Source organism: Serratia sp. JKS000199, assembly GCF_900215455.1.
Lineage (GTDB): Bacteria > Pseudomonadota > Gammaproteobacteria > Enterobacterales > Enterobacteriaceae > Serratia > Serratia ureilytica.
Window position 1 is genome coordinate 3,980,633 of sequence record NZ_LT907843.1, and the last position, 456,948, is coordinate 4,437,580.

General features: G+C 59.1%; 421 protein-coding genes, 5 tRNA genes, 6 rRNA genes, 4 pseudogenes and 1 riboswitch (1 of these 437 running past the window's edge). Of the genes and pseudogenes, 201 read left to right on the forward strand and 235 right to left on the reverse strand.

Annotated features, from left to right (window positions below):
• Window positions 1-188: 188 nt before the first annotated feature.
• Window positions 189-731, forward strand: coding sequence for a gamma carbonic anhydrase family protein (locus tag CPH57_RS18835; RefSeq protein ID WP_033645236.1), 543 nt, complete (start codon window positions 189-191; stop codon window positions 729-731).
• A 38-nt stretch (window positions 732-769) separates the two neighbouring features.
• On the opposite strand, the gene aroE is transcribed toward CPH57_RS18835, so the two are convergent.
• The 5 genes from aroE to dprA are packed head-to-tail and all read right to left on the reverse strand — an operon-like array spanning window position 770 to window position 4,314.
• Window positions 770-1,588, reverse strand: coding sequence for a shikimate dehydrogenase (aroE, locus tag CPH57_RS18840; protein ID WP_096242859.1), 819 nt, complete (start codon window positions 1,586-1,588; stop codon window positions 770-772).
• 11 nt (window positions 1,589-1,599) lie between these two features.
• Window positions 1,600-2,169, reverse strand: a complete 570-nt coding sequence (gene tsaC, locus CPH57_RS18845; protein ID WP_047573468.1) for an L-threonylcarbamoyladenylate synthase type 1 TsaC — start codon at window positions 2,167-2,169, stop codon at window positions 1,600-1,602.
• Between the two features lie 7 nt (window positions 2,170-2,176).
• On the reverse strand, window positions 2,177-2,722 hold the full coding sequence (locus CPH57_RS18850; RefSeq protein ID WP_019456195.1) for a type I DNA topoisomerase: 546 nt from the start codon (window positions 2,720-2,722) through the stop codon (window positions 2,177-2,179).
• Window positions 2,723-2,747: 25 nt separating this feature from the next.
• Window positions 2,748-3,221: a DUF494 family protein Smg gene (gene smg / locus CPH57_RS18855; RefSeq protein ID WP_096242643.1), complete on the reverse strand. Its 474-nt coding sequence runs from the start codon at window positions 3,219-3,221 to the stop codon at window positions 2,748-2,750.
• Window positions 3,193-4,314, reverse strand: coding sequence for a DNA-protecting protein DprA (gene dprA, locus CPH57_RS18860; RefSeq protein WP_033652727.1), 1,122 nt, complete (start codon window positions 4,312-4,314; stop codon window positions 3,193-3,195). The genes smg and dprA overlap by 29 nt, the downstream gene beginning before the upstream one ends.
• A 133-nt stretch (window positions 4,315-4,447) precedes the next feature.
• Here dprA and def point away from each other — a divergent pair, with 133 nt between their 5' ends.
• From def to mscL, 5 genes are all read left to right on the forward strand, one after another.
• Entirely contained in the window at window positions 4,448-4,957 is a 510-nt protein-coding gene (gene def / locus CPH57_RS18865) for a peptide deformylase (RefSeq protein ID WP_015379260.1), read from the forward strand.
• 17 nt (window positions 4,958-4,974) lie between these two features.
• The gene (gene fmt, locus CPH57_RS18870) at window positions 4,975-5,919 is read left to right on the forward strand and encodes a methionyl-tRNA formyltransferase (protein WP_046687909.1); all 945 of its coding nucleotides are present in this window, start codon (window positions 4,975-4,977) and stop codon (window positions 5,917-5,919) included.
• A 72-nt stretch (window positions 5,920-5,991) separates the two neighbouring features.
• Window positions 5,992-7,281: a 16S rRNA (cytosine(967)-C(5))-methyltransferase RsmB gene (gene rsmB, locus CPH57_RS18875; protein ID WP_096242644.1), complete on the forward strand. Its 1,290-nt coding sequence runs from the start codon at window positions 5,992-5,994 to the stop codon at window positions 7,279-7,281.
• A 53-nt stretch (window positions 7,282-7,334) separates the two neighbouring features.
• The gene (gene trkA / locus CPH57_RS18880; protein ID WP_004929716.1) at window positions 7,335-8,711 is read left to right on the forward strand and encodes a Trk system potassium transporter TrkA; all 1,377 of its coding nucleotides are present in this window, start codon (window positions 7,335-7,337) and stop codon (window positions 8,709-8,711) included.
• Window positions 8,712-8,848: 137 nt separating this feature from the next.
• Window positions 8,849-9,265: a large-conductance mechanosensitive channel protein MscL gene (gene mscL, locus CPH57_RS18885; RefSeq protein ID WP_025304493.1), complete on the forward strand. Its 417-nt coding sequence runs from the start codon at window positions 8,849-8,851 to the stop codon at window positions 9,263-9,265.
• Window positions 9,266-9,323: 58 nt separating this feature from the next.
• Here the strand turns inward: mscL and CPH57_RS18890 are convergent, their stop codons facing one another.
• From CPH57_RS18890 to fkpA, 42 genes are all read right to left on the reverse strand, one after another.
• A complete protein-coding gene (locus tag CPH57_RS18890; RefSeq protein ID WP_025304494.1) occupies window positions 9,324-9,530 on the reverse strand; it encodes an alternative ribosome-rescue factor A in 207 nt (68 codons plus the stop codon).
• A 74-nt stretch (window positions 9,531-9,604) separates the two neighbouring features.
• Window positions 9,605-10,036: a Zn(2+)-responsive transcriptional regulator gene (gene zntR / locus CPH57_RS18895; RefSeq protein WP_096242645.1), complete on the reverse strand. Its 432-nt coding sequence runs from the start codon at window positions 10,034-10,036 to the stop codon at window positions 9,605-9,607.
• Window positions 10,036-10,410, reverse strand: a complete 375-nt coding sequence (locus CPH57_RS18900) for a DUF1992 domain-containing protein (RefSeq protein WP_096242646.1) — start codon at window positions 10,408-10,410, stop codon at window positions 10,036-10,038. The genes zntR and CPH57_RS18900 overlap by 1 nt, the downstream gene beginning before the upstream one ends.
• Before the next feature lie 149 nt (window positions 10,411-10,559).
• On the reverse strand, window positions 10,560-10,949 hold the full coding sequence (gene rplQ / locus CPH57_RS18905; RefSeq protein WP_004929726.1) for a 50S ribosomal protein L17: 390 nt from the start codon (window positions 10,947-10,949) through the stop codon (window positions 10,560-10,562).
• A 40-nt stretch (window positions 10,950-10,989) separates the two neighbouring features.
• Window positions 10,990-11,979, reverse strand: coding sequence for a DNA-directed RNA polymerase subunit alpha (rpoA, locus tag CPH57_RS18910; protein ID WP_002919219.1), 990 nt, complete (start codon window positions 11,977-11,979; stop codon window positions 10,990-10,992).
• Between the two features lie 25 nt (window positions 11,980-12,004).
• Window positions 12,005-12,625, reverse strand: a complete 621-nt coding sequence (rpsD, locus tag CPH57_RS18915) for a 30S ribosomal protein S4 (RefSeq protein ID WP_004929729.1) — start codon at window positions 12,623-12,625, stop codon at window positions 12,005-12,007.
• 30 nt (window positions 12,626-12,655) lie between these two features.
• A complete protein-coding gene (gene rpsK, locus CPH57_RS18920) occupies window positions 12,656-13,045 on the reverse strand; it encodes a 30S ribosomal protein S11 (protein WP_004929731.1) in 390 nt (129 codons plus the stop codon).
• A gap of 16 nt (window positions 13,046-13,061) precedes the next feature.
• Window positions 13,062-13,418 carry a 30S ribosomal protein S13 gene (gene rpsM, locus CPH57_RS18925; protein ID WP_004929734.1) on the reverse strand — a complete coding sequence of 119 codons (357 nt, stop codon included), beginning with the start codon at window positions 13,416-13,418 and terminating at the stop codon, window positions 13,062-13,064.
• 148 nt (window positions 13,419-13,566) lie between these two features.
• The gene (rpmJ, locus tag CPH57_RS18930) at window positions 13,567-13,683 is read right to left on the reverse strand and encodes a 50S ribosomal protein L36 (protein WP_002227352.1); all 117 of its coding nucleotides are present in this window, start codon (window positions 13,681-13,683) and stop codon (window positions 13,567-13,569) included.
• A gap of 33 nt (window positions 13,684-13,716) precedes the next feature.
• Window positions 13,717-15,048: a preprotein translocase subunit SecY gene (secY, locus tag CPH57_RS18935; protein ID WP_004929740.1), complete on the reverse strand. Its 1,332-nt coding sequence runs from the start codon at window positions 15,046-15,048 to the stop codon at window positions 13,717-13,719.
• A gap of 7 nt (window positions 15,049-15,055) precedes the next feature.
• Complete coding sequence (gene rplO / locus CPH57_RS18940) at window positions 15,056-15,490, reverse strand: 50S ribosomal protein L15 (RefSeq protein ID WP_004929742.1); 435 nt, start codon at window positions 15,488-15,490, stop codon at window positions 15,056-15,058.
• Window positions 15,491-15,493: 3 nt separating this feature from the next.
• The gene (rpmD, locus tag CPH57_RS18945) at window positions 15,494-15,673 is read right to left on the reverse strand and encodes a 50S ribosomal protein L30 (protein ID WP_048232028.1); all 180 of its coding nucleotides are present in this window, start codon (window positions 15,671-15,673) and stop codon (window positions 15,494-15,496) included.
• A 6-nt stretch (window positions 15,674-15,679) separates the two neighbouring features.
• On the reverse strand, window positions 15,680-16,180 hold the full coding sequence (gene rpsE, locus CPH57_RS18950) for a 30S ribosomal protein S5 (protein ID WP_004929747.1): 501 nt from the start codon (window positions 16,178-16,180) through the stop codon (window positions 15,680-15,682).
• 14 nt (window positions 16,181-16,194) lie between these two features.
• On the reverse strand, window positions 16,195-16,548 hold the full coding sequence (gene rplR, locus CPH57_RS18955) for a 50S ribosomal protein L18 (RefSeq protein ID WP_004929748.1): 354 nt from the start codon (window positions 16,546-16,548) through the stop codon (window positions 16,195-16,197).
• A 9-nt stretch (window positions 16,549-16,557) separates the two neighbouring features.
• Window positions 16,558-17,091, reverse strand: coding sequence for a 50S ribosomal protein L6 (rplF, locus tag CPH57_RS18960; RefSeq protein WP_004929751.1), 534 nt, complete (start codon window positions 17,089-17,091; stop codon window positions 16,558-16,560).
• A 14-nt stretch (window positions 17,092-17,105) separates the two neighbouring features.
• Complete coding sequence (gene rpsH, locus CPH57_RS18965) at window positions 17,106-17,498, reverse strand: 30S ribosomal protein S8 (RefSeq protein ID WP_004929753.1); 393 nt, start codon at window positions 17,496-17,498, stop codon at window positions 17,106-17,108.
• 30 nt (window positions 17,499-17,528) lie between these two features.
• Window positions 17,529-17,834 carry a 30S ribosomal protein S14 gene (rpsN, locus tag CPH57_RS18970; protein WP_004929754.1) on the reverse strand — a complete coding sequence of 102 codons (306 nt, stop codon included), beginning with the start codon at window positions 17,832-17,834 and terminating at the stop codon, window positions 17,529-17,531.
• Between the two features lie 13 nt (window positions 17,835-17,847).
• A complete protein-coding gene (rplE, locus tag CPH57_RS18975) occupies window positions 17,848-18,387 on the reverse strand; it encodes a 50S ribosomal protein L5 (RefSeq protein WP_004929756.1) in 540 nt (179 codons plus the stop codon).
• Window positions 18,388-18,401: 14 nt separating this feature from the next.
• Window positions 18,402-18,716 (reverse strand): 50S ribosomal protein L24, encoded by a 315-nt coding sequence (gene rplX, locus CPH57_RS18980; protein ID WP_004929758.1) that lies wholly within the window; start codon window positions 18,714-18,716, stop codon window positions 18,402-18,404.
• A 9-nt stretch (window positions 18,717-18,725) separates the two neighbouring features.
• Window positions 18,726-19,097: a 50S ribosomal protein L14 gene (rplN, locus tag CPH57_RS18985; RefSeq protein WP_000613954.1), complete on the reverse strand. Its 372-nt coding sequence runs from the start codon at window positions 19,095-19,097 to the stop codon at window positions 18,726-18,728.
• A 172-nt stretch (window positions 19,098-19,269) separates the two neighbouring features.
• Window positions 19,270-19,524, reverse strand: a complete 255-nt coding sequence (gene rpsQ / locus CPH57_RS18990; RefSeq protein ID WP_004929760.1) for a 30S ribosomal protein S17 — start codon at window positions 19,522-19,524, stop codon at window positions 19,270-19,272.
• Window positions 19,525-19,716, reverse strand: coding sequence for a 50S ribosomal protein L29 (gene rpmC / locus CPH57_RS18995; RefSeq protein ID WP_004929762.1), 192 nt, complete (start codon window positions 19,714-19,716; stop codon window positions 19,525-19,527). It lies immediately after the preceding gene.
• Complete coding sequence (gene rplP, locus CPH57_RS19000) at window positions 19,716-20,126, reverse strand: 50S ribosomal protein L16 (RefSeq protein ID WP_004929764.1); 411 nt, start codon at window positions 20,124-20,126, stop codon at window positions 19,716-19,718. The genes rpmC and rplP overlap by 1 nt, the downstream gene beginning before the upstream one ends.
• 12 nt (window positions 20,127-20,138) lie before the next feature.
• Window positions 20,139-20,837 carry a 30S ribosomal protein S3 gene (rpsC, locus tag CPH57_RS19005; RefSeq protein ID WP_004929766.1) on the reverse strand — a complete coding sequence of 233 codons (699 nt, stop codon included), beginning with the start codon at window positions 20,835-20,837 and terminating at the stop codon, window positions 20,139-20,141.
• Window positions 20,838-20,854: 17 nt separating this feature from the next.
• Window positions 20,855-21,187: a 50S ribosomal protein L22 gene (gene rplV, locus CPH57_RS19010; RefSeq protein ID WP_002223844.1), complete on the reverse strand. Its 333-nt coding sequence runs from the start codon at window positions 21,185-21,187 to the stop codon at window positions 20,855-20,857.
• A gap of 14 nt (window positions 21,188-21,201) precedes the next feature.
• Entirely contained in the window at window positions 21,202-21,480 is a 279-nt protein-coding gene (gene rpsS / locus CPH57_RS19015) for a 30S ribosomal protein S19 (RefSeq protein WP_004929772.1), read from the reverse strand.
• A gap of 14 nt (window positions 21,481-21,494) precedes the next feature.
• The gene (gene rplB / locus CPH57_RS19020; RefSeq protein ID WP_004929775.1) at window positions 21,495-22,319 is read right to left on the reverse strand and encodes a 50S ribosomal protein L2; all 825 of its coding nucleotides are present in this window, start codon (window positions 22,317-22,319) and stop codon (window positions 21,495-21,497) included.
• Between the two features lie 18 nt (window positions 22,320-22,337).
• On the reverse strand, window positions 22,338-22,640 hold the full coding sequence (gene rplW, locus CPH57_RS19025) for a 50S ribosomal protein L23 (protein WP_004951179.1): 303 nt from the start codon (window positions 22,638-22,640) through the stop codon (window positions 22,338-22,340).
• Complete coding sequence (rplD, locus tag CPH57_RS19030) at window positions 22,637-23,242, reverse strand: 50S ribosomal protein L4 (protein ID WP_004929779.1); 606 nt, start codon at window positions 23,240-23,242, stop codon at window positions 22,637-22,639. The genes rplW and rplD overlap by 4 nt, the downstream gene beginning before the upstream one ends.
• A 10-nt stretch (window positions 23,243-23,252) precedes the next feature.
• Window positions 23,253-23,882 (reverse strand): 50S ribosomal protein L3, encoded by a 630-nt coding sequence (gene rplC, locus CPH57_RS19035; protein WP_015379265.1) that lies wholly within the window; start codon window positions 23,880-23,882, stop codon window positions 23,253-23,255.
• 32 nt (window positions 23,883-23,914) lie between these two features.
• Window positions 23,915-24,226: a 30S ribosomal protein S10 gene (gene rpsJ, locus CPH57_RS19040; RefSeq protein WP_001181005.1), complete on the reverse strand. Its 312-nt coding sequence runs from the start codon at window positions 24,224-24,226 to the stop codon at window positions 23,915-23,917.
• Window positions 24,227-24,607: 381 nt separating this feature from the next.
• On the reverse strand, window positions 24,608-25,087 hold the full coding sequence (gene bfr / locus CPH57_RS19045) for a bacterioferritin (RefSeq protein WP_033645244.1): 480 nt from the start codon (window positions 25,085-25,087) through the stop codon (window positions 24,608-24,610).
• Window positions 25,088-25,160: 73 nt separating this feature from the next.
• The gene (gene bfd, locus CPH57_RS19050) at window positions 25,161-25,355 is read right to left on the reverse strand and encodes a bacterioferritin-associated ferredoxin (RefSeq protein WP_015379266.1); all 195 of its coding nucleotides are present in this window, start codon (window positions 25,353-25,355) and stop codon (window positions 25,161-25,163) included.
• A gap of 131 nt (window positions 25,356-25,486) precedes the next feature.
• Window positions 25,487-26,671: an elongation factor Tu gene (gene tuf / locus CPH57_RS19055; RefSeq protein ID WP_015376315.1), complete on the reverse strand. Its 1,185-nt coding sequence runs from the start codon at window positions 26,669-26,671 to the stop codon at window positions 25,487-25,489.
• A 70-nt stretch (window positions 26,672-26,741) separates the two neighbouring features.
• Window positions 26,742-28,856: an elongation factor G gene (fusA, locus tag CPH57_RS19060; RefSeq protein ID WP_033645245.1), complete on the reverse strand. Its 2,115-nt coding sequence runs from the start codon at window positions 28,854-28,856 to the stop codon at window positions 26,742-26,744.
• Between the two features lie 93 nt (window positions 28,857-28,949).
• On the reverse strand, window positions 28,950-29,420 hold the full coding sequence (rpsG, locus tag CPH57_RS19065; RefSeq protein ID WP_004956203.1) for a 30S ribosomal protein S7: 471 nt from the start codon (window positions 29,418-29,420) through the stop codon (window positions 28,950-28,952).
• A 96-nt stretch (window positions 29,421-29,516) separates the two neighbouring features.
• The gene (gene rpsL, locus CPH57_RS19070; RefSeq protein WP_004930426.1) at window positions 29,517-29,891 is read right to left on the reverse strand and encodes a 30S ribosomal protein S12; all 375 of its coding nucleotides are present in this window, start codon (window positions 29,889-29,891) and stop codon (window positions 29,517-29,519) included.
• Window positions 29,892-30,034: 143 nt separating this feature from the next.
• Window positions 30,035-30,322: a sulfurtransferase complex subunit TusB gene (tusB, locus tag CPH57_RS19075; RefSeq protein WP_046687912.1), complete on the reverse strand. Its 288-nt coding sequence runs from the start codon at window positions 30,320-30,322 to the stop codon at window positions 30,035-30,037.
• 9 nt (window positions 30,323-30,331) lie between these two features.
• Entirely contained in the window at window positions 30,332-30,691 is a 360-nt protein-coding gene (gene tusC / locus CPH57_RS19080; protein ID WP_033645384.1) for a sulfurtransferase complex subunit TusC, read from the reverse strand.
• 7 nt (window positions 30,692-30,698) lie between these two features.
• Complete coding sequence (gene tusD / locus CPH57_RS19085; protein WP_033645247.1) at window positions 30,699-31,088, reverse strand: sulfurtransferase complex subunit TusD; 390 nt, start codon at window positions 31,086-31,088, stop codon at window positions 30,699-30,701.
• The gene (locus tag CPH57_RS19090) at window positions 31,088-31,810 is read right to left on the reverse strand and encodes a transcriptional regulator (protein ID WP_033645248.1); all 723 of its coding nucleotides are present in this window, start codon (window positions 31,808-31,810) and stop codon (window positions 31,088-31,090) included. The genes tusD and CPH57_RS19090 overlap by 1 nt, the downstream gene beginning before the upstream one ends.
• Window positions 31,811-32,183: 373 nt before the next feature.
• Window positions 32,184-33,008: an FKBP-type peptidyl-prolyl cis-trans isomerase gene (gene fkpA, locus CPH57_RS19095; protein ID WP_033645249.1), complete on the reverse strand. Its 825-nt coding sequence runs from the start codon at window positions 33,006-33,008 to the stop codon at window positions 32,184-32,186.
• 356 nt (window positions 33,009-33,364) lie between these two features.
• On the opposite strand from fkpA, the gene CPH57_RS19100 reads away from it, so the two are divergent.
• The gene (locus tag CPH57_RS19100) at window positions 33,365-33,592 is read left to right on the forward strand and encodes a SlyX family protein (RefSeq protein WP_033645250.1); all 228 of its coding nucleotides are present in this window, start codon (window positions 33,365-33,367) and stop codon (window positions 33,590-33,592) included.
• 63 nt (window positions 33,593-33,655) lie between these two features.
• Here the strand turns inward: CPH57_RS19100 and slyD are convergent, their stop codons facing one another.
• From slyD to kefG, 4 genes are all read right to left on the reverse strand, one after another.
• Window positions 33,656-34,243, reverse strand: coding sequence for a peptidylprolyl isomerase (gene slyD / locus CPH57_RS19105; RefSeq protein ID WP_004930407.1), 588 nt, complete (start codon window positions 34,241-34,243; stop codon window positions 33,656-33,658).
• Between the two features lie 112 nt (window positions 34,244-34,355).
• Complete coding sequence (locus tag CPH57_RS19110) at window positions 34,356-34,559, reverse strand: YheV family putative zinc ribbon protein (RefSeq protein WP_015379274.1); 204 nt, start codon at window positions 34,557-34,559, stop codon at window positions 34,356-34,358.
• Between the two features lie 14 nt (window positions 34,560-34,573).
• Window positions 34,574-36,382 (reverse strand): glutathione-regulated potassium-efflux system protein KefB, encoded by a 1,809-nt coding sequence (gene kefB, locus CPH57_RS19115; protein ID WP_033651722.1) that lies wholly within the window; start codon window positions 36,380-36,382, stop codon window positions 34,574-34,576.
• Between the two features lie 2 nt (window positions 36,383-36,384).
• Entirely contained in the window at window positions 36,385-36,936 is a 552-nt protein-coding gene (kefG, locus tag CPH57_RS19120) for a glutathione-regulated potassium-efflux system ancillary protein KefG (RefSeq protein ID WP_028127618.1), read from the reverse strand.
• A 129-nt stretch (window positions 36,937-37,065) separates the two neighbouring features.
• On the opposite strand from kefG, the gene CPH57_RS19125 reads away from it, so the two are divergent.
• Window positions 37,066-38,979, forward strand: coding sequence for an ABC transporter ATP-binding protein (locus tag CPH57_RS19125; RefSeq protein ID WP_047026483.1), 1,914 nt, complete (start codon window positions 37,066-37,068; stop codon window positions 38,977-38,979).
• Between the two features lie 6 nt (window positions 38,980-38,985).
• Here CPH57_RS19125 and tauD read toward each other — a convergent pair whose 3' ends face one another.
• From tauD to CPH57_RS19155, 6 genes are all read right to left on the reverse strand, one after another.
• Window positions 38,986-39,834, reverse strand: a complete 849-nt coding sequence (tauD, locus tag CPH57_RS19130; RefSeq protein WP_033645253.1) for a taurine dioxygenase — start codon at window positions 39,832-39,834, stop codon at window positions 38,986-38,988.
• Window positions 39,831-40,667 carry a taurine ABC transporter permease TauC gene (tauC, locus tag CPH57_RS19135; RefSeq protein WP_033645254.1) on the reverse strand — a complete coding sequence of 279 codons (837 nt, stop codon included), beginning with the start codon at window positions 40,665-40,667 and terminating at the stop codon, window positions 39,831-39,833. Before tauC ends, tauD begins: the two co-directional genes overlap by 4 nt.
• Window positions 40,664-41,431, reverse strand: coding sequence for a taurine ABC transporter ATP-binding subunit (gene tauB, locus CPH57_RS19140; RefSeq protein ID WP_096242647.1), 768 nt, complete (start codon window positions 41,429-41,431; stop codon window positions 40,664-40,666). Before tauB ends, tauC begins: the two co-directional genes overlap by 4 nt.
• A 9-nt stretch (window positions 41,432-41,440) precedes the next feature.
• On the reverse strand, window positions 41,441-42,436 hold the full coding sequence (tauA, locus tag CPH57_RS19145) for a taurine ABC transporter substrate-binding protein (protein WP_004930383.1): 996 nt from the start codon (window positions 42,434-42,436) through the stop codon (window positions 41,441-41,443).
• A 114-nt stretch (window positions 42,437-42,550) separates the two neighbouring features.
• On the reverse strand, window positions 42,551-43,333 hold the full coding sequence (locus CPH57_RS19150) for a PhzF family phenazine biosynthesis protein (RefSeq protein ID WP_096242648.1): 783 nt from the start codon (window positions 43,331-43,333) through the stop codon (window positions 42,551-42,553).
• An 11-nt stretch (window positions 43,334-43,344) separates the two neighbouring features.
• Window positions 43,345-43,947: a LysE family translocator gene (locus tag CPH57_RS19155; RefSeq protein WP_033645257.1), complete on the reverse strand. Its 603-nt coding sequence runs from the start codon at window positions 43,945-43,947 to the stop codon at window positions 43,345-43,347.
• A 119-nt stretch (window positions 43,948-44,066) separates the two neighbouring features.
• Here CPH57_RS19155 and CPH57_RS19160 point away from each other — a divergent pair, with 119 nt between their 5' ends.
• The 3 genes from CPH57_RS19160 (at window position 44,067) to CPH57_RS19170 (ending at window position 46,298) form a co-directional block, all read left to right on the forward strand.
• Complete coding sequence (locus tag CPH57_RS19160) at window positions 44,067-45,047, forward strand: hydrolase (protein WP_096242649.1); 981 nt, start codon at window positions 44,067-44,069, stop codon at window positions 45,045-45,047.
• Entirely contained in the window at window positions 45,044-45,277 is a 234-nt protein-coding gene (locus CPH57_RS19165; protein WP_004930376.1) for a YheU family protein, read from the forward strand. Before CPH57_RS19160 ends, CPH57_RS19165 begins: the two co-directional genes overlap by 4 nt.
• Before the next feature lie 151 nt (window positions 45,278-45,428).
• Complete coding sequence (locus tag CPH57_RS19170; RefSeq protein WP_042785488.1) at window positions 45,429-46,298, forward strand: phosphoribulokinase; 870 nt, start codon at window positions 45,429-45,431, stop codon at window positions 46,296-46,298.
• Window positions 46,299-46,336: 38 nt separating this feature from the next.
• Here CPH57_RS19170 and CPH57_RS19175 read toward each other — a convergent pair whose 3' ends face one another.
• Window positions 46,337-46,744 carry an OsmC family protein gene (locus tag CPH57_RS19175; protein ID WP_025304517.1) on the reverse strand — a complete coding sequence of 136 codons (408 nt, stop codon included), beginning with the start codon at window positions 46,742-46,744 and terminating at the stop codon, window positions 46,337-46,339.
• A 382-nt stretch (window positions 46,745-47,126) separates the two neighbouring features.
• Here CPH57_RS19175 and crp point away from each other — a divergent pair, with 382 nt between their 5' ends.
• Window positions 47,127-47,759, forward strand: a complete 633-nt coding sequence (crp, locus tag CPH57_RS19180) for a cAMP-activated global transcriptional regulator CRP (RefSeq protein WP_004090925.1) — start codon at window positions 47,127-47,129, stop codon at window positions 47,757-47,759.
• Between the two features lie 50 nt (window positions 47,760-47,809).
• Window positions 47,810-49,888, forward strand: a complete 2,079-nt coding sequence (locus tag CPH57_RS19185) for a YccS/YhfK family putative transporter (RefSeq protein WP_096242650.1) — start codon at window positions 47,810-47,812, stop codon at window positions 49,886-49,888.
• Window positions 49,889-49,928: 40 nt separating this feature from the next.
• On the opposite strand, the gene CPH57_RS19190 is transcribed toward CPH57_RS19185, so the two are convergent.
• The 6 genes from CPH57_RS19190 to ppiA all read right to left on the reverse strand — a co-directional run bounded on the left by CPH57_RS19190 (window position 49,929) and on the right by ppiA (window position 56,736).
• Window positions 49,929-51,146, reverse strand: a complete 1,218-nt coding sequence (locus CPH57_RS19190) for an aspartate aminotransferase family protein (RefSeq protein WP_033645260.1) — start codon at window positions 51,144-51,146, stop codon at window positions 49,929-49,931.
• 131 nt (window positions 51,147-51,277) lie between these two features.
• Window positions 51,278-51,853 carry an aminodeoxychorismate synthase component II gene (locus tag CPH57_RS19195; protein ID WP_033645386.1) on the reverse strand — a complete coding sequence of 192 codons (576 nt, stop codon included), beginning with the start codon at window positions 51,851-51,853 and terminating at the stop codon, window positions 51,278-51,280.
• A gap of 72 nt (window positions 51,854-51,925) precedes the next feature.
• The gene (locus CPH57_RS19200) at window positions 51,926-53,449 is read right to left on the reverse strand and encodes a helicase HerA-like domain-containing protein (protein ID WP_033645261.1); all 1,524 of its coding nucleotides are present in this window, start codon (window positions 53,447-53,449) and stop codon (window positions 51,926-51,928) included.
• Window positions 53,450-53,600: 151 nt separating this feature from the next.
• The gene (gene btsR / locus CPH57_RS19205; RefSeq protein ID WP_096242651.1) at window positions 53,601-54,326 is read right to left on the reverse strand and encodes a two-component system response regulator BtsR; all 726 of its coding nucleotides are present in this window, start codon (window positions 54,324-54,326) and stop codon (window positions 53,601-53,603) included.
• A complete protein-coding gene (locus CPH57_RS19210; protein WP_096242652.1) occupies window positions 54,326-56,011 on the reverse strand; it encodes a sensor histidine kinase in 1,686 nt (561 codons plus the stop codon). Before CPH57_RS19210 ends, btsR begins: the two co-directional genes overlap by 1 nt.
• 155 nt (window positions 56,012-56,166) lie before the next feature.
• Window positions 56,167-56,736, reverse strand: a complete 570-nt coding sequence (ppiA, locus tag CPH57_RS19215) for a peptidylprolyl isomerase A (RefSeq protein WP_033636286.1) — start codon at window positions 56,734-56,736, stop codon at window positions 56,167-56,169.
• Between the two features lie 353 nt (window positions 56,737-57,089).
• On the opposite strand from ppiA, the gene CPH57_RS19225 reads away from it, so the two are divergent.
• The 4 genes from CPH57_RS19225 to tsgA all read left to right on the forward strand — a co-directional run bounded on the left by CPH57_RS19225 (window position 57,090) and on the right by tsgA (window position 61,161).
• The gene (locus CPH57_RS19225; protein WP_025304525.1) at window positions 57,090-57,428 is read left to right on the forward strand and encodes a PTS lactose/cellobiose transporter subunit IIA; all 339 of its coding nucleotides are present in this window, start codon (window positions 57,090-57,092) and stop codon (window positions 57,426-57,428) included.
• Window positions 57,425-58,732, forward strand: a complete 1,308-nt coding sequence (locus CPH57_RS19230; RefSeq protein ID WP_096242653.1) for a 6-phospho-beta-glucosidase — start codon at window positions 57,425-57,427, stop codon at window positions 58,730-58,732. The genes CPH57_RS19225 and CPH57_RS19230 overlap by 4 nt, the downstream gene beginning before the upstream one ends.
• Before the next feature lie 72 nt (window positions 58,733-58,804).
• Window positions 58,805-59,785 carry a LacI family DNA-binding transcriptional regulator gene (locus CPH57_RS19235; protein ID WP_033645266.1) on the forward strand — a complete coding sequence of 327 codons (981 nt, stop codon included), beginning with the start codon at window positions 58,805-58,807 and terminating at the stop codon, window positions 59,783-59,785.
• Between the two features lie 191 nt (window positions 59,786-59,976).
• A complete protein-coding gene (gene tsgA / locus CPH57_RS19240; RefSeq protein WP_025304528.1) occupies window positions 59,977-61,161 on the forward strand; it encodes an MFS transporter TsgA in 1,185 nt (394 codons plus the stop codon).
• Window positions 61,162-61,215: 54 nt separating this feature from the next.
• On the opposite strand, the gene CPH57_RS19245 is transcribed toward tsgA, so the two are convergent.
• Window positions 61,216-62,496 (reverse strand): cytosine deaminase, encoded by a 1,281-nt coding sequence (locus CPH57_RS19245; RefSeq protein ID WP_169539927.1) that lies wholly within the window; start codon window positions 62,494-62,496, stop codon window positions 61,216-61,218.
• Between the two features lie 290 nt (window positions 62,497-62,786).
• Here CPH57_RS19245 and nirB point away from each other — a divergent pair, with 290 nt between their 5' ends.
• From nirB to cysG, 3 genes are read left to right on the forward strand one after another with little or no spacing between them, the layout of a single operon-like run.
• Window positions 62,787-65,336 carry a nitrite reductase large subunit NirB gene (nirB, locus tag CPH57_RS19255; protein ID WP_046687919.1) on the forward strand — a complete coding sequence of 850 codons (2,550 nt, stop codon included), beginning with the start codon at window positions 62,787-62,789 and terminating at the stop codon, window positions 65,334-65,336.
• Window positions 65,333-65,659 carry a nitrite reductase small subunit NirD gene (nirD, locus tag CPH57_RS19260; protein WP_033645269.1) on the forward strand — a complete coding sequence of 109 codons (327 nt, stop codon included), beginning with the start codon at window positions 65,333-65,335 and terminating at the stop codon, window positions 65,657-65,659. The genes nirB and nirD overlap by 4 nt, the downstream gene beginning before the upstream one ends.
• Before the next feature lie 50 nt (window positions 65,660-65,709).
• Complete coding sequence (cysG, locus tag CPH57_RS19265) at window positions 65,710-67,113, forward strand: siroheme synthase CysG (protein ID WP_096242654.1); 1,404 nt, start codon at window positions 65,710-65,712, stop codon at window positions 67,111-67,113.
• Between the two features lie 51 nt (window positions 67,114-67,164).
• On the opposite strand, the gene trpS is transcribed toward cysG, so the two are convergent.
• The 12 genes from trpS to pilM all read right to left on the reverse strand — a co-directional run bounded on the left by trpS (window position 67,165) and on the right by pilM (window position 77,192).
• A complete protein-coding gene (trpS, locus tag CPH57_RS19270) occupies window positions 67,165-68,172 on the reverse strand; it encodes a tryptophan--tRNA ligase (protein WP_004930324.1) in 1,008 nt (335 codons plus the stop codon).
• A 2-nt stretch (window positions 68,173-68,174) separates the two neighbouring features.
• Complete coding sequence (locus CPH57_RS19275; protein ID WP_033645272.1) at window positions 68,175-68,873, reverse strand: phosphoglycolate phosphatase; 699 nt, start codon at window positions 68,871-68,873, stop codon at window positions 68,175-68,177.
• Entirely contained in the window at window positions 68,866-69,543 is a 678-nt protein-coding gene (gene rpe / locus CPH57_RS19280) for a ribulose-phosphate 3-epimerase (RefSeq protein WP_019456160.1), read from the reverse strand. Before rpe ends, CPH57_RS19275 begins: the two co-directional genes overlap by 8 nt.
• Window positions 69,544-69,594: 51 nt before the next feature.
• Window positions 69,595-70,407 carry an adenine-specific DNA-methyltransferase gene (dam, locus tag CPH57_RS19285; RefSeq protein WP_033651736.1) on the reverse strand — a complete coding sequence of 271 codons (813 nt, stop codon included), beginning with the start codon at window positions 70,405-70,407 and terminating at the stop codon, window positions 69,595-69,597.
• An 84-nt stretch (window positions 70,408-70,491) separates the two neighbouring features.
• Window positions 70,492-71,505 (reverse strand): SPOR domain-containing protein, encoded by a 1,014-nt coding sequence (locus CPH57_RS19290; protein ID WP_033645274.1) that lies wholly within the window; start codon window positions 71,503-71,505, stop codon window positions 70,492-70,494.
• A gap of 156 nt (window positions 71,506-71,661) precedes the next feature.
• A complete protein-coding gene (aroB, locus tag CPH57_RS19295) occupies window positions 71,662-72,762 on the reverse strand; it encodes a 3-dehydroquinate synthase (RefSeq protein WP_046687922.1) in 1,101 nt (366 codons plus the stop codon).
• A gap of 106 nt (window positions 72,763-72,868) precedes the next feature.
• Window positions 72,869-73,390 (reverse strand): shikimate kinase AroK, encoded by a 522-nt coding sequence (gene aroK / locus CPH57_RS19300; RefSeq protein WP_004391482.1) that lies wholly within the window; start codon window positions 73,388-73,390, stop codon window positions 72,869-72,871.
• 349 nt (window positions 73,391-73,739) lie between these two features.
• Window positions 73,740-74,984 (reverse strand): DNA uptake porin HofQ, encoded by a 1,245-nt coding sequence (gene hofQ / locus CPH57_RS19305; RefSeq protein ID WP_089192327.1) that lies wholly within the window; start codon window positions 74,982-74,984, stop codon window positions 73,740-73,742.
• Entirely contained in the window at window positions 74,981-75,340 is a 360-nt protein-coding gene (locus CPH57_RS19310; protein ID WP_046687924.1) for a HofP DNA utilization family protein, read from the reverse strand. Before CPH57_RS19310 ends, hofQ begins: the two co-directional genes overlap by 4 nt.
• Window positions 75,333-75,827 (reverse strand): hypothetical protein, encoded by a 495-nt coding sequence (locus tag CPH57_RS19315; RefSeq protein ID WP_046687925.1) that lies wholly within the window; start codon window positions 75,825-75,827, stop codon window positions 75,333-75,335. Before CPH57_RS19315 ends, CPH57_RS19310 begins: the two co-directional genes overlap by 8 nt.
• The gene (locus CPH57_RS19320) at window positions 75,820-76,359 is read right to left on the reverse strand and encodes a PilN domain-containing protein (protein WP_033645278.1); all 540 of its coding nucleotides are present in this window, start codon (window positions 76,357-76,359) and stop codon (window positions 75,820-75,822) included. Before CPH57_RS19320 ends, CPH57_RS19315 begins: the two co-directional genes overlap by 8 nt.
• Window positions 76,359-77,192 carry a type IV pilus biogenesis protein PilM gene (pilM, locus tag CPH57_RS19325; RefSeq protein ID WP_033645279.1) on the reverse strand — a complete coding sequence of 278 codons (834 nt, stop codon included), beginning with the start codon at window positions 77,190-77,192 and terminating at the stop codon, window positions 76,359-76,361. Before pilM ends, CPH57_RS19320 begins: the two co-directional genes overlap by 1 nt.
• A gap of 121 nt (window positions 77,193-77,313) precedes the next feature.
• On the opposite strand from pilM, the gene mrcA reads away from it, so the two are divergent.
• Window positions 77,314-79,872: a peptidoglycan glycosyltransferase/peptidoglycan DD-transpeptidase MrcA gene (mrcA, locus tag CPH57_RS19330; RefSeq protein WP_033645280.1), complete on the forward strand. Its 2,559-nt coding sequence runs from the start codon at window positions 77,314-77,316 to the stop codon at window positions 79,870-79,872.
• A 51-nt stretch (window positions 79,873-79,923) separates the two neighbouring features.
• Here mrcA and nudE read toward each other — a convergent pair whose 3' ends face one another.
• Window positions 79,924-80,478, reverse strand: coding sequence for an ADP compounds hydrolase NudE (gene nudE / locus CPH57_RS19335; RefSeq protein WP_033645281.1), 555 nt, complete (start codon window positions 80,476-80,478; stop codon window positions 79,924-79,926).
• A 445-nt stretch (window positions 80,479-80,923) separates the two neighbouring features.
• Here nudE and CPH57_RS19340 point away from each other — a divergent pair, with 445 nt between their 5' ends.
• The 7 genes from CPH57_RS19340 (at window position 80,924) to CPH57_RS19370 (ending at window position 87,826) form a co-directional block, all read left to right on the forward strand.
• Window positions 80,924-83,059, forward strand: a complete 2,136-nt coding sequence (locus CPH57_RS19340; protein ID WP_033651741.1) for an intracellular growth attenuator family protein — start codon at window positions 80,924-80,926, stop codon at window positions 83,057-83,059.
• Window positions 83,060-83,157: 98 nt separating this feature from the next.
• On the forward strand, window positions 83,158-83,838 hold the full coding sequence (gene yrfG / locus CPH57_RS19345) for a GMP/IMP nucleotidase (protein WP_025304546.1): 681 nt from the start codon (window positions 83,158-83,160) through the stop codon (window positions 83,836-83,838).
• On the forward strand, window positions 83,835-84,242 hold the full coding sequence (hslR, locus tag CPH57_RS19350; protein ID WP_033645283.1) for a ribosome-associated heat shock protein Hsp15: 408 nt from the start codon (window positions 83,835-83,837) through the stop codon (window positions 84,240-84,242). The genes yrfG and hslR overlap by 4 nt, the downstream gene beginning before the upstream one ends.
• Before the next feature lie 25 nt (window positions 84,243-84,267).
• Window positions 84,268-85,146, forward strand: coding sequence for an Hsp33 family molecular chaperone HslO (gene hslO / locus CPH57_RS19355; protein ID WP_096242655.1), 879 nt, complete (start codon window positions 84,268-84,270; stop codon window positions 85,144-85,146).
• A gap of 194 nt (window positions 85,147-85,340) precedes the next feature.
• The gene (pckA, locus tag CPH57_RS19360; protein ID WP_015379308.1) at window positions 85,341-86,960 is read left to right on the forward strand and encodes a phosphoenolpyruvate carboxykinase (ATP); all 1,620 of its coding nucleotides are present in this window, start codon (window positions 85,341-85,343) and stop codon (window positions 86,958-86,960) included.
• Window positions 86,961-87,086: 126 nt separating this feature from the next.
• Window positions 87,087-87,350 (forward strand): plasmid stability protein, encoded by a 264-nt coding sequence (locus CPH57_RS19365; protein ID WP_004930730.1) that lies wholly within the window; start codon window positions 87,087-87,089, stop codon window positions 87,348-87,350.
• Window positions 87,347-87,826: a type II toxin-antitoxin system VapC family toxin gene (locus CPH57_RS19370; protein ID WP_096242656.1), complete on the forward strand. Its 480-nt coding sequence runs from the start codon at window positions 87,347-87,349 to the stop codon at window positions 87,824-87,826. The genes CPH57_RS19365 and CPH57_RS19370 overlap by 4 nt, the downstream gene beginning before the upstream one ends.
• A gap of 32 nt (window positions 87,827-87,858) precedes the next feature.
• Here CPH57_RS19370 and envZ read toward each other — a convergent pair whose 3' ends face one another.
• The 4 genes from envZ to cbpA form a co-directional block, all read right to left on the reverse strand.
• On the reverse strand, window positions 87,859-89,229 hold the full coding sequence (envZ, locus tag CPH57_RS19375) for a two-component system sensor histidine kinase EnvZ (RefSeq protein ID WP_033645286.1): 1,371 nt from the start codon (window positions 89,227-89,229) through the stop codon (window positions 87,859-87,861).
• On the reverse strand, window positions 89,226-89,945 hold the full coding sequence (gene ompR, locus CPH57_RS19380) for a two-component system response regulator OmpR (RefSeq protein ID WP_004709363.1): 720 nt from the start codon (window positions 89,943-89,945) through the stop codon (window positions 89,226-89,228). The genes envZ and ompR overlap by 4 nt, the downstream gene beginning before the upstream one ends.
• A 256-nt stretch (window positions 89,946-90,201) precedes the next feature.
• Complete coding sequence (locus CPH57_RS19385; protein WP_004930739.1) at window positions 90,202-90,507, reverse strand: chaperone modulator CbpM; 306 nt, start codon at window positions 90,505-90,507, stop codon at window positions 90,202-90,204.
• Window positions 90,508-90,512: 5 nt separating this feature from the next.
• Window positions 90,513-91,475 (reverse strand): curved DNA-binding protein, encoded by a 963-nt coding sequence (gene cbpA / locus CPH57_RS19390; protein ID WP_033645288.1) that lies wholly within the window; start codon window positions 91,473-91,475, stop codon window positions 90,513-90,515.
• Between the two features lie 230 nt (window positions 91,476-91,705).
• Between cbpA and greB the strand changes: the two genes are divergently transcribed.
• The 5 genes from greB to CPH57_RS19415 all read left to right on the forward strand — a co-directional run bounded on the left by greB (window position 91,706) and on the right by CPH57_RS19415 (window position 98,126).
• The gene (gene greB / locus CPH57_RS19395; RefSeq protein ID WP_033645289.1) at window positions 91,706-92,179 is read left to right on the forward strand and encodes a transcription elongation factor GreB; all 474 of its coding nucleotides are present in this window, start codon (window positions 91,706-91,708) and stop codon (window positions 92,177-92,179) included.
• Between the two features lie 157 nt (window positions 92,180-92,336).
• The gene (locus tag CPH57_RS19400) at window positions 92,337-94,670 is read left to right on the forward strand and encodes a Tex family protein (RefSeq protein WP_094142018.1); all 2,334 of its coding nucleotides are present in this window, start codon (window positions 92,337-92,339) and stop codon (window positions 94,668-94,670) included.
• A 604-nt stretch (window positions 94,671-95,274) separates the two neighbouring features.
• Complete coding sequence (gene feoA / locus CPH57_RS19405; protein ID WP_033645291.1) at window positions 95,275-95,499, forward strand: ferrous iron transporter A; 225 nt, start codon at window positions 95,275-95,277, stop codon at window positions 95,497-95,499.
• A 72-nt stretch (window positions 95,500-95,571) separates the two neighbouring features.
• The gene (feoB, locus tag CPH57_RS19410; protein ID WP_033645292.1) at window positions 95,572-97,887 is read left to right on the forward strand and encodes a Fe(2+) transporter permease subunit FeoB; all 2,316 of its coding nucleotides are present in this window, start codon (window positions 95,572-95,574) and stop codon (window positions 97,885-97,887) included.
• Window positions 97,887-98,126, forward strand: a complete 240-nt coding sequence (locus CPH57_RS19415) for a FeoC-like transcriptional regulator (RefSeq protein ID WP_004930758.1) — start codon at window positions 97,887-97,889, stop codon at window positions 98,124-98,126. The genes feoB and CPH57_RS19415 overlap by 1 nt, the downstream gene beginning before the upstream one ends.
• 43 nt (window positions 98,127-98,169) lie before the next feature.
• Here CPH57_RS19415 and CPH57_RS19420 read toward each other — a convergent pair whose 3' ends face one another.
• Together CPH57_RS19420 and bioH are read right to left on the reverse strand one after the other, a co-directional pair.
• Complete coding sequence (locus CPH57_RS19420; protein WP_004930765.1) at window positions 98,170-98,454, reverse strand: YdgH/BhsA/McbA-like domain containing protein; 285 nt, start codon at window positions 98,452-98,454, stop codon at window positions 98,170-98,172.
• A 270-nt stretch (window positions 98,455-98,724) separates the two neighbouring features.
• Window positions 98,725-99,495 carry a pimeloyl-ACP methyl ester esterase BioH gene (gene bioH / locus CPH57_RS19425; protein WP_096242657.1) on the reverse strand — a complete coding sequence of 257 codons (771 nt, stop codon included), beginning with the start codon at window positions 99,493-99,495 and terminating at the stop codon, window positions 98,725-98,727.
• Between the two features lie 40 nt (window positions 99,496-99,535).
• On the opposite strand from bioH, the gene gntX reads away from it, so the two are divergent.
• Together gntX and nfuA are read left to right on the forward strand one after the other, a co-directional pair.
• The gene (gene gntX, locus CPH57_RS19430) at window positions 99,536-100,219 is read left to right on the forward strand and encodes a DNA utilization protein GntX (protein WP_069100680.1); all 684 of its coding nucleotides are present in this window, start codon (window positions 99,536-99,538) and stop codon (window positions 100,217-100,219) included.
• Between the two features lie 58 nt (window positions 100,220-100,277).
• Entirely contained in the window at window positions 100,278-100,853 is a 576-nt protein-coding gene (gene nfuA, locus CPH57_RS19435) for a Fe-S biogenesis protein NfuA (protein WP_004930777.1), read from the forward strand.
• 184 nt (window positions 100,854-101,037) lie between these two features.
• On the opposite strand, the gene malQ is transcribed toward nfuA, so the two are convergent.
• Both malQ and malP read right to left on the reverse strand, forming a co-directional pair.
• The gene (gene malQ, locus CPH57_RS19440) at window positions 101,038-103,131 is read right to left on the reverse strand and encodes a 4-alpha-glucanotransferase (RefSeq protein ID WP_089195266.1); all 2,094 of its coding nucleotides are present in this window, start codon (window positions 103,129-103,131) and stop codon (window positions 101,038-101,040) included.
• 9 nt (window positions 103,132-103,140) lie between these two features.
• Complete coding sequence (gene malP, locus CPH57_RS19445) at window positions 103,141-105,546, reverse strand: maltodextrin phosphorylase (protein WP_096242658.1); 2,406 nt, start codon at window positions 105,544-105,546, stop codon at window positions 103,141-103,143.
• Window positions 105,547-106,006: 460 nt separating this feature from the next.
• Here malP and malT point away from each other — a divergent pair, with 460 nt between their 5' ends.
• Complete coding sequence (gene malT / locus CPH57_RS19450) at window positions 106,007-108,721, forward strand: HTH-type transcriptional regulator MalT (RefSeq protein ID WP_096242659.1); 2,715 nt, start codon at window positions 106,007-106,009, stop codon at window positions 108,719-108,721.
• Window positions 108,722-108,724: 3 nt separating this feature from the next.
• On the opposite strand, the gene CPH57_RS19455 is transcribed toward malT, so the two are convergent.
• From CPH57_RS19455 to ulaA, 6 genes are read right to left on the reverse strand one after another with little or no spacing between them, the layout of a single operon-like run.
• The gene (locus CPH57_RS19455) at window positions 108,725-109,411 is read right to left on the reverse strand and encodes an L-ribulose-5-phosphate 4-epimerase (protein WP_046688554.1); all 687 of its coding nucleotides are present in this window, start codon (window positions 109,409-109,411) and stop codon (window positions 108,725-108,727) included.
• Window positions 109,412-109,415: 4 nt separating this feature from the next.
• Window positions 109,416-110,270, reverse strand: coding sequence for an L-ribulose-5-phosphate 3-epimerase (locus CPH57_RS19460; protein ID WP_096242660.1), 855 nt, complete (start codon window positions 110,268-110,270; stop codon window positions 109,416-109,418).
• A gap of 9 nt (window positions 110,271-110,279) precedes the next feature.
• The gene (locus tag CPH57_RS19465) at window positions 110,280-110,936 is read right to left on the reverse strand and encodes a 3-keto-L-gulonate-6-phosphate decarboxylase UlaD (RefSeq protein WP_096242661.1); all 657 of its coding nucleotides are present in this window, start codon (window positions 110,934-110,936) and stop codon (window positions 110,280-110,282) included.
• A 12-nt stretch (window positions 110,937-110,948) separates the two neighbouring features.
• Complete coding sequence (ulaC, locus tag CPH57_RS19470) at window positions 110,949-111,419, reverse strand: PTS ascorbate transporter subunit IIA (protein WP_033645300.1); 471 nt, start codon at window positions 111,417-111,419, stop codon at window positions 110,949-110,951.
• Between the two features lie 10 nt (window positions 111,420-111,429).
• Window positions 111,430-111,738 (reverse strand): PTS ascorbate transporter subunit IIB, encoded by a 309-nt coding sequence (ulaB, locus tag CPH57_RS19475; protein ID WP_033645301.1) that lies wholly within the window; start codon window positions 111,736-111,738, stop codon window positions 111,430-111,432.
• Between the two features lie 14 nt (window positions 111,739-111,752).
• Window positions 111,753-113,150 (reverse strand): PTS ascorbate transporter subunit IIC, encoded by a 1,398-nt coding sequence (ulaA, locus tag CPH57_RS19480; RefSeq protein WP_033645302.1) that lies wholly within the window; start codon window positions 113,148-113,150, stop codon window positions 111,753-111,755.
• Between the two features lie 354 nt (window positions 113,151-113,504).
• On the opposite strand from ulaA, the gene ulaG reads away from it, so the two are divergent.
• The 6 genes from ulaG to glpD all read left to right on the forward strand — a co-directional run bounded on the left by ulaG (window position 113,505) and on the right by glpD (window position 119,418).
• Window positions 113,505-114,569 (forward strand): L-ascorbate 6-phosphate lactonase, encoded by a 1,065-nt coding sequence (gene ulaG, locus CPH57_RS19485; RefSeq protein ID WP_033645303.1) that lies wholly within the window; start codon window positions 113,505-113,507, stop codon window positions 114,567-114,569.
• 111 nt (window positions 114,570-114,680) lie between these two features.
• A complete protein-coding gene (ulaR, locus tag CPH57_RS19490) occupies window positions 114,681-115,436 on the forward strand; it encodes an HTH-type transcriptional regulator UlaR (RefSeq protein WP_033651753.1) in 756 nt (251 codons plus the stop codon).
• A gap of 84 nt (window positions 115,437-115,520) precedes the next feature.
• A complete protein-coding gene (glpE, locus tag CPH57_RS19495; protein WP_004930790.1) occupies window positions 115,521-115,847 on the forward strand; it encodes a thiosulfate sulfurtransferase GlpE in 327 nt (108 codons plus the stop codon).
• A gap of 171 nt (window positions 115,848-116,018) precedes the next feature.
• The gene (glpG, locus tag CPH57_RS19500; protein ID WP_033651754.1) at window positions 116,019-116,855 is read left to right on the forward strand and encodes a rhomboid family intramembrane serine protease GlpG; all 837 of its coding nucleotides are present in this window, start codon (window positions 116,019-116,021) and stop codon (window positions 116,853-116,855) included.
• 50 nt (window positions 116,856-116,905) lie between these two features.
• The gene (locus tag CPH57_RS19505; protein WP_004930797.1) at window positions 116,906-117,664 is read left to right on the forward strand and encodes a DeoR/GlpR family transcriptional regulator; all 759 of its coding nucleotides are present in this window, start codon (window positions 116,906-116,908) and stop codon (window positions 117,662-117,664) included.
• A 245-nt stretch (window positions 117,665-117,909) separates the two neighbouring features.
• Window positions 117,910-119,418 carry a glycerol-3-phosphate dehydrogenase gene (glpD, locus tag CPH57_RS19510; protein ID WP_004930801.1) on the forward strand — a complete coding sequence of 503 codons (1,509 nt, stop codon included), beginning with the start codon at window positions 117,910-117,912 and terminating at the stop codon, window positions 119,416-119,418.
• 58 nt (window positions 119,419-119,476) lie between these two features.
• Here glpD and glgP read toward each other — a convergent pair whose 3' ends face one another.
• The 8 genes from glgP to asd form a co-directional block, all read right to left on the reverse strand.
• The gene (gene glgP, locus CPH57_RS19515) at window positions 119,477-121,924 is read right to left on the reverse strand and encodes a glycogen phosphorylase (protein ID WP_033645307.1); all 2,448 of its coding nucleotides are present in this window, start codon (window positions 121,922-121,924) and stop codon (window positions 119,477-119,479) included.
• Between the two features lie 140 nt (window positions 121,925-122,064).
• Complete coding sequence (gene glgA, locus CPH57_RS19520) at window positions 122,065-123,495, reverse strand: glycogen synthase GlgA (RefSeq protein ID WP_033645308.1); 1,431 nt, start codon at window positions 123,493-123,495, stop codon at window positions 122,065-122,067.
• A 135-nt stretch (window positions 123,496-123,630) separates the two neighbouring features.
• On the reverse strand, window positions 123,631-124,908 hold the full coding sequence (gene glgC / locus CPH57_RS19525; protein WP_004930810.1) for a glucose-1-phosphate adenylyltransferase: 1,278 nt from the start codon (window positions 124,906-124,908) through the stop codon (window positions 123,631-123,633).
• Window positions 124,909-124,923: 15 nt separating this feature from the next.
• Window positions 124,924-126,906, reverse strand: a complete 1,983-nt coding sequence (gene glgX / locus CPH57_RS19530) for a glycogen debranching protein GlgX (RefSeq protein ID WP_096242662.1) — start codon at window positions 126,904-126,906, stop codon at window positions 124,924-124,926.
• Entirely contained in the window at window positions 126,903-129,089 is a 2,187-nt protein-coding gene (glgB, locus tag CPH57_RS19535; RefSeq protein WP_033645310.1) for a 1,4-alpha-glucan branching enzyme, read from the reverse strand. The genes glgX and glgB overlap by 4 nt, the downstream gene beginning before the upstream one ends.
• Before the next feature lie 475 nt (window positions 129,090-129,564).
• The gene (locus CPH57_RS19540) at window positions 129,565-129,855 is read right to left on the reverse strand and encodes a contact-dependent growth inhibition system immunity protein (protein ID WP_033645311.1); all 291 of its coding nucleotides are present in this window, start codon (window positions 129,853-129,855) and stop codon (window positions 129,565-129,567) included.
• 8 nt (window positions 129,856-129,863) lie between these two features.
• Window positions 129,864-130,694, reverse strand: a complete 831-nt coding sequence (locus CPH57_RS19545; RefSeq protein ID WP_047026502.1) for an RNase A-like domain-containing protein — start codon at window positions 130,692-130,694, stop codon at window positions 129,864-129,866.
• A 157-nt stretch (window positions 130,695-130,851) separates the two neighbouring features.
• On the reverse strand, window positions 130,852-131,955 hold the full coding sequence (gene asd / locus CPH57_RS19550; RefSeq protein ID WP_096242663.1) for an aspartate-semialdehyde dehydrogenase: 1,104 nt from the start codon (window positions 131,953-131,955) through the stop codon (window positions 130,852-130,854).
• Between the two features lie 192 nt (window positions 131,956-132,147).
• Here asd and CPH57_RS19555 point away from each other — a divergent pair, with 192 nt between their 5' ends.
• The gene (locus CPH57_RS19555; RefSeq protein ID WP_025159894.1) at window positions 132,148-132,741 is read left to right on the forward strand and encodes a YhgN family NAAT transporter; all 594 of its coding nucleotides are present in this window, start codon (window positions 132,148-132,150) and stop codon (window positions 132,739-132,741) included.
• A gap of 30 nt (window positions 132,742-132,771) precedes the next feature.
• Here the strand turns inward: CPH57_RS19555 and gntK are convergent, their stop codons facing one another.
• From gntK to CPH57_RS19575, 4 genes are all read right to left on the reverse strand, one after another.
• Window positions 132,772-133,299 (reverse strand): gluconokinase, encoded by a 528-nt coding sequence (gntK, locus tag CPH57_RS19560; protein WP_096242664.1) that lies wholly within the window; start codon window positions 133,297-133,299, stop codon window positions 132,772-132,774.
• A gap of 101 nt (window positions 133,300-133,400) precedes the next feature.
• Window positions 133,401-134,717, reverse strand: coding sequence for a gluconate transporter (gntT, locus tag CPH57_RS19565; protein WP_016930400.1), 1,317 nt, complete (start codon window positions 134,715-134,717; stop codon window positions 133,401-133,403).
• Window positions 134,718-135,057: 340 nt separating this feature from the next.
• A complete protein-coding gene (gntR, locus tag CPH57_RS19570; protein ID WP_004930833.1) occupies window positions 135,058-136,053 on the reverse strand; it encodes a gluconate operon transcriptional repressor GntR in 996 nt (331 codons plus the stop codon).
• A gap of 294 nt (window positions 136,054-136,347) precedes the next feature.
• The gene (locus tag CPH57_RS19575; RefSeq protein WP_033651758.1) at window positions 136,348-137,043 is read right to left on the reverse strand and encodes a pirin family protein; all 696 of its coding nucleotides are present in this window, start codon (window positions 137,041-137,043) and stop codon (window positions 136,348-136,350) included.
• Between the two features lie 390 nt (window positions 137,044-137,433).
• Here CPH57_RS19575 and CPH57_RS19580 point away from each other — a divergent pair, with 390 nt between their 5' ends.
• Together CPH57_RS19580 and CPH57_RS19585 are read left to right on the forward strand one after the other, a co-directional pair.
• On the forward strand, window positions 137,434-137,949 hold the full coding sequence (locus CPH57_RS19580; RefSeq protein ID WP_033651759.1) for a GNAT family N-acetyltransferase: 516 nt from the start codon (window positions 137,434-137,436) through the stop codon (window positions 137,947-137,949).
• On the forward strand, window positions 137,942-139,123 hold the full coding sequence (locus tag CPH57_RS19585) for a P1 family peptidase (RefSeq protein ID WP_069100675.1): 1,182 nt from the start codon (window positions 137,942-137,944) through the stop codon (window positions 139,121-139,123). Before CPH57_RS19580 ends, CPH57_RS19585 begins: the two co-directional genes overlap by 8 nt.
• Before the next feature lie 60 nt (window positions 139,124-139,183).
• Here CPH57_RS19585 and iolE read toward each other — a convergent pair whose 3' ends face one another.
• Genes iolE through iolD form a run of 4 tightly spaced genes read right to left on the reverse strand, consistent with a single transcriptional unit; the run spans window position 139,184 to window position 144,060 of the window.
• Window positions 139,184-140,080: a myo-inosose-2 dehydratase gene (gene iolE, locus CPH57_RS19590; protein WP_033645315.1), complete on the reverse strand. Its 897-nt coding sequence runs from the start codon at window positions 140,078-140,080 to the stop codon at window positions 139,184-139,186.
• A 59-nt stretch (window positions 140,081-140,139) separates the two neighbouring features.
• Complete coding sequence (locus CPH57_RS19595) at window positions 140,140-141,024, reverse strand: sugar phosphate isomerase/epimerase family protein (RefSeq protein WP_033645316.1); 885 nt, start codon at window positions 141,022-141,024, stop codon at window positions 140,140-140,142.
• 31 nt (window positions 141,025-141,055) lie between these two features.
• Complete coding sequence (locus CPH57_RS19600) at window positions 141,056-142,078, reverse strand: Gfo/Idh/MocA family protein (protein ID WP_060660159.1); 1,023 nt, start codon at window positions 142,076-142,078, stop codon at window positions 141,056-141,058.
• A 41-nt stretch (window positions 142,079-142,119) separates the two neighbouring features.
• The gene (iolD, locus tag CPH57_RS19605) at window positions 142,120-144,060 is read right to left on the reverse strand and encodes a 3D-(3,5/4)-trihydroxycyclohexane-1,2-dione acylhydrolase (decyclizing) (RefSeq protein ID WP_096242665.1); all 1,941 of its coding nucleotides are present in this window, start codon (window positions 144,058-144,060) and stop codon (window positions 142,120-142,122) included.
• A gap of 546 nt (window positions 144,061-144,606) precedes the next feature.
• On the opposite strand from iolD, the gene iolC reads away from it, so the two are divergent.
• Window positions 144,607-146,538: a 5-dehydro-2-deoxygluconokinase gene (gene iolC, locus CPH57_RS19610; protein WP_096242666.1), complete on the forward strand. Its 1,932-nt coding sequence runs from the start codon at window positions 144,607-144,609 to the stop codon at window positions 146,536-146,538.
• A gap of 203 nt (window positions 146,539-146,741) precedes the next feature.
• Window positions 146,742-147,578, forward strand: a complete 837-nt coding sequence (locus CPH57_RS19615; protein WP_019455199.1) for a MurR/RpiR family transcriptional regulator — start codon at window positions 146,742-146,744, stop codon at window positions 147,576-147,578.
• A 38-nt stretch (window positions 147,579-147,616) separates the two neighbouring features.
• Here CPH57_RS19615 and iolB read toward each other — a convergent pair whose 3' ends face one another.
• Together iolB and CPH57_RS19625 are read right to left on the reverse strand one after the other, a co-directional pair.
• Window positions 147,617-148,438 carry a 5-deoxy-glucuronate isomerase gene (gene iolB, locus CPH57_RS19620; RefSeq protein ID WP_096242667.1) on the reverse strand — a complete coding sequence of 274 codons (822 nt, stop codon included), beginning with the start codon at window positions 148,436-148,438 and terminating at the stop codon, window positions 147,617-147,619.
• A 77-nt stretch (window positions 148,439-148,515) separates the two neighbouring features.
• Window positions 148,516-150,021, reverse strand: a complete 1,506-nt coding sequence (locus CPH57_RS19625) for a CoA-acylating methylmalonate-semialdehyde dehydrogenase (protein ID WP_069100673.1) — start codon at window positions 150,019-150,021, stop codon at window positions 148,516-148,518.
• A 556-nt stretch (window positions 150,022-150,577) separates the two neighbouring features.
• Between CPH57_RS19625 and CPH57_RS19630 the strand changes: the two genes are divergently transcribed.
• Both CPH57_RS19630 and CPH57_RS19635 read left to right on the forward strand, forming a co-directional pair.
• Window positions 150,578-152,020 (forward strand): sugar porter family MFS transporter, encoded by a 1,443-nt coding sequence (locus CPH57_RS19630; RefSeq protein ID WP_033645322.1) that lies wholly within the window; start codon window positions 150,578-150,580, stop codon window positions 152,018-152,020.
• Between the two features lie 31 nt (window positions 152,021-152,051).
• Entirely contained in the window at window positions 152,052-152,888 is an 837-nt protein-coding gene (locus tag CPH57_RS19635) for a TIM barrel protein (RefSeq protein ID WP_096242668.1), read from the forward strand.
• A gap of 36 nt (window positions 152,889-152,924) precedes the next feature.
• Here the strand turns inward: CPH57_RS19635 and fetB are convergent, their stop codons facing one another.
• From fetB to CPH57_RS19660, 5 genes are all read right to left on the reverse strand, one after another.
• Window positions 152,925-153,698 (reverse strand): iron export ABC transporter permease subunit FetB, encoded by a 774-nt coding sequence (fetB, locus tag CPH57_RS19640; RefSeq protein ID WP_033645324.1) that lies wholly within the window; start codon window positions 153,696-153,698, stop codon window positions 152,925-152,927.
• Window positions 153,685-154,362, reverse strand: a complete 678-nt coding sequence (fetA, locus tag CPH57_RS19645) for an iron ABC transporter ATP-binding protein FetA (protein ID WP_042785526.1) — start codon at window positions 154,360-154,362, stop codon at window positions 153,685-153,687. The genes fetB and fetA overlap by 14 nt, the downstream gene beginning before the upstream one ends.
• Window positions 154,363-154,551: 189 nt before the next feature.
• Window positions 154,552-154,839, reverse strand: coding sequence for a FaeA/PapI family transcriptional regulator (locus CPH57_RS19650; protein WP_033645326.1), 288 nt, complete (start codon window positions 154,837-154,839; stop codon window positions 154,552-154,554).
• A 37-nt stretch (window positions 154,840-154,876) separates the two neighbouring features.
• A complete protein-coding gene (locus tag CPH57_RS19655) occupies window positions 154,877-155,986 on the reverse strand; it encodes an FKBP-type peptidyl-prolyl cis-trans isomerase N-terminal domain-containing protein (protein WP_226772922.1) in 1,110 nt (369 codons plus the stop codon).
• A gap of 29 nt (window positions 155,987-156,015) precedes the next feature.
• On the reverse strand, window positions 156,016-156,429 hold the full coding sequence (locus CPH57_RS19660) for a hypothetical protein (protein WP_033651770.1): 414 nt from the start codon (window positions 156,427-156,429) through the stop codon (window positions 156,016-156,018).
• Between the two features lie 757 nt (window positions 156,430-157,186).
• Here CPH57_RS19660 and CPH57_RS19665 point away from each other — a divergent pair.
• The 9 genes from CPH57_RS19665 (at window position 157,187) to CPH57_RS19705 (ending at window position 166,210) form a co-directional block, all read left to right on the forward strand.
• Window positions 157,187-157,717: a fimbrial protein gene (locus CPH57_RS19665; protein ID WP_033645329.1), complete on the forward strand. Its 531-nt coding sequence runs from the start codon at window positions 157,187-157,189 to the stop codon at window positions 157,715-157,717.
• Window positions 157,718-157,808: 91 nt separating this feature from the next.
• On the forward strand, window positions 157,809-158,360 hold the full coding sequence (locus tag CPH57_RS19670; protein WP_033645330.1) for a fimbrial protein: 552 nt from the start codon (window positions 157,809-157,811) through the stop codon (window positions 158,358-158,360).
• A 71-nt stretch (window positions 158,361-158,431) separates the two neighbouring features.
• Entirely contained in the window at window positions 158,432-160,933 is a 2,502-nt protein-coding gene (locus CPH57_RS19675; protein ID WP_033645331.1) for a fimbria/pilus outer membrane usher protein, read from the forward strand.
• 24 nt (window positions 160,934-160,957) lie between these two features.
• Window positions 160,958-161,704 carry a molecular chaperone gene (locus CPH57_RS19680; RefSeq protein ID WP_033645332.1) on the forward strand — a complete coding sequence of 249 codons (747 nt, stop codon included), beginning with the start codon at window positions 160,958-160,960 and terminating at the stop codon, window positions 161,702-161,704.
• An 11-nt stretch (window positions 161,705-161,715) separates the two neighbouring features.
• Entirely contained in the window at window positions 161,716-162,327 is a 612-nt protein-coding gene (locus CPH57_RS19685; RefSeq protein WP_033645333.1) for a fimbrial protein, read from the forward strand.
• A gap of 14 nt (window positions 162,328-162,341) precedes the next feature.
• Entirely contained in the window at window positions 162,342-163,346 is a 1,005-nt protein-coding gene (locus CPH57_RS19690) for a fimbrial protein (protein WP_033651772.1), read from the forward strand.
• An 18-nt stretch (window positions 163,347-163,364) separates the two neighbouring features.
• Window positions 163,365-163,904, forward strand: coding sequence for a fimbrial protein (locus tag CPH57_RS19695; protein ID WP_033645335.1), 540 nt, complete (start codon window positions 163,365-163,367; stop codon window positions 163,902-163,904).
• Between the two features lie 109 nt (window positions 163,905-164,013).
• Window positions 164,014-164,637, forward strand: a complete 624-nt coding sequence (locus tag CPH57_RS19700) for a LuxR C-terminal-related transcriptional regulator (RefSeq protein WP_033645336.1) — start codon at window positions 164,014-164,016, stop codon at window positions 164,635-164,637.
• Between the two features lie 79 nt (window positions 164,638-164,716).
• The gene (locus CPH57_RS19705) at window positions 164,717-166,210 is read left to right on the forward strand and encodes a PLP-dependent aminotransferase family protein (RefSeq protein ID WP_033645337.1); all 1,494 of its coding nucleotides are present in this window, start codon (window positions 164,717-164,719) and stop codon (window positions 166,208-166,210) included.
• Here the strand turns inward: CPH57_RS19705 and CPH57_RS19710 are convergent.
• Complete coding sequence (locus CPH57_RS19710; RefSeq protein ID WP_096242860.1) at window positions 166,207-167,121, reverse strand: DMT family transporter; 915 nt, start codon at window positions 167,119-167,121, stop codon at window positions 166,207-166,209. The genes CPH57_RS19705 and CPH57_RS19710 overlap by 4 nt on opposite strands.
• A gap of 297 nt (window positions 167,122-167,418) precedes the next feature.
• On the opposite strand from CPH57_RS19710, the gene CPH57_RS19715 reads away from it, so the two are divergent.
• The 3 genes from CPH57_RS19715 to CPH57_RS19725 are packed head-to-tail and all read left to right on the forward strand — an operon-like array spanning window position 167,419 to window position 173,791.
• Window positions 167,419-168,657 carry an SrfA family protein gene (locus CPH57_RS19715; RefSeq protein ID WP_089195287.1) on the forward strand — a complete coding sequence of 413 codons (1,239 nt, stop codon included), beginning with the start codon at window positions 167,419-167,421 and terminating at the stop codon, window positions 168,655-168,657.
• Window positions 168,657-171,602 carry a virulence factor SrfB gene (locus tag CPH57_RS19720; RefSeq protein WP_046688557.1) on the forward strand — a complete coding sequence of 982 codons (2,946 nt, stop codon included), beginning with the start codon at window positions 168,657-168,659 and terminating at the stop codon, window positions 171,600-171,602. The genes CPH57_RS19715 and CPH57_RS19720 overlap by 1 nt, the downstream gene beginning before the upstream one ends.
• A complete protein-coding gene (locus tag CPH57_RS19725; protein ID WP_060660153.1) occupies window positions 171,599-173,791 on the forward strand; it encodes a virulence factor SrfC family protein in 2,193 nt (730 codons plus the stop codon). Before CPH57_RS19720 ends, CPH57_RS19725 begins: the two co-directional genes overlap by 4 nt.
• Window positions 173,792-173,824: 33 nt before the next feature.
• Here the strand turns inward: CPH57_RS19725 and CPH57_RS19730 are convergent, their stop codons facing one another.
• Window positions 173,825-174,724: a LysR substrate-binding domain-containing protein gene (locus CPH57_RS19730; protein WP_046687946.1), complete on the reverse strand. Its 900-nt coding sequence runs from the start codon at window positions 174,722-174,724 to the stop codon at window positions 173,825-173,827.
• Between the two features lie 141 nt (window positions 174,725-174,865).
• Between CPH57_RS19730 and CPH57_RS19735 the strand changes: the two genes are divergently transcribed.
• The 4 genes from CPH57_RS19735 to CPH57_RS19750 all read left to right on the forward strand — a co-directional run bounded on the left by CPH57_RS19735 (window position 174,866) and on the right by CPH57_RS19750 (window position 177,744).
• A complete protein-coding gene (locus CPH57_RS19735) occupies window positions 174,866-175,876 on the forward strand; it encodes an aldo/keto reductase (protein WP_096242669.1) in 1,011 nt (336 codons plus the stop codon).
• A 53-nt stretch (window positions 175,877-175,929) separates the two neighbouring features.
• Window positions 175,930-176,727: an SDR family NAD(P)-dependent oxidoreductase gene (locus tag CPH57_RS19740; RefSeq protein WP_033645342.1), complete on the forward strand. Its 798-nt coding sequence runs from the start codon at window positions 175,930-175,932 to the stop codon at window positions 176,725-176,727.
• 36 nt (window positions 176,728-176,763) lie between these two features.
• Window positions 176,764-177,180: an SRPBCC family protein gene (locus tag CPH57_RS19745; protein ID WP_033645343.1), complete on the forward strand. Its 417-nt coding sequence runs from the start codon at window positions 176,764-176,766 to the stop codon at window positions 177,178-177,180.
• Between the two features lie 144 nt (window positions 177,181-177,324).
• A complete protein-coding gene (locus CPH57_RS19750) occupies window positions 177,325-177,744 on the forward strand; it encodes a VOC family protein (protein ID WP_033645344.1) in 420 nt (139 codons plus the stop codon).
• Here CPH57_RS19750 and CPH57_RS19755 read toward each other — a convergent pair.
• Window positions 177,741-178,424, reverse strand: a complete 684-nt coding sequence (locus tag CPH57_RS19755; protein WP_033645345.1) for a Crp/Fnr family transcriptional regulator — start codon at window positions 178,422-178,424, stop codon at window positions 177,741-177,743. The genes CPH57_RS19750 and CPH57_RS19755 overlap by 4 nt on opposite strands.
• Window positions 178,425-178,582: 158 nt before the next feature.
• On the opposite strand from CPH57_RS19755, the gene CPH57_RS19760 reads away from it, so the two are divergent.
• Together CPH57_RS19760 and add are read left to right on the forward strand one after the other, a co-directional pair.
• The gene (locus tag CPH57_RS19760) at window positions 178,583-179,524 is read left to right on the forward strand and encodes a nucleoside hydrolase (RefSeq protein WP_033645346.1); all 942 of its coding nucleotides are present in this window, start codon (window positions 178,583-178,585) and stop codon (window positions 179,522-179,524) included.
• A 9-nt stretch (window positions 179,525-179,533) separates the two neighbouring features.
• Window positions 179,534-180,526, forward strand: coding sequence for an adenosine deaminase (gene add / locus CPH57_RS19765; protein WP_046688558.1), 993 nt, complete (start codon window positions 179,534-179,536; stop codon window positions 180,524-180,526).
• Between the two features lie 29 nt (window positions 180,527-180,555).
• Here add and CPH57_RS19770 read toward each other — a convergent pair whose 3' ends face one another.
• On the reverse strand, window positions 180,556-181,755 hold the full coding sequence (locus CPH57_RS19770) for an NAD(P)/FAD-dependent oxidoreductase (RefSeq protein WP_033645347.1): 1,200 nt from the start codon (window positions 181,753-181,755) through the stop codon (window positions 180,556-180,558).
• Between the two features lie 300 nt (window positions 181,756-182,055).
• On the opposite strand from CPH57_RS19770, the gene pitA reads away from it, so the two are divergent.
• Window positions 182,056-183,558: an inorganic phosphate transporter PitA gene (gene pitA, locus CPH57_RS19775; RefSeq protein WP_033645348.1), complete on the forward strand. Its 1,503-nt coding sequence runs from the start codon at window positions 182,056-182,058 to the stop codon at window positions 183,556-183,558.
• A 781-nt stretch (window positions 183,559-184,339) separates the two neighbouring features.
• Here pitA and uspB read toward each other — a convergent pair.
• Window positions 184,340-184,675 carry a universal stress protein UspB gene (gene uspB / locus CPH57_RS19780; protein ID WP_004930978.1) on the reverse strand — a complete coding sequence of 112 codons (336 nt, stop codon included), beginning with the start codon at window positions 184,673-184,675 and terminating at the stop codon, window positions 184,340-184,342.
• A gap of 434 nt (window positions 184,676-185,109) precedes the next feature.
• On the opposite strand from uspB, the gene CPH57_RS19785 reads away from it, so the two are divergent.
• The 10 genes from CPH57_RS19785 to CPH57_RS19830 all read left to right on the forward strand — a co-directional run bounded on the left by CPH57_RS19785 (window position 185,110) and on the right by CPH57_RS19830 (window position 196,250).
• Window positions 185,110-185,883: an SDR family oxidoreductase gene (locus CPH57_RS19785; protein WP_033645349.1), complete on the forward strand. Its 774-nt coding sequence runs from the start codon at window positions 185,110-185,112 to the stop codon at window positions 185,881-185,883.
• A gap of 104 nt (window positions 185,884-185,987) precedes the next feature.
• On the forward strand, window positions 185,988-186,896 hold the full coding sequence (locus CPH57_RS19790) for a LysR family transcriptional regulator (protein WP_042785536.1): 909 nt from the start codon (window positions 185,988-185,990) through the stop codon (window positions 186,894-186,896).
• Window positions 186,897-187,163: 267 nt separating this feature from the next.
• A complete protein-coding gene (uspA, locus tag CPH57_RS19795) occupies window positions 187,164-187,601 on the forward strand; it encodes a universal stress protein UspA (RefSeq protein ID WP_004930988.1) in 438 nt (145 codons plus the stop codon).
• Window positions 187,602-187,801: 200 nt separating this feature from the next.
• Window positions 187,802-189,145 carry an NADP-specific glutamate dehydrogenase gene (gene gdhA / locus CPH57_RS19800; RefSeq protein ID WP_096242670.1) on the forward strand — a complete coding sequence of 448 codons (1,344 nt, stop codon included), beginning with the start codon at window positions 187,802-187,804 and terminating at the stop codon, window positions 189,143-189,145.
• Between the two features lie 329 nt (window positions 189,146-189,474).
• Window positions 189,475-190,461, forward strand: a complete 987-nt coding sequence (locus CPH57_RS19805) for an autoinducer 2 ABC transporter substrate-binding protein (protein ID WP_033636379.1) — start codon at window positions 189,475-189,477, stop codon at window positions 190,459-190,461.
• 105 nt (window positions 190,462-190,566) lie between these two features.
• On the forward strand, window positions 190,567-192,066 hold the full coding sequence (locus tag CPH57_RS19810) for a sugar ABC transporter ATP-binding protein (RefSeq protein WP_033645351.1): 1,500 nt from the start codon (window positions 190,567-190,569) through the stop codon (window positions 192,064-192,066).
• The gene (locus tag CPH57_RS19815) at window positions 192,059-193,048 is read left to right on the forward strand and encodes an ABC transporter permease (RefSeq protein WP_015379367.1); all 990 of its coding nucleotides are present in this window, start codon (window positions 192,059-192,061) and stop codon (window positions 193,046-193,048) included. The genes CPH57_RS19810 and CPH57_RS19815 overlap by 8 nt, the downstream gene beginning before the upstream one ends.
• Window position 193,049: 1 nt before the next feature.
• Window positions 193,050-194,003, forward strand: a complete 954-nt coding sequence (locus CPH57_RS19820) for an ABC transporter permease (protein ID WP_096242671.1) — start codon at window positions 193,050-193,052, stop codon at window positions 194,001-194,003.
• 10 nt (window positions 194,004-194,013) lie between these two features.
• The gene (locus CPH57_RS19825; RefSeq protein ID WP_004931001.1) at window positions 194,014-195,651 is read left to right on the forward strand and encodes an FGGY-family carbohydrate kinase; all 1,638 of its coding nucleotides are present in this window, start codon (window positions 194,014-194,016) and stop codon (window positions 195,649-195,651) included.
• Window positions 195,651-196,250 (forward strand): SIS domain-containing protein, encoded by a 600-nt coding sequence (locus CPH57_RS19830; RefSeq protein ID WP_033645354.1) that lies wholly within the window; start codon window positions 195,651-195,653, stop codon window positions 196,248-196,250. The genes CPH57_RS19825 and CPH57_RS19830 overlap by 1 nt, the downstream gene beginning before the upstream one ends.
• Before the next feature lie 28 nt (window positions 196,251-196,278).
• Here the strand turns inward: CPH57_RS19830 and rsmJ are convergent, their stop codons facing one another.
• The 4 genes from rsmJ to CPH57_RS19850 form a co-directional block, all read right to left on the reverse strand.
• Complete coding sequence (gene rsmJ / locus CPH57_RS19835) at window positions 196,279-197,025, reverse strand: 16S rRNA (guanine(1516)-N(2))-methyltransferase RsmJ (RefSeq protein WP_060660148.1); 747 nt, start codon at window positions 197,023-197,025, stop codon at window positions 196,279-196,281.
• Between the two features lie 8 nt (window positions 197,026-197,033).
• Window positions 197,034-199,076, reverse strand: coding sequence for an oligopeptidase A (prlC, locus tag CPH57_RS19840; protein ID WP_060660147.1), 2,043 nt, complete (start codon window positions 199,074-199,076; stop codon window positions 197,034-197,036).
• A gap of 118 nt (window positions 199,077-199,194) precedes the next feature.
• On the reverse strand, window positions 199,195-199,656 hold the full coding sequence (locus CPH57_RS19845; RefSeq protein WP_042785540.1) for an HIT family protein: 462 nt from the start codon (window positions 199,654-199,656) through the stop codon (window positions 199,195-199,197).
• A gap of 16 nt (window positions 199,657-199,672) precedes the next feature.
• A complete protein-coding gene (locus tag CPH57_RS19850) occupies window positions 199,673-200,077 on the reverse strand; it encodes an ASCH domain-containing protein (RefSeq protein WP_060660146.1) in 405 nt (134 codons plus the stop codon).
• A 135-nt stretch (window positions 200,078-200,212) separates the two neighbouring features.
• Between CPH57_RS19850 and CPH57_RS19855 the strand changes: the two genes are divergently transcribed.
• From CPH57_RS19855 to CPH57_RS19870, 4 genes are all read left to right on the forward strand, one after another.
• Window positions 200,213-201,055 (forward strand): 23S rRNA (adenine(2030)-N(6))-methyltransferase RlmJ, encoded by an 843-nt coding sequence (locus CPH57_RS19855; protein WP_033636386.1) that lies wholly within the window; start codon window positions 200,213-200,215, stop codon window positions 201,053-201,055.
• Window positions 201,056-201,185: 130 nt separating this feature from the next.
• The gene (gorA, locus tag CPH57_RS19860; RefSeq protein WP_033645358.1) at window positions 201,186-202,538 is read left to right on the forward strand and encodes a glutathione-disulfide reductase; all 1,353 of its coding nucleotides are present in this window, start codon (window positions 201,186-201,188) and stop codon (window positions 202,536-202,538) included.
• A 160-nt stretch (window positions 202,539-202,698) separates the two neighbouring features.
• Complete coding sequence (locus CPH57_RS19865; RefSeq protein ID WP_033645359.1) at window positions 202,699-203,193, forward strand: molybdopterin-dependent oxidoreductase; 495 nt, start codon at window positions 202,699-202,701, stop codon at window positions 203,191-203,193.
• A complete protein-coding gene (locus tag CPH57_RS19870; protein ID WP_033651793.1) occupies window positions 203,190-204,974 on the forward strand; it encodes an ATP-binding protein in 1,785 nt (594 codons plus the stop codon). Before CPH57_RS19865 ends, CPH57_RS19870 begins: the two co-directional genes overlap by 4 nt.
• Here the strand turns inward: CPH57_RS19870 and CPH57_RS19875 are convergent.
• The 4 genes from CPH57_RS19875 to CPH57_RS19890 form a co-directional block, all read right to left on the reverse strand.
• Window positions 204,964-205,815 carry a helix-turn-helix domain-containing protein gene (locus tag CPH57_RS19875; RefSeq protein ID WP_033645361.1) on the reverse strand — a complete coding sequence of 284 codons (852 nt, stop codon included), beginning with the start codon at window positions 205,813-205,815 and terminating at the stop codon, window positions 204,964-204,966. The two genes, CPH57_RS19870 and CPH57_RS19875, sit on opposite strands and share 11 nt — an antisense overlap.
• 456 nt (window positions 205,816-206,271) lie before the next feature.
• Window positions 206,272-209,376, reverse strand: coding sequence for an autotransporter outer membrane beta-barrel domain-containing protein (locus tag CPH57_RS19880; RefSeq protein ID WP_369825785.1), 3,105 nt, complete (start codon window positions 209,374-209,376; stop codon window positions 206,272-206,274).
• A 118-nt stretch (window positions 209,377-209,494) separates the two neighbouring features.
• Window positions 209,495-212,518 (reverse strand): autotransporter serine protease, encoded by a 3,024-nt coding sequence (locus CPH57_RS19885; RefSeq protein ID WP_096242673.1) that lies wholly within the window; start codon window positions 212,516-212,518, stop codon window positions 209,495-209,497.
• A 480-nt stretch (window positions 212,519-212,998) separates the two neighbouring features.
• Entirely contained in the window at window positions 212,999-213,550 is a 552-nt protein-coding gene (locus CPH57_RS19890) for a TetR/AcrR family transcriptional regulator (RefSeq protein WP_223524953.1), read from the reverse strand.
• Window positions 213,551-213,900: 350 nt separating this feature from the next.
• Between CPH57_RS19890 and CPH57_RS19895 the strand changes: the two genes are divergently transcribed.
• Entirely contained in the window at window positions 213,901-215,118 is a 1,218-nt protein-coding gene (locus CPH57_RS19895; RefSeq protein ID WP_033645366.1) for a Tm-1-like ATP-binding domain-containing protein, read from the forward strand.
• Window positions 215,119-215,209: 91 nt separating this feature from the next.
• Here the strand turns inward: CPH57_RS19895 and spy are convergent, their stop codons facing one another.
• Window positions 215,210-215,701 (reverse strand): ATP-independent periplasmic protein-refolding chaperone Spy, encoded by a 492-nt coding sequence (spy, locus tag CPH57_RS19900; protein ID WP_033645367.1) that lies wholly within the window; start codon window positions 215,699-215,701, stop codon window positions 215,210-215,212.
• A 542-nt stretch (window positions 215,702-216,243) separates the two neighbouring features.
• On the opposite strand from spy, the gene pdeR reads away from it, so the two are divergent.
• Window positions 216,244-218,238, forward strand: a complete 1,995-nt coding sequence (gene pdeR / locus CPH57_RS19905) for a cyclic di-GMP phosphodiesterase (protein ID WP_033645368.1) — start codon at window positions 216,244-216,246, stop codon at window positions 218,236-218,238.
• Window positions 218,239-218,254: 16 nt separating this feature from the next.
• On the opposite strand, the gene CPH57_RS19910 is transcribed toward pdeR, so the two are convergent.
• Entirely contained in the window at window positions 218,255-219,121 is an 867-nt protein-coding gene (locus CPH57_RS19910; protein WP_033652699.1) for a crotonase/enoyl-CoA hydratase family protein, read from the reverse strand.
• A 341-nt stretch (window positions 219,122-219,462) separates the two neighbouring features.
• Between CPH57_RS19910 and yhjD the strand changes: the two genes are divergently transcribed.
• The 3 genes from yhjD (at window position 219,463) to CPH57_RS19925 (ending at window position 223,002) form a co-directional block, all read left to right on the forward strand.
• A complete protein-coding gene (gene yhjD / locus CPH57_RS19915; protein WP_021505224.1) occupies window positions 219,463-220,482 on the forward strand; it encodes an inner membrane protein YhjD in 1,020 nt (339 codons plus the stop codon).
• A 329-nt stretch (window positions 220,483-220,811) separates the two neighbouring features.
• Window positions 220,812-222,134 (forward strand): MFS transporter, encoded by a 1,323-nt coding sequence (locus tag CPH57_RS19920; protein ID WP_016930463.1) that lies wholly within the window; start codon window positions 220,812-220,814, stop codon window positions 222,132-222,134.
• 100 nt (window positions 222,135-222,234) lie between these two features.
• Window positions 222,235-223,002, forward strand: a complete 768-nt coding sequence (locus CPH57_RS19925) for a CDP-diacylglycerol diphosphatase (protein ID WP_072626779.1) — start codon at window positions 222,235-222,237, stop codon at window positions 223,000-223,002.
• On the opposite strand, the gene CPH57_RS19930 is transcribed toward CPH57_RS19925, so the two are convergent.
• Window positions 223,003-225,042 (reverse strand): AsmA family protein, encoded by a 2,040-nt coding sequence (locus CPH57_RS19930; RefSeq protein ID WP_033645371.1) that lies wholly within the window; start codon window positions 225,040-225,042, stop codon window positions 223,003-223,005. It abuts the gene before it with no gap.
• Between the two features lie 91 nt (window positions 225,043-225,133).
• Window positions 225,134-225,925 (reverse strand): cyclic-guanylate-specific phosphodiesterase, encoded by a 792-nt coding sequence (gene pdeH / locus CPH57_RS19935; protein ID WP_047573347.1) that lies wholly within the window; start codon window positions 225,923-225,925, stop codon window positions 225,134-225,136.
• Between the two features lie 236 nt (window positions 225,926-226,161).
• Here pdeH and CPH57_RS19940 point away from each other — a divergent pair, with 236 nt between their 5' ends.
• The gene (locus tag CPH57_RS19940) at window positions 226,162-227,097 is read left to right on the forward strand and encodes a sugar kinase (RefSeq protein ID WP_096242674.1); all 936 of its coding nucleotides are present in this window, start codon (window positions 226,162-226,164) and stop codon (window positions 227,095-227,097) included.
• 54 nt (window positions 227,098-227,151) lie between these two features.
• Here the strand turns inward: CPH57_RS19940 and ilvC are convergent, their stop codons facing one another.
• On the reverse strand, window positions 227,152-228,627 hold the full coding sequence (gene ilvC / locus CPH57_RS19945; RefSeq protein ID WP_033645374.1) for a ketol-acid reductoisomerase: 1,476 nt from the start codon (window positions 228,625-228,627) through the stop codon (window positions 227,152-227,154).
• A 168-nt stretch (window positions 228,628-228,795) separates the two neighbouring features.
• Between ilvC and ilvY the strand changes: the two genes are divergently transcribed.
• On the forward strand, window positions 228,796-229,686 hold the full coding sequence (gene ilvY, locus CPH57_RS19950) for an HTH-type transcriptional activator IlvY (protein ID WP_004929971.1): 891 nt from the start codon (window positions 228,796-228,798) through the stop codon (window positions 229,684-229,686).
• Window positions 229,687-229,696: 10 nt separating this feature from the next.
• On the opposite strand, the gene CPH57_RS19955 is transcribed toward ilvY, so the two are convergent.
• The 9 genes from CPH57_RS19955 to CPH57_RS19995 form a co-directional block, all read right to left on the reverse strand.
• Window positions 229,697-230,398: a DUF2461 domain-containing protein gene (locus CPH57_RS19955; RefSeq protein ID WP_046687958.1), complete on the reverse strand. Its 702-nt coding sequence runs from the start codon at window positions 230,396-230,398 to the stop codon at window positions 229,697-229,699.
• Between the two features lie 21 nt (window positions 230,399-230,419).
• Window positions 230,420-230,953 (reverse strand): hypothetical protein, encoded by a 534-nt coding sequence (locus CPH57_RS19960; RefSeq protein WP_089197544.1) that lies wholly within the window; start codon window positions 230,951-230,953, stop codon window positions 230,420-230,422.
• A 53-nt stretch (window positions 230,954-231,006) separates the two neighbouring features.
• Complete coding sequence (ilvA, locus tag CPH57_RS19965) at window positions 231,007-232,551, reverse strand: threonine ammonia-lyase, biosynthetic (protein WP_015379394.1); 1,545 nt, start codon at window positions 232,549-232,551, stop codon at window positions 231,007-231,009.
• Window positions 232,552-232,556: 5 nt separating this feature from the next.
• Window positions 232,557-234,407, reverse strand: a complete 1,851-nt coding sequence (gene ilvD, locus CPH57_RS19970) for a dihydroxy-acid dehydratase (RefSeq protein WP_096242675.1) — start codon at window positions 234,405-234,407, stop codon at window positions 232,557-232,559.
• 107 nt (window positions 234,408-234,514) lie between these two features.
• Entirely contained in the window at window positions 234,515-235,441 is a 927-nt protein-coding gene (locus tag CPH57_RS19975; RefSeq protein WP_033645378.1) for a branched-chain amino acid transaminase, read from the reverse strand.
• Between the two features lie 23 nt (window positions 235,442-235,464).
• Window positions 235,465-235,722 carry an acetolactate synthase 2 small subunit gene (ilvM, locus tag CPH57_RS19980; protein WP_096242676.1) on the reverse strand — a complete coding sequence of 86 codons (258 nt, stop codon included), beginning with the start codon at window positions 235,720-235,722 and terminating at the stop codon, window positions 235,465-235,467.
• A complete protein-coding gene (ilvG, locus tag CPH57_RS19985; protein WP_033645379.1) occupies window positions 235,719-237,365 on the reverse strand; it encodes an acetolactate synthase 2 catalytic subunit in 1,647 nt (548 codons plus the stop codon). Before ilvG ends, ilvM begins: the two co-directional genes overlap by 4 nt.
• Before the next feature lie 142 nt (window positions 237,366-237,507).
• On the reverse strand, window positions 237,508-237,606 hold the full coding sequence (gene ilvL / locus CPH57_RS19990; RefSeq protein ID WP_013814970.1) for an ilv operon leader peptide: 99 nt from the start codon (window positions 237,604-237,606) through the stop codon (window positions 237,508-237,510).
• A 133-nt stretch (window positions 237,607-237,739) separates the two neighbouring features.
• Complete coding sequence (locus CPH57_RS19995; RefSeq protein ID WP_033645380.1) at window positions 237,740-238,972, reverse strand: MFS transporter; 1,233 nt, start codon at window positions 238,970-238,972, stop codon at window positions 237,740-237,742.
• 341 nt (window positions 238,973-239,313) lie between these two features.
• Between CPH57_RS19995 and CPH57_RS20000 the strand changes: the two genes are divergently transcribed.
• On the forward strand, window positions 239,314-240,837 hold the full coding sequence (locus tag CPH57_RS20000) for a YifB family Mg chelatase-like AAA ATPase (protein ID WP_033645381.1): 1,524 nt from the start codon (window positions 239,314-239,316) through the stop codon (window positions 240,835-240,837).
• Between the two features lie 28 nt (window positions 240,838-240,865).
• Here CPH57_RS20000 and CPH57_RS20005 read toward each other — a convergent pair whose 3' ends face one another.
• Complete coding sequence (locus CPH57_RS20005) at window positions 240,866-241,204, reverse strand: DUF413 domain-containing protein (protein ID WP_004929946.1); 339 nt, start codon at window positions 241,202-241,204, stop codon at window positions 240,866-240,868.
• A 119-nt stretch (window positions 241,205-241,323) separates the two neighbouring features.
• Here CPH57_RS20005 and hdfR point away from each other — a divergent pair, with 119 nt between their 5' ends.
• Window positions 241,324-242,151, forward strand: a complete 828-nt coding sequence (gene hdfR, locus CPH57_RS20010) for an HTH-type transcriptional regulator HdfR (RefSeq protein WP_033645382.1) — start codon at window positions 241,324-241,326, stop codon at window positions 242,149-242,151.
• Between the two features lie 269 nt (window positions 242,152-242,420).
• On the opposite strand, the gene CPH57_RS20015 is transcribed toward hdfR, so the two are convergent.
• From CPH57_RS20015 to btuB, 9 genes are all read right to left on the reverse strand, one after another.
• Window positions 242,421-242,496: transfer RNA gene (locus CPH57_RS20015), tRNA-Trp, on the reverse strand.
• A 51-nt stretch (window positions 242,497-242,547) separates the two neighbouring features.
• Window positions 242,548-242,624: transfer RNA gene (locus CPH57_RS20020), tRNA-Asp, on the reverse strand.
• 94 nt (window positions 242,625-242,718) lie between these two features.
• Window positions 242,719-242,834, reverse strand: a 5S ribosomal RNA gene (rrf, locus tag CPH57_RS20025).
• A 99-nt stretch (window positions 242,835-242,933) separates the two neighbouring features.
• Window positions 242,934-245,840, reverse strand: a 23S ribosomal RNA gene (locus CPH57_RS20030).
• A 206-nt stretch (window positions 245,841-246,046) separates the two neighbouring features.
• A tRNA-Ala gene (locus tag CPH57_RS20035) sits at window positions 246,047-246,122 on the reverse strand.
• A gap of 38 nt (window positions 246,123-246,160) precedes the next feature.
• A tRNA-Ile gene (locus CPH57_RS20040) sits at window positions 246,161-246,237 on the reverse strand.
• Between the two features lie 74 nt (window positions 246,238-246,311).
• Window positions 246,312-247,853, reverse strand: a 16S ribosomal RNA gene (locus CPH57_RS20045).
• Together the 16S, 23S and 5S rRNA genes with 4 tRNA genes alongside form the textbook arrangement of a ribosomal RNA operon.
• A 373-nt stretch (window positions 247,854-248,226) precedes the next feature.
• Window positions 248,227-249,090, reverse strand: coding sequence for a glutamate racemase (gene murI, locus CPH57_RS20050; protein ID WP_025921004.1), 864 nt, complete (start codon window positions 249,088-249,090; stop codon window positions 248,227-248,229).
• Entirely contained in the window at window positions 249,035-250,906 is a 1,872-nt protein-coding gene (gene btuB, locus CPH57_RS20055; protein WP_033645223.1) for a TonB-dependent vitamin B12 receptor BtuB, read from the reverse strand. The genes murI and btuB overlap by 56 nt, the downstream gene beginning before the upstream one ends.
• Before the next feature lie 68 nt (window positions 250,907-250,974).
• Window positions 250,975-251,188, reverse strand: a riboswitch (cobalamin riboswitch).
• 122 nt (window positions 251,189-251,310) lie between these two features.
• Here btuB and trmA point away from each other — a divergent pair.
• Window positions 251,311-252,414, forward strand: a complete 1,104-nt coding sequence (trmA, locus tag CPH57_RS20060; RefSeq protein WP_047025843.1) for a tRNA (uridine(54)-C5)-methyltransferase TrmA — start codon at window positions 251,311-251,313, stop codon at window positions 252,412-252,414.
• Window positions 252,415-252,448: 34 nt separating this feature from the next.
• On the opposite strand, the gene CPH57_RS20065 is transcribed toward trmA, so the two are convergent.
• Window positions 252,449-252,820, reverse strand: a complete 372-nt coding sequence (locus CPH57_RS20065) for a YijD family membrane protein (protein WP_025304650.1) — start codon at window positions 252,818-252,820, stop codon at window positions 252,449-252,451.
• 15 nt (window positions 252,821-252,835) lie between these two features.
• Window positions 252,836-253,468, reverse strand: coding sequence for an HTH-type transcriptional repressor FabR (fabR, locus tag CPH57_RS20070; protein ID WP_004931044.1), 633 nt, complete (start codon window positions 253,466-253,468; stop codon window positions 252,836-252,838).
• 218 nt (window positions 253,469-253,686) lie between these two features.
• On the opposite strand from fabR, the gene sthA reads away from it, so the two are divergent.
• A complete protein-coding gene (gene sthA / locus CPH57_RS20075) occupies window positions 253,687-255,084 on the forward strand; it encodes a Si-specific NAD(P)(+) transhydrogenase (RefSeq protein ID WP_004931047.1) in 1,398 nt (465 codons plus the stop codon).
• On the opposite strand, the gene oxyR is transcribed toward sthA, so the two are convergent.
• Window positions 255,067-255,984: a DNA-binding transcriptional regulator OxyR gene (gene oxyR / locus CPH57_RS20080; protein ID WP_033652202.1), complete on the reverse strand. Its 918-nt coding sequence runs from the start codon at window positions 255,982-255,984 to the stop codon at window positions 255,067-255,069. The genes sthA and oxyR overlap by 18 nt on opposite strands.
• A gap of 151 nt (window positions 255,985-256,135) precedes the next feature.
• On the opposite strand from oxyR, the gene CPH57_RS20085 reads away from it, so the two are divergent.
• From CPH57_RS20085 to CPH57_RS20095, 3 genes are all read left to right on the forward strand, one after another.
• Window positions 256,136-256,867, forward strand: coding sequence for a glutathione peroxidase (locus CPH57_RS20085; protein ID WP_015379403.1), 732 nt, complete (start codon window positions 256,136-256,138; stop codon window positions 256,865-256,867).
• Between the two features lie 72 nt (window positions 256,868-256,939).
• Window positions 256,940-258,388: a dihydrolipoyl dehydrogenase gene (locus tag CPH57_RS20090; RefSeq protein WP_033645220.1), complete on the forward strand. Its 1,449-nt coding sequence runs from the start codon at window positions 256,940-256,942 to the stop codon at window positions 258,386-258,388.
• A gap of 226 nt (window positions 258,389-258,614) precedes the next feature.
• Window positions 258,615-258,677 carry a hypothetical protein gene (locus CPH57_RS20095; RefSeq protein WP_230358737.1) on the forward strand — a complete coding sequence of 21 codons (63 nt, stop codon included), beginning with the start codon at window positions 258,615-258,617 and terminating at the stop codon, window positions 258,675-258,677.
• Window positions 258,678-258,710: 33 nt separating this feature from the next.
• On the opposite strand, the gene argH is transcribed toward CPH57_RS20095, so the two are convergent.
• The 4 genes from argH to argC form a co-directional block, all read right to left on the reverse strand.
• On the reverse strand, window positions 258,711-260,084 hold the full coding sequence (argH, locus tag CPH57_RS20100; RefSeq protein ID WP_004931059.1) for an argininosuccinate lyase: 1,374 nt from the start codon (window positions 260,082-260,084) through the stop codon (window positions 258,711-258,713).
• A 69-nt stretch (window positions 260,085-260,153) separates the two neighbouring features.
• Complete coding sequence (locus CPH57_RS20105; protein WP_004931061.1) at window positions 260,154-261,374, reverse strand: argininosuccinate synthase; 1,221 nt, start codon at window positions 261,372-261,374, stop codon at window positions 260,154-260,156.
• 25 nt (window positions 261,375-261,399) lie between these two features.
• A complete protein-coding gene (gene argB, locus CPH57_RS20110; protein WP_033645219.1) occupies window positions 261,400-262,173 on the reverse strand; it encodes an acetylglutamate kinase in 774 nt (257 codons plus the stop codon).
• A 20-nt stretch (window positions 262,174-262,193) separates the two neighbouring features.
• Complete coding sequence (argC, locus tag CPH57_RS20115; protein WP_047025846.1) at window positions 262,194-263,198, reverse strand: N-acetyl-gamma-glutamyl-phosphate reductase; 1,005 nt, start codon at window positions 263,196-263,198, stop codon at window positions 262,194-262,196.
• A gap of 216 nt (window positions 263,199-263,414) precedes the next feature.
• On the opposite strand from argC, the gene argE reads away from it, so the two are divergent.
• Together argE and ppc are read left to right on the forward strand one after the other, a co-directional pair.
• Window positions 263,415-264,560: an acetylornithine deacetylase gene (argE, locus tag CPH57_RS20120; protein WP_015379410.1), complete on the forward strand. Its 1,146-nt coding sequence runs from the start codon at window positions 263,415-263,417 to the stop codon at window positions 264,558-264,560.
• A gap of 261 nt (window positions 264,561-264,821) precedes the next feature.
• On the forward strand, window positions 264,822-267,458 hold the full coding sequence (gene ppc, locus CPH57_RS20125; RefSeq protein WP_089195300.1) for a phosphoenolpyruvate carboxylase: 2,637 nt from the start codon (window positions 264,822-264,824) through the stop codon (window positions 267,456-267,458).
• A 104-nt stretch (window positions 267,459-267,562) separates the two neighbouring features.
• Here the strand turns inward: ppc and metF are convergent, their stop codons facing one another.
• The 3 genes from metF to metB form a co-directional block, all read right to left on the reverse strand.
• On the reverse strand, window positions 267,563-268,459 hold the full coding sequence (gene metF / locus CPH57_RS20130) for a methylenetetrahydrofolate reductase (RefSeq protein WP_033645217.1): 897 nt from the start codon (window positions 268,457-268,459) through the stop codon (window positions 267,563-267,565).
• Between the two features lie 228 nt (window positions 268,460-268,687).
• A complete protein-coding gene (locus CPH57_RS20135) occupies window positions 268,688-271,123 on the reverse strand; it encodes a bifunctional aspartate kinase/homoserine dehydrogenase II (protein WP_033645216.1) in 2,436 nt (811 codons plus the stop codon).
• Window positions 271,124-271,125: 2 nt separating this feature from the next.
• Window positions 271,126-272,286: a cystathionine gamma-synthase gene (gene metB / locus CPH57_RS20140; protein WP_089195301.1), complete on the reverse strand. Its 1,161-nt coding sequence runs from the start codon at window positions 272,284-272,286 to the stop codon at window positions 271,126-271,128.
• A 304-nt stretch (window positions 272,287-272,590) separates the two neighbouring features.
• On the opposite strand from metB, the gene metJ reads away from it, so the two are divergent.
• On the forward strand, window positions 272,591-272,908 hold the full coding sequence (gene metJ / locus CPH57_RS20145; RefSeq protein WP_004931076.1) for a met regulon transcriptional regulator MetJ: 318 nt from the start codon (window positions 272,591-272,593) through the stop codon (window positions 272,906-272,908).
• A gap of 77 nt (window positions 272,909-272,985) precedes the next feature.
• Here metJ and rpmE read toward each other — a convergent pair whose 3' ends face one another.
• Window positions 272,986-273,201, reverse strand: coding sequence for a 50S ribosomal protein L31 (gene rpmE, locus CPH57_RS20150; protein WP_004931078.1), 216 nt, complete (start codon window positions 273,199-273,201; stop codon window positions 272,986-272,988).
• A gap of 200 nt (window positions 273,202-273,401) precedes the next feature.
• Here rpmE and priA point away from each other — a divergent pair, with 200 nt between their 5' ends.
• From priA to rraA, 7 genes are all read left to right on the forward strand, one after another.
• Window positions 273,402-275,597 carry a primosomal protein N' gene (gene priA, locus CPH57_RS20155; RefSeq protein ID WP_089195302.1) on the forward strand — a complete coding sequence of 732 codons (2,196 nt, stop codon included), beginning with the start codon at window positions 273,402-273,404 and terminating at the stop codon, window positions 275,595-275,597.
• Between the two features lie 291 nt (window positions 275,598-275,888).
• Window positions 275,889-276,917 carry a DNA-binding transcriptional regulator CytR gene (gene cytR / locus CPH57_RS20160; protein ID WP_025304661.1) on the forward strand — a complete coding sequence of 343 codons (1,029 nt, stop codon included), beginning with the start codon at window positions 275,889-275,891 and terminating at the stop codon, window positions 276,915-276,917.
• A gap of 65 nt (window positions 276,918-276,982) precedes the next feature.
• Window positions 276,983-277,915 (forward strand): cell division protein FtsN, encoded by a 933-nt coding sequence (ftsN, locus tag CPH57_RS20165; protein WP_033645213.1) that lies wholly within the window; start codon window positions 276,983-276,985, stop codon window positions 277,913-277,915.
• Between the two features lie 102 nt (window positions 277,916-278,017).
• The gene (hslV, locus tag CPH57_RS20170) at window positions 278,018-278,548 is read left to right on the forward strand and encodes an ATP-dependent protease subunit HslV (protein ID WP_004931085.1); all 531 of its coding nucleotides are present in this window, start codon (window positions 278,018-278,020) and stop codon (window positions 278,546-278,548) included.
• Between the two features lie 12 nt (window positions 278,549-278,560).
• Window positions 278,561-279,895, forward strand: a complete 1,335-nt coding sequence (hslU, locus tag CPH57_RS20175; protein ID WP_033645212.1) for an HslU--HslV peptidase ATPase subunit — start codon at window positions 278,561-278,563, stop codon at window positions 279,893-279,895.
• Window positions 279,896-279,991: 96 nt separating this feature from the next.
• Window positions 279,992-280,909 carry a 1,4-dihydroxy-2-naphthoate polyprenyltransferase gene (locus CPH57_RS20180; protein WP_069099991.1) on the forward strand — a complete coding sequence of 306 codons (918 nt, stop codon included), beginning with the start codon at window positions 279,992-279,994 and terminating at the stop codon, window positions 280,907-280,909.
• A 75-nt stretch (window positions 280,910-280,984) separates the two neighbouring features.
• Entirely contained in the window at window positions 280,985-281,470 is a 486-nt protein-coding gene (rraA, locus tag CPH57_RS20185) for a ribonuclease E activity regulator RraA (protein ID WP_004931090.1), read from the forward strand.
• 60 nt (window positions 281,471-281,530) lie between these two features.
• Here rraA and zapB read toward each other — a convergent pair whose 3' ends face one another.
• Window positions 281,531-281,770, reverse strand: a complete 240-nt coding sequence (gene zapB, locus CPH57_RS20190; RefSeq protein ID WP_004931092.1) for a septal ring assembly protein ZapB — start codon at window positions 281,768-281,770, stop codon at window positions 281,531-281,533.
• Window positions 281,771-282,294: 524 nt separating this feature from the next.
• Here zapB and CPH57_RS20195 point away from each other — a divergent pair.
• The 3 genes from CPH57_RS20195 to glpX all read left to right on the forward strand — a co-directional run bounded on the left by CPH57_RS20195 (window position 282,295) and on the right by glpX (window position 285,831).
• A complete protein-coding gene (locus CPH57_RS20195; protein WP_004931095.1) occupies window positions 282,295-283,140 on the forward strand; it encodes an MIP/aquaporin family protein in 846 nt (281 codons plus the stop codon).
• 42 nt (window positions 283,141-283,182) lie between these two features.
• Window positions 283,183-284,691, forward strand: coding sequence for a glycerol kinase GlpK (gene glpK / locus CPH57_RS20200; RefSeq protein ID WP_025304664.1), 1,509 nt, complete (start codon window positions 283,183-283,185; stop codon window positions 284,689-284,691).
• Between the two features lie 129 nt (window positions 284,692-284,820).
• Window positions 284,821-285,831 (forward strand): class II fructose-bisphosphatase, encoded by a 1,011-nt coding sequence (glpX, locus tag CPH57_RS20205; RefSeq protein WP_096242677.1) that lies wholly within the window; start codon window positions 284,821-284,823, stop codon window positions 285,829-285,831.
• 195 nt (window positions 285,832-286,026) lie between these two features.
• Here glpX and emrD read toward each other — a convergent pair whose 3' ends face one another.
• Window positions 286,027-287,211 carry a multidrug efflux MFS transporter EmrD gene (emrD, locus tag CPH57_RS20210; protein ID WP_096242678.1) on the reverse strand — a complete coding sequence of 395 codons (1,185 nt, stop codon included), beginning with the start codon at window positions 287,209-287,211 and terminating at the stop codon, window positions 286,027-286,029.
• A 298-nt stretch (window positions 287,212-287,509) separates the two neighbouring features.
• On the opposite strand from emrD, the gene CPH57_RS20215 reads away from it, so the two are divergent.
• Window positions 287,510-288,121, forward strand: a complete 612-nt coding sequence (locus CPH57_RS20215; protein ID WP_033631328.1) for a metalloregulator ArsR/SmtB family transcription factor — start codon at window positions 287,510-287,512, stop codon at window positions 288,119-288,121.
• 3 nt (window positions 288,122-288,124) lie between these two features.
• Entirely contained in the window at window positions 288,125-288,871 is a 747-nt protein-coding gene (gene fpr / locus CPH57_RS20220; protein WP_096242679.1) for a ferredoxin--NADP(+) reductase, read from the forward strand.
• A gap of 11 nt (window positions 288,872-288,882) precedes the next feature.
• Here fpr and CPH57_RS20225 read toward each other — a convergent pair whose 3' ends face one another.
• A complete protein-coding gene (locus tag CPH57_RS20225; RefSeq protein WP_016929710.1) occupies window positions 288,883-289,302 on the reverse strand; it encodes a DUF805 domain-containing protein in 420 nt (139 codons plus the stop codon).
• A 199-nt stretch (window positions 289,303-289,501) separates the two neighbouring features.
• Here CPH57_RS20225 and CPH57_RS20230 point away from each other — a divergent pair, with 199 nt between their 5' ends.
• On the forward strand, window positions 289,502-290,086 hold the full coding sequence (locus CPH57_RS20230; protein ID WP_096242680.1) for a DUF1454 family protein: 585 nt from the start codon (window positions 289,502-289,504) through the stop codon (window positions 290,084-290,086).
• A 127-nt stretch (window positions 290,087-290,213) separates the two neighbouring features.
• Window positions 290,214-290,981, forward strand: a complete 768-nt coding sequence (gene tpiA / locus CPH57_RS20235; RefSeq protein ID WP_004931113.1) for a triose-phosphate isomerase — start codon at window positions 290,214-290,216, stop codon at window positions 290,979-290,981.
• Between the two features lie 65 nt (window positions 290,982-291,046).
• On the opposite strand, the gene CPH57_RS20240 is transcribed toward tpiA, so the two are convergent.
• The 4 genes from CPH57_RS20240 to cpxP all read right to left on the reverse strand — a co-directional run bounded on the left by CPH57_RS20240 (window position 291,047) and on the right by cpxP (window position 294,927).
• Complete coding sequence (locus tag CPH57_RS20240) at window positions 291,047-292,036, reverse strand: sulfate ABC transporter substrate-binding protein (protein WP_033645235.1); 990 nt, start codon at window positions 292,034-292,036, stop codon at window positions 291,047-291,049.
• Window positions 292,037-292,219: 183 nt separating this feature from the next.
• Window positions 292,220-293,182, reverse strand: coding sequence for a 6-phosphofructokinase (gene pfkA / locus CPH57_RS20245; RefSeq protein ID WP_004931116.1), 963 nt, complete (start codon window positions 293,180-293,182; stop codon window positions 292,220-292,222).
• A gap of 231 nt (window positions 293,183-293,413) precedes the next feature.
• On the reverse strand, window positions 293,414-294,316 hold the full coding sequence (gene fieF / locus CPH57_RS20250; protein WP_033631333.1) for a CDF family cation-efflux transporter FieF: 903 nt from the start codon (window positions 294,314-294,316) through the stop codon (window positions 293,414-293,416).
• Between the two features lie 131 nt (window positions 294,317-294,447).
• Complete coding sequence (cpxP, locus tag CPH57_RS20255; protein WP_004931122.1) at window positions 294,448-294,927, reverse strand: cell-envelope stress modulator CpxP; 480 nt, start codon at window positions 294,925-294,927, stop codon at window positions 294,448-294,450.
• Window positions 294,928-295,075: 148 nt separating this feature from the next.
• Between cpxP and cpxR the strand changes: the two genes are divergently transcribed.
• From cpxR to CPH57_RS20280, 5 genes are all read left to right on the forward strand, one after another.
• Complete coding sequence (gene cpxR, locus CPH57_RS20260) at window positions 295,076-295,774, forward strand: envelope stress response regulator transcription factor CpxR (protein WP_004931124.1); 699 nt, start codon at window positions 295,076-295,078, stop codon at window positions 295,772-295,774.
• Window positions 295,771-297,165 carry an envelope stress sensor histidine kinase CpxA gene (gene cpxA / locus CPH57_RS20265; protein WP_015379421.1) on the forward strand — a complete coding sequence of 465 codons (1,395 nt, stop codon included), beginning with the start codon at window positions 295,771-295,773 and terminating at the stop codon, window positions 297,163-297,165. Before cpxR ends, cpxA begins: the two co-directional genes overlap by 4 nt.
• 43 nt (window positions 297,166-297,208) lie before the next feature.
• Window positions 297,209-297,682, forward strand: coding sequence for a tRNA (uridine(34)/cytosine(34)/5-carboxymethylaminomethyluridine(34)-2'-O)-methyltransferase TrmL (trmL, locus tag CPH57_RS20270; protein WP_033645205.1), 474 nt, complete (start codon window positions 297,209-297,211; stop codon window positions 297,680-297,682).
• A gap of 61 nt (window positions 297,683-297,743) precedes the next feature.
• Window positions 297,744-298,517, forward strand: a complete 774-nt coding sequence (locus CPH57_RS20275) for a CHAD domain-containing protein (RefSeq protein ID WP_096242681.1) — start codon at window positions 297,744-297,746, stop codon at window positions 298,515-298,517.
• A gap of 104 nt (window positions 298,518-298,621) precedes the next feature.
• Window positions 298,622-299,293: a DUF3313 domain-containing protein gene (locus tag CPH57_RS20280; protein ID WP_033645203.1), complete on the forward strand. Its 672-nt coding sequence runs from the start codon at window positions 298,622-298,624 to the stop codon at window positions 299,291-299,293.
• A gap of 61 nt (window positions 299,294-299,354) precedes the next feature.
• On the opposite strand, the gene cysE is transcribed toward CPH57_RS20280, so the two are convergent.
• The 5 genes from cysE to CPH57_RS20305 form a co-directional block, all read right to left on the reverse strand.
• Window positions 299,355-300,176 (reverse strand): serine O-acetyltransferase, encoded by an 822-nt coding sequence (gene cysE, locus CPH57_RS20285; protein WP_025304676.1) that lies wholly within the window; start codon window positions 300,174-300,176, stop codon window positions 299,355-299,357.
• 106 nt (window positions 300,177-300,282) lie between these two features.
• Window positions 300,283-301,302, reverse strand: coding sequence for an NAD(P)H-dependent glycerol-3-phosphate dehydrogenase (gene gpsA / locus CPH57_RS20290; protein WP_033645202.1), 1,020 nt, complete (start codon window positions 301,300-301,302; stop codon window positions 300,283-300,285).
• Window positions 301,302-301,772, reverse strand: coding sequence for a protein-export chaperone SecB (secB, locus tag CPH57_RS20295; protein ID WP_004931139.1), 471 nt, complete (start codon window positions 301,770-301,772; stop codon window positions 301,302-301,304). The genes gpsA and secB overlap by 1 nt, the downstream gene beginning before the upstream one ends.
• A gap of 57 nt (window positions 301,773-301,829) precedes the next feature.
• Window positions 301,830-302,078, reverse strand: a complete 249-nt coding sequence (gene grxC, locus CPH57_RS20300) for a glutaredoxin 3 (RefSeq protein ID WP_004931142.1) — start codon at window positions 302,076-302,078, stop codon at window positions 301,830-301,832.
• Between the two features lie 28 nt (window positions 302,079-302,106).
• The gene (locus CPH57_RS20305) at window positions 302,107-302,541 is read right to left on the reverse strand and encodes a rhodanese-like domain-containing protein (protein ID WP_033645201.1); all 435 of its coding nucleotides are present in this window, start codon (window positions 302,539-302,541) and stop codon (window positions 302,107-302,109) included.
• Between the two features lie 297 nt (window positions 302,542-302,838).
• Here CPH57_RS20305 and gpmM point away from each other — a divergent pair, with 297 nt between their 5' ends.
• The 3 genes from gpmM to CPH57_RS20320 are packed head-to-tail and all read left to right on the forward strand — an operon-like array spanning window position 302,839 to window position 306,683.
• Complete coding sequence (gpmM, locus tag CPH57_RS20310; RefSeq protein WP_096242682.1) at window positions 302,839-304,383, forward strand: 2,3-bisphosphoglycerate-independent phosphoglycerate mutase; 1,545 nt, start codon at window positions 302,839-302,841, stop codon at window positions 304,381-304,383.
• Between the two features lie 9 nt (window positions 304,384-304,392).
• Complete coding sequence (envC, locus tag CPH57_RS20315; protein WP_028128084.1) at window positions 304,393-305,727, forward strand: murein hydrolase activator EnvC; 1,335 nt, start codon at window positions 304,393-304,395, stop codon at window positions 305,725-305,727.
• A gap of 2 nt (window positions 305,728-305,729) precedes the next feature.
• A complete protein-coding gene (locus tag CPH57_RS20320) occupies window positions 305,730-306,683 on the forward strand; it encodes a divergent polysaccharide deacetylase family protein (RefSeq protein WP_047025852.1) in 954 nt (317 codons plus the stop codon).
• A gap of 41 nt (window positions 306,684-306,724) precedes the next feature.
• On the opposite strand, the gene tdh is transcribed toward CPH57_RS20320, so the two are convergent.
• Both tdh and kbl read right to left on the reverse strand, forming a co-directional pair.
• The gene (gene tdh / locus CPH57_RS20325; protein ID WP_033645198.1) at window positions 306,725-307,750 is read right to left on the reverse strand and encodes an L-threonine 3-dehydrogenase; all 1,026 of its coding nucleotides are present in this window, start codon (window positions 307,748-307,750) and stop codon (window positions 306,725-306,727) included.
• Between the two features lie 9 nt (window positions 307,751-307,759).
• A complete protein-coding gene (gene kbl / locus CPH57_RS20330; RefSeq protein ID WP_033645197.1) occupies window positions 307,760-308,956 on the reverse strand; it encodes a glycine C-acetyltransferase in 1,197 nt (398 codons plus the stop codon).
• 240 nt (window positions 308,957-309,196) lie between these two features.
• Between kbl and rfaD the strand changes: the two genes are divergently transcribed.
• From rfaD to CPH57_RS20360, 6 genes are read left to right on the forward strand one after another with little or no spacing between them, the layout of a single operon-like run.
• On the forward strand, window positions 309,197-310,126 hold the full coding sequence (rfaD, locus tag CPH57_RS20335) for an ADP-glyceromanno-heptose 6-epimerase (protein WP_033645196.1): 930 nt from the start codon (window positions 309,197-309,199) through the stop codon (window positions 310,124-310,126).
• 22 nt (window positions 310,127-310,148) lie between these two features.
• Entirely contained in the window at window positions 310,149-311,195 is a 1,047-nt protein-coding gene (gene rfaF, locus CPH57_RS20340) for an ADP-heptose--LPS heptosyltransferase RfaF (protein WP_033645195.1), read from the forward strand.
• A 2-nt stretch (window positions 311,196-311,197) separates the two neighbouring features.
• Window positions 311,198-312,163, forward strand: a complete 966-nt coding sequence (gene rfaC / locus CPH57_RS20345; RefSeq protein WP_089195306.1) for a lipopolysaccharide heptosyltransferase RfaC — start codon at window positions 311,198-311,200, stop codon at window positions 312,161-312,163.
• The gene (locus CPH57_RS20350; RefSeq protein ID WP_042785577.1) at window positions 312,160-313,326 is read left to right on the forward strand and encodes a glycosyltransferase; all 1,167 of its coding nucleotides are present in this window, start codon (window positions 312,160-312,162) and stop codon (window positions 313,324-313,326) included. The genes rfaC and CPH57_RS20350 overlap by 4 nt, the downstream gene beginning before the upstream one ends.
• Before the next feature lie 28 nt (window positions 313,327-313,354).
• Complete coding sequence (locus CPH57_RS20355; protein ID WP_096242683.1) at window positions 313,355-314,596, forward strand: O-antigen ligase; 1,242 nt, start codon at window positions 313,355-313,357, stop codon at window positions 314,594-314,596.
• On the forward strand, window positions 314,593-315,573 hold the full coding sequence (locus CPH57_RS20360) for a glycosyltransferase (RefSeq protein ID WP_096242684.1): 981 nt from the start codon (window positions 314,593-314,595) through the stop codon (window positions 315,571-315,573). Before CPH57_RS20355 ends, CPH57_RS20360 begins: the two co-directional genes overlap by 4 nt.
• Before the next feature lie 36 nt (window positions 315,574-315,609).
• On the opposite strand, the gene CPH57_RS20365 is transcribed toward CPH57_RS20360, so the two are convergent.
• Complete coding sequence (locus CPH57_RS20365) at window positions 315,610-316,704, reverse strand: glycosyltransferase family 9 protein (protein ID WP_033652251.1); 1,095 nt, start codon at window positions 316,702-316,704, stop codon at window positions 315,610-315,612.
• Between the two features lie 8 nt (window positions 316,705-316,712).
• Window positions 316,713-317,669, reverse strand: coding sequence for a polysaccharide deacetylase family protein (locus tag CPH57_RS20370; protein ID WP_096242685.1), 957 nt, complete (start codon window positions 317,667-317,669; stop codon window positions 316,713-316,715).
• A 210-nt stretch (window positions 317,670-317,879) separates the two neighbouring features.
• Between CPH57_RS20370 and rfaQ the strand changes: the two genes are divergently transcribed.
• The 3 genes from rfaQ to CPH57_RS20385 are packed head-to-tail and all read left to right on the forward strand — an operon-like array spanning window position 317,880 to window position 321,189.
• On the forward strand, window positions 317,880-318,962 hold the full coding sequence (gene rfaQ, locus CPH57_RS20375) for a putative lipopolysaccharide heptosyltransferase III (protein WP_033652252.1): 1,083 nt from the start codon (window positions 317,880-317,882) through the stop codon (window positions 318,960-318,962).
• A complete protein-coding gene (locus tag CPH57_RS20380; RefSeq protein ID WP_096242686.1) occupies window positions 318,959-320,086 on the forward strand; it encodes a glycosyltransferase family 4 protein in 1,128 nt (375 codons plus the stop codon). Before rfaQ ends, CPH57_RS20380 begins: the two co-directional genes overlap by 4 nt.
• A 2-nt stretch (window positions 320,087-320,088) precedes the next feature.
• The gene (locus CPH57_RS20385) at window positions 320,089-321,189 is read left to right on the forward strand and encodes a glycosyltransferase (protein WP_069099996.1); all 1,101 of its coding nucleotides are present in this window, start codon (window positions 320,089-320,091) and stop codon (window positions 321,187-321,189) included.
• 44 nt (window positions 321,190-321,233) lie between these two features.
• On the opposite strand, the gene CPH57_RS20390 is transcribed toward CPH57_RS20385, so the two are convergent.
• The gene (locus CPH57_RS20390) at window positions 321,234-322,247 is read right to left on the reverse strand and encodes a glycosyltransferase family 9 protein (protein WP_042785588.1); all 1,014 of its coding nucleotides are present in this window, start codon (window positions 322,245-322,247) and stop codon (window positions 321,234-321,236) included.
• Window positions 322,248-322,372: 125 nt separating this feature from the next.
• Between CPH57_RS20390 and waaA the strand changes: the two genes are divergently transcribed.
• Genes waaA through coaD form a run of 3 tightly spaced genes read left to right on the forward strand, consistent with a single transcriptional unit; the run spans window position 322,373 to window position 324,913 of the window.
• Window positions 322,373-323,650, forward strand: a complete 1,278-nt coding sequence (gene waaA / locus CPH57_RS20395; protein WP_019452200.1) for a lipid IV(A) 3-deoxy-D-manno-octulosonic acid transferase — start codon at window positions 322,373-322,375, stop codon at window positions 323,648-323,650.
• Window positions 323,651-324,424: a glycosyltransferase family 2 protein gene (locus tag CPH57_RS20400; protein WP_033645184.1), complete on the forward strand. Its 774-nt coding sequence runs from the start codon at window positions 323,651-323,653 to the stop codon at window positions 324,422-324,424.
• A 3-nt stretch (window positions 324,425-324,427) separates the two neighbouring features.
• A complete protein-coding gene (gene coaD, locus CPH57_RS20405; protein WP_033645183.1) occupies window positions 324,428-324,913 on the forward strand; it encodes a pantetheine-phosphate adenylyltransferase in 486 nt (161 codons plus the stop codon).
• A gap of 3 nt (window positions 324,914-324,916) precedes the next feature.
• Here the strand turns inward: coaD and mutM are convergent, their stop codons facing one another.
• The 4 genes from mutM to radC all read right to left on the reverse strand — a co-directional run bounded on the left by mutM (window position 324,917) and on the right by radC (window position 327,175).
• A complete protein-coding gene (mutM, locus tag CPH57_RS20410; RefSeq protein WP_046687975.1) occupies window positions 324,917-325,732 on the reverse strand; it encodes a bifunctional DNA-formamidopyrimidine glycosylase/DNA-(apurinic or apyrimidinic site) lyase in 816 nt (271 codons plus the stop codon).
• Between the two features lie 81 nt (window positions 325,733-325,813).
• Entirely contained in the window at window positions 325,814-325,981 is a 168-nt protein-coding gene (rpmG, locus tag CPH57_RS20415; RefSeq protein ID WP_002442576.1) for a 50S ribosomal protein L33, read from the reverse strand.
• 11 nt (window positions 325,982-325,992) lie between these two features.
• On the reverse strand, window positions 325,993-326,229 hold the full coding sequence (rpmB, locus tag CPH57_RS20420) for a 50S ribosomal protein L28 (protein ID WP_004931195.1): 237 nt from the start codon (window positions 326,227-326,229) through the stop codon (window positions 325,993-325,995).
• 262 nt (window positions 326,230-326,491) lie between these two features.
• Window positions 326,492-327,175 (reverse strand): DNA repair protein RadC, encoded by a 684-nt coding sequence (gene radC / locus CPH57_RS20425; protein WP_016929682.1) that lies wholly within the window; start codon window positions 327,173-327,175, stop codon window positions 326,492-326,494.
• Between the two features lie 183 nt (window positions 327,176-327,358).
• Between radC and coaBC the strand changes: the two genes are divergently transcribed.
• The 3 genes from coaBC (at window position 327,359) to slmA (ending at window position 329,860) form a co-directional block, all read left to right on the forward strand.
• Entirely contained in the window at window positions 327,359-328,576 is a 1,218-nt protein-coding gene (coaBC, locus tag CPH57_RS20430; RefSeq protein WP_033634306.1) for a bifunctional phosphopantothenoylcysteine decarboxylase/phosphopantothenate--cysteine ligase CoaBC, read from the forward strand.
• Window positions 328,554-329,012, forward strand: coding sequence for a dUTP diphosphatase (gene dut / locus CPH57_RS20435; RefSeq protein WP_033652257.1), 459 nt, complete (start codon window positions 328,554-328,556; stop codon window positions 329,010-329,012). The genes coaBC and dut overlap by 23 nt, the downstream gene beginning before the upstream one ends.
• Window positions 329,013-329,263: 251 nt before the next feature.
• Window positions 329,264-329,860: a nucleoid occlusion factor SlmA gene (gene slmA / locus CPH57_RS20440; protein WP_025304700.1), complete on the forward strand. Its 597-nt coding sequence runs from the start codon at window positions 329,264-329,266 to the stop codon at window positions 329,858-329,860.
• Between the two features lie 31 nt (window positions 329,861-329,891).
• Here slmA and pyrE read toward each other — a convergent pair whose 3' ends face one another.
• Both pyrE and rph read right to left on the reverse strand, forming a co-directional pair.
• Complete coding sequence (pyrE, locus tag CPH57_RS20445) at window positions 329,892-330,533, reverse strand: orotate phosphoribosyltransferase (protein ID WP_004931204.1); 642 nt, start codon at window positions 330,531-330,533, stop codon at window positions 329,892-329,894.
• Between the two features lie 96 nt (window positions 330,534-330,629).
• Window positions 330,630-331,346 carry a ribonuclease PH gene (gene rph / locus CPH57_RS20450; RefSeq protein ID WP_025160305.1) on the reverse strand — a complete coding sequence of 239 codons (717 nt, stop codon included), beginning with the start codon at window positions 331,344-331,346 and terminating at the stop codon, window positions 330,630-330,632.
• Window positions 331,347-331,472: 126 nt separating this feature from the next.
• Between rph and CPH57_RS20455 the strand changes: the two genes are divergently transcribed.
• On the forward strand, window positions 331,473-332,336 hold the full coding sequence (locus tag CPH57_RS20455) for a YicC/YloC family endoribonuclease (protein ID WP_015379441.1): 864 nt from the start codon (window positions 331,473-331,475) through the stop codon (window positions 332,334-332,336).
• Window positions 332,337-332,564: 228 nt separating this feature from the next.
• On the opposite strand, the pseudogene CPH57_RS20460 reads toward CPH57_RS20455, so the two are convergent.
• Window positions 332,565-333,056, reverse strand: a pseudogene (locus tag CPH57_RS20460) (transposase); the annotation flags it as partial.
• A 596-nt stretch (window positions 333,057-333,652) separates the two neighbouring features.
• On the opposite strand from CPH57_RS20460, the gene CPH57_RS20465 reads away from it, so the two are divergent.
• From CPH57_RS20465 to CPH57_RS20475, 3 genes and pseudogenes are all read left to right on the forward strand, one after another.
• Window positions 333,653-336,169 carry an AAA family ATPase gene (locus CPH57_RS20465; protein ID WP_231922815.1) on the forward strand — a complete coding sequence of 839 codons (2,517 nt, stop codon included), beginning with the start codon at window positions 333,653-333,655 and terminating at the stop codon, window positions 336,167-336,169.
• Window positions 336,166-338,001, forward strand: coding sequence for a hypothetical protein (locus CPH57_RS20470; RefSeq protein WP_096242688.1), 1,836 nt, complete (start codon window positions 336,166-336,168; stop codon window positions 337,999-338,001). Before CPH57_RS20465 ends, CPH57_RS20470 begins: the two co-directional genes overlap by 4 nt.
• 586 nt (window positions 338,002-338,587) lie before the next feature.
• Window positions 338,588-339,670, forward strand: a pseudogene (locus tag CPH57_RS20475) (IS3 family transposase).
• Between the two features lie 16 nt (window positions 339,671-339,686).
• Here the strand turns inward: CPH57_RS20475 and CPH57_RS20480 are convergent.
• Window positions 339,687-340,052 (reverse strand): annotated as a pseudogene (locus tag CPH57_RS20480) (hypothetical protein); the annotation flags it as partial.
• Between the two features lie 375 nt (window positions 340,053-340,427).
• Here CPH57_RS20480 and CPH57_RS20485 point away from each other — a divergent pair.
• Entirely contained in the window at window positions 340,428-341,612 is a 1,185-nt protein-coding gene (locus CPH57_RS20485) for a NupC/NupG family nucleoside CNT transporter (RefSeq protein WP_004931212.1), read from the forward strand.
• A 34-nt stretch (window positions 341,613-341,646) separates the two neighbouring features.
• Here CPH57_RS20485 and CPH57_RS20490 read toward each other — a convergent pair whose 3' ends face one another.
• Window positions 341,647-342,081, reverse strand: coding sequence for a DUF3574 domain-containing protein (locus CPH57_RS20490; RefSeq protein ID WP_096242689.1), 435 nt, complete (start codon window positions 342,079-342,081; stop codon window positions 341,647-341,649).
• A 253-nt stretch (window positions 342,082-342,334) separates the two neighbouring features.
• Between CPH57_RS20490 and CPH57_RS20495 the strand changes: the two genes are divergently transcribed.
• The 6 genes from CPH57_RS20495 (at window position 342,335) to recG (ending at window position 349,026) form a co-directional block, all read left to right on the forward strand.
• Window positions 342,335-342,952: a trimeric intracellular cation channel family protein gene (locus CPH57_RS20495; protein ID WP_033645234.1), complete on the forward strand. Its 618-nt coding sequence runs from the start codon at window positions 342,335-342,337 to the stop codon at window positions 342,950-342,952.
• A gap of 211 nt (window positions 342,953-343,163) precedes the next feature.
• The gene (gmk, locus tag CPH57_RS20500; RefSeq protein WP_033636481.1) at window positions 343,164-343,787 is read left to right on the forward strand and encodes a guanylate kinase; all 624 of its coding nucleotides are present in this window, start codon (window positions 343,164-343,166) and stop codon (window positions 343,785-343,787) included.
• A gap of 54 nt (window positions 343,788-343,841) precedes the next feature.
• A complete protein-coding gene (gene rpoZ, locus CPH57_RS20505; protein ID WP_004931221.1) occupies window positions 343,842-344,117 on the forward strand; it encodes a DNA-directed RNA polymerase subunit omega in 276 nt (91 codons plus the stop codon).
• A gap of 18 nt (window positions 344,118-344,135) precedes the next feature.
• Window positions 344,136-346,247 (forward strand): bifunctional GTP diphosphokinase/guanosine-3',5'-bis pyrophosphate 3'-pyrophosphohydrolase, encoded by a 2,112-nt coding sequence (gene spoT / locus CPH57_RS20510; RefSeq protein WP_015379445.1) that lies wholly within the window; start codon window positions 344,136-344,138, stop codon window positions 346,245-346,247.
• A gap of 5 nt (window positions 346,248-346,252) precedes the next feature.
• Window positions 346,253-346,948, forward strand: coding sequence for a tRNA (guanosine(18)-2'-O)-methyltransferase TrmH (gene trmH / locus CPH57_RS20515; RefSeq protein ID WP_004931227.1), 696 nt, complete (start codon window positions 346,253-346,255; stop codon window positions 346,946-346,948).
• A complete protein-coding gene (gene recG / locus CPH57_RS20520) occupies window positions 346,945-349,026 on the forward strand; it encodes an ATP-dependent DNA helicase RecG (protein ID WP_042785598.1) in 2,082 nt (693 codons plus the stop codon). Before trmH ends, recG begins: the two co-directional genes overlap by 4 nt.
• A gap of 42 nt (window positions 349,027-349,068) precedes the next feature.
• Here recG and gltS read toward each other — a convergent pair whose 3' ends face one another.
• Window positions 349,069-350,280, reverse strand: coding sequence for a sodium/glutamate symporter (gene gltS / locus CPH57_RS20525; protein WP_033645177.1), 1,212 nt, complete (start codon window positions 350,278-350,280; stop codon window positions 349,069-349,071).
• A 240-nt stretch (window positions 350,281-350,520) separates the two neighbouring features.
• Between gltS and CPH57_RS20530 the strand changes: the two genes are divergently transcribed.
• Together CPH57_RS20530 and CPH57_RS20535 are read left to right on the forward strand one after the other, a co-directional pair.
• The gene (locus CPH57_RS20530) at window positions 350,521-351,921 is read left to right on the forward strand and encodes an NCS2 family protein (RefSeq protein WP_033645176.1); all 1,401 of its coding nucleotides are present in this window, start codon (window positions 350,521-350,523) and stop codon (window positions 351,919-351,921) included.
• Between the two features lie 128 nt (window positions 351,922-352,049).
• Window positions 352,050-353,711: an AsmA family protein gene (locus CPH57_RS20535; RefSeq protein ID WP_096242690.1), complete on the forward strand. Its 1,662-nt coding sequence runs from the start codon at window positions 352,050-352,052 to the stop codon at window positions 353,709-353,711.
• 38 nt (window positions 353,712-353,749) lie between these two features.
• On the opposite strand, the gene fabY is transcribed toward CPH57_RS20535, so the two are convergent.
• The 5 genes from fabY to typA form a co-directional block, all read right to left on the reverse strand.
• Window positions 353,750-354,697, reverse strand: a complete 948-nt coding sequence (gene fabY, locus CPH57_RS20540) for a fatty acid biosynthesis protein FabY (RefSeq protein WP_004931235.1) — start codon at window positions 354,695-354,697, stop codon at window positions 353,750-353,752.
• A 21-nt stretch (window positions 354,698-354,718) separates the two neighbouring features.
• Window positions 354,719-355,156: a D-aminoacyl-tRNA deacylase gene (gene dtd / locus CPH57_RS20545; RefSeq protein ID WP_016929644.1), complete on the reverse strand. Its 438-nt coding sequence runs from the start codon at window positions 355,154-355,156 to the stop codon at window positions 354,719-354,721.
• Window positions 355,153-356,046, reverse strand: coding sequence for a virulence factor BrkB family protein (locus CPH57_RS20550; RefSeq protein WP_025304713.1), 894 nt, complete (start codon window positions 356,044-356,046; stop codon window positions 355,153-355,155). Before CPH57_RS20550 ends, dtd begins: the two co-directional genes overlap by 4 nt.
• Before the next feature lie 51 nt (window positions 356,047-356,097).
• The gene (gene yihX / locus CPH57_RS20555; RefSeq protein ID WP_033652265.1) at window positions 356,098-356,688 is read right to left on the reverse strand and encodes a glucose-1-phosphatase; all 591 of its coding nucleotides are present in this window, start codon (window positions 356,686-356,688) and stop codon (window positions 356,098-356,100) included.
• Window positions 356,689-356,854: 166 nt separating this feature from the next.
• Window positions 356,855-358,678: a ribosome-dependent GTPase TypA gene (gene typA, locus CPH57_RS20560; RefSeq protein ID WP_004931243.1), complete on the reverse strand. Its 1,824-nt coding sequence runs from the start codon at window positions 358,676-358,678 to the stop codon at window positions 356,855-356,857.
• A gap of 370 nt (window positions 358,679-359,048) precedes the next feature.
• On the opposite strand from typA, the gene glnA reads away from it, so the two are divergent.
• From glnA to CPH57_RS24460, 4 genes are all read left to right on the forward strand, one after another.
• Window positions 359,049-360,458, forward strand: coding sequence for a glutamate--ammonia ligase (glnA, locus tag CPH57_RS20570; RefSeq protein ID WP_033645173.1), 1,410 nt, complete (start codon window positions 359,049-359,051; stop codon window positions 360,456-360,458).
• 194 nt (window positions 360,459-360,652) lie between these two features.
• Window positions 360,653-361,702: a nitrogen regulation protein NR(II) gene (gene glnL / locus CPH57_RS20575; RefSeq protein ID WP_004931246.1), complete on the forward strand. Its 1,050-nt coding sequence runs from the start codon at window positions 360,653-360,655 to the stop codon at window positions 361,700-361,702.
• Between the two features lie 8 nt (window positions 361,703-361,710).
• Complete coding sequence (gene glnG, locus CPH57_RS20580; protein ID WP_025304716.1) at window positions 361,711-363,123, forward strand: nitrogen regulation protein NR(I); 1,413 nt, start codon at window positions 361,711-361,713, stop codon at window positions 363,121-363,123.
• A 113-nt stretch (window positions 363,124-363,236) separates the two neighbouring features.
• On the forward strand, window positions 363,237-363,359 hold the full coding sequence (locus CPH57_RS24460) for a YshB family small membrane protein (RefSeq protein ID WP_015379453.1): 123 nt from the start codon (window positions 363,237-363,239) through the stop codon (window positions 363,357-363,359).
• 34 nt (window positions 363,360-363,393) lie between these two features.
• On the opposite strand, the gene hemN is transcribed toward CPH57_RS24460, so the two are convergent.
• A complete protein-coding gene (gene hemN / locus CPH57_RS20585; protein ID WP_033645172.1) occupies window positions 363,394-364,767 on the reverse strand; it encodes an oxygen-independent coproporphyrinogen III oxidase in 1,374 nt (457 codons plus the stop codon).
• Between the two features lie 182 nt (window positions 364,768-364,949).
• Window positions 364,950-365,492 carry a Der GTPase-activating protein YihI gene (gene yihI, locus CPH57_RS20595; protein WP_015379455.1) on the reverse strand — a complete coding sequence of 181 codons (543 nt, stop codon included), beginning with the start codon at window positions 365,490-365,492 and terminating at the stop codon, window positions 364,950-364,952.
• 734 nt (window positions 365,493-366,226) lie between these two features.
• Between yihI and yihA the strand changes: the two genes are divergently transcribed.
• Entirely contained in the window at window positions 366,227-366,871 is a 645-nt protein-coding gene (yihA, locus tag CPH57_RS20605; protein WP_004931258.1) for a ribosome biogenesis GTP-binding protein YihA/YsxC, read from the forward strand.
• Window positions 366,872-367,388: 517 nt separating this feature from the next.
• Here the strand turns inward: yihA and polA are convergent.
• Window positions 367,389-370,187: a DNA polymerase I gene (gene polA / locus CPH57_RS20610; protein ID WP_033652267.1), complete on the reverse strand. Its 2,799-nt coding sequence runs from the start codon at window positions 370,185-370,187 to the stop codon at window positions 367,389-367,391.
• Window positions 370,188-370,684: 497 nt separating this feature from the next.
• Here polA and CPH57_RS20615 point away from each other — a divergent pair, with 497 nt between their 5' ends.
• Entirely contained in the window at window positions 370,685-371,581 is an 897-nt protein-coding gene (locus CPH57_RS20615) for an acyltransferase (protein ID WP_033645170.1), read from the forward strand.
• Between the two features lie 42 nt (window positions 371,582-371,623).
• On the opposite strand, the gene dsbA is transcribed toward CPH57_RS20615, so the two are convergent.
• From dsbA to CPH57_RS20630, 3 genes are all read right to left on the reverse strand, one after another.
• Window positions 371,624-372,247 carry a thiol:disulfide interchange protein DsbA gene (dsbA, locus tag CPH57_RS20620; protein WP_025304721.1) on the reverse strand — a complete coding sequence of 208 codons (624 nt, stop codon included), beginning with the start codon at window positions 372,245-372,247 and terminating at the stop codon, window positions 371,624-371,626.
• Between the two features lie 29 nt (window positions 372,248-372,276).
• A complete protein-coding gene (locus CPH57_RS20625; RefSeq protein ID WP_042785605.1) occupies window positions 372,277-373,263 on the reverse strand; it encodes a serine/threonine protein kinase in 987 nt (328 codons plus the stop codon).
• Window positions 373,264-373,361: 98 nt separating this feature from the next.
• Window positions 373,362-373,631, reverse strand: coding sequence for a YihD family protein (locus CPH57_RS20630; RefSeq protein WP_096242861.1), 270 nt, complete (start codon window positions 373,629-373,631; stop codon window positions 373,362-373,364).
• A 148-nt stretch (window positions 373,632-373,779) separates the two neighbouring features.
• Here CPH57_RS20630 and mobA point away from each other — a divergent pair, with 148 nt between their 5' ends.
• Window positions 373,780-374,370, forward strand: a complete 591-nt coding sequence (gene mobA, locus CPH57_RS20635) for a molybdenum cofactor guanylyltransferase MobA (protein WP_096242691.1) — start codon at window positions 373,780-373,782, stop codon at window positions 374,368-374,370.
• Window positions 374,367-374,885 carry a molybdopterin-guanine dinucleotide biosynthesis protein MobB gene (gene mobB, locus CPH57_RS20640; RefSeq protein ID WP_033652270.1) on the forward strand — a complete coding sequence of 173 codons (519 nt, stop codon included), beginning with the start codon at window positions 374,367-374,369 and terminating at the stop codon, window positions 374,883-374,885. Before mobA ends, mobB begins: the two co-directional genes overlap by 4 nt.
• Before the next feature lie 72 nt (window positions 374,886-374,957).
• Here mobB and rrf (CPH57_RS20645) read toward each other — a convergent pair.
• The 4 genes from rrf (CPH57_RS20645) to CPH57_RS20660 form a co-directional block, all read right to left on the reverse strand.
• A 5S ribosomal RNA gene (gene rrf, locus CPH57_RS20645) occupies window positions 374,958-375,073 on the reverse strand.
• A 99-nt stretch (window positions 375,074-375,172) separates the two neighbouring features.
• A 23S ribosomal RNA gene (locus CPH57_RS20650) occupies window positions 375,173-378,080 on the reverse strand.
• Window positions 378,081-378,319: 239 nt separating this feature from the next.
• Window positions 378,320-378,395, reverse strand: a tRNA-Glu gene (locus tag CPH57_RS20655).
• 88 nt (window positions 378,396-378,483) lie between these two features.
• Window positions 378,484-380,025 (reverse strand): 16S ribosomal RNA (locus CPH57_RS20660).
• A 483-nt stretch (window positions 380,026-380,508) separates the two neighbouring features.
• On the opposite strand from CPH57_RS20660, the gene CPH57_RS20670 reads away from it, so the two are divergent.
• A complete protein-coding gene (locus tag CPH57_RS20670; protein WP_096242692.1) occupies window positions 380,509-381,198 on the forward strand; it encodes a FadR/GntR family transcriptional regulator in 690 nt (229 codons plus the stop codon).
• Between the two features lie 67 nt (window positions 381,199-381,265).
• A complete protein-coding gene (gene mdtD / locus CPH57_RS20675) occupies window positions 381,266-382,681 on the forward strand; it encodes a multidrug transporter subunit MdtD (RefSeq protein WP_096242693.1) in 1,416 nt (471 codons plus the stop codon).
• Here the strand turns inward: mdtD and rbsR are convergent.
• From rbsR to kup, 7 genes are all read right to left on the reverse strand, one after another.
• Window positions 382,678-383,679 carry a ribose operon transcriptional repressor RbsR gene (rbsR, locus tag CPH57_RS20680; protein ID WP_096242694.1) on the reverse strand — a complete coding sequence of 334 codons (1,002 nt, stop codon included), beginning with the start codon at window positions 383,677-383,679 and terminating at the stop codon, window positions 382,678-382,680. The genes mdtD and rbsR overlap by 4 nt on opposite strands.
• 4 nt (window positions 383,680-383,683) lie before the next feature.
• On the reverse strand, window positions 383,684-384,610 hold the full coding sequence (gene rbsK, locus CPH57_RS20685) for a ribokinase (RefSeq protein ID WP_069100087.1): 927 nt from the start codon (window positions 384,608-384,610) through the stop codon (window positions 383,684-383,686).
• A 61-nt stretch (window positions 384,611-384,671) separates the two neighbouring features.
• Window positions 384,672-385,559, reverse strand: a complete 888-nt coding sequence (gene rbsB / locus CPH57_RS20690; protein ID WP_025160300.1) for a ribose ABC transporter substrate-binding protein RbsB — start codon at window positions 385,557-385,559, stop codon at window positions 384,672-384,674.
• Between the two features lie 24 nt (window positions 385,560-385,583).
• The gene (gene rbsC / locus CPH57_RS20695; protein ID WP_025304730.1) at window positions 385,584-386,552 is read right to left on the reverse strand and encodes a ribose ABC transporter permease; all 969 of its coding nucleotides are present in this window, start codon (window positions 386,550-386,552) and stop codon (window positions 385,584-385,586) included.
• 6 nt (window positions 386,553-386,558) lie between these two features.
• Window positions 386,559-388,064, reverse strand: a complete 1,506-nt coding sequence (gene rbsA / locus CPH57_RS20700; protein ID WP_096242695.1) for a ribose ABC transporter ATP-binding protein RbsA — start codon at window positions 388,062-388,064, stop codon at window positions 386,559-386,561.
• 7 nt (window positions 388,065-388,071) lie between these two features.
• Window positions 388,072-388,491 (reverse strand): D-ribose pyranase, encoded by a 420-nt coding sequence (gene rbsD, locus CPH57_RS20705; protein ID WP_033652331.1) that lies wholly within the window; start codon window positions 388,489-388,491, stop codon window positions 388,072-388,074.
• 170 nt (window positions 388,492-388,661) lie between these two features.
• Window positions 388,662-390,530, reverse strand: coding sequence for a low affinity potassium transporter Kup (kup, locus tag CPH57_RS20710; RefSeq protein WP_015379467.1), 1,869 nt, complete (start codon window positions 390,528-390,530; stop codon window positions 388,662-388,664).
• 283 nt (window positions 390,531-390,813) lie between these two features.
• Between kup and ravA the strand changes: the two genes are divergently transcribed.
• Window positions 390,814-392,322, forward strand: coding sequence for an ATPase RavA (ravA, locus tag CPH57_RS20715; protein WP_096242696.1), 1,509 nt, complete (start codon window positions 390,814-390,816; stop codon window positions 392,320-392,322).
• 2 nt (window positions 392,323-392,324) lie between these two features.
• Complete coding sequence (viaA, locus tag CPH57_RS20720) at window positions 392,325-393,788, forward strand: ATPase RavA stimulator ViaA (protein WP_004933781.1); 1,464 nt, start codon at window positions 392,325-392,327, stop codon at window positions 393,786-393,788.
• A gap of 6 nt (window positions 393,789-393,794) precedes the next feature.
• Here the strand turns inward: viaA and asnA are convergent, their stop codons facing one another.
• Window positions 393,795-394,787: an aspartate--ammonia ligase gene (gene asnA / locus CPH57_RS20725; protein WP_033645159.1), complete on the reverse strand. Its 993-nt coding sequence runs from the start codon at window positions 394,785-394,787 to the stop codon at window positions 393,795-393,797.
• Window positions 394,788-394,942: 155 nt separating this feature from the next.
• Here asnA and asnC point away from each other — a divergent pair, with 155 nt between their 5' ends.
• From asnC to CPH57_RS20840, 23 genes are all read left to right on the forward strand, one after another.
• The gene (asnC, locus tag CPH57_RS20730; RefSeq protein WP_004933786.1) at window positions 394,943-395,404 is read left to right on the forward strand and encodes a transcriptional regulator AsnC; all 462 of its coding nucleotides are present in this window, start codon (window positions 394,943-394,945) and stop codon (window positions 395,402-395,404) included.
• 100 nt (window positions 395,405-395,504) lie between these two features.
• The gene (gene mioC / locus CPH57_RS20735) at window positions 395,505-395,945 is read left to right on the forward strand and encodes an FMN-binding protein MioC (RefSeq protein ID WP_015379470.1); all 441 of its coding nucleotides are present in this window, start codon (window positions 395,505-395,507) and stop codon (window positions 395,943-395,945) included.
• Between the two features lie 380 nt (window positions 395,946-396,325).
• Window positions 396,326-398,215, forward strand: coding sequence for a tRNA uridine-5-carboxymethylaminomethyl(34) synthesis enzyme MnmG (gene mnmG / locus CPH57_RS20740; RefSeq protein ID WP_033645158.1), 1,890 nt, complete (start codon window positions 396,326-396,328; stop codon window positions 398,213-398,215).
• 137 nt (window positions 398,216-398,352) lie between these two features.
• The gene (gene rsmG / locus CPH57_RS20745) at window positions 398,353-398,973 is read left to right on the forward strand and encodes a 16S rRNA (guanine(527)-N(7))-methyltransferase RsmG (RefSeq protein ID WP_060660120.1); all 621 of its coding nucleotides are present in this window, start codon (window positions 398,353-398,355) and stop codon (window positions 398,971-398,973) included.
• Between the two features lie 639 nt (window positions 398,974-399,612).
• Window positions 399,613-399,996, forward strand: coding sequence for a F0F1 ATP synthase subunit I (gene atpI / locus CPH57_RS20750; RefSeq protein ID WP_004933796.1), 384 nt, complete (start codon window positions 399,613-399,615; stop codon window positions 399,994-399,996).
• Window positions 399,997-400,018: 22 nt separating this feature from the next.
• Window positions 400,019-400,798 carry a F0F1 ATP synthase subunit A gene (atpB, locus tag CPH57_RS20755; RefSeq protein WP_015376132.1) on the forward strand — a complete coding sequence of 260 codons (780 nt, stop codon included), beginning with the start codon at window positions 400,019-400,021 and terminating at the stop codon, window positions 400,796-400,798.
• Between the two features lie 49 nt (window positions 400,799-400,847).
• Window positions 400,848-401,087: a F0F1 ATP synthase subunit C gene (gene atpE, locus CPH57_RS20760; protein ID WP_004093904.1), complete on the forward strand. Its 240-nt coding sequence runs from the start codon at window positions 400,848-400,850 to the stop codon at window positions 401,085-401,087.
• Window positions 401,088-401,144: 57 nt separating this feature from the next.
• A complete protein-coding gene (atpF, locus tag CPH57_RS20765) occupies window positions 401,145-401,615 on the forward strand; it encodes a F0F1 ATP synthase subunit B (RefSeq protein WP_004933804.1) in 471 nt (156 codons plus the stop codon).
• Window positions 401,616-401,629: 14 nt separating this feature from the next.
• Window positions 401,630-402,163 (forward strand): F0F1 ATP synthase subunit delta, encoded by a 534-nt coding sequence (atpH, locus tag CPH57_RS20770; RefSeq protein ID WP_025160298.1) that lies wholly within the window; start codon window positions 401,630-401,632, stop codon window positions 402,161-402,163.
• Between the two features lie 12 nt (window positions 402,164-402,175).
• A complete protein-coding gene (gene atpA, locus CPH57_RS20775) occupies window positions 402,176-403,717 on the forward strand; it encodes a F0F1 ATP synthase subunit alpha (RefSeq protein ID WP_004933808.1) in 1,542 nt (513 codons plus the stop codon).
• Window positions 403,718-403,776: 59 nt separating this feature from the next.
• Window positions 403,777-404,640: a F0F1 ATP synthase subunit gamma gene (gene atpG / locus CPH57_RS20780; protein WP_004933811.1), complete on the forward strand. Its 864-nt coding sequence runs from the start codon at window positions 403,777-403,779 to the stop codon at window positions 404,638-404,640.
• Between the two features lie 32 nt (window positions 404,641-404,672).
• Complete coding sequence (gene atpD / locus CPH57_RS20785) at window positions 404,673-406,055, forward strand: F0F1 ATP synthase subunit beta (RefSeq protein ID WP_004933813.1); 1,383 nt, start codon at window positions 404,673-404,675, stop codon at window positions 406,053-406,055.
• Between the two features lie 20 nt (window positions 406,056-406,075).
• Window positions 406,076-406,495, forward strand: a complete 420-nt coding sequence (locus tag CPH57_RS20790; protein ID WP_004933814.1) for a F0F1 ATP synthase subunit epsilon — start codon at window positions 406,076-406,078, stop codon at window positions 406,493-406,495.
• Between the two features lie 290 nt (window positions 406,496-406,785).
• Window positions 406,786-408,159: a bifunctional UDP-N-acetylglucosamine diphosphorylase/glucosamine-1-phosphate N-acetyltransferase GlmU gene (glmU, locus tag CPH57_RS20795; protein WP_046687989.1), complete on the forward strand. Its 1,374-nt coding sequence runs from the start codon at window positions 406,786-406,788 to the stop codon at window positions 408,157-408,159.
• Window positions 408,160-408,311: 152 nt separating this feature from the next.
• Window positions 408,312-410,141 carry a glutamine--fructose-6-phosphate transaminase (isomerizing) gene (gene glmS / locus CPH57_RS20800; RefSeq protein ID WP_089197565.1) on the forward strand — a complete coding sequence of 610 codons (1,830 nt, stop codon included), beginning with the start codon at window positions 408,312-408,314 and terminating at the stop codon, window positions 410,139-410,141.
• 336 nt (window positions 410,142-410,477) lie between these two features.
• Entirely contained in the window at window positions 410,478-411,518 is a 1,041-nt protein-coding gene (pstS, locus tag CPH57_RS20805) for a phosphate ABC transporter substrate-binding protein PstS (RefSeq protein WP_033645155.1), read from the forward strand.
• A gap of 91 nt (window positions 411,519-411,609) precedes the next feature.
• On the forward strand, window positions 411,610-412,566 hold the full coding sequence (pstC, locus tag CPH57_RS20810) for a phosphate ABC transporter permease PstC (protein WP_004933822.1): 957 nt from the start codon (window positions 411,610-411,612) through the stop codon (window positions 412,564-412,566).
• 1 nt (window position 412,567) lies between these two features.
• A complete protein-coding gene (pstA, locus tag CPH57_RS20815; RefSeq protein ID WP_019455481.1) occupies window positions 412,568-413,458 on the forward strand; it encodes a phosphate ABC transporter permease PstA in 891 nt (296 codons plus the stop codon).
• Window positions 413,459-413,512: 54 nt separating this feature from the next.
• Window positions 413,513-414,283, forward strand: a complete 771-nt coding sequence (pstB, locus tag CPH57_RS20820) for a phosphate ABC transporter ATP-binding protein PstB (protein WP_016929614.1) — start codon at window positions 413,513-413,515, stop codon at window positions 414,281-414,283.
• Window positions 414,284-414,294: 11 nt separating this feature from the next.
• Complete coding sequence (gene phoU, locus CPH57_RS20825; RefSeq protein ID WP_004933833.1) at window positions 414,295-415,029, forward strand: phosphate signaling complex protein PhoU; 735 nt, start codon at window positions 414,295-414,297, stop codon at window positions 415,027-415,029.
• Between the two features lie 168 nt (window positions 415,030-415,197).
• Window positions 415,198-416,037 (forward strand): ABC transporter substrate-binding protein, encoded by an 840-nt coding sequence (locus CPH57_RS20830; RefSeq protein ID WP_025304747.1) that lies wholly within the window; start codon window positions 415,198-415,200, stop codon window positions 416,035-416,037.
• A gap of 81 nt (window positions 416,038-416,118) precedes the next feature.
• Complete coding sequence (locus CPH57_RS20835) at window positions 416,119-416,832, forward strand: amino acid ABC transporter permease (protein ID WP_033645154.1); 714 nt, start codon at window positions 416,119-416,121, stop codon at window positions 416,830-416,832.
• Between the two features lies 1 nt (window position 416,833).
• Window positions 416,834-417,574 (forward strand): amino acid ABC transporter permease, encoded by a 741-nt coding sequence (locus tag CPH57_RS20840; RefSeq protein WP_033645153.1) that lies wholly within the window; start codon window positions 416,834-416,836, stop codon window positions 417,572-417,574.
• On the opposite strand, the gene yieH is transcribed toward CPH57_RS20840, so the two are convergent.
• Window positions 417,571-418,239 (reverse strand): 6-phosphogluconate phosphatase, encoded by a 669-nt coding sequence (gene yieH / locus CPH57_RS20845; protein ID WP_033645152.1) that lies wholly within the window; start codon window positions 418,237-418,239, stop codon window positions 417,571-417,573. The genes CPH57_RS20840 and yieH overlap by 4 nt on opposite strands.
• Before the next feature lie 46 nt (window positions 418,240-418,285).
• Window positions 418,286-418,690, reverse strand: coding sequence for an NUDIX domain-containing protein (locus CPH57_RS20850; protein WP_033645151.1), 405 nt, complete (start codon window positions 418,688-418,690; stop codon window positions 418,286-418,288).
• Between the two features lie 235 nt (window positions 418,691-418,925).
• Here CPH57_RS20850 and CPH57_RS20855 point away from each other — a divergent pair, with 235 nt between their 5' ends.
• On the forward strand, window positions 418,926-420,263 hold the full coding sequence (locus tag CPH57_RS20855) for an NCS2 family permease (protein WP_033645150.1): 1,338 nt from the start codon (window positions 418,926-418,928) through the stop codon (window positions 420,261-420,263).
• Window positions 420,264-420,298: 35 nt separating this feature from the next.
• Here CPH57_RS20855 and CPH57_RS20860 read toward each other — a convergent pair whose 3' ends face one another.
• From CPH57_RS20860 to CPH57_RS24470, 4 genes and pseudogenes are all read right to left on the reverse strand, one after another.
• Entirely contained in the window at window positions 420,299-421,351 is a 1,053-nt protein-coding gene (locus CPH57_RS20860) for a hypothetical protein (protein ID WP_033645149.1), read from the reverse strand.
• A gap of 76 nt (window positions 421,352-421,427) precedes the next feature.
• Window positions 421,428-421,994 carry an NADPH-dependent FMN reductase gene (locus CPH57_RS20865; protein ID WP_033645148.1) on the reverse strand — a complete coding sequence of 189 codons (567 nt, stop codon included), beginning with the start codon at window positions 421,992-421,994 and terminating at the stop codon, window positions 421,428-421,430.
• Window positions 421,995-422,155: 161 nt separating this feature from the next.
• Complete coding sequence (locus CPH57_RS20870) at window positions 422,156-422,881, reverse strand: 4'-phosphopantetheinyl transferase superfamily protein (protein WP_033645147.1); 726 nt, start codon at window positions 422,879-422,881, stop codon at window positions 422,156-422,158.
• Between the two features lie 275 nt (window positions 422,882-423,156).
• Window positions 423,157-423,258: pseudogene (locus tag CPH57_RS24470) on the reverse strand.
• 193 nt (window positions 423,259-423,451) lie between these two features.
• On the opposite strand from CPH57_RS24470, the gene CPH57_RS20875 reads away from it, so the two are divergent.
• The gene (locus CPH57_RS20875) at window positions 423,452-424,345 is read left to right on the forward strand and encodes a hypothetical protein (protein ID WP_089185144.1); all 894 of its coding nucleotides are present in this window, start codon (window positions 423,452-423,454) and stop codon (window positions 424,343-424,345) included.
• Window positions 424,346-424,470: 125 nt separating this feature from the next.
• The gene (locus tag CPH57_RS20880; RefSeq protein WP_229597921.1) at window positions 424,471-425,523 is read left to right on the forward strand and encodes a threonine/serine transporter; all 1,053 of its coding nucleotides are present in this window, start codon (window positions 424,471-424,473) and stop codon (window positions 425,521-425,523) included.
• 10 nt (window positions 425,524-425,533) lie between these two features.
• Here the strand turns inward: CPH57_RS20880 and CPH57_RS20885 are convergent, their stop codons facing one another.
• The 6 genes from CPH57_RS20885 to rpmH all read right to left on the reverse strand — a co-directional run bounded on the left by CPH57_RS20885 (window position 425,534) and on the right by rpmH (window position 430,321).
• Window positions 425,534-426,334 (reverse strand): MBL fold metallo-hydrolase, encoded by an 801-nt coding sequence (locus CPH57_RS20885; protein ID WP_016929603.1) that lies wholly within the window; start codon window positions 426,332-426,334, stop codon window positions 425,534-425,536.
• A 147-nt stretch (window positions 426,335-426,481) separates the two neighbouring features.
• Window positions 426,482-427,846 (reverse strand): tRNA uridine-5-carboxymethylaminomethyl(34) synthesis GTPase MnmE, encoded by a 1,365-nt coding sequence (gene mnmE / locus CPH57_RS20890; protein ID WP_033652323.1) that lies wholly within the window; start codon window positions 427,844-427,846, stop codon window positions 426,482-426,484.
• A 96-nt stretch (window positions 427,847-427,942) separates the two neighbouring features.
• Window positions 427,943-429,580: a membrane protein insertase YidC gene (gene yidC, locus CPH57_RS20895; protein ID WP_033645144.1), complete on the reverse strand. Its 1,638-nt coding sequence runs from the start codon at window positions 429,578-429,580 to the stop codon at window positions 427,943-427,945.
• Between the two features lie 2 nt (window positions 429,581-429,582).
• A complete protein-coding gene (gene yidD / locus CPH57_RS20900; protein ID WP_004933881.1) occupies window positions 429,583-429,840 on the reverse strand; it encodes a membrane protein insertion efficiency factor YidD in 258 nt (85 codons plus the stop codon).
• On the reverse strand, window positions 429,804-430,163 hold the full coding sequence (gene rnpA, locus CPH57_RS20905; RefSeq protein WP_004933883.1) for a ribonuclease P protein component: 360 nt from the start codon (window positions 430,161-430,163) through the stop codon (window positions 429,804-429,806). The genes yidD and rnpA overlap by 37 nt, the downstream gene beginning before the upstream one ends.
• 17 nt (window positions 430,164-430,180) lie before the next feature.
• Complete coding sequence (gene rpmH / locus CPH57_RS20910) at window positions 430,181-430,321, reverse strand: 50S ribosomal protein L34 (RefSeq protein WP_000831330.1); 141 nt, start codon at window positions 430,319-430,321, stop codon at window positions 430,181-430,183.
• A 682-nt stretch (window positions 430,322-431,003) separates the two neighbouring features.
• Here rpmH and dnaA point away from each other — a divergent pair.
• The 5 genes from dnaA (at window position 431,004) to yidA (ending at window position 438,008) form a co-directional block, all read left to right on the forward strand.
• On the forward strand, window positions 431,004-432,398 hold the full coding sequence (gene dnaA / locus CPH57_RS20920; RefSeq protein WP_004933889.1) for a chromosomal replication initiator protein DnaA: 1,395 nt from the start codon (window positions 431,004-431,006) through the stop codon (window positions 432,396-432,398).
• A gap of 4 nt (window positions 432,399-432,402) precedes the next feature.
• Window positions 432,403-433,503 carry a DNA polymerase III subunit beta gene (dnaN, locus tag CPH57_RS20925; protein ID WP_096242697.1) on the forward strand — a complete coding sequence of 367 codons (1,101 nt, stop codon included), beginning with the start codon at window positions 432,403-432,405 and terminating at the stop codon, window positions 433,501-433,503.
• A 45-nt stretch (window positions 433,504-433,548) separates the two neighbouring features.
• Window positions 433,549-434,634, forward strand: a complete 1,086-nt coding sequence (recF, locus tag CPH57_RS20930; protein ID WP_004933895.1) for a DNA replication/repair protein RecF — start codon at window positions 433,549-433,551, stop codon at window positions 434,632-434,634.
• A gap of 18 nt (window positions 434,635-434,652) precedes the next feature.
• Window positions 434,653-437,067 (forward strand): DNA topoisomerase (ATP-hydrolyzing) subunit B, encoded by a 2,415-nt coding sequence (gene gyrB, locus CPH57_RS20935; protein WP_004933898.1) that lies wholly within the window; start codon window positions 434,653-434,655, stop codon window positions 437,065-437,067.
• 125 nt (window positions 437,068-437,192) lie between these two features.
• Window positions 437,193-438,008 carry a sugar-phosphatase gene (yidA, locus tag CPH57_RS20940; protein WP_033645143.1) on the forward strand — a complete coding sequence of 272 codons (816 nt, stop codon included), beginning with the start codon at window positions 437,193-437,195 and terminating at the stop codon, window positions 438,006-438,008.
• A 25-nt stretch (window positions 438,009-438,033) separates the two neighbouring features.
• On the opposite strand, the gene CPH57_RS20945 is transcribed toward yidA, so the two are convergent.
• Window positions 438,034-438,975, reverse strand: coding sequence for an ornithine cyclodeaminase family protein (locus CPH57_RS20945; RefSeq protein WP_033645142.1), 942 nt, complete (start codon window positions 438,973-438,975; stop codon window positions 438,034-438,036).
• Complete coding sequence (locus CPH57_RS20950) at window positions 438,962-439,930, reverse strand: threonine/serine dehydratase (RefSeq protein ID WP_033645141.1); 969 nt, start codon at window positions 439,928-439,930, stop codon at window positions 438,962-438,964. Before CPH57_RS20950 ends, CPH57_RS20945 begins: the two co-directional genes overlap by 14 nt.
• A gap of 462 nt (window positions 439,931-440,392) precedes the next feature.
• On the opposite strand from CPH57_RS20950, the gene CPH57_RS20955 reads away from it, so the two are divergent.
• The gene (locus tag CPH57_RS20955; RefSeq protein ID WP_033645140.1) at window positions 440,393-441,673 is read left to right on the forward strand and encodes a DUF3748 domain-containing protein; all 1,281 of its coding nucleotides are present in this window, start codon (window positions 440,393-440,395) and stop codon (window positions 441,671-441,673) included.
• Window positions 441,674-441,703: 30 nt separating this feature from the next.
• Here the strand turns inward: CPH57_RS20955 and CPH57_RS20960 are convergent, their stop codons facing one another.
• A complete protein-coding gene (locus CPH57_RS20960) occupies window positions 441,704-442,051 on the reverse strand; it encodes a YceK/YidQ family lipoprotein (protein ID WP_016929593.1) in 348 nt (115 codons plus the stop codon).
• Between the two features lie 309 nt (window positions 442,052-442,360).
• Here CPH57_RS20960 and ibpA point away from each other — a divergent pair, with 309 nt between their 5' ends.
• The 3 genes from ibpA to CPH57_RS20975 all read left to right on the forward strand — a co-directional run bounded on the left by ibpA (window position 442,361) and on the right by CPH57_RS20975 (window position 445,135).
• Window positions 442,361-442,774 carry a small heat shock chaperone IbpA gene (ibpA, locus tag CPH57_RS20965; protein WP_004933919.1) on the forward strand — a complete coding sequence of 138 codons (414 nt, stop codon included), beginning with the start codon at window positions 442,361-442,363 and terminating at the stop codon, window positions 442,772-442,774.
• 106 nt (window positions 442,775-442,880) lie between these two features.
• A complete protein-coding gene (ibpB, locus tag CPH57_RS20970; protein ID WP_004933922.1) occupies window positions 442,881-443,309 on the forward strand; it encodes a small heat shock chaperone IbpB in 429 nt (142 codons plus the stop codon).
• A gap of 167 nt (window positions 443,310-443,476) precedes the next feature.
• Window positions 443,477-445,135 carry a putative transporter gene (locus CPH57_RS20975; protein WP_033652317.1) on the forward strand — a complete coding sequence of 553 codons (1,659 nt, stop codon included), beginning with the start codon at window positions 443,477-443,479 and terminating at the stop codon, window positions 445,133-445,135.
• Between the two features lie 10 nt (window positions 445,136-445,145).
• Here CPH57_RS20975 and CPH57_RS20980 read toward each other — a convergent pair whose 3' ends face one another.
• The 3 genes from CPH57_RS20980 to CPH57_RS20990 all read right to left on the reverse strand — a co-directional run bounded on the left by CPH57_RS20980 (window position 445,146) and on the right by CPH57_RS20990 (window position 447,071).
• A complete protein-coding gene (locus CPH57_RS20980; protein ID WP_025304766.1) occupies window positions 445,146-445,526 on the reverse strand; it encodes a type II toxin-antitoxin system VapC family toxin in 381 nt (126 codons plus the stop codon).
• Window positions 445,526-445,747, reverse strand: coding sequence for a ribbon-helix-helix domain-containing protein (locus CPH57_RS20985; protein ID WP_025304767.1), 222 nt, complete (start codon window positions 445,745-445,747; stop codon window positions 445,526-445,528). The genes CPH57_RS20980 and CPH57_RS20985 overlap by 1 nt, the downstream gene beginning before the upstream one ends.
• A gap of 73 nt (window positions 445,748-445,820) precedes the next feature.
• On the reverse strand, window positions 445,821-447,071 hold the full coding sequence (locus CPH57_RS20990) for a valine--pyruvate transaminase (RefSeq protein ID WP_033645138.1): 1,251 nt from the start codon (window positions 447,069-447,071) through the stop codon (window positions 445,821-445,823).
• Window positions 447,072-448,098: 1,027 nt separating this feature from the next.
• On the opposite strand from CPH57_RS20990, the gene CPH57_RS20995 reads away from it, so the two are divergent.
• The 5 genes from CPH57_RS20995 to CPH57_RS21015 all read left to right on the forward strand — a co-directional run bounded on the left by CPH57_RS20995 (window position 448,099) and on the right by CPH57_RS21015 (window position 453,347).
• On the forward strand, window positions 448,099-448,878 hold the full coding sequence (locus CPH57_RS20995) for a 2OG-Fe dioxygenase family protein (protein WP_033645137.1): 780 nt from the start codon (window positions 448,099-448,101) through the stop codon (window positions 448,876-448,878).
• A 79-nt stretch (window positions 448,879-448,957) separates the two neighbouring features.
• Window positions 448,958-450,097 carry a PLP-dependent aspartate aminotransferase family protein gene (locus CPH57_RS21000; RefSeq protein WP_046687995.1) on the forward strand — a complete coding sequence of 380 codons (1,140 nt, stop codon included), beginning with the start codon at window positions 448,958-448,960 and terminating at the stop codon, window positions 450,095-450,097.
• Window positions 450,098-450,102: 5 nt separating this feature from the next.
• Window positions 450,103-451,041 carry a phosphotransferase gene (locus CPH57_RS21005; protein ID WP_080273428.1) on the forward strand — a complete coding sequence of 313 codons (939 nt, stop codon included), beginning with the start codon at window positions 450,103-450,105 and terminating at the stop codon, window positions 451,039-451,041.
• A 103-nt stretch (window positions 451,042-451,144) separates the two neighbouring features.
• Window positions 451,145-452,407: an ATP-grasp domain-containing protein gene (locus tag CPH57_RS21010; RefSeq protein WP_060660114.1), complete on the forward strand. Its 1,263-nt coding sequence runs from the start codon at window positions 451,145-451,147 to the stop codon at window positions 452,405-452,407.
• A complete protein-coding gene (locus CPH57_RS21015; protein ID WP_096242698.1) occupies window positions 452,397-453,347 on the forward strand; it encodes a hypothetical protein in 951 nt (316 codons plus the stop codon). The genes CPH57_RS21010 and CPH57_RS21015 overlap by 11 nt, the downstream gene beginning before the upstream one ends.
• Before the next feature lie 67 nt (window positions 453,348-453,414).
• Here CPH57_RS21015 and ghrB read toward each other — a convergent pair whose 3' ends face one another.
• From ghrB to CPH57_RS21035, 4 genes are all read right to left on the reverse strand, one after another.
• A complete protein-coding gene (ghrB, locus tag CPH57_RS21020; RefSeq protein ID WP_033645132.1) occupies window positions 453,415-454,392 on the reverse strand; it encodes a glyoxylate/hydroxypyruvate reductase GhrB in 978 nt (325 codons plus the stop codon).
• A 73-nt stretch (window positions 454,393-454,465) separates the two neighbouring features.
• A complete protein-coding gene (locus CPH57_RS21025; protein WP_033645131.1) occupies window positions 454,466-455,734 on the reverse strand; it encodes an MFS transporter in 1,269 nt (422 codons plus the stop codon).
• A 139-nt stretch (window positions 455,735-455,873) separates the two neighbouring features.
• A complete protein-coding gene (locus CPH57_RS21030) occupies window positions 455,874-456,839 on the reverse strand; it encodes a sugar kinase (protein ID WP_046688560.1) in 966 nt (321 codons plus the stop codon).
• 7 nt (window positions 456,840-456,846) lie between these two features.
• On the reverse strand, window positions 456,847-456,948 hold the 3' end of the coding sequence (locus tag CPH57_RS21035) for a sugar phosphate isomerase/epimerase (protein WP_047573224.1). The gene runs 651 nt beyond the window's last position; 102 of the gene's 753 nt are visible here — the last part of the coding sequence; its start codon lies beyond the right edge, outside the window; it ends in the stop codon at window positions 456,847-456,849.

The following is a 456,948-nucleotide window of genomic DNA, read 5'->3' on the forward strand; positions in this document are numbered from 1 at the left end:
GGATCCGAGTTTTTTGCACAACCCCTTTTTTGATCTTTTCTTTCTGTTTGCACACTTTTCAGCCCTTCCGAGTGGATCTTGTGCGATCAGGGCCATTTTCCGCAGGATCCGGCGCTGCGATTGGTTGTAATTCCATCGTCAGAGTCTAGTATTGCCGGTAAATATGATCCCGACGTGAGGCAAGCACCATGTCCGATGCAGTACGTTCTTATCTTCAATACACCCCCAAACTCGGTCAGCGCGTCTTGATCGATCCTTCCAGCGTCGTCATCGGCGACGTCGATCTGGCGGATGACGTCAGCATCTGGCCGCTGGTCGCCATTCGGGGCGACGTCAATGCGGTAAAGATCGGCGCACGCAGCAACATACAGGACGGCAGCGTACTGCATGTGACTCACCGCTCCGAACATAACCCCGACGGTTATCCCCTGTTGATTGGAGAAGACGTGACCGTAGGCCATAAAGCGATGCTGCACGGCTGCGCCATCGGCAACCGGGTGCTGGTCGGTATGGGATCGATCCTGCTGGACGGTGTAGTAGTAGAAGACGACGTGATGATTGGTGCCGGCAGTTTAGTGCCGCCGGGCAAACGCCTGGTCAGCGGCTATCTCTATATGGGCAGCCCGGCACGCCAGGTTCGGCCGTTGACCGCCGCCGAGTTGGAAGGATTGCTTTATTCTTCGAACAACTATGTACGCTGGAAAGATGAATACCTGTCGGAAGACATCTGACGGACGCCCCGTTCCCTATAAAGAGAACGGGGTTGCATTTATGCCGCCAGTTCGCTGCGCAACTGGCGCAATACCGGCTCAATCTCTGGCATCACTCCATGCCAAAGCAGGAAAGCATGCGCCGCCTGCCCCACCAGCATGCCCAACCCATCGGCATATTCCGTTGCCCCCTGCTGCTGCGCCCAGGCCAGGAATGGCGTAGCGCCCTGCTGATAGAACATGTCATAGCAACGAGTGTGTGCATTAACTACGCCCGCCGGCAACGCCGGGATCTCTCCGCTGATGCCGGACGCCGTCGCATTGATCACCAGTTCGAACGCTTGCTGATCCAATTGATCCATCGGCGCCGCCGAGATCTCCCCCAGATGCCGAAAAGCGTCTGCCAACGCCTGGGCTCGGCTGAAGGTGCGGTTGGTGATCGTTAGCCGACAGCCGAAAGACAGCAGCGGCAGGATCACGCCGCGCGCTGCGCCGCCGGCGCCCACCAGCAGGATGCGATCCTGCGGCCGGATCAATTGCTGACGCTGTAGATCGGTCAGCAACCCGATGCCGTCGGTGTTATCCCCCAACAGCTCGCCATTAGGCAATACCTTCAGGGTGTTGACCGCACCGGCCATCGCTGCGCGCTCGCTCAGCTCAGAAGCGGCCGAATAAGCACGCTCCTTGAAAGGCACCGTGACGTTCGCCCCCAGCCCTCCGGCGCGGATAAACGCCTGCAGGCTGGTTTCAAAACCGTCTAACGGTGCCAACACCGTCCCATAAGGATGCTCAATGCCGGTCTGGGCAGCAAACAGCGCATGAATTCGCGGCGACTTGCTGTGGCCGATAGGGTTGCCAAATACCGCAAACTTCTCCATGCCCATTACCTCTAGCCCTGACGGATCTGTTCGCCGGTCAGAACGTCTCTGATTTCGGAAGGATTAAGACGGCCACCCACCTTGCCGCGCAATACCGGGAAAGCTTCGCCGAACTGCCGCGTAACCTCATCCGCACTGCGGCATGGCTCCAGCCCACTGAGATTGGCGCTGGTCGACACCAGCGGCTTGCCATACTGCCGGCACAGCTGCTGCACCAACGGATGATCGCTGACGCGCACCGCCAGCGAGCTGAAGCGTCCGGTCAGCAAACGCAGCGTCTCCGGCCGAGCGGGCAAAACCCAGGTTACCGGCCCAGGCCAGCTGGCAAACATCGTCGTGCGCTGCTGTTCGCTGAGCGCACTGTCGTCGATATAAGGTTTAAGCTGTGCATAGTCGGCGGCGATCAAAATCAGCCCCTTTTCCCACGGCCGCTGTTTCAGCGCCAGCAATGCATTGACCGCCTGCTCGCTGTCGGGATCGCAACCCAGGCCGAATACGGCTTCGGTGGGATACGCAATCACCTGCTGTTGATGCAAAGCATCGATGATAGATAAAAGGTTCGGGCTTAATTCTGAGTTCATGATGTGATTATTCTGTAGTCGCGACGGGTTTTCCGCACAGCTTGCTGGCACAGCACAGGACGGGGCCTTTTGCCGTGCGCTTTTCCATCAGCAGCGGATAATGGCAATAGGCGCACTCACCGGCGACAGGTTTAACATTGAGGGCAAACTGGCATTCCGGGTAACGATCGCAGGAATGAAAAACTTTGCCGTAACGCGACTTGCGCTGCAGCAGTTTGCCTTGGCCGCACTGCGGACAGGTAATGGCGGTTTCGTCAGGCTTATCGATCACTTCAGTGTGATCGCACTGCGGATAATCGCTGCAGCCGATAAACATGCCATAGCGCCCCTGGCGCAGCACCAACGTCGCCTGACATTTCGGGCACTGTTGCCCATCCAAGACCTTAACGATATGTCCATCGGCCTGCGCTTTCAGCGGCCGAATATATTGGCATTCAGGGTACTGGGAACAGCCGAGGAAGGGGCCGTGGCGACCGCTACGGATCACCAGTTCGGCCCCGCATTCCGGACAGGGTTCATTTTGCCTGGCGGCAAAAATCGCGTTTTTTGTCATAACGTCTTCTATGCGCGTTATCGGCTCAATGCAGATAACCTTCGTTCACTTCAAACAACAGTTCTTCCATTTGCTGATAGGCGCTTTCATATCCGGGGATATTAAACAGCACCATCAACACGACCCATTTCAGATCTTCGAGATCGAATTCCGCATTATCCAAAGCCATAACGCGGTCGATAACCATTTCACGGGTTTCGAGGTTCAATACCTGAATCTGTTCCAGGAACAGGAGAAAACCACGGCAGCCGGCGTCCAGACGTGCGCCTTCTTCTTCGGTGTAGATCCGCATTGCCAGCGGATCGGCATCCATAAAGTAAGGGGCATTTTGACCCTCTTGCAGGTCAGCCAACTTCTCAAGCCAATTCAACGCGTTGTAGATATCATCCCGATGAAACCCCGCCTGTGCGAGATCATCGGTCAGTTGATCCTGATCGATGCGCATCTCTGGTTCATTGTGGATATAAGTTTCAAACAAGTACATGAGTACGTCGAACATGGCTTGCCCTCCTTATTCGGACATAGCCGCCGGGTACAGCTGCGATCCATCCTGCTAACTCCAGCTCGAGTAACTTGATTACCACCACTGGCACAGGTTGGCCGGCACGTTCAGCGACGACGTCAACAGGTGTCACCTCATCTCCTACGTTAGCCAACACATCGCCAAATGGCAATTCAACTTCAGCCTGCGACGCACAAATAGTTGTATTTTCGTTCAGTGACAGCCATTGAAGGCCGCTTCCCAGCAATTCGGCGATATCTTTCGGCCCGGTGACCAGATGCGCGCCCTGCTGGATTAACCAATGCGTCCCCTCACTCATCGGGTTTCCTAATGGCCCAGGCAAGGCGAACACCTCACGCCCCTGCTCCAACGCGTAGCGAGCCGTCACCAGGGTACCGCTGCGCAGCGAAGCTTCTATGACCAGAACCCCCAGGCTGAGCCCGCTGATAATGCGGTTACGGCGTGGGAAATGGTCGGCCAGAGGCAAATCGGTGACTAAATGATCTGAAATCACGGCGCCGCCCTGCTCGACTATCTGCTCCGCGAGCCGGCGGTGCCGGCGCGGATAGATATTGCCCAGCCCGCTGCCCAACACCGCAATCGTGCAGCCATCGGCCGCCAGCGCCGCACGATGGCAAATGCCGTCGATGCCGATCGCCAAACCGCTGGTGATGGTGAAACCGCAACGCGCCAACTCCTCGGCGAAATGGTTCGCCCAACGCTCGCCGTAATGGCTGAACTGCCGGCTGCCGACCATAGCGAGCTGAGGTTGCAACAGCACCCGAGGATCGCCCTCGATCAGCAGAAACAGCGGCGCGTCGTCGATCTGAGCCAGGTTTTCAGGATAGCCGGGCGCCCCATAGTTCAGCATACGGTGCGCCGGCTCCTCCAGCCAACGCAGGGTGGCCGCCAGATAGACGGGATCCACTCGGTTGAACTGTGCCTGCTGCCGTTCGTTCAATCCCAGCTCATGCAACACGCGGCGAGGCTCGCCACTCATTTGCGATAACTGTCGCACTAGCCGACTGGCCACGACGGTCTGTAGCCCCGTGACTCCCCGCATCCGTAAAGCGATCTCTTCCGGCCGCATCGTCTGTTCCCTCAGCAAAAACGGTGGTATTGCCAATCTGAGCAATTGGTGCGCAATGCTGTCAATCAGGTCGGGAAATGTCTAGAATAGAGGTTAAACCTCGTTCATTACTCGGATACAGATCTAAAGATATATGTCAGTCTTGCAGGTATTACATTTCCCAGACGAGCGTCTGCGCAAAGTCGCAGCGCCGGTAAAAGAAGTCAATGCAGATATCCAGCGCATCGTGGATGATATGTTTGAAACCATGTACGCAGAGGAAGGCATTGGCCTGGCTGCGACTCAGGTGGATATCCATCAGCGCATTATCGTGATCGACGTCTCCGAGAATCGCGATCAGCGCCTGGTGCTGATCAACCCGGAGCTGCTGGAAAAAAGCGGCGAAACCGGCATCGAGGAAGGCTGTCTTTCCATTCCCGAGCAGCGTGCGCTGGTGCCGCGCGCCGCGCAGGTGAAGATCCGCGCGCTGGATCGCGAAGGCAAACCTTTCGAGCTGGAAGCGGACGATCTGCTGGCGATCTGCATCCAGCACGAGATGGATCACCTGATGGGTAAACTGTTCGTCGATTACCTGTCGCCGCTCAAGCGTCAGCGCATTCGTCAGAAACTGGAAAAAATGGCCAAGCTTCAAGCCCGCGCCTAACCGATCAGGAAATCAACGTGTCTGACTCTTTACGGATTATTTTCGCCGGAACACCAGACTTCGCAGCGCGTCATCTTGACGCGCTGTTGTCATCTGAGCACCAGATTGTCGGCGTATTCACTCAACCCGACCGTCCGGCAGGCCGCGGCAACAAGCTAACGCCCAGCCCGGTCAAAATGCTGGCCGAACAACACCAATTGCCGGTATTTCAGCCTAAATCGCTGCGCCCCGAAGAGAACCAGCGTCTGGTGGCGGATCTCAACGCCGACGTGATGGTGGTGGTTGCCTACGGGTTGATTCTGCCGCAAGCGGTGCTGGATATGCCGCGTCTTGGCTGCATCAACGTACATGGTTCGCTGCTGCCTCGCTGGCGCGGCGCGGCGCCGATCCAGCGTTCGCTCTGGGCCGGTGACAGCGAAACCGGCGTGACTATCATGCAGATGGATGTCGGTCTCGATACCGGTGACATGATGCACAAGATCGCCTGCCCGATTGAGAGCAGCGATACCAGCGCCAGCCTCTACGACAAGCTGGCGCAGCTCGGCCCGCAGGGCATGCTGACGACGCTGCGCAAAATGGCCGACGGCAGCGCCACCCGCGAAGTGCAGGACGAGTCGCAGGTCACCTACGCCGAGAAGCTGAGCAAAGAAGAAGCTCGCCTGGATTGGACACTGTCCGCCGCACAGCTGGAGCGTTGCATCCGCGCCTTCAACCCTTGGCCGATAAGCTACTTCACCATCGATGAGCAACCGGTGAAAGTGTGGCAGGCCAGCGTAATGGCGGAAAGCGCCAACGCGGAGCCGGGCACCGTTGTCCATGCCGACAAGCACGGCATTCAGGTGGCGACCGCCGACGGTATCCTCAATCTGATCCAACTGCAGCCCGCCGGCAAGAAACCGATGTCGGCGCAAGACCTGTTAAATTCACGTCGTGAATGGTTTACCCCGGGTAACCGGCTGTAAGTCACCCCACTGCCCGGCCGTTCATCGCCGGGCCGTTATTTTCTTAATGCCGATCGTTATCAGCTTCAGCCTATGAAAAATAATTACAATCTCCGCAGCATCGCTGCCAAAGCCATCGGCCAGGTGCTGGATCAAGGGCAGTCACTGAGTACTGTCCTGCCGGCGCTGCAAACCTCCATCAGCGATAAAGACCGCGGGTTGCTGCAGGAACTGTGCTTCGGCACGTTACGCGTACTGCCGCAGCTCGAATGGTGCATTCAGCAATTGATGGCCAAACCGCTGACCGGCAAGCAACGTACACTTCACTATTTGCTGATTGTCGGCTTGTATCAGCTGCTGTATACCCGTATCCCGGCGCACGCCGTACTCGCAGAAACCGTGGAAGGTGCGGTGGCGCTGAAACGCCCACAGTTGAAAGGTTTGATTAACGGCGTCTTGCGGCAATTCCAGCGCCAGCAGGAAGAACTTCTGCAGCGCGCCGCCAACAATGACAGCCGCTACCTGCACCCGAGCTGGTTGCTGAAACGCATCCAACAGGCTTATCCCGCCAACTGGCAACAGATCGTCGACGCCAATAACCAGAAGCCGCCGATGTGGCTGCGCGTCAACCGCCTGCATCACACCCGTGAGGCTTACCTGCAGCTGCTGACCGACGCCGGCATCGCCGCGGAGCCTCATGCAGACTATGCCGACGCAGTGCGGTTGCTGGCACCTTGCGCCGTGACCGATCTGCCAGGGTTCGCCGACGGCTGGGTCACCGTGCAAGATGCCTCAGCCCAAGGCTGTGTTGATCTGTTGGATCCACAAGACGGTGAACAGATCCTCGATTTGTGCGCCGCGCCCGGCGGCAAAACCACGCATATTCTGGAAGCGGCGCCGAAAGCACAGGTTATGGCCGTCGATATCGACGAACAGCGTCTGGCGCGGGTGAAAGAAAACCTGCAGCGTCTGCGTTTGCACGCAGAGGTTAAACTGGGCGATGGCCGCACACCGCAGCAATGGTGCGGTGACAAGCAGTTCGACCGTATTCTGCTGGACGCGCCTTGTTCGGCCACCGGCGTGATCCGCCGTCATCCCGACATCAAATGGCTGCGCCGCGAACGCGACATCGCCGAACTCGCCGCCCTGCAGGCCGATATCCTGGAAGCCGTCTGGCCGCATCTGAAATCAGGCGGCGTGATGGTTTACGCAACCTGCTCTATTCTGCCGGATGAAAACAGTAGCCAGATCGCCGCGTTCTTGCAGCGCCATGCCGATGCCAAGCTGGTTGAAACCGGCGATGCGCAGCGGCCGGGACGGCAGAATATCCCGCATCCCGAGGACGGCGATGGCTTCTTTTACGCTAAGCTGATTAAAATGTAATTCTTCAGGGTGCCCACGCGCCCTAAGTCTTTCAGTGTGAAGCAGAGAACACGATGAAAATAATTATTCTTGGTGCCGGGCAGGTTGGCGGGACGCTGGCGGAAAACCTGGTAGGTGAAAACAACGATATCACCGTCGTCGATACCGACTCCGGCCGGTTGCGTCAGCTGCAGGATAAATTCGATCTGCGAGTGGTTCAGGGACATGGTTCTCACCCCCGGGTGCTGCGCGAAGCTGGCGCAGAAGATGCCGACATGCTGGTCGCCGTCACCAACTCCGACGAAACCAACATGATCGCCTGCCAGATCGCCTATTCTCTGTTTAATACCCCCAACCGTATCGCCCGTATCCGCGCGCCGGAATATATCCGCGAGTCGGAGAAACTGTTCCTGCCGGAAGCGGTGCCAATCGACCATCTGATTTCGCCGGAGCAGCTGGTCATCGACTATATCTACAAGCTGATTGAATACCCCGGCGCGCTGCAGGTGGTCAACTTCGCCGAAGGCAAGGTCAGCATCGCCGCGGTTAAAGCCTATTACGGCGGCCCGCTGGTCGGCAATGCGCTCTCTTCGATGCGCGAACACATGCCGCATATCGACACTCGCGTCGCCGCCATTTTCCGCCAGGATCGGCCGATTCGTCCGCAAGGCTCGACCATTATCGAAGCCGGTGATGAAGTGTTCTTCGTTGCCGCCTCACAGCACATTCGCGCGGTGATGAGCGAACTGCAACGGCTGGAAAAACCTTATAAGCGCATCATGATCGTCGGCGGCGGCAACGTCGGCGCCGGCCTGGCCGCCAAGCTGGAGAAAGACTATAACGTCAAACTCATTGAGCGCAATCAGCAACGTGCCGCCGAACTGGCCGAACAGTTGCACGATACCATCGTGTTCTACGGCGATGCCTCCGACCAGGAACTGCTGGCCGAAGAGCACGTCGAGCAGGTGGATGTATTCATCGCTATCACCAACGACGATGAGGCCAACATCATGTCGGCCATGCTGGCCAAGCGCATGGGCGCCAAGAAAGTGATGGTCTTGATCCAGCGGCGCGCCTATGTCGATCTGGTACAAGGCAGCGTGATCGATATTGCCATTTCACCGCAGCAGGCAACCATCTCCGCGCTGCTTGGGCATGTGCGCAAAGCGGATATCGTCAGCGTTTCATCGCTGCGCCGCGGCGTGGCGGAAGCGATCGAGGCGATTGCCCACGGGGATGAAAGCACGTCCAAAGTGGTCGGCCGCATCGTCGAAGACATCAAGCTGCCGCCGGGTACCACCATCGGCGCGATCGTGCGTGGCGACGACGTGATCATTGCCAACGGCAACAGCAAAATCGAACAGGGCGATCACGTCATCATGTTTATTACCGACAAGAAATTCGTGCCTGACGTTGAACGCCTGTTCCAACCGAGCCCATTCTTCTTGTAGAACGAATTTATTTGGCTATGGTCTATAATCGCGTGGTTGTTCTCTGCCTTGGGAGGAGATAAAACTTCTCTCCTTTTGTGGCAAAGGGAAATTGCTTTGTTAAACTTGAGTTATTAATTCTGCAAGGGGTGCGTTCTATGAGTATGTTGAAAGAGTTTCGCGAATTTGCCATGCGTGGCAACGTGGTCGATCTGGCCGTCGGTGTGATTATCGGTGCCGCATTCGGCAAGATCGTTTCGTCCTTCGTGGCTGATATCATCATGCCACCGCTGGGCTTACTGATCGGCGGCGTCGACTTTAAACAGTTCCATCTGGTATTACGTGAAGCTCAGGGCGCCGTACCGGCGGTGGTAATGAACTACGGTTCATTCATCCAAACCGTATTCGATTTCGTGATTGTCGCCTTCGCCATCTTCCTGGCGATTAAATTGATGAACAAAATGCGCCGCAAACAGGAAGAAGCGCCCGCAGCGCCGCCAGCACCTACCGCAGAAGAGAAACTGCTGACGGAAATCCGTGATTTGCTGAGCCAGCAACAGCAGCCAAAACTGTAAGACAGCGTTTGGTTATGCCAATAAAAAGCCACCTGATAAAGGTGGCTTTTTTAATGCCTTAAAACCAGAAGGCCAGTGGTAAATTATCGCTTGATACTTTACCACTGGCCTCCCAGTTACCGCCTTTGTTGTGTTTTTCTTTACGCCGATAGCTGCCTTTGCCTTTCACATTCTTTTCTACCCGTTGACGGAATAGCGGATCATGCAACAGCGCCTCAATGGCGTTATCTTGAATCTGGCCTTTGGTGTGACGATATTTCGTCATGGTAATGCTCCTGTAAAATATGAGGGATAAAACGGGGCGATAATACTGCCGGCGATATAAAAATTAAAGTGCCGTCAGCAACCTTTTTTGCCTTTGTCATCGCTGGCGCCCTGTTCCAAAGTTTCCAGGATCGAACAGTAGTTGCTGGTATGGGCGGTACCGCAGCAGGCGTCGCTCAGCCGTTTCAACGATTCACGCATCCGGGTCAGCTCCGCCAACTTGCTTTCCACTTCGCTCAGGCGCGCATCAACGATAGACTTCGATTCCTGGCAGGTGTGATGTTCCGGATCGACCCGGATCGACAGCAGCTCGGCGATCGTTTCCAGAGTAAAGCCCAACTGCTTGGCATAGCGGATAAAACGCAGCCGCTGCAGATCCTGCTCGGTGTACAGCCGATAACCGCCTTCAGTACGGACATTGTGATCCATCATGCCCTGCTTTTCATAGTAACGCACGGTATCCGGCGTCACTTCGGCAAGCTTGGCCAACTGACCTATCTTGAACATTACTTCTCCTCTCGGGTGAGTTTACCGTCCAGCGCACGCTGATATTCGCCATGCAAGAAGTCCGTGCTCATTCCAGCGTGACGCAACCGATGTTTCAGCAGCGCCATGCGCTTGCTGAGATCGACATAGTCCGGATGCTCACTGTTGATCCCTTGCAGTAAGTGAGCAACGGTTAATGCCTCTTTGCGATCTTCCAGCGCCGGCGGCAGATAACCGGCATTTTTCAGCAGGCGGTAACCGGCGCGTAGCTCAGCAGGCACCGCGCTGTCATCGTCCAGCACGAGCGGTTGTCCCTGGCCGGGCAGATTGTCGAACTCGCCTTTATCCTGGGCATCAAGGATATGACGTTCCGCCCATTGGTCGAGCAACCCCATAACAGACAGCCTCAGTGAGCTTATTGAATGAGTCTAAGCATAACGGATAGGAGCGGGGATCTTAAGCTCGGCGGGGGGAATTGAGCACATTTGGCTGGATTTGGACGTAAAAAAACCGGGCAAGCCCGGTTTTTTTACGCGTCTACAGATTACTCTGCAGTTGCTACTTCTGCTTGAGACTCAGCACGATCAACCAGCTCGATGTATGCCATCGGCGCGTTGTCGCCTGCGCGGAAGCCACACTTCAGAATGCGAGTGTAACCACCGGCACGGCTCGCGAAACGCGGGCCCAGCTCGTTAAACAGTTTTGCCACGATCTCGTTATCACGAGTACGGGCGAATGCCAGACGACGATTAGCTACGCTGTCGGTCTTGGCAAGAGTAATCAGCGGCTCAACAACGCGACGCAGCTCTTTTGCTTTTGGCAGGGTCGTCTTGATGATCTCATGACGAACCAAAGAGCCGGCCATGTTACGGAACATAGCCTGGCGATGGCTGCTGTTACGGTTCAGTTGACGACCACTCTTACGATGGCGCATGACCTTATCCTTCTCAGTAAAACCTTAACCTGTGATCCGGTTACTCGTCAGCAATGCTTGCCGGCGGCCAGTTTTCCAGGCGCATGCCCAGAGACAGACCACGTGAGGCCAGCACGTCTTTAATCTCGGTAAGAGATTTTTTACCCAGGTTTGGCGTTTTCAGCAACTCAACCTCGGTACGCTGTACCAGATCACCGATGTAGTGGATAGCTTCTGCCTTGAGGCAGTTAGCAGAGCGGACAGTCAATTCCAGATCGTCAACAGGGCGCAGCAAGATCGGATCGAATTCCGGTTTCTCTTCTTTAACTTCCGGCTGACGTACATCACGCAGGTCAACGAAAGCTTCAAGTTGTTCAGCCAGAATGGTGGCCGCACGGCGGATCGCCTCTTCAGGATCGATCGTGCCATTGGTCTCCATCTCGATGACCAGCTTATCCAAGTCAGTACGCTGTTCTACACGCGCAGCTTCAACATTGTAGGCGATACGCTCTACAGGGCTGTAGCAGGCGTCAACCAACAGACGACCGATTGGGCGCTCATCTTCTTCCGAATGAATTCGGGCAGAAGCCGGCACATAACCGCGACCGCGCTGAACTTTGATACGCATGCTGATAGCCGCGTTCTCATCAGTCAGGTGGCAGATCACGTGCTGAGGCTTGACGATTTCGACATCACCATCATGGGTGATGTCGGCAGCGGTCACAGGGCCAATGCCAGATTTATTCAGGGTAAGAATAACTTCGTCTTTGCCTTGAACTCTCACCGCCAGCCCTTTCAGGTTGAGCAGGATCTCCAGGATATCTTCCTGTACGCCTTCTTTGGTGCTGTACTCATGCAGTACACCATCAATCTCAACCTCGGTCACCGCGCAACCCGGCATAGATGAAAGCAGAATACGGCGCAGTGCGTTGCCAAGAGTATGGCCAAAGCCACGCTCTAAAGGCTCAAGGGTCACCTTGGCGTGCGTCGAACTGACTTGCTCGATATCTACCAGGCGCGGTTTTAGAAACTCTGTCACAGAACCCTGCATTGTGTCCTCTCTTTGGTACTAAGCTTTACTTGGAGTAAAGCTCGACGATCAGGTGTTCGTTAATGTCCGCAGACAGATCGGTACGTTCAGGCATACGCTTGAACACGCCTTCCATCTTAGCAGCATCAACTTCCAGCCAAGTCGGCTTTTCACGCTGCTCAGCCAGCTCCAGAGAAGCTTTAACACGAGACTGCTTTTTAGCTTTCTCGCGGATGCTGACTACGTCATTCGGAGATACCTGATAAGAAGCGATGTTAACAACGCGACCGTTTACCATAACTGCTTTGTGGCTAACCAGCTGACGTGACTCTGCACGAGTAGCGCCGAAGCCCATACGGTAAACAACGTTGTCCAGACGACCTTCCAGCAGCTGCAACAGGTTTTCACCGGTGTTGCCCTTCAGGCGGGTTGCTTCTTTGTAATAGTTACGGAATTGACGCTCCAGAATGCCGTACATACGGCGAACTTTCTGCTTCTCACGCAACTGAACACCGTAATCAGACAGACGCGGTTTACGCGCACCGTGCTGACCAGGTGCTTGTTCAATTTTACACTTGGAATCGATCGCGCGAACGCCAGACTTAAGGAACAGGTCTGTGCCCTCACGACGGCTCAGCTTGAGCTTAGGACCCAAATATCTTGCCATTTTCTTTCTCCAACAATCCTAAAAGCTGCGTTACACGCGGCGCTTTTTCGGCGGACGACAACCGTTATGAGGGATCGGAGTCACATCAGTAATATTAGTGATGCGGAAACCAGCCGCGTTCAGAGCGCGGATAGTAGACTCACGACCAGGACCAGGTCCTTTAACCATAACTTCCAGGTTCTTGATACCGTATTCTTTTACTGCGTCAGCACAACGTTCTGCTGCAACCTGTGCTGCGAACGGAGTGGACTTACGAGAACCACGGAAACCGGAACCACCGGCTGTTGCCCAACCCAAAGCATTACCCTGACGATCAGTGATGGTAACGATGGTGTTGTTGAAAGAAGCATGGATATGAGCCACGCCGTCAGAGACTTGCTTTCTTACACGCTTACGTGTACGAACAGGTGCCTTTGCCATTATTCAATAACCCCGATTATTTCTTGATCGGCTTGCGCGGACCCTTACGGGTACGAGCGTTGGTCTTGGTGCGCTGACCGCGTACCGGCAGACCACGACGATGACGCAAACCACGATAGCAACCAAGGTCCATAAGACGCTTGATGCTCAGGGTAATTTCACGACGCAAATCACCCTCAACGGTGTATTTGGCAACTGCATCACGAAGCTTTTCGATTTGCTCTTCAGACAGCTCACTGATCTTAACATTTTCAGCAATACCCGTGGATGCACAGATAGCCTGTGAACGGGTTTTACCGATACCGAAGATCGACGTTAAGGCGATAACGGTATGTTTATGATCAGGAATGTTAATGCCTGCTATACGGGCCACTATGCACTCCTACTATTTTATACAGCAACACCATTCTGAAAAGCCCGTTTTCAGGATACTCAAATAATGTTGCAGTGCGACATACAAAAGATTGGCTGGCTAATCTAGCCAGCTCAACCCAACTTTGCAAGAAAAATATGCGAGATAATCAGCCTTGACGCTGTTTATGCTTCGGCTCGGCGCTGCAAATCACACGAACGACACCGTTACGCTTAACGATTTTGCAGTTACGACATAATTTCTTGACGGAAGCACGAACTTTCATTTTTACTCTCCGTAACTTCTCAAACGAATCTGACTAGCGGTTATAGCCTTTCAGATTTGCTTTCTTCAATGCAGACTCGTACTGACTTGACATCATCAGAGTTTGCACTTGAGCCATAAAGTCCATGATGACGACAACCACGATCAGTAGCGAGGTACCACCAAAGTAGAATGGTACTTTCATTGCATCACGCATGAACTCCGGGATCAGGCAGATGAAAGTAATGTACATCGCGCCCACCAGGGTTAAACGCGTCATTACTTTATCGATATACTTCGCCGTTTGCTCTCCCGGACGAATTCCTGGTACGAAGGCACCGGACTTCTTCAGGTTATCTGCTGTCTCACGCGGGTTGAATACCAACGCCGTGTAGAAGAAACAGAAGAAGATGATTGCAGACGCATAGAGTAACACATAAAGCGGTTGCCCTGGCTGCAAATACAGCGAAATCGTAGTCAGCCAGTTCCAACCGGTACCGCCCCCAAACCATGATGCAATCGTGGCCGGGAACAGAATAATGCTGGAAGCGAAAATCGCCGGGATAACACCCGCCATGTTCACTTTCAACGGTAAGTGTGTACTCTGTGCTGCATAAACACGACGACCTTGTTGACGCTTCGCATAGTTAACGACGATACGACGTTGACCACGCTCGATGAAAACAACGAAGAAGGTTACTGCAAACACCAATACTGCAACCAACAGCAGCAGGAGGAAGTGCAGGTCGCCTTGCCGCGCTTGCTCGATAGTATGGGCCACTGCCGGCGGGAGCCCCGCTACAATACCCGCGAAGATAATGATCGAGATACCGTTGCCGATACCGCGCTCAGTAATCTGCTCACCCAGCCACATCAGGAACATTGTCCCGGTGACCAAGCTCACAACCGCAGTAAAGTAGAATGCAAAGCCTGGGTTTAACACCAGGCCCTGCATACCAGGCATATTCGGCAGACCGGTAGCAATACCGATCGACTGGAATATGGCCAATACCAGCGTACCGTAACGGGTGTACTGACTAATCTTGCGACGGCCAGCCTCCCCTTCTTTCTTGATTTCCGCCAACGCCGGATGAACCACCGTCAGCAGCTGGATAATGATCGACGCCGAAATATACGGCATGATCCCCAGAGCAAAGATAGAAGCACGGCTGAGGGCACCACCAGAGAACATGTTAAACATTTCAATGATAGTGCCTCTCTGCTGCTCAAGCAATTTGGCAAGCACAGTGGCATCGATACCAGGAATCGGAATGAAAGAGCCGATGCGGAAGACAATCAGCGCGCCGATGACAAACAAAAGTCTGCGCTTCAGCTCGCCGAGCCCGCCTTTAGCACTTTGAAAATCTAATCCTGGTTGCTTAGCCATCTGCTACTTATTCCTCAATTTTACCGCCAGCAGCCTCGATAGCAGCACGAGCGCCTTTGGTGACACGCAGACCACGCAGGGTTACCGGACGAGCGACTTCGCCAGAAAGTACAACTTTCGCGAATTCGATCTGGACACCAACTACGTTAGCGGCTTTCAGCGCGTTCAGGTCGATAACATCGCCTTCAACCAGAGCCAGTTCAGACAGACGAACTTCTGCCGTGATCATCGCTTTGCGTGAAGTGAAGCCGAATTTCGGCAGACGACGGTACAGAGGCATCTGACCACCTTCGAAACCACGACGTACGCCACCGCCAGAACGAGACTTCTGACCTTTGTGACCACGGCCGCCGGTTTTACCCAGGCCAGAACCAATACCACGACCTACACGCTTAGGCGCATGCTTGGCACCTTCAGCCGGAGACAGAGTATTTAAACGCATCTGTTACTCCTCAACTTTAACCATGTAGGAAACCAGGTTGACCATACCGCGAACAGCAGGAGTATCCTCGCGCTCTACGGTGTGACCAATACGACGCAGACCCAGACCGAGCAGAGTAGCTTTATGCTTCGGCAGACGGCCAATTGAGCTGCGAGTTTGTGTAACTTTAATAGTCTTAGCCATGGTCAATTACCCCAGAATGTCGGCAACGGATTTACCACGCTTAGCAGCGACCATTTCAGGAGACTTCATATTCGCCAGAGCGTCGATAGTTGCACGAACCACGTTGATCGGGTTGGTGGAACCATAAGCTTTAGCCAATACGTTGTGCACCCCAGCAACTTCGAGAACGGCGCGCATTGCACCGCCCGCGATGATACCGGTACCTTCATGAGCAGGCTGCATGAACACGCGAGAACCCGTGTGAGCGCCCTTAACAGGGTGCTGCAGGGTGCCGCTGTTCAGCGCGACGTTCATCATGTTGCGACGGGCTTTTTCCATCGCTTTCTGGATCGCTGCTGGAACTTCGCGTGCTTTGCCGTAGCCAAAACCAACGCGACCGTTACCATCACCAACTACAGTCAGTGCGGTAAAGCTGAAAATACGGCCACCTTTTACGGTTTTAGATACGCGGTTTACCGCGATCAGCTTTTCCTGCAGTTCGCCAGCTTGTTTTTCGATGTGAGCCATCTTAAACCTCTTCCTTAGAACTGAAGGCCAGCTTCACGGGCAGCATCTGCCAGTGCCTGGACTCGACCATGATATTGGAAACCGGAACGGTCAAAGGATACTTTCGCAATCCCTTTTTCCAACGCGCGCTCAGCCAGAGCTTTACCTACGGCTGCTGCTGCGTCTTTGTTACCGGAATACTTCAGTTGCTCCGCGATAGCTTTTTCTAAAGTAGAAGCGGCTACCAGTACTTCAGAACCGTTTGGAGCAATCACCTGTGCGTAAATGTGACGCGGGGTACGATGTACCACCAGGCGGGTTGCACCCAGCTCTTGGAGCTTGCGGCGTGCGCGGGTCGCACGACGGATACGAGCAGATTTCTTATCCATAGTGTTACCTTACTTCTTCTTAGCCTCTTTGGTACGCACGACTTCGTCGGCGTAACGAACACCCTTGCCTTTGTAAGGCTCAGGACGACGGTAAGCGCGCAGATCTGCTGCTACCTGGCCAATTACCTGCTTATCAGCGCCTTTCAGCACGATTTCAGTTTGGCTTGGGCATTCAGCAGTGATACCTGCTGGCAGCTGGTGATCGATAGGGTGAGAGAAGCCCAGGGCCAAATTCACCACGTTGCCTTTAACGGCAGCACGATAACCAACACCTACCAGTTGAAGCTTCTTGGTGAAGCCTTCGGTAACACCAACAACCATTGCGTTCAGCAGAGCGCGCGTGGTACCCGCTTGGGCCCATGCGTTAGCAAAACCTTCGCGCGGAGCGAAAGTCAGTGCGTTAGCTTCTTGCTTCACTTCAACGGCGTCGTGGATAGTACGAGTCAACTCGCCGTTTTTACCCTTAATCGAAATAACCTGACCGTTGAGTTTTACCTCTACGCCGGCAGGAATGACGACGGGTGCTTTTGCAACACGAGACATTCTTTCCTCCCGAATTAAGCTACGTAGCAGATAATCTCGCCACCAAGACCAGCCTGGCGAGCTGCACGATCGGTCATAACACCTTTAGAGGTAGAAACAACAGCGATACCCAAACCGGCCATAACTTTTGGCAGCTCATCTTTTTTCTTGTAGATGCGCAGACCTGGACGGCTGATACGTTGAATGCTTTCTACCACAGCTTTGCCCTGGAAGTACTTCAGTACCAATTCCAGAACAGGCTTGGCGTCGCCTTCGATTTTGAAATCTTCAATAAAACCTTCTTCCTTCAGCACGTTGGCAATTGCCACTTTCAGCTTGGAGGAAGGCATGGTGACCGCAACTTTGTTCGCGGCTTGACCGTTACGGATACGGGTCAGCATATCCGCGATCGGATCTTGCATGCTCATCTGTCTTTACTCCCGTGATTCAATTGGTAATTACCAGCTAGCCTTTTTCAAGCCTGGTACTTCACCGCGCATAGCGGCTTCACGAAGCTTAATACGGCTCAACCCGAATTTGCCCACATAACCATGTGGACGGCCAGTTTGGCGGCAGCGTTTACGCTGACGAGACGGGCTGGAATCACGCGGCAGAGTTTGCAGCTTGAGAACGGCATTCCAACGATCTTCATCGGATGCGTTCACATCAGAGATAATAGCTTTCAGTTCAGCGCGTTTTGCAAAGAACTTGTCAGCTAATTTCACGCGCTTGACTTCGCGTGCTTTCATTGATTGCTTAGCCATCAGTAACCCTGCCTTACTTGCGGAACGGGAAGTTAAAAGCAGCCAGCAGCGCGCGGCCTTCATCATCAGATTTCGCAGTAGTGGTAATGGTAATATCCAAACCACGAACGCGATCGACTTTGTCGTAGTCGATTTCTGGGAAGATGATTTGCTCACGCACGCCCATGCTGTAGTTGCCACGGCCATCGAATGACTTGGCGGACAGGCCACGGAAGTCACGGATACGTGGAACAGCAATGGAGATCAGACGCTCAAAGAACTCCCACATGCGTTCGCCACGCAGAGTTACTTTACAGCCGATCGGATAGCCCTGACGGATTTTGAAGCCTGCAACGGATTTGCGGGCTTTGGTGATCAACGGTTTTTGACCGGAGATAGCTGCCAGGTCCGCTGCTGCGTTATCCAGCAGTTTCTTGTCAGCAATCGCTTCACCAACACCCATGTTCAGGGTGATCTTCTCGACCCGAGGGACTTGCATGACAGAGTTGTAATCAAACTGAGACATCAGTTGTTTGACTACCTCGTCTTTGTAGTAATCATGCAGTTTCGCCATCGTATTACTCCAAATTACTTGATAGTTTCGCTGTTAGATTTGAAGAAACGGACTTTTTTGCCGTCTTCGAATCTAAAGCCTACACGGTCAGCCTTGCCGGTAGCCGCGTTGAAGATAGCAATGTTAGAAACCTGAATTGCAGCTTCTTTCTCAACAATGCCGCCTGGTTGGTTCAGAGCCGGAACCGGCTTCTGGTGTTTCTTAACCAGGTTGATGCCTTCAACAATGACCTTGCCAGCAGACAGGACATTTTTTACTTTACCGCGCTTACCTTTGTCTTTCCCGGTAATCACGATAACTTCGTCATCACGACGGATCTTCGCTGCCATGTTCGCTCCTTAGAGTACTTCTGGTGCCAGAGAGATAATTTTCATGAACTTCTCATTACGCAGTTCACGAGTTACCGGCCCAAAAATACGCGTACCGATTGGCTGCTCGCTGTTATTGTTCAAAATAACGCATGCATTGCCATCGAAGCGAATGACAGAACCGTCCGGGCGACGTACACCCTTCTTGGTGCGCACCACTACCGCCTTCAGAACATCGCCTTTCTTCACCTTACCGCGAGGAATTGCTTCCTTGATGGTAATTTTGATGATGTCGCCGACGCCTGCGTAGCGACGGTGCGAGCCACCTAGAACCTTGATACACATTACGCGACGTGCACCGGAGTTGTCGGCGACGTTCAGCATAGTCTGTTCTTGGATCATTTTAGTGCTCCGCTAATGTCAACTACTACTTTAAAGACCCAAGTAAAAATTAGGCCGTTGAAAAGCCCCATAACCGAGGGCGCAGCATTATAACACCGCTTACTTGGTATGGGTAGAAAAAATAAACGGCTCATTTTCTGAGCCGTTTATTAAGTGAGAGCCAGCTACTCTATTACAGAATCGCTTTCTCTACAACGCGAACCAACGTCCAGGACTTGGTCTTGGACAGTGGGCGGCATTCGCGGATTTCAACCACGTCGCCGGTACCACATTCGTTGTTCTCGTCATGTACGTGCAGCTTGGTCGTACGTTTGATGAATTTCCCGTAGATTGGGTGCTTCACAGTACGCTCGATAGCAACAACGATGGATTTCTCCATTTTATCGCTAACAACACGACCCTGCAGGGTACGGATAACTTCAGTCATTTACACACCCGCCTTTTGAGTCAGTAAAGTCTTAACGCGTGCGACGTCACGACGCACTTGTTTCAACAGGTGAGTTTGTTGCAGCTGGCCACTGGCCGCCTGCATGCGCAAGTTGAATTGCTCACGCAGCAGGTTGAGCAGCTCGGCATTCAGCTCTTCAACGCTTTTTTCACGCAGCTCTTGTGCTTTCATTACATCACCGTCTTAGTTACAAAGGTGGTTTTGATCGGCAGTTTCGCTGCTGCCAGTTTGAATGCCTCGCGGGCAACCTCTTCTGGCACGCCGTCCATTTCGTACAGGACCTTACCAGGCTGGATCAGGGCAACCCAATACTCCACGTTACCCTTACCTTTACCCATACGCACTTCCAGCGGCTTCTCGGTGATCGGTTTGTCCGGGAATACACGGATCCAGATCTTGCCTTGACGCTTAACTGCACGAGTCATTGCACGACGAGCTGCTTCGATTTGACGAGCAGTCAGACGGCCACGGCCAACAGCTTTCAGACCGAAAGTGCCGAAGCTAACATCCGTACCTTGCGCCAGACCACGGTTGCGGCCCTTGTGCACCTTACGGAATTTTGTACGCTTTGGTTGTAACATCAGCGACTCTCCTTACTTGCGGCCTTTACGCTGCTGCTTTTTAGGTTGAGCAGCCGGTTCCGGTTGTTCAACTGCAGCCATACCACCCAGGATCTCACCTTTGAAGATCCATACCTTAACGCCGATTACACCATAAGTGGTGTGCGCTTCAGATGTGTTGTAGTCGATGTCCGCACGCAGAGTGTGCAATGGAACACGACCTTCGCGGTACCATTCGGTACGTGCGATTTCAGCGCCGCCAAGACGGCCGCTTACTTCAACTTTGATACCTTTAGCGCCAAGACGCATTGCGTTCTGTACTGCACGCTTCATAGCACGACGGAACATAACGCGACGTTCCAGCTGAGAAGTGATGCTGTCAGCAACCAATTTAGCGTCGAGTTCCGGTTTACGGACTTCGGCGATGTTGATCTGTGCAGGAACGCCAGCGATGTCCGCTACGACCTTGCGCAGTTTTTCGACGTCTTCACCTTTCTTGCCGATAACGATGCCTGGGCGAGCAGTGTGAATGGTCACACGGATGCTCTTCGCAGGACGCTCGATAACGATGCGAGAAACGGAAGCTTTCGACAGTTCCTTAGTCAGGAATTGACGAACTTTAAAGTCGCTGTCCAGGTTGTCAGCGAATTCTTTGGTATTCGCATACCAAGTAGAGTTCCAAGGTTTGACAATACCCAGGCGAATACCATTAGGATGTACTTTCTGACCCATTGCTAGTCTCCAGAGTCTCAGCGATCGGACACAACCACAGTAATGTGGCTGGTGCGCTTCAGGATGCGATCTGCACGACCTTTTGCACGCGGCATAATGCGCTTCATGCTTGGGCCTTCGTCTACGAAGATTTTCGTAACTTTCAGATCATCGATGTCAGCGCCATCGTTGTGTTCTGCGTTAGCAATGGCAGACTCCAGCACTTTCTTAACCAGACCAGCAGCTTTCTTGTTGGTGTAGGTCAGAGTTTCCAGAGCTTGCGACACTTTCTTACCGCGAATCAGGTCAGCAACAAGGCGAACCTTCTGAGCAGAAGAACGAGCGTGGCGATGTTTAGCGATAGTTTCCATCTCTTCCTCCTACCTTAGCGCTTTTTAGCTTTTTTATCAGCCGCATGGCCGCGATAAGTACGAGTCGGCGCGAATTCACCCAGTTTGTGACCGACCATTTCATCGGAAACGAACACTGGTACGTGCTGACGACCATTATGGACAGCGATGGTCAAACCGATCATGTTAGGAAAGATCGTTGAACGACGGGACCAAGTGCGCAAAGGCTTCTTGTCACCGCTTTCCACCGCTTTCTCTACCTTCTTCAGCAAGTGCAGGTCAATAAAAGGACCTTTCTTGAGAGAACGTGGCATGGCTTATCCTCTAATTATTTTTTGCTACGGCGACGTACGATGAACTTATCAGTACGCTTGTTGCTACGGGTCTTCTTACCTTTGGTCTGAACGCCCCACGGAGTTACCGGGTGCTTACCAAAGTTACGACCTTCACCACCACCGTGCGGGTGATCTACCGGGTTCATCGCCGTACCGCGAACGGTAGGACGAACACCACGCCAACGTGCAGCACCTGCTTTACCCAGAACGCGAAGCATGTGTTCAGCGTTACCGACTTCACCCAGGGTGGCGCGGCAATCAGCTGGAACTTTACGCATTTCGCCGGAGCGCAGACGCAGAGTTACGTAGGAACCATCACGAGCAACGATCTGAACGTAGGCACCAGCGGAGCGAGCCATCTGGCCGCCTTTGCCTGGTTTCATTTCTACGTTGTGAACCGTTGAACCAACTGGAATGTTGCGCATCGGCAGGGTGTTACCCGCTTTGATTGCAGCATCAACGCCAGATTGAATCTGGTCACCAGCTTTCAGGCCTTTCGGCGCCAGGATGTAACGGCGTTCGCCGTCTTTGTACAGAACCAGCGCGATGTTCGCGGAACGGTTCGGATCGTACTCCAGACGCTCAACCACAGCAGGGATACCGTCTTTGTTGCGCTTGAAGTCAACCAGACGATAATGTTGCTTGTGGCCACCACCGATATGACGGGTGGTGATACGGCCATTGTTGTTACGACCACCGCTTTTGCTCAGTTTTTCCAGCAGCGGGGCATAAGGTTTACCCTTGTGCAGCTCAGGGTTAACCACTTTAACAACGTGGCGACGACCCGGAGATGTAGGTTTACATTTAACAATTGCCATTGTTCTTACTCCTCCGACTTACTCTGCGCCGCCGATGAAGTCCAGATTCTGGCCTTCTTTCAGGGTGACGTAAGCTTTTTTCCAGTCGCTACGACGACCAACACGCTGACCGTGACGTTTCACTTTCCCTTTAACAACCAGGGTGTTCACGTCTTCGACTTCGACTTCAAACAGTTTCTGCACTGCAGCTTTGATTTCTGCTTTGGTCGCGTCTTTGGCAACTTTGAGAACGATGGTGTTGCTTTTTTCCATCGCAGCGGATGCTTTTTCAGATACGTGCGGTGCACGCAGCACTTTCAGCAAACGTTCTTCACGGATCATGCCAGCATCTCCTCAACTTGCTTCACAGCATCAGCAGTCATAACCACTTTGTCGAAGGCGATCAGGCTAACCGGATCGATACCTGCTACATCGCGCACGTCAACCTTGTACAGGTTGCGAGCTGCCAGGAACAGATTCTCATCCAGTTCACCGGTCACGATCAGCACGTCTTCCAGAGCCATATCTTTCAGTTTCTGTGCCAGCAGCTTAGTTTTAGGCGCTTCTACAGAGAACTTCTCGACAACGATCAGACGATCTTGACGTACCAGTTCGGACAGGATGCTTTTCAGCGCGCCGCGGTACATCTTTTTGTTTACTTTCTGACTGTGGTCCTGCGGCTTAGCAGCAAAGGTCACGCCGCCTGAACGCCAGATCGGGCTCTTTACAGAACCTGAACGCGCACGGCCGGTGCCTTTCTGACGCCATGGCTTTTTGCCGGAACCAGTTACTTCAGCACGGGTCTTCTGAGCACGGGTACCTTGACGGGCACCTGCTGCATAAGCAACAACAACCTGGTGTACCAGCGCTTCGTTGAAATCACGACCGAAGGTAGTTTCGGAAACAGTCAGCGCGCTTTGCGCGTCTTTCAATACTAATTCCATTGCTATCCCCTTACGCCTTCACAGCTGGTTTAACGATCAGGTTGCCACCGGTTGCGCCCGGTACAGCACCCTTAACCAGCAGCAGGTTGCGCTCAGCGTCAACACGTACTACGTCCAGGCTCTGAACGGTTACGCGCTCATCACCCAGGTGGCCAGCCATTTTCTTGCCTTTGAACACTTTGCCCGGAGTCTGGTTCTGACCGATAGAACCCGGAACGCGGTGAGACAAGGAGTTACCGTGGGTAGCGTCTTGGGTACGGAAGTTCCAGCGCTTAACAGTGCCAGCAAAACCTTTACCTTTAGAAGTACCGGTAACATCGACTTTTTTAACGTCAGCGAAGATTTCTACGCTAATTTCCTGACCTGCAGCGAATTCTTGACCTTCTTCCAGGCGGAATTCCCACAGACCACGGCCAGCTTCAACGCCAGCTTTAGCGAAATGGCCCGCTTCCGGCTTGGTTACACGGTTAGCTTTTTTGCTACCAGTGGTAACCTGAACGGCACGGTAACCGTCGGTGTCCAGGCTTTTAACCTGAGTCACGCGGTTCGCTTCAATTTCAATTACGGTTACTGGGATAGAAACGCCATCTTCAGTGAAGATACGGGTCATACCCACTTTTTTACCGACTAAACCAATCATTGTTTCAACCTCTCAATCGCTCAATGACCTGATTAACCCAGGCTGATCTGCACGTCTACACCGGCAGCCAGATCCAGACGCATCAGAGCATCAACGGTTTTCTCGGTTGGCTCAACGATGTCAACCAGACGCTTGTGAGTGCGAATCTCGTACTGATCGCGCGCGTCTTTGTTGACGTGCGGAGAGATCAGAACGGTAAAGCGCTCTTTGCGAGTTGGCAGCGGGATCGGACCACGGACTTGCGCACCAGTGCGCTTTGCAGTCTCGACGATTTCCGCGGTTGATTGATCGATCAGACGATGATCAAACGCTTTCAGGCGGATACGGATTCTTTGGTTCTGCATGAGACCAGAGCTCCAATTATTTATAAACGTAAATAATTACTCCTCACACCCATTTCGATTGATGGGGGAGTGTAATCGTCAACATATAACCCCCATATCGGGAGTATTGTTCGAAAGGCAAAAAAGGCCTGCCAATCGACTGATTCGCTAAAATCAGGCTTACCAAGATTAGGTAAGCCCGCGCATTATACGCAAAATGGCCCAGGAAGCAAGCCGCAGTTGGAAATATGCTCAGGAAATCGTCATTTTTGCGCGTTCAGTGGCCGTTGGCGTGTTAACACGGCGAACAGGGAATGAATTAGGCTTGGCGGGAACACTCTCCCCTGCCCCACCGAGAAAACGGCCGCCGGCAGGAGAGACGATGACGAATGGACGGAAGGCTTACTCTTTGCGCTCTAAAATCTGGGCCTGGGCATAGTTCTGAATACCGAGACGGGCAATCAGATCCAGCTCCGTTTCCAGCCAGTCGATATGCTCTTCTTCATCGGCCAGGATTTCAATCATCAAATCGCGGCTGACGTAATCGTGGATCGAATCGGCATAGGCGATGCCTTCGCGCAGGTTCTTGGCGCCCGCCAGCTCCAGCGCCAGATCGGAACGCAGCATCTCTTCGATGTCTTCGCCGATGTTCAGCTTGCCGAGATCTTGCAGATTCGGTATCCCTTCCAGGAACAGGATACGCTCGATGTAGCGATCGGCATGTTTCATTTCGTCGATCGACTCGTGATATTCCTTGTCGTTGAGGCGCATTAAGCCCCAATTCTTGAACATGCGGGCGTGCAGGAAATATTGATTGATGGCAACCAGCTCGTTGCCGAGCAATTTATTGAGGTGAGCAATGATCTTTTTATCGCCTTTCATAGGTAACTCCTCCTGGCCAGTTCTAAAAGTGTAGAACCTGTAAGCCAAGAGTCAAAAATAACCTTACCCTTTGTTAGGCAACTTCATGCATTGGGATGATAGTTCCGCGTTCCTCCACCATAATCTGTCTTGCCTGACGAATGCACTTTCCACAATCGGTACCAATCGGCACAAGTTCACGCAGTTGCTTCATGGTATGGGGATTGTGCTGACGCACCGCATTACGGATCGCTTTGTCAGTCACCGCATTACACAGACATACATACATAGAGAGACTCACTTCTTAACCAATGCATTGAGTCTAAATAGGAATGGTTTTTATTTCAATTAAGATTTGTACAAATTGCATAAAAAAAGGGCACCGAAGTGCCCTTTTTTGTGTCGAAAAATTATTCGCGATTAAGCGATAACTTTAGCAACAACACCAGCGCCTACAGTACGGCCGCCTTCACGGATTGCGAAACGCAGACCGTCGTCCATCGCGATTGGGTGAATCAGGGTTACAACCATGTTCACGTTGTCGCCTGGCATTACCATCTCTACGCCTTCTGGCAGTTCGATGGTACCGGTCACGTCAGTAGTACGGAAGTAGAACTGTGGACGGTAGCCTTTGAAGAATGGCGTGTGACGACCACCTTCATCTTTGCTCAGGATGTACACTTCAGATTCGAACTGGGTGTGCGGCTTGATGGAGCCTGGTTTAGCCAGTACCTGACCACGTTCGATTTCTTCACGTTTGATACCACGCAGCAGAACACCTACGTTCTCACCAGCACGGCCTTCGTCCAGCAGTTTGCGGAACATTTCAACGCCAGTACAGGTAGACTTAACGGTGTCTTTGATACCAACGATTTCAACTTCTTCGCCAACTTTGATGATACCGCGCTCAACACGACCGGTAACAACGGTACCACGACCGGAGATGGAGAATACGTCTTCGATTGGCAGCAGGAACGGCTTGTCGATAGCACGCTCTGGCTCTGGGATGTAGCTGTCCAGCGCTTCGGCCAGTTCGATGATTTTCGCTTCCCACTCAGCTTCGCCTTCCAGCGCTTTCAGCGCGGAACCGCGGATCACTGGCAGGTCGTCGCCTGGGAAGTCGTACGCGGACAGCAGTTCGCGAACTTCCATTTCTACCAGTTCCAGCAGCTCTTCATCATCAACCATGTCGCATTTGTTCATGAATACGATGATGAAAGGAACGCCAACCTGACGACCCAGCAGGATGTGCTCACGGGTCTGAGGCATTGGGCCGTCAGTCGCAGCAACTACCAGGATCGCGCCGTCCATCTGAGCAGCACCGGTGATCATGTTTTTCACGTAGTCGGCGTGCCCTGGGCAGTCAACGTGCGCGTAGTGGCGAGTCGGGGTGTCATACTCAACGTGAGAGGTGTTGATGGTGATACCACGAGCTTTTTCTTCTGGCGCGTTATCGATCTGGTCGAAAGCACGTGCAGAACCGCCGTAGGTTTTAGCCAGAACGGTGGTGATCGCTGCAGTCAGGGTAGTTTTACCGTGGTCAACGTGGCCGATAGTACCAACGTTAACGTGCGGTTTTGTACGTTCAAATTTTTCTTTAGACACGGCTATATTCCTTACTATAGCGCTCTCCCCTTCTGGAGAGAGCACGGGACTTTGGTTTTAACCCTGCGGCTTATTTGCCACGGGCTTCGATTACGGCCTGAGCGACGTTGTTCGGTGCATCATCATACTTCAGGAATTCCATGGTGTATGATGCGCGACCTTTAGTCAGAGAACGCAGCTGAGTTGCGTAGCCGAACATTTCGGACAACGGTACTTCAGCGTGGATCTTAACGCCAGTCACTTCAGATTCCTGACCGCGCAGCATGCCGCGACGACGGCTCAAGTCACCGATAACGTCACCGGTGTTCTCTTCTGGAGTCTCAACTTCAACCTTCATGATAGGCTCAAGCAGAACTGGTTTCGCTTTCTTAAAGCCTTCTTTAAAGGCGATAGATGCGGCCAGTTTAAACGCCAGTTCAGAGGAGTCAACGTCGTGGTAAGAACCGAAGTGCAGACGAATACCCATATCTACTACCGGGTAACCAGCCAACGGACCAGACTTCAGCTGCTCCTGGATGCCTTTATCAACGGCAGGGATGTATTCGCCAGGAATTACGCCGCCTTTGATGTCGTTGATGAACTCGTAACCTTTCGGGTTAGAGCCCGGCTCCAGTGGGTACATGTCGATCACAACGTGACCGTACTGACCGCGACCACCAGACTGCTTGGCGTGCTTACCTTCAACATCGGTAATCTTCGCGCGAATCGCTTCGCGGTAAGCTACCTGAGGTTTGCCCACGTTAGCTTCAACGTTGAATTCACGCTTCATGCGGTCAACGATGATGTCGAGGTGCAGTTCACCCATACCGGCGATGATGGTCTGGTTAGACTCTTCGTCAGTCCATACGCGGAATGACGGGTCTTCTTTAGCCAGACGGCCCAGAGCCAGACCCATTTTCTCTTGGTCAGCTTTGGTTTTTGGTTCAACGGCGATAGAGATTACCGGCTCAGGGAATTCCATACGCTCCAGGATGATTGGAGAGTCTGGATCACACAGGGTGTCCCCGGTGGTCACGTCTTTCAGACCGATCGCAGCGGCGATGTCGCCTGCGCGAACTTCTTTGATCTCTTCACGCTTGTTGGCGTGCATCTGAACGATACGGCCGAAACGCTCGCGCGCAGCCTTAACGGAGTTCAGCACGGTGTCGCCGGAGTTAACAACGCCGGAGTACACGCGGAAGAAGGTCAGGTTACCTACGAACGGGTCGGTAGCGATTTTGAACGCCAGAGCAGAGAACGGCTCGTCATCACTTGCGTGACGCTCAGCCGGGGTGTCTTTACCGTCGTCCAGGATACCGTTGATCGCAGGAACGTCAGTTGGCGCCGGCAGGTATTCGATTACCGCATCCAGCATCGCCTGTACGCCCTTGTTCTTGAACGCAGAACCACAGGTAACCAGGATGATTTCGTTGTTCAGCACGCGCTGACGCAGAGCGGACTTGATTTCTGCCTCGGTCAGCTCTTCGCCGCCCAGGTATTTTTCCATCAGCTCTTCGGAAGCTTCCGCAGCGGATTCGATCAGGTTCTGGCGCCATTCTTCAGCCAGTTCCATCATGTCAGCCGGGACGTCTTCGTATTCGAAGGTAACGCCTGCGTCTTCTTCGTTCCAGTTGATCGCCTTCATCTTCACCAGGTCGATAACGCCGGTGAATTTGTCTTCTGCGCCGATAGCCAGCTGCAGAGGAACAGGGTTAGCGCCCAGACGAGTTTTGATCTGGCCAACAACTTTCAGGAAGTTAGCGCCCATACGGTCCATTTTGTTAACGAACGCGATACGTGGCACTTTGTATTTGTTAGCCTGACGCCATACGGTTTCAGACTGTGGCTGAACACCACCAACAGCACAGTAAACCATTACCGCGCCATCCAGCACACGCATGGAACGTTCTACTTCGATGGTGAAGTCAACGTGCCCTGGGGTGTCGATGATGTTTACGCGGTGCGGTTCGAACTGCTTGGCCATACCAGACCAGAAGGCAGTCGTCGCTGCAGAAGTGATGGTAATACCACGCTCCTGCTCCTGTTCCATCCAGTCCATGGTGGCAGCGCCGTCATGAACTTCACCGATTTTGTGGTTTACACCGGTGTAGAACAGAATACGTTCGGTAGTGGTGGTTTTACCGGCGTCGATGTGAGCACTGATACCGATGTTACGGTAGCGTGCAATGGGTGTTGTACGAGCCATTTGATTCCTCTATTCCTAGGGCGTTCAAGTTCAGTTAACCCAAGCGGGCCGATTTGACGCGCCCGCTTGGTTAGCATGACTACAGCCAGATGATTACCAGCGGTAGTGGGCGAACGCCTTGTTGGCTTCGGCCATACGGTGAACGTCTTCACGCTTCTTAACAGCAGAACCTTTGTTCTCTGCTGCGTCAGACAGCTCGTTCGCCAGGCGCAGAGCCATGGATTTATCACCGCGTTTACGTGCAGCATCAACGATCCAACGCATTGCCAGAGCATTACGACGAACCGGGCGGACTTCAACTGGTACCTGATAAGTAGAACCGCCAACGCGACGCGACTTAACTTCTACAGTCGGGCGAACGTTGTCGAGAGCGACTTCGAAAGCTTCCAGGTGATCTTTACCAGAACGCTGAGCCAGGGTCTCCAGCGCGGTATAGACGATTGCTTCTGCAGTAGATTTTTTACCGTCTACCATCAGGATATTTACAAATTTGGCCAGCAGCTCAGATCCGAACTTAGGATCTGGCAGGATTTTACGTTGGCCGATTACGCGACGACGTGGCATGGAAATACTCCGTTGTTAATTCAGGATTGTCCAAAACTCTACGAGTTTATTTTGACATTAAAGTTAAAACGTTTGGCCTTACTTAACGGAGAACCATTAAGCCTTTGGCTTCTTCACGCCGTACTTGGAACGAGCTTGCTTACGGTCTTTAACACCGGAGCAGTCAAGTGCACCACGGACGGTGTGGTAACGCACACCTGGCAGGTCTTTTACACGACCGCCACGGATCAGGATTACGGAGTGTTCCTGCAGGTTGTGGCCTTCGCCACCGATGTAGGAAGTCACTTCGAAACCGTTGGTCAAACGCACACGGCAAACTTTACGCAGTGCGGAGTTTGGTTTTTTCGGGGTAGTGGTATATACGCGGGTGCATACGCCACGTTTCTGCGGGCAGGCTTCCAGCGCTGGAACGTTGCTTTTAGCAGCCTTCACAGAGCGTGGTTTGCGAACCAGCTGGTTAATTGTTGCCATTAAAAAAGCTCCTGGTTTTTGCTTCGTACTAGCTTCGTAAACATGTGATAAATCCCCTCGTATGCACTACTGGCAAAGTACGAGGACGCAGAATTTTAGGGCTGACCAGTATGGGTGTCAAGAAATATACAACATCACCGTCATCACCAGGCCATTTGGCTGCGGTGTTGTTCGGTTAATTCAACGAAGTGATTATAGCCGACGACAGTGATTTTGTGCGAAAAATGACCAATCAACCCCCTGGCTTCCAGGTCGTCCTGCAGCGCATAAAGGGATATGGGGGCGGCGAGCAGCGATTCAAGATGGGCGCTACCAACAAGGCCTGCGAGCACGCCATCCTGCAGCAGCAGCAGCGCGTCGCCCTCCGCGGTCAGGCGCAACAGCGCGGGCAGGTCACATTGGTTTGGCGAATTGCTCAGGGTATACAACATCAGAAGTTCCTAAAACGTCATTACGGCGTCGTAGCCGGCCAATTCACGGCGCAGTTCGTCCGGCGCCAGCACCTCGGCATCCAGCACCCAATCGGTCACCTGACTCAGCCCGCGTTCCTGCAGCGAAGCCTGGCACAGATAACACCGCTCCACGTCATACAGCGGCAGTACGCCGAAAGTGGCGATATAATTGCGCGCCAAAATCTTTTCCGGTTGCTGGCCCGGCAACAGCTGCAACACGCCATCACCGATAAAAAACACCCCCAAATCCTCACTGAGCGCCGACGTGGCGAGCAGCGCATCCAGCCCTTCCCTGCCGCCGGCGCCGCCATGCGGCCCGTGGGTGAAAACAAAAGCGACTCGTTTCATCATTTCCTCAGAACTGCACCAGACGGTCGCAACTCAGCGACGCTTCGGCCAGGGAACCCAGCCCGCTCAGGGTAAAACCGGGCTGCAGGTTGGCGCCGGCCAGCCCCTGCTGCTGCGCTTCCTGTTCGTCGGTGACGCCCCGACGCAGCGCGGCGGCCACGCAGACGTTGAGCGCTACGCCGTGTTGCTGCGCGAGCTGCGTCCAGCCGCGCACCAGATCGAATTCGTCGCTGGCGGGCGCGGTTAACCGGTTGGCGTTCAACACCCCTTCACGGTAGAAAAAGACGCTGGAAAGACGGTGCCCTTTCGCCAGCAAAGCCTGAGCGAATTGATAGGCGCTGCTGGCCTGCTGCGTGCCATAAGCCGGGCCGGTAACCAACAGACAATAGTCGAGCATCAGCGGTCGCTTCCCACCAGATCGCCGCTTTTAAACTGGCGAATGTACAGATAGACGGTGTGTTTGGAGATATTCAGACGATCCGCCACCTGGTTGATCGCATCCTTGATGTCGAAGATGCCTTTCTCATAGAGATTGAGCACCACCTGTCGATTCTTGGCGTTATTGGACACCGAGCGGTCGGCGTTCACCTCTTCGATGGTGAACTCCAGCGTCTGCGCCACCAGATCGTCGACGGAAGAGGCGAAGTTCACCGACGACGGCACGTCCTGCGCTGTCGGCGGCATAAAGGTTTGCATGATCTGCGAGAACGGCACGTCGAGGTTCATGTTGATGCACAACAAACCAATCACCCGCTGCTCGCGATTGCGAATGGCGATAGTCACCGATTTCATCAATACGCCGCTCTTGGCGCGGGTAAAGTAGGCTTTCGACACGCTGCTGTCGTCGCCGGCCATGTCGTGCAGCATGCGCAGCGCCAAGTCGGTAATCGGCGAGCCGATTTTGCGCCCCGTGTGTTCCCCGTTGGCGATGCGCACCGCCGAGCTGTTCAGGTCTTCCAGCGCGTGCAATACGATTTCGCAGTGGCCGCCGATCAACATCGCCAGCCCGTCGACCACCGCTTCATAGGATTTCAGGATTTCATGATCCGTTTGAGTAAACGGACGTTCATTCAGCAAATCAAGTTCGCTGGCTTCGCTGGATAAAAGCGAATTCGACATCGAAGATACCACCCTCATAGATCGCCTGTGCCAGGGGGCGCAGCTAAAACCGCTCGGGCCGGATCGCTGCCGTCGTCGGCGCGCTGCAGCGCGGCTGGCTGAGAGCGGCATAAAACGGCGCGATGACATCCGCGGGCGAGGCGGCCGGGAACAATTTTAGGTACACGCCCTAAGGGGCAGACGCATGACTGATAAGTCAGAATTATTAGTCTAGCAAAGCGGCCGGAGCAAAGTCCTTGCGTTTGCGCGTGGTATTGACGTTAAGCCCGATGCCCGGCAGGCGTCAAGCGTTCAATGGAGAGAGCGGTAGCGGCTGCCGAAATGAAAACCGCCGCGGAGGGCATCCGCGGCGGTGGCAAACAGAGCGACGAGATTATTTCGCTTTGGCGTCGGCTTTGGCGTCGGCCGGTTTTTCGGCTTTAGCGTCAGCTTTCGGCGCCGCTTTCACATCCAGCAGCTCGACGTCGAAGACCAGCGTGGAGTTAGCCGGGATGCCCGGAACGCCGGTTTTACCGTAGGCCAGCGCCGGTGGGATCACCAGCTTGATTTTGCCGCCTTTCTTGATGTGCTTCAGGCCTTCGGTCCAGCCAGGGATCACACCATCCAGACGGAATGACAGCGGCTCACCGCGGGTGTAGGAGTTATCGAACTCGGTACCGTCGGTCAGGGTGCCTTTGTAGTTCACCACCACGGTGTCGCTGTCTTTCGGCGCTTCACCCGCGCCCGGTTTCTCTACCTGATACAGCAGGCCGGATTCGGTTTTCTTCACGCCTTTTTCTTTAGCGAAGCTGTCGCGATACTTGGCGCCTTTGGTTTCGTTGTCCTTGGCGTCCTGCTCCATCTTCGCCTGAGCGGAAGCCTTCACGCGCGCTTCAAAGCCCTGCAGGGTCTTTTCGATGTCGGCGTCGTTCAGCTTGCTCTTGTTAGCGAAAGCGTCCTGAACGCCGGCGATCAGCTGATCTTTGTCCAGCTTGATGCCCAGCTTCTCTTGCTCTTTCAGAGAGTTGTCCATGTAACGGCCAAGAGAGGCGCCCAGTGCGTAAGCCGCTTGCTCGTCGTCGTTTTTGAACTTGCCGGTGCTTGGCGCTGCTGCCGCGTCTGCCGCCGGTTTAGCGGCATCGGCTGCCATGACCTGGGTCGCATTCAGAGCAAAAGCCATGGTGGTTGCCAGAAGCGTGACTTTAAACAAAGATTTCATCCATTTCTCCAATGTCTGAAGCAATGCCCCAAACAATCATTAGGTAAGATAACCGGGCTACTATAGCTGCCTGAAACAAAACAAAACAGTCGCACAGGTAACCAATCGAGTCAAAGTGTGACTCCCGCTTTGCCAAGAAGTTTCCCGCTGCGTGCTACTCACATGATAAATCAGATTTTTCTTGCAGAATATTCGGCGAGGTTAGCAAAAAACGGCGAATCAGGCGTGCAGCTTTTCAGCACTTTACACTGCCGATCGCAACGTTGCGCGCCGCCCAAAGAAATAGCGCGGGCAAACCCGACGCCAGCTGTTACCATAGCGCCGAATCAGGATTTTATCGCGTCAGAGGTAGCCTCATGCACAACGCCGACATTCAAAGCCTGCTACAGCGGCTTGAAGAACTGGAAAGCCGTCAGGCTTTTCAAGAGCTCACTATCGAAGAGCTCAACCAGACCGTCACCCAGCATCAGATGGAAATGCTGAAGATGCGCGAGCACCTGCGCATGTTGACCGACAAACTGCGCTCGACCCAAACCTCGATGATCGCCTCGCAATCGGAAGAAACCCCTCCGCCGCACTATTGAGGGGCGCCGCGCATAAAAAAGGGCAGCCAATGGCTGCCCTCTCGTCTCGGGATTGCGTTCTGCTTAGTGGCAGCCGCAACCGCCGTTGCCGCAACCGCCTTTACCGTGGTCGTGACCATGGTCGTGATCGTGGCTATGGCCGTGACCGCCGCAGCAGCCTTCACCGTGCTCGTGGTGATGATCGTGCTCGCCGTGTACGTGACCGTGCGCCAGTTCTTCTGCGGTCGCTTCGCGGATCGCGACAACTTCCACGTTGAAGTTCAGGTTTTGGCCGGCCAGCATGTGGTTGCCGTCAACCACAACGTGGTCGCCGTCAACTTCGGTGATTTCAACCGGTACCGGGCCCTGATCGGTGTCAGCCAGGAAACGCATGCCGACCTGCAGTTCGTCAACGCCCATGAAGACGTCTTTCGGTACGCGCTGCACCAGGTTTTCGTCGTAGTTGCCGTACGCGTCGTTCGCGCCGACGTGAACGTCAAAACGATCGCCAACGTCGTGGCCTTCGAGCGCTTTTTCCAGACCTGCGATCAGAGAACCATGCCCGTGCAGATAGTCCAGCGGTGCGCTCACCGGAGACTCATCAACCAAAACACCGTCTTCTGTACGTACTTGGTAAGCCAGGCTGACCACCAAGTCTTTTGCTACTTTCATGATATCTCCTACCGTTGGCTACTAGGACGCGCACCGTTATCGGGATGCGCGCCTTTTCCGGACAGATTGTAACGGAAATCTGCCTCGCTGTACCCTCCGGGATAAAAAAACGCTACTTCGGCTGAAAAATGCCGATCACCTGCTCTTGCGGTCGAACGTGTTTTTCCACCTGTTGTTCGGTCTGGCGCTGGTGATGGCCGCACTTGACGCACTCCACCACTTCCACCTGATCCTCCCGCCATACCGCCAGCGTATCCATGGCGCTACAGCTCGGGCACACCGCTCCGGCGATAAATCTCTTACGTGTTGCAGACATCGTTATGCTCCCGCTTATTCGTATTCATCCCAGCCGTCAAACTGGCGACTTTCTTTTTGCATTTCGCGATGGAAGAGCTCTTCCAGCTCGCGCCGCGCCTCTTTCACGCGAGAAATTTGCGCCACGTCGCCCTGATGCGGCGGCATCAGCTCACGCAGCATGCGCATATCCAGACGACGGAAATGCTGCTGGGCGCGAAAGGCCTGATGCGGGTGCATGCCCAATTCCATCAGCGCCTTGCGCCCCAGTTCCAGCGCGCTGGAGAAGGTCTCGCGGCTGAACTGTTTTACGCCCGCCTGCAGCAGCTCATGCGCCTCCACGCGGCCGCGCGCGCGCGCCAGGATGCTCAGGTTCGGGAAGTGCTGCTGGCACAGCCGCACGATCGCCATGGTGTCTTCCGGCTCATTGCTGGTGATCACGATCGACTTGGCCTTCTCTGCGCCTGCCGCGCGCAGCAGCTCCAGCTCGGTGGCGTCGCCGTAATAGACCTTGTAACCGTAGCGACGCAGCACGCCGACGGCGCTGACGTCGCGTTCCAGTACGGTAATGCGCATTTTGTTGGCCATCAGCAGGCGGCCGATCACCTGGCCAAAACGTCCGAAGCCGACGATGATCACCTGCGGATCGTCATCTTCCACGTACGGCGTCTCCTCGTCTTCGTCTTTGGCGTTATAGCGGCGCGCCAAAATGCGATCGATGGCCTGCATCAACAGCGGCGTGGTCATCATCGACAGCGTCACCACCACCAGCAGCAAAGAGAGTTGATCCGGCTGCAGCACCTTTTGGGCGCCCGCCGCCGAAAACAGCACGAAGGCGAACTCACCGCCCTGGCTGAGCACGCCGGCGAACTGCAGGCGAACCGAACTGCGCAGGCCGAACAGGCGCGACACGCCGTAGAGCACGCCGGATTTCACCGCCACCAACGCCAACACGCCGATCAACACCTCGGCCAGATGGGTGTAGAGCACGCCGATATTCAACACCATACCCACCGAGATAAAGAACAGCCCCAGCAGCAGCCCTTTAAACGGCTCGATGGAGATCTCCAGTTCGTGGCGGTATTCGCTCTCCGCCAGCAGCACGCCGGCGATGAAGGTGCCGAGCGCCATCGACAGGCCGAGCGTCTCCATAAACAGCGCCGAGCCGAGTACCAGCAGCAGCGCCGCGGCGGTAAAGATCTCGCGCACGCCGGAAGCGGCGATATAGCGGAACAGCGGCCGCAGCAGGAAGCGGCCGCCGATCAGCATGCCGCCGAACGCCGCCACCTTGAGCGCGATCTTCGCCCAGTCGTCGCTGGTGCCGCCGGCGCCGGCCAGAATGGGGATCAACGCCAGCGCCGGGATCACCGCCATATCCTGGAACAGCAGCACCGAGAAACCCAGCTGCCCGCCTTCGTTGCGGTTCATGCCCTTTTCGCGCATCAGCTGCAGCGCCATGGCGGTGGAAGACATCGCCAGGCCAACGCCGCCGATCACCGCCGCCTGCCAGGCGAAGTGCGTCAGGTACAGCAATGCGCCCAGCACCGCCGCGGTGATCAGCACCTGGCCGGCGCCGGCGCCGAAAATCGAGCGCCGCAGCTCCCACAGCTTGCTGGGGTTCAGCTCCAGGCCGATGATGAACATCAGGAACACCACGCCCAGCTCGGAGAAGTGCAGGATCTCGTCAACGTCGCGAATAAAACCCAATCCCCACGGGCCGATGGCGATGCCGGCGATCAGATAACCCAGCACCGCGCCGATCCCCAGGCGACGGGCGATCGGCACCGTCACCACCGCGGCAAACAGGAACAGTAAAATGGCGGTCAGTAAGGTCGATCCTTCCATGATCACCGCCCCCCGTGCGGCAGCGGGTGGCTCAGCCACTCCCCGTAGGCGTCTGCGTGGCTGCGCAGCACCTCCGGCTTTTGCCGCCGCGCCCAATAGACCACGAACGGCGTCAACCAGTGCATATGGCACATCCCGGCGGTCAACTCGAACGGCCGCAGGATATCTTCCATCGGATAATGGTTATAACCGCCGGTGCGGTAGGCGCCTTCCGGCTCGCCGGTGGTGATCACCGAACGCCAGTATTTGCCCGCCAGCGCATTGCCGCCCACGCCGCTGGCGAAGCCGCGCGCCAGCACGCGATCCAGCCATTCCTTCAGCAGCGCCGGGCAGCTGTAGGTATACAGCGGGTGCTGAAACACGATGACCTGATGCTCACGCAGCAGCTGTTGTTCGTGATGAATATCGATAAAAAAATCAGGGTAGTGCGCGTAGAGATCGTGCACGGTGACATGTTCCAATTGCTGCGCCGGTCGAAGCAAAACCCGGTTCGCCACCGAGTCATGGGATTCCGGATGGGCATACAGCAGCAAGACCTTGGGCGGCTGCGACATCATTCCCCTCCAAAGCGTCGTCAGGGTAGCGGTTTTCCGTTACCATGCATCGCAAAGACAAAAACAGCGCGCGGTGCGCGTTCTGTTACCTTAATGATAATTTAACATACTCTGAACATACGGCGCTTTATGATTGTATTCTCCTCGCTACAAATCCGACGCGGCATCCGCGTCCTGCTGGACAACGCCACGGCGACGGTTAATCCAGGTCAGAAGGTCGGCCTGGTCGGCAAAAACGGCTGCGGCAAATCCACGCTGTTGTCGCTGCTGAAGGGCGAGATCGCGGCGGATGGCGGCAGCTTCACCTTCCCCGGCAACTGGGCGCTGGCCTGGGTCAACCAGGAGACGCCGGCGCTGGACGTGCCGGCGATCGAGTATGTTATCGACGGCGACCGCGAGTTTCGCCAGCTCGAAGCCGAACTGCAGGCCGCCAACGACCGCAACGACGGCCACGCCATCGCCACCCTGCACGGCAAGCTGGACGCCATCGACGCCTGGACCATTCGTTCCCGCGCCGCCAGCCTGCTGCACGGTCTCGGCTTCTCCAACGAACAACTGCAAAGCCCGGTGCGCGACTTTTCCGGCGGCTGGCGCATGCGTCTTAACCTGGCGCAGGCGTTGGTGTGCCGTTCCGATCTGCTGCTGCTCGACGAACCGACCAACCACCTGGATCTCGATGCGGTGATCTGGCTGGAGCGCTGGCTGAAAAGCTATCCCGGCACGCTGGTGCTTATCTCGCACGACCGCGACTTCCTCGATCCGATCGTCGACAAGATCCTGCATATCGAACAGCAGACGATGAACGAGTACACCGGCAACTACTCGTCGTTCGAACGCCAACGCGCCACCAAACTGGCGCAGCAGCAGTCGCTGTATCAGCACCAGCAAGAAAAAGTGGCGCACCTGCAAAGCTATATCGACCGTTTCCGCGCGCAGGCGACCAAGGCCAAGCAGGCGCAGAGCCGCATCAAGATGCTGGAACGCATGGAGCTGATCGCCCCGGCGCACGTCGACAACCCGTTCACCTTCAGCTTCCGCCCGCCGGAAAGCCTGCCGAACCCGCTGCTGCGCATGGAAAAAGTCAGCGCCGGGTACGGCGACAAGGTGATCCTGAAGTCCATCAAACTGAACCTGGTACCCGGCTCACGCATTGGCCTGCTCGGCCGCAACGGCGCCGGTAAATCGACGCTGATCAAACTGCTGGCCGGCACCCTGGAGCCGCTGAGCGGCGAGATCGGCCTGGCGAAAGGCATCAAGCTGGGTTACTTCGCTCAGCACCAGCTGGAATTCCTGCGCGCCGACGAATCGCCGCTGCAGCACCTGAGCCGCATCGCGCCACGGGTGCTGGAGCAACAGCTGCGCGATTATCTGGGCGGTTTCGGCTTCCAGGGCGACAAGGTCAGTGAAATCACCGAACGCTTCTCCGGCGGCGAGAAGGCGCGGCTGGTGCTGGCGCTGATCGTCTGGCAGCGCCCGAACCTGCTGCTGCTCGATGAGCCGACCAACCACCTGGATCTCGACATGCGCCAGGCGCTGACCGAGGCGCTGATCGATTTCGAAGGCGCATTGGTGGTGGTCTCGCACGACCGTCACCTGCTGCGCTCCACCACCGACGATCTGTACCTGGTGCACGATGGCCAGGTCGAGCCTTTCGAAGGCGATCTCGACGATTACCAGCAGTGGCTGATCGATCTGCAGCGCCAGGAAAGCCAACAGGACGCGCCGGAAAAAGAGAGCGGCAGCAACAGCGCACAGGCGCGCAAGGATCAAAAACGCCGCGAGGCGGAGTTCCGTACGCAAACCCAACCGCTGCGCAAGCAGATCGCCAAACTGGAACAGCAGATGGAAAAACTGGGCGCCGAACTGGCGGCGGTGGAAGAGCAGTTGGCGGATTCCGCACTGTACGACATCAGCCGCAAGGCCGAGTTGACCGACTGCCTGCAAAAGCAGAGCCAGGTCAAATCCGCGCTGGAAGAGACGGAAATGACCTGGCTGGATGCGCAGGAACAGCTGGAGCAGTTAACGCAGGCGTTCGACGCCTAACCGTTTTTACGCCTTGTAAAAGGGCTTGTCCCCCAGAATGGTCGCGCGGTGCATGATGCGCCGCTGCGGCAGATAATCCGCGTTGGCGTAGTGCTGCGTCACGCGGTTATCCCAGATCGCCACGTCATTCTCCTGCCAACGCCAGCGCACCTGAAACTCCGGTTTGGTGATGTGAGCAAACAGGAAATTCAGTAAAGCGTCGCTCTCCTTCGGCGCCAGATCGACGATCCGCGTGGTGAACCCTTCATTGACGAACAGCGCCTGCCGGCCGCTGACCGGATGGGTACGCACCACCGGATGCAACAGCGGCGGGTTTTTCTGCACCGCCAGTTGCCAGCGCTGATGCTCTTCTTCACTGCCGCGATGCTTGTGCTCCGGGAACGACTTGGTGAAGTCATGTTCCGCGCGCAGCCCCGCGAGCAGCGTTCTGAACGGTGCCGACAGCGCCTCATAGGCGGCGATGCCGCTGGCCCACAGCGTATCGCCGCCGGTGGCAGGCAGCGTCTTGGCCGCCAGGATCGCCCCCAGCGGCGGGTTCTCGATAAAGGTCACGTCGGTGTGCCAGTTGTCGTTGTCCGGCGGGTTGTCGTCGTGGGTATCGAGCACGATGATCTCTTCCACGTCGGTGGCGTGCGGATAGACCGGATGGATGTGCAGATCGCCGAAGCGGCCGGCCAGATCGCGCTGCTGCAGCGGCGTGATCGGCTGGTTGCGGAAGAACAGCACCTGATGCTTGAGCAGCGCATGATAAAGCTGTTCAAACTGGCCGTCGCCCAGCGGCCGGGCCAACTCGACGTTTTCCACCAGCGCCCCGATGTAAGGCCCCAGCGGGGTGATATTCAGACGTTCGTTCATTGCTGTACTCCATGCCACGGGGTCAATCGGCGCTGCAGGGCGCGCAGCCCCAGCTCCAACCCAAATGCAATCACCGCAATCACGCCGATGCCGGCCAGCACCACGTCGGTCGCCAGAAACTCACCGGCGGATTGCACCATAAATCCCAGGCCGCGCGTGGCGGCGATCAGTTCGGCGGCTACCAGCGTCGACCAGCCGACGCCCAGCCCGATGCGAATGCCGGTCAGGATCTCCGGCAGCGCGCTCGGCAGCACCACGAAACGCAGCACCTGCCAACGCGTGGCGCCCAACGCGCGGGCGGCGCGCACCCGTACCTGCGCCACGCTGCGCACGCCCGCCACGGCGGACAGCGTCACCGGCGCGAAAATCGCCAGATAAATCAGCAAGATCTTCGAGGTTTCGCCGATGCCGAACCAAATCACCATCAGCGGCAAATACGCCAACGGCGGCACCGGACGATAGATCTCAATCAGCGGATCGAGGATGCCGCGCACCGTGTCGTTCAGCCCCATGGCGATGCCCACCGGAATGCCGACGATCACCGCCGCCAGCAGCGCCACCAAAATGCGCCCCAGGCTGGCCGCCAGATGCTGCCACAGCGTGGCGTCCATAAAGCCTTGCGGGCTGGCGATGGTGATCAGCTGATGCAATACCTGCTGCGGCGCCGGCAGGAACAGCGGGCTGATCAGCTGCAGCGCCGTCACGCCCCACCAGACGATCAACACCGTCAACAGCGTGGCGCCGCTCAGCCAAACGTTGCGCGGCACGCTGAAACGGCGCGTCGCTTTGCCCTGCGGCTGCGCCGCGGCCTTTAACGTGGAATGCAGGCTCATAACAAGGCCTCGCGCTGTTGGAAAACTTTGCCCAGCACGTATTCGCGCTGCGCGATAAATTCAGGATCGGACTTAATTGAGCGGCAGGCTTCGCCGTCGGCATAGCGTTGGCCGAAGTTCAGCGACAGCCGCTCCACCACCTGCCCCGGCCCCGGCGACAGCAGCAACAGCTCGCTGGCGAGGAACACCGCCTCTTCAATATCGTGAGTGATCAGCAGCACCTGCTTGCCGGTATCGCGCCAGATGGTCAGCAGCAGCTCTTGCATCTGCTCGCGAGTGAACGCGTCCAGCGCGCCGAACGGTTCATCCAGCAACAGCAGACGCGGATCGGCGGCCAGGGCGCGGGCGATGCCGACGCGTTGGCGCATGCCGCCGGAAAGCTGCCAGATGAAATGCCGCTCGTAACCGGCCAGACCGACGCGCTGCAACATCTGCTCCGCCACCTGGCGGCGCTGCGCCTTGCCGACGCCGGCCAGCTGCAGGCCGAACTCGACGTTGTCCAGCACGTTACGCCACGGCAGTAAACCCTCATGCTGGAACACCACGCCCCGTTCGGCGCTTGGGCCATGAACGGACGTTCCATCCAGCGTGATGCTGCCAGCTGAAGGCTCGATAAACCCGGCGATTAAATTCAGCAGCGTGGTTTTGCCGCAGCCCGACGGGCCGAGCACCACCACCAGTTGCCCGGCGGCGATCTGGAACGACACGTCACGCAGCGCGGGCCGCCCCTGATACTCTGCTGAAAGATGGCTGACGTTTAGCATCCTGCTTCCTTACGACTGCGGCGCAGCCTGCACCTGTTTCACAAAACGGTCGGTCACATAAGCGCTGTAATCGCTGTCGACCTGCGGGATCTTGCCCTGCTGCTTGAGGAATTCGGCGGTATCGCGGATCGCCTTGTCCACCGGCTGGCCGAGTTGGGCGACCTGATCCGCCACCGGCAGATAACGGTTCCCCTTCACCAGCTCCGGCACCTGCGCTTCCGGCACGCCGCTCAAGCGCGCCAAGGTGCTGAGATGGCTCGGATCTTTCAGCCACTGTTCCGGCGCTGCCAGGTAGGCCTTCTGCGCCTGCAGGGCGCTGGCGGCAAAGGCGGTCACCACGTCGGGATGTTTCTCGGCGAAGTCTTTGCGCACCACCCACACGTCCAGGGTTGGCGAACCCCATTCGCCCACCTGCGCGGAGTCGGTCAACACCTTGCCCTGTTTGGCCAGTTCGTTGACCACCGGCGCCCAGACGTAGGCGCCGTCGATGTCGCCGCGCTGCCAGGCGGCGGCGATGGCCGGCGGCTGCAGATTGAGGATCTTCACCTGTTCAGGCTTGATGCCCCAATGTTTGAGCGAGGCCAGCAGGCTGTAATGAGTCGTAGAAATAAACGGCACCGCGATGCGCTTGCCGATCAGATCCTGCGGGCTTTTGATGTCATTCTTCACCACCAGCGCTTCGGAACTGCCGAGCTGCGAGGCGATGAGGAACACTTCGATGGGGAGTTTTTGGCTGGCGGCCACCGCCAGCGGGCTGGAGCCGATATTGCCGATCTGCACGTCGCCGGAGGCCAGCGCGCGCAACACGCTGGAGCCGCTGTCGAACTTACGCCAGTCGACGGTCGCACCGGACTGTTTGGCGAAGCTGTTTTCCGCCTGCGCCACCTTGGCCGGCTCCGCCGACGTCTGGTACGCCACGGTGACGTCCACCGCATAGGCGCTGGCCGCGCTGAGCGACAGCGCCAGCAGCGCCGCGTTGCGTAAAGAAAAGAGTTTGCCCGCCATGTTCCGCTCCGTTGATAAAAATCTGTTCAGTTGCTGACAGTTTTATCTGAGCGATGACGGGCGATAAAAGAATAAAAAAGTCTTCTTTATTACCTTAGGTAATATTAAAGCGAATCACAGCACGATCGTCCCGCGCAAGAACACGTGAGCGTAGCCGCCGAGCAACGTGCGGTCCCCTTGCAGTTCGCAGAACAGCTCGCCGCCGCGCGCCGAAATCTGCCGGGCGTGCAGCCGATGGCGGCCGAGACGCGCCGTCCAGTAAGGCATCAACGTACAATGCGCGGAACCGGTCACCGGATCCTCGCCGCCGTCGAGCGTGAAATAGCGCGAAACGAAGTCCACGGTGTCACCCGGCGCGGTGACGATCACCGCGCGGCCGGCCAATGCGATCAGCGCCGGGATGTCCGGGCGCAGCGCGCGCACCTGCGCCTCATTTTCCACCACCGCCAGCAGCGCTTTCGCCTGCCACACTTCCTGCGGCTGCACGCCCAGCAGCGCCGCGAGGCCCGCCGGTTCGGCGACTTTCTGCGGCGGCCTGGCGGGGAAATCAAGCACCAGCCGCTCCCCGTCCCGCTCATCGCGCTTGACGAACAGCTCGCCGCTGGCCGATCTGAAGCGAATATCCTTCAGCGCCGGGTTAACCGCGCTGAACATCACATGCGCCGCCGCCAGCGTGCCGTGGCCGCAAAGATCGACCTCACGCTCCGGGGTAAACCAGCGAATGGCGGTCATGTCGCCGTCATCCCAGACAAAGCTGGTTTCCGGCAGGCCGATCTCGTTGGCGATCGCCTGCAGCCGCTCCGTCGGCAGCGGCTGCGTCAGCAGGCAGACCCCGGCCGGGTTGCCGCGCAGCCCCTCACCGGTAAAGGCGACCACGTGATAATAGTTTTCCGCCATCGTTCCGCTCCTTAATGCCAAATCAGTAATACACAGGCTGCAGTCAGCAGCCCCATGGAAACGTTGAAGATAATCCAGGCCTTTTTGCTGCGCAGCAGGCGGCCGATCACCGTGCCGAACGCCAGCCAGATAACGCCGGCGACGATGTTGACCGCCAAAATGCCCAGCGCGATCGCCGCAATGGAACCGTTGTACTTATCGCCCGCCAGACTGAAGCTCGCCACCGCGCCCAGCGCCATCAGCCAGGCTTTCGGGTTGAGGAACTGCAACAGCCAGCCCTGATACAGCCGCACCGGCTGCGGCGGCGCCACGTCGGTTTCCAGCTTTTCATAGGCGGCGGTGGCGACTTTCCACGCCAGCCACAGCAGGTACAAACTGCCGAGGATTTTCAGGATCAGGTGCAGCGACGGGTAAACCAGGATCAGGCTGCCGACGCCGAAGGCCACCAGCAGCAAAATGCTTTGCATGCCGAGCATGATGCCGATCATCAGCCACAGCGAACGCATAAAGCCGAAATGAGCGCCGGAGGTGGTCAGCAGCAGGTTATTGGGGCCAGGCGTGATGGCGGCGACCCACAGGAAGCCCAGCATCGAAAGGAATAAACTCGGTTCCATGGCACGGGTGCTCCTCACCCAAGGCGCTTTTTTGCAGTATCATTGTCAGTTATTGGTATTGAAGCTAACAGTGCGCCTGGGATCTCACAATAGTCGCCAACAACATTTTTACTCCGCCTATGCATGACGTCTTTCGCCCCCTGACCGGGGCCAGTAACCCGCACCTGCAAACGCTGTTGCCGCGGCTGGTGCGCCGCCGCGTGTTATTGAAACCGCATTGGCAACGGCTGGAATTGCCCGACGGCGATTTCGTCGATCTCGCCTGGAGCGAGGATCCGGCGCAGGCGCGCGACAAACCGCGCGCGGTGCTGTTCCACGGTCTGGAGGGCAGCTTCTACAGCCCCTACGCGCATGGCCTGCTCAACGCCTGGCGCGAACGTGGCTGGCTCGGGGTGGTGATGCACTTTCGCGGCTGCAGCGGCGTGCCCAACCGCAAACAGCGCATCTACCACTCCGGCGAAACCGAAGACGCGCGTTTCTTCCTGCGCTGGCTGCACGACCGCTACGGCGAGGTGCCAACCGCGGCAGTAGGCGTTTCGCTCGGCGGCAACATGCTGGCCTGTTATCTGGCGCAGCAAGGCGCCGACAGCCTGCTGCAGGCGGCGGTGGTGGTCTCGGCGCCGCTGATGCTGGAGCCCTGCGCCTATCGCATGGAGCAAGGTTTCTCCCGCGTCTATCAGCGCTACCTGTTGGGGCAGCTGAAACAAAACGCCACCCGCAAGCTGTTGCACTACCCGGACACCCTGCCGCTCAAGCTGTCACAGCTGAACGGGTTGCGGCGCATCCGCGAATTCGACGACGCCATCACCTCGCGCATTCACGGCTTCAGCGACGCCACCGATTATTATCGCCGCTGCAGCGCCCTGCCGCTGTTGCCGGCGATCCAAACGCCGCTGCTGATCATCCATGCGAAGGACGATCCCTTCATGACCCATGAGGTGATCCCCGACGTCGCCGGCCTGCCGCGCAATATCGAATATCAGCTGACCGAGTTCGGCGGCCACGTCGGCTTTGTCGGCGGCACGCTGAAAAAACCGCACATGTGGCTGGAGCATCGCATTCCGGCCTGGCTTTCCCCTTATCTGGACATCCCGACGTGATCATTCCCTGGCAAGAACTGGCAACCGACACCCTGAACAGCCTGATCGAATCCTTTGTGCTGCGTGAAGGCACCGATTACGGCGAGCACGAACGATCGCTGGAGCAGAAGGTGGAGGACGTGCGCCGCCAGCTGAAAAACGGCGAGGTGGTGCTGGTGTGGTCGGAACTGCATGAGAGCGTCAACATCATGCCGCGCGGTCAGTTCCGCGCCGGGCAGGAAGAAATTTAGTGGCGCCCGGTTCTATGACTGACGGAAAAAATCAGGTAACAATGGGACATTGCAAACCAGCGCGCGCCATTTTTTCCTGACATAGAGAGCGTCAACAAGAGCCACAATAATCCCCTGACGCCGGCGCATTCAACACGGAGTGACAACCACCATGTCTGCCAAACATCCCGTTATCGCGGTGACCGGTTCCAGCGGCGCCGGCACCACCACCACCAGCGTGGCGTTCCGCAAAATCTTCCAACAGCTCAACATTCGCGCCGCCGAGCTGGAGGGCGACAGCTTCCACCGCTACACCCGGCCGGAAATGGACGCGGCGATCCGCAAGGCGCGCGATCTGGGCAGACACATCAGCTATTTCGGCCCCGAGGCCAACGACTTCGGTCTGCTGCAGCAGAGCTTTATCGAGTACGGCAAAAATGGCACCGGCCGTTCGCGCAAGTACCTGCACACCTACGACGAAGCGGTACCCTACAATCAGGTGCCGGGCACCTTCACCCCGTGGGAGCCGCTGCCGGCGCCGACCGACGTGCTGTTCTACGAGGGGCTGCACGGCGGTGTGGTCACCGAGCACCATGACGTGGCCAACCACGTCGATCTGCTGGTCGGCGTGGTGCCGATCGTCAACCTGGAGTGGATACAGAAGCTGATCCGCGATACCGGCGAACGCGGCCACTCCCGCGAGGCGGTGATGGATTCGGTGGTGCGTTCGATGGAAGACTACATCAACTACATCACGCCGCAGTTCTCGCGCACCCACATCAACTTCCAGCGCGTACCGACGGTGGATACTTCCAACCCGTTCGCCGCCAAAGCCATTCCCTCACTGGATGAAAGCTTCGTGGTGATCCACTTCCGCGGGCTGGATCAGATTGACTTCCCCTATTTGCTGGCGATGCTGCAGGGCTCGTTTATCTCGCACATCAATACGTTAGTGGTGCCGGGCGGCAAGATGGGGCTGGCGATGGAGCTGATCATGGCGCCGCTGGTGCAGCGGCTGCTGGAAGGCAAGAAGATCGAATAAACGCGTTGAGCGCGGCGGCGGGCCGCGCTCCGTCTCGATTACGCCGGCTGGCGGATCTCGAAGCTGTGGGTCACCGTGGCGGCCTTGTTGAGCATCAGCGCCACCGAGCAGTACTTCTCCGCCGACAGGTTCACCGCTCGCTCTACGATTTTGTCGGTCAGATCCTGGCCGGTGACGATGAAGTGCAGGTTGATATGGGTGAACAACCGCGGGGCTTCTGCACGGCGCTCGGAGGTCAGCTTCACCTCGCAGTCGCGCACGTCGTTGCGCCCTTTTTGCAGGATGGACACCACGTCGATCGCGCTGCAGCCACCCACCGACATCAGCACCATCTCCATCGGGCTGGGCGCTTTATCGCCGGCGTTGCCGTCCATCAGCACCTGGTGGCCGGAGGCCGATTCACCCAAAAACGTTAACCCTTCCACCCACTTAACTCTTGCCTGCATTCTGGTCACTCCGGTTGATTTCTTAAAATCAGAGTACGCTTTCGCATAGAAACAGGCAACGTAACCTGATGCTAATCATGCTGAAGCGAGACAACACGAGACACCCGCCTTACTCTGTGCTACAAACAGAGCCGCAATAAATCTTTCCGGGACACTGAATTTCAGGGAAACGCCCAGAGAAAGGCTCCTTTACCGGTATGTTAACAGAATGTAGCTTGCAGCGCTTACGGCAAGTTAATATGCTAGAGCGACAGCGTATTTTTATGACACGCCTCAAAACTTGCCGGTAGCCCTCGCTCATAACTGCGGCTACAGGCGGGTTTTACAGGGAACTCTGACCCCTGTGACACAAGGCAGCGATAACAACAGAGGATAACAGCGAATGGTTCTCGGCAAACCGCAAACAGACCCTACTCTCGAATGGTTCCTGTCTCATTGCCATATCCACAAATATCCATCGAAGAGTACGCTGATTCACCAAGGTGAAAAGGCCGAAACGCTTTACTACATCGTGAAAGGCTCCGTCGCGGTGCTGATCAAGGATGAAGAAGGTAAAGAGATGATCCTGTCCTACCTCAACCAGGGGGATTTCATCGGCGAGCTCGGATTGTTCGAAGAAGGTCAGGAGCGCAGCGCCTGGGTTCGCGCCAAAACCGCCTGTGAAGTGGCCGAAATTTCCTACAAGAAATTCCGCCAGTTGATCCAGGTTAACCCGGACATCCTGATGCGTCTGTCCGCCCAAATGGCGAGCCGCCTGCAGGTCACTTCCGAAAAAGTGGGCAACCTCGCCTTCCTGGACGTCACCGGCCGCATCGCGCAAACCCTGCTGAATCTGGCGAAGCAACCCGACGCCATGACTCACCCGGACGGCATGCAGATCAAGATCACCCGCCAGGAAATCGGCCAGATCGTCGGCTGCTCGCGTGAAACCGTTGGCCGTATTCTGAAAATGCTGGAAGACCAAAACCTGATTTCCGCCCACGGCAAGACCATTGTCGTCTACGGCACCCGTTAATCCCTGAAGAAACGGCGCAATCTGCGCCGTTTTTTTGTCTGCTCTCTGCCATGTGGCGCCGCCTGATTTACCACCCGGAAGTCAACTACGCACTGCGACAAACGCTGGTGTTGTGCCTGCCGGTGCTGTTTGGCCTGCTGATTGGCCAGCTGCAGCTCGGCCTGATGTTCTCTCTGGTGCCCGCCTGCTGCAATATCGCCGGTCTGGACACGCCGCATAGGCGCTTCTTTAAACGGCTGATCGTCGGCGGTGCGCTGTTTGCCCTCAGCAGCCTGCTGCTGCAACAAGCCCTGCTGTGGCACGTGCCGCTGCCGGCGCTGATGCTGGGCCTGGCGCTGCTGCTCGGCGTCACCGGCGAAATCAGCCCGCTGCACGCCCGGCTGTTGCCGGCGGCGCTGGTGGCCGCCATCTTCTCCCTCAGCATGGCCGGCACCGTGCCTCTCTGGCAGGCGCCGCTGCTGTACGCGATCGGCACCGCCTGGTACGGCTTATTCACCTGGTTCTGGTTCCGGCTGTGGAAAGAGCAGCCGATGCGCGAGACGCTGAGCCAGCTCTATCTGGAACTGGCGGACTACTTCGAAGCCAAATACTCGCTGCTGACTCAGCACACCGATCCGCAGACCGCTCTGCCGCCGCTGCTGGTGCGCCAGCAAAAGGTGATGGATCTGATCAGCCTGCTGTACCAACAGCTTAATTTCCTGCCGCACGCCAACAACCTCGATCAAAAGCGTCTGCAACGCGCCTTTCAGGTGGCGATGGATCTGCAGGAGCACATCACCGTCAGCCTGCACTTGCCGGAGGAAGTACAAAAACTGATGGAGCAGAGCCAGGCCGAAGCGATCATTCGCCGCAACGCTCAGGTGATCGCCGGGCGGCTGCGCGTGGTGGCGCACGATATTCTCTACCATCAACATTCGAAGCGCTTTTCCATGACGCACGAACTGGCGGCGCTGGAAAAAATGGCGGCGCAGCATCCCGACAACCCGGTCGGCCAGTTTTGTTACTACCATTTCAGCCGCATTGCCCGCCTGCTGCGCACCCAGCATCCGCTGTACCGCCGCGATTTGATGCCCAGCCAGCATCGCCTGCCGTTTTGGCCGGCGTTGGCCAGCTACCTGTCGTTCAAATCCACGGCGCTGCGCAACGCCGCACGACTGGGGGTGACGCTGGCGGTCGGCAGCAGCCTGGGGGCGGTATTCAATCTGCCGAAGCCGTACTGGATACTGCTCACCATCATGCTGGTGAGCCAAAACGGCTATAACGCCACCCGGGTGCGTATTCAGCACCGTGCGCTCGGCACGATCGCCGGTTTGTTGCTGGCGGCCGGGCTGTTGCAGCTGCAGTTACCGAAAGCAGAAACACTGAGCATCATGCTGATGATCACGCTGCTGGCCTACCTGGTTTCGCGCAAGAACTACGGGCTGTCGGTGATTGGCTTTACGGTCACGGCGGTTTACACCCTGCAGCTGCTGGCGCTGAACGGCTCGCATTTTTTGGTGCCGCGTCTGATCGATACGCTGATCGGCTGCGTGCTGGCGTTCGGCGGCACCATTTGGCTGTGGCCGCAGTGGCAAAGCGGGCTGCTGCGCAAGAATGCCCATCAGGCGCTGGAAAACGATCAAGCCGCGCTGCGGCTGATGCTGAAGCAACCGGAGCCGGACGCCACCGCGTTGGCCTATGCCCGCATGCAGGTCAACCAGGCGCACAATGCGCTGTTCACTTCGCTCAATCAGGCGATGCAGGAACCGGGGTTCGCCTCGAACTATCTGGCGGACATGCGGCTGTGGGTCACTCACAGCCAGTTCATCGTCGAACACCTGAACGCCATGACCATCCTGGCGCGCGAGCACTACATGCTGACGCCGAAGCTGGCGGAAGCGTATCTGCAAACCTGTGAAATCGCGCTGCAAAGCTGCCAGCAGCGGTTGGAATACGACGGCCCGAGCAGTGACAACAGCGGCATCATGCAGCCGCCGGATCTGCATCCGGAGATGCCCGTCACCGAGATGGAACGTCATTTGCGGCGTATTCTGTCGCACCTGAGCGTCATGCACACCATTTCGTCGCTGGCCTGGCGCCAGCGCCCGCACCACGGCATCTGGCTCAAGCGTAAACTGCGCGATCAATAAGGGCGCGGCATGCCGCGCCCCGTTATTCGCCGCAGGTGCTTCAGGCGTTGATCACATCCTGCACCGCCAGCTCGAACAGCGCCATGCCGGCCTCGATGTCCTGCAGCTCCACCACCAGCGACGGCGCAAAGCGGATCACGTTCGGCCCGGCGTTGAGGATCATCAGCCCACGCGCGGCGGCGGCGGTGAGGAAATCGCGCGCTCTGCCGTGATAATGCGGCGTCAGCTCGGCGCCGATCAGCAACCCCATGCCGCGAATGGCGGTGAAAATACCGTATTTATCGCCGATATTCTGCAAAGACTGTACATACAGCGCATGGCGCTGCTCGATGCCGCTCAGCACCTCCGGCGTATTGATCACATCCAGCGCCGCCTCCGCCACCGCGCAGGCCAGCGGGTTGCCGCCATAGGTGGTGCCGTGAGTGCCCACCTGCATCACCGACGCAATCTCTTCGGTAGTCAGCATGGCGCTCACCGGGAAACCGCCGCCCAGCGCCTTGGCGGTGGTGAGAATGTCCGGCGTCACGCCATAATGCATATAGGCGAACAGCTTGCCGCTGCGCCCCATACCGCTTTGCACTTCATCGAACACCAGCAGCGCCTGATGTTGGTCGCACAGTTTGCGCACGCCTTTAAGGAAGTCGGCGTCGACCGGCGTAATGCCGCCCTCGCCCTGAATCGGCTCCATCACCACCGCGCAGGTGTGGTCGTCCATCACCGCTTTCACCGCCGCCAGATCGTTGAACGGCACGTGCACGATGTCGGCCGGCTTCGGCCCGAACCCGTCGGAATATTTGGCCTGCCCGCCCACCGACACGGTGAACAGCGTGCGGCCGTGAAACGCGTTATAGAAGGCGATGATTTTGGTTTTATAGGGGCTGTGGCGGGTGATAGCGTAATGACGCGCCAGTTTGAACGCCGCCTCGTTGGCCTCTGCGCCGGAGTTGGCGAAGAACACCCGATCGGCGAAGGTGGCGTCGATCAATTTGCTCGCCAGGCGCAGCGCCGGTTCATTGGTGAAGACGTTGCTGGTATGCCACAAGGTTTCGCCCTGGCGTTTGAGCGCCTCGACCAGCGCCGGATGGCAGTGCCCCAGCGCCGTCACCGCTATGCCGCCGGAAAAATCGATGTACTCTTTTCCCTGCTGATCCCAGACCCGGCTGCCTTGGCCGCGCACCGGCACAAACTGGGCGGGTGCATAAACAGGCAGGATCACCTGGTCAAAGGTGCTGCGGCTCACTGCGGATTTGTCAGTCATTTTCGGCTCCACCCTGAAGGTTTTTCAGCGCTATCGCGATGTTATAATGAAAATATAATCACGAAATATGCATAAAAAAACACTAAAGCGCAAATGCAAAACGCCTGACGGGCGAAAAAAATGCGAAGGGATTAACGCCTGAGAAAATTGTCCAACAGCTGATGGCCCTGCTCGCTGAGCACGCTTTCCGGGTGGAACTGCACCCCTTCCAGCGCCAGCGTGCGGTGGCGGATACCCATGATCTCGTCGCGCACGCCGTCGCGTTCGCTCCAGGCGGTCACTTCAAAGCAATCCGGCAGCGTATCGGCTTTCAGCACCAACGAATGGTAACGCGTCACGGTCAGCGGATCGCTCAGGCCGCGAAACACGCCGACGCCCAGATGGCGAATCGCCGAGGTTTTGCCGTGCATCACCGCGCGGGCGCGCACCACCTCGGCGCCGAACGCCTGCCCCAGCGCCTGGTGCCCCAGGCACACGCCGAGGATCGGCAGCTTGCCGGCGAAATGACGAATGGCAGCCAGCGAGATGCCCGCTTCGTTCGGGGTACAAGGGCCGGGGGAAATCACCAGATGCTGCGGCGCCAGCCGCTCGATATCGGCCAGCTGCAGCTCATCATTGCGCTTCACCACCACCTCGGCGCCCAACTCGCAGAAGTACTGGTAAAGGTTATAGGTAAAGGAGTCGTAGTTATCGATCAGCAGCAGCATGTTAGGTCCGGCAGAGAAAAACGCCGCCATAGTTTACTGATTTAACCCGCCGCTGCCGACGATAATTTCCGCTTACTTTTTACGGCCGCCGGTGATCGAGCCCAGTACGCCGCGCAGGATCTGCCGGCCGAGATCGCGCGCCATGCTCTTGGCAGCGGTCTGGACGATGCCGTCGCGTTTGCCGCCGCGCGGGCCGGTGGAACCGAACAGCAGCTCGTTCAATCCGTCCATCAGGCCGCCGCCCGTCTGTTGCTGCGCTTGCGCCTGCGGTTGCTGCCCCTGCTGCGCAGTGCCGACGGTGGCGAAGCCGCCCGACGACAGCTTCTCGTAGGCGGACTCGCGGTCAATCATGTCTTCATAGCGGCCATACAGCGGCGACTTGTTGATCGCGCTGTTCAGCCCTTCCGCGCCGAGCATGCCCATCTTGGATTCCGGCGCGATGACCATCGCCCGCTCCACCACGTTCGGCCGGCCCTTTTCGTCGAGGAATGACACCAGCGCTTCGCCCACGCCCAGCTCGGTGATCGCCGTTTCAGCATCGAAGGCCGGATTGGCACGCAGGGTTTGCGCCGCCGTTTTCACCGCCTTCTGATCGCGCGGCGTAAAGGCGCGCAGCGCATGCTGTACGCGGTTGCCCAACTGGCCCAGCACGCTGTCCGGGATATCCAGCGGGTTCTGGGTGACGAAGTAAATGCCGACGCCTTTGGAGCGGATCAGGCGCACCACCTGTTCGATCTTGGTCAACAGCGCCGCCGGCGCGTCGTTGAACAGCAGGTGCGCTTCATCGAAGAAGAACACCAGCTTCGGCTGTTCAGGGTCGCCCACTTCCGGCAGATGTTCAAACAGCTCGGCCAGCAGCCACAGCAGGAACACTGAATACAGCTTCGGCTGATTGATCAGCTTGTCCGCCGCCAGCAGGTTGATCACGCCATGACCGTTGGCGTCGGTTTTCATCAGATCGTTGATGTCCAGCATCGGCTCGCCGAAGAACTGGTTGGCGCCCTGCTCTTCCAGCGTCAGCAACCCGCGCTGGATGGCGCCGATCGACGCGGCAGAGATATTGCCGTACTGAGTCTGGAATTGTTTGGCGTTATCGCCGACGAACTGCACCATGGCGCGCAGGTCTTTCATGTCCAACAGCAGCAGCGCGTTGTCATCGGCGATTTTGAACACCAGTTGCAGCACGCCGCTTTGCACCTCGTTCAGATCCAACAGGCGCCCCAGCAGCAGCGGCCCGAGATCGGAAATGGTGGCGCGGATCGGATGCCCCTTTTCGCCGTAAATATCCCACGGGATAATGGTGCAGGCCTGCGGCTGCCAGTCGGTGACGCCAATCGCTGCCAGGCGCGCCTGCAGCTTCTCGGAAGGCACGCCCTCGGCGCCGATGCCGGAAAGATCGCCCTTCACGTCCGACAGGAACACCGGCACGCCGATGCGCGAGAACTGTTCGGCCATTTTTTGCAGCGTCACCGTCTTGCCGGTGCCGGTTGCCCCGGTAATCAACCCGTGGCGGTTGGCCAACGCCGGCAAAATCACCAGATCCTGTTCCGGTTTTCCGTCTTTCATCGCCTTGGCGATAATCCGTGGTTCACTCATTTTCTGTTCCTTTGACGCTGACGCGGCGCGAAACGCGCCTGTTGATGCAATAAAGCTATAAGCGCCGCGTAACCCCGTCAAGGACAAACAAAAAGGGCGCCGTCGGGACGCCCATGATGCCTGTCTTTTCAGAATCCCCCTAAGACCTGCGTCACCCCCGCAGCCCCAGTTGCTCCTTCAGCGCTTTCAAATAGCGCCGGCTGACCGGCACCGGATCGCCGGCGGACATGATCATCTCCGCCGCGCCGCCTTCTTCGAAGCGGATCTCGCGCACCTGCTCCAGGTTGACCAAATACTGCCGATGGCAGCGCACCAGCGGCGTACGGCTTTCCAGCGTGCGCAGCGTCAATTCGGTGAAACACTCCATGCCGTCGCGGCGCACCACGAATACCCCGCTCAGTTTGGAACGGATCGCCAGCACCTCGTCGAACCGCAGCAGATAGATGCGGCTGTGGCCGGTGCAGGGAATGTATTTCAGGTAGCCGGCGCTCTCATCCAGCGCCGCCACGTCCTGCGGCGCACTGCGCTGCCGCAGGCGTTGCAGCGTCTTGCTCAGCCGCTTCGGCTCCGCCGGCTTCAGCAGATAGTCGAAGGCGTGCTCCTCGAACGCCTGCACCGCGTATTCGTCGTAGGCGGTCAGAAACACGATGTGCGGCATCCGATTGGGATCCAGCATGCCGACCATTTCCAGCCCGCTGATGCGCGGCATTTGAATATCGAGAAACACCACATCCGGCTGCAGCCGGTGGATCTGGCTGATGGCTTCGATGGCGTTGGCGCATTCGCCGATGATCGCGATCCCCGCTTCGGCCTCCAGCAGATGGCGCAGGTTGTCGCGCGCGGAAGGCTCATCGTCAACAATCAGTACGTTTAACATCAGGCGGCCCTCTCCATGGGAACATTGAGCGTAATGCGGGTATAGGCGTCCGGCCGGCAATCCACCTGCACACCATAGCCTTCGCCGTAGCGCACGCGAATGCGTTTATCTACCAGATTCATACCCAGCCCGCTGCAGTTCGGTTTCGGCTGGAACAGCCCGGCGTTGTCCGTCACCTGCAGCAGCAGATGCTCGCCTTCGCAGCAGGCGCCGATTTCGATGCGGCCCACGCCCAACAGATGCGAGGTGCCGTGCTTGATGGCGTTCTCGACGATCGGCTGCAGCGAAAACGCCGGCAGCCGCGCCGCCAGCAGCGCCTCGGGCAGCGATACCGCAATCTCCAGCCGATCGGCGAAACGCGCTTTCTCGATCTGCAGGTAGGCGTTCACATGTTCTATCTCGTCCGCCAGGCTGACTTCATCATCCGAGCGCTTGAGGTTTTTGCGAAAGAAGGTCGAAAGGGACTGCACCAACTCGCAGGCGCGCTCGCCATCACGGCGGATCACCGCCACCAGCGTATTCAACGCATTGAACAGGAAATGCGGGTTGACCTGCGCATGCAACAGCTTGATCTCCGACTGCGCCAACAGCTGCTTGTGGCGCTCGTACTGTCCGGCCATGATCTGCGCCGACAGCAGGCTGGCGATGCCTTCGCCCAGCGTGCGGTTGATGGTGCTGAACAGCTGGCTTTTCGGTTCGTACAGCTTGATGGTGCCGATGACCCGCTGGTTTTCGCCGCGCAGCGGGATCACCAGCGTCGATCCCAGCTTGCAGGCCGGATTGATCGAGCAGCAGTAAGAGAGCTGGTTGCCGTCGGCGTACACCACCTCGTTGTTGTCGATGGCGCGATGCGAATGCACCGAGGCGATCGGCGTCCCCGGCAGGTGGTGATCGTCGCCGATGCCGATAAACGCCAACAGCTTGTCGCGATCGGTGATCGCCACCGCGCCGATACCCAGTTCCTGATAAATCACCCGGGCGACCTTCATGCTGTTTTCCTGATCGAAGCCCTGCCGCAGGATACCCTCGGTGCGCTCGGCGATTTTCAGCGCCTTGGAAGAGAAAGCGCTGGTGTATTTCTCGAACATCGCGCGCCGATCCAGCAGGATTTGCATAAACATCGCCGCGCCGACGGTATTGGCGATCATCATCGGCAGCGCGATGTGTTCCACCAGCTGCAACGCCTCGTTGTAAGGACGCGCCACCGCCAGAATGATCGCCATCTGCAACACTTCCGCCACCAGCGCCACGCCGCCGACGAACAGCGGATTGAACAGCAGCTCGATGCGCCCGCGGCGCATGGCGATGCTGTGTACGATACCGCCGACCAGGCCTTCCGACACCGTGGAGATCGCGCAGGCCACGTCGGTCATGCCGCCGAGCGTATACCGGTGCAGCCCGCCGGTCAGCCCGACCAGAAAGCCTACCGACGGCCCGCCCAGCAAGCCGCCCAGGACCGCGCCTATCGCGCGGGTATTGGCGATCGAATCCTGAATGTGCAACCCGAAATAGGTGCCCATGATGCAGAACACCGAGAAAATCACGTAACACAGCAGCTTGTGCGGCAGGCGAATAGTCACCTGCATCAGCGGGATAAACAGCGGGGGTTTGCTCAGCAGATAGGCGATGACGAGATAGACGCACATCTGCTGCAACAGCAACAGCACCTGGTTAAATTCATACATGGCAGCAACTCATCCAGAGACAACAAAGGGCGAACGCCGGATTTCCGGTCTGGTTATTGTCTGCCGATTAGAGCATGGGGCGCGAGAGAAAACAGTGATGAAGGCAAGGCTTCGTGAGGAAGGACGGCCGACCCCGGCGGGATCGGCCAAAAAACTTACGGCAGCACCTTGGCCGACAGAATCACCACCGGTTTGGTCGGCACATTCTGGTAAGGGCCGACGTTGCCGGTCGGCACCTGAGCGATCTTGTCCACGACGTCCATGCCTTTCACCACTTTGCCGAACACGGCGTAGCCGAAGTCACGCTGGCCGTGATCCAGGAAGGCGTTATCGGCCACGTTCAGGAAGAACTGGCTGGTGGCGCTGTCCTTGTCGGCGGTGCGCGCCATCGAAATGGTGCCGCGCAGGTTGCGCAAGCCGTTGTCGGCTTCGTTCTTGATTGGCGCCTTGGTGGATTTCTGCTGCATGTCAGCGGTGAAACCGCCGCCCTGAATCATAAAGCCAGGGATCACGCGGTGGAAAATGGTGTTGTTGTAGTACCCGCTGTTCACGTAATCGACGAAATTCTGGGTGGAAACCGGTGCCTTCTGACTGTCGAGCGCCAACTCGATATTCCCTGCCGAGGTGGTCAGCATGACATGAGTTTCACCGGCGGCGAGCGCCGCTGGCGCCATCGCTGTCAGGGAACACAGCGCGACGAAGGTCACTAAAGTACGTTTGAACATTAACGGGTCCTTTCTCTGAGAGACAAACAACGGAAAAGCGCTTTGATTCTAAAGAGCTGTATCGGCAAGTGCCAGCCATTTACCTATATTTACCCAATTACGGGACATATCCTAGGTGGCCCTGAATTTTGCTGCGGAAAGTATGGGCGCAGAAGGCTTTTTTGCCAACCGCGTCACGCATTTTTTGCCCAGCGCCACCCCGGGGCGTTTTTTGCGATCTACCTCGCAGTTTGCACACCCGTTGCCGTTACCCTATATAAATGAGAGCGCTCTCATTATAAAAAGAACGGATACTGAGGTATCCCACGGCGGCGTTGCCGCGCAACCCCTGGAGAAATGACGTGAGTGAATTGATGACTGAAGTCAGCCCTGAGTTTGAAAGCACCATCATGGAACTGCTGGTGTTCTCCGGCAGCGCGCGCAGTAATGCGTTGATGGCGTTGCGGCAAGCGCGCGCCGGTGACTTCGCCGCCGCGGCCAAACACATGGTCGAATCCAAAGAGTGGGTGAAGAAGGCGCACCTGATCCAGACCGAGCTGATCGGCCTGGACGAAGGCTGCGGCAAGCTGGCGATCAACCTGATCACGGTACATGCGCAGGATCATCTGATGAACGCCATGGTGATCCAGGATCTGGCCGACGACATGATCGAGCTCTATCGCCGTCAGTCGCAAACGGAGGGCCGCTCATGAGCACGCTCAAAATCGCGGTGATTGGCGGTGGCAGCAGCTACACTCCCGAACTGGTCGATGGGCTGATCCAACGCATCGATGAGCTGCCGGTCACCGAGCTGGCGCTGGTGGACGTCGAGCCAGGCCGCCAAAAAGTGGAAACCATCGCCGCCCTGACCCGCCGCATGCTGGCGCGCCACGGGCTGGAACAGGTGAAGGTCAGCGTGCACTTCGCGCTGGACGAAGCGATTCGCGGCGCCGCTTTCGTGCTGACCCAGTTCCGCGTCGGGCAACTGCCGGCGCGCGCCGACGACGAACGGCTGGGCCTCAAATACCAGCTGCTCGGCCAGGAGACCACCGGCGTCGGCGGCTTCGCCAAAGCGCTGCGCACCATTCCGGTAATGCTGGATATCGCCCGTCGGGTGGAAAAGCTGGCGCCGGACGCCTGGATCATAAACTTCACCAACCCGGCCGGCATCGTCACCGAGGCGGTGTCCCGCTTTACCAAAGCGAAGATCATCGGCCTGTGCAACGTACCGATCAGCATGCATCACATGATCGCCAACATGCTGCAGGCGCCTTACGCCGACGTGCAGCTGCGGTTTGCCGGTTTGAACCACATGGTCTGGGTGCATCAGGTCACGCAGCAGGGGCGCGACGTCACCGGCAACGTGATCGACATGCTGTGTGACGGCGCGGCGCTGACCATGAACAACATCAAGGAAGAGCCCTGGCAGCCGGACTTCCTGCGCGCGCTCGGCGCCATCCCCTGCCCGTACCACCGCTATTTTTACCAGACCCGCGAGATGCTGGCGGAAGAGATGGCCGCCGCCGGCGAGCGCGGCACCCGCGCCGAGCAGGTGATGCAGGTAGAAAAAGAGCTGTTCGAGCTGTATGCCGATCCGCTGTTGAACAGTAAGCCGGAGCAGCTCAGCTTCCGCGGCGGTTCTTTCTATTCCGAAGTTGCGCTGGAGCTGATCCGTGCTATCCATAATAATCTCGGCACGCAATTAGTGGTCAACACCGCAAACCGCGGCGCAATCCATGGCCTGCCGGACGATGCTGTGATAGAAATCAACTGTATCGTCGATGCTCAGGGCGCGCATCCGCTGACCTTCGGCCCGCTGTCGGAACCGATGCAGGCGCTGACGCAGCAGGTGAAAGCCTACGAACGCCTGACCATCGAGGCCGCGGTGCACGGCGATCGCCACAGCGGCTTGCTGGCGCTGATCGCCAACCCGCTGGTGGGCAACGCCAATCTGGCGCAGCCGTTGCTGGACGAGGTGTTGACGATAAACGCGCCGTATTTACCGCAGTTCAGGTAAGCGCCTGCGCGCGGTATGACAGGGGTTCGGCGCGCCGAACCCATTTTTTTAGCCGTAATCAGGAGTTGGACGATGGTGACACTGGAAGATGTCGCGGCGCTGGCGGGCGTATCGCGCGCCACCGTATCGCGGGTAGTGAACGGCGACAGCAACGTCAAAGCGCCGACCCGCGAGAAGGTTGAACGCGCCGTCGCCCAGCTCGGTTACACCCCCAACCCGGCGGCCCGCGCGCTCGCCTCCAGCCACAGCAATACCCTCGGGTTGGTCACCACGTCGTATCGCGGCGGCTTCTTCGGCGCGCTGATGGACTTCGTGCAAACCGAGGCCGAATCCCACGGCAAGCAGCTGCTGGTGACCCAGGGCCGCAACAGCGCCGAAAACGAATGGCAGGCGGTGCAGCGGCTGTTCAGCCTGCGCTGCGACGGCGTGATCCTGCACGTGCGTTTTCTCAGTGACGATCGGCTGCGCCAGCTGGCGGCGGAGCAACGTCATTTCGTGTTGCTCGATCGTCTGGTGCCGGGGCTGGAAGACCGCTGCGTCACCTTCGATCATCCGCTCGCCAGCCGCATGGCGACCCAGCAACTGCTCGACGCCGGCCACCGGCGCATCGCCTGCATCAGCGGGCCGCGCGAACGGCCGTCGAGCCGCCTGCGGCTGCAAGGGTTTGAAGAGGCGATGCAGGCGGCGAATATCGAGCCGGTGGCCTGTCTGGAGGGCGTTTACGATCTGGAAAGCGGTTACCGCTGCGCCGATCGCCTGTTGCGGCAGGCCGCGCCGCCCAGCGCCATCTACTGCTGCAACGAAGAGATGGCGATCGGCGCCCTGCTGGCGATCAACGAGCACCGCCTGCGGGTGCCGCAGGATATCTCCTTGATCTGCTACGACAGCGGCGAACGCGCGCCCTTCGTCCGCCCGGCGTTGAGCAGCGTACACTTTCCCATCAGCGAGATGGCGCAATACGCGGCGCGCAGGTTGATCGATCCCGCCACCCCGACGCACCGTTTTGAGCCGACGATCATCAACCGTGATTCCATTGTGACGGTACGCAAATAGATCACAATAATGCGTATCATCCCTTCATGGGTTGCATCAAAAAATCGACAGCCATCACAAAAAATCCCGTTGTCTGTGCTAGGATCCGCCCCCTGGTGGCCTGAACGGGACTTTTTTCTGCGTTTGCCAGGAAAAGCCAGCGGCCTTATGCCAGTTTTAAAACCTCTAACAGACATATTCAGGCCTATATAATGAATGACAGTAACCGCATACGGCTTACCTGGATCAGCTTCTTTTCGTACGCGCTGACCGGTGCTTTAGTGATCGTCACAGGGATGGTGATGGGAAACATTGCAGAGTACTTTAATCTGCCGGTTTCCAGCATGAGTAACACCTTTACTTTCCTCAACGCCGGCATTTTGATTTCGATCTTCCTCAATGCCTGGCTGATGGAAATCATCCCGCTGAAGCGTCAGCTGATCTTCGGCTTTGTCCTGATGGTGCTGGCGGTGGCAGGGCTGATGCTCGGCAAGAGCCTGACCATGTTCTCGCTGTGCATGTTTATCCTTGGCGTGGTTAGCGGTATCACCATGTCGATCGGCACCTTCCTGATCACCCACATGTATGCCGGCCGCCAGCGCGGTTCACGCCTGTTGTTCACCGATTCCTTCTTCAGCATGGCCGGGATGATTTTCCCAATCGTCGCCGCCATGCTGCTGGCTCGCCATATCGGCTGGTACTGGGTTTATGCCTGCATCGGCCTGCTGTACGTGGGGATCTTCGTGCTGACCCTGTGCTCCGACTTCCCGGTGCTGGGCAAGAAAGGCGCCGACGCCGGTCAACCGGTCGAGAAAGAAAAATGGGGCATCGGCGTGCTGTTCCTCTCGATCGCCGCGCTGTGCTACATCCTTGGCCAGCTGGGCTTCATTCAGTGGGTGCCTGAGTACGCCACCAAGTCGTTCAACATGGACATCGGCCAGGCCGGTAAGCTGGTGAGCGACTTCTGGACCTCATACATGGTCGGCATGTGGGTGTTCAGCTTCATCCTGCGCTTCTTCGATCTGCAGCGCATCGTTACCGTGCTGGCCGCGCTGGCCACCGGCGCGATGTACCTGTTCGTCAGCACCGACAATCCGGAGCACCTGGGCTACTACATCATGGCCCTGGGCTTCGTTTCCAGCGCCATCTACACCACGCTGATCACCCTCGGCTCGCTGCAGACCAAGGTCTCCTCGCCGAAGCTGGTCAACTTTATCCTGACCTGCGGCACCATCGGCACCATGCTGACCTTCGTGGTCACCGGCCCGATCGTGGCGAAAGGCGGGGCGCACGCGGCGCTGACCACCGCCAACGGCCTGTACCTGGCGGTGTTCGTGATGTGTCTGCTGCTGGGCTTCGTGACCAAGCACCGCAGCCACGGTCACGTGACGCACTGATTTCTTCGCATCAAATACATCAAGGGCGCCCGCAAGGCGCCCTTTTTTTGCGCCTTAGCGCCGAAAATCCACCGTCTCATCCTGCTGCAGATGCAGCGTGGTTTCCGCCGGCCGCGTTTCGGCGATCACCGCGCCCTGGCGAATCGAATAACGCACCGGCGTCTGGCGGCGCACCGCGTCGAAACCGCTTTCCGCCGGCAGGATCACCAGGTTGGCGCTGTTGCCGGCCGCCAGGCCGTAGTCGCTCAGGTTAAGAGTGCGCGCGCTGTGGCTGGTGATCAGCTTCAGCCCGTCGTCGATTTGGCCATAGCCCATCAGCTGGCACACGTGCAGCCCCATATGCAGCACCTGCAGCATGTTGGCGGTGCCGAGCGGATACCAGGGATCGAACACATCGTCGTGGCCGAAGCAGACGTTGATCTCCGCCTCCAGCATCTCCTTCACCCGCGTCACGCCGCGCCGTTTTGGGTAGCTGTCGAAACGCCCCTGCAGGTGAATGTTCACCAGCGGGTTGGCGACGAAGTTGATGCCGGACATTTTCAGCAGGCGGAACAGCCGCGAGGCGTAAGCGCCGTTGTAAGAGTGCATCGCCGTGGTGTGGCTGGCGGTGACTTTCTCCCCCATCTCCAGCTTCAGCGCCAGCGCCGCCACGGTCTCGACGAAACGCGATTGCTCATCGTCAATTTCATCGCAGTGCACGTCCACCAGCCGATCGTATTTTTGCGCCAGCGCGAATGCCTTGTGCAGCGACTCCACGCCGTACTCGCGGGTGAACTCGAAATGCGGAATGGCGCCCACCACGTCGGCTCCCAGCCGCAGCGCTTCTTCCAGCAATGCTTCGCCGTTGGGATAGGAAAGGATCCCCTCCTGCGGGAAGGCGACGATCTGCAGCGTTACCCAGGGCGCCACCTCCTGCTTAACTTCCAGCATGGCGCGCAGTGCGGTCAGCGTGGGATCGGAAACGTCGACGTGGGTGCGCACATACTGCACGCCGTTGGCGATCTGCCACTTGAGCGTTTGCCAGGCGCGTTGCTTGACGTCTTCATGGGTCAACAAGGCTTTGCGTTCTGCCCAGCGCTCAATCCCCTCAAACAGCGTGCCGGACTGGTTCCAGGCCGGCTGGCCGGCGGTTTGCGTGGTATCCAGATGAATATGGGGTTCGACGAATGCCGGCAGCGCCAGCCCGCCCTGCGCATCCAGCACGTCGCTGCGCCACTCCTGCCCTTCCGGCTGCGGCACCAGATGCGCAATGCGCCCCTGTTCTATCGCCAGTTGCCACAATCCTTCATGCCCGCTTAAACGCAGGTTGTCGATAAACTTCAATGGACGTTTCACCACCCTTCACCTCTGCCGTTGCGCTGGTTTTCTTCATCATACTGGCAGCGGATCGCGCTGACAAAGTCGCCGTTGCATGCCGGCCTGCGCGTCTACTCCCAGCGGGGTAGTTGGTGCGCGACCTGACTCGCTTCAGCTAAAGGTGAATAAAATCCGCAACTTATCAAAAAACGTGGAAAATCATTCATATACCACGTTGTGGGTATATAAAGGCGCGATTGATTTGCATCAATAAATTGCCCCTCGGGAGGGATAAGGTAAGCCTAGGAAACCCGAATTTTGAGGCAATAATGAGCAGAGTCAAACTTGCCGTGATCGGCAATGGCATGGTCGGCCACCGGTTCATCGAAGATCTGTTGGATAAAGCAGACAAAGACCTATTCGACATCACCGTATTTTGCGAAGAGCCGCGCATCGCTTACGATCGCGTGCATCTCTCTTCCTATTTCTCGCACCATACCGCCGAAGAGCTGTCGCTGGTGCGCGAAGGCTTTTACGAAAAGCACGGCGTGAAGGTGCTGATCGGCGAACGCGCCATCACCATCAATCGCGACGAGAAAGTCATCCACTCCAATACCGGACGCACCGTCTATTACGACAAGCTGATCATGGCCACCGGCTCCTATCCGTGGATCCCGCCGATTAAAGGCTCGGATAGCCAGGACTGCTTCGTTTACCGCACCATCGAAGACCTGAACGCCATTGAAGCCTGCGCGCGCCGCAGCAAACGCGGCGCGGTGGTCGGCGGCGGGCTGTTGGGGCTGGAAGCTGCCGGCGCGCTGAAAAGCCTGGGGGTGGAAACGCACGTGATCGAATTCGCTCCGGTGCTGATGGCCGAACAGCTCGACCCGATGGGCGGTGACCAGCTGCGCCGCAAGATCGAGCGCATGGGCGTCAAAGTACACACCGGGAAAAACACCCAGGAGATCGTCAACGGCGGCGGCACGGCGCGCAAAACCCTGCATTTCGCCGACGGCAGCCTGCTGGAAGTGGATTTCATCGTTTTCTCCACCGGCATCCGCGCCCAGGACAAGCTGGCGCGTCAATGCGGACTGGAGATCGGCCGCCGCGGCGGCATCGCCATCAACGACTGCTGCCAGACATCGGATCCGGACGTGTACGCCATCGGTGAGTGCGCCGCCTGGCGCGATCGCACCTTCGGCCTGGTGGCGCCGGGTTACAAAATGGCGCAGGTGGCCGCCGATCACCTGCTGGGCCGCGAAAACGGCTTCCAGGGTGCCGACATGAGCGCCAAACTGAAACTGCTGGGCGTAGACGTCGGCGGCATCGGCGATGCCCACGGCCGCACCGAGGGCGCCCGCAGCTACGTTTATCTGGATGAGAGCAAAGAGGTCTACAAACGCATCGTGGTCAGCGCCGACAACAAAACCCTGCTCGGCGCAGTGTTGGTCGGCGATACCAGCGATTACGGCAACCTGCTGCAGCTGGCGCTGAACGGCATCGCGCTGCCGGAAAACCCGGACGGCCTGATCCTGCCGGCCCATGCGGGCAGCAAGCCGGCCATCGGCGTGGATTCGCTGCCGGAAAGCGCGCAGATTTGCTCCTGCTTCGACGTCAGCAAAGGCGACATCATCCGGGCAGTCAACCAAGGCTGTCACACCGTGGCGGCGCTGAAAGCCGAAACCAAGGCCGGCACCGGCTGCGGCGGCTGCATCCCGCTGCTCACCCAGGTGTTGAACGCCGAGCTGAGCAAGCAAGGCATCGAGGTCAACCACCACCTGTGCGAACACTTCGCCTATTCACGCCAGGAGCTGTTCCACCTGATCCGCGTCGAAGGCATCAAGTCGTTCGAGGCGTTATTGGCCAAATACGGCAAAGGCTACGGCTGCGAAGTCTGCAAACCGACCGTCGGCTCGCTGCTGGCCTCGTGCTGGAACGAATACATCCTCAAACCGCAGCACACGCCGCTGCAGGATACCAACGACAACTTCCTCGGCAATATCCAAAAAGACGGCACTTACTCGGTGATACCGCGCTCCGCCGGCGGCGAAATCACCCCGGACGGCCTGCTGGCCATCGGACAGATCGCCAAGGAGTACAATCTTTACACCAAAATGACCGGCTCGCAGCGCATCGGCATGTTCGGCGCGCAGAAAGACGACCTGCCGGCCATCTGGCGCAAGCTGCTCGCCGCCGGCTTTGAAACCGGGCACGCATACGCCAAGGCGCTGCGCATGGCGAAAACCTGCGTCGGCAGCACCTGGTGCCGCTATGGCGTCGGCGACAGCGTCGGTTTCGGCGTCACGCTGGAACATCGCTACAAAGGCATCCGCACCCCGCACAAAATGAAATTCGGCGTCTCGGGCTGTACCCGGGAATGCGCCGAAGCGCAGGGCAAGGACGTCGGCATCATCGCCACCGAAAACGGCTGGAACCTGTATGTTTGCGGCAACGGCGGCATGAAACCGCGCCACGCCGACCTGCTGGCCGCCGATCTCGATAGCGAGACCCTGGTGCGCTACCTTGACCGTTTCATGATGTTCTATATCCGCACCGCCGATAAGCTGCAGCGCACCTCGGTATGGCTGGAGAGCCTGGAAGGCGGCATCGATTACCTGCGCAAGGTGATCGTTGACGACACGCTCGGCATCAACGAGCAGCTGGAAGCGGATATCGCCCGCCTGCGCGAGGCAGTGATCTGCGAGTGGAAAGAAACCGTCGAGCACCCGGAAACGCAGCTGCGCTTCGCCCACTTCATCAACAGCCCGCTGCGCGATCCGAACGTGCAGGTGGTGGCCGAACGTGACCAACACCGCCCGGCGCGCCCTGACGAGCGCATTGCCGTCACCCTGATCGACACCGAGGAGAGCCAAGCATGAGCCAGTGGATTACCGTTTGCCCCATCGCCGACATCCTGCCCGGCACCGGCGTGTGCGCCCTGATCGGCGATCGGCAGGTGGCGGTGTTCCGCCCCTATGCCGACGAACAGGTGTTCGCCATCAGCAATATCGACCCGTTCGCCCAGGCCAGCGTGCTGTCGCGCGGGCTGATCGCCGAGCATCAGGGGGAGTTGTGGGTCGCCAGCCCGCTGAAGAAACAGCGTTTCCGCCTGTACGATGGCCACTGCCTGGAAGATGACAGCCGCTCCGTCGCCAGCTTCACCAGCCGGGTGGTCGACGGCATCGTGCAAGTCGCGGCATAACCTTTCGGGGGCGCATCCCGCCCCCACGCCGATAACCCTGAGGAATGCCGATGGACTACCTGCCGATTTTCTGCCAACTGCAACACAAAGCCTGCCTGCTGGTCGGCGGCGGCGAAATCGCCGAACGCAAGGCGCGCCTGCTGCTGGACGCCGGTGCGGCGCTGACCGTCAACGCCCTGGCCTTCAGCCCGCAGTTCCACCAGTGGGCGGCAGAAGGCCTGTTGACGCTGGCCGAGGGCGAATTCAGCCCGGCCCTGCTGACGGAAAAATGGTTGGTGATCGCCGCCACTGACCGGCTGGAGGTCAACGCGCGGGTGTACCAGTGCGCCAACCAGCAGCGGGTGTTCTGCAACGTGGTCGATGACCCGAAACGCGCCAGCTTTATCATGCCGTCGATCATCGATCGTTCGCCGATCGTGGTGGCGGTGTCCTCCGGCGGCAAAGCGCCGGTGTTGGCGCGGCTGCTGCGCGAGAAGCTGGAAGCGCTGCTGCCGCAACACCTCGGCAAGCTGGCGCAGCTCGGCGGATCGCTGCGTCAACGGGTGAAACAGCGCTTCAGCAGCCTCGGCGCGCGCCGCCGCTTCTGGGAGCGGCTGTTCGCTCACGATCGGCTGGCGCAATCGCTGGCCAATGACGACGCGGCTCTGGCCGAACGCCAGCTCGAACAGCTGTTCAGCGAACGGCCGGAGGATCGCGGTGAAGTGGTGCTGGTGGGCGCCGGGCCGGGCGATGCCGGCCTGCTGACGCTGAAAGGGCTGCAACAGATCCAGCAGGCCGACGTGGTGGTTTACGACCGGCTGGTCTCCGAAGCGATCATGACGCTGGTTCGTCGCGACGCCGAGCGCATCTTCGTTGGCAAACGCGCCGGCCATCACTGCGTGCCGCAGGAGCAGATCAACCACATCTTGCTGCAGCAAGCGCGGCAAGGCAAACGCGTGGTGCGCCTGAAGGGCGGCGATCCCTTTATCTTCGGCCGCGGCGGCGAAGAGCTGGAAACGCTGGCGGACGCCAACGTACCGTTCTCGGTGGTGCCGGGCATCACCGCCGCCTCCGGCTGTTCCGCCTACAGCGGCATCCCGCTCACCCACCGCGACCACGCGCAGAGCGTGCGTCTGGTGACCGGCCACGCCAAGGCCGACGGTGGATTGGACTGGGCGACGCTGGCCGCCGGGCAACAGACGCTGGTGTTCTATATGGGGCTGTCGCAGGCGGCGGAGATCCAGCGCCGGCTGATCGCGAACGGACTGCCGGCCGCCACACCGGTGGCGCTGGTGGAAAACGGCACTTCCTGTCGCCAGCGGGTGATCGAAGGCGAGCTTGGCCAACTGGGCGCCTTGTCCCTGCAGGCCGCCAGCCCCAGCCTGATCATCGTCGGCAGCGTGGTCAGCCTGCGCAGCAAGCTCAATTGGTTCGCCAGCGAAGCCCCGCCCGCCGGCCTGGCGCAAATGGCGTGATACCGACGTAAAAAAAGCGGCCCAAGGCCGCTTTTTTTATTTGCGCCGGCGTTACGCCTGCGGCGGTACGAAACCGACGGCCTGATAAACCTTCGCCAGGGTTTCCTGCGCGCGTGCACGGGCTTTGGCGGCGCCGTCGCGCATCACCTGCTGCAGGTAGGCTTCGTCGTTGCGGAAGCGGTGGTAACGCTCCTGCAGCTCAGCCAGCATGCCGGAGACGGCTTCCGCCACCGCGCCTTTCAGGTGGCCGTACATTTGGCCTTCGAACTCGGCTTCCAGCTGCGCGATGCTCTTGCCGGTGACGCCGGCGAGGATGTCCAACAGGTTGGAGACGCCCGCCTTGTTGACCACGTCGTAACGCACGACAGGTGGCTCTTCCGAGTCGGTCATTGCGCGTTTGATCTTTTTGGTCACCGCTTTCGGATCTTCCAGCAGGCCGATCACGTTGTTGCGGTTATCGTCCGACTTGGACATCTTCTTGGTCGGTTCCTGCAGCGACATCACGCGTGCGCCGGATTTAGGAATAAACGGCTCCGGCACTTTGAACACGTCGCCGTACAGCGCGTTGAAACGCTGGCCCACGTCGCGGCTCAGTTCCAGGTGTTGTTTCTGGTCTTCGCCCACCGGCACCTGATTGGTTTGATACAGCAGGATGTCCGCCGCCATCAGCACCGGATAGCTGAACAGCCCGGCGTTGATGTTCTCCGCGTAGCGTGCGGATTTGTCTTTGAACTGCGTCATGCGGCTCAGTTCGCCGAAATAGGTGTAGCAGTTCAGCACCCAGCTCAGCTGCGTGTGCTCAGGCACGTGCGACTGCACGAAGATGGTGCTTTTTTCCGGATCGATACCGCAGGCCAGATACAGCGCCAGCGTATCCAGCGTGGCTTTGCGCAGCTTTTCGGCGTCTTGGCGCACGGTGATGGCATGCAGATCGACGATGCAGTAGATGCAGTCGTAGTCGTCCTGCATCTGCACCCACTGACGCAGCGCACCCATGTAGTTGCCGATGGTCAGTTCGCCGGACGGCTGCGCGCCGCTAAATACGATGGGCTTACTCATGTTTAAATTTCCTGATTCTCTAAAGATGACAGCCCAAGAGCGGGCAACAAATCGGCGAAGCGCTCCAACACCCGATCGGGGTGGCTCAGGGCGATCGATTCGCCGTAGTTATAACCGTAGGTAAAACCGACGCTCGGGCAACCGGCCCCCTGAGCGGCTTGAATATCGTTGCGCGAATCGCCGACGAACAGCAGTTCATGCGCTCGCAACCCAAGCTTGCCGAGCACCAGATACAACGGCGCCGGGTGAGGTTTCTTTTCCGTCACGTCGTCGCCGCCGATCACCAGCGAAAAATACTCGCCAATGCCCAGCGATGCCAGCAGCGGCGCCACGAACGGCGTCGGCTTGTTGGTCACCAATGCCATCGGGTAACCGTGCGCGGCCAGGCGGGCCAGCGTCTCTTGCACCTGCGGGAACAGGCGGCTGCCGCTGTCAACAGTCTGCGCGTAGAAATGATCGAAGCGCTCACGCAGCCGGCTGCACTGCTCCGGCGTGTCTTCCGCTTCCGCCCAGCGCAGCGCGCGCTGCACCAGCACGTCGGCGCCGTTGCCGATCCAGGTGCCAACTCGCTCTTCACCCGCTTGCGGCAGCCCCCTCTCTTCCAGCGCCATATCGATGGCGGCCGCGAGGCCCGGCGCGCTGTCGACCAGCGTACCGTCAAGATCGAAGGCCAGTGCGCGGATCGCGCCGAAATCAGCCATGGGAAACCTTCGCCAGCTCGCTGCGCATTTCGTCGATCACCTTGCGGTAGTCCGGCTGGCCAAAGATGGCGGAACCGGCGACAAACATATCGGCGCCCGCGGCGGCGATTTCGGCGATGTTGTCCACCTTCACCCCGCCGTCGACTTCGAGACGGATATCGCGGCCGCTGTCGTCGATCAGTTTGCGCACCTGGCGCAGCTTGTCGAGCGTGCCGTGGATGAACGACTGGCCGCCGAAGCCCGGGTTGACCGACATCAGCAGGATCACGTCGATTTTATCCATCACGTAATCAAGATAGCTCAGCGGGGTCGCCGGGTTGAACACCAGGCCGGCCTTACAGCCGTGCTCTTTGATCAGCTGAATGGTGCGATCGACATGTTCGGAGGCTTCAGGGTGGAAAGAGATATAAGACGCGCCGGCCTTGGCGAAGTCAGGCACGATGCGGTCCACCGGCTTGACCATCAGATGCACGTCAATCGGCGCGGTAATGCCGTAGTTGCGCAGCGCTTCGCACACCATCGGACCGATGGTCAGATTGGGCACGTAGTGGTTGTCCATGACGTCGAAGTGCACCACGTCGCCGCCTGCGGCCAGCACGTTAGCGGTATCTTCACCTAACCGGGCAAAATCTGCCGACAGAATGGACGGGGCAATCAAAAACTTTTTCATCCGCTTCTCCAAACGTAGGGTCGAGTTGTTATGCGCCGGGGTGCCCCCGGCTTAGCGATACAGCGCCAAAAGCTCGTTCACTTTGCTGCGGCCGAGAATATTGCGGCTGATCGTGCGGCGCGCTTTCACCACATACAGCGCAGCATGCTGGTACCAGTCGCGCGTCAGCTCGGTATCGTGATTGGAAATCAATACCGGCACCCGGCTCTCTACCGAGAGCTGATGCGCCAGATGCGCCAGGCTCTGCTGATCGGCGATGCTGAAGCTGTTGGTGTGGTAAGCGGTGAAATTCGCCGTCGCCGACAGCGGCGCATAAGGCGGATCGCAATACACCACGGCGCCGGCTGCAGCCTTCGCCATGGTATCGCGGTAATGCTCACAGACAAAAGTGGCATTGCGCGATTTTTCAGCAAACCAGTAGAGCTCTTCTTCCGGGAAGTACGGTTTCTTGTACCGGCCAAACGGCACATTGAACTCGCCGCGCAGGTTATAGCGGCACAGGCCGTTATAGCAGTGACGGTTCAGGTACAGGAACAGCAGCGCCCGGCGGTAAGGCTCGGTGCTAGTATTGAACTCTTCTCGCAGCAGGTAAAACTGATCCGAGTTATTGAATTCATCGGCGAAAAGCGTGCGGGCATCGCGCACGAAGTCATCCGTGCGCAGCTTAACGATGTTATACAGGTTGATAAGATCGCTATTGATGTCGGCGAGAATGTAGGCGTCGTAATCCGTATTCAGAAAGACGGATCCCGCACCCACGAAGGGCTCGATTAAGCAGTCTCCCGCCGGCAGATGGCGACGAATCTCATCTACCAGCGGGTATTTTCCACCAGCCCATTTTAAAAAAGCGCGGTTTTTCTTCATGCCGTCAATTAGCTACTTATACAATTCAGAGCGGCGGATTGTACTCTGTTTCAGACAGCACATCAGCGCACAAATTTAAATGATTTATTTTTTAAGATCTTGCTGCACTTGGTGTACAGGTCGAACCCATGGTTTTTTCGCCTGCACATCGGCCGGCAACGAAGCAATGGCGCGCTTCGCTTCCGCAGAAGACGCATAGTTGCCGCTCACCAGCACGTACCACGGCTTGCCGTCACGCTTGGTGGCGTACACCAGGTAATTCTGCAGCTTCTGCTGTTTGGCATAGGCGTTCAGCGTATCGGAACGCGAAGCGCTGCTCAGTTGCAAGGTATAGTGGCTGCCCGGCGCAGACTGCACAGAACTGCCACTGCTGGCGACCGCTCCCGCTTTCGCGGTGGAAGACGGCTTGGCCGGCGGCGTATACACCGTAGTCGGTGATTTATGCTGCGTTGCGGTCGGTTTGGCGGCGGCGGTTTTCGCCGGCGTCTTATGCTGTTGCGGGGCAGTGCCCTGCACAGGACGCGTCGCTTCGCGCGCTGCGGCGCCGCTCATCACCGTGGCCGGTGCGGTCGGCAACGTCGACGCTGCGCCGGTCATGCCCTGCGTAGCGGCGTCAACCTGCCCCTGCTGCTGCGACAGCGCATCCGCCATGTTGCCCGGCAAATCAACGCGCTGCTGCGCACCGCCTTGCTGAGGCTGCGTTTGCGCTTCGGTCGGCGTGCCGGAGATCGGCGGAACGCTGACGTTCTGCGGTTGCTGCGGCTGAGTCGCGCTCACGCCGTTATTATCGTGGGTATCCGTCGTGCCGCCCGGCACGCCGTTATTGGCGGTGGTCAGCGACGAAGAACCGGACAGGTTGATATCGCGGGCCGCGCCGTTTTGCGCGCCGCTCTCCTGAGCCGCTTCATGTTTGGTCGGCGCCTTCAGGGCTGAACCGATGCCGATAATCAGCAGCAGCAGCACCAAAATGCCGATGCCAATCATCAAATGCTGGCGCGAAACGGCGAAGCGCGGCGCGGCGGCCGGCTTGCGCGAACGCGTAGGACGACGATCGCTGCTATCAGGTCTGAGATCGTCTTCCGGTTTAAACTCGTCCATCTGAAACCCTCCAACTAGAGGCAAAAGCCCACCACCGTAGACCTACCGTGGCACGGGCGGATTAACCCGATGATGGCAAAGCGACACCCGTCGTGCTCTGCTCACTGTATTAATATAGATGCTAATGGCGGCTAAGCCACTGTTACTTAGTCCGATTTAATTACGCTTCCGCTCAGGCAAGCAGGCGGCGATCGACGCCAGCACCAGCTCATGCCCTACGCCGCCGCGCACTTCCGCCGCACCGATCGCGGTCGGCAACACCAAACGCAGTTCCCCCGCCAGCACTTTCTTGTCGCGCAACATGTGCGGCAAGTAGGATTCCGGCGTCATTTCCTGCGGCCCGCAGACCGGCAAGCCGGCGCGCAGCAGCAGCGCTTTGATGCGCTCGATGTCTTCAACGGAGAACTGGCCGAGACGGTGCGCGGTTTCCGCCGCCATCACCATGCCCGCAGCCACCGCCTCACCGTGCAGCCACACGCCGTAGCCCATCTCGGCTTCGATAGCATGGCCGTAAGTATGGCCCAGATTCAGCAGGGCGCGCAGACCGCTTTCGCGTTCGTCTGCGGCCACCACCTCGGCCTTCAGCTCGCAGCAGCGGCGAATACAGTAGGCCAACGCCTGCATATCCAACGCCATCAGCGCATCGATGTTATGTTCCAACCAGACGAAAAACTCGCGATCGAGGATGATCCCGTATTTGATGACTTCGGCCAGGCCGGAAGAGAGTTCACGCGTCGGCAGCGTTTTCAGGCAATCCAGATCAACCACCACCGAAGCGGGTTGATAGAAAGCGCCGATCATGTTTTTGCCGAGCGGGTGGTTGACGGCGGTCTTGCCGCCCACGGAGGAGTCCACCTGCGACAGCAGCGTGGTGGGAACCTGAATGAAGCGCACGCCGCGTTGGTAGCACGCGGCGGCAAAGCCGGTCAGATCGCCGACAACGCCGCCACCGAGCGCGATCAGCGTGGTATCGCGCCCGTGCGGTTTTTCGAGCAGCGCCGAAAACACCTGCTCCAACACCGCCAGAGATTTGTACTGCTCACCATCGGGAAGAATCACCTGATCCACCACGACGCCGCTCTGCTCCAGCACCTGCCGGACACGCTCCAGATAGAGCGGCGCCAGGGTCTGGTTGGTGACCAACATCGCTTGTTCACCCGCCTTTAACGGCATAAAAGAAGCCGGATCGTCAAACAATCCGGCGGCGATGGTAATCGGGTAGCTGCGCTCCCCAAGCGTTACAGTAATTCTCTCCATGTCGCGCTTAGTTCTCTGTATGGTACGGCGGTGGTTGATCCCCGCAACGGCGGGGAACACAAATCAGTTTTCCGCATTGGCCGACGGCGAACGCGAAAATCAGCAATCAGTTGCTTTCCAGCATGTTGATGATCTGGTTGGCAACCACTTTAGCGCTCTGATCGTCGGTGCGAATGGTGACATCGGCAATCTCTTCATACAACGGATTGCGCTCTTTCGCCAAAGCTTCCAGCACTTCACGCGGCGGAGAATCAACCTGCAGCAGCGGGCGTTTTTTATCACGCTGGGTACGAGCCAACTGCTTTTCGATCGTGGTTTCGAGATAAACCACCACGCCGCGCGCGGACAGACGGTTGCGCGTTTCGCGCGACTTCACCGAACCGCCGCCGGTCGCCAACACAATCCCTTGTTTTTCCGTCAGTTCATTAATGACTTTTTCTTCACGATCGCGGAAACCTTCTTCCCCTTCCACGTCGAATACCCAGCCCACGTCAGCTCCGGTACGTCGCTCAATTTCTTGATCGGAGTCGAAGAACTCCATATTGAGTTGCTGAGCTAACTGACGGCCAATAGTGCTTTTGCCGGCACCCATAGGCCCAACCAGAAAGATATTGCGTTTCTCTGCCATGTTTTTCGGTATTACTAAGACAATTCGTTAATGTTAACCCGCCCCGCCAATCAAATCAGCGGCGGGACCTAAACTGAAACCTCATGAGCGATAGTGCGAGATCAGACGAAAAATTATCTCAACACTCTTGGTAGTTTGGCAACCGAATAAATCGCAATCCACGCCGCGGGAGGGAAACCATATGTTTTTAACGGCGTCTTGGCGCTAACAAAAAACCTCGGTGCTCAATTCGGTAACCCTTGTAAGCTAAATCGGCCGCAGCGTCAAACGCAGATCCCCCCAAGGGGATAAAAAAGTGTATCTGCTCATCAACTTTAGGCGATTTGCCGCCCGGCCGACAGGCCGCCGCTTATCCCTTAATCAGGGTTGGCGTAATAAAGATCACCAGCTCGCGTTTTTTCTGTTGTGCGCCGCTCTGCCGGAACAAGCCCCCCAGCAGCGGCGCATCCCCCAGTCCCGGCACCTTGTCCGCCGTCTTGCCGCGATGCCGTTGAAAAATGCCGCCGAGCACCAGGGTTTCGCCGTTTTTCACCGTGATCTGCGTCTTAATCTCCTGTTTATCGATGGTCAACGCCTCTCCGGCCCCTCGGCTGATGGCGCGCCCCGGCATATTTTGGCTGATCTGCAGCGTCAGCGTGATGCGCCCGTCCGGCAACACCTTCGGCGTCACCTCCATGCCCAGCACCGCCTCTTTAAACTCGATGGCGGTCGCACCGCTGGCGCCGCTGGACACTTCATAAGGGATCTCCGTCCCTTGCTTGATGCTGGCGGTTTGCAGATGCGCCGTCAGGAGACGCGGGCTGGCGATGATCTCCACCTGATTTTCCTGCTCCAGCGCCGTCAGCTCCAGGCTCAGCAAACGCCCGCTGATGCGCGCCAGATGGAAACCGGCGTTCACCGCGCTGCGCTCCAACGGCAGGTTAACGCCGATATTGCCCGGCCGCAGCGGCCGCGCCGGCCTGTCGTCGGGCGCCAATCCCCAACGCACGCCGAGCTCACGCAGGCTTTCGCTGTTGATGGTCACGATATGCGCCGCCAGTTGCACCTGTGCCAGCGGCGCATCCATTTCCGTTATCCGCTTTTTCAACTGCGCCACAATCGGCGCGGTGTCGCGCAGCAGCAGCGTATTGGTGCGTTTATCCGCCAACACGCTGCCACGCTCGCTCAGCAACGCGCCACGTTGGGCGTTGAGGCTTTCGGCAATTTCCGCCGCATCGCCGTTTTGCACGGTCATCGTCAGGCTGTGCAAGGGTTGCCGCTGCGCCAGCGCCTCTTGCAGCTGTCTTTTTTCCCGCGCATCCGGCTCCGGGGAGATCAGCATCACGTTACCCTCCCGCGTCATCGTCAGTTTGCCCATACGCAGGGTCAGCGCCAGCGCCTGGGGCCAGGGCACATCCTCCAACCGCAGCGTCAGGTTGCCGCTCACGCCCGGCGCGGCGATCAGGTTCATCTGCCGATAATCCGCCAAGGCCTGCAGGATGACCGTGACCGGCGCATCCTGAAACTCCAATGAGATTATCTGTTTATCCTGAGCCTGCGCGGCGCCGAGCGCCAAACACCCTAGCGCCAAGCCCAGTCCAGCGCGTCCTTTCATGATTTGTCATCCTTGTCGTCGATCATCAGCGATATGTCGTCGCGGCTCGTCGGGCACTCCGGTTCGGCCGTCAGCGCCTTCAACGTCAGGCTGCGCGCCTGCACCTGCGTCACCTGCCAGCGCTCGGCAAGCACCCGTTGTTGCGGCCGCAGGCGCAACCATTGCCCCGCCGGCGTCACCACCCAGCCATAGCGCTGCATCGGTTGCCCGATGACGCCTTTCAATCGCCAGCCCGCCGGGGATGTCTCTGTCTGGGCGCAAGCAGGCATCGGAGGCGGCGCAAACGGGTCGCGCGGTTCGGCGCATAAGGCCCACGGCCATAGCAGCCACCACCAACGGCCGGATCTTTTACTCATCGGCCAGCTCCTCGGCGGCATCCTGTAAAACCAACCGCGCCGTCATGCCCTGCGGCGGCGTCTCCACGCTCAATTGTTCGAGACGCAAATCGGCGGGCAGCGCCTCCAGCAGCGCCAACAAACCGGGGTAGTCAATGCGCAAGCTCAGCGTCTGCCGCGGCGGTTTTTCCTGCCGCTGCCAGCGTAATAAGGCGCCCCCCGCACGTTGCAGCCCGTTCGTCAGATCGCCGGTGGCGGCCGGAGTGAGCGGCGTCGGCGGTATCAGGGCGACCGGCGCCTCGTCCAGTTGGCGCTGCGCCACGGCGATCTGTTGCAGCAAGCGCTGTTGCCGCTCTGTCGCACTTTCCCGCTGACGCCATTCGTCTTGCAGCATCCAGCCCCCACCCAACAACGCCAACGTGCCGATGCCCAGCCATTGCGCGGCCAGCAATCGCCGGCCCGACAGGCCCAGCAAGAAGCGCAGCCCAGATGGCAAACGGTTATCCATCACGCCCCCATTGCGCCACCAGATGAAAGGCGTACAGGCCGTCGTCGCGTTGCGCCACCTCCGCCAAACGCAGCCGCGGTAACGCGGGCATCCCCGCCAGCCGCCGTTCGAACTGCGAAATGGCGGCAGGAGAACGGCTCAATCCACGCAGCCGCAGGCCGTTCGCCGCATCGCTGTCCAACGCCGTGAGCCACAGCGGTGGGGGGAGGCAGGAGGAGAGTTGCTGCAGCAGTTGCAAATAACGCCGGTTATGTTGGGCATTGCGCGCCTGCCGTTCAGCGAGGGCGCTGTATCGCGCCCGTTGCGCCCGCTCTTGCTGCTGCTGACGGACGAGCAGCGTCACTGCCGCCAGCTCTTCTTCCAACAGCGCCAGCCGCTCCTGACGCTGCGCCTGTTGATGACGCAGTTGGCCGGCGACGAGGCCCCCTGCCAGCAACAGCACCGTTATCTGCAACAGCAACACGCCCAGCCAGAAGCAGCCGCGCCGCCGATCGCGACGTTGCCGCCAGGGCAAAAAGTTGACCTGGTACATCAGCGGTCCTCCTCGCGCAGCGCCAGACCGCCGGCCAACGCGAACGCTGAGGGATGCACGGGCAACGGCGGACGCAGCTGCGTGAAGGCGCTGAGCGGCGACCAGGAAAGGCAGCCGACGGGCAAGGCTCCTGCCAGCACGCTGCCGGCATAGACCGGTCGATCATCGTCCGCCGGCGTCTGGGCTTGCAGCGCCCGCAGCGCCTGCGCGTCATCGTCGCCCGGCGTCAGCCCGAACGCGAACGCGCCGTCGGCCGGCGCCACCCACAGCCATTCTCGCTCGAGACGATGCATCAGCCCCGCGGTATGCGGCACGCCCGCCGCCGTCGCCATCATCCGCAGCGCGCAAGGCGTAATATCGACCGCTTGCGGATGCAGGCCCGCCTGGCGCAGACAGTGCAGCCACTGCTGCAGCTCCTGCCGCCGCGCGGCGGTCAACAGCAGCGCCGCCCCCTCCGCCGGCGCAGCGCGATAGTCGAGCGCCAGCGTCTGGCCGTCGAGTGGGAACTGCTTTACGCCGTGACCAACGATATAGTCGCTGCGTTCCGGCTCGCGCAGCCGCGCGTCCGGCTGCGCCATGCACTGTTGCAACACCCGCTGCGCCGGCAGGGCAATGCGTAAGGAAATATGTCGCGGCAGTTGGACGCGCCATTGCCGCAGCGCCCGGATCAGGGCTTCGGAAGGTGCCAGGCAGCCGTCGCGTAAAACCGCCTGCGGCAGCGTCTGTTGCCACCAGTGACGCAGTTGCCAGCCGTTGCGGCGGCGTTGGACCGCCAGCGCCCGCACGCAGTCGATTTGTATATCCAGCCCCACCTGCCATGCTTGAGGGAACATGTTTCACAAGCCTCCATAACATCCGATGATAAAAGAACATATCCATGTCGCAGGCTTGCCTTTATACTACCGCGCGGTTGTTTATAAACTGCCCAAATGACTTAGAAATGGGAAATCTCAGGTGAAGTTCGTAAAGTATTTACTAATCCTTGCAGTATGTTGCATCGTGCTGGGAGCAGCCTCGATTTTCGGCTTGTACAAATATGTCGAGCCGCAGCTGCCCGACGTCGCAACGCTGAAAGACGTGCGGCTGCAGATACCGATGCAGGTTTACAGCGCCGATGGCGAACTGATCGCCCAGTACGGCGAGAAGCGCCGCATTCCGCTGAAGTTGGATCAAATTCCGCCGGTGATGGTGCACGCATTTATCGCCACCGAAGACAGCCGCTTCTATGATCACCACGGTGTCGATCCGGTCGGCATCTTCCGCGCGGCCTCCATCGCGTTGGTCTCCGGCCACGCTTCCCAGGGGGCCAGCACCATTACCCAACAGCTGGCGCGTAACTTCTTCTTAAGCCCGGAACGCACCCTGATGCGTAAAATCAAGGAAGCCTTCCTGGCGGTACGCATCGAGCAGATGCTGACCAAAGATGAAATCCTTGAGCTGTATCTGAACAAGATCTACCTGGGTTATCGCGCTTACGGCGTGGGCGCCGCCGCGCAGGTCTATTTCGGCAAGGACGTCAGCCAGCTCACCCTGAGCGAGATGGCGACCATCGCCGGCCTGCCGAAAGCGCCGTCCACCTTCAACCCGCTCTATTCGCACGATCGCGCCGTTGCCCGTCGCAACGTAGTGCTGTCGCGCATGCTGGACGAACACTACATCACTCAGGCGCAGTACGATCAGGCGCGTTCTGAAGATTTGGTCGCCAACTACCATGCGCCGGAAATCAGCTTCTCCGCCCCGTATCTCTCCGAGATGGTGCGTCAGGAGATGATCAAGCGCTACGGTGAAAACGCCTATACCGACGGTTATAAGGTTTACACCACCGTGACCAAACGGCTGCAGCTGGCGGCGCAGGAATCGGTGCGCAATAACGTGTTGGCCTATGACATGCGCCACGGCTATCGCGGCCCGTCAAACGTGCTGTGGAAAGTCGGCGAAGCGGCCTGGGATCGCAAACAGATTGTCGACTCGCTGAAAAACCTGCCGAACTACGGCCCGCTGGCGCCGGCGGTCATCACCGCCGCCAACCCGCAGGAAGCGACGGCGATGCTGGCCGACGGCAGCAGCATTGCCCTGCCGATGGCCACCATGCGCTGGGCGCGCCCATACCGTTCAGACACTCAGCAAGGCCCAACGCCGAAACGCGTCACCGACGTGGTGCAGCCAGGCCAGCAGGTCTGGGTGCGTAAAGTGAACGAGGCCTGGTGGCTGTCGCAGGTGCCGGACGTCAACTCGGCGCTGGTTTCCATCAACCCGAACGACGGCGCGGTGAAAGCGCTGGTCGGCGGCTTCGATTTCAACCAGAGCAAGTTCAACCGCGTCACGCAGGCCCTGCGTCAGGTGGGCTCGAACATCAAACCGTTCCTGTATACCGCCGCGATGGATAAAGGCCTGACGCTGGCCACCATCCTGAACGACTTGCCGATCACCCGTTGGGATGCCGGCGCCGGCACCGACTGGCGGCCGAAGAACTCGCCGCCGACCTACGATGGCCCGATTCGTCTGCGTCAAGGGCTGGGGCAGTCGAAGAACGTGGTGATGGTGCGCGCGATGCGTGCGATGGGCGTCGACTACGCGGCGGAATATCTGCAGCGCTTCGGCTTCCCGGCACAGAACATCGTGCATACCGAATCGCTGGCGCTGGGCTCCGCTTCCTTCACCCCGATGCAGCTGGTGCGCGGTTACGCGGTGCTGGCGAACGGCGGTTATCTGGTCGATCCGTACTTCATCACCAAAATTGAAGACGACAACGGCAATACGGTGTTCGAAGCCAAACCTAAAGTGGTTTGCAGCAGCTGCAACCTGCCGGTCATCTACGGTGATACTCACCGTTCGGCCGTGCTGTCCGATGACAACATCGAAAACGTCGCCACCTCGCAGGAAGGCAGCAACAGCACGGTGCCGATGCCGCAGTTGGAGCAGGTAACCCCGGCTCAGGTGCAGCAGGACGGCGACCAACAGTATGCGCCGCACGTGATCAGCACGCCGCTGGCCTTCCTGATCCACGACGCGCTGAACAGCAACATCTTCGGTGAACCGGGTTGGATGGGCACCGCCTGGCGCGCCGGGCGCGATCTGAAACGTCATGATATCGGCGGTAAAACCGGTACCACCAACAGTTCCAAAGACGCCTGGTTCTCCGGCTATGGCCCGGATACCGTGACGTCGGTGTGGATCGGCTTCGACGATCACCGCCGCGATCTGGGCCGTTCGACAGTGTCCGGCGCCATCCCGGATCAGATTTCCGGCGGCGAAGGCGGTGCCAAGAGCGCCCAGCCGGCGTGGGACGACTTCATGAAGATCGCGCTGGAAGGCATTCCGGAGCAGAAAGTCACGCCGCCTCCGGGCATCATCAGCGTCACCATCGACAAGAGCAGCGGCAAGCTCTCTGGCGGTGGCGGCGGCAGCCGTTCCGAGTACTTTATCGAAGGAACGCAGCCGACGGACTACCCATCGCGCGATACCGGCACCACGCTGACCGATCCGGGCGGCGAAAGCCACGAGCTGTTCTGATCGAAAAGGGCCAGAGAAATCTGGCCCTTTTTTTATGCGGCGCGAAGCGTCTCAGCGCGAAGCGCGCAGAAACGCCTCGGAGAGGAACAGCGCGCTGACGTTGCGCGCCTCACGGAAATCCGGTTCCGCCAGCAGCGCCATCATGTTGGCGATCGGCCAGCGCACCTGCGGCAGGGGTTCCGGTTCGTCCCCTTCCAGGCTCTGCGGGTAGAGATCGTGCGCCAGCACAATATTCATTTTGCTGGAAAAGTAGGATGGCGCCATCGTCAGCTTGCTGAGGAAATCAAAGCGTCTGGCGCCGAATCCCACTTCTTCCATCAGCTCGCGGTTGGCCGCCTCCAGCACCCCCTCGCCGGGATCGATCAACCCTTTCGGGAAGCCCAGCTCATAGGATTCAGTGCCCACCGCATATTCGCGGATCAGCAGCAGGTCATCGCCAATCACCGGTACAATCATCACCGCCTCGCGATCCGAAGGCCGCATGCGCTCATACACCCGCCGCACACCGTTGCTGAATTCCAAATCGACCGACTCGACGTTGAACAAACGCGAACGCGCGACCGTTTCCACTTTCAGAATTTTAGGTTTTTGCAGGTGTTTATCCATGATTGCCTCAAAGAGGTTGCCCAGGCGCGGACAGGGCAACCGAAAAAATGATTGGCGTAACGCACGGCTCGTTGGCGCTCAAACGCTGACCAAATTCGATCTTGATCACATTGTGCGTTAAGGGCAAGCTCGGCCGCAACGCGCATGAACAGTAATTTACTTTCTTTTAACAAGCGTCGCCAGCCGCGGGCGATTTTCTGCACTGATTCAGCAAACAGCGCGCATGAAAATAGGATAATGCCGATATCGACAGCAGGGGCCGGTTGCTAGTATCACGCAGGCAAGAATCAGTGATAAAATGACCTTGCTTCATGAAGGAATGAGATCCAAAGCGAAAATCTGTTTGTTCCCTCATTAGTTCTGGGTGCCTCCTGGCGGTTTACTCCGTATAATATTCAGCTTTTCATCAGGTTGGCGAAATTCACGGGTGTGAGATGGGGATTGCATGAGCACAATAGTGTTGATATTGGCCTTAGTGCTTGTCTGCCTGATTGCCGCCGGCCTGTACCTGTGGTTCAAGGCCCGCCACCCGACGGCGCTGGCGCGCACGCTGCCGTTTATCAAACCCGCCCACCGCAAGCTGACCGACGAAGAACGCGCGGCGGTCGAGTTCTACCTTAATCAACAAAACAAGCTGAGCAACAAACTGTTGCCCGGCGGCGGCGCTACGCTGCCCGCAGCCAAACTGGCGCTCACCCCGCAAAGCGATAACGTTTATCCCGTGACGCACGCCATCACCCGTTACGGGCTGGCCAGCGACGATCCCAATAAATGGCGCTATTACCTCGACGCTGAAGAGGTGCACCTCCCCCCGTTTTGGGAACCCTATATCACCGCCGACAACCATGTGGAAGTGATCAAAACCCAGACGCTGCCGCTGGTGATTTCGCTCAACGGGCACTCGCTGAAAGATCATATCCACGACCGGCCGCAGCCGCCGGTCGTGACCGCCGCGCCGACCAAAAACGCCTCCATCCGCAAGGAAGAGAGCGAGCATGTCGAGCTGGTGAACATTCGCAAGGAAACGCCGGAAGAGCATGCGCTGAACCGGCCGAACGGCATCCGTGAAGCCGTCATCATCTCCGCCGCGCTGCTGCTGCTGTTCTTCAGCCTGATCAGCCCGGTGCTGGTGATCCCCTGGATGATTTTCGTGGCGGTGCTGATGATCGCCTGGGGAGGGTGGAACCTGTTCCGCCGCCCGGCGTCGCGCGAGTTGAAAGAGATCCACTGCCTGCGCGGCACGCCAAAGCGCTGGGGCCTGTTCGGCGAATCCGGCCAGGGGCAGATCAGCAATATTTCGCTCGGCATTATCGATCTGATCTATCCGCCGCACTGGCAACCGTACCTGACGCAGGATCTGGGCAAAACCACCGATGTGGACGTCTATCTCAACCGTCAGGTGGTGCGGCAGGGGCGTTTCCTGTCGCTGCATGACGAAGTGAAGAATTTCCCGTTGCAGCAGTGGGGCCGCAATGCGGTGCTGGTCGCCAGCTCGGCGCTGGTTCTGCTGCTGCTGCTGATCTATATCCCGCTCAACCTGCCGTTGACCCTCAGCATGGCCTGGCTGCAAGGCGCGCAAAAAGTGGAAGTGACCAGCGTACAGGCGCTGGAGGCCACGCCGCTGCGCATCGGCGACACGCTGAAAGTGCGCGGCAGCGGCATGTGCTATGTCCCGCCGCCGGCCAACGGCGGCGGCGCCGTCAATTTTGCGCCGTTCGACTGCTCCGGCATCTATTGGAACACCGCCGCCCCGCTGCCGCAGCCGGAATCGGAAGTCATAGACAAAGCGACAGCCCTGCTGGCGACGGTCAGCGGTCAGCTGCATCCGAGCGGCGCCGATCAGAAGGTCAACCCGCAGCTGGCCAGCGCCATCGAGAAATCCGGCATGATCCTGCTGGACGATTTCTCCGATATCGTGCTGAAAACGCAGGATCTGTGCCAGACGGAAAACGACTGCGTACGGCTGAAAAACGCGCTGGTTAACCTGGGCAACGCGAAAAACTGGAGCAGCCTGGTGAAACGCGCCAAATCCGGCGCGCTGCAAGGCGTCAACGTCCTGCTTCGTCCGGTCAGCGCCGAATCGCTGGAAAGCCTGACCAAAGTGGCCACCTCGTCGTTCATCTTCAATGAGACGCGACTGGCCGCCGCTGCGCTTAACAGCCCGCCGCCAGGTGGTTTCCTGATCCGCAGCGACGAAGGCCGCCAGTGGGTCAGTCACCCCCAGCCGCAGACGCCGCAAAGCGAATACAACGCGCTCGACCAGTGGAATGAGCTGCAGCGCCAGTCCAACCTGCTGCTGCATACCCCATTCCAGGCGCAGGGCGTGATCACCAGCCTCAGCGTTGACGCCAACGGCACTCGCCACGTGGCGTTGCACAGCGAACCGGACATGATCACCCTGTGGCGCTATCTCGGCACCAGCCTGTTGTTGCTGGCCGTAGTGGTCAGCCTGGGTTATAACGCCTGGCGGCTGGTGCAGCGTCGGCGCATCAATCAGCACCGCGTCGCCGATATCCAGCGTTACTACGACAGCTGCTTCAACCCGCAGCTCAATCCGATGTCGATGCGGCCGATGGCCTGAACCTGACGCCGGGGCTTCGGCCCTGTCATCCGCTTATGCTACGCTAACGCTATTATTCTCATCTGCGGACTGCCCGTCGGTCCGCCCGTGGAGTTTTTATGGTTCCCGAGTTTGATTGGCCGCAGATCGATACCGTGCTGCTGGACATGGACGGCACATTGCTGGATCTGGAGTTCGACAGCCACTTTTGGCTCAGCCTGGTGCCGCAGGCGCTGAGCGAAAGGCGCGCCATTCCGTTCGACGAAGCCCGCCACATCATCGAGCGGGAATATCAGGCGGTGCAGCACACCATGAACTGGTATTGCTTCGATTACTGGAGCGAGCGGCTGGATCTGGACATTTACCGTATGACCAGCGAAGTGGGCAGCCGCGCCCGGCTGCGCGAAGACACCGAGCCTTTTTTACGGGCGCTGCGCGACGCCGGCCTGCAAACCATTTTGCTGACCAACGCCCATCCGCACAGCCTGGCGGTGAAAATCGAGCATACCGGCCTCGATCGGCACCTTGATTTATTGTTTTCCACCCACACATTTGGTTATCCGAAAGAAGATCAGCGTCTGTGGCAGGCAGTGCAACAGCACACCGGATTCAACCCGCAGCGCACGCTGTTTGTCGACGACGGCGAGCCGATCCTCGACGCGGCGCGCACTTTCGGCATTCGTTACTGCCTGGGCGTGCAAAACCCGGACTCCAGCACGGCGGAGAAAAGCTTCCAGCGCCATCCGTCGATGCGCGACTACCGCCTGCTGATACCGGCGCTGGCCAAGGGGGAAGCATGAAGGAAAAAGCGACGCGCGACGACGCGGTCCGACTGGATAAGTGGCTGTGGGCCGCACGCTTCTACAAGACCCGCGCGCTGGCGCGCGAAATGATCGACGGCGGCAAGGTGCATTACAACGGCCAGCGCGGCAAGCCGAGCAAGATTGTCGAGCTCAACGCCGAGCTCAAACTGCGGCAGGGCAACGAAGAACGTACGGTGATCGTGCTGGCGCTGACCAGCCAACGCCGCGGCGCCAACGAGGCGCAGCAAATGTATCAGGAAACCGAAGCCAGCATCGCCAACCGCGAAAAAATGGCGCTGGCGCGCAAGATGAACGCGTTGACCATGCCGCATCCGGACCGACGTCCGGACAAAAAGGAGCGGCGCGACCTGATGAAATTTAAATTTGGTGAGCAGGAATAACCCCTCACCGCAATGAGAGAAGATTATGTCCAACCATGACCAATTGCACCGTTACCTGTTTGAAAACTACGCGGTGCGCGGCGAGCTGGTTACCGTCAGCGAAACCTATCAGCAGATCCTGAACAACCACGACTACCCGGCGCCGGTGCAAAAACTGCTGGGCGAGCTGCTGGTCGCTACCAGTCTGCTGACCGCAACCCTGAAGTTCGACGGCGACATCACCGTTCAGCTGCAAGGCGACGGCCCGCTGAAGCTGGCGGTGATCAACGGCAACAACCGCCAGGAGATGCGCGGCGTTGCGCGCACCCAGGCGCCTATCGCTGACGACAGCACCCTGCATCAGATGATCGGCAACGGCGTCATGGTCATCACCATTTCCCCGACGGAAGGCGAACGCTATCAGGGCGTGGTCGGTCTGGAAGGGGAAACGCTGGCCGAATGCCTGGAAGCTTACTTCCGCCAGTCTGAACAGTTGCCGACCCGCCTGTTCATCCGCACCGGCGAAGCGGAAGGCAATGCCGCGGCGGCCGGCATGCTGCTGCAGGTGCTGCCGGCGCAAGACGGCAACCTCGATGATTTCGCTCACCTGGTGCAACTGACCAACACGGTCAAAAGCGAAGAGCTGTTCGGCCTGCCGGCCAACGAGGTGCTGTACCGTCTGTATCATCAGGAAGAAGTCACCCTGTATGAACCGCAGGACGTGCAATTCCGTTGTACCTGTTCACGCCAGCGTTGCGCCGACGCGCTGCTGACGCTGCCGACCGACGAAGTGGCGGACATGCTGGAGCAGGACGGCAATATCGACATGCACTGCGACTACTGCGGCAGCCACTATGTCTTTGACCCGGTTGATGTTGCCGCGTTGTATGCGGGCAACGCCGGCGAAAGCGATCGGTTGCACTAAGTCACACCCTCTCGGCGGGCGCGCCCGGCGCCCGCCAAGCCCCGCCGTTTGCACGTTTGCTTTTTTCCGTGTGCTATCTCTCAGATCGTAACGAAATACCGCCTAAAACGTTAAATATTTGATACCCATCGCGGTTACGCACCGTTAGATCCCTACAATTGCCGCCAGAAATTCTGTGACCAAGGAGTAGTAACATGCGCGTTAAAGGTATAACCCCTCAGGATCTGGCCGCTTACGGCATTCACGACGTCAGCGAAATCGTTCACAACCCGAGCTATGAACTGCTGTTTAAGGAAGAAACAGACCCATCTCTGGAAGGTTTTGAGCGTGGGGTAGTCACCAAGCTGGGTGCCGTCTCCGTCGATACCGGCATCTTCACCGGCCGTTCGCCGAAAGACAAATACATCGTCCGTGACGACATCACCCGCGATACCGTGTGGTGGGCCGATCAGGGCAAAGGCAAAAACGACAACAAACCTCTCAGCCCGGAAGTCTGGGCCGATCTGAAACACCTGGTCACCGAGCAACTGTCCGGCAAGCGCCTGTTCGTGGTGGATACCTTCTGCGGCGCCAACGCCGACTCGCGCCTGAAAGTGCGTTTCATCACCGAGGTGGCCTGGCAGGCGCACTTCGTGAAAAACATGTTCATCCGCCCGAGCGACGAAGAGCTGGCAGACTTCGAGCCGGACTTCGTGGTGATGAACGGCGCCAAATGCACCAACCCGAACTGGCAGCAGCAAGGCCTGAACTCGGAGAACTTCGTCGCCTTCAACCTGACCGAGCGCATGCAGCTGATCGGCGGCACCTGGTATGGCGGCGAAATGAAGAAAGGCATGTTCTCGATGATGAACTACCTGCTGCCGCTGAAAGGCATCGCCTCGATGCACTGCTCGGCCAACGTGGGCGAGAAAGGCGACGTGGCGGTGTTCTTCGGCCTGTCCGGCACCGGCAAGACCACCCTCTCCACCGATCCTAAGCGTCAGCTGATCGGCGATGACGAGCACGGCTGGGACGACGACGGCGTGTTCAACTTCGAAGGCGGTTGCTACGCCAAGACCATCAAGCTGTCTGAAGAAGCCGAGCCGGACATCTACCACGCCATCAAACGCGATGCGCTGCTGGAAAACGTCACCGTGTTGGCCGACGGCAGCATCGACTTCAACGACGGTTCGAAAACCGAGAATACCCGCGTTTCTTACCCGATCTACCATATCCAGAACATCGTCAAGCCGGTGTCCAAGGCGGGTCACGCCACCAAGGTGATCTTCCTGACCGCCGACGCCTTCGGCGTGCTGCCGCCGGTATCGCGCCTGACCGCCAATCAGACTCAGTACCACTTCCTGTCCGGCTTCACCGCCAAGCTGGCCGGCACCGAGCGCGGCGTGACCGAGCCGACGCCAACCTTCTCCGCCTGCTTCGGCGCCGCATTCCTGTCGCTGCACCCGACGCAGTACGCCGAAGTGCTGGTGAAACGCATGCAGGCCGCCGGCGCCCAGGCTTACCTGGTCAACACCGGCTGGAACGGCACCGGCAAACGCATCTCGATCAAAGATACGCGCGGCATCATCGACGCCATCCTGAGCGGTGAAATCGACAAGGCGGAAACCGTTACCCTGCCTATCTTCGATCTGGCGATGCCGACCGCGCTGCCTGGCGTGAACCCGGAGATCCTCGATCCACGCAACACCTACGCCAGCCTCGAGCAGTGGCAGGAAAAAGCGCAGGATCTGGCCGAGCGCTTCATCACCAACTTCGACAAATACACCGACACGCCTGCGGGCGCCGCGCTGGTCAGCGCCGGCCCGAAGCTGTAATTCGGTAGCGTTACCTCTTCAGCTAAGGCGCGGATCCCGCGCCTTTTTTTATTTCAATTGATTGCTTTTTAACCGGTGAGACGAGAGAATAAGTCAATGCAATCATTGATAGCAAAGGAGGTTTCAATGGCTACTATCACCGTCAGAAATCTGGACGACGAAATCAAAGAGCTGCTGCGTATCTCAGCGGCGAAAAACGGCCATTCCATGGAAGAGGAAGCGCGCATGATCCTGAAACAGGCGCTGGTGAAAAAGCCGCCGCGCTATGGATTGGGTACCTGGATGCATCAGCACTTCGCCGAATTCGGCGGCGTTGAGCTGGAGATCCCACCGCGTGACGCCGTGCCGCCACGCATCGTCACCTTTGATGATGAAGATGACAACGCATGATCATTATCGACACCAACGTCATTTCAGAAACGCTGCGTCCCAGCCCGTACTACAACGTCATTAACTGGTTAAATGAAAAGGACAATGACGAGCTCTATCTCAGCGCCATTGTCCTCGCCGAACTGTTCAGCGGCGTGGCCTGCATGCCTGACGGCAAACGCCAGCGGGATCTCAAGCTGAAATTGGCGGACGCCATTGAATTGAAGTTCGAGGGGCAGATATTGCCGTTTGATGGGCTGTGCGCGATGCAATACGCGGAATTGACGGCAAGGAATCAGCTGTTGGGTAAAGCGATGAGCGTGCCCGATACCCAAATCGCCGCCACCTGCCTGCATTACGGCGTCGCCCTGGCCACCCGCAATACCAAAGACTTCCTCCACTGCGGCATCGAATTAATCGATCCGTGGCAGGCGCCGACCGGCCGCCGGTTGCATGAGGATGCGGCGGAATACTACGTAATGAGCAGAAAGTCCTGACGGGGCCGCAGCGGCGCGGCCCACATCAGAAGTCAGGCGGTTTCCCTGGCCGTTTGATGGCCGTTGGTCGACTCTTTTTTCTCCATCGGCAACGGAATATAAGCGCGGATCAATAGCCCGCCGCGCTCGCTGGTGCCGATATCCAGTTCGCCGTCATGCGCGTCGATAATACGCTGCACGATCGCCAGCCCCAGGCCGGTGCCGCTGGTGCTGCGCGCGCTGTCACCGCGTACGAACGGCTGCAGCAGGTGCTTCAACTCGTCCGGCTTGATGCCCGGGCCGTCATCTTCCACCTGGAACCAGCCGCGCTGCAGCTCACGGCCGCTGCTGACCTTGATCCAGCCGTTGCCGTAACGCGCCGCGTTCACCACCATATTCACCGCCGCCCGTTTAATCGACAGCGGATGCACGTTCATCATCAGCTCGCCCGGCGACAGCGCGGTTTCAATCACCCGCTCATAGCCGCTCTCGGCCGCGACCACTTCGCCTAAAATGGCGTTCAGATCGCTGCTTTCGGTCGGCATTTCCTGCCCGGTGCGCAGATAATCGATGAACTGCTCGATGATGGCGTTGCACTCTTCGATGTCTTTATTGATCGACTCGGCCAGATAGCCGTCTTCGGCGCTCATCATCTCCGTCGCCAGGCGGATGCGCGTCAACGGTGTGCGCAGGTCGTGGCTGACTCCGGCCATCAGCAAAGTGCGGTCATCCGCCAGCTGTTTGACGCCCGACGCCATCTGATTGAATGCGCGAGTCACCGACCGCACTTCGGAAGCGCCATACTCGCGCAGCGGCGGCGGAATAATGCCCTTGCCCACCTGCAGCGCCGCATGTTCCAGCTCCACCAGCGGGCGGTTTTGAATACGAATAAACAGCCAGGCGCCGCCGATCGCGAGCAGCATAATCGCCAGCGTATAGCGGAACAGCGGCGAGAAATCGCCCTGGTGGATTTCCGTCAGCGGCACGCGCACCCAGATATCGGGCTGCAGCCAGGTTTTCAGCCACACCACCGGGGAGTTCTTGTTCACCTCCACCCGCACATCGGTCGGCCCGCCGAGCTGCTGCGCCATCTGCTGGCTGAGGAACTGGTAGTGCTGCGCCCAGCGCAGGCCGCTCTCCTCCGCCGCCGAGTTGGTGTAGAGAGAGATGCCCAGCTCGCGGTAGATCTCACGGCGGAACGCCGGCGGCACCTCCAGCAGCGTGCCATCCTCCAGCTGCAGCCGATCGGTCATCAGCATACGCACTTCGTAGGCCAATACCTTGTTGAACTGCTGCAGGCTGGGCAGGATGGCGAAGTTCAGCACCACCAGATAGGTCGTCACCAGGCTGACGAACAGCAAGGTGACGATCAACAACAGGGTTCGGGCAAACGAGCTACGCGGTGAAAAGCGCAATCGCCTCATGCCTTACTGCCGTCCGGGACGAAGACGTAGCCGAGACCCCACACGGTCTGGATATAACGCGGATGCGCCGGATCTTCTTCAACCATACGGCGCAGACGAGAGATCTGCACGTCGATGGAGCGTTCCATGGCGCTGTATTCGCGGCCACGCGCCAGGTTCATCAGCTTATCGCGCGACAGCGGTTCACGCGGGTGGCTGACCAGCGCCTTCAGTACCGCGAACTCGCCGCTGGTCAACGGCATCGGCTCGTCTTCGCGGAACATCTCGCGGGTGCCGAGGTTCAGTTTGAATTTGCCGAAAGCGATCACCGCTTCTTCCTGCGAAGGCGCGCCCGGCAGTTCGTTCGCCTGACGGCGCAGCACCGCGCGGATACGAGCCAACAGCTCACGCGGGTTGAACGGTTTAGGAATGTAGTCGTCGGCGCCGATTTCCAGGCCCACGATGCGATCGACCTCTTCGCCTTTCGCGGTGACCATAATGATCGGCATCGGGTTGCTCTGGCTGCGCAGGCGGCGGCAGATGGACAGGCCGTCTTCGCCCGGCAACATCAGATCGAGCACCATCAAATGGAAGGATTCACGAGTCAGCAAGCGATCCATTTGCTCAGCGTTGGCAACGCTGCGAACCTGGAAGCCCTGCTCGGTTAAATAACGTTCTAAAAGCGCGCGCAGGCGCATGTCATCATCGACAACCAGGATCTTATGATTCTCTTGCATGGTATTACTCCCAAAGGCTTTATTGCCTGACTCGAATATTGTTAGAAAACCTTGCCATTTGAGACAGCGTTTAATGGTATGTATTCTAGACGAAATTGTTACAAAGCTTATTCTTTTCCCCATTTATCAACAATTTTCAGTGAATGTCGACGGGGGTTCGTCAAAATTTCGCCCTTTATCGGCGCAATGTGGGGCGACGGCCCAATTTTGTGCAATTTCGCCACCGGGAAGCGCCCGGTGGCGTTCAGCTCTCGGGTCAGGAAGTTTGCAGGAAACGCGCCAGCTGCCTGCGCAGCTGCCGGTTCTCTTGCTGTAGCGCATCAACCCGGTCGAGCAGCGTCAGCGCCATGGCGATCCCCGGCCAGTCCAGATCCAGCTCCGCCCGCAGCCTGCGTGCGCGCTGCAGATGGCTCAGCGCCGGATAATCAAACTCCCAGCGCGGCTGCGCCGGCTCCAGCGGCACGATAACGCCCAGGCCGACGATCTCGACCAGCTCGTCCTCGGAAATCTCCACCCTCTGACACAATTCCACCACGGTGAAAGTGATCTCTTTTTTCATCATCTGCTTTACTCCCATTCCGCGCGCGGGTTGAACGCCGCCTGTTCAGCCAGTTCCCGCCACAGGGCGCTGGCCTTCTCGTTCGGCTTCGGCGGCATCACCACCTTGAGAATAACGTACAGGTCACCGGGCTCTTTCTTGCCCGCCAGCCCTTTGCCTTTGACCCGCAGCCGTTTGCCGCTCTGGCTGCCGGCCGGCACGGTCAGCGCGATTTTGCCGGTCAGCGTCGGCACCTCAATGCTGGCGCCGAGCGCCGCTTCCCACGGAGCGAGCGGCGCCACGATGCTCAGGTTGTGGCCGTCTATCTCAAACAGCGGGTGCGGCGCGAGGCGGATAACCAGATACAGGTCGCCGTTCTGGCCGCCGCCCACGCCGGCAACGCCCTGCCCCTTGAGGCGAATGCGCTCGCCGTCGCCCACGCCGGCCGGAATTTTCACGTTCAGCGTCTTGCTGGCTTCGCTTACCTGCCGCCCCAGTTCGTCGTACACCGGAAGCTTGTAGGAAATCTCGCGGCTTTGACCATGCAGCGTTTCCTCAAGGAACAGCGGCACCTCCATCTCCAGATCCTGGCCGCGGAAGCCATGCCCGCCATGCGAGTGCGAAGCGGAACGGTGCCCGCCCGCCGCCCGCCCGCCGAACATGCTCTCGAAGAAGTCGGAGAAGTCTTGCGCGTCGGCGCCGCCACCGTGCCATGAGGCGCTCTGCTGATAGCCGCCGTGATCGCCGCGCGCCTGGCGGCCAAAGTTGGGATCGTTGCGATGCAGCCGGATCTGATCGTACTCGGCGCGGCGCTCGTCGTCCTTCAGTACCTCATAGGCTTCGGCCAGTTCCTTGAACTTGCTCTCAGCGTCGTCTTCGGTGCTCACGTCAGGGTGATATTTACGCGCCAGCCGGCGGTAGGCCGTTTTGATGGTTTTCAGATCGGCGTTGGGCTCAACGCCCATCGTGGCGTAGTAATCTTTAAATTCCATGCGGTAATACCTTCAATGTGTTGGGTTGTGCGCCAAAATTCCTTGTCTCTCTCGCCAGATATCCTCCTTTCGTCACATTCTTTTTCCGCTATCGCTAAGCATACTCCCGATTGTTAAAAGCTGCGCAAACTGAATAAAAACCGTGCGACAAGGCGCAGGCCCGCGCGCCATTTTTAAAGCCCTCCGCATTCACGTACACTGTGGCGGTGGCCCCATAAAGATAAATCACGATGAGAACTCAACTGATAACCCGTGAAGGGTATGACAAGCTCAAACAAGAGCTGGATTACCTCTGGCGCGAAGAACGCCCCGAGGTGACCAAGAAAGTGACCTGGGCCGCCAGCCTGGGCGACAGAAGCGAAAACGCCGATTACCAATACAACAAGAAGCGGCTACGCGAGATCGATCGCCGCGTCCGCTATCTGACCAAATGCCTGGAGCAGTTGAAGATCGTCGATTACTCCCCGCAGCAGGAAGGCAAAGTGTTCTTCGGGGCCTGGGTGGAGGTGGAGAATGACGACGGCGAGATCAAACGTTTTCGCATCGTCGGCTACGATGAGATTTTCGGCCGCAAGGATTACATTTCCATCGATGCGCCGATGGCGCGCGCCCTGCTGAAAAAAGAGGTCGGGGACGTCGCCACCGTCAATACCCCGCTGGGCGAGGCGCAGTGGTACGTTAACGAGATAAACTACCCGAAGTAAGCTTTCAGCTTTTTCCGAACCGCCGCCAACGCCGCCGCCTGAGCTGTTCTCCACGCCGCGGCCGCGCGGCGGCGGCCCGCTCCACTGGCATTTTCCGCGATCAATCCGTATAACTGTCCCCTGTTTATTCACCGTTCTCAATACAGATACCAGACCTATGAATGACCCACTGAGCCGCATTATTGCAACAGAACTGCAGGCCCGGCCGGAGCAAGTCGACTCCGCCATCCGTCTGCTGGATGAAGGTAATACCGTGCCCTTTATTGCACGCTATCGTAAGGAAGTCACCGGGGGCCTGGACGACACCCAACTGCGCCAGCTGGAAACCCGCCTGGGTTATCTGCGTGAACTGGAAGATCGTCGTCAGACCATCCTGAAGTCGATCGATGAACAGGGCAAACTGACCGAACAACTGGCGGGGGCGATCAACGCCACGCTGAGCAAGACCGAACTCGAAGACCTCTACCTGCCGTACAAACCCAAGCGCCGCACCCGTGGCCAGATCGCCATCGAAGCCGGTCTGGAACCGCTGGCGGACACGCTGTGGCAGGATCCGCAACAGCAGCCGGAACAGCTGGCTGAACGCTACGTCGACGCCGAGAAGGGCGTGGCGGACGTGAAAGCCGCCCTCGACGGCGCGCGCTATATCCTGATGGAGCGCTTCGCCGAAGACGCCGCGCTGCTGGCCAAGGTGCGCGACTACCTGTGGAAAAACGCCCATCTGGTCTCCAAAGTGGTCGAGGGCAAGGAAGACGAAGGCGCCAAGTTCCGCGACTACTTCGATCACCACGAACCGATTTCCCAGGTGCCTTCGCACCGCGCGCTGGCGATGTTCCGCGGCCGCAACGAAGGTGTGCTGCAGCTGGCGCTGAACGCCGATCCGCAGTTTGAGGAAGCGCCGCGCGAAAGCCAGGCGGAGCTGATCATCATCAATCACCTCAATCTGCGCCTGAACAACGCTCCGGCCGACGCCTGGCGCAAGGCGGTGGTCAACTGGACCTGGCGCATCAAGGTGCTGCTGCACCTGGAAACCGAACTGATGGGCACGGTGCGCGAACGCGCGGAGGATGAAGCGATCAACGTCTTCGCCCGCAACATGCATGATCTGTTGATGGCCGCGCCGGCCGGCATGCGAGCCACCATGGGCCTCGATCCGGGCCTGCGCACCGGGGTGAAAGTCGCCGTGGTCGACGCGACCGGCAAACTGGTGGCCACCGACACCGTCTATCCGCACACCGGGCAAGCGGCCAAAGCCGCCGCCATCGTCGCGGCGCTGTGCATCAAACACAACGTGGAGCTGGTGGCGATCGGCAACGGCACCGCTTCACGTGAAACCGAGCGTTTCTATCTCGACCTGCAAAAGCAGTTCAGCGACGTCCGGGCGCAAAAAGTGATCGTCAGCGAAGCGGGCGCGTCGGTGTACTCCGCGTCCGAACTGGCGGCGCAGGAGTTCCCGGATCTCGACGTGTCGCTGCGCGGCGCGGTGTCCATCGCCCGTCGTCTGCAGGATCCGCTGGCGGAGCTGGTGAAGATCGACCCGAAATCCATCGGCGTCGGCCAGTATCAGCACGACGTCAGCCAGAGCCAGCTGGCGAAAAAGCTGGACTCGGTGGTGGAAGACTGCGTGAACGCCGTCGGCGTCGATCTGAACACCGCTTCGGTGCCGTTGCTGACCCGCGTGGCCGGCCTGACGCGCATGATGGCGCAGAATATCGTCAACTGGCGCGACGAGAACGGCCGCTTCAGCAACCGTGAACAGTTGCTGAAAGTCAGCCGTCTGGGGCCGAAAGCGTTCGAACAGTGCGCCGGCTTCCTGCGCATCAACCACGGCGACAACCCGCTGGATGCCTCTACCGTCCACCCGGAAGCCTACCCGGTGGTGCAGCGCATTCTGGCCGCCACCGAGCAGGCGCTGCAGGATCTGATGGGCAACGCCTCGGCGGTACGCAGCCTGAAAGCGGTCGATTTCACCGACGACAAGTTCGGCGTGCCGACGGTCACCGACATCCTGAAAGAGCTGGAGAAGCCGGGCCGCGACCCGCGTCCGGAGTTCAAAACCGCCACCTTTGCCGAAGGCGTGGAAACCCTCAACGATCTGCAGCCGGGCATGATCCTGGAAGGGTCGGTCACTAACGTCACCAACTTCGGCGCCTTCGTGGATATCGGCGTGCATCAGGACGGCCTGGTGCATATCTCCTCGCTGGCGGACAAGTTCGTCGAAGATCCGCACACCGTGGTGAAGGCCGGCGACATCGTCAAAGTGAAGGTGATGGAAGTCGATCTGCAACGCAAACGCATCGCGCTGAGCATGCGTCTGGATGAGCAACCGGGCGAAGGCTCGCCGCGCCGCGGCGGCAACGCGCCGGCACAGGCGCGCGACAACGCCAACCGTTCGGCGCCCGCCAACAAGGCCAAACCGCGCAATGCGGCGCCGGCCGGCAACAGCGCCATGGGCGACGCGCTGGCGGCGGCTTTCGGCAAGAAACGCTAAGTCAGACCAACAGGGCGGAGCCTGCTCCGCCCTTTCCAATGAAGAAAACTTGCGGCATTTTTGACCCGCCTCAATAAACCATCATCTTTTTATTTCCCGTTCTTGTGTGACCGTCCTCCCATTATTCAGGCAGCAAAAATCCCTTCTGCAGCCGTTTATTAACAACTCCGTTAACACGCATTTTTCATCTCGCGAATTGTGAGAGAAACACAAATGGTTACCGCTCGCATTACGGCGGAATAATGTTATTGAATTGCCTTTCACCAGAAATAAAAAAGGAAAAAACGCCATCGCCATTTGCAAACGAGAAACCCTGGCTACAAATACATAACTGATTTAACTCGCCATTCTCATTTGTCGCCGCGTATAAGCGGTGGTAAAACGGGGATTATCAAGGGGGCCAGCCAAAAAGCGGCCGCCGCCAAAATAATTGGTTACAATACCCTTACTTTTTGCATTGAATGCGATAATGATAATTACTATTATTTTCGCTCACTTTATTGCATGACCTTATGGATGAATACCGCCGACGGCGTGGCATTTTCGCCGGCAACGTCCAATTATCATCAGCCCGATGCTCATCGGCACCCGGAAGGTTAATGACATGCAGCTTCAACCTAAACGCACATATAAGATTGTCGGCTTTTCCAGCGAGATTGCGCCGGCCTACCGCCAAAAATTGTTATCGCTCGGCATGCTGCCCGGCTCTTCGTTCGACGTGGTGCGCGTCGCGCCGCTGGGCGATCCGATAGAAATTAAAACCCGCCGCGTCAGCCTGGTGCTGCGCAGGAAGGATTTGGCGCTGCTGCAGCTCGACGGCCAGCCCTGAGCCGGCGCGCCCTCCGTTTGCCGGTGCGCCTTTGCGCCGGCGCTGTTCTCCTTGAAGACGACACGCAGAACTATGAAAAAACTCACCATCGGCTTAATCGGCAACCCGAACTCCGGCAAAACCACGCTGTTCAACCAACTGACCGGCGCGCGCCAGCGGGTCGGCAACTGGGCGGGCGTGACGGTCGAACGCAAGGAAGGCCATTTCACCACCCCGCAGTCCGACGTGCGGCTGGTCGATTTGCCCGGCACCTACTCCCTGACCACCATTTCGGAGCAGACGTCGCTCGATGAGCAGATCGCCTGCCACTACATTTTGAGCGGCGACGCCGATCTGCTGATCAACGTGGTGGATGCCTCCAACCTGGAACGCAACCTCTACCTGACGCTGCAGCTGCTGGAGCTGGGCATTCCCTGCATCGTGGCGCTCAACATGCTCGACATCGCCAAAAGCCAGCATATCGATATCGACGTCGCCGCTCTGTCGGCGCGCCTCGGTTGCCCGGTAGTGCCGATGGTCTCCACCCGCGCCGATGGCATCGGCGTGCTGAAACAAATGATCGACAATCATCGCATCAACGAACAGCAGGCGCTGGTGAACTACCCGCCGCTGCTGCTGAAAGAGGTCGCCACGCTGAGCGACGCCATGCCGCAAACGCTGCCGGCGGCGCAGCGCCGCTGGCTGGCGTTGCAGATGCTGGAGGGCGACATCTACAGCCACCGTCTGGCCGGCCCCGCCGTGGCGCGGCTGCCAGCGGCCATTCAGGCGCTGCAACAGCAGCAGCAGGAGGACCCGGCGCTGGTGATCGCCGACGCACGCTACCAGTCCATCGCCGCCCTGTGCGACGCGGTCAGCAACTCGCAGCAGGCGATGCCCAACCGCCTGACCGACATGCTGGATAAAGTGATCCTCAACCGCTGGCTGGGCGTACCGATCTTCCTGCTGGTGATGTACCTGATGTTCCTGCTGGCGATCAATATCGGCGGCGCGCTGCAGCCGATCTTCGATATCGGCTCGGCGGCGATCTTCATTCAGGGCATTCAGTGGCTCGGTTACACCCTGCACTTCCCCGACTGGCTGACCGTCTTCCTGGCGCAGGGCGTCGGCGGCGGCATCAACACCGTGCTGCCGCTGGTGCCGCAGATCGGCATGATGTACCTGTTCCTGTCGTTCCTGGAAGACTCCGGCTACATGGCGCGCGCGGCGTTCGTGATGGACCGCCTGATGCAGGCGCTCGGGCTGCCGGGCAAATCCTTCGTGCCGCTGATCGTCGGCTTCGGCTGTAACGTGCCGTCCATCATGGGCGCCCGTACGCTGGACGCCCAGCGCGAGCGCCTGATCACCATCATGATGGCGCCGTTCATGTCCTGCGGCGCCCGTCTGGCGATCTTCGCGGTGTTCGCCGCCGCCTTCTTCGGCCAGGACGGCGCTGGGGTGGTGTTCTCGCTGTATATGCTCGGCATCGCGGTGGCGATCCTGACCGGCCTGGTGCTGAAATACACCCTCATGCGCGGCGAAGCCTCGCCGTTCGTGATGGAGCTGCCGGTTTACCACGTGCCGCACCTGAAAAGCCTGCTGCTGCAAACCTGGCAGCGGCTGAAAGGCTTCGTGTTGCGCGCCGGCAAGGTGATCGTGGTCGCCAGCATGTTCATCGGCGGCCTGAACAGCTTCTCGTTCAGCGGCAAAACGGTCGACAACATCAACGACTCCGCGCTGGCTTCGGTCTCCAAGGTGCTGACGCCGCTGCTGCAGCCTATGGGCGTCCACAGCGATAACTGGCAGGCCACCGTCGGCCTGGTGACCGGCGCGATGGCGAAAGAAGTGGTGGTCGGCACGCTGAACACGCTGTACACCGCCGAGCACATCAATAAAGAGGCGTTCGACGCCGCCAACTTCAACCTGCTCGACGAGCTGGGCGGCGCGCTGCAGGAAACCTGGGATGGGCTGAAAAACACCTTCAGCCTGAGCGTGCTCTCCAACCCGATCGAAGCCAGCAAGGGCGACGGCGAGATGGGCGTCGGATCGATGGGCGTGATGAGCAGCAAATTCGGCTCCGGCATTTCCGCCTACAGCTACCTGATCTTCGTGTTGCTGTACGTGCCTTGCGTCTCGGTGATGGGCGCTATCGCCCGTGAATCAAGCCGCGGCTGGATGACCTTCTCAATCCTGTGGGGGCTGAACGTCGCCTACTCGCTGGCGACGCTGTTCTATCAGGCGGCCACCTTCAACCAACATCCGCAGTACAGCCTGACGGCGATCCTGGCGGTGGTGCTGGTAAACCTGCTGGTGCTGTTTGGCCTGCGCCGGGCGCGCAGCCGCGTCACGGTTCGCCTGGGCAACGCCACGCCGGCGGCCTGCTGTCAGGGCGCCAAAGGGAGCTGCCACTGATGGCCGGGCTGCTGCAGGTGCGCGATGCGTTGGCGCTGCGCGGCAGCGCCCAGGCGCAGCAGCTCAGCCAATCGCTGGCGACGCCGCTGCCGCTGGTGCAGGCGATGCTGGACCGTTTGACGGCGATGGGGAAAGTGGAACGCATCGAACAGGATGACGGCGCCTGTCTGAGCGGCGGCTGCAAAAGCTGCCCGCAGGGCCAGGGGTGCAGCACGGTGTTCTACCGACTGAAGGCCTGACGTTCAGGGGCGCCGCTGCGGGCGCCCCTTTGCCGTTCAAGGCTTATTGCTTGTCTTTGTAAACTTCGGCGATGGCGCTGAATTTACCGTGTTCGCGGCCCGCCAGGATCACGTAGTATTGACCGCCCTTTTCGTCCGCCAGTTTGGACAGCTCTTCCTTGGCATCCATCGGCGACGTGGTTTCCGCCGTGGTGGTCACGGTGCCGATCTTCTCGTATTTACCCGGATTCTTATCCAGATCTTCCTTGGTCAGCAGGGTTGCCGCCATGGAGCCGAAAGACACCGAACCCAGCACTGCCGCTGCAATAATCATCTTCAATGATTTCATGACACTAACCTCTCAATGGATAATTTATCTGTTATGAAAGCCGTCCAGGATCCATGCGTAGTACTGCAGGCTGCCGCGACATCCTCAGGCCTCGTTGCTTTCCCTGACGGGGCCTGTTTCCCAGAGACGAAACGCCAAAATGAAAATCGCCGCACGCGGTCTTTTCATTTTGCAGCCAACGCATTGACTCACTAAGTATTGAACAGCTTTGTCTTTTATCCACCCGGCAGCGTTTTTTTTCGCGCTCTATCGTGCGTTTTCACGCTGCATTCAATGTGCTGCAATAAACGCTTCGATCATCGTCACAAATTCATCGGGATGAGAGATAAACGGCGCATGGGCGGCTTTAGCCACGATCTGCGACGTGGAGTTCGGCCAGGCGGCGTCGAGCAGCTCGGCGACCTTGCGCGGCACCAGCCCGTCCAGATAGCCGTAGATCCGCAGCAGCGGCAGATTCAACTCCGCCAGCGGCGCGCGCAGATCGGCGGTGCGCAGGATCTCCAACCCGCCGTTCAACACTTCGACGCTCGGCGTCGGTTGGTTGAGCACCACCGCTTTCAGCTGGCGCGCATCCTGACGCGCGCTCTCGGTGCCCAGCGTCTGCAGCGCCAGAAAACGCTCGACGGTGCGCTGGAAATCCAGGCTTAGCTGGTGCTGGAAACCGCTCAGCACGTCCGGACGGATCCCCGGCCACTCATCGCGGGCGGCAAAGCACGGCGAGGAGGCCACGGTGATAAGCCCGCTGACCCGCTGCGGCTGCATCAGCGCCGCCTGGCTGGCCACCAGCCCGCCGAGCGACCAGCCGAGCCACCAGGCCTGCGGCGGGGCGGCCGCCAGCACGATTTCCGTCATCTGCGCCAGCGACAGGACGCCGAACCCCTGGCTGCGGCCGTACCCCGGCAGATCGACCAGGTGCAGGCGAAAATGCGGCGTCAGCCGCGCTTGAATGCAACTCCACACTTCGGCGTTCAATCCCCAGCCGTGCAGCAGCACAAGATCGCGTTCACCTTCACCTATTGTTTGCCAGTACAGCGCTGTCATTGGTTATTGTCCTTTCATGCTTACCCGTCTCGGAGACACTATGCTATCAATCCGCAGCCGCTGTTGGCTATGCCGACAGCCATTGAGCCTGATGCGTCATGGCCTCTGCAGCTGCTGCCTGCGTCACCTGCCGGCCAGACCGCCGTGTTGCCCGCGCTGCGGGCTGCCCGCCGGGGAGACGCGCACGCCCTGCGGCCGCTGCCTGCAACGGCCACCGCCCTGGCAACGGCTGGTGTTCGTCGGCGACTACGTGACGCCGCTCAGCGGCTTGGTAAAAAGGTTCAAGTTCCACCGCGCGCCCGAGCTGGCGCCGGCGCTGGCGCGCCTGATGCTGTTGCGCTGGCAGCAGGCGCGCAGAGAGCAGTATCTGAACAGACCCGACCTGATTTTGGCGGTACCCTTGCATGCAACACGCTGCTGGCGCCGTGGCTATAACCAGAGCGATCTGCTGGCCCGGCCGCTGGCGCGCTGGCTGGGCTGCGCCTACCGGCCCGCCGCCTTGCGCCGGGTGCGCAAAACCGCTCTGCAACAGCGGCTGAGCGCCTCTGCCCGCAGACGCAATCTGCAGCGCGCGTTCGCCTGTACCGTGCCGGTCGCCGGCCGGCATATCGCCCTGGTGGATGACGTGGTGACCACCGGCAGCACCGTCTCGGAGATCGCGGCGCTGCTGCGGCGGCAAGGCGCCGCCTCGGTGCAGATATGGTGCGTTTGCCGCACGTTGTAGTGCCACGGCAATGGGCGTATTATAACCGACTATAGAAGTCAACTATTGAGCTAATGCTATGATCCGTATAACAGATGCTGCACAGGAACACTTTGCCAAACTGCTGGCAAATCAAGAAGAAGGCACCCAAATCCGCGTATTCGTGATCAACCCGGGCACGCCGACGGCCGAATGCGGTGTCTCTTATTGCCCGCCGGACGCGGTAGAAGCGACGGATACCGAACTGAAGTTCGACAAACTGTCCGCCTATGTCGATGAACTGAGCGCGCCGTATCTGGAAGACGCCGAAATCGACTTCGTGACCGACCAGCTGGGTTCTCAGCTGACGCTGAAGGCGCCGAACGCCAAGATGCGCAAGGTCGATGACGACGCGCCGCTGATGGAACGCGTGGAATACGTGCTGCAGTCGCAGATCAACCCACAGCTGGCGGGCCACGGCGGCCGCGTAACGCTGATGGAGATCACCGACGACAACATGGCTATTCTGCAGTTCGGCGGCGGTTGCAACGGCTGTTCGATGGTCGACGTCACGCTGAAAGAAGGCATCGAGAAAGAGCTGCTGCAGAAGTTCCCGGAGCTGAAGGGCGTGCGTGATTTGACCGAGCACCAGCGCGGCGAGCACTCCTACTACTGATACCCTTCTTACTTGAAGTTGCAGCGTTGTTGGCCGCATGCGCGCACCCCAGTCACTTACTTAAGTAAGCTCCTGGGGTTTTACGCACTTGCCGCCTAGCTGCAACGCCAATTAATTCGGGTATCCGTCATTTGGATGGGACTAAAGTTCTCGTCCTTTGACCTAATACAACGACACCTCATCGTCACCCCACCGACACCTTGCGTCGGCGCTTGTCCAAATCCTTCAGCAGCCGGTTTATCCGCGGGTCGGCGAACATCTCCTCCAACGTCCGGGTCAGCTTGCGCCGCCAGTTAGGGTACTGATCGCTGGTGCCGGGGATGTTGACCGGATCGGCCATGTCCAGCCAGTCTTCCGGCTGCAGGCCAAGCAAGGCGCTGGCGCTGTCGGCGACATAACGCTGCAGGCCGCGGTTGAGCAGCGGGCTCATGCCGAGCAGCGCCGCCTTCTTGCCCACCTTCTGCGGCACGCAGCCATAACGATGTAATCCATCCAGCAGCCCCTGCTTGGCGCGTTCTCGATCGGCGAACAGCGCCCGCAGGATTTCCGCGTCCGGGTAGAGACCCAACCGGTTGCCGAGCGTCAGATCGTCGCTTTGCCAGTAGCCGCGCAGCGTCGGCAGATCGTGGGTGGTGATGGTCGCCATCGCCTGTACCGGATAGGCCTGCGGCGCGCGGAAATGGTGTTCGCCGTCGCTTTCGAAATAGAGCACTTTGTAGGAGTAGACGCCGCTGTCGCGCAGCTTGCCGACGATTTCCACCGGCACCGTGCCGAGATCCTCGCCGATCACCATGCAGCGGTGGCGCTGGCTTTCCAGCGCCAGCACCGCCAGCAGATCGTCCACCGGGTATTTGACGTAGGCGCCGCGATCGGCGGTTTCACCATACGGGATCCACCACAGCCGCAGCAGCGCCATGACGTGATCGATACGCAGCGCGCCGCAGCTGGTCATGTTGGCGCGCAAAAGATCGATGAACGGCTGATACCCGCGCGCCGCCATCACATGCGGATCCATCGGCGGCAGGCCCCAGTTTTGCCCCAGCGGGCCCAGAATATCCGGCGGCGCCCCGACCGACGCTTTCAGGCAGTACAGCTCGCGGTCACACCAGGTTTCCGCCCCGCCTTCCGCCACCCCGACCGCCAGATCGCGATACAGGCCGATCGGCATCTGCTGCTGCCTGCTCTGGTCAAAACACTGCGCGAACTGGGTGGCCGCCAGCCACTGCAGCCACAGGTAAAAACGAACCGTTTCCTGGTGTTCAGTGCAGAACTGCCGCACCGCTTCGCTATCCCCCTGCCGATAACGTTCGGGCCAGGCCGGCCAGCCCCACTGGCTGATGTCATCCGCCGCCAAATGGGCATGCAGCGCGTCGAAGGCCGCTTGCCGATACAGGCTGTCGCCGCCGTCCGTCACGAATTGCTCGAACGCCTGACGCTGCGCGTCGTTTGGCTTGCGCGCCTGAAATACCGGAAACGCCAGCTTCAGCGCCGCCAGTTTCAGCTGCATCACGGCGGTATAATCCACCCACTCCGCAGCGCGCGCTTTGGCGAGCTGTTTCTGCGTCGCCGGCTTCTGCCACCAGCGCTGCGCCGCGTCGCTGCGCTGGAAATCCTCCACCGCGTTGACGTCGATATACGCCAGGTTCAGCCAGCGGCGCGACGAGGGGCTGTAAGGGCTGGCGCTCTCCGGGTTGGCGGGGTACAGCGCATGGATCGGGTTGAGGCCGACGAAAGCGCCGCCGCGTTCCCCCACCTCTTCCACCATCAGGCGCAGATCGCCGAAATCGCCGATGCCCCAGTTGCGATCGGAGCGCAGCGTATACAGCTGAACGCAGGCGCCCCACAGCTTTTTGCCGGTCAACAAGGCGTCCGGCTCGAAGCAGCGCCTCGGCGCGACGATCACGCGGCATGACCACTGCCGTGCGCCCTGGCTCAACGTCAATTGGTGGTAACCCGCCGGCAGCTCGCCGGGCAGCGTCAGGGTCTTGCGCGCGCCGACGCGCCCCTGCAGGCATTCGCCGTCTTCACGCTGCAGCGCCCACAGGTATTCGCCTTCGCCCGTCGGCGTCAGCGCCAACGGCGCGCCCTGATAGAACACCTTGACCGCCGGTAACGGCGGCGGCGCGGTATCCTGCACCGCATCATCGGCCCACTTCATGGCCGCCAGCAGCTTGCGCTTGGTCTGCGGCTCAATCGCCTGCCGTTTGCCGTGAGCATTGATGAAATCGGCAGCGATCCCCGCCTGCGCTGCCGCCTGATCGATACGCTTGCGATCCATTCGCTCTCCTTAACGTTTGGCTTGCCAGATGCGCTGCTGGTAATCGCGGATCGAGCGATCCGAGCTGAACATGCCGACGCGCGCGGTGTTAAGGATAGTCCGCCGCGTCCACTCGTCCCGATCGCGATACAGCTCATCGACCCGGCGCTGCGCCTGGCAGTACGAGGCAAAGTCCGCCAGCACCAGATAGGGATCGCCGCCTTCCAGCAGGCTGTGCAGCATCATGTCGAACGCGTGCTTGTCGCCATGGCTGAAAGCGCCGCTCGCCAGTTCATCCAAAATCGCCTTCAGGTGCTTGTCCTTCTTGCGGTAGCTGAGCGGATCGTAGCCCTTCGCCACTATCGCCTTCACCTGCTCCACGGTATTGCCGAAGATAAAGATGTTGTCTTCGCCCACCTGCTCGGCGATTTCGACGTTGGCGCCGTCCAGCGTGCCGACCGTCAGCGCGCCGTTCAGCGCCAGTTTCATGTTGCCGGTGCCGGAGGCCTCTTTGCCGGCGGTGGAGATCTGCTCGGAGATATCCGCCGCCGGGATCATCAGTTCGGCCACCGACACGCGGTAGTCCGGGATGAACGCCACTTTCAGGCGATCTTTCACCAACGGATCGTTATTGATTTTCTCGGCTGCCTGATTGATGGCGTAGATGATGTTCTTCGCCAGGTAGTAGCCCGGCGCCGCCTTGGCGCCGAACAGGAAGACGCGCGGCACGATGTCCAGGTTCGGGTTGTCGCGCAGCTGGCGATACAGCGACAGGATGTGCAGCAGATTCAGGTGCTGGCGTTTGTACTCGTGCAGGCGTTTGATCTGCACGTCGAAGATCGCGTCCGGATCGAGCGTCAGCCCCATCACGCCGTGCACGTAATGAGCCAGCGCCACCTTGTTGTCGCGTTTGATCTGCTGATAACGCTGGCGGAACGCCGCGTCGTCGGCGAATTTCTCCAGCCCGCGCAGCGCGTCGAGATCGCCCGCCCACTCCACCTTCAGCGTCTCGTCGATCAAGCCTGACAGCGCCGGGTTGCACTGTTTCAGCCAGCGGCGCGGCGTGATGCCGTTGGTGACGTTATGGAATTTGTTCGGCCACAGCTGGTGATATTCAGGGAACAGATCCTTCACCACCAGATCCGAATGCAGCTGCGCCACGCCGTTAACCGCAAAGCCGCTGACCACGCACAGGTTGGCCATGCGCACCTGCTTGTCGTGGTGCACCGCCAGCTTGGCCCACACCGCCTCGTCGCCCGGCCAGTGCTTATCCACCAATTTTTTAAACCTGGCGTTGATCTGTTTGATGATGGAGAAATGGCGCGGCAGCAGGCTGCGCACCAATTTTTCATCCCAGCGCTCCAGCGCTTCCGGCATCAAAGTGTGGTTGGTGTAGGCGAAGGTGTTGCTGGTGATCGCCCAGGCCGCCTCCCACTCCAGCTGATGCTCGTCCAGCAGAATGCGCAGCATTTCCGGAATGGCGATGGTCGGGTGGGTGTCGTTCAGTTGGATCACTTCATACTTCGGCAGTTCTTCAATCTTGCGGCCGGCCTGATGGTGCTTGCGCAAAATGTCCGCCACCGAGCAGGCGCACTGGAAATACTGCTGCATCAGGCGCAGGCGTTTGCCGGCCTGATGGTTGTCGTTCGGGTAAAGCACCTTGGTCAGCTTATCGGCTTCTACGCCCTGCTTCTCAGCCTGCAGGAATTTGCCGTCGTTGAAATCGCCCAGGTTGAACGGATGCTGATGGGTCGCCTGCCACAGACGCAGCGGCTGCGCCACGCCGTTGCGATACCCCAGCACCGGCAGATCCCAGGCTTCGCCGCGCAGGGTGAAGGCCGGGCGCCACAGTTCGCGGCCGTCGGCCTGCTTCTCCAGCTTGCCGCCGATGCCCACGTCCACCGCCAACGCGGCGTTGTGGCGGAACCACGGATAGCTCTCGCGTTGCCAGTTATCCGGCGCCTCTTGCTGTTGCCCACCCTGGAACGACTGGCGGAACAGCCCGTACTGGTAGTTCAGCCCATAGCCGGTGGCCGGTTGTTCCACCGTCGCCATCGAGTCGAGGAAGCAGGCCGCCAAACGCCCCAGCCCGCCGTTGCCCAACGCCGGATCGGTTTCCTGCTCGAGCAGATCCGCCAGCTTGACGTTCTGCTCGGCCAGCGCCTGCTCGACGGTGTCGTACCAGCCCAGGTTGATCAGGTTGTTCGCCGTCAACCGGCCAATCAAAAACTCCATCGAGATGTAGTTCACGTGACGCAGCGGTTTGGCGCTTTTGCGCGGCGCCGGCTGTGCGGCCAGTTGCTCGGCCAGCGCCGCACTGACGGCTTCCCACCATTGATGTTGCGTCATTTGCTGCGCGGAACTGAGGCCGAACCGTTGCCACTGACGGGCGAGCGCCGCCAGAAAAGCATCCTTCTTGAGCGTAGGCTGTGACATAAGGAAAACTCTCTATCCAGTAAGTGGGTCAAATTGCCGCTATCGTGCCGGTGAGAAAGCCTGACGGCATCATCCCGCCTGGGGATTAGCTGGGGAGGAGGATTGGGGCGTAGCTGGAATTGTGATCTCAGGCACTTTTTGACTCCCTTGCAACGATGCAAAAAAGCCCGCCAACGCGTGCGGCGAGCACTGAGAACGTTAACCATGACGTTAGCACAAGTATTCGCGCTGCTGAAGTTTTGTCCATGGCCGGAAATGCGATCCGCAACCGCATCGCCGTACTCCGACGCCAAACGTAAAAAAGTGTGATCGATAGCAACTTAACTCCAAGCCGATGCGGAAGCTTGTTGCAATACGTTTAGGGTTGGCAGAAGTTAGGGGGAGCTATTAATTACGAACCATAAAATAATTAGCGCCACTCCAATCCCGGCGGGAACCGCGATTTATATCCTGGAATACTATGCTGATCCCATCAAAACTGAGCCGCCCGGTACGGCTGCAAAATACCGTGATCCGCGATCGCCTGCTGGCCAAACTGGCCAGCGCGGGCAACTATCGTCTGACACTGGTCAATTGCCCGGCGGGATACGGGAAAACCACGCTGATCGCCCAATGGGCGGCCGGCAAGGCCGATCTGGGCTGGTATTCCCTGGATGAGAGCGACAACCAGCCGGAGCGTTTCGCCAGCTACCTGATCGCGGCGCTGCAGCAGGCCAGCGGCGGCCGCTGCGTCAAGAGCGAAGCGCTGAGCCAGAAGCACCAGTACGCCAGCCTGTCGGCGCTGTTCGCCCAGCTGTTTATCGAGCTGGCCGACTGGCATCAGCCGCTGTACCTGGTGATCGACGACTATCACCTGATCACCAACGACGCCATTCACGAAGCCATGCGCTTTTTCCTGCGCCATCAGCCGGAAAACCTGACGCTGATCCTGCTCTCGCGCACCCTGCCGCCGCTCGGCATCGCCAACCTGCGGGTGCGCGATCAGCTGCTGGAAATGGGCACGCAGCAGCTGGCGTTCACCCATCAGGAAGCCAAACAGTTCTTCGATTGCCGCCTGGCGGCGCCGATGGAACAGCAGGACAGCAGCCGCCTGTGCGACGAAGTCGAAGGCTGGGCCACCGCGCTGCAGCTGATCGCGCTGTCGGCCCGCCAATCCGCCTCCTCGGCCCAACTGTCGGCCAAGCGGCTGGCGGGGCTGAACGCCAGCCATCTGTCCGACTATCTGGTGGACGAAGTGCTGGATCACGTCGATGCCGATGCGCGCGCCTTCCTGCTGCGCTGTTCGGTGCTGCGCTCAATGAACGATGCGCTGATCGTGCGGCTGACCGGCGAAGACAACGGCCAGCAGCGGCTGGAGGAGCTGGAACGCCAGGGGCTGTTTATCCACCGCATGGACGACACCGGCGAATGGTTCAACTTCCACCCGCTGTTCGCCTCTTTCCTGCGCCAGCGTTGCCAGTGGGAACTGGCGCTGGAGCTGCCGGGGTTGCACCGCGCCGCCGCCGAAGGCTGGCTGGCGCTGGGGTATCCGGCGGAGGCCATTCACCACGCGCTGGCGGCCAGCGACGGCAGCATGCTGCGCGATATCCTGCTGCAACACGCCTGGTCGCTGTTCCACCACAGCGAACTGGCCTTGCTGGAGGAGTGCCTCAACGCGCTGCCGTATGAGCGCCTGATCCAAAACCCCAAGCTGGCGCTGCTGCAGGCCTGGCTGGCGCAGAGCCAGCACCGCTACAGCGAGGTCAACACCCTGCTGGAGCGCGCCGAGCGCACCATGCGCGAACAAAAAATCGAGATAGACCAAACGCTGCACGCCGAGTTCGACGCCTTGCGCGCCCAGGTGGCGATCAACGCCGGCAAACCGGAAGAAGCCGAGCGGCTGGCGACCGAAGCGTTGAAATTCCTGCCGCTGTCCAGCTACTACAGCCGCATCGTCGCCACCTCGGTGACCGGCGAAGTGCACCACTGCAAGGGCGAACTGGCGCGCGCGCTGCCGATGATGCAGCAGACCGAGCAGATGGCGCGTCGTCATCAGGCCAACCATTACGCGCTCTGGGCGCTGCTGCAGCAGAGCGAAATCCTTATCGCCCAAGGCTTCCTGCAGGCCGCTTACGAAACCCAGGATAAGGCGTTCGAACTGATCCGCGAGCAGCACCTGGAACAGCTGCCGATGCACGAATTCCTGCTGCGCATTCGCGCGCAGATCCTGTGGTCGTGGTCGCGTCTGGACGAAGCGGAAGACGCGGCGCGCGCCGGGCTGAAAATTCTGGCGAACTACCAACCGCAACAGCAGCTGCAGTGCATCGCCATGTTGGCCAAATGCTCGCTGGCGCGCGGCGATCTGGACAACGCCAATACCCATCTGCAGCGCTGCGAAACCCTGCTGCACGGCGCCCATTATCATCGCGACTGGCTGACCAACACCGACAAGTCGCGGGTGATCCACTGGCAGATGACCGGCGACATCACCGCCGCCGCCCAGTGGCTGCGCCACACCGAAAAGCCCGGCATGGCGGACAACCACTTCACGCAGGGCCAATGGCGCAACATCGCGCGGGTGCAAATCCTGCTCGGCCAGTATGACGAGGCCGGGGTGGTGCTGGATGAGCTGAACGAGAACGCCCGCCGCCTGCGGCTGGTGAGCGATCTGAACCGCAACCTGCTGCTCAGCAACCAGCTGTACTGGCTGCAAGAGCGCAAGGGCGAAGCGCAGCAGGCGCTGATCGAAGCGCTGTCGCTGGCTAACCGCACCGGCTTTATCAGCCACTTCGTCATCGAAGGCGAAGCGATGGCACAGCAGCTGCGCCAGCTGATCCAGCTCAACACGCTGCCGGAGCTGGAACAGCATCGTGCCCAGCGCATCCTGCGCGACATCAACCAGCATCATCGGCACAAGTTCGCGCATTTTGACGAGAACTTCGTCGATAAGCTGCTGACCCACCCGCAGGTGCCGGAGCTGATCCGCACCAGCCCGCTCACCCAGCGCGAATGGCAGGTGCTGGGGCTAATCTATTCCGGCTACAGCAACGACCAGATCGCCGGCGAGCTGGACGTGGCGGCCACCACCATCAAGACGCACATCCGCAACCTGTACCAGAAACTGGGCGTAGCCCATCGCCAGGAAGCGGTGCAGCAGGCGCAGCAGTTGTTGAAGATGATGGGGTACGGCGCCTGATAGTCAGCGCTGGCCGTAATAAGCGCCGGCGCCATGTTTGCGGCTGAAATGTTTCGCCGACAGGTGTTCATCGATCCGGCGCAGGCCGGGGTTAATGCCCCGGCTGATCCACGCCATCTTAGCCACCTCCTCGAGCACCACCGCGTTATGCACCGCCTCATCCGGCGAGCAGCCCCAACTAAACGGACCATGCTGATACGCCAGAATGCCGGGAATGTGCAACGGCTCGCGCCCGCACAGGGTTTCGATAATCACCCGGCCGGTGTTCAATTCATATTCCCGCGCCACCTCTTCCGCCGTCAGCGCGCGGGTGCAAGGAATGTCGCCGGAAAAATAGTCGGCATGGGTGGTGCCAAACGCCGGTATCGCCTCACCCGCCTGGGCCCAGGCGGTGGCGTGAGTGGAGTGCGTATGCACGACGCCGCCGAGTTGTGGGAATGCCCGGTACAGCGCCAGATGCGTCGGCGTATCGGATGAAGGCCGCAGTTGCCCCTCAACAACCTCCCCTCGCGCATTCACCACCACCATATCTTCCGCCCGCATCGTTTCATAAGGCACGCCGCTGGGTTTTATCACCATCAGATCGCTGGCCCGATCGATGCCGCTGACATTGCCCCAGGTATAGGTCACCAGCCCGTGCTCAGGCAGCGCCATATTGGCTTTGTAGACCTGCCATTTCAGTTGTTCCAGCATGTTAGCTCCCTATTTCCAACCCGGCCTCTGCCATGCGTTCAACCACCCAGGCACGCGCCTCCCGCACCACCTGCAGCGGGTCGGGCGCCTTCTCGCTCCACATTTCGAGCAGATAGGGGCCGCGATAGCCGCTCGCAAGCAGCGTTTCGAAGCAGCGGGTGAAATCGACCACGCCCTCGCCGAACGGCACGTTCTTAAACTCTCCCGGCCGCGTATCCTTAACGTGCACCGCTACGATATGCCCGCGTCCGGCTACGAGCTCCATCTGCACATCGTTGTCCCAGGCAGACAAATTGCCGATGTCCGGGTATAGCTGAAACCATGGGTTATTCAGGTAGTGGACATAACCCAGCGCCTTGCTGATCGAATTCATCAGCGCATAATCCATGATTTCCATCGCCAGCATGACCTGCGCGCGGCTGGCCATCTCCACCGCCTGCGCCAAGCCGGCGCGGAACCGGGCGCGGGTCTGCGCAGTAGCCTGTTGGTAATAAACGTCATATCCGGCCAGTTGGATCACCCGTATGCCGGTATCCTGCGCCAGCCGGATGGCCTTGCGCATGATCTCCAGCCCCCGCTCGCGCGTCCTGTCGTCTTCACTGCCCAACGGAAAACGCCGATGGGCGCTAAGGCACAAAGAAGGGACGCGCACACCGCTGGCCGCAACGGCGCCGATCAGCGCCAGTCGCTGCTCGCTGTTCCAATCCAGCCGCGCCAGACGGCCGTCGCTTTCATCGATCGACATTTCAACGAAATCGAATCCCAACTCCCCCGCCAGTTGCAAGCGCGTCAGCCAGTCCTCGCCCGGCGGCAACGCCTTCTCGTAGATGCCCAACGGTACGGATTTTTGCAACATAACCGCTCCTCAGCCCCACAGTTGGACGATGACGCGTTTAAATTCCCGCGCCGCCGCGACCGGATCGGCGGCATCGCGAATGCTGCGCCCGGCGATAAAAACATGGATGGGAATGCCCCGGAACAGAGGCAAATCCGCCAATGACAATCCGCCGGTAACCGTCACCTTGAAACCCATCTCGCTCAGGCGATGAACCGCGCGGATATCGTCATCGCTCCAGGCGACGCCCGCCGCCTGCGCGTCACGGCTGCGGTGATACACCACCTGACCAATACCCGCCTCACGCCACGCCTGCGCCTGTTCCCAGGTCCAAAATCCCGTCAGTTCGATCTGCACGTCGCCACCGAACTCATGCGCCACCTGCAGCGCGCCCTTGGCCGTATTGATGTCAGCGCAGCAGATCACCGTGATCCAGTCGGCGTGTGCCTCGAAGCACATCCGCGCCAAAATTTGCCCCGCATCGGCGATTTTCGCGTCCGCCAACACGATGCGATCCGGATACAGCGCTTTCAGATCGCGCACGGCCCGTACGCCTTCCGCCACGCACAAAATAGTGCCGACCTCAATGATGTCGACTTCGGCCGCGATCAGGCGCGTCGTATTGTAAGCCGCGGCCATGGACAGGTTATCCAGCGCCACTTGCAGCATCGGTAAATGCGTTTTCATTGCATGTCTCCTTCAATTCGCCGCCGCCGCGGACGTTTTGTCGATTAACGCCAGTACCTCGCTCGCCCGGCGACAGGCCCGCAAGCGATCGAAGTTCGCCTCATCTTCGAACAGGTTAACCACTTGCATGATGCCCACCTCCTGATGCGTTTTGGCGTCCACCGCCGCCATGGTGATCAAGATATCTATCGGATCGTTGTCCTCATCGCCGAAGCACACCGGCGTTTTCAAGGTGACCAAGGCGAAGCCGGTTTTCAGCACCCCTTCCTCCGGCCGACCATGCGGCATCGCCAGGCCGGGCGCCAACACGAAGTAAGGGCCGTGCCGTTCGACGCCGGCCAGAATGGCGTCGAAATAGCGAGGCTCCACCACGCCGGCGGCCACCAGCAGATCGACCCCCAGCCGCACCGCCTGACGCCAGTCGGCAGCCTCCGCCTGCAGGTGAATAGCGTTGTTCTGCGCCAACGAATCGCTCAGCTTCATGACTCGCTCCTCACTGCTTCAAATCTTGCGGAAAATGCGCGCCGATGACTTCCATCAGCTTCGGACCGAAGTCGGCAGCCGAGAGCATATTGCGCACCCCGACTACGTATTTGTTGCCGCTGACGACGATCTCATCCGCGACATGGGTGGAAGCGATGATGATGTCAGCCCCGCTCAACTCGGATTTGTATTCCCCCACCGCACAGCTGTTGACCGAATGATCCACGCCTTGCTGCGTTAAAAATTGGTCGACTTTCATTTTCATGATCATGGAACTGCCTTGTCCGCAACCGCACACCGCCAGGATTCGTACCGTCATAATCTGCACTCCTATTAACGTGACGCTGGTTCAACCGATTGTTTTTCAGCATCTTCCTCCGCGCGCAGGGTGCGCCCGGCGAAGAACATGTACAGCAGCGCGATGGCGATCACCACGCCCATAAACCACAGGCCGAAGCTCAGCCCTTGCATCAGCGGCGGCGCCAGAATCGACCAGTCCGCCATTCCCATCCAGGCGCTCAGCCCGGTCAGCTTGATGGCCCACACGCAGCCCAAGATCTCTATCATCCCCATCACCAGGCAGATCTTCATCGCCGCGCGCCAGCCGCCAAAGTGGTTAGCGAACACGCCGATGGTGGCGTTAGAGAAGAACATGGGAATGAAACCGGGGATGATCATGATGGAAGCGCCGCACGCCAGGAGGATGCCGACGGCGATCAATTGGCCGATGGTGCCCCACATAAAGCCCCACACCACGGCGTTGGGCGCGAAGCTATAGATGGCGGCGCAGTCGATGGCCAGTACCGCACCGGGGATCAGGCGTTGGGAAATCCCATTGAAGGCCTCGGTCAATTCGGCGACGAACATGCGCACGCCCTGCACGATGATGAAAATCGCCACCGCGAACATCAGCCCGGTTTGCAGGATATAGATGCTCCAGTGGGTTTTACCGGCCATCGCCTGCAGGGTATCCAAGCCGAACGAGCAAAGAATGATGCCGAAGAACAGCGTCATCACGATGGCGGTGGAAACGATGTTGTCATGGAAAATGTTCAGCCACCCGGGCAGCTTCAGATCTTCCACGCTGTCCTCTTTTTTACCGAGATACGGCGCTGCCTTATACGCCAGCCACGAAGCGAACTGCTGTTGGTGCCCAATGGAGAAACCGCTGTTTTCCGTCACCGCCTGCGTCGGTTTGAACATCATGTTGGACGTGATGCCCCAATACAGTGAAGCCAACAGCGCGCTGCACAATACCGTTGTCCACATGCCGTAGCCCAGAATGTAGAAAAATACCGCGATCAACCCCACCTGCTGAAACATGATATGGCCGGTAAGCATGATGGTACGGATGCCGGTAATGCGCCTCAACAACACGTAGAGTATGTTCAGCGCCAGCGCCAGCAAGACCGCGTAGCCGACCCAGCTATAGGCCTCCCCCATCCGATCGATGGTGGCCATCATCGAGGCATAGGTATCTGAAATCGCCCCGTTGATGCCGTACACCTCGGACAGCTTCGCCACCACCGGTTTGAACGTGCCGGTCAGGATGCCGGAACCGGCTTGCAGCAACATGAAACCGATAATGGTTTTGATCGTGCCTTTGATAATGACCGCCGCGCTTTTGCGCAGCAACGTGTAACCCAGCAGCGTAACCAGCCCCAACAGCAGCGGCGCATTGGTCATCACCTGGTTAAAAAAGACGGTGAAGATGGTGTAAAGAGTTTCCATACGGCTCTCCCGAAAAGGTTGGCATGCAGGTAACGCCTTCACCATACCAATCACAAGAAATCACAAAAAGATCATAAATGATTATTTGTGAACAACCTCGCAAGTTAAAAATCAATTCCACTAACATTCAATGAATTAGACGGCTTACATTTTATTACTCATTGAATTTAATAGCAGTTAATCAAACAAAAAGGAGATAAAAGGACGGCGTAGCACGTAAATCCGGCGGTGTTAACGTGTATTTCGATCGTTGTCAGTTGAAAAAAACGGTGCTAGATTCGATCAAAACAAATCACATAAAATCTTTAAATGATTATTTGTGATTGCATTATCACCGCCAACGAGGAACGACCCATGAGTAAAGTCAACGACATCACCCGCGAATCCTGGATATTGAACACCTTTCCCGAATGGGGCACCTGGCTGAACGAAGAGATAGAGCAGGAGAAAGTTGCGCCCGGCACCTTCGCCATGTGGTGGCTGGGCTGTACCGGTATCTGGCTCAAATCCGAAGAAAGCGCCAATCTGTGCGTCGACTTTTGGTGCGGTACCGGCAAGCAGAGCCACGGCAACCCACTGATGAAAACCGGCCACCAAATGCAGCGAATGGCGGGGGTGCGCAAGCTGCAGCCTAACCTGCGCACGACCCCATTCGTACTGGATCCCTTCGCGATTACCCAGCTCGACGCCGTCTTGGCCACGCACGACCACAACGATCACATCGATGTGAACGTCGCCGCGGCGGTGTTGCAAAATTGCGCCGCCACCGTTCCGTTTATCGGGCCGCAAAGCTGCGTGGATATCTGGATTGGTTGGGGTGTGCCGCCTGAGCGCTGCATCACCGTCAAACCTGGCGACGTGATAAAAATCAAAGACATTGAAATTCATGCGCTGGACGCCTTCGATCGCACGGCGCTCATCACACTGCCGGTGGAACAAAAAGCAGCGGGCGTTCTGCCGGACGGCATGGACCTGCGGGCGGTCAACTACCTGTTCAAAACGCCGGGCGGCAACCTTTATCACAGCGGCGATTCCCACTACTCCAACTATTACGCCAAGCACGGCAACGATCATCAGATCGATGTCGCCCTCGGTTCCTACGGCGAGAACCCGCGCGGCATTACCGACAAGATGACCAGCGCCGACATCTTGCGCATGGCGGAATCGCTGAACGCCAAGGTCGTGATCCCCTTCCACCATGACATATGGTCGAATTTCCAGGCGGATCCGCAGGAAATTCGCGTGCTGTGGGAAATGAAGAAAGACCGGCTCAAATACGGTTTTAAACCGTTTATCTGGCAGGTTGGCGGCAAGTTCATCTGGCCGCAGGATAAAGACAATCTGGAGTACCACTACCCGCGCGGTTTCGATGATTGCTTCACCCTCGAACCCGATCTGCCCTTCAAGTCTTTCTTGTAATCAACCGGTGTTGCATACGGATGCGCGCTTTTGAACGGGAATGATTCAAATCGTCAAACGGCGCGCATATAATCATAGGCAACGACGTTTTCTCTCTCCGACGGAGCCCGCATGACAGAGTCCCAACGCCACAACGCCATTCTCGATCTCTTGCAGCGCAAGGGGCAAATCTCCGTGGCGGACGTCATCGCGGCGTTTGACATCTCTCCGGCTACCGCGCGCCGGGACATCAACAAACTGAATGAAATCGGCAAATTGCGCAAAGTGCGCAACGGCGCCGAAGCCACACAAACTCCGCGCCCGGCCTGGACGCCGCTCAATATCCACCAAACCCAGCATCTGGACGAAAAAATGCGTATTGCGGCGGCTGCGGCACAGCTCTGTCAGCCGGGTGAAAGCGTGGTGATCAATTGCGGCTCCACCGCATTTCTGTTGGGCCGTGAAATTTGCGGCAAGCCGGTTCAGGTGATCACCAATTATCTGCCACTGGCCAATTACCTGATCGAGCAGGAACACGACAGCGTGGTGATCATGGGAGGCCAGTACAACAAAACCCAGTCGATTACTCTGGCGCCCCAGGACGGCGACGCCACCCTGTACGCCGGGCACTGGATGTTCACCAGCGGTATCGGCCTCACCGCTGACGGCCTGTATAAAACCGATATGCTGACCGCGATGGCGGAACAGAAGATGCTCAACTACGTCGGTAAACTGGTGGTGCTGGTCGACAGCAGCAAAGTCGGCCAACGCGCCGGCATGCTGTTCAGCCGCACCGAGCAAATCGCCATGGTGATCACCGGCCGCGCCGCCGATTCGGCGATCGTTGAGCAACTGCGTCAACAAGGGGTGGAAGTGCTGCTGGTGTGAGAAAACCACAACCTTGCTCTGGTCTTAAACGCCGCAGAGTTGGTTACAATAGCGGCGTCCCCCAATAATGAGGCAGTCAGCAGTATGGAACAGTTCGAAGCGATCAACGTTGAACAGGCTTACACCCGCTGGAAAGAGGGCAGCGCCGCCCTGGTCGACATCCGCGATCCGCAAAGTTTTGAAGCCGGGCATACGCCGGGCGCCTTTCACCTCACCAACGCCACCCTGTCGGCCTTTATGCAACAAAACGACTTCGAGCGGCCGGTGATGGTGATGTGCTACCACGGCAACAGCAGCCGCAGCGCGGCGCAATACCTGCTGCACCAGGGGTTCGACGCGGTCTACAGCATCGACGGCGGCTTCGAGGCCTGGGCCCGTCAGTATCCGCAAGACGTGGAAACCTCTGCCTGATCCCCGCTCCCCGCCGTGCGTCGGCGGGCTTCCCCTTCGTTTTTATGCGCGTTTTCGCGGGTTTTTCGCAGATCCGTTTGCCAGCGCTCAGGATTTCGACGTTATAATCGGCCGTCAGGGTCGCCGGCGCGCAAGCAGCGGCCAAAATCATTCACTTACGACGGAAGAGCAATGGTTAGAGTAATCGCCGTATCCAACCCGCGCCTGGCGCTGGCCTTTGTCGACTATATGGCGACCCAGGGCATCCGGCTTGAGCTGCGCAACAGCGGCGAGGCGGCGGAAATCTGGCTGGCCGACGAAGGTCATCTCGAGCAGGTGCAACACGAGCTGCAGCAGTTTCTGGTCGATCCGCTCAACCGCCGTTATCAGGCCGCCAGCTGGCAGACCGGCCATACCGACGCCGGCCTGCACTATCAGAGCGAGTCCTACCTGCACACCCTGCGCAGCAAAGCCGGGCCGCTGACGCTCGGCGTGATGGTGCTGTGCATCGCAGTCTATATTCTGATGCAGGCGCTCGGTGACGATACCGTGATGTACTGGCTCTCCTGGCCGCAGGACAGCAGCCAATACACCCAGCTGTGGCGCTGGATCAGCCATGCGTTCCTGCATTTCTCCCTGCTGCATATCCTGTTTAACCTGATGTGGTGGTGGTATCTCGGCGGCCAGATGGAAAAACGCCTCGGCGCCGGCAAGCTGTTCGTGCTGGCGGTGGTGTCGGCGTTCTTCAGCGGCTGGGCGCAATCGCTGTTCAGCGGCGCGCTGTTCGGCGGGCTGTCAGGCGTGGTCTATGCGCTGATGGGCTATGTCTGGCTGTCGGGCGAACGGGCGCCGGAGCGCGGCCTGATGCTGCCGCGCGGCCTGATGGTGTTCTCGGTGCTGTGGCTGGTGGCCGGATATTTCGATATTTTAGGAATGTCGATCGCCAACGCGGCACACGTAGCCGGTTTAGTGTTAGGGTTATTGATGGCATTTTGGGATACGCGTCATCGCGCACACAACGAACAATAACAGCCGGGAGCTATGCCCAGCGGGCATAGCGGGCGTTTTAGGGGATTATCGTGAAGCAAACACAGCGTCATGACGCAATTATCGAGCTGGTGCGCCTGCAGGGTTACGTCAGCACGGAAGAGCTGGTCGAGCATTTTGACGTCAGCCCGCAAACGATTCGCCGCGATTTGAATGACCTGGCCGACCAGAACAAGATCCAGCGTCACCACGGCGGCGCGGCGCTGCCTTCCAGCTCGGTCAACGCTGCCTATAACGATCGCAAGGTGATGTGGTCGGAAGAGAAAGCCCGCATCGCGCAGCGCGTCGCCAGCCAGATCCCGGACGGCGCCACGCTGTTCATCGATATCGGCACCACGCCGGAGGCGGTGGCCCATGCGCTGATGAACCACAAGAACCTGCGCGTGGTCACCAACAACCTTAACGTCGCCACCCTGCTGACCGCCAAAGAAGACTTCCGCCTGATCCTGGCCGGCGGCGAAGTGCGCACCCGCGACGGCGGCATCATGGGCGAAGCCACCCTGGACTTCATCTCCCAATTCCGTCTCGATTACGGCATTCTCGGCATCAGCGGCATCGATATGGACGGCTCGCTGCTCGAATTCGACTATCACGAAGTGCGCACCAAACGCGCGATTATCGAAAATTCCCGCTGCGTGATGCTGGTAACCGACCACTCCAAATTCGGCCGCAACGCCATGGTCAACCTGGGCAACATGAACCTGATCGACTACCTGTTTACCGACCAGCTGCCGCCGCCGAGCGTGATGAAAATCATCGAACAGTACGACGTGCAGCTGGAGCTGTGCTGATTCGGCCTTAACCTGCGGGGCGCGCCGCCGCCCCGTTTCATCCCTTTAACCCCCTCACCGACAGCCGTTTGCGCGCCCGCGCCATATCCATGCTACTTGTGTGACTATCATCACCAAACTGTTACCTCTATCACGCCTAAATGTTTTTGTTTGGTTAAGTCTTGGCTTGCTTGTTGGTTTTTGATTACAATCATGAGCGAAAACGAACATGAAAGAGCTATTTCGAACATCTGGAGGAAGATGACGTGGAAACCAAAGACTTGATCGTTATCGGTGGCGGCATCAACGGTGCCGGCATCGCGGCGGATGCTGCCGGGCGCGGGCTGTCGGTACTGCTACTGGAAGCGCAAGACTTGGCCTGTGCTACGTCTTCCGCCAGTTCCAAACTGATCCACGGTGGCCTGCGCTACCTGGAACACTACGAATTCCGTCTGGTGAGCGAAGCGCTGGCCGAACGTGAAGTGCTGCTGAAACTGGCGCCGCACATCGCGTTCCCGATGCGTTTCCGCCTGCCGCACCAGCCGCACCTGCGTCCGGCCTGGATGATCCGTATCGGCCTGTTCCTGTACGATCACCTGGGCAAACGCACCAGCCTGCCGGGCAGCAAGGGGTTGCGCTTTGGACCAGAATCGGTGCTGAAGCCTGAACTGAAGCGCGGTTTCGAATATTCCGACTGCTGGGTCGACGATGCTCGCCTGGTGGTGCTGAACGCGCAGGAAGTGGAAAAACGCGGCGGCGAAGTGCGCACCCGCACCAAAGTGACCCGCGCATGGCGCGAAAACGGCCTGTGGATGGTGGAAGCGGTCGATATCGACAGCGGCAAAACCTTCACCTGGCGCGCCAAAGGCCTGGTGAACGCCACCGGCCCGTGGGTGAAAAACTTCTTCGACGACGGCCTGAAGCTGAAATCGCCTTACGGCATCCGTCTGATCAAAGGCAGCCACATCGTGGTGCCGCGCGTGCACGATCAGCCGCAGTCTTACATTCTGCAGAACGAAGACCACCGCATCGTGTTCGTGATCCCGTGGAATGACGAGTTCTCCATCATCGGCACCACCGACGTGGAGTACAAAGGCGATCCGAAAGACGTGAAGATCGACGAGAACGAAATCGCTTATCTGCTGAAAGTGTACAACGATCACTTCAAGAAGCAGCTGGGCCGCGACGACATCGTCTGGACTTACTCCGGCGTGCGTCCGCTGTGCGACGACGAATCCGATTCACCGCAGGCGATCACCCGCGATTACACGCTGGACGTGCACGACGAGCAAGGCAAGGCGCCGCTGCTGTCGGTCTTCGGCGGCAAGCTGACCACCTACCGCAAGCTGGCCGAACATGCGATGGAAAAACTGGCCCACTACTACCCAGGCTGCGGCCCGGCGTGGACCAAAAACGCCACGCTGCCGGGCGGTGACATCGACGGCGACCGCGACGGTTACGCGGCCAAACTGCGCCGTGCGCACGGCTGGCTGCCGGAAGCCCTGGCGCGCCGCTATGCCCGCACCTACGGCAGCCAGAGCGAGCTGATCCTGGCCGGCGCCAACGGCCTCGCCGATCTGGGCGAAGATTTCGGCCACGGTCTGTATGAAGCCGAACTGCGCTACCTGACCGAGAAAGAGTGGGTCGTGGAGCTGGACGACGCTATCTGGCGCCGCACCAAGCTGGGCATGTGGCTGGACGAAGCGCAGCAGGCGCGCGTGAAAGCCTGGCTGGCGGAACACGCGAAAACGAAAGCGCTGTCGCTGGCTTCCTGAGCCGCAGCGTAACGAAAAAGGGCCGGTTATCCGGCCCTTTGCTTTTTTTCTGTCCGCTTTACAGCTTCACCGGCTTAATGTGCCAAATTTCATCCGCATATTCCTGAATGGTGCGATCGGATGAGAAGTAACCCATATTGGCGATATTCAGCACCGCGCGCCGCGTCCACTCGTCCTGATTGAGATACACCTCGTCCACCTTGTCCTGCGTGTCCACATAGCTGCGGTAATCCGCCAACAGCTGATAGTGGTCGCCGAGGTTCACCAGCGAGTCGAACAAATTGCCATAGCGCTTCGGCTCCTCAGGGCTGAACATGCCGGTGGCGATCTGCGTCAGCGCCTGATGCAGCTCTGGGTCTTGCTCGTAGTACTGTCGCGGGTTGTAACCGTTGCGGCGCAGTTCCTCGACCTGCTCGGCGGTATTGCCGAAGATAAAGATGTTCTCCTCCCCCACGTGCTCGCGCATCTCGACGTTGGCGCCGTCCAACGTGCCGATGGTCAGCGCGCCGTTCAGCGCGAACTTCATATTGCTGGTACCCGAGGCTTCGGTGCCCGCCAGCGAGATCTGTTCCGACAGATCCGCCGCCGGGATGATGATCTGCGCCAGGCTGACGCCGTAGTTCGGAATGAACACCACCTTCAACTGGGTATGCACGCGCGGATCGTTGTTGATCACTTTGGCCACGTCGTTGATCAGGCGGATGATCTGCTTGGCGGCATAGTAGGCCGAGGCCGCCTTGCCGGCGAAGATCACCACCCGCGGCACGCGCTCGATATCAGGGTCGGCCAGTAAACGGTTATACAGCGTGATGACGTGCAACACGTTGAGCAACTGCCGTTTGTACTCGTGAATGCGTTTGATCTGCACGTCGAACAGCGCATCCGGGTTAACCACCACGTTGAGCGTTTTGGCGATGTACAGCGCCAGCCGCTCCTTGTTCTGCCGCTTGGCGCGCTGCACCGCCTGCAGGAAGCTCGGGTAATCGATGTTGGCCTTGATCTCGCTCAGCTGGCTGAGATCGGTGCGCCAGGTTTGGCCGATGCAGTCGTCCAACACCGCCGCCAACGGCGGGTTGGCCAGCGCCAGCCAACGACGCGGCGTCACCCCGTTGGTTTTGTTGCAGAAACGAGTCGGGAACAGCCGGGCGAAGTCGGCGAACAGCGACTGCACCATTAGTTCGGAATGCAGAGCGGAAACGCCGTTGACCTTGTGGCTGGCCACCACCGCCAGCCACGCCATGCGCACCCGACGGCCGTTGGTTTCGTCGATGATCGAGACCCGCGCCAGCAGATCGTTGTCGCCCGGCGCCACCTCCTGCACCATTTTGAGGAAGTGATCGTTGATCTCGAAAATCAGCTGCAGATGGCGCGGCAGGATGCGGCCGAGCATGTCCACCGGCCAGGTCTCCAGCGCCTCACTCATCAGCGTGTGGTTAGTGTAGGAGAATACCTGCTCCACCACTTCCCAGGCGTCGAGCCACTTGAACTTGTGCTCGTCGATCAGCCGGTGCATCAGCTCCGGAATCGACAACACCGGGTGAGTGTCGTTGAGGTGAATGGCGATCTTGTCCGCCAGGTTGTCGAAGGTTTTGTGCATCAGCCAATGGCGATTGAGAATATCCTGTACCGTGGCCGACACCAGGAAATACTCTTGTCGCAAGCGCAATTCACGCCCGGAGGAGGTCGAATCGTCCGGATAGAGCACGCGCGACACGTTCTCAGAATGGTTTTTATCTTCCACCGCCGCGAAGTAATCGCCCTGATTGAACTTGCCGAGGTTGATCTCGTTACTGGCCTGCGCGCCCCACAACCGCAGCGTGTTGGTGGCGTCGGTGTCGAAACCGGGGATCACCTGATCGTAGGCGATGGCCACGATTTCTTCGGTCTCCAGCCAGCGGGCCTTGGCCCCCTCCTGCTGCACGCGGCCGCCGAAGCGCACCTTGTAGCGGGTGTTATGGCGCGGAAACTCCCACGGATTGCCGTACTCCAGCCAGTAGTCCGGCGATTCCATCTGTTGGCCGTTGACGATGTTCTGCTTGAACATGCCGTACTCATAGCGAATGCCGTAGCCGCGCCCCGGCAGCGCCAGCGTCGCCAGCGAGTCGAGGAAGCAGGCCGCCAGCCGGCCCAGACCGCCGTTGCCGAGCCCGGGGTCGTTCTCTTCCTCCAGCAGCTCCGCCAGGTTCAGCCCCATCTCGTTCAACGCGTTGTCGATGTCCTGATAAATGCCCATCGACAGCAGCGCGTTCGACAACGTGCGGCCGATCAGAAACTCCATCGACAGGTAATACACCTGCCGCACGTCTTGAGACAGCTGGGCGCGGTTGGAGCGCAGCCAGCGCTCCACCATGCGATCGCGCACCGCGAACAGGACGGCGTTGAGCCAGTCGTGGCGGTTGGCGATCGCCGGATCCTTGCCGACGATAAACATCAGCTTATAGGCAATGGAATGTTTCAGCGCTTCCACACTGACCGTAGGTGAGGTGTAACTAAACGGTGAAGTCATGGCTTTTAATCCCTAATGGGGAGCCCAGCCATCCGCCGCGGAATAGCTGGCCCCGCTGAACATGGGCGCGGTACGCTGCGCCCCGACAATCTACCCTTACGGTTGCCCGCCGCGCGTCAACCCGCGACGCGAATCGCGGGCTACAAGCGTTGATAAAGCGATAAATACTCTTTCGCCGCCACCGGCCAGCCGAAGTCCACGCTCATGGCGTGGCGCTGAACGTGGCGCCAGTGTTTCGGCCGGCTCCACAGCACCATGGCGCGGCGGATGGCGTTGCCCAGCGCGACAGCGTCGCAATCGTCGAACACGAATCCGCTGGCGGTGCCGTCGGCCAGGTTCTCCAGCGCGCAGTCCACGACCGTGTCCGCCAGTCCGCCGGTGCGGCGCACCAGCGGCAGCGTGCCGTATTTCAGGCCGTAGAGCTGCGTCAGGCCGCAGGGCTCGAAGCGGCTCGGCACCAGAATGACGTCGGCGCCGCCGATGATGCGGTGGGAGAAGGATTCGTGATAACCAATCTGCACGCCGACCTGCTCAGGGTAGTCGGCGGCGGCGGCCAGAAACGCCTGCTGCAGCACCGCGTCGCCGGCGCCCAGCAGCGCCAACTGCCCGCCCTGCGCCAGCAATTCGGGCAGCGCCTGCAGCACCAGATCGAGGCCTTTCTGGCTGGTCAATCGGCTCACCACCGCGAACACCGGCAGCGATTCGTCCACCTTCAGCCCCATGGCCTTTTGCAGATGCAGCTTGTTTTTGACCTTGCTTTTCAGATCGTCGGCGTCGTAGCGGGCGCTCAGCCGCGGGTCGTGGGCCGGATCCCAAATCTTGTCGTCCACGCCGTTGAGGATGCCGCTCAACCTGCCTTGCCGCTGCCGCTCCTGCAGCAGCCCCTCCATGCCGTAGCCAAACTCCGGCCGGGTGATCTCGCGCGCATAGGTCGGGCTGACGGCGGTCACGTGGTCGGCATAAAACAGCCCGGCCTTGAGGAACGACATCTGGCCGTAGAACTCCAGGCCATAGACATCGTAAAACGACGCCGGCAGCCACAGCTCGGTCACGTGATGGGCGGAGAACAGGCCCTGATAGGCCAGGTTGTGCACGGTGAACACCGAACGCGCCGGGTGACCGTTGGCGGCCAGATAGGCGCAGCTCAGGCCGGCATGCCAGTCGTGGGCATGCACCAGCTGCGGGCGCCAGTAGCGATCCAGCCCCTTGGCCAGCTCGCAGGCCATCCAGCCCAGCAGCGCAAAGCGCCGGTGGTTGTCGGGGTAGGCGTACATGGACTGATCGTGGTATGGGCTGCCCGGCCGGTCATACAGCCAGGGCGCATCGATCAGGTAAATGCCCACGCCATGGTAGGTGCCGTAACGCAGGCCGACACGGCCGGCGAACGAGTCTATCTCCGCCACCAGCACGGTGTCGGGTATGCCGTTGCGTACGTCAGGGAAAGCGGGCAATAGTACCCGAACATCGGCGCCTTCGGCGATTTGCGCCGCCGGCAGCGCGCCAACCACGTCTGCGAGTCCGCCCGTTTTCAGCAGGGGGAACATTTCAGAACATACGTGTAAGACCTGCATTATCACTCCTGAAAGTCGGCCGAAGGCCTCTGGATAAGAAATAAAGCAGGCTTGCCGCTGTTATGTGTGCCGCGTTGCGCAAGCCATCGAACCGTTCATCGGGCGGCAGGCTATCGTTCTGCCCCCCACGTTAACTCACAATTTTGACAACATTTCGCGCGTCACCAGCACGATGCCGCCTTCCGAGCGATAGAAACGCTTGCTGTCCTCATCGGCGTTTTCCCCGATCACCATGCCCTCCGGAATATGGCAGGCGCGGTCGATGATGCAGCGCCGCAGGCGGCAGGAACGGCCGACGTTCACGTCCGGCAACAATACGGTAGAGTCGATGGTGCAAAACGAGTTCACTCGCACGCGCGGGAACAGCACCGAATGCACCACCACCGAGCCCGAGACGATGCAACCGCCGGACACCAGCGAATTCATGGTCATGCCATGGCTACCGGAGCGATCCTGCACGAACTTGGCCGGCGGCAGCGGTTCCATGTGGGTGCGAATCGGCCAGGCGCGGTCGTACATGTCCAGCTCCGGCGTCACCGACGCCAGATCGAGATTGGCGCGCCAGTAAGCGTCCAGCGTGCCCACGTCGCGCCAGTAAGGCGGCAAGTCGGGGTTGGACGTCACGCAGGACAAGGTAAACGGATGCGCCCACGCCGCCTGCTGCGCGGTGATTTTCGGGATCAGATCCTTACCGAAATCGTGGCTGGAGCCGGGGGTCGACATATCCTCTTCCAGCAGTTGGAACAGGTAGGCGGCATTAAAAATATAGATGCCCATGCTGGCCAGCGACATATCCGGGTTGCCCGGCATCGCCGGCGGATCGGCGGGCTTTTCCAGAAACTCGATGATGCGGTCGCTTTCATCCACCTTCATCACGCCGAATTCGCCGGCTTCGCTGCGCGGCACCGGCAGGCAAGCCACGGTGCACTGAGCGCCCTTCTCGACGTGGTCGATCAGCATGCGCGAATAATCCATCTTGTAGATGTGATCGCCCGCCAGGATCACCACGTATTCGGCCTCGTAGCGACGGATGATATCCAGGTTCTGGTACACCGCGTCGGCGGTGCCCTTGTACCAATGCTCGGTGCTGAGGCGCTGCTGGGCCGGCAGCAGATCGACGAACTCATTCATCTCCTCGTTGAGGAACGACCAGCCGCGCTGAATGTGCTGCACCAGCGTGTGCGACTGGTATTGGGTGATCACGCCGATGCGGCGGATGCCGGAGTTCAGGCAGTTCGACAAGGCGAAGTCGATGATGCGGAATTTGCCGCCAAAGTGGACGGCGGGCTTGGCGCGGGTGGAGGTCAAATCTTTCAGACGTGAACCGCGGCCGCCGGCCAGGATCAGCGCTACGGATTTAATCGGCAGCTGGCGCGCCAACATCAGGGGGTCTTTATTTTCAAACCTAACCATAGCGGACTCCTTTTATTATTTCCGTACCAGTACGCAAAGCGAGCGCGCGGCCTGGTGCCAGGCGGGCAATACCGCCCGTGAGTCTTCCTGAGTGAACGGGGCGACAACCTGCCAATCGCCTTCCGGCAACCTCATCTCCGTCGTTTGCGGCGTGGCGTTGATCAGCAGCAGCCAGCGCTGCGACAGCAGGATCTGCATGAGCGACTCGCCCTGCTCCCACTGCTGCGCGTCGAGCGCCTGCCCTTGCGCGTTCAGCCACTGCACGCTGCCGTCGTCCTGCTGCCACCAGCGGTCCTGCTGCAGCGCGGGGATCTGGCGGCGCAGCGCGATCAGCGCCGCGACGTAATCGGTCAGCGCGTCGTCCGCCGTGGCCCAATCGAGCCAGGTGGTGGCGTTGTCCTGACAATAGGCATTGTTGTTCCCCTGCTGGCTGTGTCCCTGTTCATCGCCGGCCAGCAGCATCGGCGTTCCCTGGGACAGCAACAGCGTGGCGAGCATCGCCCGCTGGCTGGCCCTGCGGCGTTGCACAATGGCGTCGTCGGCGACCAGGCCTTCGACGCCGTGGTTGTTGCTGAAATTGCGATCGCTGCCGTCGCGGTTGCCCTCGCCGTTGGGCTGATTGTGTTTCTCATTGAAGCTGACCACGTCCTGCAGGGTAAAACCGTCATGGGCGGTCAGCATGTTGACGGTGGCGTAAGGCGCTCGCCCGCGCTGGTTATACAGATCGCTGGAAGCGGCAAAACGCCGGGCGAACTGGCCGAGCGACACGCCGCTCTGCAGCCAGAAACGACGCATGTCATCGCGGTAATGATCGTTCCATTCGGCAAAGCGGCCGGGAAACGCCCCCACCTGATAGCCGCCGGGGCCAATGTCCCAGGGTTCGGCGATCAGCTTGCAGCGCGACAGCACATCGTCCGCCAGCATCGCCTGGAACAGCGGCGCATCGCGATCGAACCCCGGCGTGCGGCCGAGCACGCTGCCCAGATCGAAACGGAAGCCGTCGACGTGGCACTCCCGCACCCAAAAACGCAGGCAATCCATCACCCAGGCCACGCCCTGCGGCTGATCCAACCGCAGCGTGTTGCCGCAGCCGGTGTCGTTGACATAGTCCCCTTCGGGCGTCAGCCAGTAGTAGCTCAGGTTATCGATGCCGCTCAGCGACAGCATCGGCCCGTCCATATCCAGCTCGGCGCTGTGGTTGAACACCACGTCGAGGATCACCTCGATGCCGGCTTTGTGCAGCGCCTTGACCGCATCGCGGAATTCGTTCAGCGGCGTGGCATCGGTGCTCAGGCTGGCGTAGCGGTTGTCCGGCGCATAGGGCGCCAGCACGTTATAGCCCCAATAGTTGATCAGCCCCAACCGCTGCAGGCGCGGTTCGGAGGTATGTTGCTGCACCGGCAGCAGTTCCAGCGCGGTGATGCCGAGGCGTTTGAAGTGGGCGATCATCGCCGGGTGCCCCAATGCGGCGAAGCTGCCGCGCAGCGCCGGCGGGATCTGCGGGTGCAGCAGCGTCAGGCCGCGCACGTGCGCTTCGTAAATCACCGTCTGCCCCCAGGGCGTGGCGGGCGGGCGATCGTCCTGCCAGTCATACTGTTCGTCCACCACCACGCACTTCGGCATCAGCTCCGCGCTGTCGTGCGGGTCCGGCTGCTCGTAACCGCCGTGCAGGTGCGGGTGATCCGCCACCGGCCCTTCCACCGCGCGCGCGGCCGGATCGAGCGCCAGTTTGTTGGGGTTAAAACGCTGTCCGTTCGCCGGGTCAAACGGGCCGTAGACCCGGTAACCGTAACGTTGCCCCGGCCTGCCGCCCGGTAAGTAGCCATGCCAGATATCGCCGCTGCGCGCCGGCAGCGGCAGGCGCACTTCGCGCTGCTGGCCGTCGAACAGGCACAGCTCCACCCGCTCCGCGTGCGCCGAGTACAGGGTAAAGTTGATGCCTTCGCCGTCGTAATGCGCGCCCAGCGGCGCGGCGAGGCCGGCCGTCAGCTCCGTCATGGCGCCTCCCGCAGCAGATAAATGGTCGCCAGCGGCGGCAGCGTTACGCAGATGGAGAAGTCGCGGCCGTGGCTGCCGACCGCTTCGGAAGAGACCCGCCCCTGATTGCCGGCGTTGCTGCCGTGATAGTGGTGCGAATCGGTATTGAGGATCTCGCGGTAGTCACCGGCGCGCGAGAGGCCGATGCGGTAGCGGTAGCGCGGCACCGGGGTAAAGTTGCTGATGGCGATCAGCTCATTGCCCTGCGAATCGTAGCGCGCGAAGGCGAACACCGAGTTATCGTGATCGTCGACCACCAGCCACTCGAAGCCGTCAGGCCGGTAGTCGCGCTCGTACAGCGGCGCCTGCTGCCGGTAGCAGTGGTTCAGATCGCGCACCAGCCGCTGCACGCCGTTATGCCAGTTATCCAACCCTTCCAATAAATGCCAGTCGAGGCTGGTATCGAAATTCCACTCGCGCCCCTGTGCGAATTCGCAGCCCATAAACAGCAGCTTCTTGCCCGGATGCGCCCACATAAAGCCGTAATAGGCGCGCAGGTTGGCGAATTTCTGCCAGGCGTCGCCCGGCATACGGTCGAGGACCGATTTTTTGCCGTGCACCACTTCATCGTGCGAGATAGGCAACACGAAGTTCTCGGTATAGGCGTACAGCATGCCGAAGGTCATCTGGTTGTGGTGATACTTGCGGTGCACCGGATCGCACTTCATGTAATTGAGCGTGTCGTGCATCCAGCCGAGGTTCCATTTGTAGTGGAACCCAAGGCCGTTGGCGTCCGGCGGCAGGGTGACGCCGGGGTAGTCGGTGGATTCCTCCGCCAGCGTCACCGCGCCCGGCTGCGCCTGGCCGATAGTCTGGTTGGTATAACGCAGGAAGGCGATGGCCTCCAGATTCTCGTTGCCGCCGTAGTAATTCGGCACCCACTCGCCGTCGGCGCGGCTGTAGTCGCGATAGATCATCGACGCCACCGCATCCACCCGCAGCGCGTCGATGCCGAAGCGTTCCAGCCAATACAGCGCGTTGCCCGCCAGGTAGTTGCGCACCTCGTGGCGACCGTAGTTGTAAATCAGCGTATTCCAGTCCTGATGGTAGCCCTCGCGCGGATCGGCGTATTCGTACAGCGCAGTGCCATCGAAATTCGCCAGGCCGTAGGCGTCGCTGGGGAAGTGCCCCGGCACCCAGTCGAGGATCACGTTGATGCCCGCCTCATGCGCCGCCGCCACAAACGCCCTGAAGTCGGCCGGCGTGCCGAAGCGCCGGGTCGGCGCATACAGCCCCAGCGGCTGGTAGCCCCAGCTGCCGTCGAACGGGTGCTCGTTGACCGGCAGCAGCTCGATATGGGTGAATCCCATGTCCTTCACATAGTCGATCAGCTGCACCGCCAGTTCACCGTAGCTGAGCCAAAAGTGATTATCGGTGTGGCGGCGCCATGAGCCGAGATGCACCTCGTAAATGGCGATCGGCTGGTCAAAATCGTTGGCGCGGCGGCGCGCCGGCGTCGACGGCACCACCTCCGGCAGCGGCGCCACCAGCGAGGCGGTATCCGGGCGCATCTGCGCCTCAAAGGCGTAAGGATCGGCTTTCAGTTGGGTATTGCCATAGCAATCGACGATTTCATATTTGTACAGCTGCCCGGCCCGCACGCCGGGCAAGAACAGCTCCCAGATGCCGTTCTCACGCCGCAGACGCATCGGGTGGCGGCGGCCGTCCCAGAAGTTGAATTCCCCCACCACCGAGACGCGCTGCGCGTTGGGCGCCCAGACCGCAAAGCTGACGCCGTCGACGCCATCCAGCGTGACGAGGTGAGCGCCCAGCCGTTCATAGGGGCGCAGGTGCGTGCCTTCGGCCAATAACCAACTGTCGATATCCTGCAGCAGCGGGCCGAACCGGTAGGGATCGTCGACGATCTGTTGATGATCGCGCCAGCTGACCTGCAGCTGATAGCGGAAAGGATTTTTTCGCCGCGGCACCACGGCGCTGAAGAAACCGCGCGGATCGTCGCAGTTCAGCTGCACCAGTCGCCGGCCGGTTTGCTGTTCCACCAGCCAGACTGCGCCAGCGTCCGGCAGCAGCGCGCGCACTTGCAGACCGTTATCGGTCGCATGCATGCCAAGCAGAGCAAAGGGATCGGCGTAATGGCCGGAGATGATCTGATCAATCACGTCACGATCGGGAAGTACAGGCATAGTCTTCTTCCTTAGATTAACAGCATGATCTAAGCACGGCTTGTTGGTTATTCCTTGGCCGTTTTGGTCATCATGCAATGCATTCGGACTCTAAAGCGTGATTGCGGTCGGTTATTGACCAATCTTTACTCTGCCGACCTGAATTTCGCTCTTTATGCTTATTTTTTGAAATATTTCAGTCATGGTGAAAAAGTGTTCACCCCTGCGTTAAGCATAGCCAATGTCTGTTAAAAACTGCTCGGCATTGGTGAGGAAAATTCTTCATTAAGAAAACTGCCAGCCTGACGGCATCTGCATGTGGCGGCCGACGAGAAGAGATGCGGGGTACAGCCCAATGAAACGAGACTTGCGATAACGCTGCCCGACGCGGCGCGCAGCGAACAAAAAAGCGGAAAATAAGGCGTTAGGGGGCTGAAAGCGCTCAGCCCCCAGGAAGTGCGGGTTTACAACAAAGTACAGAAGCAGCAGGTATCGCCTATTCCAAAGCAGAGATCACCTTCTCAAGAAACGATCGCGCCGTGTATCCCCATGGCGCTGGTGCAAACTCCCCATCAGCAAGTTCAGCAACAGCAAGTTCAAGCTGTTGTTCCTCAGGATATTGCGCCAGCAACGCTCGTGCTTCATCGACGGTTTTTCTCACTGTCGCGGTATTTTCCGTCTCCCGATAAGAGGCCAGGATCTCTTCTACAGACTCTCCAAATAAATCATAATCTTGCCCAAAAAAAACACGCACAAGTGTACCGAGATTAGCGACTGAAAAGCCCATAGGGTCCCTTATCTGATAATGGGGTAAGCGGTTAAAATGTAATACGGCTTACCGTTGTAAATTTTCTTTAGCAAGACAACCCGCACGCTGTTGGACGTTAATTGAATTGTGCTTCCTTGCCTGTAGCCAAAACCAACCGCTTTACCCACCTTATGCGTGAGTTCAAGCACGTTGGCCGAAGTAGGCTGTTGCGCCCAGCGCTTAATAAGCGCGTTATTCACTTTCAACGCCCGACTAATCGCGTCTTCAGCAGTACGTAAATCTGTAAATGTCGAGGCTGACTGTAAACCAGGACTCTTTGCCAAGCGCTCCAGCAGCTCTTCTGAACTTTTAGCAACATGCTTAGCAATAGTGTGCCCACCTCCTTTTGCACCGGCTATAGACTCGTGTTCAAGCAATTTTAATTGCCCCACCCGAACGGAAGCCACGCGTACAGCGCCTAAAGCGGTTGCAAACACCAAAGGAACGGCAATATCTACCGTTAAACCGACGTTGTAAGCCATATCTTCGTCGGCCCCCAGACTCTGAGCCAGCAAAACCGCCGACTTGTAAGTGTCTGTAGTCAATGATCGGCCGGTAATGATCTGATTTGATGCGGTTTTTATGCTATCCATGCTATGAGTGCCAACGACCACGCATCCCACTTTGGTTAACAATGTTGGGTCAGGCGCATAGCACATCACCCCAGCCCCAAGAAGTTCGACGACTCCCCCCGCTAAACCCAGTCCCCCCATGAGCCGATTACCCCAGGTTTCCCCTTCTGTGACCGTGCTATCCGACATCACGGCCGCTAGCTGCACGGGTGAAAGCGCGACCTGCAATCCTTCGTTGGAAATCATATCCCTATACCTGCGCTATGTTGCCAATGCGCTTATAAATATCACAGGGAAGATTAACTTGTAACCACATTCAGACCATACCGACATGACTCCGCTCATATGAAAAAGCCCGCAATAAGCGGGCTTTGAAATACAACAGATGAACTGGCGAGCGGGTTTACAGCAGGATGCGCAGCATGCGGCGCAGCGGCTCGGCCGCGCCCCACAGCAGTTGGTCGCCCACGGTGAACGCCGACAGGTACTCCGGCCCCATATTCAGCTTGCGCAGACGGCCGACCGGCGTATTCAGCGTGCCGGTCACCGCCGCAGGCGTCAGTTCGCGCATGGTCAGCTCGCGGTCGTTCGGGATCACGCGCACCCAGTCGTTGTGCGTCGCCAGCATCTGCTCGATTTCCGGCAGCGACACGTCTTTTTTCAGCTTCAGGGTGAACGCCTGGCTGTGGCAGCGCAGCGCGCCGACGCGCACGCACAGGCCATCGACCGGGATCACGCTGCCGGTGTTGAGGATCTTGTTGGTCTCCGCCTGGCCTTTCCACTCTTCACGGCTCTGGCCGTTGTCGAGCTGCTTGTCGATCCACGGGATCAGGCTGCCGGCCAGCGGCACGCCGAAGTTGTCGGTCGGCAGTTTGCCGCTGCGGGTGGCCTCGGTCACCTTGCGTTCGATATCCAGAATGGCGGAGGCCGGATCCTGCAGCTCTTTCGCCACATCGGCGTGCAGCATGCCCATTTGGGTCAGCAGTTCGCGCATGTGGCGAGCGCCGCCGCCGGAGGCCGCCTGGTAGGTGGCAACCGACGCCCACTCAACCAGATCGTTGGCGAACAGGCCGCCGAGGGACATCAGCATCAGGCTGACGGTGCAGTTGCCGCCGACGAAGGTTTTGATGCCTTTGTCCAGGCCCTGCTGGATCACCGCGTGGTTGACCGGATCCAGAATGATGATGGCGTCATCCTGCATGCGCAGCGACGAGGCCGCGTCGATCCAGTAACCCTGCCAACCGCTGGCGCGCAGCTTAGGATAAACTTCGTTGGTATAATCGCCGCCCTGACAGGTAATAATGATATCGAGCGCGCTCAGGGCGTCGATGTCATAGGCATCCTGCAGCGTGCCCTGCTGGCCGCCGAAGGCCGGCGCGGCAGAACCGTGCTGCGAGGTGGAGAAAAAGATCGGGCGAATGGCGTCGAAATCGCGCTCTTCCGTCATGCGTTGCATGAGAACCGAGCCGACCATTCCGCGCCAACCGATGAAACCAACGTTTTTCATGATATCTGTGTCCCGCCCGGATAAGGGCTTATTAGGTGATAACGAGTTGTGTGCAATATCTCCTCACCTTACAAAATGTCGGCGCGGGCGCAAAGTGAATTTATTCGATGGCTGGGGATTTCTCAGCAATCCTTCTTATAGGCAAGGACGCGGCCGAAAAGGCCGAGGCGTTTTCCCGATCACGAGGTCACCATGACAGAGATGATTTCCGCTACGGTATTGCTGTTTTTAATTATGGATCCGCTGGGCAACCTGCCGATTTTCATGTCGGTGCTCAAGCACCTGGAACCGCGCCGCCGCCGCGTGGTGTTGATTCGCGAGCTGCTGATCGCCCTGCTGCTGATGCTGATCTTCCTGTTCGCCGGCGAGAAAATTCTGGCGTTCCTCAACCTGCGCACCGAAACCGTCTCCATTTCCGGCGGCATCATCCTGTTTCTGATCGCCATCAAGATGATTTTCCCCTCGCAGGAAGGAAACAGCTCCGGGCTGTCCGCCGGCGAGGAGCCGTTCCTGGTGCCGCTGGCGATCCCGCTGGTGGCCGGGCCGTCGATTCTGGCTGCATTGATGCTGCTGTCGCACCAGTATCCACATCAGCTGCCCCATCTGGTGGCGGCGCTGTTGATCGCCTGGGGCCTCTCTGCGGCCATTTTGCTGATGTCGAACCTGTTCCTGCGCCTGCTGGGCAGCAAAGGCGTCAGCGCGCTGGAGCGGTTGATGGGGCTGATTCTGGTGATGCTGTCGACCCAGATGTTCCTGGACGGCGTGCGGGCTTACATGAAGCTGTAGGCGCCTGGCGGCGCCGACAACGGCCCGCGCTCAGCGGGCGGTAACGCGGCGAATATAGGCGAGCGTATCGGCGACCACGCCGTCCAGCGGCTGGTTGATGTCGATCGCCTGCACATCCGGCTCCTGCTCGCCCGGCTCTTCCAACGTGGCGAACTGCGAAACCAGCATCTGCGGTTTGAAGAAGTGGCCTTTGCGCTGCTTCAGGCGCTCCTCAATCACCGTTTTATCCCCTTTCAGGTAGAGGAAATGCAGGTTGCGATTGCCTTCGCGCAGGCGGTCGCGATAGCTTTTTTTCAGCGCCGAACACACCAGCAGCGACACCGGATTGGTGCGTTGCATGGCGAAGATGGCGTCGTTGAGCGCAGCCAGCCACGGAGCGCGATCGTTGTCGTCCAGCGCATGCCCGGCGGCCATTTTGTTGATGTTGGCGCGCGGATGCAGATAATCGCCGTCCAGCATGGCGGCATCGGCTTCCCGGGCGACGGCGCTGGCCACGGCGGATTTACCGCTGCCGGACACCCCCATCAGGATAAATACGTGATTCTGCGGATTACTCATTGTGTCATGCCCTTATGGGAACTGGCGCGAGCGCGCCAAATGCGTCCCAACTGATAAAGATACTCTGGAACGCCGACGCCCCGCAGGGCGTCGGATAACGATTATACGACCGTCGCCAGCAGCAGGCAGCCCACCAGGCCGCACACCGAGATGATGGTTTCCAGCACCGACCAGGATTTGATGGTTTCCATGATGCTCAGGTTGAAGTACTCCTTGAACAGCCAGAAGCCCGGATCGTTAACGTGCGAGAAGATAACGCTGCCGGAACCGACCGCAATCACCATCAGCTCAGGGCTGACGCCGGTGGTGGCGATCAGCGGGGCGACGATGCCGCCGGCGGTGATCGCCGCCACGGTGGCGGAACCCAGCGCCAGACGCAGCGCGGCGGCGATCGACCAGGCCATCAGGATCGGCGAAACGTTGCTGCCTTCCATCAGGCCGGCGATGTACTGCTCGACGCCGCTGTCCACCAGCACCTGTTTGAAGGCGCCGCCGCCGCCGATGATCAACAGCATCATGGCGATGATTTTAATCGAGTCGGTGATGGTGCCCATCACTTCATCCATGGTGCGGCCGCGGTTCAGGCCGAAGGTGAAGATGGCGATCAGCACGGCGATCAGGGTCGCCATCACCGGGTCGCCGAAGAACTCGGCGAAGCGCAGCAGGCTGTGGCCCTTCGGCAACACCATTTCAGCCACCGCGCGCAGCGCCATCAGGATCACCGGCACCAGCGACGTGGCGACGCTGACGCCAAAGCTCGGCATCTCCGCGTCGGTAAAGGTTTTCGGGTTGTACAGGCCTTCCGGCACCGGCTTGTCGATGCCTTTCAGGAAGCGGGCATAGACCGGGCCGGCCAGGATCACCGTCGGGATCGCCAGCAGCGTGCCGTACAACAGGGTTTTACCCATGTCGGCATGGAAGATGGTGGCGATAGCGGTCGGGCCCGGGTGCGGCGGCAGGAAGCCGTGAGTCACCGACAGCGCAGCGGCCATCGGCACGCCGACGTACAGCAGCGGAATGCGCGCGGAGGCGGCGATGGTGAACACCAGCGGCAGCAACAGCACGAAGCCCACTTCGTAGAACAGCGCGAAGCCGACGGTGAAACCGGTCAGCACCACCGCCCATTGAATGTGTTTTCTGCCGAACTTGTCGATCAGCGTGGTGGCGATGCGCTGTGCGCCGCCGCAGTCCGCCAGCAGCTTGCCGAGCATGGCGCCGAAGCCCATGATCAGCGCCAGGCTGCCCAGCGTGCCGCCCACGCCGGCCTTGATGGAGCCGATGACCTTATCGACCGGCATCCCCTGTGCAATCCCGACCGCCAGAGCAACCAGAACCAGAGAGATAAAGCCGTTCAGCTTGAAGCGGATCATCAGCAGCAGCAGCAGCGCTACGCCGCCTGCAACAATCACTAATGGCATAGTTTTTCTCCAACCTTTTATCGCGACTCTCTTTACGATAGGCGTAAAGCGTGCGGTTGTTTTATTTTTAGGCTCTTTCCCGGTGTTTAAGAAGAGCTGTAGGTGTTGTTGATTCAGAGGTTCAGTCTTGCAGCAAGATGACCGCCCACTCGTTGTTACCGGTATCATGATACCGGTAACAACATAAGCCTCGGAACCGGGTAAGCGGTTAAAATTCGCGTTCTGGGACAGAGATCAAACTTATGTCGGCAACGAGCGGCGGGCTTACAGGCGGGATAACCAGCGCGCCTCAGGACGCGCTGCAAAAAGAAAGGGTGTTAAAACAGAACGTTAAAATGGCTCAGATGCTGCCGCCTGGGATCACGGTGAAACCGACGTCCACCATGCGCGGACACACCGTTTCGCCGCGCAGCCGGGCCAGCAGGCGCTCGGCGCCGATCTGCCCCATGCGCTCGCGCGGGGTCAGCACGCTGGCCAGCTTCGGCACCATCACCTGACCGATGTCATGGCCGTGGAAACCGGCGATCGCCATGTCCTGCGGGATCGACAGCCCCTGTCGCTGGCACTCGAAGGCCGCGCCGATCGCCAGGTCATCGTTGGTGCAGAAGATACTGTCGATCTGCGGATAATCGCGCTGCGCCTGGCGCAGCAGCTCGCCGCCGGCGGAATAGGAGGAAGACCGCGCGGTCATGATGCTGTACGGCTCCAGGCCGGATTCACGCATCGCCTGCTCATACCCCTGTTGTTTGATGATAGTACGTTCATCCTGACGGGCGCCGAAGTAGACCACGTGACGGTGGCCGTGCGCGATGATTTGCTGCGTCATCTGGCGCGCCGCCTCGAAGTTGTTGAAGCCCACCGCCAGATCGATGCACGGCGAGACGCAGTCCATCAGCTCTACCACCGGAATGCCCGCCACCTCGATCATCTTCAGGGTGCGCGGCGTGTGGTGGCGCTCGGACAGGATCAAACCGTCGATATTGTAAGACAGCAGCGAGGTCAGACGCTCTTCTTCGCGCTCCGGCAGATAGCCGTAGTGCGCCAGCATGGTCTGGTAGTTGTGCGCGTCGGTCACGCTTTCGATGCCGCGCAGCACTTCGGCGAACACCTGGTTGGTCAGCGACGGCAACAGCACGCCAATCGCCCGGCTGGTGGCGTTGGAGAGAATGTCCGGCGCGCGGTTGGGGATGTAGCCCAGCTCATCCAGCGCGACGGCGATTTTTTGCTGCAGGGCGGCGGAAACCTGGTCGGGATTGCGCAGATAACGGCTCACCGTCATCTTGGTCACGCCCACCTTGTCCGCCACATCCTGGAGTACCGGCCGTTTTTTCTTCATTATCAATGAACTGACTAACCGTGAATGGGCAGTCATTTTAGCAAAAAAAACGGCGCGCCGATATTGTCGGTTATGCGACGGCCAACGCAAAAAGGGCTCACACCGTGAGCCCTTCATACGCAGACAAAGGGGGAAAAAGCGTGGTTTCTCCCCCTTTGTGACGAGCAGCCGAAAATCAATAAATTGATTTTCCTTGTTTTTATATGTTTTGCCGGCGTTAAGTCAGGCAACGTCGGCAGGCGAATCACTCACTTCAAGGGCTCACACCGTGAGCCCTTGATATTTACCGCTTAATCACACCGGCGGCAGATCGAACAGCAGGATTTCGCTCTCTTCGTCGGCCTGAATCGTCAGCGCCGATTCATCCCACACCGCAAACGCGTCGCTGATGCCGGCGGCCTGGCCATTGACCGAGACCTTGCCGCGCACCACCTGGATCCAAATGCGGCGGCCGGCGTCGATCGCGTATTCCGCCTGCTCACCTTTATTCAGCGCCCAACGCGACAGCGTCATGTCCTGGAACACCTTCAGCGAGCCGTCACGCGCATCCGGCGACAGCACCAGCTGACGGCCCTGCGGCGCGTCGAACATGCGCTGTTCGTAGCGCGGCTCCAGCCCGACCTGATCCGGGATGATCCAAATCTGGTACAGGTGCAACGGACGATCCTGATTGGCGTTGTACTCGGAGTGACGCACGCCGGTGCCCGCACTCATGATCTGGAATTCACCGGCCTGTATCTGCTCTTTGTTGCCCATGCTGTCCTGGTGTTCCACCGTGCCGCTAAGCACGTAGGTCAGGATTTCCATGTCTTTATGCGGGTGAGTACCGAACCCCTGCCCTGCGTCGATCACATCTTCGTTGATCACCCGCAGCGCCGAGAACCCCATAAAGTTCGGATCGTAGTAATCGGCAAATGAGAAGGTGTGCCAGCTATCCAGCCAGCCATGATTGGCGTGGCCGCGGTCTTCCGCTTTACGTACATAAATCATATTCAACTCTCCTCAATGTTTTTTTACAGTCTAGTCCTGCCAGCAGAATAAGAAAGCGTAAAAAACTCATGCCTCTGTTCAAAAATTTCGATGAAATGAAACGGCGGATGGGCAGCGGATTTGTTGAAGGCGGAAGCGGCTGAAAAATGGCAAAAAAAAAAGCCAGCACCCGAGCTGGCTAAGTAAACACTGGAAGCAATGTGAGCAATGTCGTGCCTTCGCAGCGAGAGTATCAAGGGTTGATGCCCTCCCCGGAACGCATCGCAATAATAATCATTATCATTCGCACCTGTAAAGCGTTTTTTTTGACCCGTTTAAATAATATTGACTCAAGGCAGTAAACGGATAAATTCAGAGGTTATTCAACCGGTAAGCGACAGGAGCAGCGAGATGAGCGAGATCGTGATACGCCACGTGGAAACAACGGATGCGCAGGCCCTGCATCATCTTTATTCTCAGACGCCCGTCTACCGCGATACGCTGCAGCTCCCGCTACCGTCCGTCGAGTCCTGGCAGAAGCGCCTCGCCAATCCCGAACCGGGCACGCATAACCTGGCCGCCATCATCGACGGGCAGCTTGCCGGCCAGTTGGTTGTGATGCTGAATCAGCGCGTTCGCCGCCGCCACGTCGCCACCTTCGGCATCGGCGTCGATCCGCGCTACCACGGTAAAGGCGTCGGCAGCCGCCTGATGCAGGCGATGCTCGACCTGTGCGACAACTGGGCGGCCATCGAGCGCATCGAACTGACGGTGTTCACCGATAACCCGGCGGCCATCGCGCTGTACCGCAAATTCGGCTTTGAGATAGAGGGCACCAGCCGCGCCTATGCCATGCGCGACGGCGTGCTGGTCGATGCCTACCATATGGCGCGTCTGCGCTCCGGGCAGCCACGCGCAGATGCGTGATCTCATCCCCCCGCAGGGGCCGCTGCGCCGGCCCCTTAACATCAACCGCCGAACCTTTTTACAAGCGCTGGCCGGCTTGACGGCCGCCGCCGGCATGTTCTCTCCCCTCACCCCATTAGGTGCCGCTATGCCAACTTCCGCCACCGGGCGCCCTGGCGCCCGCAACCTGATTACCGATGTGCCGGGCCTGAAGGTCGGCGTGGCGCAAGACAGCCGGGTGCGCACCGGCGCGACGGTGATCCTGCCGGACAGCCCGGCGATGGCCGCCGTGGACGTGCGCGGCGGCGGCCCCGCCACCCGGGAAACCGACGCCTTGGGCGAAGACAATCTGGTGCAAACCATCGATGCGCTGACGTTCAGCGGCGGTTCAGTTTACGGCCTGGCGGCGGCGGACGGCGTCGCGGCCTGGCTGGGGCAACAGGGCCGAGGCTACGCGCTGCGCCCAGCGCCCGGCGTGCCGGTCTCCCCGATCGTGCCCACCGCCTGCCTGTACGATCTGGCCAACGGCGGTGACAAAAACTGGCAGCTCACGCCGCCGTATCGCCAGTTGGGCATCGACGCGGTCGGCAAGGCTGGATTGGACTTTCCGCTGGGCACCGTCGGCGCCGGCTACGGCGCCATGACCGGCATGGGCAAGCTGAAAGGCGGCCTCGGTTCGGCGTCTATCGCCGCCGCCAACGGCGCTACCGTCGGCGCGCTGGTGGCGGTCAACAGCCTGGGTGCGGTGGTAGCGCCCGGCACCCGCGCTTTCTGGGCGACGCCCTATGAAATTGACGGTGAATTCGGCAACGGCGGCGCGGCGGCGCTGGCGCAACTACGCGCTCAGGGCGAAGACTGGATGGTGCAAGAGCCGCAGGGCGGCAGAAAGAACACCACCCTGGCCTGCATCGCCACCGATCTGGCGCTGACGCGCGTGGAGTTGAAACGGGTGGCCATCATGGCGCAAGACGGCATGGCGCGCGCTATTCGCCCGCTGCACAGCCCGTTTGACGGCGACGTGGTGTTCGCCCTGTCCACCGGGCAGCGCGAAGTACAGGGCAGCCGCGAACTGGCGGTGCTGCAAATCGGCGCGCTGGCGGCGGACACCCTCGCTCGGGCGATCGCCCGTGGCGTGTATGCCGCCACACCGTGGCCAGGCAGCCAGGTTGCCACCTGGCGAACGCTCGGCGGCTAACGCGCCGCCATCAAAAAGGGGCGCTGGCGGCGCCCCTCGAGTTTTATTGCCCCTTACCGCTTAAATGCCGGCGGTTTCCCGAATATAGCGGCGCGCTTTCACAGCATACTCGAACGGGTTGGCCAGCGCCGGATCCTGCTCGGCTTCCACCACCATCCATCCCTTGTAACCGCGCTCGTCCAGCAGCTTGAACACCGGCCTGAAGTCGATCACGCCATCACCCGGCACGGTAAAGGTGCCCTTCTTCACGCCGTCGAGGAAGCTCAGCTTGTTGGCCTTCACTTCCGCCACCACCTCATCGCGCACGTCCTTCAGATGGACGTGGTTGATGCGCGGCAGATACTTCTCCAGGATCGCCATCATCGCCTGCTGGCTGCCTTCCGAATAGTAGGCGTGGCCGGTATCGAACAGCAGGTAGACGTCGTCGTTGACCATGCTCATGTAGCGATCGATTTCGGCGGTGGTCTGAATGCCGGTGCCCATGTGGTGATGCAGACACACCTGCATGCCTTTGCCGGCGGCGATCTTCGCCAGCTCGTTGTAACCGTCGGCCACCCGCCGCCACTCTTCATCGCTGAAGTACGGCTTCTCTTCGAACACGCCTTTGGTGGTGCCCTGAATGCTCTTGCTCTGTTCAGAACAGCCGATCACCCTGGCGCCCATGGCATGCAGGAAATTCATGTGGTTGATAAATTCATCGATGGTTTTGTCTTTCTGACCATCGGCGAAAAAGGTGCTGAACCAGGCGTTGCAGATCTGGATGCCGCGAATATCCAGCATCGGCTTCAGCACCGCCGGATCGCGCGGATATTTGCTGCCCACTTCGCTGCCGGTGAAGCCAGCCAGCGCCATTTCGCTGACGCACTGCTGAAAGGTGTTTTCCTTGCCCAGATCGGGCATATCGTCGTTGGTCCAGCCGATCGGCGCAATGGCCAATTTCACGTTGTCTTTATTCATGGTCTGCCTCGGTCCTTGGAGGGCCGCCGGTGCAAACGCCGCCGGCGAGCCGAATAAGATTAGTTGCCCAACAGCTCTCTTTCGATGCGCTCTCTGGTCGCCACCGCCTGGCTCGGCATCTTTTCCGGATAGCCGAACAGCGAGGTGCAGATGATCGATTCGCCGCCGACCTTGAAGCTGCGGTTGGCGAATTCCATGTCGCGCAGCGTCTGGAACAGGGCATCGAAATTCACCTCGCCTTCGCCGATGCCGACATGCTGGTGCACCGCGGCGTCAACGCCCGGCGGGTTGACGATATAGCGGCAGTGCTTGGTGTGGTTCATGGTGTCGGCGATCAGCACGTGGGAAAGATCGTCCCCGGCGTACTTCAGCATGCCGGCCACGTCGCCCTGACCCTTGTCGTAGTAGAAGGTGTGCGGCACGCTGTAGAGGTATTTGACGTGGTCGCTGCGCAGCGACTTCACCAGATCGGCGGTTTCGTTGCTCAGCTCGCAAAAGTCCCACGGGTGCGACTGGATCTCCATACGGATACCCTCGCGCTCGACGATCGGCAACAGCTCCTCCATCGAGCGATACCACAGCTCCTCGCAGATCTCCGGCTCGTTGGGGTTACCGGCCAACTCGGTGTTGATCACCTGCACGCCCATTTCCACCGCGATTTCGATCATCCGCCGCCAGTTTTTGACCGCCGCCTGGCGGCGATCTTCCCCTGGCCCGGACCAGCGATACACCACGATAAATGAGGAGATCTCCACGCCGGTCGCTTTCAGGGCGTTTTTATACTCCGCCATGATTTCGCGGCTGGCCTTCGGATGCTTGTAAAACGGGTTGATCTGCGGGTGCGGCGACTGCTCGATGTACTTATAGCCCCAGTCCGCCACCTGCTGAACCATTTTGGTCACGCCCAAATCCCGGATAACGTCGACATCAAAAGCGATCTTCATGGTCACTCCTCTGCAATCGTGGGTACGGGGTTCAAGCCGATGGCTTGTTGTAAAACGCCGGGCGCGCCGGCAGGGTCACCGGTACGATCTCGCCGCTGAGCTGGGCCGCCACGCAGGCGTCGGCGGTCACGGCGGCGGCGTAGCCGTCCCAGGCAGAAGGCCCGGTCAGTTGGCCCGCGGCCACGTCGTTGATGAACCCCTGCAGCTCGACGTCATAGGCGTCGATAAAGCGATCCTTCCAGTCGGTCAGGATTTCGGTCGACAGGCGGGCGCCGCTGCGCAGCTGCACCGAGGACGGCTCCGGCAGTTTGGCGATGCCGGTTTCCCCCACCACTTCACACTGAATGTCGTAGCCGTACTGGCAGTTGACGAAAATCTCGACGTCGATGCGGGTACCTTTGGCGGTTTCGAACAGCACAATCTGCGGATCTTTCAGATGCGGGAACGCCTTCGGGCTCTTGCGCGGGAACACCACCTGCACCGACACATAGTCGTCGTCGAGCAACCAGCGCAGCACGTCGATTTCGTGGATCAGGGTGTCGGTGATCGCCATATCGGTGGTGTAAGCCTCGCCGACCGTCGGGTTGCGGTGCGCACAGTGCAACATCAGCGGTTCGCCGATCTGGCCGCTGGTCAGCACCTGTTTCAGCGCGCGATAGCCCTGGTCATAGGGGCGCATAAAGCCGACCTGCACCAGCCGCTTGCCGTACTTCGCTTCGGCATCGACGATGTTTTTGCAGCCCTGCGCGGTCACCGCCAGCGGTTTCTCGCAGAACACCGGTTTGCCGGCGGCGATGGCCGCCAGCACGAATTCTTCGTGGCTCGGCCCCCAGGAGGTGACCAGCACCGCCTGCACGTCGGCGGCCTTGATCAGATCGTGGCCGCTGTCATACACCCGCGCATCCAGCTGCAGATCGTTCACCACCTTGGCGGCGTTGTCGCGATTGATGTCGTTCACCGCCACGACGCGGGCGCCCTGCAAAACTTGACTGCAGCGACGGATATGATCGCGGCCGATGGCGCCGGTGCCGATAACCCCAATGTTCAAAGTCATTTTCGCTACCCTCTGGAAAGTGTGTTGTGTTCGAAAACGAATCAGTAATCGCGCGCCTTATCGATGTTTTCCTGCAGCTTGCGCGCCACTGCGACGATTTTCTCGCTGTCGGCCACCTGAGCGCCGCCCACGCGCCACCAGCTGAGGTACTTGTGCACCATGGTCTTCGGCAACACTTTGATGTCGAGCAGCGTGGACACGGTTTGCCTGCGGGCGTCGGCCAGCGCGTCGAGCAGCTGCTGCTCGGTGGTGACGCGATAGGTTTTGCAGCCGTAAGCCGCCGCCAGCATGGCGAAATCGACCGGCACCAGTTTGCCGTCGAGCTTGCCGCCCTCTGGATTGCGGAAGCGGAATTCGGTGGTGTAACTGTCCATGCCGTGTTCCATCTGCAGGTTGTTGATGCAGCCGTTGGTCATGTTGTCAAACAGCACCACGTTGATCTTGCAGCCTTCCTGAATCGAAGTGACCAGCTCGGAATGGAGCATCATGAAGGTGCCGTCGCCCACCATCGCGTACACCTCGCGCTGCGGCTCGGCCAGCTTGACCCCCAATGCGGCGTTCACCTCGTACCCCATGCAGGAGTAGCCGTATTCCACGTGGTAACCGTGCTCGCCATGGTTGTGCCACACCCGTTGCAGGTCGCCCGGCAGGCTGCCGGCGGCGGCCACAATCACGCTGTCCGGCGGCAGCTCGCGGTTCAGCACCCCCAGCACCCGGCTTTGCGTCATCGCCGAGTCGGTCTGAGCGATAAATTCGGCGAACACCCGTTCGCGATCGAGGTGATCGTCTATTTCCGGCACAAAGCCTGCGCCGCTGTATTCCACCGCGTAAACCCGCTCGGTCTCTTCACGCTGGGCGCCGCGCGCCGCGGCGATGGCGTCGCCCCAGCCGGCGCGATAATCAGCCTGCGCCAGCAGCGCGCTCAGTTCGCTCAGGCCCTCGCGGGCGTCCGCCAGCACCTGCACGCCGTCGAGCTTGCCGGCGTCAAAGGCGCTGACGTTGATATTGAGGAAGCTGACGTCCGGATGTTGGAACAGCCATTTGGACGAGGTGGTGAAATCGGTGTAACGGGTGCCGACGCCAATCACCAGATCGGCCTGTCGAGCCAGCGTGTTGGCCGCCAGGCAGCCGGTTTCGCCGATGCCGCCGAGATTGAATTCATGATCGCTCGGCACCGCGCCTTTGCCGGCCTGGGTTTCGGCGAACGGAATGCCGAAGCGCTCGGCGAATTCGCGCAGCGCCCGCCCGGCCTGCGAGTACTTCACGCCGCCGCCGCACACCAGCAGCGGTTTGCGTTTGGCCGTCAGCAGCGCCAAGGCGTCCGCCAACATGCCATCGGTCGCCGGGCGGCGATCGAGCCGGTGTACGCGTTTTTGGAAGAAATAGTCGGGGTAGTCGTAGGCTTCCCCCTGCACGTCCTGCGGCAGACACAGCGTCACCGCGCCGGTTTCCGCCGGATCGGTCAGCACGCGCATCGCGTTGATGCAGGCGCTCATCAGCTGCTCCGGCCGCACGATACGGTCCCAGTACTTGCTCACCGCGCGGAACGCGTCGTTGGTGCTGATGCTGAGATCGTAAGACTGTTCGATTTGCTGCAGCACCGGATCCGGCTGGCGGGAAGCGTAAACGTCGCCTGGCAGCAGCAATAAAGGGATGCGGTTGGCGGTGGCGGTAGCCGCGGCGGTGATCATATTGGCGGCGCCGGGGCCGACCGAGGAGGTGCAGGCGTAAATCTGCCGGCGCAATTTCTGCTTGGCGAAGCCGATCGCCGCGTGGGCCATCCCCTGTTCGTTGCGGCCCTGGTGCACCCGCAGATCGCCACTATCCTGTTCCAGCGCTTGCCCCAACCCCAGTACGTTGCCGTGGCCGAAAATCGCGAAAATGCCCGCGACGAATTTGGTTTCCACCCCGTCGGCCAGCAGATACTGGTTATCGAGAAATCTGACGAGCGCCTGCGCCATGGTTAGCCTGATCTTGCCCATTTACTCACCCTTTAGATTGAGGGCCGCCCCGGAAAGGGCTCGCGCCGAGCCGACAATCCCGTGTTTGTGTTACGCGGCGGCAGCTATTATCTTGAGCAGGCGATGCCCGCTGCTCACGAAGTCGACAACCTGAAACGTGAAGCGATTATAAACAAATATATTTTTCATAAAATCACATTACAGAAGAAACATTTCATTTTGCGATAAAGATCGCATATTAGATGAAAAGCCCGTTTCATCTCGTGGTTTGGCCTTTACCGGCTTAGCGCCGCGCACCAGCCGGGGAATGCCATCAGCACGCAGGGCGACCGTCTTTCATCCTGCCCCGGCGCCTCTTTGCCACACGCCCTCCGCCACCCTCTCATGGCGACTTAATCCGCTTTTTCCGCTCCTCCGTCGATGTTTTAAACGCATCACATTTTTGGGGTGTAAATTTCATTCCATATTGAAATTGAAATTTTCATTCCCCATACTGTTCCCATGCTTCCTGCAAGGCGCCACGCTCGGGCCGCCGCCGGAGTTTTGCTTAAACAGAAGGAAACGGGTATGGCTACACAAGAAAAACAGCTTGATGTCATTTGTCTCGGGCGCATCGCCGTCGATTTCTATGCTCAGCAGATCGGCGCGCGTCTGGAAGACGCCGGCACATTCGCCAAATACCTCGGCGGCTCTTCCGGCAACGTGGCCTACGGCACCGCCATTCAGGGGTTGAAATCCGGCATGCTGGCCCGCGTCGGCGATGAACACATGGGCCGCTTTCTGCGTGAAGAGCTGCAGCGCGTCGGGGCCGATACCCGCTGTCTGATCACCGACAAACATCGGTTAACCGGCCTGGTGATCCTCGGCATCAAGGATCAGGAAACCTTCCCGCTGATCTTCTACCGCGAAAACTGCGCGGACATGGCGCTGACGCCGGACGACATCGACGAAACCTACATCGCCAGCGCGCGCGCGCTGGCCATCACCGGCACGCACCTGTCGCACCCGAACACCCGCGCCGCCGTGTTGAAGGCGCTGGAATACGCGCGCCGCCACGGTTTGCGCACCGCGCTCGACATCGATTATCGCCCGGTGCTGTGGGGGCTGACGTCGCTGGGCGACGGCGAAACCCGCTTTGTGGAATCGGCACAGGTGACCCGCGAGCTGCAGGAAGTGCTGCACCAATTCGATCTGATCGTCGGCACCGAAGAGGAATTTCATATCGCCGGCGGCAGCACCGATACGCTGACGGCGCTGAAAAACGTGCGCCGGACGACCGCGGCCACGCTGGTGTGCAAGCGCGGCGCGCAGGGCTGCTCAGTGTTCGAAGATGACATCGCCGACGACTGGGCGCAGGTGAAGCTGCACGCCGGCGTGCGGGTGGAGGTGCTGAACGTGCTGGGGGCCGGCGACGCCTTTATGTCCGGTCTGCTGCGCGGCTATCTGAACGATGAGGGTTGGGATCAGGCCTGCCGCTACGCCAACGCCTGCGGCGCATTGGTGGTCTCGCGCCACGGCTGCGCGCCGGCCATGCCGACCAAACGGGAGCTGGACGACTACCTGCAGCGTGAACACCAGGTCACGCGCCCGGACCGCGACGCGCGCCTGAACCACCTGCACCGGGTCACCACCCGCAAGCAACAGTGGCCGGAACTGTGCGTGTTCGCCTTCGATCACCGCAAGCAGCTGGCGGACATGGCGCGCGAAGCCGGCGTCGGCGAGGAACGCATCCCGCGTCTGAAGACCTTGCTGCTCACCGCGGCGCAACAAGCTGCCGCGCAGGCCGGGCTCAACGGCAACAGCGGCATTCTGGCCGACACCACCTACGGGCAGGCGGCGCTGAACGAGATCACCGGCCAGGGATGGTGGATCGGCCGGCCGGTGGAGCTGCCCAGCTCGCGCCCGCTGCGCCTGGAGCACGGCAATATCGGCTCGCAATTGATCGACTGGCCGCAGGAGCACGTGGTGAAGTGCCTGGTGTTTTATCACCCGCACGACGCGGCGGAACTGCGCCGCGAACAGGATGCGCTGATCGCCGACGTCTACCGCGGCTGCTGCAAATCCGGCCATGAGCTGCTGCTGGAGGTGATCCTGCCGGACGGCAATGCCGACAAGGACGAGCGCTATTACCTGGAGATGATTGAACACTTCTACCAGTTGGGCATTCAGCCGGACTGGTGGAAACTGCCGCCGCTGAGCGCGGAAAACTGGCAGCGGGTCGGCGCGCTGATCGACGCCTGCGATCCCGACTGCCGCGGCGTGCTGATCCTGGGGCTCGACTCCCCGGAGGCAGTGCTGAAGGCGGGCTTTGCCGCCGCCGCAGATGCGCGCTGGGTGAAAGGTTTCGCCGTCGGCCGCACCATTTTCGGCCAACCTTCGCGCCGCTGGCTACAGGGGGAAATCGACGACGCGGCCCTGATCGAGCAGGTGAAACAAAAATACCTGACGCTGATCGGTTTCTGGCGCCAGTACCGTCCGCAGGCGGGCGGCGCGCACTGACAGCAACAGCAGGTTCACGTCCCCTTAAGGCCATTTCGCCGCTTTAAGGGGATTTTTTTGCCCATTTTCTGTGAAGTCGCGCAATGTGCGATCGAATAAATCGCTTTTTGAGGAAATGAAATTTCCGCTCCGTCTGTTAAAATACCCTGTCAATATTTCAGGCGTCAGGCCAATGCGCCTTCACCCCACTGCGAGCCGAATGGATGAACAACCCAACTCAACTTTCGCTGTTACAGGACGAGATCCGCCACCGTTATGAAACGCTGAGCAAGCGTTTGAAGCAGGTGGCGCGCTACATTTTGGATAACAGTAACAGCATCGCTTTCGATACCGTTGCCTCCATCGCCGCACAGGCCAGCGTGCCGCCCTCCACGCTGATCCGTTTCGCCAACGCCTTCGGCTTCAGCGGCTTCAACGAAATGAAGCAGGTGTTCCGTCAGCATCTGATGGAAGAGACGGTGAACTATACCGAGCGCGCGCGCCTGTTCCGCCAAACCTCCACCGACGACAACGTCGCGCCGGAGAAACCGGCGGAGATTCTCAACGTATTCACCATGGTCAACGCGCAGGCGCTGCAGCAGCTGGCGATGCAGATCGCCCCCGAGCAGCTGGATCGCGCCGTCGATTTGCTCAACAACGCCGAAAACATCTACGTGATCGGCCTGCGCCGCTCGTTCAGCGTCGCTTCCTACCTCACCTATGCGCTGCGCCATCTGGAGCGCCGCGCGTTTCTGATCGACGGCCTGGGCGGGATGTTCACCGAACAGCTGAGCATGGTGAAACCGAAGGACGTGGTGATCGCCATCAGCTATTCGCCGTACGCCCGCGAGGCGGTGGAACTGGTGGAATTGGGCGCCAAGCGCGGCGCGCAGCAGATCGCCATCACCGACAGCCAGGTCAGCCCGCTGGCCGCCTTCAGCGACGTCTGTTTCGTGGTGCGCGAAGCGCAGGTGGACGGGTTCCGCTCGCAGGTGGCTTCGATGTGCCTGGCGCAGACGCTGGCGGTCTCGCTGGCGCTGAATAACGCCCGGGACGAGTAAAGCTGACAAAAAAGCCCGGCAAGCCGGGCCTCAAGCGCCTATTGCGCGGCGGGGTAGCCGTCGCCGTTAATCCAGGCGTGGTCTTTTTCCCAGGTGAACTTCCACTGCCGCACCGGCCCGGCCATCACGTTGAGGTAATAGTTGTCGTAACCCGCCAGGGTCGCCACCGGGTGATAACCGCGCGGCACTTTCACCACGTCGCGATTGTAGACCGGCATGCACTCGTCGAGCGTGCGGTCGTCGGTATAGACACGCTGCATGCAGAACCCTTGCTCCGGCTGAATGCGGTGATAGTACGTCTCTTCCAGATAGGTTTCGTCCGGCGAGTCTTCTTGATCGTGCTTGTGGCTCGGGTAGGAGCTGGTGTTGCCCTCGTCGGTGTAAACCTCCACCACCAGCAGACTGTCGGCCGGCTCGCTGTCCGGCAGAATGTTGTGCACCAGCCGCTGGTTGCGCCCCTTGCCGCGCCGCTCCACGCCGATATCCGCCGGCGTGATCAGCCGTGAAGGCAGGTGGCCGCCGCCGGGCGCGCTGCACACCGCCAGCTCCACATCGGTTTCCGCCCGCACGTCGATGCGATCGTGGTGCGGCACATACACCGCATACGGCGGCGTGCGCTCGAACGGACTCATGCGTTTGCCGATATGCGGGTATTCGGCGCGCAGCGTGGCGACGGAGGCGATACCGGCCACCAGCACCAGGCACAGCTCCTTATCGCCGCACTCAAGCTGCAGCGACTGCCCGGCGGCCAGACGGTAAACGTCAAAGCCGACATAGCGCCAACCGGCATTTTCCGGCGTCACGTGCTGGATGCGCCCTTCGGCGTTCGGCGTCTGACATTTGGCAAGCAGTGAAGACATCTCGATTCTCCTGTTAACTCCCCGTGCAAAGGCCGCTGCCCCAAAGGAGCAACGGCCTGGCCTGAGTGTGAAAGCGCTTAGCCCAGCGTCGGCATGCTGAATTCGGACACCGTCTGCTGCCCGGCCGGCCAGCGCGCGGTGGCGGTCTTCATGCGCGTGTAGAAGCGCACGCCGTCGGTGCCGTGCACGTTCAACGCGCCGAACACCGAGCGCTTCCAGCCGCCGAAGCTGTGGAACGCCATCGGCACCGGCACCGGCACGTTGACGCCGACCATTCCGGCCTGCACGTCTTGCACGAACTGGCGCGCATAGTGGCCGCTGCCGGTGAAGATGGCGCTGCCGTTGCCGAATTCATGGCCGTTCACCGTGTCGATGGCGGTGCGGTAGTCCGGCACCCGTACGATGCCCAGCACCGGCCCAAAAATCTCTTCGCGGTAGATGCGCATGTTCGGCGTCACATGGTCGAACAGCGTGCCGCCGACGTAGTAGCCTTCAGGATAGCCCGGCACCTGATAGTTGCGGCCGTCGGCCACCAGGGTGGCGCCTTCTTCCACGCCCAAATCGATGTAGCCCAGCACCTTTTTCTGGTGAGCGGACGACACCAGCGGCCCCATTTCATTCTCTTCGCCGCCCTGCTGCAAGCCCGGCCCGACGCGCAGCTGCGCGATCAGCGGCTTCAGTTTGGCGATCAGTTTATCGGCAGTGTCGTCACCGACCACCACGGCGATCGGCAACGCCATGCAGCGCTCGCCGGCAGAGCCGAACGCGCCGCCCATCAGCGCGTTGACCGTGGCGTCCAGATCGGCGTCCGGCATGACGATCGCCTGGTTCTTCGCCGCGCCGAAGGCCTGCACCCGCTTGCCGTGCGCGCTGGCGGTGGTATAGATATGTTCCGCCACGGTGGAGGAGCCGACGAAGCTCACCGCCTGAATGCGCGGATCGGTGCACAGCTGCGCCGCCTCTTCATTGGCGCAGTGCACCACGTTGAACACGCCGTCCGGCAAACCGGCTTCCTTCAACAGTTCCGCCAGGCGCACCGAGGCCGAAGGCACCAGCGCCGGCGGCTTGAGGACGAAGGTGTTGCCGCAGGCCAGCGCGATGGGGAACATCCACATCGGCACCATCGCCGGGAAGTTGAACGGAGTAATGCCCGCCACCACGCCCAGCGGCTGCATCAGCGAGAAGCTGTCGACGCCGCTGCCGACGTCCGGCGAGTACTCGCCTTTGATCAGATGCGGGATGCCGCAGGCGAATTCGACCACTTCCATGCCGCGCGTCAGTTCGCCCAGCGCATCCGAATACACTTTGCCGTGCTCGCTGACGATAAGCTCGGCCAGCTCGTCGCGGTGCTGTTCCAGCAGCGCCTTGAAATTGAACATGATGCGCGCGCGGCGCAGCGGCGTAGTGCGCGACCAGTCGGCGAACGCCCGGTGGGCCACGTCGATGGCCTGCTTGACTTCGGCGGCGGTGCTCTGCGTGACGCGCCGCTCAACCTGCCCGCTGGCCGGGTTGTGCACGTCGACGGTCTGATTGCTGCTGCTCAGGCACACCTGCCCGTCAATAAAGTTACCCACGGTTTTCATGTCACGCCCTCTTTTCAAGTCCGCTGTCGCCTGGCCACACGCAGGCGGCGCGGCGTTAATCGTCCCGCTCGCCAAACCCCGTCGGCAAGCCGGCTACATCCTGACCGGATGCAGCAAACTCTATTTCATTGAAAAAAAAGTTTCAAATAAATTGTTTTGAAAAATTTGTTTTTAGTGCGTGAGGTCGCAATTTTGCGGTGTCGATCGGGTTGGCGCTTTCATTACCGCGCCAATCAAGGCGCGGTTTCGCAGGAGAGTCCATCGCTAATGCACACTGACTTTGCTACAGAAAATCCGCACTGCGCCTGACCTGCGGCCGTTACCGCCTCCCTCCGAGCGCCCAAGGCGCCCGGATCGCTCGCGACGGTTTTTTTTGAACTGGATCTAAAAATCAATATTCCATTATTCACTAATTATGAAATAAATGTTCTTGTTTGTTCCAGCATTTATCAACGACATCGCCTTGATGACAGGCACGGTTCACACCCTTCCGCTCGCCCTCTTCCCGACACCCCAACCGTGCGGACGGAAGCCAGGATAAAAATCGGAGCAACACATGTCATATCAGCGTAAGCACAATACCGGTTACATATTGCGAATTTGCGGCATCGCCGCCCTGGGCGGCATTCTGTTCGGCTACGACACCGCCGTGATCTCCGGCGCGATCGAAGCGTTGAAAACCTATTTCAATCTCAGCCCGGCCGAAACCGGCTGGGCCGTCTCCAACGTGGTGATCGGCTGCGTGGTCGGCGCCTTCGCCGCCGGGCCGCTGGCGGCGCGCTGGGGCCGTAAAAAAGCGCTGATGCTGGCGGCGCTGCTGTTCACCGTTTCCGCCGTCGGCGCCGCATTGGCCCCGACCTTCACCTGGTTCGTCATTTACCGCATCATCGGCGGGCTGGCGGTCGGCATCGCCGCCACCGTGTCGCCGATGTACATGTCGGAAGTGTCGCCGAAAGACATGCGCGGGCGGGCGCTCAGCATGCAGCAGTTCGCCATCGTCTTCGGTCAGATCGTGATTTTCTACGTCAACTTCAAAATCGCCAGCCTCGCCAGCGAAGCCTGGCTGGTGGAAATGGGCTGGCGCTGGATGTTCGCCTCGGGCGTGATCCCCTGCATTCTGTTCTGCATCCTGGTGTTCGTCATTCCTGAATCGCCGCGCTGGAACGTGATGATGGGCCGCGACGATCAGGCGCTGGCGATGTTGACCAAAGTCTCCAACGCCGCCCACGCGCAGAATCTGCTGAAAGAAATCAAAGACTCGCTGCAGCAGGATCAACAGCAGCAGCACCGGAAGCTGAACTACGGCGATGTGCGGGTGCGTTTCATCCTGTTCGTCGGCTGTATGATCGCCATGCTGCAACAGGTCACCGGCGTTAACGTGATGATGTACTACGCGCCGGTGGTGCTGAAAACCGTCACCGAAAACGCGCAGGAAGCGCTGTTCCAGACCATCTGGATCGGCGTGCTGCAGCTGGTCGGTTCGGTCATCGGCGCCATGCTGATGGATCGCATGGGCCGCATTCCGTTGATGCGTTACGGCACGCTGGGCGCCATCGCGGGCCTGCTGCTCACCTCGTACGCGCTCTACACCCAGGCCACCGGCTATTTCGCGCTGTTCGGCATGCTGTTCTTCATGGTGTTTTATGCGCTCTCCTGGGGCGTCGGCGCCTGGGTGCTGGTGTCGGAGATCTTCCCGAACCGCATGCGCGCACAGGGGATGAGCATCGCCGTCGGCTGCATGTGGGTCGCCAACTTCGCGGTGTCGCAGTCGTTCCCGATGATCAACGATCACCCTTACCTGTTCTCGCATTTCCACGGCGCCTTCCCGATGTGGATCTTCGCCGCCTGCTGCCTGTTCAGCTACTGGTTTATCGGCCGCTATATCCCGGAAACCAAAGGCGTCTCGCTGGAAAAAATGGAGCAGGTGGTGTTGGCCAAACGCCACCGCCAATCCCAGCCCGACGGCAAGCCGCTGCCGCTGGAAAACGGCAAATCCTGATCTCTCAACCCTGACCGCTGGAGTCATGCCCATGAACATTGCGCTGGACCGCTTCTGCATTAACCGCAAGATCGCGCCGAATCTCGATCTGGACCGTTTTTTCCGCCTGGTGAAACGCTGCGGGCTCAGCAAAGTTGAGCTGCGCAACGACATGCCCAGCGGCAAGGTGACCGACGATCTGAGCGACGCGCAGCTCAACGCGCTCGCCGCGCAATACGGCATCGAGATCGTCACGATCAACGCCCTCGGCAGGTTCAATCTGATGGATGACCCGGCGGTGCTGCAGCAGCGCGCCGAAGCGATGCTGGCGCAGGCGCAGGCCATCCGCAGCCGGGCGCTGGTGCTGTGCCCGCACTGCAGCGCCGACGACACGCGCAGCGAGCAGCAAAAACGGGACGACACCCTCGCCGCGTTGCGGCTGCTGGCACCGCTGTTTGCCCGCTATGGCGTACAGGGATACGTCGAACCGCTGGGCTTCGGCATCAGCTCGCTGCGATCGTCGCTGCTGACCCAGGCGCTCATCCGCGACTCGGGCGCGCCGTACCGCATCGTGCTCGATACGTTCCACCACTATCTGAGCGGCGTGACGCAGGCCGACTTTGACGCGCAGATCCAGGTGGCGCAGATCGGCCTGGTGCATCTGTCCGGCGTGGAGGACGGGCGGGATAAAAGCGCGCTGAGCGACGAAGAGCGCATCATGCTGAGCGAGGGCGATCGGCTGGAGAGCCGCCGCCAGGTGCAGAACCTGGAACGCCTGGGCTACACCGGCGTCTATGCCTTCGAACCGTTCTCTTCACAGCTGGGCCGCTGGAGCGAGGCGGATATCGAACGGGAAATCCGCCAGAGCATCGCCCTGCTGCAAGGGTAAACAAAACGGCCTCCGCGGAGGCCGTTTTTCATGGCGTTACTTCAGATTGCCGACCACCAGCTGATGGCGCTCATTGTAAAACTTACGGTAGGCCAGATAGCAGGCGATGATGGTCGACAGGCTGGCGGTGGAAAGCAGCATGAAGGTCACCATAATCTGATATTTGATCGCTTTCACCGGATCGATGCCGGCGAAGATCAGCCCAGACATCATGCCCGGCAGGCTGACCAGCCCAACGGTTTTCGCCGAGTCGACGGTCGGGATCAGCGAAGCGCGGATGCTGTCGCGGATCAGCGCCGCCGACGCGAACTTAGGCGTCGCCCCCAGGCTGAGCATCTCCTGAATCTTCTGCTGCTCGCTTTTGAAACGCTGGCCGAGGTTGGTATAGCACAGCCCCACCGCCACCATGGCGTTACCGGCGATCATCCCGGAGATGGGGATCACCTGCATCGGCGTAAATTCAATGGAGCCGGTCAACACCAGCACCGCCAGCGTCAGCACCGCGCCGGTGGTGATGGCGATAAACGACGTCACGAACGCGTGTTCGACGTACTTGCTGCGTTTCTTGGCGTTGTAGGCCGCGTTAAAGCAGATGAACAGCACCATCAACACGGTGAGAACGGCGTTATCCAGGTCGAAAATATACTTCAGCACGTAGCCGACGATGATCAGCTGCACCACCGCGCGGCAGATGCTCCAGATGATGTCCTTTTCCAGCGCCAGCTTTTCCCGGTGGCTGATCAGGATGGCGACCACCACCAGCACCATCGACAAGCCCAAGGATTCGTTGGTGATGTTATGCTGATTCATGCTGTTGCTCCTGTTGCTCGGCGCCGTGCGCGCGCAGGGTAATCACCTCGTCCGCATGCGCGATCTCTTCGGTGTCGTGCGTGACCCACAGCACCGCCAGCCGGTGTTCCGCCACCAGCTGATGCACTATCTCATTGACGTTTCGCTTATTTTCCTCGTCCAGCGCGCTGGTGATCTCATCGAGCAACAGCACTCGGGGCATAAACTGCAGGTTGCGGATCAGGGACACGCGCTGCTTCTCCCCGCCGGACAGTTCATTGATGCTTTTCGTCAGCATCGCCTCCGGCAGGCCGAAACGCGCCAGATCGGCCTTCATTTTTCGCTCGGCCGGCGGTTCCTGGCGGATCTGATACGGCAGCGCCAGATTGTCGTAAACCGTATTGCCGAACAGCGCCGGCGTCTGGAAGCAATAAGAGACCTGCTTGCGATACGCCTCCGGCGACATCTCGTCGATCGCCTGGCCGTCAAAATAGAGGCTTCCGCTGGTCGGATTCATTAAGGAAGAGATGATTTTCAGCAGCGTGCTTTTTCCGCAGCCGGAAGGCCCGGTGATCAGTTTGAACTCGCCCTCACCCAACGTGAAAGAGACGGAGTCCAGGATCACCTGGCGGTCTATTTGATAATGAATATCATCCAATCTCAGTATGTCTTTCTTTTCCTTCATTACGATGCCAGCTCCCTACACCTGTTCCCGTCTGAGCGATAAGTATATGGTCGCAAAAAACATCTTAGCAATGCCTGCGCGGAGGGCGGAAAGCTGAGAGGAGGATTGGCGGAGCGAAACGCCCCGCCAAATAATAAGATTAATTAATGTTTAGCTGTAAGATAGTCAAAAGCGACCGTCAGGGTCGAATCACTCTTTTTTTATCGCTGCCTGTTCGTCGCAGCTGTACCAGCGTAGAGAATTGTTGATGCTGCGGTGGGTGCAGCGGACCTTGCCCTCCTTTTCCAGCGCCAGCAGCAGGGTGCGGGTGGTATAAATGTTTTCACCGCATTTATCAGCCAGCTCGCGGGTCTTCGGCCACTGCTCCGGCGGGGGATGATGGCCGCCGGAGCCTTCCACACGATCCCTGCACAATCCTTGCAACACATTCAGCATCAGCGATTTTCTGCTTTCAAACGTTTTCGGCGCCTTGGCCATAGCATTCCTCCTGAGTGGTTACTGCTGAGCTCCCCGCTCACGACTGCACGTCAGCGATGCGCAGGGTATAAATCATGGTGGCGTCCGGAGGGATCGCCGGCGGGCTGCCCTGCTTGCCGTACGCCAGCGCCGGCGGCACCACCAGCGTGATCGAGCCGTGGCGCTGCAGCTTCTCGATAGCCGCGCGAAACAGCGGCGGATAGCGCGTCAATGGCTGCGAGATCACCGTTCCCGCCAGCTCCATGTCTTTGATCACCCGGCCGTCGGTCAGGCTTTCGCGCACCACGATATCCACCCGATCGTCGGCGCCGATCGCACCGCTGCCGGCATAGTCCACCCGGTAGTAGAAACCGAGCGCATCTTGCTTGACTCCCTCCTGGCGGGCGAAATCGGCCAGATAGGCCTTGCCGTCCGGAGGGGGAGCCTGTGTCTGTTGCGTCTGCTGCAAACGTTGCTGCGCCGTGCGCAGCGCGCTGTCGATGGCGGCCTCATCCAGCCGCAACCGCCCGGCCAGGGTATCGGCGATGCCCGCCAGCAAAAGCCGCCGATCCGCCTCCAGTCCCGCACGCCGGTTCTCCTGTTGCAGATGCAAAATATCGCGCCCCAGCGATACGCCGGCGGCATACGCCTGCTTGTCCGCCTCGCTGGCCAGCACCGGGGCCTCAGCCGCCTGCCGCCGCTCAGCCAGCAAGGTGTCTACCCGCTGTCGTTGCTGTGCCAACTGCGCCGTCAAGCTTGCGCTGCGCTGTTCGGCCCGCGTGAGCGAAGCGGCCAGCGCGGTGACCTCAGGCAACGGCGCAACGGCCTGCCGCAACGCCTTCAGGGCATCGGCCAGCGGCCGAATATCGACATCGGTCCGCTCGCTTTTCGGCGCCGCGGCGGCCTGAGCCGCCGCCAACTGGCGCTCCAGCTGACGGATTTTCTCCGCCTGCTGTTGTACAGAGTGCTTCAGAGAAGTTAAACGAGCGCCGTCTGCCCCCGCGACGGCGGCCGGTTTGGCGGCCGGTGCGGGCGCCGGTTTACGCGCGGTTTCCTCCTTGAGCGCGGCCGGCGGAGCCTGCCGCTGTTCGGCAAATTTCAACAGGGCGGGAATGCCGTCGTCAGCGGCGCAAACGGCGCCGCTCAGCGCCAACAGCCAAAGCCCCATCGCCCATCTTTGCGCGCATCGCTTCATGGCTACAGATTCTCGACCCGGTTGGACAGATCGGACATCAGCTCATGTTCAACGTCGGCGCAGAATTTCTCGGTTTTATATTGATAAAGAGCATCAATCGCTTTACGGGTGCTTTCATCCACATTGCCGCGCACGCCGGCATATCCGGAAGCGTTGGAAAGCAGACCGTTAAAATAGGCAATGCGTTTTTGGTAACTCTGCGGATTAATATTTTTTAATGAGTTAACCCGTTGCTGGCAAAGCGCGATACGTTGTTCATCGGATTTATCATTAGGATTGTTCTGTGAAAGTTTTTTCACGGAATTCAGGTTTGTCTTGCTACCGCCCACGCAGCCTGACAGCGACATGACAGACAGTAAAAATATAGCAGAAACTACCGTGCGGCGGCCGCCGCAAGCATTAATCATCGTTATCATTCCGTTTATAATCCTTTAATTGTCACTTAGGTCATCATTATGTGGCGAACGGCAACAGCACATGCCTTAATTTGATTAATCAAAATGGGTTAGGCAGTGAAAAATCCCTATACCGCAGTGCGATAGAATAATTCACTACCGATGACATTGTTATTTAATTGTTAATGAATTAGACCTAAACGCGGGCTAAACACGAATAAAAAAACCAATCCCCTAGGAGAAGAAAACCACGAAACAACAATAAAAACAATAGATTATGTTTTGTATTTTGTTTCTAAAGGGAAATTCATCATCTGCTGCCTCAGGGCGATATTAGCAAAACAATATGGCGAATTGTAGGTATCAGCCTATTTCCCCCGATCTAATATCTCGCATATCGTTATTTATATAGTGATTTATACTGGATAATATTTGTATACGATCTATTGGTTTTAAAGCAAATATATTTCTTTTTCCTTTTGGTTTTATATTCTGAATTTGACTTAATTTAATAAAATCTATTTCCAAGCAATACTATTATTTGCAAGAATATTCCCAGCAACACGCCACACGTAAAACTCGTATTTTATTTACCAGAAAATCCATTGTCGATTTTCCCAATCTCGTTATTTCTCATAAATAACGGATGTTGGCGTATTGCCCAGAGCAAAAGGATCTGGCTCCAACCGTACGGCCGGCGACATGACGTTGCCGCCGCTGCGGGGGATTTAGATGTGCTGTTCTTTTTATTTAAAAACTCTCTACAGGAACCTGAGAAATGAAACTGAATAAATTAATGCTGGCAACCGTGATTGCTTTCGCTTCTGCATCTGTTGCTCACGCCGCATCTAATCAGGGCAGCGGTAAAGTCACCTTTACCGGCGAAATTATCGATGCGCCATGCAGCGTCGCGCCGGAATCCGTTGACCAAACCGTACCAATGGGCCAGATCAGCAGCCGCATCCTGGCTAACCAGGGTAAATCCAGCATGCAACCTTTCAACATCGAACTGAAAGATTGCTCCATCTCCACCATGAAAAACGTCAAGGTGACCTTTACCGGCACGCCTGATCCGGTCAACAACAAACTGCTGGCCCTGAGCGGCACGGCAACCGGCGCCGGCATCGTGATCTACGACAACCTGCACTCCAAGGAAGTGGAACTGGGCACGGCGACCGACGGTCAGGGCCTGAACAACGGCGACAACTCGCTGAAATTCGCCGCTTACCTGCAGGGCAGCAGCGCCTCCGCCGCCGTGGTGCCGGGCGACTTCACCAGCGTGGCCAACTTCACCCTGGCTTACCTGTAATACCCCACAGGGGATGTCTCAGGGCATCCCCCGCTTGATTGCATGCCGACGAGAGCGGCAAGGGAACAGGGCAAGACAGGGAGACGCCAGCATGACTATCCGCCTTTGCGGCCTGTTGCTCATCGCGCTCAGCGTAGGCAGCGCGGCGGCGGCAGTGAAAAATCAGGGCCACGGCAAAGTCAGCCTGGGCGGCACCATCGTTGAAACGCCGTGCGGCATCGCCAGCGACAGCCTGGATCAAACCGTCGATTTCGGTCTGATCTCCATGACCGATGCCTCGCAGGACGGGCAATCGGTGCTGATCGGCAGCCGCCGTCATTTCACGATCAAACTGGTGAACTGCGAACTGGCCAGCCAGGTGAAGCCTGACTTCATCTATCGCGCAGCCAACGTCACCTTCGACGGCACCGCCGACAGCCGGGATCCTTCCCTGCTGGGCGTTTACGGCGAGGCGCAGGGCGTGGCTATCGAGCTGTTGACCGATGCCGGCACCCCGATCCCGCTCGGCAGCACGACGGCGGATTACCAGATCGTCGCCGGCGACAACACGCTGCGTTTTGGCGCGCAGTTGCGCCTGCATCCCGATAAGGCACGGGCGGGCGGCTTCAGCTCTCTGGCCAAATTCACCCTGTCTTATCTCTAGCGCCGGCGGGCGCTGCACAGCATTACGTATTCAGGTCGCACGGATGACCTGCTATTGGGCGCGGACTTGCCATGAGTGATTATGCTATGACGTCATTACTGACACGGAAACACCTACCTCTTCTCGTCATTCTATCTTTCCTCTGGGTGCGTCCGGCATTTTCCGCCACGGAATTCAATACCGACGTCCTGGATATCGGCGAGCGCAGCAAAGTGGATCTTTCGCGTTTCTCCGATGCCGACTACGTCATGCCCGGCGCTTATTTGCTGGACATCAAGATCAACCAGAAAACGCTGCCCCAGCGCAGCATTCAGTATTTCCCGTCGCCGGATAACAAGAGCGGCAGCCAGGTGTGCCTGCCGCCTGATCTGGTGGAAAAAATGGCGCTGAAAGAAGAAGCGGCCAAAAAAGTCACCCTGTGGCACGACAACCAGTGCGCCGACATTCGCGGCATCAAAGGCGCGACCGTCTCCGATCGCATCGGCGGCGGCGTGCTGGCGATCACCATCCCGCAGGCGTGGATGAAATACTCCGATCCCGACTGGACGCCGCCCGAGCAGTGGGACGACGGCATTCCCGGCCTGCTGCTGGACTACAACCTGAGCGGCCAGTTAGGCAAGCAGAATCACAACAACAACACCGCCCAGAACCTGAGCAGCTACGGCACGCTGGGCGCCAACCTGGGCCCCTGGCGCCTGCGCGCGGACTACCAGGCCAATTACAATCAGCAGGCCGGCGATCGCAGCACCGGCTTCGACTGGAACCAGATCTACGCCTACCGCGCGCTGCCGATGCAGGCCGCCAAGCTGACGCTGGGTGAGATTTATCTCGACTCCGGGGTGTTCGACGCCTATCGCTTCACCGGTCTCAACCTGGCCAGCGACGAGCGCATGCTGCCGCCGAACCTGCAGGGCTACGCGCCGGAAGTGCGCGGCATCGCCAAGAGCAACGCCAAGATCACCGTCTCGCAGGAAGGCCGCACGCTGTACGAAACCACCGTGCCCGCCGGGCCGTTCGCCATTCAGGATCTCAACAGCTCGGTGCGCGGCAAGCTGGACGTCAAGGTGGAAGAGCAGGACGGCACCGTCTCGACCTTCCAGGTGGATACCGCCACCATTCCGTACCTGACCCGCCCGGGCTACGTGCGCTACAACGTGGCGCTCGGCAAAACCTCGGCCTACGACCACCGCACCCAGGGCCCGCTGTTTTCCGCCAGCGACTTCTCCTGGGGGCTGAGCAACGCCTGGTCGCTGTATGGCGGGGCGCTGCTCGGCGGCGACTATAACGCCTGGGCGCTCGGCCTCGGCCGCGATCTGAACGTGTTCGGCGCCATGTCGTTGGACGTCACCCAGTCGATCGCCCGTCTGCCCGGCGAACCGACCGCCAGCGGCATGTCGTTCAAGCTCAACTACGCCAAACGGTTCGATGAGCTGAACAGCCAGATCACCTTCGCCGGCTACCGCTTCTCGCAGCGCAAGTTCATGAACATGTCGCAGTACCTGCAGGAGCGTTACGGCGATTACGACAAGAATTACAACGGCCGCCAGAAAGAGCTGTACACCATCACCGCCAGCAAAACCTTTATGGCGGAAGACAGCGCCAAGGCGATCACCGCCTACCTGACCTACTCGCACCAGACCTATTGGGATGCGCGAACCCAGGACCGTTACGGGCTGTCGGCCAGCAAGCTGTTCAGCGTCGGCGATATCAGCAACATCACCGCCTCGCTGTCGGCTTACCGCACCTATTACCAGGGCCGCACCGACGACAGCGTGATGCTCAACTTCACCGTGCCGATCGGCGACCGTCGGCGCGTCGGTTATGCGCTGCAAACCAACAACGGCGATGTCACGCAGACCGCGTCGTACAACGACTACAGCGATCCGGACAATACCTGGCAGGTCAGCGGCGGCTTTAATCAGTCCGGCAAATCGCTGGCGCGCGGGTACTACACCCACAACGCCTCGTTTGGCTCGCTGAACGCCAGCGCCTCTTACCAGCAGGACAGCTACTCGTCGATCGGCGGCTCGTTCCGCGGCGGCCTCACCGCCACCCGGCACGGCATCGCGGCGCATCAGAACTCGAGCAACGGCGGCAGCCGCATGATGCTCGACACCGACGGCATCGCCGGCGTGCCGATCAACAACGGCCGCGCCTACAGCAACCGTTTCGGGCTGGCGGTGATTTCCGACATCACCAGCTACTACAACACCGACACCCGCATCGACGTCAACAAGCTGGCGGACGACGTCGAGGCCACTCGCGCCGTGGTGCAAGGCACGCTGACCGAAGGCGCCATCGGTTACCGCCACTTCGAGGTGGTGAAAGGCAGCAAGCTGTTGGCCACCATTCGCCTCGCGGACGGCAGCGAACCGCCGTTCGGCGCCGCGGTGCTGAGCGAGAAAGGCCGCGAGGTCGCGGTGGTCAACGACGGCGGCTCGGTTTACCTGACCGGCGTGCAGCCGGAGGAAAAACTGGACGTCGCCTGGGAAGGCCAACGCCGCTGCCGCATCGTGATCCCGGGCGCCGCCAAGCCGCTGGACCAGCTGCTGCTGCCGTGCGCCACTCTGTAATCCGTAACGCTGAGAAATGATGACATGAACAAACACCCGATAACGCTACTGACCGCCGCCGGCCTGGCCCTGAGCGCCGTACTGCCCACCGCCGACGCGGCGATATCGCTGGATCGCACGCGCGCCGTTTATGTGAGCGACGCCAAATCGATCAGCCTGAATATCGTCAACGAAAACAAAGAGCTGCCCTTCCTGGCGCAGTCCTGGCTGGAGAACGAGCAGCACCAGAAAATCACCTCGCCGCTGGTGGTGCTGCCGCCGCTGCAGCGCGTGGAACCAAGCGAGCGCAGCGTGGTGCGCATCACCAAGACGCCGGAGGCGGATCGCCTGCCACAGGATCGCGAGTCGGTGTTCTACTTCAACCTGCGCGAAATTCCGCCGAAAAGCACCAAAACCAACGTGATGCAGCTGGCGCTGCAAACGCAGATCAAACTGTTCTATCGGCCGAAAGCCATCGTCGCGCCCAAGGGCCAGGTGTGGCAGGAAAAGCTGGTGTTCCGTAAAAGCGGCGGCGCCATCACCGTCGACAACCCGACGCCGTTTTACATCACCCTGACCGGTATGACGCGGCAGACGCAAAAACAGGGCGGCGGCGCGATCGGCGGTTTTCAGCCGCTGATGCTGAAGCCGAAATCCAGCGAAAGCCTCAAGCTGCAAGAGACCGGCATGAACAGCTTCGTCATCACCTACATCAACGACTACGGCGGCCATCCGGAGCTGCGCTTCGTCTGCAATGGCGGCGTTTGCACCGCCGTGCCCGAGAAAAAATAAGGAGGTCCAGCATGGCTGAATTCACCGATCGACTGCGCCCGCTGCTGCTCGGCGCACTGCTGTGCGGCGGCGGCGCGATGGCGGCAACGCCGCTGGGCGTGATCGAAGGCACCACCGGCACCGTCAGCTTTCACGGCGGCCTGCTCAGCTCCCCCTGCAGCCTGACGCCGGACAGCCGGGATCAATCCGTCGATCTGGGCGACGTCAGCGCACGCGACTTCCGCAACGCCGGCGATCGCAGCGCGCCGGTGCGTTTTCGCCTCTCGTTCCGCAACTGCCTGCTGGGCGCGCGCGCGCTGGCGGATAACCCGGCCGGCCCGCGCAACGGCGACGCCGGCCGCCTCTACCTGCAGGGAGAGCAGGCCGCCACGCTGGTGTTTCTCGGCGAAAGCGATGTCGACAACCCATCGCTGCTGAAGCTGAACGGCGGCGTGCAGGGCATCGGTCTGCGGCTGCAAGACCAACAAGGCCAGGCGCTGGAGCTGAATCAACGCAGCCGCCCTTACATTCTGCAACCCGGTAGCAACACCCTGTGGTTCAGCGCCAGCGTGGAATCCACCCAGCGGGCGGTGATGGCGGCCGGGTTCGCCGCCGTGGCGCACATTCAGGTGATTTACCTGTGAGGCTCGAGAACGCGATGAAAACACAACTGACCAAACTCTGCCTGCCGCTGGCGATCGCGCTGGCGGCCCCCGCCGCCTGGGCCAACGGCTACGTCACGCCGGACGGCGGCCCCAAACAGTTCTATATCGATCTGAATCAAAGCAACATCACCAACCAGGTGGGGTTCACCAAACAGTTTCCCTATTCATTAGGCGGTACCTATACCGGCAAGGCCTACTGCGATACGCCGATCCCCCGAAGCCCGCACTTTTACAAGTCGGATTCGGCGCTGCCCCCCTCTGACTACGGCAACGGCTTCTTGCAGTTGAACGACTTCCTGGATTTAAAAGCCGAAGTGTGGATTGCAGGTAATAAGAAGGCCTATGTCACGGTGCCTTTTTACAACGAATCCAACGAGTATCCCAATCACAGTTGCTCACCGCCCTATGTGCAGGTCAACAACTATGAAAGCGGTTCAAAAGGCCGCATCACCTTCCGGGTGCGCAAAAAGATCATCAACGGCGTCGAGATTAACGATCGGCAGATCATCGAGATGTTCGGCCGCCTCGGCTCGACCGACGGCGGTTTCGGCCCCAATCCGATGGCGCAGGTGTTTATCCAGTCCGCGATCCTTTACGTGCCGGATAAATGCGTAGTGAACGAAGGCCAGCTGATCAACGTGGAGTTCGGCGAAATCGGCGGCAGCGATCTCAACGGCTCGAACTATCCGCAAAGCATTCCGGTGCGCTTCCAGTGCGAGGGCGGCAGCTTCGAGGACGGCACGCTGAACATCAAGCTGGCGGTGTCGGGCACGGCGGCCGCCTTCAGCAACGAGGTGTTCAAAACCGACAAGAACGATCTCGGCATCCGGCTGACGCACAACGGCCAGTTGGTCATTCCGAACGAGTTTTACCCGGTGCCGAACATCGGCAACGGCGGCTCCTGGAACCTGGTGGCGGCGCCGTTCGCCAACGGCGGCGCGGAGATCGGCGAAGGGGAATTCAACGCGTCGGCCACCATCGTGGCGGCATTCCAGTAACCGAGGGAGGAACGGAAAATGCGTCTACGCGCTTTAGCGCTGCTCAGCTGCGCGTCCTGGTGGTTTGCCGCCATGCCGGCGGCGGCGAACACCGAGCTTATCGGCGCGCCGGTGCAGTTCCACGGCACCGTGGTGAGCCGGCCGTGCAATATCGAACCGCAGTCCGCCGATCAGCTGGTGGAGATGGGCACGGTGATCGTCAAAACCCTGTACCGCTACGGCCATACCACGCCGGTGCCGTTCAGCATCAAGCTGACCGACTGCAAGACCACGGTGTTCAAATCCGTCAGCGTGACCTTCAGCGGCACCGAAGACGGAGAGATGCCGGGCAAGCTGGCGATCAACAACGGCGCGAACGGCGCCGCCATCGCCCTGTTCGATCATCAGGGCGCAGACATCGATTTGAATAAGGCCACCAGCGCCGTCGCGCTGCAAAACGGCCCCAACAGCCTGAACTTCACCGCCTATGTGCAAGGGCGGCCCAGCGCGATTCAAAACCAAAGCATTACCGAAGGCGAATTCACGTCCATCGCCAATTTTGTGCTGGCGTACCAATAAGCCTCGCACCGTCCCAGGGAAATCAGGAAAACGACCGGCGCGCGAACGCCGGCGATGGGCCGTCACCGTTTGCTCCGGCGCGGCGCCACGGCTTTTTAAGGAGTCACCCATGCCAGATATTCGCTTCACGCTGTTCGACAGCGATAACTTCTACCAGCAGGGGCTGCGTCTGCTGCTGCAGGACTATCTGCACTCCCTGAACGAATGCCACCGCCGGTACCCGCAGTTCTCGCCGCTGGCGCTGCAGGCGTTGGATAACATCGAAATCGTGTTCCGCACGCCGGAAGAGCGCTGGGGCTGCGCCTGTTGTTATCAAAGCCCTCACGGCGTTCCGCGCCAGCGGCAGCTGACCCTGCTGATCCTCGACGACGCGACCCAGCAACAGGTGAAAAACCTGCCGCCGCTGTTCAGCATCCATCGGCGCGATTCGGCCTACGCCATTCGCCTCAAGCTGCAGATGGCGTTGGAAAAGTTCATCCTGCATCCGTGGGTGGCGCTGCACGCCGCCGGCCAGTGGAAATGCCAGGCTTGCCGCATCGCCGCGCTCAGCCACTGCGAGAAAAAGGTGCTGGGTTTGATGAGCAGCGGCATGTCCGCCTGCAGCATCGCCGGCCTGCTGCAGCGCAGCCAGAAAACCATCAGCGCCCATAAGCGTTCGGCGATGCGCAAGCTCAACGTGCGTAAAAACAGCGAGCTGAATAAGGTGCTGCTGAATCAGCGCGGGCTGAGTTGACTGACAACGGACTCGCGAGTGCCGACAGAGTGGTTTACTCTGAATACTCATTTTTGCACTGCACAGCGAGCCGGAATGCATGCCCAGAACAGCCCAAGTCGTTGACGTCCCCGCCCTCGGCGAGATTGACCGCCAGGCGGGGCAGCTAAGCCACCAACTGGCGCAGGCACTGCGCCGGGCCATCCACAAAGGCGATCTGAAAGCGGGCGATCTGCTGCCTTCGACGCGCCGGCTGTCGGCGGCGCTGAATCTGGCGCGCGGCACGGTATTGGAGGCGTTTGCTCAGCTGACGGCGGAAGGCTTTCTTGAACCGCAGCCCGGCTCCGGCACCCGGGTCGCCCACTATCAGGCGCCGCGCCGCACGCCACACGCCACGGTGCAAACCGCTCCGGCCACAGCCGTGCCGCTTTCTTCACAGGCGCAGCATCTGGCGCGTTTTGCCGCCCAGGCGCGGGCGCTGCCGTCGGTGCCATTCACCGTGTCGGTCCCGATCGGCGATACCGCGCCCGACGATATCTGGCGGCGGCTCGGCAACCGCATCCGGGCGCGCGGCCCCGGCGCCCCATCCGGCTATGGCGATCCGTTGGGCGCCCTGCCGCTGCGCGAAGCCATCTGCGATTATGTGCGCCGTTCCCGCTCGGTAAACTGCACGCCGCAGCAAATCCTCATCACCGCCGGCACCCAGCAGGGACTGTATCTGGCCGCGCAGATCCTGTTGGACGCCGGCGACAGCGCCTGGGTCGAGGACCCCGCCTACGCCGGCATCACCGCCCTTTTTAACAGCCTGTTTCGCGATCGGCACATGATCAGGGTGCCCGTCGCCGACGACGGCATCGACGTCGCCGCCGGCGTGCGCCTGGCCGCCGACGCCCGAGCCGCTTTTGTCACGCCGTCTCATCAATATCCGCTGGGCATGCCGATGAGCATGGCGAAAAGAAGCGCCCTGCTGGCCTGGGCCAGAGAACGGCAGGCCTGGATCGTGGAAGACGATTACGACAGCGAGATGCGCTACGCCGGCCACCCGTTCCCTTCGCTGCAAGGGTTGGCGCCCGAGCGGACGCTCTATCTCGGCACCTTCAGCAAGGTGCTGTTCCCTTCGCTGCGATTGGGTTACGCCATCGTGCCGCCGCCGCTGGTCGACGCCTTTTGCGGCGCCCGGATCCTGATGGATCGTCACCCGCCCAGCGCAGATCAACACGTACTGGCCGCCTTTATCGCCGAAGGGTATCTCGACCGGCATATCCGCAAAATGCGCGGCGTCTACGCCGAGAAACGCCGGGTGCTGATCGAGGCGATCAACGCGCGCATCCCGGCCGAATTGGGGAGGGTGCAGCCCTGCGATCAGGGCATGCACATGGTGCTGTGGCTGAGGAAAGATCTCGACGACGTGCAGGTCGCCCAGCAGGCCAACGAAGCCGGATTGGCGCTGCGGGCGGTATCGCCGATGTATGCGCCCGGCCACGGTGAGCCGGGTCTGGTGCTGGGGTTGGGCGGTTACGATGACCGCCAGGTGCAGCAGGCGGTGGAACGGCTCGGCGAAGTGATCCGCGCCTGCGCCCGCAACGGGGCCTAGCGAGAAAAGCGCTTGGCGCCGAACACGCAAACCACCACGCCGGCCATCACGGCGATCATCATCGGCTGGACGGTTTCCTGCAGCAGCCAGCCCGCCAGCGCCAGGCCGAAGAACGGCTGCAGCAGCTGCAATTGCCCGACGGCGGCGATGCCGCCCTGCGCCAGGCCGCGATACCAGAAGATAAAGCCGATCCACATGCTGAACACCGAGACGTAAGCCAGCGACAGCCAGGCGGCGCCGCTGACGACGGGCCAAGCGGCCGGCGCCGCCCACCATGCGGCCGCCAGCGTCAACGGCAACGCCGCCACCAGCGCCCAGGAGATCACCTGCCAGCCGCCGATCCGGCGCGACAGCACCGCGCCTTCGGCATAACCCAAACCGCACAGCAGCACCGCGCCGACCATCAGCGCATCTCCCTGCCAGGCGCCGCCGCTCCCCTGGCTCAGCGCGAACGCCCCCACCAGCGCGGCGCCAATGCCCGAAAAAGCCCAAAAAGCGGGCTTGGGGCGCTCACCGCCGCGCAAGACGCCAAAACCGGCGGTCGCCAGCGGCAGCAGGCCGATATACACCAGCGAATGCGCCGAGGTGGTGTGCTGCAGCGCCAGCGCCGTCAGCAGCGGAAAACCGATGACCACGCCGAGCGCTACAAACAGCAACGGCGGCAAATCGGCCCGCGTCGGCCGCGCCTGGCGAGTGATCCGCAGCGCGCACAGGGCCAGCAAAGCGGCGATCGCCGCCCTGATCGCCGTCAGAAACAGCGGATCGAGCTCCAGCACCGCCACCCGGGTGGCGGGCAACGAGCCGCTGAAGATAATCATGCCGAGGAAACCGTTCATCCAGCCCTGAGCCGAATGCCCGACCTCGGGATGAGCGGGGGTAACAACGAGAGTTTTTTCAGACTGACTGTCCATCATGCGAATGCTCCGCACGCCTGAGGCATACCGAAATCGGCAACCCGCGAGGCGAGGTCATAGTGAAAGAGAACATCGTTCCCCGGCGTCGCTTGCCGGGGCTGCGTTCTATTTTTCAGATAAAGCGGTTCACAGACAGGTCCAGATAGCGAGATTTTCACTGTGCCGGTTGCCAAAGTGCGCCGCTAACGCCAAAGAAGGGCGTTTTTCGGGCTGTCCTTGGCCGTTTGGCGGCATCGCCGGCGGGGTATCATGGACTTTTATGCGTTTTTGCAGAACAGGACAAGGTGCGGCGCCGTGGTGAAACCCTTCTTACGCAGTGGCAGTTTGGATGATGTGCTGGCTTTAGGCGAAAACGGGCAACCGATCTACGCCTGCGCGCAGCAGCTGCGGGAAACCCTGCGTCTTCGCCGACAGCAGCAGGCCGCCGACTGTCTGGCGATCCCCCAGCCGAACGAAAGCGGCACGCGCATCGACTGGTATGCGCCCTTTCCGGGCAAGGTGACCTCCTGGCTGGCGGCAAGCGATGCCCAGCGCGCGCAGGCGGTGCGCCACCTGGAACACTGTCTGGCGACCTTCCGCAGCCTGACCGAACAGACCCGGGCGACCGATCACCCCAGCCACCGCCTGTTCGGCGCGCTGCTGGCCAAAGCGATGCACATTCCCGATCCCAACCACGTCTACCTGGTGGACGATCGGCCGGTGCTGACCTTTTGGGGCTTTATCAAACCGCAGGCGCAGAGCCCGGACGATCCGTTAGCCTGCCTGCGCCCGCTCGAATCGGAAGTGGAAAAACCGGCGCCGATCGCCGCCGCGCCGCGCAAACCGGCCGTTGTCGAACCGGTAAAACCGGCCCCGGCCGCCGAGCCTGAACCGGTGCCCGCCCCGACGACGCCCGCCGAATCCCCCGCCGTTGTTCGCCCGCGTCGACGCCACGCGCTGTGGCTGTTGCCGGTACTGCTGCTAGGCAGCGCGGCGCTGGCCGCCTGGCTGCACCGCTCACCGCCGCCGCAACCGGCGATGCCGGCTGAGGTGCGCCCTCCGGCACCGCCGGAAAAAACCGCCGCGCCGTTGCCTGAGCTGCGCTTGCCGCTGGCGCACGCCACGCTGATGCCGCCCCCCCCGGCGCCGGTCATCCCGCAGCCGGCGGACAAAAATGCGCTGGTGCTGCCGCCCGAGGCGGTGAAGGCCGGCTCCACCCGTTTCCTTAACGGCAAATGGCGCGCCACGGTGGCGCTGAAAGATCCGATCACCGGCAAGCGCCCCAGCCTGCAATACCGCCTGAACGCGGGCAAAGGCAGCGCCGTCATCGCCTACGGCGACGGCGTCACCTGCCGGGTGGCGGTCGAGGCCGGGCTGATGCAGTCCGGCAATCTGGTGATCAACAGCCGCACCAAAGCGCGCTGCAGCGACGGCAGCCGCTACCAGATCCCGGAAATCGTCTGCCGCCAGGGCGAGACCGGGGCCGCGGAATGCACCGGCCGCTACGATGCGGACACCACCTATCCCATGACGTTCAAGCGCGAGAGTAAATGATGCTGGCACCCCTTACGGACTACAAACACGGCATTACGCTGATTCAGGACAGCGGCATTCAGTTTATGGACTTTGCCCTGACCCCGCGGCTGGACGCCGAGTTTCCCGGCAAATTCGTGCGCAAGACCGCCAGCGGCCCGCTGCTGCGCCTGCAATGGGAGGCCGAGAGCGGCAAATATCAGCTGCCGGCCGAGGGCGGGCAAGCCGCCGAAGTGGTGCGGCCGGAGTTCAGCTACCCGCTGCAGCAGTCGCTGCGCCTGCTGGATAAGCTCTGGCTGCCGTTGCCGTTCTTGCGCTATACCGCCTCGGGGATATTTTTGTCAGGCCCGGATAACTGGGCTCGCCTGCAGGTGGTGCAACTGGATGAACCGGATCAGGACGGCAACCTGCTGCGGGTGGTGCTGGCCTTCGATACCCGCGCCGCCGCGCCCGGCCAGGAAGCGTTGGCGCCGGGCAAGAGCGATCTCGGCGCCGATCTGAGCTTCGCGCTGGCGCACCGCAACCACGAGCTGGGCGAGTTCCTCGATCTGACCTGGGTGGACGGCTGGCTGCGCGAGGCGTTCAGCCAGCGCGCCGCCGAGCGGGAACAGCGCGCCGAGGCGGAGATCAACGCCGGGCTGAAAACCTTCGAGTATCAGGCGCACTACCTCAACCTGTTGCACATGCTCGGCCATCAGCTGACGGTGCCGCAGATAAAAATGGCGGCGGCGACGCTGCAACAGCCGGCGATCGACGTCGATCTGGTGCTGGACGTCGGCAATTCTCACACCTGCGGCGTGCTGGTCGAAGACCATCCGGAAGAGAGCAACGGCCTGAAGCAAACCTATGAGCTGCAGCTGCGTTCGCTGTCCGAACCGCACTGCGTCTACAACGAACTGTTCGAGAGCCGGGTGGAATTTTCTCGGGCCGCGTTCGGCAAGCCGCATCTGTCCTTCCAGAGCGGACGCGACGACGCCTTCCAATGGCCGTCCATCACCCGCATCGGCCGTGAAGCCGCGCAATTGGCGCAGCGACGCGAAGGGCATGAAGGCACCACCGGCATCTCCAGCCCGCGCCGCTATCTGTGGGACGAAGAGCGCTATGCGCCCGGCTGGCGCTTCAACGAGCGGCACGAGCCGATGGCCGCCGCCGCGCCGTTGACCACCTTGATCAACGACGAGGGCGTGCCGCTGTCCGCCTTGCCGACGGCCGAACGGCTGCCGGTGTTCGCCGCCCATTACAGCCGCAGCGCGGTGATGAGCCTGATGCTGAGCGAGCTGTTGGCGCAGGCGCTGATGCAGATCAACAGCATCGCCCAGCGCAGCCGCATGCCGAACGCCGCCGCCCCGCGCCGTTTACGCGCCATCATCCTGACGCTGCCGTCGGCGATGCCGAAGCCGGAGCGGGAGATCTTCCGCCGCCGCATGCAGGAAGCGATCGGGCTGGTGTGGAAAGCCCTCGGCTGGCACCCGCAGGATGCGCCGTTCGACGGCGCGCACACTCGCTTCCCGGCGCCGCAGGTGCAGATCGAGTGGGACGAAGCCACCTGCGGCCAGATGGTCTATCTGTACAACGAAACCCAGGTGAACTTCGCCGGCCGCACCGACGCCTTCTTTGCCGCCATGGCTCGGCCCGATCGGCCGCTGGCGCCGGGTGAACAGCCCGGCAAGACGCTGCGCATCGCCTCCATCGACATCGGCGGCGGCACCACCGATCTGGCGATCACGCACTACTCGCTCGATGACGGCGTAGGCAACAACATCAAAATCAACCCGCGCCTGCTGTTCCGCGAGGGCTTTAAGGTCGCCGGCGACGATATCTTGCTGGACATCATCCAGCAGTTTGTCTTGCCCGCCGTGCAACAGGCGTTCGAGGCCGCCGGCGTGAGCGCCGCTGCGGCGCTGATGGACAAACTGTTCGGCAACGAAGGGCGCATGGACGGGCTTTCCACCCTGCGTCAGCAGGCCGCGCTGCAGATCTTCATGCCCGCCGGACGCGCGCTGCTCGCCGCCTATGAGCAGTACGATCCGCTGGACAGCCGCGCGGAAATCGCCGCCGGCCTCGGCGATCTGCTGCCGCAGCGGCCGACGCCGCAGGTGCTGGCGTTTATCAACGGCGAAGTGCAGCGCGAAGCCGACAGCGACGCCTTCGATATCCTGCACACCCCGCTGGTGATCCGTCTGGCCGATCTGCACGCCGCTTTCTTGTCCGATCGCATCGGCATCGGCCGCTGTCTGCGCCTGCTGGCCGAAGTGGTGGCGCTGTACACCTGCGACGTGTTGCTGCTGACCGGCCGCCCGGCGCGCTTCCCCGGCGTGCAGGCGCTGCTGCGCCACCTGCAGCCGCTGCCCGCCAGCCGCATTCTGCCGCTCGAGGGCTACCACACCCGCAGCTGGTACCCGTTCAACAAACGCGGCCGCATCGACAACCCGAAATCCACCGCTGCCGTGGGCGCCATGCTGTGCCTGCTGGCGATCGATCTGCGGCTGGAGAGCTTTTACTTCAACGTCGGCGATTTCCAGCCCTACTCCACCATTCGCTATCTGGGCATGCTGGACGGCAACAACATGCTGGCGGACGATAACGTCTATTACCGCGACATCGATCTGGATCGCGCCGATTTCGCGCTCGATCCCGCCGGCAGCTTCCAGCTGCGCGGCCCGCTGCGTCTGGGCTTCCGCCAGCTGGACAACGAACGCTGGCCGGCCTCGCCGCTCTATACGCTGACCATCAATGACGCCCAGTTGGCGCGCAAGCTGGCCGGCGACGCGGTGATCGGCCTGCGGCTGGCCATCACCGCCAGCGCCGAGCAGGGCGCCGAGAGCGTCAAGATCGCCCAGGCGCTGCTGGCCGACGGCAGCCCCGTCCCGGCGCACCACCTGCAACTGAAACTCAATACCCTGGCTGCCAGCGCCTCCGGTGCGACCCACTACTGGATAGACAGCGGGAGCATTTACCCACGATGAACACGCAAACCCTCGCCCCAGCGGCTCCGAATAACGCGCTCAGCGCCGGCATTTTGCAGGCGATCGACTGGGTGGACGCCGCACGCCATCACTCCGCCCGCCTGGAGCGGGAAGCCGATCGACTGATACAGCGTTTGCGGCGTTGCCATAACCGCGCCGCACTGTTGGAAAACACACGGCCTGCGCAGGTCGCCATCGGTTTATATGGCCACAACGCCGCCGCCAAAGCCCATCTGTTGGCGGCGCTGGCGCCCGGCGCGAAGCGCTTCGACGCGGACCTTTCGCTCGCGGTGCGCTACTGCACGGCGGCCGAGGCGGGGCCCGCCGATTATCCGATCGCCCTCGCCTTGCTCGATGAAGCGCAGTGGTTGGCCATGACGATTGACGCCGCCGCGATGAGCGGCTTTCGCCCGGACTGGGACGCCCGCGCCATCGCCGGCCACCTGCAAGCGCTGACGCGCCACCGACAGGCGGTAGCCATCGATGGCCTCGACGGCAATGCCGTACTGGCGCTGTGGGACAGCCTGCGCCGCCACGGCGACAAAGAGCAATCCACGCTCGACAGGCACTTCTGGCCGCAGGCGGTGACGCTGGCGCCGCAGTTGAGCATCGATGACCGCGCGCGCCTGTTTGCGCCGCTGTGGGGAGAGGAAGCGACGCTGACGGCGCGTTACCGCCAGCTGGCGCACGCACTGCATACCCTCGACGGCAGCAGACGGGTTCATGCCCCGCGCCGCGCGTTGGCGCTGCTGACCGCAAGCGCCGCACCGGAAAACGCCACGATCGCCGTCATGACCGAAAACGGCGATGAACGGGAGATCGCACTGAGCGATCTGGCCTGGCTGACCGCAGAATTGACCACCCTGCTGCCGCAGACGACGCAGGCAGGCTTGCCCGCCGACGTGGCGCTGATCGACCTGCCCGGCAGCCGCATCTGTCCGCAGGCGGAGCCGGCGCAGCGTCTGCAGCAGGCGAAGCGCGCCCATTTACTGGCCCGTTGCGCCGACGGCCTGCACGCCAGCCTGCTGCTGGTGACCGATGCCGCCGCCACGCCGCAGGACACCGCGCGCGTCGGCCAGGCGCTCGCCGATTGGGTCAACCACACCCAGGGGGAAACCCCGGCGCTGCGCCAGCGCCGCAAGCCCGGTTTAATCTGGGCGATCACGCCGTTCGACCTGCGTCAGGAAGGCAAAGCGCGGCCCGACGATGCCGTCCAGCGTCAGGTCGGCGAGCCCGGCGACAGCTGGGCCACGCTGCTGGCGCTGGATGAACAGGACTGCCGCCGGATGGTGAACTACCTGGCTGCACAGGCGCGCCCGGCCCACAAACAAGCGCGCTTGCTCGAACAGCGTGAAGAGTTGCAGCGCGAACTGACGGAAAGCCTGCTCGGCAACTGGCTCTCCGTCGCCGATCCGCACGCGGCGCAGCAACGCGCCCAGCAGCTGTTGCGCGCGTTGCAGGCGCAGGCCGGCCGCCACGGCGAACTGCTGGAACGGTTGCTGCCCCAGCGCGATACGCTGCGCCAGCTTTATCAGCAACAGCAGCATACGACGCCGTCCCAGACGACGCCGCCTTCGCCGTTTGGGCTGGATATCGATCTGTTCGGTGCGCAAGACCCTGCGGCGCCCGGCGAGCAGCCCGCATCGCCTTTCGCCGCGCGGATCTTCGCCGACTGGGTCAACCATCTGCGCGCGCTGCCTGACAGCCGCCGGTTGCTGGATCTGCTCGGCGTCGACAGGCCGCACCTCGAACTGCTGGTCGATGCGCTGATCGGCGCCGCCTGCCGCCTGCGGCTCGACGACGAACTGGAGCGCGCGCTGTGCGCCAGGAGCTTGCCGGAACAGGGTGAAGATCGGCAGATCAGCCAGGCGCTGGCGCTACTGGGCGACTTCGTCGCCTGGCTCGGCTTCCAGCGGCGCGACGCGGCCACGCGCCCCGAGAGCCGCGTCAATCCCGGCCAGCCGATCTTTACCCCGCCGCCGCAGCCGGCGGTGGACTGGAGTGGCCAGCAGCGGCTAACCCGGCTGGCGCCGACGCCGACCAAAAATACCGCGTTTTATATCTATGACTGGCTGATCGGCCTGCAAACCCTGCTGGCGGAGAATGCCGCGCAGGCGCAGCCCGCGCTAGCAGACGAGCAGCGCGCCGACCTGGCGGCGATCGTCGCGGCCCTGCGCGCTGCGCCGTAGCAGGCGCCATCCGGGCCGGACGCCGCCGCGCGATCAGTGGCAGGCCGGCCCGGCCGACATCACTTCGCGAAAGTGGGTGACCAGCGGGCGCAGGTTGGCCTTGTGCCACACTGCCCACAGCTGCGTGGTGTATTGCATCCAGGGCAGCTCGCGCAGCACCACGCCTTGCGGCGCGTTATGCCGCAGGCTGTGCTGGATAAGCGTCATCCCCAACCCGGCGGCGACCAGCCCCAACGCCGTCAGCGGCTCGCCCGCTTCCAGCCGAATATCCGGATCGAACCCGGCCTTCACGCAGGCCGCCACGAAGTCGTCGCGCGAATGGGCATCCTCTTTGTGGATCACCGAGATCCAGGCCTGATCGGTGAGATCCGCCGGCTGCAGCGTTTCCCTGTCCGCCAGCGGATGCGTCTGCGGCAGGGCCAGCAACATGCGATCGTCCAACACCTGCGTATAGTTCAAATCCTGATCGTCGCGATCCGGCGCCGTATTGACCAGCGCCACGTCCAGGCTACGCTGCCGCAGCCCTTCCAACTGCATGGAAGAAGGCTGGCTGTAAAGCACGATGTGCACATCCGGCCGGGACACCCGCAGCGACCGCAAGGCGTTCGACAAGACGCCGGAGTGCATCGCATTTTCGATATAGCCGATGCACAGCCCACCGTCTTCACCCCGCCCCAGGCGGCGTCCGAGCGATTCGAGCCGGTTGGCGTGCGTCAACAGCGCGCGGGTTTCGGCCAGAAACGTCTGGCCGTCAGCGGTCAGGCGAATGCGCTGCTGATTGCGCTCAAACAGCATCAATCCGAGACGTTCCTCAAGCTGGGAAATCTGCCGGCTCAGCGGCGACTGGGAAATGTGCAGCCGTTCGGCAGCGCGGCCGACGTGCTCCTCTTCCGCCACCGCGACGAAGTATTTCAACTGACGTAAATCGATCATGTGAGACCTCAAAGGACTTAACTTAGACAAATTATGTCCTATCAAGTCACAACTTGCCACGCTATCTTTAGCCTCGTGACGGGGCAGACGCACTGTGCGCCCCCCAATTTCCCTGAAAAGATAACGTATTGAGGACCTGACATGAGCATCAGAAATATTTTACCCGGCAAGATCGGTTTGGGCGGCGCACCGCTCGGCAATATGTTCCGCAACATCCCGCAAGACGACGTGCAAGCCACCGTCAGCGGCGCCTGGGATCTGGGCATCCGCTACTTCGACACCGCGCCGCTCTACGGTTCCGGCCTGTCGGAAATCCGCATGGGTGAAGTGCTGTCGCACTACCCACGCGATGAGTATGTGCTGAGCACCAAAGTGGGCCGCATCATGCTGGACGAAGAAGAAGACACTTCCGCCCGCGATCTGGGCGAGAAAGGCGGTTTGTTCGAACACGGCTTGAAGAACAAAATAGTCAACGACTACTCCGCCGACGCCACGCTGCGTTCCATCGAAGACAGCCTGAAGCGCCTGAAAACCGACCGCCTGGATATCGTCTGGATCCACGATCCGGCCCAGGATTTCTACGGCGACAACTGGATTGAACAGTTCAACATCGCCCGCACCGGCGCTTTCCGCGCGCTGACCCGTCTGCGTGAAGAAGGGGTGATCAAGGCCTGGGGCCTCGGCGTCAACCGCGTCGAGCCTTGCGAACTGGCGCTGGGCCTGAGCGAAACGCAGCCGGACGCCTTCCTGCTGGCCGGCCGTTACAGCCTGCTGGATCATGAACGCGCGCTGCAACGTTTGATGCCGGAAGCCCTGGCGAGCAACGTCGACATTGTCGTCGGCGGCCCTTACAACTCCGGCGTGCTGGCCGGTGGCGAGCACTACGAATACCAGAAAGCATCCCCGGCGGTGCTGGCGAAAGTGGCGCAAATCAAAGCGATCGCCGCTCGCTTCCAGGTCGACATCAAAGCCGCCGCGCTGCAGTTCTCGCTGGCTAACCCGGCGGTCGCCGCCGTGATCCCCGGTTCGAGCCGCCCTGGCCGGATGGCCGAAGATCTGGCCGCGCTGGACGCCGTTATCCCGGCTGAATTCTGGGCCGAAATGCGCCGTCAGAAACTGGTGGCCGACAACGCGCCGCTGCCGATTCGTTAAGTTTTATGGGGCCGCATGGCCCCATTACCCCCATTAACTCGATGAGATACATGATGAAACTGGATCTTTCAGGCAAAGTCGCCGTCGTCAGCGGCTCCACCTCTGGCATCGGCCTCGGCATCGCACGCGGGCTCGCCAAAACGGGCGCCACCGTGGTGATCGTCGGCCGTCAGAAAGCCGGGGTCGATAACGCCATCGCCGACATCAGCGCCAACGTGCCCGGCGCGCAGGTGCGCGGCGTGGTCGCCGATCTCGGGACGGAACACGGGGCTGCAACCCTGTTCGCCGCGGAACCGAGAGCCGACGTGCTGATCAACAACCTGGGCATTTTCAACGATAACGACTTCTTTACCGTGCCCGACAGCGAGTGGATGCACTTCTATAACGTCAACGTCCTCTCAGGCGTGCGGCTGGCGCGCCACTATGCGCAGAGCATGACCGAGCAGGGTTGGGGACGCATTATTTTCGTGTCGTCCGAATCCGGCGTCGCCATCCCGGCGGACATGATCAACTACGGCGTCACCAAAAGCGCCAACCTGGCGGTGTCTCACGGCCTGGCGAAACGCCTCGCCGGCACCGGCGTGACGGTCAACGCCATCCTGCCGGGGCCAACCTTTACCGAAGGCCTGCAAGACATGCTGGCGGATGCGGCGGCCAAATCCGGGCGCAGCGCCCGCGATCAGGCCGACGAGTTCGTTAAAACCGAACGCCCAAGCTCCATCATTCAGCGCGCGGCGGACGTCGATGAAGTGGCCAACCTGGCCGTTTACCTCGCGTCTCCGCTGTCTTCGGCCACCACCGGCGCGGCGCTGCGCGTCGACGGCGGCGTCGTAGACACGCTGGCAATGTAACCCTGTACCCGAAACCGATATTAAGAGAGAAAGAAAATGGCTACTACATCCGTCTCAATGGACATCCCGGCATCCGCCGACACCGTATGGCAACTGATCGGCGGCTTCGACGCCCTGCCTGACTGGCTGCCGTTCATTCCGAAAAGCGTCATTTCGCAAGGCGGCCGCGTGCGCACTTTGACCACCGCCGACGGCGGCACCGTCATCGAGCGGCTGGAAGCGTTCGATAACCGTCAACGCAGCTACAGCTACTCCATCATGCAGGCGCCGTTCCCGGTGGTGAATTACCTGTCCACCCTGTCAGTGCACGCCACCGACGACGCCAACGTGGCGCGCGTGGAATGGTCGGGCAGCTTCACGCCGGTCAACATCAGCGACGACGAGGCCATCGCCCTGTTCAGCGACATCTACCAGGGCGGCCTGGATGCGCTGAGCGGTAACTTCCCTCGTTAACGCTTGAACACTCAAGCCCCACGGCCGATGGCTGCACCCATCGGCCGTTTTTTTTTGGTTTGGCCGCGCGAAGCGGCAACGCCGCGAAACAGGATAAATCCGCCATCGCCGCTTATGCTGTAAAGGAGATGTTCATTTGAGGAGATGACCGTGCGCCCTTTCAACCTGCAACAGTTGGATCATGTGGTTCTGCGCGTGCGCGATATGCAGAACAGCCTGCGTTTTTATACCCAGGTCATCGGTTGTGATATCGCCAAACAGCGGCCGGATTTGGGGCTGGTGCACCTGCGCGCCGGCGCCTCCATGATCGACCTGGTGGACGTCAACGGCGTGCTGGGGAAAAAAGGCGGCGAAGCGCCCGATCTTCATCGGCAAAATGTCGATCACGTCTGCCTGCGCATCGATCCGTTCAACGAAGACGCGTTGTTGACCTACCTGCGATCGCAGGGGATCGACGCGGATCCCGCCGAATCGCGCTACGGCGCGGAAGGCGACGGGCCGTCGATTTATTTCAGCGATCCGGACGGCAATCGCGTGGAATTGAAAGGGCCGGCGCTCGATTAACCGCTTTGGTTACCTTCGATAGCGGACAGCCGTTGGCGATCGGTCACCCGCAGTGATTTGTTTTTAAACTGAATGATGCCTTCCGCCGCGAGCTGCGCCAGCGCGCGGCTCAGTTGTCTGACGGAGATGCCCAATCTCGCCGCCAGCGCCTCCCGGTTTTCCAGCTCAATCAACTCCCCTTCGCTCTTTACCTTGAATAATAAAAATTTTCGCAGTTTATATTCCGCCGTCAAAACGCCGTTCGCATGCAGCAAGGAGGAATTCAGCAGCTTATTGCTCAATTGCCGGCAGATAAAGGTGAGGAATGCCGGGTCGCTCAGGGCGTGATTGTTGATGACCTCTATCGGTGCCGCGAGAAGCAGCGCGTCGGTCACCGCCTGCACGGTGCTGAACAGCGTGCGCTGCGCCTGGGAGAACAGCTCCAGATCGCCAATTACCGAGAAATCCGTTTCGAAGGAAAAGACAATGTGCGCGCCATTCACATCAAAATTCTCAACCTGCAATTTTCCCTGCACGAGAAAAAACAGGTGGGTCAAACGATCGCTTTGCGTCACCAGGTATTCGCCGGCTTCGACGCTCACCAGGCGCAGTGCGGCGAGCAGCGTGGGCGAAAGCGCCGTTTGCAGATCGTGAACCTCAATGAACGCTTCTTTTAGCTTGCTGTCACCGACCGTTTTCAAGGCGATTCACTCCCAAGGCTCATCCTTAAACGTCTTGCCTCCTCGCTTTCGACTGCGTTCAGCATAGCCGACGCGCTTCAGAACGAAAAAGGACATCTGACCTTTTTTGCCTTGGGCCGCCTGGGTATTTTCTCCGTACCCCCTACGAGGAGATTGCCATGCGACACATTCTGATAGACACCGATACCGCTTCCGACGATGCCGTTGCGCTGCTGATGGCGTTGCGCGAACCTGGCGTGAAAGTGGAAGCGATCACCGCGGTCGCCGGAAACTGCCCGCTAGAACACTGCGTCAAAAATGCGCTCATTTGCGTGGAAAAAGCGGGAACCTATGCTCCTCCGGTTTACGCCGGCATGGCGAAACCACTGTTTCGCACGCGCTATCACTCGCACCATATTCACGGTGAAGACGGCATGGGCGACATGGCCTTGCCGACCCCACGCTTGGCCGTAGAACCCGTTCATGCCGTGGACGCCATCATCGACTGCGCCGCACGGCTCAAGGGCGAGCTGGAAATCGTCACCCTGGGGCCGCTGACCAATCTCGCGATGGCGGTGCTGAAAGCGCCCGCGCTGGCCGAAAAAGTGAAGCGCGTGTATGTCATGGGCGGTTCCGGACTGACGCCCGGCAATATCACCCCGCTGGCCGAATTTAATTTTTACGCCGACGCCGAGGCTGCGCATCTGGTGCTCACTGCCGGGCTGCCGCTCACTCTCGTCGGCTGGGAGATCGGCATGGGGGAAGCGTTTATCGACGAACGCGATATAGAACGATTGAATAACCTCGGCGAACTGGGACGCTTTGCCGTGCGCTGCAATCGCGCGCTGATGGCGTTCAACGCACGGCGCACCGAACGCAAAGGGTTTGATTTGCCCGATCCGACCACCATGGCGGTGGCGCTCTATCCAGATATCGTCGAGACCAGTCTGGAAGCGTATTCATGGGTAGAATATAAAAGTGAGAGGTCTTACGGCCATTACGTCATCGATTCCACTCAGCTTACCGGCGAACCGGCCAATGCGCGCGTGATTACCCGCATTAAGCCCGGCCTGTTTAAAGAAAAACTGTTCTCGTTGTTATCTCAGCCGTTAATGAAATAAGTGACCCGCATGAAATTCGATCCAAGAAAATTGAAGAAAGTGGAATTACACGTCCATTTGGATACCTGTTTAAGCTACCACTATTTAAAAAAGGTCGACCCGCAAATAACCAGAACGGCATTTAATCGGCAATTTGTCGCGGCGAAACGATGCGCCGATCTGGGGGACTTTCTAAGCAAGATAGCGCCGCAAATAGATCTATTGCAGACAAGCCAGGCGATAGCGCTGGCCGTCGAGGACTTATTCGCGCAGTTGGCGGCGGATAATGTCATCTATGCCGAGCTGCGCTTCGCGCCGCTGCTGCATACCCGGCTGGGGTTAACCGGCGAAGCGGTGGTCGAGACGGTGCTGGCGGCCATGCATAACGCCTCGCGGGCTTACGGCATCGCCGCCGGGCTTATCCTATGCACGCTGCGGCATTTCGACGCGGCCGCCAGCCTGCAAACGGCGAAGCTGGTTATCGATTATCAGGGAAGCGGCGTGGTGGCGCTGGATTTGGCCGCCGATGAAGCACGTTACCCGCTGACCCACCATGTGGCGGCCTTTCGCACCGTGCTTGCCGCCGGCGGCAACGTCATCGCCCACGCCGGTGAGGCGAAAGGCCCCGACAGCGTGCGGGAAACGCTAGATAGGCTGCAGGTGTCACGCATCGGCCACGGCGTCAGAAGCATCGAGGACCCTGCGCTCGTCGAGCGCCTGGTAGCCACCGGCGTCCTGCTCGAGATCTGCCCCAGCTGCAATCTCACCTGCAATTTGTTCGACAGCATCGACGATCATCCGATAGATCGGCTCAAAAAGTGGGGGGTGCGGCTAAACGTGAATACCGATGCGCGCACCGTCGTCGATACCACGCTGAACAAGGAGTACCAGCTGTTGCATGACGCCTTCGGCTGGCAGGATGACGATTTTAACCGCAGCAACCGACAGGCGCTGGAGGCGAGTTTTCTCGACGGCGATACTAAAATTAAATTAATGAGTCAGCTCAATGCCGGGTCGATGTGACCCGGCGCGTTTCAAGGCCAACCGGCGTTTTAACGCCCCTGCGCCGCCAGCGCCTGGGCGCAGGCCCAGGCCGAGCTCCAGGCCCACTGGAAGTTGTAACCGCCCAGCCACCCGGTCACGTCCACCACTTCGCCGATAAAATAGAGCCCCGGCGCCTTGTGGGCTTCCATCGTCTTGGAAGAAAGTTCGTTGGTGTCGACGCCGCCGAGCGTCACCTCCGCCGTGCGATAACCCTCGGTGCCGTTCGGCTGCACGCGCCAGTTCTGCAACAGATCCACCAGTGCCGCCTGCTGCGGCGCATTCAGCTGCTTCAGCGTCGCCTCCGGCAGTTGTCCCAGGGTCTGCAAGCATTCCACCAGCCGCTTCGGCAAGTGCAGCGCCAGGGTGTTTTTCAGGCTTTGGTTAGGGTGCTGCAGGCGCTGTTCATCAAGGAAGCCCGCCAGATCAAGCTCAGGAAGTAAGTTAATGCTCACATACTCACCCGGTTGCCAGTAGCTGGACAGCTGCAATACCGCCGGGCCGGACAGGCCGCGATGGGTGAACAGGATGCTTTCACGGAAGCTGACGCCGTTCTCGGCGGTGATCACCGCCGGCACCGACACGCCGGACAGCGTTTGCACATGCTCCAGCAGCGGCTTATGCAGGGTAAACGGCACCAGCCCGGCGCGCGTCGGCAGCACCCTGAGGCCGAACTGCTCCGCCAGCTTGTAACCGAACGGCGAGGCGCCCAGCCCCGGCATGGATAATCCGCCGCTGGCCACCACAAGTGAGCGAGCACTTACTTTTTCGCCATTCAGCGCCAGCGCGTAGCCGTTCTCGGTTTTCTCCACGCCCAGCACTTCGCTGCGCAGGCGCATCGTCACCTGGCCCAGCTCGCACTCTTTGACCAGCAGATCCACCACCTGCTGCGCCGAATCGTCGCAGAACAGCTGCCCCAGCGTTTTTTCATGGTAGGCGATGCCGTAACGGTTGATCAGATCGATGAAGTCCCACTGGGTGTAGCGCGCCAGCGCCGACTTGCAAAAATGCGGGTTGTTCGACAGATAGGCCGCCGGTTCGGCGTACATGTTGGTGAAGTTGCAGCGCCCGCCGCCGGACATCAGGATCTTGCGGCCCGGTTTTTTGCCGTTGTCGAGCAGCAACACGCGGCAACCGAGTTGCCCCGCCTGCGCGGCGCAAAACATGCCGGCGGCGCCCGCCCCAATCACTACGACATCAAACTGTTCCACCTGAGCCTCACTTATCAAAACCACAATCGCGACAAAAGAGCGCCATATTACGCCGTTTCGCCGCCGGTCACCGCCAAATTCACGGCGGCAGATTGTAAAGCCCCCGCGCCGCCAACGCCATAGTAAGAAAATATTACAGAGGTCAGAGCAGATTAACGCATTGATATTCCATATTTTTGTTATAGACACGCCACCATTTCGTCATGTCCAAATCAAAAAAACGTCATATTTTCCTTTTCCCCGGCACCGGTTGTCACTGATAATGCGCGGCGTTCATGTCCACAAACTGGCGTAACGCTTATGCTGCATTTGTTCGCTGGCCTGGATTTCCATACCGGCCTGATGTTAATTCTCGCATTGTTGTTCGTGTTGTTTTATGAAGCCATCAACGGTTTTCATGATACGGCCAATGCGGTCGCTACAGTTATTTATACCCGCGCCATGCGCTCGCAACTTGCGGTCGTGATGGCAGGTTTGTTCAACTTTCTTGGCGTAATGCTCGGCGGTTTGAGTGTTGCTTACGCCATCGTCCACTTGTTGCCTACCGATCTGTTGTTGAACGTCAGTTCAGCACACGGATTAGCCATGGTCTTCTCCATGCTGTTGGCGGCAATCATCTGGAACCTCGGCACCTGGTATTTCGGTCTGCCGGCGTCCAGTTCCCATACGCTGATAGGCGCAATCATCGGTGTCGGTTTAACCAACGCCCTGATGACCCACACTTCGGTCGTGGATGCGCTTAACGTCCCGAAAATGATTGGCATTTTCCTTTCTCTGCTGTTCTCGCCGCTGGTCGGCATGATGGTGGCGGGAGTAATGGTGTTCGCCTTGCGCCGCTATTGGAGTGGCACCAAGAAACGCCAGCGTATCCACATGACCCCAGCGGAACGTGAAAAGGTCGACGGCAAACGCAAGCCGCCGTTCTGGACCCGTATCGCGCTGATCCTGTCGGCGATTGGCGTCAGCTTCTCGCACGGCGCCAACGACGGTCAGAAAGGCATCGGCCTTATCATGCTGGTGTTGATCGGCGTTGCCCCGGCCGGCTTCGTGGTCAATATGAATGCAACCGGTTATGACATCACCCGTACGCGTGACGCCGTGACCCACCTGCAGCAATATTACCAGCAGCACGGCGACGCGCTGTCGCATGCGGTGTCGTTGACGCCGCTGGTGCCAAGCCCGGATGACGAAGCCACGCCTGGCAAACCGGCCGAGTTCCACTGCGACAGTTCGCGCGCCATGCCGGCGATCGAGCTGGCTCAGGGCATGCTGACCAACCTGCAAAGCTACGATCAGTTGACGGTTGAGCAGCGCAGCCATTTGCGCCGCCTGCTGATGTGCGTGACCGACACGGCGGATAAAGTCGCCAAGCTGCCGGAAACCTCATCCGCCGACCAGCGCTTCCTGAAGAACCTGCGTCAGGATCTGCTGCAGACCGTCGAGTACGCGCCGATGTGGATCATCGTCGCCGTCGCGCTGGCGCTGTCGCTCGGCACCATGGTGGGCTGGAAACGCGTAGCCACCACCATCGGCGAGAAGATCGGCAAGAAAGGCATGACCTACGCCCAGGGCGTATCGGCCCAGATGACCGCGGCGCTGTCGATCGGCGTGGCGAGTTATACCGGCATGCCGGTCTCCACCACCCACGTTCTCTCTTCGGCGGTTGCCGGGACGATGATCGTGGACGGCGGCGGCGTGCAGAGCAAAACCGTGAAGAACATCCTGTTGGCTTGGGTGCTCACCCTGCCAATCTCGATTCTGCTTTCCGGTGCGCTGTATTGGGTCGCGTTGAAGCTGATCTAAGCGACAAGCATCATGAGGAAGGCGGCCGCATGGCCTAATGCCAGTCAGTTAAGCCTGACTGGCATTTTTTTATCCATCCTCTGGGCGTTTTGTGCAGGAGAATTGCCGTAAAACCCTCGCATTTCTCTGATGCCGTAGCGAACGGCAATTGTAGGGGCCGATGGCGCGGCCCCTACACCCACGCCTTTGCTTAACACCGCCTGTCCGCTGCGCAGATACCCTCGCTGCGTCTGCGTTGTCGGGCGGGTCGGCTGCGACAAACGTCCCTGTTAGTCTCGCCTCAACCGGCCTTCCCTGGCCGGTTGCCCCTGACAACGCCGCCTTGCTCGGCAGCCGGTGATGCGCGCCAAAGGTCAACACCCGAGCTGGCAGCTACCGGGCAACCCGTACTTCATGAGGTTATCGCAGAGAAGAGGAATCGGAGATGAGCACGGTATTGGACGCCCTTGAAGACGCCGAACGCAGGCATAGCGCATTAGGCGAAACCGCCATGGACGGCGGTTTCAGGTGAGACAGGCAGGGACGCCTGTCGCAACCGGCCTCAATGCGGTATGGCGGAGCGAGGGGAGTTGGCAAAGCCAACCGTCTGATAGGGCAAAGGCGCGGGTTGCCAGGGGCCGCGCCTTTCGGCCCCTGGCTCGGTCGAGGTGCAGGAGCCTCATGATGCACCTCTCATTTATCGACCGAAAACGTCACGAGTACTTCAAAAAAACGCTAACTGGTAAGCATTAGGCCGCATGGCCGCCTTTTTTTTGCCTGCATCAAGGGAAACAGAAAGGCATTAATACCAAATCATCATCGCTATCAGGCAGATGACCACCAGGCCGCACAGGGCCGAAGTCAGCATAAACTGCCCGCGCACCCGCTCGCAGCGGCGAATAAACTCCGGATCGTGGTGCTCGACATAGCGCTGCGCGAAAATATAACGCACCAGCCTCAGTTGCTTGCTGGGTTGGCCGTGGGCGGTAAAGAAACCGCCGCCGTCGACATATTGGTACAGCAGCGGGTCACAGCCGCGCAATACCACCAGCAGCGCGCGCAGAGAAGAGTAATACCGCACCATGTTAACCACACACACCACACACAAGGCCCAAAACAGCGCGACGGTACTGATCATGATTGCCCCCTCAAGGCGTTGTTATCCGCGGCCATCCGCCGGGTCCAACCGCCCTACCTCATTACCCGATACTCTGCTGGAGCTTACCGCTCTCATCCCCTTTTTTAGCCTGCACGGGCCACGCCCATAACCCACCGCCTCCGAAGACGTTGCCGCACCGCACGATGAGATTTGCACGGCATGGTTCTACTCAGAGGAGAAATGATGAGGCCCATATCCATCATTGTAGGTTAATGAAACGCAAACTGGCCTGAGCAGTGGATAAAATTTACCGCCCTGTGCCGAAAAGTCACCTGCCGGGGCGTTATAAGCGATAACCGCCCGTTTTCGATTAGGCTGTTTTTATGGATAGTCTATCCCGCGCCACGCCGCTGATCTTTCCCCCCACGCTGGCTAGACTCAGGTTTCCGTTACGCTTATCCAAGGAAACTGTTATGGCAAACCATTCAATCAAGGGAAAAACCGTCCTGATCGCCGGCGGCGCCAAGAACCTCGGCGGGCTGATCGCGCGCGATTTGGCTGAGCAAGGCGCCAAAGCGGTGGTGATCCACTACAACAGCGCCGCCTCCAAAACCGAGGCGGAGAAAACCGTCGCCGCCATTCAGGCCGCCGGGGCGCAAGGCGTCGCGCTGCAGGCCGATCTGACTACCGCAGGCGCGGTCGAGAAGCTGTTCGCCGATGCTGTCGCCGCCGTCGGCAAGCCGGATATCGCCATCAATACCGTCGGCAAGGTGCTGAAAAAGCCGCTGATCGACATCAGCGAAGCCGAGTACGACGAGATGACCGCGGTCAACGCCAAAACCGCGTTCTTCTTCCTGAAAGAAGCGGGTAAGCACCTTAACGACAACGGCAAAATCTGCACGCTGGTCACCTCGCTGCTCGGCGCCTTCACGCCGTTCTACGCCGCTTACGCCGGCACCAAAGCGCCGGTGGAGCATTTCACCCGCGCCGCCGCCAAGGAGTTCGGCGAGCGCGGCATCTCCGTGACGGCGGTCGGCCCCGGCCCGATGGATACCCCGTTCTTCTACCCGGCGGAAGGCGCGGACGCCGTGGCCTACCACAAGACGGCGGCGGCGCTGTCGCCATTCAGCCAAACCGGCCTGACCGATATCGAAGACGTGGTGCCGTTCATCCGTCATCTGGTCAGCGACGGCTGGTGGATAACCGGCCAAACCATCCTGATCAACGGCGGCTACACCACCAAATAAACCCGGCGGGGGCACCTATCGCCCCCGCACCTGCTCGCGCGCAACCGCGCCATGCGGCTACACTCTCTGTCAGAAACGGCGCCAAGGAACAGCAGGTCAACGAGATGGACAGATTCAATCAATACCGCGTATTCGTGCAGGTGGCGGAGATGGGCAGCTTTATCCGGGCGGCCCATGCGCTGGAGGTGCCGCGCGCCTCGGTGTCCGCCGCCGTTCAGCAACTGGAAACGCAGCTGGGCGTGCGCCTGCTGCACCGCACCACACGGCAAGTGCGGCTGACCGCCGACGGCGAACAGCTGCTCGAACGGCTGCGCCCGCTGCTGGCCGAGGTGGAGGATATCGATCAGTCGTTTCAGGCCAGCCAACGGCAGGCCTCCGGGCGGCTCAGCGTCGATGTGCCGAGCCGCATCGCCCGTCGGCTGATCGCGCCGGCGCTGCCCAGCCTGCTGCGGCGCCACCCTCATCTGCAGCTGGTGCTCGGCTCCGCCGATCGCGCCATCGATCTGGTGCAGGAAGGGGTCGACTGCGCGGTGCGCGTCGGCGATCTGCACGACAGCAGCCTGGTGATGCGCCCGCTCGGCCATATCGCGCTGATCAACTGCGCCAGCCCCGCCTACCTGAGCGAATTCGGCCATCCTCTTCATCCCGCCGATCTCGCCGAGGGGCACTGGAGCATCGGCTACGCCTCGCCCAAAACCGGCCGCGAATCCCCCTGGGAATACCTGACCGGCGACGGGCACACCCAGCGGCTCGACTTGCCCAGCCGGGTGGTGGTCAACAACGCCGAAAGCTATATCGCCTGCTGCCGCGCCGGGCTGGGATTGATGCAAATCCCGCGCTACGACGTGCAACACCTGCTCGACGCCGGTGAACTGGTGGAAGTCCTGCCCGGTTACCGCGCCGCCTCCATGCCGATCGCCCTGATCTACCCCCATCGCCGCCAGCGTTCCCGCCGTTTGGCGGTGTTTCACGAGTGGTTTGAAAGCCTGCTGCAACCGCATCTGGAGCGCTGATTGCACATTTAGCGCTATACTTTGTTTAATAACGCTTATAATTCAAGCGGTCAGACCGTTAAAACCCGCATAACCCTTAGGCTTTTTCGCCGCGCGGGTGTACAACGAAAGGTATCGTGCGCAGAGATTTTCGATGCGGCGCAGTGTGATCGCCCCAACATATCATTGCGTTATCCGAATGATACTATGGAACCAAAAGCGCCAGGCGGGTACACGGAACGCCTGCTAACCCTTTTTAATCGGCATGTTTATGGAAGGAGTATTCTTATGGCTTACAAACACATATTGATCGCGGTAGACCTATCCCCGGAAAGCAAGATCCTGGTAGAAAAAGCCGTCTCTATGGCGCGGCCGTATAACGCCAAAGTTTCTCTGATCCACGTCGATGTCAACTATTCCGATCTCTATACTGGCCTTATCGACGTCAATCTCGGCGACATGCAAAAGCGCATCTCTGAAGAAACCCACCAGGCGCTGACCGAACTGTCGCAAAACGCCGGCTACCCGATCACCGAGACCCTGAGCGGCAGCGGCGATCTGGCGCAGGTGCTGGTGGACGCCATCAAGAAATACGACATGGACCTGGTGCTGTGCGGCCACCACCAGGACTTCTGGAGCAAACTGATGTCTTCCGCTCGCCAGCTGATCAATACCGTGCACATCGATATGCTGATCGTGCCGCTGCGCGACGAAGAAGACGAATAAAGTAAGCGCCGGCTAACTTAACTGCCCAACGCCCGCGCCCTGCGGGCGTTTTTCATGCCGCTACGCCGATTAATCGCTTGATAATCAACCGCCCTCCGATGATATAGTCGCTAAAGACACAACATCCTCCCCCGAGCATCACCTATACCCAAATCTATAAGAAATAGCGGGGGAAAATTTAATGCTAAAAGGAGTTATCCATGGAATATGCCGTATCGGTAGAGTCTTTCCTGTCCTCGTTACAACGCCATAACCCCCACCAGCCGGAATATCTGCAGGCCGTGCGCGAAGTGTTCACCTCGCTGTGGCCATTTATCGAGCGCAACCCGCGCTATCGCGAACAGGCGCTGCTGGAGCGCCTGGTGGAGCCCGAGCGCATCATTCAGTTCCGCGTCAGCTGGGTGGACGATCGCGGCCAGGTGCAGGTCAATCGCGCCTTTCGTGTCCAGTTCAACTCGGCCATCGGCCCCTACAAGGGCGGCATGCGCTTCCACCCGTCGGTGAACCTGTCGATCCTGAAGTTCCTCGGCTTTGAGCAGACCTTCAAGAATGCGCTGACCACCCTGCCGATGGGCGGCGGCAAAGGCGGCTCCGATTTCGATCCGAAGGGCAAAAGCCAGGGCGAGATCATGCGTTTCTGCCAGGCGCTGATGACCGAACTGTATCGCCACTTGGGCCCGGACACCGACGTGCCGGCCGGCGACATCGGCGTCGGCGGCCGTGAAGTCGGCTTTATGGCCGGCATGATGAAGAAACTGTCCAACAACACCGCCTGCGTGTTTACCGGCAAAGGGCTCTCCTTCGGCGGCAGCCTGATCCGCCCCGAGGCGACCGGCTACGGCCTGGTGTACTTTACCGACGCCATGCTGCAGCGCCACGGCTTGGGCTTTGAGGGCATGCGGGTGGCGGTGTCCGGCTCCGGCAACGTGGCGCAGTACACCATCGAGAAAGCGTTGGCGCTGGACGCGCGCGTGATCACCGTGTCGGATTCCGGCGGCACTCTGGTGGACGAAGACGGCTTCACCACCGAGAAGCTGGCGCACCTGGCGGAGATCAAAAACCAGCGCTACGGCCGGGTGGCGGACTATGCCCGCGAACGCGGCCTGACCTACCTGGCGGGCCAGCAGCCGTGGAACGTGCCGGTGGATATCGCCCTGCCGTGCGCCACCCAGAATGAACTGGATCTCGAGGCGGCGCAGACGCTGATCCGCAACGGGGTGAAAGCGGTGGCGGAAGGCGCCAACATGCCGACCACCATCCAGGCCACCGACGCCTTCCTCGACGCCGGGGTGCTGTTCGCGCCCGGCAAGGCGGCCAACGCCGGCGGCGTGGCCACCTCGGGGCTGGAGATGGCGCAAAACGCCGCGCGCATCGGCTGGCGGGCGGAAAAAGTGGATGTACGTTTACAACATATCATGGCGGATATTCACCATGCCTGCGTGGAATACGGCGGCGAGGGCAAGCAAACCCACTATGTACACGGCGCGAATATCGCCGGTTTCGTTAAGGTTGCGGAGGCGATGCTGGCCCAGGGCGTGCTGTAATCGGGCGCAAAGGTGATCTTGTTCACACATCGATTAAATGCTTCAATGCCGGCCTCTGCGCCGGCATTTTTTTCCGCGTCCAAGCCATCAAAATGATGCATGAAAGTTAATTAAAGGTTAATAAAAAGTTATTTATGGCCGTTTAATTGGTAGTAAGTTTACCACCACCAAATAATTAAACATTTATTTAACACTAAATACGCCAGTATTTTACTTAAATGTGCGCAGATCACATTTTATTAACTTCAGCTACGCCCCCTCTTCCATTCCTTTGTAATCTGCAGCGGTGGAAAAACCGCCACCCCTACAGATAAAAAAAGGTACAGCTAATGAAATTTAACCTCGCATTATTAAATGCATGTGTGGTTTCTGCGTGCATGTTATCGACAACACCTGTGTTCGCCGCTGATAAATATGAGATTGCCGTGGTCGCCAAAGTGACCGGCATTCCGTGGTTCAACCGCATGGAAGTGGGCGTCAACGAAGCGGCGAAAAAACTCGACGTCAACGCTTACCAGACCGGCCCGTCTACGCCGGATCCGGCTGCGCAGGTCAAGGTGATTGAGGATCTGATCGCCAAGAACGTCAACGCCATCATCGTGGTGCCGAACGACGCCAAGGTGCTGGAGCCGGTGCTGAAAAAAGCGCGCGACAAAGGCATCGTGGTGCTGACCCATGAATCCCCGGACCAGCAGATCGGCCAGTGGGACATCGAGACCATCGACAGCGAGAAATACGCGCAGGCCAACGTCGATGAGCTGGCGAAAGACATGGGCGGCAAAGGCGGCTACGCGATCTACGTCGGCTCGCTGACTGTGCCGTTGCACAACGCCTGGGCCGATTCCGCCATCAAATACCAGAAAGAAAAATACCCGGACATGTTTGAAGTCACCTCGCGCTTGCCGGTGGCGGAAAGCATCGACAAATCCTACGCCACCACGCTGGATCTGATGAAAACCTATCCGCAGATGAAGGGCATCATCGGCTTCGGTTCGCTCGGCCCAATCGGCGCCGGCCAGGCGGTGGCCAAGAAACGCGCCAAGGACAAAATCGCGGTGGTGGGCATCGCCATGCCGGCGCAGGCCGCTCCTTACCTGATGCGCGGCGACATCAAGAAAGCGCTGCTGTGGGATCCGAAAGACGCCGGTTATGCGCTGGTGACGGTGGCCGACCAGCTGCTGCAGGGCAAAGAAGTGAATAAGGACCTGTCGATCGAGGGCCTCGGCAAAGCCGACGTCGATATGGAACACAAAGTGATTCGGTTTAATAAGATTTTGGAAGTGACCAAAGACAACGCCCAATCGCTCGGATTCTGATTTTTCGCGTAATTTCGCCACACCGGGAAAGTAGTTAAACCCTCGTAGGGGCGCAGCAACGCTGCGCCCAGGGCTTCGGCCGCTACGCAAGCACAGGTTAACGTTATGACAGCCTCCCCCGCATTTATCACCCTGGAGAATATCAGCAAGCGATTCCCAGGCGTGCTGGCATTAGACCAGATCAACCTGACGCTGAATAAAGGCGAAGTGCACTGCCTGGCCGGGCAAAACGGCTGCGGCAAAAGCACCATCATTAAAATCATCTCCGGCGTCTATCAGCCGGAAAAAGGCGCCAATATTTCGCTGGAAGGCAAACTCTTCCACGCCCTGACGCCGCAGCTGTCCGGTTATTACGGCATACAGGTGATCTACCAGGACCTGTCGCTGTTCCCTAACCTGACGGTGGCGGAAAACATCGCCATCCACCGTTACCTGCCCGGCGGCCACTTCTGGGTGCACAAGCGGGTGATGCGCCAGACGGCGCTGGACGCCATGGCGCGGGTCGGCGTACACATCGATCCCGATAAAAAAGTAGAAAAACTGTCGATCGCCGATCGGCAGCTGGTGGCGATTTGCCGCGCCATCGCCGCCGAAGCGCGCTTGGTTATCATGGACGAACCGACCGCCTCGCTGACCCGCCAGGAGGTCGACGGCCTGCTGCGGGTGGTCAACGAACTGAAGGCGGCCGGCATCTGCGTGGTGTTCGTCAGCCACCGATTGGATGAAGTGATGGAAGTCGCCGATCGCATCAGCGTGATGCGCGACGGCAAGCTGGTGGGCACCTGGCCGGCCAGCGAACTGGACAGCCATGAACTGGCGTTCCTGATGACCGGCCAACGCTTTCATTACAGCCCGCTGCCCCCGCTGCCGCCGGCCGAACAGGCGCCGCTGCTCGAGGTGCGCAACCTCAGCCGCGGCGAGAAATACCGCAACGTCAATCTGGCGCTGCGCGGCGGCGAGATCGTCTCGATCGTCGGCCTGCTCGGCGCCGGCCGCACCGAACTGTGCCTCAGCCTGTTCGGCATGACGCGGCCGGACAGCGGCGAGATCCGCATCGAGGGCCGGTCGGTGCAGCTGCACAACAACCGCGAAGCGGTGCGCCACGGCATCGGCTACGTGTCGGAAGATCGTCTGACGCAGGGATTGATCATGGAGCAATCGATCTACGACAACACCATCGTCACCGTCTTCGATCGGCTGCATACCTCGCTCGGGCTGCTGGATCACGCCAAGGCGACCGAGCTGGTCAACCGGCTGATCCGCGATTTGAACATCAAGGTGTCCGACAGCGCATTGCCGGTGAAAACCCTGTCCGGCGGCAACGCCCAGCGCATCGCCATCGCCAAATGGGTCGCGACCCAGCCGAAGATCCTGATCCTCGACTCGCCCACCGTCGGCGTCGACATCGCCAACAAAGAGGGGATCTATCAGATCGCCCGCGATCTGGCGCAGCTGGGCATGGCGGTGCTGATGATCTGCGACGAGATCCCGGAAGCCTATTACAACAGCCATCGGGTGATGGTGATGCGCAAAGGCGAGCTGATCGCCGAATTCGCGCCGCACCAGAGTACCGAACAACAGATCGCCGAGGTGGTGAATGGATAAGTCATTATTGGCCCGCCTGGCCGGGCGGCACGAGTTTTATCTCGGCCTGCTGGTGCTGCTGCTGGCGATCGGCCTAAGCGCCGGCACCGATGAGTTTCTGACGCTCGGCAACCTGACCGACGTCGCCACCAGCTACGCCATTCTCGGCATCCTGGCCTGCGGGCTGTTCGTGGTGCTGATCGCCGGCGGCATCGACATTTCGTTCCCGGCGGTCACCGCCATCGCGCAGTATGTGATGGCCAGTTGGGTGATCCAGCACGGCGGCAGCTTCCCGCTGGCGTTCGCCCTGGCGATTGGCGTCGGCCTGCTGCTCGGGCTGGTGAACGGTTTCCTGGTGTACTGGCTGAAGGTGCCGGCGATCATCATCACCATCGCCACCCTTAACCTGTTCTACGGCCTGCTGGTATACGCCACCAACGGCACCTGGCTGTACGGCTTCCCGGACTGGTTCATGAACGGCATCAACTGGTTCTCGTTCCAGGGCGCCGACGGTTACGACTACGGCCTGACGCTGCCGCTGCTGTGCCTGCTGGCAACCATCGTCGTCACCGGCGTGCTGATGAACCGCACCCGGCTGGGGCGCCAGATCTACGCCATGGGCGGCAACCGCGACGCGGCGTCGCGCCTGGGGTTGAACCTGCTGCGGCTGCACTTCTGCGTCTACGGCTATATGGGCATTCTGGCCGGCGTCGCGGCGGTGGTGCAGGCGCAGATCACCCAGTCGGTGGCGCCCAACTCGCTGCTCGGCTTCGAGCTGACGGTATTGGCGGCGGTGGTGCTGGGCGGCACCAGCATGAGCGGCGGCCGCGGATCGTTGACCGGCACCCTGCTCGGCGTGGTGCTGCTGGCCTTCCTGCAAAACGGGCTGACGCTGCTCAGCGTCTCGGCCTATTGGCACCAGGTATTCAGCGGCGCGATCATTTTGATCAGCATCAGCACCACCGCCTGGAACGAAAAACGCAAGCTGCTCAAGGAGATCTGACATGACGCAGTTAACTCGGTTGATCCCAAACGATCGGATCATTCGCCTGCAGGGCGCGATCATCATCGCGGTGGCGCTGCTGTTCGCCGGGCTGCTCGGATCGCGCTTCTTCAGCCTCGGCAACTTCCAGTCGATCGCCTCGCAGCTGCCGATCCTCGGCCTGCTGGCGCTCGGCATGGGCATCACCATGCTGACCGGCGGCATCAACCTGTCGATCATCGCCGGCGCCAACGCCTGTTCGCTGGTGATGGCGGCGATCATCGTCAGCCATCCCAACCAGCCGCTGTTCCTGGCGCTGGCGCTGTTGGCCGGCCTGCTGGTGGCGGTGGCGATCGGCGCGCTCAACGGCGCGCTGGTAGCCTGGATAGGCGTCTCGCCCATCCTCGCCTCGCTCGGCACCATGACCCTGATCACCGGCCTGAATATTCTGCTGTCCAACGGCGCGGTGATCTCCGGCTTCCCGGCGGCGATTCAATTTCTCGGCAACGGCGCCGTGCTCGGCGTGCCGGTGGCGCTGATCCTGTTCCTGCTGGTGGCGGTGGGTCTGTGGCTGCTGCTGGAGCACACCACGCTGGGGCGCAGCCTGTACCTGATCGGCTCCAACGAGCAGGCCACCCGCTTCAGCGGCGTGAACACCGCGCGGGTGCAGATCGCGGTGTACATCCTGTCGGCACTGCTCGGCTGGGGCGCCGCCCTGCTGATGATGGCCAAGTTCAACTCGGCCAAGGCCGGCTACGGCGAATCTTATCTGCTGGTGACCATTCTGGCCTCGGTGCTGGGCGGCATTAACCCGGACGGCGGCTTCGGCCGCATTCTGGGGCTGGTGCTGGCGCTGATCGTGCTGCAAATGTTGGAAAGCGGCCTCAATTTGCTGGGGGTCAGCAGCTACCTGACCATGGCCCTGTGGGGCGGCGTGCTGATCCTGTTTATCGCGTTACAGAATCGAAAAGCCTGAGGAGAAAATAATGGCGAGCTATTTTATTGGCGTAGATGTGGGCACCGGAAGCGCGCGCGCGGGCGTATTCGATCTCAATGGCCGCATGGTCGGCCAGGCCAGCCGGGCCATCGATCTGTACCGGCCGAAGGCGGATTTCGTCGAGCAGTCGTCGGATAACATCTGGCAGGCGGTGTGCAATGCGGTGCGCGACGCGGTCAACCAGGCCGACATCAACCCGATCCAGGTCAAAGGGCTGGGCTTCGACGCCACCTGTTCGCTGGTGGTGCTGGATAAAGAAGGCAAACCGCTGACCGTCAGCCCCTCCGGCCGCACCGAGCAGAACATCATCGTGTGGATGGATCACCGGGCGATCGCCCAGGCCGAGCGCATCAACGCCACCAAACACCGGGTGCTGGACTTCGTCGGCGGCATCATTTCGCCGGAGATGCAGACGCCGAAACTGCTGTGGCTGAAGCAACACATGCCCACCACCTGGGCCAACGCCGGTTACCTGTTCGATCTGCCGGACTTCCTCACCTGGCGCGCCACCCAGGACGCCACCCGCTCGCTGTGCTCGACGGTGTGCAAGTGGACCTATCTCGGCCACGAGCAGCGTTGGGACAAGAGCTACTTCCAGCAGATCGGGCTGGAAGACGTGCTGGAACACGACGCCGCCAAGATCGGCAGCGACGTTAAAATGATGGGCGAGCCGCTGGGCCACGGCCTGACTCAGCGCGCCGCCAGCGAGATGGGGCTGATCGCCGGCACGGCGGTGAGCGTGTCAATCATCGATGCCCACGCCGGCACCCTCGGCACGCTGGGCGCCACCGGCGTCTCCGGCGAGGTGGCCGACTTCAACCGCCGCGTCGCGCTGATCGGCGGCACCTCCACCGGTCATATGGCGATGTCGCGCACCGCGCGCTTTATCGGCGGCGTTTGGGGGCCGTATTACTCGGCGATCCTGCCGGAATACTGGTTGAACGAAGGCGGCCAGTCCGCCACCGGCGCGCTGATCGACCACGTCATCCAGTCGCACCCGTGCTATCAGGAGCTGCTGGCGCAGGCGAAAACTCAGGGCCAGACCATCTATGAGGTGCTGAACGCCATTCTGCGCCGCATGGCCGGCGAGCCGGAGAACATCGCCTTCCTGACGCAGGACATTCACATGTTGCCGTACTTCCACGGCAACCGCTCGCCGCGCGCCAACCCGACGCTGACCGGCATCCTGACCGGGCTGAAGCTGTCGCGCACGCCGGAGGACATGGCGCTGCACTACCTGGCCACCATTCAGGCCATCGCGCTCGGCACCCGCCACATCATCGAAACCATGAACCACAGCGGCTACAGCATCGACACCATCATGGCCAGCGGCGGCGGCACCAAGAACCCGATCTTCGTGCAAGAGCACGCCAACGCTACCGGTTGCGCCATGCTGCTGCCGGAGGAGAGCGAAGCGATGCTGCTGGGCGGCGCGATGATGGGCACCGTGGCGGCCGGCGTGTTCGACACCTTGCCGGAGGCGATGAGCGCCATGAGCCGCATCGGCAAGACGGTGACGCCGCAGACCAACCAGATAAAAAGCTACTACGATCGCAAATACCGGGTGTTCCACGAGCTGTACAACGACCACATGAAATACCGCCGGTTGATGCAGGAGGAGGCGTGATGCAGCAAGAGTGGCGGCAGGCCGTGCAGGGCTGGCAAACCTACAGCCAGGAGCTGGCGCAGCTGGGCGAACGCCTCGATGCGCGCACCTGGCAACGGCTGCTGGCGCTGCTGGCCGACTGCCGCGGTAAAATCGCCGTCACCGGCGTCGGCACCTCGGGGATTGCGGCGCGCAAGATAGCCCATATGCTGGCCTGCGTGGAGCGGCCGGCGGTCTACCTCGACGCCACCGGCGCTGCGCACGGCGATCTGGGTTTTCTGCGCGCCGACGATCTGCTGATCCTGATCTCGCGCGGCGGCAATTCCGACGAGCTGACCCGCCTGCTGCCGACGCTGCAGGCCAAGGGGGTGACGCTGATCGCGGTGACGGAAAACCCGCATTCCGCCATCGCGCAGGCGGCGCAGCTGACGATCGCCACCGGGGTGCAAAAGGAGATAGATCCGCTGAACATGCTGGCCACCACCTCAATTGTGCTGGTGTTGGCGATCTTCGACGCCGCCTGCACCTGCCTGATGACGCGCAGCGGTTACGATAAGGACACCTTGCTGGCGGTGCATCCGGGCGGCGGCGTGGGGAAAAGTTTGCGGGAGGAAAACTGAGGGCCCGACACCGCGGGCCCGGCAGACATTACAGCGGCATGTAGATATCGAAACGGTGGCTTTTGGTCAGCGTGGCGGCGTGCGCCGGCACATCGGCCAGCGGCGGCGCGTAGTCCGGGCGTTTCACCACCACGCGCTTGGTCGCCAAACGGCGCGCCGGTTCCAGCAGGCCGTCGGCGTCATCGTCGCTGCCCACCAGCGATTGGAACACCCGCATCTCTTTCTTCACCAGCGCGCTTTTCTGCTTGTGCGGGAACATCGGATCGAGATACACCACCTCCGGGCGCGGGCTGAGATCCGCCAGCGCCGTCAGGCTGGAGGCGTGCAGCAGCGTCAGACGATCGCGCAGCCACGGGCCGATTTCCGCATCCTGATAGCCGCGCTGCAGGCCGTCGTCCAGCAACGCCGCCACCACCGGATTGCGCTCCAGCATCCGCACCCGGCAGCCCAGCGCCGCCAGCACGAAGGCGTCGCGCCCCAGCCCGGCGGTGGCGTCCACCACGTCCGGCAGGTAACTGCCCTTGATGCCGACCGCCTTGGCCACCGCCTCGCCGCGGCCGCCGCCGAAGCGGCGCCGGTGCGCCATGGCGCCGGAGACGAAATCGACGTAGATCCCGCCAAGCTTCGGCTCGTCGCGCTTGCGCAGCTCCAGCCGCTGCGGGGTCAGTACCAGCGCCATCGGCGCGTCGTCGTCGGACGTCAGCCGCCAGCGCTGCGCCAAAACAGACAAGGCGCCGGGATCGGCGCCTGCTTCACACAATACACACACGCTCACGTGTCGGGTTATCCTTTAATGCCGTAATGGCGCAGCATAGCATCCAGCTGCGGCTCGCGGCCACGGAAGCGTTTGAACAGCGCCATCGGCTCTTCCGAACCGCCGCGCGACAGGATGTTGTCGAGGAAGGATTTGCCGGTCTCGGCGTTGAAAATCCCCTCTTCTTCGAAGCGCGAGTAGGCGTCGGCCGACAGCACTTCCGCCCACAGGTAGCTGTAGTAACCCGCCGCGTAGCCGCCGGCGAAGATGTGGCTGAAGGCGTGCGGGAAGCGGCCCCAGCTCGGCGAAGGCACCACCGCCACCATTTTCTTCACTTCCGCCAGCGTCGGCAGGATCTGCGCCCCTTTCTCCGGGCTGTATTCGAAGTGCATGCGGAAATCGAACAGACCGAACTCCAGCTGGCGCAGAATGAACAGCGCCGCCTGGTAATTCTTGGCCGCCAGCAGCTTGTCGAGCATGGCCTTCGGCAGCGGCTCGCCGCTCTGGTAGTGGCCGGAGATAAACGCCAGCGCTTCCGGCTCCCAGCACCAGTTTTCCATAAACTGGCTCGGCAGCTCGACCGCATCCCACGGCACCCCGTTGATGCCGGAGACGCCGGCGGTATCGATCTGCGTCAGCATGTGGTGCAGACCGTGGCCGAACTCGTGGAACAGCGTAGTCACTTCGTTATGGGTGAACAGCGCCGGCTGGTCGCCCAGCGGGCGGTTGAAGTTGCAGGTCAGGTAAGCGACCGGTTTTTGCAGCGTGCCGTCAGCCTTGCGCAGGCTGCCGACGCAGTCGTCCATCCAGGCGCCGCCGCGTTTGTTTTCGCGGGCGTACAGATCGAGGTAGAAGCTGCCGCGCAGTTCGCCGTCGGCGTCGAACAGATCGAAGAAGCGCACGTCCGGATGCCAGGTATCCACGTCTTTACGCTCTTTGGCGGTGATGCCGTAGATGCGTTTCACCACTTCGAACAGCCCTTCCACCACCCGCTGTTCCGGGAAGTACGGGCGCAGCTGCTCGTCGCTGATGGAGAACAGGTGCTGCTTTTGTTTTTCGCCGTAATAGGTGATGTCCCAGGCGTCGAGCTCGTCCACGCCATAGTGCTGTTTGGCGAAGGCGCGCAGCTGCGCCAGCTCCTGCTCGGCCTGCGGGCGGGCGCGCTTGGCCAGATCGCTCAGGAAGCCGATCACCTGCTCCGGGCTTTCCGCCATCTTGGTCGCCAGCGACTTGTCGGCGTAGGTGTCAAAGCCCAGCAGCTGAGCCAGCTCGTGGCGCAGCGCCAGCGTTTCCGCCATCACTTCGCTGTTATCCCATTTGCCGGCGTTCGGCCCCTGATCGGAGGCGCGGGTGGCGAAGGCGCGGTACATCTCTTCGCGCAGCGCGCGGTTGTCGGCGTAGGTCAGCACCGGCAGGTAGCTCGGCATGTCCAGCGTCAGCAGCCAGCCGTCCTGCTCTTTGGCCTGCGCCATCGCCTGGGCCTGTGCCAGAGCGCTTTCCGGCAGGCCGCTCAGCTCGGCTTCGTCGGTAATCAGTTTGCTCCAGCCCATGGTGGCGTCGAGCACGTTGTTGCTGTAGGTAGAGCCCAGTTCGGACAGGCGCGCGACGATCTCGCCGTAGCGCTGCTGTTTGTCCGCCGACAGGCCGATGCCTGAGAGTTCGAAATCGCGCAGCGCGTTGTCCACCGCCTTGCGCTGCGGCACGCTCAGCGTCTCGAACGCCGCGCCCTCTTTCAGGCTGCGGTAGGCCTGGTACAGCCCTTCGTGCTGGCCGACCCAGGTGCCGTACTCGGACAGCAGCGGCAGCGCCTGCTCATAGGCGGCGCGCAGCTCCGGGCTGTTTTTCACCGAGTTCAGGTGCCCGACCGGCGACCAGATGCGAGACAGGCGATCGTCCGACTCCGCCAACGGCTGACACAAATTGTCCCAGGTGAACGGCCCCGGCTGCGCGACCACGCGCTCTACCGCGGCGCGGCAGTCCGCCAGCGCGGATTGCACCGCAGGCACGATATCTTCAGGGCGGATCGCCGAGAACGGCGGCAGGGAAAACGGGGTCAGCAACGGATTTGTCATAGGGCAGTCCTGATTAGCGTTGGGGCCCGCCGCGAGGGCGAGCCTTAAAATGCGTATGAATCTCTAACATGGAGCCGGGCAACAGGAAAATCAATGCCCGGCGTTGATCGTTCGTGCCTTAAACGGCGCATTGGCGAATGCGGGCGGCCAGCGCCGCCAGCTGTTCGTCGTCGGCGCGCGCCGCATCGTGGGAGGAAATGTAGCCTTCGTAACGCGTGAAAAACTTCGGCGAGGTCGATTCGATCGGCCGCCACTGCTCCAGCGACGCAGTGCCGTGCAGCGGGATCAGTTTGGCATGCACATGGTCGACGCCGTAGCCCTCGAACACCATGCCGCAGCGGCCGACGTCGTCGAACGCGCGATCCAGCTGCCGCGCCACCCGCTTGGTCGCCAGCATCAGCGCGCTCAGCACCTCGTCCGGCAGATCAAACGCGTAGCTCGGGTGGTGCGCCTTGGGGATCACCACGCTGAAGCCGTCGGTGTTGGGAAAGATGGACAGGAACGCCAGATGGTCGTCGTCTTCCCAGATTTTATGGCACGGCGCCTTGCCCGCCACGATGTCGCAAAAAATGCAGCTCATCCTTTCTCCTTGTGATTCACAGCGTTTCAACCCGTTCGAATTCTTCGAATACCAGCCACATGTCCGGCGCAAAGCTCCCCTCGCGGGTAAAGAATGCCTGATGCCCCTGGCGCCAAAACGCCAGGCTTTTGTCGCCTTCGCCCTCTTTGGCCGCCATCTCGGCGGTCACCTGGTCGTAGCGCACCAGGCGCAGCGCCAGGGTTCTGATCACGCAGGCCGGTTCGCCGCGGCCATCGAGAACGATGCTGTAATCGCCGATCCTCGGGGTTTGTTCCCGACGATAGCTCGCATAGGAACTGCAGGTGGCGGTTTTATCCCCGCTCAGCACCAACCCCAGCAGTTCGTCGGCTAACGCGGGGCCGTCGCCGAACGCCCAGCGCGCCGCGTCGGGGTAATTCGCCAAAATCGCCTGTTTGCTCATCGTCCTGTCCCTTTCTGTTAACGTCTGCGGCAACGGAGTCCGGTTTTTCCCGGCCAGACAGTTTATACTGTGCAGATTATAAGCCTTATTGCATTGAATGCTCCGTCTGCGGAGCACAAGGAACCGCCACCCGTCATGTTAAGTTATCGCCACAGTTTCCACGCCGGCAACCACGCCGACGTGCTCAAACACACCGTTCAGAGCCTGATCATCGAGTCGCTGAAGGAAAAAGAGAAGCCGTTCCTGTATCTGGATACCCACTCGGGCGCGGGCCGTTATCAGCTCAGCGGCGAACACGCCGAGCGCACCGGCGAATACCTGGAAGGCATCGGCTTGCTGTGGCAACGCGACGATCTGCCCGAGGAGCTGGCGGCCTACATGAGCGTGGTGCACAACTTCAACCGTTCCGGCACGCTGCGCTACTATCCCGGCTCGCCGCTGATCGCCCGCCAGCTGCTGCGCCCGCAGGATAAAATTCACCTGACCGAGCTGCACCCGAGCGATTACCCGCTGCTGCGCAGCGAGTTCCAGAAAGACGAGCGCGCCAAAGTGCAGCGCGCCGACGGCTATCAGCAGCTGAAATCCCAGCTGCCACCACCTTCGCGCCGCGGCCTGATCCTGATGGACCCGCCGTATGAAATGAAGACCGATTACCAGGACGTGGTCAAAGGCATTCAGGAAGGCTACAAGCGTTTCGCCACCGGCACCTACGCGCTGTGGTACCCGGTGGTGATGCGCCAGCAGATCAAACGCATGCTGCGCGATCTGGAAGCCACCGGCATTCGCCGCATCCTGCAGATCGAGCTGGCGGTGAAACCCGACAGCGATCAGCGCGGCATGACCGCTTCCGGCATGATCGTCATCAACCCGCCGTGGAAGCTGGAACAGCAGATGAAAAACGTGCTGCCGTGGCTGCACAAGGTGCTGGTGCCGTCGGGCATCGGCCACCATCTGGTCAACTGGGTGGTACCGGAATAATCCCCGGCAGGGCGCGCTTTGCCGCGCCCTGCGTCCGCCTATCGCAGCCATCGACGCAATCTTTGCGACAAACCCCGGTCAGGCGTTAAACTCTTACCCTCTTCAAATTCACAACTCATGGAAATCCCAGATGACGAAACATTACGATTATCTAGCAATAGGCGGCGGCAGCGGCGGTATCGCATCGATCAACCGGGCAGCCATGTACGGCCAAAAGTGTGCGCTGATTGAAGCCAAAGAGCTGGGCGGCACCTGTGTAAACGTGGGTTGTGTACCGAAAAAAGTCATGTGGCACGCGGCGCAGATCGCCGAGGCCATCCATCAGTACGGCCCGGACTACGGCTTCGACACCACCGTCAACGCCTTCGACTGGAAAAAGCTGGTCGCCAACCGCACCGCCTATATCGACCGCATTCACAACTCCTACGATAACGTGCTGGGCAAGAACAAGGTTGACGTGATCAAAGGGTTCGCGCGCTTCGTGGATGCGCACACCGTGGAAGTGAACGGCGAAACCATCACCGCCGATCACATCCTGATCGCCACCGGCGGCCGCCCAAGCCATCCGGCTATTCCGGGCGCGGAATACGGTATCGACTCCGACGGCTTCTTTGAGCTGGACGCCATGCCGAAACGCGTCGCCGTGGTGGGCGCCGGCTATATCGCCGTAGAGATCGCCGGCGTGCTGAACGCGCTGGGCGCGGAAACGCACCTGTTCGTGCGCAAGCACGCGCCGCTGCGCACCTTCGATCCGATGATCGTCGACACCCTGGTGGAAGTGATGAACACCGAGGGGCCGAGCCTGCATACCGAATCGGTGCCGAAAGCAATCGTCAAGAACGCCGACGGCAGCCTGACGCTGCAGCTGGAAAACGGCAAGGCATTCACCGTCGACTGCCTGATTTGGGCCATCGGCCGCGAACCGGCGACCGACAACCTGAACCTCGGCGTGACCGGGGTGAAAACCAATGAGAAAGGCTACATCGACGTCGATAAGTTCCAGAACACCAACGTCAAAGGCATCTACGCGGTGGGCGACAACACCGGCGCGGTAGAACTGACCCCGGTCGCCGTGGCCGCTGGCCGCCGCCTGTCCGAGCGCCTGTTCAACAACAAGCCGGACGAGCACCTGGACTACAGCAACATCGCCACCGTGGTGTTCAGCCACCCGCCGATCGGCACCGTCGGTCTGACCGAGCCGGAAGCCATCGAGAAATTCGGCGCGGACAACGTGAAGGTGTACAAATCCTCCTTCACCGCCATGTACAGCGCCGTGACGCAGCACCGCCAGCCGTGCCGCATGAAGCTGGTGTGCGCGGGTAAAGAAGAGAAGATCGTCGGCCTGCACGGCATCGGCTTCGGCATGGACGAGATCCTGCAGGGCTTCGCGGTGGCGGTGAAGATGGGCGCCACCAAGAAGGACTTCGACAACACCGTGGCTATCCACCCGACTGCGGCGGAAGAGTTCGTCACCATGCGCTGAGGCGCTACGTTTATCCTTCTCTCAGGCCGGGGTAAATACCGGCCTGTTCTTTTTGTGCGGTTTACTATTCCCTTCGCACCCGCCTGCTTTTTCTGCCATTATTCTGCCTGATAAATTAGCGGGACTGATACAAACCTCCCCGCGCCTCTGGAGAACGCCGATGCTGTTCAAACTATGCAAAACCCTTGCGATGGCCTGCGTGGCCCTGATTATCGCCCAGAGCAGCGCGCTCAGCTTTACCCTGGAAGTGGCGGGCAAGATCGACAACGTGACCGATCCGGTCAAAAAAAGCTATCTGTTCACCGATAAACAGCTGTTGGCGATGCCGGTGCACAGCATCACGACCTCCACCTCCTGGACGCCGCAGAGGAAGTTTGAAGGGATTTCGGTGGCCGACATCCTGGAGCGCGTCGGCGCCAAGGGCGAGACGCTGACCTTCTACGCGCTGAACGATTATTACATCGACGTGCCGTTGTCCGACGTCAAGAAGTACAACATGATCCTGGCCTACAAGATGGACGGGGAGATGCTGAAGCTCAGAAACTTCGGCCCGCTGTTCCTGGTTTACCCGCGTGACGCCGCCGGGCCTGAGCTGAACTCGCCGTTGTACAACTCGCGCTTTATCTGGCAAGTCGACAGGATCGTGATCAAATGAAGCTGACGACCTTTAAGAACGGCAGCAGGCTGGCGATACCGGCCATCTTCGCCGCGCTGTTTCTGGTGGCTTCGACCGTCACGCTCTATTACTACAGCGCCACCCTGTCGAAGAAAGGGCTGTATGCCATCGCCGGCACGCAGGAGAACTACTCCTGGTCGATCGCCAAGTTCTCCATCAAGCTGGCGGAATTCGACACGTTCGTCGAGCAGCAGAGCCACGCGCCGCAGGTGGACAACGACAACCTGCGGCTGCGGTTCGAAATCCTCTATTCGCGCTTTTACGTGCTGGAAACCGTCTCCGAATCCACGCAACCGCTGTACGCCGAGCCGGGCTACCCGGAAGTGGTCAAGCAGATGCGCCTGCAGATGGATCGCATCGATAAACTGCTGGATAACCCGAAAATCGACTTCAATCAGGTTTTCGCGGCCATGAAGGCCATTAAGCCTTACGCCATCGAAATGGCCAACCTGACCGACCACGCCGAGGTGAAGCAGCGCACCGCCGCCTATGAGGACTACATCGAGAAACGGCACATCATTTTCTATGGGCTGGTGATTGTCATGTTCTCGGTGATCGCGCTGATCGCCATCACCCTGATCGTGTTCCGTCAGCAGCGGCTGACCATTCGCCAGCAGGCCAAGGCGATCGAGGCGGAGAAAGCGACCCGCACCAAAAACGCCTTCCTCGGCGCCATCGGCCACGAACTGCGCACCTCATTGCAGAGCGTGATGTCGGCCATCGACGTGCTGGTGAATACCCGGGTATCGGCGGAGCATGCGGACACCTTCCAGCGGCTGGAGACCGCCGCGCAGCAGATCGAAAGCCAAATGAAAGATCTGACCGACTACGCGCACCTCGACAGCGGCATGATGGAGCTGCGCATCGTGCCGTTCGACGCGCAGAAGCTGATCGCGGAGACCGCCAACGAAATCGCTACTTTGACCCGCAAAGAGCAGGTCAAACTGAGCTGCGAGGTGGAGTGCAGCCACCTGTTGGTGCATTCCGACCCGCTGCGCATCCGGCAGATTATCGTCAACCTGCTGACCAACGCCTACAAATACACCGAAAGCGGCAGCATTACGCTGCACAGCTGTCTGCGCCGTCAACCCGGCGGCAGTTCGTTGATTATCGAAGTGACCGACACCGGCATCGGTATCGAAAAAGACCAGCTCGATCAGATCTTCAAACCCTTTACCCAGTTGGATCAGTCGCATACCAAGCAATATGCCGGCGTGGGGATGGGGTTGGCGATCGTGCACGGCCTGGTGACGCTGCTCGACGGCACCATCACGGTGTACAGCGAAATCAAGAAGGGCAGCACCTTTATCGTCAGCATTCCGGTGCAGATCAGTGAAGAAGAACGCGCCGACGAGCCCGCCGCCGCCAATGCCTCTCTGCAGCAGAAACCGCAGCAGGTGCTGGTGGTGGATGACAACAAGTCGGTGGGTGACGCCTTTGCGGCGTTGCTGGATAAGCTGGGTTACCAGCACGAACTGTGCGACTCGCCGGAGCGCGCGCTGCAGAAACTGCTCAGACGCCCTTACGACGCGCTGTTGCTGGATCTGCAGATGCCGGGCATCGACGGCGCCGCCCTGGCCAGGCAGCTGCGCAATCGTCGCGGCCCCAACCGCCATGTGCCGATCATCGGCATCAGCGCCTACACGCCGGAGCAGCTCACGGCGGATCAGCGCGCGCTGTTCGACAACTACCTGATGAAGCCGGTTCGGCTGGATGCGCTGTCGAACGCGCTGGCCGAGGTGTTCCCCGCTAAAGATTAAAACAGCGTTGCAGTGCGGCTTCGATCACATGGAGCCGCACCGGTTTTTCATAAGGGCCGAGCACATCGTACTCGCGCATCGCCTGAGCGATTTCCGATTCGCGTCGATCGGTGCCCAGCTCACCGGTCAGCACCAGTACCGGCGCGTCCGGGTTGTCGGAGGCGCGGATGGTGGCGATACAGCGATCCGCCGTTTCTTCACCGATTAGCCAGTCCACCACGTAACCGTCGAACAGGCTTTGCTGCAACGCCTGACAGAAGCTGTCGACGTCGTAAAACGCCACCGCGTTGAAACCGCAGCCGCCAAGATACTTGGCCAACTCATCGGCCGCCTGATGCGAATCGTCCAATACCGCAATGCTCAGACGCTCGTCGTCGCCATAGCCGGGCCGGATTTCGATCAGCTCGACGCCATAACGCGGCCCTGCCGGCGCCTCATCGGCGCGATAGATATGCCATTGCCCCTCGATGCGCAGCGCCACAAATTCCGCCGGCCGCCCGGCGGGAAGCTCGTCGCCGATGTGCCCGACGCAAGGCATCGCGACCCCTGCCACAAAAAAGATGGCATCGCGCGCCATGTTCGGTTCGGCCGCCTCGTGTTCGGCACTCAAATCGGCGATCGCCGCCGGCGTTTCTCCGAGCGCGGCCGCGACGCTGTTGATCTGTTCCAGCGTCCAGGGGCTTTGCCCTTTCAATTTGCGGTGCGCATGTGAAAAACTCAGATCCAAGATGCGGCTGAGCTCTCGGGCATGCTGACGTTTTCCAATCCCGTAATGTAAAAACAGCTCTCTGACCCGATTGGCAATCGACTGTGAATCGAATTTTTGGTGATTGTTATCCATTTGTTCCTTCGATTTTTTTTACTGATTTATCAGTCGTTTTGATTATTTCTGCTGAAAAAGCCACATCTAAAACTAGCATCCCATGCAATTATGCGTTAAAAACGTTGCTTGACATACCATGTTGCATCGTCAAACATGGTATCAAAAGAGACATACAGCAATACACTATAAAAAAACAACACCAGCACGTTTTTTAATAATAACCATAGTAACACCAGGGAAAATTTGTTCCGTTGCCGCTACTGAGACGATGCTCACATCGCTCGGACTGCATAAGCAAAACGGGGCTTGAGCCTTTAGCGCTAATCTGTTTTACCCACTTTTGAGCCGGGATCCGTCAGGGTCCCGGTTTTTTATTGTCCTGACGCCGCGCCATCATACGTTCTCCCCCCACCGCCGCAAATAAAAACGGAGCCGGCATGCCGGCTCCGTTGTCGTTGTAATGACCGCTGAACGTCAGAAGCGCCAGGTGAAGCCGGCGTTGACGCTGTTGTCCTGATGGTGCTGCGACAGCAGCCCGCCATAGCCCAGCGACAGCGAGGCGTTTTCGTTCACCGCCACTTCCGCCCCCGCCTTCAGCACCATGCCGTCACGCGACACCGGCACGCTGTCCACCACGAACGGCGCGTTGCCGCCGTTGAACCGCAGCCCGGTGCCACGCGCCAGCCCGCCGTACTGGTGTTGCCATCCCAGCTCGCTACGCAGCGCCACCGTCGTGCCCGGGGTCACCTGCCACGCGGTGTCCGCACGCAGGCCCAGCGTCGACACCGTCGCATCCGTGTGCTGCTTGTCGCCGCGCAGTGCCGCCGCGCCGCCGCTTTCCGCGATGCCGTTGTTCTCGAAGTTCACGTACGCCAGGTTGACGAACGGCTCCAGGTTCAGCCACTCGCCCTGCACGCTGTAGCCCGCTTCCGCGAACAGCTGTTCGGTGCGCGCGCTGTACTTCGCCGTGTCACGGTCCGACTGCATCCCGTAGTTCACCGACCGTTTGGTGTCGATGCGGTGCCAGGTGTAGCCCGCCCCGCCACGCAGCGCCAGCGCCCCGAACTGCTTGTCGCCGTACGCCGCCAGGTGGTAGTTGTCGCTGTCCGCCTTCGACCCGTAGCCGCCGTGCAGCGAGGTGCGGGTGTAGCCGGTCGCCACCCCCAGCCGCCAGTCGGCCGCCGCCGCCGAGTCCAGCCCCACCAGTACCCCGTAGGTCGAGGCCTGATAGCCGGTGGCGTTGGCGTCGCCCGACGCGTGGTCCCACGCCCCCAGCAGCTGCGCCCAGGCGCCGTCCTCGTCCGCCTTGATGGCCGACGAGCTCGCCAGCCCTTCCGCCTGACGCAGACGCCCGTTCAGCGCCTCACGCAGGTAGCGGCTGTCGTTCACCAGCGCCGACGCGATATCCGCATGGATTTGCCCCGACAGCTGACGGAACGCCTGCCGCGCCTCGCCCGCCGTGCCGCTGTTAAGAACGCTTTCGTACACCGGGTTGCCCGCCGTCAGCGCATCCGCCGCCGCCGCCACCGCCCGCTCGTTCGGCGTCTGCGCCACGCTGGCGAAGCTCGTGCCGTTGCGCCCGACGCTCAGCGTCACCCCGGCCGGCTGGTAGCTCAGCCCGGTGCCGAGGAACAGGTAGTTCGGCGCCACCGCGTCAAACTGCCCGCTCACCCCCTGCTGCGCGCTCAGGATGGTGTACTGCTGGCCCAGCAGGCTGCGCACCTCGCTTTGCGTCAGCAGGTTGGCGCTGTTCTCCAGCGTCACCGCCACCTCGCCGCCGCCGATCGTCGCCGATCCGCTGCTCTGGATCCGATCGCTCTGGCCGTTCGGCCCCACTTCCACCGCGTAGCGCGAACCCGGCTCGAAGCTGACGTTGCCCGCCACGTTCAAGGTGCCGATCGAGTTGCCCGGCGCCACGGTGCCGCCGCGGCGGGCGGTCAGCGAACCGACCGTGCCGCTGCCGCCGACGATGCCGCCACTCTGCACGCTGACGTCCGAGGTGACCGAGCCGTTGATCGCCAGCCGCCCCTGATTGACCAGCGTCGGGCCGGAATAGGTGTTGTTACCGGTCATGACCAGCGTGCCCATCCCTTCCTTGGTCAGGCCGCCGTGGCCGGAGATGTTATTGGAGTAAACGTCCAACTCACAGCTGATATCGTCACACTTCCTGGCATGCAACGTACCGGCATCCACCTCGGCGCCCAGTCCCGGAATATTGACGACAAACTGGGTCGGGCCGTAGGCCACGCCCGTCGGATCCGGGATGCGGAACTCTGCGGGAATATCCTCGACGGTATAGAACATGCCCGGGCCGTTGATAGCCTTGCCCAGGTTGATCATCCCCCAGCCGTAGAGCGCGTCGATGCCCGGCGCGCCCATGTCAGTGGCGGTGGTTTTCAGCACGTCGGCAATCTGCGCCGAGTTCATGTACGGGAAACGCTGCAGCAACACCGCCACTGCGCCGGTGACGTGCGGGGTCGCCATCGAGGTGCCGTTTTTATTGCCGTAGTCCGACACCAGATTGGCCGGATCGGAACCGTTGGCCACGGTGCTGTAGATTTTGCTGCCCGGCGACGAGACGCAGAAGCTGGCGGTATAGCCGCAGCGGGACGAGAAGCTGCTGATGGTGTAAGGCACGCTGTTGGCCGATGCCGCATCCTGCGCCACGCTGGCGACCGACAGCCAGTTCGGCGCGATGTCCGGTACGAAGTAGGCCAGCCCGCTGATCACATCCGGTTGGTTGTAATTGCCGTCGTTACCGGCGGCGAACAGCACCAGAATATTTTTGCGCGCCGCGTCGATGGCGCCCTGATAGCCTGCGCCGGCCAGGCTACCGAGCAGCGGCTTGACCTGATCGAATTGCTCCTGCGCATCCTTCAGCTCGAAGTGCAGCGCGTTAGGATCGCGGCCGCCGTCGGACAGGAAATCGGGAATGCTGACGCCCCAGCTGTTGTTAATCACCCGCACGCCGCTCTTGATCATCGCCTGCCAGCCGGCATTGGTGACGGCGCCGTCCAGGCCGAGGAATTCGCCGTACGCCGGGCCGTCGTTGTCATTATCGACGCTGATCACCTGCGAATCGAAGGCCACGCCGTGCATGCCGACGCCGTCGCGATTCGCCGCGCTGATCCCCGCGACGTGCACCCCGTGATTGCTCAGCATGCCCTGCGAACCGCTGTAGAAGTGGAAGGTGCCGTCGAAGTAAAAGCGATCGCCGGCGTTAATTCCCGGCCGGTGCGGATCGGTATAGGCGCGGTAGCCTTCGGTGACGACGTTGATCAGTTTGCCGTCGCCGGCGAATTCGGGATGGCGGTTAACCGGAGTGTCGAAAATGCCCACCTTTTGCCCTTTGCCGGTGTAGCCGGCGGCGTAGGCCTCATCGGCGTGGATCGCCCCCAACCCCCAGTTGGCGTTGAATTCAGCGCTGCGCCAGCTGGCCGGATCGCCGGGTTGGCCATTCACCTCGTGCGGCGCCGCCTGCGCATACCCTGCCAGCGCCATGCAGCAGACCAGCGCATTCAGCCGCCACGGCGAGCGACGAACGTTTCCTTTGCTATCAAAACCCATTGTTGTTGTCATTTCCTTACCTTTTGCTTGTTATTGGCCGACGCCCCAGGTGCGCCGGGTTCTCATTAGCAGGATGTGAAAAAGGAACCACCCGCAGGCGGTTCCCGTACAAGGATTGAGTCGATGTTGCTTAGAAACGCCAGGTGAAGCCGGCGTTGACGCTGTTGTCCTGATGGTGCTGCGACAGCAGCCCGCCGTAGCCCAGCGACAGCGAGGCGTTTTCGTTCACCGCCACTTCCGCCCCCGCCTTCAGCACCATGCCGTCACGCGACACCGGCACGCTGTCCACCACGAACGGCGCGTTGCCGCCGTTGAACCGCAGCCCGGTGCCACGCGCCAGCCCGCCGTACTGGTGTTGCCATCCCAGCTCGCTACGCAGCGCCACCGTCGTGCCCGGGGTCACCTGCCACGCGGTGTCCGCACGCAGGCCCAGCGTCGACACCGTCGCGTCCGTGTGCTGCTTGTCGCCGCGCAGTGCCGCCGCGCCGCCGCTTTCCGCGATGCCGTTGTTCTCGAAGTTCACGTACGCCAGGTTGACGAACGGCTCCAGGTTCAGCCACTCGCCCTGCACGCTGTAGCCCGCTTCCGCGAACAGCTGTTCGGTGCGCGCGCTGTACTTCGCCGTGTCACGGTCCGACTGCATCCCGTAGTTCACCGACCGTTTGGTGTCGATGCGGTGCCAGGTGTAGCCCGCCCCGCCACGCAGCGCCAGCGCCCCGAACTGCTTGTCGCCGTACGCCGCCAGGTGGTAGTTGTCGCTGTCCGCCTTCGACCCGTAGCCGCCGTGCAGCGAGGTGCGGGTGTAGCCGGTCGCCACCCCCAGCCGCCAGTCGGCCGCCGCCGCCGAGTCCAGCCCCACCAGTACCCCGTAGGTCGAGGCCTGATAGCCGGTGGCGTTGGCGTCGCCCGACGCGTGGTCCCACGCCCCCAGCAGCTGCGCCCAGGCGCCGTCCTCGTCCGCCTTGATGGCCGACGAGCTCGCCAGCCCTTCCGCCTGACGCAGACGCCCGTTCAGCGCCTCACGCAGGTAGCGGCTGTCGTTCACCAGCGCCGACGCGATATCCGCATGGATTTGCCCCGACAGCTGACGGAACGCCTGCCGCGCCTCGCCCGCCGTGCCGCTGTTAAGAACGCTTTCGTACACCGGGTTGCCCGCCGCCAGCGCATCCGCCGCCGCCGCCACCGCCCGCTCGTTCGGCGTCTGCGCCACGCTGGCGAAGCTCGTGCCGTTGCGCCCGACGCTCAGCGTCACCCCGGCCGGCTGGTAGCTCAGCCCGGTGCCGAGGAACAGGTAGTTCGGCGCCACCGCGTCAAACTGCCCGCTCACCCCCTGCTGCGCGCTCAGGATGGTGTACTGCTGGCCCAGCAGGCTGCGCACCTCGCTTTGCGTCAGCAGGTTGGCGCTGTTCTCCAGCGTCACCGCCACCTCGCCGCCGCCGATCGTCGCCGATCCGCTGCTCTGGATCCGATCGCTCTGGCCGTTCGGCCCCACTTCCACCGCGTAGCGCGAACCCGGCTCGAAGCTGACGTTGCCCGCCACGTTCAAGGTGCCGATCGAGTTGCCCGGCGCCACGGTGCCGCCGCGGCGGGCGGTCAGCGAACCGACCGTGCCGCTGCCGCCGACGATGCCGCCGCTCTGCACGCTGACGTCCGAGGTGACCGAGCCGTTGATCGCCAGCCGCCCCTGATTGACCAGCGTCGGGCCGGAATAAGTGTTGTTACCGGTCAGCACCAGGGTGCCGATACCCTGCTTGGTCAGGCCGCCGTGGCCGGAGATATCGTTGCTCCAGACGTCCAGCCCGCACAGCACATCGCTGCAGACGCGCTCGGTCGGTTTGCCCTTGTCCAGCACCGCGCCGACGCCCGGCAGATCCACCACGAATTGGGTCGGGCCGTAAGCCACGCCCGTCGGATCCGGAATACGGAACTCCGCCGGAATATCCTCGGCGGTCACCAACATGCCTGGCCCGTTGATAGCCTTGCCCAGGTTGATCATCCCCCAGCCGTAGAGCGCGTCGATGCCCGGCGCGCCCATGTCGGTGGCGGTGGTTTTCAGCACTTCCGCCACCTGTGCGCCGCTCAGATACGGGAAACGCTCCATCAGCACCGCAACGCTGCCGGCCACGTGCGGCGCCGCCATCGAGGTGCCGCTGTATTTGGCGTAACCGGTCGTCAGATTCTCCACGCTGGTGCCTTCAATCACCGAGCTATATACCCGGGTGCCCGGCGCCGAGACGCAGAAGCTGGCGGTATAACCGCAGCGAGAAGAGAAGGTGCTGATGCTGTAATCGCCGGTATTGGTGGGATCCTGCAAGCTGGCGACCGACAGCCAGTTCGGTGCAATCTCCGGCACGAAATAGGCCAGACCGGCCATGGCATCGGGGTTATTCAGATTGCCGTCGTTACCGGCGGCGAAGATGGTGACCACGCCGCTGCGCGCCGCGTCGATCGCGCCCTGATAGGCGCCGCCGGGCTTGGTGCCAAGGATCTGTTTGATCTGATCGAACTGCTTTTGCGCATCGTTTACTGTGAAATGCGGATAAGCCGGGTCATAACCCCCCTCATCAAACTTTTCGGTAATGCCGATGCCCCAGCTGTTGTTGATGATGCGCGCGCCGCTGGCCACCAGCGCATCCCAACCGGCCTGGTACACCGCGCCGTCGTTGCCGAGGATGATGCCGTCCTCCGGGCCGGGATCGCCGTTTTCGGCACTGATGATCTGCGCATTGAACGCCACGCCGTGCATGGCGCCGCCGTCGCGGCTGCCGGCGGCGATGCCGCCCACGTGGGTACCGTGCGAACCGAGCGTGCCATCGGAGTCCACGCTCGGCGTACCGTCATAGCGGAAAGTGTCGCCTTTTTTCACCGGAATATAGGGATCGGTGTATTCGCGGATGCCTTCGGTAACCAGATTGATCACCTTATTCTCACCGGCAAACTCCGGGTGCTTGGCGTAGACCGGCTGATCGAAAATGCCAAGTTTGATGCCTTTTCCGGTATAACCGGCGGCGTAGGCCTGGTCGGCGTGGATCGCCCCCAGCCCCCATTCCGCGTTGAACTCACTGCTGCGCCAGCTGGCCGGATCGCCCGCTTTGCCGTTCTCTATATAGCTGGAGGCCTGCGCGCCGCCGATCGCCGTCAGGCAGATCAGCATCGCGCTCCATTGTGCGCGATGAACTCCGATTTCAGGCCAGCCGAAGGCCGCCCGAGCGGATTTGACTCCTCTAAGTTTCTTCTCCATCCCAGATACCGTCCGTTGTTGTTTGCAAATGTTTTATAAGATTTTTTGTGTAACAGTTTGGTAACACCAAATAAATAAAGCACAACAATCTCAAGTGCGCTTAATGTGTCACTCGGCAGTTCGGTGGGCGGAGAGAACGTTTCAGGGATGAATCAGACGGGGGACGATAAGGAAAGAGAATGATCTCGCTCAGCGCTGAGGCGGCATTTATTCGCGGGGGATAATTAAATTAATACAATGATAAATAATGATATTTAATTAAAAGACAACCAAAGAAAGCGTCGCATGAAAAGTGCTTAACAGGCGCTTTTTATCACTTTTAATTATAACTTTTGCCAATATTTACTCAGTGAATTATGCTGATTTTTCACTCAGGCAGCGGCAAAAATTGGATTATCCTGCTGATGTTTTTTTGCTGTTCATCGCATCCTCTTCCGCCTGACGCAGGATGGCTTTGGCCATCCATTGCGTGACATCCTGGATACCCTCAAGCTCCAGCCCCCAGATATCTTTCAGCACCAGGAACACCTCAGAACCGTAAATCAGCGAGAAAGCATGAATCACTCTCTGTAAAGAATCTGGCGGCAGTTTACCCTGCAACGGCTCTACCGCCAGCGCCAGCAGCCGCTTGCGGTTGCCGCGCACGAACTTTTCGCCCGGCGTGGCGTGCGCCCACTGCTGCAAAGAGAGCTGCAATGCGGCGCGCAGCGCCCCTTCGTGTCGCTCCATCTGAGGATAGGCCAACGTCAGCAACTGCTGGATGCGCTTCAGGGCATCGTCGTCCTGCGGGCGCCACGCCAGAATAGGCCCCAGACTTTCCGCCACCACCGCAGTAATTAATGCGCTTTGGGTCGGGAAATAGCGGTAGGCGGTCGCGCGCGATACCTGCGCATGCGCCGCCAGATCGGTGATCGATGGAAACGCGCCCTCGCCATACAGCGTCATTGCGCTGGCCAGCAACAAACGATGTGTTTTCGCCCGGGCGGAGGTCAGAGAAAGGTCGGACGGGGTGGGAAAAGCATTTATCGGCACTTAAACCTCATACATCTGTACACGCTTGCGCGACAGGCGAGACGCCACTGCCGACAGGTTGACGACAAAGGGTTGGCCGCGCAAAAAGCTCAAAAATGAGACAGGAGTCCCATTTTGCACTGAGCTGCCCTTGCAAAAATGATACTGCCGTCTCATTATATAAATACATTAACCAATTTAATTTAAATGCCAACACCAGGGCACCTAAAAAAACATAATACATTAATTTTCAAATAAAAATTAGAAACACCCCGGAAAAATCCATGAAAGATACTTCAAATTTTGTCTATATTGCTACCACAGCAGATACGAAAGGACAAGAGTTGGAGTATGTGCGGCGGCTGATTGCCAGCCTGAATTTACCCACGCGAACCGTCGATCTCTCCACCCGAAGCTTGCCGTTTGACTCCCCGGCCGATATCGGCCCAGAAGAGGTCGCTCGCCACCATCCGGCGGGCGCAGGCGCGGTCTTTCTAGCCAGCCGCGGCCAGGCAATCGCCGCCATGGCGACCGCTTTCGAACGTTTTATCCTGACGCGCCGCGATATCGCCGGCCTGCTTGGCCTGGGCGGCTCCGGCGGCACCGCCATCATCACGCCGGCAATGCAGCAGTTGCCGATTGGCCTGCCGAAATTGATGGTCTCGAGCATGGCGGCGGGAGACGTTTCCGCCTATGTCGGCGCCAGTGATATCAGCATGTTGTATTCGGTCACCGATCTCGCCGGCCTGAACCGTATCTCGCGCCGGGTGCTGGGCAATGCGGCGCGCCAGATAGCCGGCGCAGTCCGCTTCGCCGCTGTCGATCATCACGACGACAAGCCCGCAATCGGCCTGACGATGTTTGGCGTCACCACCCCCTGCATTCAGGCGCTGGTTGCCGATCTTGAGCCGCAATGGGACTGCCTGACGTTTCACGCGACCGGCAGCGGTGGCAGAGCGCTGGAAAAACTGATCGATAGCCGGCAACTGCACGGCGCCATCGATTTGACCACCACCGAAGTGACCGATTACCTGTTTGGCGGTGTGCTGCCCTGCAATGCAGATCGTTTCGGTGCTATCGCGCGTACCGGCATCCCGTGCGTACTCTCCTGCGGCGCGATCGACATGATCAACTTCGGCGCGCTGAATACGGTGCCGGCTCGCTACGCGAACCGCCTGCGCCATCATCACAATCCGCAAGTGACGCTGGTGCGCACCAGCCCGCGGGAAAATGCGCTAATCGGACATTGGATTGGCGAGAAAATCAACGCCTGCGCGGGCGAAGTGCGCTTCGTGATCCCGGCGGGCGGCGTGTCGGCGCTGGATGCCCCTGGGCAACCGTTCTGGGATCCCGCAGCGCTGGCCGCCTTTACGCAAACGTTGGAGGAGACGGTGCACGCCACCCATAAGCGCCGGTTAATAAAAACGCCTTACCATATTAACGATCCGCGCTTTGCGCAGGCCGTTGCCGAACAGTTCCGACATATTGCCGGTGGGGAATGATAATCACTCGCTGCCGGGTCTGCCGGAGATAACGCCGAAAAAAAAGGCCAGACAAATAGTCTGGCCCTTTTTTATTTACCGCGAGCGTATATTACTGACCGGAGGACATCTGCTCCTTCATTTTATTCATATGGTCCATCATCTTTTGCTCACGTTTCTGATAATTCTCATTGTATTGTTTTTTCTGCTCAGGGGTCAGCAGGTTATACATTTTATTTTCCGCCTTGGCGCGTTCCAGCATGCGTTCGGATTGCGCTTTGCCGATCGCGTCAATTTGCGCCTTCGCCTTCGCTTCATCGAAGCTGTCGGAAGCCACCAGATTATGCAGCGCCTGGCGTTCCTCTTTCATGCCCGGACCGCGTTTCGAGTGCGACTCTTTCATGATATCGCGCATTTGCTGGCGCTGCTGCTCGGTCAGGTTCAGCCCGGCGAACGGGCCGCCTTTACCTTCACCCTTGTGATGCATCATTTTCATCGGCGCGGCATCCGCAGCCGGGGCCGCCGTCGTATCAGCGGCGAACGCCGCAGAAGCAGAACCCAGAGCCAGCGTGGAAGCAATAAATAAAGCCGTCAATTTACGCATAATCATTTCCTTAAAAATTTTTCTTCATCAGGAGCGCTGTACGTTAACAGGCTCATTCGTTCGTCGAAGATAATAATAGGCTGATAAAATTCAAGTAATGCGAGGGTGTGTAAACTTTTTAAAACCCGTCACGGGTTTATTCACCAATTATGAGAAAACTATGAAGAAGGCGTTTATTTGATGGAAATTTTAATTTCCCGGCAAAAATCTCCCCGACAGGGTTATTTTTCAGCCGCCCTCTCACCGCTATAATTTACTCGCCCACAAGGCAACCTTGCATCAACCGTTTTTCGTTAGCGGGGAAGCCGGTACAAACTTCGCACGACCCGATGTTCTCCTCCTACACTTTAAGGCAACCGGTCGCCGGGTGGCGCGTACACCGCAAAACTAATCATTGCTTATAGAATAGTTTCCATTACCCGCCCCGCCTGTGAAAACCTGTTATATGATGCACAGACGCGCACGGCGACCACTTTCGGGCCCACAGGCCGCCAGCGGTTCTTCGTGCTGACCGGCCGCCCGTGCTCTTTTGAGGAATCATCATGTCCGCAGACCAAGGCCCTGAGCTTCTTAACGCCCACTTCGGCACCCAGAGCCCCCACTGGCGGCTGGCGTTTGACAGCAATGCCCTGGAGCTGTCCGCCGTTAAGGGCAAAGCCCACGTCGCGGTGGCGCTGAGCGCCATGGACGCGGCGAAAATTCGCCGTTTGACCGGCGTGACCGCCAGCCTTGAACTCACCATTACGCTGGCCGGCGAACCGCTGCATCTGCATCTGGTCGGGCGCCGCGTCAATAACCTCGAATGGGCGGGCACCGCGTCCGCGTTCAGCGATACCCAATCCGTGGCGCGCGATCTGGTGCATGGGCTCTCCTTCGCCGAGCAGGTGGTGTCCGAAGCCAACTCGGTGATCGTGATCGTCGACCAGCACGGCCGCATCCAGCGCTTCAATCGGCTGAGCGAGGAGTACACCGGGCTGCACGAACACGAGGTGATCGGCAAGAACGTTTTCCAGCTGTTTATGAGCCCGGAAGAAGCCGCCGCCTCGCGGCGCAACATCGCCGGCTTCTTCCGCAACGGTTCTTCGTATGAGGTGGAACGCTGGGTAAAGACGGTCAAGGGCGAGCGACTGTTCCTGTTTCGCAATAAGTTCGTGCACAGCGGCAGCGGTAAGAACGAGGTGTTTCTGATCTGCTCAGGAACCGACATCACCGAAGAGCGTCGCGCGCAGGAACGGCTGCGGGTGCTGGCCAACACCGATATCATCACCGGCCTGCCGAACCGTAACGCCATCCAGGACAAGATCAACCACGCCATCGCCACGCGCGGCGAAGAGAGTTTCGGCCTGGTGTACCTCGATCTCGACAACTTCAAAAAGGTCAACGACGCCTACGGCCATATGTTCGGCGATCGGCTGCTGGTTGAGGTCTCGCTGGCGATCCTCGGCTGCCTGAGCCCGGATCAGGTGCTCGCCCGCCTCGGCGGCGACGAATTTTTGGTGCTGGCGCCTCAGACCGATCGCGAACGTTTGCAAACGCTGGCGCAGCGCATCATCGATCGGCTGAAGACCCCTTTCCGCATCGGCCTGATCGAAGTGTATACCGGCTGTTCGATCGGCATCGCGCTGTGCCCGGAGCACGGTAACGATCTCGACAGCCTGATCCGCAGCGCCGATACCGCCATGTACGTCGCCAAGGAGCACGGCAAACGCACCTATACCGTCTTCTCGCCGGAGATGAACAAGCGCGTCGCCGAATACATGTGGCTGGACACCAACCTGCGTAAAGGGCTGGAGCAAAATCAGCTGGTATTGTATTACCAGCCTAAAATCGACGCGCGCAGCGGTGAAGTGCACAGCGTGGAAGCGCTGGTGCGCTGGGATTCGCCGGAGCGCGGCCTGATCCCGCCGCTGCAGTTCATCTCCTACGCCGAGGAGTCCGGCCTGATCGGCCCGCTGGGCCAATGGGTGCTGCAGACCGCCGCCTGCCAGGCGGCGCAGTGGCGAGAGCGGGGATTGAATCTGCGGGTGGCGGTCAACCTCTCCGCCCGGCAGCTGGCCGATGACGGCATCGTCAACGATCTGCTCGGGGTGCTGCGCCGTCACCGCATGGCCCCTTGTCTGCTGGACTTCGAGTTGACTGAAAGCAGCCTGATTGAAGACGAAAACCGCGCGCGCGTGCTGATCACCCGGCTACGCGAGCTGGGCGCGCAGGTGCATCTCGACGATTTCGGCACCGGCTATTCGTCGCTGGCGCAGCTGGCGCGTATTCCGCTGGACGCCATCAAGCTGGATAAAAGCTTCGTGCGCGGGGTGAATTTCAACCCGGTTTCACAATCGCTGGTGCGCGCGATCGTCGCGGCGGCGGAGGCGCTGGCCTTCCGCGTGATCGCCGAAGGGGTGGAGACCGAGAGCGAAAATCAGTTCCTCGACGAGGTCGGCGTGGACGAAAAGCAGGGCTTTCTGTTTGCGCGGCCAATGCTCCCGGAACAGCTGGAGCATTGGCTGCAGTCCTATCGCCCGCGCTCACCTTCCGCGTGAGGCGGGCGCGTTAACGTTAGCCGGCACGACGCAGGTTCAGGGTGTGGCGATCCTGCAACATCACCAGCCGCTCGATGTAGGCGCGATCTTTTTCCTCAATGGTGAAGGCCGAGTGCACCCAATCCTCGGTAATGTCCATCAGCTCGGAACGCGTCAGCTGCAGCACGCGCTGACGCGCCCGTAACATGGCGCGCATGCCGTTGAGCTTCGGCCGGATGGTATCGATGAAAGTGCGCGTCGCCATGTAGGCGTCGCCGGGCTGGAACAGCTGATCCACCAGCCCACGGCTCTCGAACCACTCTGCGGTGTGCGACTCGCCGCCCCAAATCAGTTCTTCGGCCAAGCGCATGCCCGCCTTGCGCGCCACCAGCGAGTAACCGCCCATGCCGGGAAACAGGTTGAACGCAATCTCCGGGAACCCCATGCGCGCATTGTTCTGCGCCAACACGAAATGGTGCGCCAGCGCCGCTTCAAAGCCGCCGCCCAGCGCGCTGCCTTCGACCATCGCAATGCTGACCGCGCCGGTATCGAAACCGCGCGCCGCCGCATGCACGCAGTCGATGCAGGCACGCGCGTAGGCCATCATCGCCTCGCGTTTGCGGTTCTTGATGGCTTCGGCGAAGAACTGCAGATCGCCGCCGACGTTAAACATGTTCGGCACCAGCGAGCCGGTGACCCAGAAATCGAACCGCAGCGAAGACTCTTTCGCCGCCTGCGCCAGCGTCATGATGTCTTCGATCAGCGCCTGATTAAAGCAAGGACGCGGCGCAGCGCGCAGCAGCATCCACATGATATGCCTCTCCTCTTCATAGTAGGCGGAAAGCTGCGACAGATTGCCCGCTTCGGTAAACGGACGGCAGGTGGGGTGATTAAGCAATTTCATAAGACCTTCCAGTTTTTCTGTTGATGACGGGTGAGACCGTTCCAGCCCCTACGGCTGCAGCGGAGCGGCGCTCGGCAACGCGTGGCGCCACATCATGAGTAAACGCTTTCTCGCCGACGAAACAGATAAAAATTGGAGGTAGGGAAGTGAAAAAAACCGAGGCGCGGCGGGGTTTTCATAGGAATTTTACCTATCGGCCGCCTCCTGGCATTTCATGCCGGGCGCTAACACGTTAAGCTCGGAAAATGACCGTTTGCCGCCCCGGCGCTCAAAACGCCGCGGGGCTTTGGCTATAATCAACGCGGATACATGCCGTTTAACGTTAAGGAAATCGTGAAGTAATGCCTACAGGACCAGACCAGGAACGCCGCCAGCCCGCACAAGACACGCCGCCGAAGCCGCTTATCGCCATCAAGACCGGCCATGAAACGCTCGACCGCCGCATCAGCGGTTTTTCACGTCTGATTGAACGCATCAAAGCCTGGCCGAGCGTTGCGCACCTGCTGCGCGCCGCCGAACGCTTTAACGATCGGCTGGGCAGCCAGTTCGGCGCCGCCATCACCTATTTTTCATTCCTCTCGCTGATCCCGATCCTGATGGTGTCGTTCGCCGCCGCCGGTTTCGTGCTGGCTTCCAACCCGGATCTGCTGGCCCGTTTGATCAACCGGATCGTCGGCAGCATCAGCGATCCGACGCTGGCCAGCACGCTGAAGAACACCGTCAACACCGCCATTCAGCAGCGCACCACCGTGGGATTGACCGGCCTGGCGCTGGCGCTCTATTCCGGCATCAGTTGGATGGGCAACCTGCGCGAAGCGATCCGCGCGCAATCGCGTGACGTCTGGGAGCGCAATCCGCAGGATCAGGAGAAAATCTATTTCAAGTACACCCGCGACTTCATCTCGCTGACCGGCCTGGTGGTCGCGCTGATTATCACGCTGTCGCTGACCTCGGTCGCCGGCTCGGCGCAGGCGGCGATCGTCAACGCGCTGGGGCTGGACGGCATCGAATGGCTGCGGCCGGCGCTGACGACGATCGCGCTGTCGATCTCGATTTTCGCCAACTATCTGCTGTTCCTGTGGATTTTCTGGATGCTGCCGCGCCACAAACCGAAGAAAAAAGCGCTGCTGCGCGGCACCTTGCTTGCGGCTATCGGCTTTGAGGTGATCAAGTTCGTGATGACGATGACGCTGCCGCAGGTGGCGAAATCGCCCTCCGGCGCGGCCTTCGGCTCGGTGATCGGGCTGATGGCGTTCTTCTACTTCTTCGCCCGCCTGACGCTGTTTTGCGCCGCCTGGATCGCAACGGCCGACTACAAAGGCGACAAAGCCTTGCCGGAACGCGAGCCGCCGGCACGCTGAAGCCATGCAATCGTGCCGGTGTTCTCGCACGCGCCGGCACTTTCCTCTGGTTAATAAGCAAAAAACCAGTCAATCCCTCTAAATCATGCGGCATGGCATTCGAAAAACCAGCATAACAAACTACCCAGTCACTTTTCTTTCCCGTTTTTACAGCCATTCACACTGTATGAACCCCATTTCTCAACGTTTAACGCTACAGAAAAGAAGCCAGGTAAAACATTAGTCTTTTTAACCGGTTAGCGGCGGCGCTGCCCAGAGTTCCAGCGTTGAAAAGGCGGAATGCTGTCACTAAGATGGATTTTTACCCCCTCCAACAATAAGAAATAGATATGCAAGCCACCATCGCACCCCCACTCGACGCCGACGACGCGTCTACACCGGTGAATTCCCGCGGGAAAGTCATCGTCGCCTCGCTGGTCGGCACCGCCATCGAGTTCTTCGACTTTTACATCTACGCCACCGCCGCGGTGATCGTGTTCCCGCACATCTTCTTCCCGCAGGGCGACCCGACCACCGCGACGCTGCAGTCGCTGGCCACCTTCGCCGTCGCCTTTGTCGCGCGCCCTATCGGCTCTGCGCTGTTCGGCCACTTCGGCGATCGCGTGGGGCGCAAGGTGACGCTGGTCGCTTCGCTGCTGACCATGGGGATTTCCACCGTGCTGATCGGCCTGCTGCCGAGCTATGAAACCATCGGCATCTTCGCCCCTATCCTGCTGGCGCTGGCGCGCTTTGGCCAGGGGCTGGGGCTGGGCGGCGAATGGGGCGGCGCCGCCTTGCTGGCGACGGAGAACGCGCCGGCCAAAAAACGTGCGCTGTACGGCTCCTTCCCCCAGTTGGGCGCCCCGATCGGCTTCTTCTTCGCCAACGGCACCTTCCTGCTGCTCTCGTGGCTGCTGAGCGACCAGCAATTTATGGAATGGGGCTGGCGCGTGCCGTTCATCCTCTCCGCCGCATTGGTGCTGATTGGCCTGTACGTCCGGGTGTCATTGCATGAAACGCCGGTGTTCGCCAAAGCGGCCAAGGCCGGCAAACAGGTGAAAGTGCCGCTCGGCACGCTGCTGAGCAAGCATCTGAAAGCCACCATCCTCGGCACCTTCATCATGCTGGCGACCTACACGCTGTTTTATCTGATGACGGTCTATTCGATGACCTACGGCACTGCACCGCAGCCGCTGGGGCTCGGTTACTCCCGCAACAGCTTCCTGTGGATGCTGATGGTGGCGGTGATCGGTTTCGGCGTGATGGTGCCCATCGCCGGCCTGCTGGCGGACGCGTTCGGCCGTCGCAAGACCATGATCGCCATTACCCTGCTGATGATCGGCTTCGCGTTCCTGTTCCCGACCCTGCTGGGTTCCGGCAACCAGGCGCTGGTGATGGGCTTCCTGCTGTGCGGCCTGAGCATCATGGGGCTGACCTTTGGCCCGATGGGCGCGCTGCTGCCGGAGCTGTTCCCCACCGAAGTGCGCTATACCGGCGCATCGTTCTCCTACAACGTCGCGTCGATTCTCGGCGCGTCCGTGGCGCCTTACATCGCCACCTGGCTGGCGGCCCACTACGGGCTGTTTTACGTCGGCATGTACCTGGCGGCGATGGCCGGGCTGACGCTGCTGGCCCTCCTGCTGATGAAAGAAACCCGCCACCAGTCGCTGTGATCCTCTGCGGCCCCTCACTGCGGGGGGCCGCACGCGTTGTTCGTTTCCTGTCATAAAACCGGGCTATGCTGGACGTTTCTCTCGGTAACAGGATCGGCCGATGTCTCTGCGTCGTGGGGTATTTGTCTGCGTGGCGCTGCTGGCGGCTCTCGCCATCGCGCTCTATTACGGGTTGAAACCCGACCATCCCGATGCGCTGTGGCGCATCGTCAGCCAGCAATGTCTGCCCAATCAGCAGGCGCATGACAACCCGGCGCCCTGCGCGCAGGTGGATGTGCAGGCCGGTTTCGTGGTGTTTAAAGATCGCAACGGGCCGCTGCAATACCTGCTGATGCCCAGCGCCAAAATCACCGGTATCGAAAGCCCGGCGGTGCTGGACGCCGCCACGCCGAATTTCTTCGCCCAGGCCTGGCGCGCGCGCCACGTGATGGCGGAACGCTATGGCAAACCGATCGACGACGGCGATATTTCACTGGCGATCAATTCGGAATATGGCCGCACGCAAAACCAGCTGCACATTCATATCTCCTGCCTGCTGCCGGCGGTAAAACAGCGGCTGGCGCAGATCGGCCCCCATTTCATCGAGCAATGGCAACCGCTGCCCGGCGGCCTGTTGGGGCATGACTATCTGGGGCGGCGGGTGACCCCCGCCGAACTGGAACAACAGGGCGCCTTCCGCCTGCTGGCCTCCGGCCTGCCGCGCGCCGACGGGCGCATGGGCAGCTTCGGCCTGGCGATGACCGCGCTGCCGGACGGGGATTTCCTGCTGCTGGCAACCGAGCGCAGCCTGCTGCCGTTCACCCTGGCCTCGGCGGAAGAGATCCAGGATCACGACTGCCGGCTGCTCACGCCGCCGCCGCGCACCTGATTATTTTTTGCCTTTCATCTCCCGCAGGATCTGCCCGCACTGGTTCTCCTCGCCGCCTTCACTGGGCGAGACCAGCGCCAGCAGCGCCGCCGCCGGCGTCAGCACCGCCCCCAACGCCACCGCCGCCGCGCCGCGCGCGATCAGCGGTCCGGCTTTGACCCCGGCGTCTGGATGCTTGAAGGTGCCTTTCACGTACAGCGGCGATCGCAGGGTCAGCACGCGCATCCCCTTGCTTTCCGGATCGATGGACAAATCCAGCCGTTCGGTGGCGAGGTTGGTGTTGCCGGTGATGTTGATCACCGCGTTTTCGGTGTCGAACACGAACAGTCGCGGCGCGGCGACGCCGCTGCGGATGCCGACGTCCGCCGCCGCGCAGTTGATGCCCACCACGTCGTCACCGAACAGCTGCGCCACCAGATAGTTACCGACGTTCAGACCGAGGATCTCCATCAGGCTACGGCTGATCACCCCGTTATTGATCAGCAGGCGCAGATCGCCGTTGCTGGTCGCCAGCAGCTCGGCCACCGAATTGCCGCTGCCCGTCAGCCTGGCGTCGCCGTTCATCTGCCCGAGGCTGCGCTTCATCGCCTCCACGTTCGGCAACAGCTGTTTAAGCTGAAGTTTGCGTGCATGCATATCCACCTGCCCGCGCATCGGCTTTTTGCCGCCGTCGAGGCGCACGACAGCGTTCAGGCTGCCGCCCGCCATGCCGAAGCGCAGCGGATCCAGGCGCAGTTCGCCATTGTTCAGCTTCAGGTGCGTGGCCAGATCGCTCAGCGGCAAATCGCTGCCGCGTTCAATGCGCGCGGCGGCAAACTTCACGTCCGCATCCATCTTGCTCCAGCTTTGCGTATCGAACTGTTCGACCGGCAGCACCTTATCCGCCGGCTGACGGCTTTTCTCGCCGCGCCCGGCTTTGGCGGCGTTGGAGTCGGCGCCGATCAGCGGCGCCAGATCCGCCAACCTCAGCTGCCGGGAGTTCACCGCACCGCTCAGCGTGGGCCGCGGTTTACCGGCAACGTACTTCAAGCTGCCGTGAATGTCGCTGTCGCCGATTTTTCCGTCGAATTTCTGGTACTCAAACACCGCGCCGCCCGGCTGATGCAGACGGGCGGTCAGATGACCATCGGTCGCATACGGCGGGGTATTCGGCAACAACACGCCGGTCAGGCCATAGAGGTTGCTCAGGCTTTCACCGGAAAATTTCAGCTGTACATCCAGGCCGCCGAGGTTCAGCGGATCGGACAAGGTGCCCGCGACCACCACCCGGGTGCTGCCGGAGCGCACATCGGCCTGCAGCGGGAACGGCAAATCGGCGCTCTGCAGCGACAGCATGCCGCCAATCTTGCCGCTGCCGCTCAACGGTTCGCCGTTATATTTGCCCTTCACCTGCCAGCCGAAAACGTAATCGGGGGTCGCGGTCTTGTCGCCGCCCTGTTTGCCGGTCACTTCACTGAACGGCAACGGCTTGCCGAGCGGATCGATGACGGCGCGGAAATCCGCCTTCAGCGTGGCGTCTTTAAAGGCGATCTGCCCCTTGTCGAATACGATGTCGTGAACGGTGAACGACCAGTCGGAAGGCGGCTGCTTGGGATCCTGGCCGGCAGCCAGGTCAAACGTCCAGTTGTTGTCGCCGTTGGCCAGACGTTGCAACGAAGCATTCGGCTGCTTCAGCCAGATGCGCGGGATCAGCAGCTCTTTACCCAGCAGCGCCAGCGGCGCAATGCTGGCGTCGACGCGCTGCAGCGTCACCATGCTGTCGCCGGGCATGTTTTTCGGGTTACCCAGCCACACGTCTTCGGCGTGAATATGCGGCCAGGGCACCCAGGCGCGCCAGCCGCCCTCATCCGGATTGCGCGACCAGTCGACGCCCAGATCGCCGCGAATGGCGAACGGTCGCCGCAGTTCGGCCGACACTTTGTCGTTGATGGTGGGCTTGAGTCGATTCCAGTCGAAGGTAGCAATGAAGATCGCCAGCGCGACGATCAGCAGCAGCACAATGCCGCCCAGCCAGCTGAAAACCTTTCCTGTTCTTGTCATAGCGGCTCCCTCAGCGCATAAATCGGGCTGCCGAATGAAAGGAAAAGGAGTTAGCAGCCCCGTTTAAGCCTAGCTGAGGATAGGCCGGAGTTCACGCCGGCGTGCCGGGCGCGGCGAACAGCGTCGGCACGCTGTGCAGAGTTTCAAAGCACGCCGGGCGGGAAAGGTAGTAGCCCTGGGCAGCCAACGCGCCGGAACGCTGCACCAGCCGCCACTCTTGTTCGGTTTCCACGCCCTCGACGATCACCCCGTCGCTGTGCTGGTTCATCATCTTGATCAGGGTGCCGAGCAGCTGGACACCCTCTTCCGACTGTTTGAGCAAGGTAAACAATTCGCGCGCCACCTTGATGTATTGATAACGCCAGGCGCCGACGGCGGAGAAGTTGGCCAGCCCGCTGCCGAAATCGTCCAGCCACAGCCGCTCGCCGCCGACGATCTGCTGCAGCGGGCGGTTTGACGCCGTTTCGGCGTGCTCCACCAGCTCGAAGCGCAGATAAGGCATCTCGGCGATCTGCCGTTGCAACGCGCTATGGCGCTGCAATGCTTGCAGCGCGATGCCGTCGATATTGACCGACACCATCACCGCGTGACGAATGAACAACGCCTGCCAGCGCTGCAACAGCGCCAGCTGTTCCTGGATCACCCGCAAGCGCTGGGCGACGCCGAGCGCGGAAAAATAATGCTCCGGGGATTGCCGCTTGTCCGGCTCATTCGGGTGATACACCGCCGTCAGCAGTTCCACCGCCAGCAACGCGCCGCTGGTGCGATAAATCGGCTGGAAGGTATACAAGCGCCGGCATTGCCGCCAGTAGCGCCGCGATTTGGCGCAGGCATAGAGGGCAAAACAAGGCGCCAGCAGACCAGAGATCAGATTGGTTATCATCGGTACTATCGCCGTGGCGGGGAAATGAGAGCGCTGCCGCTGTTTCTTTACCCAGCTTATCGGCAACGCAGCGTAAAACTTTAAGCCGAATTGCCGCCCGTTTCGCCTCCGTCCTGCCCGCGTTCGCCGATCGCGATCATAAAAAATTAAAACGCCGTTTTAATTTATTGACTCCCTGACCGCCTTGCGTGGAGACTGGCGGCTATTGCTTCTTCTTTAGCCAGGGCTTATTGACGATGACTATCCGAAATCTCGCCGTGATCGGCGAATGCATGATCGAGCTGTCGCAGCAGGGCGCACAGCTGACGCGCGGCTTTGGCGGCGATACCCTCAACACCGCCGTCTACCTCGCCCGCCAAATGCCGGAACAGACGCTACGGGTGCATTATGTCACCGCACTCGGCACCGACAGTTTCAGCGGCGACATGCTGCAGGCCTGGCGGCAGGAGAAGATCGAGACCGGGTTGATTCAGCAATTCGACAACAAGCTGCCGGGCCTGTACCTCATCGAAACCGACGCCGCCGGCGAACGTACTTTCTACTACTGGCGCAATGACGCCGCCGCCCGGTATTGGCTTGCGGGACCGCAGGCCGACGCACTGTGCGAACGGCTGGCGCAGTTCGATTACTTGTACCTCAGCGGCATTAGCCTGGCGATCCTCGCGCCTGCCGATCGCATGAAACTGCTGGCGCTGCTGCGCCGCTGTCGCGCCAACGGCAGCAAGGTGATCTTCGACAACAATTACCGTCCGCGCCTGTGGCAAAGCCGTGAGGAAACGCAGCTGGCCTACCGCGAGGTGCTGGCCTGCACCGACATCGCCTTCCTGACGCTGGATGACGAAGCGTTGCTGTGGGGCACGCAGCCGGTTGAACAGGTGGTGGCACGCACGCAGGCGCTCGGCGTCGGCGAGATCGTCATCAAACGCGGCGCACACGCCTGCCTGGTGTTCAGTATGGCAGGGGAGAAACTTGAGGTGCCGGCGATCGCGCTGCCGCCAGAGCGTGTCGTCGACACCACCGCAGCGGGCGATTCTTTCAGCGCCGGTTACCTGGCGGCCCGCCTGAACGGCGGCAGCGCCCAACGGGCGGCGCAGCGCGGCCATCTGCTGGCCGCTACGGTGATCCAGCATCGCGGCGCCATCATTCCCGCCGCAATGATGCCGGAGGCATAAAAAAAGCCGGCATCGCTGCCGGCTCTTTCTCTTTGTGCTTTGCCTTGCGGAAAATCAGCCCGCGACGGCGATGCGTTTCATATCGGTCATGTAGCCGCGCAGTTTACGGCCGACGGTTTCGATAGGGTGGCTGCGCACCGCTTCGTTCACGTCGCGCAGCTGCGCATTGTCCACCGCCGTACCCGTCACAGCTTTGCCCAAATCGCCCGCCTGCAGGGTGGTCATGAAGTCCTTCAGCAGCGGCACCGCCGCGTTGGCGAACAGGTAGTTGCCGTACTCTGCGGTATCGGAGATAACCACGTTCATTTCATACAGACGCTTACGCGCAATGGTGTTGGCGATCAGCGGCAGCTCGTGCAGCGACTCGTAGTAAGCCGACTCTTCGATGATGCCGGCATCGACCATGGTTTCGAACGCCAGCTCAACGCCCGCTTTCACCATCGCCACCATCAGCACGCCGTGATCGAAGTACTCTTGCTCGCTGATCTTGCCTTCAAACTGCGGCGCATTCTCGAATGCGGTTTTGCCGGTCTCTTCGCGCCAGGTCAGCAGTTTCACGTCGTCTTCCGCCCAGTCGGCCATCATGCCGCTGGAGAACGCGCCGGAAATGATGTCGTCCATGTGCTTCTGGAACAGCGGCGCCATGATGGTTTTCAGCTGTTCGGACAGCGCATAGGCACGCAGCTTGGCCGGGTTGGACAGGCGATCCATCATCAGGGTGATGCCGCCCTGCTTCAGCGCTTCGGTGATGGTTTCCCAGCCGAACTGAATCAGTTTCTCGGCGTAAGCCGGATCGGTGCCCTCAGCAACCAGCTTGTCGAAGCACAGCAGCGAACCCGCCTGCAGCATGCCGCACAGAATGGTCTGCTCGCCCATCAAATCGGATTTCACTTCGGCAACGAAGGAAGACTCCAGCACGCCGGCGCGGTGGCCGCCGGTCGCCGCCGCCCAGGCCTTGGCGATCGCCATGCCTTCGCCTTTCGGATCGTTTTCCGGGTGAACCGCAATCAGGGTCGGCACGCCGAAGCCGCGCTTGTACTCTTCACGCACTTCGGTGCCCGGGCATTTCGGCGCGACCATCACCACGGTGATGTCTTTACGCACCTGCTCACCCACTTCAACGATGTTGAAGCCGTGGGAGTAACCCAGCGCCGCGCCGTCTTTCATCAGCGGCTGCACCGCGCGCACTACGGAAGAGTGCTGCTTGTCCGGCGTCAGGTTGACCACCAGATCTGCCTGCGGGATCAGGTCTTCGTAGGTGCCGACCTTGAAGCCATTTTCGGTCGCCTTGCGCCAGGAAGCGCGCTTCTCGTCGATCGCTTCTTTGCGCAGGGCATAGGCGACATCCAGACCGGAATCGCGCATGTTCAGACCCTGGTTCAGCCCCTGGGCGCCACAGCCGACAATCACCACTTTTTTACCTTTCAGGTAGCCGGCTTCGTCAGCAAATTCGTCGCGCGCCATAAAGCGGCATTTACCCAATTGCGCCAACTGCTGACGCAGGTTCAATGTGTTGAAATAGTTAGCCATGGTGGTACTCCGGTTTGATGTTGTCTTGCATTGTTATTTTCATTCCCCGCCCTGTCTGTGCGGAGATTCGTTAAACTCAATGTATAACAGGAAATGCGTTGCTTAAATTGATATATTGAGAACGTGATATTGCAATTTTTGCAACACTCTCACTGCGAGCGTATCGATATGGATTTACGTGATTTAAAGCTGTTCCTGCATCTGGCCGAAAGCCATCACTTCGGGCGCACCGCCAAGGCGATGCACGTCAGCCCGTCGACGCTCTCCCGCCAGATCCAGCGGCTGGAAGAGATCCTCGGGCAGCCGCTGTTCCTGCGCGATAACCGCACCGTGCAGCTCACCGACGCCGGCGAACAGCTGAAAGAATTCGCCCAGCAAACGCTGCTGCAATATCAGCAGCTGAAGCACTCGCTCGGCCAGCACGGCCCTTCGCTGAGCGGCGAACTGCGGCTGTTCTGCTCGGTGACCGCCGCGTACAGCCACCTGCCGCCGATCCTCGACCGCTTCCGCGCGCAGCACCCGCTGGTAGAGATCAAGCTGACCACCGGCGACGCCGCCGACGCGGTCGACAAGGTGCAGTCCAACGAGGCCGATCTCGGCATCGCCGGCCGGCCGGAAACGCTGCCCGCCAGCGTGGCGTTCACCAAAATCGGCGAAATTCCGCTGGTGCTGATCGCGCCGGCGCTGCCCTGCGCGGTGCGCAGCCAGGCGTTCGCCGACAAGCCCGACTGGGCCGAGATCCCCTTCATCTTGCCGGAGCACGGCCCTTCGCGAAAACGCATCGAACTGTGGTTCCGCCGTCACCGCATCAGCAATCCGCTGATTTACGCCACCGTCGGCGGCCACGAAGCCATCGTGTCGATGGTGGCCTTGGGCTGCGGCATCGCGCTGATCCCGAGCGTAGTGGTGGACAACAGCCCGGAACCGGTGCGCAACCGCATCTCGCAGCTGGATAACATCTCGATGGTCGAACCGTTCGAGTTGGGGGTCTGCGTCCAGAAAAAACGCCTCAGCGATCCGCTGATCGACGCCTTTTGGCGATTGCTGCATCCCCGCTGACGCGGGGTTTTTACAGGTCGGCCGGATCGACCTGCTTCATCGCCTCCACCTGCATCAACCAGTGATAGAGCGGCTCAAGCTGCAAAAACGCCCCGGCCAGCAGCGGCGCCAGATCGGCGTTGAACAGCTTTTCAACTTCGCTGTCCGTCACCATCACCGCGAACGATTTGCGGTTGTACCAGGTGGCGATCTCCGCCGCCTGCTCCTTGACCAGCGGACGCTTGTAGCTCTCGCCCACCAGCTCGAACGGCGGCCGGCAACAGGCGGCCACCTCCAGGAAAGGCTGCGGCCGCTGTTTCAGCGTATGGCGGAACAGATCCATGGTCGGCTTGTTGGCGCTGTAGTAACCGAGCCCATAGCGCAGCATGTCCGGCCCCAGTTCGAAAAAGTAGACCGGCGCATCTTTCCAGTCTTTGCTCGGGCGCTTGAACGTCAGCCACATGCGGCTGCGGTAGCGCGACTTGTCGTGAGAAAACCGCGTATCGCGATGAATGCGCGACAGCGTTTTGCCGATCGCCGGGCGAGTCTCGAACTGCGGATCGATCGCCAGCATGCTGGGAGCAAGCTGCTCCACCAGCGCGCGAAACGGCGCCAGCAGCTCGCGATCGTAGATGTCGCGGTTGCCGTCGAACCACGCCTTATCGTTCTCGATCCGCACCTGCTGCAGGAAATTCAGGCCCTGCTGGCTAAAGCCGGAGAAAGGTTGCGTCATAAGTTTTTCCGTTCTGACGGTTTATCGGGTATTGCGCAGATCTTCCCTCTGCCAACGGCGTTTGATAAACACGCGCCGACGCGTGCGGAAATAGGCGACATACAGGTAGAACGCCGCCCGGTTGCTGAACAGCGCCCCGCCAACCGCGCCCCCCAGCAGCAGGGCGCCGGTGGCGATGCCGGTCATGCCCGCCGCCCACGCCGCCGCGGCGCCGAGGCAACACAGACCGAGCATGCCAAGGTAATATTGCAGCAATACCACCCCGCTGTTTTTACCCTGCACCAGTTGGAACAGGATCAGCGTCATCCACACCGCCACGATCGCGCCGCTGCCCATCAACACGGCGGCGGAGGTCTTGCCGCTCCAGGCGGCCGCCACATCCGTGACCAGACCCATCACGCCCGCCAGGCCCAGCATCAGGCACACCATCAGCAGCATGACGTTGCCGACGCCCGGCGGTGACAGCCGCTGGCCCGGCGTCATGAAATGCTGCTCGAGCTGCGCATCCACGCCGGCGAAAAGCGCACGATCGCGCGCCGCGATTTGGCTTTCCATCTCCCGGCCTTCTGCCGCTAAACGGGACAACCGGTCGGATAAACCCACCGGACTCACCCCTGCAAAAAGAAGCGGAACGCCGGGTTGTCGGTTTCGTCGTGGCAATCGTAGCCCAGCGCCTGCAGGTGCCGCTCGAATTCCGGCTCGCTTTGCGCCAGTTCGAAGGCCGCCAGCACCCGGCCGAAGTCGGTGCCGTGGCTGCGATAGTGGAACAGCGAGATGTTCCAGTGCGTGCCCAGCGTCTGCAGGAACTTCAGCAGCGCGCCCGGCGACTCCGGAAACTCAAAGCTGTACAGCCGTTCGCGCAGCGGCTTCGACGGACGCCCGCCCACCATGTAGCGCACGTGCAGTTTAGCCATCTCGTCGTCCGACAGATCCACCACCTGATAACCGTCGGCGTTGAGTTCGTCGATGATCTCCCGCCGTTCGGCGTGGCCGCGCGTCAGCCGCACGCCGACGAAAATGCAGGCGTTGTCGGCATCGGCGTAGCGGTAGTTGAATTCGGTCACCGAGCGCCCGCCCAGCAGTTGGCAGAACTTGAGGAAGCTGCCCTGCTGTTCCGGAATGGTCACCGCCAGCAGCGCTTCGCGCTGTTCGCCCAGTTCACAACGCTCGGAAACATAGCGCAGCCCGTGGAAGTTGAGATTGGCGCCGGACAGCACGTGCGCGAGACGCTCACCCTGAATGTTGTGCTGCTGGACGTACTTTTTCAGCCCCGCCAAAGCCAGCGCGCCGGAAGGCTCGGCAATGGCGCGCACGTCCTCGAACAGATCTTTGACCGCCGCGCAGATGGCGTCGCTGTCCACGGTGATCACGTCGTCCAGATACTCACGGCACAGGCGGAAGGTTTCGTCGCCGATGCGCTTCACCGCCACGCCTTCGGCGAACAGCCCGACGCGCGCCAGATCCACTGGATGGCCGGCATCCAGCGCCGCGCGCAGGCAGGCGGAGTCTTCCGCTTCGACGCCGATCACTTTGATCTGCGGCATCAGCTGTTTGATCAGCACCGCCACCCCGGCGGCCAGGCCGCCGCCGCCGACCGGCACGAAAACCCGATCCAGATGCGCGTCTTGCTGCAGCAGCTCCATCGCCAGCGTGCCCTGCCCGGCGATCACCGTCGGGTGATCGAACGGCGGCACAAAGGTCATGCCCTGCTGTTGGGAAAGCTCGATCGCCTTCGCTTTTGCCTCGTCGAAATTGGCGCCGTGCAGCAACACTTCGCCGCCGAAGCCGCGCACCGCATCCACCTTGATGTCCGCGGTGGACACCGGCATCACGATCAGCGTTTTGATGCCCAGCCGTTTACCGGAGAAGGCGACGCCCTGCGCGTGGTTGCCGGCCGAAGCCGTCACGACGCCGCGCGCCTTCTGCTCTTCGTCCAGCCCGGCGATCATCGCATAGGCCCCGCGCAGCTTGAAGCTGTGCACCGGCTGGCGATCTTCGCGCTTCACCAAAATGGTGTTGCCGAGGCGCGAAGAGATTTTGCTCATGGCCTGCAACGGGGTGACTTGCGCCACCTCGTAAACCGGCGAGCGCAGTACCGCTCGCAGATATTCCGCGCCGCAGGGGGCGCTGGGTAGGGGTTGAGAGACCGCCATGCTGCTTATCCCCCCAGTTTGCTCTTGTCGCGCACCGCGCCTTTGTCGGCGCTGGTGGCCAACGAGGCGTAGGCGCGCAGCGCGAAGGACACCTGACGTTCACGATTTTTCGGCGTCCAGGCCGCGTCGCCGCGCGCCAGTTCCGCCTCATGCCGCGCCGCCAGCTCCTTCTCGCTGACGTCCAGCTGGATGCCGCGATGAGGAATGTCGATTGCGATCATGTCACCGTCCTGCACCAGGGCGATCAGGCCGCCGCTGGCCGCTTCCGGCGAAGCGTGGCCGATGGACAACCCGGAGGTGCCGCCGGAGAAACGCCCGTCGGTGATCAGCGCGCACGCCTTGCCCAGCCCCATCGATTTCAGGTAAGTGGTTGGATAAAGCATTTCCTGCATGCCCGGCCCGCCTTTCGGCCCTTCGTAACGGATAACGACCACGTCGCCCGCCACCACTTTGCCGCCGAGGATCGCTTCTACCGCGTCATCCTGGCTTTCATACACTTTGGCCGGGCCGCGGAAGGTGAGGATTTCTTTATCCACGCCGGCGGTTTTGACGATGCAGCCGTTTTCCGCCAGGTTGCCGTACAGCACCGCCAATCCGCCGTCCTGACTGTAGGCGTGCTCACGGGTGCGGATGCAGCCTTCCTTGCGGTCGGTGTCCAGCGAATCCCAACGGCAGTCCTGAGAGAATGCCTGCGTGGTGCGGATACCGGCCGGCCCGGCGGAGTACATTTTCTTGACGCTTTCGTCGCGGGTCAGCATCACGTCGTAGGCTTCCAGCGTCTGCGGCAGGGTCAGCCCCAGCACGTTGTTCACCTCGCGGTTCAGCAAGCCGGCGCGATCCAGCTCGCCGAGGATACCGATCACGCCACCGGCGCGGTGCACGTCTTCCATGTGATATTTCTGCGTGCTCGGCGCCACCTTGCACAGGTGCGGCACTTTGCGCGACAGGCGATCGATGTCTTCCATGGTGAAGTCCACCTCGCCTTCCTGCGCCGAAGCCAGCAGGTGCAGCACGGTGTTGGTCGAGCCGCCCATGGCGATGTCCAGCGTCATGGCGTTTTCAAATGCCGCCTTGTTGGCGATATTGCGCGGCAGCGCGCTCTCGTCGTCCTGCTCGTAATAGCGTTTGGTCAGCTCGACGATGCGCTTGCCGGCGTTGAGGAACAGTTCCTTACGATCGGCGTGGGTGGCCAGCAGCGAACCGTTGCCCGGCTGCGACAGGCCCAGCGCTTCGGTCAGGCAGTTCATCGAGTTGGCGGTGAACATGCCGGAGCAAGAGCCGCAGGTCGGGCAGGCGGAACGCTCGATCTGCTCGCTGTCGGCGTCGCTGACGTTCGGGTTCGCGCCCTGGATCATCGCGTCCACCAGATCCAGCTTGATGATCTGGTTGGAGAGTTTGGTTTTGCCGGCTTCCATCGGGCCGCCGGAAACGAAGATCACCGGAATGTTCAGGCGCAACGCCGCCATCAGCATGCCCGGGGTGATTTTGTCGCAGTTGGAGATGCACACCATCGCGTCGGCGCAGTGGGCGTTCACCATGTATTCGACCGAGTCGGCGATCAGCTCGCGCGACGGCAGGGAATAGAGCATGCCGCCGTGGCCCATGGCGATGCCGTCATCCACCGCGATGGTGTTGAACTCTTTGGCCACGCCGCCTGAAGCTTCGATCTGTTCGGCGACCAGTTTGCCCAGATCGCGCAGATGCACGTGGCCCGGCACGAACTGGGTAAAGGAGTTGACCACGGCGATGATCGGCTTGCCGAAATCGGCGTCGGTCATCCCGGTCGCGCGCCACAATGCGCGGGCACCCGCCATATTGCGGCCGTGGGTGGTGGTGGCGGAACGGTACTTAGGCATGCTCTTTTCACTCCAAATGTATTTATGGCAGGCGGCGAACGAACCGCCTGGATATTTCTTATCTTGTCTGTCTTGTCGTCCGCCACGCTGCGCGGCGAGCCTTGTCGTTACGGGTTTACCGGATCCAGCCACCCGTATTTGTCTTCGGTCTTGCCGCTGAACAGGCCGAAGAACGCCTGTTGGATCTGTTTGGTCACCGGGCCGCATTTGCCGATACCGACCTGAATGCCGTCCACGCTGCGCACCGGCGTGATTTCCGCCGCGGTGCCGGACATGAACACTTCGTCGGCCAGGTACAGCGATTCGCGCGACAGCACCTGCTCGCGCACGTCGAAGCCCATGTCTTTCGCCAGCTTGATGATCGCGTCGCGGGTGATGCCCGGCAGCGCCGACGAGGTGAACGGCGGGGTATAGAGCACGCCGTCTTTCACTTCAAACAGGTTCTCGCCCGCCCCTTCGGAAATGTAGCCGTGCACGTCGAGCGCGATGCCTTCCTGATAGCCGTGGCGGCGCGCTTCGCTGCCCACCAGCAGGGAGGAAAGATAGTTGCCGCCGGCCTTGGCCGCAGTGGGGATCGTGTTTGGTGCGACGCGGTGCCAGGAGGAGACCATCGCATCGATGCCTTGATCCAGCGCTTCTTCACCCAAATAAGCGCCCCAAGGAAACGCCGCGATAATCACGTCCGTTTTATAACCGGCCGGCGGGTTGACGCCCATGCCGACATCGCCGACGAACACCAGCGGACGAATGTACGCGCTGACCAGGTTGTTCTTGCGCAGCGTAGCGCGGCAGGCTTCCATCAGCTCGTCGACGCTTTGCGACACCGGCATGCGGTAGATTTTCGCCGAATCGTGCAGGCGCTGCATATGCTCGCGATGACGGAATACCACCGGCCCCAAGTGCGAGTCATAGCAGCGTACGCCTTCAAACACCGACGTGCCGTAATGCAACGCGTGCGACATCACGTGCACTTTGGCCTCGGCCCAAGGAACCATCTCACCATTGAACCAAATGTAATCGGCTTTCTTTGTCATTGTTATTTATCCTTCTCGGCGCCTCAGGCGCGTATTTGTTGTGATGTTGGCTGCTGGATCTCGACGCAGGAGACGTCCATCAGTTTGCTTAATTGAGATGACAACAGGTCGACCGGACGCGGGCTGGCAACGGTCAATTCGATATTGATGCTGTCGGCGTTGGCCGGGGAAACCATATTCATAGCACAAACCTGAAAGCCGCGATGACGCACGACCCGCAATACGCGCTCTAACATTTCGGGGCGAAAACGCGCCTGGATCGAGAGTTGATGCTGCATCATGATATTTCCTCCAACATGGTTTCGTTGCCGGCGCCCGGCGGCACCAGCGGCCAGACGTTTTCGAGTTCGTCGATAGAGACCTGCAGCAGATAAGGGCCTTCGGTGTTGAACAGCGCCTCGAGCGCGCCCTCCACCTGATCCTTGCGGCTGATGCGCTGGCCGGGAATGCCGAAGGCGGCGGCCAGCATCAGGAAGTCGGGGTTATCGGACAGGTTGGTTTCGCTGTAGCGGCCGTCGAAGAACAGCTGCTGCCATTGGCGCACCATTCCGAGGCGCTGGTTGTCCAGCAGCACGATCTTCAGCGGCAGCTGTTTGCGCTTAATGGTGCCCAGTTCTTGCACGTTCATCATGAAGGAGCCATCGCCCGAGACACAGATCACCGTATCTTGCGGACGCGCGATCTGGGCCCCGACCGCCGCCGGCACGCCGAACCCCATGGTGCCGAGGCCGCTGGAGGTGATGAAATTCTCCGGGCGCTCGAACGTCATGTGCTGCGCGCTCCACATCTGGTGCTGGCCGACGTCGGTGGTCACCACGCTGTTGGCCGGCTTGCGGGCGGACAGCTGGCGCAAGAACAGCGGCGCGTAAATCGGCTGGCCGGGATGATCGTAGCGGCAGGCGTGATCGGCTTTCAGCGCCGTCACCCGTTGCCGCCAGGCGGCGATGTTCAGCGGGCGCTGCAACGCCGGCAGCAACGCTTTCAGATCGCCCTGCAGGGCCACATGCGCCTGGCGCAGCTTGCTCATCTCCGCCGGGTCGATGTCCATGTGGATCACTTTGGCGTGCGGCGCGAAGGCATTCAGCTTGCCGGTCACGCGGTCATCGAAACGCGCGCCGACGGCGATCAGCAGATCGCACTCCTGCACCGCCAGGTTAGCGGCCTTGGTGCCGTGCATGCCCAACATGCCAAGGTACAGCGGATCTTGCGCATCCGGCGCGCCCAGCCCCTTCAGGGTGGCGACGTTCGGCATGCGGGTCACCGCGATGAACTCTCGCAGCGCCGGCACCGCCTGCGCCATGCCCACGCCGCCGCCAACGTACAGCATCGGTTTATGCGCCTGCGCCAGCAGCTCAGCCGCCTCGGCCAACGCCGCCGTCGGTAACGCCGGCGCTTCATCGACCGGCATCAAATGCGGATGCAAGTCGCCTTGCGCCAGCTGGATGTCTTTCGGGATATCGATCAGCACCGGGCCAGGACGGCCGCCGGCGGCGATGGCGAAAGCTTCCGCCATGATGCCCGGCAAGGCATCCAGCGATTCCACCAGGAAGCTGTGCTTGGTGCAGGCCAGAGACAGGCCGAGAACATCGATCTCCTGAAAGGCATCGGTGCCGATCAGCGCGGACCCCACCTGACCGGTGATGGCGACAACGGGAACGGAATCGAGCAGCGCATCCGCCAGCCCGGTGATCAGGTTGGTGGCGCCGGGACCGGAAGTGGCGATACAGACACCGACTTTGCCGGTGGCGCGGGCGTAACCGATGGCGGCCATGGCGGCGCCCTGTTCATGGCGGCACAGCAGGTGTTCCACGCCGCCGTCGTACAGCGCATCGTACACCGGCATGATTGCCCCGCCCGGATAGCCGAATACGGTATCCACACCCTGCGCACGCAACGCTTGAACTACCCACTGAGCGCCATTCATAGTTATTTCCCCGCCTTACTTCGACAACCGCAGGATTTTGTTCTGTTTTTCATGCTCTGCCCCTTGCTCCACTTTTCTCTTGCCAATAAAAAACCCCCGGACCTGACGGTGCGGGGGTTCTCTTGCGATTCCGGCTTGTTTGCTAAGCCTTTCTTCGTCCAAGTGCAGCCCCGCACGGTGGGATAATAATCACCACCACGCTAATCACGACTAGGCTAATCACTTGGGCAAAGGCTTTCATAATGGGTTTGTTCACTGTGCTCATTCAGAACTAATGCTTACAGAGGTACCACAGCCGCGCGCGACATGACAACACTTTTTTTGCGTTATTATTCGGCGCAATCTGGTCATACCTCACGCGAATCGCCCGGATTTCACACGTTGGCGCGCATACCTGGATTTTTCACCGCGCCGGTGATGGCCTTGCCGCGCGTATCCTTGCCGAAGAACACCAACAGAGCGATCGCCACCGCCACCGTCCCGGCAACCATGGCCATCGCCAGGCCGTAATTATGCCCATGATGCTCGGCGAGGGTGGCTTGCAGCGTGGCGTTGACCGAAGCGATCAGGTTGCCCAGCTGATACACGAACCCCGGCAGCACCGCGCGGGTGTTGGCCGGCACCAGCTCGGTCAGGTAGGTCGGCACCACGCCCCAGGCGCCCTGCACCATGAATTGCATCAGGAAAGCGCCGATCCCGAGCATCAGCGAACCGCTGGAAAACGCCCACAGCGGGATCACCGGTAACGCCAACAATGCGGCGATGATAATCGCTTTTTTGCGGCCGATTTTTTCCGATAACGAACCGAAGAAAACGCCGCCGATAATTGACGCGATATTGTAGCTAATGGCGATGATACTGACGGTTTTCGGATCGAAACCGTGCTGAACTTTCAGAAATACCGGATACAGATCCTGCGTGCCGTGAGAGAAGAAATTGAACGCCGCCATCAGCAGCACCAGATAGCAGCACAGCTTCCAGTGGCTCTTCAACACCGGCAGCAAGGCGCTGCTTTCTTTACGTTCACGCGCCGCCAGCCACACCGGCGACTCCTGCACGCAATAATAAATAAACGGCAGCAGCAGGATCGGCGCCGCGCCGATGACGAACATGCCGCGCCAGCCGACCGTTTCGAACAGCAGGCCGTACACCACCGCCGCCAGCAGATAACCGAACGGATAGCCGGCCTGGAAAATGCCCGACATCAAGCCGCGCGAGCGGTCCGGTATGGTTTCCATCGCCAATGATGACGCCACGCCCCAGATACCGCCCATCGCAACGCCGTACAACACTCGTAACAGCAAGAAGACCGTCAGCGAGGGCGCGGCGGCGGAGAGCAGCTCAAACACCGAGAAGAAGACGATATTCAGCATCAGGATCGGTTTGCGGCCATATTTTTCCGCAGCGCGCCCGAAGATCAGCGCGCCGATCGGCCGCACCGCCAGCGTGAGCAGAATCGCCAACGTGACCTGTTCCAGGCCGACGTGAAAGGATTGTGCGATGTCGCTGAGTAAGAATACCAGTACGAAAAAATCGAAAGCGTCGAGCGTCCAGCTTGAAAAACTGGCGATTGCCGCATTGCGTTGCAGCGGGGTCCAACCAAACATAGTGTTATCCCTACCGTAGAGTACGAAGTCAGGAGATTTAGCGGCTGCCGGGCAGACTGCCGCGGCGGTCGGAGTGTGTTAAAGAAGTGATTTTTCTTTTAATCAATTGTTAAATACACCCATCAAGCCTATGGCTGCAATGCGTACAGGCCGCTAATGTGTTGCAGGCTTCAGCGAATTGTTAATGGGTATTGCCACAGGCTGCGAGGCGGTTCGCACAATCTTTTTCAATTCGATGAAAATCAGTGATTATGCTGCGAGTTTCATGGAAAAAATGCCAAGAACGCCGCGCGGCACCTGGATAAATCGCGCATCATGCCGCCCTCAGCAAGGAGAGCGATATGTCACTGGCGGTAATCTATAGCCGCGCCATCATCGGCGTTCAGGCCCCTTCCGTAACGGTAGAGGTGCATATCAGCAATGGCCTGCCCGGCCTGACGCTGGTTGGCCTGCCGGAAACCACGGTAAAAGAGGCGCGCGATCGGGTGCGCAGCGCCCTGATCAACAACGGTTTCACCTTTCCCGCCCGCCGCATCACCGTCAATTTGGCGCCGGCCGATCTGCCGAAAGAAGGCGGGCGCTACGATCTGCCGATTGCGCTGGCGATCCTCGCCGCCTCCGAGCAACTGCCCCTCGCCCCGTTGGCACGCTACGAGTTTCTTGGCGAACTGGCGCTGTCCGGCGCGCTGCGCGCGGTCAGAGGCGCCATCCCGGCGGCGCTGGCGGCGGCTGACGCCGGGCGACAATTGGTCCTCTCCACGGACAACGCCGCCGAGGTCGGCCTGATTGCGCAGTCACAATCCCATACTGCCCAACACCTGTTGGAGGTCTGTGCCTTTTTGCTCGGCCAGGGCGAGCTGCCGGTAGCCATCACGCCTCCCGCGGCAGAAAACCCGCACGAGAACGCAGATCTGCGCGACATCATCGGCCAAGAGCAGGCCAAGCGGGCATTAGAGATCGCTGCCGCCGGCGGGCATAACCTATTGTTGATTGGGCCGCCGGGCACCGGTAAAACCATGCTGGCCAGTCGACTGACGGGCTTACTGCCGCCGCTGACGGAACCTGAGGCGCTGGAAAGCCTGGCGGTCGCCAGCTTGCAGCATCCTGTTCTCACCGCTTTGCCATGGCGCCAGAGGCCATTTCGCGCACCGCATCACAGCGCATCGATGGCGGCGTTGGTCGGCGGCGGCTCACTGCCGCGCCCGGGTGAGATATCTATGGCGCATAACGGCGTGCTGTTTCTGGATGAGCTGCCGGAATTCGAGCGTAAGGTGCTGGATGCGCTGCGTGAACCGCTGGAATCCGGCGAGATCGTGATTTCACGTGCCAACGCCAAGGTCTGCTTCCCGGCCAAGGTGCAATTGATCGCGGCGATGAATCCCAGCCCAACCGGGCATTACCAGGGTATGCATAATCGCGCCTCGCCGCAGCAGGTGCTGCGCTACCTGGCCCGGCTGTCAGGGCCTTTTCTCGATCGTTTCGATCTGTCTATCGAAGTGCCGCTGTTACCTCCAGGTACGCTCAGTAAGCGGCAAACTCAGGGAGAAAGCAGCGAGCAGGTGCGGGAAAGAGTGCGACAGGCACGCACCCGGCAGCTCGAACGCGCCGGTAAAATCAACGCGCTGTTAACCAACCGTGAAGTGGAACGGGATTGCGTGTTGCAGGCGGCAGACGCCGAGTTTTTGGAAGCGACATTAAACGCGTTGGGGTTATCGGTCCGCGCCTGGCAGCGCATCTTGAAAGTGGCGCGCACGCTGGCGGATTTGGCGGGGGATGCCGAGATCGGCAGGCGCCACCTGAGCGAAGCGCTGAGCTATCGCAGTATGGACCGTCTGCTGTTACAACTGCATCGTAGTCTGGAATAGAAAATGGGGCCCGAAGGCCCCATCGTCTTTAGTCTTCGCTGTCGCTGTAATCTTCTACTGCGTCAGCCTGCGGCTTACCGCCGGACAACGTATGGAATTTCTTCGGGCGACGTGTGCGCGCCAGATATTTAGCCCATACTTTTTCCTGCTCGGTAGCCGCTTCGCGCTCACCGCGGCACACTGCGACGAACAGCTGTTCTTCTTCAGTGGCCGGCTGGCGTTTGCCCGAGTCCAGCTCGTTAAACGCGTAGCCGAAGCGCTCTAGCAATTGCGCCTCTTTAATGGTGAAATCGCCGTGACGGGAGAACCCGCGAGGGTAATGTTTATTATCAAAAAAACGATTGGTCGTGGTGAAGCTATCCGCCATCTGACACGCTCCTAATTCTCTTATGGCCGTGCTGTTTATGGCGCGGAGTATTAGATAGGCTTGACAGCGTGTAAAACAAAACATTTAAATCTTAACGACAAATTTTTTTGGAGATAGGTGTGGATACCGAATTACTGAAAACCTTTTTGGAGGTCAGTAGAACGCGTCACTTTGGCAGAGCCGCAGAATCTTTGTACTTAACGCAGTCCGCGGTCAGTTTCCGCATCCGTCAGTTAGAAAACCAGTTGGGCGCAAATTTATTTACCCGTCATCGCAATAACATCCGCCTGACGCCTGCCGGCGAGCGGCTTCTTCCCTATGCCGAAAGCCTGATGAACACCTGGCAGTTGGCGAAGAAAGAGGTCGTGCGTTCACTGCAACATACCGAGCTGTCGATCGGCGCGACTGCCTCGTTGTGGGAGGCTTATTTGACCCCCTGGTTGCAATCTCTCTATCAACAAAGAGAGGCGCTGCAGCTCGAAGCCAGGGTGGCCTTAAGGCACTCTTTGGTAAAGCAACTGCATGAAAGGCAGCTCGATTTACTGATCACCACTGAGCCGCCAAAGATGGACGAACTGGCCAGCCAGCAGCTGGGCAATTTCTCATTACGCCTGTTCTCATCCGCGCGTCGTGACAAACAATCCCCCATGCCTTACATCAAGCTGGAATGGGGGGCCGACTTCCACCAACAGGAAAACCGCATGTTGGAAGGTGATAACGTGCCGGTACTCACGACCACCTCGGCACACCTGACGCGTCAGTTGCTGGAAACCACAGGCGGATGCGCTTTCCTGCCCAGCCAGTGGGAAAAAGAGTATCCGCAGTTGCTTGCCGCCGCCGAGATCCCGCCGATTGTCCGCCCACTGTATGCCGTCTGGTTGCAAAACAGCGATCAACAGCCTTTGATTCGGCAATTACTTAAAATACCTTTAAATACCGCAGCCTAAAGCGCTATGGCGGCCTTAAAAGCCGCCGCCGTGGTCATGGCTGTCTATCATACCAAAAACCGCCCATCGCCTTCTGAGAGAAGAAAATGCAAAACGGTAGGAGAATCAGGAGGTCTGCGGGGGTAAAGATCGAAAGATCATAAGGCAACTCGGATCAGATAGACATCAGCATAGAGCAGCCAATACGCTCTTTTCCAAAGCGGGAATGCTCCAAGGGAAGGGATAATAGGTAAAAAAAAACCCTTTGCTTTCGCAAAGGGTTCTTAATATGGCAGGGGCGGAGAGACTCGAACTCGCGACACCCGGTTTTGGAGACCGGTGCTCTACCAACTGAGCTACGCCCCTAAATCTCGCTTAACATTATGCCTGCTAAAAAAGCAGGCATAATTAAATAAGTGGCGGAACGGACGGGGCTCGAACCCGCGACCCCCTGCGTGACAGGCAGGTATTCTAACCAACTGAACTACCGCTCCACCGATTCTTTTACGTTGTATCTTTCGATACCGGCAATATCGCGCTCTGCGACTTGCGCATTACCAGTCGTCACACTGATAACGTTTATTTGATGCCTGGCAGTGTCCTACTCTCGCATGGGGAGACCCCACACTACCATCGGCGCTACGGCGTTTCACTTCTGAGTTCGGCATGGGGTCAGGTGGGACCACCGCGCTATTGCCGCCAGGCAAATTCTGTTTCATTCCAACCGCCTCACTTCCATGAAGCCATCAGAACCAATCTTGGAACGTCGCTGAAAATCTCTCTAAAAACACCTTCGGTGTTGTAAGGTTAAGCCTCACGGATCATTAGTACTGGTTAGCTCAATGCATCGCTGCACTTACACACCCAGCCTATCAACGTCTTAGTCTTAAACGTTCCTTCAGGGGCCTTGAAGGCCCAGGGAAGACTCATCTTGAGGCAAGTTTCGCGCTTAGATGCTTTCAGCGCTTATCTTTTCCGCACTTAGCTACCGGGCAATGCCATTGGCATGACAACCCGAACACCAGTGGTGCGTTCACTCCGGTCCTCTCGTACTAGGAGCAACCCCTCTCAATCTTCCAACGCCCACGGCAGATAGGGACCGAACTGTCTCACGACGTTCTAAACCCAGCTCGCGTACCACTTTAAATGGCGAACAGCCATACCCTTGGGACCTACTTCAGCCCCAGGATGTGATGAGCCGACATCGAGGTGCCAAACACCGCCGTCGATATGAACTCTTGGGCGGTATCAGCCTGTTATCCCCGGAGTACCTTTTATCCGTTGAGCGATGGCCCTTCCATTCAGAACCACCGGATCACTAAGACCTACTTTCGTACCTGCTCGAGCCGTCACTCTCGCAGTCAAGCTAGCTTATGCCTTTGCACTAACCTCACGATGTCCGACCGTGATTAGCTAACCTTCGTGCTCCTCCGTTACTCTTTGGGAGGAGACCGCCCCAGTCAAACTACCCACCAGACACTGTCCTCACCCCAGATTATGGGGCCGAGTTAGAACATCAAACATTAAAGGGTGGTATTTCAAGGATGGCTCCACGCAGACTGGCGTCCACGCTTCAAAGCCTCCCACCTATCCTACACATCAAGGCTCAATGTTCAGTGTCAAGCTATAGTAAAGGTTCACGGGGTCTTTCCGTCTTGCCGCGGGTACACTGCATCTTCACAGCGAGTTCAATTTCACTGAGTCTCGGGTGGAGACAGCCTGGCCATCATTACGCCATTCGTGCAGGTCGGAACTTACCCGACAAGGAATTTCGCTACCTTAGGACCGTTATAGTTACGGCCGCCGTTTACTGGGGCTTCGATCAAGAGCTTCGCCTTGCGGCTGACCCCATCAATTAACCTTCCAGCACCGGGCAGGCGTCACACCGTATACGTCCACTTTCGTGTTTGCACAGTGCTGTGTTTTTATTAAACAGTTGCAGCCAGCTGGTATCTTCGACTGGCTTCAGCTCCATCCGCGAGGGACTTCACCTACATGCCAGCGTGCCTTCTCCCGAAGTTACGGCACCATTTTGCCTAGTTCCTTCACCCGAGTTCTCTCAAGCGCCTTGGTATTCTCTACCTGACCACCTGTGTCGGTTTGGGGTACGATTTAATGTTACCTGGAGCTTAGAGGATTTTCCTGGAAGCAGGGCATCAACTACTTCTGCACCGTAGTGCATCGTCATCACGCCTCAGGGTTAGTATGCAACCGGATTTACCAGGTCACACCCCCTACACGCTTAAACCGGGACAACCGTCGCCCGGCTAGCCTAGCCTTCTCCGTCCCCCCTTCGCAGTAACACCAAGTACAGGAATATTAACCTGTTTCCCATCGACTACGCTTTTCAGCCTCGCCTTAGGGGTCGACTCACCCTGCCCCGATTAACGTTGGACAGGAACCCTTGGTCTTCCGGCGAGCGGGCTTTTCACCCGCTTTATCGTTACTTATGTCAGCATTCGCACTTCTGATACCTCCAGCAACCCTCACAGGCCACCTTCAACGGCTTACAGAACGCTCCCCTACCCAACAACGCTAAGCGTCGCTGCCGCAGCTTCGGTGCATGGTTTAGCCCCGTTACATCTTCCGCGCAGGCCGACTCGACCAGTGAGCTATTACGCTTTCTTTAAATGATGGCTGCTTCTAAGCCAACATCCTGGCTGTCTATGCCTTCCCACATCGTTTCCCACTTAACCATGACTTTGGGACCTTAGCTGGCGGTCTGGGTTGTTTCCCTCTTCACGACGGACGTTAGCACCCGCCGTGTGTCTCCCGTGATAACATTCTTCGGTATTCGGAGTTTGCATCGGTTTGGTAAGCCGGGATGGCCCCCTAGCCGAAACAGTGCTCTACCCCCGAAGATGAGTTCACGAGGCGCTACCTAAATAGCTTTCGGGGAGAACCAGCTATCTCCCGGTTTGATTGGCCTTTCACCCCCAGCCACAAGTCATCCGCTAATTTTTCAACATTAGTCGGTTCGGTCCTCCAGTTAGTGTTACCCAACCTTCAACCTGCCCATGGCTAGATCACCGGGTTTCGGGTCTATACCTTGCAACTATTCGCCCAGTTAAGACTCGGTTTCCCTACGGCTCCCCTATACGGTTAACCTTGCTACAAAATATAAGTCGCTGACCCATTATACAAAAGGTACGCAGTCACACCACGAAGGTGCTCCCACTGCTTGTACGTACACGGTTTCAGGTTCTATTTCACTCCCCTCGCCGGGGTTCTTTTCGCCTTTCCCTCACGGTACTGGTTCACTATCGGTCAGTCAGGAGTATTTAGCCTTGGAGGATGGTCCCCCCATATTCAGACAGGATGTCACGTGTCCCGCCCTACTCATCGAACTCACGACCTGTGCATTTTAGTGTACGGGGCTATCACCCTTTACTGCGCGACTTTCCAGACGCTTCCACTAACACACAAGCCGATTCAGGTTCTGGGCTCCTCCCCGTTCGCTCGCCGCTACTGGGGGAATCTCGGTTGATTTCTTTTCCTCGGGGTACTTAGATGTTTCAGTTCCCCCGGTTCGCCTCATGCCACTATGTATTCATGACATGATAGTGTGTCGAAACACACTGGGTTTCCCCATTCGGGTATCGCCGGTTATAACGGTTCATATCACCTTACCGACGCTTTTCGCAGATTAGCACGCCCTTCATCGCCTCTGACTGCCTAGGCATCCACCGTGTACGCTTAGTCACTTAACCTCACAACCCGAAGATGTTTCCATCGTTCGCGCTGCAAACATTTGAGAGACTCTATGACAGGTTACTCTTCATCCCAATACATCTACGGAGGGATAAATTTCAGCCGTCATGTTTCAATTTTCAGCTTGTTCCAGATTGTTAAAGAGCAAAATACTTCGCAGCATACTGTCGCCAATATACTCTGAAGTATTCAATACCGGACTATATGGTGGAGCTAAGCGGGATCGAACCGCTGACCTCCTGCGTGCAAGGCAGGCGCTCTCCCAGCTGAGCTATAGCCCCATACAGTCACGTGCAGTACCTTTTCCACTTACAAGAAGTGGTAGGCCTGAGTGGACTTGAACCACCGACCTCACCCTTATCAGGGGTGCGCTCTAACCACCTGAGCTACAAGCCTATAAAGGTATTTCTGCTCGTTACTTTCTATCAGACAATCTGTGTGAGCACGCCACTCGAACTAATATCTTTAGGTAAGGAGGTGATCCAACCGCAGGTTCCCCTACGGTTACCTTGTTACGACTTCACCCCAGTCATGAATCACAAAGTGGTAAGCGCCCTCCCGAAGGTTAAGCTACCTACTTCTTTTGCAACCCACTCCCATGGTGTGACGGGCGGTGTGTACAAGGCCCGGGAACGTATTCACCGTAGCATTCTGATCTACGATTACTAGCGATTCCGACTTCATGGAGTCGAGTTGCAGACTCCAATCCGGACTACGACGTACTTTATGAGGTCCGCTTGCTCTCGCGAGGTCGCTTCTCTTTGTATACGCCATTGTAGCACGTGTGTAGCCCTACTCGTAAGGGCCATGATGACTTGACGTCATCCCCACCTTCCTCCAGTTTATCACTGGCAGTCTCCTTTGAGTTCCCGGCCGAACCGCTGGCAACAAAGGATAAGGGTTGCGCTCGTTGCGGGACTTAACCCAACATTTCACAACACGAGCTGACGACAGCCATGCAGCACCTGTCTCAGAGTTCCCGAAGGCACCAAAGCATCTCTGCTAAGTTCTCTGGATGTCAAGAGTAGGTAAGGTTCTTCGCGTTGCATCGAATTAAACCACATGCTCCACCGCTTGTGCGGGCCCCCGTCAATTCATTTGAGTTTTAACCTTGCGGCCGTACTCCCCAGGCGGTCGATTTAACGCGTTAGCTCCGGAAGCCACGCCTCAAGGGCACAACCTCCAAATCGACATCGTTTACAGCGTGGACTACCAGGGTATCTAATCCTGTTTGCTCCCCACGCTTTCGCACCTGAGCGTCAGTCTTCGTCCAGGGGGCCGCCTTCGCCACCGGTATTCCTCCAGATCTCTACGCATTTCACCGCTACACCTGGAATTCTACCCCCCTCTACGAGACTCTAGCTTGCCAGTTTCAAATGCAGTTCCCAGGTTGAGCCCGGGGATTTCACATCTGACTTAACAAACCGCCTGCGTGCGCTTTACGCCCAGTAATTCCGATTAACGCTTGCACCCTCCGTATTACCGCGGCTGCTGGCACGGAGTTAGCCGGTGCTTCTTCTGCGAGTAACGTCAATTGATGAGCGTATTAGGCTCACCACCTTCCTCCTCGCTGAAAGTGCTTTACAACCCGAAGGCCTTCTTCACACACGCGGCATGGCTGCATCAGGCTTGCGCCCATTGTGCAATATTCCCCACTGCTGCCTCCCGTAGGAGTCTGGACCGTGTCTCAGTTCCAGTGTGGCTGGTCATCCTCTCAGACCAGCTAGGGATCGTCGCCTAGGTGAGCCATTACCCCACCTACTAGCTAATCCCATCTGGGCACATCTGATGGCAAGAGGCCCGAAGGTCCCCCTCTTTGGTCTTGCGACGTTATGCGGTATTAGCTACCGTTTCCAGTAGTTATCCCCCTCCATCAGGCAGTTTCCCAGACATTACTCACCCGTCCGCCGCTCGTCACCCAGGGAGCAAGCTCCCCTGTGCTACCGCTCGACTTGCATGTGTTAAGCCTGCCGCCAGCGTTCAATCTGAGCCATGATCAAACTCTTCAATTAAAAGCTTGATTTGCTTCCACTCGAGAAGCGATGCTCAAAGATTTACTGCATGAATTTTACTTCAGTTAGTCACTCTTCAAGACTTGATATTTTTTTGCATCCGAAGATGCTGGATATCGTCTTGTGGAGTGCCCACACAGATTGTCTGATAAATTGTTAAAGAGCAGTGCCGAGAAACTCATCGGCGCGGGCTGCGTATATTACGCTTTTCACCCGGAGAGTCAAGCGTTTATTTCGCTTTCTTCTCGCTGACCCGGCGGCTTGTCAGTCGTTGTTCCCGGTCAGTGGAGGCGCATTATAGGGAGTTCTCGGCGGGCCGCAACCCCTATTTTCAATATTTTTTCTGACCGTTGAATGTTTAACCAAAACACCGTTAAAGCGGCAGTTTTTTCAACGATTTAAAGCCATAGCCCTGCAAAACGGGCAATAAAGCGTCAGTATCTTCATTTAACGCCATGCAATACGCCAGATTCTCTTCCTGGCTCGAGACCAGGTTTTCCTGCGTAGAGATGAGCCAGGCGGTGCGACGGGCAATCGCCGCGCCGGAATCCACCAATCGGGTGCCTTCCGGCAACACTTGCATCAGCTCTTCAGCTAATAGAGGGAAATGGGTGCAGCCCAGCACGACGGTATCCGGCGGCTCGCGCATGCTCAGCCACGGATGCAGGATCTTCTTCAGCACCGGTAGCGGCACGGCTTCGCCATGCAGCTTGGCTTCCGCTAGCTCCACCAGTTCTGAAGAGCCCAGCAGTTCAATCTTGCAGTCGGTGGCGAAACGGGAAATCAGTTCGTGGGTGTAGCTGCGCTGTACGGTGCCGCGGGTCGCCAACAGGCCGACAATGCCGTTAACGGTAAGACGGGCCGCCGGTTTGATGGCGGGCACCACGCCCACGACAGGGAAACTGAAACGCTCGCGCAGGGCCGGCAAGGAGACCGTGCTGGCGGTGTTGCAGGCGATGACGACAATCGCCAGAGGATGACGTTGCTGCACCGCGCCGACAATCTCCAGCACGCGCTCAACGATAAACTCTTCGGACTTCTCGCCGTAGGGGAACGCCACGTTGTCGAACGCGTATATATAGTGGAGATCCGGCAGCAACTGCCGAATCTCTTGATACACCGACAGCCCGCCGACGCCGGAATCGAAAACCAGCACCGTCGGGCGAGGTGTGGCGGTACTGTTAGAAGGTATAGCTTCCAGTGAGGTAGTATTCTCTTCCTGGAGTAGCGTAGCCATAGGCCGTCTCATAATCTTTATCAAACAGGTTGGCAATTCTACCACGAACTGTCAGATGAGATGTGACCGGATACGAAACTGCGAGATCCCACAGACTCACGCCGCCAAGTTTAACGCTTTGTTCCGGATAGGTACTGTAATCCTTGTCATAACGTTGACCCAGATATTGATAAGTCACCGCCCAGTCAAAGTCATACAGCTGCCAGTCCAGCTCATATTTCACCTGCTGCTTGGCGCGCCGCAGCAGCACTTCATTGGTCTTGGCGTTGCGAGGATCGACATAGTCATAACCAATCTGATGCGTCAACGGGCCGGTATCAAATGAGGCCGTAGCTTCAATCCCTTTGATGGTCGCCTTACCCACGTTGTAATAGACGTAGTTGGTTTCCCCCGTGGAATCGATCAAATTGTCGATGTCGTTGCGATAACCGGAGATGCGCCAGGTCACCGGGCCGGTCAGCCCTTCAAAGCCACCTTCCCACTGCTTGCTTTCTTCCGGTTTCAGATCGGTGTTGTTACCGAAGTTGCCGTATAGCTGGCTCATATTCGGTGCTTTGAACGCCGTGCCATACGACGCGATAAAACGGTATCCCTCGACGAATTCCCAGGCCGCGCTGGTTTGCCAGGTGCCATGCCAGCCAAACTCGGAATGATCGTCACCTCGAACCGCACCTTCCAACGTCACCGGGCCAACCAGTTGCTGCGCGGTCAGGTAGATGCCTGCATCACGTTGGCTTTTTTCACCCTTCACGGTGGTGGAATCCGGTTTGATTTTCTGTTGCTGCCAGTCGACGCCAGAGCTTACGGTACCCTGTCCAACCTGCAGCGTATTGCCCCACTGCAGGTTGTACTGTTCGGAATCCACCAGGCTGGCCGAGCTGTCATGCATGCCGAGGCGAGGATCGTAATCGTAATCCTTGCTATGGCTGTAGCTGCCAATCACTTGTGTTGCGTAAATGCCTTCTTTATAGCGCAATCCGGTATCCCAGGTTTGGCTATACAGTTTGCGCGTATCCAGCAGAGGGCTGGTCGGTGAGGAATAATAACTATCATACGCCGTGCGGTTGTCGTAACCATACCCGCGCACAAAACCGCTGACCGATTCGCTGAACTGGTGCTCAAGCGCACCATACAGCGACTTACTCATAAAGCCATCGCGATCCTGTTGGCTTTGCATGCCGGTGCTGCCGTAGGCCACCACGTCATACCCTTTGGTGTAGGTGTAGTCACCCGCCACCGTCGCCACGGTGCTGTCGCCCAACTGCTGTTGAGTCGACGCGTCATAGGATTGATAGCCGTTGGAGCCGACGCCGGCTGAGAGCGTAGTACCGTTCTTTTCGCGGGTGGTAATAATGTTGACCACGCCGCCGATGGCGTCGGAGCCGTACACCGCCGAGCGCGGGCCGCGGATGTATTCGACTTTCTGCACCAACGAAATCGGGATTTGGCTAAGGTCAGAAGAGCCGCTGACGCCCGCCTGATTAAGGCGAATGCCGTCAATTAGCACCAGCACGTGGCTGGAGTTGGTGCCGCGAATAAACAGCGAGCTCTTTTGCCCCAACCCGCCGTTTTGGCCAACGTCCACGCCCGGCAAACGGCGCATCACGTCGGTCAGGCTCTTGGCCTGCCAACGATCGATATCGTTACGGGTGACGATGGTGGTCGGCGCCAGCACGGAAGAAACCGGCTGCGGGAAACGGTTGGCGGTAACCACCAGGTTATCGCCATTCGTGGCTGTGGTGTTGTCTTGCGCCCATCCAGAAAAAGCCGTGACGGAAGAGACCACCGCCAGCAGCGTATTTTTTGTAATTGTCATGAGAAAAGCATCCAAACTTAATTGGCGGATGCCGCAGGATCATGGCCGGTAGTTCGCGACGGCCACGGACATTGCGACGTAACACCGGCAGGTCTTCGGGCTTGGGATTTGCGGGCCGCAGGGCGCGACCGGCAACGGGCGATGACTTCCCATCCTGCAGTGGACAGTGTCTGCGTCGAAACGCTATCGCCGTGACTTCCCCTTACCGCTGCGCGTCAGCTCCGGATTCACACCGGATTCCCTTTTCACTCGCTGCTTGAGGCCGGACGGCAATGCTACGATCAATGCAAATAGATGTCTAGACTGCCATTAATGTTACAAATAATAAACGCGACAAAACTGGACTTCACGGGCTGATTCCCTACAATCCCCGCTGATCAAATTTGCCTGACGAGAAGAAACACATGACGCCCGAGAATTTGCCTATTGAACGTTACGATGACCAACTGGCGGAGAAAGTCGCCCGCCTGAAGACGTTGATGTCACCGTTCGCGGCGCCCGAGCCGGAAGTGTTCCGCTCGCCAGTCGACCACTACCGCATGCGCGCCGAATTCCGCATCTGGCACGACGCGGAAGACATGTATCACATCATGTTCGATCAGCAGACCAAGCAGCGTATTCGCGTCGATCAGTTCCCGGCGGCCAGCGAGCTGATCAACCGCCTGATGACCGCCCTGATCGCCGCGCTGAAACCGGAGCCGATCCTGCGCCACAAGCTGTTCCAGATAGATTATCTGTCGACGCGAAGCGGCAAAATCATCGCTTCGCTGCTGTATCACCGCAAGCTGGATGACGTTTGGCAACAGCGCGCCGAGCAGTTGCGCGACGAGCTGCGCGCGCAGGGTTTCGACCTGCAGCTGATCGGCCGAGCGTCGAAGACCAAGATCATGCTCGACCAGGATTATGTTGACGAAGTGCTGCCGGTCGCCGGCCGCGACATGATTTATCGCCAGGTGGAAAACAGTTTCACTCAGCCCAACGCGGCCATGAACGTGCAGATGCTGGAGTGGGCGTTGGCGGTCACCGCCGGTTCCAAAGGCGATTTGCTGGAGCTGTACTGCGGCAACGGCAACTTCTCGCTGGCGCTGGCGCGCAATTTCGAGCGCGTGCTGGCGACCGAGATCGCCAAACCGTCGGTGGCGGCGGCGCAGTACAACATCGCCGCCAACCATATCGACAACGTGCAGATCATCCGCATGGCGGCGGAAGACTTCACTCAGGCGATGAATGGAGTACGCGAATTCAACCGGTTGAAAGGCATCGATCTGAGCGGCTACAACTGCGAGACGATTTTCGTCGATCCGCCGCGCAGCGGGCTGGACGATGAAACGGTGAAGATGGTGCAGGCTTACCCGCGCATTCTGTATATTTCATGCAATCCGGAAACGCTGTGCGCCAACCTGGAAACGCTGCAGGCCACCCACCGGGTCAGCCGTCTGGCGCTGTTCGATCAGTTCCCGTATACCCATCACATGGAGTGCGGCGTGTTGCTGGAAAAGCACCGCTGATATGACAGGGGCGCCATGATGGCGCCCCGTTTCATTACGATTCTTGAGTCGGCGCATCCGGCGCCTTGCGCGCCTTCAGTTTCATGCCGATCCACAGCACCAGCGCCACGCAGATCACCGACGGCAGGAAGTTGGAGCCGATCTGCGGATACTCGGCGCGCACGATGGCGCTGTACAACAGCAGCCCCAGCAGGAAACAGGCCGCCGCCAGCTTCGGCATGCCATCCGGCATGGCGCGGTTCAGGTAACGCTGATGCAGGCAGTACACCGCCAGCACCAACGCGATCAGCGGGAAGATCGAAAACGGCACCACCGAGCTGAACAGCGCGGCAAAGGAACCGTTGATCGAAAGGCCGGCAATCAACGCCAGCAGTAAGGTGCCATTTTCACGGCCTGGTTTTTCCATCATTTTTTACCTTTTTTATACGTGGGACACAGAAGCTTTTTCTTGTTCGCGACGATACCAGTAATACGCCCCTTTGGAGATCATCCGCAGTTGCAGCACCAGCCGTTCTTCCAGCTGCTGCCGCTGCTCGACGTCGATATCCAGCGCTTCCGCGCCGGCGCTGAACACGATGGTGACCATCGCTTCCGCCTGCGCTTCGGTAAAGCTGCGCGGCATGTGATTTTCCAACTCGAGGTAGTCCGCCAGTTCGGCGATGAAATGCTGGATCTCGCGCGCCACCGCCGCACGGAATGCCGCCGACGTGCCGGAGCGCTCGCGCAGCAGCAGGCGGAAGGCGTTCGGGTTGTTGCCGATAAACTCCATAAAGGTGGACACCGAGGTGCGGATCACGCTGCCGCCCTTGGCGATGCGTTGGCGCGCCTGGCGCATCAACTGACGCAGCATCAGGCCGCTTTCATCCACCATGGTCAGCCCCAACTCGTCCACATCGCGGAAATGGCGATAAAACGACGTGGGCGCGATGCCCGCCTCGCGTGAAACTTCCCGCAGGCTCAGACTGGCGAAGCTGCGTTCGGCGCTCAGCTGGCTGAAAGCGGCTTCGATCAGGGAACGACGAGTCCGTTCTTTTTGTTGTGCTCTGACGCCCATATGCATATCCGGATAGGTTCCATTTTCTCAGTCTAACGCCCTAGACTCGGCAATATAGCAAATTTTATTGCAACAGCATTTATACTAACGCGCTCTATCACACTTCCGCCCTGAGCCGATTGTGCTTTGACTCAAAAAGCCTAATGGTGATTGGGTGAGCAGCGCTATGATGTTAAGATACCGTTGTAATCTTGTATAAAAAAACAGGTCTCTCCTACATGCAACAGCACTATCAATTTGATGCCATTGTGATTGGCTCGGGCCCTGGTGGTGAAGGTGCCGCCATGGGGCTGGTGAAACAAGGCGCCCGCGTGGCCGTTATCGAACGGTACAATAACGTAGGCGGCGGATGTACCCATTGGGGCACCATCCCCTCCAAAGCCCTCCGCCACGCCGTCAGCCGCATTATCGAATTCAACCAGAACCCGCTTTACAACAACTCGCGCACGCTCAGCGCGACCTTCCCTGACATTTTACGCCACGCCGATAACGTCATCAGCCAGCAGACCCGAATGCGCCAAGGGTTCTATGAGCGGAACCAGTGCAAACTGTTCGCCGGCGACGCGCGCTTCATCGACGCCAACACCGTCAGCGTCAGCTACATGGACGGCACCCAGGACACCATCCGCGCCGATCACATCGTGATCGCCTGCGGCTCGCGTCCTTACCATCCGGCCAGCGTCGACTTCAACCATCCGCGCATCTACGACAGCGATTCCATTCTCGAGCTGAGCCATGAGCCGCGCCACGTGATCATTTACGGCGCCGGGGTGATCGGCTGCGAGTATGCGTCCATCTTCCGCGGCCTGAACGTCAAGGTCGATCTGATCAACACCCGCGATCGTCTGCTGGCGTTCCTCGATCAGGAGATGTCGGATTCGCTCTCTTACCACTTCTGGAACAACGGCGTGGTGATCCGCCACAACGAAGAATTCGAGAAGATCGAAGGCACCGAAGACGGCGTGATCGTGCACCTGAAGTCCGGCAAGAAGGTGAAAGCGGACTGCCTGCTGTACGCCAACGGCCGTACCGGCAACACCGATTCGCTGGGGTTGGAGAACGTCGGCCTGGAGTCGGACAGCCGCGGGCTGCTGAAAGTGAACAGCATGTATCAAACCGCGCTGTCGCACATTTATGCGGTCGGTGACGTGATCGGCTATCCGAGCCTGGCTTCCGCCGCCTACGATCAGGGCCGCATCGCCGCGCAAGCGATCGCCTCCGGCGAAGCCAGCGGTCACTTAATCGAAGATATCCCGACCGGCATCTACACCATTCCGGAAATCAGCTCCGTCGGCAAAACCGAGCAGGAACTGACCGCGATGAAGGTGCCGTATGAAGTGGGCCGCGCCCAGTTCAAGCATCTGGCGCGCGCGCAGATAGCCGGGATGAACGTCGGCAGCCTGAAGATCCTGTTCCATCGCGACACCCTGCAGATCCTTGGGATCCACTGCTTCGGCGAGCGTGCGGCGGAGATCATCCACATCGGCCAGGCGATCATGGAACAGAAAGGTGAAGGCAATACTATCGAGTATTTCGTTAATACGACCTTCAACTATCCGACCATGGCCGAAGCCTACCGGGTGGCGGCGCTAAACGGCTTAAACCGCCTGTTTTAACGCGCTGTCGATGTAGCCCTGCATGTGTTCGCGGATCGCCTCGGCCAGTTGCTCATAACGGCTGCGCAAAGGGGAGCCGGGGCGGTACACCAGCGCGATGGTGCGCTTCGGCTCCGGCTTGTAGCAATCCAGATAGCAGACGCCGTCGCGTTCGCGCTGCGGCGGTACCGCCAGTGACGGCAGCAGGGTAATGCCGCTGCCGGCCGCGACCATATTGCGCAGCGTTTCCAGACTGGTGGCGCGGAAGTGGGTATCTTCGTCCGCGCCCGCCTGGAAGCAGAAGCCCATCGCCTGATCGCGCAGGCAGTGGCCATCCTCCAGCATCAGCAGTTTCTCACCCGCCAAATCCGGCATCGGCACGCGCTCGCGCTGCGCCCACGGGTGATCGGAGTACACCGCCAGCTTCATCGGTTCATCGAACAAAGGCACTTCGATAAACGCCTCGGTTTCCTTAACCAATGCCAGAATGGCGCAGTCCAGTTTGCCGCTGTCGAGTTGCGCCAGCAGCTGATGGGTTTGCGCTTCGTGCAGGTACATTTCCAGTTTCGGGAACGTTTTGTGCAGCGTCGGGATGATCTGCGGCAGCAGATAAGGCCCCACGGTCGGGATCAGGCCGATGTGCAACGGCCCGGACATGGCTTCGCCCTGCTGGCTGGCCATCTCCTTCAATACTTTCACTTCTCGCAGCACAGTACGCGCCTGCTCCACCAGCAACAGACCCGCCTGGGTGAACAGCACCTTGCGGCTGGTGCGTTCGAGCAGCATGACGCCCAACTCGTCTTCCAGCTTGCGGATCTGCCCGCTCAGCGTGGGTTGGCTTACATGGCATGAATCGGCCGCGCGGCGGAAGTGCCGGTGCTCGGCCAAGGCGACCAGATACTCTAAATCACGAATATTCATTGTTTCCCTCCATTCCATGATAGCTCATGGCGATAGATAAGATAGCAATGAGCGATTAGATCTATCAAGCCCCAGCGACAATAATGTGTCCCAACGAAGCGATATCGCGCTAAATGCTAAAAATTACTTTTCCTAATTAAGGGGTTAATCAATGTTTACCAGTCAAGAAGGCAAGAAAGTTCCTCAGGTTACTTTCCACACCCGTCAGGGCGACCAATGGATTGATGTGACCACTGATGACCTGTTCAAAAACAAAACCGTCATTGTTTTCTCGCTGCCGGGCGCGTTCACGCCGACCTGTTCTTCGAGCCACCTGCCGCGCTACAACGAACTGTCCAGCGTATTCAAGCAGCACGGCGTCGACAGCATTCTTTGCGTCTCCGTGAACGACACCTTCGTCATGAACGCCTGGAAAGCCGACCAACATGCGGAAAACATCACCTTCGTGCCGGACGGCAACGGTGAATTCACCAAAGGCATGAACATGCTGGTCGAGAAAGCGGATCTGGGCTTTGGCCCTCGCTCATGGCGCTACTCGATGCTGGTACGCAACGGCGTGGTCGAGAAAATGTTTGTTGAGCCGAACAAGCCGGGCGACCCGTTTGAAGTGTCCGACGCCGACACCATGCTGAAATACCTGGCGCCGGAATTCAAAGTGCAGGAATCGGTCTCCCTGTTCACCAAACCGGGCTGCCCATTCTGCGCCAAAGCCAAGCAGATGCTGCAAGAGCGCGGCATTCAGTATGAAGAGATTGTGCTGGGCAAAGACGCTACCACCGTCAGCCTGCGCGCCGTCAGCGGCCGCGCCACGGTGCCGCAGGTCTTCATCGGCGGCCGTCACATTGGCGGCAGCGACGATCTGGAAACATTCCTGTCAGCTTAATAAGTAATAACAAAGCCAACGTGAACTTTGGCGGGCTACGGCCCGCCCTTTTTTTACCTTTCAGGAGCGGATATGAAACTGTTGAACGTTGATGTCGCGGTCATCGGCGGCGGCACCGCAGGGCTCGGCGCCTATCGCGCGGCCAAACTGTCTACCCCCAGCGTGGTGATGATTGAAGGCGGGCCTTACGGCACCACCTGTGCGCGCGTTGGCTGCATGCCATCCAAATTACTGATCGCCGCCGCCGAAGCGGTGCATCAAATCGAACGTGCGCCGGGCTTTGGCGTGCACCCAACCGGCAAAACGCGTATCGACGGACGCGAGGTGATGGCGCGCGTCAAACGCGAACGCGATCGTTTCGTCGGCTTCGTGCTGGAAGGCGTGGACGAGATCCCGGCCGCCGACAAAATTCAGGGCTATGCCCGCTTTATCGACGACAACACGCTGCAGGTCGATGACCATACGCGCATCGTGGCGCAGCGCATCGTGATCGCCACCGGCTCTCGCCCCAGTTGGCCGGCGCCGTGGAATGAACTGGGCGATCGCCTGATCGTCAACGACGATCTGTTCAACTGGGATGACTTGCCGCAGTCCGTGGCGGTATTCGGCCCTGGCGTGATCGGGCTGGAGTTGGGGCAAGCGCTGCACCGCCTCGGCGTCGACACCAAGGTCTTCGGCATCGGCGGCGCCGTCGGGCCGCTGACCGACAGCGCCGTGCGCGATTACGCTGCGAAGGCGCTGGGGGAAGAATTCTACCTCGACGCCGACGTGAAAGTGGAGATGATGCAGCGCGAAGGCGACCGCGTATTTATCCGCTATCAGGATCTGCAGGGCCAGTCGCAGGAGATCCTGGTGGACTACGTGCTGGCCGCCACCGGCCGCCGCCCCAACGTCGATCGGCTGGGTCTTGAAAACACCGGCCTACAGCTCGACGCTCGAGGCGTGCCGCTGGCCGACCGCCTGACGATGCAAACCAGCGTGCCGCATATCTTTATCGCCGGCGACGCCAGCAACCAACTGCCGCTGTTGCATGAGGCCAGCGATCAGGCACGCATCGCCGGCGCCAATGCCGGCAGCTTCCCGGAGATCAATCCGGGTCTGCGCCGCAGCGCGATTTCGGTGGTGTTCTCCGATCCGCAGATCGCCATGGTCGGCTCGACCTTCCGCGAGCTGAGCGAGAAGTTCAGCGCCTGCGGATGTTTTGAAGTGGGCAAGGTCTCGTTTGAGAATCAGGGCCGCTCGCGGGTGATGCTGCGCAACAAGGGCGTTCTGCACGTTTACGGCGAGCAAGGCACCGGCCGTTTCCTCGGCGCGGAAATGATCGGCCCGGACGCCGAACACATTGCGCACCTGTTAGCCTGGGCGCACCAACAGCAGATGACCGTCGATCAGATGCTGGACATGCCGTTCTATCATCCGGTGATCGAAGAAGGCTTGCGCACTGCGCTGCGCGACCTGCAGGCGAAGCTCAAACTCGGCACGGCCGAAATCGAACGCTGTCAGCGCTGTCCGGGCGAATAACGCCTTCTTATCCGTTCACACCTACCGGGCCTTCAGGCCCGGTTTTTTTGCGCAGCGCTTTCCAGATTTTCCTCCCTCCTCTTGCCTCACGGCCCTCCTGCGCTCATTTTTTATGCTTCGATATTGAAGTGATATCAATAACGATACTAAAACAAAGGCAACTGAACGAGATCAGGGATGACATCGCTGATTTGCAACAGCGGCAGAACAGCATCGCCGGCTGGCGATCGGCGCGATGGAAGAAGGCGTGAGCCTGAACCGTTATCTCTGCGCACGCCTGGCGGGGTAAAGGTTCAAGGGCGGCGCCAGGCCGCCCTCGTCGTCAAGCCAAACGCTGTTTCGCGGCGGCGATTGCCGCGGCCACCTGCTGCGGCGCGACGCCGCCTTTGGCCGCACGTTTGTCCAGGCAGGATTGCAACGCCAGGATCGGATAGACGTCGTCGCCGATCGTCGCGCTGAACTGCTGCAAATCCGCCAGCGGCAGCGCTTCCAGCGGTTTGCCCTGGCGAATGGCTTCTACCACCGCCTCACCGACGATATGGTGCGCTTCGCGGAACGGCACGCCTTTGGCGACCAGGTAGTCCGCCAGCTCGGTGGCATTCGCATAACCCTGCTCCGCCGCTTCCCGGCAGCGCGGGCGCTTAACCTGAATGCCGTCCAGCACCAGCGCCGCCATCTGCAGGCAGTCCATCCAGGTGTCGAGCGCGTCGAACAGCCCTTCTTTGTCTTCCTGCATGTCTTTGTTGTACGCCAGCGGCAGGCCTTTCAGCGTCATCATCATGCCGGTCAGCGCGCCCTGTACGCGGCCGCACTTGCCGCGGATCAGCTCCAGCGCGTCCGGGTTTTTCTTCTGCGGCATCAGCGAAGAGCCGGAGGTCACGCGGTCAGACAGCTCGACAAACGCCGCCTCGCCGCTGTTGAAGAAGATCAGATCTTCGGCGAAGCGCGACAGGTGCACCATGCTGATGGCGGCGTTGGACAGCAGCTCCAGCACGTGATCGCGATCGGATACGCTGTCCAGGCTGTTGCGGGTCGCCGAGGCGAAGCCCAGCCAGCCAGCCAGCTGCTCGCGATCGATAGGATACGCGGTGCCGGCCAGCGCGCCGCTGCCCAGCGGGCTGACGTCCAGCCGTTTCAGGGTATCCTGCAGGCGGCTTTCATCGCGCGCCAGCATCTCGACATAGGCCAGGCACCAGTGCGCGAAAGTCACCGGCTGCGCGCGTTGCAGGTGGGTATACCCCGGCATCACCGCATCCTGGTTGGCTTCGGCGGTCTCCACCAGCGCCTGCTGCAGCTGGACGATCGCCTGATGCAGATCGCCGATCTGCTGTTTGCACCACAGCTTCAGATCGGTCGCGACCTGATCGTTGCGGCTGCGGCCGGTATGCAGCTTCTTGCCCAAATCGCCGACCTTCTCGATCAGCTTCTGCTCCACCCAGCTGTGGATGTCTTCGGCATCGCTTTGGACGATCGCCAAAGGATCGGCCTGGACTTCCGTCAGCAAGGCATTCAGCGCCTGCTCCAGCTGCTGTTGCTCCGTTGCCGTCAACACGTTAACGGTCACCAGCGCCTTCGACCAGGCCACCGAGCCCACGATATCTTGCTCCGCCAGGCGATAATCGAACCGCAGCGAATCGTTGAGTTGCTTGAACCGCTGATCCGCCGCCTGAGTGAACCGTCCGCCCCAAAGTGCCATACCTTTACTCCTGAATTTTTATGCGAAAGGGCGCAGCATGCTGCGCCCTTGCAGAGTCACGCCAATCGGTTATTTATTCTTTTTCTCGTTCAACGCGCGGATGCGTGAAGACAGAGAGAACAGGCGGATAAAGCCGCCCGCGTGGCTGTGATCGTAAACTTCGTCTTCGCCGAAGGTGGCGAACTCTTCGGAGTACAGGCTGTTGGCGGATTTTTTCTGGGTCGCCGTCACCTGGCCTTTGTACAGCTGCAGTACCACTTCACCGTTCACCTCTTCAGCCAATGCTTCGGCAGAGGCCTGCAGCGAGCGGCGCAGCGGCGCGAACCAACGGCCGTCGTACACCACATAGGACATCTCCAGGCCCAGCTGCTCGCGCCATTTGAAGCTGTCGCGATCCAGCACCAGCTGCTCGATGGCGCGCAGCGCCGCCACCATGATGGTGCCCCCCGGGGTCTCATAGCAGCCGCGGGATTTGATGCCCACCAGACGGTTTTCCACGATGTCGATACGGCCGACACCGTGCTTGGCGCCCAGCGCGTTCAGGGTTTCCAGGCACTGGTACGGCGACAGCGCTTTACCGTTAACCGCCACGACGCGGCCTTTCTCGACGGTAACGGTCACCTGCTCAGGCTGGTCCGGCGCTTCCTGCGGATCGACGGTCCATACCCAGCAATCCTTGTTTGGCGCGTTCCACGGGCTTTCCAGCACGCCGCCTTCGGTGGAGATGTGCCAGGCGTTCTCATCGCGGCTGTAGATTTTCTCCAGCGATGCGGTGGTCGGGATATTGCGCTCTTTCAGGTAATCCAGCAGCGCTTCACGGGAACGCAGGTTCCACTCGCGCCACGGCGCTACCACTTTCAGCTGCGGCGCCAGCGCGGTGTAGGTGGTTTCGAAACGCACCTGATCGTTGCCTTTGCCGGTCGCGCCGTGGCACAGCGCGTCTGCGCCCACTTTCAACGCCAGCTCGACCTGCGCCTTGGCGATGATCGGCCGCGCCATCGAGGTGCCCAGCAGGTAGCTGCCCTCATACAGGGCGCCGGTCTGCAGCACTGGATAAACGTAATCGCGGATAAATTCTTCACGCAGATCGACCACGTGACATTCAGAGGCACCGGACTGCAGGGCTTTTTGCTCCACGCCTTCCAGATCGCTGCGCTCCTGGCCGATGTCCGCCACGAACGCCACCACTTCACAGCCGCCGTAGTTCTCTTTCAGCCATGGAATGATGGCCGAGGTATCCAGGCCGCCGGAGTACGCCAGAACGATTTTTTTGATGCCTTGGTTTTGCATGGTCTATTCCTTTCTAATTCTAAAATTAAGCGAGGATCCGGGTGCCAATCGACACGCCGTTAAACAAAGCAGGAAGCTGATCGGCATGGCGCCAGCTGGCGATATCCACCGGGCGGCCGAGGGTGCGGGCAGCGTCGAGCGCCGCATTCACCTTCACCACCATACCATCGGTGATGATGCCTTGCGCGATCAGTTGTTCCGCTTTTTGCGCCGTCATTTCCGCAATGCGTTGGCCCTTGCCGTCGAGGATGCCGCTGACGTCCGACAGCAGGATAAGGTCCGCCCCCAGCGTCGCCGCCAGCGCCGTCGCCGCCTGATCGGCGTTCACATTCATTAACTGCCCTTCGGCGGTGATGCCGATGGAGCTGACAACCGGCAGGTAGCCGGCGCCCAGCAGGGTATTGAGCAGCGCGGGCGAACCGGGCTGCGCGTTGCCGACGTGGCCCAATGCCGGATCGAGCGGGGTCACGACCGCGCTGCCGCCGTCCGCCAGGCTCAGGCCGACGGCGTTGATTTGGTGTTTAATCGCCCACGCCAGCAGCGTTTTGTTGGCGGTGCCGGCCAGCGCCCCGGTGATGATGTCGATCTGATCGGCCGGCGTGACCCGTAGGCCGTTCTTTTTCACCACCGGCAAAGCGAGCTGCTTCATCAGTTCGTCCACCACGCAGCCGCCGCCGTGCACGATCACCAGCGGACGCTGGTGCTGCTGCCGATAGCTGTCCAACGCGGTAAACAGACGCTCCAGCGCTTCTTCACTGTCTAATAACACGCCACCTAACTTGATAATTAACGGGTTCATTGCTGTTTACTCACGCTGGTTTAAAGGAGTGATTGGGTTTCCGGGAAGCCGAAACGGATATTCAGGCATTGCACCGCCTGCGCCGCCGCGCCTTTCAGCAGATTGTCTTCCACCGCCACGGCGATCAGATGCTCGCCCTGCACCGCAAAACCGATGTCGCAGAACGGCAGCCCCACCACCGATTTCAGCGCCGGCACGCCCTGGTCGTACAGCCGCACCAGCGGCTTGTCGTCATAGGCGGCATGATAGGCGGCCGCGACGTCCTGCGCGGTCACGCCGGCTTTCAGACGGCAGGTGATGGTTTCAAGGATGCCGCGCGGGAAATTGCCCAGGTGCGGCGTAAAGATGACCGGCACGCCCAGGTGTGCGGCGATCTCCGGCTGGTGCCGATGAGTGAAAATACCGTACGGCTGCAGGCTCACTTCGCAGAAGCTGGTGGTCATGCTGGCCTTGCGCCCGGCGCCGCTGACGCCGCTGGTGGCGTTGATCACCGGCCACTGATCCAGATTCAGCAGCTGTTTTTCGATCAACGGTTTCAGCGCCAGCTGCGCCGCCGTCGGGTAACAGCCCGGCACCGCGATCAGCTGCGCCTGTTTAATCTTGTCGCTCTGCCACTCCGCCAGGCCGTACACCGCCTGCTCCAGCAGAGCGCCATGCTGATGCTCGAAACCGTAGTACTGGCTATAAAAACCGGCGTCCTGCACGCGGAAGGCGCCGGACAGATCGAACACCACGCAGCCCGCCGCCAGGAAAGCCGGTGCGATATCGTGGCTGACTTCATGGGCGGTGGCGAGGAACACCACGTCGATGCCCTGCGCCGCCTTGGCGACGTCGGTCAACGGCTGCAGCGGCAGATCGACGATGCCTTTCAACTGGGGATGGAGATCGGAAAGCAACTTTCCTGCATCTGCACTTTGCGCTGAAACCGCTAAAGCGGTTATGTTCATGTGTGGGTGACGATTCAGGTAAGCCGTGAGCTCCGCTCCGGCGTAACCGCTGGCACCAACGATCAGCGTATTCAACATGTGGCCTTTCACCTTCTAAACTGACGTGCGGTCGCTTGCGACCCAGGTAACAGGGCTAGCCAGCGTTGTTGCGCCGTTCACCCACGGAGCCAGGCGTTGATGCTTTTATAAACATCCGGGCATCGGGTTCCCTTACGCTTCGGCTTACTGTATTTTTATTCAAAATAAATGCATGAATATTGATACTATCCTAACCTAAGGCTGTCAACAGTGAAGATGAAATTACCTCCATTTATTGAGCTGTACCGGGCGTTGATCGCCACTCCGTCAATCAGCGCCACCGATGCCGGCCTCGATCAGAGCAATGAGGCGTTAATCAACTTGCTGGCCGGATGGTTTGCCGACCTGGGCTTTCGCGTCGACGTACAGCCGGTGCCGGAGTCGCGCCACAAATTCAACCTGCTGGCCAGCATCGGCGAAGGCAGCGGCGGCCTGCTGCTGGCCGGCCACACCGATACGGTGCCTTACGACGAAGGCCGCTGGACGCGCGATCCCTTCACCCTGACCGAGCACGACAACAAGCTCTACGGGCTGGGCACCGCCGACATGAAAGGCTTCTTCGCCTTTATTCTGGATGCGGTGCGCGATATCGACGCGAGCAAGCTGACCAAGCCGTTGTACATTTTAGCCACCGCAGATGAAGAAACGACGATGGCCGGCGCGCGTTACTTCGCCGCCTCTACCGCCATTCGTCCGGATTTCGCCATCATCGGCGAGCCGACCTCGCTGCAGCCGGTGCGCGCGCACAAGGGCCACATGGCCAACGCCATTCGCATCGTCGGCCAGTCCGGCCACTCCAGCGATCCGGCGCGCGGCGTCAACGCCATCGATCTGATGCACGAGTCCATCGGCCGCCTGATGGAGCTGCGCAAGACCCTGCAGGAGCGCTACAACAACCCGGCGTTCGCCGTGCCTTATCCCACCATGAACTTCGGCCATATCAGCGGCGGCGACGCGGCCAACCGCATCTGCGCCTGTTGCGAACTGCACCTGGATATCCGCCCGCTGCCCGGCATGACGCTCGACAACATCAACGAACTGATGCATCAGGCGCTGGAGCCAGTGAGCCAACGCTGGCCGGGCCGCCTGACCATCGAAGAGCTGCACGCGTCGGTACCGGGCTACGAATGCCCGACCGACCACCGCATGGTAGCGGTGATCGAGGAGCTGCTGGGCACCCGCACGCAGGTGGTCAACTACTGCACCGAAGCGCCGTTCGTGCAACAGGTCTGCCCGACGTTGGTGCTCGGCCCCGGTTCCATCGATCAGGCCCACCAGCCGGACGAATACATCGACACCGCGTTTATCGAACCGACGCGCAAACTGTTGGGCCAGCTGGTCAATCACTTTTGCCGGCAATAAACCCGACATTTAGCAGGGGAAATGCTTTATGCTTCCCCTAACTCAAAATAAGTAGAAGGCAGCGAAATAAGCCACGCTGATAACCCACGCGGCGTAATTAAATTTCAGAAAATGCGCCGATTTTGATGTTTTTTTGCTAAAAATAGTGTCAATTGACGATTGGACAGGAACGCGATGGGATCAGGCAGGCGGTCTGCGCCTGACGCGTGAAATTTATTTACAAGATAAAAATCATACATACAGAACTGGGTCAGGGGTTATATGAACGAACAATATTCGGCAATGCGCAGTAATGTCAGTATGCTCGGCAAATTGCTCGGCGATACCATCAAAGAAGCGCTGGGCGAGCATATTCTCGATCGCGTTGAGACCATCCGTAAGCTTTCCAAATCCTCACGCGCCGGCAACGAAGCGCATCGCCAGGAGCTGCTCTCCACCCTGCAGAACTTGTCCAACGACGAGCTGCTGCCGGTGGCGCGCGCCTTCAGCCAGTTCCTCAACCTGACCAACGTCGCCGAGCAGTACCACAGCATTTCGCCCAACGGCGAAGCCGCCAGCAACCCGGAAGCGCTGGCCCAACTGTTCAGCCGCCTCAAAGACAAAAAGCTCAGCGACAAAGAGCTGCAGCACGCGGTGTCGCAACTCTCCATCGAGCTGGTGCTGACGGCGCACCCGACGGAGATCACCCGCCGCACCCTGATCCACAAGCTGGTGGAGGTCAACACCTGCCTCAGCCAGCTCGATCACAACGATCTGGCCGACTACGAGCGCAACAAGATCATGCGCCGCCTGCGCCAGCTGGTAGCCCAGTCGTGGCACACCGATGAAATTCGCAAACACCGCCCTTCCCCGATCGACGAAGCCAAATGGGGTTTTGCCGTCGTGGAAAACAGCCTGTGGGAAGGCGTGCCGGCGTTCCTGCGCGAATTCAACGAACAGCTGGAAAACTCCATCGATTACAGCCTGCCGGTAGAAGCGGTGCCGGTGCGCTTCACCTCCTGGATGGGCGGCGACCGCGACGGCAACCCGAACGTCACCGCCGAAATTACCCGCCATGTGCTGCTGCTCAGCCGCTGGAAAGCCTGCGACCTGTTTACCCGCGACATCCAGGTGCTGGTCTCCGAGCTGTCGATGACCGAGTGCACCCCTGAGCTGCGCGCCCGCGCCGGCGGCGATGAGGTGCAGGAGCCTTACCGCGAAATCATGAAGCAGCTGCGCAGCCAGCTGATGAGTTCCCAGGCTTATCTTGAAGGTCGCCTGAAGGGCGAGCGCGTGCTGAAACCGCACGACCTGCTGGTGAACAACGAGCAGCTGTGGGAGCCACTGTATGCCTGCTACCAGTCGCTGCAGGCCTGCGGCATGGGCATCATCGCCAATGGTCAACTGCTGGATACCCTGCGCCGCGTGCGCTGCTTCGGCGTGCCGCTGGTGCGCATCGACGTGCGTCAGGAGAGCACCCGCCATACCGAAGCCATCGCCGAGCTGACCCGCTATCTGGGGCTGGGCGATTATGAAAGCTGGTCGGAAGCCGATAAACAGGCGTTCCTGGTCCGCGAACTGAACTCCAAACGCCCGCTGGTGCCGCTGAAATGGCAACCGAGCGCCGACACGCAGGAAGTGCTGGAAACCTGCCGGGTGATTGCCGAAGCGCCGCAGGGCTCGATCGCCGCCTATGTGATTTCGATGGCGCGCACGCCTTCCGACGTGCTGGCGGTGCACCTGCTGCTGAAAGAGGCCGGCTGCCCGTTCGCGCTGCCGGTCGCCCCGCTGTTCGAAACCCTCGACGACCTGAACAACGCCGACGACGTAATGACCCAGTTGCTGAACATCGACTGGTATCGCGGCTTCATCCAGGGCAAACAGATGGTGATGATCGGCTATTCCGACTCGGCGAAAGACGCCGGCGTGATGGCCGCTTCCTGGGCGCAGTACCGCGCGCAGGACGCGCTGATCAAAACCTGTGAAAAGGCCGGCGTGGCGCTGACGCTGTTCCACGGCCGCGGCGGTTCCATCGGCCGCGGCGGCGCTCCGGCGCATGCGGCGCTGCTGTCGCAGCCGCCGGGCAGCCTGAAGGGCGGCCTGCGCGTCACCGAACAGGGCGAGATGATCCGCTTCAAGTTCGGCCTGCCGGAAGTCACCATCAGCAGCCTGGCGCTGTATGCCGGCGCGATCCTCGAGGCCAACCTGCTGCCGCCGCCGGAACCGAAGAAAGAATGGCGGGCGCTGATGGACGACCTATCCGAGACCTCCTGCCGAATGTATCGCGGCTACGTGCGTGAAAACCCGGACTTCGTGCCTTACTTCCGCGCGGCCACGCCGGAGCTGGAGCTGGGCAAACTGCCGCTGGGCTCGCGCCCGGCCAAGCGCAAGCCGAACGGCGGCGTAGAGAGCCTGCGCGCCATTCCGTGGATCTTCGCCTGGACGCAGAACCGCCTGATGCTGCCGGCCTGGCTCGGCGCCGGCGCCGGATTGCAGGAAGCGGTGAAAGCCGGCAAACAGGCGGAGCTGGAGGCGATGTGTCGCGACTGGCCGTTCTTCTCCACCCGCATCGCCATGCTGGAAATGGTGTTCGCCAAAGCCGACCTGTGGCTGGCGGAATACTACGATCAGCGCCTGGTGGATAAATCGCTGTGGCCGCTGGGCCAACAGCTGCGCGATCAGCTGGAAAGCGACATCAAGGTGGTGCTGACCATCGCCAACGATGCGCACCTGATGGAAGACCTGCCGTGGATCGCCGAATCCATCGCGCTGCGCAACGTCTATACCGACCCGTTGAACGTCTTGCAGGCCGAATTGCTGCACCGTTCGCGCCAGCAGGAGCAGCCGGACGCCCGCGTGGAGCAGGCGCTGATGGTTACCATCGCCGGCGTCGCCGCCGGGATGCGCAACACCGGCTAGTGAGCCTCATCGCGGCCCCGTTTATCGGGGCCGTTTTTTTATGTCTCCCCCACAAAAAAAGGGCGCCGCGGTAAAGCGGCGCCCTTTTAAATGGAACAGACCCGTCAGGCGGCGGCCACCGGTCGCACGCCCAGCGTGTGGCAGATGGCGTAACTCATCTCGGCGCGGTTCAGGGTATAGAAGTGGAAATCTTTCACCCCTTCGCGGCTCAGGATCTTCACCATGTCCATGGCGATGTTGGCACCAACCATTTTGCGGGTCTCCGCATCGTCGTCCAGCCCTTCGAACATGCTGGTCATCCAGCTTGGCACCCGCACGTTGGTCATGGTGGCGAAGCGCTGCAGCTGCTTGAAGTTGGACACCGGCAGAATGCCCGGCACGATTTCCACGTCGATACCGGCGGCGACGCAGCGGTCGCGAAAGCGCAGGTAGCTCTCAACGTCGAAGAAGAACTGGGTAATCGCGCGACTGGCGCCGGCATCGATCTTGCGTTTCAGGTTAATCAAATCGGCCTGGGCGCTCTTCGCCTCCGGGTGCACTTCCGGGTAAGCGGCGACGGAAATGTCGAAGTCACCCACGTCTTTCAGCAGCGCCACCAGATCGGTCGCGTACATTTCCGGCTTGCCGCCGCCCGGCGGCAGATCGCCGCGCAGCGCCACGATATGGCGGATGCCGCTGTTCCAGTAATCGGTCGCGATGTCGCGCAGCTGCGCCGGGCTGGCGTCGATGCAGGTCAGGTGCGGCGCCGCCTCCAGGCCGGTGCGTTCCTTGATCCCTTTGATGATGCTGTGGGTGCGATCGCGCTCGCCGGAGTTGGCGCCGTAGGTGACGGAAACGAATTTAGGTTTGAGGATGCTCAGACGATCGATCGACTGCCACAGGGTCTCTTCCATCTCGCTGGTGCGTGGCGGGAAGAACTCGAATGATACGTTAATCTGGCCGTTCAACTCCGCCAGACTCTGATTCAGCGCTTCCCGCTGGTTTGCGTGGAAAAAACTCATACCCTGCTCACCTCTTATCGATCACTGTTTTTATTTCATCTTGATGAGCGTCTATACGTTTAGACGTCTAGATAGAAAATGCCGCATGTTGGCTAAAGAGTCAACAGGAAAATGAGGGGAATAAGATGATTAATCCTCACCCGCTCAACGAGGGAATTTCATGATCGCGACAAAGATAAGTATGGCAGGAAAAGCCAAGGGGCGCGGTGAGCCCGCGCCCGCAGAGGATTAAAGCAGCTGCGCCAATCGGTTAAGGTCTGACTGGATCGCGCCGGCGGTCACATCGCGGCCGGCGCCCGGCCCGCGGATCACCAGCGGATTATCGCGATACCAGCGGCTTTCGATGGCGAACACGTTGTCGCACGGCAGCAGCGAGGCCAGAGGATGCTCAGGGCGCACCGCCTCTACGCCGACCCGCGCCTTGCCGTTGGCGTCGAAACGCGCCACATGGCGCAGCACCAGGCCCATTTCGCTGGCGGCCTCAAAGCGCTGTTGCATCTGCTGATTCAGCGCCTCACCGTTCTCGAAGAACTGATCGACGGAGCCCAGCTCGCACCCCGCCGGCACCAGCGACTCGACCCGCACCTGGTTCGGTTCGATGTCGTAGCCCGCCTCGCGCGCCAGGATCACCAGCTTGCGCATCACGTCCTGGCCGGAGAGATCGACCCGCGGATCCGGTTCGGTCAGCCCCTGCTGCCAGGCCTGATCCACCAGCTCGGTGAACGGCACCGTGCCGTCATACTGCAGGAACAGCCAGGAGAGCGTGCCGGAGAAGATACCGCTGATCGCCAGAATGCTGTCGCCGCTGTCGCGCAGATCGCGCACCGTGTGGTTGACCGGCAGGCCGGCGCCGACGGTGGCGTTATACAGCCAGTGGCGGCCGGTTTTGGCGAAGGCGTCGCGTATTTGGCGATAGCTGTCGCTACACGAGGCCCCCGCCAACTTGTTGGCGCTGATCACGTGGAAACCGTAGCTGGCGAAATCCAGATACTGCCCGGCCAGCTCTTCGCTGGCGGTCACGTCGAGCACCACCAGATCGTCGAACGGGTGCGCGCGCATCCACAGGAACAGCGATTCTTCATCCAGCTCCTGCGCTTCGTCCTCAAAGAATGCCAGCGCGCGGCTGGCGTCCAGCCCGTCATAGTTCAGCAGGCTGCGGCGGCTGTCCACCACCCCCGCCAGGATAAATTCGAAGCCGCTGCGCGCGGAGATATTGGTCTGCTCACGGGCGAACAGCTCCAGCCAGCGCGACCCGATATTGCCCTTGCCGAACAGCACCAGACCGATGCGCTTCTCGGCGCGGAACAGGCTTTGGTGCAGCCCCTGGATCAGCAGCGCGGTCGGCCCCTGGCGCAATACCGCCACCAGGCTGATGCCATCTTCCGCCTGCCAGATAAACTCGACCGGCTGATCTTTCAGCTGCTGATAGAAACGGTGGCTGTGCAGCGGGTTCTTGCACACCCCGGCGCCGACCATCGCCACCAGCGCCAATCCTTCGCGCAGGCGCAGCTCGCCTGGCAGCACCGCGGCCTGCAGCGTCGCCAGCGCGCTGTTGACCACCTCGGAGGTGTAGCACAGCTGCACCAGGTTGCGGTCTGGGTGGATGCCCACCGCCAGCGGTTTGATCTGCGCGCGCTTGAGCACCAGATCCAACTCTTTCTGCGCCAGTTTGAAGTCATGCTGAGCGGCAACGTGCAGTTCAATCAGGCACACATCGTCGTGGCTGGTGACAATCTTGGCGCCGGTGCCGGAAGCCAATACGCGCTCAATGCGCGTCGAGCCCTGCTCCGGCTGATAGCTGCAGCGCAGCTGAAGATCGATATCGCTACCGGAGACCGGCTGCAGGGTACGGGTGTGCAACACCGGCGCAGCCAGACGCGCCAGCTCGCTGGCTTCGTCCAGACGCAGCAGCGGCAGCAGGCAGGCATCTTTCACCTTGCGCGGATCGGCGCTGTAAACCCCGGCCACGTCGCTCCAGATGGTGACGCGCGCAGCGCCGGCCAGCGCGCCGACCTGAGTAGCGGAGTAGTCGCTGCCGTTACGCCCCAACAGCACGGTTTCCCCGGCGTCGTTGCGCGAAATGAACCCGGTCACCACCAGGCGTTTACCCGGGTGTTGGGCCATCAATTGTTGCAACAGCGGGTAAGAACGGCCTTCATCCACCTGCGGCTGTGCGGCGCGCTCGGCGCGCAGGAAGTCACGCGCATCCAGCCAGGCCGCCTGCATGTCCAGGTGGTTGAGCACCGCCGCCATCAGGCGCGCCGACCAAATCTCGCCGTGCCCGACCACTTCGGCGTAGCACACCTCGTCGACATTGCCGTCCAGCAGCGCCGCCAGACGTTCCAGATCCTGAATAAACTCGGCGATCAGCGGCTCGGCGCTTTCCGGCGGCAACAGGCCGCTGATAAGATCGCTGTGATAACGACGCAACGTCTGCTGCACCTGGTGCGCAGACAGGCGATCGCTCTGGCTGAGCTTCAGCCAGTTGATCAACTGGTTGGTGGTACTGCCGGCGGCCGATACCACCATCATGTCGCCCGGCTGGCTGTATTCCGCCATAATCCCGGCCACACGCAGATAACACTTCACATCCGCCAGACTGCTGCCGCCAAACTTGTGCAGTTGACGCCCGCTCACCGGCCCTGCTACAGCAATTGCATTCATGCTTACCTCGTTGCCGCCGCCTGGAAAGCGCGTTCCAGATCGGCAATCAAATCTTCACTGTCTTCAATACCCACGGAAATGCGCAGCAGGCCCTCGGAGATGCCGGCCGCTGCCCGCGCCTCCGCCGCCATGCCGGCGTGAGTCATGGTCGCTGCATGCGAGATCAGGCTTTCTACGCCGCCCAACGATTCTGCCAGAGTAAACAGCTCAAGGGCAGAGAGAAAACGGCGCAGCACCGCTTCATCGCCGTCCAGTTCAAAACTCAGCATCGCGCCGAAACCGCGCTGCTGACGACGGGCGATCTCATGCCCCGGATTCTCCGGCAGGGAGGGATGATACAGCTTTTTCACCAGCGGTTGCTGCTGTAAATAGTCAACAATCGCTTCAGCGTTTTGTTGCGCCGCCTTGATGCGTGGCGACAACGTGCGCATGCCGCGCAGCAACAAATAGCTGTCGAACGCGCCGCCGGTCACGCCGATGTTGTTCGCCCACCAGGCCAGCTCGACCGCCAGCTCAGGATCTTTGGCGATCACCGCGCCGGCCACCACGTCCGAATGCCCGTTCAGGTATTTGGTGCAAGAATGGACCACCAGATCGGCACCGAGTTCGATCGGCTGTTGCAGGGCCGGGCTGAGGAACGTGTTGTCCACCACCGTCAACGCGCCCGCCGCGTGCGCGGCAGCGCAGATCGCCGCGATGTCCACCACCCGCAGCAGCGGATTGCTGGGGCTTTCTATCAACACCAGCTTCGGCTTTTGCGCCAGCGCCTGTTGCAGGGCGGCCTCATTGCCTTGATCGACGAACAGCACGCGATAAGCGCCGCGCTTGCTCAGGCTGTCGAATAACCGATAGCTGCCGCCGTAACAGTCGTGCGGCGCCACCAGCAGATCGCCGGGCTTCAGCAGTACGGTGGTCACCAGATGGATCGCCGACATCCCGCTGCCGGTCATCACCGCGCCGGCGCCGCCTTCCAGCTCCGCCAACGCGCGCTGCACCACGTCGCGCGTCGGGTTGCCGCGGCGCGAGTAGTCATGAGCTCGGGGTTGATTGAAGTCGGTAAAGTTATAGGTGCTGGACAGATGAATCGGCGGGACAACGCAGCCGTACTGTTCGTCGTCGTTCAGGCCGCTGCGTACGGCAATCGTGGCTGGTTTACGCGTCATGGGCTCGCTCGGCTCTCGGTTCGGTGAATGAGGCCTAAAGAGTAATCGCAGGATTGATAGACGTCAATACATCTGGACATCTAAACTTCTTTGCGTATAGATTGAGCAATGACACAATACCCGCTAAAATTATGCCGATATGACATGACGATAAGATGTTAAGCGGCAATGCCTGGCCGAAGCGGGGCATTCAGTGACCCTGGTCGCGTAAAATTGACATTTATTTAGTGAGAACAGTGAAGATCGGGCATAATTGGCCGGTTTTTAGAATTTTGTAATTTTTCTGACAAAGTTAAGGTGTCCCATGGCTGAGTGGAACGGCGAGTATGTCAGCCCTTACGCTGAACACGGTAAAAAAAGCGAGCAAGTCAAAAAGATCACGGTATCCATTCCGCTGAAGGTCCTGAAAATCCTCACCGACGAACGGACCCGTCGCCAGGTGAACAACCTGCGCCACGCCACCAACAGCGAACTTCTGTGCGAAGCGTTTCTGCATGCCTTTACCGGCCAGCCGCTGCCGAACGATGAAGACCTGCGCAAAGAGCGCAGCGATGAAATCCCGGAAGCCGCAAAAGCGTTGATGCGCGAACTGGGTGTCGATCCCGATACCTGGGAATATTGAGAACCGCCCGGCGAACGCCGGCGGCAGAAAAGAAAAAAGGCGCCCAGGGCGCCTTTTTCATCGGTCGATAAGAAATCTTATTTCTTAGCGCCTGGTACGCTGAAACGCTTGTTGAAGCGGTCAACGCGGCCACCGGTAGCAACGTCACGCTGCTTGCCAGTGTAGAACGGGTGGCATGCGCCACAAACGTCCAGGTTCAGATCGTGGCCCACGGTGGAGCGGATCTTCATCACGTTACCGCAAGAGCAGTTAGCAGTAACTTCTTCGTATTTTGGGTGGATACCTTGTTTCATGGGAAACCTCAGTTAAGGCCGTGTCGCTATCCAGCCCTGTTTCGCCAGACACCACACGTGGTTGATAATAGAATTTTGGTATCGAATTATACCAAAGGCGGCAAATTATACAGCATTAGTCGGGGCGCGCAATCGGAACCGTACATTTGCCGATGCGCCGTGTAAACTGATGCCCACTTTTTTTCAATTTGGATGAGATCATGCCCGTCGTACACGTTGCTTTGCCGGTCCCCCTCGCCCGCACCTTCGACTATCTGCTGCCGCCCGGCATGCAGCCGGTGGCCGGCGCGCGCGTGGGCGTGCCCTGGGGCAAGCAGCATGCAATCGGCATCGTCACCGGCTGCAGCGACACCAGCGAACTGCCGTTGGACAAGCTCAAACCGATCGACAGCGTGATCGACACGGAATCGCTGTTCTCCCCCAGCCTGTGGCGCATCCTGCGCTGGGCCAGCGATTACTACCACTATCCCATCGGCGAAGTGCTGTTCCACGCGCTGCCGATCCTGCTGCGCCAAGGCAAACCGGCCGAGGCCACGCCGCTGTGGCAGTGGTTCGCCACCGAAGAGGGGCGCGCCACGCCGCCCGAAAGCCTGAAACGCGCGCCGAAACAGCAGCAGGCGCTGGCGGCGCTGTTGCAACGCCCGGTCTATCGCCATCAGGTCAGCCAGCTTGAGCTGACGGAAAGCGCCCTGCAGGCGCTGCGCGCCAAAGGGCTGATCGATCTGCGCGCTCAGGTCGCGGCCACGCAGGACTGGCGCCCCAACTTTGCGGTGCTCGGCGAGCGGCTGCGGCTGAATACCGAACAGGCCACCGCCGTCGGGGCGATCCGAAGCGAAGATGAGCAGTTTGCCGCCTGGCTGCTGGCCGGGGTCACCGGCTCCGGCAAGACCGAGGTGTATCTCAGCGTGCTGGAAAACGTGTTGGCCAAAGGCCGGCAGGCGCTAGTGCTGGTGCCGGAAATCGGCCTGACGCCGCAAACCATCGCCCGCTTTCGCGAGCGCTTCAACGCGCCGGTGGACGTGCTGCACTCCGGGCTGAACGACAGCGAACGGCTGGCGGTTTGGCTGCGCGCGCGCAGCGGCGAAGCCGCGATCGTCATCGGCACCCGCTCGGCGCTGTTCACGCCGTTCCGGCAACTGGGCGTTATCATCATCGACGAAGAGCACGACAGCTCTTATAAACAGCAGGAAGGCTGGCGCTACCACGCCCGCGATCTGGCGGTGTTCCGCGCCCGGGAAGAAGATATCCCGATGGTGATGGGCTCCGCCACGCCGGCACTGGAAACGCTGCACAACGTGCAGCTGGGCAAATATCGCCAGTTGAAGCTCACCCAGCGCGCGGGCAACGCCAAACCGGCGGCGCAGCATCTGATCGATCTGAAAGGGTTGCCGCTGAAGGTCGGCCTGTCGCAGCCGCTTTTGAAAAGCATGCAGCACCATTTAAAAGCCGGCAATCAGGTGATGCTGTTCCTCAACCGCCGCGGTTACGCCCCGGCGCTGCTGTGCCACGAGTGCGGCTGGATCGCCGAGTGCCAGCGCTGCGATCACTATTACACCTTCCACCAGCATCAGCGCCAGCTGCGCTGTCACCACTGCGACAGCCAGCGACCGGTGCCGCACCAATGCCCGCAGTGCGGCTCCACCCACCTGGTATCGGTCGGCGTCGGCACCGAACAGCTGGAACATGAGCTGGCGCCGCTGTTCCCCGACACGCCGATCACCCGCATCGATCGCGACACCACCAGCCGCAAAGGGTCGCTGGAGCAGCACCTGGCGGATATTCATCGCGGCGAAGCGCGCATTCTGATCGGCACGCAAATGCTGGCCAAGGGCCACCATTTTCCCGACGTCACGCTGGTGGCGTTGCTGGACGTGGACGGCGCGCTGTTCTCCGCCGACTTCCGCTCCGCCGAGCGTTTTGCTCAGCTCTATACCCAGGTCTCCGGGCGCGCGGGGCGAGCGGGCAAACAGGGTGAAGTGCTGCTGCAAACCCACCACCCGGAGCACCCGTTATTGCAGGTGCTGCTGCAACAAGGTTACGACGCCTTCGCCAAACAGACGCTGGCGGAGCGCAACAGCGTGTTTCTACCGCCCTACACCAGCCACATCATCGTGCGCGCCGAAGATCACGATAACCAACAGGCCCCGCTGTTCCTGCAGCAGCTGCGCAATCTGTTGGAAGCCAGTCCGCTTAAGGACGATTCGCTGTGGGTGATGGGCCCGGTGCCGGCGCTGCAGTCCAAACGCGGCGGCCGTTTCCGCTGGCAGCTGCTGCTGCAGCATCCGACACGGCGCGTCCTGCAACAGCTGATGAAAAGCTCGCTGCCGCTGATCGGCACCCTGCCGCAAACGCGCAAGGTGAAATGGACGCTGGATGTCGATCCGATCGACAGCTGATCCCGGAAAAGTCCGATTTAGCTGCCGTCATGCAAACGTTTACCCTTTAAATTGCGAGCGAACGCTAAAAAACCTTCTCAGGTCACATTTTTTATGCAAATTAGGTAACAAAGGCGGGGCGTATTCTGTTTAGAATGTCTGCGAGGGCAAATTTTGTCGCCACATCGCAGCGCGACGGAGTGCTCGAACGCGAGTGGCGCTCAATGACAACAATCCCGCCACCGCATGCCGGACATTGTGAGCAAACAGCAGTAGTGGCGTCGGCATGGGGCTGACGCAAGGAGAAAGGCGTTGGAACACAAGAAAGAGTTATCCATGGCGACCATGAAAGACGTCGCCGAAATGGCGGGCGTTTCAACGGCTACCGTATCGCGTGCGCTGATGAATCCGGAAAAGGTGTCAACGCCAACGCGTCAGAAAGTGGAACAGGCCGTGCTGGCCGTGGGTTATTCTCCTCATGCTCTGTCACGCAATATCAAACGCAACGAATCTCGCACCATCCTGGTGATCGTGCCCGACATCTGCGATCCGTTTTTCGCGGATGTGATCCAGGGGATCGAACAGACCGCCGCCCAACAAGGCTATCTGGTGCTGATCGGCGACTGCGCGCAGCAGAACCAGCAAGAACGCACCTTCGTCAATCTGATCATCACCAAACAGATCGACGGCATGCTGCTGCTGGGCTCTAATCTACCGTTCGACGCCAGCAAGGAAGAGCAGCGCAACCTGCCGCCGATGGTGATGGCCAATGAGTTCGCGCCCGAGCTGGAACTGCCGACGGTGCATATCGACAACCTGACCGCCGCCTTTGAAGCCGTGCATTATTTGCATCAATTGGGCCACCGGCAGATCGCCTGCGTCGCCGGGCCGGAACAGATGCCGCTGAGCCATTATCGGCTGCAAGGTTATGTTCAAGCGCTACGCCGTAATGGCATTACCGTCGAAAGCAGCTATATTACCCGGGGTGATTTTACCTACGAAGCCGGCGCGCAAGCGCTGACCCAGTTGATGGCTCAGCCGAAACCGCCGACGGCGGTGTTCTGCCACAGCGACGTCATGGCGATCGGCGTGCTGTCCCAGGCGAAGAAAATGGGGCTGCGGGTACCGCAGGATCTGTCGATCGTCGGCTTTGACGACCTCAAGCTGGCGCAGTATTGCGATCCGCCGCTGACCACGGTGGCGCAGCCGCGCTTCCAGATCGGCCAGCAGGCGATGTTGTTGCTGTTGGAGCAGTTGAACGGCCAGACGGTGGCCAGCGGCTCCCGACTCTTGGACAGTGAATTGATTATCAGAGGCAGCACCGCTGCTCCGAAACGCTAGTCAAATATTTTAGGGTTCAGTAACATGACGGACTTATCCTCTCATCAGGACACAGCGGAATAATAGTGGCACAAAAAGACTATGTAAGCCGTGGGCGCGCAGCAGGAGCTAAGCGCAAAACCCCCAGCCGTAAAAAACGCAGTTCTCCGAAGGTTTCCAAAACCGTGCTGGCGTTAGCCGTCGCGTTGCTGGTTGTCTTTGTCGGTGGCCTCTATTTCATTACGCACAACAAGCCGGAAGACGCGCCGTTGTTGCCTGCGCACACCACTCGCCCAGGCAACGGCCTGCCGCCGAAGCCGGAAGAGCGCTGGCGCTATATCAAAGAGCTGGAAAACCGACAGATCGGCGTGCAAACCCCGACCGAACCGACGGCCGGCGGCGAGCTCAATTCCAAAACTCAGCTGACCGCCGAACAACGGCAACTGCTGGAGCAGATGCAGGCCGACATGCAACAGCGCCCGACGCAGCTGAATGAAGTGCCGTATAACGATCCGGGCCAGGCCAACGCGCGCGGCAACCGCCAGCAGCAGATGCAACAACCGCAAATGCAGCAGCAGCCGGTACAGCAACAGCAGCAGGTCACTCAGGCGCCGCGCAACCCGTTCAACAACGGAGCCACCACCGCGCCGGTGCAGCAGCACCAGCAGCCGAAGCAAGTCACCCCGCCGCCGGCGCAGGTGAAACAGCCTGAGCCGAAGCCGCAACCGAAGCCGGAGCCCAAACCGGAAGTGAAACAGGAAACGGCCAAGCAGGACACCAAACCGGAATCGAAACAGAAGTGGATGGTGCAATGCGGTTCGTTCCGCGCCACCGATCAGGCTGAATCCGTGCGTGCGCGCCTGGCGTTCGAGGGCATCGAGAGCCGCATCACCGCCGGTGGCGGTTGGAATCGCGTGGTGCTCGGCCCCTACAGCAGCCGCGCCGCAGCGGACAAAACCCTTTCGCGCCTGAAGGGCGTCGGCATGTCGAGTTGCATTCCCCTCTCCGTTGGGGGTTGAAAAGCGTCAATCCCCCCCCATCTATACTCTCAATATGCCTCGTAGCGTCTGCGAAAGCAGGCGCTGCGGGGACTTCTTTCCGTCTTTAACGAGGGTCTGCTCGTGACAACAATTGTAAGCGTACGCCGCAACGGCCAGGTCGTCATCGGTGGTGATGGCCAGGCAACCCTGGGTAATACGGTGATGAAGGGTAACGTCAAGAAAGTGCGTCGCCTGTATAACGACAAAGTGATCGCCGGTTTCGCCGGTGGCACCGCTGACGCCTTCACGCTGTTTGAACTGTTTGAACGCAAACTGGAAATGCATCAGGGCCACCTGGTGAAAGCCGCCGTCGAGCTGGCGAAAGACTGGCGCACCGACCGCATGCTGCGCAAGCTCGAAGCGCTGCTGGCGGTCGCCGATGAAACCGCCTCGCTGATCATCACCGGCAACGGCGATGTGGTGCAGCCGGAAAACGATCTGATCGCCATCGGCTCCGGCGGCCCGTACGCCCAGGCCGCCGCCCGCGCCATGTTGGAAAATACCGAGCTGAGCGCCCGCGACATCGTTGAGAAATCCCTCAACATCGCCGGCGACATCTGTATTTACACCAACCATTTCCACACCATTGAAGAATTGCCTTCCAAAGCGTAAGGATCGAATACCATGTCTGAAATGACCCCGCGCGAGATCGTCAGCGAACTGGACAGCTATATCATTGGCCAAAACAAGGCCAAACGCGCTGTCGCCATTGCCCTGCGCAACCGCTGGCGCCGGATGCAGCTCAACGAGATGCTGCGTCACGAAGTGACCCCGAAAAACATTCTGATGATCGGCCCGACCGGCGTCGGTAAAACCGAAATCGCCCGCCGTCTGGCGAAGCTGGCCAACGCGCCGTTCATCAAGGTTGAAGCCACCAAGTTCACCGAAGTGGGCTATGTGGGCAAAGAAGTGGACTCCATCATTCGCGATCTGACCGATGCCGCCATCAAAATGGTGCGCATGCAGTCGATCGAGAAAAATCGCACCCGTGCCGAAGAGTTGGCCGAAGAGCGCATTCTCGACGTGCTGATCCCGCCGGCCAAAAACAACTGGGGCCAGCCGGAAGAAGGCCAGGAACCGTCCGCCGCCCGCCAGGCATTCCGCAAGAAACTGCGCGAAGGCCAGCTGGATGACAAAGAGATCGAAATCGATCTGGCCGCCGCGCCGATGGGCGTGGAAATCATGGCGCCTCCGGGCATGGAAGAGATGACCAACCAGCTGCAGTCGATGTTCCAGAACCTCGGCGGCCAAAAGCAAAAACCGCGCAAGCTGAAGATCAAAGAAGCCTTCAAGCTGCTGGTGGAAGAAGAAGCCGCCAAGCTGGTGAACCCGGAAGAGCTGAAAGAGCAGGCGATCGAAGCGGTTGAGCAGCACGGCATCGTGTTTATCGATGAGATCGACAAAATCTGTAAGCGCGGCGGCCAAAGCTCCGGCCCGGACGTTTCCCGCGAAGGCGTGCAGCGCGATCTGCTGCCGCTGGTGGAAGGGTGCACCGTGTCCACCAAGCACGGCATGGTGAAAACCGACCACATTCTGTTCATCGCTTCCGGCGCGTTCCAGACCGCCAATCCGTCGGATCTGATCCCGGAACTGCAGGGCCGTCTGCCGATCCGCGTTGAGCTACAGGCGCTGACCACCGAAGACTTCGAGCGCATCCTGACCGAGCCGAGCGCGTCGCTGACCGAACAGTACAAAGCGCTGATGGGCACCGAAGGCGTCAATATCGAGTTCACCGCCGACGGCATCCGCCGCATCGCCGAAGCCGCGTGGCAGGTCAACGAAAGCACCGAGAACATCGGCGCGCGTCGTCTGCACACCGTGCTGGAGCGTCTGATGGAAGATATTTCCTACGATGCGAGTGAAATTAATGGCCAATCCATTACAATTGATGCGGATTACGTGCGCAGTCATCTGGATGAACTGGTGGCGGATGAAGATTTGAGTCGTTTTATCCTATAATCGCTCAATCATTGTCTTGTCAGTCATCTGTGTGGGAGGCATTGCCTCCCACAATTATTTCTAACGGACACCGCAACTTACTGACAGAAGCGAAACATGAGCTCATCAACCTCCACCACCCCGATTTCCGCCTGGCTCGAAAGTCTACGCCCCCGCACCCTGCCGTTGGCCTTTGCCTCCATCGTGGTCGGCTCGGCGATCGCCGCCTGGCACGGCAGCCTGAAACCTGAAGTGGCGCTGCTGGCGCTGGTGACCGCCGGTCTGCTGCAGATCCTCTCCAACCTGGCGAATGACTACGGCGATGCGGTCAAAGGCAGCGACAAAGAAGATCGCATCGGGCCGTTGCGCGGCATGCAAAAGGGCATGATCACCCAGGCGCAGATGAAACGGGCGCTGGTGGTGACGGTAGTGCTGATCGCCATCGCCGGCTGTTCGCTGATCGCCGTCGCCTGCGAGCAACCCAGCGACGTGGTGGGCTTCCTGGTGCTGGGCGGGCTGTCTATCGTGGCGGCCATCACCTACACCGTCGGCAACAAACCCTACGGGTATTTGGGGCTGGGCGACATCTCGGTGCTGGTGTTCTTCGGCTGGCTGAGCGTGGCCGGCACCTACTATTTGCAGACGCACACCTTCGACAGCGTCGTGATGCTACCGGCCACCGCCTGCGGCCTGCTGGCGACGGCGGTACTCAACATCAACAATCTGCGCGATATCGAAAGCGATCGCGAAAACGGCAAGAATACGCTGGCGGTGCGTCTCGGCCCGCACAAGGCGCGCATTTACCACGCCCTGCTGCTCAGCGGCGCGGTGCTGTGTTTCGCGCTGTTCACGCTGTTCAACCTCCACAGCCCGTGGGGTTGGCTGTTCGTGCTGGCGATCCCGCTGCTGGTGCGCCACGGCCTGCGCGTGCTGCGCGATCCGACGCCGGTCGGCATGCGGCCGATGCTGGAGCATATGGTCAAGGCGGCGTTGCTGGCCAATCTGCTGTTCGCCATCGGCGTGGCGCTCAGTTAAAAACTGATGATTTTGCCAACAGGGCGAATAAAGGGATATACTGAACATTCCTGCGGCAAACAGACGTAAAATCCTATGAAATACGATACTTCCGAACTTTGCGACATCTATCATGAAGAGGTGAACGTTGTTGAACCTCTGTTCTCCAATTTTGGCGGGCGTACTTCATTTGGCGGGCAGATCACCACGGTAAAATGCTTTGAGGATAACGGCCTGTTATTCGATCTGCTTGAAGAAAACGGTCGCGGCCGCGTGCTGTTGGTCGACGGCGGCGGTTCGGTACGCCGGGCGCTGATCAACGCCGAACTGGCGCGCCTGGCCGCCCAGAACGAATGGGAAGGCATCGTGGTGTACGGCGCGGTGCGCCAGGTGGACGATCTGGAAGAGCTCGACATCGGCATTCAGGCGATGGCGGCGATCCCGGCGGGTGCCGTAAGCGAAGGCGTGGGCGAAAGCGATATCCGCGTCAACTTCGGTGGCGTCACCTTCTTCTCCGGCGACCACCTGTATGCCGACAACACCGGCATCATCCTCTCCGAAGACCCGCTCGACATCGAGTGATTTTCGGACATGAAAAAGGGCGCCTCAGGCGCCCTTTTCGTTGCTGCATGGCGTAAGGAATCAAACCTCTTCCATTTTGCCCAGCAGCGCGCGCAGGCGATCTTGCCATACGTGCTGTTCTTCTTTCAGCTGTTGGTTTTCGCGCACCAGCGCTTCGTGGTTGCCGGAGGCAGCCTGAACTTCCTGCGACAGAGAGTTGTTTTTGTCTTTCAGCTCTTCAATTTCCATCTGCAACAAGGTGATGGTATCAATCGCCTGCTGTACTTTTGCTTCCAGTTTCTCAAATACTTCAAATGACATGCTTCAGTCCCCTCATGATAGCAAGGCGTACATCTATAAGTAGCGGCCGCAACGTCGGCTGCAGCTACTGCGAATATTGCATCGCGCTCAGTGACGCGCGCCGTTACGGAAGGCGCGCCAGTCTCGATTCGTTAAAAACGATTGTAAGTAGCCAGTCTCCGCCTGTCTAGCAACATACCGGATCATCGCGCAGTCTGTTGCAATTTTCCTGCCCTCGCCATCAGTAAAAACTGAAAATCCCCGCCGCCGCCGCCGCGAGTTGTTAACGCCACTCGCCAAACCACTGGTCAGATCACACTTTTATGGCTCAGAAAGAACACTGAACGACGCGAAATCGCTCAATTTTATGACGCGCCACACACATTTTGATTTCGCTATTTCTCGTTTATGTTCGTTAACGATAAATTTACATCACGTCCTCATTCAATAATTGGACGAGATGAAAAAAACTGTGCCCATAGGTCAGATGTATACCTGGCTGAACCTATAAACCAACAACCGCCGTTTTGCAGGACACCAACATTATGAGCCAAACCACCAGTCCGACATTAAAAGGCCAGTGCATCGCCGAGTTTCTCGGCACGGCGCTGCTGATCTTCTTTGGCGTAGGCTGCGTTGCCGCACTGAAACTGGCGGGCGCCAGCTTCGGCCAGTGGGAAATCAGCATCATTTGGGGCCTCGGCGTCGCCATGGCCATCTATCTGACCGCCGCCATTTCCGGCGCGCATCTCAACCCGGCGGTCACCCTCGCCCTGTGGCTGTTCGCCTGCTTCGACGGGCGCAAAGTGGTGCCTTACATCATTGCGCAGATCGCCGGCGCCTTTTGCGCCGCCGCCCTGGTCTACGGGCTGTACTACAACCTGTTCTTCGACTTCGAAGCGGCTCACCATATGGTGCGCGGCAGCAACGAAAGCCTTGAACTGGCCGGCATCTTCTCGACTTACCCTAACGCGCACATCTCCGTCGGCCAGGCCTTCCTGGTAGAAATGGTGATCGCTGCGATCCTGATGTGCCTGATCCTGGCGCTGACCGACGACGGCAACGGCATTCCGCGCGGCCCGCTGGCGCCGCTGCTGATCGGTATTCTGATTGCCGTGATCGGCGCCTCCATGGGACCATTGACCGGCTTTGCGTTGAACCCGGCGCGTGACTTCGGGCCGAAACTGTTCGCCTACCTGGCCGGCTGGGGCAAAGTCGCCTTCACCGGCGCGCGCGACATCCCGTACTTCCTGGTGCCGATCTTCGCCCCTATCGTCGGCTGTGGCCTGGGCGCTTTCGGTTACCGCGCGCTGATTGGCCGCCACCTGCCGTGCGACGTCTGCGTGACGGAAGAAGAGCCCGACGCCAAGACCCAGCAGCGTAAAGCGTGATGGGTGCAGTTTTAAACGATTAACAACAGCAGGATAATTACCATGACTGTAGAAAAAAAATACATTGTCGCACTCGACCAAGGGACCACCAGCTCACGCGCCGTCGTGCTCGATCACGACGCCAACATCGTTGCGGTATCGCAACGCGAATTCCCGCAGATCTATCCAAAGGCCGGCTGGGTTGAGCATGACCCGATGGAGATCTGGGCGTCGCAAAGCTCGACGCTGGTAGAAGTGCTGGCGAAGGCCGACATCAATTCCGATCAGATCGCCGGTATCGGCATCACCAACCAGCGCGAAACCACCATCGTCTGGGAAAAAGAGACCGGCAAGCCGGTCTACAACGCCATCGTCTGGCAGTGCCGCCGCACCGCCGACATCTGCGAGAAGCTCAAGCGCGACGGCCTGGAAGAGTATATCCGTCACAACACCGGCCTGGTGGTTGACCCCTACTTCTCCGGCACCAAGGTGAAATGGATCCTGGACAACGTCGAAGGCGCCCGCGAGCGCGCCAAACGCGGTGAACTGTTGTTCGGCACCGTCGATACCTGGCTGGTGTGGAAGATGACCCAGGGGCGCGTACACGTCACCGATTACACCAACGCCTCACGCACCATGATGTTCAACATCCACGAGCTGGACTGGGACGAACGCATGCTGGAAGTGCTGGACATTCCGCGCGCCATGCTGCCGAAAGTCCGTCCTTCCTCCGAGGTATACGGCCAGACCAACATCGGCGGCAAGGGCGGCACGCGTATTCCTATCGCCGGTATCGCCGGCGACCAGCAAGCGGCATTGTACGGCCAGCTGTGCGTTCAACCGGGCATGGCGAAGAACACCTACGGCACCGGCTGCTTCCTGCTGATGAACACCGGCAAAGAAGCGGTGCGCTCGAAAAACGGTTTGCTGACCACCATCGCCTGCGGCCCGCGCGGCGAAGTGAACTATGCGCTGGAAGGCGCGGTGTTCATCGGCGGTGCGTCTATCCAGTGGCTGCGCGACGAGCTGAAACTGATCAGCGACGCCGCCGACTCCGAATATTTCGCCACCAAGGTGAAAGACAGCAACGGCGTCTATGTGGTGCCGGCCTTCACCGGCCTGGGCGCGCCCTACTGGGATCCGTATGCCCGCGGCGCCATCTTCGGCCTGACCCGCGGTGCCAACAGCAACCACATCATCCGCGCCACGCTGGAATCCATCGCCTTCCAGACGCGCGACGTGCTGGACGCCATGCAGGCCGACGCCAACACCCGCCTGCAATCGCTGCGCGTGGACGGCGGCGCGGTCGCCAACAACTTCCTGATGCAGTTCCAGTCCGATATCCTCGGCACCCGCGTAGAGCGCCCTGAAGTGCGTGAATCGACGGCGTTGGGCGCCGCGTTCCTGGCGGGCCTGGCCATCGGCTACTGGAACGATCTGGATGAAGTGAAGAGCAAAGCGGTGATTGAGCGTGAATTCCGCCCAAGCATCGAAACCACCGAACGCAACTACCGCTACAGCGGCTGGAAAAAAGCGGTGGCTCGCGCGCAGGCGTGGGAAGATCACGATTAAACCCAGCCTTGCCGTTACCCCCAAATTGCGCTGCCTGCGGGCGGCGCTTTTTTTTGCCCCGCCCCGCCGCCGCCGCGCTGTGATAGACTTTGCCGATATTTTCTTCCCTTTCTCACAGACAGGTTTGCCATGAAACGTGAATTAGCCATCGAATTTTCCCGCGTTACCGAAGCCGCCGCGCTGGCGGGCTACAAATGGTTGGGACGCGGCGACAAGAACGCCGCCGACGGCGCGGCGGTCCACGCCATGCGCATCATGCTCAACAAGGTGGATATCGATGGCCGCATCGTGATTGGCGAAGGCGAGATCGACGAAGCGCCGATGCTGTATATCGGCGAGCAGGTCGGCAGCGGCCAGGGCGACGCGGTCGACATCGCGGTCGATCCGATCGAAGGCACCCGCATGACCGCCATGGGCCAGTCCAACGCGCTGGCGGTCTTGGCGGTGGGCGATCGCGGCACCTTCCTGCACGCGCCGGACATGTACATGGAGAAGCTGGTGGTCGGCCCGGCGGCGCGCGGCGCCATCGATCTCAATCTGCCGCTGGCGGAGAACCTGCGGAACGTCGCCGCGCGGCTGGACAAACCCTTGTCACAGCTGACGGTCATCGTGTTGGCCAAACCGCGCCACGACGGCGTCATCGCGCAGATGCAGCAGTTGGGCGTGCGGGTGTTCGCCATTCCTGACGGCGACGTGGCGGCCTCCATTCTCACCTGCATGCCGGAAAGCGAGGTCGATGTGATGTACGGCATCGGCGGCGCGCCGGAAGGGGTGATCTCCGCCGCGGTGATCCGCGCGCTGGACGGCGACATGCAGGCGCGTTTGCTGCCACGCCATGAAGTGAAAGGCGACAGCCCCGAGAACCGCCGCCTCGGCGAGCAGGAGCTGGCGCGCTGCCGTGAGATGGGCATCGAGGCCGGTCAGGTCTTGCGCCTGGACCAGATGGCGCGCAACGACAACGTCATCTTCTCCGCCACCGGCATCACCAAGGGCGATTTGCTGGAGGGCATCAGCCGCCAGGGCAACATGGCCACCACCGAAACGTTACTGATCCGCGGCAAGTCGCGCACCATCCGCCGTATCCGTTCGATCCACTATCTGGATCGCAAAGACCCGGCGCTGCACGAGTTTCTGCTGTAACGAAACAGGGCGCCGAATGGCGCCCTGATGATTGATGGCAAACCTCATGCCCTTGCCGGGTCGGCAGAGAACAGTGAATAAAAAACAAGGAAAATCAATTTATTGATTTTCGGCTAATAACCACAAAGGGGGAGAAAAACCACGCTTTTTCTTCCCTTTGTCAACGGTATGAGGGCGCCGAATGGCGCCCTGTCGTTATGCGGTATGTCCTTGATGCTGCATGCGATTGGACAGCGGCCACCAGCACAGCAGGATCAGCAGCGCCATCGCGAACATCAGCAAGCCGAGGCTGAACTGCCCGGTTTGCGGCAGCATGGCGGAAAGCCAGGTCGCCAGACCGGACCCCATGTTCTGCATGCCGCCCACCAATGCGCCCGCCGCGCCGGCCAGGTAAGGGAACGGCTCCATCGCCCCGGTGGTCGCCAGCGGGAACAGCATGCCGGCGCCGAAGAAGAACAATGCGGCCGGCACGATCAGCGTCCAGATGTTCATTACGCCGAACCAGCCCGGGATCCACATCATCGCTCCCGCCAGCAGGCAGCTAATCACCGAATGCCACATCAGGGTGTGGAAGGTCTTGCCGTCGCGCCCGGCGTACCAGGCGCCGAAAAACGCCGCCGGGATCGGCAGAATGAACAGGATGCTGACGGTCAGGCCGCTCAGCCCCAACACACCGCCCATCAACACGCCGCAGCTGGCTTCAAATACCGCAATCCCCGCCAGCGCGCCGATCAGCATCACCAGATAGCAACTGAAGGTGCTGTCGCTCAACAGCTGGCGGAAACTGGCCAGCATGCGGCGTTTTTCTGTCTGGACCGGACGGGTCTCCGGCAGCCAGCGGAACATCGCGAAGGCGACGCAGGCGCACAGCGCCAGCAGGAAGGCGTAACAGGCTCGCCAGCCGAACACCATCGCCAGCGCGCCGCCGATCACCGGCGCCAACAGCGGGCTGACCAAAATCCCCATATTCAGCAGGCTGTTGGCATAGCGCAGCGCGGTGCCGGCATACAGATCGCGCGGCATGGTGCGCGCCATCACGCCCGCCACGCCGGTGCCCATGCCCTGGATGGCGCTGGCGGCGACCAGCATCGTCAGGTTGGTGGACAGCAGCGCGCCCAGCGCCCCCACCAGGAAGATCATCATGCCGGTCAGGATCACCGGACGACGCCCGATACGATCCGATATCGGCCCGTAAATCAGCTGGGAGAAACCGTAGGTCAGCAGATACGCCGCCATCACCCGCTGCACGGCGCCGGTGCGCACCGACAGATCGTGAGCGATGTCAGCAATGACGGGAACATAAATGGTTTGCGCCATCTGACCGACGGCGACCAACAGGATAAGCATCACCAGCAGGTGAAAGTTCTCTAGTTTTCTCATTATCTTCGTTAACGTTTCAACTCGTCACAGCGTCCCGGTATGGCCGTTGCAGCAGCCAGAACGGCGAGCAGCCCTCTATGGCGGCATAAGCTAATCAAATCTGATTTTTTTATCGAGTTTCAGACAAATATTGATCCAGGTCACACTGGCAGCAAACCCGACCAGGCTCGTAAATTAAACTGTACGTCTAACGCTTTGGGGGTAAAAATTAGCGCGTTTGCAGTAGCTGCGCTTTAGCATTTAATCGATAATTATTTTCATCAACTTGAAATAAAATAACACCATAGGGATTTGGTTCATGAAAACACCTGAGCTGATTTTATTGCAGTTAAAGGCTCTCGGCCCGCACTCCGCCAAAATGCTGGCGGAGCGTCTGGACATCACGCCGATGGGCATCCGACAACATCTGCAATCCCTGGAAAAACGTGAGCTGGTTTGTTACGAAGAAGCGCGCAGCAAGGTCGGCCGCCCGACGCGCTACTGGTCGCTGACCGAGCGGGGGCACGCCTACACGGCCGACGATCAGGAGCGACTGCGGGAATCCGCGCTGCAGCTGTTTGGCGGCGCCGGCGTGGAACCGTTGCTCATCGCGCGCGAAGAGCAGCTTTATCTGCGCTATGCCGAAGAGCTGTCCGCCGAGCGCAGCCATCAGGATCGGCTAACCCGCCTGGTTCGCCTGCGGCAACACGACGGTTACATGGCCGAATTGCTCGATCATCCGCACGGTGCGCTGCTGGTGGAAAACCACTGTCCGATCGGCGTGGCCGGTTCCAACTGCAGCAGCCTGTGCAATTCCGAGCTGCAGCTGTTTCACCGCCTGTTCGGCAACGACTACCGGGTAGAGCGCACCGCGCACGCCATTTCCGGCTCACGACATTGTGCTTATTTGATTCGACCACGGGAGCTTTAGAGTATGGCTGAATGGGTAAACGGCAAGGTTACGCAGGTAAAACAATGGACCGACGGGCTGTTCAGCCTGGTGGTAAATGCCCCCATCGATCCTTTCACCGCCGGGCAATTCGCCAAGCTGGCGCTGGAGATCGACGGTGAACGGGTGCAGCGCGCCTACTCCTACGTCAATGCCCCCGATGACGCCAACCTGGAGTTCTATCTGGTCACGGTGCCGGAAGGTAAACTGAGCCCGCGTCTCAATCAGCTGCAGCCGGGATCGGACCTGATGGTGACCAAAGAAGCCGCCGGCTTCTTCGTGCTGGACGAGGTGCCCGACTGCGACACGCTGTGGATGCTGGCGACCGGCACCGCCATTGGCCCCTATTTATCGATTCTGCAGCAAGGCGCCGGCCTTGAGCGCTTTAACAACCTGGTGCTGGTGCACGCCGCGCGTTTTGCGCGCGACCTGAGCTACCTGCCGCTGATGCAGCAACTGCAGCAACGCTACAACGGCAAGCTGCGCATCCAGACCGTCGTCAGCCGTGAAGAGACGCCCGGCTCACTGACCGGCCGCGTGCCGGCGCTGATCGAGGACGGCCGACTGGAAGCGGCGATCGGCTTAGCCATCGACGCCGAAACCAGCCACGTGATGCTGTGCGGCAACCCGCAAATGGTGCGAGATACGCAGCAAACGCTGAAAGACCAACGCCAGATGCGCAAGCACCTGCGCCGCAAGCCGGGCCATATCACCAGCGAACACTACTGGTAACCCGGCGGGGATCAGCGGAACTTCACCGGTTCGGCTTCCGGGCCGAACCGATTGTCTCCCGGCGTGCCGACGAAGGCACCCAAATCGATCATCATCATCACGATAATCAGCGTCGGAATGAAACGCCCGACGCCCCATTGCCAGATCGGCGCCAGCATCTGCCAGTTCCCCGCCGCCAGCATCCACGCCAGGATCAGCAGCAGCGCCCACCAGCCGGCCTTGTTGCGATCGTGCAGGCGCTTGACCAGCACCGCCGCCGTCGGCCACAGCAGCGCCACGATAAAGAAAGCGATGGATTGGATGGCGATCAGTTGATAGTTGGCCAGCGTAAACGCCGCCGCCATCAGCACCAGCCACAGCCCCATCCAGATCCAGAAGTCGCGCCGCCCGATGCGGCCCTTAAAAGAAAAACACCACTGTTGTAACGTCATCGATTCCTGCGCTCTAAGCCTGCCCATATTCTGCGCCGCAGTGTAACATAGGCGCTGCCGGGCCGAGTTTTCCGCCTCGCATAACGCGGCGCGCCGCACAGCTTTCTCGTCAGCGAACCGATAATGGCGTGGGATCTTTGACAAGGCCTGCGGGTTATCGCTTTAATCGGAGCCATCTTTGTCCTTGATGCCATACGCCATGCTGAGAAAAACCCTCGCCATCGCCTGCCTGCTGCAGGCCGCCGCCAGCGCCTGGGCCGAACCGCCCGCCGCCGAAGCGAAACCGACCGCGCCTTACCTGCTGGCCGGCTCGCCGACGTTCGACCTGACGGTGATCAAATTCCGCGAAAAGTACAACCGCGACAACCCGAAGCTGCCGATTGGCGAATTCCGCGCCATTCCCGCCGCCGAAGACGATTCGCCGCTGCTGACGCGCGCCGCCAGTAAACTCAACGAAAACCTGTACGCCTCCACCGCACTGGAGAAAGGTACCGGTAAAATCAAAACGTTGCAGATCACACATCTGCCGCTGCAGCAGGCCAATGAAGAAAAAGCCGCGCGCACCATCGCCATCAACTACATGGCGGCGCTGATGCGTCAGTTCGAACCGGCGCTGACGGTGGAACAGAGTCAGAACAAGGTGAACAGCCTGCTGGAAAAAGGCAAAGGATCGCGTTTTTACCAACAGCAAGTCGGCGCCATTCGCTATGTCGTCTCGGACAACGGCGATAAAGGGGTCACCTTCGCGGTTGAACCGATTAAGCTGGCGCTTTCCGAGCCGTAACGGCGCGGCATTTAATGACGAAAAGCAAAGCCTTCGCGCTTAATGATCTCTATACTGTTGGGCAGGTAAACTGCCGGTCCGGCAGTTGTCATTTCGACTCTCGCGTTCCCTAGTTGGAGGAAAAAACATGCGTCATCCATTAGTTATGGGTAACTGGAAGCTTAACGGCAGCACCCACATGGTCAACGAACTGATCGCCGGTCTGCGCAATGAGCTGAGCAGCGTTGACGGCTGTGGCGTCGCCATCGCCCCGCCGGTGATGTATCTGGATCAGGCCAAGCACGCGCTGGCCGGCAGCCGCATCGCGCTGGGCGCGCAGAACGTGGACGTTAACCTGTCCGGCGCCTTCACCGGTGAAGTTTCCGCCAACATGCTGAAAGACGTCGGCGCTCAGTACATCATCATCGGCCACTCCGAGCGTCGCACCTACCACAAAGAAAGCGACGAAGTGATCGCCGAGAAATTCGCCGTGCTGAAAGAAGCCGGTCTGATCCCGGTGCTGTGCATCGGTGAAACCGAAGCGGAAAACGCAGCGGGCAAAACCGAAGAAGTGTGTGCGCGCCAGATCGACGCCGTACTGAAAACGCTGGGCGCACCGGCGATGAAAGGCACCGTGATCGCCTATGAGCCGGTCTGGGCCATCGGTACCGGCAAATCCGCCACCCCTGCGCAAGCGCAGGCCGTGCACAAATTTATCCGCGATCACATCGCCAAACACGATGCCGCGGTCGCCGCTGAAATCATCATCCAGTACGGCGGTTCGGTGAACGACAAGAACGCCGCAGAGCTGTTCTCCCAGCCGGACATCGACGGCGCGCTGGTGGGCGGCGCCTCGCTGAAAGCCGACGCTTTCGCCGTGATCGTCAAAGCCGCTGCCGCAGCGAAAAAAGCCTGATTGTCTTAGGCTTGCCATAAAAAAACCCCGGCAAGCCGGGGTTTTTTATTGCCGCTCAAACGGGATCAGCGTTTGCTTATCTCGTCGAAGACGCCGCCGGTGGCGAAGTGCACCTTCTGCGCTTCGGTCCAACCGCCGAAGGTGTCATCCACGGTGAACAGCTTCAGCTGCGGGAACTGACCGGCGAACTTGGCCGCCACCGCCGCATCGCGCGGGCGATAATAGTGCTGCGCCGCGATAGTCTGCCCTTCCGGCGAATACAGATACTTCAGGTAGGCGGTCGCCACGTCGCGGGTGCCGCGTTTATCGACCACCTTATCCACCACCGACACCGTCGGTTCGGCCAGAATCGATTCGCTCGGGGTGATGATCTCGAACTTGTCTTTGCCCAGCTCTTTCTCCGCCAGCAGCGCTTCGTTTTCCCAGGCGATCAGCACGTCGCCGATGCCGCGCTCAACGAAGGTGTTGGTCGAGCCGCGCGCGCCGGAATCCAGCACTTCTACGTTCTTGTACAGGTCTTTGACGAACGCCTGCGCCTTGGCCTTATCGTTGTTGTTGTGATGCAACGCGTAGCCCCAGGCGGCGAGGTAGTTCCAGCGGGCGCCGCCGGAGGTTTTCGGATTCGGGGTGATCACCGACACGCCCGGCTTGATCAAGTCAGGCCAGTCATGAATTTGTTTCGGGTTGCCTTTGCGCACCAGGAAGACGATGGTCGACGTGTAAGGCGCCGAGTTGTCCGGCAGGCGTTTTATCCAGTCTTTCTCAATGCGCCCGCGTTCGGCGATGGCGTCGACGTCATAGGCCAACGCCAGCGTCACCACGTCGGCCTCGATGCCGTTGATCACCGAAGTCGCCTGTTTGCCGGAGCCGCCGTGCGACTGACGCACCGTCACCTTGTCGCCGGTTTCCGCCTGGTAGTGCTTGCTGAATGCCGTGTTGTAAGCCTGATAGAACTCACGCGTCGGATCGTATGACACGTTCAGCAACTGAATATCCTTCGCCATGGCGCCGGACGCCAACAGCACCAATGTCAGACCTACACCCCATTTACGCATCGACAGGCTCTCCCAGAAAATTAACGCAACCTCAATCGGTTGATTTAGCATCAGAGCCTGCCAGAAACTTTCCCGGCAATTAAAGAATAAAAAATTTTGGGCTAGATGATTCTGGAATATGTCACCGGCGAGCATAAAAAAGCCCCCGCAAGCGGAGGCTTTCGGCGCGCGGTGAGCGGCGAATCAGTACAGCTTTTTCGCCGTTTCCAGCCAGTCGCCCTTGAACGGACGCTTCATGTTTTCGATCGCGTCGATGATGTCGTGATGCACCATCTTTTCGTTCTGGATACCGACGCAGCGGCCGCCGTAACCCTGCAGCAGCAGTTCGATGGCGTAGGCGCCCATGCGCGAGGCCAGGATGCGGTCATAGGCGACCGGTGAACCGCCGCGTTGAATGTGGCCCAGCACGGTAGCGCGGGTTTCACGCTTGGTTTCCTGCTCGATGTGGCGCGCCAACTCATCGATGTCGCAGATGTGCTCGGTGATCGCTACGATGGCGTGCTTTTTGCCCTTGGCGATACCGGCCTTGATTTCGCACACCAGATCTTCGCGATTAAATTCGATTTCAGGCAGCACGATGAATTCGCAGCCGCCGGCAATCGCCGCCGCCAGCGTCAGATCGCCGCAGTAACGGCCCATCACTTCCACGATAGAGATGCGCTGGTGCGACGAGGAGGTATCGCGCAGGCGGTCGATCGCTTCCACCACGGTTTCCAGCGCGGTGAAGTAACCGATGGTGTAGTCGGTACCGGCGACATCGTTATCGATGGTGCCTGGCAGGCCGATGCACGGGAAGCCTTCTTCCGTCAGGCGTTTGGCGCCCATGTAGGAACCGTCGCCGCCGATCACCACCAGCGCGTCGATACCGCGATTCTTCAGGTTTTCAATCGCCTTGGCGCGCACGTTTTCATCCCTGAATTCCGGGAAGCGGGCAGAGCCGAGGAAGGTGCCGCCGCGATTGATCATGTCGGACACGCTATAGCGGTCCAGCTGCTCCATGCGATCTTCGTACAAGCCAAGGTAGCCATCGTAAATACCAAAAACTTCCAGACCTTCTGAAAGCGCAGAACGCACAACGCCGCGGATTGCAGCGTTCATACCCGGCGAATCACCGCCGCTCGTCAGTACACCGATTTTCTTGATCATGACTACCTCTGAACTGTGTAGATGCAATTTCTTAAGAATTCTGTCTCCGCCGATCGTCTTGAAACCTCTCCGGCTGCAGAAAACCAGCTTTACGGCTTATTGCTGGATATTATATCAAAAACACCCAGCTGAATTGATTCAAGTCACGCAATATAACGGTTAAAACACCGCATGGCACGCTGAGCTAACTCAGATATTCATGATAATACGTTGCGCTATGCCTCTATATGATTATAGCTCCCAATGCCCCTGCCTACCCGGCGGCACCACGGAGCACGGATCCAGGTGAATGATGACGTCCGCCCCTGCAAAACGTTGCCGCAGGGCTTGTTCCACCTGATCGGCCAACCGGTGCGCCTCGCGCAGCGGCAGCGTGTCCTCCATCTCCAGATGCAGCTGGATGAAACGCGTCGGCCCCGACTGACGCGTGCGCAGATCGTGTGCGCCTTTCACGCCGGGCCAGGAGGAAACCACGGCGATAATCGCCTGGCGCTCGTCATCCGGCAACGCCCGATCCAACAGCGACTGCACCGCTTCATAGCCCATGCGCAACGCGCTATAGAGGATGTAAACGCCGATGCCCAGCGCGAACAACGCATCCGCCCGTTGGAAGCCGTACCAGCTTAGCCCAAGAGCGATAAGAATAGCACCATTCATCATGACATCTGACTGATAATGCAGCATATCTGCGCGTACGGCCTGACTGCGCGTTTTTCTGACCACCCAGCGTTGATAGGTGACCAGAATCAGCGTGCTGACCAACGCGATCACCGTCACCACGACCCCGACGCCGGGATCGCGCAGCGTTTGCGGCGCATACAAGTGCTGGAAGCCGGTGAGGAACAAAAACAGGGCGGAGCCGGAAATAAACATGCTCTGCGCCAGCGCCGCCAGCGATTCCGCTTTGCCGTGGCCGAAGGTGTGCTCGGCATCGGCCGGCTGTAGCGAATAGCGCACCACCAGAAGGTTGGTCAGCGAGGCGGCGATATCGACCAACGAATCCACCAGCGCCGCCAACAGGCTGACCGAACCGGTGTGGTACCAGGCGACGATTTTGATCAACAGCAGCGACGACGCCAGCGCGGTTGCGGCCAACGCGGCGGACTTTACCAGGCGTGCATAGCGCTGTTCCATAAGGGGCCCCGGCCAAAAGGTGTGGCGCTCAATATAGCGAAATGTCGGATAAAAAAAACCCCGCCATCATGGCGGGGAAGACAGGGATGGTGTCTATGGCAAGGAAAAACAGGGGACTACTCAGTCGTACTTCACTTCTGGGCAGAAGCTTGCTGCAAACCAGAAATTTGTTGCTCCATCTGCTGCATGCGCTGCTGATGTTTCTGGTCTAAAACACTTTTTTGCTCTGGCGTCAGCAGGTTATACATTTGGTTGCGCACCCGGGCCATTTCGACCTGGCGCTTGACCTGCTGTTGGGCCATCTTTTCCGCCTGGGCGTACACGGCGGCTTCGTCAAATTTCTCTGCGGTCACCAGTTTATGCATGGCTTCCATTTCAGCTACATTGACACCAGGCAGATCGTGCCGGGCCTGGCGCATCAAATCGCGCATTTGCTGGCGCTGCTGTTCGCTGAGGCTGACACCGTCGAACATATGGTGCTGGCCGGGTATTCGGGTCATCGCGTCGTTGCCGGGAGGTTGGGCTGTGTCCGGTATAGTGTCGGCAGCGAAGGCAGCGGTCGAACCAATTGCCAGCAGTGATGCCATAACTAATGCGGTCACCTTACGCATTTCAACTCCTCAAGCTTTCTCACTTTGCGAATCAACGAGGAGCAGTGTACCGCCACACCTGAAAACCTGCGTCAGTGCATGTAAAACTACGTAAAGTCATGGAATGGCAACAGTTGATGACGTATTTTGCGTCTGGAGGTAAATCATAATGAACAAGATTCTGTTAGTTGACGACGACCGCGAGTTGACCTCGCTGTTAAAAGAACTGCTTGAAATGGAAGGTTTTAATATCGTCGTCGCGCACGATGGCGAGCAGGCGTTGTCGCTGCTGGACAGCTCCGTCGATCTGCTGCTGCTCGACATCATGATGCCGAAGAAAAACGGCATCGATACGCTGAAAGAACTGCGCCAACATCACCAAACGCCGGTCATCATGCTGACCGCGCGCGGCAGCGAGCTGGACCGCGTGCTGGGCCTGGAGCTGGGCGCCGATGATTACCTGCCGAAACCCTTCAACGATCGCGAGCTGGTCGCGCGCATTCGCGCCATTCTGCGCCGTTCTAACTGGAGCGAACAGCAGCAACAGGTCGACAGCGGCGCCCCGACGCTGGATGTCGATGGCCTGCAGCTGAACCCCGGCCGCCAGGAGGCCAGCTTCGACGGCCAGGTGCTGGATCTGACCGGCACCGAGTTCACCCTGCTGTATCTGCTGGCGCAGCATCTCGGCCAGGTGGTGTCGCGCGAACTGCTGAGCCAGGAAGTGCTGGGCAAACGCCTGACTCCGTTCGATCGCGCTATCGACATGCACATCTCCAACCTGCGGCGTAAGCTGCCGGATCGCAAAGACGGGCATCCGTGGTTCAAAACCCTGCGCGGGCGTGGTTATTTGATGGTATCTGCAACATGATCAACAGTTTGACGGCACGCATCTTCGCCATTTTCTGGTTCACGTTAGCCCTGGTGCTAATGCTGGTGCTGATGGTGCCCAAGCTCGACTCCCGCCAAATGACCTCGCTGCTCGACAGCGAGCAGCGGCAGGGGTTGATGCTGGAACAGCACGTCGAGGCCGAGCTGCAAAACGATCCGGCCAACGATCTGATGTGGTGGCGCCGCCTGTTCCGCGCCATCGATAAATGGGCGCCGCCGGGCCAACGCCTGCTGCTGGTCACCAGCGAAGGCCGGGTGATCGGCGCGCAGCGCAACGAAATGCAGATCGTCCGCAACTTCATCGGCCAATCCGATAACTCGGATCATCCGAAGAAGAAAAAATACGGCCGCGTCGAGCTGGTCGGGCCGTTCGCGGTACGCGACGGCGAAGACAACTACCAGCTGTACCTGATCCGTCCCGCCAACAGCCCGCAATCCGATTTCATCAACCTGATGTTCGACCGGCCGCTGCTGCTGCTGATCGTCACCATGCTGATCAGCGCCCCGCTGCTGCTGTGGCTGGCCTGGAGCCTGGCGAAGCCGGCGCGCAAGCTGAAGAACGCCGCCGATGACGTGGCGCGCGGCAACCTGAAGCAGCATCCGGAGCTGGAGGCCGGTCCGCAGGAGTTCCTGGCCACCGGCGCCAGCTTCAACCAAATGGTCAGCGCGCTGGAGCGCATGATGAACGCGCAGCAGCGGCTGATCTCGGACATCTCGCACGAGCTGCGCACGCCGCTGACTCGCCTGCAGCTGGCCACCGCGCTGATGCGCCGCCGCCACGGCGAAGGCCACGAACTGGCGCGCATCGAAACCGAAGCGCAGCGGCTGGATTCGATGATCAACGATCTGCTGGCGCTGTCGCGCGGGCAGCAGAAGGGCGAGCTGGCGCGCGAGCAGCTGAAGGCCAACGAACTGTGGGCCGACGTGCTGGACAACGCCCGTTTCGAAGCGGAACAGATGGGCAAGCAGCTGGAGATCGCTGCGCCGCCCGGCCCGTGGACGCTGTTCGGCAACGCGAGCGCGCTGGACAGCGCGTTGGAAAACATCGTGCGCAACGCCCTGCGTTATTCGCACACCCGCATCGCCGTGGCGTTCAGCGCCGACAATCAGGGCGTGACCATCCAGGTTGACGACGACGGCCCCGGCGTCAGCGCCGAAGATCGCGAGCAGATTTTCCGCCCGTTCTACCGCACCGATGAGGCGCGCGACCGTGAGTCCGGCGGCACCGGCCTTGGCCTGGCTATCGTCGAGGCGGCGGTCAATCAGCATCGCGGCTGGGTGAAGGCCGAAGACAGCCCGCTTGGCGGCCTGCGGCTGGTGCTGTGGCTGCCGCTGCATCATCAACGCCTATCGTCTAAGACAGAACAGTAAGAGTTTGCTATCCTGCGCCCCTCGTTCACGAGGGGCCTGCAACATGCTGAACATCGTTTTATTTGAACCCGAAATTCCACCCAATACCGGCAATATCATCCGCCTGTGCGCCAATACCGGCTTTAATCTGCATCTGATCGAACCGCTGGGTTTTCCGTGGGACGACAAGCGTCTGCGCCGCGCCGGGCTGGATTACCATGAGTTCACCCGCGTCCACCGTCATGCCGACTACGCCGCTTTTCTCGCCGCCGAGGATCCGCAACGGCTGTTTGCTCTCACGACCAAAGGCACGCCGGCGCACAGCGCCGTCAGCTATCAGGCCGGCGACTACCTGCTGTTCGGCCCGGAAACGCGCGGGTTGCCCGCCGACATCCTCGATGCGCTGCCCGCGCAGCAAAAAATCCGCATCCCGATGCAGGCGCAAAGCCGCAGCATGAACCTGTCGAATGCCGTCGCGGTGGTGGTTTATGAAGCCTGGCGGCAGTTGGACTATGCCGGCGCGCTGATCAAGGCGTAATCCACAACGACGCGCCATACTGAAGGAGGCATCGTTGCGATGCTCTCTCCAGGAACGGCACATGGCTTTCGTCGAGGATATTGTCACCCCGCTTCGCCGGCTCGAGTCGGCGCTGAACGAGGCGCTACAGCGGCTGCAACAGGCGCCGGACAGCGAAGCGCTGCACGATTTGCGCGTCAGTCTGCGCCGTATCCGCAGCCTGCTGCGCCCGTTGCACGGTTGCCCCGGCGCAACGCGGCTCGATCGGGCCGCCGCCCAGTTGGGCAGGCTCACGACGCCGCTGCGCGATCTCGAGGTGCTGATCGCTGAACTGGCGCACCATCATCTGGATTGGCAGGCCAACGTGCGCCAGAGCGATTTTCAGGCCCGCTGCCGCCAACTGCTCGCCAACCCGCAGCTCATCAGCTTCCCTTCGCTATTGCACGCCTGGCCGCACCGCTTTCGCCGCACCGCGCAACGCGCCGCCAAACACCGTGTGAACCGACGCCTGCAGCGCCAGCAGCGGCAATTGCGCCGGGCATTGGCTGATACCGGCTACGATCGCCACCGTCTGCGGCTGCTGGTTAAACGCCTGCGTTACGCGGCCGAAGCCTACCCGCAACGCCTTCCCCTTTCTCCCGCCGCGATGGAGAGCCTGAAAGCGGCGCAAAATGCCCTCGGTGATTGGCACGACCGGGAGGTTTGGTGCCTGCAAGCCGAACATCAGGCGGATCTCTGGCCATTGTTGCCACAGTGGCAAGCTGAGCTACGCCTGACGCTGGCCAGAGCGGATGCCTCACTCGCCGCCTTATCACCGACGCTGGCGACAAAAACCGGCGGCGCATCACGATCCTGAAAAAAGGCCGCGACAGGGCACGCCCGGCCCCGAAAATGCCCGCTACGCCGCAGATAATGCGCTATGTTTTGTAAGGGTAATCACCACTCATCATAGGAAACCACATGAAAAAACAACGCTTGAGCGTTGCCATGGCCGTTCTGGCAGCGGGCCTGTTGCTGGCGGGCTGTTCGTCCAAAGTCACCCAAACGTCGCAATATTCGGGCTTCTTGTCCGATTACAGCAAACTGCAGGAAACCACCTCGCCAAGCGGTCATAAAACGCTGCGCTGGGTAGATCCGAGCTACAAGGAATCCAACTATCGCGGCATCTATTTCCAACCGGTGGTCTATTTCCCGGCGGAGAAACCCACGGCGCGCGTCAGCCAGGACACGTTGAACAAGATTAAGGCCTACGCGACCCAGCGGATCAAAACCGCGCTGCAGAACCGCTTTACCATTCTGCCAAGCCCGGCGGGCTCGCGCGTGCTGGTGGCCAAACTCGCCATCACCGCCGTTTCGGCCGAAAACGAAGACATGAAGTTCTATGAGGTGGTGCCGGTCGCTGCGGTGGTTGCCAGCACCATGGCGGCTACCGGGCACCGGACGCAAAATACCGCGCTGTATATCGAAGGCGAGTTGATCGACCAGGATACCGGTAAAACGGTGATGGAAGTGGTGCGCAAGGCCTACGGTAAAACCGTCAACAACGACAGCACGCCGGTCACGGCGGATGACGTCAAGGCGGCGATCGACGATATCGTTACCGATATCACCCAGTTCCCGAAACAGGGCTGACCGCCGCTTGAAAAACACAGGGGGAGCCGAAGCTCCCCCTGAATGGACCCGCAGGCACGGCTTAGATGCCGTCGCCGTACTCGAATCCGTGGTTGGTGCCGTTGAAGTATTGATCCATATCCATCGACGGCGTATCGCTCTCCGGGCGCCCGACGATACGCGCCGGTACGCCGGCGGCAGTGGTATGCGGCGGCACCGCCTGCAAGACCACCGAGCCCGCGCCAATCTTGGCGCCCTTGCCCACTTCGATATTGCCGAGAATTTTGGCGCCGGCGCCAATCATCACCCCTTCGCGAATTTTCGGGTGACGGTCGCCGCTGGTTTTACCGGTACCGCCCAGGGTGACCGACTGCAGAATAGAGACGTTGTTTTCCACCACCGCCGTTTCACCAATCACGATGCCGGTGGCGTGGTCGAGCATGATGCCGCAGCCGATGGTCGCCGCCGGGTGGATGTCTACGCCGAAGGCGACGGAAATTTGATTTTGCAGGTAGATCGCCAGCGCTTGCCGCCCTTGCTGCCACAGCCAGTGGCCGATGCGGTAAGCCTGCAGCGCGTGGAACCCTTTCAGGTAAAGCAGCGGCGTGGAGTATTTATCGACCGCCGGGTCACGCAGCCGCACCGCGAGAATATCGCGCGCCGCCGAAACGATCATCTGATTGTCGGACTTGTAGGCCTCTTCCACCACCTCGCGCACCGCGATGGCGGGCATGATCGGCGTCGCCAGCTTGTTGGCCAACATATAGCTGAGCGCGCTGCCCAGGTTCTCATGCTTGAGCAACGTCGCATGGAAAAAGCTGGCCAGCATCGGTTCACAATCAGCCAGTGCTCGCGCTTCTGATTTAATGCTGTTCCAGACCTGTTCCAACTCTTCTGACGACATCACATACCCCTTTGCCTTGCCAAACGGGCCGCTTCACACGGTGGCGCGGAGCGGCCCAGGTCATTTGCGGGGTCAGCATTCCGCTGCCCCGACATATCGTTTTATGTCACGCGCTGGGTTTTTCGTCCTTTCGGGCTCGCCCCAGCAGGCTCAGCGCCGCTTCGCGGGCGTCCTTGTGGCAGTAAAGCACCTGATAGATCTGTTCGGTGATCGGCATTTCCACGCCGTGCCGCTGCGCCAACGCCAACACCTCTTTGGTATTGCGATAGCCCTCGACCACCTGACCGATGCTGTCCTGCGCTTCCTGCACGCCTTTGCCCTGCCCTAGCATAATACCGAAGCGGCGGTTGCGCGACTGGTTGTCCGTGCAGGTTAGCACCAGATCCCCCAGCCCCGCCATGCCCATGAACGTCGAAGGATCGGCGCCCAGAGCAGAACCCAGACGGCTCATTTCCGCCAGCCCACGCGTAATCAACGCGGTGCGGGCGTTGGCGCCGAAACCGATGCCGTCGGACATGCCGGCGCCGATGGCGATCACGTTCTTCACCGCGCCGCCAAGCTGAACGCCGATGAAGTCGGGATTGCTGTAGACGCGGAAGCTCTTGCCGCAGTGCAGCAGCTGTTGCAGATCGTCGGCGAACTGCGCATCGGTCGCCGCCAGCGCAATCGCCGTCGGCAGGCCGGCGGCCAGCTCTTTGGCGAACGTCGGCCCGGAGAGCACCGCCAGCGGGATCGCCTCGCCCAACGCCTCACGCGCCACGTCCTGCAGCAACCGGCCGGTTTCAGCCTCCAGCCCCTTGGTGGCCCACACGATGCGGGCGTCAGGGCGCAGATGCGGCTTCAGCTGGCGCAACACGTCGCCGAACACATGGCTCGGCACCACCACCAGCACGTCGCGGCTGGCAGCCAGCGCACGCGCCAAATCGGCTTCAAGCAGCAGGGTATCGGGGAAAGGAACGTCGGGCAGAAATGCCTGATTGCAGCGATCGCGCTGCAACGTTTGAATTTGCGCGGGGTTATGCCCCCACAACACCACGGTGTGGCCGTTACGCGCCAGCGTGATGGCCAATGCGGTGCCGTACGAGCCGGCACCGATGACAGTCATTGAAGCATTGACGGTGTTCATCAGGCATCCTGATGTGGTGCGGCACCTTCGCCTTCCGCCTGCTGCTGCAGATAGTTCATGAACAGCGCGTCAAAGTTGACCGGTGCCAGGTTCAGCTGCGGGAATGTGCCGCGGGAAACCAAGCTGGTGATGCACTCGCGCGCATACGGGAACAAGATGTTCGGGCAGTATGCGCCCAGGCAATGCGCCAGCTGCGTGCCTTCGATGCCTGCTACCGAGAAGATGCCCGCCTGTTGCACTTCGCACAGGAACGCCGTCTCTTCGCCCAGGGTCGCCGTCACGGTTACGCGCAGTACCACTTCATACACTTCGTCAGCCAGTTGGCTGGACGCGGTATCCAGATCAAGTTTAACTTCCGGCTGCCATTCCTGCTGGAAAACCTGCGGCGCGTTCGGCGCTTCGAAGGAGATGTCCTTGGTATAAATACGTTGGATCTGGAAAGCCATTTCAGTGCTGTTTTGTTCTGACATGTGAGTAATACCCTTGGTTAAACGTCCTTATTGACACTCGGTGAACCGGCAAGCTGCTTAAAGCAGCGGATCCAGGCCGCCGCGAGCATCGAGTTCATATAAATCATCACAGCCGCCGATATGCCGGCCGTCGATGAAAATCTGCGGCACGGTGGTGCGCCCGCTGCGCTCGATCATCACTTCGCGCTTGGCGTTATCGCCGTCGATGGCGATCTCGTTAAACGCCGCGCCCTTGCTGTTCAACAGCGCCTTGGCGCGATGGCAGAACGGGCAAGTCGCTTTGGTGTAGATATCAATGTTAGCCATGGATTGCCACCTCAAATAGGTTTAACGGTTACTTGCCGCGCACCAGCGGCAGGTTTTCTCCGCTCCAGCCGGCGATGCCGTCTTTCAGCATCGTCACCTTTTCAAAACCGGCCTTGCTCAGGTTCTCCGCCGGTTCGCGGGAGGCGGTGCCGTTGGCGCACACGACGATGATCGGCTGCGCTTTGTGTTTTTCCAGCTCGCCCAGGCTGCCGCTTTTGATTTCGCTGGCGGTCAGGTTGATGGCGCTGGCCAGGTGACCACGGCGAAAATCGTCGCGGCTGCGGGTGTCGACCACCACGGCATCTTCTTTGTTGATCAGGCGGATAGCTTCACCGCGAGCGATCTCTTTGACCTTGGAGAAACGGCTTTTGAAGGTCATGACGATCACGGCGACCAGCAGAGCGATCCAAGCCAGGCTCAGAATAGGGTGTCTGCTTACGAATGGCATAATTTCTTGCAGCATGGGGTGTAACAACTCCCGTCAGTTAAGGGATAAATAAGTCAAGGTTCCAGAGTATACCTGCCGAGTGCGGCAAATACAGCCAATAAGCAAGCGCGATTGTAGAAACTGCGGGCTGCGCTGAGAAATTCCCGAGGTCAGAGCATAAAAGCCCGCGCGATTCGCCGCAACCTTGATCTCTTTGGGCTATTTATCGCCGGTGGCGGTGTAAAATCAGCCGGTTTTTCGAGGGCGAACAGCCATGCTTCCGGCGGGCGCATGGCTATTCGCAGCTTAAAAAGTTCATAAGAGGTCAATGCAATGTCGAGTAACAAAAAACCGATGGTACTGGTGATCCTGGACGGTTACGGCCACCGTGAAGAGCGGCAGGACAACGCGATCCTGAACGCCGGCACCCCGGTGATGGATCGCCTGTGGCGGGAGCAGCCGCATACGCTGATCGCCGCTTCAGGGCTGGATGTCGGCCTGCCCGACGGCCAAATGGGCAACTCCGAAGTCGGCCACGTCAACCTAGGCGCCGGGCGCATCGTATACCAGGATCTGACCCGGCTGGACAAAGCGATCGCCGACGGCGACTTCTTCGCCAATCCGGTCCTGACCGCCGCCGTCGATAAGGCCGTGGCGGCCGGCAAAGCGGTGCATATCATGGGCCTGCTGTCGCCGGGCGGCGTGCACAGCCACGACGAGCACATCCTGGCCATGATTAAACTGGCCGCCCGGCGCGGCGCCAAAGCCGTCTATCTGCATGCCTTCCTCGACGGACGCGACACGCCGCCGCGCAGCGCCGAAGCCCCGTTGCTGCGCTGCCGCGAGGCCTTCGCCACGCTGGGCGTCGGGCGCATCGCTTCACTCATTGGGCGCTACTACGCCATGGATCGCGACAACCGTTGGGATCGCGTGCAGCTGGCCTATGACCTGCTGACCGCGGCCAAAGGCGACTACGTGGCCGACGATGCGGTAGCCGGTTTGCAGGCCGCCTACCAGCGCGGTGAAAACGACGAGTTCGTCAAACCGACCGTCATTCGCGCCGCCGGCGAGGCCGATGCCGCGATGCAGGACGGCGATGCGTTGATCTTCATGAACTTCCGCGCTGACCGCGCGCGCCAGATCACCCGCGCCTTCGTGAACGCGGATTTCGACGGTTTCCCACGCGCCAAACAGGTGCAGTTCGGCGATTTCGTGATGCTGACCGAGTACGCCGCCGACATCGACACCGCCTGCGCCTATCCGCCGGCGTCGCTGGCCAACACCTTCGGCGAATGGCTGATGAAGCACGACAAAACCCAGCTGCGCATCTCGGAAACCGAAAAATACGCCCACGTCACCTTCTTCTATAACGGCGGCGTGGAAGCGCCGTTCAAAGGGGAAGACCGCGTGCTGGTCAATTCGCCGAAGGTCGCCACCTACGATCTGCAGCCTGAGATGAGCGCCGCCGAACTGACCGACAAACTGTTGACCGCCATCCGCAGCGGCAAATACGACGCCATTATCTGCAACTACCCGAACGGCGACATGGTGGGGCATACCGGTGTGTATGAAGCGGCGGTCAAAGCGGTGGAAACGCTGGACGCCTGCATCGCCCAGGTGGTTGACGCGGTGCGCGACGTCGACGGTCAGTTGCTGATCACCGCCGATCACGGCAACGCCGAGCAGATGCGCGATCCGGCCACCGGCCAGGCGCATACCGCCCACACCAGCCTGCCGGTGCCGCTGATTTACGTCGGCAAACCGGCGCAGGCGGTCGAAGGCGGCAAGCTTTCGGACATCGCACCAACCCTGTTAACGCTGATGGGAATGGAAATCCCGCAAGAGATGACTGGTAAGCCGCTGTTCATCGTGGAATAATCCTTCTCCATGAGGGAGAAGGCGTTTTTTGCACTATCAAGGGTAACCCGAAGCGCAAACGCAGGCAGCCGGCCGCTGCCTGAACGCACCGCGCCAAGGACGTTCACCGCCATGTGCGCCAGCGTATTTTGCGCTGGCGTCTTGCTGTTGCCGCTCGCCGGCCAGGCGGCGGAAGACAATAAATCCCAGTTGAAAGACATCCAGCAGAGCATCGCCGAGAAAGAAAAAGCGGTGAAGCAGCAGCAGCAACAACGCAGCTCGCTGCAGGATCAGCTGCGTCAACAGGAAAAAACCATCGCCCAGGCCAGCCGCCAGTTGCGCGACACCCAGGGCACGCTCACCCAGTTGGGCAAGGACATTTCCGGCCTGAACGCCTCGATAGCCAAACTGCAAAAGCAGCAATCGACCCAGCAAAACCTCCTCGCCAAACAGCTCGACGCCGCCTTCCGGCAAGGGCAGCACAGCGCCGTGCAGCTGATCCTCAGCGGTGAAGAAAGCCAGCGCAGCGAACGTATTCTGGCCTATTTCGGCTATCTGAATGAAGCGCGCCAGAAAACCATCGAAGAGTTGAAACAGACCCGCGCCGAGCTGGCGAAGCAAAAAACCACGCTGGTGGCTAAACAGGGCCAGCAAAAATCCTTACTGAGCGAACAACAGACACAGCAGCAGAAGCTGGAGCAGGCGCGCGGCGCCCGCAAGAAAACGCTGACCGCGCTGGAAGCTTCGCTGGAAAAAGACCAACAACGCCTGGTGGAACTGCGCCAAAACGAAGCCCGCATGCGCGACAAGATCGCCCGGGCGGAGCGCGAAGCCCGCGCGCGCGCCGAACGCGAAGCGCGTGAAGCGGCCAAAGTGCGCGAACAGGTGCGCATCAAGGAACAGCAGGCGAAGAAAACCGGCACCACCTACAAACCTAGCGAAGCCGATCGCTCGCTGATGGCGCGAACCGGCGGCCTCGGCCGTCCGGCCGGCCAGCTGATGTGGCCGGTGCGCGGCCGCACGCTGCACGGCTTTGGCGAGCAGCAGCAGGGCGAGCTACGCTGGAAAGGCATGGTGATCGAAGCCCGCGAAGGCAGCGAAGTGAAAGCCGTCGCCGATGGCCGCGTGCTGCTGGCCGACTGGCTGCAAGGCTATGGCCTGATGGTGGTGGTCGAACACGGTAAAGGCGACATGAGCGTGTACGGCTATAACCAAAGCGCGTTGGTCAACGTCGGGGCGCAGGTGCGCGCCGGCCAGCCGATCGCTCTGGTCGGCACCAGCGGCGGCCAGGGAACGCCGTCGCTCTATTTCGAAATCCGTCGTCAGGGACAGGCGGTTAACCCACTGCCGTGGTTGGGAAGATAGATTTGCGCTATGTCAAAACCCGTACAGCTCTGTTAATGGGCTGTCTGCTGCAGGCTTACGCTGCGCAGGCAGGAAAACTCTCCATCGTCATCGATGACGTGGGCTACCGCCCCCACGAAGAAAACGCGGTGCTGCAAATGCCGACGGCGATCTCGGTCGCAGTCTTGCCCAACGCGCCGCATGCCCGCCTGATGGCCACCCGCGCCCACAGCCAGGGCCGCGAAGTGCTGATCCACATGCCGATGGCGCCGCTCAGCAAGCAGCCGCTGGAGCGCGATACCCTGCAGCCCGCCATGAGCAGCGACGAGATCCAGCGCATCATCCGCAACGCGGTGAACAACGTGCCTTACGCGGTCGGCATGAACAACCACATGGGCAGCGCCATGACTTCCAGCCTGCCGGGCATGCAGAAAGTGATGCAGGCGCTCGAAAGCTACCGTCTGTACTTCCTCGACAGCATGACCATCGGCAACAGCCAGGCGACCCGCGCCGCGGCCGGCACCGGCGTGAAGGTGATCAAACGCAAGGTGTTCCTCGACGATACCGCGAACGAAGCCGATATCCGCCGTCAGTTCAACCGCGCGGTTGAATTGGCGCGGCGCAACGGTTCCGCCATCGCCATCGGCCACCCGCGCCCGGCAACGGTGAAAGTACTGCAGCAGATGCTGCCGTCGCTGCCCGCCGATATCGTGCTGGTCAAACCGAGCGCGCTGCTGAACGAACCGCAGGGCAACGGTGGCGGCAGCTACGTCCCGCCGCCGGTCAAACCGCAAAAACCGCAGCCGAAGAACCCGTTCAGCGGCGGCATCAAACAGTGCAAGGTCAAACCGCCGAAGGAAAAAACCAACGCCGGCACCGCGCTGGGCGTTATCGCCGACAGCATTGCCACCTCGCCGCCGGTGACCTTCATCAAGCGTCATTGGCAGCACTGGACGCAAACCAAACCGCAAGCATAAAAAAAGGGCCGGAATTCCGGCCCTTTTCACGCCTGCCGAGATCAATCCCAGCTCAGCACCACTTTGCCCGACTTGCCGGAGCGCATGGCGTCGAAGCCCTGCTGGAACTCGTCGATCGAGAAACGGTGGGTGATGATCGGGGTCAAATCCAGACCGGACTGGATCAGCGCCGCCATCTTGTACCAGGTCTCAAACATTTCGCGGCCGTAAATCCCTTTGATAAACAGCCCTTTGAAAATCACCTGGTTCCAGTCGATCGACATATCCGAAGGCGGAATGCCCAGCATGGCGATGCGCCCGCCGTGGTTCATGGCGTTCAGCAGCGTGCGGAACGCCGGCGGCGCGCCGGACATTTCCAGACCGACGTCGAATCCTTCGGTCATGCCCAGCTCGGCCATCACGTCGTTGAGGTTTTCCTTGCTGACGTTCACCGCGCGGGTCACGCCCATCTTGCGCGCCAGTTCCAGACGGTATTCGTTAACGTCGGTGATCACCACATGACGGGCGCCGACGTGTTTGCACACCGCCGCCGCCATGATGCCGATCGGACCGGCGCCGGACACCAGCACGTCTTCCCCGACCAGATCGAACGACAGCGCAGTATGCACCGCGTTGCCGAACGGATCGAAGATCGAAGCCAGTTCGTCGGAGATGTTATCCGGGATCTTGAAGGCGTTGAACGCCGGGATCACCAGATATTCCGCGAAGCTGCCCGGACGGTTCACGCCCACGCCGATGGTGTTGCGGCACAGGTGCGTGCGGCCGCCGCGGCAGTTGCGGCAGTGGCCGCAGGTGATGTGGCCTTCGCCGGACACGCGATCGCCGATGCTGAAGCCTTTGACTTCCTGACCGATCGCCACCACTTCGCCCACGTATTCATGGCCGACCACCATCGGAACCGGAATGGTTTTTTGCGACCACTCGTCCCAGTTGTAGATATGCACATCGGTGCCGCAGATCGCGGTTTTGCGGATTTTGATCATGATGTCGTTGTGGCCCAGCTCCGGCTGAGGCACGTCGGTCATCCAAATCCCTTCTTCCGCTTTCAGTTTTGACAGTGCTTTCATGGTTTTACCTTATGCAATAACGCCAAGATCCTTACCGATACGTGTAAACGCCGCCACTGCGCGTTCGATTTGCTCCGGGGTGTGGTCGGCGGACATCTGGGTGCGGATGCGCGCCTGGCCTTTCGGCACCACCGGATAGAAGAAACCGGTCACATAGATGCCTTCCTTGAGCAACGCATTGGCGAATTCCTGCGCCAGCTTCGCCTCCCCCAGCATGACCGGGATGATGGCGTGATCGGCGCCGGCCAGGGTGAAGCCGGCGGCGGTCATTTTTTCGCGGAACAGACGCGCGTTGGCCCACAGGCGATCGCGCAGCGCATCACCCTCTTCCAACAGTTCCAGCACTTTGATCGACGCGGCGACGATCGCCGGCGCCAGCGAGTTGGAGAACAGGTACGGGCGCGAGCGCTGGCGCAGCCACTCCACCACTTCTTTCTTGGCGGCGGTGTAGCCGCCGGACGCGCCGCCCAGCGCCTTGCCTAACGTACCGGTAATGATATCGACGCGGCCCATCACTTCGCAGTATTCATGGGTGCCGCGCCCGTTGGCGCCGACAAAGCCCACCGCGTGGGAATCATCCACCATCACCAGCGCCTGATACTCGTCCGCCAGATCGCAAACCCCTTTCAGGTTGGCGATCACGCCGTCCATCGAGAACACGCCGTCGGTGGCGATCAGAATGTGGCGCGCGCCGTCGGCTTTGGCCTGTTTCAGCTGCGCGGCCAGCTCGGCCATGTCGTTATTGGCGTAGCGATAGCGCTTGGCCTTGCACAGCCGCACGCCGTCGATGATCGACGCATGGTTCAACGCATCGGAGATAATGGCGTCTTCCGGGCCGAGCAGGGTTTCGAACAGCCCGCCGTTGGCGTCGAAGCAAGAGGAGTACAGGATCGCGTCTTCCATGCCCAAAAAGGCCGCCAGTTTCTGTTCGAGCTGCTTGTGGCTGTCCTGGGTGCCGCAGATGAAGCGCACCGACGCCATGCCGAAACCGTGGCTGTCCATCCCCGATTTGGCGGCGGCGATCAGCGCCGGATGGTTGGCCAGGCCCAGGTAGTTATTGGCGCAGAAGTTGATCACATGGCTGCCGTCGGCGACGGCGATGTCCGCCTGTTGCGCGGAGGTAATGATGCGTTCTTCCTTGAACAGCCCTTCACTGCGCGTGGCGGCAAGCTGTTGTTCCAACTGCTGATAAAAAGACGCTGACATTCGGTTATCTCCAGGATTGGGCTAATTGCGGCATATTTTACTGATTTGTAACCAAACTGACGAGAATGCGCGGGAGAGAATATTAAAATTGCAGCAGATATCACGGCAAACGGCGGACTTCAATGGCAATGCGGGATATTCGGAGCCCTTCCGCTGTTTGCCGCGGCATGAAATGCTATGATAACCGCCATTGAGCGTGGGGCATTGTGCCCCACCAGGCAGCTTAGCAGGGGTAACCCAATGATTATCGTTACTGGCGGCGCCGGCATGATCGGCAGCAACATCATTAAGGCACTGAACGACAAGGGATATCGCGATATCCTGGTGGTGGACAACCTGAAAGACGGCACCAAGTTCGTCAACCTGGTCGATCTGGACATCGCCGACTATATCGATAAAGAAGACTTTATCGCCAGCATCGTGGCCGGCGACGATCTGGGCGAGATCGAAGCGGTGTTCCACGAAGGCGCCTGCTCTGCGACCACCGAGTGGGACGGCAAGTACATGATGGACAACAACTATCAGTACTCCAAAGACCTGCTGCACTACTGCCTGGATCGCGAAATTCCGTTCCTGTACGCCTCCTCCGCCGCCACTTACGGCGGCCGCGAAGAGTTTATCGAAGAGCGTCAGTATGAAGCGCCGCTCAACGTGTACGGTTATTCCAAATTCCTGTTCGATCAGTACGTGCGTGAGATCCTGCCGGAAGCGGACTCGCAGATCTGCGGCTTCCGCTACTTCAACGTTTACGGCCCGCGTGAAGGCCACAAAGGCAGCATGGCCAGCGTCGCCTTCCACCTGAACACCCAGATCAACCGCGGCGAAAACCCGAAACTGTTCGCCGGCAGCGAGAACTTCAAGCGTGACTTCATCTACGTCGGCGACGTGGCGGCGGTCAACCTGTGGTTCTGGGAAACCGGCAAATCCGGCATCTTCAACTGCGGCACCGGCCGGGCGGAAACCTTCCAGGCGGTGGCTGACGCGGTGGTGGACTTCCATCAGCAAGGCGCGGTGGAATACATCGAGTTCCCGGAGAAGCTGAAGGGCCGCTATCAGGCGTACACCCAGGCCGATCTGACCAAGCTGCGCGCCGCCGGCTACGACGCACCGTTCAAAACGGTCGCCGAAGGCGTGAAAGAGTACATGGCCTGGTTGAACCGCACCGCATAAGCTGAAGGAATTAACGCTGGGTATGAAAATACTGGTTATCGGCCCTTCTTGGGTTGGCGACATGATGATGTCGCAAAGTCTCTATCGCACCCTGAAGGCCGAATATCCGACGGCGGAGATCGATGTGATGGCGCCGGCCTGGTGCCGCCCGTTGCTGGCGCGCATGCCGGAAGTCAATCAGGCGCTGGCGATGCCGCTGGGCCACGGCGCGCTGGGGCTCGGCGAACGCCGCCGCCTGGGGCGCGCTCTGCGCGCCAACCGTTACGATCGCGCTTACGTTCTGCCCAACTCGTTCAAATCCGCGCTGGTGCCTTTCTTCGCCGATATCCCGCAGCGCACCGGCTGGCGGGGCGAAATGCGCTACGGCCTGCTGAACGACGTGCGCGTGCTCGACAAGGCGGCTTTCCCGCTGATGGTGCAGCGCTATGTGGCGCTGGCCTATGACAAAGGCCGCGTTCAGCGCGCCGACGATCTGCCGCAGCCGCTGCTGTGGCCGCAGCTGCGGGTGAGCGACGAAGAGATCGCCGAAACCACCTCAGCCTTCAACCTGACCGACAGCCGCCCGATCGTCGGCTTCTGCCCAGGCGCGGAGTTCGGCCCCGCCAAGCGCTGGCCGCACTATCACTACGCGGCGCTGGCTCAACGGCTGATCGAGAGCGGCTATCAAATCGCGCTGTTCGGTTCGGCAAAAGACCATGAGGCCGGCGAACAGATCCGCGCCGCGTTGCAGGACGACGCGCGCGATTTCTGCCTTAATCTGGCCGGAAAAACCCAGCTGGAGCAGGCGGTGATCCTGATCGCGGCCTGCCGGGCGGTGGTCAGCAACGACTCCGGTTTAATGCACGTTGCCGCAGCGTTGAACAAACCGCTGATAGCCTTGTACGGCCCAAGCAGCCCCGACTTCACGCCGCCGCTCTCCGACAAGGCGCGGGTGATTCGCTTAATCAGCGGCTACCACAAGGTGCGTAAGGGCGATGCCGAACAGGGGTATCACCAAAGTTTGATCGATATTCAGCCGCAGCAAGTGTTGGATGCGCTGACGCCGTTGCTTGTCGCCAGCGAGGAATAGTCATGCAGGTGTTAATCGTAAAAACGTCCTCGATGGGAGACGTGCTGCATACGCTGCCCGCCCTGACCGATGCGCTGCAGGCCATTCCCGATATCCGCTTCGACTGGGTAGTGGAAGAAGGTTTCAGCCAAATCCCCACCTGGCACCCGGCGGTGGATCGCGTGATCCCGGTGGCCATTCGCCGCTGGCGCAAAAACTGGTTCGGCAGCGACACCCGACAGCAGCGCTGCGACTTCAAGCGCGCGCTGCAAGAACGCCGTTACGACGTGGTGATCGACGCGCAGGGCCTGATGAAAAGCGCCGCGCTGATCACGCGCGTCGCCAAGGGCAACAAACATGGCCCGGACTGCAAAAGCGCGCGCGAACCGTTCGCCAGCTGGTTCTACAACGTGCGCCATGAGATAGACAAACGGCAGCACGCGGTGGAACGCACGCGCGAGCTGTTCGCCAAAAGCCTCGGCTACGATAAACCGGGCAGCTACGGCGACTATGCCATCGCCGCGCGTTTTCTCAGCCAGCCGCCGGTCGATGCCGGTCAATATCTGGTGTTTTTGCACGCTACGACCCGCGACGACAAGCATTGGCCGGAGCAGAACTGGCGCGAGCTGATCGCGCTGACGGCCGACAGCGGGCTGAAGATCAAACTGCCCTGGGGGGCGGAGCATGAACATCAGCGCGCGCTGCGGTTGGCGGAAGGTTTCCCACATGTCGAGGTGCTGCCGAAGCTCAGCCTGCAGCAGGTGGCTGACGTGCTGGCGGGCGCCAGGGGCGTGGTCTCGGTCGACACCGGGCTAAGTCATCTGACCGCCGCGCTCGACAAACCGAACATCACGCTGTTCGGGCCAACCGATCCCGGCCTGATCGGCGGCTATGGGCAAAATCAGCACTCGCTGATTTCGCCGGAAAAAAGCATGGCGACAATCGACGCCGATACGGCATGGCAGGCGTTGCAAAAGGTTATAGCATGAAAAAACTGCACATTATCAACCTGGGTAAAATGGGCGGCGTCGAGCGCCTGTTCCTGCAGTACATCAACGATACCACCGACGGCAGCAACCAGGTCCTGTGCATCAGCGGCGACATCGGCGAGGAGATCCGCCGCCAGTTGCCGGCGCACCAGCCCGTCACCTTCGCCAACCGCCTGATCAATGCGCTGCCGCTGCGCTGCCCGCAGTTCCTGCGAAAATTTCTGTTGAAGTGGAAAATCGAGCGGGCCAACGCCGACGTGGTGATCGTCTGGGACCTGGTGCCGGGGCTGGCGGCCAAACCCAAGCGCGGCAAGCTGGTTTACTACGATCACGGCTGCTCCTGGCGCTACCCGAAAAATCAAAAGACGCTGCGTTTCTTCGCCATGCTGGACGGCGTGATTTCCGCCTCACACGCCTCGAAGCGGGTGATGGAGCTGCGCTTTAATCTGCCTTGCCCAAACCACGTGGTGATCAACCGCATCAAGACGCCGGCGGGGATCGACAACACGCCGAAAACGCTGTCACAACCGATCAGAATCGGCACCGCCTCGCGTCTGGTCAGCCTGAAAGGCATCAGCGTTTCATTATTGATGATGCAGGAACTGCTGCGACGCGGGCATGACGTCACGCTGGAAGTGGCTGGCAAAGGGCCGGATCGCGCGGCGTTCGAGGCGCTGGCGGCCCGGCTCCAGCTCGGCGATCGCGTCACCTTCAGCGGTTACCAGGATGACGTCGCCGGCTTCTTCAATCGCACGCACATTTACATGAGCACGCCGATCACCGAGCCGTTCGGCTTGTCCTGCATGGAATCGCTCTATTTCGGCGTGCCGGTCATCTTCCCGCAGGTCGACGGCCAACCGGAAGCGGTGAAAGACGGCGTCTGCGGCATTGGCCTGGTTCCGTCGGTCACCATCGAACAACACCGGCAGCTCACCGATATCGAGGTCGACTTCCCGCATGAAGTCTACGATCCGTTAACCGACAGCCTGGTGTCGCCCAAGCTGTTGTCGCATATCGACTGTGCGGATGCCGTTGAGACATTGCTGGCGGGCGAAACCTACCAGACGTTGAGCCGAAACGCGCAGCGCTATCCTGCTGAACATTTCAACTATGCTCAGTTCAAAGCTGAGTTTGACGACACGCTGCGATCCTTCATCGTTTAATCAACACGTGAGCCGGAAAACACGCCCGATGCTAAAACAAAAAACGCCGCACCCTGCCTTCAGTTATTTGATTTATCTGGGATGCGCCATCGCTTTTTGCACCATCCCTTTCGGTTCTGCGACCGGACGCAATCTGTTTTACGTTTCCAGCTACATCGCCTTTATCGCCGTTTGCCTGTATCCGCGCTATTACCTCAGCAACGTTAAAAATCTGCTGTTGCCCGCGCTGATGTTCTGCGTCGGCATGGGCACCATCCTGTGGATGCATCACTTCAAACAGCCGGGTGAGTACATCAACATTTATCGCTCTTATATGTCGACCGGCAAACTGCAGCTCGCAACCGCTTTCATCTTGCTGATTGCGCTCAATGAGCGGCTGTGCGTGCAGCGCCTGCTGATCGTCGTGGCCCTCGTTACCGGCCTGGCGATCAACGGCTATTCTCTCTATCAGGGATTGCGGCTGGATATTCCTCGCGTGGAGCTTAACTTCGATCGCGCCACGGTCGCTGCCTATCTGATGACCGCCATCGATCTGGTGATGATGCAAGCCATCCTGATGCTGCGCACCCGCTACCGTCTGGTGCTGTACATTGCGGCGTTCCTGCTTTCCTTCTCTGCGCTGGTGCTGACCGGCACCCGCGCGGCGATGCTGGTTTACCCGGTGGCGATTTGTCTGTCGCTGCTGGCGACCAAGCATCTGGTTTCCAGGAAACACAAGCTCGCGTTGATGGCCTCGGTACCGCTGCTGCTCGTAGCCTGCGGCCTGGTGTTCAAACCGCAGATAGAAGAACGCATTCAGGCCTTTGAGACCGACATGCGTCTGATGGATCAGCCACAGACTGAAAACTCGATCATTTCCCGACTGTCGATGCAAACGCTGGCATGGCGCACCGGCTCACAAGCTCCTTGGGGTCAATCCGCCGAGCAGCGCGGTGAAGAGATCCGCGCCATCGTCGCGCAGCAACCTCGCCTGTCTGGCGTCATGCCTTACATCAACGTGCATCTGCATAACGAGCTGCTGGAAACCTATTCGCTCAAGGGGGTCTGGGGGACGTTGCTGTTGCTGGCGCTGTATATCGGCCTGTTCTTCTCTTCATTCCGGCCGCAGCGCAACGCGCTGTTGCTGAGCGTGAGCGCCAGCCTGTTCGTTTACGGTCTTAGCGATGTCATCTTCTTCAGCACGGAAGGCACCGTCATGTTCTGTCTGGCGCTGATCGCCGCCGTGCTCTCCGTGGCGAAACCGCCTTCCGCCCAGGAGCAGACCGCGTGAAAACTCATCAGCCACCGCTGCTCAGCGTTATCGTGCCGTTTTACAATAACGAAGCGTTCGTCATCGCTGCGCTGGATTCGTTATTTACGCAGATTTCTGATGAGATTGAGGTGGTCATCATCGACGATGGCTCTACCGATGCGTCAGGGGCGCTGGTCAGCCGGTATCTGGCGCAGCGGCAGCATCCGCACGTGGCTTTTATTTCACAGGCCAACGGCGGCATTGCGCACGCCCGCAATGTCGGCCTGCAGCGAGCCACCGGGCGCTACGTCACCTTTCTCGACGGCGACGATCTGCTGAGCGACGACTATCTGGCGATCCTGCGGCCCCTGCTGATCGCCGATGAATATGACCTGATCGATTTTAATTATCAGAAGTTCACCGAACAACCGCCGAAACCCGAGAACCGCGCGACGCAGCCCGCAGCCTACGACTTTTCCTCGTTGGGGCTGGGCAGCCTGCAACCGCTGTTCGCACGCTCGATGTGGCACCTCTGGAGCCGGGTATATAAGCGCACGCTGCTGGCAGGGGAAACGTTCGAAGACGGCAGGCGTTATGAAGACGTGATTTTCACGCCTTTTCAGTATTTCAAAACTCGCCGCATCGCCCATCTTGACTGCGAACTCTATTTCTACCGGGATAACAGCCAGGGCATCACCCGCAATATCAAACCCAAAGATATTGAAGATTTGCTGTTCGCCATGGAGAAGATGCTGCGCTTTGTGGCGCAGCATCCTGGGGATGAGCCGCTGCGCCGGTTGGCCGCCCTGATGCTGGCCAACTGCTTTTCCGAGGTGAAAAGCATGTCCAAGGCGGTGTACGGTTATTATCATTACGCGCCGGCAACGCTGCAAATTCTGCGCCGCGCCGCCGCTGTCTGCCGCAACAGCGACGTGCCGGGCAAAAAAGTCCGCCAGATGCGCTATGCGCGAGTGGATACCTTTCTTTCGAAGCTGCGCGGGCGCAACCCACGCTAACCGCATCGGCCTGGCGGCCGATGCGTCGCCGCACCCCTAGCGCGCTAAAGGCACGTGCGCGACCAGTTCATCATAAATCCGCTGCGGCTGAATGACCCCCATCGGGCTTTCTGCCTCCAGCGGCATCGTATAGCCGGTGCGCGACACCTGAATGATGCGGTGCAGTTCAGGATCCTGAATCGGCCCGGTGGAACGTGAATCGGCGGTCACGAACAGGCTGATGGTTTTCACCTTCAACGCCACCGCCAGATGCAGCGGCCCGGTGTCGCCGGTGACCAGAACATGGAAACTGTCGAGCAACGTCAGCAAGCCTTGCAGCCCCGTTTTACCGATCTGATTATCCACGCAGGCCTGCGTTTGCGGGCCGATCAGGCTCATAAACTGCTGGGCCTTGCCGTCGTCAAGCGGTGCGCCAATCAGCACGATGCGCACATTGGGGTGCTTCGCCACCAGCTCATCGGCCAGGCGCGCATAGTGCGACACCGGCCAGCAACGCGACTCCGTCGATGCCCCCAGTTGAAAACCGATGGTGGGATGGTCGCTGCTTTTGACGCCGCGCTGATAGTCCACGGGAATTTCCATCGTCGGATCGTCGCTGCGGCAGCCCAAAATGGAAATCAGCTCCAGTTTGCGGCGCACGAAATGGCCGTAATAATGGAAGATATAGTTGGTTAACCAAGGTTCCAGCCCGCAAATGCCCGAGCTGTAGTTATCCCTGATGATGTACTTTGCCCCCGCCATGACGGCGCTGATGATGTCATAAGGCAGGTGAGAGTGCAGGATCAGCGCCAAATCCGGCTGATGTTCGCGCAGCGATTTCAGCAATGGGCGTATCGTCTTGATCTTGCTGTCCCAATACACCACGCGATCGTAATAGCGGCCGTTTTCCACCAGTTCGCGGTTTTTCTTATGCACCACCAGCGTGATGTGCGCGTTGGGATAGCGTTCCCTCATCGCCCTCAATGCCGGCGTGTTGAACATGAAGTCGCCCAACGCCGTGGTGGAATAGATGACGATATTGTCAAACTGCTGGGCGCCGTCGAACGTCGCCTTGTCCTGAAAACGGCCGTACTTCGCCGTATAGCGCCGCAAAAACCAGTCGGCAACCTTGATTTTCCATTTCTTCGACATGTGCGTGCTTAGTTCGCTTTAAGTTGATAATACTCGGCCAGCGTCATGCCCACCGTGCGCTGCTGCAGCCAGTCAAACAGCTGCTCCAGATCGCGGTACAGCACTTCGATATCCTGCTCGGTTTTGAACGTCGGGCTGCCGCCCGGCATAAACTCGGAGGAGTGCAGCATAAACTCGACGTAGTCATGCCCCTGCGCCAACGACGTCTCGGCCACGCTTATCATCTTGGCCACGTTGCCGCCACTCGGCCGCAGCCAGTTGACGGACGGCGAACGCCGCTTGCCGCGCAGCCGATCATAGCCCTGCTTGAACGCATTCATCAGCGCCGAATGCTTGTACTGGATGCTCATCGGCACTTCCAGCAGCGACGAAGCGCCCGGCTTGGCGATGTTCTGCGGATCGATGAAATAGGCCTGCGACGGGAACCGGCTGTAATCGGTACCGCCGTTGCCCTGCGGGTTGCCCGGCGAAAACTGCCAGTTGACCCGCGGCGTGACCGAACAATCCACCTGATAGCCGTATTCCAGCAGCAGTGAGGCATAGTATTCGTTGAACGCCCAACGGCCGGCGCGATGGCTGAGCATTTTGGTCTGGAAGGCGTCCTCCAGCAGTTTGGTCATGTAGTCGACTTTGGCGCGTATCTGATCGGCGGGATACTCGATCAAATAAGGCTTGTGGCGCCAGTCGTCATCGGTGAGCGGCGTCAGCGGCGGGCTGTTCCAGGCGTGCAGATGCATGCCGACTTCACCGGCACCGCGGGCGATCACGTCACGCGCGAACTCGACGTAAGCCGGATCCATCGCCATTTCATAGTTGGTGAGATAAACCGGCTTGAAGGCATATTTCTCGCACAGCGCCTGAAAGCGCGGCAAGAAACGCGTGTTTTCGGTCGCGATGCGATCGTGGTTTTGCCACAGATTATCGCCTTCGGTATCAATGGTGATGAGAAACGCCGGTTTAGTCATGAATATCGAACCTGATATCAACAGAATACGCTATGTTACGCAGCCCGTTTCGCCAGGGCAAACGACTTTGCTGCCTGGTTTGGACAACGTTGAAGCGCATTCGTCCCTGCTCCGGCGATTTTTTTGCGGCTCGGCAAGAAAACCGAGCAACAGTAGCCACATGCGATCGGGTCATTTAGAATCAAAGATTGGTTTCCCAGAAAGCGACTCATGATGAACGACGCGCCAGCCCTAACTTCCGCCCCATCCGTACAGCGTATTCTGATCATAAAATTGCGCCACCACGGCGATATGCTGCTGGTCACGCCGGTCATCAGCAGCCTGCGGCAAAACTACCCGCAGGCCCGGATCGATGTGCTGCTGTATCAGGAAACGCAGGAGATGCTGGCCAGTAATCCGGAACTGTCGACCCTGTTCGCCATCGATCGCCAATGGAAAAAACAGGGCGCCCGCGCTCACCTCGGACATGAGCTGGCGCTGCTGCGCCGCCTGAAGGCGCAGCGCTACGATCTGGTGGTCAATCTGGCCGATCAGTGGCGCAGCGCCATCATCACGCGCCTGACCGGCGCGCGCATCCGTTTGGGCTTCGATTTCCCCAAACGCCGCGGCTTCCTGTGGCGCCACTGCCACACGCAGCTGGTGCCGGTAGACAATCACGCCCACTTGCATACCGTCGAACAAAATCTCTCGTTGCTGGCGCCGCTGAACCTGCCCGCGCTCAATGAGCATGTCACCATGAGTTATGATCCGCAGGATTGGCAGACCTGTGAGCAACTGTTGCAGAAACAGGGCGTCGCCGGCAGTTATATTGTGGTGCAGCCCACCTCGCGCTGGTTCTTCAAATGCTGGAGCGAAGAGAAAATGGCCGCCACCCTCACCGCCTTGCAGGCCGACGGCCACCAGTTGGTGATCACCTCCGGCCCCGACGCCAGAGAAAAAGCCATGGTCGAGCGCATTTTGGCGCTCTGCCCGCCGCAGGGCGTAATCTCGCTGGCCGGCCAGCTGACGCTGCGCCAACTGGCCGCCCTGATTGACCACGCCAAGCTGTTTATCGGCGTGGATTCGGTGCCGATGCATATGGCCGCCGCGCTGCAAACGCCGTGCGTAGCGTTATTCGGCCCTTCCAAGCTGACTTTCTGGCGGCCATGGCAGGCTACCGGCGCCGTGATCTGGGCCGGCGACTTTGGCGAACTGCCCGACCCGGACGCCATCGATACCGGCACCGATGAACGGTATCTCGACCTCATTCCTACAGACGCGGTGATTGCAGCCGCGCGGAGCACGCTGGCATGAAAGCATTTCGTTTGGCGATCGTTCGCCAAAAATACCGCCCGGACGGCGGAGCCGAACGTTTCGTTTCCCGCGCCCTGGAGGCGCTGGAGCAACAGGATCTCGATCTGAACGTCATCACTCGCGAATGGCAGGGTGACGCCAATCCAAACTGGCATATTCACCTGTGTAACCCGTTGAAACTAGGCCGCATCAGTCGCGAACGGGGCTTCGCCGTGGCGGCCAGGGCGCTGTGGCAGAAAGAGCGCTTCGATCTGGTGCAAAGCCATGAGCGCATTCCCGGCTGCGATATCTACCGCGCCGGCGACGGCGTACACCGCCGCTGGCTGCTGCAACGCGCGCGGCTGCTGCCCGAGTGGCGCCGCAAGTGGCTGTTTTCCAACCGTTATCACCGCTATGTGATGTGCGCCGAGCGCGCCATGTACGCCGCACCGGAGCTGAAAGCCGTCATCTGCAACGCCGAAATGATCAAACGGGAAATCATCGCCGACTTTGGCGTGCCCGCCGACAAAATCACGGTGATCTATAACGCCATCGACAATCAAAAGTTCCTGCCCGCCGACGAGGCCCAGCGCCGACGCCTGCGTGAGCAATATCAGATCCCGCAACAGGCGCACTGCCTGACCTTCGTCGGCTCCGGTTTCGAGCGCAAAGGGCTGGCCGCCGCCATCCGCGCCGTGGCGGCGACCGACAGCCACCTCTTGGTGGTCGGTAAAGATAAAGCCGAAAAGCGTTACCGGGCGCTGGCGCAGTCGCTGGGCTGCGGCGATCGCATTCACTTTATGGGCGTGCAGAAGCAGACTCTGCCGTTCTATCAGGCCGCGGATGCGCTGCTGCTGCCGACGCTTTACGATCCGTTCCCGAATGTGATTCTGGAAGCGATGTCCTGCGGCCTGCCGGTTATCACCAGCACCACCTGCGGCGGCGCCGAGTTTATCACCCCGGGCCAGAACGGCTTCGTGACCGACGCGCTCGACGTGCCGGCCATCACGGAAGCCATTCGGGCGCTGCCGCGCCAGGCGCTGGGATCCTCCATGGGCGAAGCGGCAAGATTGCGCATTATGACGGCTACGCCGGCGCATCTCTCCGAACAGCTCATTTCCCTCTATAACCGGTTACTGGATTAGCTATGCGTATTCTGATGATCATCGATGGCCTGCCGGGAGGCGGCGCGGAAAAAGTGGTGCTGACCCTGTGCCAAGGCATGCAGCAACAGGGGCATGACGTCAGTCTGATCTCGCTGCGTGACGTCTGCAATTACCCTATCCCGTCAGGCATTGATTATCAGGTGGTGGCCGATCGCAGCCGTGCCCCCTGGCGCAAGCTGACCGAGCTGTCGCGCCGCGCCGCCGCGCTGGATCGGGCGGTAGCCGAACACGAGCGCCAAAACGGCGCGTTCGATCTGGTGTTCTCCAACCTGCACAAAACCGATCGCATCGTCAGCCGCAGCAAGCGGCTGGCTTCGGATCGCCTGTGGTTCTGCATTCACGGCATTCTCTCCACCTCCTACCTCGGCCACCGCAAAGGCCTGGATCGCTGGCTCAAGCAACGTAAAATCGCCAACGTTTACCAGGGGAGAAATATCGTCGCCGTTTCACAGGCGGTCGGCGGCGATCTGCAGCAGAATTTGCCGATCCGCCCGCGTCGGCTGGCGGTCATCAATAACCCGTTCGACATCGACGCCATCCGGCAACAGGCGGCGGCACCTTGCGAACTGGCCGGTCAGGACTATCTGGTGCACGTCGGCCGCTTTCACGCCACCAAGCGGCATGACCGCCTGCTGAAAGCCTATGCGCAATCCGGTATTCAGGCGCCGCTGGCTTTGATCGGCACCGGGGATGACGCCCGCGTCGCCGAGGTCAAGCGTCTGGCGGCAGACTTGGGTATCGCAGAGCGCGTGCTGTTCCTCGGCTTCCAGGCCAATCCCTATCCGTTTATCCGCCATGCCTCGCTGTTGGTGCTCAGCTCCGATAGCGAAGGGTTTGGCAATGTGCTGGTAGAATCGCTGTTGTGCGGCACGCCAGTGGTCAGCACCCGCTGTCCGGGCGGCCCTGCGGAAATTCTGGAAAAAGCCGGCATGGCTAACGCGTTGGCGGAATTAAACGAAGCGTCGCTGGCAGAAAAAATGGCGGAAATTTACGCCAATCCGCCGCAGATAAATCAACAGCAATTGCTGAGCTATGGGCTGGAGCCTATTTGCCGTCAATATATTGAGCTGAAAGAAAAATAATAAAGTAATAAATAAGGCAGGTGATACCTGCCTTATTTTCTTCGCTAGCTTAGCGCCTGCATTTTCTGCCAAACCTCATCGACAGAAACATCTTCACAGTGCCCCGACTCACTCTGCAAAATATGATGACGGCCGGTCCATGGATGCCAGGACGTTTTATCGGTATCGCCAAAGAACACCACCATATCCTTATTCAGCGCGGCGGCAAGATGCATCTGCCCGCCGTCGCTGCACAGCACCCGGTCGCATAAATCGAACCCGCCCAACAGCTCGCGCACCGAGGCCGTCGGATAAAGCGCGACGCGTTCGTTTTGGCACAACGCCAACAGCTGTTCTGCGCGCTGCTGATCGCCGATGTCGTCCGGCGCCAGCGTGCCCTGCGGCGACCAGAAGATCAGCACGCCGGTGCGGGGATCGGCGGTCAGGCGGTTGATGATTTCGGCATAGCGTTCAACCGGCCAGCGCCTTTTCGGGCTGCGGCTGCTGATATGCACGGCGCAAACCCGTTCGACCGACGGCAGGCGTTCCTGCAGCCGCTGCGCCGCCAGCTGCCGCTCTTCCGGCGTCAGGAATACCCGCACCGGCGGGATCGGAATGGTTTGATCGGTTATCGCCGATAAATAGCTGTAGGTGTGTTCGACCTGATGTAGACCGCGGAAATCGTCCTTGCGGAACGGGCGCTGAATATCTTTCGTGCCCAAATCGGCGCCGATGATATGGGTGGCGCCGGCCATTTTCGCTAAACGCAGGCTGTATTTGCAAGGCACCGGGTTGGCCAGAATGACCGCATCGAACTTTATTTTGCGCAGCTTCAGGAAGATCATCAGACGTTCGAAATAAACGCCCAACGTCGTTTCATTTTTCGCCTTGTGCTTGGCCTTTTTATAGACAAAGACTTTCTCGAGATGAGGGTTGTTTTTAACAACGTCCTGGCTGACTTTATTGATCAGCAGATAAACTTTTGCGTCTGGATAGGCAATTTTCACCCCTTCAATCAGAGGCGTGGTGCAAACAAGATCGCCGATGTTGTCGCGGCGAATAATTAAAATATTCTTCATTCCGAGCCTATCGGCGAAATCGCTCGCCGGTTGTCTGAAACTGACACCCAAGGTTACCAAATTAGCGCCTTTCCCTTCCAGTTATGGTACTATTCCGAATAACCCATATAAATGAAATTGATAGAATGTTGCTGCGTTTATATCAGGTACTACTCTACCTCATCCAACCCCTGATCTGGCTCCGCTTACTGCTGCGCAGCCGCAAAGCTCCAGCCTACCGTAAACGCTGGGCGGAACGCTATGGCTTCTGCGCCGGGAAAGTCGTGCCGGGCGGCATTATGCTGCATTCCGTCTCCGTCGGCGAAACGCTGGCGGCCATCCCGCTGGTGCGGGCGCTGCGCCATCGTTACCCCGCTTTGCCGATAACTGTGACCACAATGACCCCGACAGGTTCAGAACGCGTCCAGTCCGCTTTCGGCAAAGACGTGCATCATGTCTATCTGCCCTACGATCTGCCCGGTTCCATGAACCGCTTCCTCGACCAGGTGAATCCCAAGCTGGTGATCATCATGGAAACCGAGCTATGGCCTAACCTGATCAACGCACTGCATCAGCGGCAAATCCCCCTGGTGATCGCCAATGCGCGCCTGTCGGCGCGATCCGCCGCCGGCTATAAGAAAATTGGCGGATTCATGCGCGATATGCTGCGCCGCATTACGCTGATCGCCGCACAGAACCAGGAAGACGGCGATCGTTTTATCGAACTGGGCCTGAAACGCTCGCAGCTGGCCGTTACCGGCAGCCTGAAATTCGATATCTCCGTCACCCCGGAACTGGCCGCCCGCGCCGTTACGCTGCGCCGCCAATGGGCGCCGCGCCGCCCGGTGTGGATCGCCACCAGCACCCATGAAGGCGAAGAAACCATCCTGCTCGAAGCGCACCGCAAGCTGCTGGAAAAACACCCCGACCTGCTGCTGATCCTGGTGCCGCGTCACCCGGAACGCTTCCCGACCGCCAAGGAACTGGTACAGAAGGCCGGCTTCAGCTACACCCTGCGCAGCAGCGGCGAAATCCCGTCCGGCAGCACCCAGGTGGTGATCGGCGATACCATGGGCGAACTCATGCTGTTGTACGGCATCGCCGATCTGGCCTTTGTCGGCGGCAGCCTGGTGGAACGTGGCGGGCATAACCCGCTGGAAGCCGCCGCCCACGCCATCCCGGTGCTGATGGGCCCGCACACCTTCAACTTTAAAGACATCTGCGCCAAGCTTTCGCAGGCCGAAGGCCTGATCACCGTGACCGACGTGGATTCGCTGGTAAAGGAAGTGGAAACCCTGTTGACCGACGAAGACTACCGCCGTTACTACGGCCGCCATGCGGTGGAAGTGTTGTATCAGAATCAGGGAGCGTTGCAGCGCCTGCTGCAGCTGCTGGAACCGCACCTGCCGCCCCGGAGTCACTGAATGAGCAGCCGCAAAAGCCTGTCGGTGGTGATGATCGCCAAAAACGAAGCCGGGCTGTTGCCGGACTGCCTGCGCTCTGTCGCCTGGGCCGATGAAATCATCGTGCTGGACTCCGGCAGCGAGGACGACAGCGTCGCCGTCGCCGAAAGTCTGGGCGCCAAAGTCTTCACGCACACCGACTGGCAAGGATTCGGCAAGCAGCGCCAGCTGGCGCAAAGCTACGCCAGCCATGACTACGTATTGATGATCGACGCCGACGAACGCGTCACCCCCGAACTGCGGCAATCCATCGAGCGGGTGTTGAACGCGCCGGACGACGGCGCCGTTTACAGCTGCGCGCGGCGCAACCTGTTCCTTGGCCGCTTCATGCGCCACAGCGGCTGGTATCCCGACCGCGTCAACCGCCTGTACGCCAATTCACGCTATCGCTATAACGACGATCTGGTGCACGAGTCGCTGAACATCGGCGACGCCAAAGTGATCCCCCTCAGCGGCGATATGCTGCACCTGACCTGCCGCGACTTCTTCGCCTTTCAGCGCAAACAGCTGCGCTATGCCGAAGAATGGGCCACACAGCGCCACCGGGCCGGCAAGCGTTGCGGCTATCTGTCCATCCTGACCCACACGCTCGGCGCCTTCGTCAAAACCTGGCTGCTGCGGGCCGGCTTCCTCGACGGTAAACAGGGGTTGCTGTTAGCGGTGGTCAACGCGCAATATACCTTCAATAAATATGCCGCATTATGGGCATTGGGCCGCAACTACTCAGAGAAGTGAATCATGACCAGCAAAGCCATCTATCCCGGGACCTTCGATCCCATGACCAACGGCCACCTGGATTTAGTGACGCGCGCGTCGCTGATGTTCGATCACGTGATTCTGGCCATCGCCGCCAGCCCGAGCAAAAAGCCGCTATTCAGCCTGGATGAGCGCGTGGCGCTGGCGACGCAGGTCACCTCGCATCTGGACAATGTGGAGGTACTGGGCTTCAGCGAGCTGATGGCGCATTTCGCCGCTCACCAGAATGCCAATATCCTGGTGCGCGGCCTGCGGGCGGTGTCTGACTTTGAGTATGAACTGCAGCTGGCGAACATGAACCGCCATTTGATGCCGACGCTGGAAAGCGTGTTCCTGATGCCTTCCGAAGAGTGGTCGTTCATCTCCTCCTCACTGGTGAAGGAGGTCGCCCGCCACGGCGGCGATATCGCGCCTTTCCTGCCCGATGTGGTCACTCAGGCGCTGATGGCGAAGCTCGCCGCCGCGTGATACTCAGCGCTGGCAGCGTCGGCAAAAGAAGGTGCTGCGTTGCCCGTGCTTGGCGGATTCAATCGGCGTGCCGCATGCGCGGCAGGGTTCTCCCGCCCGTCCATAAACCTGCAGCTCCTGCGCGAAGTACCCCGGTTTGCCGTCCGACTGCAAAAAGTCGCGCAATGTGGTGCCGCCCTGCTCGATGGAGCGTTGCAACACCGCCTTGATGGTCTTCGCCAACAGCGCCGCTTCGGCTTTGGTCAAGGATCCCGCCGGACGATCGGGCAGGATCCCGGCGCTGAACAGCGATTCACTGGCGTAAATGTTACCGACCCCGACCACCAGCTTATTATCCATCAGCCACGGTTTGATCAGCGTGCGCTTATTACGTGATTTTTCATACAGGTAGTCACCGTTGAACGCCTCACTCAGCGGTTCCGGCCCCAGATGCGCCAACACGCTGCTGGTCGCCAGGTCTTCGCACCACAGCCAGGCGCCGAAGCGGCGCGGATCGGTATAGCGCAGGATCATACCGTTGTTGATCACCAGATCGACGTGGTCGTGTTTGCCGGCTTCGTCTTCGTTTTCCTCACGCAGCATGCGCAGGCTGCCCGACATGCCCAGATGCACGATAATCCAACCGCGCTCCAGCTCAATCAGCAGGTATTTGGCCCGACGCTGCACGCTGAGCACCGGCTGATCGCTCAGCGTCAGGATCTGCTCGGAAACCGGCCAGCGCAGGCGCGCGTTGCGCACCACCGCATACTGAATGCTGTGGCCGACAAGATAAGGCTCTATACCGCGTCTGCTCGTCTCAACTTCCGGTAATTCAGGCATCTGGCTTCCCCTCCGATGTTTTCTACCCTTTATAAAACAAAAAACCCGGCCAAGGCCGGGTTTTTCATTAATCCACTAAAATTATTTAATTTTAGCTTCTTTGTATACTACGTGCTGACGGACAACTGGATCGAATTTCTTCAGTTCCAATTTTTCCGGCTTAGTACGCTTGTTCTTCGTGGTGGTATAGAAGTGACCAGTACCAGCAGAAGAAACCAGCTTGATCTTCTCGCGAACACCTTTAGCCATGATTCAGTTCCTTAATACTTCTCACCACGGGCACGCAGATCGGCCAGAACCGTCTCAATACCCTTCTTATCGATAACACGCATACCTTTAGCAGATACACGCAGAGTTACAAAGCGCTTCTCAGCCTCAACCCAAAAACGGTGTGAGTGCAGGTTAGGCAGAAAACGGCGTTTGGTCGCGTTCATTGCGTGGGAACGGTTGTTACCGCTCACCGGGCGCTTGCCAGTAACTTGGCAGACTCGGGACATGTCTATTCTCCAAAAATCAAATCAGCTCGAGCTTCGTATAGGGTATGGCCGCCTCGTCAGGCTTTTAGAGCCCATCTCAGCAAACTTCATACTGAGGAGACTCTCGTCATCAGGTAGAAACCACACATCAGGTCAGAAACCTGCTGAGATAGGCTCTTGCGCCAAACCCAAGATTCTCAAAGGTGGCGTAGTATACGCTCTGAAGCGTAAGTGCTCAAGTCCCGAACAGCTAAAGATCCCACAAGGATCGCGAAAAAATCGCTTAAAGCCATCCGCGCTCGGCAAAAGAGACGCATTCACCCCGACCGATCACCAAATGATCGAGCACTCGGATCTCCAATAACTGGCAGGCTTTCACCACCTGTTCAGTTATCAAACGGTCGGCATGACTGGGTTCAGCCTTACCCGAGGGGTGATTATGCGCGAGAATCAGCGCGGCGGCATTAGCCTTCAACGCTTCACGCACAATTTCTCTCGGGTAGACGACGACGCTGCTGATGGTACCAGCAAACATCTCCTGATGGCGAATAACCCGATGCTGATTGTCTAAAAACAATACCAAAAAGACCTCTCGCTCACGATGCGCCAGCAGGCTTTGCAGATAATGCTGGGTGACGCGCGGGTTAAGCATGGCGTTTTCCTGCGAGAGATGGCTGGAAAAGAAGCGAAGCGCCAGCTCGGCAATCGCCTGCAGCTGCGTATAGCTGGCGTCGCCCAGGCCTTTTTGACTGCAAAACGCCTGATGATCGGCCGACATCAGATGGTAAAGCGAGCCGAATCGGCGCAGCAGCTGCTCCGCCAGCTGCATTACGTGCACGCCGGGCAACCCGGTGCGCAAGAAAATGGCCAACAGCTCTGCGTCGGACAGCGCCGCGGCCCCCTGCATCAACAGCTTTTCACGCGGCGCCAGCGCGCCCGGCCAGCACGCCACAGTCGGGTTGCTCATCGTGTTCCTCCCTGAAAGGGCTACAGCATGCCATGCGCCCCCCGGCGCGTTCGACAGGTGTTTGATAACATTGCGAAGTGTTTCGCAAAGCACAATGTAACGCCCTGCAGCCATTGCGGAATCGCTCACCTGAACGGCGGATATGCTAAAATGGCGCATCTTTCGGCTTTCAATCGGACAATGATGATGACGGGACTTTCCGGCAAACATATTGTGCTTGGCATCAGCGGCGGCATCGCCGCCTACAAATGCCCAGAGCTGGTGCGCCGCCTGCGCGACAGGGGCGCGGAAGTGCGCGTGGTGATGACCCACGCCGCCAAGGCGTTCATTACGCCGCTGACGCTACAGGCCGTTTCCGGCCACCCGGTGTCCGACGATCTGTTGGATCCCGCCGCCGAAGCCGCCATGGGCCACATCGAACTCGGCAAATGGGCGGATCTGGTGATTCTGGCGCCGGCGACCGCCGATCTGCTGGCGCGCGTCGCCGCCGGCATGGCCAACGATCTGCTGACTACCGTCTGCCTGGCGACCGACGCCCCTATCGCCGCCGCCCCCGCCATGAACCAGCAGATGTATCGCGCCGCCGCCACGCAGGCCAACCTGCAAACGCTGCAGGCGCGCGGCATGCTGCTCTGGGGGCCGGACAGCGGCAGCCAGGCCTGCGGCGACGTTGGCCCGGGCCGCATGCTGGATCCGCTGGACATCGTCGAGCTGGCGAACGGTCATTTCTCCGCCCCGCAGGATCTGCAACATTTGCAGGTTATGATCACCGCCGGCCCGACGCGCGAAGCGCTGGATCCGGTACGCTTCATCAGCAATCACAGCTCCGGCAAAATGGGCTTCGCCATCGCCCGCGCCGCCGCCGCCCGCGGCGCGCAGGTGACGCTGATCGCCGGGCCGGTGAGCCTGCCGACGCCGCCGAAGGTCACACGCGTGGACGTCACCAGCGCGCTCGAGATGGAGCAGGCGGTGCAACAGCGCGCCGCTCAGCAGCAGATTTTCATCTCCTGCGCCGCCGTAGCCGACTACCGTCCCGAGCGGATCGCCGATGAAAAAATAAAAAAACAGGGTGATGAAATCGTCCTCAAGATGGTAAAAAACCCCGATATCGTCGCCGGCGTGGCGGCGATGACCAAAAATCGACCGTTTGTCGTGGGGTTTGCCGCCGAAACCCAGAATGTGGAAGAATACGCGCGGCAAAAACTGGCGCGTAAGAAGCTGGATTTGATTTGCGCTAACGATGTATCGCTCGCAGAGCACGGGTTCAACAGCGACACCAATGCCCTGCACCTTTTTTGGCAGGATGGAGAGAAACGCCTGGCGCTGAGCGACAAGGCACTCCTTGGCCAACGTTTAATAGACGAGATAGTCAGCCGTTATGATGAAAAAAATCGACGTTAAGATCCTCGACCCGCGCATCGGTCAGGATTTCCCGCTACCGACCTACGCCACTCCGGGCTCAGCCGGTCTCGACCTGCGCGCCTGCCTGGACAGCGCGGTGGAGCTGGCGCCGGGTGAAACCACGCTGCTGCCTACCGGTCTCGCGATCCATATCGCCGACGCCGGCCTGGCGGCGGTGATCCTGCCGCGCTCAGGCCTGGGCCACAAGCACGGCGTCGTGCTGGGCAATCTGGTCGGCCTGATCGACTCCGATTATCAGGGCCAGCTGATGGTGTCGGTCTGGAACCGCGGCCAGAAGTCATTCACTATCGAACCGGGCGAACGCATCGCGCAGATGGTCTTCGTGCCGGTGGTGCAGGCCGAGTTCAACCTGGTGGAAGAGTTCGACAGCAGCGAGCGCGGCGAAGGCGGCTTCGGCCACTCGGGGCGCCACTAAGCGCCACTCAATGCACGATGGCCGGCAGGGAAACGTCGCCTGAACCTTGCCTTTCCGGGGAGAAGGATGTCTCTGCGGCAAGGTTTTACCGCGACAATTGCAGCGCACACCAGGCAGCGCGGAAAAAGGCCGTTAAGGCCGCTGACCCCAGCATCGTAAAAAAGCTATCACATAAGCCGCACAGAGCCTGCTCTGCAGCGGCCGGTGCCCGGGTTTCCGTCAGTTAAGTTTTAGCAAGGGTCTAATCAGACATGGCAGAAAAAGAAAATACGAAAAGGAATCGGCGCGAGGAAATATTGCAGGCGTTAGCCCAGATGCTGGAATCCAGCGACGGCAGCCAGCGCATTACCACCGCCAAGCTCGCCGCGAACGTGGGTGTTTCTGAAGCTGCGCTGTACCGGCATTTCCCCAGCAAGACACGGATGTTCGACAGTCTGATCGAGTTTATCGAAGACAGCCTGATCACCCGCATCAACCTGATCTTGCAGGACGAGAAAGAGACGTTTAATCGTCTGCGCCTGATTTTACTGCTGATTCTGGGCTTTGCGGAACGTAACCCGGGGCTGACGCGCATCATGACCGGCCACGCGCTGATGTTTGAACAGGATCGCCTGCAGGGCCGCATCAACCAGCTGTTCGAACGTATCGAGGCGCAGCTGCGTCAGGTGCTGAAAGAGCGCAAATTGCGCGAAGGCAAAGGCTTCATCGTCGATGAAACGCTGTTGGCCAGCCAACTGCTGGCCTTCTGCGAAGGCATGTTGTCGCGCTATGTGCGTTCGGAATTCCGCTATCGTCCAACGCAGGAATTCGACGCCCGCTGGCCGCTATTGGCGGCACAGCTGCAATAACGAAAACGCCGGGCATGCCCGGCGTTTTTATTTATACCCCGTACTGCTCGCGGTAAGCGCGCACCGCCGCCAGGTGGTCCGCCATTTCCGGTTTCTCTTCCAGATAAGCGATCAGGTCCTTCAGCGTCACGATCGAAATCACCTTGCAGTGATAGTCGCGTTCCACTTCCTGAATGGCTGAGATATCCGCGCGGCCGCGTTCCTGACGGTCGAGGGAGATCAGCACGCCCGCCAACGAAGCGCCGCTGGCGCCGATGATTTCCATCGACTCACGGATCGCGGTACCGGCGGTGATCACATCGTCCACCAGCATCACGCGGCCCTGCAGCGGGCTGCCCACCAGCGAACCGCCCTCGCCGTGGGTCTTGGCTTCCTTGCGGTTAAAGCAGTAAGGCACGTCGCGCTCATGGTGTTCCGCCAGCGCAACCGCCGTGGTAGTGGCGATAGGAATGCCTTTATAGGCCGGGCCAAACAGCAGATCGAAATCGATGCCGGAATCCATCAGGGCTTCGGCATAGAAGCGCCCCAACAGCGCAAGATCGCGCCCGGTATTAAACAGGCCGGCGTTGAAGAAATACGGGCTGGTGCGGCCGGATTTCAGGGTGAACTCGCCGAATTTCAATACCTGCTTGTTAAGCGCGAACTCGATAAACTGGCGCTGATAGGCTTTCATTACTGCTTCTCCTCGTCTGAATCTGCTTGGGTCTTGTCATTACTGCCGCCCGATCGGCGGGCATAAAAAAGGCGACTTCTCAGTCGCCTTGAAAAATTAGTCCGCCAGCGCCGCTTTCTGCGCCTGGAAGATGGTTTCGATGCCTCCTCGGGCCAGCGCCAATAGCGCCAACAGCTCATCGTGGCTGAACGGCTCGCCTTCGGCGGTGCCCTGCACTTCAATCATGCGGCCGTCTTCCATCATCACCACGTTCATGTCGGTTTCCGCCGCGGAATCTTCCACATACTCCAGATCGCACAGCGCTTCGCCGTTGACGATGCCGACGGAAACCGCCGCCACCATGCCCTTCATCGGATTGGCTTTCAGCTTACCGTTGGCCACCAGGGTGTTCAGCGCATCGGCCAGCGCCACGCAGGCGCCGGAGATGGAAGCGGTGCGGGTACCGCCGTCGGCCTGCAGTACGTCGCAGTCGAGAGTGATGGTGAATTCACCGAGCTTTTTCAGATCCACCGCGGCGCGCAGCGAACGGGCGATCAGGCGCTGGATCTCCAGCGTGCGGCCACCCTGTTTGCCTTTGGCGGCTTCACGGGCGTTGCGGCTGTGGGTGGAGCGCGGCAGCATGCCGTACTCGGCGGTGATCCAACCTTGCCCCTGGCCTTTCAGGAAGCGCGGAACGCCCTCTTCTACCGTGGCGGTGCACAAGACTTTGGTATCGCCAAACTCAACCAGCACTGAACCTTCAGCGTGTTTGGTATAGTGACGGGTCAGTGTCAGGGGGCGAACTTGCTGTGGTGCTCTGCCTGCAGGACGCATGGGCTCTCTCCGGCTTCAAATCAACTATTGGCTGCGCATTATACGGGCTTCGTGACGTAATGCCTATCCTGCCCGCAGCCGCGACGCTATAATCGCCCCATCTTTTCCTATTACGGGTACGCATCAATGATCCGCAGCATGACCGCCTACGCCCGGCGTGAAATCAAGGGTGAATGGGGCAGCGCAGCCTGGGAGCTGCGTTCCGTTAACCAGCGCTACTTAGAAACCTACATCCGCCTGCCGGAACAATTCCGCAGCCTGGAGCCGGTGATCCGTGAACGTATCCGTGGCCGCCTGACCCGCGGCAAAGTCGAATGCAACCTGCGTTTTGAACTGGATCCAAGCGCGCAAAGCTCGCTGATCCTGAACGAAAAACTGGCCAAACAGCTGGTCGAAGCCGCCAACTGGGTGAAAATGCAGAGCGACGAAGGGGAAATCAACCCGATCGACGTGCTGCGCTGGCCGGGCGTGATGTCCGCGCAGGAGCAGGATCTGGACGCCATCAGCGCCGAGCTGATGCAAGCGCTGGACGGCGCGCTGGATGACTTTATCGTCGCACGCGAAAGCGAAGGCGCCGCGCTGAAAACGCTGATCGAACAGCGCCTCGACGGCGTCAGCGCCGAAGTGGTCAAAGTGCGCGCCCAGATGCCGAACATCCTGCAATGGCAGCGCGAGCGCCTGGTCAGCAAGCTGGAAGAGGCGCAGGTGCAGCTGGAAAACACTCGCCTGGAGCAAGAGCTGGTGCTGATGGCGCAGCGCATCGACGTCGCCGAAGAACTGGACCGCCTGGAAGCGCACGTGAAAGAGACGCACAACATCCTGAAGAAGAAAGAAGCCGTCGGCCGCCGCCTCGACTTTATGATGCAGGAATTCAACCGCGAATCGAACACCCTGGCCTCCAAGTCAATCAATGCCGACGTCACCGCCTCCGCCATCGAGCTGAAGGTGTTGATCGAGCAAATGCGCGAGCAGATCCAGAACATCGAGTAATTTATTTTAAAAGTCATAAATAAAAATAACGCCCTGATATATGGGCGTTTTATTAGGGGTGCGAACAAAAGACAGTCTACCAAAATCATCTAACTTCCACTTCTTTTTAGGTAGCATGCCGGGCACTAACCTCCTGCCATCTGTACGATATAAACCATTTACCACCCCCTTACACTTCCCAGTACTTGTCACCTGAATCTGGGCAGATAAGAGACTTATTATGGGAACTCTGCGTTTTACGCCCAGCCCGCTCAGATGATAAAAGCGGTACACGCGCTTGTGATTAATATGAAGCCCTTCATGGCGCAATAATTGGCAGATGCGGCGGTAGATAACTAAAACGTCTGCGCTCCATTGCCCGCTCTGTGATGCGCCCTGATAAATGCGTATCAGTTGCTGGACGCGGAGCCTCATAGCGGCAAGTCGACAGGGACAAACCAGTAAGTATGCAGGCACGACGTTGAGACAGACCTGTCGCATCACCACGGCTTCCCGCTTCTGGTCTGTCGTTAGTATTTTCGCCCCAAAGCCACCTGAAGCGCCTTCTTATCTACAAAGCTTCAGCAAGTAACTTCTTGAGTCTGGCGTTCTCTTCTTCAAGCGACTCAGGCTCTAAACTTCGGGCAGCGCCATACTTCTTACGCCAAGTGTAAACGTGGCATCGGAAATGGCGTGCTTACGGGCAGAAACTCCGGCTTCAGCTCCCCGGAGAATACTCATGATCTATTCGTCGGAAAAACGCTTCTTCATGGGGATGTACTCATGTGACTGCTGAACACGTTACTAACATCACTGTGTATTAATTAATGGGGAGCAGACCACTGAAATATTTTGACTGATGATTAATCAAAATATTATTTACTATATGGTACTGTTCAATAGGTTGGTATTATGGAGTTAAGATAGCTTATTTGATTCATCCACTCCGTGGGCAGGTTACGGATTTTCCAGTAAAAGCGCGCAGCGGGTCTAAACGGTTGCAAAAGCATTTACTCTCCATGAGCAGATGGAGGGTTCTCTCTATCAGGAAAAAAGGAAACCCGGAAAACAATAACCAATTGATTTTTAATATTAAAAATACATTTATACGATATCTGCTTGGACTTTCTGATAATGGCACCGTGCCATGAATGTTTGAAAATCTATGTAAAAATTTAAAATCTGCACTTAATAAAACACAATATGTATCAATTAGTTAGATAATTTTAAATGAAAAAAAGTTTGTAGCTTGATCTTATGCAGAAATGTTGCTAAATGTAAGTTGTAATCTGGTATAAAACGCAATAATTGGTTGATTATTAAACGGAATGAATAACATGGCACAGCAAGAAAGAAAAGTACTATGTACTATAGAAAAAGGTTACAGCTCTGAAAGAGAAGAGCAAATTGGAAAGTTAAGAGTATATTTCGAAGTTTTTGAAAATGGGGATATCCTACCAATAAATCAAATGGAGTTTTTTTGCGAAACTGAACAGGTTTTCGTCACTAGTGGATATTCTGACATTAAGGAGAGATTTAAAAATAATTTATTTGAAGCCATTTGCATCCCTACTAACTTTGACCAAAAAGATGGCAACTGCAAATATGTAACACGTGCAAATTCGTGTGATGAAATTAAGGGGTTGCAAGTTTCTCAAGTTTATGATGTTAGCCTGCCCACACCAAATGACCCATTGATAGCTGTTGATGATCTCCCCTTAACCAAAACATTACTTATTAAAGAAAATGGTTTTATTTATGGACCATTCGACTACACAAATAAATTTGATGAAAAAACAGAGAGTTATATTCTTTCATTGAAGTCAATCAATACACCGCTAAGCAAAATACCACAATACCACATAGGTAAAGTCGGTATTCAGAAATGTATCGCAAATTTGTCAAATGAAAAAAGAGCACCATTGTTTTTATCTAATATAAAGAGAATATTGGAGACTATAGATGAAGAAATTGATTTTATAACTGACGATCAAATCCTATCAATATATGGAAATAAAATTGCGTTAAATGCAGATTTCAGATCATTCACAAAAGGCACTATTGCTCAAATCAGAAAACATTTTTCCTCAGTAACGGAATACAGAACATTCCCACAACGATTTAATAGATTATTTCAATGTCTCGAAGATTCTTTAGCATGGGATTCGACTAAAACAGAACTAATTCAGACTTTCTTAGATACCAAAGAAGGAAAGAAGATATTAGTAGATTATATATCCCAAAATAAAGATGATTACTTCAAAGAAGAAAAAGCCAATTTTGCTAAAAAAATGGAAGAAGAGACGAAAAAACAAAAAAGTGCATTCGATGAATTAAAGGAAAAGAAAGAGGCATTAGAGTCTGAAATTAGAAAAAAAACCAGAGAAAGAAATGATTTTGAAGTTAACAATGCTGGGAATTTGTCATCATTAACGGATGAAAAACGAAAAATTATTGAAAGCCAAATTGCAAGTGAAAGGAATAAGCTTGATAGTTTGACAGGAGAAGTCAGAGCGCTAGAAGAGAAATATAGTAGACTCAAAGAGTATGACAAGCTTCATAAAGAGATTCAGACATTAGAAGATGATAGAGATCGTGCTCGAGATAAAAAGAAGCAAATGGAAGAGCAGGTTGATGAAGTTAGAGCCAAACTTAAGGAAAACAATGAGACATTAACAAGTCGTTTAGTTAAACTCAAACCTGACGTTGATGCTCTATGTGGTTTGAGACCTCGCGTTGCTGTTCAACAGCTTGATTATAATGTTCCGATAAGATTAAATTATAGTTCGAGTGATATAGAAGATATTCGCGAGGATTTGATTGATGCAGTTTTAGACTCTTTAAACAAACAGGGTAGGAAAACTGATTATGCAACAGCAGCTAATATATTAACAACTATATCACAATGTCAGTTCACTTTATTTAGTGGGTTACCTGGCACAGGGAAAACCTCACTTGCTAAAATGTTAGGAAATTGCCTAGGTTTAGGTAATCGATTCCTTAATATCCCAGTCGCTCGAGGGTGGACCTCATCAAGGGATATTCTTGGTTTTTATAATGCACTATCCCAATCCTTTTCTCCTGCTTCAACTGGTCTGTATGAGTTGATACAACATTTAAGTTCTGAAATTGATGATAATAAGGACCCCGCTGCTTCAATAATATTGTTAGATGAATTCAACTTATCTCAACCAGAACATTATTTTAGCCCGTTTTTAGAAATGGCAGATCCTGAATCTAAGCGAGTCTTAACTACAGGCAATCCAGATAAAGCATACTTTAATATTCCCGATTATTTACGATTCTTAGGTACTATAAATCAAGACGAATCAGTTCAGTCTTTAACGCCTAGATTACTTGATAGAGCTGCAATAGTAAACTTTGATGATTTTGAGCCGAATTATGAAGTAAGCATGGTTGGTTATGAAAATATAGTCAATTCTACTTCGGAAGCTATAAGTGGAAAGAAATTCATTGATATTTTTAAGGCTAATACATTAGAGCTACCAGCAGATATAGAAAAAGTATTACAGTCAGTTGTTATAACTTTGAGAGATGAACGTCCTGAATATGGCAATCCAATAATAGTCTCATATAGAAAAATTAAAGCTATTAGATCGTATTACAATGTTGCAGGTCCTTTAATGTCAATGGAAAGTAAATACCTAGGTTTAGATTATGCGATAAGCCAGCATGTTATCCCCTTACTTAATGGTTATGGGCAAGGCTTTGGCAAAAGATTAGAGGCCTTGATACTTAATCTCCCTGATGAAATGGAAAAATCCATTAAAATGCTGAAAAAGATTTTAAGTCATGGAAATCAGAATATGTTTAGCTACGGACATAATTTATGATTAAGTGGAGGGTGTACATCAATACTTATGATGACTCGGCATGTCTATATCTAAAACATGGTGAAAAAATCCAAATAAAAGAGACTGATAAGCTTGTATTTTCAGTTGAGATGGATGCTGAAGACTTTTCTAGCCACGGAGCTCCTACTATGATGGTTGGAGATATTCCATTATTAATGGTTTTACAGGATAATACGAATCAAGATTATTATAACTTTATATCGAAAGAGTTAATAAACTCGCATGCAGCTAGATATTTCTATAACTTTTTCGGAGAAAGTGAGGTCGTTTTATATTTTGACAATAGATTTTCAGACCCGATATCTCTTACATTTGATATATTAGCACGAAAAGAAAATGCTTTAATTGCTAATGAAATGTTGTGCTTCTTAACAGAGAATCTTGAAGACGCAATTGCAATATGTTTTTCACGTAGTAAGCGTGGCGCAGATTTTTTAGGTGATGACGAGCATAATTTCAATAAAATTGATGCAATCAATCAGGCTTTTGATTATTTAAGTAGTACAGTGCATTTATTCTTAAAGGATAGAAAATCACAAATACAGTCCGATTTGATTCTATCAGAAAACGGTGCTCCAACAGGTCCTGATTCAGTCTATTGGGCATTGACCAATCTCGATAAATTATCACCAGCAAACCAAGATAGCGTAAATATTCATTTTAATAATAGAGGATATCATTACGAACAATTGCCAAAAGAAATATCATTTGAAAACTTTGACGTTTACGAGAATAGGGTTATAAATACTTTTATAATCAATGCAGTGAATTTTTTATATTCTCTTAAACGTGAATATAGCTCACATTCTGATTTTACTGAGAACCTATCATATACTGATTATGTACGATTTGATCATACAATGGAAAAGTTTTCAAAGATGGTATTAGATGTCAAAATAAAGGAGATTGATACTCTAATAGCTAAATTCAGTAAATTGAGAAGCATATATTCGAAGATTATTCCCTCCAAAACCAAGATGACAGCGATACCTAAAATGTCATCATATGTTATTAAACACTCTCATTACAAAGAAGCATTTCATCTAATTGAGAAGTGCTACAAAACACGATCTCCTGATTTTTCTAGTAATAAGTTACTTCTAGGATTAAAAAATCTTTCTATCATATATGAATTAACAGTTCTGTTATTACTTTACAAAGAAATAGAAAATGTCTTTCAGACTACATCATCGACTCAGAATTTCAGATATCATGCAGAGTCTAATCCGTTTGGCGGAGTTGATGCTGAACGGCCAGATGGTTCTATAAATAATCACTTTGCATTTTCAAGTCCTGAATTTTTAATCGATTTGCTTTATGAGGCTAAAATATATCCTTACAGTGCTGATAGCAAGCCTGGTGATTTGATTGATACTAGTAACACTTATAGCTCTACGTTGTATGGGAAGCATCATTTCTGCCCTGATTTCGTTCTGAAAATAACTTCAAAAGAGAAAGGCCTGGCTTTTACTGTTATACTTGATGCCAAGTTTAAAGATTTAAATACCATTAAAGAGTATGACATGGATGCCCTTACCAATAAGTATTTAATGAATATTCACTCAGTTGATGATAACGGTAAAGTTAAAATATCATCAGTTGATATGTTTATCATACTATTTGCGCATGCGAAATCAGGCTCTTTACTTAGAAGAGTAGCCCCGCGACATTGTATTACAGGCCAATATCCTGTTTTTCCGCAATCAACAGCTATAGCTCTTCATACTACTGATGTTTCATTATTAAATACACATTTATCAAGTATAAAGAAAGTGGTTTCAGGCATGATTGGCATTGATTCATTTGAGTAGAGAACCATTAGAAAATTTTACTTTGTAAGTAGCCTAGCCTTAATTTTTATTTTTCAATTGTAGAGAAGAAAAGCAGGGACTAACGCAGATAAGCAAAGCTTATCTGCGTTAGTCCCTATTTTACATGATGTTTTATTTTACAGATGCTATAGTAACTTTAAATCCACGTTGGGTTAGATGCGAATACGTATTAATTAAATTAATTTTCTGGTACAAGATTCATCGCAGCATTTCCGTGATTATTTTTTATAACAACCCGCACAGCTTTTCTAAACCCTTCGTCACTGAGAGTTAGTTCAGAAGCAATAATTTCTTTTGTGAAAGGATGAGTTGAGTCAGAGAAACAGTCCCCCATATTTTTAGCATGAATTAAAACTTTATTTTTAACATCAACTGAATCACATAATTCTATGGGAGTTATAACTCTACTCTTTAACTAGTTTTTATCCATAAGAATATAAGATTTAGTTTTACTAATGCGTTCATTATAATCACCCTCGGGTTATAGTTATAAGTATCCCTGCAACCCACGCCATTCACTTCTAGAGATCTTTCGACACTGAATATGTCCTTTGAGGAAATCATCATGCGTAAAGCCCGATTTACTGAGCACCAGATCATCACCGTATTGAAGTCCGTCAAAGATATCTGCCGGGAAGCAAGAATATCTGAGAACTCGAACAACAACTGGAAAGCAAAGTACGGCGGCATGGAAGCCTCTGATATAAAAAAAGAAAGAACTTGAAAAAATAGCATTATTAAACATAAGCTTGCCGATCTCAACTTTGAATAATGCGCACTAAAAGACGTTATCGAAAGTTTTAAAACCAGCGATAAAGCGGGAGCTCGTTCAGCTATCTGACGGCACAATTTGCCATGAGCATCCGCCAGGCGTGCAGGACAGTATCGCTGGGCAGGACGGTGTGTTTTTATCAGCCCAATACCCGGCGTGACGGCCGGTGAACCTGGTGTTGACTGAGCTGGCAGCACACTATCTGCGATACGGTTTTAAGAAACTGTTTCAAATATTTCACAAGCAGGGTAACACCTGGAATCATAAGCGTGTTCACCGAATTTACTTCGTGCTGAAACTGAATTTTTGCCGCAAGAGTAAGCAACGTCTGCCGGTAAGAAACCCAATTCTACTGGCAACACCTGGGGCACTTAATCAGAGACGGTCCATCGATTTTATGCACGATGCACTGATCTGTGGCCAACGCTTCCGTACCTTCAATGTGGTGGACGATTTTAATCTCGAAGCACTGGCGATAGAAATCGACCTGAATATCCTGGCACAACGGCTCGTCAGGGGGCTGGACAGGATAGTCCCAAACCGTGGATATTCGCAGAAGATGCGGATGGACAATGGGCCAGAGCTGATCTCACGGTTCTGGCGAAATGGGCTGAGGAGCACGGTGTGTTGCTGGAATTTATCAAACCGGGTAAGCCGACGCAGAACGCGTTTATTGAGCGTTTTAATAGGACGTACCGGGCAGAGGTCCTGAATTTTCACCTGTTCAAAACATTGGATGAAACACGGGAAATAACGGAGTGCTGGCTAAATGAATACAACAGTGAGCGGCCTCATGAATCCCTGCATGACCTGACACAGGAAGAATATCGGCTAATGACTGAAAACCCGGAAATTTCAAAACGTGCCTGGAACTAAAACCGGTATGCTTACACTCACCGATCAACCCCATTTTCTGCAGTTGCACCGCAATGCTCCAGGTTGAACACTCGAACTCATCGCTCAGCGCTTCCAGCGTCGCCCCTGCCGCATGGCTCTCGCGCAGCCGCAGTTTTTCTTCTTCCGGCCAGGGGAAGTAGGCATTGGCCGGCCGGCCCTCGGCCAGATTCTTCTGCCGCTTTTCTTCCGGCGTCAGCCTGGCTTTTTTCTGCAGTTCAGATTCACCGTCAAACTCGTCGGCCAACGCGAACAGAAGGCGGATAGCCTCCGGCGCGCAGGCCGCTGAAGCCGGTCTCAATAGCTCGCCGGTGTCGGGATTAACGCCGTTGGCCAGCGCCCTGAGCAACGTGCCGATATTCATCGTTCGCCTCCTTGTTCGATAAAATGCGCACCGATCGCGACCGGCGCCTTGTCCAAACATGTTTCTCTTCCTCAGCCAAGAAAGCCACGCTTTGCGCCATGAAAAATCGCCCATTGCGAGCCAGATTCCAGGTGCCTGAACGTGCGGGACGGTGGTTGCATCAGGCTGCGAGCCGGCAGGCATCATGGAAGACGGCTCACTAAGGCACTTCGGGGGCTTATGAAAAACTGCCGAGCAGCGCGTGCGGATGACAATCGGCAAGATATCCCGCACGCCATAAGTATTTTGTTCTAATTATCACGCAAGGTAATGAAAGGACGGCGATGCTGTGGCTAAATGTGTTTTTTTCCTGCCCGTGAACCGTACGGACCGTTTATGCCACAAATTCTGCAATTTATTATGGCCCTGGTGGTGATCATCGCCCTGGCGCTGCTGGTCAGCAATAATCGCAAGAAAATCCGCCTGCGCTATATCATCCAGCTGTTGGTGATCGAAGGCGCGCTGGCCTATTTCTTCCTGCACTCCGCCAGCGGGCTCAGCGTGATCAAACACGTCGCCGGCTTCTTCGACACCCTGCTCGCCTACGCCGCACAAGGGTCGGAGTTCGTGTTCGGCGGCATGAGCAAAGATGGCCTGGCGTTTATCTTCCTCGGCGTTTTGTGCCCTATCATCTTTATTTCCGCCCTGATCGGCATTTTGCAGCATTTCCGCATCCTGCCGCTGATCATCCGTCTGGTGGGCACCCTGCTGTCCAAGGTCAACGGCATGGGCAAGCTGGAATCGTTCAACGCCGTCAGCACGCTGGTGCTGGGGCAGTCGGAGAACTTCATCGCCTACAAGGGCATCATCGGCGACATCTCGCCGCGCCGCATGTACACCATGGCCGCGACCGCCATGTCGACGGTATCGCTCTCCATCGTCGGCGCCTACATGTCGATGATCGACGCGCAGTACGTGGTGGCGGCGTTGATCCTTAATATGTTCAGCACCTTCATCATCCTGTCGATCATCAACCCGTATCAGGTCGAAGACGAGCCGGAGCTGAAGCTGAACAAGCTGCACGAAGATCAGAGCTTCTTCGAAATGTTGGGCGAGTACATTCTGGCCGGCTTCAAAATTGCGATGATCATCGCGGCGATGCTGATCGGCTTTATCGCGCTGATCTCCGCCGTCAATGCGCTGTTCTCGGCGGTGCTCGGCATCAGCTTCCAGCAAATCCTCGGCTACGTGTTCTATCCGCTGGCCTGGCTGATCGGCATCCCGGCGGAAGAGGCCCTGAAGGCGGGCAGCATCATGGCGACCAAACTGGTGGCCAACGAATTCGTGGCGATGATTGAACTGAAGAAGATCGCGGCGGAGCTGTCGCCGCGCGGGCTGGGCATTCTGTCGGTGTTCCTGGTGTCGTTCGCCAACTTCGCCTCCATCGGCATCGTCGCCGGCGCCATCAAGGGGCTGAACGAGCAGCAAGGCAACGTGGTTTCCCGTTTTGGCCTGAAGCTGGTTTACGGCTCGACGCTGGTGAGCCTGTTGTCGGCGGCCATCGCCGGCCTGGTACTGTAATCCCCACTCCCGGCCGCAGGGCCGGGAGTTCGCTTTAAAACGCCACGCACACCGGCGCATCCACCCGCATTACCGAATCCTGCGCAAACTGCTGTTTATAGCCGCTGCGCAGCGCCTCGATATTCGCCTCGCTCTCTTTGCCCGGCGCATGGATCAACAGCAGCGCCTTGCTGTTCTCGCGCGCCAGCTTGCCGTCGTGACCCAGCCACTGCCCTTTGGCATCAAACACCGTCAGCCCGTCTTTAAAACGCGGCGTCACCTGGCTATCGACGAAGGTTTGCCACTCGGCGGCGGTGATCGCCGGCCCCGCCGGCCGGTTCAGGCCGAAGTAGAGCGTTGTCTGCACCAGCGGATCGCCGGTGCGACAAGCCGGGGCGGGGGAAACAGCCTGGTGGCCTGGCGCCACGCAGCCGCTCAGCAGCAGGGCGGCCACCATGGCGCCGGCGGCCAGTCTCGGGGAGTTTTTCATCTGCAATCTCGATTTTTCGGTTGAAGGATTCGCTGCAAAAATCATAGTCAGCGATGGAAATTAGCGCGAAATTTCTAATGCTTTCATTAACAGCCAGATGTTAAAAAAGGCTGGTTATCGGCAATAAAAATGGAGTTTGGATTAGCTATATTAATCCGAAACGCCATCGGTGAAAAAAACTCAGTGGCGCGCGTCCTCGGCGGCGATTACCCTGCCGGCCATCATTCTGACGCAATTATGCTGTGAATCCCTTATGTTACTGAGCATCCTTTATATCATCGGCATCACCGCCGAAGCCATGACCGGCGCGCTGGCGGCCGGCCGCCGCCAAATGGACATGTTCGGCGTGATCATCATCGCCTCTGTCACCGCAATCGGCGGCGGGTCGGTGCGCGATATGTTGCTCGGGCATTTTCCGTTGGGCTGGGTCAAACACCCGGAATACATCGTCATCGTCGCGATAGCGGCGATCGTCACCACCTGGGTGGCTCCTCTGATGCGCCATCTGCGCCGCCTGTTCCTGGTGCTCGACGCCGTCGGCCTAATCGTCTTCTCCATCATCGGCGCGCAGGTGGCCCTGGATATGGGGCACAGCGCCATTATTGCCGCCATCGCCGCGGTGATCACCGGCGTCTTCGGCGGGGTGCTGCGCGATATGTTCTGCAACCGCATCCCGCTGGTTTTCCAGAAGGAGATCTACGCCGGCATCTCCTTCAGCGCCGCCTGGCTGTATATCGGCCTGCAGCACCTTAGCCTGCCGCACAATCTGGTGGTGATCCTCACCTTGATCGCCGGCCTGAGCGCGCGTCTTATCGCCCTGCGCTTCCGCCTCGGCCTGCCGGTGTTCAACTACCAGCATCCGGATCACTGATCTCGGGGCGGCAACGCGCCGCCGCCGAGGCCAAAACTGCAAAAATGTCGCCCTTCAGCGCGCATATTCGCCCTTTCGGCGCTTTTTCCACGCAAAGCCGCGGGCAAAATGCGAGCTAACGCTGCACCCGGCGCGTTAGCCGTGTATACTGTGCGGAGAAAATACACATCCGCTGTTTTTGGCATATCAACCGTTATCAACGAACATCATCATGGCTCAAGGCACGCTTTATATTGTCTCTGCTCCCAGTGGCGCAGGTAAATCAAGTCTGATTCAGGCTTTGTTAAAGACGCAACCGCTGTACGACACGCAGGTTTCGGTTTCGCACACCACGCGCGACAGTCGCCCGGGTGAAAATCACGGCGAGCACTATTTCTTCGTCTCGAAAGACGAATTCCGCCGGATGATCGAGCAGGACGCGTTTCTTGAGCACGCCGAAGTGTTCGGCAACTATTACGGCACCTCGCGCGCCGCCATCGAACAAGTCTTGTCGACCGGCGTGGATGTGTTTCTGGATATCGACTGGCAGGGCGCGCAGCAAATCCGCGCCAAAATGCCGCAGGCGCGCAGCATCTTCATTCTGCCGCCGTCGAAGGAAGAACTGGGCCGCCGCCTGCGTGGGCGCGGGCAGGATTCCGAAGAGGTGATCGCCAAACGCATGGCTCAGGCCGTGGCGGAAATGACGCATTACGCGGAGTACGATTACCTGATCGTGAACGATGATTTCGATCTGGCGCTGTCCGATCTGAAGACCATCATTCGCGCCGAACGCCTGCGTTTGGGCCGCCAGTTGCTGCGGCATGACGCTTTAATCAGCAAACTATTGGCAGACTGAAGGCAGTTTCAGTATCATGCCCAGTCTTTTCGTCACCTGTGGAGTAGCACAAATATGGCACGCGTAACTGTTCAAGACGCTGTAGAGAAAATTGGTAACCGTTTTGACCTGGTGTTGGTCGCTGCTCGTCGGGCGCGTCAGATCCAGACCGGCGGCAAAGATGCACTGGTTCCGGAAGAGAACGACAAGTACACCGTTATCGCCCTGCGCGAAATCGAAGAAGGCCTGATCACCAGCCAGATCCTCGACGTGCGTGAGCGCCAGGAACAGCAAGAGCAGGAAGCCGCAGAGATTCAAGCGGTTACCGCGATTGCTGAAGGTCGTCGTTAATTAGACTGCGAGTCCGCCTTGTACCTGTTTGAAAGCCTGAATCTGCTGATTCAACGTTACCTGCCCGAGGAGCAGATTAAGCGCCTCAAACAGGCATACCTCGTCGCGCGCGACGCGCACGAGGGCCAGACACGCTCCAGCGGTGAGCCCTACATTACTCACCCGGTCGCCGTGGCCTGCATCCTGGCGGAAATGCGTCTCGATCACGAGACGCTGATGGCGGCGTTGCTGCACGACGTCATCGAAGACACCCCAGCCACCTATCAAGATATGGAACAGCTGTTCGGCAAGAGCGTCGCCGAACTGGTTGAGGGCGTCTCCAAGCTCGACAAGCTGAAGTTCCAGGACAAGAAAGAAGCGCAGGCGGAAAACTTCCGCAAGATGATCATGGCGATGGTGCAGGATATCCGCGTCGTACTGATCAAGCTGGCCGACCGTACGCACAACATGCGCACCCTCGGTTCGCTACGCCCCGACAAACGCCGACGCATCGCGCGTGAAACCCTGGAAATCTACAGCCCCCTCGCCCACCGTCTGGGTATTCATCACCTGAAAACCGAGCTGGAAGAGCTGGGCTTCGAGGCGCTGTACCCAAACCGTTATCGCGTGATCAAGGAAGTGGTGAAAGCCGCGCGCGGCAACCGCAAAGAGATGATTCAAAAAATCCTCTCCGAGATCGAAGGGCGGCTGACCGAAGCCGGCATCGCCTGCCGCGTCAGCGGAAGGGAAAAACACCTCTACTCCATCTACCTCAAGATGCACCTGAAAGAACAGCGTTTCCATTCCATCATGGATATCTACGCGTTCCGGGTGATCGTGAAAGAGGTCGATACCTGCTACCGCGTGCTCGGCCAGGTGCACAGCCTGTATAAACCGCGCCCGGGGCGGGTGAAAGATTACATCGCCATTCCCAAGGCCAACGGCTATCAATCGCTCCATACCTCGCTGATCGGCCCGCACGGCGTGCCGGTCGAAGTGCAGATCCGCACCGAAGACATGGACCAGATGGCTGAGATGGGGGTGGCCGCGCACTGGGCTTACAAGGAAAGAGAACAGGGTGAAACCGGCACCACGGCGCAGATCCGCGCCCAACGCTGGATGCAAAGCCTGCTGGAGCTGCAGCAAAGCGCCGGCAGTTCGTTTGAATTTATCGAGAGCGTTAAATCCGATCTGTTCCCGGATGAGATTTACGTTTTCACCCCGGAAGGCCGCATCGTCGAGCTGCCCGCCGGCGCCACGCCGGTCGACTTTGCCTATGCGGTGCATACCGATATCGGCCATGCCTGCGTCGGCGCACGCGTCGATCGTCAGCCATACCCGCTGTCGCAGTCGCTGACCAGCGGCCAGACCGTCGAGATCATCACCGCGCCGGGCGCACGGCCCAACGCCGCCTGGCTGAACTTCGTGGTCAGCTCGAAAGCGCGCGCCAAGATTCGCCAGATGTTGAAGAACCTCAAGCGCGACGACTCCGTCGGCCTCGGCCGCCGTCTGCTCAACCATGCGTTGGGCGGCAGCCGCAAGCTGGCCGAAATCCCGCAGGAAAACATTCAGCACGAGCTGGACCGCATGAAGCTGGCGACGCTGGACGATCTGCTGGCGGAAATCGGCCTCGGCAACGCCATGAGCGTAGTGGTGGCGAAGAACCTGCAGGGCGATCAGTCCAGCCTGGGCACCACCTCCGGCGTGCGCAACCTGGCCATCAAGGGCGCCGACGGCGTGTTGATCACCTTCGCCAAGTGCTGCCGTCCGATTCCGGGCGACCCGATTATCGCTCACGTCAGCCCGGGCAAAGGGCTGGTGATCCACCATGAATCCTGCCGCAATATTCGCGGCTATCAGAAAGAGCCTGAGAAGTTCATGGCGGTCGAGTGGGATAAAGAGACCGAGCAGGAGTTCATCGCCGAGATCAAGGTGGATATGTTTAACCACCAGGGCGCGCTGGCCAACCTGACGGCGGCAATCAACGCGGCCGAATCCAATATTCAGAGCCTGAACACCGAAGAGAAAGACGGTCGGGTTTATAGCGCCTTTATCCGCTTGACCACCCGCGATCGCATCCATTTGGCAAACATTATGCGTAAAATCCGTATCATGCCGGATGTGATCAAAGTTAACCGCAACCGAAACTAGCGCTTATGAGTCCTGAACGCTATGCGCGGATTTGTGAAATGCTCGCGACCCGGCAGCCGGATTTGACGGTCTGCCTGGAGCAAGTGCACAAACCGCATAACGTCTCCGCCATTATCCGCACCGCCGACGCCGTCGGCGTGCATCAGGTCCACGCCGTGTGGCCCACCACCCGCATGCGCACCCTGGTTTCCTCCGCCGCCGGCAGCAACAGCTGGGTCAGCGTCAAGACCCATCGCACCATCGGCGACGCGGTCGGCCACCTGAAAGCGCAGGGCATGCAAATTCTGGCCACCAACCTGTCTGCGCGCGCGGTCGATTTCCGCGAGGTGGACTACACTCGGCCAACCTGCGTGCTGCTCGGCCAGGAAAAAACCGGCATCACCGAAGAAGCGCTGGCGCTCGCCGATCAGGACATCGTCATTCCGATGATCGGCATGGTGCAATCGCTCAACGTCTCCGTGGCTTCGGCGCTGATCCTGTATGAGGCGCAGCGCCAGCGGCAAAACGCCGGCCTGTATCGCCGCGACAACAGCATGCTGGACGAAGAAGAGCAGCAGCGTCTGCTGTTCGAAGGCGGCTATCCGGTGCTGGCCAACGTGGCCAAGCGCAAGGGGCTGCCGCGTCCGCAGATCGACGAACAGGGCCAGGTGGTCGCCAGCGCCGAATGGTGGGCGGCCATGCAGGCGACGGTGCGCAAATGAAAGGCCGCCTGCTGGATGCTGTCCCACTCACCACGCTTTCCGGGGTTGGCGCCAGCCAGGCGGGCAAACTGGCCAAGCTTGGCCTCGACACCATTCAGGATCTGCTGCTGCACCTGCCGCTGCGCTACGAAGACCGCACCCGCCTCTACCCGATCAACGATCTGCTGCCAGGCATCTACGCCACGGTAGAAGGGGAAGTGCTGCGCAGCGACATCAGCTTCGGCCGCCGCCGCATGCTGACCTGCCAGATCAGCGACGGCACCGGCATCCTCACCATGCGGTTCTTCAACTTCAACGCCGCAATGAAGAACAGCCTGGCCACCGGCCGCCGCGTGACCGCCTACGGCGAGATCAAACGCGGCAACCACGGCGCGGAGATCATCCATCCGGAATACCGTATTCAGGGCGAAACCAGCGAGGTTGAGCTGCAGGAGTCGCTGACGCCGGTCTACCCCACCACCGAGGGGGTGCGGCAGGCCACGCTGCGCAAGCTGACCGACCAGGCGCTGGAGCTGCTGGATACCTGCGCCATCGCCGAACTGCTGCCGCCGGAGCTGAGCGGCGGCCTGATGAGCCTGCCGCAGGCGCTGCACACCCTGCATCGCCCGCCGCCGGACATCCAGCTGGCGGATCTGGAGCTGGGCAAACACCCGGCGCAAAAGCGTCTGATCCTCGAAGAGCTGCTGGCGCATAACCTCAGCATGCTGGCGGTGCGCGCCGGCGCGCAGAGTTATCAGGCGCAGCCGCTGCTGCCGGACGATCGGCTGAAAAACCGTTTTCTCGCCCAGTTGCCGTTCTCGCCAACCGGCGCGCAAACGCGCGTGGTGGCCGACATCGAAGCCGATATGCAAAAAGACTTCCCGATGATGCGGCTGGTGCAGGGCGACGTCGGCTCCGGCAAAACGCTGGTGGCGGCGTTGGCGGCGCTGCGCGCCATCGCGCACGGTAAGCAGGTGGCGCTGATGGCGCCGACCGAGCTGCTGGCCGAACAGCATGCCAACAACTTCCGCCAGTGGTTCGAGCCGCTGGGGCTGGAGGTCGGCTGGCTGGCGGGCAAACAGAAAGGCAAGGCGCGCATCGCGCAGCAGGAAGCCATCGCCAGCGGCCAGGTGTCGATGGTGGTCGGCACCCACGCCATCTTCCAGGAGCAGGTTCAGTTCAACGGCCTGGCGCTGGTGATCATTGATGAGCAGCACCGCTTCGGGGTGCATCAGCGGCTGGCGCTGTGGGAGAAAGGCGAAGAACAGGGCTTCCACGCCCATCAGCTGATCATGACGGCCACGCCAATCCCGCGCACGCTGGCGATGACCGCCTATGCCGATCTCGATACCTCGGTCATCGACGAGCTGCCGCCGGGCCGTACGCCGGTGACCACCGTCGCCATTCCCGATACCCGCCGCGCCGACATCATTCAACGGGTGAAAAGCGCCTGTCTGGAAGAAGGACGGCAGGCTTACTGGGTGTGTACGCTGATCGAAGAGTCCGAGCTGCTGGAAGCGCAGGCGGCGGAAGCCACCTGGGAAGAATTGAAAGCCGCGCTGCCGGAGCTGAAGGTGGCGCTGGTGCACGGCCGCATGAAAGCGCAGGAAAAGCAGGCGGTGATGCAGGCGTTTAAACAGGGCGAGCTGCAGCTGTTGGTCGCCACCACGGTGATCGAAGTCGGCGTCGACGTGCCGAACGCCAGCCTGATGATCATCGAAAACCCGGAACGGCTGGGCCTGGCGCAGCTGCACCAGCTGCGCGGCCGCGTAGGGCGCGGCGCGGTGGCTTCACACTGCGTGCTGCTGTACAAAACGCCGCTTAGCAAAACCGCGCAAACGCGCCTGCAGGTGCTACGCGACAGCAACGACGGCTTTGTCATCGCGCAGCGCGATCTGGAGATCCGCGGCCCGGGCGAGCTGCTCGGCACCCGCCAGACCGGCAGCGCCGAATTCAAGGTGGCGGACCTGTTGCGCGACCAGGCGATGATCCCCGAAGTGCAGCGCGTCGCTCGCCATCTCCATCAGCACTACCCGGAACACGCCCAGGCGCTGATCGAACGCTGGCTGCCAGAGAAGGCGCGCTACTCCAACGCATAAAAAAGGGCGCCGCAGGCGCCCTTCTCATGATGACTCGCGATATCATCCCACCGCCGGGAACACCGGCAACAGCAGATACAGCTTGATGACGATGGCGTTGGCGATATCGATAAAGAACGCCCCCACCATCGGCACCACCAGAAACGCCAGGTGCGACGGGCCGAAGCGATCGGTGATCGCTTGCATGTTGGCGATCGCCGTCGGCGTGGCGCCCATGCCGAAGCCGCAGTGGCCGGCGGCCAGCACCGCCGCATCGTAGTTCTTGCCCATTACCCGGTAGGTGACGAAGATCGCGTACAGCGCCATCACCAGCGTCTGTACGGCCAGGATCGCCAGCATCGGCAGCGCCAGCGAAGCCAGCTCCCACAGGCGCAGGCTCATCAACGCCATCGCCAGGAACAGCGACAGGCTGACGTTGCCCAGCACCGATACCGCCCGCTCGAACACGGTATAGAAACCGGTGAAGGCCAGCGTGTTGCTGAGGATCACCCCGACGAACAGCACGCAAACGAAGTTAGGCAGTTCAAACACCGTACCGCTCAGCAGACCGGCAATCAGTTGCCCCAGGCTCAAACAAATGGCGATCATGGCGATGGTTTCAATCATCACCAGCGAGGTGATCAGGCGGCCACTTTCCGGCTTCTCGAAGCCGCTCGGCTGCACGCTGTCTTCCGGCGTGCCTTCCGGCGTAGAGGAGTGTTTAACCAGATAGCGCGCCACCGGGCCACCGATCAGGCCGCCCAGCACCAGGCCGAAGGTGGCGCAGGCCATGGCGACTTCCGTCGCGTTTTCAAAGCCGTAGCGCTCGATGAACAGCTTGCTCCAGGCCGCCCCGGTGCCGTGGCCGCCCGACAGGGTGATCGAACCGGCGATCAGGCCCATCAACGGATCCAGTCCCAGCATTTTCGCCATGCCGATGCCGATGGCGTTCTGCACCAGCAGCAGCCCCAACACCACGAACAGGAATACCATCAGCGCTTTGCCGCCGGCGCGCAACCGCGCCAGGTTGGCGTTCAGGCCGATAGTGGCGAAGAAGGCCAGCATCAGCGGATCCTTCAACGACATGTCAAAGCTGATTTCCCAGTTGGCGAATTTTTTCAGGACTAACAGCAGGAGGGCCACCAGCAAACCGCCGGCGACGGGAGCGGGAATGGTATATTTTCGCAGCAGAGGAATGCTTCTGACGCACTTGCCCCCAAGGAGCAAAACCAGCGTCGCCGCGACTAACGTGCCATAAGTATCAAGATGAAACATCCAGGTACTCCATGTAAGGGAAAAGATCCAAATAAAAATAATAAGTTATAGAAAACCACGTAGTTTTTAAACTTGATGAGTGCAGGATTAGAAGTAAAAAACGCTGAGATGACAAGAAAAAATGAATGAAAATGCGACATAAACGGGAAAGTCGGCAACATAATATTTAGGCGCAACCGTTTGCTTTTGCGGGGCGGCGCATTAAAATGCCTGCTTTGCCGTATCTGGAAACGCCACACCATGAGCATGTCATCCTCCGAGCTTGATGCCGCACGCCAAACCGCCTCTGAACCCCGCGCCAGCGAACTGATTTATCGCCTCGAAGACCGCCCGCCGCTGCCACAAACGCTGTTTGCCGCCGGCCAGCACCTGTTGGCGATGTTCGTTGCGGTGATCACTCCGGCGCTGTTGATCTGCCAGGCGCTGGGTCTGCCGGCGCAGGATACCCAACACATCATCAGCATGTCGCTGTTCGCTTCCGGTCTGGCTTCCATTCTGCAAATCAAAACCTGGGGGCCGGTGGGCTCCGGGCTGCTGTCGATTCAGGGCACCAGCTTCAACTTCGTTTCGCCATTGATCATGGGCGGCCTGGCGCTGAAAAACGGCGGTGCCGACGTGCCGACCATGATGGCCGCGCTGTTCGGCACCCTGATGGTCGCCTCCTGCACCGAAATTTTGCTGTCGCGCGTGCTGCATCTGGCGCGCCGCATCATCACCCCGCTGGTTTCCGGCATCGTGGTGATGATCATCGGCCTGTCGCTGATTCAGGTCGGCCTGACCTCGATCGGCGGCGGCTATGCCGCGATGAACGACCACAGCTTTGGCTCGCCGAAAAACCTGCTGCTGGCCGGTGCGGTGCTGGCGGTCATCATCCTGCTGAACCGCCAGCGCAACCCTTACCTGCGCGTCGCTTCGCTGGTGATCGCCATGGCGGTCGGCTACCTGCTGGCCTGGGCGATGGACATGCTGCCCGCCGACGCTCCGGCGGCGCCGACGGCGGCGATTACCATTCCAACGCCGCTCTATTACGGCCTGGGCTTCGACTGGAACCTGTTGCTGCCGCTGATGCTGATCTTTATGGTCACCTCGCTGGAAACCATCGGCGACATCACCGCCACCTCTGACGTCTCCGAACAACCAGTTAGCGGGCCGCTGTACATGAAGCGTCTGAAAGGTGGCGTACTGGCCAACGGCCTGAACTCGATGCTGTCGGCGGTGTTCAACACCTTCCCCAACTCCTGCTTCGGCCAGAACAACGGCGTGATCCAGCTGACCGGCGTCGCCAGCCGCTACGTCGGCTTCGTGGTGGCGCTGATGCTGATCGCGCTGGGGCTGTTCCCGGCGGTGGCCGGCTTCGTGCAGCACATCCCCGAGCCGGTACTGGGCGGCGCGACCATCGTGATGTTCGGCACCATCGCCGCCTCCGGCGTGCGCATCGTGTCGCGCGAACGCCTGAACCGGCGCGCCATCATGATCATGGCGCTGTCGCTGGCCGTCGGCATGGGCGTCTCCCAGCAGCCGCTGATCCTGCAGTTCGCGCCGGACTGGCTGAAAACCCTGCTCTCTTCCGGTATCGCCGCCGGCGGCATTACCGCCATCGTGCTGAACCTGGTGTTCCCGCAGGAACACGAGAAAAAGTAACCCGCCCATTGGCGTTCAAACGGCCGCTTGCGGCCGTTTTTTATTGTCTATCAGACCATTGCCCTTGAGATGCCCGGCCAATTGCGGCATAAACAGGGTATCTTTTTTGACCGATGCGGATGTAGACGATGAAATTTATCGGAAAGCTGTTGCTGACGTTGCTGCTGCTGATCGTGCTGGCGGTGGTGGTGCTGTATCTGGTGGGGCAAACCCGCTGGGCGGCAGGCCGTCTGAGCGCCTGGATCAGCGACAACAGCGAATACCGCCTGTCGATAGGAAAAATCACCCACTCGTGGAATCAGCCGGGCCAGATCGGTCTGGAAGACGTGCAGCTGGCGCGCAGCGGCCAACCTCAGGCGCTGGTCGCCAAACGCGTCGATCTCGGCCTCAGCCTGCGCCAAATCACCGAACCGCGCTATTTTTACAGCGTCACGCTGCGCGACGGCACGCTGAACGTGCAGCCACAGGCTGTTGCGCTGCCCGTACAGGCCGACGTGCTGCAACTGAGCAACATGGCGCTGCAGTCCAACGATAGCGAGTGGCAGCTCAACGCACAGCAGGTCAATGCCGGCATCACGCCGTGGCGCCCGCTGGCCGGCCATCTGCTGGGGGACAACAACCAGTTCCAGTTCAGCGCCGGTTCGATGACGCTGAACGGCATCCCCGCCTCGAAGGTGTTGGTGCAGGGGGAGCAAAAACAGGGCCAGTTGCTGTTGAACAACTTCGGCGCCGATCTGGCGCAGGGCGACCTGACCGGCGTGGCCAGCCGCGCCACCGACGGCAGCTGGCAGGTGGATCGCCTGCGGCTGAGCGGCGTGCGCATGCAGACCCCGATGACGTTGGCGGAATTCATGCGGCGCTTCACCGCTCTGCCGCCGGTCACCCTCAAGCGTTTCGATCTGATCGATGCGCGCCTGGAAGGCAAGGCGTGGGCGGTTAACGATCTCGACCTGTCGCTGCAAAACGTCAGCGTCGAAAAAGGCGACTGGCGCAGTGAAGACGGCTCGCTCAACTTCAACGCCGGCGACGTGGTCAACGGCGGTTTCCACCTGATCGATCCGATCGCCACCCTGCGGCTCTCTTCCGCCGGCATCGCCATTCAGCAGTTCACCACCCGCTGGGAAGGCGGGCTGCTACGCACCTCCGGCAACTGGCTGCGCGCCGGCAAACGCCTGCAGCTGGATGAAGTGGCCATGGCGGCGCTGGAGTACACCCTGCCTATCGACTGGCGCGAGCTGTGGCTGAAACCGCTGCCGGACTGGCTGGCGGAGGTGTACGTCACCAAGCTGACCACCAACCGCAATCTGATTATCGATATCAACCCGGCATTCCCGTTCCAGATCACCGCGCTGGACGGTTACGGCAGCAACCTGCTGCTGGCGCGCGACCACCAGTGGGGCATTTGGTCCGGTTCGCTGAACCTGAACGGCAGCGAGGCCACCTTCAACAAAATCGACGTGCGGCGCCCTTCGCTGGCGCTGAACGCCGACGCCAACCAGATCGCCGTCACCGAGCTCAGCGCCTTTATGCCCAATGGGTTGCTTGAGGCCAAAGCGACCGTCGATCAGCTGCCGGGCAAGCCGTTCCAGCTGACGCTGCACGGCCGTTCGGTACCGATCAACACCTTGCAGCAATGGGGATGGCAGCCGGTGCCGCTGACGGGTGACGGCAACCTTGAGCTGCAGTTGAAAGGGCTGCTGAACAGCGATGGGCCGTTCAAGGCCTCATTGAAAGGCAATCTGCAGGCCACCGCCGGCGACGGCCAAGCGGTGAACCAACAACTGCCGTAGTGCACTGCGCGGCCCGCCCTCAGGGCAGGGCCGCCGCCTTACTCCTCCAGCGCTTCAGAGCCGCCCTGATCCAACGGCACATCCGGCTCGGCCGGCAACACCATATAGGTGCCTTCGAACACTGCGCCCTTGTCCTCGTCACCGAACAGATGCACTTCGGCGTGTACGCGCGCGCGGCGGCCGCGCGCCAGACGCGCCAAATCGCCGCTCAGCGAGCCGAGATCCGCCACCGCCCGCGGCCTGCCGGTAATCGGTTTGCTGTAGCGAATGTGCGCATCCGCCAGAATGATGGTGCCGCCCAGATGGCGCTCGCGCAGCAGCAGCCAAATCAGCCCCCAGGCGGTCAGCGTCGCCAGTGAGAACAGGCTGCCGGCAAACAGCGTATGGTGCGGATTCTGGTTGCCGATCTCCGGCATGGTGGTGACGAAGCGCTGGCCGGTGTATTGGCTGATGCGCACGCCCATCTTTTCGCTCAGCGGGATGTGTTCATACCAGGCCTGCTGCAATTGGCCGCACCAGTCGGGGCGATGCAGGATATCGTCCAGCGTCGCCACCGGTTTGATCATCAAAAAGTGACGGATCGGGGTGGTCTGCGGCGCGGTGATCTCGCCCTGATTGACGAAGCCCAGTTTGGCGAAGAAATCCACCGCGTCTTCACGGGCGCTGCACACCACCCGCTTCACGCCTTCCTGCCGCGCGACCGACTCCAGCGTCATCGCCACCAGCGTCCCCAGCCCTTTATCCTGCAGCGTCGGATCTACCGCCAGAAAACGGATCGCCGCCTCGTTGTCGGCATTGATGTACAGCCGCCCGATGGCGACGATTTTACCGGCCTCGTCCACCACCATTTGGTGATGGGCCATGGCGTCATAGGCATCCTTTTCCGAACCCACCGGCTGGTGCAGCGGCTTGCGCAGCATTTCCCAGCGAAACTGGTAATACTCCTTCAGTTCTTGCTCTGTTACGGGTACTCGTAGGTGATACATAGACGCCTGTTCTCCGAATGCTTAGACCTGTAGCCAGAATGTCACCGGACCATCGTTGACCAGCGCCACCTGCATGTCGGCGGCGAACTCGCCGGTCTGGGTCTCTACGCCGCGTTCGCGGCACTGGCCAACAAAATATTGATACAACCGATCGGCGACCAAAGGCGCGGCGCCGCGCGAGAAGCTGGGCCGCATGCCCTTCTGGGTGTCCGCCGCCAGGGTGAACTGCGAAACGACCAGCACGCTGCCCCCGGCCTGCTGGACGTTGAGATTCATCTTATCGTTCTCGTCGCCGAAAATGCGGTATCCCAATACGCGTTCGCACAGGCGCTGCGCTTTTTGCTCGTTATCGCCCTGCTCCACGCCCAATAACACTAACAAACCGGGGCCAATCTTGCCTACTGTCTCGCCACCCACCGTGACGCTGGCGTTTAACACCCGTTGAATCAACGCAATCATTCCTGCTGCCCTTCTGGTTTTTGTTCCTGTTGCTCCGCCTTCTGCCGGCGGTAGTCGCGGTATTCGCCGATGGTCACGGTGATTTCCGCGCCGAGTAACACGATACACCAGCTCCAGTAGACCCACAGGAATAAAATCGGGATCACCGCCAGCACGCCGTAAATCAGCTGATAGGAGGGGAACATGGTGACGTACAGCGCGAATCCCTTCTTACCCAGCTCGAACAGCAATCCGGCCACCACCGCGCCAATCAGCGCGTCTTTGGGCGGCACGCGCACCGTCGGCACGATGCAATACAGCAGCCAGAAGGAGATGCACGACAAAATTAGCGGAAAGATGCGCAGCACCTGATCCACCAGGCCGTTGACGCCGGTCTGCGCCAGCCAGTTGAGCGACAGCAGGTAGGAACTGATGGCCATGCTGGCGCCCACCAGCAGCGGCCCCAGCGTCAGCACCATCCAGTACACGGCGAAGGAGAAGACGATCGGCCGTTTGTTCTTGCTGCGCCAGATGGTGTTCAGCACGCTGTCCACCGAGGAGATCAACAGCAACGCGGTAACGATCAGCCCGCAGGTGCCGACGGCGGTCATCTTGTTGGAATTGGCGACGAACTGTTCCAGGTAGTTCTGGATGACGTTGCCGGCGGCTGGCACGAAATTGGAAAAGATGAAGCTCTTCAGCTGTTCGCTGATGTCGGAAAACATCGGGAAAGCGGCGAACAGCGCGAACACCACGGTGACCAGCGGCACCAGCGACAGCAGGGAAACGTAGGCGAGATGGCCCGCCAACATCGTCAGGCCATCGTGGTCGATGCGTTGGTACAGCAGCCGTCCGAAGGTGACGCTTGGCTTAATCGCAGAAGGCAGCTTCTTGCGGCGGAAAAACGACATGGTCACTCCTTGATGTCCGTTGATACGCCTTAAGCTTAACGCGCCCTGCGCTCATTGAGCAAAATAGGCCGGCACCACGTCGCGATCGGTGACGTGCACCGTCTTGATCCCCAGCGCCTGCGCGGCGAGGACGTTCGCCGGGTGATCGTCAAAGAACACCACGTCGGCGGCGGCGGTGTTTTCCGCAGCCAGCACATGCCGGTAGATGTCAGCTTCAGGTTTGCGCATGCCGAGATCTTGCGACAAATAGAGATGATCGGCGGCGGCGGCCACTTCAGGATAGTGCTGCGGCCAGTAATTGCAGTGCAGACGGTTGGTGTTCGACAGCACCACCACCCGGTGACCTTCGTTGCGCAGGCGCTGCATGATGTCGATCACCTCCGGGCGCAGCGCGACGAATACCGCCTGCCAACCGGTGGCGAACTGCTCAAAGCTGAGCGCGATGCCCATTTCATCGCACAGTTTGCCGGCGAAGTCTTCATCGCTGATTTCACCGCGCTCATGCTGCTGGAACACCTCACCCATGGTGAAACGATCGGACAACACCGCCAACGGCGTGCCGCTCAAATTGCTCCACACGCCCAGCACACGCTTGAAATCGATATCGACGATCACATTACCTAAATCAAAGATATACAGCATAGTCCTCTCCTGATGGGCCGGTGAGATTTCACTGTAGCGGGAAAAGGAACAGCTGAACAGGGAGCGAACGGAAAAGCGCATAGCGCGCCGCACAAACGGGGAACAACAGAGGAAAAAACTCAGGGCGCGAGAGCCGCGCCCTAAGCATGAGACACTCAATCAGCGATTAAGCGTCTTTTGGACCGCGGCTGGCACGCTTACGATCGTTTTCCGTCAGGTGACGCTTACGGATACGGATCGAGGTTGGCGTCACTTCTACCAGTTCGTCGTCATCGATGAACTCCAGAGCTTGCTCCAGGGTCATTTTGATCGCCGGAACCAGCGTAGTCGCTTCGTCGGTACCGGAAGCACGCATGTTGGTCAGCTTCTTACCGGTCAGGCAGTTTACGGTCAGGTCGTTGGAACGTGAGTGAATACCGATGATCTGGCCTTCATACACTTCCGCACCGTGGCCCAGGAACAGCTTGCCGCGATCCTGCAGGCCGAACAGCGCGAACGCGACCGCTTTGCCCTGGCCGTTGGAGATCAGCACGCCGTTCTGACGCTGGCCCACTTCGCCCGGACGCACGTCGTCGTAGTGGCTGAAGGTGGAGTACAGCAGACCGGTACCCGAAGTCATTGTCATGAATTCGTTACGGAAGCCGATCAGACCGCGGCTTGGGATCACGTAGTCGAGACGCACGCGGCCCTTACCGTCCGGATCCATGTTTTTCAGGTCGGCTTTACGCTCACCCATCGCCTGCATCACGGAACCCTGATGCTGCTCTTCGATATCCAGCGTCACGTTCTCGAATGGCTCCTGCTTGCGGCCATCGATTTCGCGGAAGATAACTTTCGGACGGGAAACCGCCAGCTCGAAACCTTCACGGCGCATGTTTTCGATCAGCACCGACAGGTGCAGCTCGCCACGACCGGATACGCGGAAGGCGTCAGCATCATCGGTTTCTTCAACGCGCAGCGCCACGTTGTGCACCAGCTCTTTGTTCAGACGGTCAAGGATCTGACGCGACGTCACGTACTTACCTTCTTTACCGCAGAACGGCGAGGTGTTGACGTTGAAGAACATGGTTACGGTCGGTTCGTCGACGGACAGAGCCGGCAGCGCTTCTACGGCGTTGGTGTCGCAGATGGTGTCGGAGATGTTCAGCTCGCCCAGGCCGGTGATGGCGATGATGTCGCCCGCTTCCGCCAGGGTGCTGTCGATACGCTCCAGACCCAGGTGACCCAGCACTTTACCCACTTTACCGTTGCGAGTTTTACCTTCGCTGTCGATGATGGTGACCTGCTGGTTCGGCTTCACTTTACCGCGCTTGATGCGGCCGATGCCGATAACGCCCAGGTAGTTGTTGTAGTCCAACTGGGAGATCTGCATCTGGAATGGCGCTTCCAGCTCAACCTGCGGCGCAGACACGTGGTCGACGATCGCCTGATACAGCGGGGTCATGTCTTCCGCCATGTCGGTGTGGTCGACGCCGGCGATGCCGTTCAGCGCAGAAGCGTAGATGATCGGGAAGTCGAGCTGCTCGTCGGTCGCGTCGAGGTTCACGAACAGGTCGAACACCTGATCCACAACCCAGTCAGGGCGCGCGCCAGGGCGGTCAACCTTGTTGATTACCACGATCGGCTTCAGACCGTTGGCGAACGCCTTTTTGGTCACGAAGCGGGTTTGCGGCATAGGGCCATCCATTGCATCCACAACCAGCAGCACCGAGTCAACCATCGACATCACGCGCTCTACCTCACCGCCGAAGTCGGCGTGTCCTGGGGTATCCACGATGTTGATGCGGTAACCATTCCAATTAATGGCGGTGTTTTTTGCGAGGATGGTAATCCCACGCTCTTTCTCCAAATCGTTGGAGTCCATTACGCGTTCGGTGGCTTCCGCACGCTCTCCGAAAGTACCGGATTGTTGCAGCAGCTTGTCAACCAGGGTGGTTTTACCATGGTCAACGTGGGCAATAATGGCGATGTTACGCAAATTTTCGATCACAGCTTTGCCTCGGGCATTAGAAATAGCGCGCTATTGTACACGTATTAAGCGAGGGACTAAACAAGATCACAACCATCTCCTATAAACAACCGCGTACCGGTCAGTTTGTGATCCCTTTCACGGTGCAAAAAGCCGCAATCGTTGCACTTTTGCACCATTTCAGTGCCCACCCCCACCCTTATTGCACCATAACAGTGCAAATTATCACTGATGGTGCATACTGTGTCTGGGTAAAACCCGCGCAGAAAGGCGATGAAAGCCTTTTTAAAAAGTTGGCACGCTTTTCGCTTTAGTCTTTTCAAGGCGAAAAAAAGCCAGTTCCACAGATTCGTTCCACGACGACGACAATGATAAACCGGGAGAGTTAAGTATGTCCGCTGAACACGTTTTGACGATGCTGAATGAGCATGAAGTGAAATTCGTAGACCTGCGTTTCACTGACACCAAGGGTAAGGAACAGCACGTGACTATCCCGGCTCATCAGGTAAACGCCGACTTCTTCGAAGAAGGCAAAATGTTTGACGGCTCCTCTATCGGTGGTTGGAAGGGCATCAACGAATCTGACATGGTACTGATGCCGGATGCCAGCACGGCGGTTCTGGATCCGTTCTTCGAAGAACCTACGCTGATCATTCGCTGCGACATTCTCGAGCCGGGCACCATGCAAGGCTACGATCGCGACCCGCGCTCCATCTCCAAACGCGCCGAAGACTTCCTGCGCTCCTCCGGCATCGCGGACACCGTGCTGTTCGGGCCAGAGCCTGAGTTCTTCCTGTTCGACGACATCCGCTTCGGCAGCAGCATCCGCGGTTCCCACGTGGCCATCGACGACATCGAAGGCGCCTGGAACTCCGGCACTCAATACGACGGCGGCAACAAAGGCCACCGTCCGGCGGTGAAAGGCGGTTATTTCCCGGTTCCACCGGTCGACTCTTCGCAGGATCTGCGTTCCACCATGTGTCTGACCATGGAAGAGATGGGCCTGGTGGTTGAAGCGCACCACCACGAAGTGGCGACCGCCGGTCAGAACGAAGTGGCGACCCGCTTCAACACCATGACCAAGAAAGCCGACGAAATTCAGATCTACAAGTACGTGGTGCACAACGTGGCGCACGCCTTCGGTAAAACCGCGACCTTCATGCCGAAGCCTATGTTCGGCGACAACGGTTCCGGCATGCACTGCCACATGTCGCTGTCCAAGAACGGCACCAACCTGTTCGCCGGCGACAAATACGGCGGCCTGTCTGAAACCGCGCTGTTCTACATCGGCGGCATCATCAAGCACGCCAAGGCGATCAACGCGTTGGCAAACCCGACCACCAACTCGTACAAACGTCTGGTGCCAGGCTACGAAGCGCCGGTGATGCTGGCCTACTCCGCCCGTAACCGCTCCGCGTCCATCCGCATCCCGGTGGTCGCCAGCCCGAAAGCGCGCCGCATCGAAGCCCGCTTCCCGGATCCGGCGGCTAACCCATACCTGTGCTTCGCCGCACTGCTGATGGCCGGCCTGGACGGCATCATCAACAAGATCCACCCTGGCGACGCCATGGACAAAAACCTGTACGACCTGCCGCCGGAAGAAGAAGCCGAGATCCCAAAAGTGGCCGGCTCGCTGGACGAAGCGATGGCCGCGCTGAACGAAGACCGCGAGTTCCTGACCCGCGGCGGCGTGTTCACCGACGATGCGATCGATGCCTACATCGAACTGCGCAAAGAAGAGATGGACCGCGTTCGCATGACGCCACACCCGGTCGAGTTCGAACTGTACTACAGCGTCTAAGCCCTACCCGCGCCGTCTGCAAAGGCGGACGGCGCCCACAATTTTTGTTATCGCTTTTTTGTTGCCGTGGAAACTTTCAGCCCATCTTCGGATGGGTTTTTTTCTCCACCGTATTTTCTGCAAAACTATTCCATACCGCGCCGATCCCGGATGGAGTAGGATAGATGCACTAAAAAGGTGCAGGAGTCTGCTGTATGGCAACTGGCAAGCTGCCCGATGCTGGGCAGATCCTCAATTCACTCATCAACAGCATCCTGCTGTTGGATGACTCACTGGCGGTTCACTACGCCAACCCTGCGGCACAGCAGCTGCTGGCGCAAAGCTCCCGCAAACTGTTCGGCACGCCGCTGCCCGACCTGCTCGGCTATTTTTCGCTGAACGTCTCTCTGATGCGTGAAAGCCTGCGCGCCGGTCAGGGCTTCACCGACAACGAAGTGACCCTGGTGGTCGATGGCCGCGCGCATATCCTTTCCCTGACCGCTCAGGCGCTGCCGGAAGGCTATATCCTGGTCGAGCTGGCGCCGATGGACAATCAGCGCCGCCTGAGCCAGGAACAGCTGCAGCATGCCCAACAGGTGGCGGCCCGCGATCTGGTGCGCGGTTTGGCGCACGAGATTAAAAATCCGCTGGGCGGCCTGCGCGGCGCGGCGCAGCTGCTGGCCAAGGCGCTGCCCGATCCGGCTCTGACCGAATACACCAAGGTGATCATCGAGCAGGCCGATCGGCTGCGCAATCTGGTGGATCGCCTGCTCGGCCCGCAGCGGCCCGGCCAGCACATCACCCAGAGCATTCATCAGGTCGCGGAGCGCGTCTGCCAGCTGGTGTCGCTGGAAATGCCGGATAACGTCACGCTGGTGCGCGACTACGATCCGAGCCTGCCGGAAATGGCTCACGACCCGGATCAGATAGAACAGGTGCTACTGAACATCACCCGCAATGCGCTGCAGGCCTTGGGTGAGGCGGGCGGCACCATCACGCTGCGCACCCGCACCGCGTTTCAGATTACGTTGCACGGCACCCGCTACCGCCTGGCGGCGCGTATCGACGTCGAAGACGACGGCCCCGGCGTGCCGGCGCAGCTGCAGGACACGCTGTTCTACCCGATGGTCAGCGGCCGTGAAGGCGGTACCGGCCTGGGATTATCCATCGCCCGCAATCTGATCGATCAGCATTGCGGAAAAATTGAATTCAACAGTTGGCCAGGTCATACCGAATTCTCGGTCTACCTGCCCATTCGTCAGTGAGGTTTGCTATGCAACGAGGGATAGTCTGGATCGTCGATGACGATAGCTCCATCCGCTGGGTGCTTGAGCGCGCGCTCACCGGCGCGGGCCTGAGCTGCGCCACCTTCGAAGGCGGCAATGACGTGCTGGAAGCCTTGGCCACGCAAACTCCCGACGTGTTGCTGTCCGATATCCGCATGCCGGGCATCGATGGTCTGGCGCTGCTCAAGCAGATCAAACAGCGCCACCCGATGCTGCCGGTGATCATCATGACCGCGCATTCGGATTTGGACGCGGCCGTCAGCGCCTATCAGCAAGGGGCCTTCGACTACCTGCCGAAACCGTTCGACATCGACGAAGCGGTGGCGCTGGTCGAGCGCGCCATCAGCCATTATCAAGAGCAGCAGCAGCCGGTGCGCAGCCAGCCGGCCAGCGATCCGGCAGCGGACATCATCGGCGAAGCGCCGGCGATGCAGGACGTGTTTCGCATCATCGGCCGGCTGTCACGTTCGTCGATCAGCGTGCTGATCAACGGCGAATCCGGCACCGGCAAGGAACTGGTGGCGCATGCGCTGCACCGCCACAGCCCGCGCGCCAAGTCGCCGTTCATCGCCCTGAACATGGCCGCTATTCCCAAGGATCTGATCGAGTCCGAGCTGTTCGGCCACGAGAAAGGCGCCTTCACCGGCGCGAACCAAATCCGTCAGGGACGCTTTGAACAGGCCGACGGCGGCACGCTGTTCCTCGACGAGATCGGCGATATGCCGCTCGACGTGCAAACGCGTCTGCTGCGGGTGCTGGCGGACGGCCAGTTTTACCGGGTCGGCGGCTATGCGCCGGTGAAGGTCGACGTGCGCATCATCGCCGCCACGCACCAGAACCTGGAATTGCGGGTACAGGAAGGCAAGTTCCGCGAGGATCTGTTCCACCGCCTGAACGTGATCCGCGTACACCTGCCGCCGCTGCGCGAGCGTCGGGAAGACATCCCGCGGCTGGCGCGCCACTTCCTGCAGATCGCCGCCAAGGAGCTGGGCGTAGAGGCCAAGAACCTGCATCCGGAAACAGAAACCGCGCTGACCCGCCTGCCTTGGCCGGGGAACGTGCGCCAGCTGGAGAATACCTGCCGCTGGCTGACGGTGATGGCCGCCGGGCAAGAGGTGCTGATTCAGGATCTGCCGAGCGAACTGTTCGAAACCGCCGCACCGGAGAGCCCCAGCCACAGCCTGCCGGACAGCTGGGCCACGCTGCTGGCGCAGTGGGCCGATCGCGCGCTGCGTTCCGGTCATCAAAATCTGCTGTCGGAAGCGCAGCCGGAGATGGAGCGTACACTGCTCACCACCGCCTTGCGTCACACCCAGGGGCACAAACAGGAAGCCGCACGCCTGCTGGGCTGGGGGCGCAATACCCTGACCCGCAAGCTCAAAGAACTGGGCATGGAATAGGCGCTGAGGTTGATGATAAAAAACGCAGCCCAGCGCACAAAAAAACGCCAACCGCAGACTTTACAGCCGGTGCGGGCGCAGTATGATCGTGTCGCACACTCCGGAGGTTGACGATGCTGGACTCATTCATCGTGTTCATTTCTCAGGGCGCGGAGCTGGGCTCCGCCGCCAGCCACACCCCGCAGGCGGCGGTCGCCGCGGTGTTGTGCGCCGCGCTGATTAACTTCTTCAGTTAAAAAAACAGCCGCATCAGCGGCTGTTTTTTCATCCTCAGATCACCCGAGAGAACTGCTGGCTGCGCGCCTGTTGCCGCAGATAGCGGTCGAAGCACATGCAGATATTGCGGATCAGCAACCGCCCGCGCGGCGTAACGCGAATGCCTTGCTCGTCGCGCTCCACCAGCCCATCGCGTTCAAACGGCGCCAGCAGCTGCAGGTCTTCGGCGAAGTAAGCGGTGAAATCGATGCCGTATTGCCGTTCAAGTGGCTGATACGCCAACCGGAAGTTGCAGATCAACGTTTTGATCAGATCGCGCCGCAGGCAATCGTCGTCCGTCAGCGCCAACCCGCGCCACAGGGCGTTGCCCTGCGCCGGTACGCTCTCATAGTAACGCTTCAGCTCTTTCTGGTTCTGCGCATAGCTGTCGCCGAGCATGCTGATGGCCGACACGCCCAACCCCAGCAGATCGCTGTCGCCCTGGGTGGTGTAGCCCTGGAAATTGCGGTGCAGCTTGCCTTCGCGTTGCGCAATCGCCAGCTCATCGTCCGGGCGTGCAAAGTGATCCATGCCGATAAACTGATAGCCGGCGTCAGTCAGGAACGCGATGCTTTGCTGCAGGATATCCAGCTTCTGCTGCGCGCTGGGCAGATCGGCATCTTTGATTTTGCGCTGGGCTGCGAATAAATTCGGCATATGCGCGTAGTTGAACACGCTGAGGCGATCGGGATTCAGTTCAGCCACCCGCTGCAGCGTGAAGGCGAAGCTTTCCGGCGTCTGTTTCGGCAGGCCGTAGATCAGATCAATATTGGTCGAGCGGAAGCCCAGCACTTTGGCCCGCTCGATCAGGGCGAAGATAAAGGCTTCATCCTGCTCGCGGTTGACCAACGCCTGCACCTGCTTGTTGAAATCCTGCACCCCCATGCTCAGGCGGTTAAAGCCTTCGGCGCGTAAATGATCGAGCACATCCAGCGCTATCTCGCGCGGATCGACTTCGATCGACATCTCCGCATCGGGCAGAAAATCAAAATGTTCGCGCAGCAGCGCCACCAGCCGGCTGATTTGCGCTTTGTCCAGGTAGGTTGGCGTACCGCCGCCCCAGTGCATCTGGCCAACCTTGCGGCCGGCGAACAGCGGCGCACGGCTGGCGATCTCTTGCGCCAGGACATTCAGGTATTCATCGGCCTTGTGCGTCTGACGCGTCACCAGTTTGTTGCAGCCGCAGAAGTAGCACAGCTTATGGCAGAAAGGGATATGCACGTACAGCGACAGCGGGCGCTCAGGGTAGCGCGCCGCGGCGCGTTGAAACGCCGCTTCGTCGTAGCGCTGGTTAAACTCCAGCGCCGTGGGGTATGAGGTATAACGCGGCCCTGAGTAGTTATATTTTTGGATCAGGGCCAAATCCCAGACAATCGTCTGCTCTGACATGCTCACTCCTTCCGATATCTTTTTCTACCGGGCCGGGAGAGAGGCGGTTGTCTGCGCTGTCTGGCCACGGAAGCGCTGCGAAAACGCGCTTTGCGCTTAGACAGCCGCCATAGTTTACCGAATAACCACAGCAGATAACACATCAAGAGTAGGGCTATTGTCGGGATCAGCCACATGGCGCGTTAAAAAGCGTCCTTCGGGTTGCCGCCTTTCAGCAGCTTCAGAATATCTTCCTGCTTCTCTTCTTCTTCCTCGTCGTCTTCATCGCCCAGCTCGATGCCCAGCACGTCCATCAGCACATCGATGCGATCCAGCGTCTTGTCGACATACGCCTGCTCTTGCGCGTTCAGCGTTTCGCCATCGTCGATGCGATCCAGCAGCGCGTTCAGACGTTCGTCATTTTCCAGCTTCGCCAGCTCTTCTTCCGGCGACAGGCGCGGTTTTGCTTCAGCCTTTGGCTTCGGCTGCGGTTTGGCCTTCACTTTGGTTTCGTCGACCACCAGCGCAACCGGCACTTTACTGCCGATACGCGGATCTTTGGCTTCCGCCGCCGATTTGTTTTTCTGGCTGCCGGACTCGACCTGAGTGCGCGAACCGGAAGCGTGGCCGCGGCGTTTTTTCAGGCGTTTGCGCTCACGCGCTTCCTGATCGAGCTCCATACGGCTTTTCTTTTTCGTTTTTGACTTCGCCGCGCTGCCGCGAGGTGCTTTTGATGGCTGGTTCATAGCGTGTGCTCTTAGGTATGTAGATTCAGTATAGAATTGCGGCGGAATCTAGCAGAAAGCGGACAAAGAAAAAAGGCGGCAGGTTAAACCTGCCGCCTATTTCGCACCTTCTTGCGAAGGGTATTCCTGTTACGCGCTCCTTGCGTACATGCAACATCCCGGTTTTTCCTTCTGCTATAACCGCATTCCCTGCCACTACGTCCTTCATCCTGAAAGGAAAATCGTCCATGGCGCAATCCATTCGCATCCGCTCTTCCCGAGCGCGCTTCCTGCGGGCATCCAAACTGCCGATACTTCACCATCCGATGTGCCTGCCGCCTATTCCGGTGCGAAAGGGTCACTTCCTTTTGCGTTCATCCTGGCACTCATTGCACGCCCTGTGCATTCCCTGAGATTTGTCATCCTTCCCGGATGTTCCCTAATCCTGCGCAACCCTGCGTTAACGAGTACTTTACGTTATTGTTGCGAAGGCTCAAGGCACCGGAGGCCGATTTGACTGACATTTCCACACAACGAAAAAACAACACATTGTTTTTAAAAAAGAAACAGAAATATCGCTTTCGAATAAAGCGACATTACCCGCGATTCGAATGGCAAATGTCTCACAACGTACGAGCAGCTTAACCGTCGTTTTATCGCGCCCCGCCGCTTAAAAACGGAGAAACACGCCATTTTTACCGCTGATGCAGTTATAATCGCCAGCCAGTTAGCCATCCTCACGGAGACGAAAAATTTTGACCAGCAAGAACTACAACTATCATGTGACCCATTTCGTCACCAGCGCACCCGATATTCGCCATCTTCCGGGGGATGCAGGAATTGAAGTCGCCTTTGCCGGCCGTTCCAACGCCGGTAAATCCAGCGCGCTGAATACGCTGACCAACCAAAAAAGCCTGGCGCGCACCAGTAAGACGCCGGGGCGCACCCAGCTGATTAACCTGTTCGAAGTGGAAGACGGCATTCGTCTGGTTGACCTGCCGGGTTATGGCTACGCCGAAGTGCCGGAAGAAATGAAGCGCAAATGGCAACGCGCGCTGGGCGAATACCTGCAGATGCGCAACAGCCTGAAAGGGCTGGTGGTGCTGATGGATATCCGCCATCCGCTGAAAGATCTCGACCAGCAGATGATCCAGTGGGCGGTCGACGTCGGCACGCCGGTGCTGGTGTTGCTGACCAAGGCCGACAAGCTGGCCTCCGGTGCACGCAAGGCACAGCTCAACATGGTGCGTGAAGCGGTGCTGCCGTTTATGGGGGATATCCAGGTCGAAGCCTTCTCATCGCTGAAAAAGATCGGCGTCGACAAGCTGCGCCAGAAGCTGGACACCTGGTTTAACGAGATCCCGCCGGAAGTGCTGCCGGAAGAAGACATCGGCGAATAGGCCCTGATCGCACGTTTGAGCCGATGCCTCGCCGCATCGGCTTTTTTATGCCCGCAGATCGGCCGCAGGCGGGATTTTTCGTTATCTAATTACATTTTTGAAATAAAGCCATCATAAAGACTTATCGCCAAAACGGGCTTGTTTCGCCGAATTACGCGGATTGAGGGAGCGGAAGTTGAAATGAAAGTCGGGGCTGAGCGATAGGAAAAACGTATGGTTTGCTGCTGTTTTTACAATAAAAAACGCCCCAGTCAATACTGACTGGGGCGGCTAAATATTCAGCCAAATCCGATTACGTGAAGTAAAAGGTCTGAAAGATAGAACATCTTACCTCTGTACCCTACGCCTGTAACTCTACATCATTTTTTCGCAGGGCAAAAGAATTTTTTGTAGTTTACTTACACAATTTGAGACGCAAGAACGGCGAAGTTGGGGAAACTATCGCCGCATCTTGTAGCTTAATTACGAAAAGTGCTTAGCTTCTCGCCAGTTAGCGCATACGGCGATAACCCGGCGATCAGTGCGCCTCATCCCAGTTCATGCCGACGCCCACATCGACCTTCAGCGGCACCGCCAGCGTCATGCTGCCTTCCATCAGTTGGCGGATACGTTGGCTGGCTTCGTCGATCACCGACTCGTGCACCTCGAACACCAATTCATCGTGCACCTGCATGATCGCGCGCACCAACGGCTTCTCCTGCCCCTGGAGCCAGGCGTCGACCTCTATCATCGCACGCTTGATGATATCGGCCGCCGTGCCCTGCATCGGGGCGTTGATGGCGGCGCGCTCGGCCGCCTTGCGGCGCATGGCGTTGCTGGAGCGGACGTCCGGCAGATACAGACGGCGGCCGTCCAGCGTGCTGACATAGCCCTGCTCGGAAGCCTGCTGACGGGTGCGCTCCATGTAATCCAGCACGCCCGGGTAACGTTCGAAGTAGAGATCCATATAGCGCTGGGCTTCCCCACGCGGGATCCCCAGCTGACGCGCCAAGCCGAAGGCGCTCATGCCGTAAATCAAACCAAAGTTAATCGCCTTGGCGCTGCGGCGCTGCTCGCCGGTCACTTTATCCAACGGCACGCCGAAAACTTCCGACGCCGTGGCGCGGTGAATGTCTTTCCCTTCGGCGAAGGCCTTCAGCAGCCCTTCATCCTGAGACAGATGCGCCATGATGCGCAGCTCGATCTGCGAGTAGTCGGCCGCGACAATGCGGTAGCCTTCCGGCGCAATAAAGGCCTGGCGAATGCGCCGCCCTTCTTCGTTGCGCACCGGGATGTTCTGCAGGTTCGGATCGCTCGAGGAGAGGCGGCCGGTGGCGGTCACCGCCTGATGGTACGAGGTATGCACCCGCCCGCTGACCGGATTGATCATCAGCGGCAGCTTGTCGGTATAGGTGGTCTTCAGCTTCGCCAGGCCGCGGTATTCCAGAATCACCTTCGGCAGCGGGTAGTCGAGCGCCAGCTCGGCCAGCACTTCTTCATTGGTGGATGGCGCCCCGCCCGGGGTTTTCTTCAGCACCGGCAGCTTTTGTTTTTCGTACAAGATAGCCTGCAGCTGCTTGGTCGACGCCAGGTTGAACGGCTCTTCCGCCAGCTCGTGGGCCTGCGCCTCCAGCTCAGCCAGACGCTTGGCCAGCTCCTGGGAGTGGGCCGATAAAATGGCCGGATCGATCAGCACCCCGGTGCGTTCGATATGCGACAGCACCGGCAGCAGCGGCATTTCAATCTCGTTGAACACCGTCAGCAGTTCCGCGCTCTGTTTCAGCTGCGGCCACATCGCCAGATGCAGCTGCAGCGTGACATCGGCGTCTTCGGCAGCGTATGGCGCCGCCTGCTCAAGCGCGATCTGATTGAACGTCAGCTGGTTCTTGCCCTTGCCGGCGATCTCTTCGAAAGTGATGGTTTTGTGGCCAAGATAACGATCGGCCAGGCTGTCCATATCATGACGGCCGCCGACGCTGTCCAGCACATAGGACTCCAGCATGGTGTCGTAGGCGATGCCGCGCATCTCGATGCCGTAACGCGCCAGCAGGCTCATATCGAACTTCAGATTTTGCCCGACCTTGAGCGCTTTCTCGTCTTCCAGCAGCGGCTTGAGCGCCTCCAGCACGTAAGCGCGATCCAGCTGCGCCGGCGCATCCAGATAATCGTGCGCCACCGGCAAATAAGCCGCTTCGCCCGGCGCGATCGCAAAGGACAGGCCGATCAGATTGGCGGTCAGGGTATCCAGGCCATCGGTTTCGGTATCGAAGGCAAACACGTCGGCTTTTTTCAACCGCGCCAGCCAGTCGGTAAAGGTCGCTTCGTCCAGGATGGTGACATAACCGTCCTGAGACAGCTTGGCCTCCGCCAGCGCTTTCGGCGCTTCCGCGGCTACGGCTGGTTTGGCGGCGCCGGCAGCTTTCGCGCCCGCGCCTTTCTTGTTTTCCAACCAGACGCCGGCTTCTACGTCCGCCAGCCAGCGTTTGAACTCGTACTGTTTGAACAGCTGTTGCAGCGTGTCGACATCCGGCGCGGAGACCGTCAGGTCCGCACAGGTCAGATCCAGCTCGACGTCGGTTTTGATCGTCGCCAGCTTATAGGAGAGGTACGCGACCTCTTTATTCTGTTCCAGCTTGGCCGCCATGGTTTTGGCGCCGCGGAAGCTCAGCGTGGCGATGTTCTCCAGATTGCCGTACAGCGCATCCAGCCCGCCGATACCCTGCAACAACGCCTGGGCGGTTTTCTCGCCCACGCCCGGCACGCCGGGAATGTTGTCCGATGAATCGCCCATCAGCGCCAGGAAGTCGATGATCAGCTCCGGCGGAATGCCGTACTTGTCGCACACTTCCTGCGGGCCGAGGATCGTGTTGTTCATGGTGTTGATCAGGGTGACGTTCGGCGTCACCAGCTGCGCCATGTCTTTGTCGCCGGTGCTGATCAGCACCGCGTGGCCGGCCTTTTCGGCCTCCAGCGCCAGCGTACCGATGACGTCATCCGCCTCTACGCCGGGCGTCACCAATAGCGGCAGGCCCATCGCCTTGACCATGTTGTGCAGCGGCTCGATCTGCGCGCGCAGATCGTCCGGCATCGGCGGCCGGTGCGACTTGTATTCAGCGAACAGATCATCGCGGAAGGTCTTCCCTTTGGCATCAAACACCACGGCAACGTGGCTCGGTTGATACTGCAACAGCAGACTGCGCAGCATATTCAGCACGCCGTACATCGCGCCGGTCGGCTCGCCCGCCGAATTGGTCAGCGGCGGGAAGGCGTGATAAGCGCGGTAGAGGTAAGAGGAACCGTCAACCAGGATTAGTGGGTTTTCTGCAATCTGGGCCATAGCGTTTCTTTATCGTGATCGGACATAGGGGTAAGCATGCCATAGCTGGCCGCCGGAGACGAACCTTAGCGTGCATTGCGGACGAAAATGATGTGATTGTGCGCGAGGATCCGCAAGATCTTACCTGTGGATAACTTTGTGCATAGAAAAGAGACCGAATTATAACGCTGCGATTATCGTTATAACGGCGAATAAAATTCCTATTTAAATCACCGCGTTAAAAGAACGAATTCCGGCGACGCTTAATTATTGGCTTTTATTGGATTTGTGGATATAACTTTCGCCGGATTTTAATCGCACTATTAATCAAATTCGGCGCCTCAATTACCATAGCACAAGCTGGACAAGTTGCACGAAAACTCAGCAAATGGTTATCCGATGAGACGAAAAACAGTGATTTTAAGCGGCGCTTTACCCCGGCGATTTCTGTTAAAATGCGTTTTTGTTCATGCGCTTTGGCATGCAACGATGTTCCCACCAACCGTCAGCCCATAATCATGCCAAGATTGTTAACGCCTGTTATCTTTATCATTTCCGTCATACTTACCATTCTGGTGACGGTGTTATGCTCCATCCCCATCACGCTGGCCGGCATCGTGAAACTCGTGGTGCCCATTCCCGCCGTTTGGCGATATATCTCGGCTTTCGCCGATTTCATGATGTGGTGTTGGTGCCAAGGGCTGGCGCTGTTATTGCGCATTAACGGGCAATTGCGTTGGGATATTGAAGGGCTGGAAGGGTTGGATCGCAAAAACTGGTATCTGCTGATCAGCAACCACGAAAGTTGGTCAGACATTGTCGTGTTATGCGTGCTGTTCAGAAATCATATTCCAATGAATAAGTATTTCCTCAAGCAGCAGCTCGCCTGGGTGCCGTTTGTCGGCCTGGCCTGCTGGGCGCTGGACATGCCATTCATGAAGCGTTACTCCCGCGCCTATTTGCTCAAGCACCCGGAAAAACGCGGCAAGGATATCGAAACGACGCGCCGTTCCTGCGAAAAATTCCGCCAGCGCCCAACCACCATCGTCAATTTCGTCGAAGGCTCACGCTTCACCGAAGCCAAGAAAATTAAAAGCAATTCACCTTATCGCAATTTGCTGGCGCCCAAAGCTGCCGGCATCGCGTTTACCCTTAGCGCGCTGGGCAATCAGTTCGACAAAGTGTTGAACGTCACCCTGCTTTATCCGGAAAATAACCAGCGGCCCTTTCTGGATATGCTGTGCGGCCGCCTGACGCGTATCGTGGTGAGAATAGAGACGCTACCGATCGATGAAACCCTGCACGGTGATTATTTCAACGATAAACAGTTCAAGCGGCGCTTCCAGCTGTGGCTGAATACGCTGTGGCAGGAAAAAGACCGGTTGCTGGATAAATTGAAGCGGCAATACGGATAAAAAAACGCCGGCGATGCCGGCGTTTTTCATGTTGAATCAGGCTTATTTCTGCTGGCTGAGGAATTTAACCACATCGGCGAACTGCTTCACGTAAGCGTCCATCGAGCTGGTGTCCAGGCCATCGTTTTTAACCATGTATTTGCCGTTGACGAATACCGCCGGCACGCCGCGCAGCTGCAGATCTTCTGCGGCTTTCTCCTGTTGAACCACCAGAGATTTCACCACGAAGCTGTTCCAGGCCGCGTCATAATCTGCGGCGGTTACGCCCGCTTTCACGAAGACGTTACGGATATCGTCCGGCGTTTGCACGGTCTGGGTTTTCTGCACCGCTTCAAACATCAGCGGGCTTACTTTGTCTTCCACGCCCAGCGCCATCGCGACCGCCCACGCCTGAGTCAGCTGTTTGCCCAACGGCCCCAGGAACTCCACGTGGTACTTGGTCATTTTGGTGCCGGCAGGCAACGCTTTTTTTACGTTCTCGGACACGTGATAGACCTGCTCAAACTGGTAGCAGTGTGGGCAGTAAAAGGAGAAGAACTCCAGCACCTGCGGCTCACCGGTCACCGGCTTGTCCAGGGTCACGTACTGAGTGCCATCGCTAAACTGTGCCGCCGAGGCGCTGAATGCCATCACCATGCCAACGAGCGCCAACCATATTTTTTTCATAAGACTAAACTCTCCATTGTGTTAAAGCTTCAATACATTGGCGTCAGCTGCAGAGGAGGCTCCTGCAACAGCTTAACCTGTTCATTAAACGCCGCAGTCTGAGATAACCAGAAATCAGACTCCGCCATCCACGGAAAACTCTTAGGGAAGGCCGGATCCTGCCAACGGCGAGCGACCCAAGCCAGGTAATACACCATACGCATCGCCCGCAGTGGCTCAATTAACGCCAGCTCGCGCTGATCGAACTCGGCAAATTCGCCGTACGCCTCCAGCAAAACGTCCAGCTGCATCAGTTGGTCGCGACGTTCGCCGTGCAACAGCATCCACAGATCCTGAACCGCAGGGCCGTTGCGCGCGTCATCAAGATCGACGAACAGCGGGCCATCGCGCCACAGAATATTGCCCGGATGGCAATCGCCGTGCAAACGCCGCGGCTGCCAGTTCAGATGCCAGTGTGGCTTGATCGCCGCAATCAGGTTATCCGTCGCCTGCAGGAAGGCATCACGCTGAGCCGCCGGCAACAGCTCGCAATCGGCCAGCGCCTGACGCGGGGCAACGAGATACTCTTCAATCCCCATGGTTGGACGCTCGGCAAACAAACGCTCGCCGCCGACCTGATGGATACGCCCCAGAAAACGGCCTACCCATTCCAACTGATCCAGATTGTCTATCTCGTATTGCCGGCCCCCCACGCTGGGGAACAGGGCAAAGAAAAAACCGCCGTGCGTATGCAGCGTAGCGCCTTGCAGCGCCAACGGCGCCACCGCCGGGATCTCCGCGCCGGCCAGATCCAGAGCGAACTGATGTTCCTCACCGATTTGTGCGGCGCTCCAGCGCTCCGGGCGGTAAAACTTCACCACGTAGCGTCGACGATCCTCGTCCATAAACTGATAGACGCGGTTCTCATAGCTGTTCAGCGCCGTCAGGCCGGAATCGACGCGCAGGCCAATCCCTTCTAGCGCATCCATGATCAAATCGGGCGACAGGGTGTCGAAATTAAAAGCTGAGTTATTCATAACGTTCGTTTGATCGCTGACAGCACGGTGCCGGGAATGAGAAATAGTAGCATTAATGGCGCATTTCACGCGCTATGCTTTCTCGCACCGCACGAGGATCAATCCTTGATAACGCCGCGAGCGCGCAGCAACGCCGTTTTAAAATCTTCTTCGTAATCTTTCTTCAGGCCCGGGATCTGATCCGTGCCGGCGCTGCCGCGCATTTTCAGATGGTAAATAAGAATATCGTCGCTCACCTCGGACAATTCGCCCTGGAAGCCCGCTTCTTTCGCCAGCTTTTGCAAAAACTGCATCAAATTGAGATCGGGATCTTCCTGCCAGGCCGGGTGCAACAGCTCGATCAACTCGTTTACGCGATGCGTTTTCATCTCAATATCGTCCAATAGCATGAATAAACTCACAAAGTAACAGGCTTACCCACGCAGTGAAAGAACCGGCTTGTCAATAAAGGTAAATCCTGATGTCGCGCCGGCTTTAGCGCTACAATCAGCGCATCGACAAGGCGGGATAAACGAGATGCATAAAGAAATCAGCGGCGTCATTTTGGCCGGCGGACGGGCCACGCGCATGGGCGGTGAGGACAAAGGCCTAGTGTCGATTGGCGGGATCGCACTCTATCAACACGTATTGGCTCGGTTACGCCCGCAGGTGGCTTCCGTCGCTATCAGCGCCAATCGCAATCAGGCACGTTACCAGGCGAGCGGTTTGCCGGTGATTGGCGATCTGACGCCCGATTTCGCCGGACCGCTGGCAGGCATGCTGGCCGGGCTCAAACAGGCTCCCAGCGAATGGGTGGTCTTCGTCCCTTGTGATGTCCCCGACTTTCCCGCCGACTTAGTCGCTCAGCTATGGCAGCAAAAAGGCGCGGCGCAGGCGGCCTTTGCCAGCGATGATGAACGAGATCACCCCACGCTGGCGTTACTGCATAGCCAAATAGCGCCGCAGCTGGCCGACTATCTGGCGCGCGGTGAACGCAAGCTGATGCTGTTCTTGCATCAAATTGGCGCACAACGCGTAGTGTTCAGCGGGCAGCAAGCGGCATTTCATAACCTGAATACGCCGGCTGACTGCCTGAATTGGCAACAAACGCGAGAGCTCAAAAAATGAATCGTTCATTGCCTCCCTTGCTGGCCATCGGCGCCTACAGCGGAACGGGGAAAACGACCCTGCTCAAACAGCTGATCCCGTTGCTGAAACAACGCCAGGTAAGGATTGGACTGATCAAACATACGCATCACGACATGGATGTGGATACGCCGGGTAAAGACAGCTATGAGCTGCGTAAAGCAGGCGCCGAGCAAACGCTGGTCGCCAGCGATCGCCGCTGGGCATTAATGACCGAAACGCCGGAGCAACAACCTTTGGATCTGCGCTATCTGGCTGGGCGCTTTGACGCCGATAAGGTCGACTTGATTCTGGTAGAAGGGTTCAAACATGAGCCGGTCAGCAAGATCCTGCTTTATCGGGCCGAGATCGGCAGACCGTTGGAAGACATGCTGGATCAGTTTGTCGTCGCGGTAGCCAGCGATCGACCGCTATCCATTTCGGCTAAGCAGCTGGATCTCAATCAACCGGAAAGCATCGCCGACTTTATTGTCGAGTGGTTGAAAGGCGCAGCGTAGCTGCGCTTTTTTACGTTTTACGCACAGCAAAAAGCCCTGAACGTCAGTTCAGGGCTTTCGGCTTTGTTTGATGCCTGGCAGTGTCCTACTCTCGCATGGGGAGGCCCCACACTACCATCGGCGCTACGGCGTTTCACTTCTGAGTTCGGCATGGGGTCAGGTGGGACCACCGCGCTATTGCCGCCAGGCAAATTCTGTTTCATTCCAACCGCTTCACTTCCATGAAGCCATCAGAACCAATCTTGGAACGTCGCTGAAAATCTCTCTAAAAACACCTTCGGTGTTGTAAGGTTAAGCCTCACGGATCATTAGTACTGGTTAGCTCAATGCATCGCTGCACTTACACACCCAGCCTATCAACGTCTTAGTCTTAAACGTTCCTTCAGGGGCCTTGAAGGCCCAGGGAAGACTCATCTTGAGGCAAGTTTCGCGCTTAGATGCTTTCAGCGCTTATCTTTTCCGCACTTAGCTACCGGGCAATGCCATTGGCATGACAACCCGAACACCAGTGGTGCGTTCACTCCGGTCCTCTCGTACTAGGAGCAACCCCTCTCAATCTTCCAACGCCCACGGCAGATAGGGACCGAACTGTCTCACGACGTTCTAAACCCAGCTCGCGTACCACTTTAAATGGCGAACAGCCATACCCTTGGGACCTACTTCAGCCCCAGGATGTGATGAGCCGACATCGAGGTGCCAAACACCGCCGTCGATATGAACTCTTGGGCGGTATCAGCCTGTTATCCCCGGAGTACCTTTTATCCGTTGAGCGATGGCCCTTCCATTCAGAACCACCGGATCACTAAGACCTACTTTCGTACCTGCTCGAGCCGTCACTCTCGCAGTCAAGCTAGCTTATGCCTTTGCACTAACCTCACGATGTCCGACCGTGATTAGCTAACCTTCGTGCTCCTCCGTTACTCTTTGGGAGGAGACCGCCCCAGTCAAACTACCCACCAGACACTGTCCTCACCCCAGATTATGGGGCCGAGTTAGAACATCAAACATTAAAGGGTGGTATTTCAAGGATGGCTCCACGCAGACTGGCGTCCACGCTTCAAAGCCTCCCACCTATCCTACACATCAAGGCTCAATGTTCAGTGTCAAGCTATAGTAAAGGTTCACGGGGTCTTTCCGTCTTGCCGCGGGTACACTGCATCTTCACAGCGAGTTCAATTTCACTGAGTCTCGGGTGGAGACAGCCTGGCCATCATTACGCCATTCGTGCAGGTCGGAACTTACCCGACAAGGAATTTCGCTACCTTAGGACCGTTATAGTTACGGCCGCCGTTTACTGGGGCTTCGATCAAGAGCTTCGCCTTGCGGCTGACCCCATCAATTAACCTTCCAGCACCGGGCAGGCGTCACACCGTATACGTCCACTTTCGTGTTTGCACAGTGCTGTGTTTTTATTAAACAGTTGCAGCCAGCTGGTATCTTCGACTGGCTTCAGCTCCATCCGCAAGGGACTTCACCTACATGCCAGCGTGCCTTCTCCCGAAGTTACGGCACCATTTTGCCTAGTTCCTTCACCCGAGTTCTCTCAAGCGCCTTGGTATTCTCTACCTGACCACCTGTGTCGGTTTGGGGTACGATTTAATGTTACCTGGAGCTTAGAGGATTTTCCTGGAAGCAGGGCATCAACTACTTCTGCACCGTAGTGCATCGTCATCACGCCTCAGGGTTAGCATGCAACCGGATTTACCAGGTCACACCCCCTACACGCTTAAACCGGGACAACCGTCGCCCGGCTAGCCTAGCCTTCTCCGTCCCCCCTTCGCAGTAACACCAAGTACAGGAATATTAACCTGTTTCCCATCGACTACGCTTTTCAGCCTCGCCTTAGGGGTCGACTCACCCTGCCCCGATTAACGTTGGACAGGAACCCTTGGTCTTCCGGCGAGCGGGCTTTTCACCCGCTTTATCGTTACTTATGTCAGCATTCGCACTTCTGATACCTCCAGCAACCCTCACAGGCCACCTTCAACGGCTTACAGAACGCTCCCCTACCCAACAACGCCTAAGCGTCGCTGCCGCAGCTTCGGTGCATGGTTTAGCCCCGTTACATCTTCCGCGCAGGCCGACTCGACCAGTGAGCTATTACGCTTTCTTTAAATGATGGCTGCTTCTAAGCCAACATCCTGGCTGTCTATGCCTTCCCACATCGTTTCCCACTTAACCATGACTTTGGGACCTTAGCTGGCGGTCTGGGTTGTTTCCCTCTTCACGACGGACGTTAGCACCCGCCGTGTGTCTCCCGTGATAACATTCTTCGGTATTCGGAGTTTGCATCGGTTTGGTAAGCCGGGATGGCCCCCTAGCCGAAACAGTGCTCTACCCCCGAAGATGAGTTCACGAGGCGCTACCTAAATAGCTTTCGGGGAGAACCAGCTATCTCCCGGTTTGATTGGCCTTTCACCCCCAGCCACAAGTCATCCGCTAATTTTTCAACATTAGTCGGTTCGGTCCTCCAGTTAGTGTTACCCAACCTTCAACCTGCCCATGGCTAGATCACCGGGTTTCGGGTCTATACCTTGCAACTAGTCGCCCAGTTAAGACTCGGTTTCCCTACGGCTCCCCTATACGGTTAACCTTGCTACAAAATATAAGTCGCTGACCCATTATACAAAAGGTACGCAGTCACACCACGAAGGTGCTCCCACTGCTTGTACGTACACGGTTTCAGGTTCTATTTCACTCCCCTCGCCGGGGTTCTTTTCGCCTTTCCCTCACGGTACTGGTTCACTATCGGTCAGTCAGGAGTATTTAGCCTTGGAGGATGGTCCCCCCATATTCAGACAGGATGTCACGTGTCCCGCCCTACTCATCGAACTCACGACCTGTGCATTTTAGTGTACGGGGCTATCACCCTTTACTGCGCGACTTTCCAGACGCTTCCACTAACACACAAGCCGATTCAGGTTCTGGGCTCCTCCCCGTTCGCTCGCCGCTACTGGGGGAATCTCGGTTGATTTCTTTTCCTCGGGGTACTTAGATGTTTCAGTTCCCCCGGTTCGCCTCATGCCACTATGTATTCATGACATGATAGTGTGTCGAAACACACTGGGTTTCCCCATTCGGGTATCGCCGGTTATAACGGTTCATATCACCTTACCGACGCTTTTCGCAGATTAGCACGCCCTTCATCGCCTCTGACTGCCTAGGCATCCACCGTGTACGCTTAGTCACTTAACCTCACAACCCGAAGATGTTTCCATCGTTCGCGCTGCAAACATTTGAGAGACTCTATGACAGGTTACTCTTTATCCCAATACATCTACGGAGGGACAAATTTCAGCCGTCATGTTTCAATTTTCAGCTTGTTCCAGATTGTTAAAGAGCAATATCTTAAACATGACTCGGAAGTCATCTTTAAGATATGGTGTATCGTCAGATACTTGAGACCGCCGCTTTCACCGGGTGGGTCGGAAGCTTGGCGTCCCCTAGGGGATTCGAACCCCTGTTACCGCCGTGAAAGGGCGGTGTCCTAGGCCTCTAGACGAAGGGGACACGACACCGTACTTTTATGACGCTTTTGCTCGTTACTTTTTCATCAGACAATCTGTGTGAGCACGCCACTCGAATCAATATCTTTAGGTAAGGAGGTGATCCAACCGCAGGTTCCCCTACGGTTACCTTGTTACGACTTCACCCCAGTCATGAATCACAAAGTGGTAAGCGCCCTCCCGAAGGTTAAGCTACCTACTTCTTTTGCAACCCACTCCCATGGTGTGACGGGCGGTGTGTACAAGGCCCGGGAACGTATTCACCGTAGCATTCTGATCTACGATTACTAGCGATTCCGACTTCATGGAGTCGAGTTGCAGACTCCAATCCGGACTACGACGTACTTTATGAGGTCCGCTTGCTCTCGCGAGGTCGCTTCTCTTTGTATACGCCATTGTAGCACGTGTGTAGCCCTACTCGTAAGGGCCATGATGACTTGACGTCATCCCCACCTTCCTCCAGTTTATCACTGGCAGTCTCCTTTGAGTTCCCGGCCGAACCGCTGGCAACAAAGGATAAGGGTTGCGCTCGTTGCGGGACTTAACCCAACATTTCACAACACGAGCTGACGACAGCCATGCAGCACCTGTCTCAGAGTTCCCGAAGGCACCAATCCATCTCTGGAAAGTTCTCTGGATGTCAAGAGTAGGTAAGGTTCTTCGCGTTGCATCGAATTAAACCACATGCTCCACCGCTTGTGCGGGCCCCCGTCAATTCATTTGAGTTTTAACCTTGCGGCCGTACTCCCCAGGCGGTCGATTTAACGCGTTAGCTCCGGAAGCCACGCCTCAAGGGCACAACCTCCAAATCGACATCGTTTACAGCGTGGACTACCAGGGTATCTAATCCTGTTTGCTCCCCACGCTTTCGCACCTGAGCGTCAGTCTTCGTCCAGGGGGCCGCCTTCGCCACCGGTATTCCTCCAGATCTCTACGCATTTCACCGCTACACCTGGAATTCTACCCCCCTCTACGAGACTCTAGCTTGCCAGTTTCAAATGCAGTTCCCAGGTTGAGCCCGGGGATTTCACATCTGACTTAACAAACCGCCTGCGTGCGCTTTACGCCCAGTAATTCCGATTAACGCTTGCACCCTCCGTATTACCGCGGCTGCTGGCACGGAGTTAGCCGGTGCTTCTTCTGCGAGTAACGTCAATTGATGAGCGTATTAAGCTCACCACCTTCCTCCTCGCTGAAAGTGCTTTACAACCCGAAGGCCTTCTTCACACACGCGGCATGGCTGCATCAGGCTTGCGCCCATTGTGCAATATTCCCCACTGCTGCCTCCCGTAGGAGTCTGGACCGTGTCTCAGTTCCAGTGTGGCTGGTCATCCTCTCAGACCAGCTAGGGATCGTCGCCTAGGTGAGCCATTACCCCACCTACTAGCTAATCCCATCTGGGCACATCTGATGGCAAGAGGCCCGAAGGTCCCCCTCTTTGGTCTTGCGACGTTATGCGGTATTAGCTACCGTTTCCAGTAGTTATCCCCCTCCATCAGGCAGTTTCCCAGACATTACTCACCCGTCCGCCGCTCGTCACCCAGGGAGCAAGCTCCCCTGTGCTACCGCTCGACTTGCATGTGTTAAGCCTGCCGCCAGCGTTCAATCTGAGCCATGATCAAACTCTTCAATTAAAAGCTTGATTTGCTTCCACTCGAGAAGCGATGCTCAAAGATTTACTGCATGAATTTTACTTCAGTTAGTCACTCTTCAAGACTTGATATTTTTTTGCATCCGAAGATGCTGGATATCGTCTTGTGGAGTGCCCACACAGATTGTCTGATAAATTGTTAAAGAGCAGTGAGTTAGGCGCTTTCGCTTGCCAACTCGAGGTGGCGTATATTACGCTTTTCACCCGGAGAGTCAAGCGTTTATTTCGCTTTTCTCTCGCTGACCCGGCGGCTTGTCAGTCGTTGTTCCCGGTCAGTGGAGGCGCATTATAGGGAGTTCTCGGCGGGCCGCAACCCCTAAATGCAAAAAACTTTTCAAGCGCGGATTTTTTCGGCAAAAGGGCGAAAAAGCGACGAATTTATGTCACTTTTTCAGGCAAACAGCCATAAAAGCTGGCGATCGCTGGAGTAAAATAGAAATAACGATGTCAGTAAGGACCCGCAGCCATGCCGTTAAATGCACAACAACAGGCCGCCCAACGCAATCTTTCTTATCTGCTTGCAGAGAAACTCGGCCAACAAATTCTGGCAGGCGATTATCAGGCCGGCAGCATCCTGCCCGGTGAAATGGAACTGGGCGAGCAATTCGGCGTCAGCCGCACAGCGGTGCGCGAAGCGGTAAAGATGTTAGCCGCCAAAGGCATGTTGTTGCCGCGCCCGCGCATTGGCACCCGCGTGATGCCGCAAAGCCAATGGAATTTCCTCGATCAGGATTTACTGACCTGGTGGATGACGCGGGAAAACTTCGATCAGGTGATGCAACACTTCCTCATATTGCGCACTTCGTTGGAACCGCAGGCCTGCGCGTTGGCGGCAGACCACGCCAGCCCACAGCAAACCAAACTGCTGGCGGAACTGATGGCGGAGATGTGCGCGCTGCATACCCAGTTTGATCGCGAGCGCTGGATCCAGGTCGATACTCAATTCCACCAGCTCATCTACGAGGCCAGCGGCAATCCGTTCCTGACCTCGTTCGCTAACCTGTTCAGTTCGGTGTATCAGAGTTACTTCCGCGCCATCACCGGCAATGAAGTGATCAAGCTGCGCCACCATCAGGCTATCGTCGATGCGATACTCGCCGGAGACAGCGCAGGCGCCCTCGTCGCCTGCCAAGTTTTGCTGAAAGAGAAAGACTAGACACGCTCCCCGCTTATAGATAGAAGAAAGAGATGAGGGAGAGACGACCATTTAACCAGGACCGACCATGACCCAATCCGCGCGCAGTATGGCAGGACTCCCGTGGATCGCCGCAATGGCGTTCTTTATGCAGGCGCTGGACGCCACCATCCTCAACACGGCGCTGCCGGCGATCGCCCACAGCCTCGGGCACTCGCCGCTGGCGATGCAATCTGCCGTCATCAGCTATACGCTGACGGTGGCGATGCTGATCCCGGTCAGCGGTTGGCTGGCGGACCGCTTCGGCACCCGCCGCGTGTTCATCTTCGCCGTCACGCTATTCACCCTCGGCTCACTGCTGTGCGCCCTCTCTCCCACGTTGAGCGCGCTGGTCGCTTCTCGCGTGCTGCAGGGCATCGGCGGCGCGATGATGATGCCGGTCGCGCGGTTGGCGCTACTGCGCGCCTACCCGCGCAGCGAACTGCTGCCGGTGCTGAACTTCGTCACCATGCCCGGCCTGGTCGGGCCGATTCTGGGGCCGCTGCTGGGCGGGTGGCTGGTCACCTACGCCACCTGGCACTGGATTTTCCTGATCAATATCCCTATCGGCCTGCTCGGCATCTTCTATGCGCGCAAGTACATGCCGGACTTCACCACGCCCAAACGCCGCTTCGATTTTCTTGGCTTCATGCTGTTCGGCCTGAGCCTGGTGCTGATCTCCACCGGGCTGGAGCTGTTTGGCGAGCGGGTACTGGCAAGCTACGTTTCGCTGGGCATTCTGCTCAGCGGCTTCGTGATGCTGTTCGGCTACATCGCGCACGCCCGCCGTCATCCTCAGCCGCTGATCGGCCTCGACCTGTTCAAAACCCGCACCTTCTCGGTCGGCATCGCCGGCAACGTCGCGTCCAGGTTGGGCACCGGCTGCGTGCCATTTTTAATGCCGCTCATGCTGCAGGTGGGATTTGGCTACACGGCGATCGTCGCCGGCTGCATGATGGCACCGACCGCCATCGGCTCGCTGATGGCGAAATCCACCGTCACTCAGGTGTTGCGCTGGTTCGGCTACCGTAAAACGCTGGTCGGCATCACCGTTATCATCGGAGCGCTGATCGCGCAGTTCGCCCTGCAGAGCCCAGGCATGCCGCTGTGGCTGATGATCCTGCCGCTGTTCGTACTGGGCATGGCGATGTCCACCCAGTTCACCGCCATGAATACCATCAGCCTGGCGGATTTGAACGACGCCAACGCCAGCGCCGGCAACAGCGTCCTGGCGGTCACCCAACAGCTGTCCATCAGTTTCGGCGTAGCGATCAGCGCGGCGGTGCTGCGTTTTTACGAATCCCTGTCGTTAGGCACGATGATCGACCACTTCCATTACACCTTTATCACCATGGGGATCGTCACCGTGGCGTCGGCGCTGGTATTTATGTTGCTGAGAAGGAAAGATGGCCGCAACTTGATCAGCGGCCAGGAAAGCAAGAAAGAAGCGAAGGCGGCCAGTTAACGGTGGCCCACCGAGGCGCGTTCCACCAGCTCGGGCGTCAGCACCAGCACCTGGGGCGCGCGCTCCGGGTTTTGCAGGCGGTTGATCAGCGCATCGATCGCCAGCTCGCCCAGCGAATCCTTCGGCTGATGAATGGTGCTCAGCGGCGGCGCCAGATAACGGGCCAACTCAATGTCATCGTAGCCCATCACCGCCATATCCTGCGGCACGTAAAGCCCGGCCTGATACAGCGCCTGATAAACGCCTACCGCCACCGCGTCGTTGCCGGCAAACACCGCATGCGGCGGCTCATCCAGCGCCAGCAGTTGGCGCATGGCGTTCACCCCGCCCTCAAACTCAAAGTCGCAATGCACTTCATACCCTGGCGGAACCGGCAATCCAGCGCGACGCATCGCGTTGCGGTAGCCTTCCAGCCGGTGGCGAGCGGTGGTTTTATCCTGCGGGCCGGCGATGCAGGCAATCTTGCGGTAGCCGCGGGCGATCAGATGATCGGTCGCCATCTCACCGCCCAGCAGCGAGTTATCCTGAATAATGTCGTTGGCGCCCTCGAACGGCGCCCAGTCCATCATCACGATCGGCAGTGACGGGTAACGGCTCAGAGCATCTTGCGATGGTCGGTGGTTTTCGGTGCACATCAGCAGCAAACCGTCGACGCGCTTTTGCAGCAGCGTCTCCATGCTGCGGTTCATGCGCGCGGCGTCTTCTTCGGTATTGCACAGGATTAAACTGTAGCCGCGTTCATAACAGCTGCGCTCCACGCCGCGCACCACTTCGGCATAAAACGGGTTGTTGCTGGCGGTCACCAGCATGCCGATGGTGCGCGTCTGATTGAGCTTCAGGCTGCGCGCCAGCGCGGAAGGCGCATAGTTCAGCTGTTCCACGGCCGCCATGACCTTGTCGCGCACGCTGTCGCTGACAAAGCGATTGTTGTTGACCACATGCGACACGGTAGAGGTTGAAACGCCCGCCAGGCGGGCGACATCTTTCATGGTGGCCAAAGGATCACCCCTGCTGCTGCAAGAAGGCGTCGATCTCTTCACGCCACGGCACCGAAGGCTGCGCGCCGGGGCGGGTCACGGCGATCGCCGCCGCCGCATGGGCGAAACGCACCGCGTCGGCCATGACTTTGCCTTCCAACAGGGCAGTCACCAGCGCACCGTTAAAGGTATCGCCGGCGGCGATGGTATCCACCGCTTGCACCTTGAAGCCGGGCACCCGTTTGCCGTTGCCGTTTTCGCTCAGCCACACGCCGCGGCTACCGAGGGTGATGATCACCGTCGCGATGCCTTTGTCGTGCAGCGCCTGCGCCGCGCGCGCCGCATCGGCGTCGCTGTCCACGGCGATGCCGGTCAGGCGCTGCGCTTCGGTTTCATTCGGGGTGATCATATCAATCATCCCCAGCAGCTCGTCCGGCAGCTCGCGCGCCGGGGCCGGGTTGAGGATCACCTGCGTTTGATGTTGCTTCGCCAGGCGGGCGGCGGCGATCACCGTCTCCAGCGGCGACTCCAGCTGCATCAGCAGGGCGTCAGCGTCGATGACTTTTTGCCGGTAGCGCGCCAGGTAATCCGGCGTCACCGCGGCGTTGGCGCCGGCATTGATGCCGATCACGTTCTCGCCTTCGGCATTGACGAAGATCAGCGCCACGCCGGTGGTGCTGTCGGCGATGGCTTCAATCGGTTGGGTATCAATGCGATCGCTCGCCAGCTGCCGGCGGACACGCTCGCCGATATCGTCGGCACCCACGCAGGCGATAAAGGCGATCTCCGCCCCACTGCGCCCGGCCGCCACCGCCTGATTCGCGCCCTTGCCGCCAAACGCCACCTTATACTGCTTCCCGATCACCGTTTCGCCCGGGTGGGGGAATTGTTCAATATTGAGGATATGGTCGGCATTGATGCTGCCCAGAACCACCAGCTTACCTGTTTCCATCGCATTGATTCCTGAATTGCGCGCCATCGTAAACGCCCCGTTCCGATGGCGCTGGTATGACTTACTGAGTGACCAGTTTCAAATCGACCGGGATGGTCGCCGGCACTTTTTCGCCTTTCAGCACTTTATCGGCGGTTTCCACGCCGATCACGCCGATCTGATCGGGACGCTGCGCCACGGTCGCCGCCAGCTTGCCGCCTTCGACCGCTTTCACGCCGTCGGCGGTGCCGTCGAAGCCTACCACGATCACGTCGGTTTTACCGGCGGTTTGCAGCGCGCGCAGCGCACCTAACGCCATTTCATCGTTCTGGGCGAACACCGCCTGCACATCCGGGTGCGCGGTCAGCAGGTTCTGCATCACGTTCAGGCCCTTGGTGCGATCGAAATCGGCCGGCTGGCTGGCCAACAGTTTGAATTTATTCTGATCCAGCGACTGCTTGAAGCCTTCACCGCGTTCACGCGCGGCAGAGGTGCCGGCGATGCCTTCCAGCTGAATCACCTTGGCATCGGCGCCCACTTTCTTGGCAATGAAATCACCGGCCATTTTGCCGCCTACGCGGTTATCCGAAGCGATGTGGCTCACCACGTCACCCTTGCTCGCCACGCGGTCCAGCGTGATGACCGGGATCTTAGCCTGGTTGGCCATCTTGATGGCGTTACCCACCGCGTCGGAGTCGGTCGGGTTGATCAACAGCAGCTTGGGCGCGCGCACCATCAGATCCTGCACGTTGGCCAGCTCTTTCGCCGGGTTGTTCTGGGAATCCAGCACCACCAGGTTGTAGCCCAGCTTGTTGGCCTCTTGCTGCGCGCCGTCCTTCATCGAGACGAAGAACGGGTTGTTGAGGGTGGACACCACCAGCGCGATGGTGTCTTTAGCCATGGCATTGGCGCTCAGGGTGGCGCTCAGCGCGATGGCGGAGGCTAAGGTTGCCAGTTTTTTCATTTTCATCATCGTGATTCCTGTAGGGGGAGGTTACTTGTTGCTTTTGTTATCTACCAGAACCGCCAGCAGTATCACCACTGCCTTCACGATCATTTGGTAGTAGGAAGAAACACCCAGTAAATTCAGGCCGTTGTTCAGGAAGCCGAGGATCAGCGCCCCGATCAGCGTGCCGACGATGCGGCCCTTGCCGCCGGCCAGGCTGGTGCCGCCCAGCACCACGGCGGCGATGGCGTCCAGCTCATAGCCGGTACCGGCGGTCGGCTGCGCCGACGACAGGCGCGCCACTTCGATCACCCCGGCCAGCGCCGCCAGCAGGCCGCACAGCGAGTAGACGATAATCTTCACTTTATCGACGCTGATGCCGGACAGGCGGGTCGCCGCTTCGTTGCCGCCCAGGGCATAAATATAGCGGCCCAGGCGCGTATGGTGCAGCATATACCAGGCGGCAATGAACACGATCGCCATGATCCAGATCGGCGTAGGCACGCCCAGCGGGCGGCCAATACCGAACCAGCCGAAGGTGTCGGCCACATCGGTGAAACCGGTGTTGACCGGGCTGCCGTTGGTGTACACCATGGTGACGCCGCGCAACAGCAGCATCATCACCAGCGTGGCGATAAAGGCCTGCACTTTGCCTTTGGCGACGATCACCCCGGTGCAGGCGCCAATCGCGGCGCCGAGCGCCAATGCCGCCGCCACCGCCACCAGCGCGTTGACCTCAAAGCCGACGATCGACGCCGCCACCGCGCCGGTCAGGGCCAGCAGCGATCCCACCGACAGATCGATGCCGGAAGTGAGGATCACCAGCGTCATCCCCACCGCCATAATGGCGTTGACCGAGGTCTGCTGCAGAATATTGAACAGGTTGTTCAGGGTGAAGAAGTTCGGGCTCATGGAAGAGACCACGGCGATCAGCACCAGCAGCGCAATCAACGACTTCTGCTCTAACAGCCATTCTTTACTGAACCAGCGCTTGGCTGCGATAGTCTGGGAACTCATATCTGATTACTCCTGCTTTACGCCGTATTGCTTGCCGACGGCTGCCGCCATCAACGCTTCCTGGGTGGCCTGTTCAATCGGGAACTCGCCGCTGAGATGCCCTTCGTGCATCACCAGAATGCGATCGCTCATGCCCATCACCTCCGGCATTTCCGAAGACACCAGAATGATGCTCAGCCCTTCCTGTTTGAACTGGTTGATTAACTGATAGATCTCTTTTTTCGCCCCGACGTCGACGCCGCGCGTCGGCTCATCGAGGATCAGCACCTTCGGCCGGGTCATCAGGCCGCGGGCGATCGCCACTTTCTGCTGATTGCCGCCGGAAAGCAGACCTATCGGCTGCTCCATCGACGGCGTTTTGATATTGAACAGGCGGATGAAGTCCCCCACCGCCTGCCGCTCGTCGGCCTGTTTCAGGCTGCCGTCGGCGCGGCTGAAGTAGCGCAGCGCGGTCAGAGACATGTTTTCCTTTACCGACATGCCCAGCACCAGGCCGTCGCGCTTACGGTCTTCCGAGATATAGACGATGCCGTTCGCCAATCCATCCTGCGGCGAATGGGTGACTACCTCGCGGCCGTCGAGGTTGACGGTGCCGGCCTTGCGCGGCGCGGCGCCGTACAGAATCTTCATCAATTCGGTGCGCCCGGCGCCCATCAAGCCGGCCACGCCGAGGATCTCACCGCGATACAGCGTAAAGCTGACGTCTTCAACGCCGGGTCCGGAAAGATGACTGACTTCCAGCCGCTTTTCCCCGCGCGGTAAATCAAGGCGCGGGTATTGTTCTTCCAGCTTGCGACCGACTATCATCTCAATCAGCGAATCTTCCTGCAGCTCGCTCACCGGCCGCTCGGCGATGAACTGCCCGTCGCGAAATACCGTCACGTCGTCGCAGATTTCAAAGATCTCTTTCAGACGGTGCGAGATATAGACGATGCCGCGCCCTTCGGCCTTCAGCTCGTTGATCACCTTGAACAGCGAGGCGGTTTCGGTGTCGGTCAGCGCATCGGTCGGTTCGTCCATGATGATCACTTTCGATTCGAAGCTCAGCACCTTGGCAATCTCCACCATCTGCTGATCGCCAATCGACAGCTCGCCCACCAGCCGGTGGCTGCTGTAGCGCAGGTTGAGGCGCGCCAGCAAGCGATCGGCCTCGGCGTACATGCGCTTCCAGTCAATGCGGCCGAAACGGTTGACGAACTCGCGGCCGAGGAAGATGTTTTCCGCAATCGTCAGCTGCGGGATCAGGTTCAGCTCCTGATGAATAATGCCGATGCCCGCTTCCTGCGAATCTTTAGGCCCGTTGAACGCCGCCTCTTTACCGAGAAAATACTGACTGCCGGCGTCTTTCTGATAGATGCCGGTCAGCACTTTCATCATGGTGGACTTCCCGGCGCCGTTTTCCCCCACCAGCGCCATCACCTTGCCGGGATAAACGCTGAGAGCGGCGCCGGAAAGCGCCTTCACGCCGGGAAAGGCTTTATCAATCCCTTTCAGTTGCAGTAAAGGTTGCATAAACGCCTCAGAAAGTTACGCCGGCGCACAGGATCACGTTCGCGTAAGGCGAACACTCCCCGCTGCGGATCACCGCCCGGCTGTGCTCGGTTTGCGCTTTAAACGCCTGATGGCTGATATAACGCACGCCGATGGTATTGCCCTGGCGTTGGCCCAGTGCGGTCAGTTCAGCCAACAATGCCTCGTGGAGCGACGGATTTTGTTTCACGATTTCTTCCGCCAGGATGGCGCTTTCTACCTGCATCTCTTGGGTGACCGCCGCGAACACCTGCATGAAGGTCGGCACGCCCTGCGTCAGCGCCAGATCGATGCGCTGCGTCACCGCCGGTATCGGCAAACCCGCATCGCACAAGGTGAGCTGATCGGTATGCCCCAACCGGGCAATCACGGCAGACACGTCGGAATTCAGTAATACGCCTTTTTTCATCTTCTCACTCCGCTAGCGAAACGTTTCGCTCTCTGGAGGAGTGTAAAAAAACGTCAGGGGAAGGCAACCCGGACAATGCAGAAGTGTGATCGTCATCGAAACGTTTCGTTCGCGCACGGAGAAAGCGCAAACAAAAGGGGCTCAGCCTAGCTGAGCCCCTGTCAGGCGGGTTAGATCTCGACCTGCGTGCCGAGCTCGATGACCCGGTTCGGCGGGATTTCGAACTGATCCGGCGCGCGCAGCGCGTTGCGGCTCAAGGCGACGAACAGCTTGCCGCGCAGGTAGAGATACCACGGCCGCTTGGTGAGGATCAGCGATTCATGGGACATGAAGAACGACGTCTCCGACATGCGGCACGGCAACCCTTCCAGCCCGCAGCGGTGGAACACTTCCTCCACGTTCGGCGTTTCGCGCCAGCCGTAGCTGGCCACCACCCGCCAGAAGGTCGGCGACAGCTGCTCGATGGTCACCCGGCGCACGTTGTGCACGTAAGGCGCATCCTCGGTGCGCAGCGTCAGCAGCACCACGCGCTCGTGCAGCACCTTGTTGTGCTTCAGGTTATGCAACAGCGCAAAAGGAATGACGTTAGTGGCGCGCGACAAGAAGACCGCGGTGCCCGGCACCCGTACCGGCGGCGATTTCTCCAGCGAGGCAATCATCGCCTCCAGCGAGTTGCCGTGCTCATGCAGACGACGCAACAGGCGGAAACGCTCGCTCTTCCAGGTAGTCATAATGATGAACATCACCAGCGCCAGGGTCAGCGGCAGCCAGCCGCCGGAGAACAGCTTCAGGGCGTTGGCGGAGAACATCGGCACGTCGATGATCAGTAAGATGGTTACGATGCCGATCGCCAGGAAGCGGTTCCAGTGCCAGTTATTAATCGCCACCGAAGTGACCAGTATGCTGGTCAGCACCATGGTGCCGGTGACGGCGATGCCGTACGCCGCCGCCAGGTTGCTGGAGTGTTCGAAGCCGATGATCACCAGCACCACCGAGATATACAGCGTCCAGTTGATCACCGGAATGTAGATCTGGCCGGATTCCATTTCCGAGGTGTGAATGATGCGCATCGGCGACAAATACCCCAGGCGCACCGCCTGGCGAGTCAGCGAGAAGACGCCGGAAATCACCGCCTGCGAGGCGATGACCGTTGCCAGGGTTGCCAGAATCAGCAGCGGGATCAGCGCCCAGTCGGGCGCCAGCAGGAAGAATGGGTTTTTGATCGCTTCAGGGTTTTTCAGCAGCAACGCCCCCTGGCCGAAGTAGTTGAGCACCAGCGAAGGCAGCACCACGGTGAACCAAGCCAGGCGGATCGGGAACTTGCCGAAGTGCCCCATGTCGGCATACAGCGCCTCAACGCCGGTGATCGACAGCACCACCGCCCCCAGCGCGAAGAACGACACCTTCTTATATTCCATAAAGAAGTTGAGCGCCCATTTGGGATTCAGCGCCTGCAGCACTTCCGGGTTCGAAATGATGCTGCGCGCGCCCAGCACCGCCAACACGATGAACCACAACAGCATTACCGGGGCGAACAGCTTGCCGACGCTGCCGGTGCCGTGTTTTTGGATAACGAACAGCAGGGTCAGCACCAGAATCGAGAGCGGCACGATATAGGCGTCGAGCGCAGGCGCGGCGATTTCCAACCCCTCTATCGCCGACATCACCGAGATCGCCGGGGTGATCACCACCTCGCCATAGAAGAAGCTGCCGCCAATCAGGCCCAGTATCACCAGCACTGCGGTGGTGCGCGCCGAGGTATTGCGCCCGGCCAGCGACATCAGCGTCAAAATGCCGCCTTCGCCGGCGTTGTCCGCCCGCATCACGTAGGTGAGATATTTGAGGGAAACGATCACGATCAGCATCCAGAAAATCAGCGACAGGAAGCCGAAAACCACGTCTGGACGAACATCGAAGCCGTAATGGCCGGAGAAACACTCTCTCAACGTATAGAGAGGACTGGTGCCGATATCACCGTAGACCACGCCGATGGCAGCCAGGGTTACCGCCGATAGGGACTGCTTATGCTCTGCGCTCATAATTCGTTTCTTTATCAGAACATCCGTTAGCGATGCATCCGCATCAGGCAAAATACGGGCTCAAAGATCCGTCACGCCCACCAGAAAGCCGCACAGTATGCACCATTTATACGGCTTGCCTACCCTTATATCAGAGCCGAAAAATAAACAAAATGTGAACCGGATATCCGACTCAACTGAGAAAATTTTTACTAATCAATAAGCTATACCATTAAAAATAATGGTGGTTTATCATCGAATTATCGACCAAGATTGGCTAACTCTCGGACAATACGACGATTATATGACGCCATCATCCCTTCTGGCAGAACGAATTTCCCGCCTCAGCAGCGCGCTGGAGAGCGGCCTTTATGAGCGGCAAGAGGCGATCCGCCTGTGCCTGCTGGCGGCGCTGAGCGGCGAAAGCGTATTCTTGCTCGGCCCGCCCGGCATCGCCAAGAGCCTGATCGCGCGCCGGCTGAAGTTTGCCTTCCGCAACGCTCGCTCTTTTGAATACCTGATGACGCGCTTTTCCACGCCGGAAGAGGTCTTCGGCCCGCTCTCGATTCAGGCGCTGAAAGATGAAGGGCGCTATCAACGCCTGACCGCCGGCTATCTGCCAGAAGCGGAGATCGTGTTTCTGGACGAGATCTGGAAGGCCGGCCCGGCGATCCTCAACACCCTGCTGACGGCGATCAATGAACGGCGTTTTCGCAACGGCAACAGCGAAGAACCGATCCCGCTGCGCCTGCTGGTCACCGCTTCCAACGAACTGCCCGAAGCGGACAACAGCCTCGAAGCCCTGTATGACCGCATGCTGATTCGCCTGTGGCTGGACAAGGTGCAGGATAAACAGAATTTCCGCTCGCTGCTGGTCAACCGCCAGAGCGAAAGCCAAAACCCGGTGCCGGCGGCGCTGAGCGTCAGCGACGAAGAGTTTCTGCAGTGGCAGCCGCAGATCGATAAGGTGGCGCTGCCGGAAGCCTGCTTTGAGCTGATTTTCCAACTGCGCCAGCGGCTGGACGCGCTGGAACAGGCGCCGTACGTCTCCGATCGGCGCTGGAAGAAAGCCCTGCGCCTGCTGCAGGCCTGCGCCTTCTTCAGCGGGCGCGACGCCATCGCCCCGCTCGATCTGATGCTGTTGAAAGACTGCCTGTGGCACGATCTCACCTCGCTGAAGCTGCTGCAACAGCAGATCGATCAACTGCTGACCGAATCGGCCTATCAGCAGCAGTCGATGTTGATCCAACTGCAACAGATCCATACCCGCTGGATGCAGGACCAGCAGCAACAAAGCGACCGACAGGCCATCAGCCTGGTGAAAAAAGGCGGGATGTTCAGCCGCAAACCGCAATACGCGCCGGCCACGCCGTTCGCCGGCGGCACCCTCACTCTGCTGCTGCAAAAACCGCTGCAGCTGCATGACATTCAGGTCAATCATCTGAGCATCGAAAGCAGCGCGCTGGACAACTGGCTGCAAAAAGGCGGCGACGTGCGCGCCAAGCTGAACGGCATCGGCTTTGCGCAGCCGATCGACCTGGAAGTGGACGATCAACTGCACCTCACGGTGTTGGACGTCAGCCGCCAGCCGTCGCTGCTGGCGCTGCCGGGCAAACAGGCTACCTCTACGCCGCAGGCGCTGCTGGATGAAATGGACGCATTGGCCCAGCGCCTGGCGGAACAGCGCCGCGCCTTCAGCCAACATCAGCCCTGCCTGTTCACGTCCGCCGCCGGTCTGGCCAAGATCGAAGCCAGTTTGCTGCAGGTCGCGGAACAGGTTAAACAGCAACAGCAGCAAATGCGCGGCCAGTAACCATGCTCAGTCTGGAGACGCTCGATCTGCTGCTGGCGATCACCGAAGGCGAGATGATCGAGGAGATGATCGTCGGCATGCTGGCCGCGCCGCAGCTGTCGGTATTCTTTAAAAAGTTTCCGGCCCTACGGCGGGCGCTGGATCGCGATCTGCCGCGCTGGAAGCTGCAGCTAAAGGAGCGTTTGCAGGAGGCCATGGTGCCGCCGGCGTTGGCGCAGGAATTTTACCGCTACCAACAGTGCCAGCTGGAGAACAATACCCAGTTCTATCACAACCTCAACGACACGATGGAGCTGCTGCGCCAGCTGGTTTCCCCGTTTTATGAACAGGCGCGCGCGCTGGTGGACGCCGCCGATCTGCCCAATCATCCGTTGGACGACAGTTTTCAAACGCTGTTTCTGCAGCGCTGGCGCATCAGCCTGACGCTGCAGGCCACCATGCTGCACCACCAGTTGCTGGAACAAGAGCGTGAGCAGCTGATGGCGGAACTGCAGGAACGCCTGGCGCTGAGCGGCGCGCTGGAACCGCTGCTGTCGGAAAACGACACCGCCGCCGGCAGGCTGTGGGACATGAGCAAAGGCCAGCTGCAGCGCGGCGATTACCAGCGGCTGGTGGAGTACGGCAACTTTTTGCAGCAGCAGCCGGAGCTGAAAAAGCTGGCGCAACAGCTGGGCCGCAGCTATCAGGCCAAAGCGGTGCAGCAACAGGACGCGCAGCCGGAGCCGTTCAGGGTTATGGTGCAGGTGCCGGCCACGCTGCCGGAAGAAGTGAGCGGCATTCATCAAAGCGACGACATTCTGCGCCTGCTGCCGCCGGAGCTGGCGACGCTGGGGATTGAAGAGCTGGAATTCGAGTTTTATCGCCGCCTGCTGGAAAAGCGACTGCTGAGCTACCGCCTGCAGGGCGACGTCTGGCAGGAACAGATCCTGATCCGTCAGGTCACCCACCAGCAGCAGGATCAGCAGCCGCGCGGGCCGTTTATCGTCTGCGTGGACACCTCAGGATCGATGGGCGGCTTCAACGAACAGTGCGCCAAGGCGTTCTGTCTGGCGCTGCTGCGCATTGCGCTGGCGGACAACCGCCGCTGCTACATCATGCTGTTCGCCAACCAGATCGTACATTACGAACTCACCGCCGCCAGCGGCATTGAGCAGGCAGTGCGTTTTCTCGGCCAGCAGTTTCGCGGCGGCACCGATCTGGCGGCCTGCCTGAACGCCACCGTCACCAAAATGGCGGAGAGCGGCTGGTTCGATGCCGATGCGGTGATCATTTCTGATTTTATCGCCCAGCGGTTGCCGGAGGAGGTAATAAAGAAGGTGAAACAGCAGCAGCAAAGCCACCAGCAGCGTTTCCACGCGGTGGCGATGTCCGCCTACGGCAAACCCGGCATCATGCGCATCTTCGATCACATCTGGCGCTTCGATACCGGGTTGAAAAGCCGGTTGATGCGCCGCTGGCGGCGCTAGGCAGAATCAGAGCAGGCCTTCAACCGCGCCGCGCACTTCCGGTGACCACACGCCGCACTGCACCTGGCCGATATGCGACAGCTGCAACAGCAACATCACCAAACGCGACTGACCGATGCCGCCGCCGATGGTCTGCGGCATATCGCCGCGCAGCAACGACTGATGCCATTCCAGCTTCATGCGATCTTCATCGCCGGTCAGCGCCAGCTGATGTTTCAGCGCCGCGGCGTCGACGCGGATGCCCATGGAAGAAAGCTCGAAAGCGTCCTGCAGCACCGGGTTCCACACCACTATATCGCCATTCAGGCCCGCCAGGCCATCCGCCGTCGGCGTGGTCCAGTCATCATAATCCGGCGCACGCACATCGTGCGATTTGCCGTGCGACAGCTTGCCGCCGATGCCGATCAGGAACACCGCGCCCAATTCTTTGGCGATCGCCCGCTCACGCCCTTTGGCGTCCAGATCCGGATAGCGCTGCAGCAGGGTTTCGCTGTGCACGAAGTGGATCTGTTCCGGCAGGAACGGGGTCAGGCCATGCTCACGGCTGACTTCCGCTTCCGTCGCCTTGATCGCGGCGTAAATGCTGCGCACGGTACTTTTCAGATAGTCCAGACCGCGCTCACCGTCGCCCATCACCCGCTCCCAGTCCCACTGATCGACGTACACCGAGTGGATTGGCGTCAGGCGGTCTTCATCCGGGCGCAGCGCCTTCATATGGGTATACAGGCCTTCGCCGGCACCGAAATCGTAGCTGCCCAGGGTTTTGCGTTTCCATTTCGCCAGTGAGTGCACCACTTCGAAGGTGGCGTCCGGCAAAGTTTTGACTTTGACCTGCACCGCTTTCTCGCTGCCGGAGAGGTTATCCTGCGTGCCGTCGCCCAGGCGGCTAAGGATCGGGGCCTGCACTTCGATCAGACCGAGCTGCTGTTCCAGCTGGCGGGAGAAGAAGGATTTGACCTGGCTGATTTGTTGTTGTTTTTGGATAAACTGTTTTTTCATTGCCGTATCTCTTGTAAACCTGTCTCTGTTGCCATCGATTAAGCAACAAAACGATACGCCAATTCAATATCCGTTAATCAATATTGCCTTTTCACTTTTAATCGTTCATTTTTACCCGGACTGAATTCAACAATCGTTAATTAATGGGGGATTAAATGGCGGAAATTTATCAGATCGATAATCTCGATCGCGGCATCCTCAACGCCCTGATGGACAATGCGCGCACACCGTACGCCGAACTGGCGAAAAACTTCGCCGTCAGCCCCGGCACCATTCACGTGCGGGTGGAGAAGATGAAACAGGCCGGGATCATCACCGGCGCGCGTATCGACGTCAGTCCCAAACAGCTGGGCTACGACGTGTGCTGCTTTATCGGCATCATATTAAAGAGCGCCAAGGACTACCCTTCGGCACTGAAGAAGCTGGAAAGCCTGGAGGAAGTGGTGGAAGCCTATTACACCACCGGCCATTACAGCGTCTTTATTAAAGTGATGTGCCGCTCGATCGACGCGTTGCAACAGGTACTTATCAACAAGATCCAGACCATCGACGAGATCCAGTCCACCGAAACGCTGATCTCGCTGCAGAACCCCATTATGCGCACCATCGTGCCGTAACCCGCCAAATTGCATACCCACATTATCCACAGGTAGATCCCAGCCGATTCACAGCGTACAATGCAGCCACTTTGAGTGAGAAGGTTGGGATCGTTGGTTCATGGCAGACATTACTCTGATCAGTGGCAGTACGCTTGGCAGCGCCGAATACGTGGCTGAACATTTGGCTGAAAAGCTGGAAGACGCCGGCTTCTCTACCGAGATGCTGCACGGCCCTGAACTGGATGAACTGCCGTTGAACGGCCGCTGGCTGGTGGTCTCTTCCACGCACGGTGCCGGCGAACTGCCGGATAACCTTCAGCCGCTGTTGGAACAGATCGCTGAGCAGCAGCCGGATCTTTCCGAGGTGCAGTTCGGCGCCGTCGGTTTAGGCAGTTCGGAATACGACACCTTCTGCGGTGCGATCAAACAGATCGACGATCTATTGATCGCCAGAGGCGCTAAAAGGATCGGCGATCGTCTCGAGATCGACGTGACCGAGCATGAAATTCCCGAGGATCCAGCCGAGGAATGGGTAAAAAACTGGATTAATTTACTCTAATTCGTCTAAAGATCGTGCGAACGATTGTGGATAACTAAGCTTAAAAGCAGGGTAAAAGCCGTAGTTATCCCAATAACAACCGTAGTGCGCTTTTTGTCCTGTGTATAACAAGCCTTTTAGATCCCAGCTTATCTGCGTCGGGATCACCGATCATTCACAGCAAACGATCCTCCTTAATCTGCTGATCTTCATCGTGAATAGTCACTTATCCACAGAGGATCGCGATCCTAATAAGAGATCTAATAAAGAGATCTTTAAATAAAAAAGATCTTCTTTTAATTACCGACGATCCTGACCACTTGGTCGATCGTCTAAACTTGAGTAGAATCCCCGACCCCAGGGCAAATACGATCGTTCGCAATACGGCGAGGTGCAGTTCCATGTTTTATCCAGATCAATTTGACGTCATCATCATCGGTGGTGGCCATGCAGGTACCGAGGCCGCCATGGCCGCGGCGCGCATGGGACGTCAGACTTTATTATTGACACACAATATCGACACGCTGGGACAGATGTCCTGTAACCCGGCGATTGGCGGTATTGGTAAAGGGCATCTGGTTAAGGAAATTGATGCGCTCGGCGGCCTGATGGCGACAGCGATCGACCACGCCGGCATACAGTTTAGGATACTAAACGCCAGCAAAGGCCCAGCCGTTCGCGCCACACGCGCTCAGGCGGATCGCGTGTTGTATCGCCAGGCTATCCGTACCGCGTTGGAGAACCAGCCCAATCTGATGATCTTCCAACAGCCGGTTGAGGATCTGATCGTCGAAAACGATCGCGTCGTGGGCGCCGTCACCCAAATGGGCCTGAAATTCCGCGCCAAAGCGGTGGTATTGACCGTAGGCACCTTCCTGGACGGCAAGATCCATATCGGCCTGGAAAATTACAGCGGCGGCCGCGCCGGGGATCCGCCTTCGATCTCGCTGTCTCAGCGTTTGCGTGAACTGCCGCTGCGCGTCAACCGCTTGAAAACCGGGACACCGCCGCGCATCGACGCCCGCACTATCGATTTCAGCGTACTGGCGCCGCAACACGGCGATACGCCGGTGCCGGTATTCTCGTTCCTGGGCGATGCCAGCCAGCATCCGGAACAAATGGCGTGCTATATCACCCATACCAATGAAAAAACCCATGACGTGATCCGCAATAACCTCGATCGCAGCCCGATGTATGCCGGGATCATCGAAGGGATCGGCCCACGTTACTGTCCGTCGATCGAAGACAAGGTCATGCGCTTTGCCGATCGCAACGCGCACCAGATCTTCCTCGAGCCGGAAGGCCTGACCAGCAATGAGATTTACCCTAACGGGATCTCCACCAGCCTGCCGTTCGATGTGCAGATGCAGATCGTCCGTTCGATGGAAGGAATGCAAAACGCGCGTATTATTCGCCCTGGTTATGCTATCGAGTACGATTTCTTCGATCCGCGCGACCTGAAACCGACGCTGGAAAGCAAATTCATTCAGGGGCTGTTCTTTGCCGGTCAAATCAACGGCACCACCGGGTATGAAGAAGCCGCCGCACAGGGGCTGCTGGCCGGTCTGAACGCCGGTCGCTTCGCCGCCGAGCAAGAAGGCTGGGCGCCACGTCGCGATCAGGCTTATCTCGGCGTGCTGGTGGACGACCTCAGCACCCTCGGCACCAAAGAACCGTACCGCATGTTTACCTCACGCGCCGAGTATCGTCTGATGCTGCGCGAAGACAACGCCGATCTCCGCCTGACGGAAAAAGGCCGTGAACTTGGCCTGGTGGACGACGTGCGTTGGGCGCGCTACAGCGAGAAGCTGGAGCGGATCGAACGTGAACGTCAGCGCCTGCGCGACATCTGGATGCACCCGCACGCCGAGAACGTCGAACAGGTCAATGCGTTGCTGAAAGCGCCGTTGTCACGCGAAGCAAACGGCGAAGAGCTGCTGCGCCGTCCGGAAATGGACTACGCGCAATTGACCGCCACCGAGGCCTTCGCGCCGCCGTTGGACGATGTACAAGCCGCCGAGCAGGTTGAGATCCAGGTCAAATACGAAGGCTACATCGCTCGTCAGCAGGAAGAGATCGAAAAACAGCAGCGCAACGAGAACACCGTGTTGCCGTTGGACCTCGACTACCGTCAGGTTTCGGGGTTGTCGAACGAAGTGATCGCCAAACTGAACGATCACAAACCGAATTCCATCGGCCAGGCTTCACGCATCTCCGGCATTACGCCGGCGGCGATCTCGATTTTGCTGATTTGGCTGAAAAAGCAGGGGCTGCTGCGCCGCAGCGCATAAATCCCGCATCCAGGCGGCCGTTTGCTCAACCCGTAGCCAAACGGCCGCTGACATCACTTGCGCGCTGAATTATCATAGGCGCCTCATTCGCCAGCTAACCATCCGCTGGTCGTTCAGCGCCTGCCAGAGGATCCGTTGTGCAAAAAAAATTAGACTCGCTGCTCGCGGCAGCAGGCATTGAGCTGCCCGATCAGCAGAAACAGCAGCTGCTGGGCTATGTCGGCATGCTGGATAAGTGGAACAAGGCTTATAACCTCACGTCGGTGCGCGATCCGCAGCAAATGCTGGTGCGCCACATCCTCGACAGCATCGTGGTCAACCCGCATCTGCAGGGATCGCGTTTTATCGATGTCGGCACCGGCCCCGGTTTACCGGGCATTCCGCTGGCGATCGTGCGTCCGGATGCGCATTTCACGCTGCTCGACAGCCTGGGCAAGCGCGTGCGTTTCCTGCGCCAGGTGCAGCATGAACTGGGCCTGAACAATATCGAGCCGGTTCAGAGCCGCGTTGAAGCGTTTCCGGCCGAGCCGCCGTTCGACGGCGTGATCAGCCGGGCGTTCGCTTCGCTGCAGGATATGCTGTCCTGGTGCCATCACCTGCCGGCGAAAGGGCAGGGGCGTTTTTACGCATTGAAAGGCATGCGCCCGGATGAAGAATTGGCGCACCTGCCGGAGGGCGTTAGCCTGGAGTCTATCGTGCGGTTGCAGGTGCCTGAACTGGAAGGCGAACGCCATCTGGTGGTGCTTAAGGCAAACTGAGTTTGTTTTTGATCAAACAAGCGTGAATTAACGGTAGTACGGCGTGTAAAGGTAAGCAGGCTAATTAGTTGGTCGCTTTTTTTAGTTAATTTACTTTCTATTAACACAAAAAACGCGGCTAATTAGCGACAATAGAGTAATTGCAATTAGAAATAGTCACGTTAGCAATCATGTGCGAAAGATTGGCCTTTGCTGCTAATGTTAATTGGCTGTTGGAATATTGCCCCGTTGCTTGTCAATAAAAGGTTTTCATCGGGTATACGGATTGTTTTTGAACAGTTAACTGATAATGTTTTGATTTATATAATCTTTTGATCGCTCAAATTGCTAAAGACGGTTTGATTGTCCATCGGCTATAAATCAGTGAAGGGCATTATTGTGATCGGCTTCGCGTTTCTAAACGCAACGCTGGAATAATCAGACAATTAAATGCGCCCTATTATTCCGACCGTTTTCTTGTGAAAATAGGCTGGAATAGGGAAATTTAAATAATTGTTCACCTTTTCGCTACTTATCGATTGAATTCGTTGGTATGCCCCGTATAATTTGCTCGTTTTTTGCTGCTTGACTCAGGACAGCAAAAACAGTTGTATACGTCACTCAGCATACCCCCTCTGGGGTACGGAGAGAACAAACGTCATGTCTGTGTCCCTATACAGCGGGAAAGTCGCACGCAAACTGCTGTTTTTGCAGTTAATGACTTTTGTTCTGATCAGCGTTGCTTTCTGGCTGAAAAGCCCGGAATGGAGCGCTTCGGCGTTGGCAGGCGGTCTCGCCGCCTGGTTGCCGAGTGCAATGTTTATGCTGTTTGCCTTGCGCCATCAGGCGCAAACGCCGGCGCCCGGTAGGGTTGCCTGGTCGTTCGCCATCGGCGAGGGGCTAAAGGTCGTGATCACCATCGTTTTGCTGATCGTGGCGCTGGGGGTGTTCAAGGCGGAGTTCATACCGCTTGGCCTGACCTATTTAGCGGTGTTAGTGGTGCAGATAGTGGCACCGGCCGTGATTAACAGTTACCGAACTTAACTAAATAAGGGTAAGAGGCATCATGTCTGCAGGAGAAGTCTTGACTCCACAGGAGTATATCGGTCACCACCTGACGCAGCTTCAGGTCGGGACTGGGTTCTGGTCGATCAACATCGACTCGATGTTTTTCTCCGTCGTCCTCGGGGCGCTTTTCCTGGTGATCTTCCGCAAAGTGGCCAAAAACGCCACCAGCGGCGTGCCGGGTAAACTGCAAACCGCCGTGGAGCTGGTAGTCGGTTTCGTCGACAGCAGCGTGCGCGACATGTACCACGGCAAGAGCAAGGTGATTGCGCCGCTGGCGCTGACCGTGTTCGTCTGGGTGTTCCTGATGAACCTGATGGACTTGCTGCCCATCGACTTCCTGCCTTACGTTGGCGAACACATCCTCGGCCTGCCTGCGCTGCGCGTCGTGCCTACCGCCGATGTGAACGTCACGCTGTCGATGGCGCTGGGCGTGTTTATCTTGATTCTGTTCTATAGCATCAAAATGAAAGGCGTTGGCGGGTTCGTTAAAGAGTTGACCATGCAGCCGTTCAACCACCCTGTATTCATTCCTATCAACCTGATTCTTGAAGGTGTCAGCCTGCTGTCCAAACCTGTTTCACTGGGTCTGCGACTGTTCGGCAACATGTATGCGGGTGAGTTGATCTTCATCCTGATTGCCGGCCTGTTGCCGTGGTGGTCACAGTGGGTCCTGAGCTTGCCTTGGGCTATCTTCCACATCCTGATCATTACGCTTCAAGCCTTTATTTTCATGGTTCTGACGATCGTCTATCTGTCGATGGCATCTGAAGAGCACTGATTTTCTTAAAACACTTGCACTTTTAAACTGAAACAAACTGGAGACTGTCATGGAAAACCTGAGTATGGATCTGCTGTACATGGCTGCCGCTGTGATGATGGGTTTAGCGGCAATCGGTGCTGCGATCGGTATCGGCATCCTGGGTGGTAAATTCTTGGAAGGCGCTGCTCGTCAGCCTGACCTGATTCCTCTGCTGCGTACACAGTTCTTTATCGTTATGGGTCTGGTCGACGCCATCCCGATGATCGCTGTAGGTCTGGGTCTGTACGTGATGTTCGCCGTCGCGTAAGTAGAGCAACCCTCTACGACGTAACCAAACTATTAACTTTTAAAGAGGCATTGTGCTGTGAATCTTAACGCAACAATCCTCGGCCAGGCCATCGCGTTCGTTCTGTTTGTCTGGTTCTGCATGAAGTACGTATGGCCGCCGATCATGGCTGCCATCGAGAAACGTCAGAAAGAAATCGCTGACGGCCTCGCTTCTGCAGAGCGTGCCAAAAAAGATCTGGACTTAGCGCAAGCCAATGCGACCGACCAGCTGAAAACTGCCAAAGCAGAAGCTCAGGTGATCATCGAGCAAGCGAACAAACGCAAAGCTCAGATCATGGATGAAGCGAAAGCCGAAGCCGAGCAGGAACGTAACAAAATCGTGGCGCAGGCTCAGGCTGAGATCGAAGCCGAACGTAAGCGCGCTCGTGAAGAGTTGCGTAAGCAAGTCGCGATGCTGGCAATTGCCGGCGCCGAGAAGATCATCGAACGTTCCGTGGATGAAGCTGCTAACAGCGACATCGTTGATAAACTGGTCGCTGAACTGTAAGGAGGGAGGGGCTGATGTCTGAATTTGTAACTGTAGCTCGCCCCTACGCCAAAGCAGCTTTTGACTTTGCCGTTGAGCACCAAAGCGTAGAGCGCTGGCAGGACATGCTGGCGTTTGCGGCTGAAGTCACTCGCAATGAACAGATTTCTGAACTGCTGTCTGGCGCGGTTGCGCCAGAAACGCTGTCCAAGACGTTCATCGCGGTTTGTGGCGATCGGCTCGACGAACATGGCCAGAACTTTATCCGTGTAATGGCCGAAAATGGACGTTTACTGGTTCTTCCTGCCGTGCTGCAGCAGTTCATCGAACTGCGCGCCTCGCTGGAATCCACCGTCGAAGTCGAAGTGCTCTCTGCGAGCGCGCTGAGCGACGAACAGCAGGCGAAAATCGCCGCTGCGATGGAAAAACGTCTGTCACGCAAAGTTAAGCTGAATTGCAAAATTGACAAGTCTGTACTGGCCGGCATCGTTGTTCGCGCCGGCGATATGGTGATTGATGGCAGCGTTCGCGGTCGTCTTGAACGCCTGACAGACGTCTTGCAGTCTTAAGGGGACTGGAGCATGCAACTGAATTCCACCGAAATCAGCGAACTGATCAAGCAGCGCATTGCTCAGTTCAATGTAGTGAGCGAAGCTCACAATGAAGGTACTATCGTTTCCGTCAGCGACGGGATCATCCGCGTACACGGCCTGGCCGAAGTTATGCAGGGCGAAATGATCGCGCTGCCTGGCAACCGTTACGCAATCGCATTGAACCTGGAGCGCGACTCCGTTGGTGCCGTGGTCATGGGTCCGTACGCGGATCTGGCCGAAGGCATGAAGGTTAAATGCACCGGCCGTATCCTGGAAGTTCCAGTCGGTCGTGGTCTGCTGGGCCGCGTCGTTAACACCCTGGGCGCGCCAATCGACGGCAAAGGCCCGATTGAAAACGACGGTTTCTCTCCGGTAGAAGCTATCGCCCCAGGCGTTATCGAGCGTCAGTCCGTTGATCAGCCGGTTCAGACTGGCTACAAATCCGTTGACGCCATGATTCCAATCGGCCGCGGCCAGCGTGAGCTGGTGATCGGTGACCGTCAGACCGGTAAAACCGCGCTGGCGATCGATGCGATCATCAACCAACGCGACTCCGGCATCAAATGCGTTTACGTGGCTATCGGCCAGAAAGCGTCCACCATCGCTAACGTGGTGCGCAAACTGGAAGAGCACGGCGCACTGGCCAACACCATCGTGGTGGTGGCGACCGCTTCCGAATCCGCTGCACTGCAATACCTGGCGCCATACGCCGGTTGCGCAATGGGCGAATACTTCCGTGACCGCGGCGAAGATGCGCTGATCGTGTACGATGACCTGTCCAAACAGGCCGTTGCTTACCGCCAGATTTCCCTGCTGCTTCGTCGTCCGCCAGGTCGTGAAGCTTACCCAGGCGACGTATTCTACCTGCACTCCCGCTTGCTGGAGCGTGCAGCGCGCGTTAACGCCGAATACGTTGAAGCCTTCACCAAAGGTGAAGTTAAAGGCCAAACCGGTTCACTGACCGCTCTGCCGATCATTGAAACCCAGGCGGGTGACGTTTCCGCGTTCGTTCCGACCAACGTAATCTCGATTACCGATGGTCAGATCTTCCTGGAATCCAACCTGTTCAACTCCGGTATTCGTCCGGCAGTTAACCCGGGTATCTCCGTATCCCGTGTTGGTGGCGCCGCGCAGACCAAGATCATGAAGAAACTGTCCGGTGGTATCCGTACCGCGCTGGCGCAGTATCGTGAACTGGCTGCGTTCTCCCAGTTCGCCTCCGATCTGGACGACGCGACCCGCAAACAGCTGAGCCACGGTCAGAAAGTGACCGAGCTGCTGAAACAGAAACAGTATGCGCCGATGTCGGTTGCACAACAGTCTCTGGTGCTGTTTGCCGCAGAACGCGGTTACCTGAACGACGTCGAAGTCGCCAAAGTGGTGAGCTTCGAAGCCGCGCTGGTCGCCTATGCGGACCGCGAGCACGCCGAGCTGCTGAACCACATCAACCAAACTGGCAACTTCAATGATGAGATCGAGGGCAAGTTGAAAGACATCCTCGAGACCTTCAAGAAAACCCAGTCCTGGTAACGCCGAACGGTCCTGCTGTTGAAAGACAGCAGGCCGTCTGGCACTGAGGAGAAGCAGAGATGGCCGGCGCAAAAGAGATACGTAGTAAGATCGCTAGCGTGCAAAACACGCAAAAGATCACTAAAGCGATGGAAATGGTCGCCGCCTCCAAAATGCGTAAATCGCAGGATCGCATGGCGGCCAGCCGTCCTTATGCAGAGACCATGCGCAAAGTGATTGGTCACCTTGCGTTAGGGAATCTGGAGTACAAGCACCCGTACCTGGATGAGCGTGACGTTAAGCGCGTCGGGTATCTGGTGGTGTCTACTGACCGTGGTCTCTGCGGCGGCTTGAACATCAACCTGTTCAAAAAGCTGCTGGCGGAGATGAAAGCCTGGTCCGAAAAAGGCGTCGAAACCGATTTGGCGCTGATTGGCTCTAAAGCGGCCTCTTTCTTTGGTTCCGTGGGCGGCAACGTGGTTGCCCAGGTGACCGGCATGGGGGACAAACCTTCCCTGTCGGATCTGATCGGGCCGGTGAAAGTGATGCTGCAGGCCTACGACGAAGGTCGTTTGGACAAGCTGTACATTGTCAGCAACAAATTTGTTAATACGATGTCCCAAGAGCCGCAGGTGCTTCAGCTGCTGCCGTTACCGCCCGCCGATGACGAAGAGCTGAAGAAAACGCCTTGGGATTACCTGTATGAACCGGATCCAAAAGTGCTGCTTGATACCTTGCTGCGCCGCTATGTGGAGTCGCAGGTTTATCAGGGCGTCGTGGAAAACCTGGCCAGCGAGCAGGCCGCACGAATGGTCGCGATGAAAGCCGCAACCGATAACGGCGGTAGCCTGATCAAAGAGCTGCAGTTGGTATACAACAAGGCGCGTCAGGCCAGCATCACTCAGGAACTCACCGAGATCGTTTCGGGAGCCTCCGCGGTTTAAGCTAGGTTTACGAATTACGTAGAGGATTCAAGATGGCTACTGGAAAGATTATCCAGGTAATCGGCGCCGTGGTGGACGTCGAGTTCCCTCAGGATGCCGTACCAAAAGTGTACGATGCCCTTGAGGTAGAAAACGGCACCGAAAAACTGGTGTTGGAAGTTCAGCAACAGCTGGGCGGTGGCGTGGTTCGCTGTATCGCAATGGGGACCTCCGACGGTCTGCGTCGCGGTCTGAAAGTGAACAACCTGGACCACCCGATTGAAGTGCCGGTGGGTAAAGCTACCCTGGGCCGTATCATGAACGTATTGGGTCAACCGATCGACATGAAAGGCGACATCGGCGAAGAAGAGCGTTGGGCGATTCACCGCGCGGCGCCAAGCTACGAAGAGCTGTCCAGCTCCCAGGAACTGCTGGAAACCGGTATCAAGGTAATGGACCTGATTTGTCCATTCGCCAAGGGCGGTAAAGTCGGTCTGTTCGGCGGTGCGGGCGTAGGTAAAACCGTAAACATGATGGAGCTGATCCGTAACATCGCGATCGAGCACTCCGGTTATTCCGTGTTTGCGGGCGTGGGCGAGCGTACTCGTGAGGGTAACGACTTCTACCACGAAATGACCGACTCCAACGTTCTGGACAAAGTATCCCTGGTTTACGGCCAGATGAACGAGCCACCAGGTAACCGTCTGCGCGTTGCGCTGACCGGTCTGACCATGGCGGAGAAATTCCGTGACGAAGGCCGTGACGTTCTGCTGTTCGTTGACAACATCTACCGTTACACCCTGGCCGGTACCGAAGTGTCCGCACTTCTGGGCCGTATGCCATCCGCGGTAGGTTATCAGCCGACGCTGGCGGAAGAGATGGGCGTTCTGCAAGAACGTATCACCTCGACCAAGACCGGTTCCATCACTTCCGTACAGGCCGTTTACGTTCCTGCGGATGACTTGACTGACCCGTCTCCAGCCACCACCTTTGCGCACTTGGACGCAACCGTGGTACTGAGCCGTAACATCGCTTCTCTGGGTATCTACCCGGCCGTTGACCCGCTGGATTCCACCAGCCGTCAGCTGGATCCGCTGGTTGTTGGCCAGGAGCACTACGACGTAGCGCGTGGCGTGCAGTCCATTCTGCAACGCTACCAGGAACTGAAAGATATCATCGCGATCCTGGGTATGGACGAGCTGTCTGAAGAAGACAAACTGGTCGTATCCCGTGCGCGTAAGATCCAACGCTTCCTGTCTCAGCCGTTCTTCGTGGCAGAAGTCTTCACCGGTTCTCCGGGCAAGTTCGTATCGCTGAAAGACACCATCCGTGGTTTCAAAGGCATTATGGACGGCGACTATGACCACCTGCCGGAGCAGGCGTTCTACATGGTTGGCACCATTGAAGAAGCAGTGGAAAAAGCCAAGAAACTGTAACGCCTTGAGAGGAGGGTGATATGGCTATGACTTACCATCTGGATGTAGTCAGCGCGGAAAAACAGATGTTTTCCGGCCTGGTGCAGAAGATCCAGGTGACAGGCAGCGAAGGTGAACTGGGGATCTTCCCTGGCCATGCGCCGCTGCTGACTGCCATCAAGCCTGGCATGGTGCGTATTGTTAAGCAGCACGGTGAAGAAGAGTTCATCTACCTGTCCGGCGGCATCCTCGAGGTGCAGCCGAGCGTGGTTACCGTGCTGGCGGACACTGCTATCCGTGGTACTGACCTCGACGAAGCGAGAGCGTTGGAAGCTAAGCGTAAAGCTGAAGAACACATTCGCAGCTCTCATGGCGATGTCGACTATGCTCAGGCATCCGCTGAACTGGCGAAAGCGATCGCAAAACTGCGCGTTATCGAGCTCACCAGAAAAGCGATGTAATGTTTGGGTGCAGAGCACCCAACTTTAAGAAAGCGGCCTATAGGGTCGCTTTTTTTTTACTTTAAAATAAGTATTTCAGCCCGGCGTAGAAAGTGGTATGTAACCCTGATATCCAGGGTGGAGCCGTCGCCAATCACCGACAGTTTTTTCGTCCTGAAGCCTAATTGGACATGATGGTGGCAGGCCAAGCGCTGCGCGGCCTGCGACGGTTTCGTGATGAGAAATATGTAGTAATATCGTCGCTAAACGGTTTTACTTTCGTCTATCAAAATGGAGTTATCAGGTTGCTTATGTCGAACAGCGCAATGAGCGTGGTTATCCTCGCCGCAGGCAAGGGTACGCGCATGTATTCCGATCTTCCCAAAGTGTTGCATCCGTTGGCCGGCAAGCCGATGGTGCAACACGTCATTGATGCCGCGATGAAACTGGGCGCGCAACATGTACACCTGGTATACGGCCATGGCGGCGATCTGCTGAAAAGCACGTTGACCGAAGGCGCGCTGAACTGGGTGCTGCAGGCCGAGCAACTGGGCACTGGCCATGCGATGCAGCAGGCGGCGCCGCATTTTGCCGACGATGAAGACGTGTTGATGCTGTATGGCGACGTGCCGTTGATCTCCGTCGATACGCTCACGCGCCTGTTGGCGGCCAAGCCGCAGGGCGGCATCGGCCTGCTGACGGTCAAGCTGGACGATCCGAGTGGCTATGGCCGCATCGTGCGCGAGCAGGGTGACGTGGTGGGCATCGTCGAACACAAGGACGCCAGCGAAGCGCAGCGTCAGATCAATGAGATCAATACCGGCATCCTGGTGGCGAATGGGCGCGATCTGAAGCGCTGGCTGGGGATGTTGAACAACGACAACGCTCAGGGCGAGTTTTACATCACCGATATCATTGCGTTGGCGCATGCCGACGGCAAGAAAATCGAAGCCGTGCACCCATCGCGTTTGAGCGAAGTTGAAGGCGTGAACAACCGACAGCAGCTGGCGACCCTGGAGCGCGTGTTCCAGTCGGAACAGTCTGAAAAACTGCTGCTGGCCGGCGTAATGTTGTTGGATCCGGCGCGTTTCGACCTGCGCGGTGAACTTGTTCACGGCCGCGACATCACTATTGATGCGAATGTGATTATCGAAGGTCACGTCAAGCTGGGCGACCGGGTGAAAATCGGCGCCGGCTGCGTGCTGAAAAACTGCGTGATCGGTGATGACTGCGAGATCAGCCCTTACAGCGTCCTGGAAGACAGCGTGCTGGAAGCCGCCTGCTCCGTTGGGCCGTTCGCCCGCCTGCGCCCTGGCGCGGAGCTGGCAACAGGGGCCCACGTCGGCAACTTCGTGGAAATGAAAAAGGCGCGATTGGGCAAAGGCTCCAAGGCCGGTCACCTCAGCTACCTGGGCGATGCCGACATTGGAGATGACGTGAATATCGGCGCCGGCACCATCACCTGCAATTACGATGGCGCCAACAAGCACAAGACGCTGATCGGCGATGGCGTGTTCGTCGGTTCCGATACTCAGCTGGTGGCGCCGGTGTCGGTCGGCAAAGGGGCCACCATTGCCGCCGGCACCACGGTGACGCGAGATATCGCCGAAAACGAACTGGTGCTGAGCCGCGTCAAGCAGGTGCACATTCAGGGCTGGCAGCGCCCGGTGAAGAAGAAGTCATAGTGTGTTTTGCGTTGGGCTCCATTCACGAGCCCAATACAAAACATAATAACCCCCACCATCTACAGGCTCGGGGGACGCACGGTAAAACCGGCAAAAATCAGGTCAAGGCATCGAAAACGCCCATAAAAGGCGTTCATTAGGAATATAACCGAATGTGTGGAATTGTAGGCGCAGTAGCGCAACGTGATATCGCAGAAATTCTGCTGGAAGGTTTACGTCGTCTTGAGTACCGCGGTTACGACTCCGCCGGTCTGGCGGTGGTCGACGATCAAGGCAACGTCAGTCGCCTGCGTCGCGTAGGCAAGGTGCAAAAACTGGCCGAAGCGGCGGAGCAGACCGATCTGCACGGCGGCACCGGCATCGCTCACACCCGTTGGGCAACGCACGGTGAACCGACCGAAGCGAACGCGCACCCGCATGTTTCCGACTACATTACCGTGGTGCATAACGGCATCATCGAAAACCACGAGCCGCTGCGCGAACTGCTGATCGAACGCGGTTACCGCTTCAACTCTGAAACCGACACCGAAGTGATCGCGCACCTGGTGCACTGGGAACAGCTGCAGGGCGGTACGCTGCTCGAAGTGGTTCAGCGCGTGATCCCACAGCTGCGCGGCGCTTACGGCACCGTGGTGATGGACAGCCGCGATCCGAGCGTATTGGTCGCGGCGCGCTCCGGCAGCCCGCTGGTTATCGGTCGCGGCGTCGGGGAAAACTTCATCGCTTCCGATCAGCTGGCGTTGCTGCCGGTCACCCGCCGCTTCATCTTCCTGGAAGAAGGCGATGTGGTGGAGGTGACTCGCCGCACCGTCAACATCTTCGACAAGCAGGGTAACGCCATCGAGCGCCCTGAGATCGAGTCCCAGGTGCAGTATGACGCCGGCGACAAGGGCGCTTACCGCCACTACATGCAAAAAGAGATTTACGAACAGCCGCTGGCGCTGAAAAACACCCTGGAAGGGCGTTTCAGTCATGGCCAAATCAACCTGAGCGAGCTGGGCCCGCACGCCGACGAGCTGCTGGCCAAGGTGCAGCACGTGCAGATCATCGCCTGTGGGACTTCTTACCACTCCGGGATGGTGGCGCGTTACTGGTTTGAAGCGCTGGCCGGCGTGCCGTGCGATGTCGAGATCGCGTCCGAATTCCGTTACCGCAAATCGGCGGTGCGTCCGGGCAGCCTGATCATCACCCTGTCGCAGTCCGGCGAAACCGCCGACACGTTAGCGGCGCTGCGTCTGTCCAAAGAGCTGGGTTATCTCGGTTCGCTGGCCGTTTGTAACGTTGCGGGGTCTTCGCTGGTGCGCGAATCCGATCTGGCGTTGATGACCAAAGCGGGCACGGAAATCGGCGTTGCTTCGACCAAAGCCTTTACCACGCAGCTCACCGTGCTGTTGATGCTGGTGGCGCGCCTGGGCCGTCTGAAAGGCATGGCGGAAAGCGTGGAGCAGGAGATTGTGCACGGCCTGCAGGCGCTGCCGGCGCGTATTGAGCAGATGCTGTCGATGGATAAAGAGATCGAAGCGCTGGCGGAAGGTTTCTCGGACAAACATCATGCGCTGTTCCTCGGCCGCGGCGATCAGTACCCGATCGCCATGGAAGGGGCGCTGAAGCTGAAAGAGATCTCCTATATTCACGCTGAAGCTTATGCGGCGGGTGAGTTGAAACACGGCCCGCTGGCGCTGATCGACGCCGATATGCCGGTGATCGTGGTGGCGCCGAACAACGAACTGCTGGAAAAGCTGAAGTCCAACATTGAAGAAGTGCGCGCGCGCGGCGGTCAGCTGTACGTGTTCGCCGATCAGGACGCCGGCTTCGTCAGCAGCGAAGGCATGACCATCATTCCTCTGCCGCACGTTGAGGAAATCGTGGCGCCGATCTTCTACACCGTGCCGTTGCAGCTGCTGTCTTACCATGTGGCGCTGATCAAAGGCACCGACGTTGACCAGCCGCGCAACCTGGCGAAGTCTGTCACCGTAGAGTAATTTGCCGCAGGTAAACTGCAAAAGCCGGCCTTCGCGCCGGCTTTTTTCATGAGTGACCTTAAAGATGACAGCGCGACCGATTCGGCGATAAACATTGTCATATTCAAGCGGATAGGCCGTGCCCAAACGGTTTTTTTGTTGTTTGGCAATTGCGCTATTTTTGATTTAATTGATTGATTTTTAAATAAACAAACCCCATTCAAATGCACTGTAATATAACTGTCATATTGCGTACATTTTTCTGTCACCAAACTGTCCTATTTTCCCTCCTGCAGCAATACTTACTCTGATTAAAACGACTCGACGTCGATTTTAAGTATCCCATTAGGAGGGATTATGAAACTGATGCGTACCACCGTCGCCAGTATTGTGGCAGCGACCTTCTCCCTGACCGCCGTGTCCGCGTTCGCTGCTGCCAGCCTGACCGGTGCAGGTGCGACATTCCCCGCTCCGGTTTACGCCAAGTGGGCAGATTCTTATCAGAAAGAAACCGGCAACAAAGTTAACTATCAGGGCATCGGCTCCTCTGGCGGCGTGAAGCAAATCGTGGCCAACACCGTTGACTTTGGCGCTTCCGACGCCCCGCTGTCTGACGACAAACTGGCGGCCGATGGCCTGTTCCAGTTCCCGACCGTGATCGGCGGCGTGGTGCTGGCTGTGAATATCCCGGGCATCAAATCCGGCGAACTGACGCTGGACGGTAAAACCCTGGGCGATATCTACCTGGGCAACGTCAAAAAGTGGAACGATCCGGCTATCACCAAGCTGAACCCAGGCGTGAAACTGCCTGACCAGAACATTGCCGTGGTGCGCCGCGCCGACGGTTCCGGCACCTCGTTCGTGTTTACCAGCTACCTGTCCAAGGTGAACGCGCAGTGGAAAGAGAAGATCGGCGCCGGTTCTACCGTTAACTGGCCGACCGGTCTGGGCGGCAAAGGCAACGACGGCATCGCCGCCTTCGTTCAGCGTCTGCCTGGCTCTATCGGCTACGTAGAATACGCTTACGCCAAGCAGAACAACCTGGCTTACACCAAGCTGGTGTCCGCCGACGGCAAACCGGTCAGCCCGACCGAAGAGAGCTTCAGCAATGCCGCCAAGGGTGCGGATTGGAGCAAAACCTTCGCTCAGGATCTGACTGACCAGAAAGGCGACAACGTGTGGCCAATCACCTCCACCACCTTCATCCTGGTGCATAAAGAGCAGAAAAACCCTGCTCAGGGCGCCGAAGTGCTGAAGTTCTTCGACTGGGCCTACAAAACCGGCGGCAAGCAGGCTAACGAACTGGATTACGCCACCCTGCCGAAAGAAGTGGTTGAGCAGGTGCGTGCGGCCTGGAAAACCAACGTAAAAGACAGTTCAGGTAAAGCGCTGTACTAACAACGCAGGGGCGCGGGTTCGCCGCGCCCCACACAGTTCTTCAGGCTCCGATCCCGGTTGGGGCTGCCAGGGTTCAAACAGAGAGTAATCTATGGCTGAGTACAAGCCGACCATCAAAGCACCGGGCAAAAACGGTGACATCATTTTCAGCGCGCTGGTGAGACTGGCTGCGCTGATTACCCTATTGTTGCTGGGCGGCATCATCGTTTCGCTGATCTTCGCCTCCTGGCCAAGCATGCAGAAATTCGGCTTCGCCTTCCTGTGGACCAAAGAGTGGGACGCGCCGGCGGAGCAGTTCGGCGCGCTGGTGCCTATCTACGGCACCGTGGTCACCTCGCTCATCGCGCTGATTATCGCCGTGCCGGTGAGTTTCGGCATCGCGCTGTTCCTGACCGAACTGGCGCCGAACTGGTTGAAGCGGCCGCTGGGCATCGCCATTGAGCTGCTGGCGGCCATCCCGAGCATCGTCTACGGCATGTGGGGCCTGTTCGTGTTCGCCCCGCTGTTCGCCGAATATTTCCAGACGCCGGTGGGCGAAGTGCTGTCGGGCATTCCTATCGTCGGCGAGTTGTTCTCCGGCCCGGCCTTCGGCATCGGCATTCTGGCCGCCGGGGTTATCCTGGCTATCATGATCATTCCTTACATCGCCGCGGTGATGCGCGACGTGTTCGAACAGACGCCGGTAATGATGAAAGAGTCGGCCTACGGCATCGGCTGCACCACCTGGGAAGTCATCTGGCGCATCGTGCTGCCGTTCACCAAAAACGGCGTCATCGGCGGCGTGATGCTGGGTCTGGGCCGAGCGCTGGGGGAGACCATGGCGGTAACCTTTATCATCGGCAACACCTACCAGCTCGACAGCGCTTCGCTGTACATGCCGGGCAACAGCATCACCTCGGCGCTGGCCAACGAATTCGCCGAAGCCGAGTCCGGCGTGCACACCGCCGCACTGATGGAGCTGGGCCTGATTCTGTTTGTTATCACCTTTATCGTGCTGGCGCTGTCGAAACTGATGATCATGCGTCTGGCCAAGAATGAGGGGCGTTAACATGGCGACGATGGATATGCAAAACGCAGTCGTTCTGGCGGAAAGCCGCCGCAAAATGCAGGCCTGGCGCCGGCAGAAAAACCGCCTCGCGCTGTTCCTGTCGATGGCGACCATGGCGTTCGGGCTGTTCTGGCTGATCTGGATCCTTATCGCCACCGTGACCAAAGGCTTCGACGGCATGTCGCTGGCGCTGTTCACCGAGATGACCCCGCCGCCGAACACCGCGGGCGGCGGCTTGGCCAACGCCATCGCCGGCAGCGGGCTGTTGATCCTGTGGGCGACTATCTTCGGCACGCCGCTGGGCATCATGGCCGGTATTTACCTGGCGGAATACGGACGTAAATCCTGGTTGGCGGAAGTGATCCGCTTTATCAACGATATTCTGTTGTCTGCACCGTCGATCGTGGTGGGCCTGTTCGTTTACACCATTGTGGTGGCGAAGATGGAACACTTCTCCGGTTGGGCCGGCATCGTGGCGCTGGCGCTGCTGCAGGTGCCGATCGTCATTCGCACCACCGAGAACATGCTGAAACTGGTGCCGGATACGCTGCGCGAGGCCGCTTATGCGCTGGGCACGCCGAAATGGCGCATGATTTCCGCCATCACGCTGAAGGCGTCGGTGTCCGGCATCATCACCGGCGTGCTGCTGGCGATTGCGCGTATTGCGGGGGAAACGGCACCGCTGCTGTTCACCTCGCTGTCGAACCAGTTCTGGAGCACCGACCTGATGCAGCCGATCGCCAACCTGCCGGTGACCATCTTCAAATTCGCCATGAGCCCGTTCGCCGAATGGCAACAGCTGGCCTGGGCCGGGGTGCTGTTAATCACCCTGTGCGTACTGTTACTGAATATCCTGGCGCGCGTGATTTTCGCCAAGAAAAAGCATTCATAAAATTTTGAGCGCCGCTTTGGCGGCGCTGATGAAAAGAGAGAAGTCTTGATGAGTATGGTTACTGACGCTTCCAGCAGCAAAATTCAGGTACGCGATCTGAACTTCTACTACGGCAAATTCCATGCGCTGAAGAACATCACGCTGGATATCGCCAAGAACAAGGTCACCGCGTTTATCGGCCCATCCGGCTGTGGCAAGTCCACCCTGCTGCGCACCTTCAACAAGATGTACCAGCTGTACCCGGAACAGCGTGCGGAAGGCGGCATTCTGCTGGACGGCCAGAACATCCTGACCGACAACTCGGATATCGCGCTGCTGCGCGCCAAGGTCGGCATGGTGTTCCAAAAGCCGACGCCGTTCCCGATGTCGATTTACGACAACATCGCCTTCGGCGTTCGCCTGTTTGAAAAGCTGTCGCGCGCCGATATGGACGAGCGCGTGCAGTGGGCGCTGACCAAAGCGGCGCTGTGGAACGAAACCAAGGACAAGCTGCACCAGAGCGGCTACAGCCTCTCCGGCGGCCAGCAGCAGCGTCTGTGCATCGCCCGCGGCATCGCCATTCGTCCGGAAGTGTTGTTGCTGGATGAGCCTTGCTCAGCGCTGGATCCGATCTCCACCGGCAAGATTGAAGAGCTGATCAGCGAGCTGAAGGCTGATTACACCGTGGTGATCGTGACGCACAACATGCAGCAGGCGGCGCGCTGTTCCGACTCTACCGCATTTATGTATCTGGGCGAGCTGATCGAGTTCAGTGATACTGATAACCTGTTCACTGCGCCGCAGAAAAAGCAGACTGAAGATTACATCACTGGCCGTTATGGTTGATAGGAAGCATCATGGATAACCTGAATTTAAACAAACACATTTCCGGCCAGTTCAACGCAGAGCTCGAGCATATCCGCACCCAGGTGCTGACCATGGGCGGGCTGGTGGAGCAGCAGCTGACCGACGCCATCACCGCGATGCACAATCAGGATGGCGAGCTGGCCAAGCGCGTGATCGAAGGCGACGCCAAGGTCAACATGATGGAAGTGGCGATCGACGAAGCCTGCGTGCGCATTATCGCCAAGCGCCAGCCGACCGCCAGCGATCTGCGTCTGGTGATGGCGATCATCAAAACCATTTCCGAGCTGGAACGCATCGGCGACGTGGCGGACAAGATCTGCCGCACCGCGCTGGAGAAGTTCTCGCACCAGCACCAGCCGCTGCTGGTCAGCCTGGAGTCGCTGGGGCGCCACACCGTGCAGATGCTGCACGACGTGCTGGACGCGTTCGCGCGCATGGATCTGGACGAAGCGATCCGTATTTACCGTGAAGATAAAAAGGTCGACCAGGAATACGAAGGCATCGTACGTCAGCTGATGACTTACATGATGGAAGATTCGCGCACCATTCCGAGCGTGCTGACCGCGCTGTTCTGCGCCCGTTCTATCGAGCGTATCGGCGATCGCTGCCAGAACATCTGCGAATTTATCTTCTATTTCGTCAAAGGACAGGATTTCCGTCATTTGGGCGGCGACGCCCTGGAAAAGCTGCTGTCTCCGGGCGGTAAAGACGAAAAAGACGACTAACCCTTTCCGGGTAATATCCTTCCAAGGCGCGGTTTCCCGCGCCTTTATTCCATCTTAAGCGCGTAAAGATAAAAAGGTTATAAATATAGCTTTTTATATTATTTCCTGACCTATGTGGCGCTTGCTAGCTTATCCGCCAGCAGGACATCAACCACTTAGGAGCTTTCTATGAAACATCGCGCTTTGGCCTTAACGTTGTTAGCCAGTCTGACCGGTTTCGCCGCCGGCGCCGCGCACGCTGACAAACTTGACGATATCAAGCAAGCCGGCGTGGTGCGCATCGCGGTGTTCGACAGCAACCCGCCGTTCGGCTACATCGATCCGCAGAGCAAGAAGCTGGTGGGCTACGATGTGGATGTCGCCGACGCGATCGGCAAAGCGCTGGGGGTGAAAGTGGAGCTGCGCGCCACCAACCCGGCCAACCGCATTCCGCTGCTGGTGTCGAAGAAGGTTGACCTGATTGCCGCCAACTTCACCATTACCGACGAGCGCGCCAAGGAAGTGAACTTCAGCGTGCCGTACTTCGCCACTGGCCAGAAATTCATCGCCCGCAAAGGCGTGTTGAAAACGCCGGAAGACATCAAGAAGCTGCGCATCGGCGCGGATAAGGGCACGGTACAGGAAATCACCCTGCGCGAGCGTTTCCCGACGGCGAAAGTGATCTCCTACGATGATACCCCGCTGGCGTTCGTGGCGCTGCGTAACGGCAACGTGCAGGCGATCACTCAGGACGACGCCAAGCTGGTCGGCCTGCTCGGCAACCTGCCGGCGGCGCAAAAGGCGGAGTTTGAAATTTCGCCGTTCAGCCTGACCAAAGAGTATCAGGGCGTGGGTATTCCCAAGGGTGAAGATCGCCTGACCGCCGCGGTGAACGAGACGCTGATCAAGCTGGAAAAAGACGGCGAAGCGGTTAAGATTTACGATCGCTGGTTCGGGCCGGAAACCAAATCCGCTCAACCGCGCGGCGATTTCAAAATCGCGCCTTTGGATCAGCAACCAAAAGCCTGACTTAACCGCTTGCGGTGAGATAGGCACGGAGGGGCGCAGCTTGCTGCGCCCCTGATGCATTCTGCAAGACAAGGATTGAACATGAACCTGGACTGGCTGCTGGCGCCGCAATACCTGAGCTGGCTGTGGCACGGTTTTCTGCTGACGCTGTGGCTTTCCGCCTGTGCGGGGCTGGCGGCTACGCTGCTGGGCTTTGTGCTGGCGGCGATGCGCGACAGCAGCCTGCGGCCGTTGCGCTGGCTGGCGATGGGGTACAGTTCGCTGTTTCGCAATACGCCGCTGCTGGTGCAGCTGTTCTTCTGGTACTTCGCCGCCGGGCAGATCCTGCCGTCCGCCGCCATGCAGTGGCTGAACAGCGCCCATCAGGTTGGCCCGCTTGAGTGGCCGTCATTCGAGTTTCTCGCCGGTTTCTTCGGCCTGACGCTGTACTCCACCGCCTTTATCGCCGAAGAGATCCGCTCCGGCATTCGCGGCGTCGCCGGCGGGCAGAAATATGCCGCTCAGGCGCTGGGGCTGACCGGCTGGCAGGCGATGCGCTATGTGGTGCTGCCGCAGGCGCTGAAAATCGCGCTGCCGCCGCTGCTGGGCCAATACATGAACGTGATCAAGAACTCGTCGTTGACCATGGCGATCGGCGTGGCCGAACTCTCTTACGCCTCGCGTCAGGTCGAAACCGAAACCCTGCGCACTTTCCAGGCGTTCGGCGTGGCGACGGTACTGTATATCGCCATCATCGCGCTGCTGGAAGGCTGGGGCATGTGGCGACAACAGCGTAAACCGCTGGGAGGGCATTGAGATGGATTTCAGCGTGATTCACGACAACCTGGGCTACCTGCTGTGGGGCACCTGGCCGGATGGGCCGCTGGGCGGCGCGGCGCTGACGTTGGCGATAAGCCTGATGGCCGGGGTCGCCTCGGCGGTGCTCGGCACCCTACTCGGCGTGGCGCTGGCGATGTCGCGCGGCATCGCCGCCGGGCTGCTGGCGGCGGTGTTGGGCTTTTTCCGCGCCATTCCGGTCATCATGCTGATCTTCTGGACCTATTTCCTGTTGCCGATGGTGTTTGGCGTCGAGATTCCGGAAATCACCACCGTCGTGTGCGCGCTGGCGCTGATCGCCTCGGCCTATCTGGCCCATGCGGTGAAAGCCGGCATCGCCGCGATCGGCCCCGGCCAGTGGCAGGCCGGGCTTTCTCTGGGGCTGACCCGCTGGCAGACGCTGCGCATGATCGTGCTGCCGCAGGCGCTGCGCATGATGGTGCCGTCGTTCATCAACCAGTGGATTTCTCTGATCAAAGACACCTCGTTGGCTTATATCGTCGGCGTTGGCGAACTGACCTTCCTGGCGACCCAGGTCAACAACCGCAGCATGGTCTACCCGATGGAAGTCTTCCTGTTCGTGGCGCTGGTCTATTTCGTGTTCTGCCTGGCGCTCGATCTGCTGGCCAACGCGGTCAACCGCCGCTTCGGCGCGCAAACCCGCGGCCTGAAGCGCTCCTGGCGCTGGTGGCGCAACAAGCCGCCGTTGCCGGCCAGTTAATCGGCCGTCAGCCGCCAGCCGCGTTCGCGCCACAGCGCGGGCAATTGAGCCAGGTCGTCAAACGTTGTCACCAGCGGGTGGTCGATCGGCGGGTTATGCGGATCGGCGCAGAAGTAAAAGACCGGGATGCCGGCATTGATGCCGGCCTGCGCGCCGGCGGGCGAATCGTCCACCAGGATGCAGCGCGTCACCGGCACCTGCATCTGTTCGGCGGCGTGAAACACGATCGCCGGATCCGGCTTCCAGCGCTGAATGTCATAGCCGCTGAACAACCGGTCATCAAAATAAGGCAGCATGCCGGTCAGGCCGAGCGAGTGCTGCATCTTGCTGACCGGCCCGTTGGAGACGGTGCAGACTGGCACCGTCACCTGCGCCAGCAGCTCGCGGGCGCCGGCAATCTGTTGCAGTTCGCTGTCGAACAGCCGCGCCACTTCTTGCCGATACAGCGGCTCCAGCGTCTCTTTTACCAGGTCCGTGCCCTGCTCGGCGTTGACCCGATCGATGATCTCGTACAGCTTCACCCCTTTGTATTTCTTGAATACCTCTTCCAGCGACAGATGAATGCCGTAGCGGGCGAACATATGGACATAGGCTTTGCTGCACAGCACTTCGCTGTCCACCAGCGTGCCGTCGCAGTCGAACAAAATGCAGTCAATCTGATTCATGCGGGACAGGTTCCTTCGGGTTAACGCCGCTGAGGCCGCTCAGCGATCACTTGATCAGGCTACGCGCCTTGAGATCGTGCAAAATCAGCGCGGCGACGTGTGAACACTGTGGCAGATCGCGGCTGTCGCACCACTTCAGCTCGGCGATTTCGGCGGCCGGTTGCAACTGCCCGGTAAAGTCGGCCTGGTAGCAACGAATGCGCACCTGGGTGCCGTCCTGCTTGCCGTCCGCCGGGCCGGTGAACTCGCCGTAAAACGCGATGGATTGCGGCTGCAGCGCAACGGTCAGCTCTTCGTCGATTTCGCGGCACAGCGCCTGCTCATCGGTTTCACCCGCTTCGCGCTTTCCGCCCGGTACATAAAACAGCGTCTTGTTGTGCGAGCGCACCAGCGCCACTTTGTCATCTTTCAGCGCGATCAACGCGAGCTTATCGATAAAGGTCGAAGACATGCGGGTTCCTGTTTTTTTAGCGGGTAGGGTAAGAGATGCGATAGGCCATTTTATCGGCCGTGCCGGCAAACGGCAACGCGGCGGGCTGTGATGGAGAATGAATGCCTGTAAATACAAGCCGTTGACGCGTTTAGCCGTAAAGACGGCGAAAAAAACCTGTGACCGGCGTCAAAAGCCCCATTTTTTGTTATAGGATAGCCGGCGACTGTCCATTCCCATTTTCGGAATTCTGATAATGACCAAACCAGTATCTGGCCTTGACGCTGAGCAAGGCTTGCTTGGGCGCGTGTTTAAACTCAAGCAACATGGCACGACGGCGCGTACGGAAACGATTGCCGGTATCACCACTTTCCTCACCATGGTGTATATCGTGTTCGTTAACCCGCAAATTTTGGGCGCGGCGGGCATGGATACCCAGGCGGTATTTGTCACCACCTGTTTGATCGCCGCCTTCGGCAGCATCTTTATGGGCCTGCTGGCGAACCTGCCGGTGGCGTTGGCGCCGGCGATGGGCCTGAACGCCTTCTTCGCCTTCGTGGTGGTCGGCGCGATGGGCATCTCCTGGCAGGTGGGCATGGGCGCCATCTTCTGGGGCGCGGTCGGCCTGCTGCTGCTGACCATTTTCCGCATTCGCTACTGGATGATCGCCAACATTCCGGTCAGCCTGCGGGTCGGCATCACCAGCGGCATCGGTTTGTTCATCGGCATGATGGGGCTGAAAAACGCCGGCATCGTGGTGGCCAACCCGGACACGCTGGTGGCCATCGGCAGCCTGACCTCGCACAATGTGCTGCTGGGGGCACTCGGCTTCTTCATCATTGCCGTGCTCTCTTCGCGCAACTTCCACGCGGCGGTGCTGGTATCGATCGTGGTCACTACCCTGATCGGCTGGATGCTGGGCGACGTGAAATACGGCGGCCTGTTCTCCTTGCCGCCGAGCATCACCTCGGTAGTGGGCCAGGTCGACGTGGCCGGCGCGCTGAACATCGGGCTGGCTGGGGTCATCTTCTCGTTTATGCTGGTGAACCTGTTCGACTCCTCCGGCACCCTGATCGGCGTCACCGATAAAGCCGGTTTGACCGACAACCAGGGCAAGTTCCCGCGCATGAAGCAGGCGCTGTATGTTGACAGCATCAGCTCGGTGGCCGGTTCGCTGGCGGGCACTTCTTCCGTAACCGCTTACATTGAAAGCTCATCCGGCGTCGCCGTGGGCGGCCGCACCGGTTTGACGGCGGTGGTCACCGGCCTGCTGTTCCTGCTGGTGATCTTCCTGTCGCCGCTGGCGGGTATGGTGCCGGCGTATGCCGCCGCCGGCGCGCTGATCTACGTCGGCGTGCTGATGACCTCCAGCCTGGCGCGGGTGAAATGGGACGATCTGACCGAAGCGGTACCGGCGTTTGTCACCGCGGTGATGATGCCGTTCAGCTTCTCGATCACCGAAGGCATTGCGCTCGGCTTTATCTCCTACTGCGTGATGAAGCTCGGTACCGGCCGCTGGCGTGAAATCAGCCCGTGCGTGGTGGTCGTGGCGCTGCTGTTTGTGCTGAAGATCGTCTTCGTCGACGGCCATTGACAGCCAAAGGGCCGACGTCCGTCGGCCCTGAAACCCTAGACTCCCGGCGTCGCATCCGGCGCCCGATCCAGCACCCATTGCAATGGCCGCCTGAAGCGCGCCTGCCAACTGCCGGCGGCATCCTCCCCTTGGGCGAAGTGCAGCGTCTGCACCTGATTATCCTCTCCGAACAGATTGGCGAAGTGCAATGCCAGCGCCTGCTCGCTGAAGTTCTGCCGATCGTAATACGCCATCACGATTTTCTTTTTCGCCGCCAGCGACTGCTGGGCCGGCTTGATCTCGCCGTTGGGGGCGATCAATAGCGCGCCGGCGTAAAACTGCGGGTACTTCGCGATCAGATTGGCGGCGTGCAGCGCACCCTGGCCGCGAGCGCTGAGATAAATCCGCTGGGGGTTCAGCTTTAACTGTGGAGCCAGCTGTTGCACCGTACGCTGAAGGGCGGCCTGGGTGCTTTCGTCGCTGTAATTCGACCAGCGGAAGCTGTTTTCCGACAACATCTGCGTGCCGTTGATCTCGATATAGGCCACGCCCATTTCGCCGAACAGCAGCCGTTCCTCGGGGCTGATGGCGGCGGCCTTGCCGTAGGTATGCAGGAAGATCACCGTTGGCCAACCTTCGGGCGGCGCTTCGCCGTCCGGTATCGCGTAGCTGGCTTTGCCTTCATAGCGGCGGGCGTGCTGCAGATAGCGCGCTTTGGTGGCGGCCAGAATGGATTGGTAGGTGGCGGAATGCTGGATGCTGTTGAAGGCGTCGTCCTCCAGCAGATTGTAGTAGTACCACAGGCCGCGATCGGCGCTCAGCTGCAGATAGCGCTCCGCCAGCTCGGTTTGCCCTTTCTCCGCCGACGATACCGCCAACTGGTAGGGGGCCCAGACGTTGCGGCCGTCTTCGCGCATCAGCGTCAGGTACAGCGACATGGCGCCCAGCTTTTTATCTTCCTGGTTTTGCGCGGATCGCGACAGTTGGGCGTTAAGCGCACTGTGCGCAGGCAGCTCCAGCGGCTCTTCACCGGCGGGATAACGCATGTCTGCGGCGAAAGCGGGACTGGTGATGGAAACGAAAAATAACGCTAAAATGAAAAAATACATGATGCTATGGCTTTAATTTCAATAAATTGGCGGACTTCATGTCCTGTTGCGGCGCCCTGCGGGCGCCGCGAGACCGTCATTCCACGCGGCGAATGAAATCGCTGAACGCGGACAGCTGGCCGGTCAGGAAATCCAACGTTCCCTGATCGCTCAGTTCACCGGCCTGTTCATCGACCTTGTTCTGGATCACGCCGCCCATAAACTCGGGCTTGTTCATCACCATCGCATCCAGGAACACCAGGATCTGGCGCAGGTGGTACTGGCAGCGCGCGCCGCCGATGGGCCCCATCGAGCTGGTTTGAATGGCCACCGGCTTGCCGGCCAGCGGTTGATTCGGCAAGCGAGACAACCAGTCGATGGCGTTTTTCAACCCGCCGGGCACGGAATAGTTGTATTCGGGGGTGACGATGATCACGCCGTCGGCCTGGCGGATCTGCTCTGCTATCGCTTCGACCGCGGCAGGGAAACCCTCACCCTGTTGCATGTCGGCGTCGTACAGCGGGATATCGCGGATGGAAGGCAGCGCTTCAATGGTGACACCCTGCGGAGCCAGGCCTGGCAGGGCGCGGGCCACCATGGCGTTGTAGGAGCCTTTGCGCAGGCTGCCGAGCAGAGTGACGATTTTTAAGGCTTGGTCTGACATGATGATTCTCCCTTTCGAATGAGCAGATTCAGCGGACAACATGGGCGAATAGTAGGCTAAAGCTCGGGTCGAGAATAGGCGATTGCTCAACATTTAGCTGTTTTTACAAATTACGGCAGAAATTCGTGCGGTAAAAACGGCTTTATCCGCCTTGCGCCACGTTAACCGGGCGTCTTCAGGCCCGTCAGTTTGACGAATCGCGAGGACGCCGCCGGGCTGCGGGGCGAGATTTCCCCGTCTTTGTGCAGGCCGCGGCGCTCTTCGTAGCGCCAGCACAGCAGGCGATCCAGCCCGGGGCTGCCGGCGCAGGCCCAGCTCAGGTATTCATCGGCGTCGCTCATCACCTGAACGTCCGGCGTGGCGCTGGAGCGCAGGTGCCCGGAGAACGGATGCAGACGCAGCGTAGACTGGCCGCTGTTGCCCAGGCCGGAAATTTTCAGCACGCTTTGCCGGATGCTCCACAGCTGAGTTTCCGCCTCCAGCCGATCGTCCTGCGCGCCGATCCAGGCACTTTCCGCCGGCGTCTGATGCGCGTGTTGCAGCGCGCTTTGCCGGGTGCCGCGCGCCCGCATCACTTCGATATCCAGTCCGACTTTACCTTCGTCGCTGAGCAGCACGCCCACGGTGTTGCTGGCGTAGGCGAGGCTAAAATCGGGCAGCTGATGATCGGCGAAGCAGGGGCGGCCGGTCGGGGTGGTGGCTATAGGGGGAAGCGTCGGCAGGCCGTACAGGTAAAACATCATTTCGGCGAGCAGAATGCGCCCTTGCAGGTAACGCGTGCGGCGCTTAACGGAAAAGGTGCGGGTGGCGGCTATCACTTCGTCGGAGAGTCTCTGGGTATCCAGGACAGCGGAGGCCGGGGTCCATCGGGCAAAATGACACGCCATTGTTCACTCCATGACAGAGGGTCGCTAAGAACGCAGGGGTGTTAGATTAAGACTAAGTTGAGGATTTATCATCAAAAAACACTATGCGGATTATCCGATTTGTTGGCTTTTGCGCTGTGCAGGAGGGGATGGGGGCATGCAAGGCGAAGGTTATTCAGACCTCAAATCGCGTTGCGTAACGGGGTCGTGCATAAAATTAATCAGTTCCGAAGCCAGCCGCTTTCGAATCGACGGCGTCCAATGAACCCATAAAATATCGCCTGATAAGAAAAAGTTGGCGGAGAGAGCAGGATTCGAACCTACGACACGATGACTCGTGTGGATTTAAGAAACGGTTAGTTTCTTAAATCTGGCTTAAACCACTCGCCCACCTCTCCGCATTCGTTTGTTGGAAATATAAAACCACATAATAAAAATGGTTAAAATAACCTGAACTTGAAAATGTGAGCAAACCCACAAAAACCCTATTTATTGTGGGTGTTTATTAATTATCAGAGTCAGGTCACTAAATTTACATTAGCTATTGTTATAAAAAGTTGGCGTCATTGGCTACGAATAGGGAAGAAGGGTATGCCAGATCTCGAATTAATGCCGCTGCAAAGCGCCGATTTTTATAAGACAGCTGAACGTGTTGTTTTTAAAGAATATAAATGTAACTGCAAAAAAGGTTGGAAGGGTGAAGATCGCTTTATTGTCTACAAAGCCGATCAGAATGGGATCGCTGAGGTTATCAACAATGAGGTTTCAAATAACAACGTTGAAGACCTCATCGCGCTGGCATCGTCTTTTTTGACGGATAAGGTGGTGATTTCCGGTGGGCATACCGTGGTTAATTTGGACGATCGTTTTTCTGTCAGCAGTGAAGTGGAAAAGTCCGCGCGCTTCTGCATCGACTACATTGCCGAATCCATCAGACGGCTCAGTGTTCAGCCTGACTTCTTGATGGAAATAAATGATTTCTATATGGAAAAAAGTGATGGCAGCGAGATAGACGGCGCTAACGAATTCAGGAAGATGGCGACATCGCCGTACATTATTCCGGAAAAAATAAACGACTACATTCTGGCGTCGAATCAACGTCATGGCATTGATATCAATGCATTTTATGTCAGTGAGAAAAACATGGCGGATCGCTTTAAACGCCACATTAAAAACCGTATGGATAAAGAGGCGTATTTTCAGCGCCAAGACGGAAATGTGAAGATGACGGTGGGTGAACACGCGTTCGATATCATCAAGGAAAATAAACCGACCTGCGCGGCGGGAAATGCTGCGACGTTCAGGGCTATTCGGTATCGCATTTCCTCCAATAAAATCTTTGATAATTACACGTCGCATATTGGCGTTTTTCCGCTGTGTTCACGCGTCAACGTGCTTAACGGCTATCGTGCGGCCGCGACTTTTTACGATAACTTCGCTTTGCCTTCTTTACTGGTCTTCTTCGGCAAATCCTGTTTCGAATGACATTTTTGTGCCAGCTGGCTATGCGTCACGCATAGCCATGATGGTCGAGCATCATCATGAAAATCTCACACCTGTATTGGCCTGTCACTTTCTTCTCCACGGCATTCGGCGCCGGGATTTTCTTTTTGCCACAGGCGGTGGGGCCGGGCGTGCTGGGGATGAAAGTGTTCATGCTGTTTATCGTTATCGCCATGTCGGTATCGATGATGGCGCACTATCTTTTTTTCAAATTCATCATTTCGCACCCGGAGAAAGATTTCCTGGCGGCATCATCGACATTTATCGGCGAGCGGGCAGCGGCAATCGTCTGTGTGCTGTTTATTTTGTCGATGATTATTATCGTGCTGATAAATTTCATCACCTTGGTCAACGTCGTCGCGTCTTTTTTCCACAACGGATTCTGGGTCAGGGGCGGCATTTCGCTGTTGCTGAGTGCCGCGCTGTCGGTGGCATGGTTGGCGTTTAGTCAGCGAATCGAGCACCTGATTTCCAGAATGGCACTGGTTTCTATCGTACTGGTGGCGATCCTGGCGGTGTTTTTCCTGTTACAACCTGCGGTGGGGCAGCAGGCGGTGCAGGCGCCGCCTGGCATTTCATTGCAGACGTGGCTGCTGCTGCCGATTTTTCTTTTTACATTTAACTTTACCCCGTGCATCCAGCGCTTTGCGAAAAGCGCCTTACGACCGCAGGCGCGCAGTATTCTGTTTGGCAAGGTACTGATCATGGCGTTTATCGTCATGATCGTTATCGCCATCAGCCGTTTGCTGACGCTGGATGACATCTCAATCATTAACAGCCGCAATGTGGATGCGCTGTTTTATACCGCCGGTTTGACCGGCAACGCCACGGCGTGGTTAGGCGCTGCCCTGTTGCTGTGTTTACTGACCGGCGGCGCCTATATCGGCACGTTGACCGGCGTGATCGATGGCATTACGTCCTTCGGCGTGGCGGGCAAAAAGAGAATCATCGCAGGGAATATCGTTGTCTGTACGTTTATTGGCGCGATCAACCCGAGCATTATCAAGATCATCTCGGGCTGGTCGATACCCGTTATCGTGATGACCGTCTTTTTCATCCCATCACTGTATTTTTTGCTACGGGGCGACGGCAGGCAAAAGGGGATCGGCGTCGTCGTGCTGGGCTGCGGGATCGCGGTAATCGCAACGTTGTTGGTGTAAAGCGGCACGCTTAATCCAGCACCAGCCTATCGCCGGTGGCCGGCGCGATCCCTTCCGGCAGCCATAGCCGGCCCCAGGCGCCGGTACAGTGGCAGCCCATAATCTTTTCCGGCTGATGCTGGCGCAAAAAACGGCGGACGCGCCAGAGCGTGCGCGGGGAAGCGCAGCGCAGATGAAAACCGCCGATCAAGGCGTGGATCCGATCGATCCCGGTGATTTGCTGGCAATGGCGCACGATATTGACGATCCCGCGGTGCCCGCAGCCGGTCACGATCACCAGACCGCGATCCGATTTGTAAATCAGCACCCCTTCGTCAATAACGTAATCTACCGCTGCGTTCTCCCCGGCGATCACCCCGTAGGCGCGGGGTGCGGGCACCGCGATTTCGCCTGACCACATAAAGCGATCGCCGATCGCCAGCGGCTCTCGGCTGTATTGCATGCGGTGGCGCGAGTAGTCGATATCCAAAGAGAGCTTTTTGATTTTCCGAGTGTGGCCCAGCACCTTCAGCGCCGCATAGCGCTCATCGCCGACCTGCGGGTGGCAGATGATACGGCTGTTGTCTGGCAGCCAGGCGACGCCGCCGCAGTGGTCATAGTGGCCGTGGGAGAGCACCGTCGCGGTGATACGGGAGAGATCGACACCCATCAGCGCCGCATTGCGCAGAAAGCTGTCGTCGGGGCCGGTATCGAACAGTATGGACGTCGTATCATCCTCAATCAGCAGGCTTAACCCGGCCTTGGCCTGCAATAGCGGGTTGGCGCCGGCGGCGCGGCGGTTTTCCAGCAGTACCCTGAGGGTCAATGCCATGTTGACTCGTTCCTGAGAGAGATTCCTGACTGGCCAGTATAGCGCGGGACGCTGCGGCGGCTCTGTGAGCCGGCGCGCAGAGCGAGAGCGGAAAAGAAAAACGGCCGGAACAAGGGCTTGTCCCGGCCGTGAAGGCGTCTGGCGGTGTTACTTGCCGATACAGAAGCTGGAGAAAATGCGGCCCAGCAGATCGTCGGAGGTGAATTCGCCGGTGATTTCGCTCAGGGCCAGCTGCGCCTGGCGCAGTTCCTCGGCCAGCAGCTCCCCCGCGTAAGCGCTCACTAACTGTTCTTTGCCCTGTACCAGATGCTGCGCCGCCAGTTCCAGCGCCTGCAGGTGGCGGCGGCGCGCCAGGAAGCCGCCTTCCATGTTGCTGGTGAAGCCCATGCTCTGTTTAAGATGATCGCGCAGCACATCGACGCCTTCGCCGGTGCGGGCCGACAGGCGAATAAGTGAGTGGTTATTCACTTCCGTCATACCCAGCGTTTCACCGGTGATGTCGGCTTTGTTGCGCACCACGGTGATAGGTAGCGTGCCTGGCAGGCGCGCCATAAACTCCGGCCAGATCTCCGCCGGCTCGGTGGCGGCGGTGGTGGTGCCGTCAACCATAAACAGCACCCTGTCGGCCTGTTCGATCTCGTTCCATGCACGTTCGATGCCGATGCGTTCCACTTCGTCGCTGGCGTCGCGCAGGCCGGCGGTGTCGATGATGTGCAGCGGCATGCCGTCGATATGGATGTGTTCGCGCAGAACGTCGCGGGTGGTGCCGGCGATATCGGTGACGATCGCCGCCTCGCGTCCTGCCAGCGCATTGAGCAGGCTCGATTTGCCGGCATTGGGGCGCCCGGCGATCACCACCTTCATCCCTTCGCGCAGCAGGCTGCCCTGGCGCGCTTCACCGCGCACGTTGTCCAGATCCGCCATCACGTCGTTGAGCTGCGCCTCGATTTTACCGTCGGACAGGAAGTCGATTTCCTCGTCCGGGAAGTCGATCGCCGCTTCCACATAGATTCGCAGGTGAGTGAGCGCTTCCACGAGCTGGTGGATGCGGGTGGAGAACGCGCCCTGCAGCGAGTTCATCGCCGAACGCGCCGCCTGCTCGGAGCTGGCGTCGATCAGATCGGCAATCGCTTCGGCCTGCGCCAGATCGAGTTTGTCGTTGAGAAACGCGCGCTCGGAGAACTCGCCCGGCCGCGCGATGCGCACGTCGGGCAGCGCCAGCACGCGCTTGAGCAGCAGATCGAGGATCACCGGCCCGCCGTGGCCCTGCAGTTCCAGCACGTCTTCGCCGGTAAAGGAGTTCGGCCCCGGGAACCACAGCGCGATGCCCTGATCGAGGGTGGCGCCCGTAGCGTCGCGGAACGGCAGATAGTCAGCGTAGCGCGGCTTCGGCAGCTTGCCGAGCAACGCCTGGGCGACGTCTTTGGCCTTGCTTCCGGAAATGCGCAGAATGCCGACGCCGCCGCGTCCCGGCGGGGTGGCTTGGGCTACGATGGTATCGGTGGTGCTCATAACGGTTCTCTCTGACGATTAAGATGCAAAAAGGCGGTCTAATGACCGCCTTTGGGGTGACTGCAAGGGTCGGCGCGCCGAACCCCTACAATACGCTTAGCTTTTTTTCTTGTCGCGGCTGTGCAGACCGCGTTTTTCCAGACCACGGTAAATCAGCTGCTGCTGCAGGATGGTCACCAGGTTGCTGACGATGTAGTACAGCACCAGACCGGACGGGAACCACAGGAAGAACACTGTGAAGATCACCGGCATGAAGGTCATGATTTTCTGCTGCATCGGGTCAGTCACGGTGGTCGGCGACATCTTCTGGATGAAGAACATCGTCACGCCCATCAGGATTGGCAGGATGTAGTACGGGTCTTGCGCCGACAGGTCATGGATCCACAGGGCGAACGGCGCGTGGCGCAGCTCGACCGAACCCATCAGCATGTAGTACAGCGCCAGGAAGATCGGCATCTGAATGATCAGCGGCAGGCAGCCGCCGAGCGGGTTGACTTTCTCCGCCTTGTACAGCGCCATCATCTCTTGGCTCATGCGCTGCTTGTCATCGCCGATGCGTTCGCGCATCGCCTGCAGCTTCGGCTGCAGCATGCGCATTTTCGCCATCGAGGTGTACTGCGCCTTGGTCAGCGGGTACATGATGCCGCGCACGATGAAGGTGATGATGATGATGGAGAAGCCCCAGTTGCCGATAAAGCCGTGGATGAACTTCAGCAGTTTGAACAGCGGCTGGGAGATGAACCACAGCCAGCCGTAATCCACGGTCAGGTCCAAGTGCGGCGCCAGTTGGGCCATCTGGTCCTGCAGCTCCGGGCCGACCCACAGGGTCGCGTTCAGCTGCTGCTGAGCGCCAGGCTGCACCACGACCGGGGTAGATTTGAAGCCGATGGTGGACAAGTTGTCACCCGGTTTGGCGGTGTAGAAGGTGTTGTCACCCTTGGTCGCCGGTACCCACGCGGTGGCGAAGTACTGCTGCAGCATGGCGACCCAACCGTCTTTGGTGGTGACGCTCAGGTTTTCGTCTTTGTCGAACGCGTATTTCTGGTACTTGTCCTCGCTGGACGAGTATGCCGCGCCGCGGAAGGTGTGCAACGCGAAGTTGCTGCTGCCGGTATCGCGGTGCTTAGGCAATTCGGTGGTCTGCTTCAGCTGGCCGAACAGGGTCAGCTCCAGCGGCGCCGCGCCTTTGTTGTCGATGCTGTAATCCACGCCGACCGCATAGTGGTTGCGTTTGAGCACGAAGGTCTTGGTGTAGACCGCGCCGTCTTTATCGGTGTAGGTCAGCGGGATGCGCAGCTCGTCCTGGCCTTCCGGCAGGGTGTAGCTGTCCTGCGCCGCTTGGTACAGCGGGCGTTCGCCGTTGGCCGGGTTGTCCGGGCCGTTTTTACCGGTCAGGCCGCTTTGCGCCTGATAGACGAACGACGGAGTGGTTTCCAGCAGTTGGAACGGAGTCGATGAACCCAGAGTTTCCGGGTAGGCCAACAGTTTAGCCTGCTCGATATCGCCACCACGGGTGTTGATGGTCAGTGACAGCACGTCGGTGTTCACGGTAATCAGCTTACCCTGACCACTGGCTGGCACGGCCTGGCTGGCGGCATCACCGGCTACTGCGTTCGAAGTCTGTTGCGTGGTCTGTGCGGCCGGCTGCGGAGCGTTGTCCGTTTGCCATGCCTGCCAGATCATGAAAGACACGAACAGCAGAGCGATGAGGAGAAGATTGCGTTGCGAATCCATCGTTAGTGTTCTCTGTTATCGTCGGTTTTTGGCGGCACCGGATCATCGCCACCTGGGTTCAAAGGGTGGCATTTTAATACGCGTTTCAATGCTAACCAACTGCCTTTTATCATGCCAAACCTGCTTAATGCCTCAATTGCGTAATGAGAGCATGTCGGCTGGAAGCGACAACGAGGCCCTAGCAGCGGACTGATGACGAGCTGATAGGCCCGCACCAGCCCGATCAGGATGCGGGAGCCTGGCGACAGTGGCGACGCCATAATTTATCCAAAGCTTCCGTCAGCGCGCGGTTATCCAAATCCGCTATCCCCTTTTTGGCCACCACGACAAAATCCATCGCCGGTAATTCGTGCTGGCGCAGGCGGAAGCTTTCGCGGGTTAGGCGTTTGATCCGATTACGCTCGTGCGCGCGTTTGACGTGTTTTTTGGCGACGGTAAGACCGATGCGGGGATGCCCCAGCTGGTTCAGGCGGCCGAGGATGGTGATTTGCGGCGTGCCAGCCCGTTGTGGCTGCTGGAAGACGAAAGTGAAATGAGTGGGAGTTAACAAACGTAACTCCCTGGGAAAAGCGAGCTTAACCACTCAGCGGGTTAGCTTTATTACTTAGAAACAGTCAGACGAGCACGGCCTTTCGCACGACGGCGGGCCAGAACTTGACGACCATTTTTGGTGGCCATACGAGCACGGAAACCGTGGCTACGGTTGCGCTTCAATACGGACGGTTGGAAAGTGCGTTTCATAGCGATTTCTACCTAAACTTAAAATAATTACTGATCAGTAAACGCGTTTGGCTACTCGGCGTGAAGATGACCGACGCCTCAATCGCAATACATAAAGAAGCGGGATTGTAATAATTGTACAGTCCTGAGTCAATTCGCATCGCGCCAGCCTACCTGGTTGTCTGCCAATAACGGCACAAAATCCGGTCTTGGCCCGTGGTCACCGCAGAATCCTGTCTGGCTAATGACGCACCATAAGGAACCAGGTATCACACGTAGGGCGAAGATTATACGGACTCGGGGTGAAATCGCAAGGATCCCCGTGAGATCCTTTGCGCGCGATCCCAGGATCCGACGTGGATAACAGGGTATAACCGGTTGACAATGTAAAAAACGCGGCGCAGAGGCCGGGATCTGCGTGGTCATGCGGCGCCGGCGGCGAAAAGATCGCCGCCGGCCGCGGCCTGTGGATAAAATGGATCTAATCTGTGAGGAAGGGGAGGATCTCTTGCGCGGATTGCGCTATGATCCGTCATTCCGATCGCGATCCCTCATGCCGGGATCGTGAGGGACACAAACCGTGAAAGGCGGTTCGCATCCCCCACAGGCAAACAGCCGATGCCGGGTATGTGTCAAAAATCATGAGTTATAAAAAAGTTGCCCGTTTCTTTTCTTTATTGATCTTGTTCGAGTGGAGTCCGCCGTGTCACTTTCGCTTTGGCAGCAGTGTCTTGCCCGATTGCAGGATGAGTTACCTGCCACAGAATTTAGTATGTGGATTCGCCCATTGCAGGCGGAACTGAGTGACAACACCCTGGCGCTGTACGCGCCTAACCGTTTTGTGCTGGATTGGGTTCGCGATAAGTACTTAAACAATATCAATGGTCTGCTGAATGATTTCTGCGGCACGGATGCGCCTTTGCTGCGTTTTGAAGTCGGCAGCAAGCCGATCACGCAGGTGATCAGCCAGACCGTGACCGCCAGCGTCAGCAGCGCTCCTGCGGCCCCGGCGGCGCGCACGGCCGCGCCTTCGCGCCCGAGCTGGGACAACGCGGCGGCGCAGCCCGAGCTCTCTTACCGCTCCAACGTCAACCCCAAACACACCTTCGACAACTTCGTCGAGGGTAAGTCAAACCAGCTGGCGCGCGCGGCGGCTCGCCAGGTGGCGGACAATCCGGGCGGCGCCTACAACCCTTTGTTCCTGTATGGCGGCACCGGCCTGGGTAAAACCCACCTGCTGCACGCGGTCGGCAACGGCATCATGGCGCGCAAGGCCAACGCCAAAGTGGTCTACATGCACTCGGAACGCTTCGTACAAGACATGGTCAAAGCGTTGCAGAACAATGCCATCGAAGAGTTTAAGCGCTACTACCGTTCGGTCGACGCGTTGCTGATCGATGACATCCAATTCTTCGCCAACAAGGAGCGTTCGCAGGAAGAGTTCTTCCATACCTTTAACGCCCTGTTGGAAGGCAATCAGCAGATCATCCTGACTTCGGATCGCTACCCTAAAGAGATCAACGGAGTGGAAGATCGTCTGAAGTCCCGCTTCGGCTGGGGGCTGACGGTGGCGATCGAGCCGCCGGAGCTGGAAACCCGCGTGGCGATCCTGATGAAAAAGGCCGACGAAAACGACATTCGCCTGCCGGGCGAAGTGGCGTTCTTCATCGCCAAGCGCCTGCGTTCCAACGTGCGTGAGCTCGAAGGGGCGCTGAACCGCGTGATCGCCAACGCCAACTTTACCGGCCGGGCCATCACCATCGATTTCGTGCGCGAAGCGCTGCGCGATCTGCTGGCGCTGCAGGAAAAGCTGGTCACCATCGACAATATCCAAAAGACGGTGGCGGAGTATTACAAGATTAAAGTCGCGGATTTGCTGTCCAAGCGGCGTTCGCGATCCGTTGCCCGCCCGCGCCAGATGGCGATGGCGCTGGCGAAGGAACTCACCAACCACAGCCTGCCGGAAATCGGCGATGCGTTTGGTGGCCGCGACCATACCACGGTGTTGCACGCCTGCCGGAAGATCGAGCAGCTGCGTGAGGAAAGTCACGACATCAAAGAAGATTTCTCCAATTTAATCAGAACATTATCTTCATAGCGCTATGAAATTTATCGTTGAACGTGAGCATCTGCTAAAACCGCTGCAACAGGTGAGCAGCCCGCTGGGCGGCCGCCCGACCTTGCCGATCCTGGGCAACCTGCTGTTGCAGGTGACGGAAGGCTCCCTGCTGCTGACCGGCACCGATCTGGAGATGGAGATGGTGGCGCGCGTCGCCCTGTCCCAGCCGCATGAGCCGGGCGCGACCACCGTGCCCGCGCGCAAATTCTTTGATATCTGCCGTGGCCTGCCGGAAGGGGCGGAGATCGCCGTCACGCTGGAGAGCGAGCGCATGCTGGTGCGATCCGGCCGCAGCCGTTTCTCGCTGTCCACGCTGCCCGCGACGGACTTCCCGAACCTGGACGACTGGCAGAGCGAGGTGGAATTCACCTTGCCGCAGGCGACGCTGAAGCGCCTGATCGAAGCCACCCAGTTCTCGATGGCCCATCAGGACGTGCGTTACTACCTGAACGGCATGCTGTTTGAAACCGAGGGCGAAGAGTTGCGCACCGTCGCGACCGACGGCCACCGCCTGGCGGTGTGCTCGATGCCGATCGGCCAGCAGCTGCCGTCGCATTCGGTGATCGTGCCGCGTAAAGGGGTGATGGAGCTGGTGCGCTTGCTGGACGGCGGCGATTCGCTGCTGCAGCTGCAGATCGGCAGCAACAACATTCGCGCCCACGTCGGCGATTTCATCTTCACGTCCAAGCTGGTTGACGGCCGTTTCCCGGACTATCGCCGCGTTTTGCCGAAGAACCCGGACAAAACGCTGGAAGCCGGCTGCGATCTGCTCAAGCAGGCGTTCGCCCGCGCGGCTATTCTCTCGAACGAGAAATTCCGCGGCGTGCGGCTGTACGTCAGCCAGAATCAGCTGAAGATCACCGCCAACAACCCGGAACAGGAAGAGGCGGAAGAGATCCTCGACGTCAGCTACGACGGCGCGGAGATGGAGATCGGCTTCAACGTCAGCTACGTGCTGGACGTGTTGAACGCGCTCAAGTGTGAAGACGTGCGCCTGCTGTTGACCGACTCGGTCTCCAGCGTGCAGATCGAAGACGGCGCCAGCCAGGCGGCGGCCTACGTTGTCATGCCAATGCGGTTGTAGTCTCGTTACCTTGAATTACAGCACCGTCATCGGTAAAGAGATTGCATGGCTCTGACGCGTTTATTGATTAAAGACTTCCGCAATATCGAGGCGGCGGATTTGGCGCTGGCGCCGGGATTCAACTTCCTGGTCGGCGCTAACGGCAGCGGCAAGACCAGCGTGCTGGAGGCGGTGTATACGCTCGGCCATGGCCGCGCCTTTCGCAGTCTGCAGGCCGGTCGGGTGATCCGCCACGACCAACCGGAGTTCGTGCTGCATGGCCGCATCGAAGGCGCGGAGCGCGAGCTATCGGTAGGATTGAGCAAGAGCCGTCAGGGTGACAGCAAAGTACGCATCGATGGCAGCGACGGCCACAAGGTGGCCGAGCTGGCGCAGCTGCTGCCCATGCAGCTGATCACCCCCGAAGGTTTTACCCTGCTGAACGGCGGGCCGAAATTCCGGCGCGCTTTCCTGGACTGGGGCTGTTTTCATAACGAACCCGGTTTTTTCACCGCCTGGAGCAACCTGAAACGGTTACTGAAGCAGCGCAATGCCGCGCTGCGCCAGGTGAGTCGCTATGCGCAGATCCGCGCCTGGGATCAGGAACTGATCCCGCTCGCGGAGCGCATCAGCGAATGGCGGGCGGAATACAGCGACGCGATCGCCGCGGATATCACCGCGACCTGCGCGCAGTTTCTGCCTGAATTCGCCCTGAGCTTCTCCTTCCAGCGCGGCTGGGACAAAGAGAGCGACTACGGCGAGCTGCTGGAGCGCCAGTTTGAGCGCGACAGGGCGTTGACCTATACCGCGGTGGGGCCGCATAAAGCGGACTTTCGCATTCGTGCCGACGGCACGCCGGTAGAGGATTTGTTATCGCGCGGTCAGCTTAAGCTGCTGATGTGCGCGTTGCGCTTGGCGCAGGGTGAGTTTCTCACCCGGCAGAGCGGGCGGCGTTGCCTGTATCTGATTGATGATTTTGCCTCCGAGCTGGACACCGGCCGTCGCCGGTTGCTGGCCGATCGCCTGAAAGCCACCCAGGCCCAGGTTTTTGTCAGCGCGGTCAGCGCTGAACAAGTGACCGACATGGCCGGTGAAAAGGGCAAGATGTTCCGCGTGGAACAGGGTAAAATAGAGGTTCAACCACAGGACTAAAATGAGCGAGAAACGTTGATGTCGAATTCTTATGACTCCTCAAGTATCAAGGTATTAAAAGGGCTGGATGCGGTGCGCAAGCGCCCGGGCATGTATATCGGCGATACCGATGACGGCACCGGTCTGCACCACATGGTATTCGAGGTTGTGGACAACGCTATCGACGAAGCGCTCGCGGGCCACTGTAGTGACATTCAGGTCACCATCCATGCCGACAACTCGGTATCGGTGCAGGATGATGGCCGCGGCATTCCGACCGGCATTCACCCGGAAGAAGGGGTTTCAGCCGCAGAGGTCATCATGACCGTGCTGCACGCCGGCGGTAAATTCGACGACAACTCCTATAAAGTTTCCGGCGGCCTGCACGGCGTGGGCGTCTCGGTGGTTAACGCCCTGTCGGAGAAACTGGAGCTGGTGATCCGCCGCGAAGGCAAAGTGCACGAACAAACTTACAGCCACGGCGAGCCGCAGGCGCCGCTGAACGTGGTGGGCGAAACCGAGCAGACCGGCACCATGGTGCGCTTCTGGCCGAGTCACCAAACTTTCACCAATGTGACCGAATTCGAGTACGACATTCTGGCCAAGCGTCTGCGCGAGCTGTCCTTCCTCAACTCCGGCGTGTCTATTCGCCTGAAGGACAAGCGCACCGACCGTGAAGACCACTTCCATTACGAAGGCGGCATCAAGGCGTTTGTCGAGTACCTGAACAAGAACAAAACCCCGATTCACCCGAACGTGTTCTACTTCTCCACCGTGAAAGACGACATCGGCGTGGAAGTGGCGCTGCAGTGGAACGACGGTTTCCAGGAAAACATCTACTGCTTCACCAACAACATTCCGCAGCGCGACGGCGGCACGCACCTGGTCGGTTTCCGTACCGCGATGACCCGTACGCTGAACAGCTACATGGAGAAGGAAGGCTACAGCAAGAAGGCCAAGGTCAGCGCCACCGGCGATGACGCGCGTGAAGGCCTGATCGCCGTGGTGTCGGTGAAGGTGCCGGATCCGAAGTTCTCTTCTCAGACCAAGGACAAGCTGGTCTCTTCCGAGGTGAAAACCGCGGTTGAAACGCTGATGAACGAGAAGCTGGTGGATTACCTGATGGAGAATCCGGGCGACGCGAAAATCGTGGTCGGCAAAATCATCGACGCGGCGCGCGCGCGCGAAGCGGCGCGTAAAGCGCGTGAGATGACCCGCCGCAAAGGCGCGCTGGATCTGGCCGGCCTGCCGGGCAAACTGGCGGACTGCCAGGAACGCGATCCGGCGCTGTCCGAACTGTACCTGGTGGAAGGGGACTCCGCGGGCGGCTCTGCCAAGCAGGGGCGCAACCGCAAGAATCAGGCTATCTTGCCGCTGAAGGGGAAAATCCTCAACGTCGAGAAAGCGCGTTTCGACAAAATGCTCTCTTCGCAGGAAGTGGCGACGCTGATCACCGCGCTGGGTTGCGGCATCGGCCGCGACGAGTACAGCCCGGACAAGCTGCGTTACCACAGCATCATCATCATGACCGATGCCGACGTCGACGGTTCGCACATCCGTACGCTGCTGTTGACCTTCTTCTACCGCCAGATGCCGGAAATCATCGAGCGTGGCCACGTGTTCATCGCACAGCCGCCGCTGTACAAGGTGAAGAAAGGCAAGCAGGAGCAGTACATCAAAGATGACGAGGCGATGGATCAGTATCAGATCGCCATCGCGATGGATGGCGCTACGCTGCACACCAATGCCAGCGCACCGGCGCTCGGCGGCGAGCAGTTGGAGAAACTGGTGGCCGAGCACTACGGCGTGCAGAAGCTGATTGGCCGCATGGAGCGCCGCTACCCGCGCGCGCTGCTGAACAGCCTGATCTACCAGCCGACGCTGAACGAAGGCGATCTCAGCGATGAAGCCAAGGTGAAAACCTGGATCGCGTCGCTGGTGCAGGCGCTGAACGACAAAGAGCAGCACGGCAGCAGCTATGACTTCGTGATCTTCGAGAACCGCGAGCGCCAGATGTTCGAGCCGGCGTTGCGCATCCGTACCCACGGCGTGGATACCGACTATAAGCTGGACTTCGATTTCATCCACGGCGGTGAATACCGCAAGATCTGCCAGCTGGGCGAGCAGCTGCGCGGGCTGATCGAAGAGGGCGCGTTCATTGAGCGCGGCGAACGCCGTCAGCCGGTAGACAGCTTCGAACAGGCGCTGGAGTGGCTGGTGAAAGAGTCGCGCCGCGGCCTGTCGGTGCAGCGTTATAAAGGTCTGGGCGAGATGAACCCGGAGCAGCTGTGGGAAACCACCATGGATCCGGAAAGCCGCCGCATGCTGCGCGTGACCGTCAAGGACGCCATCGCTGCCGATCAGCTGTTCACCACGCTGATGGGCGATGCGGTTGAACCGCGTCGCGCCTTTATCGAAGAAAACGCCCTGAAAGCGGCGAACATCGATATCTGATGCGTTAATGGCTGTGAAAATCCGCGCCGGGCGACCCGCGCGGATTTTTTTTTGGCCTTTTTTGGCGCTGACAGCCGAGGCTGAAACGCGTTAGCATGAATAAAAACCACTGGGAGAAGCGTTGAATGGCTATTGAACTGATTGCGATCGACATGGACGGCACGTTGCTGGATCCGCAGCACCAAATCACGCCGGCGGTAAAGCAGGCTATCGCGGCGGCGCGGCGCAAAGGGGTACACGTGGTGCTGGCCACCGGGCGGCCTTATGTCGGCGTGCAGGATTATCTGCGCCAGTTGGACATTCAGGGCCCCGGCGATTTCTGTATCACCTATAACGGCGCGCTGGTGCTGCGTGCGGTCGACGGCGCCTGCATTCTGCAAGAAACGCTGGGCTTTGAGGATTATCTGCATTTCGAGCAGATGGCGCGCGAGTTCGGCGTTCACTTCCAGGCGTTTGATTTCGATACCCTGTATACCCCGAACAAGGACATCGGCAAGTACACCATACACGAGGCGGAAATGACCGGTATTCCGCTGAAATACCGCAGCGTGGAAGAGATGGATCGCCAGATGCGTTTCCCGAAAGTGATGATGATCGACGAGCCGGAGCTGCTGGACCGCGCCATCGCGCGCATCCCGGCGGAAACGCGCGCGCGTTACACCATCCTGAAAAGCGCGCCTTATTTCCTCGAGATCCTGCACAAAAACGTCGATAAAGGCGCCGGGGTGAGAATGCTGGCCGAGCATCTCGGCGTGGCGCGGGAGAACATCATGACGCTGGGGGATCAGGCCAATGATACGGCGATGATCGAATATGCCGGCGTCGGCGTGGCGATGGGCAATGCCATTCCCGAGCTGAAAGCGGTGGCGCAGTTTGTCACCAGCGCCAATACCGAAGACGGCGTGGCGCGCGCTATCGAGAAGTTCGTGCTCAACGCCTGATAACGCGGGGCGCTGCGGCGCCCCTTTATACTTTCGCCAACACCCCTTTGGCGATCTGCAGATCCTGAATCGCCAAGCCGGTGAGATCGGCGATGGTGATGTGCTGCGGCTCGCGTCGTACCCGCCCTCCCTGCGCCAAGACGGCGCCAATTTCGACGATCGGCGTTGAAATCAGCCTATTTTGCCGATAAGCCGTCGCGATCTCGCCATAGTCCGCACACTGCGTCAGCGCATCGACCAGCAGCGCGTCTGCGCGGGCCACCAGCTCGGTCGCCAGTTCCTGCTTGCCGGGCGTGTCGGCGCCCACGGCGGTGATGTGCGTACCGGGCCGAATATCCGCCGCCTGCAATATCGGTTCGCGGCTGGGCGTGGTGGTCACGATCAGCTGACAGTGCGCCGCCAGTTCCGCCGCATTCTGCGTAACCCGCACCCGAAAACCCTCGGCTTCGGTATCGCGCCGATACGCCGCCAGCGCCTGTTCGTCTCGCCCCCACACCCACACCTCGCGGCAATCGGTCACCGGTTTCAGGCATTGCAGCTGCAGCCGCGCCTGCAGGCCCGTGCCGACAATGCCGATCGCCTGAATATGCGGCGGCGCGCACAGCTCGGCGACGATGCGGCCGGCCAGGGCGGTGCGCAGCGCGGTCAGCCAACCTTCATCTTGCAGCAGCGCCTGCGGCTCGCCGGTTTGGGCGGAGAACGCCATCATCAGCCCCTGATTGCTCGGCAGGCCGTGTTCGGCATTGCGATAGAAACCGGTAGAAATCTTGACCACGAACAGTTCGTCGCCTTCCAACCAGGCGGACTTGATGCAGCAGTCGCCGTCGGCCCGCTCGAACAGGAAATGCTGCACCGGCGGCTGTTGCACCCGCTGTTGCGAGTAGGCGATAAAACCCTGCTTCAGCAGCGGCGTTATGGTCTCGGCATCGAACGCGGCGAGGATTTGCTGCCGATTAAGGATGTGCATCGGCGATGGCCTTGAGGTATTTCTCCAGCACGATGTTCTTGCCGCACAGCACCACCGCCACCTTTTTACCCTGGTATTCCGGCGCCAGTTTGATCGCCGCCGCCAGCGCCACGCCGGCCGCGCCTTCGATAATCCAGCGATCGCTGGCGGCTATCCGGCGCATCGCGTGTTTAATCTCCGCCTCGCTGACCAGCACTTTGCGGTCGATCAGCTGTTGGCACAGCGGAAAGGTCACGGCGCCCGGCTCGACGCCGCCGGCGGTGCCGTCGGACAGGGTTTCTTGCTCTTCCACCGGGAAGATATGGCCCGCTTCCAGCGCGCTGTACAGGCTGGTGGCGTTTTCCGGCCAGCAGGCGATAAGCTGCGTGTTCGGCGACAGTTGCCGCAGAACGGTGCCGATGCCGGCGATATAACCCCCGCCGCCGACCGCCACGAACACGGCGTCCAGATCGGTGAGCTGTTCAACCAGCTCCATGCCGCAGGTGCCCTGGCCGGCGATCACCTGCTCGTCGTTATACGGCGAGATATAGGTTTTCCCCTGTTCGCGTGCGGCCTGTTCCCCCGCCAGTTCGGCGTTCAGCGCATCGCCCGGCACCAATTCCACGGTGCCGCCCAACGCGCGAATGGTGTCGAGCTTGATGCTCGCCGCCGTCTCCGGCGCATAAACCGTGACGCCAACGCCCATCAGTTGCCCCGCCAAAGCGACGGCCTGACCGTGGTTGCCGGTAGAGGCGGCGATCACGCCGCGCCGGCGTTGCGCGTTATCCAGCAGCCGCAGCTTGTTGCTGGCGCCGCGAAATTTAAAGGAACCGGTGTGCTGCAGGTGATCGCATTTCAAATACAGCTCGCAACCCAATTGCTGAGAAAGCAGCACGCTGCGCTCCAATGGCGTGACTCGCACCTGAGGGCGCAGTTGCTGATGGGCAGAAACAATGGCATCGAAAAGGGGGTTCATACCGGCTCCGGATTTTTTAGACTTAAAATCCAGTTTGTACTTTTTTGTATGGATTGTAAACCCCGTCGGGCAACCCGGCCAGAAAGCGGAAATGGCGGGGGTACGGCATCGCGTATGCGGTGAAAATAAACATTACTGGGCGTTTAGCGGCACAATTTTTTATTTATTTGCGTTAAGTAAGGTGCCGATGTGGGCGTATTTAATGAGGAGAAGGATAATCAATAAAATAATGCTCGCTTCCTTTACTTATACCGTTTGGGCGTCGTTGAGTTTCCCCATCAGGAATGGGGCCGGCTAGCCGGGCGTTTATTTCCTGCCGGCGTCGTCGATAGGCTTAACGGATAAGTCTCATGGAAATTTCGACGCGGGAAAGCCCCCGGCTCGTCCTCGCCGGCCATATGAAACGCGGCTGCCGATCCGGTAAGATGGCCGTTCAGTGCCAGCATGCGCAGGAGAGCCGCCATGAGCCATCGGGAAAAACAACTGACTTTCGACCCACGCGGGCATCAGTTAACCAATATCAACGTCTGGACGCCGGACAGCCAATGGCTGGCTTATGACGTGCGCCCGCGCGGCGCCTCTTTCACCGGCCTGAGCATCGAGCGGGTTAACGTCGCCAGCGGCGCGGTGGAAGTGGTTTATCGCGCCCAGCACGGCGCACACGTCGGCGTGGTCACGGTCAGCCCCGATGCGCCGGCGCGTTACGTCTTCATCCACGGCCCGGAACACCCGGACAGCGCCTGGCAGTATGATTTTCATCACCGCCGCGGGGTGATCGTCAGCGAACCGGATCGCGAGTTGGCCATTACCCTCGACGCGCTGGATATCACGGCGCCCTACACGCCCGGCGCGCTGCGCGGCGGCAGCCATGTGCACGTTTTCAGCCCGGACGGCAGCCGCCTCAGCTTTACCTACAACGATCACGTGATGCATGAATGCGATCCGGCGCGCGATCTGCGCAACGTCGGCGTGGCCGTGCCGCTGCACGGGGTCAATCCGCCGAAACAGCATCCCCGTGAATATGACGGCAGCCACTATTGCGTGCTGGTTAGCGAGACCGTGCCGCAGCCGCAGCCGGGCAGCGATCAGATCAATCGCGCCTACGAAGAAGGCTGGATTGGCCGCGAAGGCTACCGTAAGGCCGACGGCAGTCGGCAACGTTGGGCGCTGGCGTTCATCGGCGATACGCTGTCCGCCGCCGGCGAGAAACTGCCGGAGGTGTTTATCGTCGATCTGCCGGAGAACGACGCCGACTACGCCAGGGCCGGCACGGTGCCGCTGCAGGGGACGGAAAGCGAGCTGCCGGCGCCGCCGCTTGGCGTCAGGCAGCGGCGGGTGACCTTTACCGGTGAACGCCGTTTTCCGGGCGTGGTCGGTGCGCCGCGCCATTGGCTGCGCAGCTCGCCGGACGGCAGCCAGATAGCTTTTCTGATGAAGGATGACGGCGGCGTGGTGCAACTGTGGACGGTGTCGCCGAACGGCGGTGAGCCGCGCCAGGTCAGCCGCGGCGAGCATGACATCCAGTCGGCGTTCAGCTGGCACCCGCAGGGCGGGACGATAGCCCTGGTGTGTGACAACAGCGTGATGCTGTGTGAGGTCGCCAGCGGCCGCCTGCAGCGTTTAACGCAGCGCAGCGTGCAGCCGCCGTCGGGGGATGCCGTGGTGTTTTCGCCGGATGGCAAGAAAGTGGCATTTATGCGCGAGATTGCCGGATTCAACCAGATCTTTGTGGTTGAGGCGTAAGGCGGGCCTGATGGCCCGCTGCGTGCGAGATTAGTGTGTGGCGGTGCTGTCGTTGCCCTCGCCGGGGTTGCCGGTTGCCGCCAGATTCTGCTGCTCGCTGCGCAGGATGCGCGCTTTTGGCGAGTCTGCGGTGGCGTCATTGCCTGAACGCAGATAGTCGTAAGGCAGCAGCACGGTATCCATCACTGCGGAGAACGGCAGATCCAGCGCCACCAGCGGCATCATCGCCCAGCTGGTGTTGTCGTCCTTCAGCATGTCCACGCTGGCGCGGGTGCCGGGATAGTAACCCTGATTCGGGCCGGTATGGCTCATCACGCTGGAGCAACCGCTGGTCGCCAACAACATGCAGCCCGTCGCTATCGCTTTCATCGTCGTCATTAATCCATCCTGCAGGGTTGCTGTGCCCCTAAATTAAGCTGATTTATAACATCCTGTTGCTGCTTTAAAAGAAGCAAAATCCCGCTCTGTGGCGGCTCTCTCACTTTAGTGTAAGTGGTAAAAAAACTTTCACCTAACCGAAAAGCGCTTTTTTTGATCCTCGCCCGTTGAATTGATGAAATCAACCCCCATTTTATCATCAGAGCCGGATTGAGAATTTGCCGTAAGGGAATTCTGGCTTAATTAGCCTGTCCAGAATGGAAGGCGTATTTATTTCAACCTCGCTGAAGTGCCTTAGGAGGCTGTTTTATGCGTAATTTCGATCTTTCTCCGCTATACCGTTCCGCCATTGGTTTCGATCGCCTGTTCAACGCGCTGGAGGCCGGCCAGAGCCAGGGCAACGGCGGTTATCCCCCTTATAATGTCGAGCTGGTGGACGAAAATCATTATCGCATCGCCATTGCGGTAGCCGGGTTTGCCGAGCAGGAGCTGGAGATCACCACGCAAGATAATCTGCTGATCGTGCGCGGTGCGCACAATAACGAACCGGCAGAAAAAACCTATTTATATCAGGGCATCGCTGAGCGTAATTTCGAGCGTAAATTCCAGCTGGCCGAACATATTCAAATTAAAGGCGCCAAACTGGAGAACGGTCTGCTGTATATCGATATGCAGCGCATCGTGCCGGAAACATTAAAACCGCGCCGTATCGAAATTAAATAATTCCGTTTTCGCCGGCAGGAACGCTGTCGGCAAATATGCAGTAATAATCCGCCTGCCGTCAGGGGGCTGAATAAACACATCTCGCTTAATGAAAGGAGTTGTTCCTATGCGTAATTACGATCTATCCCCGCTTCTGCGTCAATGGATTGGTTTTGATAAACTGGCCAGTTCCATGGGGGGCCAGGAACCCCAGGGGTTCCCGCCGTATAATATCGAGAAAAGCGATGACAATCACTACCGCATTTCTCTGGCGCTGGCCGGTTTCCGGCAGAGCGAACTGAATATCGAAGTGGAAGGGCCGCGGCTGACCGTCAGCGGTAAACCCACGCCGCCGGAAAAACAGGTCGAGTACCTGCATCAGGGGCTGGTGTGCAAAGAGTTCCAGCTGACCTTCACTCTGGCGGAACACCTGCAGGTGTCCGAGGCCAAATTTGAAAATGGCCTGTTGCACATCGATCTGGTGCGTCAGGTTCCGGAAGCCTTGCAGCCTCAGCGCATCGCCATCGGCGCGACGCCGGAGCTGGAAGCCAAATAACCGACTGAAAAACGGTCATCATCATGCGGGGGAGATCCAGACGGATCTCCCCCGTTGCGTTATGTGGCGCACGCCACAGTCCCCCCGTCTGCCCGATGCCATAATCCTTGTTAATTGTGTGTCTATGTCCGCAAACCCCATGTTCAACTTTGGCAAGGATGTGACCTATGAGCGATATCGCCCTGACCGTCAGCATGTTGGCGTTGGCGGCCGTCATTGGGCTGTGGATGGGGAACTGGAAGCTGTACGGTGTCGGGCTGGGGATTGGCGGCGTGCTGTTCGGCGGCATCCTGGTCGGCCACTTCGCCCAGAGCGGGCAAATCAGCCTGAACGGGGACATGCTGCACTTCATCCAGGAGTTTGGCCTGATCCTGTTCGTTTACACCATCGGCATTCAGGTTGGCCCCGGCTTCTTCTCTTCGCTGCGCGTCTCCGGTCTGCGGCTCAACGCCTTCGCGGTGCTGCTGGTGCTGACCGGCGGCGCAGTGGCGGCGGCGGTGCACAAGCTGTTCGACGTGCCGCTGCCGATCATCCTCGGCGTGTTCTCCGGCGCGGTCACCAACACGCCGGCGCTGGGCGCCGGTCAGCAAATCCTGACCGATCTCGGTTCCGATCCGGCGTTGGTGGACGGCATGGGCATGGGTTACGCCATGGCCTATCCGTTCGGCATTTGCGGCATCCTGCTGGTGATGTGGCTGATCCGATTGGTTTTCCGCATCAACATCGAGCGCGAGGCGCAGGCGTTTGAAAGCAGCCTGGGTAATCAGCGCGAGCTGTTGCACGCCATGAACGTGGCGGTGCGTAACCCCAATCTGCAGGGCATGGCGATCAAAAGCGTGCCGCTGCTCAACGGTGAAGCGATCGTCTGTTCGCGCCTCAAACGCGGCGAGCTGTTGATGGTGCCGGCGCCGCATGAGCGGCTGGAGCTCGGCGACTATCTGCACCTGGTGGGCAAACGCGAAGATCTGGAGAACGCCCGGCTGGTGATCGGCGAAGAGGTTGACGCTTCGCTGTCCACGCGCGGCACTGCGCTGCAGGTAGTGAGGGCGGCGGTGACCAACGAGCAGGTGCTGGGGAAAAAAATCCGCGATCTGAACCTGAAGCAGAAATATGACGTGGTGATTTCACGCCTCAACCGCGCCGGCGTGGAGCTGGTGGCCGGCAGCAACGTGACGCTGCAGTTTGGCGATATTCTCAACCTGGTCGGCCGGCCGGAGGCCATCGACGCGGTGACGGCAATCGTCGGCAACGCCCAACAAAAGCTGCAGCAGGTGCAGATGCTGCCGGTCTTTATCGGCATCGGCCTCGGGGTGCTGCTGGGCTCCATTCCGCTGTTTGTGCCCGGCTTCCCGGCGGCATTGCGGCTGGGGCTGGCCGGCGGGCCGTTGGTGGCGGCGCTGATCCTGGGGCGCATCGGCAGTATCGGCAAGCTGTACTGGTTTATGCCGCCGAGCGCCAACCTGGCGCTGCGCGAACTGGGCATCGTGCTGTTTCTGGCGGTGGTCGGTTTGAAATCGGGCGGCAATTTTATCGATACGTTGCTGCATGGCGAGGGGCTGACATGGATTGGTTATGGCGCGTTGATCACCGCCATTCCGCTGCTGAGCGTCGGCATTCTGGCGCGCACGGTGGGCAAGATGAACTATCTGACGCTGTCCGGCATGTTGGCGGGGTCGATGACCGATCCGCCGGCGCTGGCGTTCGCCAACGGCCTGCATCCCACCAGCGGCGCCGCCGCGCTGTCTTACGCCACCGTATATCCGCTGGCGATGTTCCTGCGCATCATGTCGCCGCAGCTGCTGGCGGTGCTGTTCTGGACGTTGTAGTGCGGATCGTCTACAGCCGATAAGGCATCAACACGCCATTGTCAGTGCCGAAATCTTTGGGGTTGCGGGAGATGAGCATCCGGAATCCCACCTGCGCGGTGGCCCAGATAATGGCGTCTGGCAGTTTCACATGCTGTGAGTGGCGCAGTTCTACGGCGCGTTCGGCGACTTCATCGGTAATAGGCAGCAGCAGAAATTGCCCTAAAAACTGACGTGTTTTCAGCTCCAGTGCCGGACCCTGTTTTTTAGCACCTACCATCACTTCCATCCAGGTGATGGCGCTGATGGCCGGATTGATGTGATACTCGACCAGAACGTCCCTGGCTTGAGGAATGCCGTTGAGATAATCGATCAGGATATTGGTGTCGAATAACGCCCGTTGAGCCACCATTATTCCCACTCCTCGCGCTGACGATTTTCGTACTCCACGCCATCTCCCATCGCCCCGGACCAGAGCCCGAAAGCGTTGCTGGGATCTTCCACGTGGTTCTCCGTCAGATAGCGGGAGACTGCTTGACGAATGATTTCGGCCCGGGGAACGTGGCGGATATTTTTCAGATTATCGAGCTGCCGCAGGTCTTCTTCAGGTAAATCGATCACGATGCGAGTCATCGTTGGCCCTCCAAAAAAGATATACGATATATGCATCGTATATCTTTATCGGTCGATTTTCAATCAGTCGGCGTTAGCCTTCCTGATGTGCGCGTTCGATCTCTTCCGCCAGAATAGCCACGCCGCGCTCGATTTTCTCCGGATCGGGCACGTAGTTCATGCGCATGCACTGGTGGGTATGTGGCCATTCATGCTCCAGTCCCGGGAAGAAGTAGTGGCCGGGCACCATCAGCACGCCGCGCTTTTTCAGGCGCTGATACAGCACTTCGGTGGTGATCGGCAGATCCTTGAACCACAGCCAGAGGAAGATAGCCCCTTCCGGTTTGTGGATCAGGCAGCGTTCCGGCGACAGGTAGCGGCGAATGATCTCGATGGTGTGCTCGACGCGCTGTTTGTAGAACGGGCGAATCACCTCGTTCGACAGGCGCAGCAGATCGCCGCGCGCGATCATTTCCGTCGCCATCGCCGGCCCCATGCTGCCTGGAGACAGGCTGATGATGCCGTTCATGTTGGTCAACGCGGTGATCACCTTCTCGTCGGCGATCACGATGCCGCAGCGCGAGCCGGGCAGGCCGAGCTTGGACAGGCTCATGCACAGGATGGTGTTCGGGTTCCACAGCGGCGTGGCGTCGCTGAAGATGATGCCGGGGAACGGCACGCCGTAGGCGTTGTCGATGACCAGCGGAATATCGCGCTGTTGCGCCAGCAGATCGAGCTTCATCAGCTCTTCGTCGGTGATCACGTTGCCGGTCGGGTTGGTCGGCCGTGAAACGCAGATCATGCCGATGTCATCGCCGATGGTGAGATGTTCGAAATCGACGTGATACTTGAACTGGCCGTCCGGCAGCAGCTCGATGTTCGGTTTGGCGGAGACGAACAGCCCTTCATCCAGCCCGGCATCGGCATAGCCGATATATTCCGGCGCCAGTGGGAACAACACGCGGCGGCGCGAGCCGTCGGCGTAGCGGCCGGCGAACAGGTTGAACAAGTAGAAAAATGCGCTTTGGCTGCCATTAGTCAGAGCAATATTCTGTGGCGAGATCTCCCAGCCGAGCTCGTCGCGCAGCAGATTGGCCAGCGCTTTCAGCAGCGCGTCCTTGCCTTGCGGGCCGTCGTAGTTGCACAGCGCTTCGGTCAGTTTGCCCTGGTCGAGCATCTCCTGGCACAGCTGTTTGAAATAGGCTTCCATCTCTGGGATCTGTGCGGGGTTGCCGCCGCCGAGCATGATGGCGCCGGGGGTGCGCAGGCCTTCGTTCAGGTCGTCCATCAAACGGGTAATGCCCGCATAACGGGTAAATTTTTCGCCGAAAAGTGAGAAAGTCATAGGTGCAGCAGTACTGTTTTTTAGCAGGTAATCACCCACCATACCGCCAGATAAACCCCGCTGCAATGCGGCTGACAAATCGACCGGTGGGCACAAGTTTTGCCCTGCGTTCGATTAGCAGCATATTACGCTGGATTATTGTGACCGTTCGCCGGCCCACGCCATTATCGCCTCAACCTTTCAGCCACGCGATTCAGCCACGCGATCTTAGGGTTGGCACAGGTTTTGCGGTCCCGACCCAGATCACACTTTTTCGCTGCATTTCATTAACACTATGGCAATTTATAACCATATCGAGTAACTTCCGCATCCGTTAAATTTAACTTAACAATAAAGATTATCTAAACTAATGCTCGGAAAGGGATGAGTAGTGCGGTAGCGTGGATGAAGCCATGCCAAAAGCACGGCTTTCAAGGCGATTTTACTTGCCTGACCATGGGTTGATTGCCAGTTTCGTCCCTGTCTATCTACAGAGTAATCGGTTTGATGAGCGGTGTCTCCTGCTGGCCGGCATGGGGCATGTACGTTGCCGTTGCTGAAAATTGGCTATTTTGTATAAAAAACACTAATCATACTACCCGCGAGGGAGCCGCAAATAGCATTTAGCGGCGTAACGCCAGGGTAGGGCGCTCTGTGTCCGGCAGATGCGCATCGCCAGGCATCGCAGCCCATTAGGCGGGTAGGGTTGGAGGATAAAGGTTTCGCGCCGATTCACCTGGCGTCATTTGAAAACCCGTATGCAGCGTAGACTTTCGCTCACCGCGCACAAGTGAGATGAGGTCAGGTAGCAATGAAAAACAGCGCAAGTCTGGTTTCGATAAATAAGTGGAAAAGAAATCTATAAAAGTCTCTTTCGCACTTTTTAGCGTGCAGGAAGTTTAAAGAATAAATAATCAAGCTCTTTTATTTGTGAGATGAATTACTTCACTTGAAAAACAGGGAAGCATTTGCTGTTCAATGTTCATGAGCATTGCGGTGAACATCAATATGTCGTTATTCCAATCAGAGTAAAAAGGAAGATTGCACGATGATTCGTGGTAACATTAAAGAGTTTGAGAACACACTTGAGTGCCGTGTGAGCGCATACCCCATGATGACAGATGTAGGGTATTGCAAATTGGCTTCGGATGACTTTAACCTTACCGATGCGCAAAAATCAGACTTAAGTATTATTCAGCGGCATTTCGATACGCTTGCTCTGGATCCCTACGGTGAAAATGCGGGGCGCTATCGGCAGCACAGTAAATATGTGCTTTTACCTTGCTTTAATCTCTTGATTCCTCAATCTTCCGAACACGCCTACAGTTACAAACAAGATGTCGGATTTAATGATGAAGTCGTTGAGGAGGCAAGGAAGTTTCAGCCTGTTCCAAACGAAATTTTGTCAAATAATCTGATCACGTCGCTTGTCCTGCATGATTTTAAAAACTCCCCGTTACATGAGTATGCTTCCACGATTCCCATGGAGGTCGGCATTCACTTCATCAGAATGAAAGCGACGGTTGATGCGCCGGGGATTTCCGTACCGAATCGACTTCATAAGGATGGCGAGCCTTGCACCTGGATACATTTGATCAATCGTGATGGTGTTTCTGGCGGTGAGAACATCATTACAGATAACACCAAGACGAACATCCTGTGTAATGAGGCGATGCTCAAACCGCTGGACTCCATCGGCATCGTTGATGATCTAGTCTGGCACCAGGTGAAACCGGTTCATGTGGATGGGCACGGTAAGGTGGGCTTCCGCGATGTCATATTAATCGATTTCACCCCGATGTTCGCGGTGCCAAATAACCCATCGTAATAAAGACTCACATGAACGGGGGGATCCTTTATTCAAGGCATGCCCCCCACTTCCTGATACTCGAAAATAGGCAGTAACCGTGTTAGCAAAAGAAACTCTTGCCGTTCACAGCGGAACCATTATCGACGAAATGCATGGTGGCATTCTTTCTCCGCTATTCTCCGCGAGTTCTCACAAGCATCTTGATATGACAGAAGATGTCTATCCAAGACATGGTAACTTACCCAATCAACGCGCCGTTGCCGAGAAGATGTGCGCATTGGAAAGCGGTGGTGAGGCCGCTCTGGTATTCAGTTCCGGTATGGCGGCTTTCGCGACGGCGATGCTTTCGCATTTAAAAGCCGGTGACCATATTGTTTTACAAAACGGCGTGTATTCAGGTGCGCTCAAGTTTGTACAGAATCATTTTGCAAAATTAGGCATCACATACAGCGTTTCGGAGAGTTGTGAAGTAGAGAGCATCATCGCATTAGTCAATTCGAATACGCGAATGATATATATCGAAACACCGACAAATCCATTGCTTAAAATCCTGAACATTGAGCTATTGACTCGATTCGCCAAGAGTCGGGGGGTGTTCACCATTATTGATAACACCGTGGCGACGCCTATCAACCAAAACCCTCTGGAATATGGCGTCGATTTGGTATTGCACAGCGCCACCAAGTTTTTGGGCGGCCACGGCGATGTGTCAGGCGGCGTGGCTGTCGGCAGTGAAGAGTCCATTGCTGCAATGGCCGAATATATGAATGACTTTGGCGGGTGTCTGAACGCGCAGTCATGTCATCTGCTTGAGCGAAGCTTGCGCACGTTGGCCATTCGAATGAATGCCATTAACCGCAACGCGATGGAACTGGCCAGCCGTTTAAATGAGCACCCTAATGTGACGAACGTGTTCTATCCGGGGTTGCCGAGTCATCATAATCATAGCGTAGCCCGCGAACAAATGAGGGGGTTCGGCGGCATGGTCAGCTTTGAAATCGCCCCGCGGTTTGACGCGACAAGTTTTCAGAAGAAGTTAAATCTCATCGTCCCTTCCAACAGTTTGGGGGATTTGGAGACCACGCTGAACTCGCCTTATCAGGCCTCATCGTCGTTCAGAAGTCTTAGCGAGCAGGAGCAGAAAAAATCAGGGATTACGAGGCAATTAATACGAATGTCAGTCGGCATCGAAGACGTTAATGACTTGTATGAAGATTTGCATCAAGCGCTCAAGTGAATGATATGGAATTAGAAATGCAAACAGGCTCAACGTTGAATAGTGATGAAGTTCACCGCATAGAATCTCTTTATGGGCTGACGGTAAAAAGCAGCGCCTTCTTGGGGATGGGATCTGGCAATACCAATTACTGCCTCGAAACGGATATCGGCCGCTGTGTTTTCAGCATTATTGAAGAGCAAAGCCGTGATGATGTTGAGATCATGGCGAAGACGCTGGTATGGCTGGAAGCACATGATTATGAGACCTCCTTGCTGGTCAAACCCAAAGGGCAAGAAAGCTATTCAATTATATTAAGGGGCAAGCACTCTCTATTAAGAACCTATATGGATGGCGCCGTCCGCCGGGATTTCAACGAACATATGCTCAGGCAGCTCGGCGTTGCCATGGCGAAACTGCATACGATCCCCGTCCCTAATTTCTTAACAGACTCAGTCTTCTATGAGCAGAAAAAGTTCATGGATGCCCTCGATGCCAATATCGATCAGGATTATGAGCGCTGGGCCAAAGACAGACTCAGGCATCTTGCCGTAGAACGCATCAGCGGCTTGCCTACCTCTGTCATCCACTCCGATCTTTTCTACGACAATATGCTGTTTGAAGGCGAGCAGTTCGTCGGCATGATAGATTTTGAGTTGACCTGTATTTATCACTCCGTTTTCGATATCGCCATGGCGATTGTCGGCACCTGCGGCATCAATGGGACGCTGTCGCCGGAAAAAGCGAAGCATATCATCGCGGGTTATAATTCTATAAGAATGCTTGAAGCGCGCGAAATTAAGGTGTTGAAAACCTATACGGAATACGCCGCCATCCTGACATCTCTTTGGCGTTATTGGCGGTATAGAATCTATCAGCCGGGTGGTGATAAATCTGATAAATATCGCGAAATGACAAGCCTGGCTAAAAGTATTGAACGCACCGACTTCTCACAAATTTGCTGACACGTTCCCTTCATAAAGTAAAAGGGCGTCGAGCGTAAATTCGACGCCAAGACAATCGAACGTTAATATTCGGCCCTGATTATAGTACGGAGTAACCCGCTGCATGGACATCAAAGACACGAAAAAAATCGTCATCCTCGTTGACGCCTACTCATCCGGAAATGATGTGGCACCGGAATTCAATAAAAAAGGATACGGGTGCGCGCACATTCAAAGTCGAGAAGATATCCCGGCGAAGCTGCTGAATAGCTACAGAGGGGATGATTTCTTTATCAGTTTGCAATACACGGGGGATGAGATCCTCAATCAATTGCAAGAGTATGATGTTATCGCGGTGATTGCAGGCTGTGAAACAGGCATTGAACTCGCAGATCATCTGGCTGAGCTTCTGGACCTGCCCGGTAACGATACCGGCACGAGCCGTTCTCGCAGGAATAAATACCTGATGCAGGAGTGCCTGAAAAATAGCGCGATCAATCATATCCCCACGCACCGGTTAACTACCCTTAAAGACGCCACGCAATATGCGACCGAGCTGTTTAAAAAATACCGGAAGCTGGTGCTAAAACCCGTTGACAGCGCAGGCACGGACTCCGTTTTTGTTTGCAAAACGGTTGAAGAAGTTGAAGCTCATTCGGGTGATTTGTTCAAAAAAAGCAATCAGCTCAATTTAAAAAATGAAGTCATTATTCTGCAGCCTTTTATTGAGGGGGAAGAGTACGTCGTCGATACTGTCAGTTATCAAGGCCGTCACAAGATCTGTGCGATATGGAAGATGGGCAAGGGCAGTTACAACGGGGCCGATTCCATCTGTGAGTTCACCGAACTGACCTCCTTCGATGCGCAGAATCACGCTCAGCTCAAAGATTACATCTTTAGCTGTCTGGATGCTTTAGGGATCACGTTTGGCGCAGCGCACTCGGAACTGTTTTTAACCAAAGACGGTTGGACGCTAATTGAAACCGGGGCCAGACCGCACGGCGCGGGTTTTCCGGCGTTGTCATCCCTGGCGTTGAAGCGCACGCAGATTGACGAACTGGTACTGAGCGTGTGTTCAACCGAGGCATTCCTGGAAGCGGTCGCAGAGGAATATAAACCGTTAAACTATTTAAAAATTAAAGAGCTGATATCTTTTAGCGCTGGCACTATCAAGGCTGTTAAGCATGTCGATACCATCGCCGGTTTGCCATCCTACAAGAAATCAAATCTGCCGGATGTTGATCAGGAAATAAAACTCACGACGGACGTTTACAGCTCTCCGGGCTGGATTGCGTTAAGCCACCGTTGCGCCGATCAGCTCAATGCCGACTATCAATATATCGTTGGCCTTGAAAGTAAGGGCATGTTTGAAGTCTATGAACAGTAAAATCAAGGCGTCCGGCCCAACGTACATTCTTGGATATTGCATCCTGGGTGCGGCCATAGATGTTTTTCTCTCAGGTTTGTTGCAGAGCATCGATCTGTTCGTATTATTGTTTTGGACTTTCACCTTGACCTGGCTCGGTTTCTTTGTGATCTCCGTGCTGTTTTTCCCCGTCAAGCTGCGAGCTTGCCTCAACGCCTGGAAGTTAATTCTATTATTGAATATCTCTACGCTGGGAGCTTGGGTTGGGCTTTTCGTTGGGTTGAAATGGACGGAGCCCTCCATTCTGGTGGCCATGCTTTTTGGACTGAGCCCGATCATTTCTGTTTTCATTGAGATTTATAACCGAAATTCGGTGGGTGTAAAAAACATCGTTATAGCCGTGATGCTGGCTTTTATTGTCGCCGTGCTGATGATATTGGCCGTGAAAGGGCAGCGTTTTAACCCCTTCGATTCAAACACCCTATTTGTTCTGGCGCTTGGCTTAGTGTGTCTCGTCACCTCAACCTGTATGGCTGTCGGCACCTATATTGCAAAATCATTGTCCAAACAAGCGTTTAACGCCGTCAATATTCAGTCGTTCAGATTTCCCTTGCTCATTGGCGTTTGCGCGCTGATGTTGCCGAGCGAAGGCGTATTGGCAACGACGCAATCCAGCTTCTGGATGTACCTGCCGATCATCGTCATATTAGGGAATATATTGCCGCTATGGATGCTGCAAAAGGGTATTGAACTCACCAGCGCCTTGACCACCAACATTATTGTGAATGTTTCACCCTGCATTACGCTGTTGCTGGAGGCTTTTGACCCGTCGATAGCCTACAGCCATATGAAACTGGCGGTGTTGGTGATGCTGCTGCTGGTCATGCTGATCGCCAATGACGACGTGGGCAAATTTGTCGTCAGCAAGATAAGGGGGAAGCCCGTGAGTTTGACGGAGTGAAAATACTCCGTCGACAGCCGCAAAAAGCGGCGAGGCCGGCGATCCGCAGATCGCCGGCCGCGCTGAGTTATTTCTGCAACAGCTGCGGGTTGACGCAGTTTTCTTTCACCGTGCCGGTCAATGCCGCGATCAAGTTATCCACCGCGCAGGCGGCCATGCCGTAGCGCGTTTCATGGGTGGCGGAGCCGATGTGCGGCAACGCCACCACGTTCGGCATGCTGAGCAGCGGCGAGTCGGCCGGCAGCGGTTCCTTCTCGAACACATCCAACCCCGCGGCGTGGATCACGCCGTTTTGCAGCGCTTCGATCAGCGCCTGCTCATCCACCACCGGCCCGCGGCCGGCGTTGATCAGAATGCCGCTTTTCTTCATCTTCGCCAGCTGATCGCGGCCGATCAGATGGAAAGTTTGTTCGGTCAGCGGCAGCGTGATGCAAACGAAATCCGACTCGGCCAGCAGGGTATCCAGATCGCAGCGGCGGGCGTTGAAGCGTTGCTCCGCCTCTTCGTGCGTGCGGCGGGCGTTGTACAGCACCGGCATGCCGAAGCCGAAGTGCGCGCGCTGCGCCAGCGCCAGGCCGATGCGGCCCATGCCGAGGATGCCGATGGTTTTGTGGTGCACGTCGACGCCGAACCAGTCCGGCCCGATGCTGCCGCGCCATTCGCCGGCCTTGACCCGTTCCGCCACTTCTACCACCCGGCGCGCCGTCGCCAGCACCAGACTCATGATGGTGTCGGCGACGGTTTCGGTCAGCACCGTCGGGGTGTGCATCAACAGCACGTTATGGGCGTTGAGCGCCTCGACGTCGAAGTTGTCGTAGCCGACGGAAACGGTCGAAGCCGCGCGCAGTTTGGGCGCCTGCTGCAGGAAGGCTTCGTCAATTTTGCCGCCGGAACCGATGATCCCTTCGGCCTGCTGCAACGCCTGGCGCAGTTCCTCGCGGTTCTCCGGCTGCAGGCCGTTGAACGCGTGTACGGTGAAGTGTTGTTCCAGACGTTCACGCAGGTCGGCGGGCAGGCTTTTGTACAATACGATAGAAGGTTTCATCACGAACTCCAGCTGGGCCAAAGGGGGCCTGGCGCCCCCTCGGGTTGATTGACAGAGAAAAAGTATAACCGGATCAAGCCATCTGCGGCTGGATCTCGTTGCGGGCGGGCTTGACGATCAGCGTCAACACCACCGCCACCACCAGTGCGATAGCCATAAACATGTAGGAAGCCGCCGGGCTGCCGGTGGCGCCGTTCAGGTAACCGACGAACCAGGAACCGAAGAACGAACCCAGCGCGCCCATGCTGTTGATCAGCGCCATGGCGCCGCCGGCGACGTTTTTCGGCAGCATTTCCGGAATGATGGCGAAGAACGGCCCGTAGGGGGCGTACATCGCGGCGCCGGCGACCACCAGCAGGCCGTAAGAGATCCAGAAATGGTTGGTGCCGACGGCGTAAGAGCCGAAGAACGCCAGCGCGCCGATCAGCAGCAGCGGCCAGACAAACAGCTTGCGGTTTTGCATTTTGTCCGACGCCCAGGAGACCACGATCATGGCGATGGTCGCCGCCAGGTAAGGCACCGCCGACAGCCAGCCGGCTTCCACCATGCCCATCTGCATGCCGCTGCGCAGGATGGAAGGCAGCCACAGCACGAAGCCGTATACGCCGATGCTCCAGGCGAAGTACTGCACGCACAGCAGGATCACGTTGCGCGAACGGAAGGCTTCGCCGTAGTTGCGCACGGCCTTGATGCCTTTCTGTTCTTCGTCCAGCTGCTGTTGCAGCGCCTGTTTCTCATCGGCGCTCAACCAGCCGGCCTGCGCCGGTTTGTCTTTCGCCAGCACCCACCAGCAGAACGCCCAGATGACCGCCGGAATGCCCTCGATGATGAACATTTCGCGCCAGCCGAAGGCGTGGATCAGGTAACCGGACACCACCGACATCCACAGCACCGTCACCGGGTTGCCGAGGATCAGGAAGGTATTGGCGCGTGAACGCTCCGATTTGGTGAACCAGTTGCTGATGTAGATCAGCATTGCCGGCATCACCGCCGCTTCCACCACGCCGAGGATAAAGCGGATGGCGGCCAGCATCGGAATATTGCTCACCACGCCGGTCAGCGAGGCGCAGCCGCCCCACAGGATCAGGCACCAGAAGATCAGTTTTTTGACGCTGCGGCGCTCGGCGTAGATGGCGCCGGGAATTTGGAAGAAGAAATAACCGAGGAAAAACAGCGCACCCAGCAGCGAGGCCATGCCCTTGGTGATGCCGAGATCCTCATTGATGCCGGCGGCGGAGGCGAAGCTGAAGTTGGCGCGATCGAGATAGGCCAGGCTGTAGGTGATAAACACGATGGGCATGATGTACCACCAGCGTTTGGCCGCGACAGTCGCTTTGTTCATGTTCAGTATCCTTCAGTGGTGTTGCATCCCCTTCGCCCAGCCCGTTGGGCATGAAAGACGAAGGGGCAGATGCTCTCCCGACGCGTCCCGGTTGTAGGGCCAGAGGCTGACGTCATGCGGAGAAGTCGTTTTTTTATTGTTATTCGGCCAGCGCCGCGCGGGTCGGCAGGCCTTCGCTGTCGCCGATGGCCTGGATCGCCAGCGAGCCGATTTTGTTGCCGCGTTGCACCGCCTGTACCAGCGTTTTGCCTTCCAGCAAGGCGCTGAGGGTGCCGACGGCAAAGCCGTCACCGGCCCCTACGGTATCCACCACGTTGTCGACCTTGACCGCGGCCACCGCCGCTTTATCGCCGGCGGCGGTTTTAAACCAGGCGCCGTCCGGGCCGGTTTTGATGATCACCGCCTGCACGCCGCGCTCCAGATAGAAATCGGCGATGCCTTCCGGCGTCGACTGGCCGGTGAGGATCTGTCCCTCTTTCAACCCCGGCAGCACCCAGTCGGCGGCGAACGCCAGCTGGTTCAGCTGCTCGATCATCACCTCGCGACTGGGCCACAGCACCGGGCGCAGATTGGGATCGAACGAAATGGTTTTGCCCATGGCGCGCATCTCGCGCGCCGCATGGTGGCACAGCGCCAGCGATTCGCCGGACAGCGCCGCCGCCACGCCGCTCAGGTGCAGGTGGCGCGCGGAACCGAAATACTCGCGGTTGAAATCGGCGACTGACAGGCGGCTGGCCGCCGAGCCTTTACGGAAATATTCCACGCTGGGATCGGTACCATCGGTAGTCTTGGATTTCACCTGAAAACCGGTCGGATAGTGGCCATCGACCGTCACCTGCCGGTAGTTGATGCCTTCTTTTTTCAGCTGCTGCAGGGTGAAGCGGCCAAACGAGTCGTTGCCGACGCGGCTGACCCAGCCGACGTTCATGCCCAGACGGGCCAGGCCGATCGCCACGTTCAGTTCGGCGCCGGCGATGCGTTTGGTGAAGGTTTCCACCTCCGCCAAATCGCCGGTCTGCGCCGCCACGAACATCGCCATGGCTTCACCCAGAGTGACCACATCCAGGGGCGCCTGCTGCGCCGTCGTTGCCGTTAACGTTGTCATCATGGGGTTACTCCGCACGCAAAATATTGACGTAATGGCGGGTGACGGCTTCCAGGTCATCACCCTGCAACGGGAATTCGATGCCGCGCGGCGCATCGTGCGGCAGGCG

Bases quoted from the DNA above. Each gene is read 5' to 3' on its own strand.
- rpsL (WP_004930426.1), bottom strand. From the start codon at position 29,891: ATGGCAACAATTAACCAGCTGGTTCGCAAACCACGCTCTGTGAAGGCT.
- CPH57_RS19185 (WP_096242650.1), top strand. From the start codon at position 47,810: ATGTGGCGCCGCCTGATTTACCACCCGGAAGTCAACTACGCACTGCGA.
- hslU (WP_033645212.1), top strand. From the start codon at position 278,561: ATGTCTGAAATGACCCCGCGCGAGATCGTCAGCGAACTGGACAGCTAT.
- CPH57_RS19895 (WP_033645366.1), top strand. From the start codon at position 213,901: ATGAAAGATACTTCAAATTTTGTCTATATTGCTACCACAGCAGATACG.
- tsgA (WP_025304528.1), top strand. From the start codon at position 59,977: ATGAATGACAGTAACCGCATACGGCTTACCTGGATCAGCTTCTTTTCG.
- bfr (WP_033645244.1), bottom strand. From the start codon at position 25,087: ATGAAAGGCGATAAAAAGATCATTGCTCACCTCAATAAATTGCTCGGC.
- CPH57_RS20135 (WP_033645216.1), bottom strand. From the start codon at position 271,123: ATGAATGCAATTGCTGTAGCAGGGCCGGTGAGCGGGCGTCAACTGCAC.
- asnA (WP_033645159.1), bottom strand. From the start codon at position 394,787: ATGAAAAAACAGTTTATCCAAAAACAACAACAAATCAGCCAGGTCAAA.
- CPH57_RS19865 (WP_033645359.1), top strand. From the start codon at position 202,699: ATGCTGTTCAAACTATGCAAAACCCTTGCGATGGCCTGCGTGGCCCTG.
- yihX (WP_033652265.1), bottom strand. From the start codon at position 356,688: ATGCTGTATATCTTTGATTTAGGTAATGTGATCGTCGATATCGATTTC.
- CPH57_RS20230 (WP_096242680.1), top strand. From the start codon at position 289,502: ATGCTGAGAAAAACCCTCGCCATCGCCTGCCTGCTGCAGGCCGCCGCC.
- secY (WP_004929740.1), bottom strand. From the start codon at position 15,048: ATGGCTAAGCAACCAGGATTAGATTTTCAAAGTGCTAAAGGCGGGCTC.
- tauA (WP_004930383.1), bottom strand. From the start codon at position 42,436: ATGGCGGGCAAACTCTTTTCTTTACGCAACGCGGCGCTGCTGGCGCTG.
- CPH57_RS20885 (WP_016929603.1), bottom strand. From the start codon at position 426,334: ATGGCATTGACCCTCAGGGTACTGCTGGAAAACCGCCGCGCCGCCGGC.
- secB (WP_004931139.1), bottom strand. From the start codon at position 301,772: ATGTCAGAACAAAACAGCACTGAAATGGCTTTCCAGATCCAACGTATT.
- ilvA (WP_015379394.1), bottom strand. From the start codon at position 232,551: ATGGCGGTCTCTCAACCCCTACCCAGCGCCCCCTGCGGCGCGGAATAT.
- CPH57_RS20865 (WP_033645148.1), bottom strand. From the start codon at position 421,994: ATGTCAGACCAAGCCTTAAAAATCGTCACTCTGCTCGGCAGCCTGCGC.
- atpA (WP_004933808.1), top strand. From the start codon at position 402,176: ATGCAACTGAATTCCACCGAAATCAGCGAACTGATCAAGCAGCGCATT.
- ibpB (WP_004933922.1), top strand. From the start codon at position 442,881: ATGCGTAATTACGATCTATCCCCGCTTCTGCGTCAATGGATTGGTTTT.
- cpxA (WP_015379421.1), top strand. From the start codon at position 295,771: ATGATCAACAGTTTGACGGCACGCATCTTCGCCATTTTCTGGTTCACG.
- CPH57_RS20850 (WP_033645151.1), bottom strand. From the start codon at position 418,690: ATGTCTTCGACCTTTATCGATAAGCTCGCGTTGATCGCGCTGAAAGAT.
- CPH57_RS20370 (WP_096242685.1), bottom strand. From the start codon at position 317,669: ATGACTAAACCGGCGTTTCTCATCACCATTGATACCGAAGGCGATAAT.
- dprA (WP_033652727.1), bottom strand. From the start codon at position 4,314: ATGCGGCCGGAAGAGATCGCTTTACGGATGCGGGGAGTCACGGGGCTA.
- CPH57_RS19670 (WP_033645330.1), top strand. From the start codon at position 157,809: ATGACTATCCGCCTTTGCGGCCTGTTGCTCATCGCGCTCAGCGTAGGC.
- CPH57_RS20280 (WP_033645203.1), top strand. From the start codon at position 298,622: ATGAAAAAACAACGCTTGAGCGTTGCCATGGCCGTTCTGGCAGCGGGC.
- tauC (WP_033645254.1), bottom strand. From the start codon at position 40,667: ATGAGCCTGCATTCCACGTTAAAGGCCGCGGCGCAGCCGCAGGGCAAA.
- CPH57_RS19710 (WP_096242860.1), bottom strand. From the start codon at position 167,121: ATGGACAGTCAGTCTGAAAAAACTCTCGTTGTTACCCCCGCTCATCCC.
- gntR (WP_004930833.1), bottom strand. From the start codon at position 136,053: ATGAAGAAAAAACGGCCGGTACTCCAGGATGTGGCGGACAAGGTGGGC.
- glgC (WP_004930810.1), bottom strand. From the start codon at position 124,908: ATGGTTAGGTTTGAAAATAAAGACCCCCTGATGTTGGCGCGCCAGCTG.
- pstS (WP_033645155.1), top strand. From the start codon at position 410,478: ATGAAACTGATGCGTACCACCGTCGCCAGTATTGTGGCAGCGACCTTC.
- bfd (WP_015379266.1), bottom strand. From the start codon at position 25,355: ATGTATGTATGTCTGTGTAATGCGGTGACTGACAAAGCGATCCGTAAT.
- CPH57_RS20385 (WP_069099996.1), top strand. From the start codon at position 320,089: ATGCGTATTCTGATGATCATCGATGGCCTGCCGGGAGGCGGCGCGGAA.
- CPH57_RS20530 (WP_033645176.1), top strand. From the start codon at position 350,521: ATGAGCATGTCATCCTCCGAGCTTGATGCCGCACGCCAAACCGCCTCT.
- rplQ (WP_004929726.1), bottom strand. From the start codon at position 10,949: ATGCGCCATCGTAAGAGTGGTCGTCAACTGAACCGTAACAGCAGCCAT.
- CPH57_RS19880 (WP_369825785.1), bottom strand. From the start codon at position 209,376: ATGACAACAACAATGGGTTTTGATAGCAAAGGAAACGTTCGTCGCTCG.
- yhjD (WP_021505224.1), top strand. From the start codon at position 219,463: ATGCCTACAGGACCAGACCAGGAACGCCGCCAGCCCGCACAAGACACG.
- CPH57_RS19675 (WP_033645331.1), top strand. From the start codon at position 158,432: ATGAGTGATTATGCTATGACGTCATTACTGACACGGAAACACCTACCT.
- uspA (WP_004930988.1), top strand. From the start codon at position 187,164: ATGGCTTACAAACACATATTGATCGCGGTAGACCTATCCCCGGAAAGC.
- glgA (WP_033645308.1), bottom strand. From the start codon at position 123,495: ATGCAGGTCTTACACGTATGTTCTGAAATGTTCCCCCTGCTGAAAACG.
- glpG (WP_033651754.1), top strand. From the start codon at position 116,019: ATGGTTAGAGTAATCGCCGTATCCAACCCGCGCCTGGCGCTGGCCTTT.
- atpE (WP_004093904.1), top strand. From the start codon at position 400,848: ATGGAAAACCTGAGTATGGATCTGCTGTACATGGCTGCCGCTGTGATG.
- glnA (WP_033645173.1), top strand. From the start codon at position 359,049: ATGTCCGCTGAACACGTTTTGACGATGCTGAATGAGCATGAAGTGAAA.
- rpsQ (WP_004929760.1), bottom strand. From the start codon at position 19,524: ATGACTGAAGTTATCCGTACCCTGCAGGGTCGTGTTGTTAGCGATAAA.
- CPH57_RS18835 (WP_033645236.1), top strand. From the start codon at position 189: ATGTCCGATGCAGTACGTTCTTATCTTCAATACACCCCCAAACTCGGT.
- gpmM (WP_096242682.1), top strand. From the start codon at position 302,839: ATGTCGAGTAACAAAAAACCGATGGTACTGGTGATCCTGGACGGTTAC.
- cysG (WP_096242654.1), top strand. From the start codon at position 65,710: ATGGACTACCTGCCGATTTTCTGCCAACTGCAACACAAAGCCTGCCTG.
- CPH57_RS20225 (WP_016929710.1), bottom strand. From the start codon at position 289,302: ATGACGTTACAACAGTGGTGTTTTTCTTTTAAGGGCCGCATCGGGCGG.
- CPH57_RS19150 (WP_096242648.1), bottom strand. From the start codon at position 43,333: ATGGCGGAAAACTATTATCACGTGGTCGCCTTTACCGGTGAGGGGCTG.
- feoA (WP_033645291.1), top strand. From the start codon at position 95,275: ATGCAGCTTCAACCTAAACGCACATATAAGATTGTCGGCTTTTCCAGC.
- CPH57_RS21005 (WP_080273428.1), top strand. From the start codon at position 450,103: ATGGAATTAGAAATGCAAACAGGCTCAACGTTGAATAGTGATGAAGTT.
- rph (WP_025160305.1), bottom strand. From the start codon at position 331,346: ATGCGTCCTGCAGGCAGAGCACCACAGCAAGTTCGCCCCCTGACACTG.
- CPH57_RS19960 (WP_089197544.1), bottom strand. From the start codon at position 230,953: ATGGAAAGCCAAATCGCGGCGCGCGATCGTGCGCTTTTCGCCGGCGTG.
- rplF (WP_004929751.1), bottom strand. From the start codon at position 17,091: ATGTCTCGTGTTGCAAAAGCACCCGTCGTCATTCCTGCCGGCGTAGAG.
- CPH57_RS19850 (WP_060660146.1), bottom strand. From the start codon at position 200,077: ATGAGCAAACAGGCGATTTTGGCGAATTACCCCGACGCGGCGCGCTGG.
- CPH57_RS19735 (WP_096242669.1), top strand. From the start codon at position 174,866: ATGAGCATCAGAAATATTTTACCCGGCAAGATCGGTTTGGGCGGCGCA.
- radC (WP_016929682.1), bottom strand. From the start codon at position 327,175: ATGAGCAACCCGACTGTGGCGTGCTGGCCGGGCGCGCTGGCGCCGCGT.
- recG (WP_042785598.1), top strand. From the start codon at position 346,945: ATGAAAGGCCGCCTGCTGGATGCTGTCCCACTCACCACGCTTTCCGGG.
- trkA (WP_004929716.1), top strand. From the start codon at position 7,335: ATGAAAATAATTATTCTTGGTGCCGGGCAGGTTGGCGGGACGCTGGCG.
- CPH57_RS20790 (WP_004933814.1), top strand. From the start codon at position 406,076: ATGGCTATGACTTACCATCTGGATGTAGTCAGCGCGGAAAAACAGATG.
- CPH57_RS19925 (WP_072626779.1), top strand. From the start codon at position 222,235: ATGTCTCTGCGTCGTGGGGTATTTGTCTGCGTGGCGCTGCTGGCGGCT.
- argC (WP_047025846.1), bottom strand. From the start codon at position 263,198: ATGTTGAATACGCTGATCGTTGGTGCCAGCGGTTACGCCGGAGCGGAG.
- CPH57_RS20380 (WP_096242686.1), top strand. From the start codon at position 318,959: ATGAAAGCATTTCGTTTGGCGATCGTTCGCCAAAAATACCGCCCGGAC.
- rpmB (WP_004931195.1), bottom strand. From the start codon at position 326,229: ATGTCCCGAGTCTGCCAAGTTACTGGCAAGCGCCCGGTGAGCGGTAAC.
- CPH57_RS19820 (WP_096242671.1), top strand. From the start codon at position 193,050: ATGACGCAGTTAACTCGGTTGATCCCAAACGATCGGATCATTCGCCTG.
- CPH57_RS20065 (WP_025304650.1), bottom strand. From the start codon at position 252,820: ATGGAAAAACCAGGCCGTGAAAATGGCACCTTACTGCTGGCGTTGATT.
- fieF (WP_033631333.1), bottom strand. From the start codon at position 294,316: ATGGAACAGCGCTATGCACGCCTGGTAAAGTCCGCCGCGTTGGCCGCA.
- cbpA (WP_033645288.1), bottom strand. From the start codon at position 91,475: ATGGAATTTAAAGATTACTACGCCACGATGGGCGTTGAGCCCAACGCC.
- ulaG (WP_033645303.1), top strand. From the start codon at position 113,505: ATGAGTAAAGTCAACGACATCACCCGCGAATCCTGGATATTGAACACC.
- CPH57_RS19290 (WP_033645274.1), bottom strand. From the start codon at position 71,505: ATGGACGAGTTTAAACCGGAAGACGATCTCAGACCTGATAGCAGCGAT.
- recF (WP_004933895.1), top strand. From the start codon at position 433,549: ATGGCTCTGACGCGTTTATTGATTAAAGACTTCCGCAATATCGAGGCG.
- waaA (WP_019452200.1), top strand. From the start codon at position 322,373: ATGTTGCTGCGTTTATATCAGGTACTACTCTACCTCATCCAACCCCTG.
- CPH57_RS20400 (WP_033645184.1), top strand. From the start codon at position 323,651: ATGAGCAGCCGCAAAAGCCTGTCGGTGGTGATGATCGCCAAAAACGAA.
- CPH57_RS20180 (WP_069099991.1), top strand. From the start codon at position 279,992: ATGAGCTCATCAACCTCCACCACCCCGATTTCCGCCTGGCTCGAAAGT.
- CPH57_RS19680 (WP_033645332.1), top strand. From the start codon at position 160,958: ATGAACAAACACCCGATAACGCTACTGACCGCCGCCGGCCTGGCCCTG.
- CPH57_RS20000 (WP_033645381.1), top strand. From the start codon at position 239,314: ATGTCACTGGCGGTAATCTATAGCCGCGCCATCATCGGCGTTCAGGCC.
- yidA (WP_033645143.1), top strand. From the start codon at position 437,193: ATGGCTATTGAACTGATTGCGATCGACATGGACGGCACGTTGCTGGAT.
- nfuA (WP_004930777.1), top strand. From the start codon at position 100,278: ATGATCCGTATAACAGATGCTGCACAGGAACACTTTGCCAAACTGCTG.
- fabR (WP_004931044.1), bottom strand. From the start codon at position 253,468: ATGGGCGTCAGAGCACAACAAAAAGAACGGACTCGTCGTTCCCTGATC.
- rplP (WP_004929764.1), bottom strand. From the start codon at position 20,126: ATGTTACAACCAAAGCGTACAAAATTCCGTAAGGTGCACAAGGGCCGC.
- CPH57_RS21025 (WP_033645131.1), bottom strand. From the start codon at position 455,734: ATGAACAAAGCGACTGTCGCGGCCAAACGCTGGTGGTACATCATGCCC.
- envC (WP_028128084.1), top strand. From the start codon at position 304,393: ATGAGGGAGAAGGCGTTTTTTGCACTATCAAGGGTAACCCGAAGCGCA.
- rpsS (WP_004929772.1), bottom strand. From the start codon at position 21,480: ATGCCACGTTCTCTCAAGAAAGGTCCTTTTATTGACCTGCACTTGCTG.
- CPH57_RS21010 (WP_060660114.1), top strand. From the start codon at position 451,145: ATGGACATCAAAGACACGAAAAAAATCGTCATCCTCGTTGACGCCTAC.
- viaA (WP_004933781.1), top strand. From the start codon at position 392,325: ATGCTCAGTCTGGAGACGCTCGATCTGCTGCTGGCGATCACCGAAGGC.
- rpsD (WP_004929729.1), bottom strand. From the start codon at position 12,625: ATGGCAAGATATTTGGGTCCTAAGCTCAAGCTGAGCCGTCGTGAGGGC.
- rbsK (WP_069100087.1), bottom strand. From the start codon at position 384,610: ATGGAAACAGGTAAGCTGGTGGTTCTGGGCAGCATCAATGCCGACCAT.
- ilvL (WP_013814970.1), bottom strand. From the start codon at position 237,606: ATGAAAGCCTTTGCCCAAGTGATTAGCCTAGTCGTGATTAGCGTGGTG.
- rpsJ (WP_001181005.1), bottom strand. From the start codon at position 24,226: ATGCAGAACCAAAGAATCCGTATCCGCCTGAAAGCGTTTGATCATCGT.
- rplO (WP_004929742.1), bottom strand. From the start codon at position 15,490: ATGCGTTTAAATACTCTGTCTCCGGCTGAAGGTGCCAAGCATGCGCCT.
- CPH57_RS20215 (WP_033631328.1), top strand. From the start codon at position 287,510: ATGAAAACACCTGAGCTGATTTTATTGCAGTTAAAGGCTCTCGGCCCG.
- trmH (WP_004931227.1), top strand. From the start codon at position 346,253: ATGAGTCCTGAACGCTATGCGCGGATTTGTGAAATGCTCGCGACCCGG.
- CPH57_RS20630 (WP_096242861.1), bottom strand. From the start codon at position 373,631: ATGAAAACGCATCGCGTAAACGAGTTGATCGAGCTGTTGCACCCGGCC.
- kefB (WP_033651722.1), bottom strand. From the start codon at position 36,382: ATGGAAGGATCGACCTTACTGACCGCCATTTTACTGTTCCTGTTTGCC.
- CPH57_RS19690 (WP_033651772.1), top strand. From the start codon at position 162,342: ATGAAAACACAACTGACCAAACTCTGCCTGCCGCTGGCGATCGCGCTG.
- priA (WP_089195302.1), top strand. From the start codon at position 273,402: ATGCCCGTCGTACACGTTGCTTTGCCGGTCCCCCTCGCCCGCACCTTC.
- CPH57_RS19815 (WP_015379367.1), top strand. From the start codon at position 192,059: ATGGATAAGTCATTATTGGCCCGCCTGGCCGGGCGGCACGAGTTTTAT.
- rplD (WP_004929779.1), bottom strand. From the start codon at position 23,242: ATGGAATTAGTATTGAAAGACGCGCAAAGCGCGCTGACTGTTTCCGAA.
- CPH57_RS19635 (WP_096242668.1), top strand. From the start codon at position 152,052: ATGAACATTGCGCTGGACCGCTTCTGCATTAACCGCAAGATCGCGCCG.
- CPH57_RS20670 (WP_096242692.1), top strand. From the start codon at position 380,509: ATGCCGTTAAATGCACAACAACAGGCCGCCCAACGCAATCTTTCTTAT.
- gntK (WP_096242664.1), bottom strand. From the start codon at position 133,299: ATGAGTAATCCGCAGAATCACGTATTTATCCTGATGGGGGTGTCCGGC.
- CPH57_RS19955 (WP_046687958.1), bottom strand. From the start codon at position 230,398: ATGACGCAACCTTTCTCCGGCTTTAGCCAGCAGGGCCTGAATTTCCTG.
- CPH57_RS19930 (WP_033645371.1), bottom strand. From the start codon at position 225,042: ATGACAAGAACAGGAAAGGTTTTCAGCTGGCTGGGCGGCATTGTGCTG.
- rbsB (WP_025160300.1), bottom strand. From the start codon at position 385,559: ATGAAAATGAAAAAACTGGCAACCTTAGCCTCCGCCATCGCGCTGAGC.
- CPH57_RS19195 (WP_033645386.1), bottom strand. From the start codon at position 51,853: ATGCTGCTGCTGATCGATAACTACGACTCCTTTACCTATAACCTTTAC.
- rplB (WP_004929775.1), bottom strand. From the start codon at position 22,319: ATGGCAATTGTTAAATGTAAACCTACATCTCCGGGTCGTCGCCACGTT.
- CPH57_RS19695 (WP_033645335.1), top strand. From the start codon at position 163,365: ATGCGTCTACGCGCTTTAGCGCTGCTCAGCTGCGCGTCCTGGTGGTTT.
- iolE (WP_033645315.1), bottom strand. From the start codon at position 140,080: ATGAATAAAGACAACGTGAAATTGGCCATTGCGCCGATCGGCTGGACC.
- CPH57_RS20090 (WP_033645220.1), top strand. From the start codon at position 256,940: ATGAAACTGTTGAACGTTGATGTCGCGGTCATCGGCGGCGGCACCGCA.
- fpr (WP_096242679.1), top strand. From the start codon at position 288,125: ATGGCTGAATGGGTAAACGGCAAGGTTACGCAGGTAAAACAATGGACC.
- CPH57_RS20975 (WP_033652317.1), top strand. From the start codon at position 443,477: ATGAGCGATATCGCCCTGACCGTCAGCATGTTGGCGTTGGCGGCCGTC.
- glgB (WP_033645310.1), bottom strand. From the start codon at position 129,089: ATGCCTGTACTTCCCGATCGTGACGTGATTGATCAGATCATCTCCGGC.
- CPH57_RS19420 (WP_004930765.1), bottom strand. From the start codon at position 98,454: ATGAAATCATTGAAGATGATTATTGCAGCGGCAGTGCTGGGTTCGGTG.
- CPH57_RS19890 (WP_223524953.1), bottom strand. From the start codon at position 213,550: ATGACGCTGTATGGCGAGGGCGCGTTTCCATCGATCACCGATCTGGCG.
- rplE (WP_004929756.1), bottom strand. From the start codon at position 18,387: ATGGCGAAACTGCATGATTACTACAAAGACGAGGTAGTCAAACAACTG.
- rpsE (WP_004929747.1), bottom strand. From the start codon at position 16,180: ATGGCTCACATCGAAAAACAAGCTGGCGAACTGCAGGAAAAGCTGATC.
- CPH57_RS20870 (WP_033645147.1), bottom strand. From the start codon at position 422,881: ATGGCGTGTCATTTTGCCCGATGGACCCCGGCCTCCGCTGTCCTGGAT.
- CPH57_RS19830 (WP_033645354.1), top strand. From the start codon at position 195,651: ATGCAGCAAGAGTGGCGGCAGGCCGTGCAGGGCTGGCAAACCTACAGC.
- rpsC (WP_004929766.1), bottom strand. From the start codon at position 20,837: ATGGGTCAGAAAGTACATCCTAATGGTATTCGCCTGGGTATTGTCAAA.
- dnaN (WP_096242697.1), top strand. From the start codon at position 432,403: ATGAAATTTATCGTTGAACGTGAGCATCTGCTAAAACCGCTGCAACAG.
- trmL (WP_033645205.1), top strand. From the start codon at position 297,209: ATGCTGAACATCGTTTTATTTGAACCCGAAATTCCACCCAATACCGGC.
- pdeR (WP_033645368.1), top strand. From the start codon at position 216,244: ATGTCCGCAGACCAAGGCCCTGAGCTTCTTAACGCCCACTTCGGCACC.
- CPH57_RS21015 (WP_096242698.1), top strand. From the start codon at position 452,397: ATGAACAGTAAAATCAAGGCGTCCGGCCCAACGTACATTCTTGGATAT.
- rbsA (WP_096242695.1), bottom strand. From the start codon at position 388,064: ATGCAACCTTTACTGCAACTGAAAGGGATTGATAAAGCCTTTCCCGGC.
- rfaF (WP_033645195.1), top strand. From the start codon at position 310,149: ATGAAAATACTGGTTATCGGCCCTTCTTGGGTTGGCGACATGATGATG.
- CPH57_RS19090 (WP_033645248.1), bottom strand. From the start codon at position 31,810: ATGTCGAATTCGCTTTTATCCAGCGAAGCCAGCGAACTTGATTTGCTG.
- CPH57_RS19210 (WP_096242652.1), bottom strand. From the start codon at position 56,011: ATGTATGAATTTAACCAGGTGCTGTTGCTGTTGCAGCAGATGTGCGTC.
- polA (WP_033652267.1), bottom strand. From the start codon at position 370,187: ATGGCCCAGATTGCAGAAAACCCACTAATCCTGGTTGACGGTTCCTCT.
- CPH57_RS19700 (WP_033645336.1), top strand. From the start codon at position 164,014: ATGCCAGATATTCGCTTCACGCTGTTCGACAGCGATAACTTCTACCAG.
- gltS (WP_033645177.1), bottom strand. From the start codon at position 350,280: ATGTTTCATCTTGATACTTATGGCACGTTAGTCGCGGCGACGCTGGTT.
- aroB (WP_046687922.1), bottom strand. From the start codon at position 72,762: ATGGAGAGAATTACTGTAACGCTTGGGGAGCGCAGCTACCCGATTACC.
- spy (WP_033645367.1), bottom strand. From the start codon at position 215,701: ATGCGTAAATTGACGGCTTTATTTATTGCTTCCACGCTGGCTCTGGGT.
- greB (WP_033645289.1), top strand. From the start codon at position 91,706: ATGAGAACTCAACTGATAACCCGTGAAGGGTATGACAAGCTCAAACAA.
- CPH57_RS19790 (WP_042785536.1), top strand. From the start codon at position 185,988: ATGGACAGATTCAATCAATACCGCGTATTCGTGCAGGTGGCGGAGATG.
- def (WP_015379260.1), top strand. From the start codon at position 4,448: ATGTCAGTCTTGCAGGTATTACATTTCCCAGACGAGCGTCTGCGCAAA.
- atpI (WP_004933796.1), top strand. From the start codon at position 399,613: ATGTCTGTGTCCCTATACAGCGGGAAAGTCGCACGCAAACTGCTGTTT.
- CPH57_RS19555 (WP_025159894.1), top strand. From the start codon at position 132,148: ATGACAGAGATGATTTCCGCTACGGTATTGCTGTTTTTAATTATGGAT.
- pyrE (WP_004931204.1), bottom strand. From the start codon at position 330,533: ATGAAAGCCTATCAGCGCCAGTTTATCGAGTTCGCGCTTAACAAGCAG.
- fabY (WP_004931235.1), bottom strand. From the start codon at position 354,697: ATGTATCACCTACGAGTACCCGTAACAGAGCAAGAACTGAAGGAGTAT.
- coaD (WP_033645183.1), top strand. From the start codon at position 324,428: ATGACCAGCAAAGCCATCTATCCCGGGACCTTCGATCCCATGACCAAC.
- dtd (WP_016929644.1), bottom strand. From the start codon at position 355,156: ATGATTGCGTTGATTCAACGGGTGTTAAACGCCAGCGTCACGGTGGGT.
- pstB (WP_016929614.1), top strand. From the start codon at position 413,513: ATGGTTACTGACGCTTCCAGCAGCAAAATTCAGGTACGCGATCTGAAC.
- CPH57_RS19160 (WP_096242649.1), top strand. From the start codon at position 44,067: ATGCATGACGTCTTTCGCCCCCTGACCGGGGCCAGTAACCCGCACCTG.
- rplC (WP_015379265.1), bottom strand. From the start codon at position 23,882: ATGATTGGTTTAGTCGGTAAAAAAGTGGGTATGACCCGTATCTTCACT.
- CPH57_RS20855 (WP_033645150.1), top strand. From the start codon at position 418,926: ATGACCAAACCAGTATCTGGCCTTGACGCTGAGCAAGGCTTGCTTGGG.
- rplN (WP_000613954.1), bottom strand. From the start codon at position 19,097: ATGATCCAAGAACAGACTATGCTGAACGTCGCCGACAACTCCGGTGCA.
- gmk (WP_033636481.1), top strand. From the start codon at position 343,164: ATGGCTCAAGGCACGCTTTATATTGTCTCTGCTCCCAGTGGCGCAGGT.
- ulaA (WP_033645302.1), bottom strand. From the start codon at position 113,150: ATGGAAACTCTTTACACCATCTTCACCGTCTTTTTTAACCAGGTGATG.
- rplR (WP_004929748.1), bottom strand. From the start codon at position 16,548: ATGGATAAGAAATCTGCTCGTATCCGTCGTGCGACCCGCGCACGCCGC.
- rplW (WP_004951179.1), bottom strand. From the start codon at position 22,640: ATGATCCGTGAAGAACGTTTGCTGAAAGTGCTGCGTGCACCGCACGTA.
- CPH57_RS19685 (WP_033645333.1), top strand. From the start codon at position 161,716: ATGGCTGAATTCACCGATCGACTGCGCCCGCTGCTGCTCGGCGCACTG.
- tusC (WP_033645384.1), bottom strand. From the start codon at position 30,691: ATGAAACGAGTCGCTTTTGTTTTCACCCACGGGCCGCATGGCGGCGCC.
- slmA (WP_025304700.1), top strand. From the start codon at position 329,264: ATGGCAGAAAAAGAAAATACGAAAAGGAATCGGCGCGAGGAAATATTG.
- rfaC (WP_089195306.1), top strand. From the start codon at position 311,198: ATGCAGGTGTTAATCGTAAAAACGTCCTCGATGGGAGACGTGCTGCAT.
- CPH57_RS19720 (WP_046688557.1), top strand. From the start codon at position 168,657: ATGCTGGCACCCCTTACGGACTACAAACACGGCATTACGCTGATTCAG.
- CPH57_RS19235 (WP_033645266.1), top strand. From the start codon at position 58,805: ATGGTGACACTGGAAGATGTCGCGGCGCTGGCGGGCGTATCGCGCGCC.
- CPH57_RS19575 (WP_033651758.1), bottom strand. From the start codon at position 137,043: ATGATTTATGTACGTAAAGCGGAAGACCGCGGCCACGCCAATCATGGC.
- ibpA (WP_004933919.1), top strand. From the start codon at position 442,361: ATGCGTAATTTCGATCTTTCTCCGCTATACCGTTCCGCCATTGGTTTC.
- CPH57_RS20355 (WP_096242683.1), top strand. From the start codon at position 313,355: ATGCTAAAACAAAAAACGCCGCACCCTGCCTTCAGTTATTTGATTTAT.
- rpmC (WP_004929762.1), bottom strand. From the start codon at position 19,716: ATGAAAGCACAAGAGCTGCGTGAAAAAAGCGTTGAAGAGCTGAATGCC.
- rplV (WP_002223844.1), bottom strand. From the start codon at position 21,187: ATGGAAACTATCGCTAAACATCGCCACGCTCGTTCTTCTGCTCAGAAG.
- cpxR (WP_004931124.1), top strand. From the start codon at position 295,076: ATGAACAAGATTCTGTTAGTTGACGACGACCGCGAGTTGACCTCGCTG.
- CPH57_RS20995 (WP_033645137.1), top strand. From the start codon at position 448,099: ATGATTCGTGGTAACATTAAAGAGTTTGAGAACACACTTGAGTGCCGT.
- dsbA (WP_025304721.1), bottom strand. From the start codon at position 372,247: ATGAAAAAAATATGGTTGGCGCTCGTTGGCATGGTGATGGCATTCAGC.
- CPH57_RS19995 (WP_033645380.1), bottom strand. From the start codon at position 238,972: ATGTTTGGTTGGACCCCGCTGCAACGCAATGCGGCAATCGCCAGTTTT.
- glmS (WP_089197565.1), top strand. From the start codon at position 408,312: ATGTGTGGAATTGTAGGCGCAGTAGCGCAACGTGATATCGCAGAAATT.
- CPH57_RS20240 (WP_033645235.1), bottom strand. From the start codon at position 292,036: ATGCGTAAATGGGGTGTAGGTCTGACATTGGTGCTGTTGGCGTCCGGC.
- CPH57_RS19155 (WP_033645257.1), bottom strand. From the start codon at position 43,947: ATGGAACCGAGTTTATTCCTTTCGATGCTGGGCTTCCTGTGGGTCGCC.
- CPH57_RS24460 (WP_015379453.1), top strand. From the start codon at position 363,237: ATGCTGGACTCATTCATCGTGTTCATTTCTCAGGGCGCGGAGCTGGGC.
- ulaR (WP_033651753.1), top strand. From the start codon at position 114,681: ATGACAGAGTCCCAACGCCACAACGCCATTCTCGATCTCTTGCAGCGC.
- metF (WP_033645217.1), bottom strand. From the start codon at position 268,459: ATGAGTTTTTTCCACGCAAACCAGCGGGAAGCGCTGAATCAGAGTCTG.
- CPH57_RS20945 (WP_033645142.1), bottom strand. From the start codon at position 438,975: ATGCACATCCTTAATCGGCAGCAAATCCTCGCCGCGTTCGATGCCGAG.
- mscL (WP_025304493.1), top strand. From the start codon at position 8,849: ATGAGTATGTTGAAAGAGTTTCGCGAATTTGCCATGCGTGGCAACGTG.
- ilvC (WP_033645374.1), bottom strand. From the start codon at position 228,627: ATGGCTAACTATTTCAACACATTGAACCTGCGTCAGCAGTTGGCGCAA.
- cysE (WP_025304676.1), bottom strand. From the start codon at position 300,176: ATGTCGTCAGAAGAGTTGGAACAGGTCTGGAACAGCATTAAATCAGAA.
- CPH57_RS19315 (WP_046687925.1), bottom strand. From the start codon at position 75,827: ATGGATAACCGTTTGCCATCTGGGCTGCGCTTCTTGCTGGGCCTGTCG.
- glnL (WP_004931246.1), top strand. From the start codon at position 360,653: ATGGCAACTGGCAAGCTGCCCGATGCTGGGCAGATCCTCAATTCACTC.
- nirB (WP_046687919.1), top strand. From the start codon at position 62,787: ATGAGCAGAGTCAAACTTGCCGTGATCGGCAATGGCATGGTCGGCCAC.
- hslO (WP_096242655.1), top strand. From the start codon at position 84,268: ATGTCCAACCATGACCAATTGCACCGTTACCTGTTTGAAAACTACGCG.
- atpG (WP_004933811.1), top strand. From the start codon at position 403,777: ATGGCCGGCGCAAAAGAGATACGTAGTAAGATCGCTAGCGTGCAAAAC.
- rsmB (WP_096242644.1), top strand. From the start codon at position 5,992: ATGAAAAATAATTACAATCTCCGCAGCATCGCTGCCAAAGCCATCGGC.
- ompR (WP_004709363.1), bottom strand. From the start codon at position 89,945: ATGCAAGAGAATCATAAGATCCTGGTTGTCGATGATGACATGCGCCTG.
- rpmH (WP_000831330.1), bottom strand. From the start codon at position 430,321: ATGAAACGCACTTTCCAACCGTCCGTATTGAAGCGCAACCGTAGCCAC.
- oxyR (WP_033652202.1), bottom strand. From the start codon at position 255,984: ATGAATATTCGTGATTTAGAGTATCTGGTCGCCTTGGCCGAGCACCGG.
- CPH57_RS20455 (WP_015379441.1), top strand. From the start codon at position 331,473: ATGATCCGCAGCATGACCGCCTACGCCCGGCGTGAAATCAAGGGTGAA.
- gyrB (WP_004933898.1), top strand. From the start codon at position 434,653: ATGTCGAATTCTTATGACTCCTCAAGTATCAAGGTATTAAAAGGGCTG.
- CPH57_RS19785 (WP_033645349.1), top strand. From the start codon at position 185,110: ATGGCAAACCATTCAATCAAGGGAAAAACCGTCCTGATCGCCGGCGGC.
- CPH57_RS19625 (WP_069100673.1), bottom strand. From the start codon at position 150,021: ATGAAAACCGTGGGTAACTTTATTGACGGGCAGGTGTGCCTGAGCAGC.
- rpoZ (WP_004931221.1), top strand. From the start codon at position 343,842: ATGGCACGCGTAACTGTTCAAGACGCTGTAGAGAAAATTGGTAACCGT.
- nirD (WP_033645269.1), top strand. From the start codon at position 65,333: ATGAGCCAGTGGATTACCGTTTGCCCCATCGCCGACATCCTGCCCGGC.
- rpsH (WP_004929753.1), bottom strand. From the start codon at position 17,498: ATGAGCATGCAAGATCCGATCGCGGATATGCTGACCCGTATCCGTAAC.
- kup (WP_015379467.1), bottom strand. From the start codon at position 390,530: ATGAGCGCAGAGCATAAGCAGTCCCTATCGGCGGTAACCCTGGCTGCC.
- bioH (WP_096242657.1), bottom strand. From the start codon at position 99,495: ATGACAGCGCTGTACTGGCAAACAATAGGTGAAGGTGAACGCGATCTT.
- iolD (WP_096242665.1), bottom strand. From the start codon at position 144,060: ATGGGCAAGATCAGGCTAACCATGGCGCAGGCGCTCGTCAGATTTCTC.
- CPH57_RS19725 (WP_060660153.1), top strand. From the start codon at position 171,599: ATGAACACGCAAACCCTCGCCCCAGCGGCTCCGAATAACGCGCTCAGC.
- fetA (WP_042785526.1), bottom strand. From the start codon at position 154,362: ATGAAGGAAAAGAAAGACATACTGAGATTGGATGATATTCATTATCAA.
- CPH57_RS19810 (WP_033645351.1), top strand. From the start codon at position 190,567: ATGACAGCCTCCCCCGCATTTATCACCCTGGAGAATATCAGCAAGCGA.
- malQ (WP_089195266.1), bottom strand. From the start codon at position 103,131: ATGGATCGCAAGCGTATCGATCAGGCGGCAGCGCAGGCGGGGATCGCT.
- atpD (WP_004933813.1), top strand. From the start codon at position 404,673: ATGGCTACTGGAAAGATTATCCAGGTAATCGGCGCCGTGGTGGACGTC.
- yidD (WP_004933881.1), bottom strand. From the start codon at position 429,840: ATGGCGTCGCCACTGTCGCCAGGCTCCCGCATCCTGATCGGGCTGGTG.
- tusB (WP_046687912.1), bottom strand. From the start codon at position 30,322: ATGTTGTATACCCTGAGCAATTCGCCAAACCAATGTGACCTGCCCGCG.
- CPH57_RS21030 (WP_046688560.1), bottom strand. From the start codon at position 456,839: ATGACAACGTTAACGGCAACGACGGCGCAGCAGGCGCCCCTGGATGTG.
- tauB (WP_096242647.1), bottom strand. From the start codon at position 41,431: ATGCTAAACGTCAGCCATCTTTCAGCAGAGTATCAGGGGCGGCCCGCG.
- yieH (WP_033645152.1), bottom strand. From the start codon at position 418,239: ATGAATCAGATTGACTGCATTTTGTTCGACTGCGACGGCACGCTGGTG.
- dam (WP_033651736.1), bottom strand. From the start codon at position 70,407: ATGAAGAAAAACCGCGCTTTTTTAAAATGGGCTGGTGGAAAATACCCG.
- CPH57_RS19845 (WP_042785540.1), bottom strand. From the start codon at position 199,656: ATGAGCTGCATTTTTTGCGACATCGTGGCGGGCAAGGCGCCGTGCCAT.
- CPH57_RS19385 (WP_004930739.1), bottom strand. From the start codon at position 90,507: ATGATGAAAAAAGAGATCACTTTCACCGTGGTGGAATTGTGTCAGAGG.
- uspB (WP_004930978.1), bottom strand. From the start codon at position 184,675: ATGATCAGTACCGTCGCGCTGTTTTGGGCCTTGTGTGTGGTGTGTGTG.
- aroE (WP_096242859.1), bottom strand. From the start codon at position 1,588: ATGGAGAAGTTTGCGGTATTTGGCAACCCTATCGGCCACAGCAAGTCG.
- CPH57_RS19730 (WP_046687946.1), bottom strand. From the start codon at position 174,724: ATGATCGATTTACGTCAGTTGAAATACTTCGTCGCGGTGGCGGAAGAG.
- glgX (WP_096242662.1), bottom strand. From the start codon at position 126,906: ATGACGGAGCTGACGGCCGGCCTCGCCGCGCCGCTGGGCGCGCATTAC.
- rpe (WP_019456160.1), bottom strand. From the start codon at position 69,543: ATGAAAAAGTTTTTGATTGCCCCGTCCATTCTGTCGGCAGATTTTGCC.
- feoB (WP_033645292.1), top strand. From the start codon at position 95,572: ATGAAAAAACTCACCATCGGCTTAATCGGCAACCCGAACTCCGGCAAA.
- CPH57_RS19760 (WP_033645346.1), top strand. From the start codon at position 178,583: ATGCGACACATTCTGATAGACACCGATACCGCTTCCGACGATGCCGTT.
- nudE (WP_033645281.1), bottom strand. From the start codon at position 80,478: ATGGATAAACACCTGCAAAAACCTAAAATTCTGAAAGTGGAAACGGTC.
- slyD (WP_004930407.1), bottom strand. From the start codon at position 34,243: ATGAAAGTAGCAAAAGACTTGGTGGTCAGCCTGGCTTACCAAGTACGT.
- btsR (WP_096242651.1), bottom strand. From the start codon at position 54,326: ATGTTAAACGTACTGATTGTTGACGATGAGCCTTCCGCGCGCGACAAC.
- CPH57_RS19920 (WP_016930463.1), top strand. From the start codon at position 220,812: ATGCAAGCCACCATCGCACCCCCACTCGACGCCGACGACGCGTCTACA.
- glgP (WP_033645307.1), bottom strand. From the start codon at position 121,924: ATGACTTCACCGTTTAGTTACACCTCACCTACGGTCAGTGTGGAAGCG.
- kefG (WP_028127618.1), bottom strand. From the start codon at position 36,936: ATGTCGCAGCCGCCCAAGGTCTTGCTGCTGTATGCCCATCCGGAATCC.
- CPH57_RS20625 (WP_042785605.1), bottom strand. From the start codon at position 373,263: ATGAATAACTCAGCTTTTAATTTCGACACCCTGTCGCCCGATTTGATC.
- CPH57_RS19655 (WP_226772922.1), bottom strand. From the start codon at position 155,986: ATGGGGCTTTGGCTGTTGGCGCTGAGCGGCGCCGTTTGCGCCGCTGAC.
- glpE (WP_004930790.1), top strand. From the start codon at position 115,521: ATGGAACAGTTCGAAGCGATCAACGTTGAACAGGCTTACACCCGCTGG.
- CPH57_RS20470 (WP_096242688.1), top strand. From the start codon at position 336,166: ATGATTAAGTGGAGGGTGTACATCAATACTTATGATGACTCGGCATGT.
- kbl (WP_033645197.1), bottom strand. From the start codon at position 308,956: ATGTCAGCGTCTTTTTATCAGCAGTTGGAACAACAGCTTGCCGCCACG.
- envZ (WP_033645286.1), bottom strand. From the start codon at position 89,229: ATGAGGCGATTGCGCTTTTCACCGCGTAGCTCGTTTGCCCGAACCCTG.
- CPH57_RS19940 (WP_096242674.1), top strand. From the start codon at position 226,162: ATGACTATCCGAAATCTCGCCGTGATCGGCGAATGCATGATCGAGCTG.
- malT (WP_096242659.1), top strand. From the start codon at position 106,007: ATGCTGATCCCATCAAAACTGAGCCGCCCGGTACGGCTGCAAAATACC.
- yrfG (WP_025304546.1), top strand. From the start codon at position 83,158: ATGGTTCCCGAGTTTGATTGGCCGCAGATCGATACCGTGCTGCTGGAC.
- ilvY (WP_004929971.1), top strand. From the start codon at position 228,796: ATGGATTTACGTGATTTAAAGCTGTTCCTGCATCTGGCCGAAAGCCAT.
- CPH57_RS19855 (WP_033636386.1), top strand. From the start codon at position 200,213: ATGTTAAGTTATCGCCACAGTTTCCACGCCGGCAACCACGCCGACGTG.
- CPH57_RS20350 (WP_042785577.1), top strand. From the start codon at position 312,160: ATGAAAAAACTGCACATTATCAACCTGGGTAAAATGGGCGGCGTCGAG.
- hofQ (WP_089192327.1), bottom strand. From the start codon at position 74,984: ATGAAAGGACGCGCTGGACTGGGCTTGGCGCTAGGGTGTTTGGCGCTC.
- btuB (WP_033645223.1), bottom strand. From the start codon at position 250,906: ATGACAATTACAAAAAATACGCTGCTGGCGGTGGTCTCTTCCGTCACG.
- fetB (WP_033645324.1), bottom strand. From the start codon at position 153,698: ATGAATCAGCATAACATCACCAACGAATCCTTGGGCTTGTCGATGGTG.
- atpH (WP_025160298.1), top strand. From the start codon at position 401,630: ATGTCTGAATTTGTAACTGTAGCTCGCCCCTACGCCAAAGCAGCTTTT.
- ppc (WP_089195300.1), top strand. From the start codon at position 264,822: ATGAACGAACAATATTCGGCAATGCGCAGTAATGTCAGTATGCTCGGC.
- CPH57_RS19465 (WP_096242661.1), bottom strand. From the start codon at position 110,936: ATGAAAACGCATTTACCGATGCTGCAAGTGGCGCTGGATAACCTGTCC.
- CPH57_RS18850 (WP_019456195.1), bottom strand. From the start codon at position 2,722: ATGACAAAAAACGCGATTTTTGCCGCCAGGCAAAATGAACCCTGTCCG.
- zapB (WP_004931092.1), bottom strand. From the start codon at position 281,770: ATGTCATTTGAAGTATTTGAGAAACTGGAAGCAAAAGTACAGCAGGCG.
- CPH57_RS19545 (WP_047026502.1), bottom strand. From the start codon at position 130,694: ATGATTTCCAACGAAGGATTGCAGGTCGCGCTTTCACCCGTGCAGCTA.
- mobA (WP_096242691.1), top strand. From the start codon at position 373,780: ATGCATAAAGAAATCAGCGGCGTCATTTTGGCCGGCGGACGGGCCACG.
- rraA (WP_004931090.1), top strand. From the start codon at position 280,985: ATGAAATACGATACTTCCGAACTTTGCGACATCTATCATGAAGAGGTG.
- CPH57_RS19400 (WP_094142018.1), top strand. From the start codon at position 92,337: ATGAATGACCCACTGAGCCGCATTATTGCAACAGAACTGCAGGCCCGG.
- CPH57_RS19230 (WP_096242653.1), top strand. From the start codon at position 57,425: ATGAGCACGCTCAAAATCGCGGTGATTGGCGGTGGCAGCAGCTACACT.
- aroK (WP_004391482.1), bottom strand. From the start codon at position 73,390: ATGGCAGAGAAACGCAATATCTTTCTGGTTGGGCCTATGGGTGCCGGC.
- CPH57_RS19740 (WP_033645342.1), top strand. From the start codon at position 175,930: ATGAAACTGGATCTTTCAGGCAAAGTCGCCGTCGTCAGCGGCTCCACC.
- grxC (WP_004931142.1), bottom strand. From the start codon at position 302,078: ATGGCTAACATTGATATCTACACCAAAGCGACTTGCCCGTTCTGCCAT.
- yihI (WP_015379455.1), bottom strand. From the start codon at position 365,492: ATGAACCAGCCATCAAAAGCACCTCGCGGCAGCGCGGCGAAGTCAAAA.
- emrD (WP_096242678.1), bottom strand. From the start codon at position 287,211: ATGAGAAAACTAGAGAACTTTCACCTGCTGGTGATGCTTATCCTGTTG.
- ulaC (WP_033645300.1), bottom strand. From the start codon at position 111,419: ATGAAGCTGAGCGATTCGTTGGCGCAGAACAACGCTATTCACCTGCAG.
- rpsG (WP_004956203.1), bottom strand. From the start codon at position 29,420: ATGCCACGTCGTCGCGTAATCGGCCAACGTAAAATCCTGCCAGATCCT.
- CPH57_RS19630 (WP_033645322.1), top strand. From the start codon at position 150,578: ATGTCATATCAGCGTAAGCACAATACCGGTTACATATTGCGAATTTGC.
- pilM (WP_033645279.1), bottom strand. From the start codon at position 77,192: ATGTTCCCTCAAGCATGGCAGGTGGGGCTGGATATACAAATCGACTGC.
- CPH57_RS20990 (WP_033645138.1), bottom strand. From the start codon at position 447,071: ATGACTTTCTCACTTTTCGGCGAAAAATTTACCCGTTATGCGGGCATT.
- CPH57_RS20875 (WP_089185144.1), top strand. From the start codon at position 423,452: ATGCCAGATCTCGAATTAATGCCGCTGCAAAGCGCCGATTTTTATAAG.
- rfaQ (WP_033652252.1), top strand. From the start codon at position 317,880: ATGATGAACGACGCGCCAGCCCTAACTTCCGCCCCATCCGTACAGCGT.
- mutM (WP_046687975.1), bottom strand. From the start codon at position 325,732: ATGCCTGAATTACCGGAAGTTGAGACGAGCAGACGCGGTATAGAGCCT.
- CPH57_RS19540 (WP_033645311.1), bottom strand. From the start codon at position 129,855: ATGGGCTTTTCAGTCGCTAATCTCGGTACACTTGTGCGTGTTTTTTTT.
- cpxP (WP_004931122.1), bottom strand. From the start codon at position 294,927: ATGCGTAAGGTGACCGCATTAGTTATGGCATCACTGCTGGCAATTGGT.
- CPH57_RS19190 (WP_033645260.1), bottom strand. From the start codon at position 51,146: ATGACTGACAAATCCGCAGTGAGCCGCAGCACCTTTGACCAGGTGATC.
- rpmJ (WP_002227352.1), bottom strand. From the start codon at position 13,683: ATGAAAGTTCGTGCTTCCGTCAAGAAATTATGTCGTAACTGCAAAATC.
- CPH57_RS20830 (WP_025304747.1), top strand. From the start codon at position 415,198: ATGAAACATCGCGCTTTGGCCTTAACGTTGTTAGCCAGTCTGACCGGT.
- mnmG (WP_033645158.1), top strand. From the start codon at position 396,326: ATGTTTTATCCAGATCAATTTGACGTCATCATCATCGGTGGTGGCCAT.
- add (WP_046688558.1), top strand. From the start codon at position 179,534: ATGAAATTCGATCCAAGAAAATTGAAGAAAGTGGAATTACACGTCCAT.
- CPH57_RS19875 (WP_033645361.1), bottom strand. From the start codon at position 205,815: ATGGATAACAATCACCAAAAATTCGATTCACAGTCGATTGCCAATCGG.
- pitA (WP_033645348.1), top strand. From the start codon at position 182,056: ATGCTGCATTTGTTCGCTGGCCTGGATTTCCATACCGGCCTGATGTTA.
- tusD (WP_033645247.1), bottom strand. From the start codon at position 31,088: ATGCTCGACTATTGTCTGTTGGTTACCGGCCCGGCTTATGGCACGCAG.
- rpmG (WP_002442576.1), bottom strand. From the start codon at position 325,981: ATGGCTAAAGGTGTTCGCGAGAAGATCAAGCTGGTTTCTTCTGCTGGT.
- CPH57_RS19885 (WP_096242673.1), bottom strand. From the start codon at position 212,518: ATGCTGATCTGCCTGACGGCGATCGGCGGCGCGCAGGCCTCCAGCTAT.
- CPH57_RS18900 (WP_096242646.1), bottom strand. From the start codon at position 10,410: ATGGGGTTGCTCGACCAATGGGCGGAACGTCATATCCTTGATGCCCAG.
- rpmE (WP_004931078.1), bottom strand. From the start codon at position 273,201: ATGAAACAAGGTATCCACCCAAAATACGAAGAAGTTACTGCTAACTGC.
- CPH57_RS19870 (WP_033651793.1), top strand. From the start codon at position 203,190: ATGAAGCTGACGACCTTTAAGAACGGCAGCAGGCTGGCGATACCGGCC.
- mdtD (WP_096242693.1), top strand. From the start codon at position 381,266: ATGACCCAATCCGCGCGCAGTATGGCAGGACTCCCGTGGATCGCCGCA.
- mioC (WP_015379470.1), top strand. From the start codon at position 395,505: ATGGCAGACATTACTCTGATCAGTGGCAGTACGCTTGGCAGCGCCGAA.
- CPH57_RS19365 (WP_004930730.1), top strand. From the start codon at position 87,087: ATGGCTACTATCACCGTCAGAAATCTGGACGACGAAATCAAAGAGCTG.
- gntX (WP_069100680.1), top strand. From the start codon at position 99,536: ATGCTATCAATCCGCAGCCGCTGTTGGCTATGCCGACAGCCATTGAGC.
- metJ (WP_004931076.1), top strand. From the start codon at position 272,591: ATGGCTGAGTGGAACGGCGAGTATGTCAGCCCTTACGCTGAACACGGT.
- CPH57_RS19320 (WP_033645278.1), bottom strand. From the start codon at position 76,359: ATGTACCAGGTCAACTTTTTGCCCTGGCGGCAACGTCGCGATCGGCGG.
- malP (WP_096242658.1), bottom strand. From the start codon at position 105,546: ATGTCACAGCCTACGCTCAAGAAGGATGCTTTTCTGGCGGCGCTCGCC.
- CPH57_RS19600 (WP_060660159.1), bottom strand. From the start codon at position 142,078: ATGACTTTGAACATTGGGGTTATCGGCACCGGCGCCATCGGCCGCGAT.
- CPH57_RS19110 (WP_015379274.1), bottom strand. From the start codon at position 34,559: ATGTCTGCAACACGTAAGAGATTTATCGCCGGAGCGGTGTGCCCGAGC.
- sthA (WP_004931047.1), top strand. From the start codon at position 253,687: ATGCAACAGCACTATCAATTTGATGCCATTGTGATTGGCTCGGGCCCT.
- ilvG (WP_033645379.1), bottom strand. From the start codon at position 237,365: ATGAATGGCGCTCAGTGGGTAGTTCAAGCGTTGCGTGCGCAGGGTGTG.
- CPH57_RS20465 (WP_231922815.1), top strand. From the start codon at position 333,653: ATGGCACAGCAAGAAAGAAAAGTACTATGTACTATAGAAAAAGGTTAC.
- hslR (WP_033645283.1), top strand. From the start codon at position 83,835: ATGAAGGAAAAAGCGACGCGCGACGACGCGGTCCGACTGGATAAGTGG.
- fkpA (WP_033645249.1), bottom strand. From the start codon at position 33,008: ATGAAATCTTTGTTTAAAGTCACGCTTCTGGCAACCACCATGGCTTTT.
- CPH57_RS19225 (WP_025304525.1), top strand. From the start codon at position 57,090: ATGACTGAAGTCAGCCCTGAGTTTGAAAGCACCATCATGGAACTGCTG.
- rbsD (WP_033652331.1), bottom strand. From the start codon at position 388,491: ATGAAAAAAGGCGTATTACTGAATTCCGACGTGTCTGCCGTGATTGCC.
- gntT (WP_016930400.1), bottom strand. From the start codon at position 134,717: ATGCCATTAGTGATTGTTGCAGGCGGCGTAGCGCTGCTGCTGCTGCTG.
- metB (WP_089195301.1), bottom strand. From the start codon at position 272,286: ATGACGCGTAAACCAGCCACGATTGCCGTACGCAGCGGCCTGAACGAC.
- argB (WP_033645219.1), bottom strand. From the start codon at position 262,173: ATGAACCCGTTAATTATCAAGTTAGGTGGCGTGTTATTAGACAGTGAA.
- pckA (WP_015379308.1), top strand. From the start codon at position 85,341: ATGCGCGTTAAAGGTATAACCCCTCAGGATCTGGCCGCTTACGGCATT.
- trpS (WP_004930324.1), bottom strand. From the start codon at position 68,172: ATGAGTAAGCCCATCGTATTTAGCGGCGCGCAGCCGTCCGGCGAACTG.
- CPH57_RS18890 (WP_025304494.1), bottom strand. From the start codon at position 9,530: ATGACGAAATATCGTCACACCAAAGGCCAGATTCAAGATAACGCCATT.
- CPH57_RS20005 (WP_004929946.1), bottom strand. From the start codon at position 241,204: ATGGCGGATAGCTTCACCACGACCAATCGTTTTTTTGATAATAAACAT.
- CPH57_RS19660 (WP_033651770.1), bottom strand. From the start codon at position 156,429: ATGATAACGATGATTAATGCTTGCGGCGGCCGCCGCACGGTAGTTTCT.
- CPH57_RS19595 (WP_033645316.1), bottom strand. From the start codon at position 141,024: ATGAAGATCGCTTTTGATGTCGACGTTATCCGGGATTTGGGCGTGACC.
- CPH57_RS19825 (WP_004931001.1), top strand. From the start codon at position 194,014: ATGGCGAGCTATTTTATTGGCGTAGATGTGGGCACCGGAAGCGCGCGC.
- tdh (WP_033645198.1), bottom strand. From the start codon at position 307,750: ATGAAAGCACTGTCAAAACTGAAAGCGGAAGAAGGGATTTGGATGACC.
- CPH57_RS20980 (WP_025304766.1), bottom strand. From the start codon at position 445,526: ATGGTGGCTCAACGGGCGTTATTCGACACCAATATCCTGATCGATTAT.
- ppiA (WP_033636286.1), bottom strand. From the start codon at position 56,736: ATGTTCAAACGTACTTTAGTGACCTTCGTCGCGCTGTGTTCCCTGACA.
- CPH57_RS19975 (WP_033645378.1), bottom strand. From the start codon at position 235,441: ATGACAAAGAAAGCCGATTACATTTGGTTCAATGGTGAGATGGTTCCT.
- asnC (WP_004933786.1), top strand. From the start codon at position 394,943: ATGGCGGAAATTTATCAGATCGATAATCTCGATCGCGGCATCCTCAAC.
- CPH57_RS19580 (WP_033651759.1), top strand. From the start codon at position 137,434: ATGAGCGAGATCGTGATACGCCACGTGGAAACAACGGATGCGCAGGCC.
- CPH57_RS20960 (WP_016929593.1), bottom strand. From the start codon at position 442,051: ATGACGACGATGAAAGCGATAGCGACGGGCTGCATGTTGTTGGCGACC.
- CPH57_RS19275 (WP_033645272.1), bottom strand. From the start codon at position 68,873: ATGGCTGATTTCGGCGCGATCCGCGCACTGGCCTTCGATCTTGACGGT.
- CPH57_RS20495 (WP_033645234.1), top strand. From the start codon at position 342,335: ATGTTACTGAGCATCCTTTATATCATCGGCATCACCGCCGAAGCCATG.
- CPH57_RS19100 (WP_033645250.1), top strand. From the start codon at position 33,365: ATGCACAACGCCGACATTCAAAGCCTGCTACAGCGGCTTGAAGAACTG.
- hemN (WP_033645172.1), bottom strand. From the start codon at position 364,767: ATGTCAGAGCAGACGATTGTCTGGGATTTGGCCCTGATCCAAAAATAT.
- CPH57_RS20485 (WP_004931212.1), top strand. From the start codon at position 340,428: ATGCCACAAATTCTGCAATTTATTATGGCCCTGGTGGTGATCATCGCC.
- phoU (WP_004933833.1), top strand. From the start codon at position 414,295: ATGGATAACCTGAATTTAAACAAACACATTTCCGGCCAGTTCAACGCA.
- tauD (WP_033645253.1), bottom strand. From the start codon at position 39,834: ATGAACGAACGTCTGAATATCACCCCGCTGGGGCCTTACATCGGGGCG.
- CPH57_RS19805 (WP_033636379.1), top strand. From the start codon at position 189,475: ATGAAATTTAACCTCGCATTATTAAATGCATGTGTGGTTTCTGCGTGC.
- CPH57_RS20955 (WP_033645140.1), top strand. From the start codon at position 440,393: ATGAGCCATCGGGAAAAACAACTGACTTTCGACCCACGCGGGCATCAG.
- CPH57_RS20390 (WP_042785588.1), bottom strand. From the start codon at position 322,247: ATGAAGAATATTTTAATTATTCGCCGCGACAACATCGGCGATCTTGTT.
- CPH57_RS20490 (WP_096242689.1), bottom strand. From the start codon at position 342,081: ATGAAAAACTCCCCGAGACTGGCCGCCGGCGCCATGGTGGCCGCCCTG.
- asd (WP_096242663.1), bottom strand. From the start codon at position 131,955: ATGAAAAACGTTGGTTTCATCGGTTGGCGCGGAATGGTCGGCTCGGTT.
- CPH57_RS19910 (WP_033652699.1), bottom strand. From the start codon at position 219,121: ATGAAATTGCTTAATCACCCCACCTGCCGTCCGTTTACCGAAGCGGGC.
- CPH57_RS19310 (WP_046687924.1), bottom strand. From the start codon at position 75,340: ATGAGTAAAAGATCCGGCCGTTGGTGGTGGCTGCTATGGCCGTGGGCC.
- atpB (WP_015376132.1), top strand. From the start codon at position 400,019: ATGTCTGCAGGAGAAGTCTTGACTCCACAGGAGTATATCGGTCACCAC.
- ghrB (WP_033645132.1), bottom strand. From the start codon at position 454,392: ATGAAACCTTCTATCGTATTGTACAAAAGCCTGCCCGCCGACCTGCGT.
- iolB (WP_096242667.1), bottom strand. From the start codon at position 148,438: ATGTCTTCACTGCTTGCCAAATGTCAGACGCCGAACGCCGAAGGGCGC.
- glpX (WP_096242677.1), top strand. From the start codon at position 284,821: ATGAAACGTGAATTAGCCATCGAATTTTCCCGCGTTACCGAAGCCGCC.
- CPH57_RS19665 (WP_033645329.1), top strand. From the start codon at position 157,187: ATGAAACTGAATAAATTAATGCTGGCAACCGTGATTGCTTTCGCTTCT.
- CPH57_RS20365 (WP_033652251.1), bottom strand. From the start codon at position 316,704: ATGTCGAAGAAATGGAAAATCAAGGTTGCCGACTGGTTTTTGCGGCGC.
- CPH57_RS19415 (WP_004930758.1), top strand. From the start codon at position 97,887: ATGGCCGGGCTGCTGCAGGTGCGCGATGCGTTGGCGCTGCGCGGCAGC.
- coaBC (WP_033634306.1), top strand. From the start codon at position 327,359: ATGATGACGGGACTTTCCGGCAAACATATTGTGCTTGGCATCAGCGGC.
- ravA (WP_096242696.1), top strand. From the start codon at position 390,814: ATGACGCCATCATCCCTTCTGGCAGAACGAATTTCCCGCCTCAGCAGC.
- dut (WP_033652257.1), top strand. From the start codon at position 328,554: ATGATGAAAAAAATCGACGTTAAGATCCTCGACCCGCGCATCGGTCAG.
- rpoA (WP_002919219.1), bottom strand. From the start codon at position 11,979: ATGCAGGGTTCTGTGACAGAGTTTCTAAAACCGCGCCTGGTAGATATC.
- mobB (WP_033652270.1), top strand. From the start codon at position 374,367: ATGAATCGTTCATTGCCTCCCTTGCTGGCCATCGGCGCCTACAGCGGA.
- glpK (WP_025304664.1), top strand. From the start codon at position 283,183: ATGACTGTAGAAAAAAAATACATTGTCGCACTCGACCAAGGGACCACC.
- CPH57_RS19125 (WP_047026483.1), top strand. From the start codon at position 37,066: ATGATTGTATTCTCCTCGCTACAAATCCGACGCGGCATCCGCGTCCTG.
- prlC (WP_060660147.1), bottom strand. From the start codon at position 199,076: ATGACAAATCCGTTGCTGACCCCGTTTTCCCTGCCGCCGTTCTCGGCG.
- CPH57_RS19745 (WP_033645343.1), top strand. From the start codon at position 176,764: ATGGCTACTACATCCGTCTCAATGGACATCCCGGCATCCGCCGACACC.
- CPH57_RS19200 (WP_033645261.1), bottom strand. From the start codon at position 53,449: ATGAGTGAACCACGGATTATCGCCAAGGCGATGAAAGACGGAAAACCG.
- CPH57_RS20085 (WP_015379403.1), top strand. From the start codon at position 256,136: ATGTTTACCAGTCAAGAAGGCAAGAAAGTTCCTCAGGTTACTTTCCAC.
- CPH57_RS19175 (WP_025304517.1), bottom strand. From the start codon at position 46,744: ATGCAGGCAAGAGTTAAGTGGGTGGAAGGGTTAACGTTTTTGGGTGAA.
- pdeH (WP_047573347.1), bottom strand. From the start codon at position 225,925: ATGATAACCAATCTGATCTCTGGTCTGCTGGCGCCTTGTTTTGCCCTC.
- pstC (WP_004933822.1), top strand. From the start codon at position 411,610: ATGGCTGAGTACAAGCCGACCATCAAAGCACCGGGCAAAAACGGTGAC.
- CPH57_RS20835 (WP_033645154.1), top strand. From the start codon at position 416,119: ATGAACCTGGACTGGCTGCTGGCGCCGCAATACCTGAGCTGGCTGTGG.
- CPH57_RS19460 (WP_096242660.1), bottom strand. From the start codon at position 110,270: ATGTTGCAAAAATCCGTACCGTTGGGCATCTACGAGAAGGCGTTGCCG.
- CPH57_RS19585 (WP_069100675.1), top strand. From the start codon at position 137,942: ATGCGTGATCTCATCCCCCCGCAGGGGCCGCTGCGCCGGCCCCTTAAC.
- argH (WP_004931059.1), bottom strand. From the start codon at position 260,084: ATGGCACTTTGGGGCGGACGGTTCACTCAGGCGGCGGATCAGCGGTTC.
- murI (WP_025921004.1), bottom strand. From the start codon at position 249,090: ATGGCTACGCTACTCCAGGAAGAGAATACTACCTCACTGGAAGCTATA.
- CPH57_RS19650 (WP_033645326.1), bottom strand. From the start codon at position 154,839: ATGGCCAAGGCGCCGAAAACGTTTGAAAGCAGAAAATCGCTGATGCTG.
- CPH57_RS20985 (WP_025304767.1), bottom strand. From the start codon at position 445,747: ATGACTCGCATCGTGATCGATTTACCTGAAGAAGACCTGCGGCAGCTC.
- glmU (WP_046687989.1), top strand. From the start codon at position 406,786: ATGTCGAACAGCGCAATGAGCGTGGTTATCCTCGCCGCAGGCAAGGGT.
- smg (WP_096242643.1), bottom strand. From the start codon at position 3,221: ATGTTCGACGTACTCATGTACTTGTTTGAAACTTATATCCACAATGAA.
- CPH57_RS20860 (WP_033645149.1), bottom strand. From the start codon at position 421,351: ATGTATTTTTTCATTTTAGCGTTATTTTTCGTTTCCATCACCAGTCCC.
- ilvM (WP_096242676.1), bottom strand. From the start codon at position 235,722: ATGATGCAGCATCAACTCTCGATCCAGGCGCGTTTTCGCCCCGAAATG.
- CPH57_RS19370 (WP_096242656.1), top strand. From the start codon at position 87,347: ATGATCATTATCGACACCAACGTCATTTCAGAAACGCTGCGTCCCAGC.
- glnG (WP_025304716.1), top strand. From the start codon at position 361,711: ATGCAACGAGGGATAGTCTGGATCGTCGATGACGATAGCTCCATCCGC.
- rpmD (WP_048232028.1), bottom strand. From the start codon at position 15,673: ATGGCTAAGACTATTAAAGTTACACAAACTCGCAGCTCAATTGGCCGT.
- iolC (WP_096242666.1), top strand. From the start codon at position 144,607: ATGGCTACACAAGAAAAACAGCTTGATGTCATTTGTCTCGGGCGCATC.
- ulaB (WP_033645301.1), bottom strand. From the start codon at position 111,738: ATGACGGTACGAATCCTGGCGGTGTGCGGTTGCGGACAAGGCAGTTCC.
- CPH57_RS20195 (WP_004931095.1), top strand. From the start codon at position 282,295: ATGAGCCAAACCACCAGTCCGACATTAAAAGGCCAGTGCATCGCCGAG.
- CPH57_RS20950 (WP_033645141.1), bottom strand. From the start codon at position 439,930: ATGAACCCCCTTTTCGATGCCATTGTTTCTGCCCATCAGCAACTGCGC.
- fusA (WP_033645245.1), bottom strand. From the start codon at position 28,856: ATGGCTCGTACAACACCCATTGCACGCTACCGTAACATCGGTATCAGT.
- tpiA (WP_004931113.1), top strand. From the start codon at position 290,214: ATGCGTCATCCATTAGTTATGGGTAACTGGAAGCTTAACGGCAGCACC.
- ilvD (WP_096242675.1), bottom strand. From the start codon at position 234,407: ATGCCTAAGTACCGTTCCGCCACCACCACCCACGGCCGCAATATGGCG.
- CPH57_RS20305 (WP_033645201.1), bottom strand. From the start codon at position 302,541: ATGCTGCAAGAAATTATGCCATTCGTAAGCAGACACCCTATTCTGAGC.
- trmA (WP_047025843.1), top strand. From the start codon at position 251,311: ATGACGCCCGAGAATTTGCCTATTGAACGTTACGATGACCAACTGGCG.
- crp (WP_004090925.1), top strand. From the start codon at position 47,127: ATGGTTCTCGGCAAACCGCAAACAGACCCTACTCTCGAATGGTTCCTG.
- rpsK (WP_004929731.1), bottom strand. From the start codon at position 13,045: ATGGCAAAGGCACCTGTTCGTACACGTAAGCGTGTAAGAAAGCAAGTC.
- argE (WP_015379410.1), top strand. From the start codon at position 263,415: ATGAAATTACCTCCATTTATTGAGCTGTACCGGGCGTTGATCGCCACT.
- rpsN (WP_004929754.1), bottom strand. From the start codon at position 17,834: ATGGCTAAGCAATCAATGAAAGCACGCGAAGTCAAGCGCGTGAAATTA.
- CPH57_RS20550 (WP_025304713.1), bottom strand. From the start codon at position 356,046: ATGTCGTTTTTCCGCCGCAAGAAGCTGCCTTCTGCGATTAAGCCAAGC.
- rfaD (WP_033645196.1), top strand. From the start codon at position 309,197: ATGATTATCGTTACTGGCGGCGCCGGCATGATCGGCAGCAACATCATT.
- tsaC (WP_047573468.1), bottom strand. From the start codon at position 2,169: ATGAACTCAGAATTAAGCCCGAACCTTTTATCTATCATCGATGCTTTG.
- gpsA (WP_033645202.1), bottom strand. From the start codon at position 301,302: ATGAACACCGTCAATGCTTCAATGACTGTCATCGGTGCCGGCTCGTAC.
- CPH57_RS20275 (WP_096242681.1), top strand. From the start codon at position 297,744: ATGGCTTTCGTCGAGGATATTGTCACCCCGCTTCGCCGGCTCGAGTCG.
- zntR (WP_096242645.1), bottom strand. From the start codon at position 10,036: ATGTTCAAGATAGGTCAGTTGGCCAAGCTTGCCGAAGTGACGCCGGAT.
- pstA (WP_019455481.1), top strand. From the start codon at position 412,568: ATGGCGACGATGGATATGCAAAACGCAGTCGTTCTGGCGGAAAGCCGC.
- gdhA (WP_096242670.1), top strand. From the start codon at position 187,802: ATGGAATATGCCGTATCGGTAGAGTCTTTCCTGTCCTCGTTACAACGC.
- mnmE (WP_033652323.1), bottom strand. From the start codon at position 427,846: ATGAGCACCACCGATACCATCGTAGCCCAAGCCACCCCGCCGGGACGC.
- CPH57_RS20840 (WP_033645153.1), top strand. From the start codon at position 416,834: ATGGATTTCAGCGTGATTCACGACAACCTGGGCTACCTGCTGTGGGGC.
- rbsC (WP_025304730.1), bottom strand. From the start codon at position 386,552: ATGAGTTCCCAGACTATCGCAGCCAAGCGCTGGTTCAGTAAAGAATGG.
- CPH57_RS20615 (WP_033645170.1), top strand. From the start codon at position 370,685: ATGCCAAGATTGTTAACGCCTGTTATCTTTATCATTTCCGTCATACTT.
- CPH57_RS19705 (WP_033645337.1), top strand. From the start codon at position 164,717: ATGCCCAGAACAGCCCAAGTCGTTGACGTCCCCGCCCTCGGCGAGATT.
- CPH57_RS20535 (WP_096242690.1), top strand. From the start codon at position 352,050: ATGAAATTTATCGGAAAGCTGTTGCTGACGTTGCTGCTGCTGATCGTG.
- CPH57_RS19750 (WP_033645344.1), top strand. From the start codon at position 177,325: ATGACCGTGCGCCCTTTCAACCTGCAACAGTTGGATCATGTGGTTCTG.
- CPH57_RS19615 (WP_019455199.1), top strand. From the start codon at position 146,742: ATGAACAACCCAACTCAACTTTCGCTGTTACAGGACGAGATCCGCCAC.
- pfkA (WP_004931116.1), bottom strand. From the start codon at position 293,182: ATGATCAAGAAAATCGGTGTACTGACGAGCGGCGGTGATTCGCCGGGT.
- yidC (WP_033645144.1), bottom strand. From the start codon at position 429,580: ATGGATTCGCAACGCAATCTTCTCCTCATCGCTCTGCTGTTCGTGTCT.
- CPH57_RS19170 (WP_042785488.1), top strand. From the start codon at position 45,429: ATGTCTGCCAAACATCCCGTTATCGCGGTGACCGGTTCCAGCGGCGCC.
- CPH57_RS20105 (WP_004931061.1), bottom strand. From the start codon at position 261,374: ATGCAAAACCAAGGCATCAAAAAAATCGTTCTGGCGTACTCCGGCGGC.
- CPH57_RS19340 (WP_033651741.1), top strand. From the start codon at position 80,924: ATGAGCACAATAGTGTTGATATTGGCCTTAGTGCTTGTCTGCCTGATT.
- rplX (WP_004929758.1), bottom strand. From the start codon at position 18,716: ATGGCAGCGAAGATCCGTCGTGATGACGAAGTTATCGTGATTACCGGG.
- gorA (WP_033645358.1), top strand. From the start codon at position 201,186: ATGACGAAACATTACGATTATCTAGCAATAGGCGGCGGCAGCGGCGGT.